At 65.2% G+C, this 372,934-nt stretch carries 322 protein-coding genes, 9 tRNA genes, 1 other RNA gene and 11 pseudogenes (1 of these 343 cut by a window edge); 163 read left to right on the forward strand and 180 right to left on the reverse strand.

Features of this window, described 5'->3' with window-relative positions; all coding sequences use genetic code 11:
• Nucleotides 1–420, reverse strand: partial view of a copper chaperone PCu(A)C domain-containing protein gene (locus LWC34_RS41155; protein WP_233730627.1) — the 5' portion only. The gene continues 300 nt to the left of window position 1, outside the view; the window shows 420 of its 720 coding nt (coding positions 1–420); its start codon is at nucleotides 418–420; the stop codon falls past the left edge of the window.
• A 275-nt stretch (nucleotides 421–695) separates the two neighbouring features.
• On the opposite strand from LWC34_RS41155, the gene LWC34_RS41160 reads away from it, so the two are divergent.
• The 13 genes from LWC34_RS41160 (at nucleotide 696) to LWC34_RS41220 (ending at nucleotide 12,331) form a co-directional block, all read left to right on the forward strand.
• Entirely contained in the window at nucleotides 696–1,190 is a 495-nt protein-coding gene (locus tag LWC34_RS41160; protein ID WP_033392499.1) for a CarD family transcriptional regulator, read from the forward strand.
• Nucleotides 1,191–1,262: 72 nt separating this feature from the next.
• Nucleotides 1,263–1,781: an IspD/TarI family cytidylyltransferase gene (locus LWC34_RS41165; RefSeq protein ID WP_308200216.1), complete on the forward strand. Its 519-nt coding sequence runs from the start codon at nucleotides 1,263–1,265 to the stop codon at nucleotides 1,779–1,781.
• Entirely contained in the window at nucleotides 1,778–2,248 is a 471-nt protein-coding gene (gene ispF / locus LWC34_RS41170; protein WP_233730630.1) for a 2-C-methyl-D-erythritol 2,4-cyclodiphosphate synthase, read from the forward strand. Before LWC34_RS41165 ends, ispF begins: the two co-directional genes overlap by 4 nt.
• A 58-nt stretch (nucleotides 2,249–2,306) precedes the next feature.
• Nucleotides 2,307–2,972 carry an HAD family hydrolase gene (locus tag LWC34_RS41175; RefSeq protein WP_233730631.1) on the forward strand — a complete coding sequence of 222 codons (666 nt, stop codon included), beginning with the start codon at nucleotides 2,307–2,309 and terminating at the stop codon, nucleotides 2,970–2,972.
• 31 nt (nucleotides 2,973–3,003) lie between these two features.
• Entirely contained in the window at nucleotides 3,004–4,395 is a 1,392-nt protein-coding gene (cysS, locus tag LWC34_RS41180) for a cysteine--tRNA ligase (RefSeq protein WP_233730634.1), read from the forward strand.
• Between the two features lies 1 nt (nucleotide 4,396).
• Nucleotides 4,397–5,353: a 23S rRNA (guanosine(2251)-2'-O)-methyltransferase RlmB gene (gene rlmB, locus LWC34_RS41185; RefSeq protein WP_233730635.1), complete on the forward strand. Its 957-nt coding sequence runs from the start codon at nucleotides 4,397–4,399 to the stop codon at nucleotides 5,351–5,353.
• 130 nt (nucleotides 5,354–5,483) lie between these two features.
• Nucleotides 5,484–6,932, forward strand: coding sequence for an MBOAT family O-acyltransferase (locus tag LWC34_RS41190; protein ID WP_233730636.1), 1,449 nt, complete (start codon nucleotides 5,484–5,486; stop codon nucleotides 6,930–6,932).
• Nucleotides 6,933–7,053: 121 nt separating this feature from the next.
• The gene (locus LWC34_RS41195) at nucleotides 7,054–7,497 is read left to right on the forward strand and encodes a hypothetical protein (RefSeq protein WP_233730637.1); all 444 of its coding nucleotides are present in this window, start codon (nucleotides 7,054–7,056) and stop codon (nucleotides 7,495–7,497) included.
• Nucleotides 7,497–9,245 carry a hypothetical protein gene (locus LWC34_RS41200; protein ID WP_233730638.1) on the forward strand — a complete coding sequence of 583 codons (1,749 nt, stop codon included), beginning with the start codon at nucleotides 7,497–7,499 and terminating at the stop codon, nucleotides 9,243–9,245. Before LWC34_RS41195 ends, LWC34_RS41200 begins: the two co-directional genes overlap by 1 nt.
• Nucleotides 9,242–9,997 (forward strand): ESX secretion-associated protein EspG, encoded by a 756-nt coding sequence (locus LWC34_RS41205; RefSeq protein WP_233730639.1) that lies wholly within the window; start codon nucleotides 9,242–9,244, stop codon nucleotides 9,995–9,997. Before LWC34_RS41200 ends, LWC34_RS41205 begins: the two co-directional genes overlap by 4 nt.
• A gap of 13 nt (nucleotides 9,998–10,010) precedes the next feature.
• Nucleotides 10,011–10,517: a YbaB/EbfC family nucleoid-associated protein gene (locus LWC34_RS41210; RefSeq protein ID WP_233730640.1), complete on the forward strand. Its 507-nt coding sequence runs from the start codon at nucleotides 10,011–10,013 to the stop codon at nucleotides 10,515–10,517.
• Nucleotides 10,518–10,532: 15 nt separating this feature from the next.
• Nucleotides 10,533–10,844 (forward strand): type VII secretion target, encoded by a 312-nt coding sequence (locus LWC34_RS41215; RefSeq protein WP_233730641.1) that lies wholly within the window; start codon nucleotides 10,533–10,535, stop codon nucleotides 10,842–10,844.
• The gene (locus LWC34_RS41220) at nucleotides 10,841–12,331 is read left to right on the forward strand and encodes a WXG100 family type VII secretion target (RefSeq protein WP_233731042.1); all 1,491 of its coding nucleotides are present in this window, start codon (nucleotides 10,841–10,843) and stop codon (nucleotides 12,329–12,331) included. Before LWC34_RS41215 ends, LWC34_RS41220 begins: the two co-directional genes overlap by 4 nt.
• A 67-nt stretch (nucleotides 12,332–12,398) precedes the next feature.
• Here LWC34_RS41220 and LWC34_RS41225 read toward each other — a convergent pair.
• The 3 genes and pseudogenes from LWC34_RS41225 to LWC34_RS41235 all read right to left on the reverse strand — a co-directional run.
• Nucleotides 12,399–12,812: pseudogene (locus LWC34_RS41225) on the reverse strand (SDR family NAD(P)-dependent oxidoreductase); the annotation flags it as partial.
• A 55-nt stretch (nucleotides 12,813–12,867) separates the two neighbouring features.
• Entirely contained in the window at nucleotides 12,868–14,043 is a 1,176-nt protein-coding gene (locus LWC34_RS41230) for a DUF445 domain-containing protein (RefSeq protein WP_233731016.1), read from the reverse strand.
• A gap of 51 nt (nucleotides 14,044–14,094) precedes the next feature.
• Nucleotides 14,095–15,033 (reverse strand): oxygenase MpaB family protein, encoded by a 939-nt coding sequence (locus LWC34_RS41235; RefSeq protein WP_233730643.1) that lies wholly within the window; start codon nucleotides 15,031–15,033, stop codon nucleotides 14,095–14,097.
• Between the two features lie 129 nt (nucleotides 15,034–15,162).
• Here LWC34_RS41235 and LWC34_RS41240 point away from each other — a divergent pair, with 129 nt between their 5' ends.
• Nucleotides 15,163–16,320 carry a DUF445 domain-containing protein gene (locus tag LWC34_RS41240; protein ID WP_233731017.1) on the forward strand — a complete coding sequence of 386 codons (1,158 nt, stop codon included), beginning with the start codon at nucleotides 15,163–15,165 and terminating at the stop codon, nucleotides 16,318–16,320.
• Here LWC34_RS41240 and LWC34_RS41245 read toward each other — a convergent pair.
• The 4 genes from LWC34_RS41245 to LWC34_RS41260 all read right to left on the reverse strand — a co-directional run bounded on the left by LWC34_RS41245 (nucleotide 16,317) and on the right by LWC34_RS41260 (nucleotide 20,094).
• Entirely contained in the window at nucleotides 16,317–17,150 is an 834-nt protein-coding gene (locus tag LWC34_RS41245) for a metal ABC transporter permease (RefSeq protein WP_233730645.1), read from the reverse strand. The genes LWC34_RS41240 and LWC34_RS41245 overlap by 4 nt on opposite strands.
• Nucleotides 17,150–17,974 (reverse strand): metal ABC transporter ATP-binding protein, encoded by an 825-nt coding sequence (locus LWC34_RS41250; RefSeq protein ID WP_233731018.1) that lies wholly within the window; start codon nucleotides 17,972–17,974, stop codon nucleotides 17,150–17,152. The genes LWC34_RS41245 and LWC34_RS41250 overlap by 1 nt, the downstream gene beginning before the upstream one ends.
• Nucleotides 17,953–18,846 (reverse strand): metal ABC transporter solute-binding protein, Zn/Mn family, encoded by an 894-nt coding sequence (locus tag LWC34_RS41255; protein WP_233730646.1) that lies wholly within the window; start codon nucleotides 18,844–18,846, stop codon nucleotides 17,953–17,955. Before LWC34_RS41255 ends, LWC34_RS41250 begins: the two co-directional genes overlap by 22 nt.
• A gap of 147 nt (nucleotides 18,847–18,993) precedes the next feature.
• Nucleotides 18,994–20,094, reverse strand: coding sequence for an ABC transporter ATP-binding protein (locus LWC34_RS41260; RefSeq protein WP_233730647.1), 1,101 nt, complete (start codon nucleotides 20,092–20,094; stop codon nucleotides 18,994–18,996).
• A gap of 270 nt (nucleotides 20,095–20,364) precedes the next feature.
• Here LWC34_RS41260 and LWC34_RS41265 point away from each other — a divergent pair, with 270 nt between their 5' ends.
• Nucleotides 20,365–21,465 carry a LacI family DNA-binding transcriptional regulator gene (locus LWC34_RS41265; protein WP_233730648.1) on the forward strand — a complete coding sequence of 367 codons (1,101 nt, stop codon included), beginning with the start codon at nucleotides 20,365–20,367 and terminating at the stop codon, nucleotides 21,463–21,465.
• A gap of 186 nt (nucleotides 21,466–21,651) precedes the next feature.
• On the opposite strand, the gene LWC34_RS41270 is transcribed toward LWC34_RS41265, so the two are convergent.
• On the reverse strand, nucleotides 21,652–21,936 hold the full coding sequence (locus LWC34_RS41270) for a hypothetical protein (RefSeq protein ID WP_233730649.1): 285 nt from the start codon (nucleotides 21,934–21,936) through the stop codon (nucleotides 21,652–21,654).
• A 242-nt stretch (nucleotides 21,937–22,178) separates the two neighbouring features.
• Here LWC34_RS41270 and LWC34_RS41275 point away from each other — a divergent pair, with 242 nt between their 5' ends.
• The gene (locus LWC34_RS41275; protein WP_233730650.1) at nucleotides 22,179–23,327 is read left to right on the forward strand and encodes a serine hydrolase domain-containing protein; all 1,149 of its coding nucleotides are present in this window, start codon (nucleotides 22,179–22,181) and stop codon (nucleotides 23,325–23,327) included.
• Between the two features lie 42 nt (nucleotides 23,328–23,369).
• Here the strand turns inward: LWC34_RS41275 and LWC34_RS41280 are convergent, their stop codons facing one another.
• Nucleotides 23,370–24,041, reverse strand: a complete 672-nt coding sequence (locus tag LWC34_RS41280) for a hypothetical protein (RefSeq protein ID WP_233730651.1) — start codon at nucleotides 24,039–24,041, stop codon at nucleotides 23,370–23,372.
• Between the two features lie 131 nt (nucleotides 24,042–24,172).
• On the opposite strand from LWC34_RS41280, the gene LWC34_RS41285 reads away from it, so the two are divergent.
• The 3 genes from LWC34_RS41285 to LWC34_RS41295 all read left to right on the forward strand — a co-directional run bounded on the left by LWC34_RS41285 (nucleotide 24,173) and on the right by LWC34_RS41295 (nucleotide 27,072).
• A complete protein-coding gene (locus LWC34_RS41285; protein ID WP_233730652.1) occupies nucleotides 24,173–24,664 on the forward strand; it encodes a beta-class carbonic anhydrase in 492 nt (163 codons plus the stop codon).
• A 14-nt stretch (nucleotides 24,665–24,678) separates the two neighbouring features.
• Nucleotides 24,679–25,548, forward strand: a complete 870-nt coding sequence (locus LWC34_RS41290) for an HhH-GPD family protein (protein ID WP_233730653.1) — start codon at nucleotides 24,679–24,681, stop codon at nucleotides 25,546–25,548.
• Between the two features lie 186 nt (nucleotides 25,549–25,734).
• Nucleotides 25,735–27,072, forward strand: coding sequence for a transposase (locus LWC34_RS41295; RefSeq protein ID WP_372496765.1), 1,338 nt, complete (start codon nucleotides 25,735–25,737; stop codon nucleotides 27,070–27,072).
• 107 nt (nucleotides 27,073–27,179) lie between these two features.
• Here the strand turns inward: LWC34_RS41295 and LWC34_RS41300 are convergent, their stop codons facing one another.
• Complete coding sequence (locus LWC34_RS41300; RefSeq protein ID WP_233730654.1) at nucleotides 27,180–28,625, reverse strand: M1 family metallopeptidase; 1,446 nt, start codon at nucleotides 28,623–28,625, stop codon at nucleotides 27,180–27,182.
• Nucleotides 28,626–28,665: 40 nt separating this feature from the next.
• On the opposite strand from LWC34_RS41300, the gene LWC34_RS41305 reads away from it, so the two are divergent.
• Nucleotides 28,666–29,409 (forward strand): alpha/beta fold hydrolase, encoded by a 744-nt coding sequence (locus LWC34_RS41305; protein WP_233730655.1) that lies wholly within the window; start codon nucleotides 28,666–28,668, stop codon nucleotides 29,407–29,409.
• On the opposite strand, the gene LWC34_RS41310 is transcribed toward LWC34_RS41305, so the two are convergent.
• Nucleotides 29,402–29,923 (reverse strand): 2'-5' RNA ligase family protein, encoded by a 522-nt coding sequence (locus tag LWC34_RS41310; RefSeq protein ID WP_233730656.1) that lies wholly within the window; start codon nucleotides 29,921–29,923, stop codon nucleotides 29,402–29,404. The two genes, LWC34_RS41305 and LWC34_RS41310, sit on opposite strands and share 8 nt — an antisense overlap.
• 36 nt (nucleotides 29,924–29,959) lie before the next feature.
• Here LWC34_RS41310 and LWC34_RS41315 point away from each other — a divergent pair, with 36 nt between their 5' ends.
• Nucleotides 29,960–30,268, forward strand: a complete 309-nt coding sequence (locus tag LWC34_RS41315; RefSeq protein ID WP_233730657.1) for an antibiotic biosynthesis monooxygenase family protein — start codon at nucleotides 29,960–29,962, stop codon at nucleotides 30,266–30,268.
• Entirely contained in the window at nucleotides 30,265–31,077 is an 813-nt protein-coding gene (locus tag LWC34_RS41320) for an SIR2 family NAD-dependent protein deacylase (protein ID WP_233730658.1), read from the forward strand. Before LWC34_RS41315 ends, LWC34_RS41320 begins: the two co-directional genes overlap by 4 nt.
• Here LWC34_RS41320 and LWC34_RS41325 read toward each other — a convergent pair.
• Nucleotides 31,064–32,038 (reverse strand): endonuclease/exonuclease/phosphatase family protein, encoded by a 975-nt coding sequence (locus LWC34_RS41325; protein WP_233730659.1) that lies wholly within the window; start codon nucleotides 32,036–32,038, stop codon nucleotides 31,064–31,066. The two genes, LWC34_RS41320 and LWC34_RS41325, sit on opposite strands and share 14 nt — an antisense overlap.
• A gap of 99 nt (nucleotides 32,039–32,137) precedes the next feature.
• Between LWC34_RS41325 and LWC34_RS41330 the strand changes: the two genes are divergently transcribed.
• Together LWC34_RS41330 and LWC34_RS41335 are read left to right on the forward strand one after the other, a co-directional pair.
• Nucleotides 32,138–33,085: an ATP-binding cassette domain-containing protein gene (locus LWC34_RS41330; RefSeq protein WP_233730660.1), complete on the forward strand. Its 948-nt coding sequence runs from the start codon at nucleotides 32,138–32,140 to the stop codon at nucleotides 33,083–33,085.
• Between the two features lie 55 nt (nucleotides 33,086–33,140).
• The gene (locus tag LWC34_RS41335; RefSeq protein WP_233730661.1) at nucleotides 33,141–33,932 is read left to right on the forward strand and encodes an ABC transporter permease; all 792 of its coding nucleotides are present in this window, start codon (nucleotides 33,141–33,143) and stop codon (nucleotides 33,930–33,932) included.
• A gap of 4 nt (nucleotides 33,933–33,936) precedes the next feature.
• Here LWC34_RS41335 and LWC34_RS41340 read toward each other — a convergent pair whose 3' ends face one another.
• The 5 genes from LWC34_RS41340 to lysS form a co-directional block, all read right to left on the reverse strand.
• On the reverse strand, nucleotides 33,937–37,194 hold the full coding sequence (locus tag LWC34_RS41340; protein WP_233730662.1) for an AfsR/SARP family transcriptional regulator: 3,258 nt from the start codon (nucleotides 37,192–37,194) through the stop codon (nucleotides 33,937–33,939).
• A gap of 124 nt (nucleotides 37,195–37,318) precedes the next feature.
• Nucleotides 37,319–39,868 carry an ATP-dependent Clp protease ATP-binding subunit gene (locus tag LWC34_RS41345; protein ID WP_233730663.1) on the reverse strand — a complete coding sequence of 850 codons (2,550 nt, stop codon included), beginning with the start codon at nucleotides 39,866–39,868 and terminating at the stop codon, nucleotides 37,319–37,321.
• A gap of 398 nt (nucleotides 39,869–40,266) precedes the next feature.
• The gene (locus tag LWC34_RS41350; protein ID WP_233730664.1) at nucleotides 40,267–41,091 is read right to left on the reverse strand and encodes an ABC transporter ATP-binding protein; all 825 of its coding nucleotides are present in this window, start codon (nucleotides 41,089–41,091) and stop codon (nucleotides 40,267–40,269) included.
• Nucleotides 41,092–41,211: 120 nt separating this feature from the next.
• On the reverse strand, nucleotides 41,212–41,565 hold the full coding sequence (locus LWC34_RS41355) for a histone-like nucleoid-structuring protein Lsr2 (protein WP_033393583.1): 354 nt from the start codon (nucleotides 41,563–41,565) through the stop codon (nucleotides 41,212–41,214).
• 98 nt (nucleotides 41,566–41,663) lie between these two features.
• Complete coding sequence (gene lysS, locus LWC34_RS41360) at nucleotides 41,664–43,118, reverse strand: lysine--tRNA ligase (RefSeq protein WP_235730854.1); 1,455 nt, start codon at nucleotides 43,116–43,118, stop codon at nucleotides 41,664–41,666.
• A gap of 117 nt (nucleotides 43,119–43,235) precedes the next feature.
• On the opposite strand from lysS, the gene LWC34_RS41365 reads away from it, so the two are divergent.
• Entirely contained in the window at nucleotides 43,236–43,988 is a 753-nt protein-coding gene (locus LWC34_RS41365) for a class I SAM-dependent methyltransferase (RefSeq protein WP_233730666.1), read from the forward strand.
• Between the two features lie 42 nt (nucleotides 43,989–44,030).
• On the opposite strand, the gene LWC34_RS41370 is transcribed toward LWC34_RS41365, so the two are convergent.
• From LWC34_RS41370 to dacB, 19 genes and pseudogenes are all read right to left on the reverse strand, one after another.
• On the reverse strand, nucleotides 44,031–44,813 hold the full coding sequence (locus LWC34_RS41370) for a type III pantothenate kinase (protein WP_233730667.1): 783 nt from the start codon (nucleotides 44,811–44,813) through the stop codon (nucleotides 44,031–44,033).
• Between the two features lies 1 nt (nucleotide 44,814).
• Entirely contained in the window at nucleotides 44,815–45,288 is a 474-nt protein-coding gene (gene panD / locus LWC34_RS41375) for an aspartate 1-decarboxylase (RefSeq protein WP_233730668.1), read from the reverse strand.
• A 12-nt stretch (nucleotides 45,289–45,300) separates the two neighbouring features.
• On the reverse strand, nucleotides 45,301–46,200 hold the full coding sequence (gene panC, locus LWC34_RS41380) for a pantoate--beta-alanine ligase (RefSeq protein WP_233730669.1): 900 nt from the start codon (nucleotides 46,198–46,200) through the stop codon (nucleotides 45,301–45,303).
• Complete coding sequence (locus tag LWC34_RS41385) at nucleotides 46,197–47,087, reverse strand: Rossmann-like and DUF2520 domain-containing protein (RefSeq protein WP_233730670.1); 891 nt, start codon at nucleotides 47,085–47,087, stop codon at nucleotides 46,197–46,199. The genes panC and LWC34_RS41385 overlap by 4 nt, the downstream gene beginning before the upstream one ends.
• Nucleotides 47,088–47,123: 36 nt before the next feature.
• The gene (locus tag LWC34_RS41390) at nucleotides 47,124–48,197 is read right to left on the reverse strand and encodes a PrsW family intramembrane metalloprotease (RefSeq protein WP_233731019.1); all 1,074 of its coding nucleotides are present in this window, start codon (nucleotides 48,195–48,197) and stop codon (nucleotides 47,124–47,126) included.
• A 191-nt stretch (nucleotides 48,198–48,388) separates the two neighbouring features.
• On the reverse strand, nucleotides 48,389–49,279 hold the full coding sequence (locus LWC34_RS41395; RefSeq protein ID WP_233723300.1) for an IS982 family transposase: 891 nt from the start codon (nucleotides 49,277–49,279) through the stop codon (nucleotides 48,389–48,391).
• Between the two features lie 350 nt (nucleotides 49,280–49,629).
• A complete protein-coding gene (locus LWC34_RS41400) occupies nucleotides 49,630–51,051 on the reverse strand; it encodes a DUF6779 domain-containing protein (protein WP_233730671.1) in 1,422 nt (473 codons plus the stop codon).
• A 79-nt stretch (nucleotides 51,052–51,130) separates the two neighbouring features.
• Nucleotides 51,131–51,589: a DUF3180 domain-containing protein gene (locus tag LWC34_RS41405; RefSeq protein WP_233730672.1), complete on the reverse strand. Its 459-nt coding sequence runs from the start codon at nucleotides 51,587–51,589 to the stop codon at nucleotides 51,131–51,133.
• Nucleotides 51,590–51,600: 11 nt separating this feature from the next.
• Nucleotides 51,601–51,714, reverse strand: a pseudogene (locus LWC34_RS59105) (2-amino-4-hydroxy-6-hydroxymethyldihydropteridine diphosphokinase); the annotation flags it as partial.
• A pseudogene (gene folK, locus LWC34_RS41410) lies at nucleotides 51,700–52,071 on the reverse strand (2-amino-4-hydroxy-6-hydroxymethyldihydropteridine diphosphokinase); the annotation flags it as partial. The pseudogenes LWC34_RS59105 and folK, both read right to left, overlap by 15 nt.
• Nucleotides 52,068–52,430 (reverse strand): dihydroneopterin aldolase, encoded by a 363-nt coding sequence (folB, locus tag LWC34_RS41415; RefSeq protein ID WP_233730674.1) that lies wholly within the window; start codon nucleotides 52,428–52,430, stop codon nucleotides 52,068–52,070. The gene folB and the pseudogene folK, both read right to left, overlap by 4 nt.
• Nucleotides 52,427–53,263 carry a dihydropteroate synthase gene (gene folP, locus LWC34_RS41420; RefSeq protein WP_233730675.1) on the reverse strand — a complete coding sequence of 279 codons (837 nt, stop codon included), beginning with the start codon at nucleotides 53,261–53,263 and terminating at the stop codon, nucleotides 52,427–52,429. The genes folB and folP overlap by 4 nt, the downstream gene beginning before the upstream one ends.
• Nucleotides 53,260–53,604, reverse strand: a pseudogene (folE, locus tag LWC34_RS41425) (GTP cyclohydrolase I); the annotation flags it as partial. The pseudogene folE and the gene folP, both read right to left, overlap by 4 nt.
• 975 nt (nucleotides 53,605–54,579) lie before the next feature.
• Nucleotides 54,580–54,867 (reverse strand): annotated as a pseudogene (locus tag LWC34_RS41430) (GTP cyclohydrolase I); the annotation flags it as partial.
• A 2-nt stretch (nucleotides 54,868–54,869) separates the two neighbouring features.
• Nucleotides 54,870–57,032, reverse strand: coding sequence for an ATP-dependent zinc metalloprotease FtsH (gene ftsH, locus LWC34_RS41435; RefSeq protein ID WP_233730676.1), 2,163 nt, complete (start codon nucleotides 57,030–57,032; stop codon nucleotides 54,870–54,872).
• 226 nt (nucleotides 57,033–57,258) lie between these two features.
• Nucleotides 57,259–57,813 (reverse strand): hypoxanthine phosphoribosyltransferase, encoded by a 555-nt coding sequence (gene hpt / locus LWC34_RS41440; protein WP_033393597.1) that lies wholly within the window; start codon nucleotides 57,811–57,813, stop codon nucleotides 57,259–57,261.
• A 23-nt stretch (nucleotides 57,814–57,836) separates the two neighbouring features.
• Nucleotides 57,837–58,763: a tRNA lysidine(34) synthetase TilS gene (tilS, locus tag LWC34_RS41445; protein ID WP_233730677.1), complete on the reverse strand. Its 927-nt coding sequence runs from the start codon at nucleotides 58,761–58,763 to the stop codon at nucleotides 57,837–57,839.
• On the reverse strand, nucleotides 58,739–59,800 hold the full coding sequence (locus tag LWC34_RS41450; RefSeq protein ID WP_233730678.1) for an Rv3626c family coenzyme F420 biosynthesis-associated protein: 1,062 nt from the start codon (nucleotides 59,798–59,800) through the stop codon (nucleotides 58,739–58,741). Before LWC34_RS41450 ends, tilS begins: the two co-directional genes overlap by 25 nt.
• A gap of 48 nt (nucleotides 59,801–59,848) precedes the next feature.
• Nucleotides 59,849–63,856, reverse strand: a complete 4,008-nt coding sequence (gene dacB, locus LWC34_RS41455; protein WP_233730679.1) for a D-alanyl-D-alanine carboxypeptidase/D-alanyl-D-alanine endopeptidase — start codon at nucleotides 63,854–63,856, stop codon at nucleotides 59,849–59,851.
• Between the two features lie 244 nt (nucleotides 63,857–64,100).
• Between dacB and LWC34_RS41460 the strand changes: the two genes are divergently transcribed.
• A complete protein-coding gene (locus LWC34_RS41460) occupies nucleotides 64,101–64,604 on the forward strand; it encodes an inorganic diphosphatase (RefSeq protein WP_233730680.1) in 504 nt (167 codons plus the stop codon).
• Nucleotides 64,605–64,728: 124 nt separating this feature from the next.
• Here LWC34_RS41460 and LWC34_RS41465 read toward each other — a convergent pair whose 3' ends face one another.
• From LWC34_RS41465 to LWC34_RS41475, 3 genes are all read right to left on the reverse strand, one after another.
• Nucleotides 64,729–66,351 (reverse strand): MDR family MFS transporter, encoded by a 1,623-nt coding sequence (locus LWC34_RS41465; RefSeq protein ID WP_233730681.1) that lies wholly within the window; start codon nucleotides 66,349–66,351, stop codon nucleotides 64,729–64,731.
• Nucleotides 66,351–66,866, reverse strand: coding sequence for a MarR family winged helix-turn-helix transcriptional regulator (locus LWC34_RS41470; RefSeq protein WP_233730682.1), 516 nt, complete (start codon nucleotides 66,864–66,866; stop codon nucleotides 66,351–66,353). The genes LWC34_RS41465 and LWC34_RS41470 overlap by 1 nt, the downstream gene beginning before the upstream one ends.
• Before the next feature lie 151 nt (nucleotides 66,867–67,017).
• The gene (locus tag LWC34_RS41475) at nucleotides 67,018–67,881 is read right to left on the reverse strand and encodes an ROK family protein (RefSeq protein WP_233730683.1); all 864 of its coding nucleotides are present in this window, start codon (nucleotides 67,879–67,881) and stop codon (nucleotides 67,018–67,020) included.
• Between the two features lie 15 nt (nucleotides 67,882–67,896).
• Between LWC34_RS41475 and LWC34_RS41480 the strand changes: the two genes are divergently transcribed.
• Nucleotides 67,897–68,622, forward strand: coding sequence for a copper homeostasis protein CutC (locus LWC34_RS41480; RefSeq protein ID WP_233730684.1), 726 nt, complete (start codon nucleotides 67,897–67,899; stop codon nucleotides 68,620–68,622).
• On the opposite strand, the gene LWC34_RS41485 is transcribed toward LWC34_RS41480, so the two are convergent.
• From LWC34_RS41485 to LWC34_RS41500, 4 genes are all read right to left on the reverse strand, one after another.
• Nucleotides 68,609–70,174, reverse strand: coding sequence for an ABC transporter ATP-binding protein (locus LWC34_RS41485; protein WP_233730685.1), 1,566 nt, complete (start codon nucleotides 70,172–70,174; stop codon nucleotides 68,609–68,611). The genes LWC34_RS41480 and LWC34_RS41485 overlap by 14 nt on opposite strands.
• Entirely contained in the window at nucleotides 70,174–71,025 is an 852-nt protein-coding gene (locus LWC34_RS41490) for an ABC transporter permease (protein ID WP_233730686.1), read from the reverse strand. Before LWC34_RS41490 ends, LWC34_RS41485 begins: the two co-directional genes overlap by 1 nt.
• Entirely contained in the window at nucleotides 71,022–71,975 is a 954-nt protein-coding gene (locus LWC34_RS41495) for an ABC transporter permease (protein ID WP_233730687.1), read from the reverse strand. The genes LWC34_RS41490 and LWC34_RS41495 overlap by 4 nt, the downstream gene beginning before the upstream one ends.
• A 333-nt stretch (nucleotides 71,976–72,308) precedes the next feature.
• Complete coding sequence (locus tag LWC34_RS41500) at nucleotides 72,309–74,087, reverse strand: peptide ABC transporter substrate-binding protein (protein WP_233730688.1); 1,779 nt, start codon at nucleotides 74,085–74,087, stop codon at nucleotides 72,309–72,311.
• Nucleotides 74,088–74,227: 140 nt separating this feature from the next.
• Between LWC34_RS41500 and LWC34_RS41505 the strand changes: the two genes are divergently transcribed.
• Together LWC34_RS41505 and LWC34_RS58305 are read left to right on the forward strand one after the other, a co-directional pair.
• Entirely contained in the window at nucleotides 74,228–75,346 is a 1,119-nt protein-coding gene (locus LWC34_RS41505) for an ROK family transcriptional regulator (RefSeq protein WP_233730689.1), read from the forward strand.
• 3 nt (nucleotides 75,347–75,349) lie between these two features.
• Nucleotides 75,350–76,765: a M81 family metallopeptidase gene (locus LWC34_RS58305; RefSeq protein WP_233730690.1), complete on the forward strand. Its 1,416-nt coding sequence runs from the start codon at nucleotides 75,350–75,352 to the stop codon at nucleotides 76,763–76,765.
• A 55-nt stretch (nucleotides 76,766–76,820) separates the two neighbouring features.
• On the opposite strand, the gene glyA is transcribed toward LWC34_RS58305, so the two are convergent.
• Nucleotides 76,821–78,083: a serine hydroxymethyltransferase gene (gene glyA, locus LWC34_RS41515; protein WP_233730691.1), complete on the reverse strand. Its 1,263-nt coding sequence runs from the start codon at nucleotides 78,081–78,083 to the stop codon at nucleotides 76,821–76,823.
• 50 nt (nucleotides 78,084–78,133) lie between these two features.
• Here glyA and LWC34_RS41520 point away from each other — a divergent pair, with 50 nt between their 5' ends.
• Complete coding sequence (locus LWC34_RS41520; protein WP_233730692.1) at nucleotides 78,134–78,580, forward strand: DUF4442 domain-containing protein; 447 nt, start codon at nucleotides 78,134–78,136, stop codon at nucleotides 78,578–78,580.
• Nucleotides 78,581–78,603: 23 nt separating this feature from the next.
• On the opposite strand, the gene LWC34_RS41525 is transcribed toward LWC34_RS41520, so the two are convergent.
• The 3 genes from LWC34_RS41525 to LWC34_RS41535 form a co-directional block, all read right to left on the reverse strand.
• Nucleotides 78,604–78,993 (reverse strand): uL11 family ribosomal protein, encoded by a 390-nt coding sequence (locus LWC34_RS41525; RefSeq protein ID WP_233730693.1) that lies wholly within the window; start codon nucleotides 78,991–78,993, stop codon nucleotides 78,604–78,606.
• A gap of 63 nt (nucleotides 78,994–79,056) precedes the next feature.
• The gene (locus tag LWC34_RS41530) at nucleotides 79,057–79,902 is read right to left on the reverse strand and encodes a hypothetical protein (RefSeq protein ID WP_233730694.1); all 846 of its coding nucleotides are present in this window, start codon (nucleotides 79,900–79,902) and stop codon (nucleotides 79,057–79,059) included.
• Between the two features lie 62 nt (nucleotides 79,903–79,964).
• Entirely contained in the window at nucleotides 79,965–80,966 is a 1,002-nt protein-coding gene (locus tag LWC34_RS41535; RefSeq protein WP_233730695.1) for a LysR family transcriptional regulator, read from the reverse strand.
• 253 nt (nucleotides 80,967–81,219) lie between these two features.
• Between LWC34_RS41535 and LWC34_RS41540 the strand changes: the two genes are divergently transcribed.
• From LWC34_RS41540 to LWC34_RS41550, 3 genes are all read left to right on the forward strand, one after another.
• Nucleotides 81,220–82,452 carry an MFS transporter gene (locus LWC34_RS41540; protein WP_233730696.1) on the forward strand — a complete coding sequence of 411 codons (1,233 nt, stop codon included), beginning with the start codon at nucleotides 81,220–81,222 and terminating at the stop codon, nucleotides 82,450–82,452.
• Between the two features lie 116 nt (nucleotides 82,453–82,568).
• On the forward strand, nucleotides 82,569–83,831 hold the full coding sequence (locus LWC34_RS41545; RefSeq protein WP_233730697.1) for a GGDEF domain-containing protein: 1,263 nt from the start codon (nucleotides 82,569–82,571) through the stop codon (nucleotides 83,829–83,831).
• Entirely contained in the window at nucleotides 83,831–84,763 is a 933-nt protein-coding gene (locus LWC34_RS41550; protein WP_233731020.1) for a serine hydrolase domain-containing protein, read from the forward strand. Before LWC34_RS41545 ends, LWC34_RS41550 begins: the two co-directional genes overlap by 1 nt.
• Nucleotides 84,764–85,062: 299 nt before the next feature.
• Here the strand turns inward: LWC34_RS41550 and LWC34_RS41555 are convergent, their stop codons facing one another.
• The 4 genes from LWC34_RS41555 to LWC34_RS41570 all read right to left on the reverse strand — a co-directional run bounded on the left by LWC34_RS41555 (nucleotide 85,063) and on the right by LWC34_RS41570 (nucleotide 91,685).
• Nucleotides 85,063–86,655: an IS1182 family transposase gene (locus LWC34_RS41555; protein WP_233730698.1), complete on the reverse strand. Its 1,593-nt coding sequence runs from the start codon at nucleotides 86,653–86,655 to the stop codon at nucleotides 85,063–85,065.
• Nucleotides 86,656–86,769: 114 nt separating this feature from the next.
• On the reverse strand, nucleotides 86,770–87,138 hold the full coding sequence (locus LWC34_RS41560) for a hypothetical protein (protein WP_233730699.1): 369 nt from the start codon (nucleotides 87,136–87,138) through the stop codon (nucleotides 86,770–86,772).
• Between the two features lie 167 nt (nucleotides 87,139–87,305).
• Nucleotides 87,306–91,220 carry a discoidin domain-containing protein gene (locus tag LWC34_RS41565; protein ID WP_233730700.1) on the reverse strand — a complete coding sequence of 1,305 codons (3,915 nt, stop codon included), beginning with the start codon at nucleotides 91,218–91,220 and terminating at the stop codon, nucleotides 87,306–87,308.
• A gap of 177 nt (nucleotides 91,221–91,397) precedes the next feature.
• Complete coding sequence (locus tag LWC34_RS41570) at nucleotides 91,398–91,685, reverse strand: hypothetical protein (protein WP_233730701.1); 288 nt, start codon at nucleotides 91,683–91,685, stop codon at nucleotides 91,398–91,400.
• A gap of 539 nt (nucleotides 91,686–92,224) precedes the next feature.
• Between LWC34_RS41570 and LWC34_RS41575 the strand changes: the two genes are divergently transcribed.
• The 3 genes from LWC34_RS41575 to LWC34_RS41585 all read left to right on the forward strand — a co-directional run bounded on the left by LWC34_RS41575 (nucleotide 92,225) and on the right by LWC34_RS41585 (nucleotide 94,983).
• Nucleotides 92,225–93,046, forward strand: a complete 822-nt coding sequence (locus tag LWC34_RS41575; RefSeq protein ID WP_233730702.1) for a hypothetical protein — start codon at nucleotides 92,225–92,227, stop codon at nucleotides 93,044–93,046.
• Nucleotides 93,046–93,642: a class F sortase gene (locus LWC34_RS41580; protein WP_233730703.1), complete on the forward strand. Its 597-nt coding sequence runs from the start codon at nucleotides 93,046–93,048 to the stop codon at nucleotides 93,640–93,642. Before LWC34_RS41575 ends, LWC34_RS41580 begins: the two co-directional genes overlap by 1 nt.
• 219 nt (nucleotides 93,643–93,861) lie before the next feature.
• Nucleotides 93,862–94,983 (forward strand): IS701 family transposase, encoded by a 1,122-nt coding sequence (locus LWC34_RS41585; protein WP_233731021.1) that lies wholly within the window; start codon nucleotides 93,862–93,864, stop codon nucleotides 94,981–94,983.
• A 904-nt stretch (nucleotides 94,984–95,887) separates the two neighbouring features.
• Here the strand turns inward: LWC34_RS41585 and LWC34_RS41590 are convergent.
• Nucleotides 95,888–102,610: a polymorphic toxin-type HINT domain-containing protein gene (locus LWC34_RS41590; protein ID WP_233730704.1), complete on the reverse strand. Its 6,723-nt coding sequence runs from the start codon at nucleotides 102,608–102,610 to the stop codon at nucleotides 95,888–95,890.
• A gap of 225 nt (nucleotides 102,611–102,835) precedes the next feature.
• Between LWC34_RS41590 and LWC34_RS41595 the strand changes: the two genes are divergently transcribed.
• From LWC34_RS41595 to LWC34_RS41605, 3 genes are all read left to right on the forward strand, one after another.
• Nucleotides 102,836–107,077: a beta-sandwich domain-containing protein gene (locus LWC34_RS41595; protein WP_233730705.1), complete on the forward strand. Its 4,242-nt coding sequence runs from the start codon at nucleotides 102,836–102,838 to the stop codon at nucleotides 107,075–107,077.
• A 128-nt stretch (nucleotides 107,078–107,205) separates the two neighbouring features.
• A complete protein-coding gene (locus LWC34_RS41600) occupies nucleotides 107,206–107,691 on the forward strand; it encodes a site-specific integrase (protein ID WP_233730706.1) in 486 nt (161 codons plus the stop codon).
• A gap of 498 nt (nucleotides 107,692–108,189) precedes the next feature.
• Nucleotides 108,190–108,510, forward strand: coding sequence for a sortase domain-containing protein (locus LWC34_RS41605; RefSeq protein ID WP_233730707.1), 321 nt, complete (start codon nucleotides 108,190–108,192; stop codon nucleotides 108,508–108,510).
• Between the two features lie 150 nt (nucleotides 108,511–108,660).
• On the opposite strand, the gene LWC34_RS41610 is transcribed toward LWC34_RS41605, so the two are convergent.
• On the reverse strand, nucleotides 108,661–128,307 hold the full coding sequence (locus LWC34_RS41610) for a non-ribosomal peptide synthetase (RefSeq protein WP_233730708.1): 19,647 nt from the start codon (nucleotides 128,305–128,307) through the stop codon (nucleotides 108,661–108,663).
• 212 nt (nucleotides 128,308–128,519) lie between these two features.
• Here LWC34_RS41610 and LWC34_RS41615 point away from each other — a divergent pair, with 212 nt between their 5' ends.
• The 4 genes from LWC34_RS41615 to LWC34_RS41630 all read left to right on the forward strand — a co-directional run bounded on the left by LWC34_RS41615 (nucleotide 128,520) and on the right by LWC34_RS41630 (nucleotide 133,534).
• Nucleotides 128,520–130,202: a cyclic peptide export ABC transporter gene (locus LWC34_RS41615; RefSeq protein ID WP_235730318.1), complete on the forward strand. Its 1,683-nt coding sequence runs from the start codon at nucleotides 128,520–128,522 to the stop codon at nucleotides 130,200–130,202.
• Nucleotides 130,136–131,044, forward strand: coding sequence for a phytanoyl-CoA dioxygenase family protein (locus LWC34_RS41620; protein ID WP_233730710.1), 909 nt, complete (start codon nucleotides 130,136–130,138; stop codon nucleotides 131,042–131,044). The genes LWC34_RS41615 and LWC34_RS41620 overlap by 67 nt, the downstream gene beginning before the upstream one ends.
• 159 nt (nucleotides 131,045–131,203) lie before the next feature.
• Complete coding sequence (locus tag LWC34_RS41625) at nucleotides 131,204–131,641, forward strand: NUDIX hydrolase (protein ID WP_233730711.1); 438 nt, start codon at nucleotides 131,204–131,206, stop codon at nucleotides 131,639–131,641.
• Nucleotides 131,642–132,979: 1,338 nt separating this feature from the next.
• Nucleotides 132,980–133,534 carry an RICIN domain-containing protein gene (locus LWC34_RS41630; protein ID WP_233730712.1) on the forward strand — a complete coding sequence of 185 codons (555 nt, stop codon included), beginning with the start codon at nucleotides 132,980–132,982 and terminating at the stop codon, nucleotides 133,532–133,534.
• Nucleotides 133,535–133,679: 145 nt separating this feature from the next.
• Here the strand turns inward: LWC34_RS41630 and LWC34_RS41635 are convergent, their stop codons facing one another.
• Entirely contained in the window at nucleotides 133,680–133,898 is a 219-nt protein-coding gene (locus LWC34_RS41635) for a hypothetical protein (RefSeq protein ID WP_233730713.1), read from the reverse strand.
• 917 nt (nucleotides 133,899–134,815) lie between these two features.
• Here LWC34_RS41635 and LWC34_RS41640 point away from each other — a divergent pair.
• From LWC34_RS41640 to LWC34_RS41650, 3 genes are all read left to right on the forward strand, one after another.
• Entirely contained in the window at nucleotides 134,816–135,937 is a 1,122-nt protein-coding gene (locus LWC34_RS41640; protein WP_233731022.1) for an IS701 family transposase, read from the forward strand.
• A 1,054-nt stretch (nucleotides 135,938–136,991) separates the two neighbouring features.
• On the forward strand, nucleotides 136,992–137,342 hold the full coding sequence (locus LWC34_RS41645; protein WP_233730714.1) for a permease: 351 nt from the start codon (nucleotides 136,992–136,994) through the stop codon (nucleotides 137,340–137,342).
• Nucleotides 137,343–137,496: 154 nt separating this feature from the next.
• Nucleotides 137,497–137,829, forward strand: a complete 333-nt coding sequence (locus LWC34_RS41650; protein ID WP_233730715.1) for a tyrosine-type recombinase/integrase — start codon at nucleotides 137,497–137,499, stop codon at nucleotides 137,827–137,829.
• A gap of 241 nt (nucleotides 137,830–138,070) precedes the next feature.
• On the opposite strand, the gene LWC34_RS41655 is transcribed toward LWC34_RS41650, so the two are convergent.
• Nucleotides 138,071–138,147: transfer RNA gene (locus tag LWC34_RS41655), tRNA-Thr, on the reverse strand.
• Between the two features lie 122 nt (nucleotides 138,148–138,269).
• On the opposite strand from LWC34_RS41655, the gene LWC34_RS41660 reads away from it, so the two are divergent.
• The gene (locus LWC34_RS41660) at nucleotides 138,270–139,883 is read left to right on the forward strand and encodes a hypothetical protein (protein WP_233730716.1); all 1,614 of its coding nucleotides are present in this window, start codon (nucleotides 138,270–138,272) and stop codon (nucleotides 139,881–139,883) included.
• Here LWC34_RS41660 and LWC34_RS41665 read toward each other — a convergent pair.
• From LWC34_RS41665 to LWC34_RS41705, 9 genes are all read right to left on the reverse strand, one after another.
• Nucleotides 139,874–141,061 (reverse strand): DNA polymerase III subunit delta', encoded by a 1,188-nt coding sequence (locus LWC34_RS41665; RefSeq protein ID WP_233730717.1) that lies wholly within the window; start codon nucleotides 141,059–141,061, stop codon nucleotides 139,874–139,876. The genes LWC34_RS41660 and LWC34_RS41665 overlap by 10 nt on opposite strands.
• Nucleotides 141,058–143,154: a bifunctional MFS transporter/dTMP kinase gene (locus LWC34_RS41670; RefSeq protein ID WP_372496734.1), complete on the reverse strand. Its 2,097-nt coding sequence runs from the start codon at nucleotides 143,152–143,154 to the stop codon at nucleotides 141,058–141,060. Before LWC34_RS41670 ends, LWC34_RS41665 begins: the two co-directional genes overlap by 4 nt.
• Nucleotides 143,155–143,187: 33 nt before the next feature.
• On the reverse strand, nucleotides 143,188–143,661 hold the full coding sequence (locus LWC34_RS41675; RefSeq protein ID WP_233730718.1) for a hypothetical protein: 474 nt from the start codon (nucleotides 143,659–143,661) through the stop codon (nucleotides 143,188–143,190).
• Nucleotides 143,643–144,779 (reverse strand): hypothetical protein, encoded by a 1,137-nt coding sequence (locus LWC34_RS41680; protein WP_233730719.1) that lies wholly within the window; start codon nucleotides 144,777–144,779, stop codon nucleotides 143,643–143,645. Before LWC34_RS41680 ends, LWC34_RS41675 begins: the two co-directional genes overlap by 19 nt.
• 933 nt (nucleotides 144,780–145,712) lie before the next feature.
• Nucleotides 145,713–148,583: a type I DNA topoisomerase gene (gene topA, locus LWC34_RS41685; protein ID WP_233731024.1), complete on the reverse strand. Its 2,871-nt coding sequence runs from the start codon at nucleotides 148,581–148,583 to the stop codon at nucleotides 145,713–145,715.
• Nucleotides 148,584–148,862: 279 nt separating this feature from the next.
• A complete protein-coding gene (locus tag LWC34_RS41690; protein WP_235730870.1) occupies nucleotides 148,863–149,429 on the reverse strand; it encodes a hypothetical protein in 567 nt (188 codons plus the stop codon).
• A 49-nt stretch (nucleotides 149,430–149,478) separates the two neighbouring features.
• Nucleotides 149,479–150,192 carry a hypothetical protein gene (locus LWC34_RS41695; RefSeq protein ID WP_233730721.1) on the reverse strand — a complete coding sequence of 238 codons (714 nt, stop codon included), beginning with the start codon at nucleotides 150,190–150,192 and terminating at the stop codon, nucleotides 149,479–149,481.
• Nucleotides 150,189–150,812, reverse strand: coding sequence for a hypothetical protein (locus tag LWC34_RS41700; RefSeq protein ID WP_233730722.1), 624 nt, complete (start codon nucleotides 150,810–150,812; stop codon nucleotides 150,189–150,191). The genes LWC34_RS41695 and LWC34_RS41700 overlap by 4 nt, the downstream gene beginning before the upstream one ends.
• 118 nt (nucleotides 150,813–150,930) lie before the next feature.
• Nucleotides 150,931–153,195 carry a sodium-translocating pyrophosphatase gene (locus LWC34_RS41705; RefSeq protein ID WP_233730723.1) on the reverse strand — a complete coding sequence of 755 codons (2,265 nt, stop codon included), beginning with the start codon at nucleotides 153,193–153,195 and terminating at the stop codon, nucleotides 150,931–150,933.
• A 574-nt stretch (nucleotides 153,196–153,769) separates the two neighbouring features.
• On the opposite strand from LWC34_RS41705, the gene sftH reads away from it, so the two are divergent.
• Genes sftH through LWC34_RS41720 form a run of 3 tightly spaced genes read left to right on the forward strand, consistent with a single transcriptional unit; the run spans nucleotide 153,770 to nucleotide 157,304 of the window.
• The gene (gene sftH, locus LWC34_RS41710) at nucleotides 153,770–156,082 is read left to right on the forward strand and encodes a DEAD/DEAH box helicase (protein ID WP_233730724.1); all 2,313 of its coding nucleotides are present in this window, start codon (nucleotides 153,770–153,772) and stop codon (nucleotides 156,080–156,082) included.
• 43 nt (nucleotides 156,083–156,125) lie between these two features.
• Entirely contained in the window at nucleotides 156,126–156,788 is a 663-nt protein-coding gene (locus LWC34_RS41715) for an MOSC domain-containing protein (protein ID WP_233730725.1), read from the forward strand.
• Nucleotides 156,789–157,304, forward strand: a complete 516-nt coding sequence (locus LWC34_RS41720) for a GNAT family N-acetyltransferase (RefSeq protein WP_233730726.1) — start codon at nucleotides 156,789–156,791, stop codon at nucleotides 157,302–157,304.
• 448 nt (nucleotides 157,305–157,752) lie between these two features.
• Here LWC34_RS41720 and LWC34_RS41725 read toward each other — a convergent pair whose 3' ends face one another.
• The 10 genes from LWC34_RS41725 to LWC34_RS41770 form a co-directional block, all read right to left on the reverse strand.
• Nucleotides 157,753–158,382 carry a bifunctional DNA primase/polymerase gene (locus LWC34_RS41725; RefSeq protein ID WP_233730727.1) on the reverse strand — a complete coding sequence of 210 codons (630 nt, stop codon included), beginning with the start codon at nucleotides 158,380–158,382 and terminating at the stop codon, nucleotides 157,753–157,755.
• Between the two features lie 248 nt (nucleotides 158,383–158,630).
• On the reverse strand, nucleotides 158,631–158,996 hold the full coding sequence (locus LWC34_RS41730; RefSeq protein WP_233730728.1) for an Rv3654c family TadE-like protein: 366 nt from the start codon (nucleotides 158,994–158,996) through the stop codon (nucleotides 158,631–158,633).
• On the reverse strand, nucleotides 158,993–159,364 hold the full coding sequence (locus LWC34_RS41735) for a TadE family type IV pilus minor pilin (protein ID WP_233730729.1): 372 nt from the start codon (nucleotides 159,362–159,364) through the stop codon (nucleotides 158,993–158,995). Before LWC34_RS41735 ends, LWC34_RS41730 begins: the two co-directional genes overlap by 4 nt.
• Nucleotides 159,310–159,489 (reverse strand): DUF4244 domain-containing protein, encoded by a 180-nt coding sequence (locus tag LWC34_RS41740; protein ID WP_233730730.1) that lies wholly within the window; start codon nucleotides 159,487–159,489, stop codon nucleotides 159,310–159,312. Before LWC34_RS41740 ends, LWC34_RS41735 begins: the two co-directional genes overlap by 55 nt.
• A 33-nt stretch (nucleotides 159,490–159,522) precedes the next feature.
• Nucleotides 159,523–160,227, reverse strand: coding sequence for a type II secretion system F family protein (locus LWC34_RS41745; RefSeq protein ID WP_233730731.1), 705 nt, complete (start codon nucleotides 160,225–160,227; stop codon nucleotides 159,523–159,525).
• Complete coding sequence (locus LWC34_RS41750) at nucleotides 160,224–161,003, reverse strand: type II secretion system F family protein (protein WP_233730732.1); 780 nt, start codon at nucleotides 161,001–161,003, stop codon at nucleotides 160,224–160,226. Before LWC34_RS41750 ends, LWC34_RS41745 begins: the two co-directional genes overlap by 4 nt.
• Nucleotides 160,991–162,145: a TadA family conjugal transfer-associated ATPase gene (locus LWC34_RS41755; protein WP_233730733.1), complete on the reverse strand. Its 1,155-nt coding sequence runs from the start codon at nucleotides 162,143–162,145 to the stop codon at nucleotides 160,991–160,993. The genes LWC34_RS41750 and LWC34_RS41755 overlap by 13 nt, the downstream gene beginning before the upstream one ends.
• Nucleotides 162,142–163,203, reverse strand: a complete 1,062-nt coding sequence (ssd, locus tag LWC34_RS41760; protein WP_233730734.1) for a septum site-determining protein Ssd — start codon at nucleotides 163,201–163,203, stop codon at nucleotides 162,142–162,144. Before ssd ends, LWC34_RS41755 begins: the two co-directional genes overlap by 4 nt.
• 323 nt (nucleotides 163,204–163,526) lie before the next feature.
• Nucleotides 163,527–164,843: an ISL3 family transposase gene (locus LWC34_RS41765; protein WP_233725224.1), complete on the reverse strand. Its 1,317-nt coding sequence runs from the start codon at nucleotides 164,841–164,843 to the stop codon at nucleotides 163,527–163,529.
• A 95-nt stretch (nucleotides 164,844–164,938) separates the two neighbouring features.
• Nucleotides 164,939–165,166: a hypothetical protein gene (locus LWC34_RS41770; RefSeq protein WP_233730735.1), complete on the reverse strand. Its 228-nt coding sequence runs from the start codon at nucleotides 165,164–165,166 to the stop codon at nucleotides 164,939–164,941.
• A 109-nt stretch (nucleotides 165,167–165,275) separates the two neighbouring features.
• On the opposite strand from LWC34_RS41770, the gene LWC34_RS41775 reads away from it, so the two are divergent.
• Nucleotides 165,276–165,524, forward strand: coding sequence for a peptidase inhibitor family I36 protein (locus LWC34_RS41775; protein WP_284051873.1), 249 nt, complete (start codon nucleotides 165,276–165,278; stop codon nucleotides 165,522–165,524).
• 758 nt (nucleotides 165,525–166,282) lie between these two features.
• Here LWC34_RS41775 and LWC34_RS41780 read toward each other — a convergent pair.
• Nucleotides 166,283–167,524, reverse strand: a complete 1,242-nt coding sequence (locus tag LWC34_RS41780; protein WP_233728895.1) for an IS701 family transposase — start codon at nucleotides 167,522–167,524, stop codon at nucleotides 166,283–166,285.
• A 135-nt stretch (nucleotides 167,525–167,659) separates the two neighbouring features.
• On the opposite strand from LWC34_RS41780, the gene LWC34_RS41785 reads away from it, so the two are divergent.
• A complete protein-coding gene (locus tag LWC34_RS41785) occupies nucleotides 167,660–168,580 on the forward strand; it encodes an SEC-C metal-binding domain-containing protein (RefSeq protein WP_233727888.1) in 921 nt (306 codons plus the stop codon).
• A gap of 585 nt (nucleotides 168,581–169,165) precedes the next feature.
• On the opposite strand, the gene LWC34_RS41790 is transcribed toward LWC34_RS41785, so the two are convergent.
• Nucleotides 169,166–170,104 (reverse strand): FAD-dependent oxidoreductase, encoded by a 939-nt coding sequence (locus LWC34_RS41790; protein WP_233730737.1) that lies wholly within the window; start codon nucleotides 170,102–170,104, stop codon nucleotides 169,166–169,168.
• A 30-nt stretch (nucleotides 170,105–170,134) separates the two neighbouring features.
• The gene (locus tag LWC34_RS41795; RefSeq protein WP_233730738.1) at nucleotides 170,135–171,580 is read right to left on the reverse strand and encodes an NsdA family TPR-like regulatory protein; all 1,446 of its coding nucleotides are present in this window, start codon (nucleotides 171,578–171,580) and stop codon (nucleotides 170,135–170,137) included.
• Between the two features lie 115 nt (nucleotides 171,581–171,695).
• Between LWC34_RS41795 and LWC34_RS41800 the strand changes: the two genes are divergently transcribed.
• The 4 genes from LWC34_RS41800 to LWC34_RS41815 are packed head-to-tail and all read left to right on the forward strand — an operon-like array spanning nucleotide 171,696 to nucleotide 172,824.
• Nucleotides 171,696–172,058, forward strand: coding sequence for a hypothetical protein (locus LWC34_RS41800; RefSeq protein WP_233730739.1), 363 nt, complete (start codon nucleotides 171,696–171,698; stop codon nucleotides 172,056–172,058).
• A 5-nt stretch (nucleotides 172,059–172,063) separates the two neighbouring features.
• Nucleotides 172,064–172,285 carry a hypothetical protein gene (locus LWC34_RS41805; RefSeq protein WP_233730740.1) on the forward strand — a complete coding sequence of 74 codons (222 nt, stop codon included), beginning with the start codon at nucleotides 172,064–172,066 and terminating at the stop codon, nucleotides 172,283–172,285.
• Nucleotides 172,286–172,289: 4 nt separating this feature from the next.
• A complete protein-coding gene (locus tag LWC34_RS41810; RefSeq protein ID WP_233730741.1) occupies nucleotides 172,290–172,532 on the forward strand; it encodes a hypothetical protein in 243 nt (80 codons plus the stop codon).
• Entirely contained in the window at nucleotides 172,525–172,824 is a 300-nt protein-coding gene (locus LWC34_RS41815) for a hypothetical protein (protein WP_233730742.1), read from the forward strand. Before LWC34_RS41810 ends, LWC34_RS41815 begins: the two co-directional genes overlap by 8 nt.
• On the opposite strand, the gene LWC34_RS41820 is transcribed toward LWC34_RS41815, so the two are convergent.
• The 5 genes from LWC34_RS41820 to LWC34_RS41835 form a co-directional block, all read right to left on the reverse strand.
• Nucleotides 172,810–173,574: an ESX secretion-associated protein EspG gene (locus LWC34_RS41820; RefSeq protein WP_233730743.1), complete on the reverse strand. Its 765-nt coding sequence runs from the start codon at nucleotides 173,572–173,574 to the stop codon at nucleotides 172,810–172,812. The two genes, LWC34_RS41815 and LWC34_RS41820, sit on opposite strands and share 15 nt — an antisense overlap.
• Before the next feature lie 63 nt (nucleotides 173,575–173,637).
• Nucleotides 173,638–174,885: a hypothetical protein gene (locus tag LWC34_RS41825; RefSeq protein ID WP_233730744.1), complete on the reverse strand. Its 1,248-nt coding sequence runs from the start codon at nucleotides 174,883–174,885 to the stop codon at nucleotides 173,638–173,640.
• Nucleotides 174,882–175,514, reverse strand: coding sequence for a DUF3558 domain-containing protein (locus LWC34_RS59110; RefSeq protein WP_372496735.1), 633 nt, complete (start codon nucleotides 175,512–175,514; stop codon nucleotides 174,882–174,884). The genes LWC34_RS41825 and LWC34_RS59110 overlap by 4 nt, the downstream gene beginning before the upstream one ends.
• Nucleotides 175,515–175,518: 4 nt before the next feature.
• A complete protein-coding gene (locus tag LWC34_RS41830; RefSeq protein WP_233730745.1) occupies nucleotides 175,519–175,968 on the reverse strand; it encodes a hypothetical protein in 450 nt (149 codons plus the stop codon).
• Between the two features lie 466 nt (nucleotides 175,969–176,434).
• Nucleotides 176,435–177,286, reverse strand: coding sequence for an IS5 family transposase (locus LWC34_RS41835; protein ID WP_233722595.1), 852 nt, complete (start codon nucleotides 177,284–177,286; stop codon nucleotides 176,435–176,437).
• A gap of 413 nt (nucleotides 177,287–177,699) precedes the next feature.
• Between LWC34_RS41835 and LWC34_RS41840 the strand changes: the two genes are divergently transcribed.
• The 5 genes from LWC34_RS41840 to bagB all read left to right on the forward strand — a co-directional run bounded on the left by LWC34_RS41840 (nucleotide 177,700) and on the right by bagB (nucleotide 182,710).
• Nucleotides 177,700–178,932 carry an ISL3 family transposase gene (locus tag LWC34_RS41840; protein ID WP_308200209.1) on the forward strand — a complete coding sequence of 411 codons (1,233 nt, stop codon included), beginning with the start codon at nucleotides 177,700–177,702 and terminating at the stop codon, nucleotides 178,930–178,932.
• A 169-nt stretch (nucleotides 178,933–179,101) separates the two neighbouring features.
• The gene (locus LWC34_RS58310; protein ID WP_233730746.1) at nucleotides 179,102–180,115 is read left to right on the forward strand and encodes a tyrosine-type recombinase/integrase; all 1,014 of its coding nucleotides are present in this window, start codon (nucleotides 179,102–179,104) and stop codon (nucleotides 180,113–180,115) included.
• 166 nt (nucleotides 180,116–180,281) lie between these two features.
• Nucleotides 180,282–180,533, forward strand: a complete 252-nt coding sequence (locus LWC34_RS41850; protein WP_233730747.1) for a hypothetical protein — start codon at nucleotides 180,282–180,284, stop codon at nucleotides 180,531–180,533.
• Between the two features lie 45 nt (nucleotides 180,534–180,578).
• Nucleotides 180,579–181,583 carry an ATPase BagA gene (bagA, locus tag LWC34_RS41855; protein ID WP_233730748.1) on the forward strand — a complete coding sequence of 335 codons (1,005 nt, stop codon included), beginning with the start codon at nucleotides 180,579–180,581 and terminating at the stop codon, nucleotides 181,581–181,583.
• The gene (gene bagB, locus LWC34_RS41860; protein WP_233730749.1) at nucleotides 181,580–182,710 is read left to right on the forward strand and encodes an ATPase BagB; all 1,131 of its coding nucleotides are present in this window, start codon (nucleotides 181,580–181,582) and stop codon (nucleotides 182,708–182,710) included. Before bagA ends, bagB begins: the two co-directional genes overlap by 4 nt.
• Before the next feature lie 20 nt (nucleotides 182,711–182,730).
• Here bagB and LWC34_RS41865 read toward each other — a convergent pair whose 3' ends face one another.
• A complete protein-coding gene (locus LWC34_RS41865) occupies nucleotides 182,731–183,033 on the reverse strand; it encodes a WhiB family transcriptional regulator (RefSeq protein WP_233730750.1) in 303 nt (100 codons plus the stop codon).
• A 196-nt stretch (nucleotides 183,034–183,229) separates the two neighbouring features.
• On the opposite strand from LWC34_RS41865, the gene LWC34_RS41870 reads away from it, so the two are divergent.
• Nucleotides 183,230–185,683, forward strand: a complete 2,454-nt coding sequence (locus tag LWC34_RS41870; protein ID WP_233730751.1) for a transglycosylase domain-containing protein — start codon at nucleotides 183,230–183,232, stop codon at nucleotides 185,681–185,683.
• A gap of 55 nt (nucleotides 185,684–185,738) precedes the next feature.
• Here LWC34_RS41870 and LWC34_RS41875 read toward each other — a convergent pair whose 3' ends face one another.
• Together LWC34_RS41875 and LWC34_RS41880 are read right to left on the reverse strand one after the other, a co-directional pair.
• Nucleotides 185,739–186,116: a hypothetical protein gene (locus LWC34_RS41875; protein ID WP_233730752.1), complete on the reverse strand. Its 378-nt coding sequence runs from the start codon at nucleotides 186,114–186,116 to the stop codon at nucleotides 185,739–185,741.
• Between the two features lie 246 nt (nucleotides 186,117–186,362).
• The gene (locus tag LWC34_RS41880; protein WP_233730753.1) at nucleotides 186,363–186,833 is read right to left on the reverse strand and encodes a GatB/YqeY domain-containing protein; all 471 of its coding nucleotides are present in this window, start codon (nucleotides 186,831–186,833) and stop codon (nucleotides 186,363–186,365) included.
• Between the two features lie 76 nt (nucleotides 186,834–186,909).
• Between LWC34_RS41880 and LWC34_RS41885 the strand changes: the two genes are divergently transcribed.
• Both LWC34_RS41885 and LWC34_RS41890 read left to right on the forward strand, forming a co-directional pair.
• Nucleotides 186,910–187,860: a metallophosphoesterase gene (locus LWC34_RS41885; RefSeq protein WP_233730754.1), complete on the forward strand. Its 951-nt coding sequence runs from the start codon at nucleotides 186,910–186,912 to the stop codon at nucleotides 187,858–187,860.
• A 21-nt stretch (nucleotides 187,861–187,881) separates the two neighbouring features.
• A tRNA-Pro gene (locus LWC34_RS41890) sits at nucleotides 187,882–187,955 on the forward strand.
• A gap of 69 nt (nucleotides 187,956–188,024) precedes the next feature.
• On the opposite strand, the gene LWC34_RS41895 is transcribed toward LWC34_RS41890, so the two are convergent.
• Nucleotides 188,025–188,678, reverse strand: coding sequence for a site-specific integrase (locus tag LWC34_RS41895; protein ID WP_233730755.1), 654 nt, complete (start codon nucleotides 188,676–188,678; stop codon nucleotides 188,025–188,027).
• A 59-nt stretch (nucleotides 188,679–188,737) separates the two neighbouring features.
• Here LWC34_RS41895 and LWC34_RS41900 point away from each other — a divergent pair, with 59 nt between their 5' ends.
• Nucleotides 188,738–189,589 (forward strand): IS5 family transposase, encoded by an 852-nt coding sequence (locus LWC34_RS41900; protein WP_233722595.1) that lies wholly within the window; start codon nucleotides 188,738–188,740, stop codon nucleotides 189,587–189,589.
• Here LWC34_RS41900 and LWC34_RS41905 read toward each other — a convergent pair.
• The 9 genes from LWC34_RS41905 to LWC34_RS41945 form a co-directional block, all read right to left on the reverse strand.
• Nucleotides 189,586–190,134 (reverse strand): site-specific integrase, encoded by a 549-nt coding sequence (locus tag LWC34_RS41905; RefSeq protein ID WP_233730756.1) that lies wholly within the window; start codon nucleotides 190,132–190,134, stop codon nucleotides 189,586–189,588. The two genes, LWC34_RS41900 and LWC34_RS41905, sit on opposite strands and share 4 nt — an antisense overlap.
• Nucleotides 190,118–190,357 (reverse strand): helix-turn-helix domain-containing protein, encoded by a 240-nt coding sequence (locus LWC34_RS41910; protein WP_233730757.1) that lies wholly within the window; start codon nucleotides 190,355–190,357, stop codon nucleotides 190,118–190,120. The genes LWC34_RS41905 and LWC34_RS41910 overlap by 17 nt, the downstream gene beginning before the upstream one ends.
• The gene (locus LWC34_RS41915; RefSeq protein WP_233730758.1) at nucleotides 190,354–191,505 is read right to left on the reverse strand and encodes a DUF3631 domain-containing protein; all 1,152 of its coding nucleotides are present in this window, start codon (nucleotides 191,503–191,505) and stop codon (nucleotides 190,354–190,356) included. Before LWC34_RS41915 ends, LWC34_RS41910 begins: the two co-directional genes overlap by 4 nt.
• Entirely contained in the window at nucleotides 191,502–192,014 is a 513-nt protein-coding gene (locus tag LWC34_RS41920; RefSeq protein ID WP_233730759.1) for a hypothetical protein, read from the reverse strand. Before LWC34_RS41920 ends, LWC34_RS41915 begins: the two co-directional genes overlap by 4 nt.
• 248 nt (nucleotides 192,015–192,262) lie before the next feature.
• Complete coding sequence (locus LWC34_RS41925; RefSeq protein WP_233730760.1) at nucleotides 192,263–194,437, reverse strand: FtsK/SpoIIIE domain-containing protein; 2,175 nt, start codon at nucleotides 194,435–194,437, stop codon at nucleotides 192,263–192,265.
• A complete protein-coding gene (locus tag LWC34_RS41930; RefSeq protein WP_233730761.1) occupies nucleotides 194,437–195,303 on the reverse strand; it encodes an ABC transporter permease in 867 nt (288 codons plus the stop codon). The genes LWC34_RS41925 and LWC34_RS41930 overlap by 1 nt, the downstream gene beginning before the upstream one ends.
• Entirely contained in the window at nucleotides 195,300–195,623 is a 324-nt protein-coding gene (locus LWC34_RS41935; protein WP_233730762.1) for a hypothetical protein, read from the reverse strand. Before LWC34_RS41935 ends, LWC34_RS41930 begins: the two co-directional genes overlap by 4 nt.
• The gene (locus tag LWC34_RS41940; protein ID WP_233730763.1) at nucleotides 195,620–195,802 is read right to left on the reverse strand and encodes a hypothetical protein; all 183 of its coding nucleotides are present in this window, start codon (nucleotides 195,800–195,802) and stop codon (nucleotides 195,620–195,622) included. The genes LWC34_RS41935 and LWC34_RS41940 overlap by 4 nt, the downstream gene beginning before the upstream one ends.
• Nucleotides 195,803–195,967: 165 nt before the next feature.
• The gene (locus LWC34_RS41945) at nucleotides 195,968–196,210 is read right to left on the reverse strand and encodes a hypothetical protein (RefSeq protein ID WP_233730764.1); all 243 of its coding nucleotides are present in this window, start codon (nucleotides 196,208–196,210) and stop codon (nucleotides 195,968–195,970) included.
• A 250-nt stretch (nucleotides 196,211–196,460) separates the two neighbouring features.
• Between LWC34_RS41945 and LWC34_RS58315 the strand changes: the two are divergent.
• The 3 genes and pseudogenes from LWC34_RS58315 to LWC34_RS41960 form a co-directional block, all read left to right on the forward strand.
• Nucleotides 196,461–196,634: pseudogene (locus LWC34_RS58315) on the forward strand (winged helix-turn-helix domain-containing protein); the annotation flags it as partial.
• A gap of 15 nt (nucleotides 196,635–196,649) precedes the next feature.
• Nucleotides 196,650–197,270: a P-loop nucleotide/nucleoside kinase family protein gene (locus tag LWC34_RS41955; RefSeq protein WP_233731026.1), complete on the forward strand. Its 621-nt coding sequence runs from the start codon at nucleotides 196,650–196,652 to the stop codon at nucleotides 197,268–197,270.
• 23 nt (nucleotides 197,271–197,293) lie between these two features.
• Nucleotides 197,294–198,229, forward strand: coding sequence for an NAD(P)-dependent oxidoreductase (locus LWC34_RS41960; RefSeq protein ID WP_233730765.1), 936 nt, complete (start codon nucleotides 197,294–197,296; stop codon nucleotides 198,227–198,229).
• A gap of 73 nt (nucleotides 198,230–198,302) precedes the next feature.
• Here LWC34_RS41960 and LWC34_RS41965 read toward each other — a convergent pair whose 3' ends face one another.
• Entirely contained in the window at nucleotides 198,303–198,542 is a 240-nt protein-coding gene (locus LWC34_RS41965) for a winged helix-turn-helix domain-containing protein (protein ID WP_233730766.1), read from the reverse strand.
• Nucleotides 198,543–199,129: 587 nt separating this feature from the next.
• Between LWC34_RS41965 and LWC34_RS41970 the strand changes: the two genes are divergently transcribed.
• Together LWC34_RS41970 and LWC34_RS41975 are read left to right on the forward strand one after the other, a co-directional pair.
• Nucleotides 199,130–199,330 carry a hypothetical protein gene (locus tag LWC34_RS41970; protein ID WP_233730767.1) on the forward strand — a complete coding sequence of 67 codons (201 nt, stop codon included), beginning with the start codon at nucleotides 199,130–199,132 and terminating at the stop codon, nucleotides 199,328–199,330.
• A gap of 438 nt (nucleotides 199,331–199,768) precedes the next feature.
• The gene (locus LWC34_RS41975; RefSeq protein ID WP_233730768.1) at nucleotides 199,769–200,845 is read left to right on the forward strand and encodes a pentapeptide repeat-containing protein; all 1,077 of its coding nucleotides are present in this window, start codon (nucleotides 199,769–199,771) and stop codon (nucleotides 200,843–200,845) included.
• A gap of 509 nt (nucleotides 200,846–201,354) precedes the next feature.
• Here LWC34_RS41975 and LWC34_RS59115 read toward each other — a convergent pair.
• The 3 genes and pseudogenes from LWC34_RS59115 to LWC34_RS41985 form a co-directional block, all read right to left on the reverse strand.
• Nucleotides 201,355–201,717, reverse strand: coding sequence for a transposase (locus LWC34_RS59115; RefSeq protein WP_372496530.1), 363 nt, complete (start codon nucleotides 201,715–201,717; stop codon nucleotides 201,355–201,357).
• Nucleotides 201,718–201,984: 267 nt separating this feature from the next.
• Nucleotides 201,985–202,068: pseudogene (locus tag LWC34_RS59120) on the reverse strand (helix-turn-helix domain-containing protein); the annotation flags it as partial.
• Nucleotides 202,049–202,999 carry an ISL3 family transposase gene (locus LWC34_RS41985; protein ID WP_233727881.1) on the reverse strand — a complete coding sequence of 317 codons (951 nt, stop codon included), beginning with the start codon at nucleotides 202,997–202,999 and terminating at the stop codon, nucleotides 202,049–202,051. The gene LWC34_RS41985 and the pseudogene LWC34_RS59120, both read right to left, overlap by 20 nt.
• 844 nt (nucleotides 203,000–203,843) lie before the next feature.
• Between LWC34_RS41985 and LWC34_RS41990 the strand changes: the two genes are divergently transcribed.
• Together LWC34_RS41990 and LWC34_RS41995 are read left to right on the forward strand one after the other, a co-directional pair.
• Nucleotides 203,844–204,032 carry a helix-turn-helix domain-containing protein gene (locus LWC34_RS41990; RefSeq protein WP_233730769.1) on the forward strand — a complete coding sequence of 63 codons (189 nt, stop codon included), beginning with the start codon at nucleotides 203,844–203,846 and terminating at the stop codon, nucleotides 204,030–204,032.
• A 51-nt stretch (nucleotides 204,033–204,083) separates the two neighbouring features.
• Nucleotides 204,084–205,676, forward strand: a complete 1,593-nt coding sequence (locus LWC34_RS41995) for an IS1182 family transposase (RefSeq protein ID WP_233727680.1) — start codon at nucleotides 204,084–204,086, stop codon at nucleotides 205,674–205,676.
• A 156-nt stretch (nucleotides 205,677–205,832) separates the two neighbouring features.
• Here the strand turns inward: LWC34_RS41995 and LWC34_RS42000 are convergent, their stop codons facing one another.
• From LWC34_RS42000 to LWC34_RS58320, 3 genes are all read right to left on the reverse strand, one after another.
• Nucleotides 205,833–206,168, reverse strand: coding sequence for an NsdA family TPR-like regulatory protein (locus LWC34_RS42000; protein WP_504925780.1), 336 nt, complete (start codon nucleotides 206,166–206,168; stop codon nucleotides 205,833–205,835).
• 200 nt (nucleotides 206,169–206,368) lie between these two features.
• Entirely contained in the window at nucleotides 206,369–207,961 is a 1,593-nt protein-coding gene (locus tag LWC34_RS42005) for an IS1182 family transposase (RefSeq protein ID WP_233727680.1), read from the reverse strand.
• A gap of 51 nt (nucleotides 207,962–208,012) precedes the next feature.
• Entirely contained in the window at nucleotides 208,013–208,237 is a 225-nt protein-coding gene (locus LWC34_RS58320) for a helix-turn-helix domain-containing protein (RefSeq protein ID WP_308200217.1), read from the reverse strand.
• Between LWC34_RS58320 and LWC34_RS58325 the strand changes: the two are divergent.
• The 6 genes and pseudogenes from LWC34_RS58325 to LWC34_RS42040 all read left to right on the forward strand — a co-directional run.
• Nucleotides 208,214–208,558, forward strand: a pseudogene (locus tag LWC34_RS58325) (tetratricopeptide repeat protein); the annotation flags it as partial. The gene LWC34_RS58320 and the pseudogene LWC34_RS58325 sit on opposite strands and share 24 nt — an antisense overlap.
• A 271-nt stretch (nucleotides 208,559–208,829) precedes the next feature.
• Nucleotides 208,830–208,994, forward strand: a complete 165-nt coding sequence (gene sp36, locus LWC34_RS42020) for a Sp36 family protein (RefSeq protein WP_233730773.1) — start codon at nucleotides 208,830–208,832, stop codon at nucleotides 208,992–208,994.
• Nucleotides 208,991–209,446, forward strand: a complete 456-nt coding sequence (locus LWC34_RS42025; RefSeq protein ID WP_233730774.1) for a RidA family protein — start codon at nucleotides 208,991–208,993, stop codon at nucleotides 209,444–209,446. The genes sp36 and LWC34_RS42025 overlap by 4 nt, the downstream gene beginning before the upstream one ends.
• Nucleotides 209,447–209,472: 26 nt before the next feature.
• A complete protein-coding gene (locus tag LWC34_RS42030) occupies nucleotides 209,473–210,096 on the forward strand; it encodes a hypothetical protein (RefSeq protein WP_233730775.1) in 624 nt (207 codons plus the stop codon).
• Between the two features lie 35 nt (nucleotides 210,097–210,131).
• Nucleotides 210,132–211,421: a hypothetical protein gene (locus tag LWC34_RS42035; protein WP_233730776.1), complete on the forward strand. Its 1,290-nt coding sequence runs from the start codon at nucleotides 210,132–210,134 to the stop codon at nucleotides 211,419–211,421.
• A 210-nt stretch (nucleotides 211,422–211,631) separates the two neighbouring features.
• Nucleotides 211,632–212,969 (forward strand): transposase, encoded by a 1,338-nt coding sequence (locus tag LWC34_RS42040; RefSeq protein ID WP_372496765.1) that lies wholly within the window; start codon nucleotides 211,632–211,634, stop codon nucleotides 212,967–212,969.
• Nucleotides 212,970–213,057: 88 nt separating this feature from the next.
• Here the strand turns inward: LWC34_RS42040 and LWC34_RS42045 are convergent, their stop codons facing one another.
• On the reverse strand, nucleotides 213,058–213,945 hold the full coding sequence (locus LWC34_RS42045; protein WP_233730777.1) for a Gfo/Idh/MocA family protein: 888 nt from the start codon (nucleotides 213,943–213,945) through the stop codon (nucleotides 213,058–213,060).
• Nucleotides 213,946–214,031: 86 nt separating this feature from the next.
• On the opposite strand from LWC34_RS42045, the gene LWC34_RS42050 reads away from it, so the two are divergent.
• The 3 genes from LWC34_RS42050 to LWC34_RS42060 all read left to right on the forward strand — a co-directional run bounded on the left by LWC34_RS42050 (nucleotide 214,032) and on the right by LWC34_RS42060 (nucleotide 216,040).
• Nucleotides 214,032–214,877, forward strand: coding sequence for an NUDIX hydrolase (locus tag LWC34_RS42050; RefSeq protein WP_233731027.1), 846 nt, complete (start codon nucleotides 214,032–214,034; stop codon nucleotides 214,875–214,877).
• A gap of 11 nt (nucleotides 214,878–214,888) precedes the next feature.
• On the forward strand, nucleotides 214,889–215,656 hold the full coding sequence (locus tag LWC34_RS42055; RefSeq protein ID WP_233730778.1) for an MBL fold metallo-hydrolase: 768 nt from the start codon (nucleotides 214,889–214,891) through the stop codon (nucleotides 215,654–215,656).
• 96 nt (nucleotides 215,657–215,752) lie between these two features.
• Nucleotides 215,753–216,040: a hypothetical protein gene (locus tag LWC34_RS42060; protein ID WP_233730779.1), complete on the forward strand. Its 288-nt coding sequence runs from the start codon at nucleotides 215,753–215,755 to the stop codon at nucleotides 216,038–216,040.
• A gap of 101 nt (nucleotides 216,041–216,141) precedes the next feature.
• Here LWC34_RS42060 and dnaN read toward each other — a convergent pair whose 3' ends face one another.
• Nucleotides 216,142–217,239: a DNA polymerase III subunit beta gene (gene dnaN, locus LWC34_RS42065; RefSeq protein ID WP_233730780.1), complete on the reverse strand. Its 1,098-nt coding sequence runs from the start codon at nucleotides 217,237–217,239 to the stop codon at nucleotides 216,142–216,144.
• A 59-nt stretch (nucleotides 217,240–217,298) separates the two neighbouring features.
• Between dnaN and LWC34_RS42070 the strand changes: the two genes are divergently transcribed.
• Complete coding sequence (locus tag LWC34_RS42070) at nucleotides 217,299–218,666, forward strand: CehA/McbA family metallohydrolase (RefSeq protein WP_233730781.1); 1,368 nt, start codon at nucleotides 217,299–217,301, stop codon at nucleotides 218,664–218,666.
• Here LWC34_RS42070 and LWC34_RS42075 read toward each other — a convergent pair.
• From LWC34_RS42075 to LWC34_RS42090, 4 genes are all read right to left on the reverse strand, one after another.
• Nucleotides 218,663–219,601: a nucleoside hydrolase gene (locus LWC34_RS42075; RefSeq protein ID WP_233730782.1), complete on the reverse strand. Its 939-nt coding sequence runs from the start codon at nucleotides 219,599–219,601 to the stop codon at nucleotides 218,663–218,665. The genes LWC34_RS42070 and LWC34_RS42075 overlap by 4 nt on opposite strands.
• 14 nt (nucleotides 219,602–219,615) lie before the next feature.
• Nucleotides 219,616–220,854: an MFS transporter gene (locus LWC34_RS42080; protein ID WP_233730783.1), complete on the reverse strand. Its 1,239-nt coding sequence runs from the start codon at nucleotides 220,852–220,854 to the stop codon at nucleotides 219,616–219,618.
• A 713-nt stretch (nucleotides 220,855–221,567) separates the two neighbouring features.
• On the reverse strand, nucleotides 221,568–222,242 hold the full coding sequence (locus LWC34_RS42085; protein WP_033389944.1) for a Crp/Fnr family transcriptional regulator: 675 nt from the start codon (nucleotides 222,240–222,242) through the stop codon (nucleotides 221,568–221,570).
• A 117-nt stretch (nucleotides 222,243–222,359) separates the two neighbouring features.
• Entirely contained in the window at nucleotides 222,360–222,608 is a 249-nt protein-coding gene (locus tag LWC34_RS42090) for a hypothetical protein (protein WP_233731028.1), read from the reverse strand.
• A 172-nt stretch (nucleotides 222,609–222,780) separates the two neighbouring features.
• Between LWC34_RS42090 and nth the strand changes: the two genes are divergently transcribed.
• From nth to LWC34_RS42110, 4 genes are read left to right on the forward strand one after another with little or no spacing between them, the layout of a single operon-like run.
• The gene (gene nth, locus LWC34_RS42095) at nucleotides 222,781–223,491 is read left to right on the forward strand and encodes an endonuclease III (RefSeq protein WP_233731029.1); all 711 of its coding nucleotides are present in this window, start codon (nucleotides 222,781–222,783) and stop codon (nucleotides 223,489–223,491) included.
• Entirely contained in the window at nucleotides 223,488–224,054 is a 567-nt protein-coding gene (locus LWC34_RS42100; protein WP_233730784.1) for a TlpA family protein disulfide reductase, read from the forward strand. Before nth ends, LWC34_RS42100 begins: the two co-directional genes overlap by 4 nt.
• Nucleotides 224,051–224,731 carry an NUDIX hydrolase gene (locus LWC34_RS42105; protein ID WP_233730785.1) on the forward strand — a complete coding sequence of 227 codons (681 nt, stop codon included), beginning with the start codon at nucleotides 224,051–224,053 and terminating at the stop codon, nucleotides 224,729–224,731. Before LWC34_RS42100 ends, LWC34_RS42105 begins: the two co-directional genes overlap by 4 nt.
• 3 nt (nucleotides 224,732–224,734) lie before the next feature.
• Complete coding sequence (locus tag LWC34_RS42110) at nucleotides 224,735–225,919, forward strand: MarP family serine protease (RefSeq protein ID WP_233730786.1); 1,185 nt, start codon at nucleotides 224,735–224,737, stop codon at nucleotides 225,917–225,919.
• Here LWC34_RS42110 and LWC34_RS42115 read toward each other — a convergent pair.
• The 4 genes from LWC34_RS42115 to LWC34_RS42130 all read right to left on the reverse strand — a co-directional run bounded on the left by LWC34_RS42115 (nucleotide 225,916) and on the right by LWC34_RS42130 (nucleotide 229,271).
• Entirely contained in the window at nucleotides 225,916–226,863 is a 948-nt protein-coding gene (locus tag LWC34_RS42115) for an alpha/beta fold hydrolase (RefSeq protein ID WP_233730787.1), read from the reverse strand. The two genes, LWC34_RS42110 and LWC34_RS42115, sit on opposite strands and share 4 nt — an antisense overlap.
• Entirely contained in the window at nucleotides 226,844–227,329 is a 486-nt protein-coding gene (locus tag LWC34_RS42120; RefSeq protein ID WP_233730788.1) for a phage holin family protein, read from the reverse strand. Before LWC34_RS42120 ends, LWC34_RS42115 begins: the two co-directional genes overlap by 20 nt.
• Before the next feature lie 24 nt (nucleotides 227,330–227,353).
• Nucleotides 227,354–228,514, reverse strand: a complete 1,161-nt coding sequence (gene nhaA, locus LWC34_RS42125; protein WP_233730789.1) for a Na+/H+ antiporter NhaA — start codon at nucleotides 228,512–228,514, stop codon at nucleotides 227,354–227,356.
• Between the two features lie 73 nt (nucleotides 228,515–228,587).
• Nucleotides 228,588–229,271: a DUF2848 domain-containing protein gene (locus tag LWC34_RS42130; protein WP_233730790.1), complete on the reverse strand. Its 684-nt coding sequence runs from the start codon at nucleotides 229,269–229,271 to the stop codon at nucleotides 228,588–228,590.
• Nucleotides 229,272–229,363: 92 nt separating this feature from the next.
• Here LWC34_RS42130 and LWC34_RS42135 point away from each other — a divergent pair, with 92 nt between their 5' ends.
• On the forward strand, nucleotides 229,364–230,641 hold the full coding sequence (locus LWC34_RS42135) for an MFS transporter (protein ID WP_233730791.1): 1,278 nt from the start codon (nucleotides 229,364–229,366) through the stop codon (nucleotides 230,639–230,641).
• Here LWC34_RS42135 and LWC34_RS42140 read toward each other — a convergent pair.
• Nucleotides 230,631–231,254, reverse strand: coding sequence for a GntR family transcriptional regulator (locus LWC34_RS42140; RefSeq protein WP_233730792.1), 624 nt, complete (start codon nucleotides 231,252–231,254; stop codon nucleotides 230,631–230,633). The two genes, LWC34_RS42135 and LWC34_RS42140, sit on opposite strands and share 11 nt — an antisense overlap.
• Before the next feature lie 61 nt (nucleotides 231,255–231,315).
• On the opposite strand from LWC34_RS42140, the gene LWC34_RS42145 reads away from it, so the two are divergent.
• Nucleotides 231,316–232,098: a carbon-nitrogen hydrolase family protein gene (locus tag LWC34_RS42145; protein WP_233730793.1), complete on the forward strand. Its 783-nt coding sequence runs from the start codon at nucleotides 231,316–231,318 to the stop codon at nucleotides 232,096–232,098.
• Nucleotides 232,098–232,568, forward strand: a complete 471-nt coding sequence (locus LWC34_RS42150; RefSeq protein WP_233730794.1) for an OsmC family protein — start codon at nucleotides 232,098–232,100, stop codon at nucleotides 232,566–232,568. Before LWC34_RS42145 ends, LWC34_RS42150 begins: the two co-directional genes overlap by 1 nt.
• A gap of 54 nt (nucleotides 232,569–232,622) precedes the next feature.
• On the opposite strand, the gene acs is transcribed toward LWC34_RS42150, so the two are convergent.
• The gene (gene acs / locus LWC34_RS42155) at nucleotides 232,623–234,599 is read right to left on the reverse strand and encodes an acetate--CoA ligase (RefSeq protein ID WP_233730795.1); all 1,977 of its coding nucleotides are present in this window, start codon (nucleotides 234,597–234,599) and stop codon (nucleotides 232,623–232,625) included.
• Nucleotides 234,600–234,784: 185 nt separating this feature from the next.
• On the opposite strand from acs, the gene LWC34_RS42160 reads away from it, so the two are divergent.
• The 3 genes from LWC34_RS42160 (at nucleotide 234,785) to LWC34_RS58335 (ending at nucleotide 236,686) form a co-directional block, all read left to right on the forward strand.
• On the forward strand, nucleotides 234,785–235,525 hold the full coding sequence (locus tag LWC34_RS42160) for a Fic family protein (protein WP_233730796.1): 741 nt from the start codon (nucleotides 234,785–234,787) through the stop codon (nucleotides 235,523–235,525).
• Nucleotides 235,526–235,833: 308 nt separating this feature from the next.
• Complete coding sequence (locus LWC34_RS58330) at nucleotides 235,834–236,256, forward strand: excalibur calcium-binding domain-containing protein (protein WP_233730797.1); 423 nt, start codon at nucleotides 235,834–235,836, stop codon at nucleotides 236,254–236,256.
• Nucleotides 236,257–236,437: 181 nt separating this feature from the next.
• On the forward strand, nucleotides 236,438–236,686 hold the full coding sequence (locus LWC34_RS58335) for an excalibur calcium-binding domain-containing protein (protein WP_233730798.1): 249 nt from the start codon (nucleotides 236,438–236,440) through the stop codon (nucleotides 236,684–236,686).
• Here LWC34_RS58335 and LWC34_RS42175 read toward each other — a convergent pair.
• The 7 genes from LWC34_RS42175 to LWC34_RS42205 all read right to left on the reverse strand — a co-directional run bounded on the left by LWC34_RS42175 (nucleotide 236,673) and on the right by LWC34_RS42205 (nucleotide 247,306).
• The gene (locus LWC34_RS42175; protein WP_233730799.1) at nucleotides 236,673–238,874 is read right to left on the reverse strand and encodes a penicillin acylase family protein; all 2,202 of its coding nucleotides are present in this window, start codon (nucleotides 238,872–238,874) and stop codon (nucleotides 236,673–236,675) included. The genes LWC34_RS58335 and LWC34_RS42175 overlap by 14 nt on opposite strands.
• 74 nt (nucleotides 238,875–238,948) lie before the next feature.
• On the reverse strand, nucleotides 238,949–239,875 hold the full coding sequence (locus LWC34_RS42180) for an N-acetylmuramic acid 6-phosphate etherase (RefSeq protein WP_233730800.1): 927 nt from the start codon (nucleotides 239,873–239,875) through the stop codon (nucleotides 238,949–238,951).
• Between the two features lie 16 nt (nucleotides 239,876–239,891).
• Entirely contained in the window at nucleotides 239,892–240,809 is a 918-nt protein-coding gene (locus tag LWC34_RS42185) for a MurR/RpiR family transcriptional regulator (RefSeq protein ID WP_233731030.1), read from the reverse strand.
• A gap of 168 nt (nucleotides 240,810–240,977) precedes the next feature.
• Entirely contained in the window at nucleotides 240,978–242,723 is a 1,746-nt protein-coding gene (locus tag LWC34_RS42190; protein WP_233730801.1) for a serine hydrolase domain-containing protein, read from the reverse strand.
• 8 nt (nucleotides 242,724–242,731) lie between these two features.
• The gene (locus LWC34_RS42195) at nucleotides 242,732–243,988 is read right to left on the reverse strand and encodes an exo-beta-N-acetylmuramidase NamZ family protein (protein WP_233730802.1); all 1,257 of its coding nucleotides are present in this window, start codon (nucleotides 243,986–243,988) and stop codon (nucleotides 242,732–242,734) included.
• The gene (locus LWC34_RS42200) at nucleotides 243,982–245,673 is read right to left on the reverse strand and encodes a glycoside hydrolase family 3 protein (protein ID WP_372496766.1); all 1,692 of its coding nucleotides are present in this window, start codon (nucleotides 245,671–245,673) and stop codon (nucleotides 243,982–243,984) included. The genes LWC34_RS42195 and LWC34_RS42200 overlap by 7 nt, the downstream gene beginning before the upstream one ends.
• An 829-nt stretch (nucleotides 245,674–246,502) precedes the next feature.
• Nucleotides 246,503–247,306 carry an HAD-IB family hydrolase gene (locus tag LWC34_RS42205; RefSeq protein WP_233730804.1) on the reverse strand — a complete coding sequence of 268 codons (804 nt, stop codon included), beginning with the start codon at nucleotides 247,304–247,306 and terminating at the stop codon, nucleotides 246,503–246,505.
• 916 nt (nucleotides 247,307–248,222) lie between these two features.
• On the opposite strand from LWC34_RS42205, the gene LWC34_RS42210 reads away from it, so the two are divergent.
• The gene (locus LWC34_RS42210; RefSeq protein ID WP_233725224.1) at nucleotides 248,223–249,539 is read left to right on the forward strand and encodes an ISL3 family transposase; all 1,317 of its coding nucleotides are present in this window, start codon (nucleotides 248,223–248,225) and stop codon (nucleotides 249,537–249,539) included.
• Between the two features lie 621 nt (nucleotides 249,540–250,160).
• Nucleotides 250,161–252,020 (forward strand): S9 family peptidase, encoded by a 1,860-nt coding sequence (locus LWC34_RS42215; protein ID WP_233730805.1) that lies wholly within the window; start codon nucleotides 250,161–250,163, stop codon nucleotides 252,018–252,020.
• A 67-nt stretch (nucleotides 252,021–252,087) separates the two neighbouring features.
• On the opposite strand, the gene LWC34_RS42220 is transcribed toward LWC34_RS42215, so the two are convergent.
• From LWC34_RS42220 to LWC34_RS42230, 3 genes are read right to left on the reverse strand one after another with little or no spacing between them, the layout of a single operon-like run.
• A complete protein-coding gene (locus tag LWC34_RS42220; RefSeq protein WP_233730806.1) occupies nucleotides 252,088–252,564 on the reverse strand; it encodes a Dps family protein in 477 nt (158 codons plus the stop codon).
• Nucleotides 252,565–252,609: 45 nt separating this feature from the next.
• Nucleotides 252,610–253,035 carry an organic hydroperoxide resistance protein gene (locus LWC34_RS42225; RefSeq protein WP_233730807.1) on the reverse strand — a complete coding sequence of 142 codons (426 nt, stop codon included), beginning with the start codon at nucleotides 253,033–253,035 and terminating at the stop codon, nucleotides 252,610–252,612.
• Between the two features lie 46 nt (nucleotides 253,036–253,081).
• The gene (locus tag LWC34_RS42230) at nucleotides 253,082–253,636 is read right to left on the reverse strand and encodes an NADPH-dependent FMN reductase (protein WP_233730808.1); all 555 of its coding nucleotides are present in this window, start codon (nucleotides 253,634–253,636) and stop codon (nucleotides 253,082–253,084) included.
• Nucleotides 253,637–253,710: 74 nt separating this feature from the next.
• On the opposite strand from LWC34_RS42230, the gene LWC34_RS42235 reads away from it, so the two are divergent.
• Nucleotides 253,711–254,772, forward strand: coding sequence for an alpha/beta hydrolase (locus tag LWC34_RS42235; RefSeq protein WP_233730809.1), 1,062 nt, complete (start codon nucleotides 253,711–253,713; stop codon nucleotides 254,770–254,772).
• Between the two features lie 48 nt (nucleotides 254,773–254,820).
• Here the strand turns inward: LWC34_RS42235 and LWC34_RS42240 are convergent, their stop codons facing one another.
• Both LWC34_RS42240 and LWC34_RS42245 read right to left on the reverse strand, forming a co-directional pair.
• The gene (locus LWC34_RS42240) at nucleotides 254,821–255,345 is read right to left on the reverse strand and encodes a hypothetical protein (protein ID WP_233730810.1); all 525 of its coding nucleotides are present in this window, start codon (nucleotides 255,343–255,345) and stop codon (nucleotides 254,821–254,823) included.
• Nucleotides 255,346–255,738: 393 nt separating this feature from the next.
• Nucleotides 255,739–256,185 (reverse strand): Fur family transcriptional regulator, encoded by a 447-nt coding sequence (locus tag LWC34_RS42245; RefSeq protein ID WP_233730811.1) that lies wholly within the window; start codon nucleotides 256,183–256,185, stop codon nucleotides 255,739–255,741.
• 188 nt (nucleotides 256,186–256,373) lie between these two features.
• Here LWC34_RS42245 and LWC34_RS42250 point away from each other — a divergent pair, with 188 nt between their 5' ends.
• Nucleotides 256,374–257,561, forward strand: a complete 1,188-nt coding sequence (locus tag LWC34_RS42250; protein WP_233730812.1) for an MFS transporter — start codon at nucleotides 256,374–256,376, stop codon at nucleotides 257,559–257,561.
• Nucleotides 257,562–257,747: 186 nt separating this feature from the next.
• Nucleotides 257,748–259,085, forward strand: a complete 1,338-nt coding sequence (locus LWC34_RS42255) for a transposase (RefSeq protein WP_372496765.1) — start codon at nucleotides 257,748–257,750, stop codon at nucleotides 259,083–259,085.
• A gap of 98 nt (nucleotides 259,086–259,183) precedes the next feature.
• Here LWC34_RS42255 and LWC34_RS42260 read toward each other — a convergent pair whose 3' ends face one another.
• Nucleotides 259,184–260,245 carry an aspartate-semialdehyde dehydrogenase gene (locus LWC34_RS42260; protein ID WP_233730813.1) on the reverse strand — a complete coding sequence of 354 codons (1,062 nt, stop codon included), beginning with the start codon at nucleotides 260,243–260,245 and terminating at the stop codon, nucleotides 259,184–259,186.
• Nucleotides 260,245–261,510, reverse strand: coding sequence for an aspartate kinase (locus LWC34_RS42265; RefSeq protein WP_233730814.1), 1,266 nt, complete (start codon nucleotides 261,508–261,510; stop codon nucleotides 260,245–260,247). The genes LWC34_RS42260 and LWC34_RS42265 overlap by 1 nt, the downstream gene beginning before the upstream one ends.
• A 123-nt stretch (nucleotides 261,511–261,633) precedes the next feature.
• On the opposite strand from LWC34_RS42265, the gene LWC34_RS42270 reads away from it, so the two are divergent.
• A complete protein-coding gene (locus LWC34_RS42270) occupies nucleotides 261,634–262,845 on the forward strand; it encodes a putative hexosyltransferase (protein WP_233730815.1) in 1,212 nt (403 codons plus the stop codon).
• An 11-nt stretch (nucleotides 262,846–262,856) separates the two neighbouring features.
• Complete coding sequence (locus tag LWC34_RS42275) at nucleotides 262,857–263,408, forward strand: nitroreductase family protein (RefSeq protein ID WP_233730816.1); 552 nt, start codon at nucleotides 262,857–262,859, stop codon at nucleotides 263,406–263,408.
• Nucleotides 263,409–263,451: 43 nt separating this feature from the next.
• On the opposite strand, the gene LWC34_RS42280 is transcribed toward LWC34_RS42275, so the two are convergent.
• Nucleotides 263,452–264,234 carry a S1 family peptidase gene (locus LWC34_RS42280; RefSeq protein WP_233730817.1) on the reverse strand — a complete coding sequence of 261 codons (783 nt, stop codon included), beginning with the start codon at nucleotides 264,232–264,234 and terminating at the stop codon, nucleotides 263,452–263,454.
• 259 nt (nucleotides 264,235–264,493) lie between these two features.
• Nucleotides 264,494–264,590, reverse strand: an RNA gene (gene ffs, locus LWC34_RS42285) — signal recognition particle sRNA small type.
• A gap of 69 nt (nucleotides 264,591–264,659) precedes the next feature.
• Here ffs and LWC34_RS42290 point away from each other — a divergent pair.
• Entirely contained in the window at nucleotides 264,660–266,600 is a 1,941-nt protein-coding gene (locus LWC34_RS42290; RefSeq protein WP_233730818.1) for a DNA polymerase III subunit gamma and tau, read from the forward strand.
• 110 nt (nucleotides 266,601–266,710) lie between these two features.
• Here the strand turns inward: LWC34_RS42290 and LWC34_RS42295 are convergent, their stop codons facing one another.
• Nucleotides 266,711–267,574 carry an N-acetylmuramoyl-L-alanine amidase gene (locus LWC34_RS42295; RefSeq protein WP_372496738.1) on the reverse strand — a complete coding sequence of 288 codons (864 nt, stop codon included), beginning with the start codon at nucleotides 267,572–267,574 and terminating at the stop codon, nucleotides 266,711–266,713.
• Between the two features lie 75 nt (nucleotides 267,575–267,649).
• Between LWC34_RS42295 and LWC34_RS42300 the strand changes: the two genes are divergently transcribed.
• From LWC34_RS42300 to LWC34_RS42365, 14 genes are all read left to right on the forward strand, one after another.
• Nucleotides 267,650–267,970: a YbaB/EbfC family nucleoid-associated protein gene (locus LWC34_RS42300; protein ID WP_233731031.1), complete on the forward strand. Its 321-nt coding sequence runs from the start codon at nucleotides 267,650–267,652 to the stop codon at nucleotides 267,968–267,970.
• Entirely contained in the window at nucleotides 267,970–268,566 is a 597-nt protein-coding gene (gene recR / locus LWC34_RS42305; RefSeq protein ID WP_233730820.1) for a recombination mediator RecR, read from the forward strand. Before LWC34_RS42300 ends, recR begins: the two co-directional genes overlap by 1 nt.
• Nucleotides 268,563–269,105: a uridine kinase family protein gene (locus tag LWC34_RS42310; RefSeq protein ID WP_233730821.1), complete on the forward strand. Its 543-nt coding sequence runs from the start codon at nucleotides 268,563–268,565 to the stop codon at nucleotides 269,103–269,105. The genes recR and LWC34_RS42310 overlap by 4 nt, the downstream gene beginning before the upstream one ends.
• Before the next feature lie 108 nt (nucleotides 269,106–269,213).
• Complete coding sequence (locus LWC34_RS42315) at nucleotides 269,214–270,893, forward strand: ABC transporter substrate-binding protein (protein ID WP_233730822.1); 1,680 nt, start codon at nucleotides 269,214–269,216, stop codon at nucleotides 270,891–270,893.
• A gap of 28 nt (nucleotides 270,894–270,921) precedes the next feature.
• Nucleotides 270,922–271,944: an ABC transporter permease gene (locus LWC34_RS42320; protein WP_233730823.1), complete on the forward strand. Its 1,023-nt coding sequence runs from the start codon at nucleotides 270,922–270,924 to the stop codon at nucleotides 271,942–271,944.
• Nucleotides 271,941–272,870 (forward strand): ABC transporter permease, encoded by a 930-nt coding sequence (locus LWC34_RS42325; protein WP_233730824.1) that lies wholly within the window; start codon nucleotides 271,941–271,943, stop codon nucleotides 272,868–272,870. The genes LWC34_RS42320 and LWC34_RS42325 overlap by 4 nt, the downstream gene beginning before the upstream one ends.
• Before the next feature lie 6 nt (nucleotides 272,871–272,876).
• Nucleotides 272,877–273,878 (forward strand): ABC transporter ATP-binding protein, encoded by a 1,002-nt coding sequence (locus tag LWC34_RS42330; RefSeq protein ID WP_233730825.1) that lies wholly within the window; start codon nucleotides 272,877–272,879, stop codon nucleotides 273,876–273,878.
• Nucleotides 273,875–274,987 carry an ABC transporter ATP-binding protein gene (locus tag LWC34_RS42335; protein ID WP_233730826.1) on the forward strand — a complete coding sequence of 371 codons (1,113 nt, stop codon included), beginning with the start codon at nucleotides 273,875–273,877 and terminating at the stop codon, nucleotides 274,985–274,987. Before LWC34_RS42330 ends, LWC34_RS42335 begins: the two co-directional genes overlap by 4 nt.
• 285 nt (nucleotides 274,988–275,272) lie before the next feature.
• Nucleotides 275,273–276,271: an ABC transporter permease gene (locus tag LWC34_RS42340; protein WP_233730827.1), complete on the forward strand. Its 999-nt coding sequence runs from the start codon at nucleotides 275,273–275,275 to the stop codon at nucleotides 276,269–276,271.
• Between the two features lie 38 nt (nucleotides 276,272–276,309).
• Entirely contained in the window at nucleotides 276,310–278,061 is a 1,752-nt protein-coding gene (locus LWC34_RS42345) for an ABC transporter substrate-binding protein (protein WP_233730828.1), read from the forward strand.
• A gap of 81 nt (nucleotides 278,062–278,142) precedes the next feature.
• Nucleotides 278,143–279,150: an ABC transporter permease gene (locus LWC34_RS42350; protein ID WP_233730829.1), complete on the forward strand. Its 1,008-nt coding sequence runs from the start codon at nucleotides 278,143–278,145 to the stop codon at nucleotides 279,148–279,150.
• A 3-nt stretch (nucleotides 279,151–279,153) separates the two neighbouring features.
• Nucleotides 279,154–280,239 carry an ABC transporter ATP-binding protein gene (locus LWC34_RS42355; RefSeq protein WP_233730830.1) on the forward strand — a complete coding sequence of 362 codons (1,086 nt, stop codon included), beginning with the start codon at nucleotides 279,154–279,156 and terminating at the stop codon, nucleotides 280,237–280,239.
• A 4-nt stretch (nucleotides 280,240–280,243) separates the two neighbouring features.
• Entirely contained in the window at nucleotides 280,244–281,293 is a 1,050-nt protein-coding gene (locus tag LWC34_RS42360) for an ABC transporter ATP-binding protein (protein ID WP_233730831.1), read from the forward strand.
• A gap of 60 nt (nucleotides 281,294–281,353) precedes the next feature.
• The gene (locus LWC34_RS42365) at nucleotides 281,354–282,301 is read left to right on the forward strand and encodes an AraC-like ligand-binding domain-containing protein (RefSeq protein WP_233730832.1); all 948 of its coding nucleotides are present in this window, start codon (nucleotides 281,354–281,356) and stop codon (nucleotides 282,299–282,301) included.
• Here the strand turns inward: LWC34_RS42365 and LWC34_RS42370 are convergent.
• A complete protein-coding gene (locus LWC34_RS42370) occupies nucleotides 282,288–282,608 on the reverse strand; it encodes a hypothetical protein (RefSeq protein ID WP_233730833.1) in 321 nt (106 codons plus the stop codon). The genes LWC34_RS42365 and LWC34_RS42370 overlap by 14 nt on opposite strands.
• Before the next feature lie 73 nt (nucleotides 282,609–282,681).
• Entirely contained in the window at nucleotides 282,682–283,710 is a 1,029-nt protein-coding gene (locus LWC34_RS42375; protein WP_233730834.1) for a LacI family DNA-binding transcriptional regulator, read from the reverse strand.
• Between the two features lie 95 nt (nucleotides 283,711–283,805).
• Between LWC34_RS42375 and LWC34_RS42380 the strand changes: the two genes are divergently transcribed.
• The 4 genes from LWC34_RS42380 (at nucleotide 283,806) to LWC34_RS42395 (ending at nucleotide 286,359) form a co-directional block, all read left to right on the forward strand.
• Nucleotides 283,806–284,633: a LysR family transcriptional regulator gene (locus LWC34_RS42380; protein ID WP_233730835.1), complete on the forward strand. Its 828-nt coding sequence runs from the start codon at nucleotides 283,806–283,808 to the stop codon at nucleotides 284,631–284,633.
• Between the two features lie 101 nt (nucleotides 284,634–284,734).
• Nucleotides 284,735–285,034, forward strand: a complete 300-nt coding sequence (locus tag LWC34_RS42385; protein WP_233730836.1) for a tyrosinase family oxidase copper chaperone — start codon at nucleotides 284,735–284,737, stop codon at nucleotides 285,032–285,034.
• Between the two features lie 16 nt (nucleotides 285,035–285,050).
• Nucleotides 285,051–285,866 (forward strand): tyrosinase family protein, encoded by an 816-nt coding sequence (locus LWC34_RS42390; RefSeq protein WP_233730837.1) that lies wholly within the window; start codon nucleotides 285,051–285,053, stop codon nucleotides 285,864–285,866.
• A 169-nt stretch (nucleotides 285,867–286,035) separates the two neighbouring features.
• Nucleotides 286,036–286,359, forward strand: a complete 324-nt coding sequence (locus tag LWC34_RS42395; RefSeq protein WP_233730838.1) for a hypothetical protein — start codon at nucleotides 286,036–286,038, stop codon at nucleotides 286,357–286,359.
• Here the strand turns inward: LWC34_RS42395 and leuA are convergent.
• A complete protein-coding gene (gene leuA / locus LWC34_RS42400; protein ID WP_233730839.1) occupies nucleotides 286,340–288,124 on the reverse strand; it encodes a 2-isopropylmalate synthase in 1,785 nt (594 codons plus the stop codon). The genes LWC34_RS42395 and leuA overlap by 20 nt on opposite strands.
• Before the next feature lie 232 nt (nucleotides 288,125–288,356).
• Here leuA and LWC34_RS42405 point away from each other — a divergent pair, with 232 nt between their 5' ends.
• Together LWC34_RS42405 and LWC34_RS42410 are read left to right on the forward strand one after the other, a co-directional pair.
• A complete protein-coding gene (locus LWC34_RS42405) occupies nucleotides 288,357–288,656 on the forward strand; it encodes a hypothetical protein (protein WP_233730840.1) in 300 nt (99 codons plus the stop codon).
• A gap of 53 nt (nucleotides 288,657–288,709) precedes the next feature.
• Nucleotides 288,710–289,045, forward strand: coding sequence for a hypothetical protein (locus LWC34_RS42410; protein ID WP_233730841.1), 336 nt, complete (start codon nucleotides 288,710–288,712; stop codon nucleotides 289,043–289,045).
• A 59-nt stretch (nucleotides 289,046–289,104) separates the two neighbouring features.
• Here LWC34_RS42410 and LWC34_RS42415 read toward each other — a convergent pair whose 3' ends face one another.
• Genes LWC34_RS42415 through LWC34_RS42425 form a run of 3 tightly spaced genes read right to left on the reverse strand, consistent with a single transcriptional unit; the run spans nucleotide 289,105 to nucleotide 291,174 of the window.
• Nucleotides 289,105–289,509, reverse strand: a complete 405-nt coding sequence (locus LWC34_RS42415) for an RpiB/LacA/LacB family sugar-phosphate isomerase (protein WP_233730842.1) — start codon at nucleotides 289,507–289,509, stop codon at nucleotides 289,105–289,107.
• Nucleotides 289,510–289,523: 14 nt separating this feature from the next.
• Complete coding sequence (locus LWC34_RS42420; RefSeq protein WP_233730843.1) at nucleotides 289,524–290,633, reverse strand: hypothetical protein; 1,110 nt, start codon at nucleotides 290,631–290,633, stop codon at nucleotides 289,524–289,526.
• Nucleotides 290,626–291,174 carry an RNA polymerase sigma factor gene (locus LWC34_RS42425; RefSeq protein WP_233730844.1) on the reverse strand — a complete coding sequence of 183 codons (549 nt, stop codon included), beginning with the start codon at nucleotides 291,172–291,174 and terminating at the stop codon, nucleotides 290,626–290,628. The genes LWC34_RS42420 and LWC34_RS42425 overlap by 8 nt, the downstream gene beginning before the upstream one ends.
• A 140-nt stretch (nucleotides 291,175–291,314) precedes the next feature.
• On the opposite strand from LWC34_RS42425, the gene LWC34_RS42430 reads away from it, so the two are divergent.
• Nucleotides 291,315–292,355 (forward strand): DUF3103 family protein, encoded by a 1,041-nt coding sequence (locus LWC34_RS42430; RefSeq protein WP_233730845.1) that lies wholly within the window; start codon nucleotides 291,315–291,317, stop codon nucleotides 292,353–292,355.
• A gap of 38 nt (nucleotides 292,356–292,393) precedes the next feature.
• Here LWC34_RS42430 and LWC34_RS42435 read toward each other — a convergent pair whose 3' ends face one another.
• The 3 genes from LWC34_RS42435 to LWC34_RS42445 are packed head-to-tail and all read right to left on the reverse strand — an operon-like array spanning nucleotide 292,394 to nucleotide 296,577.
• Nucleotides 292,394–293,686: a DUF4407 domain-containing protein gene (locus LWC34_RS42435; RefSeq protein ID WP_233730846.1), complete on the reverse strand. Its 1,293-nt coding sequence runs from the start codon at nucleotides 293,684–293,686 to the stop codon at nucleotides 292,394–292,396.
• On the reverse strand, nucleotides 293,676–295,892 hold the full coding sequence (locus LWC34_RS42440; RefSeq protein ID WP_233730847.1) for a hypothetical protein: 2,217 nt from the start codon (nucleotides 295,890–295,892) through the stop codon (nucleotides 293,676–293,678). The genes LWC34_RS42435 and LWC34_RS42440 overlap by 11 nt, the downstream gene beginning before the upstream one ends.
• Nucleotides 295,879–296,577, reverse strand: coding sequence for a nucleotidyl cyclase domain-containing protein (locus tag LWC34_RS42445; protein WP_233730848.1), 699 nt, complete (start codon nucleotides 296,575–296,577; stop codon nucleotides 295,879–295,881). Before LWC34_RS42445 ends, LWC34_RS42440 begins: the two co-directional genes overlap by 14 nt.
• Before the next feature lie 154 nt (nucleotides 296,578–296,731).
• On the opposite strand from LWC34_RS42445, the gene LWC34_RS42450 reads away from it, so the two are divergent.
• The 4 genes from LWC34_RS42450 to LWC34_RS58340 all read left to right on the forward strand — a co-directional run bounded on the left by LWC34_RS42450 (nucleotide 296,732) and on the right by LWC34_RS58340 (nucleotide 299,940).
• The gene (locus LWC34_RS42450) at nucleotides 296,732–297,706 is read left to right on the forward strand and encodes a helix-turn-helix domain-containing protein (RefSeq protein WP_233731043.1); all 975 of its coding nucleotides are present in this window, start codon (nucleotides 296,732–296,734) and stop codon (nucleotides 297,704–297,706) included.
• A gap of 63 nt (nucleotides 297,707–297,769) precedes the next feature.
• Nucleotides 297,770–298,444, forward strand: a complete 675-nt coding sequence (locus LWC34_RS42455) for a hypothetical protein (protein ID WP_233730849.1) — start codon at nucleotides 297,770–297,772, stop codon at nucleotides 298,442–298,444.
• A gap of 67 nt (nucleotides 298,445–298,511) precedes the next feature.
• Nucleotides 298,512–298,601, forward strand: a tRNA-Ser gene (locus LWC34_RS42460).
• Nucleotides 298,602–298,659: 58 nt separating this feature from the next.
• Nucleotides 298,660–299,940, forward strand: a complete 1,281-nt coding sequence (locus tag LWC34_RS58340) for a pentapeptide repeat-containing protein (RefSeq protein WP_233730850.1) — start codon at nucleotides 298,660–298,662, stop codon at nucleotides 299,938–299,940.
• 35 nt (nucleotides 299,941–299,975) lie between these two features.
• On the opposite strand, the gene LWC34_RS42470 is transcribed toward LWC34_RS58340, so the two are convergent.
• Both LWC34_RS42470 and LWC34_RS42475 read right to left on the reverse strand, forming a co-directional pair.
• Nucleotides 299,976–300,128: a hypothetical protein gene (locus LWC34_RS42470; RefSeq protein WP_233730851.1), complete on the reverse strand. Its 153-nt coding sequence runs from the start codon at nucleotides 300,126–300,128 to the stop codon at nucleotides 299,976–299,978.
• A 30-nt stretch (nucleotides 300,129–300,158) separates the two neighbouring features.
• Complete coding sequence (locus tag LWC34_RS42475; protein ID WP_233731032.1) at nucleotides 300,159–302,549, reverse strand: DUF8508 domain-containing protein; 2,391 nt, start codon at nucleotides 302,547–302,549, stop codon at nucleotides 300,159–300,161.
• 213 nt (nucleotides 302,550–302,762) lie between these two features.
• Between LWC34_RS42475 and LWC34_RS42480 the strand changes: the two genes are divergently transcribed.
• A complete protein-coding gene (locus LWC34_RS42480) occupies nucleotides 302,763–304,082 on the forward strand; it encodes a BNR-4 repeat-containing protein (RefSeq protein ID WP_233730852.1) in 1,320 nt (439 codons plus the stop codon).
• A 50-nt stretch (nucleotides 304,083–304,132) separates the two neighbouring features.
• On the opposite strand, the gene LWC34_RS42485 is transcribed toward LWC34_RS42480, so the two are convergent.
• Nucleotides 304,133–304,933: a hypothetical protein gene (locus LWC34_RS42485; RefSeq protein WP_233730853.1), complete on the reverse strand. Its 801-nt coding sequence runs from the start codon at nucleotides 304,931–304,933 to the stop codon at nucleotides 304,133–304,135.
• A gap of 320 nt (nucleotides 304,934–305,253) precedes the next feature.
• On the opposite strand from LWC34_RS42485, the gene LWC34_RS42490 reads away from it, so the two are divergent.
• A complete protein-coding gene (locus LWC34_RS42490) occupies nucleotides 305,254–306,216 on the forward strand; it encodes an ArsR/SmtB family transcription factor (protein ID WP_233730854.1) in 963 nt (320 codons plus the stop codon).
• Between the two features lie 17 nt (nucleotides 306,217–306,233).
• On the opposite strand, the gene LWC34_RS42495 is transcribed toward LWC34_RS42490, so the two are convergent.
• Nucleotides 306,234–306,704, reverse strand: a complete 471-nt coding sequence (locus tag LWC34_RS42495) for a COG4315 family predicted lipoprotein (RefSeq protein WP_233730855.1) — start codon at nucleotides 306,702–306,704, stop codon at nucleotides 306,234–306,236.
• A 173-nt stretch (nucleotides 306,705–306,877) separates the two neighbouring features.
• Here LWC34_RS42495 and LWC34_RS42500 point away from each other — a divergent pair, with 173 nt between their 5' ends.
• Nucleotides 306,878–307,819: a CHRD domain-containing protein gene (locus LWC34_RS42500; protein ID WP_233730856.1), complete on the forward strand. Its 942-nt coding sequence runs from the start codon at nucleotides 306,878–306,880 to the stop codon at nucleotides 307,817–307,819.
• A gap of 2,472 nt (nucleotides 307,820–310,291) precedes the next feature.
• Here the strand turns inward: LWC34_RS42500 and LWC34_RS42505 are convergent.
• From LWC34_RS42505 to LWC34_RS42525, 5 genes are all read right to left on the reverse strand, one after another.
• A tRNA-Ser gene (locus LWC34_RS42505) sits at nucleotides 310,292–310,381 on the reverse strand.
• A 32-nt stretch (nucleotides 310,382–310,413) separates the two neighbouring features.
• A complete protein-coding gene (locus LWC34_RS42510) occupies nucleotides 310,414–310,986 on the reverse strand; it encodes an RNA polymerase sigma factor (protein WP_233730857.1) in 573 nt (190 codons plus the stop codon).
• Nucleotides 310,987–311,031: 45 nt separating this feature from the next.
• Nucleotides 311,032–311,244: a CsbD family protein gene (locus tag LWC34_RS42515; RefSeq protein WP_233730858.1), complete on the reverse strand. Its 213-nt coding sequence runs from the start codon at nucleotides 311,242–311,244 to the stop codon at nucleotides 311,032–311,034.
• A 50-nt stretch (nucleotides 311,245–311,294) separates the two neighbouring features.
• On the reverse strand, nucleotides 311,295–311,750 hold the full coding sequence (locus LWC34_RS42520; RefSeq protein ID WP_308200210.1) for a nucleoside deaminase: 456 nt from the start codon (nucleotides 311,748–311,750) through the stop codon (nucleotides 311,295–311,297).
• Entirely contained in the window at nucleotides 311,747–312,235 is a 489-nt protein-coding gene (locus LWC34_RS42525) for a tRNA adenosine deaminase-associated protein (protein ID WP_233730859.1), read from the reverse strand. Before LWC34_RS42525 ends, LWC34_RS42520 begins: the two co-directional genes overlap by 4 nt.
• 80 nt (nucleotides 312,236–312,315) lie before the next feature.
• Here LWC34_RS42525 and LWC34_RS42530 point away from each other — a divergent pair, with 80 nt between their 5' ends.
• Together LWC34_RS42530 and LWC34_RS42535 are read left to right on the forward strand one after the other, a co-directional pair.
• Nucleotides 312,316–313,563 carry a M20 metallopeptidase family protein gene (locus LWC34_RS42530; RefSeq protein WP_233730860.1) on the forward strand — a complete coding sequence of 416 codons (1,248 nt, stop codon included), beginning with the start codon at nucleotides 312,316–312,318 and terminating at the stop codon, nucleotides 313,561–313,563.
• A gap of 217 nt (nucleotides 313,564–313,780) precedes the next feature.
• Nucleotides 313,781–314,752, forward strand: coding sequence for a prephenate dehydrogenase (locus tag LWC34_RS42535; protein ID WP_235730322.1), 972 nt, complete (start codon nucleotides 313,781–313,783; stop codon nucleotides 314,750–314,752).
• Nucleotides 314,753–314,955: 203 nt separating this feature from the next.
• Here the strand turns inward: LWC34_RS42535 and LWC34_RS42540 are convergent, their stop codons facing one another.
• A complete protein-coding gene (locus tag LWC34_RS42540; RefSeq protein WP_233724823.1) occupies nucleotides 314,956–316,344 on the reverse strand; it encodes an IS1380 family transposase in 1,389 nt (462 codons plus the stop codon).
• 131 nt (nucleotides 316,345–316,475) lie between these two features.
• Here LWC34_RS42540 and LWC34_RS42545 point away from each other — a divergent pair, with 131 nt between their 5' ends.
• Nucleotides 316,476–318,260, forward strand: a complete 1,785-nt coding sequence (locus LWC34_RS42545) for a fibronectin type III domain-containing protein (RefSeq protein WP_233730861.1) — start codon at nucleotides 316,476–316,478, stop codon at nucleotides 318,258–318,260.
• A gap of 108 nt (nucleotides 318,261–318,368) precedes the next feature.
• Here LWC34_RS42545 and LWC34_RS42550 read toward each other — a convergent pair whose 3' ends face one another.
• From LWC34_RS42550 to LWC34_RS42580, 7 genes are all read right to left on the reverse strand, one after another.
• Nucleotides 318,369–318,962, reverse strand: coding sequence for a putative glycolipid-binding domain-containing protein (locus LWC34_RS42550; protein WP_233730862.1), 594 nt, complete (start codon nucleotides 318,960–318,962; stop codon nucleotides 318,369–318,371).
• Nucleotides 318,959–319,153 (reverse strand): antitoxin, encoded by a 195-nt coding sequence (locus tag LWC34_RS42555; RefSeq protein WP_233730863.1) that lies wholly within the window; start codon nucleotides 319,151–319,153, stop codon nucleotides 318,959–318,961. The genes LWC34_RS42550 and LWC34_RS42555 overlap by 4 nt, the downstream gene beginning before the upstream one ends.
• A gap of 1 nt (nucleotide 319,154) precedes the next feature.
• Entirely contained in the window at nucleotides 319,155–320,570 is a 1,416-nt protein-coding gene (locus tag LWC34_RS42560) for a zinc ribbon domain-containing protein (RefSeq protein ID WP_233730864.1), read from the reverse strand.
• Nucleotides 320,571–320,643: 73 nt separating this feature from the next.
• A complete protein-coding gene (locus LWC34_RS42565) occupies nucleotides 320,644–322,590 on the reverse strand; it encodes an FUSC family protein (RefSeq protein WP_233730865.1) in 1,947 nt (648 codons plus the stop codon).
• A 62-nt stretch (nucleotides 322,591–322,652) separates the two neighbouring features.
• Complete coding sequence (locus LWC34_RS42570) at nucleotides 322,653–323,795, reverse strand: thioester domain-containing protein (RefSeq protein WP_233730866.1); 1,143 nt, start codon at nucleotides 323,793–323,795, stop codon at nucleotides 322,653–322,655.
• Between the two features lie 175 nt (nucleotides 323,796–323,970).
• Nucleotides 323,971–325,647, reverse strand: a complete 1,677-nt coding sequence (locus LWC34_RS42575) for a DUF885 domain-containing protein (protein WP_233730867.1) — start codon at nucleotides 325,645–325,647, stop codon at nucleotides 323,971–323,973.
• A 9-nt stretch (nucleotides 325,648–325,656) separates the two neighbouring features.
• Nucleotides 325,657–326,166 (reverse strand): GbsR/MarR family transcriptional regulator, encoded by a 510-nt coding sequence (locus LWC34_RS42580; RefSeq protein WP_233730868.1) that lies wholly within the window; start codon nucleotides 326,164–326,166, stop codon nucleotides 325,657–325,659.
• Between the two features lie 93 nt (nucleotides 326,167–326,259).
• On the opposite strand from LWC34_RS42580, the gene LWC34_RS42585 reads away from it, so the two are divergent.
• Nucleotides 326,260–327,147 carry an ABC transporter ATP-binding protein gene (locus LWC34_RS42585; protein WP_233730869.1) on the forward strand — a complete coding sequence of 296 codons (888 nt, stop codon included), beginning with the start codon at nucleotides 326,260–326,262 and terminating at the stop codon, nucleotides 327,145–327,147.
• Entirely contained in the window at nucleotides 327,144–328,730 is a 1,587-nt protein-coding gene (locus LWC34_RS42590) for an ABC transporter permease (protein ID WP_233730870.1), read from the forward strand. Before LWC34_RS42585 ends, LWC34_RS42590 begins: the two co-directional genes overlap by 4 nt.
• 81 nt (nucleotides 328,731–328,811) lie before the next feature.
• On the opposite strand, the gene LWC34_RS42595 is transcribed toward LWC34_RS42590, so the two are convergent.
• Nucleotides 328,812–328,885 (reverse strand) — tRNA-Arg (locus LWC34_RS42595).
• Nucleotides 328,886–329,241: 356 nt separating this feature from the next.
• Here LWC34_RS42595 and LWC34_RS42600 point away from each other — a divergent pair.
• Genes LWC34_RS42600 through LWC34_RS42615 form a run of 4 tightly spaced genes read left to right on the forward strand, consistent with a single transcriptional unit; the run spans nucleotide 329,242 to nucleotide 333,182 of the window.
• Nucleotides 329,242–330,405, forward strand: a complete 1,164-nt coding sequence (locus tag LWC34_RS42600; protein WP_233730871.1) for an extracellular solute-binding protein — start codon at nucleotides 329,242–329,244, stop codon at nucleotides 330,403–330,405.
• On the forward strand, nucleotides 330,405–331,421 hold the full coding sequence (locus LWC34_RS42605) for an ABC transporter ATP-binding protein (protein ID WP_233730872.1): 1,017 nt from the start codon (nucleotides 330,405–330,407) through the stop codon (nucleotides 331,419–331,421). Before LWC34_RS42600 ends, LWC34_RS42605 begins: the two co-directional genes overlap by 1 nt.
• A gap of 55 nt (nucleotides 331,422–331,476) precedes the next feature.
• The gene (locus LWC34_RS42610) at nucleotides 331,477–332,361 is read left to right on the forward strand and encodes an ABC transporter permease (protein ID WP_233730873.1); all 885 of its coding nucleotides are present in this window, start codon (nucleotides 331,477–331,479) and stop codon (nucleotides 332,359–332,361) included.
• The gene (locus LWC34_RS42615; RefSeq protein WP_233730874.1) at nucleotides 332,358–333,182 is read left to right on the forward strand and encodes an ABC transporter permease; all 825 of its coding nucleotides are present in this window, start codon (nucleotides 332,358–332,360) and stop codon (nucleotides 333,180–333,182) included. The genes LWC34_RS42610 and LWC34_RS42615 overlap by 4 nt, the downstream gene beginning before the upstream one ends.
• On the opposite strand, the gene LWC34_RS42620 is transcribed toward LWC34_RS42615, so the two are convergent.
• Nucleotides 333,133–333,717 carry a GNAT family N-acetyltransferase gene (locus tag LWC34_RS42620; protein WP_233730875.1) on the reverse strand — a complete coding sequence of 195 codons (585 nt, stop codon included), beginning with the start codon at nucleotides 333,715–333,717 and terminating at the stop codon, nucleotides 333,133–333,135. The genes LWC34_RS42615 and LWC34_RS42620 overlap by 50 nt on opposite strands.
• A 93-nt stretch (nucleotides 333,718–333,810) precedes the next feature.
• Between LWC34_RS42620 and LWC34_RS42625 the strand changes: the two are divergent.
• Nucleotides 333,811–334,251, forward strand: a pseudogene (locus LWC34_RS42625) (SRPBCC family protein); the annotation flags it as partial.
• 69 nt (nucleotides 334,252–334,320) lie between these two features.
• Here the strand turns inward: LWC34_RS42625 and LWC34_RS42630 are convergent.
• Both LWC34_RS42630 and LWC34_RS42635 read right to left on the reverse strand, forming a co-directional pair.
• The gene (locus LWC34_RS42630) at nucleotides 334,321–335,250 is read right to left on the reverse strand and encodes a M28 family metallopeptidase (protein ID WP_233730876.1); all 930 of its coding nucleotides are present in this window, start codon (nucleotides 335,248–335,250) and stop codon (nucleotides 334,321–334,323) included.
• 175 nt (nucleotides 335,251–335,425) lie between these two features.
• Nucleotides 335,426–335,497, reverse strand: a tRNA-Asn gene (locus LWC34_RS42635).
• 589 nt (nucleotides 335,498–336,086) lie between these two features.
• Here LWC34_RS42635 and LWC34_RS42640 point away from each other — a divergent pair.
• From LWC34_RS42640 to LWC34_RS42655, 4 genes are all read left to right on the forward strand, one after another.
• Nucleotides 336,087–338,330 carry a glycosyltransferase family protein gene (locus LWC34_RS42640; RefSeq protein ID WP_233730877.1) on the forward strand — a complete coding sequence of 748 codons (2,244 nt, stop codon included), beginning with the start codon at nucleotides 336,087–336,089 and terminating at the stop codon, nucleotides 338,328–338,330.
• A gap of 40 nt (nucleotides 338,331–338,370) precedes the next feature.
• Entirely contained in the window at nucleotides 338,371–340,239 is a 1,869-nt protein-coding gene (locus LWC34_RS42645) for a glycosyltransferase (RefSeq protein ID WP_233730878.1), read from the forward strand.
• A 111-nt stretch (nucleotides 340,240–340,350) separates the two neighbouring features.
• Nucleotides 340,351–341,103 (forward strand): serine/threonine-protein kinase, encoded by a 753-nt coding sequence (locus LWC34_RS42650; RefSeq protein WP_233730879.1) that lies wholly within the window; start codon nucleotides 340,351–340,353, stop codon nucleotides 341,101–341,103.
• A complete protein-coding gene (locus tag LWC34_RS42655; protein ID WP_233730880.1) occupies nucleotides 341,054–341,434 on the forward strand; it encodes a hypothetical protein in 381 nt (126 codons plus the stop codon). The genes LWC34_RS42650 and LWC34_RS42655 overlap by 50 nt, the downstream gene beginning before the upstream one ends.
• A 130-nt stretch (nucleotides 341,435–341,564) precedes the next feature.
• Here the strand turns inward: LWC34_RS42655 and LWC34_RS42660 are convergent, their stop codons facing one another.
• Both LWC34_RS42660 and LWC34_RS42665 read right to left on the reverse strand, forming a co-directional pair.
• The gene (locus tag LWC34_RS42660) at nucleotides 341,565–342,395 is read right to left on the reverse strand and encodes a transposase family protein (RefSeq protein WP_233722715.1); all 831 of its coding nucleotides are present in this window, start codon (nucleotides 342,393–342,395) and stop codon (nucleotides 341,565–341,567) included.
• Between the two features lie 155 nt (nucleotides 342,396–342,550).
• Complete coding sequence (locus LWC34_RS42665; RefSeq protein WP_233730881.1) at nucleotides 342,551–343,573, reverse strand: LCP family protein; 1,023 nt, start codon at nucleotides 343,571–343,573, stop codon at nucleotides 342,551–342,553.
• 123 nt (nucleotides 343,574–343,696) lie between these two features.
• On the opposite strand from LWC34_RS42665, the gene LWC34_RS42670 reads away from it, so the two are divergent.
• From LWC34_RS42670 to LWC34_RS42680, 3 genes are read left to right on the forward strand one after another with little or no spacing between them, the layout of a single operon-like run.
• Nucleotides 343,697–344,110 (forward strand): DUF6542 domain-containing protein, encoded by a 414-nt coding sequence (locus LWC34_RS42670; RefSeq protein WP_233730882.1) that lies wholly within the window; start codon nucleotides 343,697–343,699, stop codon nucleotides 344,108–344,110.
• Nucleotides 344,061–344,240 carry a hypothetical protein gene (locus tag LWC34_RS42675; RefSeq protein ID WP_233730883.1) on the forward strand — a complete coding sequence of 60 codons (180 nt, stop codon included), beginning with the start codon at nucleotides 344,061–344,063 and terminating at the stop codon, nucleotides 344,238–344,240. Before LWC34_RS42670 ends, LWC34_RS42675 begins: the two co-directional genes overlap by 50 nt.
• A complete protein-coding gene (locus LWC34_RS42680; protein ID WP_233730884.1) occupies nucleotides 344,216–346,288 on the forward strand; it encodes a bifunctional polysaccharide deacetylase/glycosyltransferase family 2 protein in 2,073 nt (690 codons plus the stop codon). Before LWC34_RS42675 ends, LWC34_RS42680 begins: the two co-directional genes overlap by 25 nt.
• On the opposite strand, the gene LWC34_RS42685 is transcribed toward LWC34_RS42680, so the two are convergent.
• The 3 genes from LWC34_RS42685 to LWC34_RS42695 form a co-directional block, all read right to left on the reverse strand.
• Nucleotides 346,216–346,953, reverse strand: a complete 738-nt coding sequence (locus tag LWC34_RS42685; RefSeq protein ID WP_233730885.1) for an SDR family oxidoreductase — start codon at nucleotides 346,951–346,953, stop codon at nucleotides 346,216–346,218. The genes LWC34_RS42680 and LWC34_RS42685 overlap by 73 nt on opposite strands.
• A gap of 100 nt (nucleotides 346,954–347,053) precedes the next feature.
• The gene (locus tag LWC34_RS42690) at nucleotides 347,054–347,425 is read right to left on the reverse strand and encodes a hypothetical protein (RefSeq protein WP_233730886.1); all 372 of its coding nucleotides are present in this window, start codon (nucleotides 347,423–347,425) and stop codon (nucleotides 347,054–347,056) included.
• Between the two features lie 81 nt (nucleotides 347,426–347,506).
• Complete coding sequence (locus tag LWC34_RS42695) at nucleotides 347,507–348,646, reverse strand: phosphotransferase family protein (protein ID WP_233730887.1); 1,140 nt, start codon at nucleotides 348,644–348,646, stop codon at nucleotides 347,507–347,509.
• 209 nt (nucleotides 348,647–348,855) lie between these two features.
• On the opposite strand from LWC34_RS42695, the gene LWC34_RS42700 reads away from it, so the two are divergent.
• The gene (locus LWC34_RS42700) at nucleotides 348,856–349,515 is read left to right on the forward strand and encodes a DUF8692 domain-containing protein (RefSeq protein WP_233730888.1); all 660 of its coding nucleotides are present in this window, start codon (nucleotides 348,856–348,858) and stop codon (nucleotides 349,513–349,515) included.
• Between the two features lie 52 nt (nucleotides 349,516–349,567).
• On the opposite strand, the gene LWC34_RS42705 is transcribed toward LWC34_RS42700, so the two are convergent.
• Nucleotides 349,568–350,800, reverse strand: a complete 1,233-nt coding sequence (locus LWC34_RS42705) for an IS110 family RNA-guided transposase (protein WP_233723301.1) — start codon at nucleotides 350,798–350,800, stop codon at nucleotides 349,568–349,570.
• A 200-nt stretch (nucleotides 350,801–351,000) separates the two neighbouring features.
• On the opposite strand from LWC34_RS42705, the gene LWC34_RS42710 reads away from it, so the two are divergent.
• From LWC34_RS42710 to LWC34_RS42735, 7 genes and pseudogenes are all read left to right on the forward strand, one after another.
• Entirely contained in the window at nucleotides 351,001–351,870 is an 870-nt protein-coding gene (locus tag LWC34_RS42710) for a DUF6585 family protein (protein ID WP_233730889.1), read from the forward strand.
• Entirely contained in the window at nucleotides 351,818–353,032 is a 1,215-nt protein-coding gene (locus tag LWC34_RS58345) for a site-specific integrase (protein WP_233726034.1), read from the forward strand. The genes LWC34_RS42710 and LWC34_RS58345 overlap by 53 nt, the downstream gene beginning before the upstream one ends.
• Complete coding sequence (locus tag LWC34_RS42720) at nucleotides 353,029–353,988, forward strand: tyrosine-type recombinase/integrase (protein WP_233726033.1); 960 nt, start codon at nucleotides 353,029–353,031, stop codon at nucleotides 353,986–353,988. The genes LWC34_RS58345 and LWC34_RS42720 overlap by 4 nt, the downstream gene beginning before the upstream one ends.
• Nucleotides 353,985–354,491: pseudogene (locus LWC34_RS58350) on the forward strand (tyrosine-type recombinase/integrase); the annotation flags it as partial. The gene LWC34_RS42720 and the pseudogene LWC34_RS58350, both read left to right, overlap by 4 nt.
• Nucleotides 354,492–354,592: 101 nt before the next feature.
• Entirely contained in the window at nucleotides 354,593–354,973 is a 381-nt protein-coding gene (locus tag LWC34_RS57410) for a tyrosine-type recombinase/integrase (protein ID WP_235729526.1), read from the forward strand.
• A gap of 369 nt (nucleotides 354,974–355,342) precedes the next feature.
• Nucleotides 355,343–355,834, forward strand: a complete 492-nt coding sequence (locus LWC34_RS42730; RefSeq protein WP_233723037.1) for a winged helix-turn-helix domain-containing protein — start codon at nucleotides 355,343–355,345, stop codon at nucleotides 355,832–355,834.
• Nucleotides 355,813–356,418, forward strand: a complete 606-nt coding sequence (locus LWC34_RS42735) for an IS630 family transposase (protein ID WP_233728496.1) — start codon at nucleotides 355,813–355,815, stop codon at nucleotides 356,416–356,418. The genes LWC34_RS42730 and LWC34_RS42735 overlap by 22 nt, the downstream gene beginning before the upstream one ends.
• A gap of 189 nt (nucleotides 356,419–356,607) precedes the next feature.
• Here the strand turns inward: LWC34_RS42735 and LWC34_RS42740 are convergent, their stop codons facing one another.
• The 6 genes from LWC34_RS42740 to LWC34_RS42765 all read right to left on the reverse strand — a co-directional run bounded on the left by LWC34_RS42740 (nucleotide 356,608) and on the right by LWC34_RS42765 (nucleotide 361,876).
• Entirely contained in the window at nucleotides 356,608–357,108 is a 501-nt protein-coding gene (locus LWC34_RS42740; RefSeq protein ID WP_233730890.1) for an RICIN domain-containing protein, read from the reverse strand.
• Between the two features lie 285 nt (nucleotides 357,109–357,393).
• On the reverse strand, nucleotides 357,394–358,578 hold the full coding sequence (locus tag LWC34_RS42745; protein WP_233722717.1) for an ISAs1 family transposase: 1,185 nt from the start codon (nucleotides 358,576–358,578) through the stop codon (nucleotides 357,394–357,396).
• Between the two features lie 336 nt (nucleotides 358,579–358,914).
• Nucleotides 358,915–358,987, reverse strand: a tRNA-Arg gene (locus LWC34_RS42750).
• 37 nt (nucleotides 358,988–359,024) lie between these two features.
• Nucleotides 359,025–359,113, reverse strand: a tRNA-Ser gene (locus LWC34_RS42755).
• A 67-nt stretch (nucleotides 359,114–359,180) separates the two neighbouring features.
• Nucleotides 359,181–361,130 (reverse strand): acetoacetate--CoA ligase, encoded by a 1,950-nt coding sequence (locus LWC34_RS42760; protein WP_233730891.1) that lies wholly within the window; start codon nucleotides 361,128–361,130, stop codon nucleotides 359,181–359,183.
• 74 nt (nucleotides 361,131–361,204) lie between these two features.
• Nucleotides 361,205–361,876 carry a dienelactone hydrolase family protein gene (locus tag LWC34_RS42765; protein ID WP_233730892.1) on the reverse strand — a complete coding sequence of 224 codons (672 nt, stop codon included), beginning with the start codon at nucleotides 361,874–361,876 and terminating at the stop codon, nucleotides 361,205–361,207.
• A 151-nt stretch (nucleotides 361,877–362,027) separates the two neighbouring features.
• Between LWC34_RS42765 and hisC the strand changes: the two genes are divergently transcribed.
• Nucleotides 362,028–363,098 (forward strand): histidinol-phosphate transaminase, encoded by a 1,071-nt coding sequence (gene hisC, locus LWC34_RS42770; protein ID WP_372496739.1) that lies wholly within the window; start codon nucleotides 362,028–362,030, stop codon nucleotides 363,096–363,098.
• Here hisC and LWC34_RS42775 read toward each other — a convergent pair.
• Nucleotides 363,088–363,837 (reverse strand): sulfite exporter TauE/SafE family protein, encoded by a 750-nt coding sequence (locus LWC34_RS42775; RefSeq protein WP_233730893.1) that lies wholly within the window; start codon nucleotides 363,835–363,837, stop codon nucleotides 363,088–363,090. The genes hisC and LWC34_RS42775 overlap by 11 nt on opposite strands.
• 108 nt (nucleotides 363,838–363,945) lie before the next feature.
• Between LWC34_RS42775 and LWC34_RS42780 the strand changes: the two genes are divergently transcribed.
• Nucleotides 363,946–365,007: a DUF1906 domain-containing protein gene (locus tag LWC34_RS42780; protein ID WP_233730894.1), complete on the forward strand. Its 1,062-nt coding sequence runs from the start codon at nucleotides 363,946–363,948 to the stop codon at nucleotides 365,005–365,007.
• Here LWC34_RS42780 and LWC34_RS42785 read toward each other — a convergent pair.
• Complete coding sequence (locus LWC34_RS42785) at nucleotides 365,000–365,995, reverse strand: polyprenyl synthetase family protein (protein WP_233730895.1); 996 nt, start codon at nucleotides 365,993–365,995, stop codon at nucleotides 365,000–365,002. The two genes, LWC34_RS42780 and LWC34_RS42785, sit on opposite strands and share 8 nt — an antisense overlap.
• A gap of 141 nt (nucleotides 365,996–366,136) precedes the next feature.
• Between LWC34_RS42785 and LWC34_RS42790 the strand changes: the two genes are divergently transcribed.
• Together LWC34_RS42790 and LWC34_RS42795 are read left to right on the forward strand one after the other, a co-directional pair.
• Nucleotides 366,137–366,571, forward strand: coding sequence for an excalibur calcium-binding domain-containing protein (locus tag LWC34_RS42790; protein ID WP_233730896.1), 435 nt, complete (start codon nucleotides 366,137–366,139; stop codon nucleotides 366,569–366,571).
• A gap of 55 nt (nucleotides 366,572–366,626) precedes the next feature.
• Entirely contained in the window at nucleotides 366,627–366,923 is a 297-nt protein-coding gene (locus LWC34_RS42795) for a hypothetical protein (RefSeq protein ID WP_233730897.1), read from the forward strand.
• On the opposite strand, the gene LWC34_RS58355 is transcribed toward LWC34_RS42795, so the two are convergent.
• Genes LWC34_RS58355 through LWC34_RS42810 form a run of 3 tightly spaced genes read right to left on the reverse strand, consistent with a single transcriptional unit; the run spans nucleotide 366,910 to nucleotide 369,431 of the window.
• Nucleotides 366,910–368,046, reverse strand: a complete 1,137-nt coding sequence (locus LWC34_RS58355; RefSeq protein WP_233730898.1) for a nucleoside 2-deoxyribosyltransferase domain-containing protein — start codon at nucleotides 368,044–368,046, stop codon at nucleotides 366,910–366,912. The two genes, LWC34_RS42795 and LWC34_RS58355, sit on opposite strands and share 14 nt — an antisense overlap.
• Nucleotides 368,043–369,056 (reverse strand): methyltransferase, encoded by a 1,014-nt coding sequence (locus LWC34_RS42805; RefSeq protein WP_233730899.1) that lies wholly within the window; start codon nucleotides 369,054–369,056, stop codon nucleotides 368,043–368,045. Before LWC34_RS42805 ends, LWC34_RS58355 begins: the two co-directional genes overlap by 4 nt.
• 39 nt (nucleotides 369,057–369,095) lie before the next feature.
• Nucleotides 369,096–369,431, reverse strand: a complete 336-nt coding sequence (locus tag LWC34_RS42810; RefSeq protein ID WP_233730900.1) for an avidin-fold protein — start codon at nucleotides 369,429–369,431, stop codon at nucleotides 369,096–369,098.
• 262 nt (nucleotides 369,432–369,693) lie between these two features.
• Here LWC34_RS42810 and LWC34_RS42815 point away from each other — a divergent pair, with 262 nt between their 5' ends.
• The 6 genes and pseudogenes from LWC34_RS42815 (at nucleotide 369,694) to LWC34_RS42840 (ending at nucleotide 372,625) form a co-directional block, all read left to right on the forward strand.
• Nucleotides 369,694–370,155, forward strand: a complete 462-nt coding sequence (locus tag LWC34_RS42815) for a MarR family winged helix-turn-helix transcriptional regulator (RefSeq protein ID WP_233730901.1) — start codon at nucleotides 369,694–369,696, stop codon at nucleotides 370,153–370,155.
• An 18-nt stretch (nucleotides 370,156–370,173) separates the two neighbouring features.
• Nucleotides 370,174–370,260 (forward strand) — tRNA-Ser (locus LWC34_RS42820).
• A gap of 132 nt (nucleotides 370,261–370,392) precedes the next feature.
• A complete protein-coding gene (locus tag LWC34_RS42825) occupies nucleotides 370,393–371,145 on the forward strand; it encodes a type IV toxin-antitoxin system AbiEi family antitoxin (RefSeq protein ID WP_233730902.1) in 753 nt (250 codons plus the stop codon).
• Nucleotides 371,146–371,250: 105 nt separating this feature from the next.
• Nucleotides 371,251–371,688, forward strand: a pseudogene (locus tag LWC34_RS59125) (nucleotidyl transferase AbiEii/AbiGii toxin family protein); the annotation flags it as partial.
• A 287-nt stretch (nucleotides 371,689–371,975) separates the two neighbouring features.
• The gene (locus LWC34_RS42835) at nucleotides 371,976–372,242 is read left to right on the forward strand and encodes a hypothetical protein (protein ID WP_233730904.1); all 267 of its coding nucleotides are present in this window, start codon (nucleotides 371,976–371,978) and stop codon (nucleotides 372,240–372,242) included.
• Nucleotides 372,239–372,625 (forward strand): PIN domain-containing protein, encoded by a 387-nt coding sequence (locus LWC34_RS42840; RefSeq protein WP_233730905.1) that lies wholly within the window; start codon nucleotides 372,239–372,241, stop codon nucleotides 372,623–372,625. Before LWC34_RS42835 ends, LWC34_RS42840 begins: the two co-directional genes overlap by 4 nt.
• Here LWC34_RS42840 and LWC34_RS42845 read toward each other — a convergent pair.
• Nucleotides 372,622–372,795 (reverse strand): hypothetical protein, encoded by a 174-nt coding sequence (locus tag LWC34_RS42845; protein ID WP_233730906.1) that lies wholly within the window; start codon nucleotides 372,793–372,795, stop codon nucleotides 372,622–372,624. The genes LWC34_RS42840 and LWC34_RS42845 overlap by 4 nt on opposite strands.
• Between the last annotated feature and the right edge of the window lie 139 nt (nucleotides 372,796–372,934).

Raw genomic sequence — 372,934 nt, forward strand, 5'->3', positions numbered from 1 at the left:
CGAGGTCTGAGACCCGGTCGTGGCCGGAACCGACGACGAAGAAGACGAAGACGTGGAAGTCGGCACACCGCCAACCGGCGTCTCGAAAATCAGGGAACGACCGGCGGGCAGGTTCTTGTCGCCCGTGATCGTCACCTGGCCGGCTGGCGTCGTGATCGACACGAGCGCGTCATCGGTCTGTCCGCTGTTCACGAGGGTGCCGAGCACCACTGCCGCCGAACCCGGCTCGTACACGCCGTGTGGCGGGTAGGCGAGCTGGATGTCGCGGACGGCGATCGGGCCGACGTCTCCTTCACCGCCGTTCACGGCCGGCTCCATGCCGGCGGTCTGCGAGATCTGGCCGGCACCGCAGCCCGCGAGTGCGAGCGCGATCCCTACCGCCGCAGTGGCGTAGCGCAGGCTGTGTCCTACACGACTCACGTTGCCGGTCCTTCCTGGGGAAAACGCGTCGGCCCGAAGGGTATCCGGCGTACTGGCGCCCCTCGCGAGCACCTCGGCGAGTTGATGTCCACAAAGGATCGGAGATTATCCCATCAAGATCGTTAATTGTCATCTCGATGCATGCCCAGGCGTATTTTGTCAACCCCTAGCCGGTCCATCCTCGTGCCACTGACCTGCGCTTACCCGTCTCACACCAAGCTGAGGGGGATTGCGGGACGTGTTAGAATGGAGTCAGCGAAAGGGGCAGAGGACACATGGTTTTCAAGGTCGGAGAGACCGTCGTCTACCCGCACCACGGTGCCGCTCTCATCGAAGCAATCGAGACCCGCGTGATCAAGGGCGAGGAGAAGAAGTACCTCGTCCTCAAGGTCGCGCAAGGTGATCTCACGGTTCGCGTACCCGCTGACAACGCCGAGATTGTGGGCGTTCGTGATGTCGTGGGTCAAGAAGGTCTGAACCGCGTCTTCGATGTTTTGCGTGCTCCTCACACCGAGGAGCCGACCAACTGGTCACGGCGGTATAAGGCCAACCTGGAGAAGCTCGCCTCCGGCGATGTGAACAAGGTTGCCGAAGTGGTGCGAGACCTCTGGCGGCGTGAGAAGGACCGTGGCCTATCCGCTGGTGAGAAGCGGATGCTGGCCAAGGCTCGACAGATACTGGTGAGCGAGTTGGCACTGGCCGAGGGCACCGACGAGGACAAGGCCGAGGTCCTCCTCGACGAGGTTCTCGCCACAGCCGCGGCGGTCTAGTCCACCCCGCAGTACGGGAAACACAGCAGAGTGCAGAGTTCCGTCGCGCTCGCGGTCGTGCCGGCGACCGGAGTGGTTTCCGTACATGGCATGCCATTGACAGAGCGTGCCGTACGTTCCCTGCGTCAAGCAGGGTGCGTACGGCACGTTTTTATTTGCACCCCTATTAACCTCGAATTCACTGACTCCGACTGCACAGTTGTTGTCGGCGATCTTCAAACCGCGCTGAAAACCGCGATCGAGATGTTTCCGGACATTCGGTTCGGCTTGATCCACGACATCGAACGCGCGGAAACGCCACCCGAAGTGATCAAGTCCGTCGTCGACGAACTCGAACGCGGCGCGCAGGCGGTCATCCCGGTCCTTCCGTTGACCGACACGGTCAAGGAAGTCGACGAGAACGGCCGCATTCTCGCCACGAGAGACCGCGCTGAGCTGCGGGTGATGCAGTCCCCGCTCGGTGCGCCGATCGACGTGCTGCGGAAAGCGGAAGATCCGAGACGCCCGGACGTGCCGTTGAGCACAGTCCCCGGCCACCCGCATGGGCTGCGCATTCGCACGGCGATCGACGTCGCTAGCGTGACCCCGTGATCCCACGGGTAGGAACCGCGACCGACGTCCATCCCATCGCCGCAGGCCGTGACTGCTGGATCGCGGGCCTGCTGTGGGAAGGCGTCGACGGCTGCGACGGCCATTCCGACGGCGACGTCGCTGCGCACGCGTTGTGCGACGCGCTGCTCACGGCGGCTGGGTTGGGTGATCTTGGTGCGGTCTTCGGCACGGGCGACCCGCGTTGGGCCGGTGCGCACGGCGTGGAGTTGCTCACAGAGGTCCGGCGCCGTCTCGACGAGGCCGGTTTCCGGGTCGGCAACGCGTCGGTTCAGGTCATCGGGAACGCGCCACGGATCGGCAAGCGCCGGTCCGAGGCGGAGAAGGTGTTGTCGGAGGCTGTTGGCGGACCAGTCTCAGTCTCTGGGACGACGACTGATGGGCTCGGCCTGACTGGACGCGGCGAAGGCATCGCCGCGATCGCAAGCGCCATCATCGTCGAAGCGTGACCTCGCCCTCATCATTAATTCACCCGACCGCCCGGTCTGAAGCGCTTAAGATGGGTACATGAGCATCCGAGGGGTCCTTTTCGACTTTTCCGGCACGTTGTTCCGTCTCGAACCCGACCTGTCCGGCCTGGTGGACCTGGACGGCAACCCGCTCGAGGGCGAGCACCATGCCGAAGTCATGCGCCGGATGACCGCGCCGACGGGCAGGCCGGAAGGACTACCCGAGCGGCTGCACGACCACTGGGACGAGCGTGACCTCGCTCCGCCGCTGCACCGCGAGCTCTACCACGCGGTGCTGCACGGTTCCGGCGTCGGCAATCCGGAACTGCTGTACGACCGCATGCTGGACACGAACAACTGGGAGCCGTACCCGGATACCGCGGCCGCGCTGAAAACCTTGGCGGACGCCGGAATTCCGATCGGCGTGGTCAGCAACATCGCGTGGGACATCCGGCCTGCCTTCGAACGGATCGGTGTCGCCGATCTGGTCAGCGAATTCGTACTGTCCTTTCAGGAAGGTGCGGTCAAGCCGGATCCGCGGATCTTCACCGTCGCCTGCGAACGCCTTGGCCTGCCGCCCGAGCAGGTGCTGATGGTCGGCGACAGCGAGGAGGCCGACGGCGGCGCGGCCAAGATCGGCTGCGCGGTCGCGTTCGTCGATCCGTTGCCCGTCGGACAACGGCCGAATGGACTGCTCGACGTTCTTGCCGAGAACGGTTGGTAAACCCGATTACGGGCTCCCGTACCATCTCTCTGTGAGCCTTCACCTGTACGACACGGCGACCCGGAGCACGCGGGAGTTTCATCCCGCGCGGAACGGAACGGCGTCCATCTACGTGTGTGGGGCCACAGTGCAGGGCATTCCGCATATCGGCCATATCCGTGGCGCGCTGAACTATGACGTGCTGCGTCGTTGGCTGACGCACGGCGGCTTGGATGTCACGCTTGTTCGTAATGTCACGGACATCGACGACAAGATCCTGAACAAGGCTGCCGAAGCGGGCCGCCCCTGGTGGGAATGGGCGCAGACGCACGAGAACGCGTTCGAGGACGCGTACGACGCGCTCGGCTGCTTGCCGCCGTCGTACTTGCCGCGCGCGACCGGGCACATCACCCAGATGATCGAGCTGATGCAGCGCTTGATCGACAAGGGGCACGCATACGCGGCCGCTGGTGACGTGTACTTCGCCGTGGGCACGTTCCCTGAGTACGGCGCGCTTTCCGGCCAGAAGCTGGAAGAGGTCCAGCAGGGCGAAAGCGCGGCCGAGGGCAAACGCGACAGCCGTGACTTCACGCTGTGGAAGGCCGCGAAGCCTGGCGAGCCGTCCTGGCCGACGCCGTGGGGGCCCGGCCGTCCCGGCTGGCACCTTGAGTGCTCGGCGATGGCGACGACCTACCTTGGCAGCGAGTTCGACATCCACGGCGGCGGGATCGATTTGATCTTCCCCCACCATGAGAACGAGCAGGCGCAGTCGCACGCGGCCGGTGACACGTTCGCCCGGTACTGGCTGCACAACGCCTGGGTGACCATGGCTGGCGAGAAGATGGCGAAGTCGCTTGGCAACGTCGTCTCGATTCCGGCGATGCTCGACAAGGTGCGCGCCCCGGAACTGCGGTACTACCTGGTCACGCCGCACTACCGCTCGATGATCGACTACTCCGAGCCCGCGCTGGCCGAGGCCGTTTCGGCGTACGGCCGGATCGAGACGTTCCTGCGCAACGTGACCGGCAGGCTCGGTTCGGTCGAGCCTGGCGTGGTCGCGGCCGAGTTCGCCGCGGCGATGAACGACGATCTTGGTACACCCGCGGCGATCGCGGTTGTGCACAACACAGTCAGGGAAGGCAACATCGCGCTGGCGTCCAATCAGGACGCGGAAGCCCGCCACGCGGCGGGCTCGGTTCGCGCGATGATGGCCGTTCTCGGGCTCGACCCGTTGTCGGACAAGTGGTCCGAGGAGTCCACATCGGACGCCGCGCACCGCAACGCACTGGCTTCGCTGGTCGACCACCTGCTGTCGCAGCGACAGCAGGCTCGCAAGGAGCGGGACTTCGCCGCGGCCGACCTGGTTCGCGATCAGCTGCTCGCCGCGGGCATCACCGTCGAGGACACCCCCGACGGTCCACTATGGACGTTGAAGGACAGTTAGCGTGGCCGGGAACTCAAGGCGTAAGGGCGCGATGCGGAAGCCCGGCACCAAGAAGGGCGCGGTCGTCGGCTCTGGTGGCCAGCGGCGCAAGGGCTTGGAAGGCAAGGGCCCGACGCCGAAGGCGCACGAACGCCCGAACCACAAGGCGTACCGCAAGCCAGCGTCGGCGCAGAAGCGTCCGCAGCAGCGCAAGGACTCGGGCCCGACCTCGGAGCTCGTCGCCGGCCGTAACCCGGTCGTCGAGTGCCTGCGGGCCGAGGTGCCCGCGACCGCGTTGTACGTGGCGCTCGGTGTGGACGCGGACGAGCGTGTCACCGAGGCTGTGCGAATGGCCGCGGACCGGGGCATCTCGGTGCTCGAGGTTTCCCGGCCCGAGCTGGACAAGCTGACACACAACGCCGTGCACCAGGGGCTGGCGCTGCAGATCCCGCCATACGAGTACGCGCACCCGGATGACCTGCTGGAAGCAGCCAAGAATTCCGGCGAGGACGCGCTGCTCGTCGCACTGGACGGGGTCACGGACCCGCGCAACTTGGGCGCCGTGATCCGTTCCGCAGCGGCTTTCGGGGCGCACGGAGTGGTTGTGCCGCAACGGCGTAGCGCCAGCATCACGGCGGTGGCGTGGCGGACGAGCGCGGGTACGGCGGCCAACCTGCCGGTGGCCGTGGCGACGAACCTCACCCGGACGCTGAAGGACTGGGCCGACACCGGGGTGATGGTCGCCGGTCTCGATGCCGACGGGTCGATCACAATCGACGAGCTGGAGCTGGCGAACGGCCCGATCGTGGTCGTCGTCGGGTCCGAGGGTCGTGGGCTGAGCAGGCTCGTCAAGGAGCGCTGTGACGAGACGGTGTCGATCCCGATGGCAGCGGGTGTCGAGTCGTTGAACGCCTCGGTGGCCACGAGTGTCGTGCTGGCCGAGATCGCCCGGCGGCGCCGGGTTGCGGGCCGGATCTAAACGCCGCGAGGGGAACATTTGCGGCGTCAGATTCCGTGAAGGTGGCCTTCACGGCATTCGGGATCGCATCACATTCACCCATTTGGTCGGATAGGGTCGTCGAGGCCCTGTCCTTCCACCGAGGTACTCGATGTCGTTCGCCAGCCCGCTGTTCCTGTGGTACTTCCTGCCGACGGTGCTGGTCGGTGTTCTGATCGCGCCGCGCAGCTGGCGCAACGGCATCATCGCGGTCGCCAGCATCTACTTCTACGCGACCGCCGCGGGCTCGGACACCTGGCTGTTGCTGACCACGATGGTGGTCAACTTCATCGCCGGGCCGTTCCTCGAACCCGACCAGTGGGATCGCAACCGCAAGCGGCCCAAAAAGAATTCACGCAGAACGATTCTGTTCTCCGTCATCGCGTTCGACCTCGCGGTGCTGGCGGTCTGGAAGTACGCCGGGTTCGCCACCCAGCAGATAGACGCGTTGGCGCAGCTCTTCGGCGGCAGCTTCCCAGTGGCCGAACTGGCGCTGCCGATCGGTATCTCGTTCTACACGTTCCACCACATCTCCTACGCGGTGGACATCTATCGCGGTGAACGGCACGCGGCGCGCAATCCGGTCTCGTTCGTCACCTATATCGCGATGTTCCCGCAGCTGATCGCGGGTCCGATCGTGCGATATCGAGAGATCGCGGATCAGCTGCCACAGCAACGCAGTCACCGGCTCGACGACATCGCGGCCGGTTTCCCCCGGTTCGCGCTGGGGATGTGCAAGAAGGTCATCATCGCGGACTCGCTGTCGCCGTTCGTCAGCGCGTGTTTCGCCACTCCCGACGACCAGATGACGTTCGCGATCGCCTGGCTTGGTGCGATCGCGTACACGCTTCAGCTGTACTTCGACTTCTCCGGTTACTCGGACATGGCCATCGGACTCGGCCGGATGCTCGGTTTCCGGCTGCCGGAGAACTTCGCGCGGCCGTACTCCTCGGTCACGATCACCGAGTTCTGGCGGCGCTGGCACATGTCGCTGTCCCGGTGGTTCCGCGACTACGTCTATATCCCGCTTGGCGGTAACCGGCATGGCGCGGCGAAGACGTACCGCAATCTCTGCATCGTGTTCGTGCTGACCGGGTTCTGGCACGGCGCGAACTGGACTTTCTTGGTGTGGGGCCTGTTCCACGGCGCGTTGCTGATCATCGAGCGCGGATTCCACCTCGAAGAGGCTCCGGAACGCCAGGGGGCGAGGATCGCCCGTCGCGCGCTGACCATGCTGCTGGTGATCATCGGCTGGGTCTACTTCCGTGCCGACGACCTGACCAGCGCGATGACCATGGTCGGGCACATGTTCCTGCCCGACTTCGACGGTCTGACCGACATCGCCGAGAGCGCGCTGACCAACCAGCGGCTCGTGGTGCTGATCGCGGCGCTGGCGATTCTGTTCATGCCAGCGCAACCGGTGACTGGGCCGTTGATCGAGTCGTCGCAGAGCAAGCCCGCGACGGTCATCCGGGTCGGTGTGATGACCGTCGGCATGGTCGCCTGCACGATCTTGGTTGCATCCGGCACATTCAGCCCGTTCCTCTACAACCAGTTCTAGTGGCGTGGCAAATTTGTGCCACATAGTTGTCTGGGCCAATTGACCCTCAGTCGATAGCCTCCGCACGGTAAGTGAGAGCGCTTTCGTCCTTTGTTGCGTCTCCCCTGCGAGGAAACTTCATATGTACGTCGACGACCCTGCAGCCGCCGACGCGCCGAACACTCCTGCTGCCCATGCCGCGACGACGTTGAGCGAGCGCATGGTGGACGTGGCGGCCATGGATGCCGCGGTCAAATCCGGCCAGGTCATGCTCGAACCCGAAGCGGGTCAACGGTTATTGACCACGTTGCGCGGCCAAGCCGACGCCGCGGCCGACTGGCTCAACCGGCTGCGTGGCATGTCGAGGCCCGTGCCGCTGGGCACCAACTGGGTTGGTGAAGCCATGTCCGGCAAGTTCGAGCGCCGCGCTGACGGCGAAGACGTGTCGTTCGTGAACGTGCTGGCGCAGTACCACCAGATGCTGCTCAAGGCACACGACACGGTCGACCACGCGATCAAGAGCTACCAGAGCACCGACCGTGCGTCGGCACAGACGTTCCACGGCGTGTCAGGAGAGCTGGCCTGATGGCAGAAGATCGGCACCACAGCGGATTCGACCAGGACGAGTTCGAACGCTACGACACGTTCGACTCGCCGGTCGCTGGCGAGACCAACCCCGATCGCGAAGGATTCCTCGGCGACTTCGGCCGGTTGCTGGACAAGATCCGGATCGACAACGCGGCGAACAAGCTGGACGACAACGTCTCGCTCGGCGAAGACCGCGTGATCACCGAGTCTGGAAACTGGGCGGCAGTGCCACACCGGCAGCTGTACGACTCGGTGCACATCAACAACAAACCGGCCGAGGCGTACGCGCTGGCCAAGGAGTGGACCGACCTCGGCAACATGATGGCGGAGAACTCCCGCGCCATGGACGAGGCGATCCGCGGCACCGAATCCGGCTGGACCGGCGTCGGCGCGCAGATGGCCCGCGAGTCGACGTTGAAGCTCGCCACCTGGGGCGGCGACGCCGCGCAAACGTCGCAATACATGGGAACCCGCATCGCGGACCAGGGCTTGGCGACCGAACGTGCGAAGGCCGCGATGCCCGAGCCACTCGAGTTCGACTACCGGGCGATGCTCGAGCAGGGCTTCCGCTCGGGCGGTCTCGCCGGTTTCATGTCCGCTGCCAAGGATGTCCAGGTTGCCAGCGAACAGTCCCGGGCGGCGCACGAGCAGGCCGCGCGGGTGATGAGCACCATGGAGAACGAGTCACGGTCTGTTGACGAGACGACGCCGCGGTTCGTGGTTCCGCCGGACGCGACGTCTGGCGACAGTGGCCCGGTGAACGGCCTGCTGCGCTCGCCTTTGGGCGCGAGCGATCCCACGGCGGTGTCGCAGACCAGCTCGCCGAACGGGTTCAGCGGCGCCGGATTGGGCGGGCCAGGCGGCGCGGGTACCGGCGGCACGGGCGGAATTCCCGGCGGACTCGGCGGTGCCGGTGGCCAGGGCGGGTTCCCAGGCGGCGGGCCCAGCGGTGCCGGTGGCTCAGGCGGTTTCCCTGGTGGCTCAGGCGGTTTTCCCGGCGGCGGCCAGGGTGGCTTTCCTGGCGGCTCAGGCTTCCCTGGTGGCGGCGGGCCGGGCTTTCCTGGCGGTTTCCCTGGCCCCGGTGGCATTCCCAGCGGTTCCGGCTCGGGTTCCCCCATTCCCAGCACTGGGACCAGTGCGTCCGGGTTCACGCCGCCACCGATCCCCGGCACCGGCGGTGGACTGCCGAACGACTCGATCAGCCGGGGCAGCACCTTCACCCCACCGAACATCGGCATGCCGAACATCCCTGACGGGCTGTACAACCCGAACACGGGGTCGAAGAGTCCTTACATCCCGCCCGCCATCACCTCCGGCAACCTGCCGCCGACGTTCTTCTCCCCGATCACGGGCGACACCAACGCACCGCGCCTGAACTACGCGGGCGGCGGCATCCCTACCGGTGGCGCGAGCAGCGGCGCGTTCGTGCCGCGTGGAATCGGCGGCGGTGGAATCGGCGGCGGCTTCAGCGCGCCGGGCGGCGCCGCGGGTATCGGCGCGCTCACAGCCGCCGAGGAAGCAGCGATGCGCAGCAACAACAACGTGGCTGGCCGGGCTGGTGCGGCGGGTGCGCCCGGGATGGGCATGGGCCCGATGGGCGGCGCACATCGCGGCGAAGAGGACAAAGAGCACCGCTCGAAGTACGCCACGGGCGAGAAGATCGTCGAGGAGCCCGGCCGGATGGTGCCGCTCGTCATCGGCGAGAAGACCGCCAAGCAGCACAGAGAAGAGCAGCAGCAGACGTGACGGACTTCAGTGTGTCCACACGGGAATTCGACTTCCTGTGGGAGCACCTAGAGCTCGGGCGCATGCCGTATCCGATCGACGTGCCAAGCAACGGCGCGACGATGAGCGAGCGGAACAGAATGCGCGCTGAGGCCATCGATGCCTTGGCGGACAGGGGTTTGCTGCGCGGCCGTCTGCCTGAACTGCTTCAGGTGCTTGCGGCGCCCACGGTGTCGGTCGATACCGTGGGCTTCGCCGACGGCCCGATCAGAGGCCTGGCCGCGGCGAACGGAAGCCAAGGCGTGCTGGCCACAGTGGACGATGACACGGTGTCGGTCAAGGAAATCCGCCACACTTCACTGCCGTGGTCCATTGTGGACGTCCTTCCCGCAGGTGAGGCTAGCACGGGGAACGCGATTTCCGTGCCACATCAGGTTGTGCAGCGTGCGATCGACGGCGACGATGACGATCCGTTCGGCGAGGACGACGAACACAGCGTCCTTGTGCGTCACGGGGTCAGTGCTCAGGACGCGACGGACCTGCTTGAGCTGGCCGACCGCCGTGTCCGAGGTGGACAGTTCGGCGTGACGACGGCCAGTCGGGCAACCAGCACGCGGCCAAGCAGGCAAACCCGGTCGAAAACCATGATCACGTGGTTCGACACCAAGGCAGGGCGGTATCTGATGGTGCACGACGGCGCGTGGGTCAGCATCGCGCCTGCTGGCGCCGACCGGATCGCGAACCGTATCGACGAACTGCTGCGCGCAGCCTGAAAGCGAGACCCTGGTGACAGAAGCGATCAACGACTGGATGGCCGGGTTCGAAGCCCGAATAGCCGAACTGCAGCAGAAATCGGCCACCCTGCAGCAAAACATAGCCGCCTCCGGCGCCACCGCGACCTCCCCCGACGGCAGCGTACGAGTGACGGTCGGCCCAACGGGAGCGTTGGAAAACCTGCAACTGGCGCCATCGACAACGCGTTATCCACCAGCCGAGCTAGCCGGAATCATCATGCGCGCAGCCGCGGAAGCGCAGCGAGAGGCCGCACACCGCGTCGCACAGGCATTCGCCCCAGTCGCCGAAGGCACAGACGCGATGCGAATGCTGCAGGAATTCCTGCCACCCCCACCGGAACACATTTCCGACGCCCCGGTGGACGGCCTTGCCGGAGTCGACGACATCGACGAGCCGCCGCCACCGCCAGCACAGCCTGCACCACCCGTGGCGCCCCCGCCCCGCCCCACCCGTCGACCCTCCACACAGGACGACGACGACTTCGAGCAGCCTTGGTGACGTTGGGAGCACACAGTGCCTGATCAGAGCTATGCGGTGGTCACCGACGAGCTGCGCACGTTCGCGAAGTCGTTGCGCGACACCGCCGAAAAGGTCACGACGTCAGCAGCCGCGGTGCGTGGCGTGAGCTACAACGTGACCACATGGGGAATCGTCGGCCAGCTGTTCTCCATCGGCGCACGCAAAGCCACCGGCGACGCAAGCGCAGCGTTGGAGAAAGGCGCGGCAAGCATCCGCGACGCCGCAACCGGCGTGGACAACTCAGCACAGGCGTACACGGACAACGACACGTTCCTCGTGAACAACAACTTCGGGGGCGACAAGTGAGTACCGAGGCGAAGACCGAAGAAGAGGTCAAACAGGCCTACGAGTACTCGAATTTCAGGCTGGACGACGACAACAAATTCGCGGGCGGCGGCATTGTCGAGTCCTTCGCGGAGCTTGTCGGCGCGGTCAAACAAGAAGGAAAGAACGACGCGGCGCAGATCGCGGTCGCTGGCGTGACAGTCGGCCTCGATGTGCTCGGCATGGTTCTCGACCCACTCGGGACCGTGCTGGCGGCTGGTGTCGGCTGGCTGATCGAGCACATCGGCTTCCTGCGTGAACCGCTGGACCTGCTGATGGGCGACCCGGACGCGATCAAAGCAAACGCGGCCCTGCTGCAAATGGAAGCCGCCAAGTTCAAGCAGTACGCCGCAGAACACGATCAAGCACTGGCGGCGGTGGCAGGCTGGCAGGGCGAAGCAGCCGACACGTTCCGCAAGAGCATGCGTGACCTGTCCAAGGAATTGCAGTCGTACGGCGAAATCGTCTCCGGCACCTCGGGTACAACGGTGAACATGGGCGTCGCCGTCGCCGCGACCCGGGCGCTCGTGCGTGACATCATCGCCACCCTGATCGGCGGCCTGATCGCCGGAGCACTGGCAGCGGTGGCGGCGGCATTCTTCACCTTCGGCGCGTCCATCGCCGGATTCATCGCCACGGCAATAGGTCTGGCGGCATCGACGGCAGCCAAGATCGCCAAGCTGATCTCGAAGGTGACCGGAATCGTCAGCAGGATGTCCAAGCGGATGGCGGACCTCTCGCAATACATGGCCGACGTGGCCAAGCGAATGGAACGCTTCGCCGACGCCGCCCGCCGAAACCCCTGGCGCCCCGGAGGAAGCTGGCAGAACCCGTCGGACGACTTGGCAAACCTGCCGCCGTTCAAGACTTCGCCCAGCTCCGCACCTCCGCCGCCCCCGAAACGTGCCGATTCCGCACCACCCGACTTCGCGGTGCCGCCGCCCCCGAAAACCCCGGAGCCAACACCTCCCCCACGCGCGAACTCGTTGCCTGCCGACGGAACTCCCCCGCCACCACCACCCAAGCGCCAGGACACGGCACCTGCGGGCACCTCGACCTCCAGCACCACACCCAAGGTCGACGACGCACCCCCGCCACCCCCGAAGCGGGCGGACACGATGCCGAACATGCCGCCGCCCAAGGCTGTGCCTGAGAGTTCATGGTCCGCGTGGACGGCTGGCGGTTACCGCAACCAGGAACAGCTGATGCGACCGATCAACGAGCTGAACCGCTTGCCACAGCAGGCAATCGCGGACATCGCCCGAAGGCTGTTCGGAAACAAGCACAGCAATGAGGTGCTGTCAGCTTTGGAGGCCGCGAAGAACATCCGCGAGCCAAGCCACATGGTGACCGTGGGCGGCATGCAAATCCCGCTCGGCGCATTCGGAGCCTCATTCAGCCAGATGGCCAACGAAGCGACGAAGGCAGACGACGGCCGCGAAGAAGCCCGCGAAGCCGCAGGCGCCTGATAAACCCTCGTGAGTGGTTATCCACGTTCTAACACTGATAACCACTCACGAGGTTTTTACAGGAACGACTTCCGATAGTGATGATCCGGCCGTCCGTCCCGAGATGCGCGGCCGCGGCCTGGGACGCAACGAAAGCCGCCTTCACATTGACATTCACAACGAAGTCGAAGTCCGATATGGACAGTTCAGCGATGGGCGCGAACGCCGCCGCACCCGCGTTGTTGACCAGAATGTCCAAGCGACCGAACTCCGCCACGGTCTGGGACACCGCATCCTTGATCGCTTCCGCCGATGCGCTGTCCGCCTGGATCGCCAGTGCGCGGCGGCCGGTTTCCTTGATCTGTTCGACCACGTCCGCGGCGCGGTCCGCGCTTTGGTTGTAGGTGAACGCGACGTCGGCGCCGTCCTGTGCGAGACGGATCGCTGTCGCCGCGCCGATTCCCCTGCTACCCCCGGTGATCAGGGCGACCTTTGTGTTCATAGGTCTATGAAAGCTTGCTCTGGCAAGGAGTTCTGGCGGCTATCCGACACGGCGCTCAGTGCAGCAGTAGCAGCACTTGCAGTTCACCGACCAGGAAGCCGATCACCGCGCCTACCGCGATGAGCTTCCACTCGTCCTGCCGGAACGCGGGTCGCAGCAAGCCTTCGTACTGGATCGGCGTCAGCTGCTGCATCTGCTTGATGATCGTGTTACGGACGTCCAGCGCGTTGCTGGCATAGTCCTCGACATGCTTCACGGTGGTGGGCAGCAGTTCGATGGCGCGCTTGGCGGCGACCTTCTTCATCTCCTGGTACCGGCGTGATCCGACGGTCAGCACGACCAGCGGTTTGACCAGGCTGACCTGCGTGTCGATCGCGCGTTGCACCTCACGCTGCACCAGCGCGAACAACCGGTCGGACTTCGGGCCGGTCAGTACGGCTTCCAGCACGTTCTGCACGGTCAGCACCTCACGGGCGATCAGGTCGCCGTAGTCGTGCGCGACCTCCATCCGGCGGCGCTGGAACATGCCTTGCCATGTGAAGAACAGGAACTTCTTCGGCTCACGCGGGAAAAAGATCATTTTCAGCGCCAGCCAGTCGGTCAGCCAGCCGGTCAGGCCACCGAAGATCGGCATGATCCACGGGCTGTGCGTCAGCGCCCACGCTCCCAGCTGGACAAGCCCGATGATGAAACCGAAATAGATTCCCGAGTGCGCGATGAACCGCATTTCCGGCTGCGCGACGTCCCGGATCAGCCGGTTCAGCAAAGCCTTGTCACGCACCAGGTTGCGCACGGCCATATCGCGGACGTCGAGTACTTCCTCGATATTTCCGGCGATCTCGCGCATCAGCTTCTCGACCACGCGTGGCGCGTCCGCCTGCACCTGCTTGATCAACCGCTGCTGGGCCTGCGCGGGCAGCATCTCCCACAGTTGCGGCTGATACTCGGCCATCAGCTCGCGGGTGACGTCCTCGACCGCACGCCGCAACGGTTCGGAGAGCTCTTCGGCGACCTTGGACGGGTCGAGCCGGGCGAAGATCTCCTGCGGCCGGATCAGATTGGTGGTCAGCAGTTCCATCGCGACGCTGGCCATCCGGTGCGCGTTGCGCGGGATCACGCCCTGCCAGCCGATGAACGTGCCTTTGACGCCGACGAACTCCACTGGCCGATACATCATCTCGATCGCGACGCGCTTGGTGACATAGCCGATCACCGCCGCGATGAACGGCATGGACACGTAGACCACCCACAGTGGAATCAGGATGGCCTCCTCGAAGTCGCCCTAGCCGGTCTGTGACAGTACCTCCGGGCGAGCCGTGGCGCGTTCGTATGCCTGCAATTTGATCGGCGCGTCACCCACGCTGTCGCGCAGCATCTGCAGCAGGACACGCAGCGACCGCCTGGTGATCATCTGGTCGATCGGGTTGTCCGGCAGGCGATACAACGCCTTGGCGAACGGCGGCAACAGGTCGAACGCGGCTTTGTTCAGCAACCTGCTGCCCGCGCGGGCGACTGGGGTCCCGCCGATCGGGCCGGTGAAGAAGCGGACGACGGCCGCGGTTTCCTCGGAGAACGTCAGCTGCGGGCGCATCTCGGCGAAGTACGTGTCCACGTCAGCCGCGGTCTTGGGAACGTCCGTCGCGCCAAGCATCTCGGTGATCACGGCGTACTCGGCGTAGTACCGGTCGACGTCCGCCTTGCTCACCGGGTGCGGGTGGTACCGCAGGTGCGCCTGGATGATCCCGTGCGCCTGTGTCACGCCTGTCCACGTCAGGTGTTCGGACGAGGAGGCGTCGTACGGCCTGCCGTCCGGCATGGTGCCGTGCACGTGCTTGTGCATCCGCCGCACGGTTTGCGCCATCTTCTCGGCGACGGGCTTGCTCGCCCAGCACATCGTGTTGACGAACGACACCGTGCGGCCGAGCCTGCCGAGCGGATCGTCCTTGTAGACCGAGTGCTTGTTCGTGCCGTGCATCGTCGGTTCGTGCAGTGAGCCGAGGATCAGGCCCATCACGCCGCCGACCACACCGGACGGGTCGTCGTGGACGTACCACATGGCCGATTTCGGGCCGAAGAATCCGGGGTCGCCAGGCGGGCCGGTGTACTGCTCGCCGGGCAGCCGGTCGGCGTTCAGCGCCTTTGCCCAGGTCAAGGCGATACTCCGCTTGAGGTTGCCCATCATCGCCAGGTCGCCAACGTCCAACAGTCTCGAAACCAGCACCAGGCCTCCCTGAGACAAAGTGGCCATCTTTGTTTCAATGTCTCACCCGGTGAACGCGCTGTCAACGCGTCCGCCCCAGCAGCCTTCGCTACGGTGATCGCTGTGCCGGACTGGGTGATCTACGTGGCGATGCCGTTCGTCGCGGCCGCGCTCGGGTACGTCACCAAACGGATCGCCATCGAGATGATGTTCCGGCCGCTGCGGTTCGTCGGAATCCCGCGCACATTCATTGGCTGGCAAGGGGTTGTCCCGCGCAACGCCGAGCGGATGATCCGGATCGCGGCCGAGATGCTGGTCGGACGGCTTGTCGACGCGCGCGAGGTGTTCGCACGAGTCGATCCCGACCGGCTGGCGCACGAGCTCGAAACGGCACTGCTGCTCGAAGTGGACGCGATCACCCGCGAAGTGATGGCGACGCATCACCCCGGTCTGTGGGAAGCGCTGCCGGTACTGGCGCAGGACGTGGTCGTCAAACAAGTCCAGGCAGGCTCACCCGAGGCCGTCCGCAAGATCGTCGAAGCCTTGCAGGACAACATCGACCAGGTGCTGGACATCAAGGAGCTCGCGGTCAGCGTGCTGCGCCGCGATCCGGCGCTGATGGTCCGGCTGATCAAGGACATCTCCCAGCCGGAGATGGCGTTCATCGCCCGCTCGGGCATCTACTTCGGCTTCGCGCTCGGTCTCGTCCAGACGCTTGTCTGGGCGTTGACCAAGGAGCCGCTTGTGCTGCCGTTGTTCGGGATGTGCATCGGCTGGTTCACCGACTGGCTGGCCATCAAACTCGTGTTCTTCCCGCGTGAACGGAAGTTCGGGTTCCAGGGGATCTTCCAGAAGCGCCGCGACGAGGTCGCCGAGCAGTACGGCAAGCTGGTCGCCGACGAGGTGATGACCGTGCCGAACATCCTCGACTCCGTCCTCAATGGACCACGGGCCGACCGGCTGAAAGCCTTGGTGGAGCGGGTCGTTCAGGAAACCGTCGACGAGCAGGCAGAGCTGGCGCGGCCGCTGGTGGTCACCGCGATCGGCGAACACCGCCTCAAGCAGATGAAGCGCGACGCGGCGATGAAGGCTGTGCAGCGCCTGCCCGACACGATCCGGCACGCCGAGGACTACCTGACCAAGACCCTGGACGTCGGCAACACGATCGCGACCAAGATGCACGACCTGACCAGGGTCGAGTACGAAGAGCTGCTGCGGCCGGCGTTCCGCCGTGACGAGTGGAAGCTCATCGCGGTCGGCGCGATCATCGGCTTCGCCGTCGGCGAGCTGCAGGTGCTGCTGCTTTAGGCGGCCACGCGCACGCGCGAGTAAAGCCGCGCGCCGATGTAGATCAGGAACGAGATCGCAGTGACGAACGCACTGACCGGCACACCGGGCGAGAGCGACAGAATGATTCCGCCTAGTACGGCCACTTCCGCGAACACGACCGACAGAATCGTTGCCCGCAAAGGGCTCGCGGTCATCCGTGCGGCTGCCGCGGCAGGCGTCACCATCAACGAGAGCACGAGCAAGGCGCCCACGGTCTGCACGCCCAGCGCAGTCGCGACACCCACGAGCACGGCGAAAATCGGGGCAAGGACGCCGGTCGGCACGCCACGAGCCTTGGCCACGTCCGGGTCGACCGAGGCGAACATCAACGGCCGGTAGATGACGGAAAGCGCGGCGAGCACGACGACCGCGCACACCGCGAGCAACAGGATCGAGCTTCGGTCCACGGTGATGACCTGGCCGAACAGCAAGCCGAATTTGTTGGACGCGCGGCCGGGGTACAGCCACAGGAACAGCACACCAAGGCCAAGCCCGAACGCCAGCACCACGCCGATCACCGAGTCGTGCTCGGAACCCTTGCGTGCCATCAATCCGAGCACAAGCGCGGCGACGATCGCACCAGCCAGCGCGCCGAAACCCACGCCGACGCCGAGCAACAAAGCCGCCGCACCACCGGTCACGGCCAACTCGCTCGTGCCGTGCACCGAGAAGGCCATGTTCCGGCTGACGATCAACGGACCGAGCACGCCCGCGAGCACGCCCAGAATCGCCGCGGCGATCAGCGCGTCCTGCACGAAGCCGTACTGCAGGGCTTCGACGGTCCTGTCGAAGTCGAAGAACTTGTCCATCAATCCACCTGCAGGTGATGATGCGGCTGGTCGGACTCGACGCAGCCCTGCGCGCCGACCACGATGATCTGGCCGCGGACCCGGACCACGTCGATCCGCGTGCGGTAGAGCTCGGAGAGCACCTCGGAGGTCATCACCTCGTCCGGCGTGCCGATCCGGAATCGCCCGTCGACCAGGTAGAGCACCCGGTCGACCAACGGCAGGATCGGGTTGATCTCGTGCGTCACGAACAGCACCGACGTCCCGGCCTCGGTCGTGCGCTTGTCGATCAACTGGCTGACCGCCTGCTGGTGCGCCAGGTCCAACGACAGCAACGGCTCGTCGCAGAGCAGCACGTCCGGATCGCTCACAAGCGCCTGAGCGACCCGCAAACGCTGCTGCTCGCCGCCGCTGAGCAGGCCGACGGGCCGGTTCGCGAAGGCAGTGCCGCCAACCGCGTCGATCGCCTCGTTGACGCGCTGCCTGCGCTCGCGCATGCCTTTGAAGCCGATTCCCCATCGGTGGCCGTCGTAGCCCAATGAGACCAAGTCGCGGCCACGCAACGTGATCGTCGGGTCGAGCGCCCGCTGCTGCGGGATGTAGCCGACCCGCGTGTCCTGCGGCGTCTTGATCGAGCCGCCGGTGAGCTTCTGCAGGCCGAGCAGCACGCGCAGCAGGCTCGTCTTGCCCGAGCCGTTCGGGCCGAGCACCGCGACGAACTCGCCCTGCTTGAGCTCGAGATCCAGGCCCGACCAAAGGGTGCGTTTGCCGTAGGCCAGGGTGGCGCCACGCAGGGCGACCCTGGTCGGTGCCTGCGTCGTCGTTACTTCGTCAGCGCGCTGGATAGCGCATCCACCTGCTTCGTCATCCAGTCCACGTAACCGCTGACCCCCGCCGGCAAGGTCTCGGTGACCTGCACGATCGGGATCCCAGCCGACGTGGCGGCGTCGTCGAGCTGGTTGGTCACCGGCGTCTCGGTCTGCTCATTATTGACCAGCGCGGCGACCTGCTTGTTCTTGACCAAGTCCGTGGTCTGCGCGATCGCGGTCGCCGGCGGGTCGGTCTCCTCCTCGACGGCCTTGGAGAACTCCTCCGGCGTCGCGTTGCGAACACCCGCGGTTTCCAGCAAATACTCCGGCACTGGCTCGGTGACGACAACCTGAACGCCCGGCTTCGCCGTGCCGATCTGGCTGGCTTTGGTGATCAAGGCGTCGATCTGGCCGTCGAAGGTCTTGGCGTTCGCGGTGAACGTGTCCTTGCGATCTGGCGCGATCGCGCCGAGTTCCGCGGCGATCTTGTCCGCGACCTGCTTGACCGTCGGCAGGTCGTACCAGACGTGCTCGTTGGTGCCCTCGGGCTTGCCGGACACGTCGAAGGCGACGATCGTGCGCGCGTCCCGCCCGGCCTCGCTGACCAGGGCCTCGAAGAAGTCGTCGTAGCCGCCACCGTTGGAGATCGCCAGTTTGGCGTCCTTCACCGCGGTCGCGTCGGTCGCGCTGCTCTGGTACGAGTGCGGGTCCGCCGAGGGGTCGTTGAGCAACGACTTCACGTCGACCTGGTCGCCGCCGACGGCCTGCGCCACGCTGCCCCAGACGTTCGTCGAGGCGACCACGGCGATCTTGCCGCCCGGCTGCTGCGGTGCCGCGCCCGTCTCGGAGCTGCAACCGGCAAGCACGAGGGCCACGGCCGCGATCGACCCTACGAGTCGGGGACTCATGCGTACTCCTGAATGGAAATGGAAACCGTTGTCGTCTTGGGTCAGTCTACGACACCTTCGATGATTTCCTTCCACCATTCGAGTGACGCCCACTACAGAAAGCGACCCCCGCCGAAATTCGGCGAGGGTCGCGTTCAGCTGTCAATCTCAGTCGGTGAGCCGCTCGCCCGTCTCCGGGTGGAACAGGTGCACCTCGCTGGCGTCCCGGACCGCGATCTTGACGTTCTGGCCAAGCTGCGGCGGGGTACGGCCGTCGACACGCACGACGAACCGCTCCGAGCCTTCGCCGATCTTCACGGCGCCGTGCACGAGTGCGTCGGCACCGAGCTCCTCGACGAGCTCGACGGTCATGTCGATGCCCTCTTCCTCAACGCTGGCCAGCCGCAGCGACTCTGGCCGGATGCCGAAGGTCACCGTGGTCAGGCCCGCGCTCTGTGCGGCGGAAAGAGCCGAACGCTCAAGCGGCACGACAATGCCGTCGAGCTTGGCGCCCTCAGCCGCGAGCGGCACGGTCTTGAGGTTCATCGCAGGCGAGCCGATGAAGCCGGCCACAAAGGCGTTGGCCGGCTTGTCGTACAGCGCACGCGGGGTGTCGCACTGCTGCAGGAGACCGTCCTTCAGCACGGCGACGCGGTGCCCCATCGTCATGGCCTCGACCTGGTCGTGCGTGACGTAGATCGTGGTCGTGCCGAGGCGCTGCTGGAGAGCCGCGATGTTCGCACGGGTCTCCACCCTGAGCTTGGCGTCCAGGTTGGACAGCGGCTCGTCCATCAGGAAGACGCTTGGCTCACGCACGATGGCGCGACCCATCGCGACACGCTGCCGCTGGCCACCGGAGAGGGCCTTCGGCTTGCGGTCGAGGTACTTGGTCAGATCGAGCATGGCGGCCGCCTCGGCCACCTTGTCCTTGATTTCGGTCTTGGGCGTGCCACGCAGTTTGAGAGCGAAGCCCATGTTCTCGGCGACCGTCATGTGCGGGTAGAGCGCGTAGGACTGGAACACCATCGCGATGTCCCTGCCCTTCGGCGGCACGTTGGTGACGTCCTTGCTACCGATCTGGATCGTCCCCTCGTCGACGTCCTCAAGACCTGCGAGCATCCGCAGCGCCGTCGACTTGCCCGACCCTGACGGGCCGACCAGAACCAGGAACTCGCCGTCAGCGACATCCAGGTCAAGCTGGTCCACCGCGCGCACCGGCGGGTTGCCGGCGAACACCCTGGACGCGCCCACGTACGAGACCTCGGCCATCTGTGTTGTTCCCTTCGGTTACTGCTGTGTTCTCGCTCACCGTAGCTGGTCTTTTGTGATACGTCAGCCATCAGCGCGTATCGAAGTGGTGTAGACCAAAGTAACCGGTTACCCACTGCTATCCGACGTTTCTACCAGGCTTCTTCGCGCTTTTGTATGGTCTAGACCAACAGGTGGAATTTCGTCGCCTGGACCTCGGGAAACAACGAAGTGATCTAGTCACCCTTCAGCGGACTTCTGCAATTGGTTCTGAACCGTTACCGTCACCGCATGGCGCGGTCAATACATGTACGGCGACCGGCGACGCTGGCCTCGCTGGCGGCCGAACTGGGGGTCTCCCGGACAACGGTCTCCAATGCCTACAACCGGCCTGACCAGCTGTCTCCAGAGCTTCGCCGAAGGGTGCTGGAGACCGCAAGGCGGTTGGGCTACCCGGGTCCTGACCCGGTGGCAAGGTCACTGCGGACCCGCAAAGCGGGCGCGGTGGGCCTGTTGCTGACCGAAAACCTCTCATACGCGTTCCGCGACCCAGCGGCGCTGGGATTCCTGGAAGGTCTGGCACTGGCATGTGAAGGCGCGGGCCAAGGCCTGCACCTGGTGCCGGTGAATCCGGAACGAGAAGACGTCGCGGCGGTCCATAGGGCCGGAGTAGACGGTTTCGTAGTGTATTCCGTGCCGGACGACGACCCGCATTTGGCGGCCGTACTTTCCCGCCCGGTGCCAACGGTGATAGCGGACCAGCCGCACATCGAAGGCGTCGACTGCGTCGGGATCGACGACGGAACCGCGATCACGGAGTTGGCCAAAAAGCTGATCACCCTCGGCCACCGACGGATCGGCGTGGTGTGCATGCGCCTGGCCCGTGACCGAAACGACGGCTTCGCACCGGTGGAAAGGCAGCAGAGCGCGCATTTTCACGTCCAGCGGACCCGGCTGAGCGGGTTGGCCAAGGCTTTCGAGACCGTTGGGGTCGACTGGGCTTCGGTGCCCGTCGTCGAACGGTTCGACCACAGCAGCGCGATGGGCGCTTCGGCCGCCGCCCAGCTGCTCGACTCCGACTCGCAGATCACAGCTTTGATTTGCACCTCGGACATATTGGCGCTCGGGGCTTTGGCCGAGGCCAAACGTCGGGGGCTTCGGGTGCCACAGGACCTGACGATCACCGGGTTCGATGGGATCGTCGAGGCTGAGCGGGTTGGGCTCACCACCGTTCGCCAGCCCGTGCTCGAGAAGGGCAAGGCCGCTGGACGGCTGCTTTTGAGCCCTTCCGAACGGACCCGGCCCCGCAGCATCACGCTGGAAACCGAGTTCTTGCCCGGCATCACCGCCGCTCCTCCCCGGACGACGGAGGAACGCTGGTTCGGGCCCTAAGGGGTCGGCGCGGGTTCACGGACTGACAGGTTCACGGCTCGGTGGGTTCACGGGCTGGGCGGGTCCGCGGGTCGGTAGCGGTTCACAGGTCGGCAGGTCGGCGGGTCATCCGGCGCACGGGCCCGTCGGCCCTCGAATCGGCAGGTTCACAGGTCGGCGAGTTCGCAGGTTCGGAGATCAGCGGGTTCACGGGTCGGCGGCTTCACGGGCTGGCCCCCGGCTGCGCAGGACTGACGGGTTCGCTGGCTCGGCCCTGAGATCGGCACGTCCACTGGCCGCCGGTTCAGGGACGGCGGGTTCGAGGTTTCGCGGGTTCGGCCTCCGACGTGACGAGCAGCGGGCCCAGCGTTCGCCGAGCTTGCGCACGTCCTCCTGAATGGCCTGCTGCAGTTGGGGCGAGCCCGCGGGCGACGGCCCGCACCACGCCCTGCCCGCAGCAAGCCTGCGGTAGGGCGGTAGGCCCGCGGTCACCTCAGGAGCTGAGCGGCCCCAGAGCTGCCAGCCCCCACGGGCACATAAAAGAGTGGTCGACCATCGTCAGCTCCTGTGGCGCCCGAACGCCACGCCACGCCGCCCCCGCGTGCCTTCCAAACTCGGCAACGAACGCGCCAGCCAACCAGTTCCGACCTTCCCCCAGTGGTGTCAGCAGTGACGGGCAGTGATGTCAGAGCGATGACTGCGCGGCGTCAGGACGGAGCTAGATCGTTGCCGTCATGACGAAGAACCTCCGCAAGGTAGCGGTCGCAGCACTGACAGTAACCATGTTAGCCGGGGCGGCAACTGCGGCTGCCGCCGGGCAAGACCACTCGGAACTGCAGAAGGTCATGCGGGAAGTGGTGGACGCGGGTGCGGTCGGCATTCAGCTGCGGGTCCACGACCAGCGAGGAGAGTGGACCGGCAGCGCCGGGGTACGCAAGCTGGGCAGCACCGCCAAGCCGCCAACCAACGGGCGGTTCCGGATCGGCAGCAGCACCAAAACCTTCGTGGCCACCGTGGTGCTGCAACTGGTGGCGGAAGGCAAAGTCGGGCTGGACACCTCGGCGGCCCGCTACCTCCCCGAGTTCGCGATGGACCCGAGGATCACGGTCCGGATGCTGCTTCAGCACACCAGTGGGGTGTTCAACCTCACCGGCGAGTACTACCCCGATGGGACGGTAGTCCCCGGGATTACCTGGAACGGCAAGGAATGGGTGGAGAACACCCGATTCAAGACCTATCGCCCGGACGACCTGGTCCGGTTCGCCTTGGCTAAGTCTGCACGGTTCGCGCCGGGGACGGACTGGAGTTACTCGAACACCAACTACGTGATCGCCCGGCTGCTGATTGAAAACGTGACCGGCCGGTCGTTCAACGACGAGTTGCAGCGCTGGATCTTGCGGCCCCTCAGGCTCCACAACACCTTCTCGCCGGGCACCGACCCGGAGATCCCGGGGCCGCATGCCCACAGCTATTACCAGTACGACAGCAAAACAGTCGACGTCACGCGCCAGAATCCATCCTGGATCTCCAGTGCCGGGGACATGATCTCGACAACCGAGGATCTGCACACGTTCTTCGGCGCGCTGGTGGGCGGCCAGCTTCTCCCGGCCGCGCTGCTGGCTGAGATGCGCACGCCGCACCCGGACCCTAAGGCATTGGGTTACGGGCTCGGCATGTTCGTGCAAGACGCGGGCTGTGGCGTCACCGTTCTCAATCATGGCGGTGGTGTTCAGGGTGCCGCGACCTTGATGTACAGCACGCCCGACCGCAGCAAGACCCTCGAGGCGTCGGTGACCTGGGTGGACGACGACGCGATGGCCACAGCAGTGGCAATCAAGAACACCCTGCCGAAGGTGCTCAACGAAGTGTTCTGTAGCAGGTGACCGAAACGGCCGAGCAGGATGCAGCCCTGCTCGGCCGTTGAATCACATGAGGACTAGGGGCACCGGCGCACTCGTCAACCCGCCGACCTTTCCGACGACGTGATACGTGCCTGCCGGGACCGAGGATCTGCGCGTCGGACACCCGGGCGCTGACGTTCTGCCTGCCCATCTCACTTCGTAGTCGCGGCGCTCGCCTGGTTGCAGGATTCGGATGTCGGCTTCGTTCGCCGTGTAGCAGTCTTTGCTCGACCAGATTCGGGTCGCTCCGTCCACTGTGGTGATGAGGGTCTCGCGCAGCGAACGGCTGATGTCTCTTGTGCACGGGACTGCACCTGAGTTGGCCACCACGAGTCTCAGCAGGGGCCGTTGGCCTACGTGGTACTGCTGCGCGCCGAGTTCCATCGAGATCTGCATTGCCGAGTCGGGGCATGGCAGGTTCGGGTCCGGTGGTGGCGGGGGTGGCGATGTTGTTGTGGTGACAGCGCTGGTCGGCGCTGCCGAGGAGGTCGAGGACGTCGTTGACCCCGGCGGGGATGACGGCGGCGGGCTCGACGGCGGCTGCGACTCCCGCACGCCTGCGTTGGTGTCTTCGACCTTTTGCGACCCGTCTCCGAAAAATCCACCGGCGGCCCAGCCGAGCACCACGAGTGCGACGACCACACCGCCGATAGCGACCATGCGCCGACGCCAGTAGATAGACGCCTGCTCATTCATGCTGGAAAAGTAACTCCGCGACTACCGCGGGTTGTGGATCTTACATTCACTAGATCGGGTTGTGTTCGTCATCGTGACGTCCATCTACCGACAATTGCGCGATGCCGCCCCGACCATGTTCCATCGAGGGTATGAGTGCGATCGACGAGCTACTGCGCCGAAATTCGAGCCTGACCGAGCGGACGCTCGGTGACCGCTCGACTCCGCAGCCTTCGATGCAGATCGCCTTACTGACCTGCATGGACGCGCGAATCCGGGTCTTCGCGATCTTCGGGCTGCGAGAGGGCGAAGCGCACGTTCTGCGCAATGCGGGCGGCGTGGTCACCGACGACGTGGTGCGTTCGCTGGCGTTGAGCCAGCGCAAACTGGGCACGCGCGAGGTGATGATCGTCCAGCACACCAACTGCGGACTGCAAACGGTCACCGAGGACGGTTTCAAGGACGAGCTCGAAGAGGCCAGCGGGTTGCGGCCGACGTGGTCGGTCGAAGCGTTCCGCGAGGTCAAGGACAGCGTGCGGACGTCGATGAACCGGGTGCGGCACGCGATCTACCTTCCGCACAAGGAGTTGGTCCGCGGCTTCGTCTATGACGTGCACACCGGCGAGCTGACCGAGGTCGTCTGACAGAATTCCCGTCGATGGATGCATTATTGATCGACTGGTACTCACACAACAAACGCGACCTGCCGTGGCGTCAGCCCGCCACGAGCGCGTGGGGTGTGTTGGTCAGCGAGATCATGCTGCAGCAGACACCGGTCGCGCGGGTCGCGCCGATCTGGCTCGAGTGGATGGATCGCTGGCCGGTGCCGTCCAAGCTCGCCGCGGTGTCGCAGGGTGAAGTCGTGCGGGCGTGGGGGAAACTCGGCTATCCGCGCCGGGCGCTCCGCTTGCACGAGGCCGCTGGCGTGATCGCCAAGGACCACAACGACATCGTTCCGTCCGATGTGGACACTCTGCTCGCGCTGCCGGGCATTGGCGCGTACACGGCTCGCGCGGTGGCGGTTTTCGCTTACGGGCAAAGGGCTCCGGTGGTGGACACGAACGTCCGGCGCGTTGTCGCCCGCGCCGTGCACGGCGCGGGCGACGCCGGTCCCGCATCGAACACACGGGACATGGCTGACGTCGAGAAACTGTTGCCTGTCGACGTCGCCGATGCCGCGACGATGTCCATCGCGCTGATGGAACTCGGCGCTTTGATCTGTACCGCGAAGAACCCGCGCTGTGTTGACTGTCCATTGTTGACAGACTGCGCGTGGCAGAAGGCGGGACGGCCGGAGTACGCCGGGCCGCTGAAGCCGGTTCAGCGCTTCGCCGGAACCGATCGTCAGGTCCGTGGGCTGCTGCTGGATGTCTTGCGGGACACCGACGGGCCGGTCGAACGGGCGCGGCTGGACGCGGTGTGGGCGGACTCGGCGCAACGCGACCGCTGCCTGGACTCACTGCTGGTCGACGGCCTGATGGAGCAAACCCCGCAAGGCCTCTTCGCATTGCCTGGTGAGCACTCGTGAGTGTTTTCGCCGGTCTGGTGTTTTAACGTTCCGGGTGGTTGATCTTTGACATGGAGGCGGCCACCGCTCGATGATCTTGGTTCCTTCCACAGAACTTTGATCACGAAAGCGGTGGCCGTGTCTGGCAGTGTGCCTGATGGATCCCTTGTAGGCCAACTCCGGCGGCTGCGGCGGTTCCGCCGGGCGGTGTATGAGTCGTTCACGAGGTGGCCGGATGTGTTGTTCGAGATGGTGGACGCGTTGTTGTGTCATCCGGGCCGGTTGGAGTCGTTGCCGTATCTAAGCTTGGAGCCGGTGTTGCGGCGTGGGCATGGCAGTGTGTATGCCGCGTTGGATCGGGGCCGGATCGACGCCGCGGTGTTGGCGGGTGTGTTGGCGGGTGTGGTGGATCGGTCCTCGGGGCTGGTGTTCGCGTTGGATTGTTCGCAGTGGCCGCGTCCGGATGCGCCGACCAGCCCGGACCGGACGTTGAACTACGACGCGGGCAAGGATGTTGGCGGTGGCAGCGGGGTGGTGACTCCGGGCTGGTGGTTTCAGTGGCTGGCCGCGACCGGGACGAGCGGTTCGTCGTGGGCGTCGCCGGTGGCGGTGGCGCGTATCGCGGTGGGTGAGAACCACAATGTGGTTGCTGTCGGGCAGATCGAGGCGTTGCTGAAGCAGGTGGCTGCCGACCGGGACCCGGACGGTGGTGATGATGGTGGTGGTCTGGTTCCGATTGTGTGTGCTGACGGGGACTACAGCCCGGTGTATCTGGGTGGCCGGTTGACCGGCGAGCGGGTGCAGATCGTGGTCCGGTTGCGTAAGGACGCGGTGGTGATGGCCGATCCGCCGCCGCGGGAACCAGGCACGATCGGGCGGCCGCGAGTGCACGGGCCAAAGATGAAACTGTCCGATCGCCGTAGCTGGCGTGACCCGGACGAATACCTCGCGGTGCCCGCCGAGCCTGGGCGGGCCGCGGTGAGTGTGTCGGTGTGGCATGGGATGCACCCGCGTGCCTCGGAATCGGCGGCACTGCGGGAACCTGGCTACCGGCCCGGGTACTCCCGCCCGGTGACCCGGGGCAGTGTGGTCTGGGTGTGTTCGGCCGACCCGGCGTACCCGCCGATGTGGTTGTTCTGGACCGGGCCTGAGGGCTCGTTCGATCTTGACCGGGTGTGGCGGGCGTATCTGCGCCGTTACGGCATCGAGCACCTCTTCCGGTTCCTCAAGCAATACCTGGCTTGGACCCGCCCTCGAGTGCGTGGCCCCGAGCAAGCCGAGCGGTGGAGTTGGCTGGTGGCTGTGGCTTATGTTCACCTGGTCCTGGCGCGTGGGCTCATCGCCGATCAGCGACTGTCCTGGGAACGACGCCGGGGACCGCTCAGCCCGCTACGGGTCAAACGCGGGTTTCGTGGGCTTCATCCGCGCCTGGGATCTCCGGCGAAACCGCGAAAACCTTCACGGCCCGGTCCGGGCCGCCCGACAGGGCATACATCCATCCCCGCGACGCGGCATCGCATCGTCCGTCCAGTGACAAAAACCTAAACCCAGCAACGAAAGCAGGGCCGCCGCTCCGCGACGGCCCTGCCCACCATGCCCTCACAACGTTAAAACACCAGGCCGGTTAGAACCGGCGAAAACACTCACGAGGGTCAACCTCGGAGGGAGCCTGGGTAGAGGTACTGGTCGGCCGGGATCTTGTCGGAGTGGAACCACGCGTCGTAGAACCCGCGTAGATCCTGGCCAGCGATGGTCTGCACGAAGTCCTCGAACTGCTTCCACGTCGCGTTCGCGTCCTTGTGTGCGGCGGGCCATTCCTTCAGCACGCGGTTGAACGCGTCTTCGCCGATCTGCCTGCGCAGCGCGTGGATCGCGAGTACGCCCTTGTCGTAAACGCCGTGGAACTCGTTGCCCTTGCCCATTCCGTAGAGCTTGTTGCCCCAGAACGTGTCGCGGCCTTTGAAACGGTCGATGGCGGTGCGGTAGCGCTGGTCGAGGTTCTGCCGTTCTTTCGCCTCGGTCCACAGCCATTGGCTGTAACTGGCGAAACATTCGTTCAGGCAGATGTCGGCCCACGTGTCCACCGACACCGAATCGCCGAACCACTGGTGCGCGTTCTCGTGCACCACGGTTTCCAGGTTGGTCCACCGTGCGTAGATCGGCCTGCCCTGGGTTTCCAGTGAGAACCCGATGTCCTCGTTCAGGTAGATCCCTCCGGCCGATTTCTGGGGATACCGCCCGAATTTCGAGCTCAGGAAATCGAGGATCTCCGGCAGCCGGGCCTCAAGCGCCTTCTTGTTCTCCGCGCCAGGCGCATAGGCCGTGACTACGGGCGTGCCATCGGCCAATGCGGACCGCTCGTACGTCCACTTGTCGATCCCGATGGTGGTCAGGTAAGTCGCCAGCCGGGTTTCTTCGACCCAGCGGTACGTCGTCCACCCGTCGGCCGCGGTGCTGGGTTCCTCACGGCCGATGGAAACCACCGACCACCCGTCCGGAACCCTGGCGTTGAGCCGGAAAGTGGCCTTGTCGCGCGGATGATCGTTGGCAGGAAACCAGAAAGTCGCCGAATGCGGTTCGCCGGCGACGAAAGAGCCGCCGGAACGGGCTTTCTGCCAGCCGTTCTTGCCGAGCTGGCCGTCTTCCTGAACCGTCGGCGTGCCCTTGTATCGGACGCGCGCCTTGAAAGTCGCGCCTTTCGGCAACGGTTCCGGTGGGGTGATCGACAGTTCATGGTCGCCCTCGCGGGTGAACTGCGCGGGTTTGTCGTCGATATCGACGTTCGAAACGTCGTAACCAATCAAATCCAGGTTGAACTTGTTCAGATCGGCTATGGCGTTCGCGGTGACGGTCGTGTCGCCATCAAGCGTGCCCACACCCGGGTCGTAGCTGATCGAGACGTTGTAATCGGTGACGTCGTACCCGCCGTTGCCGTCCTGCGGGTAATACGGATCGCCCGCGCCATCCGCGCCCGCACCTGCCGCGTTGACGGTCGGCGGGGGTGGCGGCGGGGAATCGGGTGGTGAGCTGGTGCATCCCACAGCCATGATGGAAGTCGCGATCAAGGTCGTCGCGAGGCGGCCGGGTGAGTGCTCCATGCGGCCTAACGTAACGAACGTGGTGTGAGGACGAAGTCGAATGCGTCGAGTGGTCGAATTCGGGGGCTCTGGCCAGGGCATCCTGCTGCTGCACGGACTGATGGGCCGGGCGACGATCTGGTGGCCGGTGGCGCAGTGGCTGACCCGCTACGGCCGCGTTGTCGGGATCGACGCTCGCGCGCACGGCCGTAACTCCGTCAAGACCGGCAGGACCGAGGACTTCGTCGCGGACGCCGCCGAGGTCGTCCGCGAACTCGGGCCGTCGGTGGTGATCGGGCATTCGATGGGCGGGCTGCACGCGTGGGCCCTCGCCGCCACCCACCCTGAACTGGTCAAAGGCATCGTGGTCGAGGACATGGCGCCAGACCAGCGTGGCAAGACCGTGGACAAGTGGAAGTCGTACTTCGACTCGTGGCCGACGCCGTTCCAGTCGCTTGCGCACGTGAAAGCGTTCTTCGGCCAGTACGGCGACCACTTCATCGAATGCTTCGAGGAACGCGAGGACGGCTATCACCTGATCGCCGACCTGGAACGGCTCTACCCGATCGCCAACGAGTGGGGCGAGCGCGACTACTGGGACCTGATCGAGAAGATCCAGTGCCCAATGCTCGCGATCGAAGCCGAGAACAGCGCGATGCCCCCTGGCCAGATGGCACAGATGCCGGTCCGCTCCCCTGGCGGCGGCACCCACATCGTCGTTGCCGGCGCAGGTCACGTGGTGCACCGAGACCAGCCGGAGATCTATCGCGGTGCGGTCGAGGCGTTCCTGTCGTCGCTCACTTGATGATCTCGACCTCCGCGGTCTGTGTGTCCACGATCCCGACGTGCTCGACGCGCGCCTCGATCCGGTCGACCGGGTGCAGCGCGGCGAACCCCTCGACCAGCTTGTGATGGTCGACGCCCTGGGTGAGCGTGCAGTGCGGCGTCCACGAACCCGGCATGAAATACGCCTGGGGTGCCTGCACGCGGCCCGCCAGCACGTCGTGGATGGCCGAGTGGACGGCCAGCAGTTCGTTGTCCACGACCGCGCCGAGCATCAGGACGTTCTCGGTGTCCGGGAAGGTGCCGAGGTTCGACAGCCACAGGTTCGGGATGGCCAGGGTCCGCAACTCGTCCTTGAGCAGGTCACGGGTCTTTCGCGGGATCTGCTTCGCCGCGGCGAACGTCACACGCGGCGCCCACCAGCCGTTCGGATGCTTGGCCAGGCTCGGCACTCCGGCCTGGTCAAGCCTGCGCCACAGCGCTCTGACCTTGCGTTCGGCCTCGTCGTCGAAGAAAACCGCAACAGTGTGAGCCACGGGTGAGCATCATGCCGTGAACAGTAGGGTTGGGTTATGGCAGTCGTGAAGATCAACGCGATCGAGGTGCCCGAAGGCGCGGGCGCCGAACTTGAGAAGCGGTTCGCCGCGCGGTCCAGCACGATCAAGGACTCGCCCGGCTTCCTCAGCTTCGAGTTGCTTCGCCCGGTCAGTGGCGACACCCGGTACTTCGTGCTGACCCGCTGGGTGGACGAGGAGTCGTTCCAGGCGTGGCGCCAGGGCCCGGCGATGGCCGCGCACTCCGGCCCGCCGAGCGACAAGCCCGTGGCCACCGGCGCGAGCCTGCTGGAGTTCGAGATAGTCGAATCGATCTTCAACGAGTGAGTGCGGACTTTGACCGCGCCACGGACCTGATCCGGGGCGCGTCCGCGTTATTGGTGTGCGCGGGTGCCGGTATGGGCGTTGACTCCGGCCTGCCGGATTTCCGTGGCGACGAAGGGTTTTGGCGTGCGTACCCGCCGTACGAACGCCTCGGCCTGAGCTTCGTCGAGCTCGCCGACCCCGTGCACTTCCGGGAGGATCCCGAGTTGGCATGGGGTTTCTACGGCCATCGGCTCAAGCTGTACCGGGAAACCAAGCCACACCAGGGTTTTCACATCATCCGGAGCTGGGGCCTGCCCACCAGGGTGTTCACATCCAATGTGGACGGCCATTTCCAGAAGGCCGGTTTCCCGGACGACCACGTCGCCGAGGTGCACGGGTCGATCAACCACCTGCAGTGTTTCGACCACTGTGGACAGCCGGTGTGGCCCGCCGGGCCGGATGTCGCGATCGACGAGGACACCATGCGGGCGGTCGGCGCGCTGCCGACGTGCCCAGGCTGCGGTGGCCTTGCCCGGCCGAACATCCTGATGTTCGGCGACTGGGACTGGGAAGGCGAACGCAGCGAGCAGGTGCTGGCCGACGTGTCACGCTGGCGCGTCAGCCAGGACAACCTCGCGGTCATCGAACTCGGCGCGGGCAACGCGGTTCCGACCGTGCGCCGGATGTCCGAATTGGCCTCGGCTCGTAACAGCGCGCTGATCCGGATCAACCCGCGGGAGCCGGAAATCCGGCACAGCCGCGGTGTTCAGCTTCCGCTTGGCGCGCTCGATGCGTTGTCCGAATTGGACAAGCGGCTTACGGCAGGTTGACCGACGCCAGCACGGCCCGGTGGTCACTGCCTGCCAAGTCGAACACCTGGTAGTCCAGCACCGCGCACCTTCCGTCGACAAGGATGTGGTCGATGCTCACCGGCGGCGGCCAGATTCCCGCTGGCCACGTCGGTGTCATGCCGCCGCCGCGCTGCTCGCCCGCGTCGATGTAGCCGCGATCGATCACGTCCCGCAGATCCGGGTGATCCAGTGTCGCGTTGAAGTCCCCGACCAGCATCCTCGGCTTGTCCTTGCCTTTGGACGCGTCCGGCAGTTCGGCCAGTTCCGCTTTCCACGTCCCGGTCCACTCTGCCTCGACGCCCGGCGCGGTGTGCACGACCAGGACCTCTGGGTCCACCACTCCGGGCAGGTCCACGATCGCGCTCGGCTGGGCGAACGTGGCCGGGTCGGCGATCTTCGTCTCCTGCAGCGGAAACTTCGATGCCAGCCCCGAGCCGGACGCGCCGCGCTGTGCGTCGAACAGCCGGTACGGCAGCACCCGGTCGATCCCGGCACGGTCGAGGTCCTGGACCATCGCCGGGCTGAGTTCCTGCATGCTGAGCACGTCCACGTTGTGCTGTTTGACCAAGTCCAGCAATGCCACGGCATCCGCTCGGCCGACGTACAGATTCGCTGTCATCACAGTCAGTTGTGGACCGAACACCGTGGGTTGATCGTTGGTCACTATTCGTGGCACGACGGCCGCGCTGGTGATCATCGCGAACGCCAGCACGACCCCGCCGAAGATCCAGCGGCGCATGAACAGCCCGACGACGCCAAGGGCCAGGCCGATCACGCCGATGTACGGCGTCAGCGCGACCGTGGCGATGATGAAGCGGTTGCCGGTGACACCGAGCAGCCGGAGCGCGGCGAAGGCCAGGAACAGCACGGACGGCACTGCCCACAGCACGACGATCCACGTTTTCACCGGTAGCCGGGGCCCTCTGAGCGTCGCTGTCACGACACCAGCTTGCCTCAAACGCGCTGACAGCGTTCTGTGCGCAGCTCAACAGCGATATGCAGGACAGTCGTATCGATGAGATGAACGAGAGGGGGAAGGGTGTCCAACGCGATCGAAGCCGAGGGCTTGGTGAAGAGGTTCGGCGAGACGACCGCGCTCGACGGCGTGGATCTCACCGTGGAAACCGGCGCGATTCTCGGCGTGCTCGGACCCAACGGCGCAGGCAAGACGACCGCGGTGCGGATCCTGGCGACGTTGCAGCACCCAGACGCGGGAACGGCGCGGGTAGGCGGTTTCGACATCCTGCGTGAACCGGTGGCGGTGCGCAGGCTGATCGGGCTGACCGGCCAGTACGCCTCGGTGGACGAAGAGATGTCCGGCCGGGACAACCTGGTGTTGTTCGGCCGCTTGCACGACATGTCCAAAAGAGACGCGCGCACCCGGGCGAAGGAGCTGCTCGACCGGTTCGAGCTCAGCGACGCCGCTGGGCGCGCGGTGAAGACGTATTCCGGCGGTATGCGCCGGAGGCTTGATCTGGCCGCGAGCCTGATGGGCCGCCCACGCGTGCTGTACCTGGACGAGCCGACGACCGGGCTGGACCCGCACAGCCGTAACGAGGTGTGGGACATCGTCCGCAGGCTGACTGACGACGGTGTGACGGTATTGCTGACCACGCAATACCTCGAAGAGGCTGATCAACTGACCGACCGGATCACGGTGTTCGACCACGGCAGGGTCGTCGCGGACGGCACGTCGAACGAGCTGAAGCGAAAGATCGGCGGCCAGACCCTGCAGGTACGGCCGAGCCGCTGGCAGGACATGGATGTGGTTGGGCAGATCCTGCTGGAGCTGACCGGGCGGCACGCCAATCGTGACGTCGACAGCCGGGTGCTCAATACGCCGGTCGACGATCCGCTGATTCTGTCCACAGTGGTCAGCCGGATCGACCAGGCCGGGATTGACGTGGACGAGCTTGGGTTGCGGTTGCCGAGTTTGGACGAGGTGTTCTTGGCGATCACGGGTAGCAAGGAAGGAGCCACCGCATGACAACGGTGCACGCACGGCTTCACCGGCCACCGGCAATCCAGGAAGGAGCCAGCGGATGACCACCATTCCCACCACCGTCACGCCTTTTCAGGCGCTGCGGCAAGGGTTCCTGCTTGCTGGCCGGAGCTTCACCAAACTGCTCAAGAACCCGACCGAGCTGATCGGCCTGATCGTCCAGCCGGTGATCATGCTGATCCTGTTCGTTTTCGTCCTCGGTGGCGCGATCTCCGGCGGCAACAGGGAAGCCTACGTGCAACAACTGGTCCCCGGGCTGATGGTGTACACGACACTCCTGGTCAGCCTCGGCACCGGTGTCGCGCTGTGCACCGATGTCACCGGGGGTGTGTTCGACCGGTTCCGCAGTATGCCGATCGCTCGCTCCGCGCCACTGATCGGCGCCGTACTCGGCGATCTGCCGCGATATGCCTTCTCGGTCGCCCTCACGCTCGGATTCGGCTTCCTCGTCGGTTTCGAAGTACAGACCAACCCGTTCGCGGTCCTGCTTGACCTGCTGCTGATGGTTCTGTTCGCGTTGAGCCTGTGCTGGATCTCGGTGTGGATCGGGCTTGTGGTCAAGAGCCCGCAGACCGTTCCCAACGTGCTGTTCCTGTTCATCATGCCGCTCAGCTTCGGCAGCAGCATCTTCGTATCCGGCACGACCATGCCGGGCTGGCTGCAGGCGGTCACCGAGGTGAACCCGGCGAGCTTCATGACCGAGGTGAACCGGGGCCTTCTGCACGGTGGTCCGGTCGCCGGACCACTGCTTGGCGGCTTGGCCTGGATGGTCGGCCTGATCGCGGTTTTCTACCCGCTGGCGATGGTCGCGTACCGGCGGCGGATGCGTTGACGGCTCAGGGTGTCTCCGCAGGGGGTGCGGAGACACCCTGTCGCAACACCTCAAGCGCCTCGGCAGGCGACAGTTTTTGTGCCTCGGCAAGGGTTTCGTGCTCGGTGGGGCCGAATGTGGCCAGCAGCGCACGATTGTCCGGTGAGCCGACGTCCAACGCTCCACCAATGGCGGAACTGGCCCCCAGCAACCGAGCCGCGGCCGTCAAGTCGCCTTCGGCCGCGGCGATCACAGCCACGGCCTCGCCAACATCGGACGACGTCTGCGCGTCACGCATCGACCGGATCCCGATCTGCGCCGCTTCGAGTGACTCGGCCGCGAGGTCGGTGACCTCGACCAGATCCCGCTCGGTCCGGAAATAGCCCAGCGCGCGCTCGGCTGAGCCAAGTGCTCCGGCCGCAGCCACTCTGGCCTTGGTCAGATCTCCTTCGGACACAAGCAGAAGAGCTTCGACGATGCCTAGCCAGCCGCAGAACGGGTCGCTCAAGTGGTCCGGCCAGCCGTGCAATTCCCGCTGTGCCGCGGCGAAGTGCGCCCGTGCGCTGACGAGATCACCACGTGCCCGGTTGACCGTGGTGAGCCGGGCAAGGACTCCAAGGGTGACCGGGCGCTGGCCAGTCTTCGTGCTGAGCACCAACAAGCGCTCCAGCTCGGTTCGCGCCCGCTCCAAGTCGCCGAGCCGGTAGTACTGGTCGGCGATTCTGCTGCCGGTCAACGGCGGCTCAGGCAACGGCCCCAGCTCGATCTCCAGCTCGCGCGCCTCGCTGTGCAGCTCGAGCGCCTTGGTGATTTCGCCAAGCGTGGACAGGTGGTTCGCCAAGCCGTTGAGCGACATCGCCAAGCCCCACCGGTCGCCGATCTTGCGGAACCGGCGGATCGCGGCGGCGTGCCAACGCTTCGACACCTCGAACTGGCCGACGTTCTCCGCGGATATCGCCCCACCGAGAACGACCGTCGCCCGCGCCCATGGATCCGGATGGCGCAACGCACGGCGGAAAGCGGCGCCCGCGGCCTGGAAATCCCCCAGCATCCCGTACGCGGTGGCTTCCATCAGCACGACCATCGGCGACGCTTTCTCGGTCCCTGCCTGGCAGAGCTCGATCATCTGGACGATCTCGTCCTCGTGCGGCTCCTCGACACCGCCAAGCACCGACAGCATCCGGATCAGCATCACGGTGTGCTGCGGCGCACGGTCCTCCATCTGACGCATCCGGGCGATCGGCAGGATCTGCTCGGACAGCGTTTCGCCGAAAAGTCCTTGCCGCTCAAGCCAATACCAAGCCCAGCTGTGCACGATCCGGAACGACGTCTCGGCGTCGTCCTGATCGACCGCGTACCGGACCGCGGCGATCACGTTCTCCCGCTCGGCATCCAGCATCTTGAGCCAGCGAACCTGATCCGGCCCACGCAAATGCGGATCCGCGTGCTCGGTCATCGCCATCACCCACGCGGCGAACCGGGTCATGAACTTCTCGGTGCCGGAGAGTCGTTCCGCCGCAAAGGCCTTCACCGTCTGCAGCATCCGGTAGCGCGGTCGGCCGTCGAGCCCTTCACCCGCCTCGACAAAGGACTTCTCCACCAGCGACGCCAGAACGTACACCACGTCGTCGGCGGGAAGCTCATCGTCGGCACAGACCGCGACAATCGCTTCCAAAGTGGATGGACTGGCGAACACCGACAACCGGCTCGCCATCGTCCGTTCGGCCTCGGTCAGCAGGCTCCAACTCCACTCAACCACCGCGCCAAGGGTTTGGTGCCGCGGCAACGAAGTTCGGCTGCCGCCGGTGAGCAACCGGAACCGGTCGTCGAGCCGTTCGGCGACTTGCCCGACCGTCATCGACCGCAACCGTGCAGCCGCCAGTTCAAGAGCCAACGGCAAACCGTCGAGCTGACGGCAAATCGAAACGACCTCAGCACAGTTGGATCCGTCCACAGTGAACCCAGGCCGGACGGATCGCGCGCGGTCAAGGAAAAGCCGGACAGCCGCGCGCTCAACCGCTTGCTGCGCGGACGTGTCCTCCTCCGGCAGCTCCAACGGCCCAACCGGGAACAGGGTTTCCCCAGTGATCGCCAGCGGTTCCCGGCTCGTGGTCAGGATCCTCAGCCGCGGGCACCCAGCCAGCAACGTCTCGGCCAGGTGAGCGACCGCGGAAATGACGTGCTCGCAGTTGTCCAACACAATCAGCTCGGACCGGTCCGCGAGCGCGTCAAGCAGCCGAGTCATCACGTCGACCGGACGGTGCCAGCTCCGCGGATTCTCGGGAACAGCCGAATCCCCCAGGCCCAGTTCGGTCACCACAGCGACAGGAACATCGACCGCTTCCCGCAGCCCAGCCAGGTGGACGAACCACACCCGATCCGCCACGCGGCCCGCGGCTTCCGTTGCCAGCCTTGTCTTTCCGGCACCGCCAGGCCCGACAAGGGTGACCAACCGATCGCTGCCGAGCAGCCGTTCCAACTCGGACAGCTCGTGCCCTCGACCAACGAAACTCGTCAACTGCGCGGGCAATCTGGTGCCAGTGTTCGGGACTTCGGCCGATGTCGCCCGCAGCAGCGACAGATGGGCCTCCTGCAACTCCGGGCTCGGATCCACCCCAAGTTCGCTGGCCAGGTTCTGGCGTGCGATCTCGTACGCAGCCAAGGCATCCGCCTGCCTGCCAGCCTTGCGCAAGGCCCGGATCAGCAGCGCGGTCAGTCGTTCCCTGAGCGGGTTCTCCCTGGTCAGGGCCTGCAGCTCGGCGATGACGTCAGCCTCGTGGCCCCGCCGGATGTCCGCGTCGATCCGGTCTTCCAACGCCGTCAACCGCAACTCACCTAGCCGAGCCACAGCCGCCGCGGCGAAAGGCGCTTCAGCGACATCCACCAAAGCCGGGCCGCGCCACAACTTCAACGCGCTGGCAAGAACTTCAGCCGCCTGGGCAACCTGGTTCTGTTTGAGCAGACGGCTGCCTTCAGCGGCAAGGCGTTGGAACGTGTCCGCGTCCACTTCCGTTGCCGCCAAGGCATATCCGGCCGGATAGGACTCGATCCGCTTGGCCAAACCCGTCTTACGCAACCGGGAAACCAAGGACTGCAAGGCGTTCGTCGCGTCGACGGGCGGCTGCGCGCCCCACAAGCTGTCGATCAACGCCTCGACCGGCACGATCCGGTTGGCGTCAAGGGCAAGGCGGACCAGCAGCATACGCAGGCGTGGGCCGCCGACCTCGATTTCCTGGCCGGCGGTGTCGGTCAGGCACAACGGCCCGAGCACAGCTACTCGCACAGTCCCAGCATGTCATCCCTCGTGAGTGGTTATCAGGGTTAGAACACGCATAACCACTCACGACAGGCATGCGAAAGGCGACTCCCTGGGGAGTCGCCTTTCGTGCTAGTCGGATCGATCAGCCTCAGTCTTCCAGACCCTCGGCCTCACCTGCGCTGCCCGCCGAGGCGGCCAGGTCGACCGGGGGCGAGTCCGGGACGTTGCGCGGCTTGGCTTCGCCACGGAAGACGAAGTGCGCCTTGTCGTCCGAACCTTCGCCGTCCCAGCCTTCGACGTCGCCGATCACGATCTGACCCGGCTCGAGCTCGCCGAACAGGATCTTCTCGCTCAGCTGGTCCTCGATCTCGCGCTGGATGGTCCGGCGCAGCGGCCGGGCACCGAGCACGGGGTCGAAACCACGCTTGGCCAGCAGCTTCTTCGCCAGCGGGGTCAGCTCGAGAGCCATGTCCTTGTTCCGCAGCTGGACCTCGACCCGGCTGATCATCAAGTCGACCATCCGGATGATCTCGTCCTCCGTGAGCTGGTGGAAGACGATGATGTCGTCGATACGGTTGAGGAACTCCGGGCGGAAGTGCTTCTTCAGCTCGTCGTTGACCTTCTGCTTCATCCGCTCGTAGTTGTTCGACTGCTCGCCACCACCGGCGAACCCGAGCGACACCGCCTTGGAGATGTCCTGCGTGCCCAGGTTCGACGTGAAGATGATGACCGTGTTCTTGAAGTCGACCGTACGACCCTGACCGTCGGTCAGGCGGCCGTCTTCAAGCACCTGCAGGAGGGTGTTGTAGACCTCCTGGTGCGCCTTCTCGATCTCGTCGAACAGCACGACGGAGAACGGCTTGCGGCGGACCTTCTCGGTCAGCTGGCCGCCCTCTTCGTATCCGACGTAACCGGGAGGGGCACCGAACAGCCGCGAAGCGGTGTAGCGGTCGTGGAACTCACCCATGTCGATCTGGATGAGGGCGTCGTCCTCGCCGAACAGGAAGTTCGCCAGTGCCTTCGACAGCTCGGTCTTACCGACACCGGACGGGCCGGCGAAGATGAACGAGCCGCTGGGGCGCTTCGGGTCCTTCAGGCCGGCACGGGTCCGGCGGATCGCCTTGGAGACAGCCTTGACGGCTTCCTCCTGGCCGATGATCCGCTTGTGGACCTCGTCCTCCATGCGCAGCAGGCGGGTGGTCTCCTCCTCGGTCAGCTTGAAGACCGGGATACCCGTCCAGTGCGCGAGGACCTCGGCGATCTGCTCCTCGTCGACCTCGGCGACGACGTCGAGGTCGCCGTCCTTCCACTGCTTCTCCCGCTCGGCCTTCTGGCCGAGCAGCTGCTTCTCCGAGTCACGGAGTTTCGCGGCCCGCTCGAAGTCCTGAGCGTCGATCGCCGATTCCTTCTCCCGGCGCACGTCCGCGATCTTCTCGTCGAACTCACGCAGGTCCGGCGGCGCGGTCATCCGGCGGATGCGCATCCGGGCACCGGCCTCGTCGATCAGGTCGATCGCCTTGTCCGGCAGGAAGCGGTCGTTGATGTACCGGTCGGCCAGCGTGGCCGCCTGCACGAGCGCGCCGTCGGTGATCGAGACGCGGTGGTGCGCCTCGTAGCGGTCACGCAGACCCTTCAGGATCTCGATCGTGTGCTCGAGGTTCGGCTCACCGACCTGGATCGGCTGGAACCGGCGCTCAAGCGCGGGATCCTTCTCCACGTACTTGCGGTATTCCTCGAGCGTGGTCGCGCCGATGGTCTGCAGCTCACCACGGGCCAGCATCGGCTTGAGGATGGAGGCCGCGTCGATCGCGCCCTCGGCGGCACCCGCGCCGACGAGCGTGTGGATCTCGTCGATGAACAGGATGATGTCGCCGCGGGTGCGGATCTCCTTGAGGACCTTCTTCAAGCGCTCCTCGAAGTCACCGCGGTAACGCGAGCCCGCGACGAGCGATCCGAGGTCCAGCGTGTAGAGCTGCTTGTCCTTCAGCGTCTCGGGCACCTCGCCCTTGACCACCATCTGCGCCAGACCCTCGACGACCGCGGTCTTGCCGACACCCGGCTCGCCGATCAGGACTGGGTTGTTCTTGGTACGGCGGGACAGCACCTGCATGACCCGCTCGATCTCCTTGGACCGGCCGATCACCGGGTCCAGCTTGCCCTCGCGGGCGCTGGCGGTGAGGTTGCGACCGAACTGGTCGAGCACCAGCGAGGAGGACGGGGTGCCCTCGCCGCGGCTGCCCGGCTCGGTCTCCGGCTTGCCCTGGTAGCCCGACAGGAGCTGGAGAACCTGCTGGCGGACCCGGTTGAGGTCGGCGCCGAGCTTGACCAGCACCTGGGCGGCGACGCCCTCGCCCTCACGGATCAGCCCGAGCAGGATGTGCTCCGTGCCGATGTAGTTGTGGCCGAGCTGCAGCGCCTCGCGCAGTGACAGCTCAAGCACCTTCTTCGCCCGAGGCGTGAAGGGGATGTGACCGGATGGCGCGTGCTGCCCTTGGCCGATGATCTCCTCGACCTGCTGACGCACGCCTTCCAGGGCGATCCCGAGCGACTCGAGCGCCTTCGCCGCGACACCTTCACCCTCGTGGATCAAGCCCAGGAGGATGTGCTCGGTGCCGATGTAGTTGTGGTTGAGCATCCTGGCTTCTTCCTGGGCCAGGACAACCACCCGCCTCGCGCGGTCGGTGAACCTCTCGAACATTCGCACTCCCTGACTGCTGCGCCGGCGGCCCTTTCACCACTCGTCATGTTGGTGGATTCAGCACCGTAGGACCACTGTAGTCGCCCGGCCTGTCGCGCTCAGTGCCACTGACGACCACAGATTGGTGACGGACCAGGAACTTTGCCTGACGTCACCACCGAACACCGCTTACAACGTGGGTTCTCGGCGATGGATTCCACCCAATGGAACGGTTCCGCTGTCCGCGAACAGCATGCGTCCAAGCGTGACGGCGATCACTTTCTCACTCGATCGGCGCAACAGACATGCCCCCACCGCTCCCGGGGGGCGACCCCGTGGCCAGTCTATCGGTGGTGCTTGATCAACATCTGTTTCGCGGAGGGCTGTGGACAACCAGATTTGCCGATGATCCCTTCGGCTCAACTCGCCGCTTCCTCCGCCGCGGCGAGCGCGCGGTGGCGGGTGCCGATCGGCACCACCATCGGGGTACCGGCGACCGGGTCGGTGAGGATCTTGGCATCCAGCTCGAACACGTCCCTGAGCAGGTTCTCGGTCAGCACGTCGGCCGGCGCGCCCTGAGCCACGATCTTTCCGGACCGCATTGCCACCAGCCGGTCGGAATAACGGGCCGCGAGATTCAGATCGTGCAACACCATGACCACTGTCGTGCCACGAGTCGTATGCAGATCGTGCACCAGATCCAGCACGTCGACCTGGTGTGCCAGATCCAGATAAGTGATCGGCTCGTCCAGCAACAACAACTCTGTTCCCTGTGCGAGCGTCATTGAAATCCACGCGCGTTGCCGTTGGCCGCCGGAAAGCTCGTCGACTACCCGATTCGCGTGCTCGTCCATCTTGGTCAGCCGCAATGCGTCGGTGACCGCCGCTTCGTCTTCCACTGACCATTGGCGGTACCAGGTCTGGTGTGGGTGCCTGCCGCGTGCAACCAGGTCCGCGACCGTCAGGCCGTCGGGAGCGACTGGTGTCTGTGGGAGCAGGCCGACCGTCCGCGCCACCTCTTTGGTCGGCAGTTTGTCGATGCGCTTGCCGTCCAGCAGGACCTGGCCCGCTCGCGGTGCGAGCAGACGGCCGAGCGCACGCAACAGCGTCGACTTGCCGCAGCCGTTCGGGCCGATCACCGAGGTCACGGTGCCGGTGGGGACGTCGAGGTCGAGGCCGTCGACCACGAGCCGCTCGCCGTAGCCGAGCGCCAAGTCGCTCGCCTGTAACCGAACCTGAGTCACCTGACACCTCCCGTAGCGGTTAGGTAAGGCTAACTGACCCTCCTGGCCTGGCCCAACCCGGGAATCGGGACGATAAAAAAGGCCCGCAGCGAGCCGCGGGCCGTTGAGGACTTCCGGATTTCAGTCCCTGTTGTTGTGGTAAGCCTCGGTGACTTCCTTCGGGATACGGCCGCGATCGGAAACTTTGTATCCCTTCTTACGCGCCCACTCCCGAATTGCCTGGTTCTGGTCCCTGTCAACCGCGGCCGTCCGCGCGACCCGGCCACCGACCCCAAGCCGACCTGCTGCTCGCTTACGACCACCGGAACGGCGGGCGTGGTCCACATAGTCGCTCAGGATCTCCCTGAGCTTCCCGGCATTGTCGCCGGACAGGTCGATCTGGTACGAAACGCCGTCAAGCCCGAACTCGAGCGTCTCTTCGGCTTCCGAACCGTCAATGTCGTCAACGAGGGTCACCGTGACCTTCTGCGCCATACGCCGCCTCCTCGGGATGATTCCGGTACGGAATGATTCTCGCCTGGACGTAGGCTAGCGCAAATCCATCCGAATTTGCATAGTCACTCACCCATGTTTCATTGCGGACGAACGAGTGGGAACAGGATCGTCTCCCTGATCCCGAGTCCGGTGAGTGCCATCAGCAGCCGATCGATACCCATTCCGACTCCACCGCTGGGTGGCATTCCGTACTCCAGTGCGCGCAGAAAGTCCTCGTCCAACTGCATCGCCTCATCGTCACCGGCAGCGGCCAACCTGGCCTGATCCATCAGCCTTTGCCGTTCGACGACCGGGTCGACAAGCTCCGAGTAACCGGTACCGAGTTCGAAACCACGGATGTAAAGATCCCATTTCTCGGCAACACCCGGCGTGTCGCGATGCTGGCGTGTCAACGGGGAAGTCTCGACCGGGAAATCACGGACGAAAGTCGGTGCGAAGAGGTCGTTGCCGACCAGGTGCTCCCACAGCTCCTCGACCAGCTTGCCGTGCCCGAGCTTCGGCGCGAGTTCAAGTCCGAGCCGCTCGGCGAACTTGCGCAACTGCTCGACGGAAGTCTCCGGGGTCACCTCTTCACCAAGGGCCTCGGACAACGATCCGTACATTGTCAGCGCGGTCCATTCCCCGGAAAGGTCGTACTCCGAACCGTCCGTAAGGGTGACAACCTGGGTACCGAAAACCGCGTCGGCCGCCTCTTGGATCAGCTCACGGGTCAGTACGCCGACTGAGTCGTAAGTCGCGTACGCCTGGTAGAACTCCAGCATCGCGAACTCAGGCGAATGCGATGAATCGCTTCCCTCATTGCGGAAGTTGCGGTTGATCTCGAACACCTTCTCGATCCCGCCGACCACGCACCTCTTCAGGTACAGCTCCGGCGCGATCCGCAGGAAGAGCTCGATATCGAAGGCGTTCGAGTGGGTCGTGAACGGCCGCGCCGCCGCGCCGCCGTGCAGCGTCTGCAGCATCGGCGTCTCCACCTCGGTGAACCCGCGCCGGTGGAAGCTGTCACGCAGCGACCGCATCACGTCTGCCCTGGTCTGCACCACATTTCGGGCCTGCGGGCGCATGATCAGGTCGACGTAGCGCTGCCTGATCCGGGTCTCCTCGGACAGCTCTTTGTGCGCGACCGGCAATGGGCGGAGTGCCTTGGCAGCCATTCGCCATTCTTCGGCCATCACCGAGAGCTCGCCGCGCTTGGAGGTGATCACCTCGCCTCGGACGAATACGTGGTCACCGAGGTCCACGTCGGACTTCCAGGCGGCGAGCGCCTCCTCGCCGACGTTGGCGAGGCTCAGCATGGCCTGCAGTTCCGTCCCGTCGCCCTCGCGCAACGTGGCGAAACAGAGCTTGCCAGTGTTGCGCAGGAACATCACCCTACCGGTGATTCCGACCACGTCACCGGTGGCCGCGCCGGGCGCCAAGTCGGGATATTTCGCCCGGATCTCGGCGAGCGTGTTGGTCCTCGGCAGTTCGACCGGATAGGCCTCGACACCGGCGGCGAGCAGCCGCTCCCGCTTCTCCCTGCGGATGCGCATCTGCTCGGGGAGGTCGTCTTGCTCGGGCGCTGGGGAAACGTGCTCGTCACTCACGGCTGCAAAGGGTACGGAAAAGGCCTGCGGCAAAGCCAACCGGATATAGATAGCGTGGCTGGTGTGACCGAACTACCGGATGCGGAACTACGGGCACGGCGCGCGAACTCCTTCGGTGCGCAGGCTGCCGAGTACGCCCGCTACCGGCCGGGGTATCCGGCCGGCGCGATCGACTGGGTACTGCCACAAGGCGCGGCCGACGTTCTTGATCTCGCCGCCGGTACCGGAAAACTCACCGAATCATTGATCGGGCGCGGCCTGAACGTCACCGCGGTCGAACCCGATCCGGCGATGCTCGGCGAACTAAGAAAACGATTTCCGTCGGTCCGCGCGTTGGCCGGCACCGCCGAACAGATCCCGTTGCCCGATTCCAGCGTCGATGCCGTACTCGTCGGGCAGGCGTTCCATTGGTTCGATCCGCAACGGGCCCTTACCGAGATTGGCCGGGTGTTGCGGCAAGGCGGGATGTTGGGCGCGCTGTGGAACCATGAGGATGAACAGGTTCCGTGGGTTTCCACTTTCGACAAACTGGCCAGGGCCAGGGCCCACCGATCGTGGACGCGGCCGGCGCAGTTTTCGGATCATCCGCTCTTCGGCCGGTTCGAACAACAGGATTTCCGGCATACCGTCCGGCACACCGTGGAAAGTTTGCTCGCGATGATCGGCACGCATTCCCACATGCTTGTCGCCAGTTCGGAAGAACGCCAGGAACTCAACGAGCGGATGCGCGCATACCTGTTGGCGCAGCCGGAAACCGAGCCCGGCGAGTTCGATTTTCCCTTCCAGACTACAGTTTACCGAGGCAGTAGGTCGTGAGTGGTTAGCCGTGTTCTAACGCCGCTAACCACTCACGAGGGTTTACCTGGTGTTTCGTTCGAAGACGAGGCGAAGGCCGAGCAGGGTCAAATCGGGGTGGTGGTGTTCGATCGTCTCCGACTCGGCGATCACCAGTGGTGCGAGGCCGCCGGTCGCGATCACGCTCACCGGGCCTGCTTTGTCGTGGCCCTGCGAATGCAGTTCCGCGATGATCCGTTTCACCAGGCCGTCGACCTGTCCGGCAAAACCGTAGAGAATGCCGGACTGCAAGCATTCCACTGTGTTCTTGCCGATAACCGAGCGCGGCCGGACGAGTTCGACCTTGCGCAGCGCGGCCGCCCGCGCGGCCAGCGCGTCGACCGAGATCTCGATTCCCGGCGCGAAAACGCCGCCGAGGAACTCGCCTTTCGCCGATATCACGTCGATGTTGGTCGACGTGCCGAAGTCGACGACCACACATGCCGTGCTGTACAGGTGGTGCGCGGCCAGGGTGTTGATCACCCGGTCGCCGCCGACCTCCTTCGGATTGTCCACAAGCAACGGAACGCCGGTGCGAACTCCGGGCTCCACAATGATTTGCGGCACGTCGGCGTAGTAGCGATCGAGCATCACCCGCAACTCCCGCAGCACGGCGGGCACCGTCGACAACGCGGACACCGCGGTGACGCGGTCGGCGTGTTCGCCGAGCAGGCCGCGCATGGTCAGCGCGAGCTCGTCGGCGGTCATGCCGGTGACGGTCCGCATTCGCCAGTCACGGACCAGTTTCTCGCCGGAGTACAGGCCGAGGACGATGTTGGTGTTGCCTACGTCGATCGCGAAGAGCACGTCAGGAATTCTCCGGCTGGAGCAAGGCGTCCAGCGCGGCGGCATCCGCTGTCTCAGCCGTTTGTTCGACGATGGCCCCGCTGAGCAGGTCGGATCCGTCTGGTGCGTGCGCCGGATCGGCGCCGAGGTCGACAACCTTGTTCTGGCCGTCGACGAACACCACACGCGGTTTGTAGGCCGCGGCTTCGGCGTTGTCCATCATCCCGTAGGCGATCATGATCACGATGTCGCCGGGGTGCACCAGATGCGCCGCCGCGCCGTTGATGCCGATCACCCCGCTGCCGCGCTCGCCTTCGATGACGTAGGTCTCCAGGCGGGCGCCGTTGGTCACGTCCACGATGGTGACCTGCTCGCCGACCAGCAGGTCGGCCGCTTCCATCAGGTCGAGGTCCACCGTGACCGAGCCGACGTAGTGCAGATCGGCCTGGGTGACCGTGGCCCGGTGGATCTTGGACTTCAGCATCGTGCGCAGCATGGTGGGTTCCCCTTACAGCCCGGGTTCCGACGGCGGGTCGCCGAGGCGCAGGCCGGTGTTGTCGATGAGTCTCGTGGTGCCGACCCGGGCAGCCACGAGCAGGCGTGCTTCACCTTGTTCCGGCGCGGGACCGAGGTCAGGGCCGCGCAGATCGAGGTAGTCAACGGCAACATCCGGGTGTGCCGCCAGTACTTCACGGGCAGCTTTGATTACCTCTTCGTGCCCTTGGCGGCCGGCATAGGCACCGGCTGCCAACGCCGCGGACAACGCGACAGCGCTCTCGCGTTCCGTGGCGCTCAAGTAGACGTTCCTTGACGACAGCGCGAGGCCGTCGGGTTCGCGGACCGTCGGCACGCCGATCACGTGCGTGTCCATGTTCAGATCGGCGACCATCCGCTTGATCAGCATCAGCTGCTGGTAGTCCTTCTCACCGAACAGCGCGTAATCCGGCCGGACGATGTTGAACAGCTTGTTCACAACGGTGAGCACGCCCGCGAAGTGTCCTTTTCGGACGCTGCCTTCCAGCTCGTCACCCAGCGGTCCGGGTTGGACAGTGGTCTGCGAGTCCGGCGGGTACATGTCCTCGCGCTCCGGCGTGAACACGATCTCCACCCGCTCATCGCGGCACGCCTCGAGGTCTGCCTCAAGTGGACGGGGGTAGCGCTCGAGATCCTCATTCGGCCCGAACTGCAAGGGATTCACGAAGATCGACGCGACCACCACGGTGTTCGGGATGTTGCGCGCGCGGCGCAGCAGCTCGCGGTGCCCGGCGTGCAACGCGCCCATCGTCGGCACGAGCACGATCTTGTTGCCGACCGCGCGCAGCGCCCTTGTGACCCTGGCGACGTCCTGCGGGCTGCTGTGCACATGCAGCGCACCGCGGGTGAACTCGGGTGCCTTCGGTGCCGTCACTCGTGCTCCTCGTCAATGGCCTGGAAAACGTCCGGCGCGAGATCCGCGCGCAGCAGACCGCTGTCGCTCGCCCGCAGAGCGGTCCGACGCGCCATCTCCCGGTAGCTGGCCACCAGCTCGGGCGCGTTGTCCCGCAACACTTTCAGATGCTTACGCACCGTACCGGCATCGCCCCTGGCGACCGGCCCGGTCAGCGCGCGGTCGCCGTGCCGCAGCGAATTGTCCAGCGCGGCCGACAAAAGCGGGCCGAGCATCCGTTCCGGATTGCCGACACCCGCCTGCCGCAACAGGTCTGTGGCGTCGGCGACCAACGTGATCAGGTGATTCGACGCGTGCGCCAAGGCGGTGTGATACGCCGGACGAGCCGCCGACGGCACGCGGATCGGATCCGCGCCCATCTCCACGACCAGGGCCTCGCCAACATTCCACGCGGCTTCGTCGCCGTCCTGCGCGGTCACCCCGACCGAACAGGCGACAAGACGGTCAAGATCCTCAGCACGCCCGGTGAACGTCATCACCGGATGCAAGGCCAACGGCAGCGCTCCATGGTCGGCAGCAGGCTGCAGCACGTCGACGCCATACGCCCCGGACGTGTGCACCACGATCTGCCCAGGCCGCAGTGTGCCCGCGGCCGCGAGCCCGCGAACCATGCCTTCCAGCGCGTCGTCCGGCAACGCCAGCAGCACAAGGTCAGCCTTGCTGACGACCTCGTCCGGCGGCAGCAAAGGCACACCAGGCAGGAGTTCCTCGGCACGCCGCACGGAGTCACGCGAAACCCCGGACGCGGCGACAACCGCATGCCCTGCCCTGGCCAGCGCGGCACTCATCACCGCGCCGACTCGGCCAGCGGACACCACGCCCACTCCGAGGCGCGCGGGACGGCTCATGCCTTGTCCTTTCGTCAAGCCAAGGTGAGAGCGTAACTATTGCCGCTTCGCAGCGCTGACCGCCGTGGCCCGGCTCACGCGAACTGCCTGCATGAGCAACTGCTCAACATGGCCGTCATCGTGGCTGTTGCGATAAAAAGCCAGTTCAGAGACGGCAGTCTGGTAGTCGGCGACGGCCCGTCCAGCATCGGGCCCCGACTTGCGAGCGACCTTTTTCCGCCATTGGCGACGACGTTTGAGGTTGGACAGGACGTCGATCTCACTGCCCGCGATGAGCCCGTCACCGACCATCCGGGGCAGTGCGCCCGCGATGATCTTCTGTTCCCGTTTGCGTGCCCAGTTCACGAGCACCCCCGCGCCAATGAACACCGGCAGCATGATCAGGAAGTAGACGTTGAGGAACGTGGTCGCAGTGCCCAGCGTCGCCGCGGAGTTCCACAGCGCGTGCAGAACCACGGCGCCAAGGTAACCGCCGAGCGGAGCCGCGACCTTGACCCAGTTCTTCGAAGTGCCTGCCGCGACACCGATCCCGATGCCAGTCATCACGGTGAACAGCGGATGCGTGAACGGAGACATGACCCCGCGAAGGATGAACGCGGCGATGACTCCGGCGGAGTCGACCGTGCCGAACCCGTGCTCACCGAAAATGCGACCGAAGTAGTAGATGTTCTCGGTGAACGCGAACCCGGCCGCGCACATCCCGGCATAGACGATGCCGTCGACGACCCCGTTGAACTCCTGCCGTTTCCACAGGTAGACACCGAGAACGAAAGCGGCCTTCGCCGCCTCCTCGATCAGCGGCGCCGAAGCCACCGCGGCGACGGTGTTGCCACCACCTTTGCCGAGCAGCAGGTCACCGACGACCTCGGCGGTGTTGTTGATCAGCAAGGCGGTCAATGTCGCGCCACAGGCGCCCCAGACGAACGCGAGCCACAGCAGCCGCGCAGGCTCCGGCTCCCACCGGTCGATCCAGAGAAAGGCGGCGACAACCGGCCCGACCGGCAACAACGCGACCGCCAACCCGACAAGCTCGGCGACCACACCGACGCTGGCGGTGAGATAGGCGAACACGCCAATACCCGCCATGCTCAGCAGAATCAGCCCGACCATGGGCAGCAGAACGGTCTTACGTCGCGGTGTCGGCCGAACGGGAACAGCCGGCTCCTGGGTGATCACAGAGACGAACCTTAGAACCAGGCGAACCTCGACCCAACATGCGCCCGGGACCGAGCACCCGGGTAGCAAGCGACGTATAGCTGTGAGCGCAGCGAACTAGATGACTGATTCCGTGAAATTGGTGTTCAGTGATCGAACGCGATCAGTGACCGCTTGCTGGTCACGCCGGTTTCCCAGTTCTGCCAGATCCCGGCGGCCATGGCCAATAGCCGCTGGGCGACGCGGGTGAACACCCCGGCTGGAGTGCGGGCGCCGTGGTGCTCCAGGTCGAGCTGGCCTTTGAGGGTTTGGTTGACCGATTCGATCCACTGGCGCACGTGGCCGAGGTTGCCGTGGCGGTAGGTCTCGTCGCGGCGGTCCGGGCGCAGCAGTCGCAGGCCCAGCGCCGCGGTCAACTCGTGGAAGTGCTTGCCGGCGAAGCCTTTGTCGGCCAGCAGGATCTGCCCGGAACGGATGAGGTGGTGGTTGCGCTCCAGCAATGCGGCGAGTACCTCGCGCTCGCCGAGCTTCGGGTTGGCCAGGCACCACATGATCGGCATCCCGTCGCCCGCGCAGACCAGGTAGAGTTTCAGGCCCCAGTAGAACCGGGAATGCGCGGCGCAGTAGCCGTAGCCGGCGTGCCCGGCCAGGTCCGAGCGTTTCACCGTCTCGCGCGACATGCCGCACGGAACGGGGGTGGCGTCGGCGATCCACACATCGTCGAACCAGGACGGGCAACACGCAGCCAGGACAAGAACCGCCTTGCACAGCAACGGATGGACGTTCTTGAGCCGCTTGTGGTAGCCGGACTGCTCCGGCAGGTACGGGAACATGACCTGCCACTCGGCGCTGGAGCGGATATGCCGGATCCAGCGCCGCTCGCTGGGGTACCGCAGCAGCACCTGAGCCACGGCCAGGGTGATCAGCTCGCTGTCGGACAGCAACGGCCGACGGCCGCGTCCGGCGCGGGGTGGTACCACGTGATCGTCGATGAGCACGTAGAGTGCGGTCAGGAGGGTGTTCAGTTCTTTCGTCACACATTGATCTTGAACACCCTCCTCTCATGTCCGCGCCCCGGCCTCACTTCACGTGATCTTCACGGAATCAGTCATCTAGCTGGAAGTCGGCGACCGGGTGCCCGCGCGTGTCTGCCGCTCCGGCATGGTGTGTTGAACGCGAGCGGCGCACGGCGGCGGGTGACCGAGCTGGGAGCGAGTCGAGCAGTTTGACTCACCGTGCCGGTGGGGCGGACACGCGGTAGTTCATCCAACCCAGCCCAGCTGAAACCGGCAGCAAACCACGCCGCAAGCAACGTGCATTTCCCTGTTCCGCAACGGTGGACACGGTGTGCCGGAACGGTGGACACGGCGTTTGGGTGGGCTCGGGTTCAGTCTTCCTTGCGCCTGCGCCGCCGGGGTGTTTCTCCTGATGCCCCGTGGGCCGCCAGCAGCTCGTTCACCGACTTGCCCGCGGCATGCGAACCCGTCTGCTCGGCCGGGGGTGCAGGGGGCTTGGCGTGACTGCCCGAGGGCTGCTGTTGCTGCCGGGCCTGGAATGTCTCCTGCCACGATGGCGCATCATCCGCCTTGCGCCGACGCCCGCCTCCCGTGGTCTCGACCTCGGGCGCCCGCCGACGCCCACCGGCCTCCTCGGTCGGCGGCATCTGGACAACCCGGCTGGCCGGTTCGGGCTTACGCACCGGGGGCGGCGGAGGCGGAGGCTCAGGAGTCCGAACAACGGGCCGCTGCACGGTCGGCTCGACGCTCTCCCGGATGACGGGCCGCTGGACCGTCGGCTCAGCGGTCTCCGGCAACGGCTGGATCCGGGTCGGTGACTCGACCTCCGGGCGCTGCATCGGCTGGCTGGGCTGAGGCTGCTTCGGCGGCCGAGGCGGACGGCCGGTTGCCTGCTGGACCGAGTGCTGCTGGATTGGGGGCTGCTGGCGTTGTGGCGGAGGCGTGTTGCTGCGTTCCCACGATGGCGTCCAGCCCGGGTCGATGCCTTCGCCGAGGCTGTTGGCCGAATCCCCGGCCACCGGCTGGTGGTACGGGCCCACTGGCGTCACTGGGTCCCACCAGCCGGAACCTGGGTTGGCGGGGTCGTCACGCCGGGGCTGGCGGATCTGCACCTGGCGCTCGGCAGGCTCACGCGGCGGGCGCTGGGGCTGGGGACGCTGTGGCTGCGGGCGGGCGGCGGCCCGGGGCCGGTCCGCTGCCACGCGGTCGATCAGCTCGGTCTGCGGTTCGCTTGGAATGATCACCGGCTGCTGCGCCGAAGCCGCCGGGTTCAGGCGTTTCACCACCTGGCCCTGCTGCGGGAGCTGGTGTTTCTCGTCCGGCAGTGAACGCATCCTGGTCGCCTGTGCCTGCAGCGCGAACCGTTCGACCAGCACTTCGCCGCCGAGCAGGGTCTGCAGGGTCTCGCGGAGCTGCCCCAGCTCGGTCCGCAAGGCTTCGATGTCCGCACGGGACTGTTCTTCGGCTTTGCGTTTGGCGTCGGCTTCGAGTTCCAGCTCGTATTCGCGCCGCGCGGCGATCTCACGCTCGAGTTCGAGCTCATAGATCGCCTGCATACTTTGCGACTCGTCGGTCTTGTCAGCGACCTGACGGCGGAATCGCGCGGCAAGGAACGCACCGACCAGGGCCGCCCAGAGGGCCGCGAGGATGCCCATCTTGAGGAAGCGGGCGTCGTCGGTCAGTACCAGGATCAACGTCGCGCCGAGCACCAGGACCAGGGCGCCACCGAGCAGAAGGCGAGCCGTGCTCGGCACCCTGCTGGAGTCGCGCGTCGAGACGGCACGGCCGGACATGCCTAACACCGTACCTGTCAGTTATCGCTCCGAGACCTGCTCGTGGCCGAACCTGCGTTAAATCCACGCTTTGCATCGATCAACGGTCGTCGGGCTCCTTTGGTTCATCCGGTGTCTTGAGACAGTTCTCCAGCCACAGTCCGGCCGCGATCAGAGCGGCCGAACAGACCGCGCCGATGATCGCACTGGTGGTGTCGTTCGACGCTGCGACGATGTCTCCCCGTTTAAGAAACACGTAGATCAGCACGCCGATCCAGGCGCCGAGCATGATCGCGCCGAGCACGGACGACGCTTTGGCCAACGCGACCGCACGCGCGGCCGTGAGCGCCTCCACGGGCTTGCCTGGCTTGGTCCGGCGGATACGTGACCGCAGTGAGAAACCCAATACCACGTCGATCACCGCGATGATGATCAACGTGACACCGGCCAATGTGGGCAACGGCGGCAGCGAGCCGTACGCCGACTGCATGATCAGGTACAGCACGACCGCAGCGAGCAGCCCTGCGATGACCAGGTCACGTGGCCTGGTGAACTTCACGCCGCCTCCAGCTTGAGATCCTCACGCAGCCGCACACCCTCGTCCCCTAACGCCGTAACCAGGTCAGCGATCGGACCGTGGCCCGGCAACGAAGCGTCCGGTTGCAACTCCAGCCACGGCACCAGGACGAACGCGCGCTCGTGGGCACGCGGGTGCGGCAATTCGAGCCGCGGATCAGTGCTCGTGACGCCGATAACGGTAATCACATCCACATCGAGCGATCGCGGGCCCCATCGGACCTCTCGGACACGCCCGGCAGCGTTCTCCAGATCCTGGGCGAGTCGCAGCCAGTCCCATTCGTCGAAGTCCTCACGCGACGCGACCACGATCGCGTTGAGGAAATCGTCCTGATCCGTCACGCCCCACGGCGCCGTCTCGTACACAGAAGACACGGCCAGTGCAGGCAGTCCGTCCACCGCGGACTGCAGGTGACCGAGCCGGTCGCCCATGTTCGAGCCGATCGACAGGACGGCCGTTGTCATGCGCGTTCCCGCCGCACGGTGACCGCCACATCGGTGAATGTCAGCGGGATCGGCGCCGACGGCTTGTGCACAGTGACCTCGACCGCGCGCACCCGCTCATCGGACAGCACGTCGTCAGCCACGTCACCGGCGACCGCTTCGATCAGGTCACGCGCCGGGCCGCCGACGATCGCCGCCGCGCGTTCGGCGAGCTCGCCGTAGTGCATGGTCTTGGCGAGGTCGTCGGTTTTGGCGGCATCGGTCAGGTCGAGCCAGACCGTGATGTCGATGAAGAAGTCCTGGCCGTCGCGCTTCTCGTGCTCGAACACACCGTGGTTGCCACGAACCCGCAGCCCGGTGAGCGTGATCCGGTCGCTCACACCCGCTCCCATTCAGCCACCACTCGCACCGCGTCCAGCGAACGCATCACGTCATGCACTCGGACACCCCAGACGCCTTTCGCGGCGGCCAGCGTGGAAATCGCCGCTGTGGCGTCCTCCCGGCCGTCCGGCGGGCGCGGTGTGCCGTCCTTGTCGGCCAGCAGCCTGCCGACGAAACGTTTGCGCGACGCCCCGACCAGCACGGGATGCCCCATGGCCATGAAAACGTCCAAGGCACGCAACAACGCCCAGTCGTGCGGGGCTTGTTTGGCAAACCCGAGGCCCGGATCGATCACGATCGCGTCCGGCGAAACCCCGGCTTTCAGCGCTTCGTCCACCCGCTCGCACAGCTCGGCCTTGACCTCGCTGACCACGTCTTTGTAGTTGGCCAGGGAATTCATGTCCTTGCTGTGGCCACGCCAGTGCATCAGGATCCACGGCACCCCGGCGCCCGCGACGACGCGCGCCATGTCCTTGTCCGCCAAGCCACCCGACACGTCGTTGACCACGGTCGCGCCCGCGGCCAGCGCCGCCTCCGCGACCCGCGCACGCATCGTGTCCACGCTGATCCGGACGCCCGCGGACGTCAGTTCCTTGATCACCGGCTCGATCCGGCCGATCTCCACCTCGGCGGCGACCCGCTCGGCACCCGGCCGGGTCGACTCCCCGCCGACGTCGATCAGGTCCGCACCGGCCGCCCACATCTCGTGGGCATGCCGCAGCGCGTCGTCCACAGTGAAATAACGGCCGCCGTCCGAGAAGGAATCCGGGGTCACGTTGAGGACACCCATCACCACGCAGCGGCCGGGATCAGGCAGCAGCCGATGCGTCATCGACGCGCCTTGATCAGGTCCAACGCCTCCGCACGCGACGACGCCGAAGTCTTGAAGATTCCACGCAGGCCCGATGTCGTCGTCCGCGCGCCAGGCTTGCGAATGCCACGTACCGACATGCACAGGTGCTCGGCCTCGATGACCACGATCGCGCCACGCGGATCCAACGTCCGCATCAGCGCGTCGGCCACCTGGGACGTCAGCCGCTCCTGCACCTGCGGGCGCCGGGCATAGGCGTCGACCAGTCTGGCCAATTTGGACAGTCCGGTGACTTTTCCACGTTCATTCGGAATATATCCGACGTGCGCGACCCCGTGGAATGGGAGGAGGTGATGCTCGCAATTATGCGTCAGGTGTCCCGCGATCAAGAATGTCGGATATGGATCACAGGTAAAGCTGTAGACCGTGAATGGCTTCGCACCAGTCGCACGAATTCGCTCGACCGACTCGACTTCCACCCACATCGATTCGTCAAGATCAGTTCGATGAGACTTCTGCGGAAACCCATGCTTTCGATACCAGCTGTCCACGATGTACAGCTTTGAGACGTCGGCATTCTTCGCTGGAGTGAATCTCGCACCGATCACTGCAGCAAGGTCTTGCAAGAACGGCACGTTAGCGCTGACAGCAACTCGATGTGGATCCCTTTTGCTTCGAAATCCATCGCCGTCGACGTACCCGTCTAGGAAGCCATTGAAGACTTCGAGATCATTCAGCACCACTTCCGGGAACCGTTGGCGCATATGGTGCGCGTCGCCGCCCATGTACTGACGCATGAGGTCGGCCAGATACGACGACACGACTCGAACCCGGAAACCTGGAACTGGCTTGATCTCCCGGAAGCCACCCGGCCGTACAACCGGCTCGATCCTCGCATCGATGCCGAACCCACGGAACAGCGATTCGGCGAACTTCTTCGCGAAGAGACGATCATTCACGACAAGCGAGACGTACCGATCGCCGACAGTCGCATCCGAGCAAACAGCGCCGATCACGTAGCCGAAGTCATAGCCCAAGCGAGGCTTCCACCGATCACGACAAAGACTGCGGGCACGCGTCCACTCAATGTGAGTTCCGGCAACGTCCTTCGCCTCCATCCACCCATCGGGTGTAGCGAGTGGATGATCAGGAGTCACTTGGAAACGACCACCAGTTGTGCGAACTTCGACGAGTTCTCGGACTTTCCGGGCTGTCACGTTCGTCACTGTCGTCTCTTCGACTTTGCCCTCGACCAAGGTCCACAGCTGATCGCCGACTTCGACATCGCATGCACGTTTGCTTCCGGTAACCGCGTTGACGTGCTGCCTGCTGGGAACGCACATGCTGTACATCGGAATGTCCGTGACGAGCACCAGTTCCTCGTGGGACTCGTCGAAAGTCTTTGCCAGCACGGCATCCGGGTCCATGTACAACCCGGCGAACATCTCCCGGTACGCGCGGGCGACCCGGGCAGGGGTGTCGGCGAGACCGTCCCGATCGGGGTCTTCACCGCACGCGACAAGCAACTCACGCACGGCCTTCTCGGCGCGTGCTTGGTCGAAAACGGGACGAACGGAGCGGACGCCGTCCGAAGAGGCGGCACCCGCTCCGTTCTGTGACTCGATGCTCAGTTCTTACCGTCCCGGTCATCCTGCTCCGGCGGCGACGTCGCCGGACGCCAGCCGGGAGGCGCGCCGTAGTTCGGCGGGCCACCAGGCCTGCCTTCCGGCACGTACGGTCCGGGGCTGGCAGGCAAGCCGTTCGGCACGGGCGCTTGCCCGTTGTTGGCTTCCTTCGGCAGGTCGTTCGCCCCGCCGACGGCACCGACCGGGGTCGGCTCCGGCTCTTCCTGGACCGGCGGCCACGGCTCGCCACGTTCGATCGCCAGCTCGCCACGGGTCTTGATCGGCGGCTTGTCGGACGGCACGCGCTCACCGAAGTCGTTGAACGCGGTGATCCGGGGCCGCTTCTCCACCCGGGAGAAGATCCGCTCGAGGTCCTTGCGCTGCAAGGTTTCCTTGTCGAGCAGTTCGACCACGAGCTCGTCGAGCACGTCGCGGTAGGTGTTGAGCACCTCCCACGCCTCGGTGTGCGCCGCTTCGATGAGCTTGCGCACCTCCTCGTCGATCTCGTGCGCGACTTCGAGCGAGTAGTCCACGGCGTGGCCCATGGAGCGGCCGAGGAACGGGTCGCCGTGCTCCTGGCCGTACTTCACGGCACCCAGCCGGGCGCTCATGCCGTACTCGGTGACCATCGCCTTGGCGATCTTGGTCGCCTGCTCGATGTCCGAGGACGCGCCGGTGGTCGGCTCGTGGAAGACGAGCTCCTCGGCCGAGCGGCCGCCCAGTGCGAACACCAGGCGGGCGATCATCTCCGAGCGGGTCATCAAGCCCTTGTCGTCCTCTGGCACGACCAACGCGTGCCCACCGGTGCGGCCACGCGGCAGGATCGTGAGCTTGTACACCGGCTCCAGGTCCGGCATCGCCCACGCGGCCAGCGCGTGCCCACCCTCGTGGTAGGCCGTGATCTTCTTTTCCTTCTCGGAAATGATCCGGCTCTTGCGGGCCGGACCACCGATCACGCGGTCGACCGACTCCTCAAGGGCGGCGTTGTCGATCAACGAGCCGTTCTGGCGTGCGGTGAGCAGCGCGGCCTCGTTGAGCACGTTGGCCAGGTCCGCGCCGGACATGCCGACCGTGCGCTTGGCCAGGCTTTGCAGCTCGACGTCCGGCGCCATCGGCTTGCCCTTGGCGTGCACCTCGAGGATCTTGCGACGGCCGGTCAGGTCCGGTGCGGACACCGGGATCTGCCGGTCGAAGCGGCCTGGGCGCAGCAGCGCGGGGTCGAGGATGTCGGGCCGGTTGGTCGCCGCGATCAGGATGATCCCGCCGCGCGCGTCGAACCCGTCCATCTCGACGAGCAGCTGGTTGAGGGTCTGCTCGCGCTCGTCGTGCCCACCACCGAGGCCTGCGCCTCGCTGACGGCCGACGGCGTCGATCTCGTCGACGAAGATGATGCACGGCGCGTTCTGCTTGGCCTGCTCGAACAGGTCACGCACACGCGAGGCACCGACACCGACGAACATCTCGACGAAGTCCGAGCCGGAGATCGTGTAGAACGGCACACCAGCCTCACCGGCGACGGCCCTGGCCAGCAGGGTCTTACCGGTTCCAGGCGGCCCGTAGAGCAGCACGCCCTTCGGGATCTTGGCGCCGAGGGCCTGGTAGCGGCCCGGGTTCTGCAGGAAGTCCTTGATCTCGTACAGCTCTTCGACGGCCTCGTCGGCCCCGGCCACATCGGCGAAGGTGGTCTTGGGCATGTCCTTGGACAACTGCTTCGCCTTGGACTTGCCGAAGTTCATCACCCGGTTGCCGCCGCCTTGGACGTTGTTCATCATCCAGAGCAGGAGCAGGCCGAGCAGCACCAGCGGGATCGCGAACAGCAGGATCTGGGTGAAGATCGACTCCTGTGTGACCTTCGTCTCGAAGTTCACGTTGTTCGTCCGAAGCAGGTTGAACATGTCGTCGCCGGCCTGTGCCGGGAACGAGGTCATGATCTGCTTCTGGTTGTTCGCCTTAGCCGCGTCCTTGAGGACCAACTTGAGCTGCTGCTCTTTGTCCTCGAACGTCGCGGACTCCACGTTGCCCGTGGTGATCTGAGTGATCGCCTGAGTCGTGTTCACCTGAGCGAACCCGCGGTTGGAGTCAAAGATCGTGCTGAACGCGAGGTACAGCAGGACCACTGCCAGGATCCAGAGCAGCGGGTTACGGAGCAGTCGCTTGCGGTCCATTCACTTACGGCCGCCGGGCGGCCTCGACCCTCCCTGACTTGCATTTCGGGTAGTGAGCCCCACTACCCGGCCGGCGGGGCAATCCGGTCCATCCAGCGTACCGCCCACTTCCAGCGCTTCACGCGCCAAGTGACAGAGCGTAGCTCGTCACGGCGCATCCGCGCTGGACTGAAACTGATAACGGATGAATTCCCCCGTTCGGTTCCCGATCATCCTGAGGGCTTCCTCAGGATGAGTAGACGGCCGGCTCGAGCGTGCCGATGTACGGCAGGTCGCGGTAGCGCTCGGCGTAGTCGAGGCCGTATCCGACGACGAACTCGTTCGGGATCTCGAAGCCGATGTACTCGACCGGAACGTCCACCTTGACCGCCTCAGGCTTGCGCAGCAGCGTGCAGACCCGCAGCGTGGCCGGCCCGCGCGAGGCCAGGTTCTTCAGCAGCCACGACAGCGTCAGGCCGGAGTCGATGATGTCCTCGACGATCAGCACGTCCCGGCCGGCGATGTCCCGGTCGAGGTCCTTCAAGATCCGCACGACACCGGAGCTGGACGTGGCCGAGCCGTACGAGCTGACCGCCATGAACTCCAGCTGGACGGGCACGGGCAGCGCACGCGCCAGGTCCGTCATGAACATCACTGCGCCTTTGAGCACACCGACGAGGACAAGGTCCTGCCGGGCGCCGCCGGCTGGATAGTCCTCGGCTATCTGCTTGGCGAGTTCGGCGATCTTCTCGTTGATCTCTTGCTCGGTGATCAGCACAGAGGCGATGTCGCCGTCGTACACGCCAGCTCCCTCTCAAACTCGACTTACTGGCCGGGCGGTTGCACGCAGAGCCTCCCATGCGAGCGGCACGCCTCAAAGCCGCCTGGCAGCCAGACGCCACCCTGACCACGCCATTCACCCACCAGAGCGTCAACCGAACGCAGATGACCGTCGGTGAGTTCCGGCACTCCGGCGGCCTTGAGCCAGCTTCGGATGACCCGTCGGCGAAGCGCGGGAGGATGCGGCTGCAGCTGCGCTACCAGCATGTTCTCGTTGTCCCGGCGGATCTTCTCGGCCAACGTGTCCAGTGCGTCGAGGTCCTCACGCACCTGATCGGCCGTCCGCGCGAGCGCTTTCGCGACACCCCCTTGGAGGACCTCCTCCATGAGGGGGATCACGTCATGCCTGAGGCGCACTCGTTGGAACGCGGGATCACTGTTATGCGGATCGGCCCACGGTTCGAGACCGAGTTCCGCGCACGCCTCGACGGTGACGGTCCGCCGGATCTTCAGCAGCGGCCGTCCCCATGGCGGGTCGTAGGGCCGCATGCCCGCGATCGATCGTGGGCCCGAGCCGCGGCCGAGTCCGAGAAGGACCGTTTCGGCTTGGTCGTCGAGCGTGTGACCGAGCAGGATCAAGCCGCCGTGCGCTTGTCTCAGGGCCTGGTAGCGCGCCCGTCTCGCCGCGGCTTCCATCCCGCCTTGTCCGGTTACGTCGACAGTGAGGATCTTGGCGTCGATGTTCCTGGTCTTGAGCTGACCGGCGGCCCGCTCGGCGGTGGCTTTCGAGCCGTCCTGCAGGCCGTGATCGACGATCAAAGCCGTGATATCGGTCAACATCGCGGTGGCCGCGGCAAGGGCGAGCGAGTCGGCGCCACCGGAGACCGCGACCGCGACCGGGCCAGGTGGTGTTGTGCTCAGCAGATCCTTGACGGCCTTGCGGACGGTCAGGGCTGCACTCGGCGAAGCCATGCGTCCGGGTCCGTGATCTCCGAGCGAAGCGGCAGTGTTTCGGCGGACGTCCACACCGCGTTGAACCCGTCCATCCCGGCCCGGTCAACGACATGCTTGGTGAACTTGGCGCCCGCTGCGTACTGCTTGACCTTGGCGTCGACACCGAGCAGCGTCCGCAGCACCCGATCAAGCAGCCCACCACCACGGCGACGCTCGGTGAACCGGCTGCGGATGACATCGACCGTCGGCACAACGGACGGGCCGACCGCGTCCATCACGAAGTCCGCGTGCCCTTCGAGCAACGTGGACAATGCGATGAGCCGGTCGAAAACCTCACGCTGTTCGGCAGACTGCAACAACTCCATCAACGTGACGGGGCCAGAGGAGGCATCCGGCTCAAGCGAGCGGCGGCGCGCTTCTTTGATCACGTCAGGGAACCGGTTGAGCGCACTAGCGGCACTGTCGTCCATTCCGGACAGGAACTTGCGTACCTGACCGGAGAAATACTCCTTGAGCCACGGGACGGCGGTGAACTGCAGCCGGTGCGTGCACTCGTGCAGACAGACCCACATCCGGAAATCGCCCGCGGGAACGTCCAAAGCCCGTTGCGCGCCAATGATGTTGGGCGCGACGAGAAGCAGGCGGCCGTCATTGAACGGGTCGTACTGGCCAAGCACGCGCGAGCCGAGGAACGCCAGCACCATGCCCGCCTGAACACCGGCACTACCGGACATCACGGCACCAACCGGGCCGGAGTACGACCGTGGCAAAGCACCTTCGGTCAGTACCTCGAGGCCTTCGGCGGCAGCCCTGATCCAGCCAGGCCGGTCAACCACCTCGCCGGGAGGCAGCGGAAGCCCGTGGCCGAGGCCGGTGAGGTCGCGGACGTGCCCTTCGGCTACGTCGGTGGCGTCCCGCAACTGCCGGACCGTCGCCTCGGCCTCCGCCATCGGCACGTCAGGCCCACGCCGGACCAGGCGTTGCCCGGTCGAGATGGCCAGTGACCAGTCGACTGGCGACCCCGCACCTCGCCTGAACTCTGTCGCCGCTTCCACAACACCGACGCTACCTGAGCATGTGAGCTCTGTGTGATTGCCTGCTCATTATTTGCAGCCGCACGATCGGAGCGCGGCGGCGACGGCATCGAGGGCGGGGCGGGCGGCGAGAGTGTCGCTCTGGCTCGTCATGAGGGCGAACACCAGAATCCGGCCATCAGCGTCGAGGACAACGCCTGCCAAGGAGTTGATCTGCGCGGCAGGCAACGTCCCCGTCTTGGCCCGCAACCAGCCACGACCACTCGCGGCCTGACCGTCCCCGAACCGACCGGCCAACGTGCCGCTGCCACCCGCGACCGGAAGTCCACCCAGCAACGGCCGCAGCTTCGCGGTCCTCGGGTCCTTGCCGTCCCCGGCGGCGACCGCGAGGATCTGCGCGAGCAGCCGAGCGGGCGACCTGTTGTTCGTCGACATCCCGCTGCCATCGGACAGTTCGGCACCGGTGACGTCAAACCCGTTGTCGGACAAGACCTTCAGGATGGCGGTGTGCAGACCGGCGAACGACGGCTCGGCGCCGGAGGCCTTCGTGACCTCGCGGGCGACGACGTCAGCGAGGACGTTGTCGGAGGTCTGCATGAACTGCTCGACGAGTTCGGTGAGCGGAGCCGACTTCACCTCGCCGAGAACCTGCGCATCGGCCGGAGCCGTGACCTCAGGCTTCGCGGCCATGGTCGCGCCGATGCGCTTGGCGAACTCGTTCGCGACGGCACGCGGCGGGTTCTGACTGCGCGGGCTGCGGTCCTTGGCCGGATCAGCCCTGGCGCCGTCCATCATCAACGGGGTGATCGGCGAGATGTACCCCTCGCCGACGTCACCCGGAAGCACGCCAGGCGCCAGGTCATCACCGGTGTACCGGCTGCGGTCGAGGTAGACCTGGGTGACCGGGCCCTTGGCTTTCACCTGTGCGACAAGGTCATCGAGCCTCGCGGAGCCGGGGAACACGGAGTTTTTGCCAGCGGGCAAGGAATTGAGCGTGGCATCACCCCCGCCGACGATGATGACGCTGCCCGGCTGCGGACCCGCGACAACCTTGGTGCTGAACTGCTGGCTGTGCTGAAGCTGCAGAAGGGCGGCGGCCCCAGTCAGGACCTTGGTGGTGGACGCGGGAGTGAGCGGAGTCGTCGGCCCCCTCTCCCAGAGGACATCCCCGGTCACGGCATCGATGACGGACCCGGTGAGGGTGCCAAGGACCGGATTGCCCGCCGGAGCGGCAAGGGCGCTTTGCACACCCTGTGGTGTGGGCCGCGCAGCCTGGACATTCGGAGCCTTCAGGTTGGGTACGAAGGCAACGGGAGCGGGCGGAGGCGCGGCGGCAGCCTCAGCGGCCGTGCCACTGAGCCCAAGCCCTTCCTTGACCCCGGGGACGAAGAAGACGACACCGGCACCGAGGGCGATCACGGCGACGATGGCCACGAGGACGATGAGCCGCTTTGGGCGCTTCTTGCCGGGTAGCGGCGGAATGGCGCGGTGTGTGTCCTCATTGGATGGAGGCGGCTGCTCGGTCTGCGGTTGTGGTTCGGCTTTCAGTGCCTGGCCGGAGGTCTCCATGCCCATCGGCGCCTTGGGCCTCGGGAGATCCTTTGGCTTTTCGAGCCCTGCCGGGGCATGCGGGCTCCGCGGGAGCTCCTTCGGCTTTTCGGGGCCTACGGGTGCGTGCAGCGTCCGTGGGAACTCCTTCGGCTTTTCCGGACCTTGTGGCCGCAGGGGCGGAGCGTGCAAGTTGCGCGTGGGGGCGCCAGGCTTGTCCAGATTGCGCACCGGTTCCGGCACCTTCGGCCGCACGGGCGCAGGAGGCATCGGCTGGTTGCGTGGCGGGAATCCCCCAGGCGCCTTTGGCCGAAGCGGCGGCGCGGGCAGTTGCGTGGTCTTGTCACCACCGGGCCGTTGAGGCCGCGTCGGAACCTGAGCGGGAGTGGAGAACCACGAGTCAGGCCCCTTCTTGGTCTCCTCAGGCTTTTGAACGGGCCGTACCTGAACAGTCTTCTCACCAACCGGCTCAGCCTTGGGACGGCTTTCCGGCTTGGGCGGCCCCTCAAGGTCCCGCGGGCTGACCGGCTGCGTCTTGCCGACATCGGCAGCAGGTCGACGCAGCCCACCGAAACCTTCAGGATCTTTACGCTCGGCGCCCGGTCGACTGAGCCCGCCGAAGCCCGCAGGATCAGGCCGCTTGACCGGCAGCGTTTGGACGGTCGTCTCGCCCCGGTCCTCAGGCTCGGCGGGTTTCTCCGGTTCGGCCGGAGCCTCAGCCAGCGCGACATCGGGCGCTGGCTTGCCCGCCGCGACTGGTTCAGCAGGTGGCTCATCCTCGACCTGCGGAACGTCAACGGTCGCGGAGTCGGCAGGCAGCCGGTCCTCGGCCACCTCCGCCACATGCAAAACCTGGAAAAGATCGGAATCAACAGGCTCCGCATCGGCGACCTGCGCAACCGGAAGAACCTGGAAAAAGTCGGAGTCAGCAGGTGCAGCGACAGACGGATCGTCCTCGGCCGCCTGTGCAGTCGCGGAATCACCAGACTCGACGACCGAGGGAGCGTCCCCGGCAACCTGGTCAATCGGAAAGACCTGGACAAAGTCGGACTCGACCGGCTCGACAACCGACGGCCCATCCTCGGCAACGTGAGGAGCCTGCGCGGTTGCCGAATCACCGGGCTCCTCGTCCCTCGGCCCGCCTGCACCCTGCGGAACCTGGAAAAGATCCAAGTCAGCAGGCTCCGCGACCGACGGCCTTTCGTCAGCAACCTGCTCGACGTGCAGAACCTGGAAAAGATCCGAATCGACAAGCTCAGCACCCGACGGCTCGTCCTTAGCCACCGACGGAACCTGCACGGTCGCCGAATCACCAGGCTCAACGGCAGGTGGCTCGCCCTCAACGATCTTCGCGACCTGCGGAGCCTGAACCGTCGCCGAATCAGGTTCGGCGACCGACCGCTCACCCTCGGCAATCTTCGCGACCTGCGGGACCTGGACAGTCGCCGAGTCATCAGGCCCCGCCGCACTGTCATCCGCGCCGGTTGGTTCCTCATCGACGGGCGTCTCGACCGGCGTACTTTCGGCTACCGGCTCGGCATCAGCCTCGTCCGCCGGTTCGCCCGGTTCATCCGCACGGACCGGCTCAACACCGTCTGCCTGGTTCGGTACATCCGCAGACTCCGCCTGGACGGCCTCACCTGCTGACTCGACCGGGACGTTGTCGGCTACCTCCGGTTGCTCTGCCTCCGCTGGGCCAGGCTTCTCGTCGGTTGAGGCGGCTGGTTCCTCCCCGATGACCTCAGGGACCTGCGCGGCCTCCAAATCAGCGGACCGCTCATCGACCGGAGCAGCCGTCGACTCGTCCGGGCCCCCGCTCGCTGCCTCCTGCAAGGCCTCCGCATCGGTTGGCCCATCCTCGCTGGCCGGTTCGCTGTCGCTGGCCTGCTGGACCTGGCTGGTCTCCGCATCCACAGGCCCGTCGCCATCGGTGGACTCAGCTTCTCCGGCCTCCGACACCTGCGGAACTTCCGCGGTCTCGGAATCAACAGGCTCATCTGTACCGACCGGCCCGGCGTCGCCAGCCTGCTGAACCTGCGCGGCCTCCGATTCGACAGACCCAGCATCACCGTGCGCCCGCGCGACCTCCGAGTCCGCGGACTCATCCACACCGACCGACCCAGCATCACGGGCCTGCTGAACCTGTGCGGCCTCAGAGTCCGCAGACTCACCCACAGCACCATCAGACCCATCCGTGCCAACCGACTCGGCGTCCTGAGGCTGGGCCTTCTCCGAAGACCCGGCGTCACTGGTCTGGCCATCCTCCTGAGTCAGTTCAGCCGCGACAGCCTGTACCGGCACGGTGTTTTCGGCGCCAGACTCCGGGCTCGATGGCTCCTCGGAAACCGGAGACTCCGCAACATCCTTGGCCGTAACCGGTTTCGGACTCGAGACCGACTGGCCGGGTTCGATCCGCATGGGCATCGCGCGGGGTAGTTCGCCGGGTGATTCGAACCACGTTGCCGCCCCTCCGGGCGGGTCGCTTTTCAGCTGCGCGGGCTTCGGCTGCTGGCCTGGTTCGATTCGCATCGGCATCGCCCGGGGCGGCGCATCGGGCGAGGGGGATTCCGTTTTATCGGGATCTACCTGCGGAAAACCGGTGGACGAGCGGTCGTCGTCTGCTGTCGGCCACGCCGGGTTGCCCTGGTCTGCCACTCAGTTCTCCCTGTCCAACATCACGTCCACGGACCGACTGCCGTGATGTCGGCCGAGCTCGAGGCGTAGTCCAGACTAGTGGCGAGCACATACAAGAGATGATGAGCGAGGAACAGACGTGGAGTTCGACGTCACGATCGAGATCCCCAAGGGCGTACGCAACAAGTACGAAATGGACCACGAGACGGGGCGGATCCGGTTGGACCGGACTCTGTTCACCGCCACCCAGTACCCGGCTGACTACGGGTTTGTCGACGACAGCCTCGGCGAGGACGGCGACCCGTTGGACGCTCTCGTACTCGTGCAGGAACCGACGTTTCCCGGCTGCCTGATCCGCAGCCGCGCGATCGGCATGTTCCGCATGCGTGACGAGAAGGGCGGCGACGACAAGGTCCTGTGCGTGCCCGCGGAGGACCCGCGGTCGGAGCACTTGCGTGACATCCACCACTTGAGCGAGTTCTACCGGCTGGAGATCCAGCACTTCTTCGAGGTCTACAAGGATCTCGAGCCGGGCAAGAGCGTCGAGGGCGCGACCTGGGTCGGTCGCACCGAGGCCGAGGCGGAGATCAAGCGTTCGTACGAGCGCTACCAGGCTCTGCACGCCGCCCCCGAAGGACACTGAAACACGAGGGCCGCTTTCGTGGCGTTGAACGCCGCGAAGGTGACCTTCACGGCATAACCGAAGGCCCCGCTCCCTCGCGAGACGAGCGGGGCCTTCTTTCTTCGTGGTGGGGAAACGGGAAACCTCAGTGCATCGCGGCCACCGGCGCCGCGGTGTCCTCTTCGGACGCTGCGCGCTGCAGGCCTGACTTGTTCGTCAGCGGCACCTCTTTGAGGAACCAGATCAGCGCGAACGCCACGATGAGCACGATCCCGCCGACCATGAACACGGTGTCGAGCGAGCTGGCGAAGCCGTCGAGGACCGGCCGTGCTTCCTGCGGCGGCAGTTGGTTGATGAACGCCGTGTTGTTCAGGTCCAGTCCACCCGCGCCCGCCGGAAGCGGGGGCAGGCTCGCCGCGGCACGGGCCGCTGCGATCCGGTCGGCGACGATCCCGAACAGGATGGACAGGAACACCGCGGTACCGACCGTGCCACCGATGGACCGGAAGAACGTGGCCGACGAGGTCGCCACGCCCATGTCCTTCGCGGGCGCGTCCGCCTGCACCGCCAACAGCAGGCTCTGCATGCACAGACCAAGTCCGGCACCGGCCAGCGTCATGATCAGCATCGTCTGCCACAGCGCGGTGTCCGTGCCGATCTGGGCGAACAGGAACAACGCGACCGTTGTCGCGGCGAGGCCGATGATCGGGAAGATCCGGTAGCGCCCGGTCCGCGAGGTGATCCGGCCGCTGACCGTGGCTGACGCCAGGATGCCGAACGTCATCGGCAGCGTCATCAGACCGGACTCGGTCGGCGTCGCGCCCTTGACGATCTGCAGGTACAGCGGCAGCGACATCATCATGCCGAACATCCCGATGCCCATGATGAAGTTGATCGAGTTGGTCAGCGCGAACACCGGGCGACGGAACAGGCGCATCGGCAGCAGCGCCGCGTCACCCATCCACCGCTCGACGAACACGAACGCCACAAGGCCAACGACACCAGTCACGTACATCGCGATCGACGCGACTGAATCCCAGCCCCATTCACGTCCTTGCTCGGCAACGATCAGCAGCGGCACGAGACCGATCGTGAGTGTGGACGCGCCCCAGAAGTCGATGCGCTGCGACACCTTCGTGTGCGGGACGTTCAGGACCCGGCTCACCACAACCAAGGCAATCAGCGCGATCGGCACGTTGAGCAGGAACACCCAGCGCCAGCCGGTGATGCCGAGGAACGTGTCGAGACCGGCGAACAGACCACCGATCAACGGACCGCCCACACTGGACAGTCCCCACACGCCCATGAAGTAACCGGTGTAGCGGCTGCGCTCCAGCGGCGAGGTGATGTCCGCGATGATCGCGAACGCCAGCGACATCAGGCCACCGGCACCGAGACCCTGCACCGCGCGGTACGCGGCGAGCTCGTACATCGAGGTCGCGATGCCTGAGAGCAGTGAACCGATCAGGAAGACCGAGATCGCGGTCAGATACATCGGCTTACGGCCGAAGATGTCGGAAAGCTTGCCGTACAACGGGGTCGAGATGGTCGCCGTGATCAGGTAGGCCGTTGTCGCCCACGCCTGGATGGTCTGGCCGTGCAGCTGGTCGGCGATGGTCTTCATGGCCGACGCCATGATCGTCTGGTCGAGCGCCGCGAGGAACATCCCGAGCATCAGCCCGGACAGGATCGTCAGGATCTGGCGGTGGCTCAGCGCGCCGGCCCGCGACGCGGGTGCCCCAGCGGCGGCTGTTGCCTGTTCGGACATCAGTTTTCTCCTCTTGCACGCGCCATCTCGGCGGCGTGCTCTTCGATGAAGGTCGGAATGGCGCGCTCGTGGTCGACGAGGAACCGTTCGAGCAGTTCGACGAACCGCTCGCGGTCTTCCTCAGGCCAGTGCGCGAGCATCCGGGCCAGCGAACTGCTGCGCTGGCGGTGCCGGGCGTCCAGCAGTGCACGCCCTTTGTCGGTGACGGCCAGCAGGCTGGCTCGTCCGTCCGCGGGATCGGCGCGGCGCTCGATCAGTCCGTCCTTGACCAGCCCGGCGACCTGCCGGGAGATCGTCGACGGATCCGAGTACACCGCTTCGGCCAGCGCGTTCGACCTGGCCGGCCCGATGTGCTTGAGCGCACCGAGCAGCACCATCGACGTCTTGTCGATGCCGATCTTGCTGAGCTGCGACGACACCGCTGCCCACTGCCTGCCGAGCCCCATCATCGCGGTCCCGAGCCGCGACCCCAACTCGATTTCGGCCTCAGTGGGCACCTGGCTTGCGTCGACCATGCCGATCCCTTGATTTGCTTGCATCACCCAATTACTTGCTCGATACAAGCATGCGCTTCGCGGGTTTATTCCGGCAACCGAATTAACCGGTGGGCGACATCACAGGTCAGCCCTCGTGAGTGTTTATGCGTGTTCTAACCCTGATAACCACTCACGAGGCTTGAGCTGCGGCGAGAGCGGCGGCGCCGATCGCCACGGCGTAGGCGCCCAGCTGGGCCGTTTCGATCAGTAGGCCTGCGTTGGTCGGCAACACGGTCGCCTGGACCGCTGCCCGACAGGTTGGTTCGAGCAAGTCCCAAGAACCAAGCACGCCTCCCCCGAGTACCGCGATCTGGCTGTCCAACACGGTAGCCACGACCGCGATCGCTTGGCCAAGAGCAGCGCCAGCCTCCTCGAAGACCTGCTGGGCCTCCGGGTCCCCGAGGCGAGCCCGTTCAGCCACCTGACCTGCACTGATGTCCTGGCCGTAACGTCGGCTGATGGACAGCCCGGACGCCACGGACTCGAGATGTCCACGAGCACCACACGTGCACGGCTCGTTGCCGAAGCCCGGCGTGTGGCCGATCTCCCCGGCTCCCCCGCTGGCGCCACGCAACAGCACGCCGTCGCTGATCAGCGCGCCGCCGATGCCGGTGCCGACCGTGATGCCAAACGCGTGCTTGTAACCGCGCGCCGCGCCAGCCGTGGCTTCGCCGTGCAGGAACGCGTTCGCGTCGTTGTCCACGACCAGTGGCAGGCCAAGTTCCCTGCTCACGATCTCGGTGAGGTTCGTGCCCGCCCACCCGGGAAAGACCTCGGTGGTCGCGGCGACCGCGCCGGTCGGGTCGATCACGCCCGCCGCGCCGATCCCGATGCCTTGGGCGCCTTCGGCCAGTTCAGCGGCCATTTCGATGGCGGTGGCGAGGATCTTGCCCGGCGGCGACTCCGCACGACGGCTGTCCAGGATGCGCAGGTCGTCGTCGCACCGCACGAGCTGGATCTTCGTGCCGCCGATGTCCACGCCGAGCCAGCTCACTGGATACTCGCGATCATGGGTGTGCGGGTGGAGATCAGCGTCGAGTCGGTCGACGGCGTCCGGATCGCGTCAATGCATGGCGCGGACCGGGTCGAGTTGTGCGCTTCGTTGTCCGACGGTGGCCTGACGCCGAGTCGTGGGTTGCTGGAGCTGGCAGCGATCCGCTCGGGCAACACCGAAGTCCACGCGCTGATCCGGCCGCGAGCGGGCGACTTCCGGTACTCGAAGGACGAGATCTCGCTGATGGTGCGCGATATCCGCGCTGCCGGGGTGGATGGGGTTGTGGTTGGCGCGCTGGGTGAGGACGGTTTGCTGGATCCGGCGTGCGCGGCGTTGATCGACGCGGCCGAGGGCAAGCCGGTCACGTTGCACCGCGCGATCGACGTCAGCGCGTCGCCGCGGCGGGTGCTGGGGCAGGCGATGGAAATGGGCTTCAAGCGAGTGCTGACCTCCGGGCAGCAGCGGTCGGCGCTGGACGGTGCGCCGCTGATCAAGTCGCTCGTCGCACAGGCTGGCGATGCCATCCAGGTGATGGCGTGCGGTGGGGTGCGTGCCGCGAACGTCCTGGAAGTCATTGCGGCGACTGGGGTTTCCGATGTGCACGCCGGAGTGCGCGCGCCGGTGCGCGGCGCTTCGAGTGGCACGGTGTCATTCGCGGGTGTCGGGGTGCCGGATGGATTCGACCACTTCGAGACCGACGCTGACGGTGTCGCTGCGTTGATGTCCGTCATCCGCGGCTGACCCGTCGTTCACGCTGCTCAACGGGGTCGGGCACGGGTGCGGCGGCCAGCAGCCGTCGCGTGTAGTCCTCCTGCGGGTTGCCGAACACGTCTGCGCGGCTGCCCTGTTCGACGATCTTGCCGCGGTGCATCACGGCGACGCGGTTGGCGAGCATGTCGACGACGGCGAGGTCGTGGCTGATGAACAGGCACGAGAACTTCAAACGCCGTTGCAGGTCAAGGAAAAGCTCAAGAATGCTGGCCTGCACGGACACGTCCAGCGCGCTGGTCGGCTCGTCCGCGATCAGCAGATCAGGGTCCAACGCGAGCGCCCTTGCGATGCTGACGCGTTGACGTTGCCCGCCGGACAGTTCATGCGGGTAACGGTCCTTTGTAGAGCTCCCCAGCTCCACCGCGTCGAGTAGTTCGGCGACTCTTTCCTTGTGGTTCTTGGCTTTATGGAGAACCATTGGTTCGGCGACGCATTCCGCGACGGTCATCCGTGGATCCAAAGAGGACGCAGGATCCTGGAAGATCATGCCGATCCGGGCGGCGATCGGGCGCATCTTGCGGGTCGAGAGCCGGGCGATGTCCTGCCCGAACAACTCGACGGCGCCTTCGGTCGGTTTCTGCAGGCCGACGGCGCAGCGTCCGGCGGTCGTCTTGCCCGAGCCGGATTCGCCGACCAGCCCGAGGACCTCGCCTTTGCCGATTTCAAAGGAGACGTCGTCGACCGCGCGCTGGCCGCCGAAGGACACCACCAGGTTCTTGATTCGCAGGACTGGTTCGGTGACTTCTTCGGCCGTCCGTGACCCGCTGCCGAGCCGTGGCACCGCTTTGAGCAAGCGATTGGTGTAGTCGTGGCTCGGCCGGAGCAGCACGTCCTCGACGCCGCCTTGTTCGACGACCTCGCCCCGGTACATCACAACCACCCGGTCGGCGAGGTCCGCGACAACGCCCATGCTGTGCGTGATCAGCACGATCGCGGTGCCGAGGCGGTTTCGTAGCTCGCGCAGGAGGTCGAGGATCTCGGCCTGGACGGTGACGTCGAGTGCGGTGGTCGGCTCGTCCGCGATGATCACCTTGGGGTCGCACGCGATCGCCATCGCGATCATCACGCGTTGCCGCATCCCGCCGGAAAGCTCGTGCGGATACTGCTTGAGCCGCTGTTCCGGACGGTCGAGCCCGACCAAGGTGAGCAGCTCGGCGGCTCGTTTTTTGGCGTCCGGGATGTCCTGGTGGAGCTCGATCGCCTCGATGAGTTGCCAGCCGACCGTGTGCACGGGGTTGAGCGCGGTCATCGGTTCCTGGAAGACCATCGCGATCTCGTTGCCGCGCAGTTCCCGCAGTTCCTTGGTATCGAGGTGCCGGACATCGCGCCCGCCGAGCATGATCTTGCCGGTGACTTTGGCGCGCTTGGGCAACAGGCCCATCGCGGACATCGCGGTGACGGTCTTGCCTGACCCGGATTCGCCGACGACCGCGACAACTTCGCCCGGGTTGACCGTGAAGCTGACCTTGTTGGCGGCTTTGACGTCGCCGAACGTGATGGAGAGGTGTTCGTAGTAGAGCATCAGCGGGCCTCGAATTTCACGTCGAACGCATCCCGCAGCCCGTCCCCGATGAAGTTGAAGGCGCACACGGTAAGCACGATCAGCAGCCCGGGCGGCAAGATCAGCCACCACGCGCCATCGTGCGCGTAGGTAAGGCCGTCGCTGAGTGTCCCGCCCCAGTTTGCCGCGGGCGGCGGAATACCGAGGCCAAGAAAACTGACGTAGGCAACAAGAAGAACGGCGTCAGCGATCTGGAAGGTCACGTTCACGATGACCGTTCCGATGGCGTTGGGAATGATGTGCTTGCCAATGGCACGTACACTTCCGCCGCCCATTACCCGCATCGACTCGACGTAAGCCCGACTTCTCAAGGCAATCGATTCCGCCCGCATGAGCCTTGCGGGAACAAGCCATGACACAAGCCCGATAACCAGAATCAGCATCGACACGCTCGGCGTCGCAATCGCCGCGGCGACAACGAGAAGGAACAGCGCCGGGATAGCAATGCCCGCGTCGACGATGCGCATCATCACCGCGTCGACCCAACCGCCCGCGTAACCGGCGATCGTGCCCCACAAGGTGCCGATCATGGTCGCCAGCACGCCTGCGGCGAGCCCGATAACCAGCGAGGTCTGCCCGCCGAGCATGAGCCTGCCGAGCAGGTCGTAGCCGAGGTCGTCAGTGCCGAGCGGATGCCCGTTCACGCCGGGTCCGAGCTTGCTGTTCTCCAGCGACGTCAGGGTCTGTTCGGTGTGGTAGACGAGCGGACCGAGGAAACAGAACGCGATCAGCAGGCCGAGAATGCTGATCCCCACGACCGCGAGTTTGTTGCGCCGGAAGACCTTGAGGCGACGCATGGTTGGGCCGGTCATGTTTTCACCCGCCTCGTCCTCGGATCGATGAGAGCCTGCGCGACATCCGCGAGCAAGCTTCCCGTGACGGTGGCAACGGAAAGAACCAGTACCACCCCAAGGAGAATGGGAAAATCACTCGTCTGGGCAGCATTCCAGAACAGGAGGCCCATGCCTGGATAGTTGAAAAGCTTCTCGGTGACCAAGGCGCCACTGAAAAGCACCGGAAGGTAGTATCCAAGCATTGCGACGAGCGAGGTGAGCGAATTCTTGAACACGTGCCTCGCGATGATCCGCTTTTCCGAAGCGCCTTTGGCCCGCGCGGTGCGGACGTAATCCTCGTCCAGATTGTCCACAACGGACGATCGGAGGTAGCGCGCGAACACCGCGAGCACGACGCCAGCCCCGGTCAGGACAGGCAGAACAAGCGCTTGGGAGTCCGCGAAGATGCCGCCGATCGTGTCCGCCTGTGGCGCCTGGACCGGAAACCACGCCGCGTTGATGGCGAAGACGATGATGAAGATGAAGCCGACCAGGAAGACCGGGGTCGAGTAGATCAGCAGGGTGAGCGCGCTGAGCAGGTAGTCCGTCGGCCGGTTGCGCTTCACCGCTTGCCACACGCCGAGCGGGATCGCGAGCAGCAGCGCCACCAGGGTGCTCAAAACCGTGAGGATCAGGGTTTTCGGCAACCGGTCGGTGATCAGCTCGCCGACGCTTTGGTTGAGCTGAAAGGATTCGCCGAGGTCGCCTTGCAGCAGGCGGCCAAGGTAGTGCAGGTACTGGATCGGCAACGGCTGGTCAAACCCTTGCTCACGGTCAAAGGCTTGAATCTGGTCTTCGGTCGCCTGGATGCCGAGGATGCCGCGCGACGGCCCGCCCGGAATCTGATGCAGGAGGAAGAAAACGACCACGGTGACCACGAAGATCACCGCGACCGCCTGCACCACCCGCCAGAACAGAAACCTAGCCACGCGCAATCCCCCGCTGGAGCGAACTCCGCGCGAACGGACCGTTCGCAAATCCAGTTGTCCACAGCCGCCCAACACCCCACTGTCGATCAAGCCCCGCCGATAGACTGGTCAGGGGACGCCCCCCGGGAGTGGTGGGGGCTGTCTGGGTGGCGGATCCGCGGACATTGGGGGATGTCTGAGCCGTGGGGGATGGCTCGGTAGCAGGCGATTCCTGGACGATGGCGGATGCTTGGCCAGCCGGAATCATGTGAGCAGCCAGGGATACTTGGGCAGCCATGGTCCCCCTGCCAGCCACGGATACTTGGGCAACCGGAGTCGCCAGGACTGCCGAGGTCATGAGACCGTCCAGCGCTGGGGTTGCATTGCTGCCAATGGGTCTTGGTTTCCTATGTTCACGTTCTTCTTTACCGCTGATACCTGGTAGACCGGGTTTGGCAGCCAGATGACCGGCAGTTCCTTCGTCAGGTAGTCGCCGTATGCCTTGATTGAGTCGTGGTCGGCGGTTGAGGTCGACGCGCCGATCAGTTCGTCTGCCTTCGGGTCGCTGTAGCTGCCCAGGTTCGAGGTCGCACCGGTGCCGAAGATGCGTTCACCGCTCGGGTACGCGTTGAAGTACCAGCTGCCCTGGGTACCGAAGAACGACATGTGCCACGAACACTCCGGCGCTGTCGATTGGCAGGCTTTGCTGTTGCCGAGCACGGTGTTCAGCGGCGCTTGCTTCAGCTCCAGTGCTACGCCGATCTTGGACAATGATGACTTCAGTTCCGCCATCATGTTGTCTGTTTCCTTCGAGCCGCTTTCGGCCAGGAGGGTGAACTTCAGTTGGGCGCCGGCTGGGATTCCTTCGCCGCAACGGGATGGGTCGCCGCAGGCGGCTACTCCGTCGGCTCCGGTTGTCCAGCCGTGGGATTCGAGGAGCGTTTTGGCTTTCGCTATGTCGAAGGGGTATGGGTTCGTCTTTTGGGTGTCGGACAACAGGGGCGATGCCGGGTCTTGTGGGACTGGTCCGTAGCCAGCTACCGCCATGTCTCGCCAGATGTTCTTGACGATCGAGTCCTGGTCCACCGCGTGCTGGATCGCTTGGCGCACGTACAACTGCTTGAAGATCGGACCCGCTTGCGGGTTGTTGAAGTTGTACGGGATGTAGGTGATCGCCCAGCCTTTCCATGGCTGGATCTGGTAGCCCTTCGACTCCAGCGCCGATCGCTGGTTCAGGTTCGCTGAGGCCAGGTAGCCGTAGTCCACCCCACCCGTCTGCAGGACGTTGAATTCCGCGTCGGCGCTGGTGAACGGTTTGAAGACGACCTTGTTCACCTTCGATGCGTCGTCGCCGGTGTACTTGGGGTTCTTCACCAAGGTCACTTGGCCGCCGGTGGTGAACTCTTCCACCGCGAACGGGCCGTTTCCGGCTTTCCACAGTGGATTCGTCTGATACGTCGGCAGGTCTTTTGCTTGCGCCACAAGGAAGTCGAAGACTTGCTGGGCCCCTGCTTCGGTTCGGTCGTGGTCGCCGATCGCGCCGTCGGCCGAGGTCTTGTCGAACACCTTCTGCGGCATCGGGCGGACGTTGGTCAGCTGCACCGCCGTGAACCATTCCGGGTTGTACGGCTTGTCCAGGATGAACTGGAAGGTTTTCTCGTCGATCGTCTTGAACTCGACCATGTTGTCGGGCATCCGGCCTTTGGCGTAGCCGCCCCACTTGGTCTTGTTGTACTTGACCAGGTTGTACCAGAACTCGACGTCCCTTGTGGTCAGCTTCGATCCGTCTGCCCAGGTCAGGTTGTCTTTCAACGTCACGGTCACGGTTTTGCCGTCGGCGCTGAACTCCGGTTTGCGAGCCGAACTGGCCTTTTCGTCGAACGCGACCGTTCCCGAGCTGCCGTTGTACGCGACCAATGGGACGAACAGGAGCTGATAGATGCTCGAGTTGTATGAAGCGAGGTGGCCGGGGATGCCGAGGGGCAGGATCCAGTTCGGGGTGGCGTTGGGCGGCAGCGCGAACGTGACCGTGCCGTTCTGCCCGCCGGACTGCCCAGAGCCGGAAGAGCTGCTGCTACAGCCTGCCGCGAGCAGTGCTGCGGCGAGCACAGCGGCCAGGAAACGGCGGGACATCGCGCCTCCCCGAGTCAGTCGGTAATTTGCCGGACGCTAATCCCTCTAGCGAACTAAAAACAAGACCCTTCGTCGTAAGGTCGTGGTTGAGGTAGCGTTTCCGACGTAACTTGGTTCGATTTCGAACAAAGGAGGGAGCTATGCCGCAAGCACCGACAGCCGAGATCCTGCGGCTCGTGTCCTCCGGCGAGGCTTCCTCCCGTACGGACCTCGCGCGCATCCTCGGCCTCGCGCGATCGACGGTCTCCCTGCGCGTCCAGGAGCTCATCGACGCGGGCCTGCTGACCGAAACCGGCGAAGGCCCGTCCCGAGGCGGACGAAGGCCCCGCGTGCTCAGACCAGCGGACGACGGCGGTTACGTGGTCGGCGCGGACATCGGCGCCCGGCACGTCCGGCTCGCCGCGTACGACCTCTCGGGCGAGCGTCTGCACCTCACCGAGGCTGAGCTGGACATCGCCGCAGGCCCGGAAGCCTGCCTGGGCACCCTGCTCGACATCATCGGCGACCTGAACAGAGTCCTTGCCGGGCAAAGGTTCCTAGGACTCGGCGTCGGCCTGCCCGGCCCGGTGAACTACGAAGACGGACGAGTCGAGCGACCAGCGAGAATGCCAGGCTGGCACGGCTTCGAGGTACGAGACTGGCTGACCGAACGCCTCAACATCCCAGTCGCCGTGGACAACGACGCCAACGTGGTCGCACTCGGCGAACTGCACACCCGCAACCGCGGCCCAGAGCACCTCGTCGTGGTCAAAGCCGGAACCGGCGTCGGCTGCGGAGTGATCGTCTCCGGCATCGTGCATCGCGGCGCCAACGGCGTTTCCGGCGACGTCAGCCACGTCCGCGTGCAAGCCGCAGGCGAAACCCTGTGCGGCTGCGGCAATACCGGCTGCCTCGAAACAATCGCGAGCGGTGCCGCGGTGGCCCGGAGCGTCGAAGCCCGCGACACGGGACACCTTGTCGAACTGGCCAACGACGCCGAACCGCGAGCGTCAGCAGCCGTAAGACGCGCGGGCGGACACCTCGGCGAAGTACTGTCCACAGTGGTCAACTTCTTCAACCCGCACGCAGTCCTGCTGACCGGGCGCCTGTCATCGGTCGAGCCCTACGTCGCCGCGGTCCGTAGCGCGCTGTACGAACGCTGCCTGCCGATGGCCACCCAGAACCTCGAAGTCGCGGTCGCGCGGGCGGGCAAAGACGCTGGCCCGCTCGGCGCCGGAATGCTCGCGCTGCACCAGGCTCACCGAAAAGAAAGGACCTAGCCCGTGCGTATCGGGATCGCTGGGATCGCCATCGAGAGCAGTACGTTCTCGCCGCATCGCACCGGCATGGCCGACTTTCGCGTGACCAGGGGCGCCGACCTGCTCGCCCGCTACACCTGGACCGAGGACCCGTCACTCGACGTCGAGTGGGTGCCACTGCTACACGCCGTCTCCCTGCCCGGCGGTGCCGTGATCAAGGACGTCTACGAAGAGCTCAAAGCCGAAATCCTCGACCGGATCAGCAAAGCAGGATCGTTGGACGGGCTGCTGCTGGACATCCACGGCGCCATGAGCGTGGTCGGTATGCTCGACGCCGAAGCCGATCTGGCCCAAGCGGTCCGCGCGGCCGTCGGCCCGGATGTGCTGATCTCAGCATCGATGGACCTGCACGGGAACGTGTCCCACGACTTCGTCCGAAAACTGGACCTGGTCACGTGCTACCGCATGGCGCCACACGAAGATGCCTGGCAGACAAAGGAAAGAGCCGCCCGCAACCTCGTCGCCAGGCTGATCGAAGGTGGAAAGCCGCACCTGGCGTGGGTTCAGGTCCCGGTGCTGCTGCCCGGCGAGAAAACCAGCACCCGGATCGAACCGGCCAAGAGCCTGTACGGCCAGATCGAGCAGATCGAGGCCATGGAAGGGATTCTGGACGCCTCGATCTGGGTCGGCTACGCGTGGGCGGACGAACCTCGTTGCCAGGCAGCGGTTGTCGTGCTGGGTGACGACGCCGAACTCGTCCAGCGGCAAGCGACCAAACTGGCCAACGACTACTGGCGCGTCCGCGGCGAGTTCGCCTTCGTCGCGCCGACGGGAAGCCTCGATCACTGCATCCGCGAAGGCTTGGCCAGCGAAAAGCGACCGTTCTTCATCAGCGACTCCGGGGACAACCCGACCGCGGGTGGAGCGGGCGACGTGTCCTGGACGCTGCGCCAACTCCGGGCGTACAAGAACCGCACGATCATCTACGCGTCCATTGTGGACCCTGAGTCCGTCGCGATCGCCAAGGCGGGCGGCGAGGTCGAGCTGATGGTCGGCGGCAAGATCGACTCCGGCCCGGCGGGCCCGGTTCCCTTGTCCGGCACGGTCATCAAGGTGCACGAGGACCCGGTTGGCGGCACGATCGTTGTGGTGAGATCCGGCGGCCTGCACGTGATCATCACCGAACGCCGCAAGCCGTATCACCTGGTCAAGGACTTCACCGACCTCGACTTGGACCCCACGCAGGCCGACCTCACGGTGGTGAAGATCGGCTACCTGGAGCCAGAGCTCTACAACCTGGCCAACGGCTGGTTGCTGGCACTGACTCCAGGCGGTGTCGACCAGGATCTGATCCGCTTGGGACACAAGGGCATCGTTCGGCCACTCTACCCATTCGACCCCGACATGCCCGCGCCCGACCTGACATCACGCCTGGTCTGACCTCGTGAGTGGTTATACGTGTTAGAACACGCATAACCACTCACGAGGGGTTTTATCAGCGCCATCCCGGCATCGGGTAGTTGCCGAGCAGGTCACGGATCTCGCCCGCGATTCGCTCGATCGCGGCCTCGTCGCCGTTGTTCTCGGCCTGCACGACCTGGTCGATCCATTCGGCGACCTTGACCATCTGGTCGGTGCCAAGGCCGCGCGTGGTGATCGCGCCGGTGCCCAACCGCAGGCCGGACGGGTCGAACGGCTTGCGCGGGTCGAACGGAACCGAGTTGTAGTTCAGCTCGATGCCCGCCCGGTCCAGTGCCTTCGCGGCGGGCTTGCCCGCGATGCCCTTGTTGGTCAGGTCGATCAGGATCAGGTGGTTGTCCGTGCCACCGGTCACCAGGTCGAAGCCACGCTCGACAAGCGCCTCGGCCAGCGCTTTGGCGTTGGCCACGATGGCGTGCGCGTACGTGGAGAACTCGGGCTTGCTGGCCTCACCCAACGCGACCGCGATGGCGGCCGTCGTGTGGTTGTGCGGACCGCCCTGCAGACCCGGGAAAACGGCCCTGTCCAGAGCCTTCGCGTGCTCGGCGTCCGACAGGATCATGGCGCCACGCGGGCCGCGCAGGGTCTTGTGGGTCGTGGTCGTGATGACCGGCGCGTGTCCAACGGGCGACGGGTGCGCGCCACCGGCGATGAGGCCTGCGATGTGCGCGATGTCGGCGGCCAGCACGGCCCCGACTTCCTGCGCGATCGCGGCGAAACCCGGGTAGTCGATGGTGCGCGGGATGGCCGTGCCACCGCACCAAATCACCTTCGGGCGCTCGGCGAGTGCCAGGTCGCGGACCTCGTCGAGGTCAACCTGGCCGGTGTCCTTCCGGACGCCGTACGCGACGCTGCGGAACCACTTGCCGGTCGCGGAGACATTCCAACCGTGCGTGAGGTGACCGCCAGCGGGCAACGCCATGCCCATGACGGTCTCGCCGGGCTGTAGGAACGCGAGGTAGACGGCGAGGTTGGCTGGGGAACCGGAGTAGGGCTGCACGTTGGCGTGCTCGACGCCGAACACGGCCTTGGCACGCTCGATGGCCAGGTTCTCGACCGGGTCGATGACCTGCTGGCCTTCGTAGTACCGCTTGCCGGCGTATCCCTCGGAGTACTTGTTGGTCAGCACCGTTCCGGTCGCTTCGAGGACCGCGGTGGATACGTAGTTCTCCGACGCGATGAGCCGGATCTTCTCGTACTGGCGCTTGGCTTCCTGCTCGACCAGACCCGCGATCTCGGGGTCTGCGGCGGCGAGGTCGGTAATCGCGGGCTGATGCACGGTGCCAGATCCTATCGCCCCCTTAAGTTACTCATGAGTAGTATCAGGCCATGGACTTGAGCATGCTCGGCGATGCGATGAAAGCGACCGTGCCGTGGGTCAGGACGGCTGGGATCGAGTTCAAGGAGGTCGCCAGTGACCGTGTCGTCACGGTCCTGCCCGACAACCCGGTCAACCACAACCACGTCGGTGGCGCGCACGCAGCCGTCGCGTTCGGCCTGGCCGAGACCGCGTCTGGCGCGGTCGTGATGGCGTCGTTCAGCGACCAACTGGCGCGCGCGACACCGCTGGTCAAGCGTTCGGAGATCGACTACAAGAAGGTCGCGATGGGCGACCTGACAGCGGAGGCCGTTCTTGGCCGCGCGCCCGAAGAGATCGTGGCCGAACTGGACAACGGCACGCGCCCTGAGTTCCCGGTGCACGTGACCATCCGCAACGCGGAGGACGTGACCACCGCGGAAGTGACCGTCACCTGGACACTGCGGCCCAACCGCTGACCTACTCGGCGTCCTCGAGCAGATCAGCTGACCTTCACCCCCATCGACCGCGCGGTTCCCGCGACGGTCCGCATCGCGGCGTCGATGTCGGTGGTGTTCAGGTCCGGCATCTTCCGCTCAGCGATCGCCCTCAGCTGGTCGTGGCTCAAGGTTTTGCTGCCGTTGGTCGCCTGCTTGATCAGAAACGATGTCGGCGGCGTCTTGAGTTTGAGGGTGAATGAGCGGTCGTCGAAGATCGTGATCACGGCGGGCACGATTTCCCCGCGCTGCGCCACGGTCCGCGCGTCGTATTCCTTTTTCAGCGCGACCAGGTTGACCCCGGTCATCCCGAGCATCTTGCCGAGCTCGGCGACCGGCGCTTCACCGGCCGGGAGCGCCATCGTCACCTGATGGCTTTGTTTCTTTGGTGGCATCGCTCGCCGTCCTTTCCTTGACGGCGAGCGACGTTAAAGTCTCTCGTTACTGGAGAGTCAAAGCTATTTACGGAAGCGCCACGTCTTGCTGTCGAACAACAGGCAGATGCCCGGCGAGAGAACCACGACCCGCAGGGTGCCGTCCCGCTCGTCGTAGTCGATGCCCTCGACCTCGAAGTCGCCGCTACAGCCACTTTCCAGCGGCAGCTGGCCGAGCGCGGTGACCTTGCCGTCGACGTCACTGCCATTCAGCGGAGCCGTCAAATCCACTTGCAGCAACGGTTTCTTGATGCCGAACAACGAGCCTTCCGGGTCGTCGGATGCGCACAGCAGCTGGGTCGGCGAGGTGAAGTCGCAGCCCTGGACGTCACGAACCTGCCGGTCGAGCCGGATCTGCCCGGCCAACGGCAAGTTCTGCGCTGGCGTGGTGAACCTGATGCCCGGCATGGGATGCACGAGCAGGCGGTCCTTCGTGCCCCACTCGCCCGCGACCATCCACTGACCGTCCGGCGAGACCGCTGAGAAGGAGTTGTTGTTGGCCTCCCACGATTCCAGCGCGTGCATGTACTCCGACCACTGGTTGTTCGGCGCCTGGACGCGGAACAGCTTGGCGCCGCGGTCGTCGCGCTGGTAGGGCTCGACGTAGTAGCCGTTGCCAGCGCCTGGGTCGCCGACGTGGTTCCAGCCGCGGGTGGAGATGCCGACCGGGATCGTGCCGACCCCGGTATAGCGGATGATCGTCTCGTTTGGACGGACAATGGTGGCGAGGCCTTGGCTCTCGTCCAGCGGGCGAGCTCGGTCGGAGCCGAGCGGATTCCACGGTCCCACTGGCGACGCGGCCTGCGCGATAGCTGGGACCAGGGTCATGCTCACCGTCGCCAGCAGGGCGACTACGGCAATTCTGCGCATGGGCAGTGCATACCGGGCCCAGGTGACTTCCCGGAAGCCGCCACATGAACCATATTCACGTTTTATTGGGGAGAGCTCGGGCGGGCAAGGCGCAGGGCCGCGTCCAGTTCCACGTGGGCTTCCGGATGCTCTGCCCACCACTTGGTGAAGTGCGGGTTGCGATCCACCACGGCCCGATACGCGTGCGCCGCACAGGCGAAAGCCTCGTGCGCGCGACCGGCGACGAGCCCATCGGTCCTGGTAGCGACCATGATCCGGATCGAGATCGGGTCGCCTGCCAACGGCCGGATGACGATCCCGTCCCAGTTGCGAGACGCAGGCGAGGCCAGCGACACCGCACCCGCGGCGATCAACTGCCTCGCGTTGCCGGTCTCGCTCACGTGATGCGTGATCCTCGGCGTGAACCCCAGGGCCGCGCACGCGGTATGCAGCTGCATCCGGGCGCTGTCGTACTCCGGGGGCAGCGCGACCCAGTCGAATTTCTCCAGCTCGGCGAGGGGCACGACGTCATACCCAGCTAAGTCACTATCCGCCGGGACCGCGACGAACTGTGGCTCGTGCAGCAACGTCCGCACTTCGACACCGCTCAGATGCCTGCGGTCGACACCTTCGAAGTAGTCGAACACGGCCAGGTTGGCGCGTTTGGACACGAGCATGTCCAGCAACGTCTGCCACGACCAGTCGATCTCGGTTCGCACCTCGGTACACCGGAACCGCGCGCGCAGCTCGTCGACCAGCTGACTCACCCACAGCATGGGCATCGCGGCGGCGACGAACGGACCTTGGGACGGGACGCTGGCGCGTTCCCGTGCCGACGAGAGCAGTTGGGAAAGGTCGTCGAGGACCACGTGCGCCGAGCGGATCACGTATCGCCCGAGGTCCGTCGGGACGCTGCCCGCTGGGGTGCGTTCGAACAGCTGCCCGCCTACCAAGCGCTCGACCGAACGCAGTTGCGCGCTGAGCGCGGGCTGGGTGAGCCCGAGCCGCGCTGCGGCCTTGGTCACACTGCCTTCTTCGGCAATGGCGCAGACCGCACGGAGGTGGCGTAGCTCCAACTCAGCCATAAGTGTTCTTGATACCCCTTTCGGATGAGCGAGAGCTAGTGGCTGACGGCATATTTTCTTCATCCGGTCCGTTGCCTCCGGTCAATGACAGCGGCGGAACCGCTCCACAGGGAGGTAGGTGCCGGGTCGGTGCGCCGACACCGACCCGGTACCGCTTTCATAACGGTGTGTGATCGCATCCTCCGGATGCGTGAGTCACCGATTTCGCGCGGTATTGGCTTAGTGACCGTCGGCACCTACATTGGTTGTCGATATGACACAAGCAGCGCAGCGTTCTGGGTTCCGCTCGGCCTTCGGCGTACGCGAGTTTCGTGCACTGTGGGCCGCGGAGGCGCTTTCCCAGCTCGGTGACCAGCTTGCCCGCGTCGCTCTCGCGGTCCTCGTTTATTCACGGACGAATTCGGCCGCGCTGGCCGCGCTGACCATCGCGTTGAGCTACACGCCGTCCTTCCTGGGATCGGCGCTGCTGTCCGGCCTCGCCGACCGGTTCCCCCGGCGCGAGGTCATGATCGTTTGTGACTTGATCTCGGCGAGCCTCGTGGTGCTGATGGCGTTCCCCGGGATGCCCCTTGGCGTTGTCTGCGTGGCGATGGCCGGTGTGTCGCTCGTCGGCGGTCCTTTCAGGTCGGCCCGGCTGGCGCTGTTGCCTGAGGTGCTCAGCGGCGAGGCGTACGTCGCCGGACTGGCGATCCGCAGCATCACCATCCAAACGGCACAGTTGCTCGGCTTCGCCTTGGGCGGTCTGGTCGTCGCGCTGATCAACCCGTACCTCGCGCTTGCGGCCGACGCGTTGACGTTCGTGGCGTCCGCGCTGCTGCTGCGGCTCGCTGTGCCTCGGCGTCCGGCGCCGCAGAATCCGAAGTCGCGGCGCGCGTTCTGGGCCTCGTCGATCCACGGTGCCAGGGTGATCGCGGGCATCCCTGGACTGCCCGCACTGTTCGTTCTTGGCATGCTCGCCGGGCTCTACATCGGACCAGAAGGACTCGCGACCGCGTGGGTCGCCGAGATGGGCGAAACGACCAAAATGGTCGGTCTCGTGATGGGCGCCCCGGCCGCTGGGCTCGTCGTCGGCGCGTGGGTGATCACCAAATTCGTCCCAGCCGACACCCGGCTGCGACTGGTCGGCCCGATGGCCGCACTCGCCGGAGTGATCTTGGTGCTGTGCGCGCTTCGGCCAGGTTTGGTGCCAGTGCTGGCGATTCTGTTCGTCAGCGGGATGTTCACCGCGTACCAGGTCCTGGTCGGCGCCGCGTTCGGCACGTCGACGCCAGCCGACAGCCGCGCCTCGGTGATGGGCCTGCTGAACTCGGGAGTGCTGACCGCACAAGGAGTTGGCGTCCTGCTCGCCGGAATCCTGGCCGACTACGTCGGGGTCGCGCAGACCGTGGCCGTCGCCGGCGCGCTAGGTGCCGTGATCGCCGTTCCGGCGGCGGTGGCCTTGAATCGCCGGGCCACCACCGCAACACAGCCCGCTACCGGTGTGTGAGGAATTCAGTATTCGATCCCGCCCATGGCCGGTACCTCTTTCACGTGCATCGATTCGGCAATTGAGAGTGTAGCTTGAAGAAGTCCACGTTCCAGTGGTTGAGCGGGGAGGAAAGTGTGAGCGGCTCCATCAAGCGCTTCCGCCCCGGCGCGTGGTCGCTGTGGCGGCAACCGCGCGCGCTGGTGCGATTCTTCCTCACTATCGAACTCGCCGTAGCCGCGCTGACGATTTTCTTCGCATTCAGTAACGACGTGACTACGCGGCATTGGTGGCAGTTCGGGGTGCTGGTCGGGTTCGCGCTGCTGCAGGCCGAAGCGAGCCGCAAGATCGAGAAGGCACGGCGGCTGATCACCAACGCGCCACACGTGAACATGACCTCGGTCTGGGTGTTCGCCGGTGTGCTGCTGCTGCCGTACAGCCTGGCCGGGCTGCTGGTGATCATCGTCTACGGCCACCTCTGGCTGCGGATTCAGCGCAAGATGGGCACCCGCCCGATCCACCGCGTGGTGTTCTCCGCGTCGATGATCATGTTGTGTGCCTATGCGGCCGGCGGCATGTACACCGCGGGAATGATGCTCCAGCGCAGCCACGGCTGGACCGCGTCGAGCACGACACCGATCATCATCGCGCTGGCCACCCTGGTGTTCCTGGTGGTCAACAACATCCTGATCGCCACGGCGGCCACGTTGCACGGCAGGCCGAGCCACATCCTGGTGTCCTGGCCGGATCTGGCACTGGAAATCGCGACGCTCTGCCTCGGCTCGCTGACCGCACTGGCATTGGACAACATTCCTTATCTGATCGTGCTGATCATGCCGCCATTGCTGGTGCTGCACCGAGCGGTTCTGGTCAAACAACTGGAAGAGTTGGCGATTACCGATCAGAAGACAGGTTTGTTGAACGCGACCGCGTGGCATGAAGCAGCGAAGAACGAACTTTCCCGCGCGACGCGGCAGCAGTCATGTTTCGGTGTGATGATGGTCGACCTCGATTACTTCAAACGGGTCAACGACACGTACGGCCATCTGGCAGGCGACGAAGTGCTGAAAGCGATCGCCCGAATGCTCCAGCAAGAGTTGCGTGACTACGACTCAGCTGGCCGATTCGGCGGCGAGGAATTCGCCGTCCTGATCCCGGATTCCTCACCGACGGACGTCGTGGCGACCGCGGAACGGCTTCGGGAGCGGGTGACCGAACTGGAAATAGCCGTGCCGACCGAAACCGGCGAAACGATGATCAACAACCTCAGCGCGTCGATCGGTGTGGCGATCTATCCCAGCAGCGGCACGACATTGGAGCAGCTGATGCTGACCGCGGACTCGGCCGTCTACACAGCGAAGTCCAACGGCCGCAACCAAGTCGTCACCCTGTCGACGTGATGCTCCCCGATTCGGTGCTCTCCGGCTTCTCCGGTGTGGTGTCGGTCGACCGCGGCGGCCAGGTCGAGTTCGCTTCGGCCTATGGCTACGCGCATCGCGGCTACCAGATCCCGAACACAGTGGACACAAGGTTCGCGATCGCCAGTGGCGTCAAGGGATTGACCGCGTTGACGGTCGTCAGCCTGATCGTGTCCGGGGTGCTGGAGCTGTCGACGACCGCACGATCGGTGCTGGGCAAGGATCTGCCGTTGATCGATGACGCTGTGACGGTGGAACATTTGCTTGCTCATCGATCCGGGATCGGCGACTACTGCCCCGACGAAGGTGACTTCGAGCTGCCCGCGTCACCGCAGAATCTCGCCGACACGTCGCAATATCTGCCTTTCCTTGACGGGTTCCCGCAGCAGTTCGCACCAGGGACCGATTTCGCTTACTGCAATGGCGGTTACGTGGTCCTCGCCCTGATCGCCGAACGCGTCAGCGGCACGCCATTCCACACGCTTGTCCGGGAACGCGTGTGCGTTCCGGCCGGGATGACTTCGACCGATTTCCTGCGTAGCGACGAGCCTGAGCCGCGCACTGCGGTTGGCTACGTTGGCGACCGTACCAACGTCTTCCACTTGCCGGTTCGCGGCAACGGCGACGGCGGGGTGTACTCCACCACAGCGGATTTCACGGCCTTATGGTCCGCCCTTTACAACGGTTCGATCGTGCCGCCCGATTGGGTCGCGACAATGACCCGCCCGCACAGCGACCAGTACGGCCTAGGTTTCTGGCTTCCTGGCGGAAAGGTAATGCTCGAAGGCTATGACGCAGGAGTGTCATTCCGCAGCACGCACAATCCATCGACCGGTCTTACGTACACGGTGATATCCAACGACGTCGAAGGCGCATGGCCAGTAACCCGATACCTGGCAGAAATACTGGATTAGTGGTTGCGATCGGAAGTTCGTTGGGGGTATTCGGCGGATCCAGGTTTTCGCTGAGTGTGCCGGGCGAAGGGGCCGGTACCGGTGTTGTACCGGCGCCTTTGGTCGGTGCTGCCCAGAGGAAAATCTGGCTAGGAGGCCGCTGAATTAGGGTGGTTTGCGGGTTGGTTGTCACCGAGTGATGGCAGGCGAGGACCTGGGCCTTGCTGATTCATGGGCGATGCTGGGCGTTCAGGGAGCCCAGGGCGGTTGCTCGACGAGGTTCACAACCCCCAAGACTGGGGGTTGGGCCGTGGTTTCCCTCAGGTAGCCAGGGTCCAAGCGCCCGCCGCATGGGTCAGGCCGCGACCGATGAGGTTGCGGAGGTTCAAGGCTGCGGTGCGGCGTTTGAGCCAGGCGTTGTTCTTGCCGGTGCCTAGATATCGGAGTTTGAGACGTCGGCCACCGCGGCTGGCGATCTGGGAGATGACCCGTTCCACGTTGGGGCGGAACGTCCTGTAGCTCTCGCGCAGTTCGGGCTTGTCCGCCCAGTCGCGTCGGGCTTGGCGCAGCAGGTCATCTCGTGGGTGCAGAACGATTTTACGGCCGGTCTTGGACGTGGTGCACTGTGCACGCAGTGAGCAGGCACGACAGAGAGCGCCAAAGGTGGCGACCCGGGTCCGGCTGATCGGGCGGGTGATGTCGTTGGGGCAGGTGACCGTGCCCGCTTGCTCGTCCACGGTGAAGTCGTCCACGGTGAAGTCGTCCACGGTGAAGTCGTCCACGGTGAAGTCGCCCTCGACCGGAGCCCGCAGCGGCTTGGGCTTGATCACCGCCTCATGCCCGGCATCGTCGATCCCACCGCGTAGATCCCCTGTGCCATAGGCGGAATCGCCGTACCACGCGCGCTTGCCGTCCTCGGCGTCGAGGAACTCCTCGGCCACAGCGGGGTCGGAGTTCTCCGTGCCGGCGGCCGTGGTCACCTTCTCGTCGGTGACGATCCCGGTCTCGGGCTCGGCCGCCACGTGCGCCCGATACCCGTCCCGCCGGTTCTCCGGGGACTTGCGGGTATGCCGCGCATCCGGATCCACTGTGGACACCACCCGGTCCGGGGCGACCTTGCGGGCGATCCGCCACCGCCCATCAGTGCCGTCACTGCCCTCGGCGGGCTCGGCATCCTGACCGGCGACCAACGCCAGCAACGCCAACGCGAACTCCGCGTCGCCTTCCAGTTCGGTATCGGCCAGCGCCGCCACCAGCGCGTTCGCATCGTTGACCAGCGCGGAGACCAGCGCGTCCCTGGCGGCCGGGTCGTCCCAGTCGATCCTCGGCTTGTCCGGCCGACTGTAGTCATGGCCGGTACACACCTTCGCGATCTGCTCCGCCGCGCCGGGCACCTGCCGATCCACCCGCCGGATCGCCGAGATCAGCTGGGTGATGGTGTCCTGGGTGGCGACCGCGTCGGCCAGGATCGTGGAATCCACCGCCCGCTTGCGGCGGCCACGCAGGATCCCGGTCTCCTCGACGACCGTGCGCACCGCGTCGTTGATCCGATGCGGCCGCCCCGAGGTGGCCAGTCGTTTGCGCCAGTACACCAGCGTCGAGGGGTCGAATCCCTTGTCGTCCAATGCCATCCCGGTCGCGACCTTCCACCGCAGGTCACACCGGGCCGCCTCAGCGGTCTCCCGATCCGAGAGATCATGCAGGGTCTGCAACACCAGGATGGAGGCCATCACCGACGCCGGGATCGAGGGCCGTCCCTTGCCCGAGGGGAACAGATCCTCGAACTCTCCATCGGGGAACAGATTCCGGCGATGCCCGGCCAGGAACGCGAACATGCTCCCCGCCGGGACCAGATGACCGACCAGCGCCTCCGCGTCCAGCAGCTCCCGATCACCACGCTCCACACCCTGCATGAAACGATTCTCCCAGCTCAAACCCACATCCTGGGGCGACACGCCGATTATTCAGCGGCCTCCTAGCGGGAAGCTGGGCCGTCGAGACCCCCGACAGACTTCCGATCGTGACCACTAAAGATCCGGCAACGGATCCGGCGGCAGGTAGTCAGCAGTCAGGATCTCCGCGTCCGCCGCCCGGACAACCGAGACGTACTCCTCATCGATCTCCAGCAACAACGGCCCAAGCGTGACCGTCGGCGACAACGAACCGTACAACTCAACAGGCCCAAGCTTGGTCCGGCGCGGATACGTTGCCAGCACGCCAGCCGGTCTGTGACGGCTGAACCATCTGCACCCCAATACCGTCACGGTGTTGTCGGTGACCACGATGAGGTATTCCCTCATCGCCGCGACCGAGCTCGCCGGGAACATGTACCTGACCTGCTCCCCCGCTGGTAGGAGCTCACGACAGCGCCTGCGCACCACGGAGGACACCGGCATCCTCACGCACCCCCTCCACCCGTCCCGCCCTTGTAGTCTGCGGACCGGCGTGCTCCCGTCAAGCCCCCATTAGCACTGGTCACAGATACCTTGCGATTGGATCATGGGACCATGTGGAACCGGGGCCGTACCGGCGCTGGCGGTACGGCCCCGGGGTCACTCACCCCTTAGTTGATGTTGATGGTGAAAGTGTTCGTGGTGTTCTTGATGTCCTGATGGTTGTTCGAGAACCTCAGGTTGTTGAACGTCACCGAGCCGACCGCCGGGCCCTGCCCTGGTTCGGGCATTTCGTTGGCCCACAAGCCGAAGCCGGACTTGGCCTCGAACTGGTCACCGGACAGCCGCGCGCCGCTGATGGAGATGTTGGTCAGCACCGAGTCGGTCATCGGGTTCTGTGGCTGGCCGCCGACATAGTTCGTCTGGAACATGATCCCGCTGTACGTCGGATCCACGATGTCCACATCGGACACCCGGATCCCTCGGTACACCTTGCTCGCGGAGAACATCCAGATCGCGCCGAAGGTCTGCGCGCCCCAGAAATGCCCGCCGGCTCTGACAAGCGAGATGTTCTGGAACGACGTGATCCCCGGCCCGAATCCTTCCATCGGATACCCGAAGTCCAGCGAGCTGATCGTGAGACCGGAGTAGGTCAACGTGTCCGCGATGTACAGGTTGCGGAAGGTGTTGTTCTGCCCGCCGTACACCGCGAGACCTGCCGCCCGCCACGTGGTGGTGGAGGAAAGGTTCTCGTACACGTTGCCGCTCTGCCCGCTGCCGCCCGCGTCGGTCGCGGCGAACAACGCGAAGCTGTCGTCGCCGGTGGACCGGGCGTCGATGTTGCTGAGGCGGTTGTTCTTGCTGCCGTTGGTCATGTTGACGCCGTCGGCCCACATGTTTCGGATGCGCGAGTTGGTGATCGAGATGTTCTGCACGTTCGCGCCCCAGAACAAGCACACCATGTGCTCGGTCCAGACGTTGTCTATTGTCAGGCCGGTGACTCCGTTGGCGTCGAAGACCTTGCCTGGCCCGTCGATTCGGTTCACGTAGTTGCCGAAGTAGGCGAATCCGGAGAACTTCGATGCGCCCGCGGCCGCTTCGATCCGGAAACCGATGTCGGTGCCTTCCTGGTTGGCTGGCGCGAGGAACCGTGAGAACCATGGCCCGGCGCCCACGACCTGGACAGGCTTGCCGTACACCTGGAACTTGCTGCCGGTCTGGTAGTCGCCCTTGGGCAGGTAGACGCCGACGAGGTTGCCGGTGGTGTCCATCCGGACCCGGTCAAGAGCGTTCTGCACGTCCTGGTGGCCGAATCCGGTTGGCACGGTGAACTTCGCCGGATCCGGGTTCGGGGTCTCGGAAACCTGCTCGAAGTCCACGAAGTCGATCGCGTACGTGCTCGTGTTCGACGCGGACTTCTGCAGCCGGATCTTGCTGCCCGCGGGCACTGTGCTGTTGAGCAGAACGCTTGCCTCGTCGTAGATGTGCCGCGGTCCCGCGCCGGGGCTGTTGCCCGGGCTGGCTTCGTTGCCATACAGCCACGAGTAACGCGAGGTCAGGTTGATCGCCTTGTGGAACGTACCGTTGACGAAGATGTCCAAAGTGGAGTTGATGCCACCGCCGCCCGGCGCGTCCGGAATCGAGAACCGGGTGACCAAGGTGTTCGTCGCCTGCCGGTTGGTGAACTCCACCGAGGCGCCGGTGCTGTTCAACGTCACCGCACGCCGTCCGGACGCCTCACCGGCGAGGTCGCCGATTGTCCGGTTAGGACCGACGACGGCCGCACCGCCTGCGAGCACGCCGGTTTCGGCTTCGTAGTGGTCGTACGGCATGTTCGCGCCGCGACCGACGAACAGCGACTGGGTAGTGGTGTTGTTGCCTTGCTTGACGGGCAATTCGTTGCCGTCGTTGGCGATCACGGTCTTGATCGTGTACCGGCCGTTGGCCGCGGTCCACGTACCAAGGGCCACGGGCGCCGTTGTGGCTCCAGCGGCGATCACGCCATTGTGGACGCCACTGAGGTTGGCGACAACGACGCCCGTGTCCGCGTTCGCCACCTGCAAGGTGACGTTGTGCGCACCACTCGCCGAAGCGATGGTGCCTTGGTTCTTGATGGCGACAGCGAAGCTGACGCTGTTACCGGCCGACGGGTTGTCCGGCGTCCAGCTGACCGGCGATGCGATCAGGTCGGAGCTGGCGACCGGGCTGACCACGAGCGAACTCGCGTTGGTGAAGGTGTTGTTGGCTTCGCTCTGCTCGATGACCTTGTTCGACTCGTCGACCTTGGCGATCAACTGGTACGAACCGGCCGTCTGTGCGCCGATGGTGGCCGTGACAGTCGCTTGCGCGCCCGCCGCGAGCCCGGCAACCTGTGCAGTGCCGACCTTGTTCGTACCGAGGTAGAAGTTCAGATCCGTTGCACCGGACGCGACAGCACCGGCGTTGCGGACGGTCGCACTGGTCGTGATCGTGTCTGTTTCCACCGGCGACGAAGGCGACCACGACGACGCGGTGACCGTCAGGTCAGGGTTGGGCGCCGCGACACCGATGACCTGGAACTCCGCAGCCTGACCGGCGGGTGCGCCGCTATTCGCGGTGAACTTCAGCTGGACGTCAGCGGCGCGCGCGGTGACCGGGATCGTCACCGAGTTACCTGTCGCCGGGTCGAAGCTGTACGTCGTCGCCGGAACCAGGCTGGTCAGCGCAGACGCGCTTTGCTCGCGGCCGAGGACCTCGATGGTCTGCGTCCGTGGGCCCCAGATAGCGGCCGGGTTGAGGCGGACAACGACCGAGCTTGTGTCCGCATTGGCGCCGAGCTGAACGGTCAGCGTGTTCGGATACGAGCCGCCCGCGCCTTCCCAGTACGTGTTCACGTCGTTGTCGTTGGCATTGGTGGCAACGAACGTGTGCACCGTCGAGGACGCTGTGATCGGCGTGCCGACAGCAAGGTTCGTACCGCCGTTGCCTTGTCCAACGCGCGTAACGCTGTTGCTGTTAGGCGACTGGTTGCCCGCGGCGTCCTTGGCACGCACGAAGTACGTGACCGTCGCGCTGTCTGGTTGGTTGTCCGTGTACGACAGTCCGGTGACGCTCGTACGCAGGACGTTGTTGGCGTAGACGTCGTAGCCGGTGACGCCGACGTTGTCTGTGGCCGCGTTCCACTGCAGGTTGATCTGCCCAGAGCCCGGTTGCGTGTACCTGAGGTTAGCCGGGGCGGTCGGCGGTTGTGTGTCGCCGCCTTCAGGGCCGTAGACCTCGAATTCGGACACCTGGCCCGCGGGCCAACCCGTGTTCCCGGTGAAGTGCAGCCGCAGGTACCGCTGTGTCGTCGCGGTGTAGTTGATGGTGACGGTGTTGTTGGTCGTCGGATTGAACTGGTACGCCGCCGAGGCAACGAGGTCCGCGAACGTGGTGCCGTTCGCACTGCCGCGGACAGTCAGGGTCTGCGTACGTGCGCCCCAGTTGGCGACGGGCAGTTTCACCACGATCTGGGTCGTGCTGATCGACGCGCCGAGGTCGACCTGAAGCCACTGCGGGAAGGCGTTGTTCGTGCTTTCCCAGTAGGTGGTCTGGTTCGAGTCGTTGGCGTTTCCAGGACCGTAGCCGCCGACGGACCCGCTGGCGGTCAAGGTCTTGCCGAGCGCGAGGTTCGGTCCGGCCAGGATCGCCGGCGTCGTCTCGACCTCGGCCAACGCGCCGTTCGTGCCAGCGAAGTCGACCCGGACGTACCGCGTCACCGTGGCACCGAAGGGAATCTGGACGGTGTTGTTCTCGCGTGGCTCGAACTTGTAGTCCTTGGCCGAGGCGATGGTGAAGTAGCCGACGCCGTCGTAACTGCCCTGCACGGACAGGTGCTGTGCCCGCGCCTCCCACTTCGCGGGCAGTTTCAGCACCACGCCGGAGATGCTTGTGGCCTGGCCGAGGTCGATCTGCGCGGGCGCGCCGCCGCTCTGCCAGTACGAGTTCTGATCGCCGTCGCTGATGCTCGTGATGTCGCTGCTCGGCGCCGCGACGGCAGGGGTCGACAGGCCAGCCAGGGCAAGGCTGGCGGCGATGAAAGTGGCTGATAACCGAGATCTGGTCATGCCGGGCTGACCTCTCGTCCGGGGGCAGGGGTAAACGAGAAGGTTGGATCTTCCGACCACTTGTCGTGGATATTACGGCTGGATGTCACTTTTTTGCGGTCGGGAGTCCGAGCGTTACAGATGCGCTACGGCTGCGTCAATAGCCAGTAAGCGCCCGGGTGATGTCGATTCAGAGAGTCACGGCATCAGGCCACGCAGGCGCACGCCCGCCGTGACCCGCTCGAAACCGTTTCCGGCCAAGACGATCTCCGCGCCCTGGCCCTTGACCATCTCGGTGAAGAACTCGCCGTGATAGACGACGGCGACAACCTTCAGCGCGATGTCGTACTTGCCCCCACCGCCACGCGCTTCGGTGAAGAAGTCACCGACCCGGATCGGGCCCTTGTAGCAGCGCCCGGTGATCCGCACACCGTTACCGTCAGCGACGGGACCGCCACCCAACTCGGCGAACTCGATCTTGCGCATGCCGCCTCCGACGTCCGCCCCATTGGTGAGCCCGCTGCATGTTCCCCCCGAACACGATCAGTAGCAAGCCCTGTGACCTTGATAATTCCGAAGTGTGACAACTTGGGGCTGCGCCCCAGCCCATCGGACGGAACGTCACCGCGTCGACTACCCAAGGTGATCAAGTCGACGAGCCTCGTCATCGGCCGACCACGTACGTCCGGGTCGCGACTGAAATGAGTGAAACAACCAAACAATTGGACACTTAACCAGTTAACCCAAAAGGTCACTTTCCGGTAACGGAATAGCATGTTCAGGCAACCCGTCGGCACCGATGGGACACTTGCCAAATCGGCTGCGGACCGCGAAGATGGGGGCAACACGCCGTAACCGCGTAGGCCCGTTTCTTACCTCTGACCTGGCAATTCGACTTGTGTTACAAGTCTGGCCGGTGAGGTTGTTCACGAATAATTACCTTGGCTAAAACGCCGTACTCGGGTTAGCTGAGCGCAACTCGGGGGATTTTTCGCTGTTATGGCGTCACTAGGGGAGAAAGAACTTTGAAGAAATCGATGGGCCTGCTTTCGCGTGCCGTCCTCGTCGCGGTTTCCGCCGCGGTACTGGTGTCCCCCGCCGCACTGGCCGACCCGGTCACCGGCAACCCCGACACCGGCACCGAGCAGCCGCAGAGCGACGTACAGAAGAAGATCGCCGAGTACACCAAGCGCGTCGAGAAGATCGAGGCCGACGTGAAGGCGGCCGAGAAGGCAGTCGACGCGGCGAAGACCAAGGCCGAGGCGGAGAAAGCATTGGCCCCAGCCAAGGAGCTCTCCGTCATCACGGGCAACTTCGTCACAGAGGCGGACGACTACCTCAAGACCGTACCGGAACAGGCGGACCGCAAGGCACTCGACCCGGTCATCACCCGCATCCAGTCAGCCGACGACGCCGCGAAGGCGGTCGTCGCCAAGGCGCAGAAGAAGATCGACGCGGGCGACCCGCCCGTGCCCCCCAAGGGTGATATCGCTGTTCACCCGGGTTCGGTCGCGCGCGGTGACATCATCGTCGTCGCGGTGTTCTGCCCCGAGGGCAAGGTCGGCAACTTCGCTTCGTCCGTGTTGGACTTCGTGCCCGAGTCGCGCGTCGTCGACGGCCAGATCACCGCGATCGGCGCGTTCGTCAAGAAGGACGCGACTCCCGGCAAGCACACCGCCACGTCCTCGTGCGACGACCACAAGCTGACCGCGACGTTCACCGTGACCCCGGAGATCGTGACGCCGCCGAAGAAGCCGACAGGCGATGACGTGCGCCGCAAGGCCGTCATCAAGCCGAAGGGCAAGATCGAGACCGGCGGCGGCGCAACCGCTCTGCACGCGATCTGATGCGTCGTAAGCTGATGGGTGGCCTGATCGCGGCCACCCTCACCTTCGCCCTCGCCGCTTGTGGCTCGCCCCCGGCCAATTCCGGTGCTCCCGCCCCGACGCCCACGTCGGACGCAGCCACGCCGGCTGGTTCGACAGAAGACGGCCGGATCAAGCCGGCGAACGTGCGGATCCCGAAGATCTCGGCGGAGTCGACGCTCGTGGAAGCGGGCTTGGACAACAACAAATCGATCGTCGTACCGCCGGTCGACCAGCCGATGCAGGCAGCTTGGTACAAGTACAGCCAGGTTCCCGGCGACGCTGGCCCGTCGATCCTGCTCGGCCACGTCGACGGCAACAAGAAGCCGGGCATCTTCTATAAGCTGCACGAGTTGAAGGTCGGCGACGAGATCTTCGTCAAACGCAAAGACGGTAAAGAATTGCGTTTCGTGACGACCCGTACCGAGCAGGTCCCGAAGGAGCAACTGCCTGAGCAAGCCATCTACGGCGAAACTCCGGAGTCCGAACTGCGCCTGATCACGTGCGGCGGCGTCTTCGACAAAGCAGCACATAGCTACAAAGACAACGTGATCGTCTACGCGAAGCTAGCCGCGTAACCGAACCACCGAAAGCCCGGGCCACCCACAGTGGCCCGGGCTTTCGCATTGTCTAATACGACAGCAGCACAGTGTGATCTTGGTGCGGGGTCGTGATCATGGGTGCGGCCACCGCGTGATCAACTTCGAGGTGTGATTGGACTCGAGGAAGACGCGGTGGCCGCGTCGGAGACTGTAGTAGACGAGGGTTTCGCCCGCTGGCAGGCCGGGTTTGACGACATGTTCGCGCTGGTAGCTGGCCGGTTCGCGCAGGCCGATTCGCGTGCCCGTGCTCAGAAGTACCTACTAGGGCTGCTGTCTGGTGTGGAGCGCAAGAACTCCTGGTCGTTGGCGGAGCTCGCCGGGGAGAGCAGCCCGGACGGCATGCAGCGCCTGCTGAACTTCTACCGCTGGGACGCCGAGGCGGTGCGCGACGATGTGCGTGGCTACGTGCTGGCGCATCTGGATGACCCGAGTGGGGTGTTCGTCGGCGACGAGACCGGATTCATCAAGAAGGGCACCAAATCCGCGGGTGTGCAACGCCAGTACACCGGCACCTCGGGCAAGATCGACAACTGTCAGGTCGGCGTGTTTCTGACCTATGTCTCCCGGCATGGCCGGGCGTTGATCGACCGGGAGCTCTACCTGCCGCAGAAGTCCTGGTGTGCCGACCGGGATCGCTGTCGCGAGGCCGGGATCGGCGACGAGGTCGAGTTCGCGACCAAACCCGAGCTGGCCCGCCGGATGCTCGCCCGGCTGCTGGAGGCCGGGGTCACGGTGGGCTGGTTCACCGCGGACGAGCTCTACGGCGACAACCCGGCCCTGCGCGACTGGCTGGCCGAGCAGGCGGTGAACTACGTGCTGGCGGTGTCCTGCGATTACCAGGTGACCACGCCGACCGGGCCGGCGCGCGCGGACGTGCTGGCCGGCCGGGCACCGGCGCGGGGCTGGCAGCGGCTCTCGGCCGGGCGGGGCAGCAAGGGCCACCGCTTGTATGACTGGCTGCTGATCGATCCCGGTCCCGGCGAGCGGCATCAGCTGCTGGTGCGTCGCTCGATCAGCGATCCGACCGATCTGGCCTACTACGTCTGCCACACCGCCGGTCCGGTGCCACTCGCGGAACTGGTGCGCGTGGCCGGATCCCGTTGGGCGGTGAAGGAAACGTTCCAGTTCGCCAAGAACGAGACCGGGCTGGACCATTATCAAGTCCGCAAGTACATCGCGTGGTACCGGCACATCACCCTGGCCATGCTCGCCGCGGCGTTCCTGGCCGTGACCGCCCACGCTGAACGCATCCGCACCCCACCACCGCCCCATCCGGCGCCGGAAAAGGGAGCGCCAGAACCGATCCTGACCGGCTGATCCCGTTATCCTGCAACGAAATACGACGACTCTGGGCCACCCTCACCCGTCCAATACACCCCCGAGCACACATCCAGCACTGGTCTACCTGGCGCCGACGCCACCAAACCCGCGCCCGTCACAGCCACTACCAGCGACAACACCGCACATATCAACAGGCATAACACTGTGCTGCTGTCGTACTAAGCACGGTGATGAACCGAAGCGTTCAGCACCAGAGGAACGCGCAGAACCAGCTACTGGTGGAGCGGAAAGCGCTCAGCGCTGGGTCGAAAAAAGCACGCACCGTGGGGGTGAACCGCCCCGGGATCGATGGAGACCCAATATTCAGCATCCACATTGCGGTCCCCGAGGCCCCGCCAGATTAAAACTGACAGGGCCTCGTATTTACCATCAGAACTCAAAGAAATTAGCCCGCCTTGACAGACCACACCCAAATCCGAGCGGTTCTAAATGCAGTAGATCCCCTAATTGAGAAACTCAGACCAAGCGTTCAACGTCAGATCTAGATTCAGCCCGAATTACCCATCCCTTGAAGCACCCCGAAGATCGCCAACCCCACAGCCTGCACGTTTTCACTATAGAACCCGTACCTATTGTGAAACGCCTCTTCGGACAAGCGATTCAGGAAGGCGAACGCCAAGGCGCCGCACAATGCCCGAAGGTCGGGGAGGGGTAACGTCACATCAATGCTTCCTCGCGACCGAAAGTCCACTTCGCGCCCCCGCAGTCCGAGGAGCCCCTCCGAGACTTCTCCGACCACGGCGGCAACTACTTGCGAAGAGTGACTGCCGCCGTATAAGTCGACAAGAACCCTTCTGACCAGTTCAAACTGAGTCGGAGTGAGGGTGAGAACGTAGACGTCACCCGACCTCCTGAGGCCAACTCTTCGATACATGTGACCTCACATTGGATTGAAGATGCTGTTGAACTCTTCTAGCGATTGATGATACGCGTGAACCATGTAGGAGTTTTGGACAACCGTCACGCCCCTACCGTTGGAGTCCTTTCTGGTCTCATCCCGCCTGGCCGTTGTTCCTGGCTTCCTCCCGTCGACGTGCGTCATACCCAAATCGCGCTGGCCGGTGAGGTAGATAGCCAAGCCGTCTACATTGCCACCAATTCCGTTAATACTATGATCCGCCGCATCGCTGGCCGAGTTGCAATTCGGACACATACGCTGAACGTTGTAGTCAACTCCATCCGCAATATCGTTCCCATAGGTGTCCTGAATTCTTCCATGCGTTGCGTCGTCGATCCCTCCGCAGTTGTGAACGAGTACCGGGGTGTTGCCAGCGAGCACATAGTACGTGTGTAGGTCACTGACCGTGAAGTCGTAGGCGACGGCCGTCCGCGCGGTGTCCGTCAGCAGGCTGCGGACGCGAACCTGCTGGCCAGACACGCTGAACAGAAGGTCCCCGTGGTCGAGTTGGTCGGCGCGTTGCCATTCTCGGTCGGTGGCGTTGTAGAACGGGTGGTCCTCGGTGGTGGTGACGGTGGCGCCGTCTTCGGTGGCGAGTTCGAGGACGGTGTCGTCGTGGGCCATGACGGCCGTCACGACCCGTGGTCCGGTTTCGCCGGTTTCGGGGTCGGTGGCGAGTACTATGTCGCCGGTGTGGAGTTCTTCGATGCGCTTGTAGGTGCCGTCGGCCATCAATACCAAGGTGCCGGCTGCGAAGCTGCAGCCTTTTGACAACATGCCCCGGATGAGGGGGCCGAAAATCTTGGCTACTTTTGTAATCTGAGGCAGTTCAAAAAGAGCTTTACCGCACGACCCTTTACCCTGGACACACTTTACGCCATCGACAACGGTCGATACCACTGGGAGCAAACCGAAAATAGATTCGTGCAGTTCAGGATCGTTGGGGCCCAGCAGCCCTTCATCTCGGGCTGCGGCACAAAAGTCGCCGTTCTGTTCCAAATTGCCGCTGCAGGATTTCTTCGCCCAGTCGGTAACCGCTAGGTCGTGTTCATCATCCGCATAGCCGTGACCCATCGGCTTTAGTTCTTTGATTTGCTTGAACGACGGCACATTCCGCCCACCGATGGAGACTATTGATCCCGGTCGCCTTTTAGGTCTTTTTTGCCTGTCAATATCGCCCCAGAGGCTTGTCGGAGCTTTATCCGACGTCGGAGGCTCATTCCAGTCCGAGTAAGTGTTATCCCGTTTTGAGTAAAAGTCGCAGCTGTCGCAGTATTCCCCGGTGGGGTCGCTGAACGTGACGGGGTTGTTGCCGCTGTAGGTGTAGCCGTTGAGCTCCGCGGGGCTGGTGGGGCGCATGATGGGGTCGGCGGAGATGAAGCGGCCGGTGACTGGGTCGTATTTGCGGGCGCCGATGTCGGTGAGGCCGGTGGCGTCGCTGGTGGGTTTGCCGAGGAAGCCGCGTTGGTCGGGCCATGGCCCGCCCTGCACGTCGCCGAGGTTGTTGCCGTAGGCATCGTGGTCTCGCCGGGTGACGGCGAACCCGACGGAGTCCACGGCGACCTGGCCGGTGCCGTGGAGGTCGTTCAGCAGGTACTTGGGGTTGCCGGTGGAGCCGACGCGCAGCGCGACCGTTTTGCCGCCGTGGGTGTAGTAGCGGGTACCTGTGACTGTTCCGGTCTTGGTGTCCAGGGCCAGTTCTTGCCCTGGCAGGTACAGCACGGTCTTGCCCGGGTCGCGGCGGATGAGTTGGCCACCGTCAGCGTCGTAGACGTACGAGGTCTCCCCCGCGGGGCTGGTCACCGTGGCCAGCCGGTTTTCCTTGTCCCAGGTCAGGGTTTGGTTCCCGGTCGGCACCGCCCGGGTCACCGTGTTACCGGACGCGTCGTAGGTGTAACTCGTCGAACCCGACCGCGCCCCGGTGGTGGACGTGCCGGTCAGCGTGTGCGGTTGTTTGGCACCGACCGGGTAGGTATAGCTGGTGACGCTGTCGCCACCAGGATTGCCTGGCACAGCGTGTTTGGTCTGTTGTTTACGCAGGCCGCTGGTTTCGAACGTCCACGACGTCCAATAAGGATTCGGGCCACCCACATTGGCCGCACCGGGTGCGTTCGCGCAGTTGTCCTTGGCGGTCCAAGCCTGCGACAACCGGTTGAGCGAATCGTATTGGTAGCACTGGGTTCGTATCGGTGTCAGTGCCCCGACCGGGCCTCGGGTTTCCACGGACTTGGTCGGGTTACCCGCTGGGTCGTAGGTGTACTGCAGGTCGCTGATCTGGGCTTCTGCTTGACGGACGGACAGGTTCTGTCCGGTCAGACGCCGGGTTTGCGGGTCGTAGGCGTAGGTCAGCCACGCGGAATTGTCTAGTGAGGACAGTGCGAACTGACCTGTTTCGCCGTACGGGGTGTAGGTGGTGTCGGAGACGTAGTCGAAGTCGCCCCACAGGACCTTGGGCTGACCGAACGTATCGTATTCGGTCCGGATGATCTCGTCGGGCAATCCGCCCGCGTACGCGGGCTGGATCGTGCTCGGTAGCCCAGTCGAGGTGAAGGACAACCTGGTCAGGTACGTGCCTGCCAGGCCGGTCTCGCCAGCGGGGATAGTCGTGCGGTTGCCGCGGGGAAGTCCCATGCCGTTGTATCCGGTGGTGGCGGAGACGTAGTCGCCCTTGGGCGTGTGCCGGGTCGAGGAGGTCAGTTTCCCGGCTTGCAAGGTGTCCCAGGTCCACTCGGACAGTGTTGGGCCGGTGACGGGTCCATCATGGACAGCTACCTTGCGGCCCAGCGCGTCGTAGGCGTAGGTCAGTGTCTGATTGCGGGCGTCCGTGGTGGACGAGATCCGGTCGAGGGCGTCATAGGCTATCGTGCTGGTTCCGGTGTCCGGGTCGGTTTGCGAGATCTTGCGACCGAGGAAGTCGTACCGGTAGGTCCAGGTGGCGTTGGCCGCGTCGGTGATCGATTCCTGTTGCCCGGTGGCGGTGTAGCTGTATTTGGTGATTTCTGGGGCGCCACCGGTCACGTGCCCGTTGCCGTCCACGGCAGGCGGTGTGGTGTGCCGGTGTAGTTCGATCATCTTGCCGCGGACGTCGTTCACTGTGGTCGACGCGACACCACCTTGTGGCGGCAGCACAGTCGTGCGATCACCACCATGGATGGTTCTAGTTTCCCAGGTCGCTTGCAATCCTTTGTAGGCGGTTGATCGCTCGGGACGGCCGGAGCCGTCGTAGGTGACGACGGTGCGGTCGTCGACCGCGCTGTCGGCGACCTGCACGAGCGTGGTGCTGGCCGCACCGTTGGTGTAGTACCGGTTGTTGCTGATCCTGGCCCAGCCGTGTGAGTCGTAGAAGGTGTCCTTGACCGCCCGGCCACCGGCTTCGACATCCGTCTGGGTCTGCCGCAGCAGCCCGAAAGCGTCGTAAAGATTGATCGCGGTGACGTAGTTCCTGCCCTTGCCATGATCGACAAGGGCTTTACTGGTCACCGCCAGAGGCCCGTCCAGCCGCAGGGTGTACTCATACTTGGCGGTCGCGTCGTCGAATCCCTTGGTCTGCCCTGGTTTCCACACCGCCACCAGTCGGCCGAGCGGGTCGTAAACCGCGTCAGTACGCAGCCCGGCGACATCGACCGCAGCGATCGTTTTGCCGCGTGAGGGCTCGTACTGCGTGCTCGCGGTCTGATTCTTCGGGTTGGTGACCACGGTCTGGGACACGATGCCGCCCTCAGCAGGCGTATAGGCCGTCGTAGTGACGTTTCCATCCGCGTCGGTCGACGTCAGCGTCCGACCAAGCGGGTCGGACGTGACCGTCGAGAGCACCGCGAAGGTCAACTTTCCCTGCTGATTGCCGGTAGCTCGTTCTGTCTTCGATGGCAGGCCGCGGGTGACCACGCCCAGCTCTGAAGAGCCGTCGTAGTACGTGCGGGCGACGCTCAAGATCAACCGCGGAGTGGGATCACCAGCAGGACAAGCCTCTTGGGAAGTGATGACCTCCTTGGGTTTGCTGCGGATCCAGTTCTCGGTGTTGTCCGCGTACCGAGTGGTGGCGCACAGATCCGGCACACCATCCCCTGAGGTGGTTGCCGCGACTGGCCGACCAGCCGAGTCATATCTGGTGGTGGTGCTGGTCTTGCGGGTTCCTCCGGCAGCCAGGTGGGTGAACGATTGGGTCTTGCTCGGGGCGGTGACGCGCGCCAGCAACGGGGATAACCCGGGGCGGTTACGGGTCGCGGTCGTTGCCACAGTGGTGTGTTCGGTGAGCTCGGTGGATAGCCGGGGGCCACCGTCGCCATTGAACGTCTCCACTTCGCGGGCCTGGCCGGCGTAGAGGTCGTTGTCGGGCAGTTCGGTACCGAACGAGTCGCGGACCTTGGCCGGGCGTCTGCCGTTGTTAGGCATGATGTCGCCATCCATGCCCCGGAAATACGTGGTGCGTGTCAGGGTTCGCTTGTCTGGGACTCCCCCGACAGTGTTCTGGGTGTTGCCAGAGCGGACCTCGACCTTCTCGTACCCACGGAACTGGCCGTACGTGCGGTGGGCCGGTTTGACCAGTTCGTTGTCGTCGAAATGCCATGCCGGTTTGCCTAGGTAGGTGTAGTTGGTCACCTGCGTCGGGGAGATACCGTTGCGGTCCTGGACCTGGATCTCGGTCACCACATACTTGTGGAACCAGTCCAGAGTCACGTCCTTGAAATACGGCGGGTTCCACTTGACCGGGTAACACATCTTGTCGTTTGTGGACGGATCCGCCGGCACCGTGTCCTTGGTGCACTCGGCTCTGCTGTAGGTGACATTAGTGATCGTCCCGGTGTCGCCAGCGATGTTGGTCAGCCGCCAATGCGCCATCGCGGGCAAATTCTGGTGCCCCAGCACACGGTTGTCGAACAACTGGCTCGTGAACGATATCGGCGGCATCGTGACCGATGTGCCATCCGGCGCGAACCCAGTGCGGACGATCGAGTCCAGCCGCAACTCCCGGTCACCGTACCCCAACCCCGGCAAGGTCTGGTTCAACGCGTACGAGTCCACTTTGACCGGACCAGACCCGGTGTCGTACCACGTGGTGATCGTGGTCAACTTGCGCGTGGTCCAGAACGTCGGCGAGTGGTTATTACACGTCTCGCCCTGCTTACACTGTTGATCCACCGGAACATCCGGCCAGGACAACGCGTTCTTGGGAGTCATGTGGGCCGGGTCGGAGCAGTTGACCTTGGGGTCAATCGCCGGATCGCAGCGTTCCGTGGTGTCGAACGTGACCTGCCCCGGTGCTCGCTGACCGGCGATCCCGCTGCCGGTGTCGCGCATGCCGTAGTCGATACGCTTGAGGGTGCCGCCGCGGGTGTACAAGACACTGTTGGTCTTCATGTTCACGCCGTAGTGATTCGTCTCGGCGTTGTAGTAATAGGCGGTCGCGCCGCCCAGCGTGCTGACGACATAGTCAAGGTTCCAGCGCCACGCCTGCGTGCAGGACGCCTTGGCGAAGTCGCTGTTGTAACACGGGTTGCCCGGATGCGGTCCATACACTGGCGCGGTCCACGTCGAGGCGGCCTCGGGGCGCAGCCCGAAAAAGTACTGGGTGCCGTCTGGTGTCGTGACCTTCCAATGCTCCCCGTCCCGCGCGCCATTGCCCACACCGGACTTCAGCTCGATCTTGGCGTTGCTGTCCGACTCCGCCCGCCACACACCTGTGGCATCGTCACGCACCAGCGCGGTGGTGGCACCAGCCAGGTTCATCGTGACGATGTTGCCCGCCCAGCACAGGTCACCGGTCTGCTTTTCCTTGGGCAGCGCGGTGTCATCGCTACACGAGCGGTATGAGCGCTCGACATACCCTGGGCTGTAGTCCCAGCCTTGCCCGATGAACGAGCCTTGGTTGTTGGTTGCCGCGGTCCGACCGTCCACACTGGTCGACGAGTACGCCAGGCTGATCCCCGGCGCCCCGCCCGTCGCCACGGGCGGGACATCGATCGGATACGTCCACCGAAACCCGCCCGAAGCTCCCGTCACCGACCACGATCCAGACGGAGCAAGCGAACTGGCGACGAACTGGCCCTGCGACCCGCCCGGCCCACCGACCGCAGCCACCACGACCGGATTCCCTTCACCCTGCGGCGAGATATCAGCGGTGACCACACGAGTGCCGGGATCATTGTTCGACACCAACGGTGTCTGAACACGACACTCCGGTTTGTCTGGAGTGGTCAACGCACAGTCCGGCAACGCGACCAGACGCAACCGGCTCCCGAAGCCCGCGCCCATCGACTCGCCGAAACCCGAGTAGTCCACCCCGACCGAGGTCGCCTGCGGCAAGGTGACCGACAACATCACGCCAGCAACCCCGGCCCTGCGCCCAGCCTCCTGATCTGCGATGCGGACTCGCGCGGTCCCCGACCCACCGCCCAGGAACACCGGCAGCGCCCCAGCCCGCTGTGCGGTGCTGCCTCTGGCTTGGTCGAGGTCCACATCGGCCTCACCCGCAGCAGGCCAGTTGGCCTGTCTCGGCGCAGGCACATCCGAGACTCGCGGCGCAGCCGCAGGCCGCAACGGAAAATCCTTGTGAGGTATGGGTTTCATCTGCTGCGGGACTGGCCTATCCGGATCAGTCGCTGCGAATGCGGGCCCTGCCAATCCGGTCACCACCGTTGCGGCGGTCACCATTGTCATCCACAGCGACATGCCCGAGAACGCGCGGCGTTGTCTGCCCGAGGCCATGATCGTTACCCCCCGTATACGGACGATCCCCACCTGTATCGGCCTGCGGACCGTAACGAAGCCACCCGACCTGCCACAAGACCTAGTTGTTTGTTGCCTGGCAATGAGATCAGCGTCAGCTCGGCCATAAGGAGCAAGTTTCGTCAGGACCGGTTCACACTCTGTTCAAAAGCGACTGCGGCTAGTAGTTTTCGCACGACTGTCGAACTTCAGGGGGGAAGCCTGATGCGCCGTCGTGCGTTCGCCATGCCTATCCGACGACTGATCGTTCCCACGATCACCGTCGCGCTCCTCGCGACAGGTGCCACGCTCACCCACACCGCATCCGCCGCGGCGAGCACGCCACCAACCGCCCCCGCCGCGGCGAAACCTCCCGAGGTGGCAGCGTTCGAACAGGCCCGGAAAACCGGCCAACCTGTTGAGGTCGAGGGACAACAGACGACAAATACAACCGTCACGGCGGATCCGGACGGGCAGTTCACCTACCGCGCCACCACTCGACCCGAACGGGTCCAACAAGACGGTCAATGGCGCGCCATCGACACGACGCTCTCCAAACACAGCGACGGGCTCTACAGACCTATTGCCTCGACGGCGAATGTCGCGTTCTCCGGCGGCGGAACCAGTCCACTGGTGACACTGTCCTCAGGGGACAAGAAACTCTCCCTGTCCTGGCCCACACCGTTGCCCACACCGACCGTGCAGGGCAGCTCCGCCACCTACCCAGCGGTGCTGCCCGGCGTCGACCTGCACATCACCGCCACATCGGACAGCTACCGCAAAACGCTCATCGTCCACAATGCCACCGCCGCGAAAAACCCCGCGCTCACCGCGATCACCCTGAACGCCACCACCAGCGGACTAACCCTGAACGCAGGACCGGACGGAACACTCAACGCCAGCGATACCAACGGAAAACCGGTCTTCGTCGGCTCAACACCGCTGATGTGGGACTCCCGACACGAACCCGGGCAACCCGCTCCCACCGCCGACGCCCCCGGCAACACCACCCACATCAAACTCGATGTCACCCCCACAGGCGGCAACGGCGCGCGGGTCACGATCACGCCAGATCACACTGCCCTGCTTGGACAAGACGTTGTCTACCCGGTCTACATCGACCCGACCACCGGTGACATCGGCCCGTCCGACTGGGGCAACATCGCCGACAACGGATTCAAAAACTACCGCGACACCTACGCCCGAGTCGGCCGCTGTTACCGGTGGGCAGAGTGCGCCGGTAGCGGAAACTGGGTCGCTCGCTCCTACTTCGTCATGCCCACCAATGCACTGCAGTCACGAAACGGGCGCACCGCTGTCATCCGCTCGGCCACGTTCACCATCACCAATACCCACACTGGTAACAACCGCTGCAACCAGGTGCAGGCGATGTGGGCCGATCTTGAGTTCACCAGTCAGACTTCATGGCCAGGGCCCGGCGGGCTACACGACATGGACGTCGCGAGGGACGCGTGTCCTGGAGCCTCCGTCCACTACAACGCGATCGACGCCGCCAACGCCCTTGTCTCGGCCAACGCTGGACAGATCACCATTGGCCTAAGGTCGGCCAACGAAGGCGCACAGAACCAGGACCATTGGAACCGCTTCGCCAACAACCCTGCGTTCGCCATCAGGTTCGCGTTCCCACCAGGCCAAGCAACCAACAAAGGCGTTTCCCGTCTGGTCAAGTGCGACAACAAGTCCTTCACACCGGACCGCTTCCCGACCTTGTACGCCACCGCCGCAGACAACAACGCTCCACCACTCAACCTCCTGCTGTACTTCCATGTTTGGACTGGTGACGGCAACACCCTCCTGACCACCAGCCCTGGCATCGAGATCGCGTCAGGCAGTACGGCCGCGTGGCAGGTGAGCACCGACTTGGGCGATGGCGAATATGTATTCCGCGTCACGGTCCAGAACACCGGTGGCGACGGCACCGGAGGACTGTGGAACGGCAGCTATTCAATCTGGTCCCCGTTCCGGATCCAGAGCACCCCGCCAGCATTCTTTGGCGTCAAAAGCCCTGACTACGCCGAGAACTACTGGAGCCAAGGTGCAGGACGGTTCAGGTTCAATTCCTCCTACAGCACAGCGGGCTTCGCCTACTCCTTCTCCGGTCCTGGAACCATCAGAGTGCCCAAAGTCGAGGACTGCAACTACAACCAGACCTTCCCCAACGGCGGTTGGGTAGCAGCGGACGCCAATGGCAACGCGATAGATGTTCCCGTCATCCCAGCCACGATGGCCCCTGGTTATCACACACTGCATGTCCGGGCATTCGACAAGGCACACAACCTGTCAGCAGATGAACGGGCATACACCTTCTACGTCGCTCCCAATTACGGCGTGCCCACACGGATCAACCCAGGCGACCCAGCACAGGTCGCTGTGGCACAGCCCGCGGGTCAGAACATCCCGCTCTCACAGCAGGACAATCGAGTTCACTTCCGTGGTACAGCCGAAGGCCAGTCCTTCACCATGGAGTTCACCGCCCCGATCGAGGCCGACTACGCACTGGGGCTCAACGTTAGGCTCAAACAAATGGACGGTGGCGCGATCGCCGTCGCTCTCGACGGCGTCGCGAAACCCGACATCCGCATGTTCGATGTCTACGGCCGACTGGGCGGCGTCCACCTGACCAAGGGCAAGCACGTGATCACTCTGACCACAGGGGAATCGGGAGAAATTCAAGCTCCATATGACATCGACGTCACCGGAATCGACGCGGTACCACTCAACAATGTGACCGCGAACAGCTTCGCCGATGCGATGAACAACGATGGCATCAGCAACGACGGCATCACCGTCGCCGCGGACAAGTCCCTCGATCTGGATGGCGGCTCGCTGTCGGCACAAACCTTGGCCGCAGCCGGACTCACACCAGGATCCAGCCTCACCGTCCAAGGCGCCACCTTCACCCTGCCCGCCCCCAACAAGGCAGGTAACGACAACGTGATCGCCATCGGACAAACCATTCCTTTGCCTGCCGCACACCAGGTTCCCGCCAACGCCATCGGACTTCTCGCGGTCAGCACCTGCGGCGCGAACCCCACCACACCCGCAGCCATCACCTACACCGACGGCACCACCGACAAACAACAACTCGTCGCCCTGCCCGACTGGGCCCTGGCACCCCACGGCGTGGCCACCCCCGTGGCCACCCTGCCCTACCGCAACACCGGCGCCACCCGCGACACCGTCCACAAACCCACCGTCTACGCGGTGTTCCTCCCCGCCAACCCCCTCAAAACCGTGCAGAAAATCACCCTGCCCAACATCGGCACCGCCTTCCGCCGCACCTGCCTGGACAACGCCGCCCTGCACGTCCTCGCCATGGCACCGCGGCCCGTCACACCACCAGACGGCAAAACTTGGGCAGGCGCCTGGAGCGCACCCGCCGACAACGCCACCGCGCCACCCAGCGGTGGGTTCGCCGACAAGACCCTGCGGGTCATCGCCCACCCTGCCATCACCGGCGCCGAAGCCCGTATCCGCCTGTCCAACACCGGTTCCCCTACCCCGGTGACGTTTGACGCGGCCACTATCGCCGCTCACACCACCGGCCCCGGCATCAACACCCCCACCACATTCACCTTCGGCGGCAACACAACCGTCACCATCCCCGCGGGTGGTGACGTCCACAGCGACCCCGTCGCGCTGCCCACCGGTGGATCCGGCAATATCGCCGTCAGCCTGCACCTACCCCAGGCTGTGACCGCGGCACCCACACATACCTCCAACGGCACCACCACCTACGTAGCCTCCGGCAACGCCACCAGAAACCAAGACACAGCGGCATTCCCCACCAGCCTGCCCAGCACCCACTACCTGACCGGCATCGACGTCACCACCGCACCCGGCAACGGCACCGTGGCCGTACTGGCCGACCAGAACACCCGCGCCCCAGGCACATTCACCGGGTGGAGCGACACACTCGCCACCCAACTCGGCAACCAACTGCCCGGCGGCCTGGTGACCACCACCCACACCACCCCACCGCCGCCAGGATGGTGGACCGCACTCAACCAAACCACCCTCGCCGGCCCCCGCCTGCGCACCGCTGTGGTCACCCTTGGCGCACAAGACATCCTCAACGGCGACACGCCACAGGCCATCCAGGACAAACTGACCGGACTCATCCGGGACATCAACGGCATCAACCGCTACAAACGACCTGACGGAGCTCGCATCCACATCGTCCTGGCCACCATCGCCCCTCTCGGCCTCGACCCCACCAGCACGCAGGAAAAAAACCGCCAACAACTCAACGCCACCATCATCAACCAATACCGGCTATACGGCGCCAACGAACTCATCAACATCGATCAAGCACTCCGCGACACCACCAACCCATCCAAGGTCAAACCCGAATATCTCACCGGCGGCGTTCCCAACAACACCTACTACCAACGCATCGCACAGACCGTCCATACTGAGATCACCAACGGCACCGTGAGTTTCTAGATATGGAACGCCGGTCGCCCAGTGCGGGCGGCAGGCGTTGTGTGTGCCGCCTCATCGGTTCAGCCTGGAGATCCAGTCACTCCAATTGCCGCGGCGGTCGATTTCTTGTAGTAAAAGTCTGTCAGTCTATGTTTATTAGGTTCTGTTGTGTCGTCCGGGCGCCAGAGCAGGCTGGCGAGTTTCTCGACCACAAGGTCGATGATCGCCTGTACGCGCTCTACCACCTGGTGGCCTTCCGGGGTCTCCGACGTGGCGAGGCGTGCGGCCTTCGGTGGGCTGACGTCGACCTGGATGGGCGCACGCTCACTGTGGCAACACAGCTCGTGCAAGACGGCTGGGAGATCGAGGAAACCGGCCCGAAGAGCGCGAGTGGTGCTCGCGTGGTCGTGCTGGACACCGAGACGGTCAACGTGCTGCGGGCTCACCGCACCCGGCAGTTGTCCGAACGGATGGCGTGGGGACCAGCCTGGGAGAACAGCGGACGCGTCTTCACCCAGGACGACGGCACATGGCTTCACCCAGGGTGGCCGTCCGACGCGTTCGAACACGCCGTCAAGGCTTCTGGTCTGCCTCCGGTGCGCCTGCATGATTTGAGGCACGGTGCGGACATGTAGACCGTCCAGGAGATGCTCGGCCACTCCTCGATCACGATCACGTCGGACACGTGCACGAGCGTGCTTCCGCAGGTCGCGCAAGACGCAGCCGAGGCAGCAGCCCGGCTGGTCCCTCGGGCACACGCCCGACCTCATGGGCTCACTTCGGGCTCACAAGTCGCCGCATCCGATGGCGCAACCCTCCGACCGGTCAGCTCTTGATACACAAAACCGCAGCTCACACGATGTGAACTGCGGTCTGGTGGTGGAGCCGCCTAAGGGAATCGAACCCTTGACCTACGCATTACGAGTGCTGGAAGGGTTGTCACCGGCAGTACCTGCCGGTGACACCCGGTCCCCTCTCTGTGCAGGTCAGCGCGGTAACGCGTACCACGGCGTACCTGCTTGGCACTCGAACTCCCTGAACGTTAGAGCAACCAACCGCCGAAGGCAGCACCCGCGTCGGAGACCGCCACCCCAACGGGATCGACGCAAGACGGCCGGGCAAAGCCGACGAACGTGCGGATCCCGAAGATCGCGGCCGAGTCCACGCTGGTCGAATCCGGTTTGGACAGCAACAAAGCGATCGTCGTCCCGCCGGTCGACCAGCCGATGCAGGCAGCTTGGTACAAGTACAGCCAGGTCCCCGGCGACCCAGGACCGTCGATCCTGCTCGGGCATGTCGACGGGAACAAGAAACCGGGCATCTTCTACAAGCTGCACGAGATGAAGGCAGGCGACGAGATCTTCGTGAAGCGCGAAGACGGCAAAGAACTGCGCTTCGTGGCAACCAGGACCCAGCAGGTCCCGAAGGAACAACTCCCGGAGGAAGCCATCTAGGGCCAAACCCAGGAGTCCGAACTACGCCTCATCACCTGCGGCGGAGCCTTCGACAAAGCAGCACACAGCTACAAGGACAACGTGATCGTCTACGCCAAGCTGGCCGCGTGACACAGCGAAGCCCAGGCCCTGTGCCCGGGCTTCGCTGTGTCACAGCACAGTTTCCGACGTGATCTCGGCCAGGAGCGCGGCGACCGCCACGCTGCGCGTGGTGACGAAGTAGTGCCCACCGTCGTCCAACGCCACGACCCGCAGATCGCCGGAAACGCTTGCCCAGTTCGCGGCGTTCTCCCGCCAGTCCGGCGTGAGCGGGTCGTCATCGGCCACGACGCAGTACACCGGGACGGGCAACGGCTCGCCTGCGAAGAAGTCACGGTCGCAGCGCACACTGAGCACGGTGTCGTGCCGGAACTTCGCGGCGACCTCGGCCCATTCCTCGCCCGTGATCGAGCCTTGCACCTCGGACAGTCCAGCGGTCGTCAGGACGTCGACCACGTCGACGTCCGTGAAGGACAAGTCTCGCTCGGCGTGATCGGCATCGATGACGACGCCGCCAAGGCAGACCGCTCGCACGTCAGGCAGGCGTTTGGCCAGCACGAGGGCGAGGGCGTAGCCGACACAGTGCCCCCACACGATCACTGGACCGGTGATCTCTCGCTGGATCTCCTCGGCACACCGGTCGACGAAGGCCGCGACCTGCGTCGGGTCATCGGCGTCGAACGTTCTCGGATTGGTGACGGAGAACAGGGCGATATCCGAGGCGACCCGGTCGGCAAGCTCCTTGTAGATCACGCCGTCCCCGGCCGCGTATGGGACACAAAGGACAGTCACGGTGGCGTCCGGACGCGGCGGGGTGAGCCGGTGCACCACCTGTTCGGTGTTGTCCGTGCCGCGGATCAGCTCCGCCATCCGCGCGACGGTCGACGCTTCGAACAACGTCATCACGGGTAGGGCGACGCCCAAGTGCTGTTTGATCGCGCCGGCCAGCCGGATCAGTTTCAGCGAGTCGCCACCGACCTCGAAGAACGGGTCGTGCACGCCCACTTCGATCCCACCGAGGACCGACCCGGCAATCTCGCACACCCGCGCTTCGAGCGTGTCCCGTGGCGCGACGGCAGTCGCCGCACGCTCCGGGTCAGGCAACGCCTTGCGGTCGATTTTTCCGTTGGCGCTCAACGGCAACGCGGGCAGCGTGACGAACGCGGCCGGAACCAGGTAGTCCGGCAGACGCGAGGCGAGATAGCTCCGCAGATCCGTGCCCGCGGGTGCCACCACGTAGGCAACCAGCCGCTCAGCACGGGCGATCACCACAACGTCGGCCACATCGGGATGTCCGGCGAGTACGGCCTCGATCTCACCGAGCTCGATCCGGACACCCCGGATCTTCACCTGGTGGTCGAGCCTGCCGAGGAACTCGAGCGCACCGTCCGTCCGGCGGCGGACCAGGTCCCCGGTGCGATAAAGCCGCTCACCATCGACGGTCACGAAGCGCTCGGCGGTCAGGTCCGGACGGCCGAGATAACCGTCGGCGAGCCCGGTTCCGCCGATGTACAGCTCGCCAGGCACGCCAACGGGCAGGGGTTGGCGGTCGTCGCTGAGCACGTGCAACCGGGTGTTGTGGATGGGATAGCCGATTGGCACGGCTTCGTCCGCCGGGTCACATCGCCAGTAGCTCACGTCGATCGCGGCCTCGGTCGGCCCGTACAGGTTGACCAGCGCCGCATCCGTTCCTGAGGCGAAGAAATCCGCGGCGAGCGAGTGCGGCAGCGCCTCACCGCTGCAGAACACCTGCCTGACGGAGCCGCACTCGGCCCATCTGCCGTGCTGGAGCATGGCGCGCAACATCGACGGCACGAAATGCAGGGTCGTGACACCCTGCGTACGAATCAGATCGACCAGATAGTCCGGATCCCGATGTCCGTCCGGACGGGCGATGACCAACCGGGCACCGACGGCGAGCGGCCACGTGAACTCCCATACGGACACGTCGAAGCCGAACGGCGTCTTCTGCACCACGGTGTCCACATCAGACAGTGGGAATTCCGTGTCCATCCAGACGATCCGGTTGATCAGCGCCCGGTGCGACACCGCGACGCCCTTCGGTGTGCCGGTCGACCCGGACGTGAAGATCACGTACGCGCGGTCGCCGGACCGCCCCGGATTGTCCAACGAGGTCTGGTAGTCCATGGCGAGATCGGCGTGCGTGAGCACATGCCGGATCCCGGCTTGCTCGATGATCTGTTCCTGCCGGGCGGGCGGGTGGCTCGGGTCGATCGGGACGTATGCCGCGCCCGCCTTCCAGATCCCGTAGATCCCGATCACCATCTCGAACGAGCGCTCGGCCGAGAGCCCGACCAGTGTGGGCGCACCGAGGCCGATCAGGTGATGCGCGAGCCGGTTCGCCCGCTCGTTCAACTCCCGGTAGCTCATCGTCCGTCCTTCGAAGACGAGCGCGACGGCGTCGGGCGTCCTGGCGGCCTGTTGCTCGAAGAACGAATGCATGACGCGATCAGCCGGGAACTCACGCGCGGTGTCGTTCCAGGGTTGCGCGGTCTCACCAAGAATGGCCGCGTTGCTGATCGGTCCGCCGATCGTGGTCAGAATCCTTCGGTACAGGCCGGCGGCACGCTCAGCGAACGCGGCATCGAAAGCACCGGAGTCGAGCACCAGATCCACCCGGTAGGTCGTGCCGGTTTTGGCGACCTCGGTGGCCAGCAGGTAGTTCGTGGTGTCCACCGAATCGTCGCCGAGTACGTCCACCGCTTGCCGGAAGTGCACGAACGTGAACAAGCTTCCCGACAGATCCAGTCCCGTGCCCGCCTGGATGTCGGCGACCGGGCACAGTTTGTGGGCGCTGTCGGCCAGCAGCGTCCGCTCGACATCCGCGACGAGGTCTTCCCACGTCTCAGCGCGGTTGATCCGCATCGGCAGCGAGTTCAGGAACAGCCCGAGGGCATGTTCGGCGCCGTCGGTTTCCGGACGGCAGTTGGTGACGACCGAGGTGACCACATCGGACGAGCCGGTGAGCAGGGACAGCAGCACGATGTGCGCCGCGAGGAACACGGCTTTGTCCGTCGCCGCAGGCATGTGCACACCGGGGACTTCGAAGGTGTGCCGAATGGGTTCGTGCCGCTGCGCGCCAGTCCACCACGGCACCGGGGCGTCGGCCAGCTTCGCCGAGAAGTACCGGATGGCTTCGTCCGACTTGCCTGCCGCGATCTCGGCCGCGACGAATTCCCGGTAGGACGACGTGCCCGCGGACGGCTCGCCTCGGTAGAGCGCGAGGAGTTGCTCGCTGAACTTGGCCACACTCCAGCCGTCGAGCAGTGCGTGATGGCACACAAGCGTGTACTGCAGTTCGTCCGTGCCCCGCAGGTGGATCACGACCGACCACGCGGGCCGCTCCGGCTCGAACGCGGATGCTCGTTCGTCGGCGATCCACGCCCGGATATGCGCGGCCTGTGCCTGCGGATCGAGGTGCCGGATGTCGTGCACCCGCAACACCGGTTCGGCCCGCGTCAGCACCAGTTGGAGGTCATACCGCAGGACGGTCCGCAAAATGTCGTGCTGCTTGGTGATCTCTCGCAGCGCTCCGGCGAACTTCCCCTGATCCCACGGCAACCGCAGGTGAGTGCTGACAACCTCGTGGTACGTGCCGCGCTCGCCGTCGACGAGACTGTGGTAGATCATCCCCTGCTGCAGCTTGGTCAGCGGGTAAGCGTCCTGCACCAAGCCGATCTCAGGCTCGATCGTCGCGCGTTGCTCGTCGGAAAGCAATGCGAACGCTTCGAGCTTGCCGTCGTCGTCCGCCTCAACGAACGAGGCCACAGCGGCAACGGCCGCGATGGTCTGCTGGGCGTAAAGATCCCGCACCGAGAAGTGGACTCCGGCCTGTCTTGCCTTGGTGACCACCGATATCGCGTGCATCGAGTCGCCACCGAGGTCGAAGAAGTTGTCGGTCACGCCGACCTCCGGCCTGCCGAGCACGGCCTGCCAGATCCCGGCCAGCTCCTTCTCGGTCGCGGTTTCCGCCCGCACATGCGTGTCCGGCACCGGCACGTCGGGTGCGGGCAGTGCCTTGCGGTTCACCTTTCCGTTGGCTGACAACGGGATCTCGGCGATCCGCAGGATGTGCGGCGGGACCATGTACGCGGGCAGGACCTGGCCGAGGAACTCCTTGAGCACGCCTGCCATGTCCACGACCGGCTGCGAGACGTCAGCCGACTGGATCTGCTCGTCGGTGATCACGCCGCCGAGGAAGGCGTGCACGGCGTCCGTGTCGACGACACCGATCGGGCACAGTCCAATGTTTCCTTCGACGGCCGTTGTCATCATCGTCTGACCGAGCTCACCGGCCCGATGCAGGGTTTCCGGTGTCTTCGGGCCACCAAGCAACACCGCGAACGCGGCGGTGGCGAACACGTCACCGCTGTAGCGGAACACCACCGCTGGGTCGCGATCGTCGTCCCGTGCGGACAGAGCGCCCTCGGTGAGGTCGAACCAACCCTTGTCCCGGATCCACACCACGACCGGTAATTCGGGCTCAGTAGGCAGGACCGCCAGCAGCCTGTCCTCGGTGAGGTTCGCAGGTTCGAATGCGCGATACGACTTGCGTGCGGGCACCGGCACTCCATCGCCGAAATGCATCGAGTACGCCCGCAACACCCGATGGTCATCGGTCAGCCGACAGGCCTTGCGGATGTCCGCGGCAGGCACCGGAGTCAGGTCCACTCCGCTCGACCGAAGCGCCTGCACGAGATATCCGGCTTCCAACCGGCAGAAGTCCTCGCTGTTGCGGCCGTACATCGGCTCGATCGCGGCCATGTCCGCCACCAGGTGCAACGTCCAGTCGTCGGTGAGCATGTCCGAGACTCGGACGAGTTCGCCGGTGTCTGGCCGGTAGTAGTGCCCGCCGACATAGGCTTGCACCGGGTACAGACCGCCAGCCGACGGGTAATGCCGCTTGCCAAAGGCGTACTCCCCCAACGCCGCCAGCGCGCGGACGGACCGCGCCGGGCCCGTCAGGTTTCGAATCCCGTTGCGCTGCAACGTGAAGGCCGCACGGTCGGGCTCGGAGGTGAGCACGTCGCCATGGATCGAGACATCGTCGAACGCAGGCACGACATAGCCGGCCAGTTGTCTGTCCTGAACGGACACAACGGCGGCGCGGACCGCCGGGTGTGCCGTCAGCCGGGCCTCGATCTCGCCGAGCTCGATCCGGTGCCCCTGGACCTTGACCTGGTCGTCGTCGCGGCCGAGGAACTCGATGGTCCCGTCCGGCCGCAGCCTGCCGAGGTCACCCGTGCGATACAGCCGCTCACCTGTCACGGGATGCTCGACGAACCTCAGCGCGGTCTTCGCCGGATCGCCCCAATATCCACGCGCGAGGCCGATGCCACCGATGTAGAGCTCACCGACGCAGTACACCGGAGCAACCGACAGGTCGTGTTTGAGCACGTAGAACGTCTGGTTCGCCAGTGCTTTGCCGTACGGGACGCTGCGCCATGACGGATCGACGTCGCCGACGACGTGGTCGATCGACCAGATGGAGGCCTCGGTGGCGCCGCCGAGGCTGACCAGCAGCACGTCCGGCGCGACCGCCCGCAGCCGCTCCGGCAGGTCGATGGGAATCCAGTCACCGCTGAGCATGACCAGCCGCAGATCGAGCCGAGCGGGCTGGAAATCCAGCAGCATCTGCAGCAACGCCGGCACCGTGTTCCACAATGTCACTCGTTCGCCGGCCAGGTGGTGCAGCCAGGCCTGTGGATCACGAGACTCGTCGGGTGACGGCAAAACCAGCGTGCCGCCAGCGCCGAGCACCCCGAAGACGTCGTAGACCGACAGGTCGAAGCTCATGCTGGACAAGCCGAGCACGGTGTCCGCTTCGGTCACGGCGTACCGGTCGTTGATGTCCAGCACGGTGTTCAGTGCGCCGCGGTGGTCGATCATCACGCCTTTCGGCGTCCCGGTCGATCCGGACGTGAAGATCACGTACGCGAGGTCGGTCTCCGCCTGCCGGGGCTGTTCGAACTCGAGTTCCCCGTCGGCGAACAACGTCTCGTCGACGATCAGTGTGGGCAGCTCGCACGCCACCCCCTCGACCGTGAGAACCTGCTCGACCGCACCGATCTCAAGCAGTTGCCGGATCCGCTCGGCAGGCAAGGACGCGTCGATCGGCAGATACGCCGCACCGGCCCGCAGGATCGCCAACGCGGCGACAACCTGCTGCCAGCCCTTGTGCATCAGGATCGCGACAAGCCCGCCGGGTCGCACCCGCGCGGCCAGCCGTTGGCTGGCCAGCCCGAGTTCCCGGTACGTGACCCGGCGTCCACTCGCGACCACCGCGACCTTGTCGCCCCGCAGGCGAATCTGCTCAAGCAGAGGCTGGTGCAACCGCGCCGGGAACGACGGCGCGAAGTCTTTGGCCGTGTCGTTGACTTCGGCGACCAACGCCCGATGCGCGGCGGGAAGCGTGTCCCTTTGGCCGTCGGGGACGTTCTCCAGCAGCTCGATGAACGCCGCGAACATGTCGTCGAGCATGCCGTCGGGAAACAGGCCGCTGACGCTGTCCCAGTTGCACGACAGGGCACCGTCGATCTCGCTGACCTGGAAGTCCAGCCACACCTGCGGTGTCTGGCTGACCGTGTAGACGCCGTCGGAGTCGAACGGACCTGGCTTTCCCGACCGGTTGCCGAGGCCGAGCGTGCTGGTGACCACCACGGGATACGTGACTGTGGTCGCGTGCCTGCGGGACAGCTCGCGCTGGACCTCGACGCCGGTGAAGTGCCGGTGTTCCAGGTCGGCGAACAACCGCCGTTGCAGTGCCGCGAACTTGTCGACCAGCGTGGCTCCGGCCTGCCGGTGATCGACTTCCAGCAGCGTCAACGAGGTGAAGTCGCCGACGATCCGCTCGACCTGCTCGTGGAACTCGATCCGGTTGAACAGCGTGAGGTTCAACGCGAAGTGCGGCGACTGGGCCCATCTGGCGAGCACTTCGGCGAAGCAGCCGATGACGAGCACCGACGGCGTGATGCTCAGCCGTGCGGCGAACTGTTTGAGCTCGGCCCACTTTTCCGGCGTGGTGAAATGCCGCCGACCTTCGAACGCCGGTGTGGTGATCTCGGCCGGGTCCACCGCGAACGGCAGGTTCGGTGCCATCGGGAATTCCGCGATCCGGTCGAGCCAGTACGTGCGAGACGGCACCATGAACTCGGTGTCCCGCAGCCGTTGTGCCGACAGCACGTAGTCCCGGAAGGTGATGTCGACGGGCGGCAACGGCTCGTCCGGGTTCTCGTACAGCCGCATCCACTCGTCGAACAGTTGCAGAAAACTCGCGGCGTCCAGTGAGAACGCGTCGATACTGATGTGCACGTACGACCGCGCCGGGCTCTCCCGGCTGACACACACCTCGAACAGCGGCCATTCGTAGCCGGAGAAGACCTGGTGGGACATCCGTTCCCGGATCTTCATCCGGTCTTGGCCGTCGTGCACGCGCAGGACGTACTCACCCACCTCCGGCAGGATCCGTTGCCGCCCATCCGGGGTGAGCACCATCCGCAGCATCGGATGACGCTGGATGAGCCGGTTCCATGCGCGCTGGTAGCGGGTGATGTCAAGGTCCTGTGCGGGCATCTCGATGTAACTGTGCGTCCCGATGTTGCCGAGGTCGAAATGCCCGCCCCGGCCAAGCCAGTACGCCTGCTGGATGTCGGTGAGCGGGAACGGCTCGAAGGCGTTGCCCGGATCCGTCCACAGTGGATCTACTTGGGGTCGGGCCGCGCTGTCCTCGTCGATGTGCGCCGACAGTCGCGCGACCGTGGGGAACTCGAGGACAGCTCGCAGCGGCACGGGCTTGCCGACGTGCTGGGAGATCCGGTTGACCAGCCGCACGGCCAGCAGGGAATGCCCGCCGAGGCGGAAGAAGTTGTCGGCGACCCCGATCTGCTCGACGCCGAGGACGTCCTGCCAGATCGGCAGCAGCACGGCCTCGGTCGGTGTGCTCGGCGCGAGCCGGTCGGCCGTGCCGAAGTCCGGTTGCGGCAGCCTGCGCCGGTCCACTTTGCCCACTTTGGTCAGCGGCAACGCCGTCATCGGCACGAAGATCGCCGGGATCATGTAGTCCGGCACCCGGGACCGCAGGTACTCGTGCAGAGCCGGACCGGTGACCGCGCCGACGACGTAGGCGACCAGTTGCTGGCGGTCCTGGCGAGCGACCACGACGACGTCGTCGACCGCTGGATGCCGCTGCAGCACCTGCTCGATCTCACCGATTTCGACGCGATAGCCCCGGATCTTGATCTGGTCGTCCGACCGGCCGAAGAACTCGAGCCTGCCGTCGGGCAACCGGCGAACGCGGTCACCGCTGCGATAGACGCGTTCGCCGAACAGCTCGACGAACTTCACGGCGGTGAGTTCAGGTTGGTTGAGGTAGCCGAGCGCGACGCCGTCGCCGCCAATGCACAGTTCACCTGGCAGACCGTCCGGCTGCACCTGGTCGTTGCGGTCCACGACGTACGCGCGGAGGTTGCCGATCACATGCCCGACCGACGGCACCGACCCGACCGTGAGGTCCTCGATGACCTCATAGCTCACGGCGTGCGTCTCGCTGGGGCCGTACTCGTTGACGAACACGATCCCGTTGTCTTCGATCAGCGCCTTGACGGCCGCGGTGATCTTGAGGGTCTCGCCGCCGACGATGACTTCACGCAGGCTCGTGACATCCCGTGCGGCTCTGGCGTACTCGTCGGCGACGAGATAGAGCATCGCGGTCGGGATGAAAAGCCGTTCGATCCGGTTGGCGGCGATCATGTCAAGCACCGCGGCCGGGTCCATCCGGTCATCCGCCGAGATCAGCACCAGCTCGCTGCCGGTACGCCAGGCGGTGACGATCTCCTGGATCGACACGTCGAACGACAGCGCCGCGTACTGCAGTGTCCGCATCCGCCCGGTGATGGGCGACATGGCGACCAGGTTTTCCAACGTCCGGTGGGTCTGCAGCAAGGCTTTCGGTGTCCCGGTCGACCCCGATGTGTAGATCAGGTACGCGAGGCCGCCTTGCGGTACCCGGCGCTCGACCGGCGCGTCGGACGCCTGGCCGACGGTCGCCGAATCGACGCGGATCGCCTTGCCGGGCAACCTGTCTGCCAGCTCGGACGTGGTGAGCACGGTTTCGATCGACGCATCCCGCAGCATGTGCTCGAGGCGTGCGCTCGGCGCGTCGAGCTCCAGCGCGACATACGCGCCACCGGCCTTGAACACGGCCAGCACACTGACGATGAGATCGATCGAACTGCGCGGCAGCAGGATGCCAGCGACGACATCCGGCCCGACACCAGCGTCGATGAGCACATGTGCGAGGCGGTTAGCTCGTCGGTCCAGTTCGCCATACGTGATCTGCTCGCCATACGCCGTGACAGCGATGGCTTCAGGTGGTTGTTCGGAGACATATTCGTGGGGCAGGTGCTGCTGGTCGTACTCGTATGCCATGGCATTCCAGTTCGCCAGCTGCCGCCACTCTTCATCGTCCATAAAGGACAGTCGTGAGATCGGTGCGCCCGGTTCGGCCAGTATCGCGGACAGCAGGCGCCCGAAGTGCGCTGCCATCCGTTCGATGGTGCCTGCCTCGAAGAGGTCGGTCGCGTATTCCCAGCTCAGGCTGAGTTCGCCGGGGAACTCGATGACATCGAGGGTCAGGTCGAACTTGGCGGTCGCGCCGTCCGGCTTGAACACCGACGCGGTCAGCTCCGGCAGGTCGAACGCCCCTTGGTCGTTGTTCTGCAGGACGAGCATGATCTGGAACAGCGGATGGTGGCTCAGGCTCCGATCCGGCGCCAACTCGTCGACGAGCACGTCGAACGGGACCGACTGGCGGTCGAGCGTGTCCATCACGTCCGCACGGCTTTGGCGCAGCAACTCGGCGAACGTCGGGTCGCCGGCCAGATCGGTGCGCAACACCACGGTGTTGACGAAGAAACCAAGCAGATCGGCTGTTTCGGCACGGTCCCGGTTGGCGACCGGTGTGCCCACCACGATGTCGGTGTCGTCGGCGTAGCGCGAAAGCAGACAGGCGAAGGCGGCGTGCAGCACGTTGAACAGCGTCACACCGTGCTCTTCGGCCAGCGCCCGCAACCCAGCGGAGTCCACTGTGGTCACGTGGGTCGCGCCACGGTGGCTTTGTCGCGCGGGACGCGGATGATCCAGTGGCAGGCCGTGGATCGACGGCAGGTCGGCCAATCGGTCGAGCCAGAACTCCGTGTCGCCGACCGGCCGCTGCCGATCCCAAGCGGCGTAGTCGGCGTACTGAATCTCCAGCGGCGGCAACGGATTCGGCGCACCGCGCACTGCCGCCCGATAGAACGCGGTCAGTTCGTTCGCCAGGATCCCCATCGACCAGCCGTCTGCCGCGATGTGGTGCATCGACAGCAGCAGTACGTGGTGGTCTCCGGCCACTTCGACCAGCGTGGCCCGCAGCATCGGGCCGGTGGTCAGGTCGAACCGGGCCCGCGCCACGCGCATCGCCACCTGGTCGAGGTCCTCGGTCACGACGGGCAGATCGATCTCGCGCGGCTCCGACACGACCTGGTACGCGAGGCCATCCTGCGAGTGATAGGTGGTGCGCAGGATCTCGTGCCGTTCGACGATGTCACCGAGGGCACATCGCAAAGCCGCGATGTCGAGTTTCCCCATCAGCCGCAACGCGGTGGAGATCGTGTACTGGGTGGTGTCCTGGTCGAGCTGGTCGATCAGCCACAAGCGTTGCTGCGCCGACGAAAGCGCCAGCCGTGACCGGCGATCCACCCGCTCGATGCCCGCACTCGGCACAGCCGTTGCCGCGTCGATCACCCTGGCGAGGCGACGGATCGTCGGCTGCTCGAACACCACGCGGATCGGGATGTCGGCCTGCCACTGGTCCCTGACCAACGCGACCAGCCTGGCTGCGAGTAGCGAATGGCCTCCCAGTGCGAAGAAACTCGTCCGCACACCGGGCTCGGCGACGTCGAGCAAGTCCTGCCAGAGAGTGACCAGTGCCCGCTCGGTGTCGTTGTCCGGCACGGAGTCGTCGCCGAGCACCGGCATCGGAAGCGCGGCCCGGTCCACCTTGCCGTTGGCGTTCATCGGCAACTCGTCAAGCCGCGTGACCACTGCGGGCACCATGTAGTCAGGCAGCCTGCCTTCGACGTACTCCCGCAGGTCGGTCTCGCCGGTTGCCACGACATACGCGGCCAGGATCTCGGTACCGCCAAGGTCAACCACGGTGGCCACCGCGGCCGTGACGGTCTCGTTCGCCAGCAGGCAGGCTTCGATCTCGGTGAGCTCGATCCGGGCACCGCGCAGTTTGACCTGCAGGTCCACCCGGCCAAGCAGGCCGAGCTGCCCGTCAGCGCGCCAGAAAGCCAGATCGCCCGTGCGATACATCCGGACGCCCCGGCGGACCACAAATCGGTGCTCGGTGAGCTCGGGATCGTTCAGGTAGTCCCGCGCGAGGGCTGGCCCGGCAATGTACAGCTCGCCCGGTACCCCGATCGGGCAAGGCTGACCTGCTGGACTCAGCACGTACGCCTGGACGTTGCCCAGTGGACGGCCGATCGGCACAGGCCCGTCCGCAATCGCGTCGCCTGCCGCGGATTCGAAATACGTGCTGTCGACCGCGGCCTCGGTCAACCCGTATGAGTTGACCAGAATTGTCTGCTCTGCCACCACATTACGGGCTTTGCCGAGGTCGGCACCGTGCCAACGGTCCGAACCCGCCACAAGGAAACGCAGTGTGGTCAGCCGGGCGCCGGCCCGGTCGAGGTGATCGACCAGGTTGGTGAGGGTGAGCGGGACGAACTCGGCGAAGTGGATGTCCTGTGCCTCGATCAACGCGTGCAGCTCGACGGGGTCGAGCAGCGTGTCCTTCGGACAGATCACCAGCCGCCCGCCCGAGCACAGCGCACGCACCATGTCGCCGACCGACACGTCGAACCCGATTCCGGCCGCCTGCAGGTGGTTTCGGGTTTCGTCGAGCCGGTATGCCCGCTCCCACGCGTGGAAGCTGGACAGGATGGCCCGGTGCTCGACGCGGACGCCCTTGGGTCGTCCAGTCGATCCGGACGTGTAGATCGTGTAGGCGATGTCCGACGAGGACACTCGTCTGCCTGGATTGTGGTTCGCCGCACCGGTTTCGACACCCGTCAGGACGTGCACCGGCTTGGCGTCGGCCACGATCGCGTGCACGCGATGCTCCGGCAGCTCGGGGCTGATCGGCACATAGCCCGCGCCGGCCTTCAGAATGCCGAGGAAGGCCGCGACGCTCTCGATCGACCGTTCCATGTGCACACCGACAAGGTCGTCCGCCGCTGCTCCACGGTCGATCAGGTCGTTGGCCACCTGGTTGGCCATGGCGTTCAGCTCGCCGTACGTGATCTGGCGGGTTCCGTCGACGACCGCGACCGTCTCTGGCTGCCGGTCGGCGCACTGCTCGAACAGCTCGTGCAGGCACTTGTCCGGATAGTCCAGCACGACTCCGCTGCCGGACACCGTCGACACCAAGGGAATCTCAGCGACCTTGCCTTCTGGTTCGGCCGTGACCACGGTCAGCAGCTGCTCGAAATCGGCCGCCATCCGCTCCACAGTGGACCGGTCGAGCAGATCGGTGCTGTACTCCCAGCTCACCTCGAGTTCACCGGCGCGCTCGACCACGTCGAGGATCAGATCCAGCCGGGCCTGTGCGTGTTCGAAGCGCAGTACGGTACCGCGCACACCCGGCAGCTCGAAGAAACCACCGTCGTTGTTGTGCAGGATCAGCATCAGCTGGATCAGGGGCGGGTAGGCCGGGCTGCGCTCGATGCCCAGCCGGTCAAGCAGTTGCTCGAACGGCACCTGCTGGTGTTCGTACGCGCCAAGTGCCCGCCGCCGGTTCTCGGCGAGCAGCTCGGTGAATGTCGGATCCGCGCGGAAATCGGCCCGCAGTGCGACCGGGTTCATGAACGGCCCGACGAGCCGGGACACCTCGGCCTGTTCACGGTTGGCCAGTGTGGTGCCGACGACCACGTCATCGGCGTTGGAGTACCTGGCAACCAGAGCCGCGAATCCGGCGTGCAGAACCATGAACAGCGTCGAACCGCTGTCCAGTGCGAGCGCCCGCACGGCCGCGGTCAGTTCTTGGCCGAGGACTTGCCGTACGGTGTCGCCGCGGTGGCTCCGCACAGCCGGTCGTGGCCGGTCCAGCGGAAGGCCGTGCAGCACTGGGACATCGGCGAGCTCGTCGGCCCAATACTCGATCTGCTCGGCAAGGGGGGCGCCAGCCAGCTGGGTTCGCTGCCACACCGCGTAATCCGCGTACCGCACCGGTTGCGGCTCAAGCGTTTCCGACCGGTACAGGCTGGTGATCTCCTCGTAGAGCACACCGTTCGACCAGCCGTCAGACGCGATGTGATGCACGGTCAGCAAGAGCACGTGCCTCTGGTCGCCGAGGCGCAGCACCTTCGCGCGCAGCGAGGCCTCGCGGGTGAGGTCGAACGGCTTGTCGACTTCCTCGCGGGCCAGCCGTTCAACGTCCGCCTCGGACGCATCGAGCATCGGCAGCTCGAAGCCGAGGCCCTGCCGGACGTCCTGCCGAACACCGTCGTCTGTCCGGTGATACGTGGTCCGCAGGATCTCGTGCCGCTCGATCAGCTTGCGGAAGGTCCGTTCCAGCGACGGCACATCCAGCTCGCCGTCGAGCTGGATGGCTGCCATCACGGCGTGCTGCGGGGTCTCCGGGTTCAGCTGGTCAAGCAGCCAGAACCGCTGCTGACCGAACGACACCGGCAACGGTCCGGACCGGTCGACCGGCCGGATCGGGGCCACATCCCGCCGGGTCGCGAGTTCCACCACCCCGGCCAGATCTCGGAGTGTCTGGTGCGCGAAGACCGTGCTGATGCTGATGTCCGCCTGCCAGCGGCGCCGGATCTCGGCGACGAGCCTGGTAGCCAGCAGGGAATGGCCGCCGGCGTGGAAGAAGTTCGTCAGGGCGCCGACCCGCCGCACCTTCAGCACTCGTTGCCACAACGCGGCGAGTTCCATTTCGACCGCACCGGCCAGTTCGGTGTCGTCCGGTGCGCTGAAGGCGGGGTCGGGAAGTGCGTTTCGGTCCACTTTCCCGTTGGCGGACAGCGGCATCCGTTCCAGCGGGACGAACACCGACGGCACAAGGTACTCAGGCAGCCGGTCGGCCAGATACTCGCGCAGGTCCTGGCGAAGACCGACCACGTACGCCACGAGCAGCTCATCTCGCGCCACCACAACGGCATCGGCCACGTCGGGATGGGCGTGCAGGACTGATTCGATCTCGCCGAGCTCGACCCGGAAACCGCGGATCTTCACCTGGTGGTCGAGCCTGCCGAGGAACTCGAGTGCGCCATCCCGCCTGCGGCGCACCAGATCGCCGGTGCGGTAGAGCCGCTCGCCCTCCCGCATCACGAACCGCTCGCTGGTCAGGTCCTGGCGGTGCAGGTAACCGCGAGCCAGTCCGACGCCACCGATGTACAGCTCGCCAGGTGCGCCAGGCGGAACGTCCCGCATGTGTTCGTCAAGCACGGACAACGTGGTGTTCTGAATTGGATGTCCAATGGGGACAGTCTGGTCACCGGCGTGGCACGTCCATTGGCTGACGTCGATCGTGGCCTCGGTCGGGCCGTAGAGGTTGTGCAACGAAGCGTCCGTGCCTGTGGCGAAGAACGCGGACGTCACCGATTTCGGCAGCGCCTCGCCACTGCAGAACACCTGCCGGACCGAGACGCATTCGTGCCAGCGACCGTGCTCGAGCATCGCCCGCAGCATCGACGGCACGAAGTGGATCGTGGTGACGCCATCGGACTTGATCACGTCGACCAGGTGATCGGGGTCCTTGTGGCCGTCCGGCCGCAGGATCACCAACCGGGCTCCGGTGATCAACGGCCAGGTCAGCTCCCACACCGACACGTCGAAACTGAACGGCGTCTTCTGCAGGACGACATCCGAACCGGTCAGCCGGTACTCGGCGGCCATCCAGTGAATCCGGTTGACCAGCGCCCGATGCTCGACCATCACCCCTTTCGGCTCGCCGGTCGACCCGGAGGTGAAGATCACGTACGCGAGGTCGTTCGGCGACGCGTCTCTCGCCGGGTTCACGTCCGGGTACCCGCGGGCTGCGGCAATGTCCTTCTCGGTGAGGACGGCGGCCAGTCCCGCGCTCATCTGGCGCAGCCGAGCCGCCGGATACGACGGCTCCAGCGGAACGTAGGCCGCGCCTGCCTTCCAGATCCCGTAGATCCCGGCGACCATCTCAATACCGCGCTCGACCTGCAGCCCGACCGGGTCGTCCGGCCCGATCCCCCGTTCGGTCAACGTATGCGCCACCTGGTTCGCCAAGGCATTGAGTTCGACGAACGTCATCTCCCGGCCTTCGAACGACACCGCGACCGCGTGCGGTGTCCGTTCGACCTGTGCCTCGAAAAGCTCATGGACACAGTCATGTTCGGGGAACGGCGCGGCGGTGTCGTTGCTCGCCTTGATCGCCGCGGCCTGTGTGGGACTGAGGACCGAGGGCCGAGGCTCACCTGCCAGGATCGCGGCGACCAGGGTCTCGTAGGAGTCGCTCAACGCGGCAACGGTCTCCGCGTCGAAGATGTCGGTGGCGTACTCCCACATGAGATCGAGCGAATCGCCTCGATCGCGCACATACAGTGAGAGGTCGAACTTCGCGGTTCGATGATCCTGGTCTAGCAGCGATGTCCGCACACCGGTGAGCTGCGGCGCGGTCGCGTCCTCGACCGCGAACATCACTTGGAAGAGCGGATGCAGCGCCGGGTCGCGTTCCGGGTTGATCTGCGCGACGACCATGTCGAACGGCGCCGCCTGGTGCTCGAACGCCTCGGTCGCCATGGCGGCGGTCCTCGCCAGCACTTCGTCGAACGCCGGCGAGCCGGTGAAGTCCGTCCGCAGCACGACGGTGTTGACGAAACAGCCGGTAAGCCCAGCGGTGCTGGGGTTTTCCCGGTTGGCGACGGGTGTCCCGACCACGATGTCGGTTGCACCGGAGTAACGGTGCAGCAGCGAGGCGAAGGCCGCCTCCAGGATCATGAACTGGGTAACCCCACGCTCTCGCGCCAAAGCCGCCAACGCGTCCCGGCCCGGCAGTGGACGACGCACCAGGGCACCGCGATGGCTCCGCAGCCTTGGACGCGGCCGGTCCAACGCAAGTCCGTGTGACGCTGGAAGATCTGCGAGCCGATCGGTCCAATAGGACACGTCGAACGCCCGGCCCTCGTCCCATTCCGCGTAGTCCACGTATCGCGTGACCAGGTCATCCAAGCCGCGGCCGTCGTACAGCGCACTGAGTTCCTCGAACAACACGCCAAAGGACGCGCCATCAGCGGCCAGATGGTGCACGGACAACACCAGGACGTGCGCCTCAGGTTCGAGCCGGACCAGCGCCGCGCGCAGCGGTGACACCGTGAGATCGAACGGTGTGTCGGCAAACCGCCGCGCGATCGACAGATCGTCGGTGTGTCGCAGTTGAAACGCGTTCGTCGTCACGCGTTGCGTGGGCCCGTGGTAGCTCGCGCGCAGGCTTTCATGTCTGTCCACTAAGGACTTGAGGACGTTGTCGAGCCTTGTCACGTCAAGCGGACCGTCGATGCGGATGAGCACAGGCGGGATGTTGTAGGTGGTCGTGCCGGGGTTGTGCTGTTCGTGCAGCCAGATGCGTTGTTGTGCGTGGGAGAGCGGATAACTGTCACGCTCAGCCACCCTCGGGATGGTCATCCGTGGCCCGATATGCGCGGCCAATGCTTCGACAGTGGGATTCTTGAAAATCGTCGACACCGTGACATCAGCGCGAAGCCGGGCCCGGACCGCCACGGTCAGCCTGCTGGCGACTAGAGAATGCCCGCCGAGAGCGAAGAAATCGTCGTGCACACCGACCTGCGGCACGTCCAGAAACTCCTGCCACAGCAGGCAGAGTTCCCGTTCCACAGCGGTTCGTGGCGGGAGGTACCCGTCGCGCGCCTCGGGCAAGGGCAAAGCGGCCCGGTCAATCTTGCCGTTGGCGTTGAGCGGTAAGGAATCGAGCCGCACGATGTGCGCCGGAACCATGTAGTCAGGCAGGAACTCCGGTACGCCAGGCACTTCGTCGGCGGCGACGTAGGCGACGAGCTGCTTTCCCGTCGGAGTGTCCCGCGCGATGACGACCGCTGCGTCGACACCGTCCTGCGCGCCGAGAGCGTGCTCGATTTCGCTGAGCTCGATCCGGAAGCCGCGGATCTTGACCTGGTCGTCGGTCCGGCCGAGGAACTCCATGCTGCCGTCAGGCAGGTATCTGACCAGGTCACCGGTCCGATAGAGCCGTTCACCGCCGACCATGGCGAACCGCTGAGCGGTCAGATCGTCATTGCCGAGGTAGCCGCGCGCGATCGTGCTTCCGCCAAGCCACAGTTCACCCGGGCTTCCCGCGGGAGTCAGGCCCCTCGACGGGTCGAGGACGTAAGTGCTCGTGTAGCCGAACCGCTTGCCGATGCAATGCGGGACATCGCGATGCGTTCCCTCGTTCACGTGGTGGAACGTGCTGATGATCGTGGCTTCGGTCGGGCCGTACAGCTCGATCACCTGAGCCGTTGGGAAATGCGACATCAGATCGTCCAGCAGGCGCCTCGGTACCGCGTCACCACCGACGAGCAGGCACCGAAGTGCCGGATAGTGGCCGCCTGCATGCTCGAGCCATGCGCTCATCAGGCTCGGGACGGCATGGAAGAACGTCGCGTCGCTCGTGTGCTCGACCAGCTCAACGATGTCCGTGACCTGTTCGGCGTCAACGAGGACAGTGGTTCCGCCGCTGATCAACGGCAGCAACAGTTCCAGCAACGAGATGTCGAAAGCAGGTGACGCCAGGCTCGGCAACACGTCCATGGCGCCGAACCCGAACTCCCGCTGAGCACCTACCAGTGTCGTGGCCAGGTGCTGGTGCTCGACCGCGCATCCCTTCGGCTTGCCCGTCGTGCCTGAGGTGTAGATGACGTACGCGAGCGAGTCCGGCCGGGCCTCGATGTCCGGATCAGTGTCCGGGAATCCGCCGGCGTCGATCGTGTCCATGACCAGGTGTGCCTGCGCGTCAGCGGCCATGAACGCCAGCCGTCGATCGGGAAGCCGCGGGTCCAACGGCAGATATGCCGCGCCGGATTTGAGTATGCCGAGCAATCCCACCAGCAGGTCGATCGACCGTTCCATGCGCAGGCCGACGACATCGTCGGTACGTATCCCCTTGCCCACCAAGCAATGCGCCACCTGGTTGGCACGCCGATCCAGTTCGCCATAGGTGAGTGACTGCTCTGCCATCCGCACAGCCACCGCGTCCGGACTGTTCGCGGCGACCTGCTCGAACAGGTTGTGCACGCACGCTCGTACGCTGTCCTGATCCGCTTTGCCAGCAGTCAGCAGCACATCGCGTTCGGCGTCGTCCACCAGAGGTATGTCCGCGATGGGACCAGCCGAGCCTCGGCAGAAGATCTCATAGCGGGCGGCCAGATCCGGATCGTCGAAGACCACCGGGCCGTCCCAGATGGTCACAGTCACCGGCAGATCCGCGTCGATCGAGTACCTGGCGAGCAGATCTCGCGGATACGTCCCAGCCAAGCCGGCCAGCGAATCGTCCACCGCGTGCCGGGCGTCGGCCAGAGTCCCTGTCGGGTCGACAGGTGAACGCCATGGCACGGCGTGTGCGAAGAACTCCGCGGGATAGGCGTCGACGGTGTCTGGATCCACGAGTGCGACGTCGAAAGGACCATGGTTGACCCGACTGAGAAATGCCATCACGGTAGGCAGTGCGGCGCGAGAAGTGTTTATGTTCGCGTGCAGTTGTGCGGCGACGACCTGCCGAAACCTGCGTAACCACCAGCTTTCCAATCGCGCGGTCTGCCCGATGAGCTCGTTGAGCCGGACCCGCCGGTGCTCGGGGAACTCGGGGAATCGGTCAACCACCGCGCTGTCGGCAAGGCGGAGCAACACGTCGTTCGTGCCGGTTGCCACCTGCTGGAATCCTCCGGCGGTCGCGACCACTGTTCCCGGCGGATGCTCGGACGCCAACGACGTGACCTGGATCGACTCGACCGCGACGGCGTGGGTACCGGTCCACACCTTTGCCGTGGTGAGCGGGTTGGGGTAGGGCGCGAAATCGAGTGCGGCGACCAGACCACGAATCGACTCGGCCGGTTTGGCGAAGTCCAGCAGACCGTCGGGGCGATCATGGCGGCCGAAGTACGTGCGGCAAGCCAGATCCTGCTCGGCCAGCACCACATCACCGGCAAGCAGCCGGGGCAGCAATTCGGTGAAAGCAGCGACTGCCTCGCTGTAACACTTGGCGTTCAACGAGAACGCGGTTTCGTCTGGATCGACGTCGAACCAGCGTTGCGTGACGATCGGCCCTTCGTCCGCAGCCTCGGTCATGACGTGCCATGTGATCGCGTGCCTGCGTACACCGTCGATCAACGCCCAGCTTGTCGCGTGCACACCGGCATAGCGTGGCAACGGCCCGTCATGGAAGTTGATCGCGAGCCTGCGTGGCAGGGCGAGCTCGTCCGGGGTCAGGATGACCGGGTTGACAATGCTGAACAGGTAATCGAAAGCTTTGTCCGGCAGGGTTTTCAGGCCCGGCGACGACTGGATGCCGCGCTCGGCCGCCCAGCCGGTGAGAATCGGCTCTGTGCTCACCACCGCCTTGATCACAACGCCGTTCGCGAGCAGTTGTTCCGCGCAGAGAACAGCGACAGTTCCTTGCCCGATGATCACACAGTCCACACTCATGTACACATCCAAAGCACCGTGACAAAACAGGCATTCGCAGGGCAGACCTGCGCCAGTGTAGAAACGCTTTCCTGGGCCGGACCGCCGAACACCACTTGCGAGCAGGCAGGTTTTGCCACCCGATCAGCCGCCCGAAAGTCCCATACCCGAGTGGCCCACCAGGCACAGGATGAAGAATCCGCGGACCATGCGAACATCACGAGCGGGGAAGCATGATCAGAGATCATCTGTCACGCCGTCGCGGACAGATACTGGTGGCGATCGTTCTGTCAGCGGCAAGTGCCGGATTCTCCATCGTACTGCTCGGCTACCTCAACCGGCTGGCCGCCGACGGGGTGGCTGGTGGAGTCGCACAGGCACTGCCGGTGGGCATCGGCTTGATCCTGATCATGTTCGTGACCAGCATCGCTTCCGGAACGTACCTGGCCAGGTTCGGCTCGGCGACGATCGCGGAGGTGCGCGCGGACCTCTGCCTTCGCTACCTCAAGCTGGACTACGAAAAGCTGCTCGAAATCGGCAAACATCAGGTGACCGGCAGCCTTGTCGCCGACGTCGGCAGACTTGCCACACTGTTCACGGTACTGCCATTGTTCTTCTTCAACGGAATGATGGTGCTGTTCTCGTTCGGCTATCTCGGCATCATCTCGTGGCAGCTTTTTCTCATTTTTGCCGCATTCATGGCATTCGCCATCGGTTCGTCGCTCTATCTCATGGGCAAAGGCGCTCGCGCGATGGCGGCAATCCGTGACGAGGAAGACGAACTGTTCGAGCACTTTGCCGCAATCGCGAACGGCAAGAAAGAACTCCTGCTCAACCCGGCGAGAGCCGATCATTTCTCCGGCGTCGTCGGCGAATCGATCGAGCGCAACCGCAAGCTCGGTTACGCGCTGCAGAAGTGGTGGAACCACGGCGGCACGTGGTCGAGCACGATGATCTTCACCGCACTGTTCACGGTAGTGCTGCTCGGCACAAGCTGGCTCGACGTACCGCCGGTGACCCTGATGCAGTTCGTCATCGTGGTGCTGTACCTGATGAATCCGTTGAACTACGTGATCGTGGCGTCGCAGGACATCGCACAGGGCTTCGCCAGCGCACGCAAGATGAGCTCGCTCGGCCTGACCGCACCGGTGACCACATCCCCGGCAGCAGCGAAACCCGCGCAGTGGCAGCAGATCACCGCATCCGGCCTGCGCTACCGGTACAACGCGTCGGACGCGCACGGTTTCGCGTTCGGCCCCGTGGACCTCACGGTCAACCGAGGCGAGATCCTGTTCGTCATCGGCGGCAACGGAAGCGGCAAGTCGACCCTCGCGCTGCTGCTGACCGCGCTGATCAAGCCGGACGGCGGGCACCTCGCCGTCGACGGCGAGCCGGTCGGCGACGTGCCGGGCTACCGGCAGCTGTTCAGCACAGTGTTCTTCGACTTCCACCTGTTCGGCCACGTCGTCGACCGGACAGGCAAGCCCGCACCGGACAAGACGCTCACCACCCTGCTGCGAAAGATGGACCTGCAAGACAAGGTCAGCTCGTCAGGCGGCAAACTGTCCACAATGGACTTGTCGCAGGGCCAGCGGAAACGGCTGGCCCTCGTACAGGCCTATGTGGACGATGGCGAGATCTTCCTTTTCGACGAGTGGGCAGCCGACCAGGACGCTGAGTTCCGCCGCTACTTCTACCTCGAACTGCTGCCAGAGCTGCGGGCGCGTGGCAAGACAGTCATCGCCGTCACCCACGACGAGAAGTACTTCGGCCAGGCCGACCGCCTGGTGAAGCTGGAACAGGGCCAGATCAGCCCGGCAGGCGCACAGGATCACGGAGGAACCACCCCATGCACCCCTTCAACGACGCCGTCGAACAGTACGAACGAGACGGTTTCGCCATCTTCCGCAACGTGATCGACGCGGACCTGCTCGCCGAGGCCGACCAGCACGTGAAATGGCTGACTGGCAGATACCCGGACCTGCGGCCCGAGCACTTCCACCACCCACTGATGCGCGACGACGCGTTCTGGGTGCGACTGGTCAGCGACGAACGGTTGCTCGACATCGCCCAACTGTTCCTCGGCCCGGACATCGCACTGTTCACCGCGCACTACATCTGCAAACCGCCATTGGACGGTCAACCCGTGCTGTGGCACCAGGACGGCGCCTACTGGAAGCTCGCCCCGATGGACGCACTGACCCTGTGGCTCGCCGTCGACAAGACCACCCCGGAGAACGGCTGCCTGCAGATGATCCCCGGCAGTCACCGGATTCCGCTGGAAGATCCACAACTGCGCACCGACACGCCGAACATGCTCTTCTCCTCAGCGAGCGAATCGCTCGTCCAGCAGTGGATCGACACCGCCGAAGTGGTCGAGATCGAGCTGAACCCCGGCGACGTGTCCATCCACCACCCGAACATCCTGCACTGCTCGGCGCCCAACACCTCACCAACCCGGCGCTGCGGACTGGACATGGGATTCATCCGAACCTCGACAAGCATCACCAACGAAGGCCTCTACCTCGACCCGATCCTGATGCGCGGCGCGGCGGTGGCCGGCGTCAACAACTACCGCGCATGGCCGATGTTCGACGAAGCCAACACCATCCCGTTCAAAGGCCACGAGCAGTGGAACGACCGGGCGACGCTACGCAACATGTACGGCAGTTTCCAGTCCGGCGCGGACACCGAGACACCGATCGCCACCACCCACCGAATGATCGAACGCCTCAAGCAAGGAACCGTGAAGAACTGAGGAGCCGTCGGCACTCCCCGCGCCGACAACTTCGAATGGCCCAGCCATGCGAATCCGCCCGGCCATTCACCACATCCAGTGACAGACTGTCACCCTCCGTCGCTCGTTGCGGGAACGTTACCGGTGAGCAGCCAGTCACCGACTTCGGAGGACGCCTCGATGAGCCAGCCCGACTACGTTCCGCGCACATTTCCCGTCTCGATCAAGGGCGTGGTCGTGCGCGACGGAAAAGTGCTGCTGCTCAAGAACGAGCGGAACGAGTGGGAACTACCTGGAGGCCGGATCGAACTCGGCGAGACACCCGAAGAGTGCGTCGCACGCGAGATCACCGAAGAGACCCAGTGGAAGGTGACCACCGGGCCGATCCTCGACACCTGGATGTACTACATCGACGTGGCCGAGAAGCACGTGTTCATCGTGACCTACGGCTGTTACGTGAACGGCGACACCGAGCCAGTGCTTTCCCATGAACACAAGGAAATCGGCCTGTTCACCGAACACGAGGTGCCCACTTTGACCATGCCGGACGGCTACAAGCGCTCGATCGCCACTTGGTACGACCGGCTGCGCGAGGACACCCCGGAACTGATCGGATAAGGCGGACGGTGCTGCGCGGAGCTGAGCAGGTTCGCCACCGAGCCTGTTTGCCCCACCTGCCATGCCAGCGCCAAGCACCAAACCGGCGTCGATCCCGGCTCCTCGGGCTCACAAGTCGCCGCCTCTGACGGCGCAACCCTCTGACCGGTCAGCTCCTGAACGACAAAACCGCAGCTCACACGGGGTGAACTGCGGTTTAGCGGTGGAGCCGCCTAAGGGAATCGAACCCTTGACCTACGCATTACGAGGACTCGGGAGCCCTGTCCGAACGTGTCCACGTCCGTCCGTTTGCGCTGGTCAGTGAGACAGCTGGAACAGTTGGGGGCTCTCCGGACAGGGCCGGACTGAGACGGGAACTGAGACGGCGGACGGGGGCCAGGAGCGCGCCTAGCGTTCGCCACCTGCATAGCACTCGGAAGTGCTAGACCTAGCACCCGCGCTAGCGGCTGGCACGCAGCTTGACCAGCGCGCTAGCGACTAGCAGGCCACTACGGCTGAACCAGCAGGGAGGCCGCGGGAACCCCTCCTGTGAGGTGGATGAGGCCGGGATGAGTTCGGCCAGCGCGGGATGAGTTGCCTCATTCCGCATGAGGCGCGGCCGACCTGCACGAATGAGCGGAATGAGGGGAATGAGTGCTTGCCGCGGCCTGCCCGGCAGGCTCCCCGGTTACAGGCGTGCGCGGACTGCGACAGGCCTCATTCAGCCCCTGCCGGGCCAGGCGTCGCGGGAGGCCTTACGCGACGGCACGGTAGCCCTCTCCCTCTACCCGGGTAGACCCCTGTGGCATGGGTCGTGACCAGCGCGGTAATGGGGGGGGTAGACACCCGTCGAGAGGACGTGACGGGGGAATTTCCGGGCCGGACGCAGGATGGCCTGTCGCTGAGCGCTGGACCATCCACACCAGGCGAGTCGAGATAGGCGCTCTACGGCATCTCAGGGCGTGATCGCTGGGGATCGCCCCCACCTTTTCCAGCCTCTTCCTCTCCCGAGGCCAGACAGGGCGGTGTCACTCCCCTGCCACTCAAGTTTCCGCAGGTCAGGCACCATAGAGTGACAAAGTTACAGGTGTGACAGCGACGCAATGGCCGATTGTCACACCTTTCGGTTGAGAACCCCCACCGTGTGTCCTAACGTGCCCCGATTTTCTCGCAGTACTCCCCACTGTTCCAGGAAACTCAAGCCCGCCCAGCGTCGATTTAGCGCCAATGTCACATTTTTGCCTCTTCGCGACGGACGTGGCCCCTTGTGTCAAGGTCTGACGACGGGTCCAATCTAGGGTTTATGCGCGTATAACACCAGGCAAAGGAGAAAGTCTAACATCAAGTAAAGGAGAGAACATGGGTATGCCCTCATGGAGGGTCAGCTTCATCTCGGCTGGCGCCCTTCTGTTGACCCTGGTCGCCCTGTCGACAGTTAAAGTGAGTGCGCACGCAACAGTGGCCGCGCCACTGCCCAAGCAAGCCTTCGTCGAGATCATCAACGTAAACAGTGGAAAATGCCTTGATATTCGCACCGAGGACGGCGCTTTCAATAACGGAGCTCGTATACAGCAAATTAATTGCAAGGGCATCCCGGGGCAAAGATGGAAATTTGTCCCGGTAGGCGACGGCCGCCACCACCAAATAGTTAGCGAGCTAAGTGGCAAGTGTATTGATGTTAACGGCGGCTGGATCGGTAATGGCGTGCCGATCATCCAGCATGATTGTCATTCCGGATGGAATCAGCAATGGGCAATTACCGCCTTGGGAACCTTTCCCGTCCAGACATACACGTTTACCGCTCGTCACAGCGGTCAGTGTCTTGACGTCCCGAGATCCTCTACTGGAAATGAAGTACCTCTCTGGCAACATACCTGCAACGGTACCGCTGCCCAACAGTTCAGGCTTCGCTGACAGCGGCTTGCGCTGATCACTGTCGGCAGGTCGGCCCCTGGCGAACTGAGCCCTAATATCTGAGACCCGACGCGGCCTCTAGGTGTGACAGTGCCGCTAGCCAACTGTCACACCTGGCCGCCACCGGGCGAAACCTGTTATGCCCCTAACGCGCCAAGATTTGGTCGCGATACTGCCACGCTCGCGCCAGAATGCATGCGCCCGGCGACGCCATCGGCTCAGAAGTCAGCAGCCGTTGCACGGTTTCCTCAGTAAACGGCAATCCTTCCGAAACTGAGTTTGAATCGGCCGCGGTAACCAGTACGCCCTCCGTGTTAATACGCACAGTCTCGCCGAAAAGTTCGTCAAAGACGTTATCGTCCATCACGACCACCGTAAGGATGGTCGCAGTCAAAGTCAGCGTATCCAAGCCCACGCCGACGCAATACGCTGCGACTGTTCCGTCGCGCCTAGCTTGCTGCAAGCTTCGATAGAGCGACCACCCTTCGTAGTCCAGGGGTTCATTCTGACTGCCGTCACGCTCAGGCTCCCCAAGCAATTCCTCAGAGTACTCACGAACCATATTGCGCCACAGGTCGAAGTCGTTATTCCGATCCCAGGATTTAACGCTAGAGGGCTGAAACTCGCCCGCCGGGATGAGACCGTAGATTCCCGCGGCCGTCGCAACTTTAGCCGGATCTCGTCAGTGCAGCAGGAAAGTAGCGTTTCCTGTCTCCCGATTCCGACGAAGAGTCAATGTCTCGATTGCGGGCATGACGGCCCGTCGGTGGAGATCAAAGGGGTCACCGATCAGCGCACGAAGCGGCAACGCGGTCCAGTCTTGCGCGGCTGCTTCCGTTTGCGCGCGGACCACCGCCGCTAGTTCATGCGCAGCGGCCTCTGACGCATCCAACTTGTCAAAGTAGGTTCCTAGTCCGAACTTCATTCGGCTCGAACCGGGTTTTAGTTCGGCCTCAAGGAGTCGATAACTCGCGCGGTTCTCAAAGAGGGACGGCGGGTCCGAGATACCGAATTGCGGAAGTGTATCGATCAAACCTACGTCCAGGTGCCCGCAATGGCAAAACAGCCTGCGCCTCCGGTTCCGTGCCTGTCACCGGAATATCGGCCGTGTCGTCTAGTACGACAGCAGCACAGTGTGATCTTGGTGCGGGGTCGTGATCATGGGTGCGGCCACCGCGTGATCAACTTCGAGGTGTGATTGGACTCGAGGAAGACGCGGTGGCCGCGTCGGAGACTGTAGTAGACGAGGGTTTCGCCCGCTGGCAGGCCGGGTTTGACGACATGTTCGCGCTGGTAGCTGGCCGGTTCGCGCAGGCCGATTCGCGTGCCCGTGCTCAGAAGTACCTACTAGGGCTGCTGTCTGGTGTGGAGCGCAAGAACTCCTGGTCGTTGGCGGAGCTCGCCGGGGAGAGCAGCCCGGACGGCATGCAGCGCCTGCTGAACTTCTACCGCTGGGACGCCGAGGCGGTGCGCGACGATGTGCGTGGCTACGTGCTGGCGCATCTGGATGACCCGAGTGGGGTGTTCGTCGGCGACGAGACCGGATTCATCAAGAAGGGCACCAAATCCGCGGGTGTGCAACGCCAGTACACCGGCACCTCGGGCAAGATCGACAACTGTCAGGTCGGCGTGTTTCTGACCTATGTCTCCCGGCATGGCCGGGCGTTGATCGACCGGGAGCTCTACCTGCCGCAGAAGTCCTGGTGTGCCGACCGGGATCGCTGTCGCGAGGCCGGGATCGGCGACGAGGTCGAGTTCGCGACCAAACCCGAGCTGGCCCGCCGGATGCTCGCCCGGCTGCTGGAGGCCGGGGTCACGGTGGGCTGGTTCACCGCGGACGAGCTCTACGGCGACAACCCGGCCCTGCGCGACTGGCTGGCCGAGCAGGCGGTGAACTACGTGCTGGCGGTGTCCTGCGATTACCAGGTGACCACGCCGACCGGGCCGGCGCGCGCGGACGTGCTGGCCGGCCGGGCACCGGCGCGGGGCTGGCAGCGGCTCTCGGCCGGGCGGGGCAGCAAGGGCCACCGCTTGTATGACTGGCTGCTGATCGATCCCGGTCCCGGCGAGCGGCATCAGCTGCTGGTGCGTCGCTCGATCAGCGATCCGACCGATCTGGCCTACTACGTCTGCCACACCGCCGGTCCGGTGCCACTCGCGGAACTGGTGCGCGTGGCCGGATCCCGTTGGGCGGTGAAGGAAACGTTCCAGTTCGCCAAGAACGAGACCGGGCTGGACCATTATCAAGTCCGCAAGTACATCGCGTGGTACCGGCACATCACCCTGGCCATGCTCGCCGCGGCGTTCCTGGCCGTGACCGCCCATACTGAACGCATCCGCACCCCACCACCGCCCCATCCGGCGCCGGAAAAGGGAGCGCCAGAACCGATCCTGACCGGCTGATCCCGTTATCCTGCAACGAAATACGACGACTCTGGGCCACCCTCACCCGTCCAATACACCCCCGAGCACACATCCAGCACTGGTCTACCTGGCGCCGACGCCACCAGACCCGCGCCCGTCACAGCCACTACCAGCGACAACACCGCACATATCAACAGGCATAACACTGTGCTGCTGTCGTACTAGCCAGTCAAGCTCGATATCTTCAAGCCGTACCGGTCCGTCTGGCATCCAATCTGATGGTGCCATGAATGGCGCCGGTCCGACGCGAAGGTCTGGCCTGTAAAGGTCTGCCGCAACCTGCGCAAGTTCGCCGCGATGACGGTTTAGGTACCGGCGGACACGTCGCCACTCTGTCTGGGCTAGTCGGCTACATCCATGGCAAGCCGGTACATGCATGTGCCTGACGAGATCAAACAGGGCATCGCGGGCCAGCTAGACAACCTGCTCTTGGCACCGCCTGACGACCGGCGGGAGACGGGTTAGATCACGGGTTAGGTCCGCGCTGGCGGGTTAGATTGCTAACCCAGCGGGTTGGGTGCCTGATTCGGCGCCTGAGCTGGGCAAAGTTAGGTGGGTTAGCGGTTAGCTCACTCGCACGACCTACCGCAGGGGGCTGAAATGGCCGCCTGGCAAGAGGTTTCATCGCACCTAACTGAGACGGAAACTGAGACGAACGCCCGGCCGCCGTGACGGATGGCCGGGCGTTGTCGCTGGTCAAGCATGGAGCCGCCTAAGGGAATCGAACCCTTGACCTACGCATTACGAGGACTCGGGATAGTCGTTCGAGGCAGTCCGTAGCCGTACGTTCGCCCTGGTCAGTGACACGGCTGGAACAGGAGGGGGTTCTCCGGACAGGGCCGGACTGAGACGGCCGGACGGGAGCTAGAGCGCGCCTAGCGTTCGCCACCTGCATAGCACTCGGAAGTGCTAGACCTAGCACCCGCGCTAGCGGCTGGCACACAGCTTGACCAGCTCGCTACTGATTTAGCCGCATTACCGTGTAGCCACGCGGTAATGCGCGGCCCGTCGGGCGCCCGGTACGCTGCTGGTCATGGCTCAGCCTGACGAATTGGAAGCCCGCGTCGCCGCCCTGGAGACACAAGTCCGGGAGTTGGCCGACCGCGTCAGGCTCAGCGAGCAGGATGCAGCCGCCGCCCGGGTTTTGGCTGGCGGGGCGGACCGCGATGTAGCGGAGATTCGCGGCGAGATCCGCGACTTCCGGCAGGCCACGACGTCCAGCTTCAACGCCATGCGTGAGGACGTGGCCGACCTTCGCACACAGGTCAGGGACGGATTCACCGAAATGCGCGGCAAATTCGACGCCACGGCCGCCGGGCAACAGCAGATTGTGAACCTGCTCAACACCATCATCGGTCAGGGCGAACAGCGAGACGACCAGTAGCCGCCGCTCTACCGGCGAGTCAGCAGCGTTTCAAGCGTCTCAGCTGGCGTTGCACATCGAAAGCCCGTGTCGTCGTCACACATGCTCTCGGCTGCGTCATTGAAAGAAGACGGCGTAGTTCCAGCATCAGGAGGAGCAAGCCGAACAGCGGCGCTTGGCCGCGAACCTGTGGCAGGACAACGGATGGGTGTTCACTCAGCCCACCGGCAAGCCGATCGATCCGCGTGCGGACTACCAGGAGTGGCGAGACCTGCTCACCGTGGCAGAGGTCCGGGCGGCACGGCTGCACGACGCGCGCCACACCACGACAACCATGCTGCTGGTCCTCCGGACGCCTATCCGGGCCGTCATGGAGCTGATGGGCTGGACGGCGGCATCCATGGCCAGCCGGTACATGCACGTGCCGGACGAGATCGAGCAGGGCATTGCCGGGCAGATGGGCAACCTGCTGTGGTCACCGCCGGGCGACCAGCGGGAGGCGGGTTAGATCACGGGTTAGGTCCGCGCAGCCGGGTTAGATTCCTAACTCGGCGGGTTAGGCGCCTGATTCGCGCCGCGAGCTGCGGGAAGTTAGCGGGTTAGGTGGGTTAGGTCCACGTGCGACACCCCGCCGCAGAGGGCCGAAACGGCAGTCTCACAAGGGATGCCGTCAGAGCTAACTGAGACGCGAAATGAGACGAACGCCCGGCCACCATGTTCGGTGTCCGGGCGTTTTCGCTGGTCAAGCATGGAGCCGCCTAAGGGAATCGAACCCTTGACCTACGCATTACGAGTGCGTCGCTCTGGCCGACTGAGCTAAGGCGGCGTGTCCTCGACAAGTGTAGCGGGCCCCGTCGAGGCGTTTACGACCACCCGCTCGGGTGAGTCACCGATCGGCTGGTCGGTCGTTGGATGTGTGACGGCGGTCGCAAGAGGAGGGGTCCGTTCATGCGCAGTAGCGCTTTCGCTATGCCAGCGGTTGTGGCTGTGCTCGCGCTTGTGGCCGCTCCTGGCGCCGCGTTGGCGCAGCCGCCTGCGACGACGCCGATTCCGCCGCCGAACAACCCGAACGACCCGCCTGCTTCCGCGCCCAATGGTCCCCAGCCGCTGGGGCATGCGATCGGGGACGCTGGCACCGCGCTTTCGATGATCCGGTTGTTGCCTGCGTCGGCTCCGACCAACACGATCCTGCCTGGTTATTCCGACAAGTTGCCGAAGCAGTCCGCGCTTGAGGTTGGGTTCGGGTTGTCGAGCGCTCAGGTCAACTCCGAGTCCTATCTGGCCACCGAGCACTCCATCGCTCAGGCTTCGCCTGGTGGGGTCGCTGTTCAGGGCAAGAGTCCGCAGTCGCCGGGTTCGGTCGCGCAGACTTCTCCCCCTGACAACACGAAGCCTATGACCTTCGGGCTCAATCCGCCGCAGACTCCGCTGGACGCGTTGGTGCGGGTTGGGTTGATGAACGGGAGTGCGCACGCGCGATGGAGCGAGACTCTTGGCCCGTGTGTCACGCCGTTGTCCGACGCGAGCACGTCAGTTGCCAATTTGAGCCTGTTGAACGCGATTCCGACGCTTCCTGGCACCACCGATCTCACCGGGAAGCTCACTGACTCCAAGCTCAATCCTGATCAGCTGACCGCTCTCACCGATCAGCTCAAGGCTTTGCCTGGACCGTTGGCTGAGCTCGGCGGACTGCTCCCGGGGCCAGGCAGCGGTAAGGGTGATGGGTCGCTGATCAGCCTGCCGAACACGTTGTCCACGCGGTCGGTCGTCGAACTCGTCGACATTCCCGGTTCGGCGAACAAGGCCGTGCGGTCGACGTCCACCCTTCAGGTCGCCAGCCTCAACCTGCTTGGTGGGACGCCGTTCGCGATGTCGATCAACGTCGTCAGCCAGCCGACGCTCCAGGTCACGTCCACCGGCGACGCCAAGACGTCGACCGTCAAGTACGTCGCGCCGGTCCTTCAGGTCAAGCAGGGCGACAAGGTTCTGTACACATTGGACGCCGCGCATCCGACTTTCGATGTGCCCATCGGCATTCCGCTTCCCGGCCTGAGCAGTCAGTTGCCGGACGCGTTCAAGAAGCTTCCGCTCGTCGGCGATCTCGCCAACGCGCTGCCGAAGGACTCGCCACTCATCCCCAAGGCCGGTGAGCTCAACCAGCTCAAGCTCGACATCGGCGTTTTCCGGCTGTCCATCGCGGGCCTTCAGCAGAAGACCGATGACATGACGCAGCCGTTCAAGGGCCACCAGCTCGCCGCCAGCGCGCGCATGCTCGACCTGCAGCTGCTGCCGACGCAAGCGCTTGGTCTGCCTGGCCTTCCGTCCGCGTTGGCGCAGGTGTCGCTGGGTGAGCAGATCGCGCGGGCCGCGGCGCCGACCGGCGGGGTGGTGTGTGGGACCGCGGGCGGGCCGCCTGCCAAGGCACCACCACAGAAAGAGCCGCCGCTCGCGTACACGAGCGCGTACCAAGCAATTCCGATGTTCTGGACGGGCACGACGCTGCTGATGCTCGGCGTCATCATGGTCGCCGCGCTTCCCCGGCGGCGCCGCGATCAGCCGTAGTAGAGCGTGGTCACCATTGCCTCGACGGCAATGCGTGGCTTGACGTTCAGCTCGAGCGCCTCACGACAGGACAGCACTGCTTCGAGGCGCCGGAGCGTCGACTCAGGCGACCACGATGCAGCAGCGGTCCGCGCGTCCTTCGCGTGGTCAGGGTGGTTCAGCGAGGCTTCCGAGCCGCTCGCCGTCACCAGGACGTCACGATAAAACCCAGCCAGGTCAACCAAAGCAAGGTCGAGGGTGTCTCGCTGCGTTCGGGTGGCGCGGGATTTCTGGCGACGCTCGAGCTCTTTCAAGGCGCCAGCTGAACCGCGGGTCGCCGAAGCCGTGCCTTTTCCTGTTCCACCCGCACCCAACGCGGTTTTCAGCGCTTCACGTTCGATCTCGTCACGTGTTCCGCTCTGCTCAGCCGCTTCGTTCTCGGCCACTTTGACCAACTCGTCGGCGAGCGAGAACACGTCGCCAGGGCGCCGCAAACCCAACGGAATCCGCAACACCGCAGCACGGCGGTCACGGGCGGACTCGTCGGTCGCCAGGCGCCGGGCGCGGCCAACATGGCCGCCGCACACCGAAGCAGCCCATGTCGCCGTGTCCGGGTCGACGGAATCGCGCTCTATCAACACTTCCGCGATCGCACTTGCCGGTGGGATACGCAAAGACACGCCACGGCAACGGGATCGGATGGTCACTGACACGTCGTCGGGATGGTCCGACGGCGCACACAACAGGAACACAGTCCGATCCGGCGGTTCCTCGACCGCCTTGAGCAGTGCGTTGGCCGCGCCTTCGGTGAGACGGTCGGCGTCCTCGATGATCACGACCTGCCAGCGGCCACCGGTTGGACGCCTTGCCGCGGTCTGCACCAACGCACGCATCTCAGCGACCGAAATGGACAGACCCTCTGGCACAACGAGTCGGACGTCCGCATGCGTGCCTGCCATGGTTGTGCGGCAACCACTGCACTCACCGCAACCCGTGCCGTATTCGCACTGCAAAGCCGCGGCGAAGGCCCGTGCAGCAACCGAACGGCCCGACCCAGGCGGTCCGGTGAACAGCCACGCGTGCGTCATGCCACCTGACGCGGCTTGTTCACCACGCACGATCAACGCGGCCGCTTGTGCGGCTTTGGTCAGTATTACGACGGCTTCAGCCTGACCGACCACTTGCGACCAGACGGTCACTGGGCCTCCACTGGCGTCCGATCGTCGGCCTCGTCGAGCCCAAGTTTGCGGGCCGCGATCGCGCCGAGCACTGCCATCTGGACTCGCTGCGAAGTGGCTTGGTCATCGTCGTCCGAATCCACCACGACATAGCGGTCCGGGTCGGACGACGCCATTTCCAGCAGCAAGTCCTGCACGCGCCAGTGGTGGTCGTTGGACTGGTAAGTCGTTGGCGGCAAGGTCGCCGGGTCACGGTCGAGCAGCACGGTCAGGTCGGGCCGCAGTTTCGCGGTCGCCCAGTCCGTCAGCCCTTCCATCTCCTCCGGGTCGAGCCCGGCAACGGCAGACAAGTGGGCGAACGGGCTGTCGACGAACCGCTCCATCACGACGATCGCGCCGCGATCCAGCGCTGGGCGGATCTCACGCTCCACGATGTCCGCCCGTACAGCCGCTGCGACCAATGCGTGCGCGCGTGCACCGGTCAGCTCGGCGCCGGCAAGAACAGCCCTAAGGCGCCGGTCATTGAGCGTCGGATCGGTCGCCAGCAGGATCTCGCGGTTGCCGGATTTACGGAGGAAGTCGGTCAGCAGCCGGGACTGCGACGCGGTGTCCTGCGCCGTATCGCCTTCGATCGCGATCAGCAGACCGGTCGACCGACGCGGCTTGCCACGGATCGCGGCCTTCAGGTCGGCGAGGATCGTCTCGGCGCGGCGGTCGTCCATCTGCCGGTAGGCGATCACGCCGACAAGCGCGGCGATCAACCCGGCGACGAACAGCACCGGCCGGGTGCCGTCGATCCGTACCGCGGTCCCGAAGATCTCCACGTTGCGCGGCCGGACGAGACCGATGAACAACGGCACCATGATCATCGACAGTGCCAGGATGATCTTCATCAGCGACTGGTAGATCGCGTTGATCCGGCCGCGGATGGCGTCTTCGACCTGCGTCCCGATGATCGTGACACCGGTGAGGAACGCGATTCCGGCACACGCGCCGACAAATGCGACCGCGATCAGCGAAACCCAGAGGTGCGGCGACGCGGCGGTCGGCAGCAGACCAAGACCCGCGAGCACGATCGAGATGCCGAACAAGCGGTTGTGCGGGATCCGGCTGGCCATCTTGGTCGCCGACGCCATACCGGTGCCAAGACCGATGAACAGCGCCGCGAACAGCCAACCGAACGCCGAATCACCGCCAAGCAGGCTGGACGAGTACGGCTTCGAACTGCCAACAAGCGCGCCCGCCGCGGCGAAGGCGCCCGTCATACCGATGAGCAGGCCTCTGACAAGCCGCGTGCTGCGGATGAAGCGCAGCCCGTCTCGCAACATCGCCCACAGGCCGGTGTTGTCCTTCGGCGGCTCGTCGTCCGGCGTGTCCGGTTTCTTCGGCGGCGTGGCCACGCGGATCGACAGCTCAGGGATCCGAGTCGCGACGATGACCGCTGACGTCAGGTAAAAAAGGCCGTTGATGGCGACGATGATCGTGGCCATCCCCATGCCGGTGTCGTCCAGCTTGACGTGGAACACCTGCGAGGAGATGCCAGTGATCAGCGCGTAGAGCCCGGCACCGGCGATCACCGAGATGCCCCAGGTCATCACCAGCGCCAGCTGGTTCGCCGTCTCCACTTGGTCCTTGCGGCGCAGCAGGTTGGGCACGGCCGCGTCCTTGGACGGGATCCACAGCAGCTGGCAGCAGCCGACCAGGAAGTTGGCGATCAGCAGCCACACCGGCGTGCCGACGACCGCGATCGAGATCAGCAGGCCGCCGCGCATGACGTCGCAGGCGACCATGACTTTTCGCCGGTCGAACTTGTCCGCGAGCAGGCCGCCGAACGGCGCGAACAGCAGGCCGGGCAGCAGCTGGGTGAGCACGACACCGGCGAACGCGTAGTTCTGGAACGCGTAGTCGTCGGTGAGCTTGGTGATCAGCCCGGTCAGTGCGAGCAGCGACAGCCAGTCGCCGGTGCTGCAGATGAAGCTGACACCCCAGAGGCGGCGGAACGGCCGAATGGCCAGCACGCTGCGGATCCGGTGTGCCAGGGATGCGTCGGAGCGGACCGAGGGAATGTCCTCGACCCGTGCAGTCTGGTCCCCGCCTACGCTGATACGACCCACCTCATTCCGGCACCAGCGTAGCTGCGCCGGATGTCACCCGAAGAGCTGGCTGAACGTGTCGGCAAGGCTGGTGATCACGAAGTACAGAATCACGATTGTGACCAGCACTATCACCATAACTACGGTCATCCCGCTGCGCATGCCAGCCGGTTTGCGCGCCGCGGGCGGCGCCTGAATCCGGTCACGGGTGGCGCGTAGCGTGCGAGCGACGGCGGCAGCCGACGGCCACTGCCTGAGCGGACGCATGATCCCCGGCGCTTCTCTGACTGCCGGAGGTGGCGGCGCGGGAGCAGCCGGTGGTGCCGACTCCTCCTCCGCCAGCGCGTCGACGGCTTCGCGTACGTCCTCGGGACTGGGCAGTTTCGGTGCAGCGACAGGCAGATGTTCGTCACGGCGCTGCGTCGGGAAGTTCGCGCCGGTCACCAGACCGGACAAAGGATCGGACAGCACTGGCGGCGGCGCCGGTTCGTAAGTGCCGTCGACCCCGTTCACTGAGTCTTGTGCCACTCCAGGTCACCCTCCGCTGTCAAAGGCCCCTCTTCAGGGTAGCCCGATGCGGTCTCATCTCCCTCCCAAAGCGTGAGATATGCGTCCCTCGCAGCGAGGCTCACTGCGACATCTGCCATGAGCGGTTCAAAAAAAGACTTGCGATACGTGGCGTCTGTCGCGATCGATGCGGCGAAGTACACCCCGGAGAAGCCAGCGAAGAACATCGAGACCCGGATCAGCTCATCGCTTACTCCGGGTAGCGGAATTGTGAAGAGCTTCCCGCCAGCCGACGGCGGATGCCCAAGCCACCCCGCGATGACGCTGTCGTCGATCGCGATCAGCCCGAAGATGACGAGAAAGCAGAACACCACGAAGGAGAAAACGACGGCCTGCAAAGCCTGCGCGAGGTACACGACGACGGCGAGGTTGGCCTTCTCCCGCAACGTCAACGGGAAGTTGCGGACCTCTTGTGTGAGGCCACGCAATGGCGTGGTCCGCAGCACGACCTCGTAGTCCATCGCGCCGGCCGCACGGTGTTTGGCCATCATGTCGCGGCCCTCGTCACGCAGAATGGCGATCAGGAACAGCGATCCCATCAGCGCGAACAAACCGATGACCAGCCACAGGCTGGTGCGATGGCCGTTGGCTTCCAGCTTCTCGGCGATCTGCCACGTCTCGGTCGAGATGAACCCGAAGAGCAGGAACAGCAGAAGCAACGGCAACGCTCGGCTCGTCAGGCTGCCGATCCGCCCCACGTGCCGAATGGCGACTCTCAGCGCCCAGCCGATGATCGACCCGGCGCCAACGAGGACGAACAGCAGCACCAGGGCCGTGGAGATGACGGCCGAGCCAATTGACGCCGTGAGGTTCTCGCCGAGGCCCGTCAGTTTGCGGACGGCTGGGTACAGCACCAGCCACACGGCCAGCGCGGAGATGGCGATGATGAGTCGCGTTCGCTCGGTACGGCGCCTTAGCGCCCACGCGGCGGTCCATGCGGCGAGCACCGGCGCGATCACCATGGCGAACACCAACGCCACCACGCCGAGGGCCGCTTCGCTGCTGACCGTGTCCACGTCGACTTGTTCGAGTACGTGGTCGACCAGGTGGACCAGCGGCAGGAAGATGATCAGGAACACGAGGCCTGGTGTCGCTCGTGAGATTAGGGGCGTGCCTCGCCTTGCGCGGCGTACGACCATCGGCAACCCACGGCGGCGAAACCACGTCTCAACCGCTCGCCGCTCAGCCCTACCGTGCACAGCACGCCCCTCACCCTGATCAACGTCGGGCTAACGCTAGCCGGTCAAGTTATCCACAGCCTCAGCAAGCCTCTGAACAGGGCAGATAACCGTTCATTCGACCCCCATCACCACCCCTGTGGATAACCTGTGGGCAACCAGCCCGCCCTGTCCCCCCTCTCCGGTAGTGTGAAAATCAGGGGGTCCCCCTCGGGCATTGGCGGACGTGTGTCCGAAAGTGTTGGGGGGTAGGGGTTTCGCGTGATGGTCGGCTTCGGGCCTTGGGGGTGGGGTGCCGGGTTCGGCCTTCGCCCCCCGGTTGCCAGTGTATCGGCGGGTGCCGACAGGCCCGGGTGCTGGCGGGATAGTTATCCACAGGATTTTTTGCCTTTGACCTGCTAAGGCAACAGAAGCTTCATGATCCACAGGGGGTCTGTGGACAACTTCGGGGACCTGACTGTACTGGCACGATGTCGGGCCTAGTGCAGGCGAAAGCTGGCTGGCGACGGCTGGCCGGTGAAGGCGCGAGAGGCAGTGGGCCTGTGTGCTGGCCGACGCAGGGCCCACTACGGGCGAAGAGCACCAGCGACGGCTGGCCTGTGTGCTGGCACGACACCGGGCCCAGCTCCAGCGGAGGTTGGCCGGTGAACCCGCAAATTCGCGGGTGGCCTGTCCGATTTCATGTGGCGAACCCGCATTCAGCAGGGGAACCCGGCGAAAGTTCGAGGCCATCCGAGGTGCCGACTCGCGTGCCCATCAAGATCCGGGCGCCATCCGTGGCCCGGCGTGGCGAAAGGCCTGACGACAGCCAACAGCTGCCGTCAGGCCGTCACCTCAGGACTTCGACTTGGCGCGAGAAGACGTCGCACGCGGCTTGGCCGCGGTCTTCGTAGCCGCTGTCTTCGTCGACTTGGCCGCCGACTTCGTCGCGGTCTTCGTTGCGGCGGTCTTTGTCGCGCGGCGGGCGGGGGTCTTCTTCGGGGCTGGGCCCTTGGCGCGCTTCTCCGCCAACAACTCCGCGGCACGCTCATCCGTCAGCGCTTCCACGCTGTCGGACTTGCGCAGCGACGCGTTGAACTCGCCATCCGTCACGTACGGGCCGAAGCGGCCGTCCTTCACGACCATCGGCTTGCCAGAAACCGGGTCGTTGCCGAGTTCCTTCAATGGCGGTGCCGAGGCCGCAGCCGCGCGACCGCGCTTCTTCGGTTCCGAGTAGATCTTCAACGCCTCGTCCAACGTGACCGTGAAGATCTGGTCTTCCGTCGCCAACGAGCGCGAGTCGGTGCCCTTCTTCAAGTACGGCCCGTAGCGGCCGTTCTGGGCGGTGATCTCGTCGCCGGACGCCGGGTCCTTGCCGACAACACGTGGCAATGACAGCAGCTTCAGTGCGTCTTCCAAGGTCACGTCTGTCAGGGACATGGACTTGAACAACGAACCCGTCCGCGGCTTGACCTTCTTGTTTCCGTTCTCTTCCGGCAGGACTTCGGTTACGTATGGGCCGAAGCGGCCGTCTTTCGCGACGATCTCGTGCCCGCTTACCGGATCGGTGCCCAGCGAGCGGCCTTCCTGCGGGGTTGAGAACAGCTCTTCGGCGATCGCCAGGGTCAGCTCGTCCGGCGGGAGGTCTTCGGGCAGGTTCGCACGCTGCGACTCGCCGTCCACCTCGCGCTCAAGGTAGGGCCCGAAGCGGCCGACGCGCACCACGACCTTTCGGCCTTCGGCGTCTTCGAACATCGGGATCGAGTTGACCAGCCTCGGGTCGATTTCGTCGACGCCCGTGCCGACCAGTTTCTTCAGTCCGCCTGCTCGGCCGACCGAGCCTTCCGGGCCGACCGCTCCGCCGAAGTAGAAGCCCGACAGCCAGTCGTTGCGCTCTTGCCTGCCCGCTGCGATGCCGTCGAGCTCGTCTTCCAACGTTGCCGTGAAGTCGTAGTCCACGAGCCTGCCGAAGTGCTGCTCCATCAGGCCGACCACCGCGAAGGCGATCCACGATGGGACGAGGGCCGCGCCCTTCTTCCACACGTAGCCGCGCGCTTGGATCGTGCTGATCGTCGGCGAGTAGGTCGACGGGCGGCCGATGCCCAGCTCTTCCAAGGCCTTGATCAGGCTGGCCTCGGTGTAGCGGGGCGGTGGGTTGGTCGAGTGGCCGTCCGCGGTCAGCTCGGTCGCGGTCACCGGCTGGTCCTTGACCAGCTGCGGGAGCCTGCGCTCGGCGTCGTCGGCCTCGCCGCCCTGCTCGGAGTCGACGGTCTCGACGTACGCCTTGAGGAAGCCCGCGAAGGTGATGGTGCGGCCGGACGAGGAGAACGTGCACTCTTCGCCGGACGCGGCCGTGCCGACGATCCGCACGGTCATCGTGGTGCCGCGGACGTCCGCCATCTGGGACGCGATCGTGCGCTGCCAGATCAGCTCGTATAGCCTGAACTCGTCCGACTGCAGCTCGTTGGCGACCTGGCCGGGCGTGCGGAACACCTCACCGGCCGGGCGGATGGCCTCGTGCGCCTCCTGCGCGTTCTTCACCTTGCGCGTGTACTGGCGGGGCGTCGGGTGGACGAACTCCTTGCCGTACAGGCTCTCGGCCTGCGCACGAGCTGCCGCGATCGCTGTCTCGGACAGCGTCGTGGAGTCGGTACGCATATAGGTGATGTAACCGTTTTCGTACAGGCGCTGGGCGACACGCATGGTGGTGTCGGCCGAGAAGCGCAGCTTGCGGCTGGCCTCCTGCTGCAGCGTTGACGTCATGAACGGCGCGTAGGGCTTACGGGTGTACGGCTTCTCCTCGACGCTCGCGACACGCATGTCGGCGCCGTTGAGGGCCTCTGCCAGGCGGCGCGCCTCGGTCTCGTCGAGCAGACGCACGTCGCTGGCGTTCTTCAGCTTGCCGTCCGGGCCGAAGTCACGGCCGGTGGCGAGCCTGCTGCCGTCCACAGAGATGAGCCTGGAGCCGAAGGTGCGCGGGTCGGCGCTGGCGCCGGCGTCCATGGTCGCCGCGATGTCCCAGTACGAGGCGGAGACGAAGGCCATCCGCTCACGCTCGCGCTGGACCACGATCCGGGTCGCCACGGACTGCACGCGGCCTGCCGACAGCCTCGGCATGACCTTCTTCCACAGCACCGGGCTGACCTCGTAGCCGTAGAGCCGGTCGAGGATCCGCCGGGTCTCCTGGGCGTCGACCAGGTGCTGGTCCAGGTCACGGGGGTTGGCCGCGGCCTCGCGGATGGCGGGCTCGGTGATCTCGTAGAAGACCATCCGGCGCACCGGCACCTTGGGCTTGAGCGTCTCGAGGAGGTGCCACGCGATGGCCTCGCCCTCGCGGTCACCGTCTGTCGCGAGGTAGACCTCGTCGACGTCCTTCAAGGCCTCTTTGAGCTCGGTGACCGTGGACTTCTTGTCCGGCGTGACGATGTAGATCGGCTCGAAGCCGCTGTCCACGTTCACGCCGAGGCTCGCCCACGACTCGCCCTTGTACTTCGCCGGTACCTCGGCGGCCTTGCGGGGCAGATCACGGATGTGCCCCTTGGACGACTCGACCACGAAGTTCTGGCCGAGGTAGGAGGCGATCTTGCGCGCCTTCGCCGGCGACTCGACGATCACCAACCGGCGCGGTTCGGCACCGTTTGCCGAACTGTCGCTCTTCTTCGTCCGAGTTGCTGCCACGCTTTCCTGCCCTCTGTCCCGCCTGTCGAGATGCTCGACTTCGAGCATCAGCCCGTCAGTGTGCACTGCCCGATGCCACAAGCCGAAGCGGAGGTGGCCCGGAGCACACCAGCATCGGCGTGTCGTACTGCTGCCGCCGATGACCCTCTCTAACTCGCCGAGAGCGTCCGGCTCGTTACCGAAGCGTGTCCCGTCGCACGTGAAACGCGGTACGGCTCGGTCTACCGGCAACTCACTACTAGCACGACGACGTGTCGGTACGCATCACCGGTAGCGACCCTACGCGCGCGAGAGAAATTCACCCAGATGGATGAATCTTAGCGGCTCTTAGACCGGCCAGTACGGCTCCGCTGCCGCCGATGGCACCCGGCCGACCAGTTCGACCAGGCGGCCGATCCGGCGTCGCCCAGTCAGCCGAAGGCCGGGACCGCCACCACGGACCCCGAGCAATCCGGCCGGCAGCCCAATCCGGGTCAGCGCCTGGACCAGCGGCTCATGCGTCTCCGGCGCCCTCGGATCGAGGCCGAGCAGGTAGCCGTTGTCGACCCAGCGACCGGCCGCGAGCACCCATAACCGCAGGGCGGCGCCGTCCAGCGCGAACCCGACCGGCACCGATTTGACCGCGCCACGAGTCCACGCGTCGGCCATGCCGATCAGATCGGTCCGGAAAGCGGTCCTGACCAGCGGGTGGTCCTCCTCGGACAGACCCACCTCAGGATCGATGCCGCGCTCGGCGAAGGCCTGCGCCAACGCGTCACGGCGCCACAGTTCGTCGAGCACCACCGAGAGCCGCGCGGCCCGGCGCGCGAAGTGCGCGACCTGGCCGGAGGTACACAGAAGTCCAGCCAGGTCGCAGACACCCGGCTGGTTGGCCTCGGCGGAGAAGAACGACATCTGCCCCACGTGTCACAGAGTAGAACATATGTTCCAACCCCGCGAGATATCAGTAAGTCGTCTCCTCGGTCGGCGGCGGCGTGGACGACGGCGTCCCGGTACCAGTGCCGGTCGGCGGGGTCGTCGTCGGGAACGAGGGAGTTGTTGTCGGAAACTCGTCAGTGGACGACGGCGGCGGCAAGGCTGTCCTGCTCGCCCGCGTCCTTGAGATCTCCGTACAGCTGTCCGCGCTGCGTGCGGCCGCCTGCAGCTCGGGGAACCGCGTCGCCATGCCTTCGAGCGGATTCACCGGCGGTTTGAGCTGCTGCAGGTCCGTGCCGATCTGCTGAAGCACGCTGGTGGCCCTTGTACGGTCGCTGGCGAGGTCGGAGGACAACTGACGCTGTGACTTGTCCAGAATCTCCTTCCGGCCCTGCAGCAGCGTGATCAAGGTCCGTGTGGCCTCGTCACCACCGGCGACCGGCGCCTGCCCGACCTCACCCAGCTTGACCAGCGTGCCGTCGACCTGGGCCAGCATCGCCTCAAGGGACCGCCGCAACGACGACACAGCGGCGTCCGTGCTGGTCGAGTCCACTTCGAGCTTCACGTCGGCGCTGTCGTACTCAAGGATCACGCCGCAGAGCTTGTCGGCCCACTGCACCGCGGCGACCGTGGCGGCCGACGGAGTCGTCGGTCCTTGCCGGTTCGACGAGCTCGCGGGCACCTGACAGCCAGCTACCAGCAGCAATCCGGCAACGGCGGGAAGGACACGGCGAACGATCAACTGGTCTGCAGATCCTTGCATCGTGGTGCCTTCGCCATCGCGTCCCGCACCTCGGCGGGGTCGTTGTCCTTGAACGGGTCGGCCATCTTGGAGGTCTCCTCGCCGAGGCTCTCCATCACCTGGCCCATCGCGTCCTGGTCACCCGCACGCGCCCGCGCCGCCACTTCCTTGAGGGCGTTCTGCGAGGCAGTGTACGTGCTGATGATCTTGTTCTTCACGTCGTCGCCACCCTTGAGCGGGGCGGGTTCCAGCAGTTTCAGCCTGGCGACCGTGCCACCGAGCCCACCGGCAAGGTTGTCGATGAACTGGCCGAGTTTGGCCTGCATCTGCGTCTGGTCGGCCGCCGTGGCCAGATCACCCATCCGGCCACCGAGCGACCGGTTGAAGTCGCTGATCGGCGTGCACAGGTTGTCCATCCACTTGACCGGGTCGCCGTTGCTCGGCTCCGGTGGCGCGGGTGGCGTCGTCGGTTCGCCGCCACCGCCACCGTTCTCGGACGGCTGCTGCGGAGTGCCGCCGAACTGGCCCGAGGCGTCCTTGGCGCTGTCATCACCGCTGCTCGAGCACCCGGCTAGGGCCATCGCGGCCGCGAACACAACGATCGTGAGGCGACGACTCATGAGCTCTCCTGGGCTCGGGGAGGACAGGACCACAGCGACGGTACCCGCGCCCTGGTTTGGGCAAAGTGAGGGCCACCCCGCCAAAGGTGGGGTGGCCCTCACTCGACTGTTCAGCTGATCAGGCGCTGTTGACCTGCTCTGCCGGGCTGTCCGCGATCGCGCTGCCGCGACGCTTGGACACGATGACCGCCGCGGCGACGATGGCCACCGCGACCAGCGCGATGACGATCCGCAGCGCGGTGTCGCCGTCGATGATGAACGTGACGATGGCGGGCGCGATCAGCACCGACACCAGGTTCATCACCTTGATCAGCGGGTTGATGGCCGGGCCAGCGGTGTCCTTGAACGGGTCACCGACGGTGTCACCGATAACGGTGGCCTCGTGCGCGTCAGAACCCTTGCCACCGTGGTTGCCGTCCTCGACGAGCTTCTTGGCGTTGTCCCACGCACCACCGGAGTTGGCGAGGAACACGGCCATCAGCGTGCCGGTCGCGATCGCGCCGCCGAGGTAACCAGCGAGCGCTTCGACGCCGAGACCGAAGCCGACGGCGATCGGTGCGAACACGGCCAGCAGACCCGGCGTCATCAGCTCACGCAGCGAGTCCCTCGTGCAGATGTCCACAACGCGGCCGTACTCGGGACGGACCGAACCGTCCATGATGCCGGGGTTGTCGTGGAACTGGCGCCGTACCTCGTACACAACCGCGCCCGCGGCGCGGGACACGGCGTTGACAGCCAGACCGGAGAACATGAACACGACCGCCGCACCAATCAGCACACCGACAAGGGTGTTCGGGCTGACGATGTTCGCCGCGAAGTCCACCGCTGTGTTGCCCGCGTCGCGAATCGCCTCGCTGTACGAACCGAACAGCGCGGTCGCGGCGAGCACGGCTGTCGCGATCGCGATGCCCTTGGTGATCGCCTTCGTGGTGTTGCCGACGGCGTCCAGCTCGGTCAGGATCTTCGCGCCTTCTTCGGACACGTCGCCGGACATCTCCGCGATGCCCTGAGCGTTGTCGCTCACCGGGCCGAAGGTGTCCATCGCGACGATGACGCCGACGGTGGTCAGCAGACCACAACCGGCGAGAGCGATCGCGAACAGCGCGACAGTGACGTCACCGGAAAGCAGGAAGGCGCCGTAGACCGCGCCGCCGATCACGATCGCGGTGTACACCGCGGACTCGAAACCGACCGAGATACCGGACAGGATCACCGTGGCCGCACCGGTTTCCGACGTCTCACCGACGTGCTTGACCGGCTTGTGCTCGGTACCGGTGTAGTAACCGGTCAGCCAGAGGATGATGCCGGCGAGCACGATGCCGATGATCACGGCGACCGCGGCGATCAGACCGGGGTTGCCGGTCAGCGCGGCGTTCTTGGCACCCTCGAGACCCGCGAACGAGGTCGGCAGGAAGGTGAACGCGGCAACGGTGCACAGCACCAACGAGATCAACGCGGAGATGTAGAAGGACCGGTTGATCGCGCTGAGGCCGTTCTCGCCGGGACGCGCCTTGGTGATGAACACACCGATGACGGCGGTGATCACACCGATGGCCGGGACGATCAACGGGAACAGCAGGCCCTGCGTGCCGAACGCGGCACTGCCCAGGATCAGCGCGGCGACCAGGGTCACGGCGTAGGACTCGAAGAGGTCCGCGGCCATACCCGCGCAGTCACCGACGTTGTCACCCACGTTGTCGGCGATGGTGGCGGCGTTACGGGGGTCGTCCTCCGGAATGCCCTGCTCAACCTTGCCGACCAGGTCGGCGCCGACGTCGGCGGCCTTGGTGAAGATACCGCCACCGACACGCATGAACATCGCGATCAGCGCGGCACCGAAACCGAAGCCCTCGAGCACCTTCGGTGCCTCACCGGCGTACACGAGTACGACCAGCGCGGCGCCGAACAGACCGAGACCGACGGTCGCCATACCGACCACACCGCCGGTGCGGAACGCGATCCGCGTCGCCTTCTCGCGCCCGCCCTCGTCGTTGGCGGCCGCGGCGACCCGGAGGTTCGCCTGCGTGGACAGCCACATGCCGAGATAACCGATAGCGAACGAGAACACCGCGCCGGCCAGGAAGAAGATCGACCGGCCGATCCGTTCGCTGACGGTATCCGCCGGTAGCGCGAAGAGCAGCAAGAACACCAAGACGCCGAAGATCGTCAAGGTGTTGCGCTGTCGTTTCAGGTAGGCCGCCGCGCCCTCTTGAACCGCCTTGGCGATGTCCTGCATCTTCGCGGTGCCCTGGCCCGCGGCCAGCACCTCCCTGAGCAGTACATAACCGACGGCAAGAGCAGCGAGGGCCACCACGGCGACGACAGCGACAACGCTGCGGTCACCACCGGAGAGCGCAGCCTCCGCAAGGTGTTGCCCGGACATCCATGTCCTCCTGTGACATCTGCCGATTTCTCCCGTCCGCTGTTGCTACCCCGACGGGACGTGCTCACCACCACAAGTGGTGGGACGTCGGCGGAGTCTATGTGTAAGGGGAATGGCGTTTGTGAGGCGTCCCCGGCCGTGTACGTTCCGTTATCTTCGTTTTATCGATCTCGGTATCGATCAAGTAGAGGCGCTGAACCGCCCGATTACCTTTGCGGCACAAGAACTTCGGCTCGTTCTCCCAGCTAGTTCATACCGCACCGGAACGTGGCGCTGGTCACACATCCAGGCGACAGAGCACCCAAGCCATCCAAGCCAAATCGCGCCCGACAACCTCGGGCTTTGCCACGCCGTCAGTTAAGCCCCGCAACACGCCCGATAGGCCTGGCTTTGTCGCGCCGGTCATTTACGCCACGCAACACGCCCGACGCCGCCCCAGCCACGGCGGTGATCAGGCACTGAGCGGCGTCGGCAGCGTGGGGCGGGGTGGAAATGGCCGGCTTTGGCGACAAAGCCCGCCCGAGCGAAGCGAGGGCCATAAACACTGTCGGGAGTGTGTGCTTAGCTCGTTCACGTGGGTGACGTGCGAACTGAGCGCGGGCGGCAGTTGCTTTCCCGGGTGCTTGCCGGTGTTCCGGCCAACGAGAACCCGTTGACCCACGCCGAAGATCTGCCCGAACGCCTGCCGCGGTTCGCCGAATGGCCGGATTGGGCCCCGGCCGAGGTCGTTGCCGCGTTCCGGGCGCGCGGGTTGGAAAGGCCGTGGACGCACCAGATCGAGGCGGCCGAGCACATCTGGAACTCGCGGCACGTCGTGCTTTCGACGGGCACGGCGTCCGGAAAGTCCTTGGCTTACCAGCTTCCCGTTTTGTCGTCGTTCGCGACCGATCGCAAGAGCACCGCGCTCTATCTCTCGCCGACGAAAGCCCTTGGCGCCGACCAGTTGCGCGCGCTGCGCGAGCTGGACCTACCGGACATCCGTGCGGCGAGTTTCGACGGCGACACGCCGATGCAGGAGCGGGACTGGGTGCGGGCACACGCCCGATGGGTGTTTACCAACCCGGACATGATGCATCGCGGCATCCTGCCGTCCCACGCACGCTGGGCACAGTTCTTCCGGCGGTTGCGATACATAGTGGTAGACGAGGCGCACGCGTACCGCGGCGTGTTCGGTTCGCACGTGGCGCTGTTGCTTCGCAGACTGCGCCGGGTCGCCAAGCATTACGGTTCGGACCCAATATTTATTGCGGCCTCCGCAACGGTGTCGGATCCGGCGGTGTCGGCGACCCGGTTGTCTGGTGTCGAATGCGTCGCGGTCACTGAAGACGGCTCCCCGCGAGGCGCGCGGACTGTCGCGCTATGGGAACCGCCGTTGATGGACGAGCTCACGGGCGAGAACGGCGCGCCCGTCCGTCGCTCGGCGGGCGCCGAAACCGCGCGGATCCTCACGGACTTGGTCGTGGAGGGTGCGCGGACGCTCGCATTCGTGCGTTCTCGCCGTGGCGCCGAGCTGACCGCCTTGTCGGCGCGGCACGCTCTGTCTCATGTGGACAGTTCGTTGGCGAGCCGGGTGGCCGCGTACCGCGCCGGGTTCCTGCCGGAGGAACGCCGTGCGCTGGAGAAGTCACTGGCGTCTGGCGAGCTGCTCGGCGTGGCCAGCACCAACGCGCTGGAACTCGGTGTGGACATCGCCGGGTTGGACGCGGTGGTCGTAGCCGGATACCCAGGCACTTTGGCGTCTTTCTGGCAACAGGCCGGGCGCGCGGGCCGGGCGGGTGACGGGTCGTTGGTTGTGTTCGTGGCCAGGGACGACCCACTCGACACCTATCTTGTGCACAACCCGTCGGCGATGTTGCACCGACCGATCGAGGCGACGGTCCTGGATCCGCTCAATCCTTATGTGTTGGCGCCACACCTGGCTTGTGCCGCGGCCGAGTTGCCGGTGACCGAGAAGGATCTCCCGCCTTTCGGTGGCGACGCGGCCCGCGAAGTGCTGCAGGAGCTCGTCGCGGATCGAATGCTGCGTAAGCGTCCAGCCGGGTGGTACTGGACGTCGCGGGATCGGCCGCACGCGAATGTGGACATCCGTGGCTCGGGCGGCGAGCAGGTGATGGTGGTCGAGGCGGACACCGGGCGGATGCTCGGCACGGTCGACCCCGGTTCGGCTTGCGCGACCGTGCATCCCGGTGCGGTGTACCTGCATCAGGGCACGTCTTATGTGGTGGACGAGCTCGACCTGGAATCCGGCGTGGCGTTCGTGCACCCCGAGGACCCGGAGTGGACGACGCAGCCACGGGACGTCGTGGACATCTCGGTGCTGAAAACCCTGACCAAACAGGACTTCGACGGGGTGTCGCTGTGCCGCGGGGATGTCGCAGTGACCTCCCAGGTGGTCGGTTACCTGCGACGGCTGCCGTCCGGCCAGGTGCTCGACCAGGTGCCACTGGACTTGCCTGAGCGGACGCTGGAAACCCGCGCGGTCTGGTACACGATCTCTGAGGATCTGTTGCGCGACGCAGGAATCGAACGCGCCCGAACCCCTGGCTCACTGCACGCGGCTGAGCATGCCGCGATCGGCCTGCTGCCTCTGCTGGCAACGTGCGACCGGTGGGATATCGGTGGTGTCTCCACCGCGATGCACCCTGACACCGGCGAAGCGACCGTATTCGTGCACGACGGACACCCTGGTGGTGCGGGTTTCGCCGATCGCGGTTTCCACGCGATGGCCGACTGGCTCACCGCGACCCGAACCGCGATCGTCTCCTGTGAGTGCCAGTCCGGCTGCCCGTCATGCGTGCAATCGCCTAAGTGCGGCAACGGAAACGAGCCGTTGGACAAGGCGGGAGCGGTGGCCGTACTGGACATCGTGCTGAAGGCGATCACTTAGAAAACCGTTCGGCGCAGGTCGGTCCGATGGCTATGGTCGCGTGATGTCCTCTGTCCTGTCCGTGAACGCGGGAACCGCATTTGACCTGCCCGGAGTCGGGATGACCGGCATCGCCAAGCGGCCGGTGACCGGTCCGGTTGAGGTGCGAGCGCCTGGCCCGTCAGGTGTCGGCGGCAGCGGACTCGTCGGCGACGACATCGTCAGCCTGCAGCATCACGGCGGCGACGACCAAGCGGTGTACGCCTACGCGCGCGAGGACCTCGATGCTTGGGCGGCTGAATTGGGACAGCCGCTCGTTGATGGGGCGTTCGGCGAGAACCTCACGACCACTGGAATCGACATCACGAACGCCTTGATCGGTGAACGGTGGAAGGTCGGGTCCCAGCTGGTGTTGGAGGTTTCGGTACCTCGGGTGCCGTGCCGGACTTTCGCCGTCTGGCTCGACATTCGGGGCTGGGTCAAAACCTTTGTGGTGAAGGCGGTTCCGGGTGCGTACCTCCGGGTGATCACGCCGGGTTCCGTGCAGGCCGGAGATCACGTTGAGGTCGTGTACCGGCCTGACCACTCCGTCACGATCAACCTCGTGTTCCGCGCGTTCACCAGGGAACCGGAGCTGCTGCCGAACCTGCTTGGCGTGGACGCGCTTCCTGAAGAGGCAAAGGAGCTGGCCGCCCGGCGCACGATGATCCAGCTGGACAACGCCTGAATGGCAGTACGGATCGTGCACCTCACCGGGCCGGTGTTCGAGGCTCTGGCGCGAGGGGATTTGGCGGCGGCGAACGCGGTCAGCCCAGTCGTATTGACCGACTACTTCGCAGGTCCGGACTGGCGGCGGGTGTGGCAGATGCGCCGTGCGCAGGTCTTGGACAACCCTGCTGCGGCCGCCTGGGTTACCGGTGTCATCTGGGATTCGCGTCTGGATCTGGCTGTCGGCAGGGCTGGGTACCACGGTCTGCCCGACGCTTCGGGAATGGTGGAGATCGGTTACGCCGTCGATCCTGCCTATCGACGGCAGGGTTATGCCCGCGCAGCTTTGGAAGCGCTGCTGCTCAGGGCCTCCGATGAGCCGATCGCGGGGACTGTCCGGGTGACCATCAGCCCCGACAACCTCGCCTCTTATCGATTGGCGGCGCAGTACGGCTTCGTCGCGGTTGGCGATCAGTGGGACGAGGACGACGGGCTGGAGATCATCTACGAGGTCCCGGCTCGCGCCGAGGCTTGAATACGGCAATACGCAGGGGATGCCGGTTCCGTACGACATCCACTGCGTATTGCCTTTGCCGCCGAGCCAGTGGCATGGGTGGCCTGCGACCGTTCGACACGACTGCCGCAGCGCGTCGACGCCGGGAGGCGAAGGCGTCGACCGCCGGAGATTCATTTCCCGGGGGCAGGATCGCCGATCACGGCTGGTGGGGCCGTGTTCACCGGAGGCAGTCGCGGAACGGGAGGCCGCCCGCCATGTGCTGGTGCTCGGCAGGCCGCCAGGTCCTGGTCACGCTGCGGTTGCGGGAAAACCGGCGACAGACCTAGGACAAGGCAAACCTGAATGGCGCTATGGAGTTGTTGTCTGCCGAGGTTGGCCGGTGCCTGGAACTCGAGCCGTAGCTGACCTTGGCGTTCTGGGGCTAGCTAGCTATCCATCGGGAACCTGGAGCTGGCTTCGGGCTCGTTCAGTCGGCCGCGACGAGCTCGGACATTGGGCTCAGCCTGCTTGGCGTTGCCAGTGCGTCGGCGAGGGCTTCCTGGACGACCGCCGATTCGGGCAGGCGCCAGCCGCACACCTCAGGCTTGACGCGCCAGTGCACGACGCCGTGCTCGAATGGGCTCGGGGGCAGTGGCACGTAACTTCCGGCGCCGTGCAAGGTGATCTGGTCGTCAGCGGCCAGTTCGCGACGGAGCGGGCGACCGGTCTTGGTCAGGAACATCCAGCGGCCGGTCGGCGTCGCGACGATCGGCACGGGCATTCCGTAGGTGCGCAGCACGCCTGCGGCCTTCCGGCCGAGTGAGTCGTCGACCTCGATCGCGTCGAGCACCACACCCGTTGCCACCAGCAGGCTGTAGGGCCGACCGGTCCACCACGCGGCGACCTGCTCTGGCTTTGTGCCGATGCGCTCCTGCCAGTCCCGGTGCACGGGGACCGGTCCGACGTTTTCAGTTCCTTCGCGGCCCGCCCACTGCGCGCCCGCCGGATAGGTGCCGGGCAGCACTGGCCACCCGCGCCACGCGAGGCCGACCGCCTCCGCACGAAGTTCGATGCGGAAGGCCCCGCGCCAACTATCCGACCAGTCTGTCTCCAACATCTTGGGTACTTGCCTCCTAAACCGGCGGGCACCGTCCGTGCCCTGCATTTGACTAAACGGCACGACTGCCGTCCGTAGTAACTGTCTGTCGGCAACTGGTCGGTAATGAACGGCGAGTGAATCCGGCTCGACGTTCCAGCCGAACGTCAGCCGGTCGGCGGTACCGCTCGCCGACACGCCCGGACCCGGCCGTGATGCCGCTCACCGCTCTCGGGCGACCGTTGCCCGAGAGCGGGCCCCCGTTTTCTTCAGCCGGACTCAATCTCGGACACCGGTCCGGCCGCGGCACGAGCGGTTATCTGCCCTAGACCGCTGACCGTGGTGGTCACCTCGACCCGGACCGCCCAACCGTTCATCCGGCAGTCGCCCAGGTGCATCCGCATTTGATCGACCACCCACCGCGCCTGGTCGCAGGCAACCTGCTCGCCCCACGGGCCGTAGGCCGCTGCGGCCAGCGCGGAGAGATCGGCCGCACTGTTCGCGCGGTGACGGGCCGAGGTGGCGGCACCGATCACGAGCAGCAGCCCGAAGGCCATCGCCAGTGCCGCCACCACGAACGCCGCCCAGACCGCCGCCGCACCGTCGTCGGTCCGAGTTCGATGGCTGCCGGTCACCCGACGGCCTCCGGTTCGGCCACTGCGAACGCCGTTCCGGTGATAGCCAGGTCCGGCAGCAGATCGCCTACCGGCTCGAGCGAGACCTCGACGTTGATCTGGTCCCCGTCGGTGGCCACGCGTACGTCCGCACCGCTCGGCGCGATCTTGGCCGCCGCTTCCCGAGCGCGGTCGGGCTCACCGCGCGCGACGAGCCGAGCTGCCTCCCTGGCCGCGTCGACACATCTCAGATGAGCGGTCACCGCGAAGAATCCAGCCAAGAAGAGAGCGAAGACTGTCGTCACGACGGCGAGCGCGATCGCGCCTTCGACCGTTACGGCACCCCGATCGCCTGCTTGATCAGATCCAAGATCATGTTCCGGAACCATTCGCTGGCGATGATGCCCGTGATGATGGCGCCGAGCGTGCCGACCACCATGTAGAGCATCGCGTACTCGACTGTCACCGCGCCTTCGTCGCCGGAAAACCGGTGCAGTCGACGAGCGGTCACCATCGTTTGTTCCTTTCTTATGGCCGATTGATGTGGTCATCTGCCGAGCCCCAGCTGACCGGCGAGCCCTGCGACCACCGGCACAATGCCCAAGCAGACGAAGGCAGGCAGGAAGCACAGTCCGAGCGGGCCTGCCATCAGCACGCCTGCTCGCTGGGCACGCGCCTCGGCGATGTCGCTCGCGGAAACGCGGACTTCTGTCGCGAGCGCTGAGACGACTGTGGCCAGTTCAGTGCCTGACCTCGCCGTTCGGCGCGCGCTTCGAGCCAGTGGCGCCGTCTCGGGCACTCGGACCGACGGTCTCCAGGCATCGGCGGCGTCCGCGCCCAAGGCCAGCAGCCCGGCGGTTGTGCGCAACGCCCGGCCGCCGTCGCCTGGCACTCGATCGGCGATCACTCCGACAGCCGCAGGTACGGGCAAGCCTGCCCGCAGGCACGCGGCCAGCAGGTCCCAGCTCGTCGCCAGTCGCAGCGGATCGGGTCGCGGTGGAGGCGGTTTGAGCAGACGTCTCGCGACGAACCACCCGGCTACGGCGACCGGCAAGGCGATCACCCAGCCGCCAAGAGCTACCGCGATCACCGCAAGCGTGGTCGCGGCTGCCGCTGGAGCGAGGTGCTTTCCTGGCGGTTTTCGTCTGGATTTCCTGGTCATGGCGGCCAGTCGCAACCTGGTCACCTCGATGCCCGGTGTCACGAGCAATGCTGCCGCTAGCACCACGAGCGCCCACGAGTCGATCGTCATGGCAGGACCACCTGACGCGTGAGCCGCCCGCTCCAGAAGACGCCCGCAATGATCAGGCCGATGCCAACCACGAGCAACGCCTGCCCGGCCATCGTCTCGGACAACATCCGCAACGAATGGGTGCCAAGTAGCTGGCCCAAGCCGATTCCGGCCAACGGAAGACAGGCCAGCACAACCGCGCTGGTTCGTGGACCTGCCATCTGCGCGTGCGTCTGCTTGGCGAATCGGAGGCGCTGATCAAGATCGCGCACCACGGCTGCCAGCACGTCGGCAAGCGGTAGGCCGTGACGGTGCGCCAACGCCCACGCATGGGCGATATCTGTGAAGAGCGGTTCGTGGACGGCCTGTTCGACGTCGCCACCCATTCGGGCCGCTGCTGCGATGGCACGCATCGCCTCGGCGCCGCTTGGTGGCGCGTCGGCCGCTACTGATTCGGCGGCGGCCACGGGATGTGCGCCTGCTCTGAGTTCACCGACCAGCGATCGCAGGGTTTCGGTGAGCTCTTCGACGACAGTCATTCGGTGCCGCAGCCGTTGTCTGGCTTGCCAGTATCGCCAACCGACTCCACCAGCGGCCGCACAGAGGATGGCGCCACCCGGTCCCAGCAGTACCCAACCGACCAGTGCACCAACGACCACCAGCAGCGCCATGCTCGGTCTGGGCAGACGGAAGGCACGTCGGGGTGGGCTTTTCAGCGCGGTGAGTCTTTTCGATGCCGTGGCTGCGGGCCACATGAACAGTGCACCCGCCAAGATCAGCGCGCTTACGGCGTCCATGGTGGCGCCACTCCCCTCTCGCTCAGCAATTCGGCCAAGGCCGCTCTCGCCGGTGGCCGCTCGTTCGGCCGCCATGCCGGTCCGACCTTCACGTAGTCGCCATTTCGTTGCAGCACACTGACTTCAGCCAGTCGACGGGCATCACCTTCGCGACGCATGAACAGGATTACCCGCACGGCTGCGGCCAGCTGACTGTGCAAAGCGGACCGTGGCAGACCGCCGAGCGCGGCCAGTGCTTCGAATCTGGCCGGTACTTCGGCCGGTGAGTTGGCGTGCAAAGTCCCGGCGCTGCCTTCGTGTCCGGTGTTCAATGACGTCAGCAGTTCCACGACTTCCGCGCCGCGAACCTCACCGACAACAAGCCTGTCTGGCCGCATTCGCAATGCCTGCTTGACAAGATCGCGGACGCCTACGCCGCCGGTGCCCTCGATGTTGGGCGGCCTCGCGACCAGCCGGACGAACTGCGGGTGCACCGGGGCGAGCTCGGCCGCGTCTTCGACGCAGACAATCCGTTCACTGTGCGGGACCGCACCGAGCATTGCGGCAAGCAATGTGGTCTTTCCGGAGCCAGTTCCGCCGACCACGACGAAGGCAAGCCGAGCGGACACAACGGCTCTCAGCAAATCGGCGCCCTGTGCATCGACTGTCCCAAGTCGACAGAGAGTGTCCACATTGTGCACTGCTGGCCTGAGCACGCGTAGCGACAAACAGGTTCCGGCCGGTGCTACGGGCGGTAGGACGGCGTGCATCCTGATGCCGCCAGGCAACCACGCGTCCACGAAGGGCTGGGCGTCGTCCAATCTGCGTCCGGCTGCTGCGGCGAGGCGTTGAGCGAGCCGCCGGACCGATGGTTCGTCCGAGAATCTGACGTCGGCTCTGCGTAGGCCGGTGTGGCCTTCGACCCAGACCTCATTCGGGCCGGTGACAAGGACATCGGTGGTGTCCGGATCTCGGAGCAGCGGATCGAGCGGGCCGGCGCCTTCGAGTTCCTGACCTAGCAGGTGCAGGGCGTCCAGTACGTCTCTGTCCCCGGCCACTCCGCCCGCTTCGTCCCGGATCGCCGCGGCCACGCTGGCGAAGGTGATACCGGTGCCCGCATGGACGACACGGCTGCGCACTCGTTCGACGAAATCTGCTTTCATGATGCCACCTTCTGTTCCACGCCAAGGGTTTCCAGCGCTCGACGGGCAGCGTCGAGCAACGGGCCGCGTCTACCGGTGAACTCGCCTTTCTCCAAGGCCTCGGCCAGTCCACGTTGGTGCGGCATCCATGACATCAGCGGCAGGCCGACAGCATCGGCCACTTCATCCGCCGTCAAACCACCCGGCGCTGGGCCGCGGACAAGTACCTGCGCGATCACGCCTCTTGCTTTCAACCGCTCAGCGACCAAGGACGCCGACGCGCACGCCCGAAGTTCGGCTGGCACCACTATCACTGTGAGATCGGCGAGATCCAGCGCGGCTCCGGCCGTCGCCGACAGCTCACGCGGCAGGTCGCAAACGACTATGTCTCCGCCGCGTCTGCCTGCCTCGATGACCGCGGTGACCGCGTCTGGTTCTGGCGCGAACCCCTTTCTGGCACCGGATACGACTTTCAAGCCCGCACGCCCGGGCAGCGCGGCTCTCAGCGATGACGCCGCGACTCTGCCTTTGACGTTCATCTCCGGCCACCGCAGACCTTTCTCGGTTTCGGCGCCGAGCACCAGATCCAGCCCACCCGCCAACGGATCGCAGTCGACCAACATCGCTCGATGCCCTGCACGGGCGGCGGCTCTGGCCACAGCGGCGGCGAAGACGGACGCACCCGCACCGCCTCTGCCACCAACGACGGCCATCACTCGGCCGGGCGGTCCGCCTGGACCTTCCGCGGCATCGGCGATCGCGTCCGCCAGCCACGACTCGGCAGTCGGTAGCTCGACGACCCGTTCCGCACCGAGTTCAATCGCTGCTTGGAGGCTGTCGATCGTCGATGCGTCAGGGGAAACGATGACGACCTGGCCGCGTTTCGGCAGGCGTTCGGCCTGGATCTCGCGCGCGCCAGCCGGATCGACGAGCACGAGCGGCGCGGCCGACCACAACGGTCTTGCCGCGAGCGCGTCGGGCACGCGCCGCAGATCGCAGCCTGCCGCGGCCGCTAGGCGCAGCAGCTCCTCCAGCACTGTCTCGTTGTTGACGAGAACGAGTGGGCGGTTCTCAGTCATCGGATTCCCCCGGGTTCTGCTTGTGGCTTTTTCGGTGACCGTTCCACCGTCTCGGTTTTGGGTTTCGGGTGCAATGGGGGTGGGTTTGGGTTGTGGATAGGTGGGATGGTTGTGGATAGGTGGTGGAAAATCGGGGTTTGGGCCGGGCTTGTTTTGACTTGGTGTGGTATACGGGAGCGCCGGTTCAGGGTCGACGACCTTGGACTGGTTGCTGCTTGCGATGGTTTGCGCTGATGAGAGTGGGTTTTTGCTGAGCTGTGGATCTTAGGGCAGTAGCGCGAACTGACCGTCGGCGGAAGCGGCGGAATGACGGCTCTTCGAAGTTATGCGGGGTTGAGGCATCCTCGGGCTTTGCGGGTGGTGGCGCAACGGGTGCGGAGTCGCTGGCTGGCGGGGTTGCGGAAACCGTAGGCGTCGCGGGCGACGGTTTTGATGACACGGTTGGTGCCTTCGGATCCGGCGTTGGTGATGTCGGTGTCGAGGAAGGCGAGGATTTCGGGCCACCAGGCCGAGACCGTGCCGGCCAGACGCTCCAGTTCGGGTAGGCCCGAGGCGGCGCACCGCTCGTAGAACCGGGACAATCGGGCCCAGATCGTGGCCCGGTCCGGGTGGGTGCGGGCCAGGGCAAGCAGATCGAGCAGGTCTTCCTTGGCGTTCCACGCGGCCAGGATCGGCGTCCCGATTACCGCGGGCAGCGCGCGAAGATCGTCGATCATGGGGTCCAGGTGCTGCTCGTGCATCCGGGCGGCGGAGCGGGTCAGCCGGTTGCGCAGTTCCCATTCGCGGTTGCCTTTCCGTCCTCGCCTGCCCCGCACCTGCAGGGTGACCCTGCGACGTACCTCGGTGAGGGCCTGGTTGGCCAACTGCACGAGATGAAAGTGGTCCACGACCAGCCTGGCCTGCGGTAACGCGGCACGGGCCGCGGCCTTGAAAACCGTGCACATATCGATCGCCACGACCCGGACGCCCTGACGCCAGGCCTCATCCCACTGGGTGAGCCAGTCCCGCACGGCCACACTGGTGCGGCCCTCGACCTGCCCGAGCAGCCCCTGCCCGCCCGCCAGGTCCACGAACCCGACATGCCAGCGATCCACCGTGATCTCCCAGCACTGCTGTTCGTCGTTCCAGGTCCATTGTGGACGGCCCCGGCGGATCTCGTCGATCCCCAGCACCGCCACCGGTTGCGGCTTGTCCGGCAGCACCGCCGTGGCGTGTGCGGTGAACGCGGCCGAGACCACCGGCCAGGACAGGCCGTGATCACGCGCGGCTTGCACGATCGTGCGCCCACCATCGGCCACCGCCGCACCGGCCGCCTGCCGCAACCGAGTGGTCACCCGGGCTCGAGCCGGAATCTCCCCGATCGCCTCGGTGAACGTCTTCCTGTCGCATCCCTGCTGGTCACAGTGCCACCGACGCTTACACCACCGCAGCTCGACAGGCCGGCCGGCCACCGGCAGATCTCTCGGGCTGGTCGTCACCCACCCCTTGACCCGCCTCGCCCGCACTCCACATCCCGGGCAGATACAAGCCTGCTCGTCCGCGGTAACCAGGTGCACGACCGGCCCATCATGTACTGCGTCCTCGACCCGAACGACAGCCAGACCGGCAAGGCCCAGCAGACGGGTCGTATCGTTGACCATGCCCGTGGCTCTTCTGTTGTGATCGTTCTGCTTCGACAACAGACATGATCACTCACAGAGTCACGGGCCCTTGCCACTGGCTGCCCCCAGCAACATCACGACCAGTTCAAACCCCGGTCAAATTCGAAGAGCCCGAACAGATCGCCCACGGCCGCCTGGTTCAGATTCTGTCGGACGTACACCAAAGTGATCACGACAGCGCGATACAGTCCCACGGTCGGAGGCCACGCTTGGTTCTCATGGCATTGGATGATCTGCCAGATGCGCGCGACAAGCTCCTGGATCTGGTCAGCAGCAAGCCCTGTAGTAGACTGATAACGCAACGACCCCGCCTGTAAGTTGTCTTCTGCGAGAGGAAAACGATCTTACTTGCCTGGGGTCGTTGTCCTATTTTGAGGTGATCAAGTCGCCAGAATAACGCTCCAACTGTGCCTGTACATCGACAACGATTACCAAGGTGGCGGCATGATGACAAGGAGTCTCGATGACGTTCCCAACCTGTCACAACACGGCATGAACGACCAGGTCTCGTCGGTCTGGAGCAACTCCGACCGCGATTTCTGCTTCTACGAGCACGCGAACTACGGCGGCAGGCTCCTCTTCACTGTTCTGAGTCATGACGGAAATCTCGTCGGACGTAGTACCGCCAACAACAAGGCCTCGTCCTACAAGAAGTGCTGATTGTGATGCCCTGAGATCCGGCTACAGGTTGGCCACGTAGATGTCGCCGTCGGCCACGTCCCCCGCGACGGGGTGTCTACCCCCGCTACCGCGCTGGTCAAGACCCATGGCGCGGGGGCTACCCGGGTAGAGGGAGAGAGCTACCGTGCCGTCGCATAAGGCGTCCCGCGACGCCTGGCCCCGACAGGGACCGAATGAGGCCCGTCCCAGTCGGCACACGCCTGCAATCAGGAGCCTGCTGGGCACGCTGCGGCAAGCGCTCATTCTCTCATTCCGCTCATTCGTGCAGGTCAGCCCCGCATCATCCGCGAATGAAAAAACTCATTCGCGCGGGCTGAACTCATTCGCGAACTCATCCCGGCCTCACCTCACAGGAGGGGGCCCGCGGCCTCCCCTCCTGGTTCAGCCGTAATGCCTGCTAGTCGCTAGCGAGCTGGTCAAGCTGTGTGCCAGCCGCTAGATCAACTAGGCCCCTTGAACTTCGACATTTGAATCAAGTTTTTCGGCGGCATAGCGTCGAGTGTGCCCGCTCCATATCTACAGACTCGTTGTCTGACCAGCCACTTTGGAGTGGCACGGCCGGTCATCACGGATGATCGGACTTCGGCGCAGCGGGTGGTGGCGGTCTGCCGATCATGACCGCAGGTCCTTGCGTGAGCTTGGCCAAAATCAAGCTGGTCGCGGAAGCCCAGCTCAGCCACCTACCTCGGCGGTCCGAGGCGACGCCTCACTACTAGGACAGCCGGACTTCGTGATGTTCATGGCTCATAGGTGGATTGCCGCTGGTAGTGGGCGTGTCGAGTGCGGTGCTGATGCCGTCGTCGCCACTGTGACCACCACAGAACGTGCCCAACAGAACGCGCAGGCTGAATAACCAGTGCGGCGAACACGTGCCTGATCTCGTTGAGCGCCAACGGAACCAGACCCACTGGTGCGGGCCGGGCTCGGGCTGACACCGTGGTGATGGCCAGGAATAGGTGGGCCAGCATCACCAGGGTGGTCCACCGATACCAGGAGGTCCAGGTCCGGACCTGGTGTTCGTCCAACCCGGTGCAGCCCTTGGCGGTCTGGAAGGACTGCTCGATGGTCCAGCGCCGGCCGGCCACCCGCACCAGCACACCCAAGGCGACCGGTCGGGGCGCGTAGCAACGGTAGAAGGCGAACTCGCCGGTGCGGCGGTTGCGGCGGATCAGCAACCAGCGGTGTCCGGACTGCTCGGCGGTGGAGTGGATGTCTACCCACCCCCAGTCGTAATAGCGGTACCCCTTCGAGCCGTTACCCGCCGACAGACGTTGCCATGCCCGGTTGGGCAGCATCGCGGCCAGTGTGTCGGCGCGATAGCTGCCTGTCGCGGTCGCGATCCGCCGGTCGCGGCCGATCGCGAGCACGTACCCGATGCCACGGTCCTCCAGTGCCGTGCGCAGTCCCGGGTCGTTGCCGTAGACCTCGTCGCCGGCCACCCACCCGGCGGGCACGCCCGCGTCCAGGGCTCGGGTGATCATCTGGGTGGCCAAGGCCGGTTTGGTCGCGAACGCGGTGTCGGCGGGGACGCCGGCCGCCGCGCACCGTGCGGGATCGGTGGTCCAGGAGCGCGGCAGGTAGACCTCCCGATCAATCACGGTGTGCCCGACGGCGGTGGTGTAGGTCAGGAACACGCCGACCTGCGCGTTCTCGATCCGGCCCGCGGTGTCGGTGTACTGGCGTTGGGTTCCCGCCGTCCGATCGCCGTGTTTGAGGTCGCCGGTCTCGTCGACCACCAGCATCGCCTCAGCCTTGCCCAGGTGTTCGCATGCCATCTGCCGGATGTCATCGCGTACCTTGTCGGCGTCCCACACCGCGCCGCGCAGCAGGTGCTGCATGCCATCCGGTGTCGCGTCCCCGGCGTGTTCGGCGATGGTCCAGCAGTTCTTGCGCGGCAGATCCGACAGCAGGCCGAGCACGAACGCGCGCGCCCGGCGGCGCGGTTCCACCCGCGCGAACCGACCCGCGATCCGGGCCATCACCGCCTCGAACCTGTCCTGCCAACCGGCCGGGTCGACACCGTGTCCTACCACGTTCACATGATCGTCAACCGCAGGCATGCCCTGTCCCATGCCGCAGTGATCGTTTGCGGGGCGGGGAATACAGTGCCTCAGGTGAGGACGAAACCCGCCGCGGCCATCGCCGCAGAACTGGAAGCCGAACTGGAGCACTATCCAGATGAGCGGGGGCAGATCCTGGTCGAGGCGGCCGAGGCGTGGCACCAGGCCGGTGACCACGACCGTGCCATCGCGCTGTTGACCCAGGCTATTGCCCTGGGCGGTGAGGATGGCGGTAACGCCCGGGTGGAGTTGGTCGAGGTCCTGTTCGACCTCGACCAGATCGAGCAGGCCCAGGCCCAGCTCGATGAGCTGCGGCACCAGCGGCCGTCCTCGCCAACGCCGTATCACCTGGCCGCTGAACTGCTGGAAGACCGTGGCCAGCATCAGCAGGCGTTGACCTGGTTCAACATGGCCGTGGCTCGGCTGACCGAGCAGGAGATGGCCGACCGGGACACCGAGTTCGGGTTCCTGTCCTATGCCAACAACATCGTGGCTGGCCGCCGACGTGTGCGTCACGCGCTGGGGATACCCCCGGACGAGTTGGACGAGTCGGTCCAGGCCCTGTCCGAGCAGGCCGAGGACCTGGCCCGCGCCCTGACACCGCCAGCGCCGCGTGAGGTGCGGGTGTTGTTCTGGCCCCGCAACGAGATTCCCCGCGCGCATGAAGCCTGGCCGCGGTTGGTCGAACACGCCGAGGCCGACACCATCATCGCCGAACGGGAAGCCGCCAATCGGGAACTGTCCGAGGCCGGCATCGCTCGGATCACCATGGTGCCGCTGACCACCGCGAAACTCCTGGAGTTCACGACTCGTACCGAGAGTGACCCCACCGATGAGGACACCCGCCTGGCCTGTATGAACGAGATCCTCGAGGAGGGCGGCACGGTCAGTTGGCCCCCTGCCCGCAACGCACCCTGCTGGTGCGGCTCGGCCATCAAGTACAAGAAGTGCTGCGGCCGTCCCCACCTTGACTGACAACGACCTCACTCATCCGGCATACCCACGCCCAGGCCATCGGTCTGGGCGGCGCTTGGTGCCCCTTCACCGGCAAAGATCACGAAGTCCGGCTATCCTACTAGCGCGGGTGCTAGGTCTAGCACTTCCGAGTGCTACGCAGGCTGCGAACGCAAGGCGCGCTCTAGCTCCCGTCCGGCCGTCTCAGTCCGGCCCTGTCCGGAGAACCCCCTCCTGTTCCAGCCGTGTCACTGACCAGGGCGAACGTACGGCTACGGACTGCCTCGAACGACTATCCCGAGTCCTCGTAATGCGTAGGTCAAGGGTTCGATTCCCTTAGGCGGCTCCACCGCTAAACCGCAGTTCACCCCGTGTGAGCTGCGGTTTTGTCGTTCAGGAGCTGACCGGTCGGAGGGTTGCGCCGTCAGAGGCGGCGACTTGTGAGCCCGAAGTGAGCCCATGGGGTCGGGCGTGTGCCCGAGGGACTAGCCGGGCTGCTGCCTCGGCTGCGTCTTGCGCGACCTGCGGGAGCACGCTCGTGCACTAAATTTAATAGGGACTGTCGACCGGTCGCGACTTGTCACGCACGCACGCGCGGGGCTCTGCTCAGGGAACAAGGATGTCGTGGACGGACTTCGCGCAACCCCAGGCGAGGCTGACACCTGCGCCCCCGTGTCCGTAGTTGTGGATGACTCGCGTTCCACATTCGGTGCGTTCCTCGTCCAGCCTGACTACTGGCCGGGTTGGGCGTAGGCCGACTCGGTGACCGAGGATCTGGGCTTGTTGCACAAGCGGTTGAACTGCCGCGCAGCGCAGGAGGATTCTCTGCGCCTGGGCTATGTCCGGCTCGCGATTCCACGAACGCGCCTCGGCGGTACCGCCGAGGATGAGGTGGTCGCCGTGCGGGTAGATCGCGATCAGATCGGGGGAGTCGCCGGTGTCCACTTCGAGGAATTCCGTGATGCCGGGGTTGCTGGTCACCACGTGCTGTCCCCGGATTGGGTACAGCTCACGGTCGCCAGCGAGTCCGCGCGCGCCGAGGCCGGTGCAGTTCACCACAACTGGCGAGCCTGGGACGTCAAGAGAGGTCAGTGCGCCGTACTCGATCACGCCGCTCGATGCCCGTAACCGATCGGCCAGATAGGCCAGATGTGTTGGCATATCAACGAGTGGTGCGGTGTATCGCACTCCGTGTGAGTAGCCGTCCGGTAGTTCGTCCGGACGACACGGCCGGGCGTCTGGCAGCAACGAGAACCACTGGGGCGGCTCATGCTCCATATTGGACACGTCAATGCCCGAGGTGAGTTGGACACCCGCGTTCGGCTTGTCCGCCAGTGCGGAAAGGACGTTCAGGGTGTCCGCAGCCCAACGCGAGATCAGCTCACGCGGCTCGGCCTGCCATGGTCCCCAGAGCGCGCCTGCCGCGGCCGAAGTCGTCACCTCTGGCGCGTCCGCTGTCTGTACAAGGACACGATGCCCAGCTTCGGCCAACGTCACCGCAGTGGTCAGCCCGATGACTCCCGCGCCAAGTACGCACACGTCCACACTCGAACCGTAGCGCTCAGGAGGTGGCGGCTACCGGGCAAGAGCGGCGTCCAGAGTCGGAAGGAAGTCCGCGACGTGCTCATTGCGGGCGCGCCGACGTAGGCGGCTGGCCAACGTCCGCAGTACGGAAATGCTGCGAGGCGAATGGACGTTCCGGATACGGGCGATGGCCGTGCGACCGACCGAGCATGCCTGTTCGAGGTTGCCCCGGCTGGCTGCGGCGACTGCCAGCCACGCCCCTTCGAACAAAGCCCGACGCTGCGACGGGTGGCTGAGGGAGAAATCGTGCGCTCCGCTACGCAGCAGTTGCTCACCCTTGCGGAAAAGTGGCCGTGCGGCTCGGTCGCCGTCCGTATTGACCGTGCCCGCGTGAACAAGCGCGTAACCGGCCTGAGTGTCCAAGTGGTTCGGTGTCAGGAAGTACATCCACTCCGGTTCTTCGTAGTCTTTCCGATCGGTCAGAGCCTCCTGGGCCGACTGGTATGACGCTTCGAACTCGGCTAGTTGTCCGGCGATGGCGTAACCGTAGGCCAAGCGACTTGCCACGGAGGCACGAACGGTCGCAGGCACACCGTCACTCAGCCGGGCAGCCGCTGTGCCAAGGGCAACGGCGTCCGTCGGCTGTTCTCTCGTTGCGGCTTGAAACCCAAGATCGCCAAGCACGTGGGCCGCCATGGATCGATTGCGAGCTTCCTTTGCTGCCCGCAGGGCCGTGAAGAAATACCGCTGGCCAAGACCATGCTGCCCAGCGTCAAAGGCCATCCATCCGGCGAGCTGGCCCAGTTCGGCAAGCGCCGCGAACAGCCGACGCTCGATCGCGGACGTGTGGCCGCCTTGCCGCAACAGCACGGCAACGGCGCGGAACTGGGCACCGACATACGCCAGGTGCGCACCGCCTCCGTTCGCGTCGTCAAGCCGTTGAAGCAACGGGATGCTCTGCTCAATCTGTTGAATCAGGGGATGCCCGACGCCGCCACCATCCAGAGCGGACGTGAGGCTTCCGGCCTCTGAGAACACTGCCAACGAGGTTGCAGCGGCCAACGCTGTGCCCGAGACCGCAAGGAAGTACCGCCGATCGAGTAGACCGGACATCACCCAGTCATCGATCACGCCGAGCGTGCCCGCTTTCGTCCAGGGCAGACCCATCTCGACGTCCGCAGGCAGCATCAACGGCGAATCGGATGCTTGCCCTTGCCATAGTTCAGCGACCGTTACCGGCTGGCCTAGTTCCCGTGACAGGACCCAGGCGACCAGTGCTGGCAAGGGTGCCCTTGGGACTCGGCCAGCGTCGCGCCACTGGTACGGCGTGGTGAGCGCGACGGTGCCGTGTCCGAACGCGTGGTTGATTCGCTGCGCGAGGACACGAGGGCTCCAACCCACCTGAGCCAGCAGCGAAGCAAGCACGGTGTTCGGCTGCCTCGGCACCACCCGCTGCTCCCTGTCGTCGTGGTCTACCTGGTTTGTCCAGATTCCCACCTATGTCCACCATCGGCAGGCAAGTTGACGTTCTTGACGCGTTGTCCACCTCCCGATTCGCGATCACACGGACTGAGATTGAGACCGAAGAGTGTCGCCGCTGACGGGAGCTGCTGTGAATCGAAAGCAAGCGGAAGCGTTGCGAGACTTCCCCGAACTGGCGGGGCTCATCGCGTTGAGTGAGGCCGGGTGGCGATTCGTTCCCTCTCAAGTGGTCGACGGCAGACTGACCGACCTGCATGGTTTCCGGGCCTGGCCCGAAGGCTGGACGGATGCGATTCGGGTGCGCAGCGACACCGACGTGATGGCGGTCCGTTCGGACGGGAACGAGCCGCCCGGCGTCGTCTGGGAGTGCGCGGGAACTCTTGCGCAGGTGGTCGAGGGACTGCTGTCTCTGCCTGCGCCGGATGACCGGCTTGCTCCTCGGCTCATCCGTGCATCTGGCCCAGTCTTGTGGACTCCGGCTGAAAACAGGTGATCGGAGTGTCGCTGCGCGCCCGGCATGCCCGGCGCTTGGCCAGCTTGCTGACTATGTCGACCGGAGTGCACGTGATCGTGCAGTATCAGCGCGACCGCAACCACTACCGCGTCGTCTGGGCGGGTGGTCCCGCTGTGGAGGTCATGCGAGAACTGGCCGTTCGATGCGTGGCCGAGGTCCCCACGCTCGATCTGATTGACCTTGACTGGTCTAGAGCGGAGGCGTGACCGCGTGGAGGTCACAGCCGATGCCCGGCTTGGCGGGGGAGTATTCCGTCGCCTGCTGCACGTCGTCGAGGACGGCGCACCCACGATCGAGTTCGAGGGCATCGTCCTTACATTCGCGGGATGCGGCGCGGCCTGCGTATCGCTCGACGACGGACTAAGCATCGAACTCGCCCGTTGCAGCACTTGCTTTCCGTCCGACGTCGACAGTCAGCCGGTCGTACACGAAGGATCTGACAACGATGGATGACGATCAGTCGATCAACAAGATTCCCTTGTTCTGGGGTCGAGGCATCATCGAACCGGACCGGGCGCACATACGAGAAACACGTGGCGGGCAGCCGGTTGCGGACGTTGCGGAGGATAGCGCCGTGACCGGGTTCGCGATCTGCGGATGCCTGCTCATCGCTGACGTCGCCGAGGTGGAAGTCTCTTCGGGCACGTTTCGCCGATGCTCGCAATGCCTGGCTTTGCTGGCGGAAAGGGAACCCGGCATCGACTATCCACTCTGGACGTCCGATCCGCAGCTACTGACCGAGTGACGCTTGTGCTTGGTGCAGTCTCGCCACGAGATCTGGAGGATTTACAGGCGCCACAAGCGTTTCGGCCTCCCTGCCACGCGTGGTTCTCACGGTGACGTAGCGGCCGACGACCGTGTCTGTGTAGCAGATCGGCTCGGCCAGCACGTGATGGCGACCGACGCCATCGCGAACGGCCACGTACAGCTCTCCCGCGCCGGTCCGCTCAAGCGACGCCAGATGGTGAAACCGGCGCACCTCCAGCGGAACCGGGCGCACCGCCACCCCACCATGTCGACGTTGCCCAGGGTCGAACGCGAGAAGATCCGACTGTCGGACCGTGAAAGGCTGGCCCTGTCCGGCTGGGATATCCGGTAGCTGCGCCACCAACATCCGCGCCAAATTCTCCAATCGGGTCGAGCGCACCGTGACCCAACCGTCCATGCTCACGGCAACTACAGCCTGACGGCCGATCGCCCCGGCCAACACTCCAGCAGTGCTCGGCCCCGCGGTGATCCACCCGAAGTACTCAGTGGTCGGGCGACACAACACAGCCAATGCCGCCGCCACATCCACATCCAGCCGCCCACGCTGATCTAGCCACCCCAGGCGTGCGCACTCCTCACGCAGTTGTCTGTCGAGTGCCTCGTTCTCGGCCTGGCGACGCCACTCAGCCACTGGCGCAAGCGCTCTGAAGAGTTCACCAAGTCCTTCGGCGCGGACCAGTCGCGCGAGCGTATCCAGCGCGATCCGTTTTGGCCGTGGCCACAGCACCCGGTTAACCCTTCTCCTTGTATGGAATGTGGCCCCAGAGTTCGGTTTATGGCTGCCCGCCGATCACTGGCGGTGCCGTGACTTCATCGGTGCCGAACACGCTGTCGGGGTCTGGTTCCTGTAAGTACGACGCACGCTGATGCTCTTCGTCCTCGCCGCCGCGTCCTTGACCCGCTCCGGCTCCGATCGGCATTCCACCGGGACCGCCGCCGCGCCCGGCCACGCCGCCACCTCGTGTACCAGCGTTCTGTCCCGCCACTGGCTCCCCGACCGGACCCGCACCGGGCCGTCCGCCGACGCCGCCAGAACCCTGGCCAGCACCAGAACCCGCGCCACCACCCACACCCGGCCCTCGGCCGCCCGCGCCCCGGAGCCGTCGCCGCTGCCGACTCCACCCAGCGGACCGAAACTCACGCCGGGCAGGCCGCCACCAAAGCCTGTCGCCTGGCCACCTTGAGGCAGACCACTTCCGGCTCCTGGAAAGCCTGGACCGATTGGAAGACCACCACCTTGCGGTGGCGGTGGCACGTAGCCTCCTGGATTTGTGCCCTGCTGAGGCGTACCACCACCACTGCCAGGACCGCCGCCTGGATTGCCACCCGAACCATCACCAGGGCCGGATGAGCCACCACCACCTGCGCCCGCGCCGCCGCCAGAACCTGGCTGAACGCCTCCACCGCCACCACGAGGAGGAGGCGGGACGACCGGTCCGGAGCCTGGACCGCCTGGTCCCTGGCCGCCACCGCCACCTTGACCGGGACCGGGACCGGGCGGCGGGGTGGGGCTGGCAACACGGATCTCCGCCTGGTCACCTGCGATCTGCCCGTAGGACTGCGGCATGCTCATGTTGTAGACAGAAGCGCTTTCGTAGCCGCGCATCACGTCCACGTTGTGTTGAGCCGCAACCTTATGCGCATCGAGCTGCTGGCCGTAGGTGGCCAGAACGCCCGGATTCATGAACGCGGCCAACGGATCGACTCTCTCCGGCGCAGGCGGGACCGGAATCACGGCGTTCTTCGCGTCTCCGAACGAACCGGCTTGTCGAGTGGCCAGGTCTTGCGCGGTGTGCATCGCGGGCGCCGCCAGCCCGTGCTCCACCGCCAGCGGCCCGGCGCCCCGCTGCGCAGCTCCGGCCGCATCGCCTTTCCAGACGGCATCCATCCTGCCAACGATCTTCTTAATCCGATCACCACGCTCGTGGTAGGCCTTGACCACCTCGTTCATCGCGGCTGCCCCGTCTGCCATGCCCTGTGCGCCGGTCGCGTTGGTGAAGTTGTCGTAGATCGCCTGCCCGCCCATGAACATGGTCAACCCCCCGACCGGATCGTCTGAATCACCATCGAAGCAACCTGCTTCGCCTGATCACACGACTTAGCCCCAACTCGGCCCTCATCCCACGAGGTTATGAAGGCGAGTGTGTCCGAAATGCCAACGGTGATGTTGCATGACCCTTTTGCGCGGAAATCGCTCGGGTCGTTGAAGACTGCTGGGTATCCATCAACCTCAGTTGGCTCGAAGTATCCTTTGAATCTGTCCCGGCCGCGATAGGTATCTGACAGGCCATTCTTGTTGCTCGATAGAAAGCTGAATCCAGTACCCGCTCCAGCGTCCCTGTTGTACCAGGTGCATCGTGAGCGCCCGGACTGGCCGTCCGTATCGGACGTGCCCGAGCCAGGGAGGCTCAAGGACTGTAGTTGGGATGTCGTGAGTACAGAGCATGGCTTGGCGAGAAATGCCGTGCCGTCCAATGGTGCAGTGACTCGTGGCGCCCCGTGACTGTTCGCTGAGCTAGATGGGTCGGATGACGGTTGTCCCGTCGGCTTGCTGGAAACGCTTGGTCCAGCGTCGGGCGTTCCCGGAGTGGTGCCGGTACAGCCCGAGACTAGGAGGGGGAGTCCCCCGATGATCATTAGTAGCCCGGCACAACGAGCACGCCACATCCGACTAACCCTGCTTTCTCATGCTCGCGGTGTTGCCCTCTTCAACGTGGGAGTACGCATTGCGAGCAGCCTCCAACTTCGCAATCTCCGCGTCTGCGGCGGCCAGCATCCGTTGGTTGTGTTCGAATGCGAGTTGCCACGAGTTGATCGTGGCTTTGGCCTGCAGTTGACTCATGATGTCCTTAGCGGGTGGTTCAACAAGGCCGATCGCGTAGCGAATCTTCGAACCATCGTTAAAGATGCCCTCACGCTCGGACTTCAGGTCGGCGATGATGCCGTCCAGTTCAGTAAGGCTGGTGAACTCGAAGTGACCACCGGCTCCACCGCCACCGGATTGGTGTTCGTATTCGCCGCCGAATGTGCCGACGATGATCCGCCCAGCTTGAGCCGTGGCGACCTCAGCATCAATCTGCTCAGCGGCTGTACCCGACTGATCTTGCTCGAACGTCGCCATAGCGTCACTCCCCTGGACAGCTACCGTCGCGCAGCGTACCAACCGTTACCACGTCGCTACGACCAGTTCGTCAGACGTGTGACGAATCGGGTCCGTTCCTTCGGTCGGCTCCATCACTCGAACGGGCTACCGCCCTCCCGAGAGTTGCGCCTCAACTGCCTGTGCAGGTCGGCAAATCCTCGGAGTCTTGTATTCCATGTCAGGCATCGTCCTCGTGTGGTCGGCCAGCAAGCCATCCCACTGACCAATCGAGTGACGTTGTAGCCGCGCCACGACGTGAGCCCGAAGTGCGCCCGGACGGTCCATGACGGCTCGGTCCAGACGATCATGGAACAGTGTCCGCCCCGGCCTGATCTGCACTGATCGGACCGGGGCGGTACTACCTGGAGCCCTTCGACATGATCACTACGGAACTCGTAATGCGTAGGTCAAGGGTTCGATTCCCTTAGAGGGCATCTGATCTTAGTTAGGCAAGAATGTCTGCTTTGGGTGGATCGTTTCGCCAGGTTTGGGTGGATTCCCCGGTCAGGGTGCGGCTCATTATGTTAGTCATCGCCCAGTGGACCATCGTGCGCGACCGCTGGGGCAGGGCTTCGTAGTCGCGCGCGAGTCGGCGGTGTTGCATCAGCCAGCCCAGACTGCGCTCCACTACCCACCGCCGGGGCAACACGTGGAATCCCTTGGCAGAAGGGCGTTTGACGACCTCAACCCGGATACCCCGCTGGGCTCCATGACGGATGACTGTGTTGTTGTAGCCACCGTCCACCCATGCCGCCGACACGGTCGGATGCGCAGCGGCGAGATGATCGAGAACCTGTTGCCCGCCAGCGGAATCCTGCACCGACGCCGCGGTCACGATTACCGCCAGCAGCAGGCCGAGCACATCGGTGGCGATGTGCCGTTTGCGGCCCTTGATCTTCTTGCCCGCGTCGATACCCTGACTGGATTCGCTGACATTGCAGGAGGTTTTCACGCTCTGCGAGTCGATGATCGCCGCCGTCGGGGCAGCAGCGCGGCCTTTCGCGACGCGGACTTGGTCACGCAACAGGTCATGCAGCGTTTCCGTTGTGCCATCGGCTTCCCACTTGGCGTAGTAGTCATAAACCGTCTTGCAGGGCGGGAAGTCGTGCGGCAGATACTCCCAGGCGATCCCGGTCCGGCACACGTACAGGATCGCGTTCACGATCTCCCGCAAGTCATGCACGCGCATCACGGTTCCCGGCCCACGCCGGGCAGCACGCCACGCCGTCAGCGTTGGCTCGATCAACGCCCAGCGAGCATCGGACAAGTCGCTGCGGTACGCACGCCGGGACCCCACAAGTTGATCAAGGTATCAGCCGTCACCCGACACAGACATATCGCCCCAACCAAGATCAGATGCCCTCTTAGGCGGCTCCATGCTTGACCAGCGAAAACGCCCGGACACCGAACATGGTGGCCGGGCGTTCGTCTCATTCCCCGTCTCAGTTAGCTCTGACGGCATCCCTTGTGAGACTGCCGTTTCGGCCCTCTGTGGCGGGGTGTCGCACGTGGACCTAACCCACCTAACCCGCTAACTTCCCGCAGCTCGCGGCGCGAATCAGGCGCCTAACCCGCCGAGTTAGGAATCTAACCCGGCTGCGCGGACCTAACCCGTGATCTAACCCGCCTCCCGCTGGTCGCCCCCGTCTGCTGGGCCTTGCCGGTCTGGCTGTCGTTCGGGTCGAGGACGCAGTACATGATGGGCCGGTCGTGCACCTGGTTACCGCGGACGAGCAGGCTTGTATCTGCCCGGGATGTGGAGTGCGGGCGAGGCGGGTCAAGGGGTGGGTGACGACCAGCCCGAGAGATCTGCCGGTGGCCGGCCGGCCTGTCGAGCTGCGGTGGTGTAAGCGTCGGTGGCACTGTGACCAGCAGGGATGCGACAGGAAGACGTTCACCGAGGCGATCGGGGAGATTCCGGCTCGAGCCCGGGTGACCACTCGGTTGCGGCAGGCGGCCGGTGCGGCGGTGGCCGATGGTGGGCGCACGATCGTGCAAGCCGCGCGTGATCACGGCCTGTCCTGGCCGGTGGTCTCGGCCGCGTTCACCGCACACGCCACGGCGGTGCTGCCGGACAAGCCGCAACCGGTGGCGGTGCTGGGGATCGACGAGATCCGCCGGGGCCGTCCACAATGGACCTGGAACGACGAACAGCAGTGCTGGGAGATCACGGTGGATCGCTGGCATGTCGGGTTCGTGGACCTGGCGGGCGGGCAGGGGCTGCTCGGGCAGGTCGAGGGCCGCACCAGTGTGGCCGTGCGGGACTGGCTCACCCAGTGGGATGAGGCCTGGCGTCAGGGCGTCCGGGTCGTGGCGATCGATATGTGCACGGTTTTCAAGGCCGCGGCCCGTGCCGCGTTACCGCAGGCCAGGCTGGTCGTGGACCACTTTCATCTCGTGCAGTTGGCCAACCAGGCCCTCACCGAGGTACGTCGCAGGGTCACCCTGCAGGTGCGGGGCAGGCGAGGACGGAAAGGCAACCGCGAATGGGAACTGCGCAACCGGCTGACCCGCTCCGCCGCCCGGATGCACGAGCAGCACCTGGACCCCATGATCGACGATCTTCGCGCGCTGCCCGCGGTAATCGGGACGCCGATCCTGGCCGCGTGGAACGCCAAGGAAGACCTGCTCGATCTGCTTGCCCTGGCCCGCACCCACCCGGACCGGGCCACGATCTGGGCCCGATTGTCCCGGTTCTACGAGCGGTGCGCCGCCTCGGGCCTACCCGAACTGGAGCGTCTGGCCGGCACGGTCTCGGCCTGGTGGCCCGAAATCCTCGCCTTCCTCGACACCGACATCACCAACGCCGGATCCGAAGGCACCAACCGTGTCATCAAAACCGTCGCCCGCGACGCCTACGGTTTCCGCAACCCCGCCAGCCAGCGACTCCGCACCCGTTGCGCCACCACCCGCAAAGCCCGAGGATGCCTCAACCCCGCATAACTTCGAAGAGCCGGTATTCCAGAAGTGCAAGGACGCTGACCCACCATGCGAAGGCGCCAGATGCGGTCACCCTTGGACGGTTCGCTATCGAGAGCCCGGCGGACGCACGGGCAAGCAGCGAGAGAAGACGCTCCCCCGCAAGCGGGAAGCTGACGCGTTCGCGGTCAAGGTGGAGAACGACAAGAACCAAGGGACCTATCTCGACCCGGAGCGCGGCAAGGTCACAGTCAAAGCATGGGCTGAGAAGTGGCTGGATCACCAGATCCTTGCGGACAGCTCACGCAAGGACTACCGCGCGTTCTTCGTCAACCACGTGTTCCCACACATGGGCAGCAAGTCCCTTGCAGGTACTACGACGAGCGACGTCCAGAGCCTCGTCACCAAGCTGCATCGTGGTTACGACGACAACAAGCCTTTAGCGGCGTACACAATCAAGATCCGCATGGTTTCGGTCAAGTCCTTCTTCAAGGCAGCAGTCAAGGACAGACGGATACCGAGCAACCAATGTGACGACGTCACCTATCCGAGGATGTCCAGTCAGGCAGTGGACCGGGACCAGATCCCCACGCTCGCTGAGGTCAACGCGATCGCAGGGGCCATGCCTGAGCGATACCGCCTGGCGGTGTGGCTCATGGCCGGATTGGGGTTGCGGATCAGCGAGGCCCTCGCCGTGTCGATCGACTGCGTTCGGGGGTCTGTGCTCAGGGTGCGGCAACAGACGTCCGTAAAGGGGCCTGGCGGCAGCCGTGAGCCAGCTCTGGCGCCGTTGAAGCACCGTTCCGAGGGTGACTATCGCGAGATCCCTCTGGCGGCCTTCCTGGCGGACGAGATCACGGCCCACGTCGACGAGCGGGGAACGTGGACGATCGAAGGCCAGGACGGCCTACTGTTCGCCGCTCCATCCGGCAAGCTCGCCACGCGGACGACGCTCCGCCACTACTGGCTCATGGCCATGAAGGCGACCGGGCTGGACTTCACTCCGCATGACCTACGTCACTTCTTCGCGAGCACGGCTCTCGCTGGCGGAGTAGCGCTCCACGAGGTCTCTCACTGGCTCGGTCACCGTTCGATCGACATGACCGTGGACATCTACGGTCACCTCACCGAAGACGCGCCTGAGCGGATGAGGCGAGTCATGCAACAGGCGTTGCGACCACCCGCAGAGCTGGCTGCAGCCGCTTAGGGTGCTGACTGGGGATCATGTGCTGACTTGGTGCTGACTTCGGCACCCTTGGGATACCTCCCGCGCTGGTCAGCCAGAACTACCTCGCGTACTCCCACTTGGTCATGAGCCGGAGACTATCCCGTGTCGTTTCGTAACCATCCGGACCTCCAGGTAGCGTCGTGCAATGGAGACGTGGCGAGTCATCGCGGGCGCGCTGATCGGCTTCGGCGGCGTGATCCTTGTGCTGCTGGCGATGGCACAGACGCGTGATCGGAAAGGCGCGACCAATTCGACGGTCGCGCAGACCGGCGCCATCTCCCTGACCATCATTGTGTTGCTCTGTGTGTTGTCGCTGACGGTCCTGCCGGGTCCGGTTGTGTGGGGGATTGTCGCGCTCGTCGGTGTCGTCAACGCAGTGCTCTTGCTCACGAGCTGATGCTTGTTGGCAGCACAGGGTTAATCCGACATTTACGCTGAACTTGTGACCACCCCTGTCGTAGGTTGGACCGATCACGTCGCCAGAGCGAGGCTGCACGTGGTGACCGGCAAGGGCGGGACCGGGAAGACCACCGTGGCCGCGGCGCTGGCGATCGCGCTGGCGACCGGCGGGAAACGTGTTCTGCTCACCGAAGTCGAAGGCCGCCAGGGCATTGCCCAGCTCTTCGACACCCAGCCGCTGCCGTACGAGGAGCAGCGCATCGCGGCCGCACCTGGTGGCGGCGAGGTCCGCGCGCTGCACGTGGACGCCGAGGCCGCGTTGCTCGACTACCTGTCGATGTTCTACAACCTGGGTATCGCCGGGCGGACGCTGCGCCGGATGGGCGCGATCGACTTCGCCACCACGTTGGCTCCGGGCCTGCGGGACGTGCTGCTCACGGGCAAGATCAAGGAGACCGTCGGGCGGACTGGCGACAATGGGCGGCACGTGTACGACGCTGTCGTTCTCGACGCGCCGCCGACCGGCCGTATCGTGAAGTTTCTCGATGTCACAAGGGCTATGGCCGATCTGGCGAAAGTTGGCCCGATCAAAGGCCAGAGCGACGGCGTTGTCCGGTTGCTGCACTCCGATGACACCGCCGTGCACCTGGTCACGCTGCTTGAGGAAATGCCGGTCCGGGAAACCATGGAAGCCGTCGCCGAGCTGGACGGCGCCGATCTGCGGCCTGGCGCCGTGATCCTCAACCGGGTTCGTCCGCCGCGCCTGCCAGCACGCTCCGTGACGTCTGCGGCCGGCGGTCGTGTCGATGGGTCGCGGATCCGTGCCGGGCTTGAGGCCGCCGGGATTGACCTGGGCAAAGATGTGCTGGACGGCCTGGTGGCCGAGACGGTCGAGCACGCGATCCGCGTACAGGCTGAGGGCGCGTCGCGTGAGCAGCTGGCCGAAAGCGACCTGCCCGCCTTGGAACTGCCGGAGATGACCGACGGAGTCGACGTCGCCGCGCTGTACGAAATGGCCGAGATCATGGTCGAACAGGGGGTCCGGTGACCACCACCCCGGCACTGAAGATCGACGAGCTGATCGACGACGCGTCGACCAAGGTCATCGTGTGCTGCGGCTCAGGCGGAGTCGGCAAGACCACCACCGCCGCGGCGCTCGCGGTGCGTGCGGCTGAGCGCGGCCGCAAGACCGTCGTGCTCACGATCGACCCCGCGCGACGGCTCGCGCAAGCGCTTGGCCTTCCTGAGCTGGGCAATCAGCCGCGCAAGGTCGAGGTCGACGGATTCGAACCGGCCGGCGAGCTGTCCGCGATGATGCTGGACATGCGTCGCACGTTCGACGACATGGTGCACGCGCACGCCGGGCCGGACAAAGCCAAGGAAGTGCTGGCCAACCCGTTCTACCGGACCATCTCCAGCTCGTTCTCCGGCACGCAGGAGTACATGGCGATGGAGAAACTCGGGCAGCTCGCCGCGGACGGCGAATGGGACCTGATCATCGTCGACACCCCGCCGAGCCGCTCGGCACTCGACTTCCTCGACGCGCCACAACGCCTGTCCACCGCGCTGGACGGCCGGATGATCAAACTGCTCGCCGGTCCGGCCAAAGCGGGCGGATGGGGGCTGCGAAAGGTCATCGGCGCCGGGTTCACGCTGTTCGCGAAGGCGGTGTCGACGATCGTCGGCGGGCAGCTGCTTGCCGACGCGTCCGCGTTCGTGCAGGCCTTCGACAGTATGTTCGGCGGCTTCCGCGAACGTGCGACCCGGACGTACGAGCTGCTGCGCTCCGGCGGCACGGCGTTCCTGGTTGTCGCCGCGCCGGAACCGGACGCGTTGCGTGAGGCCAGCTACTTCGTCGAGCGGCTGGCCGGTGAGTCGATGCCGCTGGCCGGGCTCGTGGTCAACCGCACCCATCCGGTGCTGGCCGACCTGCCCGGCCCGAAGGCCTTGGCGGCCGCCGAGGCGCTGGAGCGTCGTGGCGACTCGCCGCTGGCAGCGGCTGTGCTTCGGTTGCACGCCGACCGGGTGTCCGTCGCGGATCGGGAAGGCCGCCTTGTCGCCCGGTTCACCCGGGCGCACCAGGGTGTGCCGGTGACCCGCGTGCCCGCCATGCCGTCGGACGTGCATGACCTGGCGGGCCTGCGGCAGATCGGTGATCAGCTCAGCGCGGGCTGACCGTCCTTACCCAAGCTGGGTCAACCGACCTGGGCGTCTTCGGACTGCTCGCGCCGTGCGTTGTCCAGGAGTTCGCGCCATGACGTGACGTCCGGCCTGCGCCGCAGCAGTGCGCGGCGCTCCCGCTCGGTCATCCCGCCCCAGACGCCGAACTCGATTCTGTTGTCGAGTGCCTCGGCGAGGCACTCGGTGCGCACCGGGCATGCCACGCATACCAGTTTCGCCTTGCGTTGTTCCGCCCCTCGTACAAACAACTCGTCTGGATCATCACCGCGGCAAGCCGCGTTGACGCGCCAGTCCTGCGGTTTGGGATGCGAATACATCTCCCCCAGCTCCTACCGTCGTGTCCATGTCCGAAGCCCCCCGGCTCCAGCTGCCTGTCGTGACAAGATTGACGACGTTCGAACGCCCCCGGTTCCACCCCTTCGTTGACTAGTCGCACACAGGGCGCTCTGAAGTCAATTCGATTGACGCAGCGTAGCGAGCGACTCGAACGGGTCTATGGGTACCCTGACCTTCGTGCGTTTCACCAACGGCGTGTTCAAGATGCTCAGCCTCTGTCTGCTGGCGGGCGTGCTGGTCGCCGGAATCATGTTTCCCATGGTCGGGGCGGTCGGCGTGGCCTCGAACAGGGCCAGCGACACCATCGACAGCGCACAGGCGGAAATGGTGGAGATACCGCCGCCCTTGATCACTTCACTACTCGCTTCGAACGGTCAGCGGATCGCCACGCTGTACGACCAGTACCGGATACCGGTAACCGAAGAGCAGATCTCGCCGATCATGAAGGAAGCGTTGATCTCGATCGAGGATCGGCGGTTCTACGAACACCACGGCGTTGACTGGAAAGGCACAATGCGTGCCGCGCTGCGGACAAGCAGTGGCACCCAGCAGGGTGGATCGACACTCACGCAGCAATACGTGAAGAACTATTTGATCAACGTCATCTACCGCAAGGACAAAGTCCAGCAGCAAAACGCGCAGGAAGCCAGCATGGCCCGCAAGCTGCGCGAGGCGCAGGCCGCGATCCAGATCGAGCAGCGGATGACGAAGGAAGCCATCCTCACCGGCTACCTCAACGTGGTCGAGTTCTCCAACTCGATCTACGGCATCGGCGCGGCCGCGCAGACGTACTTCAACACCACGCCGGACAAGCTGACCGTGCCGCAGGCCGCGATGCTCGCCGGGATGGTGCAGAACCCCTCGCTGTACAACCCGTGGCGGTTCGCCCCCAAGGCGCTGGAACGGCGCAACGTCGTGATCGACACGATGATCGAGACAGGCAGGTTGACCAGGGCCGACGGCGAGGCAGCGAAAGCGTCGCCACTGGGCGTGGCCGAGGAGCCGGTCAAACCGGCGAAGAACTGCACCGGCGCCGGTCCGGAGGCCGGGTTCTTCTGCCAGTACGTCCAGGACTACTTGGAAAAGCTGGGCTTCACCCAGGACCAGTTGGAAATCGGCGGCTACACGATCAAGACCAGCCTTGACCTGAACGCCACCTCGCTCGCCAAGAACGCGGCGATGGCCGAGGTGCCCAAGACGACCGACGGCATCGCGAACGTGATGGCGATCGTCAAGCCGGGCAAGGACAAGCACCAGGTGCTCGCACTGGTGTCGAACCGGGACTACGGCACGGACGCCTCGAAGGGCCAGACCACATACCCGCAGCCGTATGGCATCGAGAACAAGTTCGGCACCGGCTCGATCAACAAGATCTTCACGGCAGCAGCGGCCCTGGAAAAGGGCATGGGCATCAACAACGTGATCGAGACGCCGAACCACCACACATCCCGCCTGTTCACCGGTGGCGGGAAGTCGTGCCCACGGACCGAACGGCCGAACGACGGCGACACGCGCTGGTACTGCCTCGGCAACGCGAGCGACAAGTACCCCGAGCGGATGACGCTGCAGACGGCGCTCGCGACGTCACCGAACACCGGTTTCGTCAAGCTGGAGGAAATGCTCGGCAGCACCGACCCGGTGATCGACATGATGACGCGCCTCGGCATGCGCGAGACCATGGCGTCGAACATGAGCGGCAGGCCGGCAAAGCCAGGCGAGGAAACCCAGGCGCAGCACTTCAAGAGCAAGCCGGGCTACCCAGGCGGCGCGGCGATCACCCTCGGCCCGAACCCACTGAGCCCGCTGGAACTGGCGAACGTCGGGGCGACGCTGATGAGCGGCGGCGTGTGGTGCCCACCGTCGCCGATCGTCGAAGTGATCGACCGCAACGGAAACCCAGTCGACCTGAAGGGCAAAGAGGCGCCCTGCGAGCAGGCGGTGGCCGAACCGCTGGCCAACACGCTGGTGACCGGCCTGAGCCGAGACGATCTGCCAGGTGGCACAGCGAACGCGGCCTCACGGTCGGTCGGCTGGAACCGGCCGATGATGAGCAAGACCGGCACGACCCAGGATCACAAGTCGGCGGGCTTCGTCGGCGCCACCCCGCAGTACGCGGCCGCGGTGCAGACTTTCAACGACGGCCGCTCCCCACGTCCGATCCGCGACACCGACCCGCCGTCGCTGACGACCAGAGAAGGCAACATCTTCGGCGGCAAGGTACCGGCACGAACCTGGTTCGCGGCGATGAAAGCCTTGCACGGCAACGAACCGATCCTGCCGCTGCCACCGGTCGACCAACGCTACGTCGACGGCGGCCCGGACGTGCGGGTGCCGGACGTGGTCGGCCGAACCGAGCAGGAAGCCACGAACATCCTGCAGGGCGCCGGATATCAGGTCAGCGTGGTGCAACGCGACGACAGCAGGAAACGCGGCACAGTCGTCGGCCAAACCCCTCGCGGTACGAAGGTGGCTGGCGGCACGATCACGATCTACGTGTCCACCGGCAGCGCGCCCGTACAACACGACACCACGACCAACCCGCCGCCTTCGTCTGGCGGTGAGGACCCCGGCGAAGGTGGCGGTGATCCCGGCGAAGGTGGCGGCGGCGACCCTGGAGAGGGCGGCGGATAAACCTGAACAAAGAAAGCCCGCAGGCGGTGCGCCTGCGGGCTTTCTTTTACTGTCTTCACCTACATGCGAGGGGCGAGTCGTATTCGTCATAACCGCCGCCCGGCCGGTCCACCCTCAGCCGGGTGTGCCAGCACCCGCCAGCCGAACCGGTATAACCGTGGCCAGTATGCGTCTGACCAGCAGACCAGCAGAAGTCGCCGATGTTCTGGAAACTGCCGCCGCCGATCATATAAAGCGTGCCACAAACGGTGCCGCCATGGATCTTCTGGTACCACCCAGGGGAATATGGACTGTCCAGCTCGATGCACAGATTTCCGTTACCGATGTTCTTGCACTGTGCGGGAATCGGAGCGTCAGCAGTTGCCGAACCAGCCATCGAAAGCGGCACAGCCAACGCGATGACAAAAGCGGCTCCCAGCCTTTTCAACCACATACGGATCCCTCCATCGACAAGGTGCCGTAGGCATGGGGCACTGCGATACGGCACGACAAGGCGACCTCCCCCAGCGAGGGCGCGTAGATCACGACCAGAACCGATAAAAACGTAGTGACACCAACGAGACAACTGGCCAAACGGGTGAACACCGCACACTCGGCCAGAATTGTTGGAAAATCGCTTGACAGCGCTCGACACGAAAAAGGCGCCTCCCGCAGGAGACGAGACGCCCTTGATCGTTCGTTACTGGCTGAGGCGAGCCTTCACAGCGGCAGCGACCCGGCCCCCCTCGGCGCGACCGGCGACCTTGCCGTTCGCTGCCTTCATCACAAGGCCCATCTGCTTCTGGCTCGGCGCGCTGCCGGTCTGCTCGGCAACCTCGGCAACGGCCTGCGCGACGAGGTCAGCGAGCTCGTCGTCGGACAGCTGGGCTGGCAGGTACTCGGCGATGACCTCGGCTTCGGCGAGCTCGGCCGCGGCCTGGTCGGCACGACCCGCGGAATCGAAGGCTTCGGCGGCTTCCTTGCGCTTCTTGGCCTCACGGGTCAGCACGCGCTGGACTTCCTCGTCGGTCAGCTCACGCGCCTCTTTGCCCGCGACCTCTTCGGTGCTCACCGCCGCGAGCACCATTCGCAGGGTGCCCAGCCGGGCGGTGTCCTTGGCCTTCAGCGCGACGACCATGTCCGACTTCAACTTGTCCTTGAGCTCCGCCATAACACGAACGTTACCGCCGCCTTCCAACACGGCGGCGGCTGCCACGGCGTGTCCAGGGCGCCGTACTCTCGAAGGCGTGAGTACGTGGGCCCGAATCGCTTTGGCAACGACAGCAGCAGGTGCGGCGACCGTCGCGTACGCGGCGGGAATCGAACGAAGGCGATGGACACTGCGCCAAGCCACCCTGCCCGTCCTGGCTGAAGGCGCCCGGCCACTGCGAATCCTGCACATTTCGGACATCCACATGCTGCCCGGCCAGCGGTCGAAACAGCGCTGGATCGCGGCACTCGACGCACTCGAACCAGACCTGGTCGTCAACACCGGCGACAACCTCGCACACATGCAGGCGGTGCCAGCCGTCGTGCGCGCCCTCGGCCCGTTGATGAACCGGCCGGGTGTCTTCATCTTCGGCAGCAACGACTACTACGCGCCGAAACCGAAAAACCCCGCCCGCTACCTCCTGCCAAGCGCGAAAAAGAAGCGCATCCACGGCATCAAACTGCCTTGGCGCGACCTCCGCGCAGCCATGGTCGAACGCGGCTGGCACGACATGACACACGTCCGCAAAATCGTCAGCGTCGACGGCCGCAACATCGCGGTCGCTGGCGTCGACGACCCACACCTGCGCCGCGACCGCTACAAAGAAATCGCCGGCCGCCCAGACCCAACAGCGGCACTCAGGCTGGGCATCACCCACTCACCCGAACCACGAGTCCTCGACGCCTTCGACAGCGACGGCTACGACCTAGTACTCGCCGGACACACCCACGGCGGCCAACTCCGCATCCCCGGCTACGGCGCACTCGTCACCAACTGTGATCTGGATCGCTCCCGCGCCCGCGGCGCCTCCCGCTGGGGCAGCCACATGTGGCTGCACGTATCCGCCGGACTCGGCACATCCCCATACGCCCCAGTGCGATTCGCGTGCCCGCCGGAAGCAAGCCTGCTCACCCTCGTACCCAGGACGAACGGTGGCGAGGCGGCAAAACCCAATACCCGTTTCGGGGCCCGCGCAGACGTCCGCTAGAGTATCCCCAGCAAGACAAGCCGGGGTGTGGCGCAGCTTGGTAGCGCGCTTCGTTCGGGACGAAGAGGTCGTGGGTTCGAATCCCGCCACCCCGACGCTGGTCAGAGCCCGTCCACTTTAGAGTGGACGGGCTCTTTTAATGCCCTGCCTGCCTAACTGCCTGTCTAAGCCGCCGTGGTCGGGAAAATGCCGTCCATCGCGACCGCTCCGTCTTCGATGACTGGCCGGAGCTGGTGGCGGTAAACCTGCTCCGTCACGCTCGTGCTGCTGTGGCCCACCAGGAGCGCAATCTTCTCGATCGGAACGCCACTGTCTGAGAGCAACGAGACGAAGCTGTGCCGGAGCTCACGAGGTGTCCAGTCTTTCGCGACCAGCCCGGCGGCCTTGGCCACCCGGCGAAAGGCACGCCGTACGTTGGCCGCGTCCAACTCCGTACCAGCTTCGGAGGCGAAGACCAGGTCGTGATCTGCCCGTCCCTGCCCGGCTGTTGCCTCCCGTCGGCTGGCCTGCCGTTCTTGGTGTGTCTTGAGCGCGTCAATGCATCGTTGAGGTAGGGCCAACGTGCGGCGGGACTTGCGGGTCTTGGTGTCTCCCCCGGCGCGCACAGACCGCCACACCATGATGTGTGGAGGCACCGGAGGACTCGCCTTTGGTTTCCCGGCGAGATCGACATGCGACCAGGTCAGCGGCCGCATTTCCTCCGTCCGGGCGCCACTCAGCAACGACACAACTATGTACGTGCCAATGACAGATTGCTCCGCCTCCGCAGCGGCAAGAATCGCCTCCGCCTGGTCGAAGGTGAGCGCCTTAGAGGGCATCTGATCTTGGTTGGGGCGATATGTCTGTGTCGGGTGACGGCTGATACCTTGATCAACTTGTGGGGTCCCGGCGTGCGTACCGCAGCGACTTGTCCGATGCTCGCTGGGCGTTGATCGAGCCAACGCTGACGGCGTGGCGTGCTGCCCGGCGTGGGCCGGGAACCGTGATGCGCGTGCATGACTTGCGGGAGATCGTGAACGCGATCCTGTACGTGTGCCGGACCGGGATCGCCTGGGAGTATCTGCCGCACGACTTCCCGCCCTGCAAGACGGTTTATGACTACTACGCCAAGTGGGAAGCCGATGGCACAACGGAAACGCTGCATGACCTGTTGCGTGACCAAGTCCGCGTCGCGAAAGGCCGCGCTGCTGCCCCGACGGCGGCGATCATCGACTCGCAGAGCGTGAAAACCTCCTGCAATGTCAGCGAATCCAGTCAGGGTATCGACGCGGGCAAGAAGATCAAGGGCCGCAAACGGCACATCGCCACCGATGTGCTCGGCCTGCTGCTGGCGGTAATCGTGACCGCGGCGTCGGTGCAGGATTCCGCTGGCGGGCAACAGGTTCTCGATCATCTCGCCGCTGCGCATCCGACCGTGTCGGCGGCATGGGTGGACGGTGGCTACAACAACACAGTCATCCGTCATGGAGCCCAGCGGGGTATCCGGGTTGAGGTCGTCAAACGCCCTTCTGCCAAGGGATTCCACGTGTTGCCCCGGCGGTGGGTAGTGGAGCGCAGTCTGGGCTGGCTGATGCAACACCGCCGACTCGCGCGCGACTACGAAGCCCTGCCCCAGCGGTCGCGCACGATGGTCCACTGGGCGATGACTAACATAATGAGCCGCACCCTGACCGGGGAATCCACCCAAACCTGGCGAAACGATCCACCCAAAGCAGACATTCTTGCCTAACTAAGATCAGATGCCCTCTTAGACGGCCGTCCCGTCTGACCAACCGGGACGTCACACAGCATCACGACGTTGCGCTTCACCTTGTCGCGCGCCTGCGCTCGGGCAATTGCTCTCTTGAGCACAGACCGAATGTCACGGAGCGTTCGAGTGGCGAGTGTCTTGGCCTTGTCGGCAAGCCACTTGTCGACATCCTCAGCAGACAGGTCACGCAGCTTGCGGGCGCCCAGCGCTGGAATGACATGGGTGTCAGCAAGGATGGTCAACGTCTTGACCGTTTGCTGGTCGCGTCCGTTCAACCCGTAGGTCAGCCAATCTCTGACGGCTTTCTCCACCGTGTAGTCGTGGGGCGCAATCGCCAAGCCGTCGTCGTAGTCGCGGAGTATCTCCTTGAGCTTGTTCTTGGCCTCCGTCTTGGTCTTGCCGCTTCCCGACTTCACAATCCGCTTTCCGGCGGGAGTCCATCCAACAGTGGCAACCGCAATCCACCGCTGTCGCTGCTCGTGCCAGTGCAGACTGCCGTCACCACGGCTACGACGCTTGGTCATATTCAACCCCCGATTCACGCATGAGTAGCTGGACGTAGTCCTGAATGGCGAGCGCCGGAATGAGTCGCGTTCGGCCCTGTGTGACCGAGCGCAGGCGACCCGCGCGAATCTGCTCGTAGATGACCGAGCGGCTCATGGAGAGCAATCCCATCGCCTCGGGGATCCGGTACAGGTGTCGGAGCGGTACAGCGGTCGGAACAGCGTTGTGTGCCTCGGTGTTCACGCGTCACCTCCGGACGGCTCAGCGGGCAGGTAACGCGCCCATGCATCGGACAAGCCGACCTGTTCGACTTGGGTGTTGGTGGGATAGGTGACGTAGCCCTTTGCGTTGGTGCCGTTGTGTTTGAACGTCAGTGGAGCGACTTGGTACGGGCTCAACTCTTGGGCGAGTCGACGGGCGTCGAGCGGTTTTCCGTTGAGGTCAGCCCATGGCGCGTCGTCGATCGCGCGCAGGCGTGTGACGATCTCGGCGGTGTGCATCCGTTCTGTGGACTCCCCGTTGAACAGCGTGCGGAGATCGGCAAGCATGCGGACGCCCAGTGATGGCGTGGTTTTCTGGTTGAACACGAAGTGGCTGCACGCGTTCCGCGCGGTTGTCGGCCAGTGGTCGCCCGCTTCGTCGGCAATGGCCAAGAGCGGTTCCCAGATCTCGGCTGGACGGTCGTCGACTCCCGGCGGCATGTTGGGCTCTGCCTCGACCAGCCTTTCGCCGATGCTGGTCGCCCGCGCATTCAGCGCCTCGCGGATCGGTGTGGCCTGACGGGTGACTTTAGATTCCCGGTAGGACTCGACACGTTCGTCGTGCCGACGTCGACGAAGGTGAATGGTGATGGACCGAGTGGTGATTGTGTCCGGCATCCGTCCGGCAAGTCCCGCCAATGCAGCGGGCGCGAAAACCGGGAGACGTTCCACTGTGAACCCGGTTGCCGGGTCGCCCTTGGTCTTGGGAATGGTGGCGGTGCGCTTGTAGCCGAGGTTCAGCATCTGCCGGACGTCTTCGTTGCCCGCTCCCCCAGCACCGAAAACGGTGTCCACTTCGTCCATCAAGATGGTGATCGGTCCGGCCGCGACCATCCGGACCAACGCAGCGGCTGAACCGCCTGCGGTCATTTCCGGTTGGTTGGTGAGGTGCTGCGCGATTTCCAGCACGCGCGTCTTGCCCGATCCTGGCTCCGGAGAGGACAGGATGAGCCGGGGCGTGATGTAGAAGGCGTCAGCAACCCACGTGTGCGCGTACCAAAGCGCGAGCATCGGTGCGCAGTGCTCCGAGGGGAATGCGGAGAATCGCGCCACGAAGTCACGAACCTGGTTCAGCACTTCGTGACCAGGAAGGGACGTCGGAGTCGGAACGACCCGCAGTGCGGCGGTCATGCTGCCTTCCTTTCGTGACGGGTGATCCCCTCAGGCGTGAAGGGCCTGGTGGTGAATCGCTGGCGTTGGGCGGCAAGCCCGGCGTATCCGGTGGTGATCTGGCCGTCGAGCAGATCGAGGGCTCCGTCGGTTTCCGCTTGTAGCAACCGCTTGGCGTAGATGACGACGTGCCGCCGGTAGGACGCTTCGATGAGCAAATCAATGTGGTAGCCGAGATCTCCGCCGTGCCATGGAAGGGTGTAGGCGTCAGCCATCCACTCCGCGACGCGCTTGAGCTTGTGTTCTCCCGGAATCGCTCCGGTCCGTAGCGCGTAGCCGACGATGGCGGCAGGGTCCACGCTGGACAGCCCGGCCGTGATCATGTCGGCCAGGAGTCCGGCGACGGTGGCTGCTCGCCAGTCGGTGAAGTCGCCCGGTTCGAGCCGGTTGAGGTGCCGTTCTGCGGTGTCGGGTGAGAGCTGCATGAGCACTCCGATCACCACGGCTTCCAAGTCGGTCGCGGGAATCACGAGGTGTCCCTTCGTTGCGTTCTGTAGTCGCATGTGTGCGTGCGAGGGGAAGGCGATCAGCGCGTGTGCTGATCGGCCGGTGGTCTGTGAGGCGGTGAAACGAGGTGGCGGGTGCGTGGCGCGGGAGGCATCTACCTCCCGCTACCTCGCAGGTCAGAGCCCATGTCCCCGCGGTCTACCCCGGTAGAGGGAGAGGGCTACCCGACGGTGGTCGGCAGAGGCCGCCGGGTAGCGGGTCGAGTAGACCCCTAGCCCTCTACTTCGTCACTGTCGGTAGACGTTTCGTCGACTGGTGGACGCGGCGTGGGCAGCGTCGCACCGGCGGGTACGGCCGCTTCCAAGTCAGCCCGGCGGTATCCGGCGAGGTTGCGGCCGTCGATCTTGACTTGCTTGCCAGTGCGGGACACCCCGGCGTTCTCCAGTTCGGTGGCGAGCCGTTCGGGCGTGTAGTCCGCGTACCGGTCTTCGTCCACGTTGGACAGCCGATCGAGGATCGTCGTCGTGTGCATCCGGTCGGTGCCGTGCATGACGTACAGCACGTCCGCCAACACCGCAGGGATGTTCACCCCGGCTGCCTCCGCTGCGGCCACCGGATCAGACGCGGCGTCACCGCTCAGCGTGCCTGCCTTGATGCGCAGCTCGCGGCCACGCTGGCAGATCTCGGCGAACGCTGGCACGTCGATGTAGTCGCACCGGACAATTTCGAACGAACCGGGACCGGTGACCAGGACACCGACACCCTTGTGATCTTCGGACAGGATCGAGGCGTCTGCGCCTTGAGCAGCCTTTCCCTTACCCAGCACCATGTCTGACGACGTCCGGTCCACAACCTGGGTGCAGTACCGGTAGGTGATGATCTCCCGCAGCTTGGTCGGGACGGAGTCAGCGTCCGGACGCTGCGACGCGGCGTTCAGGATGAACCCAGCCGCCGGAGCACGCCGGGCGAGACGGCACAGCTTCTCGACGGTCGTTTCGCGCGTCGCGTTGTCCATTGCGGACAAATACTCTTGCAGCTCGTCAATGGTGATGAACACGACCGGCATGTCATAGCGGCGCTGAATCTCCGGCGTCAGCTTGCCCTCAGGACACACCGAGTTCGGCAGCGTCGACAACACGGCGAACCGTCGGCCCATCTCCGAGATCAGTTCGTCCAACATGGACACGAACCGCTCGATTGCCTCTTCCTCCGCGCCGAGCACGAGCCGGTGAGCAACTCCTCGCATGGGCATCCAGTCCGCGCCGCCCTTGCCGTCGGCGACGTAGTGACGGGCGTACGGGTCGAGCACGGCCGCTGCGGAGGCGATTCGCTGGGCGAATGTCTTGCCGCGTCGGGGAAGGCCACCGAAGAACATCGATTGCCACATGATGTCCAGCGCGATCCGACGGCCACGGGCGTCCTGTCCGAACGGAATCGGATCCCACACAGAGAACTGTTCGACTCCGAGCAGCGGGGACGGATTGGGCGCACCCAAGTACGGGTCGTCGTCGGCCACCCACAGGGACACGCGACCAGCGTTGCCACCGGCGACCGCGCGAACCCGGGACATGATGACCTGAATCTCGTCGACGCCCAGCTCGGCCGCGACCACGGCGCGCTTGGCGAGCACGTCAGCGGCCGTCTTGCCGCCACCCCTGGGCAGGTCGAACACCGTTGCCCACCCGGCCCCATCCTTGTGGATCGGCGTGACCAGACTCGGCGTGGCGTCAGCTTTGACCAGCGCAGCGGCGCGAAGCGCATCGGTGAGCATGTCGGCTGACAGGTCCATCCGTACCGGCATCATCGGTCCGGTCGGAAGGATCGGAGTGTCAGTCGGGCGTCCAAGCCAGATGGCGCCCAAGGCTGTTGCGAGTCCTGCGCTCCACCCGAGTGCCGTCGGATCGATGTCAGCCGCCAGGACTCCGGCCGTCGCAGCGGCAGCGAGGGTCGCCGTGCTGATTCCGGTCATCTTCCATCGGTGCTGGGCGCTCTCCGCGCGCTCGATTTTCAGCAACCGGACTCGGTCCCAGTCCCGCGCCTCACGGGCGTCGCAAAGCATCTCCCGGTAGTCGCTGCGGGCAGTCACCCAGCCCGCGCCACGGCACAGACCACGCGCCACACCGCGCAAAGCCCACCAACCAATGCGCAGGGTGTAGAGCGGCGTACGCACGACGTGGAAGCCCACGTACCGGGCGCCGTACTCGGCCGCCCAACGCACCGTCGCCTTTGCCGACTCACGAGAGGACAGCCACACCGGAAGTACATCCGGCATCTCCCGCTCATCAACGATCTCGCCTTCCACCACCGGCGGCGCGGGCTCGACCTCCGTACCCGGCAGCGTCTCGGAAGAATCCGTTGCGGTGTAAGGGAAGTTGACAACCACGCCGTCGTCGTCAGAGCCGTGCGAGTCGCTGGACGCGCTCACCATCGGATCGGTGCTGGTCATTAGTTCCCCTCCTCATGCATCAGGTGCAGCAGCGCGGCGCCACAACCCAGGACAACCACAGGCAGGCAGGCCACAAACGTCGTGATCAGCCACGGGGCCGTGGTGATGCCAGCGGCGGACATCAGGTGGTACGCGACCTGTCCGGCCATGCCCAGCGCGAGCGAACCGAGCGCGGACCACATCGCGAATCGTCGGGTCCGGGCCGACCGGGTCCGGCCGGACAGCCACACACTCATGGCGAACGCGGCGTAAGCCTCAACACCGATCGGCAACGTGATCGCGGAGTTGACGACCAACTCATCCCAGATGCCCGGCAGGAGCTGAATCGGGCCGAACCCGGTCATCCGGCCCAGGCCCACCCAGCCGCCCCAAATGGCGACGAACGCAGGCAGGGCCAGCAGAACCACAGGCCACCGACGGACCCGGCGCGTTGGACTCGGTTCGGCCATGTCGGTCGTCGCCGATTCGGCCGCCGAAGGCCGCTCCGCGGGGACTGGCGTGCCCGGGTCTACGTCCTGTTTGACCTGCGCAAAGTCTTCGGTGGTCGGCTGGTCGTCGGGACGTTGGTCGGCGACAGGTTCGGGCGTTTCGTCGGCCATACCTGCCTCTGCGTTGGGCTCGATCTCAGGCACTGAGTGCAGAGCGCGGACCTGCTTGGTGGTGTCGACGCTGTCCCGCGTCTCGGACTCGTCTGCCGTGTCGGCAAGCCGTTCGCGGATCGCAGCCGCTTTGGGCCCGCCAATCTTGAACTCACGCATGATCTGGTTGCGGGACGGGAGCTTGCCCAGCTCCGCCATTCGCGTCCGTACGAGAGGCAAGAGGTCCTCGACCGATGCGGGGTAGGCGCTTCCGGTGCTCGCGGTCATCGGTGGCCTCCCTTCTTGGTGTGCACGACCGTGGTCACGGCGAACAGTCGGGCGACGGTGACGCCAGCGAGCAGTGCAGGGACGGCGAGCGCGACGACGCGTGCGGTGGTGTCAGTGGAGAAGGTCCACACGGCTGCCTGAACGGCGACGATCACGCCGGAGATGAACAGCGTTCGGACGAACGTGCCGCCCATGCGCGTCACTTCGCGCACCTGCAATGCGGCAGTGGCGGCCTTGTTCTTGCCAGTGCGGCGCAGGGCCAACAGGCCGACCAGCGCGAGCACGGCCAGACCGATCACGAACGGGTCGGTGAGGTTCATGCCGCACCACCGGTCGTGCTCATGACCACCGGGCGACGGGCGACCGCACGGGCGGTGTCTCCGGCGTCGGCGAGCCGCTCGGCCACGTCGGCGATCAATGCCGCGATCAGCACAACGCCACGGGCCAGCAGGGTCAACACGGTCACGAGCACGTAGGCGATCGCAGCCGGAACGGTCATCTGACGGAGCGTCCGGCGAGCACCGGAGCGCGGTTGGTACTTGCGCGTCTTGTGAGACATTCTGGGCATCTCCAGCTCATTCGTGGGTGTTGGAGGCGCCGGGCCGGTGGGCGTTCTTGGCGGAGTGGCCACCGGTCCGGGTGTTGAGTTCAGCGGCGCGAGGCATTACGCGGCTTCCGTTCCGATCGGAACAGAGTTGTGCACGCGGAGCACGCGGACCATGCCGCCCAACCTGCGCTGAACGATGCGGCGGTCCCGCTGCTCACGAGCCGTGCCGTCCAGCAGTGCGGTCGTGGCGGTCGGCGCGTCGGCCAACTCGTCCGCCACTTCCACGATCAGCGCGTCGATCATCGCTTCGGTGAGCCCGTCCGGGCTGAACTGCGCACGTGCGTTCGTGGTGTTGCTCATCTGACGAAGTCCCCTTTTGGCTGGTTCTCGGTGTCTCGGCGGTCTCTGTGATCGCCAACACGACTGAACCTAACAGTTGTCATAAAACCCGTCAACTGTCAGGTTAGAGAAAAGCCTGATAGGTCGCTGACGTGCGTTGATAGGCGAACATTGCCGTCATCTGTTAGGTTGCGACATGACAGATGACATGAGTTAGGGAGGCCGCCCGATGAGCACCCCGTCCACTCGCCCAGAGGCGAATCGCGGGCCCATGTGGAGCGTGATCGCCCGGACCATCCGCAACGAGATCGAGGCCGGACGCCTCCGTCACGGTCAACCGCTCCCGAGCACTCGGGCGCTGGCAGATCAGTTCGGCGTGAGCGTCGACCCCGCACTGCGCGCCATGCGAGAGCTTGAGAAGGAAGGCCTTGTCGTCACCAAGGATCGCGTGGGACGAATCGTGAACAACCCGGACGCAGAGCCTTCCCAGTCGTCAGCAACTCCCACGGTCCCGCAAGTTGTTCTCATTGGCGGCTATGCCGGGAGTGGAAAAACTGAGCTCGGCCGGATTCTTGCGCGTCGCTCGCACTGGCCGATGTTGGACAAGGACACCACAACGCGGCCTGTCGTTGAGGCCGCACTAGAACAGTTGGGCGTCGCGCCCAGTGACCGCGAGTCCGATGTGTACCTGAACGTCATCCGTCCCACCGAATACGAAGCGCTCATGTCGACGATGTCTGAAAACGTCGCGTGTGGGAACAGCGCGATCGTCACTGCGCCGTTCATTCGTGAACTTTCTGACCGCGCATGGTGTGAGCGGACTGCCGCAAGCATTTCGAGCCTGAACGCGGAGCTTCACGTGGTGTGGGTTCGCTGCGATGAGCCCACGATGAAGACCTACATCAAACAGCGCGGAGCCGCGCGCGACTCGAACAAACTGTCCAACTGGGACCAGTACATCGCGTCCGTCGATCTGAACTTCACACCTGCGATAGAACACACGGTCATCGACAACTCTGCCGACGCGAGCCCACTGCAGGACCAGGCCATTGAGCTGCTTCGGCAGCTTGCCGATCGGTAAACGAGACTAGGGGGATAGGCACGTTGTCCATCACGGTGCTGGTAAGCAATGAGACTGACGATCGGGTCGGTGTTGAACGACTCGAACAAATCGATGGCGTCGAGGTGCTCACCTACGACCCGAACACACTGGACCTCACGGCAGAGCAGCGTGCGGCACACATCCTGATGCCTCCGTTCCGGGGGAGTCACCGCGCCCTACCGCTGCTCAATCGTCTCCCCGAGCTACGAATGGTTCAGTTGCTGTCCGCCGGAGTCGACGAATGGTCCGGCGAGGTTCCCGGGCATGTACTTCTCGCCAGCGCCCGGGGCGCTCACGGCCGCCCAATATCGGAATGGGTCATCTCAGCGATTCTCGCCCTGTATCGCCAATGGCCCGCATTAGTTCGATACCAAGACGAGCGCGTCTGGGCGCACCGCCGCGTAGATGCCGACACCCTGGCAGGCAAGCGCGTCCTCATCATCGGCGCGGGAGCGATCGGTACTGCCGTCGCAAAGCGGGTCGAAGTCTTCGAGGCCTCCGCAACGCTGGTCGCTCGCAGCGCCCGTGACGGTGTCCACCCGGCAACCGCACTGCCAGATCTCGTTGGCGCCCATGACATCGTCGTGATCGCGGCTCCGATCAATGAGGACACTCGCGGGCTAGTGAACAAGGATTTCCTTGCTGCGATGCCAGATGGCGCCATGGTCGTCAACGTGGGACGCGGCGAGATCGTCGATACCGACGCGCTCACGGCCGAACTTCAGACCGGACGGCTCCGCGCAACTTTGGACGTCACGGACCCTGAACCCCTCCCCGCGGAGCACCCCCTGTGGACCTGCAAAAACGCCATCATCAGCCCACACATGTCGCGAACCGTGCCGGGCACGAACGCCCTTTGCTACGAGGTCGCCGCCACGCAAATCGCCACGTTCGTTGAAGGTGGCAAGCCTTCCAACATGGTGCAGCGCGATAGGTAGCCGCCCGAACGCAACAGGCCGACGTGCGAGGTCACTCCTCGCCGTCGGCCTTTCGCTTGTCCGACTCGGGTGCCTAGACGACGAACGTGCCCTTCACGCGCACAGTCCGAACCAAGCCGCGATCGCGTAGCTCCTGCGTCGCCCGGCGGATCGTGCCCAACGCCACGCCGTACTCCTCGGCGAGGTCACGCTCACCAGGTAGCCGGTCGCCCGACTTCAGCTCACCAGCAGCGATACGAGCCGCGATGTGGTTGGCGACCGCCAGATACACGTAGTCCGCCGACTCCGGATCGAACGCTGGCACATCGTTCACGAGATCAACGTAGAGCGGCCTTGACCTGCATAAATCACCCGGACGCACCCTAGTGCTATGTAGTGCGTCATACTGCGTCATACGATGGGCACATGCCAGGCAGGCCACGAAACACACCTGCACCCAGCCCACGGCCGGTGCAGCTCAAGTGCCGACGCCCCACCGACTGCCGATGCTGGATACCGCTCGTGATCGAGAAACGATGCCCACGACCCCACCAAGACTGCTGCTGTCGATACACATGGCGCGACGATCTCGGCTGGCAGAAGGGCGACGACAACGTCAGCTGTCGCGTCCACAGCCGGTGATCTGCTGGTTGTTCGGACAGCCGACCGCCGGTAGGACCGTGTCCCGAGAGGGGCGTAAAGGCCGTAACCGCCGTAACTTCGCTGGTCAAACGGTTGCGGATGGCCATGCACGCACGTAACCGCGTGAGTGCGCGTAACCAATTACGGATTCGAGCCGTATCCGCAACCGCCTGACCTGCATAGTTACGGCATTTACGGCGGTTACGGACGTGGACGACAGACGCAGGTCTCTCCTGTGACCCTGCCTTGCCGAGTGCAGAGCGGCTAGGCTCTGTCCTCATGGCGAGTCCGGCAGAGATCGAACGCAAGGTGCGGCAGCTCGACAACGACGTCCAGTCGATCTACGAGCTGTTGGCCACGATCGACGCCACGCAGAAGCGTCAGGGAAACCGGCTGAACGAGATCGCGGCCACCCAGGCGGACCACGGCGAGAAGCTGGACGCCATCTTGGAGCTGTTGCGCGGCAACCAGTCCAAGTAATTGGCTGTCTCAACGGAGAGTGCTGGGGAGCTAATGCGAACTTTCGATTTTACTACGTAAGCCTGCGGCAGTAGAGCGGACGCGCGCTGGAACGGTGGACAGGTAACCATCATGTCTCATTTGGGTGACTTTTAGAAAGACGCGTAGCGCGACAGCCACAGCATCGAATAATGAAGTGTGAATGCACCGTCGACCTCGGTAGGCCGAAACGTCAAGTCTTACCTACTGATGGCAGCTGGACTTACGACCTTCGCTGTAGGCGCCGTTTGGGTCTTCATCCCCCTAGACTGGTCGATCATTTTTCGATGGCTCAGAGAGTGGATCGTTGCAATCGCACTCTTTTCGACAGCAATCGGCCTAACCTGCGCGGGAATTTTCCAACTCCGGCGGCGAGCGTCATCGTCAAACGGGCCGGTTTCGCTTTTAAGCTGGTGGACCGTGCTGGCATCAGCTTTGATTATCGCGAGCGTAGGCTGGGGTGCCACTTCGTGGTTGTTGGAACAAGCCGAACTCGCTAAGGACCCTGCCGCGTCCCGGGTCGAAGCCATAAAGACCGGCCTTAGCATTGCGGCGGCCACAGGCGGAGTTTTCGCCCTGCTACTCGCAGTTCGTCGACAGTGGCATCAAGAGGTTTCGAGTGCGGATACCACAAATGACGCGATCGAACGACGCATTACTGAGCTCTACACAAAAGCTGTGGAACAGGTAGGATCCGGAAAAGCCGCCGTTCGTTTGGCAGGACTTCATGGCCTTGAGCGACTAGGTCAGGGCAACGAAAGCCAACGCGAAGCAGTTGTTAGCGTGCTCTGCGCTTATCTCCGCATGCCATACTCGGAACCTGGCCACCTTGAGCGCGATGCGTCGCGCGAGGACCGCGTTTGGCATGAGGATCAGGTCCACGAAAAACAGGTAAGATCGACGGCGCAACGTATTCTTGCACGACACCTACGCACCACATCAATCGATCCGAAATATGGTTGGGGATGGCAACCCGTAGATCTCGCTAACGCCCATTTAATGGAAGCAAATTTTGCCGGATGCTATCTTCGCTCAGCGAATCTCGCAGGAGCAGACTGTAGCGCAGCAAATTTTACAGGCGCCACTCTAACGGACGCGATTCTTAGAGGAGGGTCCTTTAGTGATACCAACTTCGAACAAGCGAATCTTGCTGGCGCTGATCTTACCGGAGCGAATTTCCGTACAGCAAACTTTAGAATGAGCGATCTAACAGAGGCAAAACTGAACATCGCAGAGTTCGGTGACGCCGATTTCTATTTCACAGGGCTTAAGAATTCAGATCTTTCGGGCGCAAACTTTGGGCGAAGTCATCCCAAGGATCCAGAGGACATGGGCACGAAATTCGTCCATGCCGCGTTCGCCGGTGCATGGTGGTCCGAGTACACGAGATGGCCTCCCGACATGGCGGAGCACATTGCGACACTCAAAGACCTGTCCGTCCGGGAAGCTGACGGAAGATATCGCTTCCGTGAAAACGTCGACGATGGCCCGGGCTGACACCAAGTTGCTCTTGCCGCCCAAACCACACCAGACAGGGGACATGTGGCCCCAGCATGGGACCAACCGGGCGGAGCGGTCACCAAAATCGTCATGGGCAGCCTGAACAGACATCCTTAAACTGGTTGGACGTCGGAGACGCGAGCAGGAGTGCCGCACATACACCGTCAGCTGCTTGCCTGCCGATGCCTGTCGTACTGCCTGACAATCACGACGGATCACCGCGCACGCTGCCGGACGTCCACGGACACAAGCATGCCTCTGACCAGCAGCGACGCAAGGTCAAACCAAGCAAGCGATTGCTTCGGGACGAAGAGGTCGTGGGTTCGAATCCCGCCACCCCGACGCATGTCAGAGCCCGTCCACTTGAGAGTGGACGGGCTCTTTTAGTGTGTCGCTGTGCACTCGCTCGGACCGAAACGTGCAATCAGGCGGCAGACCGTGTCCGGAGCGGTGCTGCTGGCCAGGATTCGGGTTCTGGCACGGTTTCCGTGATTTGGCCCGTCAGGTCAGTCGGCGAGTAGGACGCGTTTGCGGAGCAGGTCGGGTTTGGCGCGGCCGAACATCTGACGTTTGAGCATCTTCAGGCGGTTCACATGGCCTTCGACGATCCCGCTGTTCCACGGCAGGGTGAGCCCAGCGGTGACCGCGTCCAGATCACGGCGCAAACCGCGGACGAACGAGTGAAGTGCTGGCTGGTCGTCGGCGTCGACGGCGGTCATCCACGCCTCCAACTCGTGACCGCGTCGGTCACACATCATGGCGGCGAAGGAGCGAACGTGGTTGGCCAATGCGGCCAGGTGGGAACTGGCCGCGAGAACAGCGTCCAGCTTCTGCTGGGCAGTCCCGTCCATGGTCGGCGGATCGGTCATGATCCAGCCGACGACACGACGGACTGAGGGCGGCTTGCGCGGCGGCTGGGGAGCACACGAGGTCGTGCGGAACTGGCTTAAGTATTGGCGCACCAGGGTTTGGCCGCCGCGATAGCCGCGTACGGTGATCTCAGCGAACAGGGCGGTGGCGTTGGTGCAGCCCTCGTTCCAGCGCTGGTGCAGGTACGGAGCGAACGGCTCAAGGACGCTGGTCCGACGCCCAGTTCCATTGCGGGTCAACAACTCTTCGACGCCCTCGGCCCGCGCGAAGCGGCGGACGGTGCCGCGCGAGAGACCAAGCCGCCGGCAGATTTCCCTGATCGCAGTGCCGTCAGCTAAGAGCGCATGCACGGCCGCGTGCCGTTCGCGCTCGAACAGCCCACCGATCCGACCGGACTGCCGAGGCAACCGGTGCCGCGGGAGGCGGGTCCCCGGCTGGGTCAGGTTGCCCGTCACTGTCGGCCTGGCCTTCCGTGCTGCTGCTGGTGACGACGGTCACGGCGGCGGTCAAGCAGTCCTGGTGTCTGGCCACGGAGCGCTCGACGGCCTCGGCCAGGTTGTTCCAGATGTGCCACCGATCGGCGACCTGGATGGCGTCTGGTGCGCCGTCGCGAGCGCCATCGGCGTAGGCGCTGGCTCGGTCTCGGCAGACGATCTGCACGCCGGGATGGGCGCGCAGCCACTCGGCCAGTGTCTGGGCGGTGCGGTCGGTGAGCAGGTCGACCGGGCGGTGCGACTCGATGTCGACCAGGAGCGTGCCGTAGTGGTGACCTCGACGCAGGGCGAAGTCGTCCACGCCGAGCACTCTCGGTGTGGATCGGTCAGGGTCGGGAAGGCCACGAAGGATCCGAAGCAGCGTCATCCGGCTGACCGATGCCGCCAAGTGCCGAGTCAGCCGGGCGCCGGCACGGCCACCGAGCGCTAACGCGACCGCGGCCAGCGCCCGCTGCAAGATCGGAGTCCGGCGGGCGTGGCGGGATGCCAGCTCGGGTACCTGTTCGGCGAACGTCTTCTTGGTGCACTCGGCGTTGTCGCAGAACAACCGTCGTACTTGCAGCCGGATCAGCACTTCCTGACCTGCGGTGGCGGTGTCGGACAGATGGCGGTTGTAGCGGCTGTGCACTCTGCTCGAGGCAGTCCCGCAGCCAGGGCACGGCGCTGGCGTCTGGTTGGTGCGTGCCTCGATGCGCACCGCTGGCCCCGTCGTCCGCACCGCTTCGATCTGCACCTGGCTCAGGTGCGGCCAGAGAACCCGAACCACATCAAGATCAACGCACGTCATCCATGATCAACCACCAGGCGGCTGGCGCGAGGGCCGGGCCCATCACGGAAACCGTGCCAGAACCAGTTTTCACGTGCCGTCGACATGTGTCGCCACCTCCGTCGAATTCACATGGCAAGCCGCGTCGTGATCTCTCGGTCGTAAGGGTTGGTTAGCTATTCTGAAAGAAGCAAGCTATTGCGGAATCAGGTGTGCGCCCCTGCTGGTTTGCTGCTCTCCTGAGCATGTGCCTATAAGTTGGCCATAATCGAAGACCAGCCCGAAATAGCTTCCACTACTTGGGGAAGAGTCCCTGACACCTCGTGAACGAGCTTCCCGTGAACAATGCGCGCCGCTTCGGCCTGGTCGGGGCCGAAGACGCGTACGGCATCCAGAACGTCAAGGTTTTTCTACGGCCGTACATCAGTGCGTCGGGTAGCTCCGGATCACCGATCCTTGCGCCGACGAAGCCCAGCAACACGAGCTTTCGCACCGCAAACATGGCCTCTTGCTCTTGCCCGGTCGTCATCAGTCGTCGTTCCTGTACCGGGCGGCCATCTTGGCAGCTGCCCTCGCGCGCCTCCGCTCGCGAAGCTCACTCGCGATCGGCCACGCCACGGTGCACACCACCACTAGTCCTAGGACCCCGAGCAGCAACAGGTCGGCGCTCATGGCAGTGTGCTCCCTTTCGCTGTGTCACAAGGAATTGCGTGGACTGTATGTCCATTGTGGTTGGTCAACGGATGGGTGCGGAGCCGCTGACTGTCGGGGAAGCGGCCATCGGCTCCGCTTGTATCCACCCTGGGGAAGTTCGGGCACGATAGATAGAGGTTGGCCGTCTACAAACGTCTACAGGTGGTGAGCGGTGAGTGACCTAGGGTCAGCGCTCAGGGTGGCCCGTGAGGCCGCCGGAGTGAGCCTGTCCGCACTAGCCGCGCGAACGCACTACAGCAAGCCGCTACTCGGCCACCTTGAGACGGGCAAGCGGAGGGTCAAGCCCGAACACGTGCTGGCGTACTCCCGCGCGCTATCTGTGCCGCTAGGAGGCCGCTGAATAATCGGCGTGTCGCCCCAGGATGTGGGTTTGAGCTGGGAGAATCGTTTCATGCAGGGTGTGGAGCGTGGTGATCGGGAGCTGCTGGACGCGGAGGCGCTGGTCGGTCATCTGGTCCCGGCGGGGAGCATGTTCGCGTTCCTGGCCGGGCATCGCCGGAATCTGTTCCCCGATGGAGAGTTCGAGGATCTGTTCCCCTCGGGCAAGGGACGGCCCTCGATCCCGGCGTCGGTGATGGCCTCCATCCTGGTGTTGCAGACCCTGCATGATCTCTCGGATCGGGAGACCGCTGAGGCGGCCCGGTGTGACCTGCGGTGGAAGGTCGCGACCGGGATGGCATTGGACGACAAGGGATTCGACCCCTCGACGCTGGTGTACTGGCGCAAACGACTGGCCACCTCGGGGCGGCCGCATCGGATCAACGACGCGGTGCGCACGGTCGTCGAGGAGACCGGGATCCTGCGTGGCCGCCGCAAGCGGGCGGTGGATTCCACGATCCTGGCCGACGCGGTCGCCACCCAGGACACCATCACCCAGCTGATCTCGGCGATCCGGCGGGTGGATCGGCAGGTGCCCGGCGCGGCGGAGCAGATCGCGAAGGTGTGTACCGGCCATGACTACAGTCGGCCGGACAAGCCGAGGATCGACTGGGACGACCCGGCCGCCAGGGACGCGCTGGTCTCCGCGCTGGTCAACGATGCGAACGCGCTGGTGGCGGCGCTGGCCGATACCGAACTGGAAGGCGACGCGGAGTTCGCGTTGGCGTTGCTGGCGTTGGTCGCCGGTCAGGATGCCGAGCCCGCCGAGGGCAGTGACGGCACTGATGGGCGGTGGCGGATCGCCCGCAAGGTCGCCCCGGACCGGGTGGTGTCCACAGTGGATCCGGATGCGCGGCATACCCGCAAGTCCCCGGAGAACCGGCGGGACGGGTATCGGGCGCACGTGGCGGCCGAGCCCGAGACCGGGATCGTCACCGACGAGAAGGTGACCACGGCCGCCGGCACGGAGAACTCCGACCCCGCTGTGGCCGAGGAGTTCCTCGACGCCGAGGACGGCAAGCGCGCGTGGTACGGCGATTCCGCCTATGGCACAGGGGATCTACGCGGTGGGATCGACGATGCCGGGCATGAGGCGGTGATCAAGCCCAAGCCGCTGCGGGCTCCGGTCGAGGGCGACTTCACCGTGGACGACTTCACCGTGGACGACTTCACCGTGGACGACTTCACCGTGGACGAGCAAGCGGGCACGGTCACCTGCCCCAACGACATCACCCGCCCGATCAGCCGGACCCGGGTCGCCACCTTTGGCGCTCTCTGTCGTGCCTGCTCACTGCGTGCACAGTGCACCACGTCCAAGACCGGCCGTAAAATCGTTCTGCACCCACGAGATGACCTGCTGCGCCAAGCCCGACGCGACTGGGCGGACAAGCCCGAACTGCGCGAGAGCTACAGGACGTTCCGCCCCAACGTGGAACGGGTCATCTCCCAGATCGCCAGCCGCGGTGGCCGACGTCTCAAACTCCGATATCTAGGCACCGGCAAGAACAACGCCTGGCTCAAACGCCGCACCGCAGCCTTGAACCTCCGCAACCTCATCGGTCGCGGCCTGACCCATACGGCGGGCGCTTGGACCCTGGCTACCTGAGGGAAACCACGGCCCAACCCCCAGTCTTGGGAGTTGTGAACCTCGTCGAGCAACCGCCCTGGGCTCCCTGAACGCCCAGCATCGCCCATGAATCAGCAAGGCCCAGGTCCTCGCCTGCCATCACTCGGTGACAACCAACCCGCAAACCACCCTAATTCAGCGGCCTCCTAGGTAGACGTGTTGAGCCTCGGCGTAGCGCCCCGCATCGCTCGCCACCCAACCAACGAGTTGCGCAAGTTCACCCACAACCGTCAGCAGCCGCCTGCCGATCACCTCTGTGAAACTCGCCGAGTCCACCAAATCCTGAATCTCGCCAAGTTCCTTGCGCACCAAAGGAAAAAGGTCACCACCACCAACAAAGTCGTCAAGGTGGCGGAGTTCAACAACACGCCCCTCCAGTGCGTCTGCCAAGCCAGCACCAACCCGCCGCCCTGCGCGCGTTTCCACAACCGTTGGCGAGTCTGTGACAAGCCACTCGTGAGCAACCCTCAGCGGATCACCAGATGGGCCGTAAAGGACATCTAGGAGGCCGCTGAATTAGGGTGGTTTGCGGGTTGGTTGTCACCGAGTGATGGCAGGCGAGGACCTGGGCCTTGCTGATTCATGGGCGATGCTGGGCGTTCAGGGAGCCCAGGGCGGTTGCTCGACGAGGTTCACAACTCCCAAGACTGGGGGTTGGGCCGTGGTTTCCCTCAGGTAGCCAGGGTCCAAGCGCCCGCCGTATGGGTCAGGCCGCGACCGATGAGGTTGCGGAGGTTCAAGGCTGCGGTGCGGCGTTTGAGCCAGGCGTTGTTCTTGCCGGTGCCTAGATATCGGAGTTTGAGACGTCGGCCACCGCGGCTGGCGATCTGGGAGATGACCCGTTCCACGTTGGGGCGGAACGTCCTGTAGCTCTCGCGCAGTTCGGGCTTGTCCGCCCAGTCGCGTCGGGCTTGGCGCAGCAGGTCATCTCGTGGGTGCAGAACGATTTTACGGCCGGTCTTGGACGTGGTGCACTGTGCACGCAGTGAGCAGGCACGACAGAGAGCGCCAAAGGTGGCGACCCGGGTCCGGCTGATCGGGCGGGTGATGTCGTTGGGGCAGGTGACCGTGCCCGCTTGCTCGTCCACGGTGAAGTCGTCCACGGTGAAGTCGTCCACGGTGAAGTCGTCCACGGTGAAGTCGCCCTCGACCGGAGCCCGCAGCGGCTTGGGCTTGATCACCGCCTCATGCCCGGCATCGTCGATCCCACCGCGTAGATCCCCTGTGCCATAGGCGGAATCGCCGTACCACGCGCGCTTGCCGTCCTCGGCGTCGAGGAACTCCTCGGCCACAGCGGGGTCGGAGTTCTCCGTGCCGGCGGCCGTGGTCACCTTCTCGTCGGTGACGATCCCGGTCTCGGGCTCGGCCGCCACGTGCGCCCGATACCCGTCCCGCCGGTTCTCCGGGGACTTGCGGGTATGCCGCGCATCCGGATCCACTGTGGACACCACCCGGTCCGGGGCGACCTTGCGGGCGATCCGCCACCGCCCATCAGTGCCGTCACTGCCCTCGGCGGGCTCGGCATCCTGACCGGCGACCAACGCCAGCAACGCCAACGCGAACTCCGCGTCGCCTTCCAGTTCGGTATCGGCCAGCGCCGCCACCAGCGCGTTCGCATCGTTGACCAGCGCGGAGACCAGCGCGTCCCTGGCGGCCGGGTCGTCCCAGTCGATCCTCGGCTTGTCCGGCCGACTGTAGTCATGGCCGGTACACACCTTCGCGATCTGCTCCGCCGCGCCGGGCACCTGCCGATCCACCCGCCGGATCGCCGAGATCAGCTGGGTGATGGTGTCCTGGGTGGCGACCGCGTCGGCCAGGATCGTGGAATCCACCGCCCGCTTGCGGCGGCCACGCAGGATCCCGGTCTCCTCGACGACCGTGCGCACCGCGTCGTTGATCCGATGCGGCCGCCCCGAGGTGGCCAGTCGTTTGCGCCAGTACACCAGCGTCGAGGGGTCGAATCCCTTGTCGTCCAATGCCATCCCGGTCGCGACCTTCCACCGCAGGTCACACCGGGCCGCCTCAGCGGTCTCCCGATCCGAGAGATCATGCAGGGTCTGCAACACCAGGATGGAGGCCATCACCGACGCCGGGATCGAGGGCCGTCCCTTGCCCGAGGGGAACAGATCCTCGAACTCTCCATCGGGGAACAGATTCCGGCGATGCCCGGCCAGGAACGCGAACATGCTCCCCGCCGGGACCAGATGACCGACCAGCGCCTCCGCGTCCAGCAGCTCCCGATCACCACGCTCCACACCCTGCATGAAACGATTCTCCCAGCTCAAACCCACATCCTGGGGCGACACGCCGATTATTCAGCGGCCTCCTAGCGGCACAGATAGCGCGCGGGAGTACGCCAGCACGTGTTCGGGCTTGACCCTCCGCTTGCCCGTCTCAAGGTGGCCGAGTAGCGGCTTGCTGTAGTGCGTTCGCGCGGCTAGTGCGGACAGGCTCACTCCGGCGGCCTCACGGGCCACCCTGAGCGCTGACCCTAGGTCACTCGCCGCGTACTCGACACAGTGGACGACACCTACGAACAGCGAGCATCGGGTATCGCCGAACCTGAATGGGTGTACTGGATGAACCGTGGCGAGATCGACGTCATGGCCGGGCGGTGCCTCATCGAATTGGGCGAACCGGCGCGTGCCGAACCGCTCTTGTCGAACGCCATCGACGGCTACGAAGCCGATCATGTTCGAGAAGTCGCGCTGTACATGTCGTGGTTGGCTGAGTCCTACGCTCGGGTCGGAGAGATGGACGCGGCACGCGACACGCTTGTCAGAGCGCGCGAAGTGTCACATGGAGTCAATTCGGTGCGTTTGGACACACGCATTCAAGAGGTCGAGGGTCTGGCCGACTAACGGTCGCCCACCACGTCATTTGCCCGCGACTTGGCCTCTGTCCTGGTGATCAGCACGTGGGCCATATGTGGCCACTGAGTGTCAGGGCATAGTCTGCATGGCGGAGCCCCCGCCGCCTTAGGCAACGGGGGCTCTGGGACTCAGCACCAAGTCAGCACGGGGGCAGGAATGGCCGGGAACCGGCTAGAACGCACCCGGTTTGACAAGGTGGGTGTCATCAGCTTGACCTGGCAGTTTGCTGTTACTGACTCGGATGATAGAAGGACCCGCCTTGTCTTCGTTTACTAAGTGGGAGTACGCGACCGTTCCGCTGCTGACGCACGCCACCAAGCAGATCCTCGACCAGTGGGGCGAGGACGGCTGGGAGCTCGTCACCGTGCAGCCCGGCCCGACCGGCGAGCAACTCGTCGCTTTCCTGAAAAGGCCTAAGGCATGAGTTGGCCGGAAAAGCTCGCTGAGCTGGGCATTTCGCTGCCCACGGTCGCGGCGCCGCTCGCCGCGTACGTGCCCGCCGTTCAGTCCGGTTCGCACGTGTACGTCTCAGGCCAGCTGCCTTTCATCGAGGGCGCGCTCGCCGCGACCGGCAAGGTCGGCGCCGAGATCAGCCCAGAGGAGGGCAAGGCGCACGCTCGGACGTGCGCGCTGAATGCACTCGCCGCCGTGCACAGCCTCGTCGGTGTCGACGCTGTGGTACGGGTGGTCAAGGTAGGCGGTTTCGTCGCCGCCGCCGAAGGGTTCACGGCGATCCCTGCCGTGATCAACGGCGCCTCGGAGCTGTTTGGCGAGGTGTTCGGAGACGCGGGCAGGCACGCTCGCGCCGCGGTCGGTGTCGCTGAGCTGCCGCTCGGTGCGCCGGTCGAGGTCGAAGTGATCTTCGAGGTGGGTTGAGCCCGCCGGTGGAGGGAGAAGCTCCAATGGACAGCTACGCCGAGTCGGACTGCCACGAGCTGCTGCTGCGGCTGGCCGGTCGACTGCCCGACCGTCAGCTCTGGCGCTTCCGTGACTGGCTCGCCGCCGGCGCGGTGACCGCACTCGCCCGCACGTTGCCGCTCACTCTGTTGCGAGAACGTGTTGGACTCACAGCCGAAGAGTCTCGCCTGCTCACGAACGCCTTGCGGCCGGCTGGAGCAGATCCGGAGCGGCTGAATGCGCTCCCATGGGTAGACGAAATCGCCGAAGTCGACTACACCTTCACGTCGGAGTCGCCCGAATGGGTGAGCATGGGTGACTCCGTAGGCGTAGTCCTCGGGGCGATCGTCCGGGACCGCACCGATATCGGTGAGGTTCGCGGAACGTGGCGGCTACCACGAACGGGTGGTGGACCGGCCACACGAGTCGTCCTGGTGACCGCGACAACGCAGTGCGCGAAGCTGGCCGGCGAGCTGCAGCGCGTACTGCGGGCGCTCGGGGAACACGAACCGAGCGTCGAGGTGATCCCGAGGGGCATCCTGCTGCCTCGGTACCACCAGGCGGCACTGGCGGCATCGGTGCCGTTGGCCATGGGTGCGGCAGAAGGGGGCCATCTGGTCCCGAGCTGACGCGCCCGCTCGACCAGCTGGAATGGAGAGAAGTCGTGACCCAGGTCGCCGACCGTGTCGCACTCCCGATCCGTGTCCATGACCTCTTGTTGGGCCTCGCGGGCAGGTTGGACGACGACGCGCTGACCGATGCCCGTGAACTGCTGGCATCGGCGGAACTGGACCGCTCGCTGGAACTGATCGTGGGCTGCCTGGTGGCCGGACGGATCCCGTTGTCCCCGGTGGAACGCCGGGACCTGGACGCGATGTTCGCCGAGGCGAACTGCGACACGACCCTGATCCAGCAGCTGAAGGTCGACGACGGCAGGGCACGCCCGCCGGTGCACAAGTTCCACCCAGGACTGGTGGACTCGCAGATCGGCGGCGCCGAAGCAGGCGTCAGCGACGCTGTGCACCGGGTCCTCGAGGTCTTGCCGGACGTCCGCGCGCTGTGGTGCGTCTGGCGGACCACCCCGTCCGGAGCGGTGGCCGGGCCCGTGCCGCACCGGATCGTGCTCGTCGAGATCGGCCCCCGTGGTTTTCCGCCCGCGACCGCGTACCGGATCGAGCACGCGTTGCGCCGTGCCGGGATCCGCGCGGCCGTCGAGGTGCTGCGTGACAACTCCCCGCTGACCGAGTACCACCGCCAAGGCATGCAGCAGGCGCGTCGGGTCTCGTTCGACGGTGCTCCTGAGGAGCCTGCTTCAGAGGCGCCGCGGACGTGGGGTCAGCAGCGTGAGACGTGGAAGGAAGACGTCCCGCCCGCGCCCGTTCCGCTGCCGGTCCCCGCGCCGATCGAAGAGCAGCCCGCGACCAGCAGCTGGATCCCGGAGTTGGACGCGGCCCCGCCGACCAAACCGGCCAAGTCGCCGAAGCCTTCGCCCAAGGAGACGACGAACGTCCTCGAGCCGGTGCTCGAACCCGCCGTCGACGTGGCACCGGAACCACCGGCCCGGCCGGAGCGGCCGAACTTCGACCAGCCTGGCCTGCGTCAGGCGAGCCCGGTGGCCGACGAGCCTGAGCCGCCAGCCAAGCCGTCGAAGAAGCCACCTACCCCGACGCCCCTGTCGTCGAACCTGTCCTCGAAGGACACGTTCGAGGACAGCGACCTCAACGACCAGGAACGCGACCTGTTGCGTCAGCTGCAGGAAGAGCTGGCCAAGCGGGAGCAGGCCGAGGCGTCCAGCAACAAGAAACTGAGCTGGCAGACGGACAAGTCCGGCAGGCACTCGGACCCAGAGCCCAAGTGGTCGACCCCATCGACGGTGACACCGCGGATCATCAACGGTGCCCCGCCCACCGCGGGCGGCTCAGCCGAACCGCCCCGTTTCCCACCCGGCGCCTGAAAAACCCCTCGTGAGTGTTTTCGCCGGTTCTAACCGGCCTGGTGTTTTAACGTTCCGGGTGGTTGATCTTTGACATGGAGGCGGCCACCGCTCGATGATCTTGGTTCCTTCCACAGAACTTTGATCACGAAAGCGGTGGCCGTGTCTGGCAGTGTGCCTGATGGATCCCTTGTAGGCCAACTCCGGCGGCTGCGGCGGTTCCGCCGGGCGGTGTATGAGTCGTTCACGAGGTGGCCGGATGTGTTGTTCGAGATGGTGGACGCGTTGTTGTGTCATCCGGGCCGGTTGGAGTCGTTGCCGTATCTAAGCTTGGAGCCGGTGTTGCGGCGTGGGCATGGCAGTGTGTATGCCGCGTTGGATCGGGGCCGGATCGACGCCGCGGTGTTGGCGGGTGTGTTGGCGGGTGTGGTGGATCGGTCCTCGGGGCTGGTGTTCGCGTTGGATTGTTCGCAGTGGCCGCGTCCGGATGCGCCGACCAGCCCGGACCGGACGTTGAACTACGACGCGGGCAAGGATGTTGGCGGTGGCAGCGGGGTGGTGACTCCGGGCTGGTGGTTTCAGTGGCTGGCCGCGACCGGGACGAGCGGTTCGTCGTGGGCGTCGCCGGTGGCGGTGGCGCGTATCGCGGTGGGTGAGAACCACAATGTGGTTGCTGTCGGGCAGATCGAGGCGTTGCTGAAGCAGGTGGCTGCCGACCGGGACCCGGACGGTGGTGATGATGGTGGTGGTCTGGTTCCGATTGTGTGTGCTGACGGGGACTACAGCCCGGTGTATCTGGGTGGCCGGTTGACCGGCGAGCGGGTGCAGATCGTGGTCCGGTTGCGTAAGGACGCGGTGGTGATGGCCGATCCGCCGCCGCGGGAACCAGGCACGATCGGGCGGCCGCGAGTGCACGGGCCAAAGATGAAACTGTCCGATCGCCGTAGCTGGCGTGACCCGGACGAATACCTCGCGGTGCCCGCCGAGCCTGGGCGGGCCGCGGTGAGTGTGTCGGTGTGGCATGGGATGCACCCGCGTGCCTCGGAATCGGCGGCACTGCGGGAACCTGGCTACCGGCCCGGGTACTCCCGCCCGGTGACCCGGGGCAGTGTGGTCTGGGTGTGTTCGGCCGACCCGGCGTACCCGCCGATGTGGTTGTTCTGGACCGGGCCTGAGGGCTCGTTCGATCTTGACCGGGTGTGGCGGGCGTATCTGCGCCGTTACGGCATCGAGCACCTCTTCCGGTTCCTCAAGCAATACCTGGCTTGGACCCGCCCTCGAGTGCGTGGCCCCGAGCAAGCCGAGCGGTGGAGTTGGCTGGTGGCTGTGGCTTATGTTCACCTGGTCCTGGCGCGTGGGCTCATCGCCGATCAGCGACTGTCCTGGGAACGACGCCGGGGACCGCTCAGCCCGCTACGGGTCAAACGCGGGTTTCGTGGGCTTCACCCGCGCCTGGGATCTCCGGCGAAACCGCGAAAACCTTCACGGCCCGGTCCGGGCCGCCCGACAGGGCATACATCCATCCCCGCGACGCGGCATCGCATCGTCCGTCCAGTGACAAAAACCTAAACCCAGCAACGAAAGCAGGGCCGCCGCTCCGCGACGGCCCTGCCCACCATGCCCTCACAACGTTAAAACACCAGACCGGCGAAAACACTCACGAGCTTTGAGCTGCGATTTTCTCGATGATCCGCTGCAGGTGCAGGCCTCGTTGGGCGTCGCATGGGTGCTCGACTGTGCCGCTGTGAACCATGGCGACGAAGTCGTCCAGCAGGACCGTGAACGCCTGGTCTGACGGGGTTTCGCGGCCAGGCAGCAGCCGGTAGCCGTTGTCGCCGTAGACGCTGAAGTCCACAACGGTCGGCCTTAGCGGCATCTTCAGCGAGATGGTGATCGTGCTGGTCGCGCCACCTTCGTGGCCGAGCATGAAGTGCCAGAGGTCGCGCTTGCCACGGGTAGCGCCGAGGACCTCGGTAATGGTGCCGAGCGCGGCGTCCATCAGGTCGATCACGTGCGGGCCGACGTCCAACAGCGCGCCGCTGTCGTGCCGCCATGCCGACCCCGAATAGTCCTCGGACAGCAGCGCGCCGGACATCCACTGCGCGTTGCCACCGACCCAACCGCCCAATGCGTGCAGATCGGCCAGCCAGTCCTTGGTTTCCTGGGCGAACCGGCGCACGAGCGAGACGAGTGACGCGACACCCGCGTCAGCGATCGCGCCCGCCAGGCGTTCGGCCTGGTCAACCGTGGCCGCCAAGGGCTTTTCGAGGATCACGTGCTTGCCTGCTTTGACGGCCTGCAGGGCCAGTTCGGCCTGCACCTCCGGCGGGACCGCGAAGGCGACGGCGTCGACCTGGTCGAACAGTTCGGCCGGGGAATCCGCGGCTTCTGTGCAATAAGTCTTGGCTATGGCGTCGGCGGCCTCGCGGCGCCGGGCCCAGACGGAGGTCAGGTGCACCCCTGGATGGTTGGCCAGGCCAGGCGCGTGTGCGCGCTCCGCCCACAACCCGGCACCGATCAGTCCAACCCGCACTTGTTCGTCCACCCGCCCAGTATTTATGAGGCCGGGGTCACGGCGTGGCCCGGCCATCCCAGCTTTACGCTCGAAGGGTGCGTGAACTGCCGAAGGAGATGGTTCTGCCGGAATCGATGGTTCCGGACGTGTTCCCTGATCCGCCGGTGACGCCGAAGGACGCGGCGACGGTGGTGTTGCTGCGTGACACCTCGGCAGGCATCGAGGCATTCCTGTTGCGCCGGGTCGTCGGCATGGCGTTCGCCGGTGGGATGAGCGTGTTCCCCGGCGGAGGCGTGGACCGGCGTGACGCCGCCGTGGACATCGCCTGGGCAGGTCCACCGGCGTCATGGTGGGCTGCGCAGTTCGCTTGCCCAGAGCCCCTCGCCCGGTCTTTGGTTTGCGCGGCGGTGCGTGAGACGTTCGAGGAATCCGGTGTCCTGTTGGCTGGCCCTTCAGCCGACAGCGTTGTCTCCGACACTGGGCCTTACGCCGGAGCTCGGAAGTCGTTGGTGGAGCGGGAATTCTCGTTCGCGGAGTTTCTCGCGGACACCGGGCTCGTGCTGCGTGCGGACTTGCTGCGGCCGTGGGCGAACTGGGTCACGCCCGCCGAGGAACCCCGGCGATACGACACGAAGTTCTTCATCGCGGCCCTTCCGGAAGGCCAACGCGCGGACGGCTCCACCTCCGAAGCCGACCACGCGGAATGGCGCCGTCCGGCGGACGCGATCGACCTGTGGAAAGCGGGCCAGCGCGGCCTTCTGCCACCGACCTGGATGACTCTCACCGAACTCGGCGAGAAGCCGACGGTCGCCGACGCGATGGCGACTGACCGGACGATCAGCAAGATCATCCCTAAAGTGATCAGGGAAGGCCGGATCCTGCGGCCGGTGCTGCCAGGAGACCCGGCATACGACCGGGCCTTCGGCCACCTGGACGCCAGGCCCGACGACACCCTCGGCTGAGGAGGACGCGCGTGAAGCACCCGGCGTATGGCGTGTTGCGTGAAGTCACGCCGACCGCATCGGTGATGCTCGAAGACAACCCCGGCCATATGACCCTCGACGGCACAAACACGTGGCTGCTGCGCGGCCCGGACGCTTCGGACTACGTCGTCGTCGACCCCGGCTACGAGGACATCCCGCACCTGACCCGCGTCGCCGCCACCGGACCAATCTCCCTGATCCTGGTCACGCACCACCACGCGGACCATGTCGGCGGCGCCCCGAAACTCGCTGAATTGACCGGCGCCCCGATCCGCGCGTTTGACCGGACCTTGTGCCGTGACGCCCCGCCTGTGTCGCACGGCGAGGTGGTCAGTGCGGCTGGGCTGGAGTTGACGGTTCTGCACACCCCTGGCCACACCGATGATTCGGTCTGTTTCCAGCTTTCGGACGCGGTTCTGACCGGCGACACCATCCTGGGTCGCGGCACGACGGTGATTTCGTCACTCGGCCACTACCTCGACACCCTGCGACTGCTCCGGACCATCACAGGCGCGGCGGTTTTGCCCGGCCACGGCGAAGAACTCCCAGACCTGGCCGCCGTTGCCAGCGAGTACCTCGTGCACCGCGAAGAACGGCTCGCTCAGGTCCGCGCCGCGCTCGACCAACTCGGCCCGGACGCTTCCGCCCGTCAGGTCGTCGAGGTCGTGTACGCGGACGTGGACAAGTCCCTGTGGGAACCTGCGGAGTGGTCAGTCCGCGCACAGCTGGAATACCTCCGCAGCATCCCCACCCCCTAAACCCGCCGTGTCCACCATTGCGGCACACCGTGTCCACCATTCCGGCACACCGAGTTGACCATTGCGGCACAAGGCTTGCTGGGAAGGATGGAGCCTGTGGGTAAGAAGAAAGCCCGGCGGCGGATCGCCGCCGATGCGGAAACGGTCGCGCAGGCGAAATCCGGTGCGCAGGTGGATGCCTCGGGTGAGAACTGGGCAGCCAAGGAACAGCCAGCCCAGGAACAGGCCGTGCGGGAGCAGGGCGCGCGGAACCGCGCCGCGCAGGACCAGGCCGCACGGGACCGCGCCGAGCTGGCGGCGTTGCGCCGGGAGTACAAGCAGCTGCGGGAGGACAACGAGATCCTGCAGCGAGCTAGGGCATTCTTCGCGAGAAAGCCCCAGTGAACCGGTATCCGTTCGTCGGAGCGTGCATCTCATGGTGCCGGAACGTGTATTTCGTTGTGTCGCAATGGTGGACACGGTGTTCCGGAACGGTGGACACGGCTTTAGGTTGTCGCGGGTGGGCGCATTGGGGCCACCATGTAGCGCAGGTCCATCACCTCCTCGGGATTGGGTGAGCTGAACACTGTCGCTCGCATGCCTGGCTGGATTGCCAAGCGGACTCGGCCGCCGGAGAACGGTTTCAATGCGTCCACCAGGAACCGTGACTGGAACGAGGGCGATGTTCGGCCGTCGGACACGTCGGCTTTGATCGTCTCCTCTGCCTCTCCTGCCTGTTGGTCCGCGGTACGCAGGCGGATCTCGTTGTCGCCGACCTCGAGTTTGAGCACGCCGCGGCTGTCTGCGTAAAGCGCGACTCGTCGAACGGCGGCCAGCAATGTATCTGCGTCCAACTCGACCGTTGTGTCCACTGCGGACAGAACCAGTTTGCTCTCGCTCAGGAAGGAACCGTCAAGCAGTGCCGTCGTGACTACAGAGTTGTCCCACGCGAGGCCGATGCGGTTGGCGTCCGCGTGCAGGGAGACCTGCCCTCGGGCCTGTTTGGCGACCTCGGCCAGGAGGGCCGCCGGGATCAGGGCGTCGAGGGGTGCGGCCGATGTCCATGGCAGGGAAGCGACTGCCATGCGGTACCGGTCTGTCGCGGCCAGGACCAATCGGGAGCCGTCTGCGCGGACACGTACCCCAGTGAACAGTGGCAACGCCTCATCGCGGGACGCGGTGGCGGCGACAGTCGTCAGGGCGCTGACGAACAGTTCGCCGGAAACCGAGCCAGCGAGCGGAGGCGCGGTCGGCACGCCGGGGTGCAAGTCCGCATCGAGCAACGGCAATGCGAATCGGGCATTCGGTGTACGGACAGCCAACCGCGCGCCCTCCACAGCGATACGCACCATTGGCACGTCCAAGGCGCGCAACGTTTCGGCGAACGGCTTGGCCGGTACGAGCACACGCCCTGGGGTGTGTACGGCGGCTGAGCAGGACAGCCGGATTGCGCGCTCCCGGTCGCTGCCCGCGAGGACGACACCGTCGTCGGACGCGGTCAGCAACAGCCCGGCTAGCACTGGGTCGAGCGAGCGGCCGGGCAGTAGGCGCACTGCTTCCGCGGCCGCGTTGGCCAGGTCTGTGGTGGTCGCCGTCAGGTCCATGGTTCGCACCGTAGCGGGCGGGTGTGACAGTTTTGGGTTTTCGCAGGTAGGTTGCGGATATGAGTGATGATCTCCGGTCCACCATCACCGGCACGTTCGATCCGGGCGCGCCGGACTGGCATTACCTGCCGGTCGAGATTCCCGCAGGTGCCAGGGAGATCGAGGTCGTCTACCGCTATGACAAGCCCGAGGTGCCGCCGGGTGTCAAGGGCAACGCGCTGGACATCGGCGTTTTCGGGCCGAACGAGCAGTTCCGCGGCTGGTCTGGTGGCGCGCGAGATCGATTCACGATCAATGCGACCGAGGCGACGCCAGGCTATCTGCCCGGCCCGGTCGAGCCGGGCGAGTGGCAGATCATCCTCGCGCCGTACACGGTTTCCGAGCTTGGCATGACGTTCGAAGTGGACGTGACTGTCCGATTTGGACCCGAGGGGCCCGCGTTCGAACCGAATCCGGCGCCAAAGACAGCTCCGCAGGCCGAACGCGGCCGAAGCTGGTACCGCGGCGACGGCCACCTGCACACCATCTACTCGGACGGACGGCGTAAACCGGAAGAACTGGTCGCCGACGCCCGCGCGGCAGGCCTGGACTTCATCGTCTCCACCGAGCACAACAGCCCGAGCGCGCATCTGCAGTGGGGCAACCACGCGACCGAAGACCTGTTGATTCTCAACGGAGAAGAGGTCACCACCCGGACCGGCCACTGGCCCGCGTGGAACCTCCCGGCAGGCAAATGGATCGACTGGCGCTACCGTGCGGACGACCCGAAACAGCTGCAGAAATTCGTCGACGAGGTGCACAACTCCGGCGGCTTGGTCGTCGCCGCGCATCCGTACGGCCCATGCATCGGCTGCACCTGGGAATATGGCTTCGAACGCGCGGACCTCGTCGAAGTATGGAATGGACCGTGGACGCTCGACGACGAAGCCACAGTCATTGCCTGGGACGGTTTGTTGCGCGCCGGGCGTTGGATCCCAGCGGTCGGCAACAGTGACTCACACACGCATACCGACCGGGTTGGCTTGCCACACAACGCAGTTCTGGCCGACGGCCTGACCGGCAAGCAATTGATGGAAGGTTTTGCCAAGGGGCACAACTGGATCGCGGAATCGTCCAGTGTCCAGCTCGAGTTCACGGCGACCGCGGACGGCACGACCGTGGGCATCGGAGAGACCCTGAAAACGGACTCCGGCACGCCGATTGCCATTGAGGTCAAGGCAAGCGGCGCGCCGGACACGCATGTACGGATCCTCGATCACCATGGGCCGCAGTGGGGTGGTTACGTCCCCGCCGAGGGCGCGACGGTCACGTGGACCACACAAAGCCGTTACAGCAAATGGGTTCGCGTGGAGATCCGGCGTGAGGAACCGACGGACACCACACGGGACACCATGGTGGCGCTGACAAACCCGATTTTCTTCCGTTAGTACCGGCTGGTCAGCTCGTCACGTACGAAGCCCGTCAGTGCCGAGGTGTCGGCGTCCAGCGCAACATCCACCAAGCGGTGGGTTGGCGGCTTGAGGCCGTTGCGCCGGTCGGCGAAGGTCGCGCCGCTGCCTGGACCGTCGGTGCAGTCGACGTCCAGCTCCAGCGGCGTGGTCTTCAGGATGCCCGGCCGGATCGCCTCGGCGACCGCGATGGCGTCGTGCATGATGAATTCGTCCCTGCCCATCTCCTGCAGGTAGAACTCCCGGTAATGCGGGGTCATCGCGACCAGTTCACGGCCGACCGCGTTGGCCGAGGAAACCGCCGACAGCCACTCATCGCCGACCGCGCACTTCATGGTGACGTCCAGCGGCACGAGCGTGACCGGCACGTCCTCCATCGCCAGCACTCGTCGAGCCGCCTCGGGATCGACCCACACGTTGAACTCGGCGGTCGGCGTGATGTTCCCGCCCGCGATCCCGCCACCCATGACCACCAACCGGTCGATCTTGGGCTTGATCCCCGGGTGTGCGCCGAGCAGCAGTGCGATGTTTGTCAACGGTCCGATCGGGACAATCGTGACCGGCTCGGGCGAGGCGGTGAGCAGGTCGACCATGAACGTGACGGCATCGCGCGGATCCACGCTCGCCGACGACGTTCCGATGTTGTACGCGTGCCCGCCAAGCCCGTCGCTGCCGTGCGCGTCGTCGCTGCGCGGCGGCCTGCAGAGGGCCTTGTCCGCGCCGATCGCGACGGGCACATCGGGCCGTCCACACAGCGACAGGATGTTCAAGGCATTGCGCGTGGTGTGCTCGATGCCGATGTTGCCTGCCACGGTCGTGACCCCGAGCAGGTCGACGTCCGGGTGGCGGGCCGCCAGCGCGATGGCGAAGGCGTCGTCAACGCCCGGGTCAGTGTCGATGATCAGGCGACGCATGGTTCTCCCTAGCTTTAGCTCGCGAGTGCGTGGTCAACTTTCCGGCCAGGCACACCTGCCGCGATCGTGCCACGGAACACGAACACCAAGCCCGCGAAGATCACGCCGGCTATCGCGGCCGCGACGAACGCGGACGACACGCTGACGTGCTCGACTAGGTAACCGCTCGCCGACTGGCCAACGGCAAGACCGAGCGTGACAGCCGTGATGACCCAGCCGAAGGCCTCGGTCATCGTGCTCGGCGGCGCGACCTGCTCAAGCACGGTCGAGTGCGAGGTCGACTGTGGCGTGATCATCGCGCCCGCGATCAGCAGCGTCACGCCCAACCAGAACAGCGTGGTCGGGATGGCCGAGAACGTGACGAGGATGCCGAACGCACCGAGCAGCACGGGTAGACGCAGGTGCAACGGCCGTGGCCACGGACGCATTCCGTAGATCACGCCGAAGATGACCGAGCTGACCGACCAGACGCTCAGCATCAGGCCGCCCATCGCCTGCTGACCGGCTGCGGTGGCTGCGGCTGGCACCGCGACCTCGACGAAGCCGATCACGACACCGAACCCCATCACCGCGAGGATGACGGTCCACATACCAGGGCTGACCAGCGGGCCAAGCAAGCGCGATCCACTGTGTGCCGCCATGGGCTCCTGCTCACGGACGGTCTTGGTGAGCGCGAACGCGATCGCACCGGCCGTCTGGGACAACGCGCTGACCAAGACGGCGGTACCGCCCCACGGCAGCGCCGCGAGCAATCCGGCCAGACCTGGCCCGAGGATGAAGAACACCTCGATGCTGATCGCGTCGTAGTTGTACGCGGCCTGACGTGCCCTGCCTGCGGGCAGCAGACGTGACCACAACGTCCGGGACGCTGAACCAACGGTCGGCTGTGTCTTGCCGACCAGGAAGGCGAACGCGACGAGGGCCGGGGTGCTCGCGCCGGACTCGATGCTGATGATCGCGATGGTCACGAAGACCGCGAAGGCCGACGAAGTGGCCAGCAGCGGACGGCTCGGACCGAGGCGGTCCATGATCCTGCCTTGCGTGACGGAGCCGATCGCGGCGCCGATCAGCGCGCCGGCGGACACGAACCCGGCGGTGGCGTACGAGCCGGTGGTGCGTTGCACGTAGAAGAGCAGGGAGAAGCCGACCATCGCGATCGGCAGGCGGGCGAACACGGCGGCGATCACGGGTCCGCGAGCGCCAGGAGTGGTCAGGGCGGTCCGGTAGTCAGCGAACGACACGTTGTGGGACACACGTACCAGTATGGAGGTAAGTGGTACCCGCGTACCACTAAATTACGGTGCGTTTGCTCACCCTCGTCCGATTGGGGGACGCTGCCGAGAACTCGATCACAGTTCCGTAACGGACAGTGAATTCAGGATGAACTCGCACAACGAATAGAACTCAACCGAGTCCTTGAAGGGTGAAAAGACTTGAGTAGCAGGGGTCCGGCGGGTGATGGTGGATTTCGCCGCACAACGCCGGGTACCCGGAAAGCGGTGAAAAGCTCCCTCCGGCGGAAGGGTCGGGGCCAAGAAGCACGGAGGGCGGGGAGCGCGAACCGTCGGGGGATGGCTCGCGCCAACAAGGAAGGCGCCTGGTGGCCACGTCGGGGGTGGCCGCCAGGCGCCTTTCTCGTACCCGAAGCGAAGCAAGGGTAAGAGAAAGGAAGCCGCCTCAGTCGCGTGTCTGCCTTTGCGGCGTGGGAGTCGCTCCATCCGCGGCGAACAGCGACGGCCAGCCAAGCTGGAAGCGAGTCGGATGGAGGACTCACACGCGACGCAAAGGCGGACACGCGGAAAAGGCAACCAAAGACGCGACAGCACGGGAGCCTGCGAGCCCAAGACGGCGGACGCAGGGAACGGTCAACACGGTGTGCCGCAACGGTGGACACGGCCTTCAGGAACGGTGGACACGCGAAAAAGCCCTGGCAAGTTCGGTGCCAGGGCTTTTTCGGGTCTTGGGGTCAGCGGGCGCGTCGGGCCAGGCGTTCCGGGTCCAGGATCAGCACGCTCTTGCCTTCGAGCCGCAGCCAGCCGCGGTGGGCGAAGTCCGCGAGCGCCTTGTTCACCGTCTCCCGGGAAGCACCGACGTACTGGGCGATCTCTTCCTGCGTCAGGTCGTGGGTGACCCGCAGCAGGCCAGCCTCCTGGCTGCCGAACCGCTGCGCCAGCTGCAGCAGCGCCTTGGCGACACGCCCGGGCACGTCGGTGAAGATCAGGTCGGCGAGCATGCCGTTGGTCCGGCGCAGCCTGCGGGCAACCACCCGAAGCAGCTGCTCCGCGATTTCGGGGCGGGTGGCGATCCACTGCCGCAGTTCCGGTCGGCCCATGGTCACCGCGCGGACCTCGGTCACGGTTGTCGCCGTCGAGGTGCGCGGGCCTGGGTCGAAGATCGAGAGCTCGCCGAACATGTCGGACGGGCCGAAGATGCCGAGCAGGTTCTCCCGGCCGTCTGGCGATTTCCTGCCAAGCTTCACTTTGCCCGACAGGATGATGTACAGCCGGTCACCGGGCTCGCCCTCGGCGAAGATGACGTGCCCGCGGGGGAATTCCACGTTCTCGAGCGTCTGGCTCAGCGCCTCGGCTGCCGCGGGCTCAACCCCCTGGAAGATGCCTGCCCTGGCCAGGGTCTCGTCCACGCTCGTCCCTCCTGTCGAGACACGGCGAACTAGACGCCGTCGCCGTCTTCACTACCTGCAGTGTAGGACGTTCACCCGGATGCACTTACCGGGCACGCCGACGCTACCGCTTGGTAGTCACATGCGCACGCGCTGCCTCGTCCGCGCGGCGCGTCCACCGCGCCTGCGCAGCCGGAACAGATCGAGTGCGCGGCCGATGCCGTGACCGTAGAGCGCGCGGGCCTCGTCGGGGCGCATGTCCTCGAGAAGCTGGGTGACCTCGTCCTCACGCACTGCCGCGTCTCGCAGTTTTGTCTCGACGCGTTCCATGAACAGCGCGAAGAGCATGACCACGAGCGGTACCACGAACACGAACCAGACTGCCACCATCGGTTTAATCCTCGCTTAACGTGCTTGCTTCGGCACATTGACTAAGACGTCTGGGGTCGGTCGACGTTGTTCGGCTGCGCCGTAGGCTAGTCCCGTGCCTCCCGCCACCAAGCAGCCCCCCGGGCAGACGGTCAAGCCGGCGACGGGGTTGGTCCGGCGCGCTCGCCGGATGATCCGCGCGTTGTCGGAGGCTTTCCCGGACGCGCGTGCCGAGCTGGATTTCACCAACCCACTTGAACTCATCGTCGCGGTCGTGTTGTCCGCGCAGACCACGGACGTGCGGGTCAACCTGACCACGCCCGCGCTGTTCGCGAAGTACAAAACCGCCGAGGCGTACGCCAGCGCTGACCGGACTGAGCTGGAAGAACTGATCCGGCCGACCGGCTTCTACCGCAACAAGGCCGCCGCGCTGATCGGGCTTGGCGCCGCGCTGGTCGAGCACTACAACGGCGAGGTCCCCGGCACGATGGAAGAGCTGGTCAAGCTGCCGGGTGTCGGCCGCAAGACCGCGAATGTCGTGCTGGGCAACGCCTTCGGTGTGCCTGGGCTGACCGTGGACACGCACTTCGGCAGGCTCGTCCGGCGTTGGGAGTGGACGGCCGAGGAGGACCCGGTCAAGGTCGAGTACGCGGTCGGCGCGCTGTTGCCACCCAAGGACTGGACGATGGCATCGCACTGGATCATCTTCCACGGCCGCCGCGTCTGTCACGCCAAGAAGCCCGCATGCGGCGCATGTGTGCTGGCCAAGGACTGCCCGTCGTACGGCACCGGGCCGACCGAGTTCGAGGCGGCGGCCAAGCTGGTCAAGGGTGTGGAGGCCGAGCACCTGATCGCGCTGGCCGAGAAGGCTGCCAAGCCGAAGCGCAAGGCAGCCGGTTGAGCGTCAAGGTTCGTTGGGCGATCGTCGCGCTGGTCCTGGTCGTGGCTGGCGCGATCGCGCTGTGGCCGCGTAACGAGCAAGCGCCGCAGGCAGCAGCGCCGCCGCCCGAGCCGATCAAGACCAACCTGCCGACGTGCGCACGGCAGGGTGTCGCGCTGGAAACCATGCAGGGCCTGAAGGCGACCTGCCTTGCCGACGGCGGTGTCGCGGATGTCGCGCAAGCGTTTGCCGGACCGGTCATCGTGAACGTCTGGGCCACGTGGTGCTCGCCCTGCCAGGACGAACTGCCCGTGCTCTCGGCATACGCCGCCGAGCCGGACGCCATCCCGATCGTGACGCTCGCGATCGAGAGCGAGCAGTCCACCGCGATCGCGATGCTGACGAACCTGAACGTCAAGCTCCCGGCCCTGCTCGACAACGACGGCTCGGTGCGCAAGGCGCTGAAGGTGCCGGCCTCGCTGCCCGCGTCGTACCTGATCGACGCTCAGGGAACGGTGAACTTCATCAACGATCCGCGCGTGTTCAAGTCTGTGGCGGACGTACGCAAGGCGGCAGGCCGATGACGCACGGTCCGCTGGTGGATCCGGCCGACGTCCCGAACTGGATGAGCAAGCTCGTCGAGGGCACGCGGGACATCGACGTCGAGGTCTTCCGCAGGCTCAGCCCGCCGGACCACGTGATCGCGCGGGACGCGGCTGTCCTGATCTTGCTCGCCGAGGGTCACGACGGTCCGGACGTGTTGTTGCTGCTGCGGTCGGACGCGCTTGGCTCGCACGCTGGCCAGGTCGCGTTCCCGGGCGGGAAGGCCGATGAGGGCGACGACTTCCCGATCGGGACCGCACTTCGTGAAGCGGCCGAGGAGACCGGGGTGTTCCTGCCCGGTGTCCAGCCGGTCGCCGTTATGCCCGCTTTGTATGTGCCCGTTTCCAAGTTCATGGTCACACCCGTGCTCGCGTACTGGCATACGCCGTCGCCGGTGCGGGCGGTCGACCCCGCGGAGACCGCCGCGGTCGCCCGCATCCCGCTTGATCACCTCGCGAACCCGGCGAACCGTTTCATGGTCCGCCATCCGTCCGGCTTCATCGGGCCCGCGTTCTCCGCGCCCGGCATGCTGGTGTGGGGGTTCACCGGTGCCCTGCTGACGCTCGTGCTGCACGTCGGCGGGTGGGAAGTGCCGTGGGACACGACCGACGTCCGGGAACTTGACGTAGCGTGGCGGTCTAGCCGTCCGGAGGAGTGAAGCTTGAACTGGGTCGACGTGCTGGTGCTCGCACTTGTCGTGCTTGCCGCGATTTCGGGCGCACGGCAAGGCGTGGTGATCGCGCTGCCGGCCTTGATCGGTGTGTTCGGCGGGCTGGTGCTCGGCGCGCTGATCGCGCCGCTTGTCGTCGAGAACTTCACCAACTTCGCCACAAGGGCCGCGTTCTTCATCGCGATCGTGGTCTTCCTCGTCGCTCTGGGTGAGACGGCCGGGGTATGGGTCGGCAGAACCCTGCGGCGAAAAATGAAGACGCCCAACCTGACGCCTGTTGAGAGCATTCTCGGCGCGCTCGTGCAGGGCGTTGTCGTGTTCGTGGTCGCGTGGATCATCGCTCTTCCGCTGACCACGGTCACCGGTCTTCCCGGTCTGGCACAGGCGATCCGCGGATCGGTCGTGCTTGGCGGCGTCGACGACATCATGCCGCCGGGTGCGGAACAACTGCCCAACGGTGTGAAGAAGCTGCTCGACGACTCCGGTTTCCCCAGTGTGGTCGGGCCGTTCTCGCAGACGCCGTTGGTGGACACGAGCCCGCCGGACCCTGCGTTGCAGAACAGCCCGGTCGTGCAGCGGGTGCGAGGCAGCGTGCTGAAGATCCACGCGCGGGCCCAGTCGTGTTCTCGTGCCTTGGAAGGCACTGGCTTCGTGATCTCACCGCAGCGCGTGATGACGAACGCGCACGTGGTCGCCGGTACCGACCAGGTCTCCGTCGAGACCAACGAGGGCCAGCTCGACGCGCGTGTCGTGCTCTACGACCCGCTGGTGGACGTGGCGATCCTGTCCGTGCCGGAGCTCAACGCGAGGCCGTTGCAGTTCGCGGCTTCGGAGGCCACCAAGGGTGATTCCAGCATCGTGCTCGGCTATCCGTTGGACGGTCCGTACACCGCGTCAGCTGCGCGGATCCGTGAGCGGATCAACCTGCGTGGCCCGGACATCTACGACGCCAGCACGGTGACAAGGGACGTGTTCACGGTTCGCGCGAAGGTACAGAGCGGTAACTCCGGCGGTCCGCTGGTCGACCCGAACGGCCAGGTCGTCGGCGTGGTCTTCGGTGCCGCGGTGGACGACGACGAGACGGGTTTCGTGCTGACGGCCAAGGAAGTGTCGGACGAGGTGCAGCAGGCGCCGAGCCTGACCCGCCGAGTCCCCACCGGGGCGTGCGCGGCCTAGAAAGACCCGGATAGCCAGGACTTCAGGGCTTTGTTGACGGCATCGGGCGCTTCCTCGTGCGGGTAGTGGCCGATGGTGGGCAGCACCTGCAGCGGAGCGTCGCGGTCGAGCCAACGGCGGGACGCTTCGGCCGTAGCGAGCAGCATCACCGGGTCCTTGGCGCCGTGGATTCGTAGTGACGGCACGGAAATCGGTTTGTCCAACGCCTCGGTGAACCTGCGTCCATCGCTGCGGATCTGGGATCGCACGGCCCACCGGTAGTACTCCATCGCGGAGAACGCGACGCCGCGGATCCGGATTGCTTGCTTGTAGCGTTCGACGGCGGCCGTGAAATCGGGGCTGGCGGCCCATTGCCTGCCCGCCCACTGCCGCATCAGGTGTTCGAGCGCGACCGCGTTGTCCTTGATCAGCTTGCGTTCCGGGTACATCGGGATCTGGCCGCGAAACAGTGCTCCGATTGCCCTCGCCTGGTTGCGTTCACGGCGGCGCAACGCGGTCCGGCGGATCTGGCGGCGCAGCGCGAGCGGATGCGGCGCGCCGATGGCGACGACCGAGTGCACGAGCCGTGGGTGCAGTGCCGCCGCCGACCACGCCAACAGGCCACCCCAGCCGTGACCCAGCACGTGCGCTTTGCGTTCCCCCAAGGCTTTGATCAGCCCGCCGACGTCGCCTGCGAGTGTCCAGGCGTCGTAGCCGCGCGGCGGCTTGTCCGAGTCCCCGTATCCCCGCAGGTCAACGGCGACGGCACGGAATCCGGCAGCGCTCAGCGCGGTGAGCTGGTGGCGCCAGCCCCACCAGAATTCGCCGAACCCGTGCAGCATCAGCACGAGCGGGCCCTCGCCGGTCTCGCCGATGTGCAGCCTTATCCCGTTGGCGTGCACATCGCGATGCGCCCACGGGCCGTCGATCCGGACCGTCGACGGGTCAGGAAGCAGGTTTCTCATCGTTGTCGCGCTTGAGCGCGGCCATGGTTTCCTGCGCCGTCTTGATCGTCCGCTTCGGTCCCTTGATCCCGCGCACCTTGCGGTAGCCGAGGAACCCGAACAGGCCGACGACCAGCAGCATCACGCCCCAGGTGATCAGGAAGCCGGCCCAGCGCTGCAGCCCGAGCTCGGCGAGGCCCTCGGCCAGCGCGATGAACGGGAAGTACAGGCTGAACATCAGCACGACGAGAGCGAGGATGAAGAAGATGCTGCCGCGCAGGCCGCGCTTCACATCCCTGGCGATCTCGATCTTGGCGAGTTCCATCTCGGCGCGCACCAGTGTGGACAGATGCGTGGTGGCGTCCTTGACCAGCGCGCCGATCGACTGGTCGCCAGGGGGCAGACCGACACGGTCCTCGGTCAACGGAATCGACGGGACCTGTGGCAGTCCCGCGCCTGCACGGTCGTTCTGCTGCGCACTCGTCACCTGGTCATCGTGCCACGTGGGCAGTCAGGAGGCCCGGTGTGCCCGGCTGCGTCGCACCAACATCGCCGCAGCCAGCAAGGACGCGGCCGCGGAAGCCAGCAGTACAGCGGCTTTCACGCGCTCAGCCGCGCCCGCGTCCAGCGAGAGGTCGGCGATCAGCAGGCTGACGGTGAATCCGACGCCGCCGAGCATCGACACCGCTGCCATGTCCCGCCAGCCAAGATCCGTCGGCAGGACCGCGACCTTCAGCCGGACCGCGGCGAAGGTCGCGCCGAAGATCCCGATCAGCTTGCCGACCAGCAACCCGAGGATGACCGCGACCGCGACCCGGTCGTCCAGCATCTGGCTAAGCGCCGTGGGCGAGACCGGCACACCGGCTGCGAACAGCGCGAATACCGGCACGGCGAACCCAGCGGACCACGGCTGCAGCCGGTGTTCCAGCCGGATCGCGGGTGCCGCGCGCTCGTATGGGTCCTTCCTGACCCGGGTCAGCAGGCCGAGCGCGACTCCGGCGATGGTCGCGTGGATACCGGATTCGTGGACCGCGAACCATGTGCCGAGCGCGATCGGAACGTACAACCAGGACGACTGAATTCGCTTGTGTTGCAAATAGGCGTAGAGGGCGAGCAGAACTATCGCGGTGGCCGCGGCGATCAGATTGAACTTCGCGGTGAACAGGATCGCGATGATGACAATCGCGCCGAGGTCGTCGACCACCGCGAGACTGAGCAGGAAAACCCGGGCACTGCTTGGCAGGCCGGACGCGGTGATGCTCAGAACGCCGAGCGCGAACGCGATATCCGTGGCCGCCGGAATTGCCCACGCCTGATCCATTCCCGGCGCGCCCCAGCCGACTGCGAGCGCGATCCCGATCGGCACGATCATCCCGCCGAGCGCGGCGACGACCGGCAGTATCGCGGCCTTGAACCGGGACAGCTCGCCGACCACGAGCTCACGTTTGAGCTCGAGCCCCGCGACGAAGAAGAACAGTGCGAGCAGGCCGTCCTTGGCCCAGTCGCCAACCGAGAGCTCCCAGATATGGAAGTCCCGCACGGCCTGGTAGATGTGCCTGACCGGCGAGTTCGCCAGGAGCAGGGCGACGGCGGTCGCGCCGAGCAGGATCAACCCACCGACCGTCTCGGTCCGCAGGTATCTGGCGAAATCACTGATCGGGCTGCGCCGCATGTCGCTCCTGGAAGTCGGGTAGCACTAAGCGTTGCCGACCAGACTTCCCGGCGCACCAATACGGGATCTTAACTCACGCTATTGGGTCAGGAAGGAGTCTCACGTGGTATTCGGTCGAAATCGTTCGCCCGGTCAGCGGATCGCCGAGTTCCACTCGCCAGGCGTCGGCGAACTGGTCGACACCCTTTTTCATCGGAATGGTCCCGGAAAGCAACACCGTGCCGGGGGCGTAGAGCTTCTGTGCGTGTAAGACGTCGATCCAGTACTCCGGCGGCAGCAATTCACCGCACGTGCCCGACTGGATCTCGACCCAGTCGCCGTCGACGCGGACCCACGCGACGAGCGTCAGTTCGTCGATCCGGTCGGCGACGTCGGTCAGCCGCCACGCCTGGCGGCCGAGCATGTCGGGCGCGGCCTGCTTGCTCCACGCGACGCCGTGTACTTCGAGGTCACGGTCGGTGTGGTCGCAGGCGACGGTGAGCAGCACTTCGTCCCTGGTGATCACGATCGCCCACTCGGCCTCGCCGGAGGTGCGGCTGTGCTGTGCGTAGACCTCGCCGGACTGCACGGCGAGGAAAGGTGCGATCGGATAGAGGCAAGGCGTCTTGGTCGGCGCGGGGATGCCCATCGCGACCAGTTCGGCGACATGTTCGGCAACGTCGTCCTGGCTGCGGCCGGCAAACCCCGCGTTGAGCAGCTGGCGGACGTCCACGCCGACTCGCTGACCGTCAGGAAGGCTGAAGTGCAGCACCGTCACCTCCTAGATACTCTGCGTAGTTTCTGCCCGGTAATACTTCTCGTATACGTCTTGTATACATACGATATGCGACAACTCCGAGGAGGTGCGACATGACTTCTGTGACTGTCGACAAACGATCGCTCTGGCGTGCGTTCACCGCGAGCCTGTCGGGCACCTCGCTCGAGTGGTACGACTTCGCGGCGTACTCGGTGGCGTCGGCGACGATCTTCGGCCCGCTGTTCTTCCCCGGCAGCGACCCACTGGCCAGCACGATGCTCGCGTTCTCGACTTACGCGGTCGGGTACGTGGCCCGGCCGCTCGGTGGATTCGTGTTCGGCCGACTCGGTGACGTGATCGGCCGCAAGCGCGTCCTCGTGATCACGCTCCTGCTGACCGGGCTGGCCACGTTCCTCATCGGAGTGCTGCCAACGTACGCCACAATTGGCGGTACCGCCGCAATTTTGTTGGTGCTACTGCGGTTTGCCCAAGGTGTCGGAATCGGCGGCGAATGGGGCGGCGCGGTCCTGCTGTCCAGCGAGTTCGGCGATCCGGCGAAACGCGGATTCTGGGCGTCGGCCGCGCAGATCGGCCCGCCTGCCGGCAACTTGATGGCCAACGGTGTCCTGGCGTTGCTGGGCGCGATCCTGACCGACGAGCAGTTCATCGGCTGGGGCTGGCGCCTGGCGTTCCTGCTGTCAGCGGTGTTGATCGCGTTCGGACTCTGGATCCGCGTGCGGCTTGAGGAAACGCCGGTTTTCAAGGCGATCGAGGCCCATGGCAAGCGGCCAGAAGCGCCAATCAGTGAGGTGTTCCGGGATGAGAAGCGCGCGTTGCTCGCGGGCGTTTTCTCGCGTGTCTGCCCGGATGTCCACTATGCACTGTTCACCGTGTTCGTCCTGACGTACGCGACCCAGCACCTGCACATCTCGCGTGGCTGGGGAATGGCCGCGGTGCTGATCGGCTCGGCACTGCAGCTGGTGCTGATCCCGGCGTTCGGCGCATTGTCCGACCGGATCAACCGGCGCAAGCTTTACCTGGTCGCCGCCATTGGCGCGGCGGTGTGGCCGTTCATCTTCTTTCCGATGATCTCCGGCGGCTCGGTCGGCCTGCTGATCTTCGGGGTGATCGTGGCGCTGGCACTGCACTCGGCGATGTACGGCCCGCAGGCCGCGTTCGTCACCGAGCAGTTCTCCGAGCGCCTTCGCTACACGGGCAGCTCGATGGCCTACACGTTGGCTGGTGTGATCGGCGGCGCGGTCGCGCCTTTGCTGTTCACGGCTTTGCTGTCGTGGACCGGAAGCTGGCCTGCGATTGGCGCGTACATCGTGGTGACGGCGGTGATCACGATCATCGGCCTGGCGCTTGGCAAGGACCCCGTCAAAGCATGAGCTGGATCCGCAAGGTTTCCCGCAAGTGCACGTCGATGGCAGCACGGGCGCGCTCGACATCCTTGGCGGTCAACGCCTCCAGGATCGCGTTGTGCTCGTTGAGCACGCTGTCCTGCCGCCCGGGCACGTTGGCCAGCGCGATCATCCCGGCGCGTAGTTGGCGGTACCGCAGGCCTTCGTATGTCGTGGACAGGATCTCGTTGCCGGTCGAGCGCACGAGCGTGGTGTGGAAACGTGTGTCGGCCTCGATGAAATCCTTGGCCTGCGCGGTGCCTTTCAGCAGGTGCTGCGCGGCCAGCGCGTCCCGCATCTCGGCGAGCGGCGCTTCCTGCATGGCGAAGGTCACCGCGTGTCTCTCGATTACGCCGCGGGCCTCGATCAGCTCGGTGAGTTCACGCCCTGTCATCGGCGCGACGTACGCGCCGCGCTTGGGCACGAGCTCGACCAGTTGTTGTGCGGCGAGCATGAGCAAGGCCTCGCGGATCGGCGTGCGGGACACTCCGAGCTGGTCGGCCAGGGTCTGCTCGTTGATGAACTGGCCTTGCATGCCAGGGTCGGTGAGCAACTCGCGTTTCACGAAGTTGTACGCCCGCTCCCGGCCAGAGACGCGCATCAACACTCCTTACATACACGTTGTATACAAGTAATATTAGACCCGTGCGAGGTGATGTGTGATGCGAATAGCGATGAGTCAGTTCGCCGCGGACCCGAATCCCGAGCGAAATCTCGACCACATCCGCGAAACAATCCGCCAATCGGGTGACGCTTCGATCGTGGTTTTCCCGGAAGCGACGATGGCGTGTTTCGGAATCCCGCTCGGCCCGATCGCCGAACCGCTCGACGGCCCGTGGGCGACCACGGTCCGCGAGCTCGCCGAGGGGTCGGGCAAGCTGGTCGTGGCCGGAATGTTCACGCCGAGCCCGGACGGCCGGGTCACCAACACGTTGTTGATCACCGGCCGGGGTGTCGACACCTACTACGACAAGATCCACTTGTTCGACGCTTTCGGGTTCACCGAATCCGCGACAGTCGCGCCAGGCGAACGAATTGTCGTGTCCGAAGTGGATGACGTCACCGTCGGATTCGCGACCTGCTACGACATCCGCTTTCCCGGACTGTTCCAACGACTGGCCGACGAAGGTGCGGTAATCACCATCGTGCCCGCGTCATGGGGATCAGGTCCCGGAAAACGCGAACAATGGGAACTTCTCGCGCGGGCGCGTGCTTTGGACTCGACAACGTGGATTGTCGCGTGTGGACAAGCCGACCCGACGACCGTCGGCCGTAAGCCGTCGAAGGCCCCGACCGGCATCGGCTACAGCCTGGTGGCGTCCCCGCTCGGCGAGATCCGCGCGCAGCTTGGGCCAGAACCAGGCCTGCGTATTGTCGACGTGGACACGAGCGAGGTCACCGAGGCCCGCAAGATCGTGCCAGTACTGGCGAACAGGAAGTTCTGATGCACGACTACCGGGTGACCGTCACGTGGACCGGCAACAAGGGCACGGGAACATCGAACTACCGTGCCTACGGCCGTGACCACACGGTTTCGGTCGACGGCCGCCCGGACATCCTGGCCACGTCCGACCCGGCGTTCCGGGGCGACGCGACCAGGTGGAACCCGGAGCAGCTGCTGGTGGCGTCCCTGTCGGACTGCCACATGCTCTGGTACCTGCACCTGTGCGCGACGTCGGGCGTGGTCGTCGAGTCGTACGTCGACGAGGCGATCGGCCTGTTGGAGATGGAGAAAGACGGCTCAGGCCAGTTCTCCGAGGTCCTGCTCAAGCCACAGGTCGTGATCACCAGCGCGGACAAGGTCGAGCAGGCCGTGGAACTGCACCACCAGGCGCACAAGATGTGCTTCATCGCCCGGTCCATGAACTTCCCAGTCCGCTGCGAACCCACAGTTTCCGCAGGTCACCCCTCGTGAGTGGTTACGCCGGTTAGAACCGGCAAAAACACTCACGAGGGGTGACGTGGGGTTTTAGTCTTCTGAGCCGCCCTTGTTGAGGCCCTGGGAGATCAGGTCCATCACGGACGAGTCGGCGAGCGTGGTCACGTCGCCGATCGACCGGTTCTCCGCGACGTCACGCAGCAACCGGCGCATGATCTTGCCCGAGCGGGTCTTCGGCAGCTCTGGCACGACCATCACCTGACGTGGCTTGGCGATCGGGCCGATCTCCTTGGCCACGTGGTCACGCAACGCCTTGACCGCGTCCGCGCCGCCGTCGACCGCGTCGCCACGCAGGATCACGAACGCGACGATGCCCTGGCCGGTGGTCGGGTCCGTCGCGCCAACGACTGCGGCCTCGGCCACGGTCGGGTGCGACACCAGCGCGGATTCCACCTCGGTGGTGGAGATCCGGTGCCCGGACACGTTCATCACGTCGTCGACCCGGCCAAGCAGCCAGATGTCGCCGTCGGCGTCGTACTTGGCGCCGTCACCGGCGAAGTAGAAGCCCTGGTCGGCAAAGCGTGACCAGTAGGTCTCGCGGTAACGGTCGTTGTCGCCCCAGATGCCACGCAGCATCGACGGCCACGGCTTGTCGAGCACCAGGTAGCCGCCACCGCCGTGCGGCACCTCCTTGCCTTGGTCGTCAACGACCTTGGCCGAGACACCGGGCAGCGCCTGCTGCGCCGAACCCGGTTTGGCGGACGTGACGCCGGGCAGCGGCGAGATCATGATCGCGCCGGTCTCGGTCTGCCACCAGGTGTCCACGACCGGTGTCTGGTTAGCGCCGATGTTCTCCCGGTACCAGATCCACGCTTCCGGGTTGATCGGCTCGCCGACGCTGCCGAGCACGCGCAGCGACGACAGGTCGTACTTGGCCGGGATGTCCTTGCCCCACTTCATGAACGTGCGGATCAAGGTCGGCGCGGTGTAGTAGATCGAGACACCGTACTTCTGGACGATCTCCCAGTGCCGGCCCTCGTGCGGGGTGTTCGGCGTGCCCTCGTAGACTACCTGCGTCACGCGGTTCGACAGCGGCCCGTACACGATGTAGCTGTGCCCGGTGACCCAGCCGATGTCTGCGGTGCACCAGTAGACGTCGCTGTCCGGCTTGAGGTCGAACACGTTGAAGTGCGTGTACGACGCCTGCGTCAGGTACCCGCCGGACGTGTGCAGGATGCCCTTCGGCTTACCGGTCGTGCCGCTGGTGTACAGGATGTACAGCGGGTGCTCGGAGTCGAAGGCTTCCGCCGTGTGCTTGTCCGACTGCCGGTCGACGAGGTCGCTCCACCAAATGTCGCGGCCCTCGGTCCATTCGACTTCGGTGTCCGTGCGCTTGACGACGAGCACGTGCTCGATGGTCGGCGTCTGCGCGACGGCTTCGTCCACGGCAGGCTTCAGCGCGGCGGGCTTGCCACGGCGGTACTGCCCGTCGGTCGTGATGACCAACTTCGCTGAGGCATCCTCGATCCGGGAGCGCAGCGCCTCGGCGGAGAACCCGCCGAACACGACACTGTGCGTCAGGCCGAGCCGCGCGCAGGCGAGCATCGAGAAGATCGCCTCGGGGACCATCGGCATGTAGATCGCGACGCGGTCGCCTGCCTGCAGGCCGAGTTCGGTCAGCGCGTTCGCGGTCTTGCTGACCTCGGCGAGCAGGTCGTTGTACGTGATGGTCCTGGTGTCGCCCGGCTCGCCCTCCCAATGGATGGCGACCTGCTCACCGTGGCCGGACTCGACGTGCCGGTCGACGCAGTTGTAGGCGACGTTGAGCTTGCCGCCGACGAACCACTTCGCGAAGGGCGCGTCACTCCAGTCGAGGACCTGGTCCCACTTGGTGTCCCAGTGCAGTCGCTCCGCCTGCGTGGCCCAGAAGGCCTCCCGGTCGGCGTCGGCTGCCGCGTACATGTCCGGGCCTGCGTTTGCGGCGGCGGCGAACTCGTCGGACGGCGGGAAAGTCCTGCTCTCGGTGAGCAGGTTGTCCAGTGCGGGGCCCTGGGACTGCTCGGTCATCTCGTGTGACCTCCTCGAAACCGGTAGTTCGTGATGCACGTGACCGTAGTGCGGTCGGTCCCGCATTAACAGAGTGGGAGGCATAAAGGTCCAGACCAATTGCATCAATCAGGTGAAGCGTGACTTGCGAAGATCGAGATTGGAGCCGGTGTCGATCTTCGGCTGGGCCCCGATAGTGTCAGTCCGTGACCGATCCGCTTGGCCCGCTGCTCGACCTCCCCGGGATCGCCGAGGCGGTGCAGGTGGCGCGCGAAAGCGTCAACGCCGTGCACCAGCACCCGACGAACCGGCGTGGCTGGCCGACCACCGCAGCCGAGGCGTCCGTCCGTGCGGCACGGTCGTCGGCATATCTCGACGGCGGCAACCCGGAGATTCCGGACGACGGCGAAGTGGCCGATCCGGTGCTGGCCGGTGCCCTGCGCGTCGCCGAGGCGATCGGGCCGCTGTTGCCCGTCTGGCAACGTGCCCCGCTGCAGGCGCTGGCACGGCTACACCTGTTGGCGGCTGCTGATCTCGTTGACTCTGCCGACGATGAGCGATTGGGACGGCCACGCACGGCGCGTGGCGTGGCCGGGCGGTTGGACTTGCTCGCGAACTTGCTCACGGGCGCGACCAAGGCGCCAGGCCCTGTCCTGGCAGCGGTCGTACACGGTGAGTTGTTGACCTTGGCGCCGTTCGGTCTCGCGGACGGAGTCGTCGCACGGGCCGCCGCGCGGCTGACCGTGATCGGCACCGGCCTCGACCCCAAGGGCCTCACGGTGCCTGAGGTCGCGTACCTGCGTCGGCCCGAGCGCTACCGCGAGGCGGCGGAGGGTTTCGCCAGCGGTGAGCCGGACGGTGTGCGCGGTTGGGTTGTGCTGTGCTGCGAGGCGATTGAGATCGGTGCCCGCGAGGCGACGTCCATCGCGGACTCCGCCAACGTCTGACTCCGGTCTGTCATCGCCGCGTTGTCAAAGCGAGACCGAGGTTCACTCGATGGCGTGACTCTCAGTAACACTGCGTAGATCAATGGGGAATCTCCCTGCAGCCGGATGGTCACTGAGGACGAACCGGTTGGCGGAATTCGGGGCCTCCTATGCGGATCATCGGCGCCATCGCTCTCGTGGTGTTCGCAAGTGCTTGCGGTACAACAGCTCCCACAGCGGCACCAGCCATCCCGACGGCAACCAGGTCGTCGACGGCCGCGACCACCACTCCGACGACGGCAACCTATGCCACGCCAACGGTTGCGCTGGTGACCATTCCGCTCGACCTGGCCGGTCGCACCGCGTCCAAGGTCGACAGTGAACTCCGGGCACTCGGCTTCACGTTGATCAAATACCTTGGCCCAGAAGGGAAAGAGGTCTCGCTCGATCCTTCGTGGATAGTCGTGTCAGTCGTCGGCGCGGGTGGGGCGATGCGGCCGGACACGGCCGTCTACATCAAGGTCGACAAGCCCGCGCCGCCTCCGCCGAAGACGTCAACCAAGACAACTCCCAAGACCACACCGAAACCCCTGCCGCCAAAGACACAACAGCCAGCCGCGCCACCGAAAGCTGCCTACTACGCGAACTGTTCCGCGGCGAGGGCCGCAGGCGCCGCACCGGTTTACCGAGGCCAACCGGGCTACGGCAGGCACCTCGACCGGGACGGCGATGGCGTTGGTTGCGAGAAGTAACCTTGTCACACAATGGTGTGAAAGCGGTAACGCCCGTCCGATGTGCGGAGACTTCACGGGCATGAGGCTCATGTGCGCGATCGTCATGTTGGCACTCATGAGTGCATGTGCCGTACCCAATCGGACGATAGGCCCCGCGCCGCACATCCCGACGATCGCGTCCCCGATACCGACGGCTCCGGTGGTGATACCGGAGCCGCCGATCACGACGCCGAAGCCAGTCGCGGTGACGTCGACACCCGCTGACACTGCGACATCGAAGGGAACATCGACTACTCCGTCGATGCCGATCCCGGCCAAGTCCGCGTACAAGAACTGTTCCCAGGTCATCGCGGCAGGCAAGGGCCCGATCAAGCGTGGCGAGCCAGGCTGGGCCGACTGGCTCGACCACGACGGGGACGGAGTGGCCTGCTTCCCTAAGAAGCGTTGAGCCGCAGGATCTTCAACGCGGGCGAGGTCATGATGTCCCGCTCACAGAACCGTTCGGTGATCCACTGTTTGCGTGAGAACAGCTCAGGCTGCTGATACGACACAACCGCACGCGCGTCCGGGCACTGCGTGCCGTTGAACGCCACCACCCGGACGTAACCAGAACTGTTTGTCCCGACACGACCTTGGCCGATGCTGTGATACCCGTTGTCCCACTCGCTGGCGATCACATTGAACGTGCCAGTCTCGGGTCGGCTGCCGCCAAACGGAATCCGCTTGCCGTCTCGTTCGACGTACTGATGCTCACCCAGCGGCGCGTCGAACGGGATGCCCGCGGCGTTCAATTCGGCGACCGCGTCGGTGAAAGCCTTGACCACAACGGGATTCGCGGTGTTCAACGTATTCGGCGTGCGCACCGGATCCTTGACGTCGAACGGCACCTTCCAGTCCGGGTTGCGGCCGATCCGCGTCCAGAACCGGCTGAACAGCAACGCTCCTCGACTGTCCACATTGGCGCGACGATCCCACTTCGCCAGTGCGTCACAGGCATTGCCCATCCCGGGCAAGGTGCGGCACATCGTGACAACGCTGTCGACCGTGAGCTCCGCAGCGAAGACCCGGTTGGAAAACACGAGGTCCTGTGTGGACGTCAGGTCGAACTTCCCCAACCCGTCGTGTACCTCGGTGAGGGTGTCGCGTGTGCGCACGTTGCGCGCGGTCTCGAAGCTGCCGACCAACCGATTGAGCCGCTTCATCGGCTCGCGGGCGTTGGTTAGCCAATAACTTTCGTTGGAGTTGACCGCGTAGTCGTTCCGGTACTGCTCCGGCAGGTTGCCAGGGCCGAAAATGCCCTGCTGGATCGCGTCTTTGTCGTTGCGCCAGGCGCAATCCCCGCGTGAACCGTCCAATGCGGCAAGGCCGAACCGGACGGTCTCCCGGCCGAGTTGGGTGCTGCAGCTCTCCAGCAGCGAATCAGGCACGTTCGGAATCACACTCTGTCCTGAGTAGACAGTACGGCCGGTGGCGTCCGCCGCCATCATGTTGAAGAGGGGATTGCCCTGGGTCCGGTGTACTGCCGAAGTGAAGTCGCGGACGTTCTGCGCCTTCGCGAACTCGGCCATGGTGTTCAGGAACCGCATATTCTTGCTGTTCGGATCTCCGAACGCATACGCCTTCTCCGATGTCCACGGCAATTCAAGGCCGTAAGCGTTAGTGATCACCGGGCCGTATCTGGTCGAGTATCGCGGCTTGGTGACCGGCTTGAGCGTGCCGTCCGGTTGTTTGACCTGAATGGTGACGTCCTCGCGGCGCATTCGTTCGGGTTTGCCGTCGACGAGATAGGTCGTCGGATCGGTCAGCTTGAGTTCGAAGAGCGTCGCTGGGATGACCGCGTCGGCGATCGTTCCGGTCCACGCCATGTTCTGGGTCGCGCCCGCGATCACGAAAGGCGTTCCGGTGAATGTCGCGCCGCTGACGTTGATCCGGCCGGGAATGGTCAGCTGGACCATGTCCCACGCGACATCGCCGTGCCAGGGCAGGTGCGGATTGACCACCGCGATACCGCGTTTCGACTTGGTCGCCTCGCGCCCGAGAACGATGGCATTGCTGCCGGGACCGGACATATCCCGCGTTGTCTTGGCCAGTTCGGCCAGCGAGCTATTGGCAGTTGTTCCAGGCGCGGCCGCGACGATTCCACCGGCATTGCCGCTGGACGTCATCAATGTGCTCCATGCATGAACCCGCCGGTAGACGTCTTGCTCGGTGATCGGCAAGGCGATCTCGGGACAGCTCGTCGGATGCCGTTCAGAGACATACGCGCTGTACCCGGCGGCGTATCCGCGAACCATTTGTCGAACGTCAGCGGAAGGCTGGTCCAGTAACCCGTCCAACGACACACTCTTGAAGTACAGGTCGCTGGTGACGTTGTCGGCGGCCCGCGTCAACGTTGTCGTCGCCGGGCCGGGACCGAAATATCGGGATCGTTCGCCACGTAATGTGATCACGCCGTCGGAAATGGCACAAAGATTGGCCCGTGCGGCGGCGTACCCCTGGCCGTAGCCAAGGCTTCGATAATCATGGGCGACTATATGAGGGATATCGTATTCCGTGTATCGGATCGTGATCCCTGACGAGACGGGAGCGACGGCTCCCGTTGCGACAGTCAGCGCGACCGCGAGCGAAGTCAGCATGTCGACAACCCTGCCGACCAGCGTTCAGTCGGACATTGGGGACGGCAGGCGAAAAAGAAGTAGGGACAGCCCTACTACCTGGCGGCGGCGCCCAACATGTCCAACGCATGGCGCACGTGACCGTTCGTCTCGCTCAACGCCTTCGCGGCCCGCTCGGAGTCGGCACCGGAAAGCAGGTGCACGAGGGCGACCTTCAGATCACCGTTCGCCGCGGTGAGCGCCTCGGCGCATTCCTGAAGGCTGTAACCGGTCGCTTCCCGCAGGATCCGCAATGTCCGGCCACGCAGTTTGGCATTCGTGGCACGCATACTCACCATCAGATTCGAGTACGTGCGTCCCAGTTTCACCATCACCGCGGTCGAGAACGCGGTCAGCACCAGTTTCTGCGAGGAGCCCGCCTTCATCCGAGTCGACCCGGCGACCACTTCCGGGCCCGTGTCGACGGTGATGACGACGTCCACATCGGCCGTCCGTGCCGACACGGGGTTGTTGGAAACCAACCCAGTACCCGCTCCTTTGCGCCGCGCGGCGGACAGCGCGCCGAGCACGAACGGGGTCCGGCCCGACGCGGTGAGGCCGAGGACGAAATCCCCGGCCTCCGCCTCCCGCGTCAGCAACGCGGCCCCTGCCGCCGCGTCATCCTCCGCGTTCTCCACGGCCGTACGCAAAGCCTGGGTGCCGCCCGCGTGATGGGCGACGAACCAGTCGGCCGGAGCATTGAAGGTTGGCGCGAGCTCGGCAACGTCCAGGCTGGCCAACCGCCCGGACGTGCCTGCGCCCACGTAGTGCACCCGGTGTCCTTGCCGCAGCGCCTCCGTTGCGAGGTCGACGGCCACCGCCAGCTGCGGCAACGCCTCCGCCACGGCGGACGGCACAAGGCTGTCCTCCGCGTTGATGACGCGCAGAACCTCGAGCGTGGGCAACGTGTCCAGCCCGGTGGTTCTCGGGTTTCGGCCTTCGGTCGGAGAGTCGACGTAGACCGCTTGCTGGGGAACCGTCATCGCCGTCCTGGTGCTCTCATTTTCCGGTATCGCGAGTCTTGCGACGCCCGTCCGGCCGGGTTTCCAGCCGGTGCGGACCAACCGCGTCACGCGTGGCTTCCAGCGCACCCATCGCCGTCGGCAGGTGCCGTTGCGCCACCCCGATGAACAGGCAGTCGATCACCGTCAACTGGGCGATACGGCTGGCCATGGCGCCGGAGCGGAACGTGGTCTCCCGTGCCGCGGTGGTCAGCACAAGGTCTGCCACCTCGGTGATCGGGGAGCGCGGGAAGTTGGTCAACGCCACGGTTGTGGCGCCGCGGTGCCGCGCGGTGCGCAGCGCTTCAACGGTGTCGGTGGTCGCTCCGGTGTGCGAGATGCCAACCGCGACATCTCCGGAGCTGAGCACCGCCGCCGACGTGAGCATGATGTGCGTGTCGTTCCACGCGAAGCTCACCCGGCCGATGCGATGCAGCTTCTGCTGCAGGTCGAGCGCCACGAAGGCACTCGCGCCAACGCCATAGACATCGACGCGGCCCGCGCCGGCGATCACGTCGACGACCTGCTGCAACGTCGCAACGTCCAGCTGGTCGGCGGTTTCCTCGACAGCACGCGCGTCAGCGAAGGTGACCTTGCTGACGACCTGCGTGAGGTTGTCCTCTGGGCTGATCTCGCCACCGAGGTCACGCTCGGCGCGTGCCTCCGTGCGTGCGGTGTCCGCGGCGAGAGCGATCCGCAGCTCCGGGTATCCGCCGACGCCGATCGCCTTGCAGAACCGGGTGACCGTGGTCTCGCTGGTGCCTGCCGCGTCGGCGACTTCGGTAATGCTCCGGCGCGCGACCGCAGCCGGGTTGTCCAGCACCACTTTGGCGACTCGCTGCTCCGCGCGGGCGAGGCCCGGCAGGAGCGACCTGATGCGCACGAGCGGGCTGGACTCCGCGCGCTCGTCAACCATCTCTGCGGTGCTCACGTGGGAAACTTACTAACAGTTACGGGATCCGACAAGGTCACGGCTAGACCTCCTGACGCAACGACACCCAAACGTGTCCGAAACTTGAACCTGCAACCACTGTGGGCTTGCGTGGGAAATCGCAGGTAATGGGGGTGTCGTTAACAAACTTTATCATCGGATTCGACGTTCCCAGGCTTGTGAAACGAGCGCGGTTGGTTGTTTTTCACCGTCCAGAAGTGTCCGACTACCCTCGGTGATTTTGATGTTGTCCAATAACACCCCGCGCCCGGTGAGGGTTCTGTCCATACTGAACCGCCACCGCAACCAGATCTTGTCGACTGTCGTGACCTTCGCGAGGACGTTCCACCAGGTCCGGTGCCCTGCGCCGGAAAGAAACGAACGCGGGCCGCTCGGCGCGCCCTGGCCGCGCGCGGTCACTTCGACGGCCTGCCACGACGCGCCGTCACCGCTCGACTCCAGAACGAGGTGATCGGAAATTTCTGTGTCCACGAAGGTGTCGAAGCTAACCCGGATGGCCGAACCGCGGGTCCGGAGCTCTCGTGTGGACAGTGTGGCGGCGGCCGAGTTGCCGATGCCGGTGTACCACGCATCGCCACCATGTCTCGGTCGGACAGCCAAAGCCTTGGCCAGTCCGGTCGCCAGTGTCTCGCGCGCCGGGTTGATCGATCCCCAGCCGCGGGACACGTGAACCCTGTTGGACAACAGGATCGCGATCGAACGGGACTGCAGGTCGAGCACGAGAGTCGTGCCGGTGAAGCCGGTGTGGCCGGCGGTGGTCGGGCCGCTCAGCCCTCCCATGTAGAACCTTCGGTCCAATTCGAAGCCCAAACCGTGGGCGTAGCCGGGAAACTCGGTCGTGTAGTCGGTCAGCATGGCCCGCACGGTGTCCGGCCGCAGGATCCGCTTGTCGGCATAAATGCCGCCATTGATGAGGGTTTGCGCCAGGACAGCCATGTCGGACGCGGTGGAGAAGATACCGGCGTGCCCGGCGACGCCGCCGAGTGACCACGCGTTCTCGTCGTGTACCTGTCCCCGAACGATTCCACGTGGCGGGGCGGACTGGTACTCGGTGGCCGCGATCCTGTCCAGTTTGGACGCTGGCGGGTTGTAGCCGGTGTCGGTCATCCCGAGCGGCTCGGTGATCCCTTCGCTGACAACGTTGTCCAACGTGGACCCGGTCAGCCGCTCGATCAGCACCCCGAGCGTGATCAGATTGAGATCGGAATATTCATACGTGGAACCCGGGACGTACTTGGGCGCGATGTCCATCACGGCCTTGATTCGGGTCGCCTTGTCCGGGTACAGGCTCCACAACGGGATGAACGAGACCAGCCCGGACGTGTGGATCAGCAGCTGCTTGACGGTGATGCCAGCCTTGCCGTTAACGCCAAACTCTGGCAAGTAGCGGGAAACCGGCGCGTCGACGTCCACCTCGCCTTGTTCAGCCAGCTGCATCACGGCTATGGACGTGAACAGCTTGCTGATCGACGCCATGTCGAAAATCGTGTCCTTGCGCATCGGAACCCGCTGTTCGCCCACAAGTTCGGTCCCGGCGGCGTCGGAATACCGCACTGCGTAACCAGATGCTGACCGGCTGACAACGACACCCTCGTGTGCCAGCAAAGTGACCACGCCTGCCATCAACGGTTTGGGTACCGCGGGCTGCGTCGGATTCGTCCGGGTCCACTCGTCGATCTGCCGGATCGCCGCGTCGATCGGCGCACGATCCAAGTTCACCTGTTCGGGGTTGCCCTCGCGCAGTTGTGTCCACGGCGCCGCGAACCCCACCTTCGGCCGGTCGAACCGGCCGGAGTTGCCGCCGTGTGCTTCGGCGGAAACCGCACTCGCACCCGTCACACCGACCATGGTCAGCGCAAGCACCGCTCGACGAAACATGGAGTACCTCACCAGTAGAGCAGGTATGGCCGTCGTTGTTGCCGGAACTGAGCCAACTCGTCGCGCCACGCACCGACGACCTCGGCGACACCCGCGCCCGCGTCGATCATCGTGCGCAGCCTGGTCGAGCCGGAGAGCTTGTCGATGAAGTTGTCCGGCCGCCACGCGAACAGCGCCGGATAGAGCCGTTTCGCGGTGACCAGCATGGCCACTGCTGTGGTGATCGGTTCGTAGGACTGCTCGTCGGTCAGGTGAACCTGGACACCGCCGCACGTCTTGCCGACGAACTTGTTGAACGTCGGCACGAAGTAGTTCTCCCGGAACCGCACACCCGGCAGATTCAGCTTGTTCAGCTCCTCCGCCCAGTGCCAGTCGAAATCGGGCATCCCGATCATCTCGAACGGCCTGGTCGTGCCGCGCCCTTCGGACAACACAGTGCCTTCGAACAGGCATGTTCCCGGGTAGACGAGGGCGGTCTGCGGTGTCGGCATGTTCGGGCTCGGCGGCACCCAGTCAAGGCCGGTCCGGCCGAACAGGGTGTCCCGGTGCCAGCCCCTGACCGTGATGACGTCCAATTTGGACAACCGACGCCCGCCGGTGTCGGCGGGCAGGAACTCGGCGTCGAAGAACCTGGCGAGCTCGCCGGCGGTCATCCCGTGCTGCTGGACGATCGGCTTGCGGCCGACCCCAGAGGCGAACGCGGGATCCAGCATCGGCCCGAACGCCTTGCCGCCAACCGGGTTTGGCCGGTCAAGCACGACAAAGGACGCGCCCGTCTCCACTGCGGCCGCCATGGCCGTGTACATCGACCATATATAGGTGTAGAAGCGCGCGCCCACGTCCGCGATGTCGAACACGACCGTGTCCACGTCAGCCTTGCGGTACATCTCGGCGAGCTTGGCTGTGGTGATGCCGTAGGCGTCATACACCGGAACCTTGGTTCGCGGGTCGGTATAACTACCCTCAGAGCCACCGGCTTGTGCCGTGCCACGGAAACCGTGCTCGGGTCCGAACACGGCTACTGGCGCCATGCCTGCGTCGACCAGAGAATCCACGATGTGCGTACGGTCCTTGAGCACGCCCGTCGGGTTGGTCAGCACGCCAACCTTGCGGCCCGCGAACTCGCGCCAACCCCGCTCGGCTAAGCGGTCGGCACCCGGCGTAACTCTCGTTGAACGGTCCTGCGGTTCTTGTGCCGCGGCCGGGCTCGCTGCGGCGACCACCGCCGCGGGCGCGCCAGCCAGCAGGCTGCGCCGGGTCACCATGTCAGACCCGTACCGAACGGGAAGAGAACCTCTGCGGGGTCGGCTTTCGGCACGTTCACCGGCAGCTTGCCCTTGGGGGAGGTCTTGCCGAGGATCACCTTGGCCAGCGACACCATGGAGATGTCACGCCAGGCGTACGTGGTGATCCACGTTGGCACGTCGACGAAAGCGGGGTCGTAGGGCACCTGCGCGGCGACCGCGATGACCGGTTTGCCGGTCTGCACCAGCCTGGTGAGCAAGGTGCGCTGTGCTGCCGATGTCCGCAGACCGTTCGTCAGCACGACCACGAGGTCCGAGCTGTTCGCGGCCGCGACTGCCTGATCGATGACCGCGGCCGTTGGCGCGGCTCCGGTCGACAAAGCCGTTCCGCCGAGCTCCTTGGCCAGCGTCGCAACCGGTTCAGCAGGCTTGCCAGGGAAACCTGGGTTGTTCCAGCCGGTGACGAGAACCTTGCCCGGGTCGCCCTTGATCGGCAGCACCTTGGCGTCGTTACGCAACACCGTGACCGTACGGTCGCTGATCCGCTGGATTTCGGCCAGATTCTGTTTGGTGCCCACCTCACGCGGCAGCGCGCGTTCGTCGGCGAACGGCTGGAGGAAGACGCCTCGCTTCCACTTCTGCTTGAGGATCCGCAGCACGCTCTGGTTGATCCGCTCCTCGCTGATCCGGCCACTGCGCACGGCATCGAGCACGCCGGTGATCGTGGTCTGCAGATCCGGCGGCATCAGCATCTGGTCAACGCCAGCTTCCAAAGCCAGTACGGGGATCTCGGCGTCCGGGTGCTTGTCCCGCACACCCTGCATCGCCAGCGAGTCGGTGACGATGACACCGTCGTACTTCAGCTCGTTGCGCAGGATGTCGGTCATGAACCGCTTGGAAAGAGTGGCGGGTTCACCCGATGAATCGATCTTCGGCACGGCGATGTGCGCGGTCATGATCGAGTCGATGCCCGCGGCGATCGCGGCCTTGAACGGCGGCAGATCGGTCTTGCGCCACTCCTCCTCGGTCCGGTTGATCGTCGGAAGGCCATAGTGCGAATCGTCGGCCGCATCCCCATGACCAGGGAAATGCTTGGCAGCAGCGGAAACGGTGTCGCCCGGCCACCCGGCCCGCTGATACCCAGCGACCTGGGCGGAAACCATCTGGCCAGCGAGGTTGGGATCGGAGGAGAACGACCGTGCCGCGATGATCGGGTTGATCGGGTTGGAGTTGACGTCCGCGACGGGTGCGAAGTTCTGGTTGATCCCCATAGCCCGCAGCTCATGGCCACTGATCGAGGCCAACCGCTTGGCATCCTGAGGGTTGCGCGTCGCACCAACAGCCATCGCACTCGGGTACTCACTGGCAGGCGCGACGACCCTGGTGACGTTGCCGCCCTCCTGGTCAATCGAGATCAGCAACGGGATACGCGCGCCTGACGTCAAAGCCGCGCGCTGCAAACCGTTGGAGAAATGGGTGAGCTGCACGGGATCGTCGACGTTGTCCGTGCCCGCGTTGTTGAAGTAGATGACGCCGCCGACCTGATAGCGCTGCACGACCTGCGCAGGCGTGTCGACGCCATAGCGCTTCTTGTTCTCCGGATGCGCTTCGTCGGCGGATTTACCCCAGACCGTCGCGACGAACAGCTGTCCGACCCGTTGCTCCAACGTCATGTGCCGCAAGGCGGCGTCGGCCCAGCTCGTCATGGCATCTGCTTCCGGCGCGGCGGAAGCGGGAGTGGTGACGGCGGCCAGGGCCGTGACCGCGGCCAACGTAGGCGGGATCCAGCGACGTGACACCTCTGCCTCCCTGGAGGCGTAAGATTCTTACCGATTCGGAGCTTCAATCGGTAAGTTACCCACGTCACTTGAGGGAAGCAAAGAGCCAAACGGCGGTGTTTGCTTGCTTCGACGCCACGCTACCCGCATCCAACGAAGCAGGATGATCCCCAGACTGAAGAGATCGTGGCAGAAAGCTGTGCTGGTCAAAGCTCAACGCAACCGCGCTGGGTCGCAACGAGCTCGCACCGTGGGGTTTGGGGGCTCGGCCCCCAAAGTAATCCGGTTTTGAGCCGAGGGAAGCGAGCGCAGCGAGCGAACAAGGCTCAAAACCAAAACCGGCGGCGCCCGCTGACTTGCGAAAGTCTGCGAGCGCCGCCGCCAAGCGCGAACGTCTCGGGTTACCAAGCGTGCAACTCACGTCGTACTCACTGGGCCTCGGCGCCCGGCGTCCCGGTACGCAGTCCCTTGACGACAAGCCTCCCGCGGCGTGCTGCGCGTGGGTGCCCGGAGTCCGCGCACGGAGCTCTGTCAGGGTGGACCAAGCTTCTCTTCGTTTGGTCCCGGGCTGTTCAGAGGTCCGCACTAACTTTGTACCTAGTGAGCGCGGTCACTTCAAGGGCACGGACGGGTGCACCGGTACAGAGTCTGTAAGCGGTAGATCAACACGCCTCGTGGTCGAACGGCCCATAGCTAGCTGGCATGTGGCTGTCATCGCTACCTCCGACCGGGCTATCGGCATCCCCCACACGGAGGACTATTTGCGCCTCCGCCGCCGGATGCCGTACCAAGTCGCTCCAGCAGCTGCCGCAACACCAAGGCTCGCCGCGGTGATGGCGACGGCGGTCCCGGACGGCATCTGGATCCTCGACCGGAGCGAAACAGGCTTCGAGAAGGTCAGCACGGGCCAACCCCGCTCGGTCGCGAGCTTCTTCAACCCGCGGTCCGGATTGACCGTCGCCGGGTGCCCAACCACTTCGAGCATGGGAACGTCCGTGATCGAGTCGCTGTAGGCATAGCAGGCGGACAAGTCGTAGTTGTTCTCCACGGCCAGCTGCTTCATCGCCACGGCCTTGTTCTCGCCGTAGCAGTAGAACTCGATCTCCCCGGTGTAGCGGCCGTCCTCGGCCACCATCTGAGTACCGACACTGTCGGTAGCTCCGATCATGCGGGCAATCGGGCGCACGATCTCCTCACCTGAGGCGGAAACAACGACAACATCATGCCCCTGCGCCTTGTGGTCGGTGATCAGTTCGGCGGCCTCGGCGTAGATCAACGGATCCACGATGTCGTGCAGCGTCTCCTCGACGATGGCGCGGACCTGCCCGATGTCCCACCCCTCGCACAGCGCGGTGAGGTGCGCCCGCATCCGGTCCACCTGGTCGGCGTCGGCGCCGGACTGCATGAAGACGAACTGGGCGTACGCGCTCTTCAGCACGGCCCGGCGGTTGATCAGGCCGCCCTGGAAGAACGGACGGCTGAAAGCCAGCGTGCTCGACTTGGCGATGACCGTCTTGTCCAGGTCGAAGAACGCGGCGACCCGCTTCGTCGCATCGGTCATAACCCCAGCATATGCCCCGTCTGGCGGACCCCTACATGGTCGGTGTGCATAAGACACACCAATAAAAACCTGTATCCGTGACCACGAGCGCGCGGGAAGGAGATACAGTAAGAGCGTCCGGTCTTCGACACCGGGCCGGTTCAGTCCGACCCCCCGGGACTGAACCTATTGACGACCCCCGTCCCTCCCCCCTGGCGGGGGTCGTCCCATATCCACACCCGTTGCGCAGCCAGCGAATCCGCCACCAGGTCCACGCCCGGATAAATTCTACGTCAACGTAGAAATATCCGGTCACCGGGTCGGACACCAAGTCTCGACACCGTGTCGATTCCAACGAATGCACTGCACGGGAACAACTTCCCGGACCATTCGGGCGGACGGAGGGGCAGCCATGCCCGGTCACTGAGCCGTCTCGGCGGGTGGAGCTTGTCGAGTCGTCCACTATGGACGCCGAAGGCGCGGCCACCGCTGGCTCACCCTCGACGAGACCCGGCCACCGCGCTCGCGCGGCCCAACTCTGGCCGCGGTGCCCCATGAAGATCTCTTAGTCCTCGCCAGCTTCCGCCAAGTCCGGCCGCCTTGTGCACGAAGTCCTCGACACGCCCCCAACTTCACCTGAGTCCGATCATGGCTTCCTCATAAGGCCCTTCGGCACCTTCCCGCACTTCCATCGATTCCGCGCATTGTGCCCATCGCAAGCCGTCGCGCCCAATCAACTTCATCGAATAAAAACCGCTATCGCCTCAACCGAATAACCCCCAATTCGTCGCTCCACGTCATTCCGGCTCTTCGAATTTGACCGGGGTTTGAACTGGTCGTGATGTTGCTGGGGGCAGCCAGTGGCAAGGGCCCGTGACTCTGTGAGTGATCATGTCTGTTGTCGAAGCAGAACGATCACAACAGAAGAGCCACGGGCATGGTCAACGATACGACCCGTCTGCTGGGCCTTGCCGGTCTGGCTGTCGTTCGGGTCGAGGACGCAGTACATGATGGGCCGGTCGTGCACCTGGTTACCGCGGACGAGCAGGCTTGTATCTGCCCGGGATGTGGAGTGCGGGCGAGGCGGGTCAAGGGGTGGGTGACGACCAGCCCGAGAGATCTGCCGGTGGCCGGCCGGCCTGTCGAGCTGCGGTGGTGTAAGCGTCGGTGGCACTGTGACCAGCAGGGATGCGACAGGAAGACGTTCACCGAGGCGATCGGGGAGATTCCGGCTCGAGCCCGGGTGACCACTCGGTTGCGGCAGGCGGCCGGTGCGGCGGTGGCCGATGGTGGGCGCACGATCGTGCAAGCCGCGCGTGATCACGGCCTGTCCTGGCCGGTGGTCTCGGCCGCGTTCACCGCACACGCCACGGCGGTGCTGCCGGACAAGCCGCAACCGGTGGCGGTGCTGGGGATCGACGAGATCCGCCGGGGCCGTCCACAATGGACCTGGAACGACGAACAGCAGTGCTGGGAGATCACGGTGGATCGCTGGCATGTCGGGTTCGTGGACCTGGCGGGCGGGCAGGGGCTGCTCGGGCAGGTCGAGGGCCGCACCAGTGTGGCCGTGCGGGACTGGCTCACCCAGTGGGATGAGGCCTGGCGTCAGGGCGTCCGGGTCGTGGCGATCGATATGTGCACGGTTTTCAAGGCCGCGGCCCGTGCCGCGTTACCGCAGGCCAGGCTGGTCGTGGACCACTTTCATCTCGTGCAGTTGGCCAACCAGGCCCTCACCGAGGTACGTCGCAGGGTCACCCTGCAGGTGCGGGGCAGGCGAGGACGGAAAGGCAACCGCGAATGGGAACTGCGCAACCGGCTGACCCGCTCCGCCGCCCGGATGCACGAGCAGCACCTGGACCCCATGATCGACGATCTTCGCGCGCTGCCCGCGGTAATCGGGACGCCGATCCTGGCCGCGTGGAACGCCAAGGAAGACCTGCTCGATCTGCTTGCCCTGGCCCGCACCCACCCGGACCGGGCCACGATCTGGGCCCGATTGTCCCGGTTCTACGAGCGGTGCGCCGCCTCGGGCCTACCCGAACTGGAGCGTCTGGCCGGCACGGTCTCGGCCTGGTGGCCCGAAATCCTCGCCTTCCTCGACACCGACATCACCAACGCCGGATCCGAAGGCACCAACCGTGTCATCAAAACCGTCGCCCGCGACGCCTACGGTTTCCGCAACCCCGCCAGCCAGCGACTCCGCACCCGTTGCGCCACCACCCGCAAAGCCCGAGGATGCCTCAACCCCGCATAACTTCGAAGAGCCCCCTTGGTCGGTGCTTCGCACCTTCTCTCGGGTCGCCGGTTTGTTATTTCGGGGGTCCACAATCCCTGCGACACGTGCTCCTGCCGACCCGGCGCTGATTGCTTTTCGCTTTTGCCAGCACCTCTCCTCTGGTCAGCGCTTCGCGCTTTCCGCGTCCATGAGGCCTGCGCGGATAGGGGCTTTGGTCCCCAGGAGGAGCACTGAAAGTCATAAAGATATAACGAGGTTGCGGCCGATTGGGTGAATGTTGAGGGTTCAACTCACGGTGGGTAACGGGCGGGGTGATCAGATACGAGTAGTCCGTGAGTGTTCGCTTACGGGTGGGAGGACCCCAGATGAGTAGCCTTTCCACTGTTGGTCCCGGGTTGTGGCCGCATGTCGTGCGGGCTGCCACTGTCTCCGTCTTCGTTACTTTCCTTGTTGTCCTTGGGTTTCTTGTTCCTTTTTGGATTGTTCTTGTCGTTGCCGCTGGTCTCGTTGTCGCTGCTCGTGTCGTCTTGGCTTTTCGGGCTGCCGCTCGCAAGGTTGAGCTGATCATCGCTGAGGAGCTTCCGCCAACTGGATGACCGTCAGTCAGTGATTTGGCGTGTCAACAAAATCTTCAGTGGGATGAGGCAGGATCGACCTGTGACGAAGCATCCCGCAGCAGCGGAGCCCGAGCAGCTGTTCACCGACGCGGAAGCCGACGCGCGGTGGCGAGCGAGGTTCCGGGCAGCTCGTGTCAGCCTGCCTGAATGGGCCCGTGACGCGCCCGACCGCAATGTTTACACCTCCAACGCCAGCGGGGTGTGGGAGACATACGCATGGGACCGCCTGACCGGCAACCACCGGCAGGTCACGGACCGCCCGAACGGCACGTACAACTCGACCATCAGCCCCGACGGCGAGTCCATCTGGTGGTTCGCGGACACCGATGGTGACGAGTTCGGCAACTGGGTGGTCGAGCCGTTCGCCGGGCGGCCGATCGACGAGGAGGCCAAGGCCGCGATCGCCGAGGTTCCGCGTGGTTATCCCGCTGGTCTTGAGATCGGGCGGGCGGTCACCTCGATCGCGATCTCCAATGACGACGGCACCACGATCGTTGTCTCCCGGGATGCGAAGCCCGGTCAGGTGATCTACCGCAACGAGAACGACGCCGGGGTGTCCGGGCTTTCGCGCGACGAGCAGTACCTGGTCATTTCGCACTCGGAACACGGCGACAACAGGCATCCGGCGCTCCGGGTTGTCACCACGACCGGCGAGACCGTCACCGAGAAATGGGACGGCAAGGGCAAAGGGCTCGACGCTATCGGGTTCAGCCCGGTCGAAGGTGATCCGCGCCTGCTTGTCCTGCATGAACGGCATGGCCGCGAGGAACTTCTGATCTGGGACGTGGTCGCGGACACCGAGACCGAGATCAGCCTCGATCTGCCTGGCGAGCTCAATGCCACCTGGTATCCGGATGGCCGGTCGCTTCTGGTCGTGCACACGCACCAGGCGCGCAATACGTTGCACCGCTACGAGATCGAGACCGACTCTCTATCCCTTTTGGACACTCCGGCTGGGACGGTCGGATCCGCTGGCGTGCGGCCTGACGGAACCATCGAGTACTCGTGGTCCTCTGCGGCTGAGCCGTCGATGATCCGGGCGTTGCACGTGGACGGGACCGACCGAGTCCTGTTGACGCCGCCAGGCGACCGGGCTCCGGGCAGTGTCAACCTCACGGATGCCTTTGTGGCAAGCGAAGGCGGTGAGGTGCATGCCCTCATCGCGCGGCCCGCGGACGCGCCGGACGGTCCGTTGCCGACCGTGTTCAGCCTGCACGGCGGGCCGCATTCTGCTGACGAGGACAGGTTTTCCGCGTATCGCGCGGCGTGGATCGATGCTGGTTTCGCCGTGGTGCACGTGAATTATCGCGGTTCGACGGGTTACGGCTCGGCGTGGCGGGACGCGATCGAAGGCCGTCCTGGCCTGACCGAACTCGAAGACGTTGCCGCCGTGCACAAATGGGCGGTCAGCACAGGGCTCGCTGATCCAGACAAGTGTGTGGTGACGGGCGCGTCCTGGGGTGGATACCTCAGCCTGCTCGCCGCAGGGATCCAGCCGGACAAATGGGCTGCGGCCGTCGGCGGCGTGCCGGTGGCCGACTACTTCGCCGCCTACGAGGACGAAATGGAGCCGCTGCGCGCGTTCGACCGCGCGCTGTTCGGCGGGTCACCGGAGGAATTGCCTGAGCTGTACCGGGAATGCTCGCCGATGACGTACATCGACCAGGTTCGCGCGCCGATCCTGATCTGGGCGGGCGAGAACGATCCGCGGTGCCCGATCCGGCAGATCGACAACTACCTCAACCGGCTTGCCGAGCGCGGCGCCACATACGAGGAGTTCCGGTACGACGCCGGGCACGGCTCGCTCGTGGTCGCCGAGATGATCAAGCAGGTCGCCATCGAGGTGCACTTCGTGATGCGGATGCTCGGCGTCACCAAGTAGACAGGGAGCTGCCCCGCGTACGCACCTCCCTGCAAGATGCGCACGTGGGGCAGCTTCTCCGAGCGAGCTAGGCCAGCTGGGCCTGCCACATCCAGTGGGCCTGCTCGAGGTCTTTGGCTATGTCGATCAACAGATCCTGGGTGACGAGGTCGGCCTTGTCGGTCTCGTCGATCCGCGCACGCAGGCGTTTGATCAGCGCTTCGAGCGTGCTGACGATCGCCTTCACGGTCTGGTCGTCGGACAGCCAGCCGTCTGGGTAGTCGGGTATCCCTGAACTCGCCACGACGGTCTTGGCTTTGCCGTTGGGGGAAACACCGATCGCGTTGGCACGTTCGGCGACCTCGTCGACGTAGGTGCGTGCCGTCGAGACCAGTTCGTCCAGCTGCAAGTGGGTGCTACGGAAGTTCTTGCCGACCACGTTCCAGTGCGCCTGCTTGGCGACAAGCGAAAGGTCGACCAGGTCGACGAGGGTCGCCTGCAGGATGGCACCGGTGGTCTTCTTGTCCGCCTCCGGCAGCGGACTGGTGATCGGGGACTTGCTCACTGCACATCGCCTCCTCACCAGAAGACCTACCCGGTGCCTGTGGCGTCAAACCGTGGCGACAACCGTGACTTCGATATTTCCCCGCGTGGCGTGCGAGTACGGGCAGACCTGGTGCGCACCGACGACCAGCTGGTCGGCCTGGCCCTGCTCGAGTCCTGGCAGGTGAGCGGTCAGCTTGACCGACAGGACGAACCGGCCGCTGTCGTCCTTGTTCAGCGTCACGGCCGCCGTGACGTTCGTCTCAGGGACGTCGACCTTGGCCTGCCGGGCGACCAGGCGCAGCGCGCTGTGGAAGCACGCCGAGTAGCCCGCGGCGAACAGCTGCTCCGGGTTGGTGTGCGCGCCGCCGGGGCCGCCCATCTCCTTCGGTGTGGCCAGCTTCTCGTCGATCACGCCGTCGGACGAGACGACCTCGCCGTTGCGTCCGTCCCCTGTGGATGTTGCTTCGGCTGTGTACAGCGCCTGTGCCATGGGTTCGCCTCTCCAAGTCAGTACCTAGCGCCACCCACGCTAGTGGTCACCGGCTTTGGGCGAACTCCACGACTTGGCGCCCGATCGTGCGCAGCGACGTGGCCACCGACTCGCTGGAACATTCGCCCGCGCCGTCGAAACGCACTTCGGCCGAGTTTATCGCGGAGCCGAGCGGGGTCGGCCAGCCGCGCAGTGCGTGCACGATCGACCGCAGCGATGTGAGGGTCGTAACGGCGGCCTGCCAGCCCTGCGCGGTCGCCACACAGCCGACCGCGCGACCGTCCAGGTACACGCGCTCGTCTTCACGAAGATCTTCGATGTAATCCAAGGCGTTCTTGATCAACCCGGAGATGGTGCCGTGGTAGCCGGGCGAGACGAGCACGACGCCGTCGGCTTCGCGGATGTACTTCACGAGCCTGCGCGCCTTGTCCGAACGTTCGGGGACAGCCGGGTCGTAGAACGGCAGCACGAGGTCGTCGCCGGTGATCACCGTCGTTTTGGCGCCGAGCTCCTCGGCACCGGCCAACGCGAGCCGCAGGGCCCGCTCGGACTGCGAGTTCTCTCGTAGGGAACCGCCGACTCCCACCACATGTATGGCCACGTTCCGAGCTTAGGACTTCAAGTTGGGTTGAGTTCCACTCCCACAGCCGAACTTACTGACAGTAGGATCGCGTGATGCCGCTCTCGACGATCGCTCTGCAGGGCGCCGCGCTTCGTGCCCTCTACCGCCTCCCTCGCCGTATTCGCAGGTTGATCGCGGGTGCGCCGATCCGCCTCGATGATCAAGAGCTCGCATTGGACGCGCAGTTGTTCCTGCGTGCCCGGGAGTTGTCGACGCTTCCGGCACTGTCCAAAGGCACCCCGGAAAAAGCACGCCGTGACCTCGACAAGGGCGCGGCGATCGCGGCCGGGGAGCCGATCGAGCCGGTGGCCGTCCGCGAGCTGACGATCGACGGGACGATCCCCGCGCGGCTCTACCAGCCCGATGAGCTGCCCGAAGGCTCGCCGTTGCTGGTGTTCTTCCACGGTGGCGGGTTCACCATTGGCAGCATCACGTCGCACGACAACACCTGCCGGTTCCTGGCGAAGCACGCACGAGTGCGGGTGCTGTCGGTGGGCTACCGGCTGGCGCCCGAGCATCCGTTTCCCGACGGAGTCGACGATGCAGTCGCCGCATTCAAGTACGCGCACGCCAACGCGGCAGAGCTCGGCGCGGACCCGGCGGCGATCGCGGTCGGCGGCGACAGCGCGGGCGGCAACCTCGCGACGGTCGTCTCGCAACTGACCACGCGTGCGGGCGGCCCGAAGCCCGCGTTCCAGCTGCTGCTCTATCCGTCGGCGGACGCGACCAGCGAGACCAGGTCGAAGCAGCTGTTCGCCAAGGGCTTCTTCCTGACCAGGGACGACATGGACTGGTTCATGGGTCACTACGCCAGGACCGAGCAGGACAAGCAGGACCCGCGCTACTCACCGGGACTGGCCACGGACCTGTCCGGGATGCCGCCCGCGTACATCGCGACCGCGGGCTTCGACCCGCTGCGTGACGAGGGTGAGGCCTACGCCGAGTCACTGAGGAAGGCCGGCGTGCCCGTCGTGTTGACGAGACACGCCGATCTGATCCACGGATACGCCAATTTCCTCGCTATTGGAACTCGTTTTCGAGAAGCGATGTTCGAAGCCGCCGCCGTTTTGCGTGTCGGCCTGGAAATCAGCCCAAAGGAATCGGTAGGAGAATGACCGAATGCCCGGCGCGGAAAAACGCGCCGGACATTCACTTCGGGTCCGTCAGGGGGCGACGGGAGCGACCGGAAGCGGCGGGATCGGCAGCGGTGGCAGCGGCACGGGGATCGGCAGGCCGCCAAGCAGGCTGGAGACCAGGTCGAGCAGGGTCTGCAGCAGCGAGGTGAGCAGTGCGGTCACCCCGGACAGCAGGTCGAGACCCGGAAGGCCCTTCGCGGTGCCGTCCGGCATTCCGGCCAGCTTGCCTGCCAGTTCGGTGTTCAAGTCGTTGGCCTTGACCGAGTTGTCCCTGGTCTCCGCGCGGGTGGCCCACTCGTCGGTCCTGGTCACCAACGCGTCGAGCACGCCGTCGAGCTCGGTGACGTTGCCCTTCACACCGGCGACGTCGCCGGCCTCGTATGCGGACTTCAGCTGGTCGTGCATGCGCTGCACAGTCTTGGCGGCCACCTCGGGGTCAGCCGTGGCGGTCCAGCCGGAGCCGTGCCAGTCATCGGCGGAGGCTCCTCCGGCCAGCGCGATCATGCTGCCGACTACGACGACGGCGAGCTTTTTGACGAATCCCATTCTCATTCTCGACTCCTCCCCCCGCTCAAATGATGACGTAGCCAACAATGAGCGGACTCCGCTAGTACCGGAACATAGTCACCAGCCTGCGGCAGGCTCGCCAGAGTTCTTTACCAACCGGGTAATCGGCGATTTACGGTCGGTAATCGGATTACCGGCGTAGATCAACTAGTTCCGACACGGACCGGGACGCAGGACGGGAAAGTGATCACGGACCGGCGCCAGACACGCCCGGCTCACGGGCGCTGAACAGTCACGACGGAGCGAACCCTCACCCGGGTGAGTGAAATCGGCATTGGTAGCCGTGAGGGCCGAGTTACCGGCGTTCAACGCCGTGAAGGCAAAACGGCCCGGCGAGCGAGGGGCTCACCGGGCCGTTCTTCCTCGTGGTGGGAGGGTCTAGCGCGGATCAGGGTCGCCGCAGCCTGGGCACAGGCCCCAGAACACGACCTCCGCCTCGTCGACGACGAAGCCAGCCGACTCCCCTGGCGTCAGGCAGGGCGCCGGGCCTGCGACACAGTCGACGTCTTCGGTACGACCGCATTGGCGGCAGACAAGATGGTGGTGGTTGTCCCCGGTGCGGGTCTCGAACCGGGCCGGATGCCCGGCCGGCTCGATCCGCCGGACCAGGTTGGCGCTGGTGAATACGTTCAACACGTCGTACACCGCCTGAGTGGACACGGAACCCAACAGCTCCCGCACCCCGCTGGCGACCTGGTCGGCGGTGGCGTGCGGACGCTGGCTCAGCATGGTGAGCACCGCCAACCTCGGAGCCGTCACACGCAGACCGGAGGCCTTCAGCTGGTCGCGCAGCCGCGCTCGGTCCGGAGTAGTCGGTGTCGCCATCACTGCCACCTCACCACGTTATCTGGAACGAGTCAATAAAACGACTCGTTCGGGCAACCGCAGGGTGGTTCCCACCACTAGGGTGGCCCCGACCGAGCTGGTCTAGACCTCCTCCATTCGTGTGATTGCGAAGAACCGGCCGAAACTCGGTTGCCTGGTGGGGTAATCAGATGATCCCCTGACTGTCTGTGGAGAGATATCAGAAGCTGTTCGCCCTGCCGGGTGTCCGGTCTCTCCTGATCTTGATCTTCCTCACCAGGATCCCGGTCGCGGCCGCCGGAATGACGCTGACCTTGCACGTCGTTCTCGGGCTCGGCCACGGTTACGGCGCGGCGGGCCTGGTCGGCGGCGCCGTGACAATCGGCATCGCGATCGGCGCGCCGCTCTACGGCCGGTTCATCGACCGATTCGGCCTGCGCAGGGCACTGATGATCACAACCGTCGCCGAGACCGCGTTCTGGGCGACCGCACCGCTGATGCCATATCCAGTGCTGCTGCCGGTGGCGTTTCTCAGCGGACTGCTCGCCATCCAACCGATGTCTATCGGCAGGCAGGCGGTCGCCGCGCTCGTACCGGAAGCCCAGCGCCGCACGGCCTACTCGCTCGACTCGATCTCGGTCGAACTGTGTTTCATGATCGGCCCGGTGGTCGGCGTGGCACTGGCAACACAGGTCTCCACGTCGGTCGCTTTGCTCGTGCTCGCAGCAGGGTTCCTGGCGACCGGTGTCTCGCTGTCCGTCTACAACCCACCGCTTCGCGGCTCTGACGAGTCGACGACCACGGACCGTCCACCGAGACGTGAATGGCTGACGCGGAGCCTTGTGGGCGTGCTGCTGGTCGGATTCGGCGCGACGTTCGTGATGTCCGGCACCGAAGTCACGATGATCGCGGTGCTACGGCTGCACAACGAAGTCGAGTGGGCAGGCGCGGCGACAGTGATCTTGGCGCTGGCGTCGATCATCGGCGGAATCGTGCACGGCGCCGTCCGCAAGTCGTTGCCACAGGTCGTATTGATGGCTTTGCTTGGCGCGTTGACCATGCCGGTGCTATTCGCGGACGGCGGCACGTGGTGGATTCTCGCGCTCGCACTCGCGCCGGCCAGCGCGATGTGCGCACCTGCCATCGCATCAACGGGAGAGCGAGTCGCTCAGTTCGTTCCCGTTGCTGTGCGCGGGGAAGCGACGGGGCTGCAGAGTTCGGCGTTCACCTGTGGTGTCGCGCTGGGCTCCCCGGCGGTCGGCTTTGTGGTCGACCACAGCGGATCGCCGGGTTGGGGCTTCGTCGGCGCCGGTGCCGGCGGACTGATCATCGCCGTTTGCGCGGCTGTGCTCGTCCGCCGGACACCGGCCCCCGTTTCCGCAGCTCTCGCCTCGTGAGTGTTTTCGCCGGTCTGGTGTTTTAACGTTCCGGGTGGTTGATCTTTGACATGGAGGCGGCCACCGCTCGATGATCTTGGTTCCTTCCACAGAACTTTGATCACGAAAGCGGTGGCCGTGTCTGGCAGTGTGCCTGATGGATCCCTTGTAGGCCAACTCCGGCGGCTGCGGCGGTTCCGCCGGGCGGTGTATGAGTCGTTCACGAGGTGGCCGGATGTGTTGTTCGAGATGGTGGACGCGTTGTTGTGTCATCCGGGCCGGTTGGAGTCGTTGCCGTATCTAAGCTTGGAGCCGGTGTTGCGGCGTGGGCATGGCAGTGTGTATGCCGCGTTGGATCGGGGCCGGATCGACGCCGCGGTGTTGGCGGGTGTGTTGGCGGGTGTGGTGGATCGGTCCTCGGGGCTGGTGTTCGCGTTGGATTGTTCGCAGTGGCCGCGTCCGGATGCGCCGACCAGCCCGGACCGGACGTTGAACTACGACGCGGGCAAGGATGTTGGCGGTGGCAGCGGGGTGGTGACTCCGGGCTGGTGGTTTCAGTGGCTGGCCGCGACCGGGACGAGCGGTTCGTCGTGGGCGTCGCCGGTGGCGGTGGCGCGTATCGCGGTGGGTGAGAACCACAATGTGGTTGCTGTCGGGCAGATCGAGGCGTTGCTGAAGCAGGTGGCTGCCGACCGGGACCCGGACGGTGGTGATGATGGTGGTGGTCTGGTTCCGATTGTGTGTGCTGACGGGGACTACAGCCCGGTGTATCTGGGTGGCCGGTTGACCGGCGAGCGGGTGCAGATCGTGGTCCGGTTGCGTAAGGACGCGGTGGTGATGGCCGATCCGCCGCCGCGGGAACCAGGCACGATCGGGCGGCCGCGAGTGCACGGGCCAAAGATGAAACTGTCCGATCGCCGTAGCTGGCGTGACCCGGACGAATACCTCGCGGTGCCCGCCGAGCCTGGGCGGGCCGCGGTGAGTGTGTCGGTGTGGCATGGGATGCACCCGCGTGCCTCGGAATCGGCGGCACTGCGGGAACCTGGCTACCGGCCCGGGTACTCCCGCCCGGTGACCCGGGGCAGTGTGGTCTGGGTGTGTTCGGCCGACCCGGCGTACCCGCCGATGTGGTTGTTCTGGACCGGGCCTGAGGGCTCGTTCGATCTTGACCGGGTGTGGCGGGCGTATCTGCGCCGTTACGGCATCGAGCACCTCTTCCGGTTCCTCAAGCAATACCTGGCTTGGACCCGCCCTCGAGTGCGTGGCCCCGAGCAAGCCGAGCGGTGGAGTTGGCTGGTGGCTGTGGCTTATGTTCACCTGGTCCTGGCGCGTGGGCTCATCGCCGATCAGCGACTGTCCTGGGAACGACGCCGGGGACCGCTCAGCCCGCTACGGGTCAAACGCGGGTTTCGTGGGCTTCACCCGCGCCTGGGATCTCCGGCGAAACCGCGAAAACCTTCACGGCCCGGTCCGGGCCGCCCGACAGGGCATACATCCATCCCCGCGACGCGGCATCGCATCGTCCGTCCAGTGACAAAAACCTAAACCCAGCAACGAAAGCAGGGCCGCCGCTCCGCGACGGCCCTGCCCACCATGCCCTCACAACGTTAAAACACCAGACCGGTTAGAACCGGCGAAAACACTCACGAGGAGGTGACCAGGGCTTCCGCGATCTCGTAGGTGTTCAGCGCGGCGCCCTTGCGCAGGTTGTCGCCGCACACGAAGAAGTCCAGCGTGTTCGGGAAGTCCAGAGCCTGCCGGACGCGGCCGACGTACGTCGGGTCACCGCCGACGACATCCGCCGGGGTCGGGAACTTGCCCGCCGCCGGGTCGTCGATGAGTACGACCGACGGCTGCGCCTCGAACACCTCGTGCGCCTCGGCAACGGTCACCGGGTTGGCGAAAGTCGCGTGCACCGCAAGGGAATGCGTCGTCACGACCGGGACACGCACGCAGGTCGCCGACACCTTCAGGTCCGGGATCCCCATGATCTTGCGGGCCTCGTTGCGGACCTTCAGCTCCTCGCTCGCCCAGCCGTCTTCCTTGAGCGAACCGGCCCACGGCACCACGTTCAGCGCCAGCGGCGCGGGGAACGGAGAGTCCTCACTGGACAGTCCGGCGGCCGCGATCACCTCGGCCACATCGCCAGCGCGATCGCCAACATGCTTGCCTGCCACGGCTTCCAGCTCCGCGTACAACCGGTCGATGCCAGCCTGGCCCGCACCCGACGCCGCCTGGTAGGAGGCGACCACGAGCTCGGTGAGCTGGAACCGGCTGTGCAGCGCGCCGAGCGCGGCCATCATCGACAGCGTGGTGCAGTTCGGGTTCGAGATGATCCCGCGCGGCCGCTCGTTGATCTTGTCGATGTTCACCTCGGGCACGACCAGCGGCACGTCCGAGTCCATCCGGAAGGCGCCGGAGTTGTCCACCGCGATCGCGCCACGGGCCGCCGCGATCGGCGCCCACTCGGCCGAAATCTCGTCCGGCACGTCGAACATCGCCACGTCGACGCCGTCAAAAGCCTCAGGGGAGATCTCGATGACGGTCAGCTCTTCGCCGCGCACGACCATCTTCTTGCCAGCCGAGCGCGCCGAGGCGATCAGCCGGACCTCGCCCCACGGGAAATCGGGGCGGTTGTTCATGATGTCGATCATCACGCTGCCGACGGCGCCCGTCGCGCCGACCAGTGCCAGAACCGGCGCCATCAGCGACCACTCCCCGCGTACACCACGGCCTCTTCGTCGCCGCCGAGGTCGAACGCCTCGTGGATCGCGCGCACCGCGGCGTCCAGCTCGGTGTCCCTGATCAGCACCGAGATCCGGATCTCGGAGGTGTTGATGATCTCGATGTTCACGCCTGCCTTGGCAAGCGCCTCACAGAACGTCGCCGTCACACCGGGGTGCGAGCGCATGCCCGCGCCGATCAGCGAGACCTTGCCGATGTGGTCGTCGTAGAGGACCTGCTCGAAACCCAGCTCGGCGCGGACCTTCTCAAGCGCCGCGACCGCCGTCGGGCCGTTGGCCTTCGACAGCGTGAACGTGATGTCGGTACGGCCGGTGTGGGTGGACGACACGTTCTGCAAAACCATGTCGATGTCCACGCCGATGTCGGCGATCACCCGGAAGATCGCGGCCGCGACACCGAGCTTGTCCGGCACACCGACAACGGTGACCTTCGCTTCGGAACGGTCGTGCGCGACGCCCGTGATCATCGCTTGTTCCACGGAGAGCTCCTCGATCGTCCCGGTCACCACAGTGCCGGGCTTTTGGTTGAACGACGACCGGACCCGGACCGGCACCCCGTACCGCCGGGCGTATTCGACGCAGCGCAGCATCAGCACCTTGGCCCCGCAGGCCGCCATCTCCAGCATCTCCTCGTAGGTGATGCGGTCGAGGTGCTTGGCGTTGGGCACGATCCGCGGGTCAGCGCTGAACACGCCGTCCACGTCGGTGTAGATCTCGCACACATCGGCGCCGAGGGCGGCCGCGAGGGCCACCGCGGTGGTGTCCGTGCCGCCACGGCCGAGCGTGGTGATCTCGTTGGTGCCCTGGCTCACACCCTGGAACCCGGCCACGATCGCGATGGCGCCGTCGTCGAGCGCCTCCTGGATCCGGCTCGGGGTCACGTCGATGATGCGCGCGTTGCCGTGCGCCGCGGTGGTGATCACGCCTGCCTGCGAGCCGGTGTAGGACCGTGCCTCGAGACCGTGCGCGTGAATCGCCATGGCCAGCAGCGACATCGAGATCCGCTCACCGGACGTGAGCAGCATGTCCAGCTCACGCGCCGGCGGCACCGGGGCGACCTGACCAGCGAGGTCGAGCAGCTCGTCGGTGGTGTCCCCCATCGCGGAGACCGCCACGACGACGTCGTTGCCCGCCTTCTTGGTTGCCACGATGCGTTCGGCGACCCGTTTTATCCGGTCGGCGTTCTCAACGGAGGAACCGCCGTATTTCTGGACAACGAGCGCCACGCCGCTCAACCCTCTCCTCAATCGCTTCAGACCACGTTGAGGTGAGCCTACCTGCGCTCGGTAGTCGGTTTTCGACTTCGTGTGGCGCCAACCACTCAGGTCAGGAAGCTTTAGCCTTGTCGCGTGTCCACGACGGAGGTGACTCGGCAACCAGCGGCAATCGCGGAAAAAACTGAAACAATTCGTCTCAGAACGTGGACAGCCCGCCGAGTCGCCTATCTGCTCGCGCCAGCACTGATCTACCTGGCCATCCGCGAGTTCGGTCTGCTGGTGCTGTCCTGGATGAGTTCTCGGACACGTTTCCCGATGGGTCAAGCACTCACGTCGTGGGACGCGGACTGGTATCTGGGCATAGCGGCGGGCGGCTACGACAACGTGCCAACCCGCCTGGTCGACGCCTACAACCAGCGCTCGCCGGAGACCCCGCTGGCCTTCTTCCCGGGCTACCCGAAGCTGATCAACTACCTGGCCGCACCCTTCGGTGGCACCGAAACAGCAAGGCTGGTCGCGGCCTTCACGATCACGGTCATCGCCGGGATCTTCTGTGCGTACGCGCTGGCCAGGATCGGAAAGCGCATCCCCGGCGGTTCGACCCGGATCGGCCTGATCCTGGTCGCGCTGTTCGCCGCGGCGCCGATGAGCATCGTGCTGGTCATGCCGTACTCGGAGGCGCTGTTCTGCGCTTTCGCCGCGTGGGCACTGGTCGGAGTGCTCGAACGACGCTGGGTTTTCGCCGGGTTGATGTGCGCCTGTGGCGGTCTCGTGCGGCCGACCGCGGTGGCTTTGGTGCTCGCGGTCGGTCTTGCCGCGCTCGTCGCTGTGATCAAACGGCGGGATGGCTGGCGGCCGTGGGTCGGCGGGTTGCTCGTGCCGCTCGGGCTGTTCTTTTACCTTGGCTGGGTCGCCAGTCGGACCGGCGAGCTGCTTGGGTACTTCACGCTGCAGGAACGCGGCTGGGACTCGCGGTTCGACGGCGGCATCGCCACGTGGCGGTTCGCGGTCGAGGCGCTGACCCGGCAACTGTCGGTGCTCGAAGGCGTCACGATCCTGCTGCTGCTCGTGGCTGTGACATTGGTCGTGGTCGGGTTCAAGATGAAGCTGCCGTGGCCGCTGATGGTCTACGGGCTCGGCGTGCTGATGATGGACCTCGGGTCGAACGGCCTGATGGCGTCCAAAGCGCGACTGTTGTTGCCCGCGTTCGTATTGCTGATCCCGATAGCGGTTGGGCTCGCCAAACGGCAGACCGCTACCGTCGTCGCCACGCTGACTGGACTGGCCGTGATCACGTCCTGGTACGGCGCCTACTCGCTAACGGTGTGGAGCTGGGCAATCTGATGCATCCGTTGATGAGAGACCGATGGAGCCCGCGTTGGCTCGACGCTGCCGCGGAAGTGACTGACGCGCAGCTGGAATCGATGCTGGAGGCCGCCCGCTGGGCGCCTTCGTACGGCAACTCCCAACCCGCGCGGTACATGGTCGGGCGGCGTGGTGACACGACCTATTCGCGGATCTTCGAGGTGCTGAGCCAACGTAACCAGGCTTGGGCGCAGAACGCGCCAGTGTTGCTCCTGGGTATCGCGATGACCGTGAACCACAAGGGCACTTTGCCGTTGAACGAGTACGGCCTCGGGCTCGCGACGGAGAACTTGGTGCTGCAGGCGGTGGATGAAGGCCTTGTCGCACACCAGATGGGCGGGTTCAACGCGGAAGGCGCGCGGATTTTGTTCGAACTGCCGCCGGAGGCGCGGCCGGTCGTGGTGATCGCGGTCGGCAAACTCGGAGACCGCGAGGCGATCCCGGAAGATCTCCGAGAGCGAGAACTCGCCCCGCGCAAGCGACTGCCGCTCTCGGAGATCGCCTTCACCGGTGAATGGGGAACCCCAGCTCTCGGGTCGTGAGTGTTTTCGCCGGTTAGAACCGGCGAAAACACTCACGAGGGCTTTAGAGTTGGGCGGTGATCGCCGCGTGGTAGGTCGCGATCCGGCCGTACACGCCTGGGTAGCCCGCGAGCGCGCAGCCACGACCCCATGACGTGTCACCGATCAGCTTGCCGCCCGCGATCAGCGGACCGCCCGAGTCGCCCTGGCACGTGTCCACGCCGCCATTGGGGAAACCGGCGCAAACCATGGCGGACTGGATGAAGGAAGAACCGTATGCGGTACGGCAGCTCGCATCACTCGTGACCGGGACAGTGGCCTTGAGCAGGTAGCGAGACGCCGAGCCGCCGGAACTCGTGGTGCCCCAGCCGAGGATCGTGGTCTGTGTGCCTGCCGCGTAGAGCGCGGTGTCCTGCGGCGTGGCCAGCGGCAGATACGGCCCGGGCAGGCTCGTGCCCAAGGTCAGCACGGAGACGTCGTAGCCGCGCGTGGCACTCGTATAGCTCGGGTGCACCCAGATCCTGGTCACGGTCGAGACCGTGCCCGCGGTGCTCTGCTTGTCTTCCCGGCCCCACACCACACGGGTGCCGGACGAGCTGCGGCCGGCGGTGCAGTGCGCTGCCGTGACCACCTTTGTCGCGCTGACCAGGGTGCCGCCGCAGAACTGCGAGCCGGAGGAGCTGGCCAGGTACACGGTGTACTTGAAGTCGTTGATGTTGGCGCGGATGCCGCCAACGATCATCGGGGTGACGTCCGCCGATGCGACCGAAACGGACGACAGTGTGGCAAGAACCGTCGCGACCGCGACAGTGCAAGCCCGAACCAGGCGGGGCAGGGCAGCCGCCATGGCTGTCTCCTTTTCCTCAGTGCCGCTCTTCACCGAGCGACATGTTCCATGAGTAATCGGGTGACAACAGATCGTGCAACCGCTAACCGGGCCATTACATTGCCAACCCCTGGCGGAGCTGCCGAAAACCAGAAAGAAGCTGGTCAAACCCCAACGTACCCAGCGCTGGTTCAAGAGGAGCACGCACCGTGGGGGTCTGGGGCTCGGCCCCCAGAAGACACTGCGCGGACATGGTCCGCTTTTGTGCGGCTCCGCCGCACAAAAGCGGATCCCGTGCACCTGCCAGAGCCCGCTTATCCTTGCTGCCTTCCGGCCCTGGGGAGGTTCACGGGATGGACACCGCACGGGATCCACGTTCAGTGTAGCGAACCCTGGAGGCGGTACTGGCGGCGGGATTGTCGGTGGCTTTGGGTAGGGTCAACTCTGTGGCGCTCGCCCTCTACCGCAAGTACCGTCCGGCGACCTTCGCTGAGGTGGTCGGTCAGGAGCACGTCACCGAGCCGTTGCGCGTCGCGCTCGCGGCCGGTCGGGTCAACCATGCGTATCTCTTCTCCGGGCCTCGTGGCTGCGGGAAGACGTCCAGTGCGCGGATCATGGCCCGGTCTCTCAACTGTGCGCAGGGGCCGACGCCTGATCCCTGTGGCGTGTGCGAGTCGTGCATCTCGCTCGCTCCCAACGGGCCGGGCAGCGTCGATGTCGTCGAGCTTGACGCGGCCAGTCACGGTGGTGTCGATGACACTCGTGAGCTGCGGGATCGGGCTTTCTTCGCCCCCGCTATCTCCCGGTACCGCGTGTTCATCATCGATGAGGCGCACATGGTCACCACGCAGGGCTTCAACGCTCTGCTCAAGATCGTCGAGGAGCCACCTGAGCACCTCATCTTCATCTTCGCGACCACTGAGCCGGACAAGGTCCTGCCGACCATCCGCTCCCGTACCCACCACTATCCGTTCCGGCTGATTCCGCCGAGCGTGATGCGGGAGCTTCTGGAGCGCAACTGCGCTGCCGAAGGTGTCACGGTCGAGCCGTCCGTCTTCCCGTTGGTTATTCGGGCGGGTGGCGGCTCGGCACGTGACACCCAGTCGGTCATGGACCAGCTGCTGTCCGGTGCGGGACCCGATGGTGTGACATACGAACGCGCGATCTCCTTGCTGGGTGTCACGGACATCGCGTTGATCAACGACATGGTCGACGGGCTCGCGACCGGCGACGCGGCCGCCGTGTACGGCACGATCGAGCGACTTGTGGACGCCGGGCACGACCCGAGGCGGTTCGCGTCCGATCTTCTCGACCGGTTGCGGGATCTGGTTCTGCTCAGTGCCGTGCCTGATTCGGGTGCGCGTGGCCTGGTGAACGTGCCGGGTGACGAGCTGACGCGGATGTCCGCGCAGGCCGATCGCCTTGGCCCGGCAACGCTTTCCCGGTACGCCGAGATTGTCCACACTGGACTTATCGAGATGCGTGGGGCGACGTCGCCGCGGCTGGTGATGGAACTGCTGTCCGCGCGGATGCTTCTGCCCGCGGCGGTGCAGGGCGATCCGGCGCTCGATTCCGCTCTGCTGCAACGACTTGAGCAGTTGGAACGGCGTGCCTCGGTCGCTCCGGTCGCCGCGGCCGCCGTGCCTGCGATCGCTCAGCAGCAGGCGGCTCCTCAGCCTGTGCCCGCTGCCCCGCAAGCTCCCCAGCCCGTTCAGCCGCCGCCCCCCAGGCAGCCGGAACCTGTTGCCGCGCAAGCACCTGCGCCTGAACCTGCGCCCGCCGTGCCGCCTGCGGAGCCGGGCGCGATGGACACCGCGGCCCTTCGGCGGATCTGGCCGGAGCTTCTTGCCGAGGTTCGCAAGCAGCCTGGCGGTCGCAGCACCGAAGCCATGCTCACGAACGCGACCGTGCAGAGCATCGAGGGCGACACGGTCATCATCGCGCACCCCGCGGCCCCATTGGCGCGGCGGTTGGGTGAGGCCCGCAATATGGACCTCATCGGCAAGGCGTTGAACAACGTGATCGGCGGGCATTGGCGGGTTACGTGCGTGCACGGCAGTGCCACCGCCGCACCGCCAGCGCAGGCCGCGCCGCAGCCTCGCCCGCAACCGACGCGCCCTAGCCGTCCGGCGGCCGCGCCGGAGCCGCCGCAACGTCAGGCGCCGCGTCCGGCCGGTGATCACGACGATATTCCGCCGCCCCCTGAGCCCCCCGAGCCTGACGACCCTCTCCCGCCCCCTCCCCCGAAAACTGAGGCGGAGGAAGAAGAGGAGATGCTCGCCGAGGCCTCGCACAAGCCAAGCGAAGGTGAGCGGATCGTCGCCCGTGACCCGGAAGAAGTGGCGATCGAACTGCTGACGCAGGAGTTGGGCGCGCGCAAGATCTAGCTGTGGTCATTTCGGTGTGCCGGAACGGTGGACACGGCATGCTGGAAAGGTCGACACGGTGTTCCGGAATGGTGGACACGGTGTTCCGGAACGGTGGACACGCGCGGGGGTTAGGCGAGGTAGGCGAGGATCGCGGCGGCGATGGCGTCCGCGTAGCGTTGGCGGCCTTGGGTGCTCGAAAGGACGGCCGCTTCGGCTTCGTTGCGCATGTTTCCGCATTCCACCAGGGCTGCTGGGCGTTCGGAGAGGTTCAGGCCGCCTAGATCGTCCCGTGGGGACAGTCCGGCCGTGCCGATGTACGTCGATGTGGCGAAACCCGCTGACCGCAGGCCATCCCGCAGGGTTGTCGCGAGGCGCTTGGCCGGTTCGCCTTGAGCGGCGTTCAACGGCGGCGCCGAGTAGGCGATGTGGAACCCGTGTGCGCCAGGGGAATTCGAGCCGTCGGCGTGAATGGACACGACGGCGTCCGCACGAGCCTGGTTGCCGATCGCGGCCCGCTTGTCTACACACGGCCCGACGCCGGTGTCGCTGTCCCGGGTCAGTACGACCTGAATTCCCTTGGCGGCCAACAACTCCCGCACCCGGGTCGAAACGTCCCAAGTGAACTGGTGCTCGGTGTAGCCCGCGTTGGTCGAAGTCCCGGTTGTGTTGCACGCCTTGGTCTGGCCGCGGCCCGCGGGCACCTTCTTGTTGATCGCGGCCGGATTCGAGGAGTTTCCCCCGTTGTGCCCGGGATCGAGGACCACGACCTTGCCCTGAGCCGAAGGCCCAGAAGAAGTAGCAGCGGAACTGGCAGAAGGGACAGAAGAGGACGAAGTGACAGCCGCGGCAGGCGGCGTCACCGATGGCGCCGAAAAGGTCTGTTCCACCTTCGTCACAGCTGGCGGTGAGCCTGCCACGCTCGTGCTGCAGCCAGCCAGAAAGGCCAGTACGGCAGCGAGGGCGAGACAGGTGCGGCGAGGCGAAGGCTTCACATGAAGAGAGACTAGTCTTGACAGCAGGAACACTGACGCGAACTCGAGGAGCCAGCGGTGCAACCCGGACCAGGAATGCCCAACATCCAGGACATCCTGCAGCAGGCCCAGGCCATGCAGGAGAAGCTCGCGTCCGCTCAGCAGGAGCTCGAGGACGTCGAGGTGACCGGCACGGCAGGCGGCGGCATGGTGACCGCGACGGTCTCCGGCGCCGGTGAGCTGACCGCGCTGAGCATCGACCCGAAGGTGGTCGACCCCGAGGACGTCGAGACCCTCGCCGACCTGGTCATCGCCGCGGTCAGGGACGCGAACACCAACGCGCAGAAGCTGGCCGAGGAGAAGATGGGCGGCCTGGCCGGTGGGTTCGGCGGCGCGCTCGGACTGCCTGGTTTCTGATGTACGAAGGCCCGGTACAGGACCTCATCGACGAGCTCGGCCGGCTGCCGGGAGTGGGTCCGAAGAGCGCGCAGCGCATCGCCTTCCACCTGCTCGCAGCCGAGGCCGCGGACATCGCGCGGCTGCAGGACGCCTTGCAGAAGGTCAAAGAGGGCGTGATGTTCTGCGATATCTGCGGCAACGTCTCCGAGCAGGAGACCTGCCGGATCTGCCGGGACGCCCGGCGCGACCCGCAGAAGGTGTGCGTGGTCGAGGAGCCGAAGGACGTTCTGGCGATCGAGCGGACCCGTGAGTTCAAGGGCCGCTATCACGTGCTCGGCGGCGCGCTCGACCCGTTGTCCGGTGTCGGCCCCGACCAGCTGCGGATTCGCCAACTGCTGACCAGGATCGGCGAGCAGGACGTCACCGAGGTGATCCTGGCGACCGACCCGAACACCGAGGGCGAGGCGACCGCCACGTACCTGATCCGGCTGCTGCGTGACTTCCCCGGGCTGACCGTGACCAGGCTGGCGTCCGGCTTGCCGATGGGTGGCGACCTCGAGTTCGCCGACGAGCTCACGCTCACCCGCGCCCTTTCCGGGCGACGCACGGTGTGATCAAGGAAATACTGGCGGCGCCGCCTCGGCTTGGCGGCGTTCGCCTTGTCGCGATCGACGGCCCGTCCGGCTCTGGCAAGTCAACTTTCGCTCGCGAACTCGTCGCGCAGCTCCCCAACGCCACCCTCATCTCCACGGACGACTTCGCGACGTGGGAGGACCCAGTCGCGTGGTGGTCCCGGTTGGCAGTGGGCGTACTAGACCGATTGGCGGCGGGTCGATCTGGTGGTTATCGAGTCGTTGAATGGACCGGCGGAGTGCCGCGACTCGGTGCGATGAGGACAGTCCACGTCCCGGAGTTTCTGGTCATCGAAGGGGTGTCGGCCGGGCGGTCCTCGGTCCGCCCGCTGCTGTCGGCGCTGATCTGGTGTGAAGTCCCTGACCAGGCCGAACGCCTCGAACGAGCGGTGTCCAGGGACGGCGAAACGAGCAGGTCACACCTCACCAAATGGCAGCTTTTCGAGCAAGGTTGGTTCGCTGTCGACGCAACCCGGGAGTGCGCTGACCACGTTGTTGTGACGGCGTTGGGCAATCTCTGACCGGGCCCTGTTTGGCCGATTCGTGACCAAGCGGAGTACCGGCGATATGCCCCGATCGATATAAGGTCCGTCCCCAAGACGTGCCGTTTCAACTACTCGAGGTGAGCGATGGTCCAGACCCGTAGAGTTCGAGCGGGCCGCCTGGTGGCGCTAGGCCTCGCAGGCGCAGTGGTGTTGTCCGCCTGCGCTGAATCCCAGCGTGGCAACGATCAGGGTGGCGCGGCGCCGAAATCCGGCGGCACCATGACGTTCGCGACCGAGGGCGCGCCGAAGCTGTTCGATCCGTTCTTCGCATCGGACGGCGCGACCTTCCGCACCTCACAGCAGGTCTTCGAAGGCTTGATCGAGTTCAAGCCGGGCACGGCCGAGGCCGAAGCAGGTCTCGCCGAGAAGTGGAGTTCCACTCCGGACGGCAAGACGTGGACGTTCAACCTGCGCAAGGGCGTGAAGTTCCACGACGGCAGCGAGTTCAACGCCGAAGCCGCCTGCTTCAACTTCAACCGCTGGTACAACCAGAAGGGCGCGGGCCAGAGCCCGGCCGTCTCGTCGTACTGGAACGACAACTTCGGCGGCTTCGCCGACGGCGCGAAGCCGTCGCTGTTCAAGTCCTGCACGGCGACTGACCCGGCCACGGCCGTGGTCGAGGTGACGAGCTCGACGAGCAAGTTCCCGGACATCCTCGGCTTGCCGTCGTTCGCCATCCAGAGCCCGACCGCGCTCAAGCAGTACAACGCGGACAACGTGGTGCAACAGGGCGACAGCTTCGTCTTCCCTGAGTACGCCCAGTCGCACCCGACCGGCACCGGTCCGTTCAAGTTCGCCAAGTACGACAAGGCGAACGGGACCGTCGAGCTGGTCCGCAACGAGGACTACTGGGGCACGAAAACATTCCTCGACAAGCTGATCCTGCGGGCGATCCCGGACGAGACGGCCCGCAAGCAGGCGCTGCAGTCCGGTGACGTGCAGGGCTACGACCTGCCGTCGCCAGCGGACTGGGAGCAGCTGAAGAAGGACGGCCACAAGCTGCTGATCCGCCCTGCCTTCAACGTGATGTACGTCGGCATCGGCCAGAAGAACAACCCGAAGCTGCGTGATCTCAAGGTGCGCCAGGCGATCGCGCACGCGATCGACCGCGAGGGCCTGATCAAGCAGCAGTACCCGGAGGGTGCGAAGGTCGCCGAGAACTTCTACCCGGACACGATGTTCGGCTGGACCTCGGACGTGCAGAAGTACGAGTACAGCCCGGACAAGGCGAAGGCGCTGCTGGCCGAGGCGGGCGCGACCGGCCTTGAGGTCAACTTCTACTGGCCGACCGAGGTCACCCGGCCGTACATGCCGAGCCCGAGGGACATTTTCGGCTTTATCCGGGGCAACCTGGAAGCGATCGGCATGAAGCTCAACGTGATCAGCAAGCCGTGGAACGGCGGCTACCTTGAAGACATCGACCAGGCGAAGGCCGACGTGTTCCTGCTTGGCTGGAACGGTGACTACAACACGCCGGACAACTTCATCGGCAGCTTCTTCTCCGACCCGGACAACCGGTTCTCCACCGTGTCGGCGACCTGGGGCACCCAGCTGTCCGGCGAGCTCAAGGCGGCCGACGCCGAGCCGGACGCGGCCAAGCGCAAGGCCATGTACGAGGCGCTGAACAAGAAGCTCAAGGCGGAGTACCTGCCCGGCGTGCCGATCGCGCACTCGCCGCCCGCGCTGGTCACCTCGGCCAAGGTGAGCGGACTGGTCGCCAGCCCGTTGACCGACGAGCGGTTCAACACCGTCAGCCTCGGCTGACAGCGGAAATCCCGAAGAAGAACTGACTGTGCTTCGTTACACCGTCCGGCGGTTGCTGCAGCTTGTGCTCGTTGTCGTAGCGCTGTCGCTGCTGCTGTTCGCGTGGTTGCGCTCGCTTCCCGGAGGGCCGGTTTCGGCCCTTCTCGGGGAGCGGGCCACCCCCGCGCTGCGTGCCCAGCTGACCACCGAGCTGGGTCTTGATCAGCCGATCTTCGTGCAGTACTTCAAGTTCCTCGGTCGCGCGGCGTCCGGGGACTTCGGCGTGTCAACCGGTGTTCAGGCCGGTGACTCGGCGATGGAGATCTTCCTGCAACGGTTTCCGGCGACACTGGAACTGTCGGTGATGGCGATCCTGATCGCCATCGCGGTCGGGATTCCCTTGGGCTACTTGGCCGCGCGCCGTCGCGGTGGATGGCTGGACAACATGAGCGTCGTCGGTTCGCTGATCGGCGTCGCGGTTCCGGTGTTCTTCCTTGCCTTCGTGCTCAAGCAGGTCTTCGCGGTCGAACTCGGGTGGTTTCCGACCACCGGGCGCCAGGAGGGCGGGCTTGACGCGACCCGGGTCACCGGTTTCTTCGTGCTCGACGGCATCATCACGCGCGAGTGGGACGCGGCTTGGGACGCGTTCAAGCACCTGATCCTGCCCGCGGTCGCGCTGTCGAGCATTCCGTTCTCGGTGATCTTCCGGATCACCCGTGCCTCGGTGCTCGACGTGCTGGATGAGGACTTCGTCCGCACGGCCGAGTCGAAAGGCCTGACCACCCCGGTGATCCGGCGACGGCACGTGCTGCGCAACGCGATGTTGCCGGTGGTGACCACGATCGGCTTGCAGACCGGTGCGTTGCTGGCCGGCGCCGTGCTGACCGAGAAAGTGTTCGCCTTCCCCGGGATCGGCCAGGCGCTGGCGATCGGCTTCGAGCGGCGGGACTATCCCGTGCTGCTGTTGCTGATCCTGTGCGCCGCCGGGGTTTTCGTCATTGTCAATCTGTTGGTCGACCTGTCTTACGCGGTGATCGATCCACGGCTGCGGACCTCGGGCGGTGGGCGATGACAGCGCGCACAGACAAGATCGACAAGCTGGCTGAGCAGGCCGCCAAGGCCGACACCGGGGTGAGCCTCACCGCGGCGGCTTGGCGCAGGCTCCGCCGTAACCCGGTGTTCTTGCTGGGCGCGGCGATCGTGGTGGCGTTCGTGGTCGTGGCGCTGTTGTCACCGCTCTTGGCTCCGCACGATCCGTCCGAGCCGATGCTGGGCGACCAGGTTGTCCGTGCTCGCAACGAGATCCCGCCATCCCAGCCCGGGCATCCGCTCGGTGGTGACCAGGTGGGACGTGACCTCCTGTCGCGCCTTCTGGTCGGCGCACAGCAAACGCTGATCGTCGGTGTGCTCGCCACGCTGATCGGCCTGGCAGGCGGGTTGGTGCTCGGCACCCTCTCGGGCGCGCTGGGCGGCTGGGTCGACACGACAGTCATGCGTGTGGTCGACGTGATGCTGTCGATCCCGGGCCTGCTGCTGGCGGTGTCCATCGGCTCGTTGTTCGCCCAACCCAACCAGTACACCGTGATCCTTGCCGTCGCCATCGTGCAGATCCCTGTGTTCGCACGGCTTTTGCGCGGCTCAATGCTCGCGCAACGACATAGTGATCACGTACTGGCCGCGCGATCGCTTGGTGTGAAACAAGGGTCGATCGTGTTCCGGCACATGCTGCCCAACTCGCTCGGACCGGTGATCGTGCAGGCCACGCTCGTGCTCGCGATCGCGATCATCGAGGCGGCCGGGTTGTCGTTCCTCGGCCTCGGCAACCCCGACGACCGGATCCCGGAGTGGGGGCAGATGCTCGGCCAGGCGCAGAACGTCATCGACAGTCATCCGGAGCTGGCGTTCTGGCCAGCCGGGTGCATCGTCGTGGTCGCGTTGGGATTCACATTGGTTGGCGAGTCGCTGCGCGAGGCTCTCGACCCGAAGAGCCGGCGGTGATTTTCGGTGGCATTGCTAGAAGTTCGTGACCTGAGGGTCGAGTTCCGGCGCAGGGGCGAGGATCCCGTGCACGCCGTGGACGGGGTGAGTTTCGACGTTGAGCCCGGCCAGACGGTCGGGCTGGTCGGCGAGTCCGGTTGCGGCAAGTCCGTGACCGCGCTGACCATCATGGGCCTGCTGCCCAAGGGCGGTCCGCATGTCTCCGGTTCGGCGCGGTTCGCCGGGACCGAGCTGTTGTCGTTGTCCGACAAGCAGATGCGCGATCGGCGTGGCCGTGATCTCGGCATGGTGTTCCAGGATCCACTGTCCTCTTTGAACCCGGTCGTGCCGATCGGGCTGCAGGTCACCGAGGTGCTGGAGCGCCACCGGGGCATGACCCGCAAACAGGCCGCAGTGGAAGCGGCCGACCTGCTGGACAAGGTCGGCATCCCTGACCCCAAGCGCAGGCTGGACGAGTACCCGCACCAGCTGTCCGGCGGGATGCGGCAGCGCGCGCTGATCGCGATCGCGCTGGCATGCCGTCCGAAACTGCTGATCGCGGACGAGCCGACCACCGCGCTCGACGTGACCATCCAGGCGCAGATCCTTGCCCTGCTGGCCGAACTTGTGCGCGACACCGAGACCGCGCTGATCATGATCACCCACGACCTCGGGGTGGTCGCTGGTCTGTGCGACGAGGTGAACGTGCTCTACGGCGGCCGCGTGGTCGAACGTGCCAAGCGGCACGATTTGTTCGGCATACCAAGGCATCCGTACACGCACGGCCTGCTGGCCTCGATCCCGCGGCTGGACGCGCCGCGAGGTGAGCGGCTGTCGCCGATCAAGGGCTCGGTGGCCGACAACATCCCATGGACCAGCGGGTGCGCGTTCGCGCCACGCTGCCCCAACGCCATCAATGTCTGTGTCGAGCAAACCCCGGAGATGGGAAGCGATCCGGTCGTGCCTGACGACCGGTTGCTGCGCTGCCACAACCCGGTCGCGCCGGTGGAACGGGAGGCCCGGGTATGAGCACGCTCGTCGAGGTCCAAGACATAAAGGTGCACTTCCCGATCAAGCGCGGAGTCGTGCTGGACCAGACCGTCGGCTACGTGTACGCGGTCGACGGCGTGGACCTGGCCATCAAGCGCGGCGAAACGTACGGCCTTGTCGGTGAATCCGGCTGCGGCAAGTCCACGCTCGGGCGCGCGATGCTGAAACTGACCGAGCCGACGGACGGCCGAGTGGTCTTCGACGGGGTCGACCTTTCGGCCATGCGTGGTGAGCCACTTCGCCAGATGCGCCGCCGGATGCAGATGGTTTTCCAGGACCCGATGTCGTCGCTGGATCCGCGTCAATCGGTGGAATCCCTCCTTGTGGAGGGAATGCGGGCACACGGGCTGGACAAGGACCGCGACGCGACAGCCAAACGCTTGCGCTCCCTACTTTCGTCGGTAGGCCTGCCGAGCAACGCGCTTCGCAGGTACCCGCACGAGTTCTCCGGCGGTCAACGACAGCGCATCGGAATCGCACGAGCACTCACCGTCGATCCCGAGCTGATCGTGGCCGACGAACCGGTCTCCGCACTGGACGTTTCGGTGCAGGCCCAGGTCATCAACCTGCTGGAAGACCTGCAGGAAGAGTTCGGGCTGACCTACCTGGTGATCGCGCACGACCTTGCCGTGGTGCGGCACATCTCCGACCGGGTCGGCGTGATGTACCTCGGTGGCCTTGTCGAGGAGGCGCCGTCGGACCTGCTGTACGCGCAACCGCTGCACCCGTACACCCGTGCGCTGTTCTCGGCCGTGCCCGTGCCCGACCCGCTCGTTGAGGACCGGCGGGAGCGAATCCTGCTGGCAGGCGACCTTCCGTCACCCGCGAATCCCCCTGCTGGATGCCGTTTTCACACCCGCTGCCCATGGCGCCAGGAGCAGCGCTGCGACACCGAGCGGCCAGCACTGCGGGAGATCACCGGCGGGCATCGGGTAGCGTGCCACTTCGCCGAGGACATCTCCTCCGGACGGATCCGGCCACACGAAGTCCGCCCGGAACTGATCGAACCGGACGGTACGGGAGGCGGCGTGACAGCCGACGATCCGCTGGCCGGCCCGGCCTCGATCACCGAGGCCCTCGGCCCGTGACTGTCCACTTTGGGATGGTCGAGAAGAACAACCACCGCTGACAGCTACATTCCGTGATCGGTCCTGCGCGTCAAGGTGTTGACCGGCCTGTGTTCCCGGATCGTGACCCAATGGAGGTCAGGGGATGGCGAACAAGGAGGCTAAGGTCGCCACCAACGGACTGATCCCGGACCGACTCGCAAAGGAGTGCGTGATGGCTTACCCGCTGTCGTCGCAACCCAGCCGCATGGCCACTTGGTACAGCGCCGATGGGCGCTCGATGCGACGGGCGGGTCTGGCACAGCGATGACCGCTCCGATCGAGGTCACGGACTCCGACAAATCGGCACAACCAGAAGCCGTACTGGAAGGAGTCAGCCGCAAACAGATCCAGGGCCGGTCACTTGGCCGGATCGCGTGGATACGGCTCAAGCGCGACAAGGTCGCGATGGCCGGCGGGGCCATCGTCCTGCTGCTGATCCTTGTCGCCATCTTCGCCCCGCTGATCGTCAAGCTGCTCGGGCATCCGCCGAACGAGTTCCACCAGGACCTCGTCGATCCGACGATCGGCAAGCCGTACGGCGCCTTCGGCGGCATCAGCTGGGACTTCCTCTTCGGCATCGAGCCGACCAACGGCCGTGACCTGTTCAGCCGGATCGTCTACGGCGCGCAGGTCTCGATGCTCGTCGGGTTCCTCGCCACCCTGGTCTCGGTGATCATCGGCACCGTCCTCGGCGTGATCGCCGGCTACTTCGGCGGGTGGATCGACACACTGATCGCCCGCACCATGGACGCGTTCCTGGCCTTCCCCCTCCTGCTGTTCGCCATCGCGCTGGCCGGGGTGAGCCCGAACGACCTGCTCGGGCTGACCGGCAACGGGCTGCGGATCGCCATGCTCGTGTTCATCATCGGCTTCTTCAGCTGGCCGTACATCGGCCGCATCGTCCGTGGGCAAACGCTTTCGCTGCGCAAACGTGAGTTCGTCGACGCGGCGCGCAGTCTCGGGGCTCGAAGTCCGTACATCCTGTTCAAGGAGATCCTGCCGAACCTGGTGGCGCCGATCCTTGTGTACTCGACGCTGATGATCCCCACCAACATCCTGTTCGAGGCGGCACTGTCGTTCCTCGGCGTCGGGATCAACCCACCCACACCGTCGTGGGGCGGCATGCTGACCGACGCCACCAGGCTGTACAGCGTCGCACCGCACTTCGTGATCGTCCCCGGTCTCGCCATCTTCGTGACCGTGATGGCCTTCAACCTGTTCGGTGACGGCCTGCGCGATGCGCTCGACCCACGCGCCCGATGACCTTGCGTCGCACACCTGGCGACAGTGAAAGGAAACCGATGAGGAAAACCAATACCCGGATAGCGGCTGTGTCCGGCGCAGTCGTCCTAAGCCTGGTGCTGGGCGCCTGCGGTGGCGACAGCGGAGGCAACGGCGGCACGACCGGCGGAGCGGCCGCGTTCGATGCCGGCTCCAAGGGCATCGTCAACGCGTCCGACAAGAAGGGCGGCGTGCTGAAGTTCGCGGTCAGCGACGACTTCGACTCGACCGACCCCGGCAACACCTACTACGCGTTCGGCAACAACTTCATCCGCCTGTACACGCGTACGTTGATGACCTACACGTCCAAGCCCGGTACCGAGGGCGCCGAGCCTTCGCCGGACCTGGCCGAGGCGCCAGGTGTGCCGAGCGACGACAGCAAGACGTGGACGTACAAGCTCCGCAAGGGCATCAAGTACGAGGACGGCACCGAGGTCAAGGCCAGGGACATCAAGTATGCCGTCGCCCGTACGTTCGACCGCGGTGTGCTGCGCAGTGGTCCTGGCTACTTCAAGAGCCTGCTGGCAGCTGACGGCTACCAGGGTCCGTACAAGGACACGAACCTCGACAACTTCAAGGGCGTCGAGACCCCGGACGACTACACCGTCGTGTTCAAGCTGAAGGACTCGTTCTCCGAGTGGAACGAGCTGGTCAGCTTCAGCGGCCAGACCGCGCCGGTCCCGCAGGCCAAGGACACCGGTGAGCAGTACGCGCTGCACCCGCTGTCGAGCGGCCCGTACATGTGGGAAGGCAACTACAAGCCCAAGCAGGGTGGCGCGCTGGTGCGCAACCCGAACTGGGACCAGGCGACCGACTCCAACCGCAAGCAGCTGCCGGACCGGATCGAGGTCGCGGCTGGCGTGAACGCGGAGGAGCTGGACAACCAACTGCTTTCCGGTGACGTGCAAGTCGAGCTCGCCGGTTCGGGTCTGCAGGAAGCCGCCCGTCAGCGCGTGCTCGCCGACCCCGCGCTGAAGGCCAACGCGGACAACCCGTACGCCGGTTTCCACTGGCTGATCCCGATCAACATGAAGAACATCCCGAACGTGGAGTGCCGCAAGGCGATCATCTACGCAGCCGACCGTGACGCCATGTGGCGTGCCTACGGTGGTGACGTGGGTGGCGAGATGGCCACGTCGATCATGCCGCCGATCATCCCCGGCCGCGAGGCGAGCAACATCTACCCGATCGGCCAGGGCTACAAGGGTGACGAGGCCAAGGCCAAGGACGCACTGGCCAAGTGCGGCCAGCCGAACGGCTTCGAGACCACGATGATCTACCGCAGCAACCGGCCGAAGGAGAAGGCGACCGCTGAGGCTGTGGAGCAGTCGCTGGCCAAGGTCGGCATCAAGCTGACCCTGAAGGGCTACCCGGCCGGTTCGTACACCACCGACCAGCTCGGCTCGCCGTCCTTCGTGGCGAACGAGAAGGTCGGCCTCGGCACCTACGGCTGGGCAGCTGACTGGCAGAGTGGCTACGGCTACGACCAGGCGCTGACCGACGGCAAGGCGATCCTGCCGAGCGGTAACTCCAACGCCGCCGAGCTGGACGACCCGCAGATCAACCAGTGGTGGAACGAGGTCGTCAAGATCGACAACGCCGCCGAGCGCGAGAAGATCTACAACCAGATCGACCGCAGGGCCCTCGAGCTGGGCGCGTACTTGCCGAACGTCTACGCCAAGTCCTTGCTGTACCGGCCGACGAACCTGACCAACGTGTACTTCCACGTCGGTTTCGGTATGTACGACTACGCCAACCTCGGCGTGTCCTGACAAGTCGCATCGGTCAGCTGAAGGAGTGAAGGCACCGGGTGGCCTGCGCGAGCCCGCGCAGGCCACCCATGGCCGCATGCTGTGATCGCTTATATCGTTCGTCGACTCGTCGGCGCGATCGCCCTCTTGCTGGTGATCAGCGCCGCGACCTTCGCGATCTTCTTCCTCGTCCCCCGCATCGCCGGGGTGACGTCGGACGATCTCGCCGCCCGGTTCGCGGGTAAGTCACCGACACCGGAGACCGTGCAGGCCATCAAGGAACGGTTCGGCTTCGACAAGTCGGTCGCCGAGCAGTACGGGATGTTCATCAAGGCCGTGGTGTCCGGTGACACGTACGTCAGCGGCACGAGGACAATCGACTGCCCGGCACCGTGTCTCGGCTATTCGTTCCGCACCAACCAGCCGGTGCTCGAGGAAGTGCTCGGCAGACTTCCGGTGACACTGTCCATCGTCATCGGTGCCGCGATCATCTGGCTGATCTCGGGTGTCGGCGTCGGTGTGCTGTCCGCGCTGAAACGCGGCACGCTGATCGACCGGTCGACCATGGCGATAGCACTGGCCGGTGTGTCGCTGCCGATCTTCTTCACCGGCCTGTTGTCGCTGACATTCGTTGTGCACCAATGGGGTCTGCTACCCCCGGTGAAATACACGCCGTTCCTCGACAATCCCGGGTTGTGGGCGCAAGGGCTGATCCTGCCGTGGATCACGCTGGCGTTCCTGTTCTCCGCGATCTACGCCCGGCTGACGCGCGCCGGGATGCTGGACACCCTCGGCGAGGACTTCGTCCGCACGGCGAGAGCCAAGGGCCTGCGGGAGCGGACCGTGATCGGTAAACACGCGCTGCGCGCCAGCCTCACGCCGATCCTGACCGTGTTCGGTCTTGACGTCGGCCTGCTGCTCGGCGGCGCCGTGCTCACCGAACGGACCTTCTCGCTCAAGGGACTCGGTCAGCTGGCACTCGACGGAGTGATCCAGAGTGACCTGCCCATGGTGCTCGGCGTGGTGATGTTCGCGGCGCTGTTCATCGTTCTGGCAAACCTGGTGGTCGACGTCCTCTACGGCGTCCTCGACCCGACTGTGAGGCGCTAGCTGATGGGAACCCCCAACACCGAGCTTTCCGGTGACGAGCTGGCCACGGCCGACGCCGCACGCAACCTGCCGTCCGCGTTCCTCGAGGTACGTGACCTGCGGGTGCACTTCCCGACCGACGACGGCATCGTCAAGTCCGTCGACGGGCTGTCGTTCAGCCTCGACCGGGGAAAGACGCTGGGCATCGTCGGCGAGTCCGGCTCAGGCAAGAGTGTGACCAGCCTGTCGATCATGGGCCTGCACAAGCAGGGCTCAGCCAAGATCACCGGCGAGATCAAGCTGGACGGCGAGAACCTGGTCGGCGCCGATCCGGAAGTGGTGCGCCGCAAGCGCGGCAAGAACATGGCGATGATCTTCCAGGATCCGCTGTCGGCGATGCACCCGTTCTACACGGTCGGCAACCAGATCATCGAGGCGTACCGGGTACACCACGACGTGTCCAAGGCCGCGGCCCGCAAGCACGCGATCGACATGCTCGACCGCGTCGGCATCCCGCAGCCGGACAAGCGCGTCGACGACTATCCGCACGCGTTCTCCGGCGGTATGCGCCAGCGCGCGATGATCGCGATGGCGCTGGTGTGCGACCCGGAGCTGCTGATCGCCGACGAGCCGACCACCGCGCTGGACGTGACCGTGCAGGCGCAGATCCTCGATCTGATCGTCGACCTGCAGAAGGACTTCAACTCCGCGGTCATCATCATCACGCACGACCTCGGCGTGGTCGCCGAGCTGGCCGACGACATCATGGTGATGTACGCGGGCCGCTCGGTGGAGTACGGCACGTCGCACGAGATCTTCTCGTCGCCGCAGCACCCGTACACCTGGGGCCTGCTCGGCTCGATGCCCCGGCTCGACCGGGAACGCACCGAGCGGCTGCAGCCGATCAAGGGCACGCCACCGAGCCTGATCAACGTTCCGACAGGCTGCCCGTTCAACCCCAGGTGCGCGTACGGGGAGCTCAACGGGGACCTCAGCACCACGGAGCGCCCCGAGTTCCGCGAGATCAGTCCTGGACACCGGATCGCGTGCCACCTCTCTGGCGAAGAGCGCCAGCGGATCTGGAACGACGAGATCAAGCCGAAGTTGTGAGTCGATGAGCGAACTGACCTCTCCCACCGCCCCAGCCGAGAAGACGAGGGAAACCCTGCTGTCGGCATCGGGACTGCAGAAGTACTTCCCGATCCGCAAGGGCCTGCTGCAGCGGGTCCAGGGCCACGTACAGGCCGTGGACGGGCTGGATTTCTCGGTGCAGAAGGGCGAGACGCTCTCCCTGGTCGGCGAGTCTGGCTGCGGCAAGACCACGACGGGACGGCTGCTGACCCGGCTGCTCGAGCCCACCGCGGGCAAGATCGTCTTCGAGGGTGAGGACATCACCCACATGTCACAGGGCAAGCTGCGCCCGTTGCGCCGTGACGTGCAGATGATCTTCCAGGACCCGTACTCGTCGCTGAACCCGCGGCACACCGTGGGTGCGATCGTCGGCGCGCCGTTCAAGCTGCAGAAGGTGCAGACCGAGAACGGCGTGAAGAAGGCCGTGCAGGAACTGCTCGAGCTCGTCGGACTGAGCCCCGAGCACTACAACCGCTACCCGCACGAGTTCTCCGGCGGTCAGCGGCAGCGCATCGGCATCGCCCGTACGCTCGCGTTGAAGCCCAAGCTGATCGTGGCCGACGAGCCGGTGTCCGCTTTGGACGTGTCGATCCAGGCGCAGGTGGTGAACCTGCTTGAGGATCTGCAGAACGAGCTGGACCTGACGTACGTGATGATCGCGCACGACCTGTCGGTGGTGCGGCACGTGTCCGACCGGGTCGCGGTGATGTACCTCGGCAAGATCGTCGAGATCGGCGAGCGCACCGGCCTCTACGAGACGCCGATGCACCCGTACACGATGGCGCTGCTGTCCGCGGTGCCCGTGCCGGACCCGGAGCGCAAGGCCAAGCGTGAGCGGATCCGGTTGAAGGGCGACGTGCCGTCGCCGATCAACCCGCCGTCCGGCTGCCGGTTCCACACCCGGTGCTGGAAGGCGCAGGAGATCTGCAAGACCGAGGAGCCCGTCCTGCGCGAACTGGCGCCCGGCCGCAGCGCCGCGTGCCACTTCCCGGAGAACACACCGGATTCGGACCACACCGTCAAGGTGGTGTAGTCCGCATCGCGCGAAAAGGCCCTCGTCATCGACGGGGGCTTTTTCGCTAACCTAGGTGAAATGCTCGACGAAGCCGTCTTCTCCAGCGCGGATCTGCCTGCGGCAGAACGGTTTCCGGCCTGGCGTGACGTGATGGCCAGCCTGCATGCCCCGATGGACCTGACCAGCGATTACGCCGCGGATTTCGATGCTCGGATGCGGGTCATCGACCTCGGCGGGATGGTGGTGTGGCCTGCCACGTTCGATCCGCTGACGTTCCGGCGCAGCCGCAAGCTGATCCGCCAGTCCGACCCGGAGACCGTGCACTTGTCGTTGCTGCTGCAAGGAAGTGCGGGCATGCGGCTGGACCGGCACGAGAAGACCTGTGACGTCTTGGACATCCATACGAACGACTCGTCCCGGCCGTACGAGATCACCACGGGTGACGCCAGGATCAAGTCGATCGGCGTCGAGATCCCCAAGGCACTGCTGCCGCTTCCCCGCCACCAGGCCGAAAAAGCGGTGGGTTTGCCGATGTCCGGGAAAGATGGGATCGGCTCGCTGCTGACCCATTTCCTGACCCAGCTGACCTCGGACACCGCTGCCTACCAACCATCGGACGCGCCACGGCTGGGGACCGTGCTCACGGACCTGGTGGCCGCGGTGTTCGGGCACGCACTCGACCGGCCGGTTGTGCTGGAGTCGCACAAACGGACGCTTGTGTTGCGTATCAAGGACTTCATCCGGCGCAACCTGCACGACCCGGCGCTGAACCCTGGCATGATCGCGGCTGCGCACCATATCTCGCTGAGCTACCTGCACCGGCTGTTCCGCGAAGAGGCCGAGACCGTGGCTGCCTGGATCCGTGTGCAGCGCTTGGAAAGCGCCCGCCGGGACCTGGCCACGGGCACCGCGCCCATCCATGCCGTCGCCGCACGGTGGGGTTTCGTGCGGGCAGCAGACTTCACGCGGGCGTTCCGGGCGGCTTATGGCGTGGCGCCTAAGGAATACCGGGCTAGTGCTTCTTGACTTCGATCGCGGTGCCGATCGTGCCTCCCCAGTCGATGCACGAATCGGCGGCGGCGAGGTACACCGGACCGGCGACGTCGGTGTACGCGCCGGGGTCGTTCGCCCATTTGTCCTCGCCGACCTTGCGGATGAACGCTTCCATGAAGGTCGGCTCGTCCGCGGCCGCGCGGACCGTCACCACGCAGTGCATTTCGGTCGCGGAGTTGTAGGTGAGATAGACGGTGCCACGTTTGTCCGGGAAGTCCTTTTTGTCGACAACGAGGTAACCATCACCGCACTGTTCGCAGTATGTGTTTCCCAGTCTCACGCCTACCAGGATCACCGGGACGGACCAGAAAGTCCTTAGCGCTCAGAACACGGGTTCTTGGCGCAGAGTGAACTCAGCGCTGGCTTGACTCCCGGACGGTCAGCGACACCGGCAGTACCTGCCGACGCTGCTCCGGCGGCTGCCCACCGAGCAAGTCCAGCAGCATCTCCACCATCTGGGTCACCTGCTCCGCGGGCTCCTGATGCACGGACGTCAACGGCGGGTCCACGGCCAACGCCAGCTTCGGGTTGTCATCGAAGCCCACGACAGCCACGTCCTCCGGCACGCGACGACCTGCGGCCTTCAGCGCCCGCATGGCCCCAACCGCCATCGGGTCACTTGCCGCGAACACCGCGTCCAGCCCAGGTTCCCGTTCCAGCAGCTTCACCATCGCCGCCTCGCCGCCGGTCTGCGTGAAATCACCGTTCTCGGCCCGGCCGTTGGTCGGCAGCCCCTTCTCCGCCAGGGTTTCCCGCCACCCAGCCAGTCGGTCGATCGCCGCGGGGTGGTCCTGCGGGCCGCATACCGTCACGATGTTTCGCTTGCCGACGCTCAGCAGGTGCTCGACTGCGAGCCGGGCGCCTGCCGTGTTGTCGTAGTCCACTGTGTACAGGTCCGAGCTTGATCGGCCGGGCCGTCCGCCGAACACCACGGGCACCCGCAACAGCTTCAGCGCGACCGGCAGCGGATCGCCGCTGTGCGGGGCGAAAACCAGCGCTCCGTCGACGTGGCCGCCGTCGAGGAACTTCATCGTCCGTGGGATGTCGTCGGGGGCGTCGACGAACATCACGAGCATCTGGCTGCCCCGGTTGGCCAGCTCGCGGAACGCCGCCCGCATCACGATCAGGAAGTACGGGTCGTCGAGGACTTTCGACTCGGGCTCCGACAACACCAGGGCGACCGCGCCGGTGCGTTTGGTGACCAGCGATCGGGCCGCCTGGTTCGGGGAGTATCCGAGGTCTCGCGCGGCCGCGAGCACGGCCTCCCGAGCCTTGGAGCTGACGTACATTTCCTCGTTCAGCGCGCGCGACGCGGTCGAGCGGGAGACACCCGCGTATGCCGCGACATCCTCGAGCGTCGGCCGGTCTTGAGTTGACCCCACCTGTAGAGCATAGGCTACCGGGGTCGAAAGATACTGTCACAAAAGCGCCTGTTCACGAGAAGATCTGAAGCATTATGGAGCTCGGACAGGGACATTTGAAGACGATCATCGCAGTGGCAGAGTGCGGCAGTATCGGCAGGGCCGCGGTCCGGCTCGGCCAGAGCCAAGCCGGGGTCAGCGGCAACGTCCGGCGGATCGAGAAGTACTTCGGCGGGGAGTTGTTCCACCGGTCGGCTGAGGGCGTACGCACGACACCGTTGGGTGACTGGGTGCTGGTGAAGGCCAGGGCATTGGCCGCGGATATGGACAAACTGGTGTCGTCCGCGCGCAGTGTGGCCGGCGGGACTGAGCGACTTCGAATCGCGGGCCAGCCGTGCTCGACGATGCTCGCGTTGATCCCGTTGCTGCCGCGGGATGTCGAGGTGCGAGTGGACCATTCGGCTGACTGGCTGCTGCAGCAACTCAAGGCTGGGTTGCTGGATGTCTGCGTCACGGCCGAGCCTGCCGGGTTCACCAAGCCGGATGGCGTGCACAGTCAGGTGATCACCGATGAGCCGTGCGTAGTCGGTCTGTCGCGGCTCCATCCGTTGGCCGCCAAGCCTCGCATCGATCTCGTCGAGCTTTCGGACGCCGACTGGGTCGACAGTCCTTTTGGTAACAGTGGTTTGCGGCTGGCGTGCCAGCAGGCGGGTTTCGAGCCACGGGTGCGGTACTGGATCGCCGATCCAGGGGCCGCCCATCTCGTCGTACGTTCCGGGCGCGCGGTCGGTTTGTTCACCCGTGGTGACGGCATCGTTCTCCGGCCTTTGGAAGGCAATCCGGTGTCCCGGCGGACCGTTTTGTACTGGCGTGCCCCGGCTTCGTCATTGATTCGGCGGTTAACCAACGTTACAGTGAACAACCGCACAGAAAGCCGTTTCTAGGCTTTCATCTGGCCGTCTGGTCATCGTGTTTTCCTATGCCCAAAGGTTTTCCGCTGCTCGGCCGCAGCTTTTCCCGGCACCGCGCGGATAACTTCGATGCCATGTTGAGCAGACGAAAACTGCTGATGACCGGCGCGGCCGCGGTGGCAGGCGGCGCGGTGATCGGCTGGAACGCACTCGCCGCCCAAACCGACTTCGACGAGATCTACGCGGGCCGCCGAATCCACGGCAGGGGCGAACTCATCTTCATCGACGGCGACAACGTGCACGTCATGCGCAATGGCGACGGCTCGTACAGCACCTCTATCAACCACTACGAGTCGTTCACCTCACTGCGTGACGCGGCCAGGAGCGCCGTGGACACGCTCGGCGATCTGCGACCGGTCCTGCACGCGCACTGAAAAGAGGGGATTATCAATGGGGGTTCGCAAGAACCAGCAGAACCTGACCGCGGCCGAGAAAACAAATCTGGTCAACGCCTTGCTGGCGATCAAAAGATCCGGCACGTACGACACGTTCGTCCGGCAACACATCGACCGGCTCAACGCAGACAGCGACAACGGCACCAGGATCGGCCATCGATCGCCGTCCTTCCTGCCGTGGCACCGGAAGTTCCTGCTCGAGTTCGAACGCGCACTGCAGGCCGTGGATGCGTCAGTCAACCTGCCGTACTGGGACTGGTCGACGGCAGGCGCCGGATCGTCCTTGTGGGCGACGGACTTCATGGGGCCCAACGGAAGCTCCTCGCAGAACGGCCGAGTCACCAGTGGTCCGTTCGCGGGATCCGGTTGGCCGCTGTCGGTGCGTAGCGACTCCGCCGGATTCCTGCGCCGAAGCTTTGGCGCGGGCGGTGTTTCGCTGCCGACGGCCCGGGATGTCCGGACAGTGCTCGACATTCGGACGTACGACACTGTGCCGTGGAACAGCACATCGGCGAGGAGCTTCCGTAACAGCCTCGAAGGCTTCCGCGGGCCGAACTTGCACAACCGCGTGCATGTCTGGGTGAACGGAACGATGGCCGGCGCGGGATCGCCGAATGATCCGGTCTTTTGGCTACACCACTGCCATGTCGACAAGTTGTGGGCGGATTGGCAGCTACGCAACGGCAGAAATACCTACACTCCAGTGTCGGGCACCGCCGATGTCGTGGACATTAACGAAGTCATGCAGCCGTGGGGAGATGTCACACCACGGGACATGCTCGACCATTCCTCGCACTACACCTACGAGTGAGGGTGGTCTTCACGGCATAAAGATCACAACGCTCCGCGATCGGTCGTACACAGGGTGTTTTCCTTGTACGCCAATAGGTTGACATGGTCGCGATCCGGTAACACGATCGTGGATAACGTCGATTTATGGGCCAAGCGTCCACCCTGGACCCTTCCTACGGGAGTTGCCCATGAGCGCCGCGATCCGGCCGCCAGAGGCCGCAACGCCGATCTTCCGCAATGGCTTCGCCACGACCGCCCTCGCCTTGGGCATCGTCGGCATCGGGTTCGGGCTGTCCGTCTTGTTCGGACTGCTCGCGACCATTTTCGGAGCACTGGCCGTACTCTTCGGGGTCATCGGGTTCGTTCGGGCGCGCAAGGGCCGGGCCACCGATGGCGGGATGGCCGCCATCGGTGTGATCGCCGGGCTCATTGCCGTGCTGATCGGGATCGGGGTCATGGTCGGCCTGCCCGACCAGCCCGATTCCCTGAGTTCTATCGGTTTGCTCGGTTGATCGCCGAGACGACGGCCCGCAGCGAGGCCGTCACGATCGACGAGTCGACGCCGACGCCCCACAGCACACGGTCGCCGACCGCGCACTCGACGTAAGCAGCCGCGCGCGCGTCATCGCCAGCAGTGAGAGCGTGCTCGGTGTAGTCGAGGACCCGGACGTCGTAACCCACGCTGGCCAGGCCGTCCACGAACGCGGCGATCGGGCCGTTGCCGTTGCCAGTGATCTCGTGTGGGTCGCCTTCGACGTGCACGACCGCGGAGATCTCGTCGTGGCCACGGCCGTCGTCAGCCAGCCGGTGCCGTTCCAGCGACAGCGGTGACGTGTTGCCGAGGAATTCGGCCGCGAACATGTCCCACATCTGGGTCGGGCTGACCTCGCCGCCCTCGGTGTCGGTCATCTTCTGCACCACGCCGGAGAACTCGATCTGCAGCCTGCGCGGCAGGTCAAGCTGGTGCTCGGTCTTCATCACGTACGCGACGCCGCCCTTGCCGGACTGCGAGTTCACCCGGATGACCGCTTCATAGGTTCGGCCGACGTCCTTCGGGTCGATCGGCAGGTACGGGACCTCCCACTCGAAGTGGTCGACCGGGGTGCCCGCCTTGTCGGCGGAGTCGCGCAGTGCGTCGAAACCCTTGTTGATGGCGTCCTGGTGGCTGCCGGAGAAGGCGGTGAATACCAGGTCCCCGCCGTACGGGTGACGCTCGGCCACGGGCAGCTGGTTGCAGTACTCGACCGTACGGCGGATCTCGTCGATGTCGGAGAAGTCGATCTGCGGGTCGATGCCCTGGCTGAACATGTTCATGCCCAGCGTGACCAGGCAGACGTTGCCGGTGCGCTCGCCGTTGCCGAACAGGCAACCCTCGATCCGGTCGGCGCCAGCCTGGTAGCCCAGCTCGGCGGCCGCGACGCCGGTGCCGCGGTCGTTGTGCGGGTGCAGCGACAGGATCACCGAGTCGCGGCGCTCCAGGTTGCGGTGCATCCACTCAATCGAGTCGGCGTAGACGTTCGGCGTGGCCATTTCCACGGTCGCGGGCAGGTTGAGGATCACCGGCCGCTCCGGTGTCGGCTTCCAGATCTCGGTCACCGCGTTGCACACCTCGGCGGCGTACGACAGCTCGGTGCCGGTGTAGGACTCCGGCGAGTACTCGAACCGGAAGTCCGTATCCGTGTACTTCTCCGCCAGCTCGGCCACCATTTCGGCGCCGGACGTGGCGATCTTCTTGATGCCCTCGCGCTCCTCGCGGAACACCACGCGGCGCTGCAGGATCGAGGTCGAGTTGTAGATGTGCACGATCGCCTTGTTCGCGCCCTCCAAGGCCTCGAACGTGCGCTCGATCAGCTCGGGACGGCACTGCGACAGCACCTGGATCCGTACGTCGTCCGGTACCGCGTTCTCGGTGATGATCTCGCGGACGAAGTCGAAGTCGGTCTGGCTCGCGGCAGGGAAGCCGACCTCGATCTCCTTGTAGCCCATCTTCACCAGCAGCTCGAACATCCGGCGCTTGCGGGCAGGCGACATCGGGTCGATCAGGGCCTGATTGCCGTCACGCAGGTCAACCGCGCACCAGAGCGGGGCCGTGGTGATCTTTCGGTCCGGCCAGGTGCGGTCGGTCAGCGTCACGTCCTCGACCAGCTCGGCGAACGGCCGGTAGCGGTGGAACGGCATCGAGGAGCCGAGCTGGGCGTTCCAACCGGGCTGGTCCGCCGGCGCCGGACGGGCTGGCCTGCGGATCTTGGACGAACGGAAGTCGGGATTCGTGGTCATCGAAAGAGGTCTCCAGCTTCATCAGCGGACAACCGGCGGCAACGCTGAGCTCCGCGGCGGGGAGCCGGTCTGTCAGGCCCCGTCGCGGCAGCGAAGCAGGAGGGATCGAGCCACGGCACCAGACTAGCGAGCCGACCCCTGGATGCGTAAAGCAGGCGTCCCACATGCTGGGCGGAGCCGGTTACTCCGATCAGCGGCGTTTCCGAGGGGTTGCCGAGGTCAACCCCTAGATATGACTACTCGCAGATGGCATGTGACGAGCGGGCGGGGGACGGCGGCTCGGGTGGTGTTCGGGGTCACGGCGGTCTTCGCACTGATCGAAGCCGTGTACATCCTGCTGATCATCCTGGACGCGAACACGACGAACGGCTTCTACACGTTCATCCAGTCACTGGCTGAGCCGCTGGCGCTGTTCTTCCCTGGCCTGTTCGCCACGGGCAACTTCAATCTCGACGTGATACTGAACTACGGCCTCGCGGCGGTGTTCTGGCTGGTCATCGGCTCAATACTGGCAAGGATCATTGGCCGGTAACGGATTGTTACTGGTAAGTAGCCAAAGCTGCTGGGCCGTGTCAGACTCCTGATATGGCCCAGCATGCCGAATCCGGGCGCTCGTCGAAGCGCGCGAGTGTGACGCGTGCGCAGGTCGTAGGCATCGTGGCCGGTGTGGTCCGGTGGATCGGCCTGCTCTGCACGCTGATTTTGGTGATCCACATCCTGTTGACGGTCGGCAGCGCCAATCCGGCCAACGGGATCACGAGTTTCTTCGCGTCATGGGCCGATCCGCTCGCGCTCGGCTTCCGCGACCTGTTCACACCGACCGACCCGAAGGCGTTCGTGCTGGTGAACTACGGCATCGCCGCCCTGTTCTGGCTGATCGTGTCGAGCATCCTCACCAAGATCATCCGCCGTTTTGCCTGATAGTCCCTCGTGAGTGGTTAGGAGGGTTAGAACACGCCTAACCACTCACGACAGGCTTTCTAGAGCTGCGCGATGTTGGCGGCCTCGTCCGGATCAGGCTCGCTGATACCGAGAAACGCCTTCGTCACCTCGACCGCGACATCCGGGGCGAGCCGCTTCAGGCTCATCGCAAGGACATTCGCGTCATTCCACTTGCGGGCGCCCTCGGCGATCCAGCGTTCCCACGCCAGCGCGGCCCGCACACCGGCGACCTTGTTCGCCGCGATCGCGGTTCCCGTGCCGGTCCAGCACATCACGATGCCGAAGTCCGCAGTTCCGTCAACCACAGCTTGGCCCACTGCCGTGCCCAGCTGTGGCCAGGATTCGCCCTGTGCCGGGCGAATGACCTCGTGCTGCGCCGCGAGGTAGTCCAGCACGGCCTTCGTGGTCTCGTTCTCGTCGTCTGCCGCGAACGCGATTCGCATGCCACGAACCTACTTCAGGGCGTGCCGCCGAGCCTGCCGACCACAGCCGTGTGCTGGGTCTCTTCCTCGACGATGTCGCCTGCCTTCGACCACGGGGAATCCTTGAAGTACCGGGTCCGCCTGCCGATCAGCTCGCCATTCGCCGGATCCAGCAGGACCTCCTCGCGTACCTCGAGATTCTCGCCGTACGCGATGCCGACCGAGATCGCCTTCCGGTTGTCCCTGGTGATGCTGTCCTCAAGCGTGACATACGGATGACGGCTCATCATCTGCATCAAGGCGCGCCGCGTCGGGACCGTGAACATGGTGTCGTTGAAGAGCCCGGACGCGATACGGAAGAACTGCAGCGGTGGATCGGCGTGCGTCGCGGACATCTCAGCCACCATCTCGTAGAGCTTGCGCGGATCGGCTGGTGCCTTGACCGGTCCCGAGGCGAGCTGCAGGACGTCCGTCGGCCGACCGGCACAGGGCTCGTTGGTCATTCCGGCAACGAAGTCGCCGCAAGGTGCGCGTACCTCCCCATCCGGCTCGATGATCGGCATATCAAGGGGAATGCCGTCGGCACGAGCTTGTTGTTCAGTGCCGCTGATCCACTGACGGTTGTCTGTCGTCCTCGTCCGCCTCAGCCACTCCTGCTGGTGATCCGCGGGAATCCACGTCTCGGTGATGGCCTCCGCGATGTAGCTGTACGTCGTACCGCTACTTGCCTGGGTGTCGATGCGTTTGAACCACCGATTGGTGGCGTACCGGTACTGGCCCGGCGTCGCCGTCACCTTCGCGGCCAACAGGTGCAAGTTGTTCTGTGGTTCGTCAGGCATCGGCGGCATCGGCGCGTGTTGACTGTCCGATGTGGCCGGTGGCCGCGGCATCGTCGAGTCCGGTTGCGCTGGGCTGATCTCGGTTGGCTGCGAGGTAACCACAAGCACAGCTCCGACCGTGACCACCGCGACGGCGGCTGCCACTGCCGCGATGATCAAGGGTCGCCGGCTCCGTCGCGGTGGGGTTTCCGCAGCTGCCTGCATCAACTCCGCACGGACCCGGGTCTGTACTGCCGGATCGACCTGCACGTCGGCGTAAAGAGCGGCCAACGCGTCATCGAGTGCGCGGTCGTCGTCCTCAGGCATGGTCGCCCTCCTCTCGAATGCTGGCACGCAGCTGTTTGCGGACTCGATGCAGGCGTGACCGGACCGTGCCGACCGGAATGTCCAGCGCCTCAGCCACTTCGACGCTGTCCATCCCGGCCAACGAGACCAACAGCAACACATCACGATCGCCTGCCGACAACTGCGTCAATGCCGTTGCGAGACGCCGGGTTGTGGCCTGCGCGTCGACCCGCTCGGCAACAACGCTGTCGTGCCCGTCGACCACGCTCGCACCGGATGCGCGGGCAGCGATCTCCAACGCCCGGATCTCCGCACGCACGTGCTGACGGATCAGGTTGGTCGCGATGCCGTACAACCAGGTCCGCACGGCCGCCCTGGACGGGTCGTAGCTGTGGCGACGGTGCAGCGCGATCAGGAAGGTCTCGCTGAGCAGATCGTCGGCCGTGCTGTCGCCGACGCGTCTGGCCAGATATCTGTGCAGCGCGTCGGCGTACCGGTCGAACAGGACGCCGAAGATCCCGGCGGAATCCGAGCCGCCGAGGTCCGGGCGGTCGCTGCCCACAGTCGTGGTCCTCACACCCTTGATTGACAGATGCGGGCACTCGCGTTCACGGGTTCCCAGTATTCAACTTTTGTGCACGTTATGAGATACAACCATTCGGTGAATTGCCGGGCGGTTGACTTCTGGGTCACATTCGGCTCATGCGTATCGCACCCCTGCTCGTACTCGCCATCGCGGGCGCGCTTGTCACGGCGCCTGCGGCGACGGCGAAAACTCACAACGTTTCGGAGATCACCGATTCACTGGCACGCACGATATCGGCCGAACTGACCGACGACCGCGTGCGGAACACCCTGGTCGAATTGGCTCCGCTTGACGCCGTCGACCCGAGTTCACTGGACATCAACGGCCGCCTGACCAGGCCTCTCGCCACAGCCAACGCGGATCTGCTTGCGGCAAAGGGACTGCCAGCCGGTGCGGCGCGGCTGGCCAAAATCCGCCTCGCGCACGATTCAATGGTCAAGCAACTGCGGGCAGGTGCGGCACCTGTCATAGCCGCGGCCCCAAATGATGATGAGGCTACGAAATTCACGGGGTATTTGCCCGGCGGCAAGCCTTTGACGCTATCGACGGCGACAATCCCGGTCCAGCCGGTGGTGTTCGTCGAAGTTGACGTAACGACTGCCGTTCAACTCGGAACCGAAGTCATCCAGCGCTACACAGGCGCACCGGTCGCAGGGCGAGCGGCCGCAGGCTATTGGGCCACGCAGATCACCAGTATCCGATTCGGTGACGTGCAGGAGCCGTGGTTCAAAGGCGACGCGGAGATCTTCGCGATCACCGGCGGTTTCGACCTCAACGGCGACGTCCGCGCCGACACCCTGACGCTGCCGTACCTCGACGACGAGGACAAGACGTACTACCCGAACCAGCTTGTCCTGCACTGGAACCGCTACAAGTACAGCGCCGCGGACATCGTGTTCATGGAGGACGACGGCGACACGAACTACCTGAACCTGGCCAAGGCCCTGGTCGCGGCGCTGGCGTACATCCTCGACGGCGGCGCCTATGTGCCGCTGGTGAACGCGATCCTCGACGCCCTGCCAACCAGTTGGTGGACCGACGACCCGGATTTCGTGGACGCGTGTTACACGATCACCCGCGACACCAACGCGACCATGAACTGCGCCGGTGGCAACGGAACCCTTGGTGTACGGCCGTTCTGGGTCAACGAGCTGTGACTTGGGCAGGCGCTCAGGGGACCTGAGCGCCTGTCTGTTCAGCCACGGCGATACTGCTCAGCCAACCGCTCTATCTCCTCATCCAGTTCGAGTTCACGCAGCTCGCGCGCCCGTTGCGCGTCTTGTGCCTGCTGGGCCGAGGTCCGGCTGTACTCGTCTTCGATGCCGCTGTAGTGCGCGTCCCAGATCGCGGTGTCGGTTCGCTCGCGTTGCCGGAGGCTTTGGTCGTGCAGCCGCTTGCCTGCCGCTGTCTCGTTGGCGATCACCTGGTCGTAAGCGGTGCGTGGGCTCATCCATTTGGTGAGGACCGGCATGCAGTCGATCAGGATCAACAACAGTCGCAGACCCCAGAGCGCGCCGTTCACGTGCGCGCTCTCGGCCGCCAGTTGGCCGAGGGCGTGAAACTCTTCCAGGATCCCGATCGTCGCGCGGCTTGCCTGCCAGTCCGCGACCTTCAGCGCGATCGCCGACTCCACCTGCTCGCCGTAGGATTTCTCGGTCTGCTTGATGGATTCGGTCAGTCGGGTCAGGTCGCGATCGATCGCGGTCAGGTCGGCTTGGCGCTGTTCCAGTCCGGCGTCGCGCCGGAACTGGTCGGCGGTGGCACGGTTGCGGCTGCATTCCGGCCCTTCGCCCGGCACTCCGGTCGTGTCGGTGTCCGGGATCCCCTTGCATTCCGCCCGTGCGATGCGTTCGAGTTCGTTCCATTGCGCGAGTTCGGTATCATAGGCAGGCTTCAGATGATTACGTTGATCGACAAGGGTTTCATGCTGGGTACGCAATGCGGTCAACGAACTCGCGAGGTTCAGGTGGTGATCAGCGCATTCCGGCGTACGGACGACCTCGCCGGTCGGCGGATTGCACGCCTTCCATACACTGGTGAAGCTCGCGAGTTCGACGCTGCGGTTGTCCTCGACCCGTTGCTCGATCGCGGGCCGGAATACCATGACCACCAACGGTTCCGCGATCACGAAGCCTAGCAGGATCGAGATCAGCAGCCTCGGCAGACATACGAGGGTCTTCGCACGACCGCCATGCGTGCTCGCGATGAGCCAGCTGTCGAGCATGACTATCGCGAATCCCCAGAACAACGCCATTCCGATGGCCGCGGGCCACGCGAACGGACCGTCGAAAAGTCGGCCGGTTACGACCAGCATTGACAGTCCACTGAGGACGCCAGTGATCAGGATGATCGCGCCCATTCTGGTGTACCGCGCCCGGTCGGCCGAAACCCAGTCGAGCGCTTCCTCCTGGACACCGACAATTCCACGGATCCGGCGGGCGATGGACGTGTCCGGCGCGGCCGGTCGGCTCGTACGGTCAACTGACATCTTCGTCCCTAACTTGGTATGCGAGCACGTCGACATCCGCGAGGCGGATCGTGAGGCCGGTCATGGACATCGGCCGAACATGCAGGAATGCCCGGATCTGAGCGGTGACATCGCGCCTGACGACGTCCACTTCGGACACTGCGCGGCCGGTGCCGAGCTGGAAAACGCGCCGGTGACTCGTCAACCGGTTGTGCATGAACGTCCTGGCATCGTCGGCGACCACTCTGACCGGATCGGTCACCGTGCAGGCGAACGTGACCCGGACGGCGAACGGAGTGCGTTCCCGGGAACGAATCAGGAACGAAACCACAACGGGCTTGTCCCTGGTCATATCGACCACGGCAACGCTCGTCGCACTCTTGCTCGCCTCAAGGACAAAGGAGCCGTCTACTTCGTACACCAACACCTCATGTGCCTGTGGCTTCGACACTTCATCCGTCCGGCTCTTCCGGAGCAGACGTTTGCGCGCCGGTCGGAGCGGACGTCTCTCGACAACGGGATAGGGCTCAGGGTCTTCTTCTTCCTCGGTGAAGGTCTCGGGTGGCGGGTGCCACGTATGCGCCTGCCGTTTGGCAAGGACTTCCCTGATTTCCCGCGCCTGTTCTGGCGTGAACCGCTCGAACCCGGCCAGCAACGCGTCCAAAGCCTCACGCTGGCGCCCTGGTTCGCGCAGCGCTGCGTCCCACAACGTGCCGACCAGCTCGGCACGCTCGGGTTCGCGATCGAGGAACGTGCCAACCGCCAGATCGTCGGCAAGGCCGTGCCGTACCGACAAGACGTCGAGAACCGAACGCAGAACCTGTTGGCTCGCTGGTTTTTCGGCGTTGAGCCGGTGCCCGAGCAGTTCGAGGACAAGCCCGCTGTCGTCGCCCTCTTGTGCCAAGGTGGCGAACAGTCGAGCGACCGCAGCGGTGTACACCCCCTCGTCGCTCGGCGAGCTTCGCTGCAGCAATCGCCAGATTTCGTCAACCGCCTCAGCGGGAAATCGGACACCGATCTCGCCTGACAGTGCGACAGCCGCGGTCTGTCGTTGGGTAGCGGTACCTTGCTGGGCCCAGCCTTTGACGATCCGCAAGGCGATCGGCAGCGACGATTCCTGCAGACACATCGTCCACAGCACCAGTGTCGCGGTTGTTTGCCCACGCCAGCCGATGTCACCGGCTGACCACGGCTGCAGGAACGAGCGTTCAACGTCGACGAGGTCGATTTCGGCCAGCTTGGCCAGTCCAGAGGCGACCGGAAGGTCGTTCTCGCGGACTATTTCGTGCAGCCAAGCGCGGATACTGTCCCAGCCCGCCTTCGGCAACCGCTCGTTGAGCTCGGCAAGGACCCGTGTTTGATCACCTGGATCCTTGAACTGACGTACACCGTTTTCGTCGACCGTGATCAGGTCGGACTCTGGTGCGGTACCGGGCATCCTGGCTTTGAGAGCGGCCAGCCTGCGGTCGAACTCGTCCAGTTCGACGCCAGGGCTGAAGACGAGCGTGACGAGTTCGGGAATGTGCCCGTCCTCGAACGACGTTTTGGCTGACAGGCCTGCCAGCACTTCGTCGACGGACGTGCCTGCCCTGATCCGCGCGGCCGCCTTGGCGACGGCCGTCATGTCATAGTCGGCGGGGAAGGCGTGGTGCAGGCTCTCGTCGCCAGGAAGGTGTGCGTGCAGCACGTCTTCCAGGGGCGGCCGCTCCCAATGAACACACAGGACCACGTCTACATCGGCGGGCTTCTGCAACGTGACCACGAGGAACGCCCCGGCTTCGCGGACGACGTCCCGCACGGCGCCCCAAGTCTGTTCGGGTTCCGCTGCCGGGATGCCGACGTGGTCGACGAGGTATCCCTTTCCGCGCTCGTAGTCGTGTTTGGCGAGTTCTTTGAGGGTGCTCACGGGTGAGAGGACGAAGATGTCATCGGGCGCCTTGCGGTGCAGAGCCACGATGGCGCCTGAACGTTTGCCGGTGCGGTGCGGTCCTTCGATGGCGACCATGTGGTCCGTGGCCAGCGCTTTTTGGACAGCCTCCTGGCGTGGCGGCTCCGCGAAATGCGCGAGCACGCGTGTCACGTCGTTGGCGTCGAGCCTGCCGGTCTCGCGCCGGAAGTGCCCGGTGCCCTGCGCACCGGACACCCCGAAAGTGGCGTCTCTGCCGTCGACACGACAGTTGTAGAAGACATTGACGACTTCCGCCCACTTGTGGTCACTTGGGCGCATTTACTGTCCCGTTGTTCACACCGATAACAGCGCCCCGCGCGTCGATCTCGGAATTCTCGAAACGGTTGACAACCGTCGCATTGAACTCTTTTTCAGGCGCTTCCTCAGCCATGTGAATCCAGCCCTTTCCATCGAAATCCTTGACATCCACCGCGACAGCCTTGAACCTCGTGGGGTCAAGACCGCGTTCCCGGTGCTGGATGACCTCGGTCAGAAATTTCTCGTCAACGATCAATCCAAGGCTGACACTCGGCTTTTCATCCATCGCTTTACGCAATTCAGCCGCGTCGACAAGCCGCGCGGCCCTGATCACCGCGTCACCGCTGATCGCGGGCGGGTTCAGCACGATCTCCCCGAACGTGACCGCGACCCGCAGGCGAAGCTGGTGCTCGGCGTTCTCCGACCGGTTGTACTCATCCAGCGCGATGCGCAACTCCCGCAGGATGAAGTCAGCCAGTAGCCACGACCGCGGCACGTTGGCGTCGACGACCATGGTGATGCTGTCGCCGTCGAAGCGGACGTAAGCGTCCTCGATCGGATGCTTCGTACCCCGGGCCGCGTCGAACGCCCTGTCCAGAACTTCCTTCAACCCTTTGTCGAGTTCTATCTGCCGATATCGGCTACCCGCACTCGATGCCCGGATATCGCATTTGATGACCGTGCGGGAAAGCGCTGCCCTGCTCACTGAGACTCCTTTGTCGAAAACCTGGCGAGACAAAGTCTGCCGGACGACAAGCGGGAATAGGCGGCCTGCGAATTCGCAGCACTTCGCAGTCTGCTAGCGTTGGCCAACTGCGAATTCGCACCCGGGGTCCAGCGAACACTTGCGATAGTGGAAAGTGCAGGTCAACGCCGTGTCTGACGAAATAAAGGACATCGATACTGCATTGCGCCCGAGCATGCGCCTGCGCAAGCTCCTGGTGGCCTCCGGCAAGACTCAGGCAGCCGTCGCACGCGAAGCGAATTGTGTCGCCTCGACTCTCGCCGACGCGTTGAGCGGACGCCGAATTCCCGCAGACACGCTCGCCGATCAGATCCTCATCGCCTTGGGCGAGCAGCCAGACGACAAGTGGCACACAATGCTCGCGGAAGCCAGGGCGGCAAAACGATCAACAAGTGATTCGGCATCGCCGGGATCGGCATCAACACCGCAAGAACCGGACCCGGCACCACCAGCCCTGACATCTCCAGCATCGCCGCAACCGGCAACACCGCCAAGCCCGACGCCAGCCCTGGCATCATCCGAACCGGCACCCGTACCCGCGACGCCAGCCCTACCCACACCTCCTGCTCCGTCCCACGGGGACAGGTGGCGGAAACTGATCGGCCGGGCTGCGGTCGTCATCGCGATTCTGGTGGCCGTCGTGGTGATCATCAAACCCTTCAGCGGCTCCGAAACCCCTGCCGAAGGCCAGAGCACCCCGACGACCAACTCGGTGCCGCCGCCGTCATCCGCGAGCACGCCGACGCCCCCATCAAGCACCGCATCCCCCAAACCCACCCAACCAAAACCGACAACGCAGCCGACAAAGACGACCCTGCCCACGCAGTCCAGCACGCCGCCGCCCAGCAAGACGTGCAAGCCAAGGGAGCTTTACGACGTGCTGGAAAAGGGCGAAATCCAGGACGCCAACGGGAAAGTCCTCGGCACCGCATCTCGCGGAGACCAATTTCTCCGCCTCGACACACCGCCGGACCGTCCGGCGAGTATGCAGGATCGCCACTATGGCGTGGTCTATGACACCACCGGCTATTTCTTGATTAAAAAACTCAAGTACGCAGGGACAACTGAATTGTTCAGCGACTGCGGCTGAGTTCAACGACTGCCGATAGCAGTGACCTGACGAAATCCGTAGCATCGGATGGAGGGGGTCACAATGGATGTTGTCGAAGCAGGCGCACTTGGCGTTCGGTCCGCGGTGGCGCAACTGGTCAGGCGGGGAACACCGCTGCGGTTCACCATCTACCCGATGATCCACCTTGCCGAACCGGCGTTCTACGCGGAAGTGTCCCGGCGGCTGCGTGGGCACGACCTGATCGTCGCCGAGGGAATCAGTCGTGCGCCGTCAGTCAATCAGCTGACCAAGGCATACCGGCGCACAGCGGCTCGGCCTCGTCGAACAGACCCGCGCGGTGTACGAAGTCGGCGTGCCGATCCTGTGGCAGACATGCTCGGCAAGGAGTTCACGCAGAAATGGAGCGAGCTGCCACTGGTCGAACGACTGGTCGCCAACGTGGCCGCTCCGTTGACTGGCCTGTACCTGCGCACGTTCGGCACGCGTGAGGCGTTGGCGTGCCACTTGGTCACCGACGACGACACCGACATCGACGACTGGCATCCCGAACTGGGCCTCGACCGGTTGATCAAGGACGAGCGTGACGCCCTGCTCATCCAGGCCCTGACCAAGATCCACGAAGAACGCCAGCACGAGCAGATCGACGTCGCGATCGCCTGGGGCGCCGCCCACGTCCCGCCGATCGTGGCGTACCTGATGAGTGCACTCGGCTACGTCGTGATCGACGCGGAGTGGATCACCGTCTTCGACTATTGACCCTGCTCGATCCCCAACTGGCCCCCCGTTTCACCTGGTCCAGACCCCATCCGGTACCCTCTTCGACGGAGGATTCGCATAGTGGCCTAGTGCGCACGATTGGAAATCGTGTTGGGTGTGATAGCCCTCAGGGGTTCAAATCCCCTATCCTCCGCCAGAACGCCGGTCACCTCTTCTCGGGTGACCGGCGTTTTTTGATGGCACGATGACCGGCCGTGAGCAAGAAACCTGCCCGAGTGCTCTCCAACCGCTCGATCGCCATCAGCGCCGCACTGGTCGTCCTGCTTGCCGCTGGGGCTGCGTGGCTGCTGCTCGCCCAGTTCGGCGGCGGTAGCGAGGCCGACAGGGCACGACTGGACGCGATCCGGACCGTCGGGTCGTTGGTTCTGGGGGCTGGCGGCGCGATTGCCTTGCTCCTCGCCGCGAGGAGGCAACAGACCGCCGAACGGGACCTCGCGCAGAAGGAGCAAGTCCAGCTGCATGCCGAGCAGGACGCCGCGGAACGGCGAATCACCGAGCTCTACCTGAAGGCTGTCGATCAACTCGGGTCCGACAAGGCGCCTGTACGACTGGCCGCTTTGCATGCCCTTGAGCGGGTTGGGCAGGGGAATCCCGCGCAGCGACAGACCATTGTGGACGTGATCTGCGCCTATCTGCGCATGCCCTACAGCCCGCCGACCACCACGACCAGCCCACGGCGGCTGGGCTATCGGCGGCCGATCCGGCCTGGTCATCCGTTGCCCGCCCGGAGGCCAATGGTGTCCGTGCCGGTGGCGGATCAGCCCCGGCAAGAGCGCGAGGTACGACTCACCGCGCAACGCATTCTCACCACACACCTGCAGCCCGAGCAGTCAGCAACGTTCTGGGCGAACATGAACATCGATCTTTCCGGCGCCACGCTGATCGACTTCAGCCTCATTGGCGGCAAGGTCGGAAAGGTTTGGTTCGACGAGGCCACTTTCATTGGTTTCACGACCTTCGACCGCACGGTGTTCACCGGGGAGGCCTCGTTCCAGCGGACGGCGTTCGCCGACGAAGCATGGTTCGCAGAGGCGAAGTTCGCCGATGGCGCTTTGTTCTTGGGTGCCAAGTTCAAGGGGCACGCCATGATCGCTGATACCGAGTTCGCCGCGGAGGCCGCGTTCAACCAAGCCGAGTTCGCCGGTGGAGGCTCGTTCGCCTATACCAAGTTCGCGGATCCGGTGTCGTTCGACAATGCGAAGTTCGGCGATACCGCCTCTTTCGCCAACACCCAGTTCGCCGATGACGCATGGTTTGAGGGGGTCGTTTTCGCTGGCGAAGCCAATTTCAGCGAGGCCGAGTTCGCCGGGGCCGACTTCTCCGAGAGCGAGTTCGCCGCCCAGGTCACGTTCGAGGGCGCTTGGGTACGTACAGATGTCGAGGAGGCATCGTGGCCCGAAGGCTGGACCGCTGTCGCGGAAGAACGTCCTGACCGCACTGGGACGTGGGCCAAGCTTGTCCGCGCCGGGGCTTGAGTCGTTGACGTCAGATTCGAGCCCCGGCGCGCCGATTAGTCCTCTTCGTCCGGTTTGGCGTGGTCCGCAACACCCGGGTGCGGGTCACGCGACAGGTCGATCAGCGGATGTGGCCCCTCCGCGTCATCCGGCAACGCGTGGCTCGGCCTTCTCTGCGTGACCACCTGTTCCTGCTTCTCCGAACTCATCCACGCCCTCCTCTTCGTGTCAAAAGGACACTACCTATGGGAGGTGTGTGCCTGCTCGATGAGGTCGAGCAGATCGAAGAGCAGATCCAGCCACTCGTCGCCGGTACTCGGCCGCAACCGGACCACCTGCGGGTCGTGATCACTGGCCTGACCGGCGAATTCCGCGTTGATGTGAACGACATCATAGTCCACGCCGCGCGGTGCTTTGCTGGTCAGTGTGTGATCGAGCACTTGCGAGTTTCCTTCGAAAACATAGGTATAGCGCTCGTTCACCGGCAAGGTGTCGATCAGGTCACGGACCGCGCCGCCCTTCGTCAGCTCCGCGAGTGCCGGGGAGAACTGGAAGTCGTTCAGGTCACCGGCGAGCACGATGTTCGCCTTGCGGTCAACCGCGAGCAGACTGTCCACAAACCCACGCAACGCGATGGCCTGCTTGATCCGCTGATCCTCGGTCACCCGGTTCGGCGGCTGGAAGCGGCCGTGCATGGACTGGTCGCCGCCCTTGGAATTGAAGTGGTTCGCGACCACGAAGACCTTGCGGCCCTTGAACACGAACTCACCGGCAAGCGGTTTGCGGGATCGGTCCCATGCCGCGTTCGCCGGGTCGATTCGGCCTGGTGACACCGAAAGCAGCGCCCGGCCGTGTTGCTTGAGCACCTGCACCGGTGTCGCCGCGTCGCCGCCTGGGCGATCCACAAAGGACACGCGCTTCGGGTTGAAGATGAACGCGACCCGGATGTTTCCGCCCGGTTCGCCGCCGTCGGCGTTGTTCGCCGGGTTGATCTGGCGCCATTCGTAGCGCGGGCCGCCCTTGGCGACGATCGTGTCGGTGAACTTGCGCAGCGTCTGGTCGGCCGAGACGGTGCCGTCGTTCGTGGCGCCGTTGTCGTCCTGGATTTCTTCAAGGGCAACGATATCCGGGTTCGCCAGGTTCTCGACGATACCTTCGGCCAGCCGGTCGAACTTGGCTTGCTCGTCGCCCGGGTCAAGGTTTTCGACGTTGTACGTACCAATCGCGAGCTCGCCCGTGCGCTGCTTGCGGGTCGTCTCCGGCTTCAGTCCACCGCTGGCGATCTCACCGAGTGTGGTGGCCTGCACGGTGTATCCGCCGAAGTTCGAGTAGTCCAGCGGACCCTCGGTCCGGCCGGCGAGCTTGTCGTTCACGTTGGCCTGCGGGAAAGGCCGCTGCGAGAACGGGATCAGCGACATGACTTTCACCCGGCCGGGGTTCGGCTGGTCGTAGCCGCCGTACAGGGTGCCGCCGCGTGCGGTCGGGTTCTCGTTCGGTCGCACGGTCACGTAGAACTCGTTGAACTCCGTGGTCGGGCCGACCACGCGGACGTCCGTCACCGCGACCCGCATGCTTTCGCGGGACTCGAAGTAGTCCAATGTGTACTCGGCTGGCTTTAGTTCGACCGAGTCGATGTTGCCGCCGGTCGGCACGTAGCCCGCGGGAAGCGCGTCGAGGTTTTCCGCCTGCGGCAGCGGGTTTCCTGCCGACGAGACAACCCATGTCGCGCCGATCAGCTCGGTCAGCGACTGGATCGGCGAGTTCGCGTCGTCGTTGGGCAGCTGTTCCTTCACTGTCCCGGCAACCACAACAGCGTCACCGACCTTGATGTTCGGGGTCGCCGAACCGGTCAGCACGAAAAGACCTTCGCTGGTACGGGGATCGGCATCCGCAACGTTGTCCTGGAACCAGAACCCGCGCTGGGAACCGAACGCACGGATCGCGGTGACCACACCGGACACATCCGCGACCTTCTTGCCCGCCAAAGGCGAAACGCGCGTTATGCCCTGGATGTCGTGGATCTTCGCGGAAACCGGTGGCGTGCCGCCGCCAGGCCCCTCGCCCGCGGCGTTGCGCGGGCTCGGCTCGCCGGACGCGAAGTCGGCCGAGTTGTTGTCCGTATCCGTGGTGTTCACGCGGGCTGAGGACGTCGTGTTGCTGGTCCCGGCCGCTGGAGCGGACTCACGGACCGTAGCGTTGCCGTACCCGATCAGGTCATGAATACGGGTGTCCGCCGCACAGTCCGCAGCGGTCAGGCAGGTCAGCAGCGCGGTGCTCTTCACTAGCGCGACCGTGCCAGCGCCCGCGGCCATCGAGATGCTGCCTGACGCGTCCGACGCGGGCAGCTCGACCGTTCCGCTCTGCCCCTTAGCCTCGCTGACCAGGTACGTTTTGCCTGGTTGAACGGCACCGGTGAGCGGCGTGGCCTGCCAACGGCTGCTCGGGCTCGGGGCGGCGGGCAGGTACTGCACGCTCCACCCGGCCACCGATACCGGCGCCGATCCGACGTTCGTCAGCTCGATGAAGTCCTGGGTCAACGTGGCGCCGGAGTTGCCGCCGCCCCCGTAAACCTCGCCGATCAGGATGTCCGTGCTCGGCGCCGCGCTCGCGGCCGGAACCACGAGCACCATGCCAAGCCCGACGGACGCCGCCACGGCGAGCCCGCGTAAGGATGAGGTCACGCTCTGTCCTCCCTCGTGAAATCAACCGTGGCATCGTCCCCCGGCCGAGTGAACGAAGGAAGTACGCGGAGGCAACTGTTCGGCCTCTTCACCGACGGGGTCCCAATGTGAAAGAGTGTGGGCGCTCCCGCCGCCTGGGTAGATTGACCAGGAGGCATCTCTATGCGCCGAACGCAGCGCATTCTGACGACTCTGACGGTTCTCGCGACGGCTGTGGCACTCGCCCCGGTCGTCCAGGCGTCGCAGTCGTTCACAGTTATGACACCGGCCACCGAGGTCGCATCCCGCACCGACCGCAGACCCGTCGCGGGCGGCATCTACGACGCGAAGGTGAACAAGACGTTCATCTCGTGGTCGGGCAAGGCGGCAGACACCTACGTGCAGGCATACGACCACCGCAGCAAGACGTGGTCGGCGCCGAAGTTCATCGCGGCCGGGGAATCCGACCCGCACAACTACCCGACCATGATCCAGGCGAACGACGGGCACGTGCTGCTGGTCCGCGGCATCCACAACACCGCGACCGTGATCAGCCGCGCGCCACAGCCGCACTCGATTGACGGCGACTGGTCGACCTACGAGGCACCAGCGGGTAAGGCCGCCAGCTACCCGATGCCCTTCAAGACGGTCGACGGCACGCTTTTCGTGTTCTACCGCGAAACCACGCGTGACATCGACAAGGTGACGCCGACCGACACCCGGCCGATGAAATACCTCGTCTCCAAGGACAACGGCCTGACCTGGAAGAACTCGGTCGAACTGACCGGGAAGCCGTTCGCGATCGGCTCGACCGCACGGCCGGACAACATGAACGAGATCTACATCGGACAGCTGCGGCAGGACCCGCTGACCGGTCTCGTGCACATCGTGTACACGCTGGCAGGCGGCGGGCCGACGCAGCACGTGCACGACTTCTACCACCGCAACATCTACTACGCGGTGTTCAACCCATACAACCTGCACTTCTACTCGGCGAGCTGGCGTGACCTCGGCCACGACATCGACGACACCGACCAGGAGACGCACCTGAAGGTCGCCGAGACGCCGCTCGAGCGGCCAACTGGCACGCTGAAGTCGCCGGACTACATCCAGCAGGTCGGCGGCACCATCGGCAGGCCGTTCCTGCTGTGGTTCACGTTCGACAACACCACGGGCACGCCGCTGAACCAGGCGAGCGTGTGGAACGGCTGGAAATGGGAGACCAAGCAGGTCGCGTCGGGCCTGCGGACGCGTGAGGTCGAGCAGACCAGCCTGACCACCTGGCGCGTGTACGCCACCAGGGACGGCCAGCCGAACATCGAGACGTACCTGCTGTCGTTCGGCAAGGACTGGCGGGCGGAAACCGTGATCCCGACCCGCAAACCGGTCCAGCGGGTCGAGGTGATCGGCAACTTCCGCACCCCGGCACGGATTCTGGCAAGCGGCGCGTCCAGCAACCGCGACGTCGCCATCGCCGACGGCGACATCTACGTCGCCGGCTGACATGACCGAAGCCCCGCCGGTTTCCGGCGGGGCTTCTCTTTCCTGGCAGATCAGCCGATCAGCCGCGAGTTGTTCCAGCCCTGCCCCCGCTTGCTGGCGACCCAGAACCAGCCCTGCTCCTCCTCGATCCAGGTCACGACGTACTCCCACAACGTGCCGTCGTTCGTGACGAAGATGAAGTGTGACGAGTCAAGGCCCGCCATCAGCCTGACGTCGTTGAAGTTCGCCTTGAACGGGTTCTCGACCAATTGGCCGTTGCTGTCGGTGTACCACTCCGAGCCGCCGCCGGAGTCCTCCACCTCGAAGAAGTGGATGTATCCGGGGCCGCCGAGGCCAGCGAGGAGCCTGCTCTGACCCCAGCCCGTGCCGATCTGCTGTCGCACGAGGCCGCTCGAGGTGAAGGTCCACAGGTACAGGTTGCCGTTGACGTTGATCTCAAGGAACCGGTTGCTGTCGATCCCGGTGATCTTGCGCGCGGTCTGCCAGCCGGTACCGACGATCTCCTCGGTGAAACTGCGGTTACGGCCGTTCCATGTCCAGCGGGCGAGCCGGTAGTCCGGCTTGATCTCGAGGAACACGTTCGGGCTCAGCGCGGTGATCTGGTGGGTGTTGTTCCAGCCCCAGCCTCGGACATCGCGGATGAACGTGGTGCCCGACCTGGACCAGTACACCAGCTCACCCGCGTTGTTGACCTCCCAGAAGGAATGGCCTGCGGTCCGCTGTACGTCGGCGCTGTCCGCTGGATGCAGCGGGGCTCTTTCTTTGCCGTAGTCAGTTTGCGCGGCAGATCCGGTACCCGCGGCACCGATGGCCATGGCCATCGCGACACCGATGGTCGCTACCACTTTCATGAGTCTCACGTTGTTCCCTCCCCTGTGCGTCGACCGCCTTTCCGGCCGATTCTCGGGAGCGTCCAGCAAGCCGGGCAACACTCTTGCGCCACAGTGGAAACATCGCTCCGACGCTCCACATAGGACTTGTCGCGCCACGACGGCGGTTCCAGGATCGTCCAGTGCCCTACATTTTCACCACATCGCCGCGCGTGCCCATTTCGTGACCAGCGCGAGGCAACCTTGGGGCCGGTCGGGTCGTCTTCAAGGCGAGGGGGAGGCTTTCTTTCTTCGCACTGGGGGTGTCCAGGGTGATGCGGATTCATTTCACGACCGGAGACTTGATCAGAACGAGAGTGGCGGCCGCCGCGGATCCGTTCTGGGAGATGGTTCTCAGCCGTCGGCGGCTGTTCGAGCAGGACACCGCACTGGTCCTGCGGCCATGGGTAGAGCACGTACGTCCGCAGTCCGGTTCGATTCAGCTCCGGCCCGGCCTGGTGACGCTGGCCGCGTTGAGCCCGCGTGGGCCTTACTTTCCCGACTTCATGACCCCGGCCGAGGCTGCCGCGGGCTTCGACGCGGGCATGGAAGCGATTCTCAACACCCCGCGCACCCGGCTGCGCGCGGAGATCACCCGGCTGGCAACGACTTCCGACCTACCCCCGTGGGTGCGCCGGATGTCCGACGGCGAGCCAGAAGTGCTGAGCGCGTTGGACAAGTCGTTGCGGGCGTACCACGACACCGCGATCAAGCCACTCGACGCCCAGATCCAGTCCAGAGTGGACGCTGACAGGCAGCGCCGGGGACGCGACCTCCTCGACGGCGGGGTCGAGCAATTGCTCGCTGGGTTCGCGCCGTCCATGCGATGGCGCGCGCCCGTGCTGGAGATCGACTACCCAGTCAAGCGCGATCTGTACCTCGGCGGCCGGGGGCTGCGGCTGGTGCCGTCTTTCTTCTGCCGCGGCACACCGGTGGCGTTGGCGGATCCCGAACTGCCGCCAACCCTTGTCTACCCGATCGATCACGACTCGCACTGGGAGATCGCAGGCAGCAAGTCGCTTGCCGATCTGCTCGGCAATACTCGCGCGACCGTGCTGCATGCCGTTGATGGCGGCGCCACCACGACTGAACTGGCTCGCCGGGTGGCTACTTCGCTGGCTTCGGTCAGCCGACATACGGCTGTGCTCCGGGAAGCCGGGCTTATCGAGACTCAGCGCCGGGGCGCCGCGGTCTTGCACACGTTGACTCCACTTGGCGAGTCGCTGCTGTCCACCGAGCGGAGGCCGACGTTGCTGACCGCTTAGCCCCGGGCGGCTGGTCGTCACGCGGTCTTCTTGACGAGGCTCCCGTCTGGCGCCACGAGGAACCACTCGTCGTCAAGCGCCTGACCGTTGAGGTCGCCAGGGACCACGTCGCCGACGTAGTAATACAGCTTCCACTTCCCGTACACGGCCTGCTCATCGCCGTCCTTCTTCAGCAGCTTGGCATCAAGGCCCTCACCAGCATCCACTGTGGACGAATTGGTGAGTGGGGGCCACGAACCGATGCAGTCGTCCGTATCGCAGGCGTTGGCCTGGTTTTCGTCTTTGGTGAAGCCGTACAGCGCTCGTCCGGACTGGTCGACGAGGATCGGGCCGAGGTCGGACTGCGCGACCTTCACCGACGCCGGCGCCGCGGCTTCCTGGCTCGAATTCGCCTGGCCCGCAGGCTGTCCTTCGACGTCGTCCGTGTTACACGCGGCCAAACCGAGCAGCAGCACCGGCACGACGAGCAATCCCATACGTACGCGCATTTTCGTGTCATCCCTTCCGGGGATCGAGGTCCTGTTCGGCGCTCTACACGGACGGGACGGTCATTCGGTTCGCCGGAAAATTAGTTCGAACCACTTTGACCCGAGCCGCGTGTGGAGTGCCGTCGAGCGGGTTTGCTCGACGACCAATCACCTACATCGGGAGCTGAAAAGCCATGCCTGCCAACAAGACCATCGCCGCGACCATCCTCGGCGCCGCCATCACCCTCGGCGTCCTTTCGCCCGGCGTGGCCGCCGCGCACGAAGGCGACCACGCCGCACCAAGCGGAGTTGGCGAGATCCAGCCAGTGCGCAAGCCAGCCAAGGGCAAGTCGTTGTACTTCATCGCCGAACTCGACGGCAAGCAGGAAGTCGCCGAGCCCGGCAAGATCGTGAACGATCCGGACGCCCGCGCCCAGGCACTGGTCGAAGTCAAAGGCGACCGAATTACGTTCGCGCTGAATTGGAAGAACACCTCACAGCTGGCGCTCGGCCACATCCACGAAGCCGTAGCCGGAAAGAACGGCGCGGTGGCCGCGACGCTGTTCGGCACCGCGATGCCCGAAACTGTGACCTCCGCAGCCGGTCAGGTCGTTGTCGACGCCACCCTCGCAGCCAAGATCACCCAAAACCCAACCGGGTTCTACGTGAACCTGCACAGCACGGAGTTCAAAGACGGTGCGGTCCGCGGCCAACTGAAGGCACTGAACAAGCGGATCAACCCAATGGACATCGTCAAAGCAGGCAAGCTACGCGCATTCGCCAACGGCGCGCAGGAAGTCAGGGAGCCGGGTAAGAAGGTCGGCGACCGGGACGGCTTGGCCATCGGCTTCGCGCAGCCCCTGGGCAACCGCGTGAACTTCGCGGCCGCATGGGTGAACATCGCGGCTCCGACGCTGATCCACGCGCATGAGGGCGTGGCCGGTAAGAACGGTCCGGTCGTGGCGCCGTTCGTCGGTACTCCGGTCCCGGCTGGGATCTTCGCGGTGGCCGGTTCGGTGAACAACGTCGACAAGGCCGCTGCCGACCGGTTGAAGCGCAACCCGAAGGGCTTCTACCTCAACGTCCACACCGGCGAGTTCCCGGACGGCGCCGTCCGCGGCCACTACCACAGCTGACCCCGTGCGGCGGGCGAAGCCCGCATTCGGGGGGGGTGGGGGCGTCCCCCACCATGATCGCCGAACAAGTTTCGCTGTTCAGCGGCGTATGTCGGTCACTGATGATCACGGATGAACGTCAGCGAACGCAACCGTGGCGCACCAGGAAGACTCTGCGAAACGTCCAATGTAGACGATTGAGAAGGCACCGTTTAGGCGGCCTGAGAGAGTACCGACGACTATCTGACCAGCGAGGTTACGGCAGTTACGGCTCTCAGGGACACAGTCCTGGATAGGCGCCCGCGTGCTACATAATCCGGCCGCAGGCCCACTTCAGCTGGCTGGCGAGTATTGGCCGTTGACATGATCGCTTACGCAGTTACCGTTGGGTTCATACCCGCGATGGGGGCTGGTCAGGCATCCTGCGGCTGGTGGACTAACCCGATGCGGATGTTCTACCGCCGAATGTGGCTGGTAGAGCACTGGCCACCGCACCGAGACCAAATCCATATTCCAGGCCGCCCGTGCGGAAGCCTGGACACAGTCCGAGGCTGCCGGGAACGCGATCCCAGCCTCGGATCCTGATCTCCGGGCCGCTGGTCGCCTGCGTTGAGGTGACGTTCCAGCAGCTGCTCGGAGAGCTGCGCTGTCCCCCCCCCCCCCCCCCCCCCCCCCCGGACATGACAGCGAGCCTCGGCCCGCACCCGTTTTGCAGGGCGGGTGCGGGCCCAGCCCCGGACCGCGCGGTAACCTTCCCCCGGCGCCGGTCCGGGGTCTCCAGCGGCTGTTCAGTGCCCCGTGGCGCCCGGTGCGGCGCTGACCGACCCCGGTGATCACCGAGGACATGCTGCACACCGTGCTCCGCGGCCGCGCTTGCAGCGAGTCCGTCGAGGTCATCTAGCTCTAGCGCGACCTGATCATCTCTACCGGCAAACACAAAGGCCGTAGCCCGAGCCTGACCAAGAACAGAATTGCAGCAAAGGTCACATGGATCGTGGCCAAAAAATGTCGTCGTTCCCACCGTGTGTAGCCGTCGATCCAGACGTCGTGCCAGCTTTTTGACGAAAACCGCCAACTCTTAAAGAGAGAGTAAATTGACGAGTGTCAAATCAGGTCATACTCTGTCGGGAGTATCGAACAGGAACACTCAACGGAGAAGGGTGATCCACTAATATGCAGGTTTGGTCTGATCACAGCGGAGGAACTCGCATTCCATCAAGGCGGATCATGTCGAGTTTGGCATGGCTTAGGCAGATACCGAGCTCAAAGATGGCTGCGCATGGTGCGTCAACTGAAAGGTTAGCGAAGTGAAGCACAAGAAGATAGCTGCCGGCTTCGGCGTTACCGGGGTGTTGGTCGCCACACTCCTCGGAATGACCGCAGGACCAGCGATGGCAGACCAGAACGAGTTTGTGCGGCCATACGACCATCCAATACCACTGCATGCGGGCCCCGGTTGGATTTCCACCGAAACACAGTGCAATCGGGCAAGGGACTCACACAACAGCGATCTCAAGAAAGCTAAATTTTTCGATCCAAACCACAGATTCTATTATTGCGCGCCTGGTTCGAACGGTGCATTCAATCTCTGGCTTCGCCAGCCTTAAAGGCATCGCACATGCTGTAGCAGTCGGAGGGCAACCACGGTGCCCCAAGACGCGTCACATAGTCCGATGTAGACGGTCAACGAGGCGCTCGACGGTCGGAGAGGATTTCGATACCCGATCCGACCGTTGAGGCCGGCTACAGCCATCTCAGGGCGCGGCTCCTTCGACTGGTCAACGCGCAGCAGTTCCAAGAGGACATCCAGCTTCTCCCCGGTGGTCGGCCTGAGTGGCCGCGATCTCGGTCAGCCGGTTGCCCTGCCGCTTGTGCGTGGCACCGATTGTGGCCAAAGCTCGTAGATGGACTGGACGTCGTTGTCAAGCTGGCGGACCTCGCGCTCGATCTCCGCCGAAGTCGCCATGACGACATAACCTAGCCGCTCACCTGTCGGCAAGTCATTGGGGGCAGCGAAGAGGTAGACCAATCCTGAACGATCCGCGCCCAGTTACGGCGTACACACGGGTGATCATGCCGTACCACAAACCCCGCAAGGGACAACCACCGCTGCCGCAATGGAAACAAGACCTCGACACCGGCCACAAAAGCGTCCGCACCCCAAGTCGAACACGCCCTGGCACACATGAAGTCCTGGAACATCCTACGCAACTGCCGCCACAACGCGACGGCGTCTGGCACGCCACCCGCGGCGTCGCCCAGATGCGCAACCTGGCCATGACAGCCTGACCGACCGCACCAACCGCACGCACCGCCGCCGTCACCCATTCCCGCCAACGTTCTTGATCATTACGGGACAACCTTTAGCCGGGGCACATGCAACCAGGAATGCCACCGGCGGGCGAAGCCCACACTCGGGGGTTGGGGGTCGTTGCCCAAGAATGACTCCAGCCGACGAGGTCCGCGCTTTTGCGGACACTCGTCGGCTGAGGCTGGCGGTAGCGGTGGGATTTGAACCCACGGAGGGCGTGAACCCTCACACGCTTTCGAGGCGTGCTCCTTCGGCCGCTCGGACACGCTACCGCCGAGAAGCTTACCGGACGCTCTGAGCGCACTTACCGCCACGCCCGCATTTCGGCGGCGAGCCGGACGCGGGCTCTGGCCAGGCGGGCGCGGGCGGCCTGCTCTGTCCCGCCGGAGAGGCGGGCTATTTCCATGTGAGGCAGGCCGTGGACTTCGGCGAGGAGCCAGGTTCGCTGCTGGGGTAGGGGCAGCTGGGCTAGTGCCGTGTTCAGGGCATTGAAGGCGGCCTCTGACTCCGCCATGCGGGGTGGGTCGCACGCTGGGTTGTTGGTGGCGAGGTCGGGGACGGCGTCGATGCGGTCGTGGGCTCGGCGCAGGCGTAGTACGTGCAAGCATTGGCGGTGCGTCACCCGGAACAGCCAGGTGCGCACCGCCGCGGGATCAGCGAGTTCGGCCAAGCGCCGCCAGGCGATCACGGACACTTCCTGCGCTACGTCTTCGGCGTCCGCTCTGTCTCCGAGGATTCGCATGGCCATCAGGAAGATTCGGCCCGTGTATCTGCCCAGGAGGGTGGCGAGGGCGGCGTGGTCGCCGTTTCGTGCACGGCCGACCAGCGTCGCGTCATCATCCACACTGGACGGCTTGCCCAATCGCTTGTCCTCCAACGGAAATTGTGTTGACCGCCATGGTGGCAGTCGACGGGCGCCGAGTCACTTATCGTCGCGCAGCGAGTCCTTGGCGTCCTTTGCCGCTCCTGCGGCTTTGTCCCTGATGTCGTGGCCTGCTTCTTTGACTTCGCCTTTGAGCTGGTCGCGCTTGCCCGCCGCTTCCATCTCCTCGTTGTCGGTCGCCTGGCCCAGCTTCTCTTTGCCTTTGCCGATCAGCTGTTCGGCCTTGTCCTTAGCTTTGTCGAAGGCACTCATGGCTACCGAGTGCCCGTTCCACATCACGGCACACCGCGATGTGACCTGGGTCACTTTCGATGCCCCCGGAAGAATGACTCGAGCACGGCAGCGGCCTCGTCTTCCAGCACACCGCCGACCACTTCGGGCCGGTGATTCAGCCTTCGGTCCCTGATCACGTCCCACAGCGAGCCCGCTGCGCCCGTGCGGGGTTCCCACGCGCCGAAGACCACCCGGGAGATCCGGGCGAGGACCAACGCGCCCGCGCACATCGTGCACGGTTCGACCGTCACCACCAGCGTGCAGCCGGTCAGGCGCCAGCTGTCCCCCAGCTCACGGGCGGCCGCGCGCAAGGCGAGGATCTCGGCGTGCGCGGTCGGGTCGCCCAGGGCCTCGCGCGCGTTGCAGGCCCTGGCGAGTTCCGCGCCCGACGGGTCCAGCACGAGCGCACCGATCGGTACGTCACCGGTCTTCAAAGCGTCCGCGGCCACGGCGAGGGCCGTGCGCATCAACGCCTCGTCAGTCACTGCTGGATACGGTCGAGCAGCGCGTTGAACTCGTTGGCGAACCCGATCCGCTGGGCGATCATCTGCAGCTGCTGGTCCGGGTAGAGATCCACCTCGCCGGTGATCACCTGCAGCTCGGGGGCTGGCAGGCCGAGGTCGGCGAGGATGTCGAGCGAGCCTTCCGGCCACAACTCGTCGTCTTCCTCGTCCGGCGGATCCACTCGCAACAGGTCGAGCGCGTCGGCCGCGACGTCGTAGTCCAGCGCCGCCGCCGCGTCCGACAGCAGCAGGGACATCCCGCCTGGACTGGGCCTGATCAGCAGGAAGAACTCATCGTCGACGGCGAGCATGCCGAACACGGCACCCGTCGACCGGATCTTGCGCAGCTCGGTGATCGCCGAGTCGAGCTCGCGCAGGGCGCCCGCGCCCATGGAGTCGCACCGCCATTTGCCGTCCTCCCGGACGACCGCTACCGCGAAGCCGGCGACTGGCTCCTGGAGAGACATGTGCACACCGTATTCCCCTTCGGTGTTCACCCGGAAGAACCAGCCCCCATCGGCGCGCCCGCGGTGTCACTATCGAAGACATGAACGCCTCACGCTCGACCCAGTCACCGTCCGTTCATCCACTGGCAACTGACCCGAGGTTCACCGGCTTGGTCGAGGCGGCCCGTGCGCTTCAGCCGCGCACCGTGGCGTTGCGCAGGAAGATCCACAAGTACCCTGAGCAGGGGCTGAACCTGCCGCAGACGCAGGCGGCCGTGCTGCACGCGCTGGACGGGCTCGGCCTGCACGTGATGACCGGCGACAAGGTCAGCTCGGTGACCGCGGTGCTCAACGGCGCCAAGCCAGGACCGACCGTGCTGCTTCGGGGCGACATGGACGCGCTTCCACTGCAGGAGGACAGCGGTCTTTCGTATACCTCCGAAGTAGACGGATCGATGCACGCCTGCGGACACGACACGCACACCGCGATGCTCGTGTCGGCCGCGCGACTGCTCACCAGCCGGAAAGAGGCACTGGCCGGGCGGGTCGTTTTCATGTTCCAGCCAGGCGAAGAGGGCTATCACGGCGCCAAGTACATGATCGACGAGGGCGTGCTCGACGCGGGCGGACGGCCGATCGAGCGCGCGTTCGCCCTGCACATCACGGCCACGGACACGTCAGGCGTGATCCGCAGCAAGGCGGGCGCGATGCTGGCGGCCGCGGACTCGTTCGTCGTCAAGATCACCGGCCGGGGTGGGCACGGCGCGATCCCGCACGACGCCCTGGACCCGGTGCCAGCCGCCGCGGCCATCGTCGGCGCCCTGCAGACCATGGTCACCAGGCACATCAGCGTGTTCGAGCCAGTCGTGGTCACGGTCGGACGGATCACGGCGGGCACGACGTCCAACATCATCCCGGAGACGGCCGAGCTGGAAGGCACATTCCGGTCGTTGTCCGAGGCAAGCCGGGCGAAAGTGCGCGAGGAGCTGCCGAAGCTCTGCCATCACGTGGCCGCGACGTACGGCTGCACCGCCGAGGTCCATCTGCATCAGGGCTACCCGGTGACGGTCAACGACGACGTGATCGGGCCGCACCTGGTCGACCTGGCCGGAGCGGTCCTCGGCCAGCGGTACGCCGCGCCGATGCCCAACCCGTTGATGGGCGCCGAGGACTTCTCCTACGTCCTGCAGAAGGTCCCTGGCGCGTTCGCGTTCCTCGGCGCGTGCCCGCCGGGCGTCGAACCGGCCGATGCCGACCCGAACCACTCCAACCGGGTGCATTTCGACGAATCGGCACTGGCCAACGGCGTAGCCATGTATGCGGCGGTTGCCCTTGACGCACTGCGATAGGACAAATGATCGGACAGAATGCGCTCGTGCGGATACAGTCCGCGACTTGCTCGCGCTGGTCGTTTACGCCACGCAACACGCCCGACGTCGCCCCAGCCACGCTGGTCAGCAGGTCAGAACGAAGATGTCGGTTGCGTGGGGCGGGGTGGAAATGACCGGCTTTGGCGAGCAAGTCAGGTCCGAGCGAAGCGAGGACAATCCAACACTGTAGGGCAGGATGTGCGGCGTGCGGCCAGTGTGCGTGATCGGACTAGGGCTCATCGGCGGTTCGCTGCTGCGCGCGGCGAGCGAATCGGGCAGGCAGACGTGGGGCTGCACCACGTCCACAGTGGATGCCGAAGCCGCCACAGTGGACGGCTTCCATGTCGAGTCCAGAGTGGATGGCGCACTGCGGCTTGCCAGGGAGCAGGACGCGATCGTCGTGATCGCGGTGCCGATGCCCGCGGTGGATCAGACCTTGGCAGCGATCAACGCGTACGCGCCCGACTGCGTCCTGACGGATGTCGTGAGTGTGAAGGCACCGATCGAAATGTCCGTCAGGCAGGGCGCGCCACGGGCTCGTTACGTCGGCGGGCACCCGATGGCGGGCACGACTTCGTCCGGATGGGCGGCCAGTTCCGCCGGACTGTTCAAAGACGCGTCCTGGGTGTTGACCGTTGAGGACGAGACCGAGCTCGACGCGTGGCGCGACGTGGCTCGTCTGGTCCTGGATTGCGGGGCGCAGATCGTGCCCGCGACCGCGGCGGGACACGACGACGCCGTCGCCCGGATCTCGCATTTGCCGCACCTGCTGGCCGCGGTGCTCGCCGCGGTTGGTGCCGATGGTGGAAGCCTTTCGCTGGCATTGGCCGCAGGCTCGTACTCCGACGGCACACGCGTCGCCGGGACGCGCCCAGAGCTGGTTCGTGCGATGTGTGAAGGCAACCGCGGACCGTTGCTCGACGCGGTGGACGACGCGCTCGGCAGGCTCGGCGCGGCTCGTGGCGCGTTGGCGTCGACCGGATCCCTTGGCGCGACTGTGGAAGCGGGCCACCGGGGTTGGCAGGCGCTGCAGAACTACCGGACTACTGAGCGGCCGCACAACAGGATCGACCTGAGCGCGCCTGACGCTCGCGAAACCCTGCTGGCACTGGGCGAACGCGGCGGCCGGATCATCGAACTCGATGGCGATTTCGCCATGACCGGTTGACCCCTTGATATCGAGACTGCATCAAAATGTGAACCAGGCCATATTCCCGCCTAGCCTCGGCCTTTCGCGCAGTATTTAGTTGATCTTGCTTGTGGTTTTGTCGATCTTGCCGTGAGTGTTTCCGACTGTGAGCGTGGCTAGCCCGCCGACCTGCTTGTGTCGGCCGCTCCGGTTCTTGCCGATCGTAGGGACAGGGGTGCGGATCAGGTGAAGGCGGCGCGGATCTTCAACCAGCCCTGGGCGATCGCGTGGGCATAGGCACAGGTTTCATCGATGCGGATCCGGACTTGCCGGGCACCACGAGTGATTCGGGCGCCCACGTGCAGCACCAAGTTCCGGAACGTAGCGATCTCGGCGCGCGCCAGCACGGGTGTGCCGGTGAAACCCAGGATTTTCGCCCAACACACCAGATCAGTGGCCGCCAGTAACGTCTCCAGCCAGGCGGTGTTCTCCGCGAACCCACGACAGGGCAGGTTGCGCAGGCCGGTGGCCTTGGCTTGGCGGATGCGGTCTTCCACCCGGGCGTGCTGGCGGTGGTGCAGTTCCAGACCGGCGGTCTGACCGGGGATGACCCGGTCGGGGATGTCGGTGATGAACGCGGTGATCCGATGCCCGTCCACATCGGTGAACCTCAACTGGGCGCCGGGATGGGGACGTTCAGCACGCACGATGACCTTCGATCCGGCAGGCCAACTCGACAGGTCGAGCATTCCGGTGATGTCGGCGACCCAGGCACCATCCCGGATCCCGCCCGCACGGTCGATGGCCGATTCCCATGCCTGGTCGGGAATCTGATCGACCACGACCTGGATGCGGGCATCCACCGGGAACCCGAAGGAGAACCACACTCCCCGCTCCCGGCACGCCTGCGCGAACGCGAGGGTGGCACCGGCGGAGTCCGAGCGGGCTACCACCCGCACCGAGTCCGGATCACCCGGACGTGGCCGGGCATGGGCGGGTAACGACGCCAACGCCCGCTCCAGCACCGCGATGTGGTCTGCTGCCGTGTTCGACCCGGCGTTACCCGCCCGCAGCAGGCCCGCCAGTGCTTCGCCTCCCGAGACCTCTGGGCGGTCCAGAAACGCCAACAACGGGTGAAAACCAAACGTCCGTTTCCAGGTTTTGGCCGCGTTCTCCTTGTCCTCAGCATGGGAAATCGTGACCGTGGCGTCGAAATCGATCCGCAGCAGCCCGGTCAGGTCCGGGCCGGCACCCGCGGCCCACGCCCGTTCTCGGGCCGCCGCCCGCGCGGCGAGTATCCCCGGCAGATGCGCTTCGTCGATCCGGTCCAGCATCCGCCAGGCGGTCGGCATGCTGGCCACCGGCCCGCACACCGCATGCTGGTCACCGAAGACCTCGATGTGCGAGACACAGTCGCCGCCATCGGCGATGGCCACGGCCATGTCGGCGAACACCTGTCCTGGTGCATGCATCCACGGACCGGCATACGTGTCGACCAACGCCTCGTTCACCCCCGCGACCAGGCCGGTGTCCTGGGCCAACTCCCGCAACATCCCCACCCCGGCATGCGACACCACACCACGCCCATCAGCACTGACCTTGACCCGCCTCGACCGCTTGCTACGCTTCACCTACGGAGTGCCCTTCTGCTTGGGATCTGCTGTCATCGCAAACAACAGTTTCCCTTGCAGGACGGCACTTCCGTGCATCTATAGCCCGTGTCGCACTATTTCGCGCGAAAGACGCAGGCTAGCTTGACTGGGTGGAGCGTCTGCGTCGAGCCGGATACGCGCTCGGTGGCCTAACGGTCGTCATCGGCGCGGTGCTCGTGCTGCGCAGCCCCGACAAAAGCCCGACCGAACCGGAACCACTGCCGCCCGCGCCGGTCCAGACGACCGTCAAGGAGTATGTCGACGAGGTCGCGCTGGTGCCGAAACCTGGTGGCAAACCGGAAAAACCGGCCAATCTGACGGTCATCCCCGGTCCACACCGATTACAGGTGACGTGGACAGCCAAAGCTCCCGGCTACGAAGTGCAGCTACGGGCTGGAGACCTGATCCGCACCCAACTCCTCGCAGGCAACACAATCCAGTTCGACGGCCTCGACAACAACACCGAATACCAAATCGGCGTACGCGCCGTAGATTCCTTCGGACAACAGTCGGAAGTGTCGAGCGCCCGGCAACGACCATCCGCCATTCGCCCTGACGAAAGCCGGTACGCGCTGGTCGACCATTTCGACGGCCAGGTCGTACCCGACCCGGCACGCTGGCGTCTGGCGAACAACGCCGCCTGCGCACGAATGTCCCGTGGTGTCGGGGATGACAGCCGCAGACTGGTGATCAGTGCCGCCTGTGGCAACGAATCCGTGGCGCTGCGGTCACGGACTCCCTTGCAGCTCAGGGACATCGACGGCGAACTCGGCCGGGTGATGATCGAAACGGACTACCCGGCCAAGACCGGCACCCTGATGTTCGACCTGGTCCCCGGGCCAGCGGACCTGCTCGACAACAACCTTCCACCGGGGACGTTACGAGTGAAGGTGGTGTCCGACTCGGTCACGATGCCCGGCGCGGACGCGGTCAAGATCCCACCGAAGCCTGGCTTGAGCACCCGCTGGGAACTCGTGTTGCGGACCGACGGCCTGTCATTGTGGCGCGACGGAACGAAAGTCGCCGCCAGCGGGTTCGTGCCCACGTGGACAACGGCGACACCACTGTTCGGATTCGTTGGGCCGTTCAACGGTTTGACCTACGTCGGCATCGACGCGATCGGCCTGTCCAGTGCGCAGACGCCCGCTTTCGTCGCCCCGCCAAGGATCACGTCGACCAACACGGGCAGGTCGCCGAGGACGGAACCAATGACCGGCGTGCTGGGTGGACAGCTGCGGATGACTGTCCGCACAACGCATCGAGAGCAGATGACGCCGATGTCGGTGACCATCAACGGGCGGCTTTTCCCGGCACGGCCCGCGGTCGATGGACACGAATTCGAGCCCTCGTACCGGTTTCCGATTGTCGCCGACATTCCGGCTGATGCCCTTGTGCTGTCTGGCGATCGCCGCGAGTTGCGGATTTCCGTGCAGGGCGCGAAACCTGCGATCTCACCGGTTGTGCAGCACGCGGAGTTGGAACTGATCCCGGATCCGGCCAGCAAGCCTTCACCGGAACAGGCCGAGCCGCCGCCGCAGCCCGCTGTCCGGCCACCGGTCACGCTGACCTCGTTCGATACCCGGTTCTTGGACGCTGCCGGGGAGAAGATCGAGAACAACGAGGTGGTGTCGCGTGGCCGCATTGTGCTCGAAGTGACCGGAGACGAAGGCGCGGCGCAGGCCGGACTGGCCGGGATCGAGGTTTTCATCGACAACAAGCGCATGGCCGGGATTCCGACCGCGGTCGACGGCCCCGCGGTGGCCGGGCGCTGGCTCATCGCGCTCAACAGCGGGGCATTCGAACCCGGGCCGCACATCCTTGAGGTCAAGGCGGTCAGCACGGATCCGAATGTGGCCCCCGGGTTCACCAATACGACGTGGTCGATCCCCCGCTGAGCACGAGGGCCTGGAAGTGCCGTGAAGGTCACCCTCGCGGCGTTAGACGCGCGAGGGCCTCCCCTGACGCGTTGGATGCCGTGAAGGTGGCCTTCACGGCAAACGGCACTAAACGCGTTGGGCGAAGCCGGGGTAGTCGATCACCAGCCCGTTGCTGTCCACGGTCAGGTCAACGTCGATCGAGCCGTACTTGTAGTTCACGACGGACATGTCGTCGCCGATCGACACCGTCGTGTACGTCTTCTGCATGAGGTTGACCGTCAAGGTCGGCAGGGACACGTGCACAACCGGCAGTTCGTGGCTGCCTGCTTCCTTGTGCAGGCCGAGCCGGCGGATCGCCAGGCAGTTGAACAGCACCGCGCCCTCGACGTCCACGTCCATCGAACCGCCGAACGCGCCGCGTTCACTGCCGGAGCCGCGGTCGACCAGCCAGAGGCCGTCCTTGGTACGGGTGACCGAGATCTGGCATTCGTCCTCGGCCGTGGTCGCACGGATCAGCAGGCGGCCGAAGGCGCCGACTTGGTCGGTCGTCGCTTCGAGCGAGGCGCTGAACGCGGGCCCGTCGTCGGATGCCGCGGCGATGATTCGACCGGACGCCTTCAACCGGCTGTCCGCGACGAGTAACCGGACCGACTCGAGCCGGGGCGACGCGACGCCCTGCCAGGTCAGGATGGTGGGTTTGCGGGTGATCGTCGTGGTCACGCTTTGTCCTGCTCGGGCTTGTCCGGGATCATGTCCTGGATCTTGTCGACGACGGCGTCGACCTGGGACTCGTGCCCGAACTTCTGCTTGGCGAAATCGCCAGCCTTCTCGACACCCTCTTCGATCTTGTCGCCGTGCTCCTTGACAAGGTCCTGCGCCTTGTTCTTGAGCTCGTCGAAGTTAATACCCATGTCATCTGCTTCCTACTCGTGACCTTCGGACGATTCGCTCTCCGCCCCCGGAGGATGGCTGGAGTCCAGGATCGGCAGTCTGATCCGGTTGGCGATCGGCCCGTTCCTGCACGATGCGTTTCCCGCGCTGATGCGACGTGTGCAGGGTGATGTCGGGGTCACCCACTCGATGCAAGACGTTGATCGCTGCAGCGTGATCTGCGTGCCACACCACCCCGCACCGAGTGCAGTGAAGACGGTCCCCGCTGCGCCGCCCAAGGGCTCTACAGCACGGTCCGACTTGTGAGGTGTAGGCAGCGTTGACCAGCGTGAGCACAGAACCTCTGCGCTCCGACACGTTCGCCAGCGCCTCGGCGGTTATCCCCTTGGTCCATGCCGCCATACGCCGGTTGACGTTCGGGCCGCGACGACGCGAGTCCCCGGTGAACGTCTTAGTCAGGTCCTCAGCCGCGATCATCGAGGCTTTGTCCACGACAGCGTGCACCGCGCGGAAAGTTGCAGTCCGCACCGTCTGCTGCCAGCGAGACGACCGTCGATGGCGCTTCGCCGTACCAAGGTTGTTGCGGGCGATCCGTTCGGCTTTTCCGCGATCGCCAGCCGCAATGGCTTTCTCAGCGACCGATCGGATCTTCGCACGGTACAAGCACTTGTTTCGACGGTGGTCTGACTCAGCACTGAGCAGAGCGCCAAGTTCAGTTCCGTGGTGGACGCCGTCGGAATCGGTAAGAACTTCGCTGTATCCCTTGTCGATACCGATCTCGCGGCTGCCCGCAGGACGTGCGGAAGATTTCAGCGTGCTGGCATCGATCTGGTAGTGCACTTCGACGCGATGGTGGCGCAGGATGAGTCGCAAGGTCCCCGTCGGAGCCACAGCGGTGTTCAAGGGAATGCGCACCATCTGGCGCCGCACAAGGCCAGGAACAGCGAGCCACACGTCGCCACCATCAGCGAGAGTGAACGTTCGGTACTGGTCCGATCGAACCACGATCTGATCATGCGTCCGGTTGCGGCCGCGCCGCCAATGCTTACGCATGTGCCTGGACAGCATCGGATCGTCGGTCCAAGTGTCCGATTTCAACATGACGAACAATCGTTTGCGCTCGGCAACGTCAATGGCCAACCCGTTCACTACCTTGCGAACTTCCGCCTTGGCGGCAGAACGGTTCGCCGCGATGTCCGCGACCGCGTCCCGCAAGGTCTCTTTCCACGCGTTGGCCAATACTCCAAACCGGGCGGCAGTGCCCTCAGCCAGCCACATGTCGCGGATTTGTCTGTCAGAAAGTCGAGCACCAGAGACCGATCCGTATCTCTGCCACACCTCACTACGTACCCGCCCAAGCCTGCGAGCCTGCTCGACCAGTCGCGCATACTTGCTCGCATTCAGATCCGCGCTGTATGCCACACGCGTCACCTTCATCAACTACACCTCCCTTCGTGACGCGATCGCGCTGCGCAGTGGTCACATGTTCTTAACAGGCCCGTCTCGCAGGCTACCGGTCACGGCGCACCGGCTGCAGCAGTCGTCGGACGATTTGCCCGCCCGTCCGGGTGTACCAGTCCGGTCCGCGCAGCGTGGCCAGCACCGACACCAGCTCGGTGACCAGGCGAGACAGCCTTTCCACATCGGGCATCGGCATCCGTTCCGGTGGACGTTCCTCCCGGATGGACGCGGCGGCTTCGGCGACCGCCTCAGTCAAGGTCTCGATCGCTTCGGAGTCGATCGGCTCGGCGCCGCGCTGGATACCGACGGCCAGTCCGGTGACGGCGTCTGTCGCCCGTTCGAGGGTCACGATCACCGGCCACCACGCGGCCGCTTGCAGGCCAGCGGCTGACGGCTCCACAACGGCCTGCTGGAAGGCGTTTCGCAGGTCGGAAAGCTGCCGGTAGGTCTCCCTGCGCAGTTTCACCCGGTTGTCCGAACCGGACAATCCGTGCTCGATGTACTTGCCGAGCGACTCGAGCGTGCCCAGCAGCTGCGTACCGACCCGTGGCCGCAAACTGCCTGGCCACAACAGGTATCCGAAGACGAGCACGATCGCGCAGCCCAGTGCCGTGTCGATCAGCCTTGCCAGCACAAGGCCCCAGTCGCCGGAGTGCGCGAGATCCAATTGGACGATCACGAGCGGGGTGACGAACGCGGAGAAGATCCCGTAGTTGCGGTCGCGCCCGTACGGCAGCGCCCCGGCGATGATCGCGACGAGCACGACCAGCATCCAGCCGCGTGGATCGAAGCCAAGAACGGCCGCGCCGACCAGCACGCCGACCAAAGTTCCGACGCCACGCAGGACTGCGCGGCCGAACACCGAGCCGAAGTCTGGCTTGAGGACGATCGCCACGGTCAAGGCGACCCAGTACGAGTATTGAAGGTTGAACACCCAACCGACAAATTCCGCCACGGCCATGCACAGCATCAGGCGCGCCGCGTGCGACCAGGCGACCCTGCCGGTGAAGATCGTCGCGAGCCGTTCGGTGAACGGCACGTGATCCTCGGGATCCCGGTGGTCACGTTTGCCGCTTGGCGAAGAAAGCCCTTCCAGCCCAGCCCGCAACGCGGCCAGGCCCCGTGAGGCTTCTTCGAATTCGGGCACCGGCGGCAGTGGTTGGTCCAGCCGGATCGCTTCGGCGACCGCGGTCATGTGGATGACGACCTCAGCGGGCGGCTGCCGCCCGACGTTGACCAATGCGACCGCAGCCTCGACCACAGGCGTTGTGTCGGCCAGGAGCGTCATCAGCCTGCGGTACGCCCTGTCGCGCCCGGAGAGGTGCGAACGGGCCGTCAGCAAGGCGTCGTAGGCGCTGTTGAGGGCTGTCGTGAGCTCACGCCTCGCCGCTCGTGCCCCTGCCGTGCCGGACGCCGCGAGCATGACGGCGATTTCGTCGTACACCTCGGCGACCGCGGCACGTTCCGGCCCGGTCGCCTTGAAGGGCCACGCGGCGATCGCCAGCAGCCACACCAGCCCTGCGCCGACGGCGAACCAGAACGTGGCCGTGAGGGTGTCACGTGGCTGCCCAGCACCAAGCGCGGCGAACACCAGCATCTGCAAAGCCGAGAGCGACGCGATGTTGCCGCCCGCGCTGATCAACGCAGACGCCCCGGCAATCAGCACGATGACGGCGGCCGACCACAAGCCATGCCCTTCGGCCAGGCTGCCGAAGAAGAACCCGATCCCGCCGCCGATCGCGGCCCAGCCGATCCGCCTCGCGCGATAGCGGTACGGGCCGTCCGCGTCGCCGAAGATCCCGCAGAGCGCGCCCATCGAGACGAGCACGCCGATGTCCAGCCTGCCGACCGCAAGGCCGATCGCGATCGGCGCGGTGATCGTGACCGCAGCCCGGAGGATCCGTTTCCACGGCACCGGCAGCTTGTTCGTCCGGAGCAATTGGACAAGCCAATGTGGAGCGGCGACCTGCTTGCCTGCTGCCTTCGACGTCGCCACAAGCACATCTAAACAAAACCAGGCCCGGTGGACGCGCCACCGGGCCTGGAGTGCTAGCTAATTCACGCCTTGCGACGACGACGGTTGAACACCAGCGCGCCCACACCGCCACCCACGAGCACGACACCGATGATCAGCGGCATCAGCACCGAAGCACCGGTGTTGGCCAGCTCGTTGTCGGCCGGCTTCGGCTGCGGCTTCGGGGTCTCGTTCGGGGCCGCGCCCCACTCCGCGGTACCCGACGCGGACAGCCGGACGTTCTCGGTCTTCGCCAGGATCAGCGACTGCGACTTCTTCTCGGCGACCTTGGAGATGAACAGCCTGCCGAGCGAGAACTCGCTCTCGCCGGACACGGTGAACTCGACCTTGCCGGTGGCCACCGACGCGGGAACCTTCACGTAGAACTCGTACTTGTCCAGCTGCTGGATCTTCTGCGCGACATCGGCCTTCGGCAGCTCAGTGCCATTCTTGTCGCTGAAGATGACGCCCTCGGGCAGCTTGGCCGCGATGGTGATGTCCTTCGCGGTCGTGGTGACCACGTACGGGCCGATCAGGCTGTCGGCCTTGCCGGTCAGCTTGTTCGGCTCGAGGTTGAGCACCGGCTTGGGCTCGGTGGAGATGCCCTCGCCCGCGTTCTTGGTCAGGTACTCGTAGACCCTGAAGACGTCCTTCTTGTCCGCCTTCGCCTGGTAGTCCTTCTTGGGCGCCAGGACGTCCTTGAGCGTGCGGTTGTCACTGAAGTGCCAGACCGCGGCCTGGGTGCCCGCGATCGCCTCGGCGACCGACAGCCCGTTCTCGAAGTCACCCTTGACCTTCTCGGCCAGCTTCTCGGCCTTCAGGTTCGGGTAGCCGTTGTGCAGCACCCAGTTGATCTTGGCCGAGTTGTCGTGGAACGGCGAACCCTTCTGCGGGTGCTTGTTCCAGTCAGCCTCGATGTAGCCGGGGCCCTTGTCGTCGATGTCCTGCTCGATCTGGACGCAGTAGGTCTGGATCGTGTCGCCCTTGTCGCCGTCGAGCCGCAGGCCGATCAGCTTGGTGTCGACCTCCATGCCGTCCATCAGGACCAACGGGCCGTTGACGTCGGCCGTCTTGTCGATCTTGCCGGTGACCGAACCCGCGGACGCGGGCGTCACCGACGCCATCATGGCGGTCACCGTCACACCAGCAAGAGCGGCGCCGATGCGCAGCTTCTTCACCCGACTCACGTTTGGTGCTCCCTCATTTTCGGTTTGTGCCCCAGCTACCCCGAAATTCGCTTACGCGGCCGCCTGCGACACGTTCCCTCTAACGGTGTACGCAGACAAACCGCATGGCGTATATCCACCGATCAGCGGCGTGACTCTATCCACCCTGTGAAGTCGCTGTGATGTGGGGTACGCCTTACCGGGTCGCCCAGTCGGTGACCACCTGGTCAAGCACCGTAAGAGGAAGTGGTCCACTGCCGATCACCAGATCATGGAACGTCCGGATATCGAACCGTGACCCGAGCGTGGCTTGCGCGGCCGCCCTGATCCGCTGGATCTCCAGCCTGCCGACCATGTAGGACAGTGCCTGTCCCGGATAGGCGATGTAACGGTCCACTTCGGTCCCGATCTCCAGCGGCGGCATCGGCACGTTCTCGGTCATGTAGTCCACGGCCTGCTGCCGTGACCAGCCCTTAGCGTGCAGTCCAGTGTCGACAACCAGCCGACTGGCCCTTGTCGCGTCCAACGCCAACATGCCGAGCCGCGCGATATCCCCGGAGTACAGGCCCATTTCATCGGCCAGCCGCTCGCAGTACAGACCCCAGCCTTCGACGTATGCGTTGACATCCGCGAGCCTGCGCAGCAACGGCAGGTTGTCCAGTTCGCTGGCGATGGTCAGTTGGAAGTGGTGTCCTGGCACGGCTTCGTGGAACGCCGTGGCCTCGGCGATGTGCTTGTACCGCTCCCCTGGCTGATATGTGTTGGCGAAATAAGTGCCCGCGCGCTGACCGTCCAGTGAGGGCGGCAGGTAGTAGGCCATCGGCGCCCCAGGCGCTTCCGCCGCAGGCACGGGTTCGACCTTGCAGCTGTGCGATGGCACGTGTCCGAACCAGTTGGGCGCTTCGGCTTCGGCCCGTTCGATCGAAGTCCGTGCCGTGCTGAGCAGCTCTTCCGCCGAGTTCCACCGCAACGCCGGGTCTTCGCGCAGCCTGCTGTATATCTCCTGGACGTCCTTCGTGCCGAAGACACGGGAACCGATCTCGGCGAACTCCTCGAACAACGAACTGATCAGGTCAAGACCGGTCTGGTGCAACTCGTCGGCCGAGCGCGTGGTCGAAGTGTGCACTCTGGACAGCCGGGCGTAGAGCTCGTCCCCATCGGGCAACCAGGTCAGCCCCGGCTTGTCCGCCGAACGGCCGTACGGCGCGATTTCCGCGGCCAGCGTGTCCCGGTAGTTGACGAACGCGGGCCGGACGATCTCGTCGATGATCCGGTCGCGTTCGGCCACAAAGGACTCAGCCACTTCGGCTGGCGGCTGCGCCCTACGCAGCGCGTCGTCGGCCGGAGAAGCGGCGAGGTACCGGTCGAGGTGGGTGATCGCGGCCTGCACCAGGTGCTGCACCGGAACACGGCCAGCGGCAACGCCTTCGCGGTGCCGCGTCAGGTAACCATCGAGGTAGCCGGGCAGCCCTCGTAGCCTGGTCAGGTAGTCCGCGGCCTTCTGTTCGGTCGGCAACGTGGTCATCGGCAACAGTGTCAGCAGTCCGGCCGCCGGGCTGATGAACAGGTCCGTGATCGTGTATTCGGCCAGCTTCGAGTCGATCCGGTCGACAACGGCCCGTGCCTGCTGTGCCACCACGGCAAGAGTGACCGCGTCCGTGGCGTCCACTCCGGACCTGTCGACCGCGTCGGCACGTCCGGCGATGTCCAGCGCACTTGCCCTGGTCGCCTCGTCCGCCGCCGCCGACGGGTCGCCGACGAGGGCGTCATATCCGGGCACGCCGAGGATCGACGCACCAATCGGTTCGCGGTCGAAACCCAGCCGGCTCAGTTCGTCCGCCAGCGCGTCAGCCTGGCTCGAAGTGGTCGTCATAACTAGAAACTAGTCGCTGAGGCCCCACTTGCGGTGCAGCTGCGCCCTGCGCTGTTTCCACTCGTCCATGAACGTTGGCAAACGTTCGTGCATGAAGTCGTAGAACTCCAGGGTTTCCTTCCAGCGCAACCCGGCTGGCGTCTGTTCGCCAAGAAGTTCCATCCCCTCGCGCATGGTCGACTCCCAGCGGTGCATGGTCTGCTCACGACGGGTGATCGCGTCGTACCACAGGTCGTCCTTGATCACGTAGTAGTCGCGCCGGGACCCGGGCTCACGCTCCCGCTGGAGCATGTTGACCTGGCTGAGGTAGCGCACCGCGCCGGAGATCGCGGCCGGGCTGACTTGCAGCGACTCGGCCATGTCGGTCGCGGTCATCCGGCCGGAGTCCTCACACAGCAACGCCACGAACACGCGCGCGGCCATCCGCTGCATCCCGGCGTCCGCCAGCATGGCCGCGTACCGTTCGATGAAACGTCCGATCGCGACCGTGTCGCGCTGTGTCGCATGGGCCTCGCTCACCGCGACATCCTCTCCCGGGAGATGGTTGCTACACGTAAGTTTATACGCTTTCTTAACTTCATGAATTTGTGAAAATAGTGTAGCTTCTGGGTCATGACACCCGCGATATCCGTGTCCGGCCTGGTGAAGACATTCGGCCGGACGCGCGCGCTCGACGGTCTCGATCTGACCGTCCGCGAGGGGGAGGTGCACGGCTTCCTTGGCCCGAACGGCGCAGGAAAGTCGACGACCATCCGTGTTCTGCTGGGCCTGCTGCGCGCCGACGCCGGCACCGCCCAGCTGCTCGGCGGCGACCCCTGGGGGCAAGCCGCCGAACTGCACCGCCGCCTGGCCTACGTGCCCGGCGACGTGACGCTCTGGCCGAACCTGTCCGGAGGCGAGGTCATCGACCTCATCGGCAGGCTGCGGGGCGGCCTGGACACGAAGCGCAAAGCCGTGCTGCTCGAACGCTTCGAACTCGATCCGACCAAGAAGGGACGCACGTACTCGAAAGGCAACCGGCAGAAGGTCGCACTGGTCGCGGCCCTGTCGTCGGATGTCGAACTGCTCCTGCTCGACGAGCCGACCTCGGGCTTCGATCCGTTGATGGAGGCGATGTTCCGCGAGTCGATCGAGGAGGAGAAGGGCAAGCGGACCGTACTGCTGTCCAGCCACATCCTCTCCGAGGTCGAGGCGCTGTGCGACCGGGTGAGCATCATCCGCAACGGCCGTACCGTCGAAACCGGGACGCTCAGCGAACTGCGGCACCTGACCAGGACATCCATCGAGGCGGAACTGGCTGCCTCGCCGACCGGCCTTGCCTCGCTGCCGGGCGTGCACGACCTGCAGTCCCGTGACAACCACGTCAAGTTCGAAGTGGACACTGCCGAGCTTGACGGCGTTCTGAAACACCTGACCACGTTCGGCGTGCGGTCGCTGACCAGTCAGCCGCCGACGCTCGAAGAGCTCTTCCTGCGGCACTACGAGGATGAGCTTCGATGAACACCCTGGTAGGAACCGGATCGCTGATCCGGCTGGCACTTCGGCTCGACCGGGTCCGGCTGCCGATCTGGATCCTTGTCACGGTCGGACTCGTCCTGGCGACCGCGGGCTCGGTCGCCGAGCTCTATCCGGACGAGGCTTCGCGCGTCCAGGTGAAGGCCACGATCGGCAGCAACCCGGCGATGACCGCGATCTATGGCACGGTCTACGACACTTCGATCGGCGCGGTCGTGATGTGGCGACTCGCGATCACTGGGGCGTTGCTGGTCACGTTGATGAGCATCATGACCGTCAACCGGCACACCCGTCAGGACGAGGAAGCCGGGCGACTGGAACTGATCGGTGCGACTGCCGTTGGCAGGAACGCGCCGATGGTCGCGGCTTTGCTTGTCGCGACGGGCGCGAACGTCATCTCGGCGTTGCTGATCTCGGCTGGGCTGACCGGAATGGACCTGCCTGCGGACGGGTCTTTCCTGGCTGGCATGACGTTCGGAGCAGTGGGAATCGCCTTCGCCGCCGTGGCAGCCGTGGCCGCGCAGCTGGCCGAGAATGCCCGGACCGTCACAGGGATCGCGGTTCTGGTTCTCGCGGTTGCGTTCGTGCTGCGGCTGATCGGTGATGCCGGTACGGCCACCTGGCTCAGCTGGCTCTCACCCATCGGATGGCTGCAGCAGGCTCATCCGTATGCCGAAAACCGTTGGTGGATCGTCGCTTTGCTCCTGGTCGTGGCCATTGTCCTTGTCGGCGTTGCCTTTGCGCTCGTTGGCAGGCGTGATCACGGTGCCGGTCTGGTCCGGCCACGGCCGGGCCCGCCGGACGCGAGCGCTTCGCTGAGTGGGCCGTTCGGCCTGGCGTGGCGGTTGCACCGGGGGTCGATCATCGGCTGGATGGGCGGGTTCATCGTGCTGGGCCTGATGTTCGGCAGCATCGCCAACAGTGCGACGGACCTGGTGAAGGACAACCCGCAGGTCGCCAAGATCGTCGAGCAGATGGGCGGCAAGTCGGCGCTGATCGACGCCTTCATGACCGCGATCCTGGGGATCATCGCCCTGGTCGCTTCGGTGTACGCGGTCGCCGCGACTTTGCGGCTGCGTGCCGAGGAGACCACTGTGCGGGCGGAGCCTGTGCTCGCGACGGGTGTCAGCCGGATCCGATGGGCCTTGAGCCACTTGGTGTTCGCGGTTGTTGGGGCGACCGTGATGCTCATCGCCGCGGGGCTCGCGATGGGTCTTGCGTACGGGATCTCGGTCGACGACGTCAGCGGCCAGCTCGGCAATGTCCTTGAGGCAGCGCTGGTTCAGCTGCCCGCGACCTTGGTTGTCGCCGGGATCGCCATGGCGCTCTTCGGTTTGGCGCCACGGTACGTGATCGGGAGCTGGGCCGCGTTGACCGTGTTCTGGCTGATCGGCCAGCTCGGCCCGGCGCTGCAGTTGCCGCAGTGGCTGATGAACGTTTCGCCGTTCACGCACGTGCCGAAGCTGCTCAACGACATCAGCGCGGCTCCGCTGATCTGGCTGTCGGTCGTGGCGGTAGCGCTGATGGCCGCTGGCCTCACCGGCTTCCGGCGTCGCGACATCGGATAGTTGTGTGGGTCCGGGCGCACGGACCCGGACCCACCAGCACCCCACCACATGTTGCTCCACATCACCCGCCGTGCCAGGCGGTGTCCCCGCGAGGATTCGAACCTCGGGCCTCGGCGTTCGTAGCGCCGCGCTCTATCCAACTGAGCTACGAGGACTAATGAAAAGAGCCGCCGGATCGGAATCCCGACCGGCGGCTCTCGGACGCATTTATCTCAGCGCCGAGAGCCGTCCTGACCTGGTCGGAGGCTCATGTCCCTGTCGTCGGACCAGTTCATTTCACGTCCTCCTTTCCGGTGTTGACGTGAATAACTATGACCGATTCACCCTGGCCCGGTCCACCGATTATTCGGCCGGTGGAGGTCTGGACCAGCCGGTCCGGCGGCAGTAGCCTCTGTAACAGCTGAAAACGTATTCATCCCATGTTTCCGGGCAATGAGGCCATCGGGGAGAGCCATGAGGACGAAGCTGTTACTGGCCATCAGCTGCGCCGCGCTGTTAGCGGCCTCCTGCGGTGCGCCCGAGCAGAAACAGCCCCACACAGCAGCAACAGCAGCAGACCGGCGCGGCCGAACCGGTCACCAAGCCGACCCAGCCGGTCAAGCTGACGATCGCGGACGTGGCAGGCAACCTGCAGCTGACCCAGAAAGCCATCGAGAAGTTCCGTGACGACCACAAAGACCTGGTCAGCAGCATCGAGTTCACCCGGTCGACGGCACCGGAACTGCCCGGCAAGATCGACGCGCAGCAGAAAGCGGGCCGTGTCGAGATCGACCTGGTGCTCACCGGCACCGACGCGCTGGCGGCTGGCGCGTCGAAAGGCCTGTGGGAGAAGGTCGCCGACAACGCGAAACCAGTACTCGGCAACTTCGAGGCAACCCTGCGAGAACCGGCCCAGCGGATGCAGAAACTGGCCGAGGGCAACGGAATCATCGTGGTCTACTACCCATCCGGCCCGCTGATCGAGTACAACCCGGCGAAGGTGCCCAACGCACCGAAGACAGCGCAGGAGCTGCTGGACTGGGCCAAGGCTCATCCCAACAAGCTGATGTACGCCCGTCCAGCGAACTCCGGACCTGGTCGTACATTCCTCATGGGACTGTCCTATTTGCTCGGCGACAGCAACCCCAAGGACCCCGCTGCTGGCTGGGACAAGACCTGGAAGTACCTGTCTGACCTGGGCCGATACGTCGAGTACTACCCCTCGGGCACGTCCGCGGTGATGAAGGAACTCGCCCAGGGCACGCGGGACATCGTCGTCTCGACGACTGGCTGGGACATAAACCCGCGAGCCCTCGGCCAGGTGCCCAAGGAGATGAAGACCGCTGCGTTGCAAGGCTTCCACTGGGTCGCCGACGCACAGTACATGGTCGTCCCCAAGGGCGTGTCGGCCGAGAAACGGTACGTGCTCTACGAGCTGATGAAATACATGCTCACCAAACAAGCCCAGGCCCAGACGTATGACCAGGGCTACTTCTACCCAGGTCCCGCGGTCAAGGACGTGCCCCTGTCGATGGCACCCGCGGACTCGCAGAAGGCTCTGCTGAAGTTCGGCCGTCCGGAGTACGAGGCGTTGATCTCGGGCAATCCGATCGAAACCCCGTTGGACGCCTCCGCCATGGTCACGGCATTCGAGCGCTGGGATCGTGAGATCGGCGGAAGCAAGGTGAAGAAGTAGTGCCGTCGCTCGGGAAACTCTCGTTGGCTGGGGTCAGCCGTTCCTTCGGATCTGTGGCTGCTGTGGACGGCCTGAGCCTGACGATCAGCGGAGGCGAGTTCATCGCCCTGCTCGGCCCGTCCGGCTGTGGCAAGTCGACCGCGTTGAACTGTCTGGCCGGGCTACTTCCGTTGACAGCGGGCCAGATCACCTTGGACGGCCGGCGCGTCGACACCCAGCCTGCGGAGAAACGCGGCTTCGGCATGGTGTTCCAGAACTATGCGCTGTTCCCGCACCTGTCGGTATCGCGGAATGTGGCGTTCGGCCTTCGTATGCGCGGGGTTGGCCGGGAGGAGATCCGCTCTCGCGTGCTGGAAGCGTTGGAACTGGTCCATTTGGAGCACTTGGCGAACTCCCATCCCGGGCAGCTGTCCGGCGGCCAGCAGCAACGCGTCGCCATCGCGCGGGCCATTGTGCTTCGGCCGCCGTTGATCCTGATGGACGAGCCTTTGTCCAATTTGGACGCGAAGCTGCGGCTGGAGATGCGGACCGAGATCAAGCGGCTACACCAGGAGCTTGGGCTGACGACGATCTACGTGACGCATGACCAAGAGGAAGCGCTGTCACTGGCCGACCAGGTCGTGTTGATGAAGGACGGAAGGGTCCAGCAGGTAGGGACACCGGAGGAGCTGTACGCGAGGCCGGTCACGCCGTTCGTGGCTGATTTCATGGGGTTCCGTAACCGGATTCCTGGTAGGGGTTCGTTCACGTTCGCCGATGCCACGTGGTCCAGTTGCATGCAGGTTGATGGGGCTTCGGTGGCCATGTGCCGTCCCGAGGATCTGCGGGTCGGGGTGGCGCAGAACGCCATTGAGGTGACGGTCGAGGTGGTGGAGTACCACGGGCGGCAGTTCTTGTTGGAGGTCCGCACGGAGTCCGGGCTCGCGCTGCACGCGGTGTCAGAGGAAGCCCTGGCACCTGGCGACAAGGTGAAAGTAGGGGTCACACCCGACCGGCTCTTGGTGTTCGGGTCATGAAGGTCATGACGGTGAGGCCCTCCATGAGGCGCAGCCTTTTGGCGGTGGTCGTGCCATGACCACCGTCGCCCTTCGACTCCGCCTTGCCGAGCGTGGCGTGAGCCTTCGCCTCTTCTTACTCGCGCCCGCGGTCATCGTCGTCCTCGTCCTCTTCATCTACCCCTTTATCTTCGGCATTCAGCTTTCCCTTTCACCGCAACGGTTCAACAACCCGCTCGACAACTACCGGGCCTTCTTCTCCGATCCCTACTACTTCAGCAGCCTCGCCAACACCCTCACGATCGCGGTCCCGGCAACCTTCGTGAACGTCTTCGCCGCGGTTCCGATCGCGATACGGATGCGCCGAGCATTCCGCGGCCGACGCCTCCTGGCCGCTGCGTTGGTCGTGCCGGTCAGCCTGGGCACCGTCTTCCTCGCCGATGGGATGCTGAACGTGCTGGGCCCGGCCGGATGGTTGAACAAGGCCTTGCTCGGGATCGGCTTGATCGACGACCCCGTCCGGCTGACCAACAACTGGTGGGGCGTGTTCCTTTCCCTTGTGGTCAGCGGTTTTCCGTTCGCCTTCCTGCTGATGCTGGCATACGCCTCGGGCATCGACCCGTCCCTGGAATCGGCCGCAGCCACGCTCGGAGCCTCACGCGGGCAAAGGTTCCGCTATGTGATCTTCCCGCTGTTGTTGCCAGGCGCGGCCGTCACACTCTGCCTGAACTTCGTGATGGCCTTCTCGGTGTTCCCGTCGGCGGTCCTGTTGGGCGATCCGTCGGGCTCGTCACGTGTGCTCGCGCTGATCGCCTACCAAGAAGCACAGGAACGGCTCGACCCATCGATGGGATCGGCCGTCGCGATGTTGCTTGCCGCAGCACAGCTCGTGTTCGTCGTACTCGTGCTCGGGGCGCGTTCGTTGCTGTATCGCGGCCCAGCGTCCGGGGGTAAGGGATGAAACTGTCTCCCAGTGCGTGGCTCACATGGTTCGGGGTCGCGGTGTTTCTCGTGTTCGTGGCGGCGCTCATCGTCGCGGTGTTTGTCAGCTCGTTCGGCACGGTGTGGCTCGGTACGTGGTTGCCGGACGGGTTCACGTTTCGGTGGTGGGGTCAGACGTGGACGGAATTCGGGCTCGGCGGCACTCTGCTGGTGACCATGGAGGTCGCCCTGCTGGTCGTGCTGTTCTCGGTGCTGCTCGGGGCACCGGCAGCGTACGTCCTGGCACGGCTGGACTTTCCCGGGAAGAAGCTGGTCAGCCTGCTGCTGTTGCTTCCACTGCTCGTTCCGCCGATCACCTACGGCATCCCGTTGGCGACATTGCTGTACGAGTGGGGTCTCGGCGGGAACATGACCGGGGTCGTACTGGCGAACTTGGTGCCGTCACTGCCTTTCGTGGTGCTGACCATGACCCCGTTCGTCGAACAAGTCGACCGTCGGGTCGAGGATGCCGCTCGGACTTTGGGCGCGGGTACGCCGAGGATCATGGTCAGCGTGCTGGGACCGTTGTTGCTGCCTGGGATTCTGGCTGGTGCTGTGATGGTTCTTGTTCGGACCGTCGGCATGTTCGAGCTGACGTTCCTGACCGCGGGCGCCGACAGCGAGACACTGGTCGTCGCCCTGTACGCGGCCAAGAACGGGGCGGGGATCCGAGCCGATCAGACCGTGGACGCGATTGCCGTCGTATACATGCTTTCCACGGTGTTGCTGCTGCTCATCGCCCTCAAGTTCGTCAATCCGACGCAGCTCGTGACACGGGTGAAGGAGGCGCCGCGCGGTTAGCCCCTGGCCACGGTTCCAGCTTCGCGCCATCGGCCTGTGGCTTCTCGACATTGTCCTCGACCTGGAAGACCGTCATGCCACGGGCCTGGTAGTTGTGCAGTGCCTGGGTGCTGTCCAAGGTGTTGGTGTGCAACCAAACCCTGGTCGTACCCGGCACTTCCCACGCGCGCCGCAACACTTCGGTCAGCAGGTGTCCGCCGAGGCCACGGCCGATGAACGACGGCACGAGCCCGAAGTTCTCGATCTCCACATCGCCGTCCCGGCGGACGAGTTCGGCGTAACCGGCTGGCGTGCCACGAACCCACGCCACCCAGGTCTCGTGGCCAGGCTCGGTGAGCCAGTCCATCCACTGCTGCCAGTCCCAGCCCAGCCGGAACGCCCAGTACCAATCGCTGCCTACGGCCGTGTACAGGTAGCGGTTGAACTCGGGTGACGGCTCCGCCGAGCGCACGAGTTGGACGTCGATGTCCGGTTTCTTCGCGGGTTTCAGCTGGTCGGGACTGGTCTGCTGGAGGTAGTACCTGGTTGCGAGCACACCCCCAGTCCATCACGTACGCAGCCGATCTACGTAGTTTTCGCCGACGCGGCCCCTGCCCGTGCCGCGACATCGTCTTAGGCAGTCGCCGCCCTGATCGCCACCGCCGGTTTCCTTGGCACGGTCGCCCCAGCGCAAGCCGCCACCCCAGCTTCCCTGACGTGCCAAGGACAAGGCGTCGACGGAGGCGCCAAGATCCGGTACAAGACCGAACGTCTGATCAACGCACCGATGCACAAGATCTGGAAGCTGCAGACCGACGTGGCGAACTGGCCGTCGTGGCAGCCGCCGGTCACGAGCGCGAAGCGCCTCGACCACGGTCCTTTCCGCAAGAACTCCCAGTTCCGGTGGACCACGCCGGTCCCAGAGACCGAGGTGACGCCAGCGACCACGCTGGTGATCACGTCCACCGTCGAGCAAATCCGAAACAGCAGGTGCATCCGCTGGACCGGGCCTGCCATCGGGGATGGGCTGACCATCGACCGTGGCGTGCATGTCTGGACGTTCACCAAGGTCAAGGGCGGTGTGCTGGTGCCACGGCCTGCTAAAAGCTCGTGAGTGGTTAGCCGTGTTAGAACAGGGCTAACCACTCACGAGGGTTTTCTAGGCTCCGGCCAGGGTGTACACCGCGTGCGCGATGACGTCGGTGTGCCGGTCGAGCGAGGTTGCGTTGATGTTGCTGGTCGTGTCGCAGGCCTGGTGGTAGCACCGGTCGAACGCGACATTGGCCGAGCCGCCCCACTTCTGGGCTTGTGCGGCGGTCTTGCGGCCTTCGGCACCGCTGAACGTGCCACCGACCGGGATGCCAGCGCGGGCGAAGGCGGCGTGGTCGGAGCGGCCGCCGACGCTGGTCAGCTCGGTCTGCACGCCCTTGGCCGAGAAGCCCTGCTCAAGCAGGTCCTCGATCGCCTGCGAACCGCTTGGCTGGCCGGAGGCCGAGTAGACGAAGTACGCCGGGTTCGGCGAGCCGATCATGTCGAAGTTGACGTAGGCCTTGATCAGGCCGCGCTCTGCCGAGGTCAGGCTGTTGACGTACGCGGTCGAGCCGATCAGGCCGAGTTCCTCAGCACCCCACCAGCCGAAACGCAGCCGCTTGGTCGGCCGGACGTTCTGGCGTGACACGGTCAGCGCGACTTCGAGCAGACCGGCGGAGCCGGAGCCGTTGTCGTTGATGCCGGGGCCACGGCTGACGCTGTCGAGGTGACCGCCGGACATGATCACGTTGTTGGCGTCGCCGTGCGGCCACTCGGCGATCAGGTTGTAGCCGGTCGCGCCGCTCGCGGTGAACTGGTGGATCCTTGTCTGGTACCCGGCCGCGTCCAACTTGGACTTCACGTAGTCCAGCGATGCCCGGTAGCCGGGACGGCCGTGCGCCCGGTTGCCGCCGTTGGCGGTCGCGATTCGTTGCAGCTCAGTCAAATGTGCCTGGACCGCGGCGACGGGGATGTCCGGTGGCGCCACCACTGCCTGTGCCGGGGTGACGGTTCCGACAGTTGTCCCGACGACGAGAAGCATGGCCGCGAGGAGCTTCATGGGTTCCTCCTGAATATGCCGTTTGCAGGGAAAGGGACGGCATGTCTTATTCAGGGCCATGCATGAGTCCGGCGGTACCCGCCGGAAGTTGGTCGCGCACCCAGGTGTCGAACCTGGCGTCCCGCAGTTATGAGCTCCAGGTGGTCGCCGGACCGTGCGCGCTGGTCAAACCGCGCTCCCGCACCAGGGTTCGAACCTGGCCTTACCGATTAACAGTCGGTCGTGCTGCCACTGACACCATGCGGGAAAGAAACAAAAAAGCCGCCCATCGCAAGCGACAGGCGGCTCCCTCGGCCATGGACGTTTCAAACCGTCACGGCGGGGAACCACCACTCTGCATGCGATTGCGCTTCGTCATGGGAGAAGCGTCGCATGCCGGTCAACGGGGTTTTTCACCTGTGGACAACCCTGTGGATGAGTGGCCTGGTCTGTGGACAACTCCCCTCGCGTCCGCAGGCCGGGGCCCTCTCCGATGTGGATGACGGCGCCGCCACCCCCCTGTGGACAACCAGATGCCGCCGTGCGCTGACCCGAACGGCGTAGCGTCGGCTGCTACCCGCGTCAACGCCGGATTGGCCCAAGAACACCAGGAAGCCGTTGATTTTCGCTCGTGCCCGAAATGCCTTCTCGACAACTCAGGGCAAACATTGGGACAACCTTTCCCCTCGGCCCGCGTCCACTTCAAGACGCGGTTCGGGGCCGAGTTCTGGGTCGTCAGCCTGCTAACTAGACTTTCGACCTGTTCGCAGCCGGGGAACGGTTCGTTACTGACCGTGCCGAGCGCGCAAAAAGAGCGAGAGGGCAGACCGTTGACTAACGGGAGTACGGCCGCCGACGTGAGACCGGGAGAAGGAGCCACCGGACGGTCTGTCCCGGAGTGGCTGTGGGTCATCGCGATCGGCCTGATCGGCGCGGTGGTCTTCCTGATCCCGTACCTGCAGACGCCTTACTTCTACTACGTCGGCGACAACCCCGAGTCGTTCGTGCCGAACTGGTACCACTACGGCCAGCAGGTCCTCAACGGTGTCTGGCCGACGGTCGAATCATCCGGTTGGTACGGCGGCAACTACATCGGCGAGGCCGCGGCGTCCACCTGGAACCCGTTCTTCGTGCTCTGCTGGATCATCGTCGCGCAGTTCAACAGCATGACGGCGGCAGCGGCCTTCGTGATGATCGCGCACCTCTGCCTGCTGACCATGGGCACGTACCTGCTCGCGCGTGAGTACGGCGCCGCGCGGGTCTCCTCGACGGTGTTCGCGTTCGCCATTCCACTCACCGGTTTCACGCTGTATTACGAGGCCGCAGGCTGGCCCGCAGGCCTGTCCGCGTTCGTGTGGGTCACCTGGTTCTGGTGGGCGGCGCGCAGGTTCTCGCGTGGAGCCTCGTCGCCGCTGCTGCCGTTCCTGCTCGGCGCGATGGCGATGACGGTCGGCAACCCGTACGCGGCGCTCGGCATGATCATCGTGCTGGCGGCGATCGCCATCGAGCTGCTGGTCAACAAGAACGTCCGTGGCTTCGTGCAGCTGGCCATCGTTGGCGCCTGCGTCGGCGCGGTGGCTGTGCTGGTGTTCTTCCCGCTGCTCGGCGCGATGCCGGTGAGCTCGCGGCAAGAGCTCGCGATGATCGCCAACGACACCTTCCTCGTCCCGGGCGTCGGCGACCTGCTCACGGCGAGCGCGCCAAGCTACCTGCCCGCGATCCTCAACTGGGGTGGGCAGGTCAAGGAGAGCCTGCCGTCGACCTACTTCGTCTGGTTCGCCATCCCGCTGCTGCCGTGGCTGCGTTGGCGCACCTTGCTCACGTCCGCGCGCTCGCTGATCAGCGTCGGTGTGGTCGGCGGGGTCTACGCGATCCTGACCTTCGGCCCGTCCAACCTGTGGCTGTTCCGCTGGCCGATCCGGCTGATCGAGTACCTGTACCTCGCGGTCGCCGTCGTGTTCGCGGTGCTGTTGTCCAAGGGCCTCGCCAAGGACAAGATCCGCGGCCGGACCATGATCACGATCGGCCTTGTCGGGATCGGCGCGTACCTGTCGTTCGCGGTACGGCCGGAGTTCTACGCGTTGCACGCTGTGTCGACCGTGCTGGTGCTGGTGTTCTTCTTCGGCGCGCTGTGGGCGTACCGCAAGCGTGGCTGGATGGCGCTGGGAATCGCGTTGCTGATCGGCACGATGGGCATCGCGGCGTACCAGACCAACAAGATCCCGGCCCCCGGTGTCGACGTCACGCCGTGGATCGTGCCCGCGAGCGACATCAACAAGATCAAGGCAGGCACCGCCGAGTACAAGGGCACGGTCCTGCAGCTCGCGTCGCAGGGCCTGGTCAAGGGCACCAGCGAGCAGGATGACGGCGAGGTCGCGTTCGGCAACCTGTCCGTGCTGAACGGCCACGAGTCGATCACCCGTTACAGCGGCATCGGTTTCACCGAGTTCACGGCGGCGCTATGCATGGACTACAAGGGCTCTGTGTGCCCGGACGCGTACCGCAAGGCGTTCGCCCCGGTCCCCGGCACTGACATCACCTTGGTCGACGCGCTGCGCGTGCAGACGCTGGTCCTGCAGGACGCGTTGTTCCCGAACGTGGTCAACAGCGCGCCGCCGCGCGGCTGGACGCGCATCGCGCAGAGTGGCGGCCGGACAGTGTGGACACGGGACGCGCCGCTGCCATATCCGGGACGCGTATCCTGGGCCTCGCGTGGCGTCACCGTGGCTTCGTCCACCTCGGAGTCCGCCACCGAGCAAGTCAAATTCAGTGCGCCTGCCGGTGGCGGTCAGTTGATCTTCGCTCGCCTTGACTGGCCCGGATACAGCGCGACCGTCGACGGTAAGACGGCCGAGGTTCGCAACGGCGACGCTGGCCTGATCACCATCGACGTGCCAGCCGGTGAGCACACCCTTTCACTGGACTACGAGACGCCTGGGCTCCGGCTCGGCGTGACGTTGCTGGGCGGCGCCACCCTGGTGGTGCTGATCCAGACCTTGTGGTGGTGGCGAACCACCCGGCGCCGCGCCGACGCGACGCAGGAGAAAGACACTGAGAACGGCGTCGCCGAGGACGCTTCCCCGGTACTGACGCACACGTAGGCCCACCCGACGAGAGAAACTTGAGGAGCAGGGAAACCGCATGCCGACCCAGCAGGAGCAGAAGGTGGCCAAAGCCCAGAAAACAGGCGGCTCCCAATCGAGCATCCGTGGCGTGGTTCAGCGAATCCTGTTCGCCTCACCCAGCCCGCAAGCCCCCAACGAGCTGTACGCGCTCGGCGTCTACGGCGCCGTGCGGCCGGAGCGGCACCGCGTGGTCGTCGAGCCGGACGCCCGGCTGACCACGAACACCTACTTCGGTCGGCTGCCCGCCAGCTACCTGCAGCGGTGGACGCAGATCCGCGAACTGGAAGCGGTGTTCCGGGTCCGTGGCGCCGGTCGGCTGGAGATCCACGCGTCGGACGCCGAGGGTGAGCCGCGGATCCTGACCACCGCGGAGGTCGCCACCCCCGCTGAGCAGGAAGTACGGCTCAAGGTCAGCCTCGACCGGTTCATGGACGGCGGCTCGATCTGGCTCGAGGCCGTCACCTCCGCCGAGGAGCTGACGATCGAGGACGTCCGCTGGGTGATCAGCGAGCCGTTGCGCGAGCGGTTGACTTCGGTCGTGATCTGCACGTTCAACCGTGCCGACGACTGCCTGAACACCATGCGCGCGCTCGGTGAGGACACCGAACTGCTGGCTGTGCTCGAGAACGTGTACGTCGTCGACCAGGGCACCGACACCGTGCAGAGCCGCGAGGACTTCGACAAGGTCGTCGGGCTGTTCCAGGGCAAGCTGCGCTACCTGCGTCAGCCCAACCTCGGCGGCGCTGGCGGCTTCACCCGCGGCATGTTCGAGATCAGCCAGGCTGGCGGCAAGCACGCCAACGTCCTGCTGATGGACGACGACGTGCTGCTGGAGCCGGAGACGGTCCTGCGGATGTCGGCATTCGCCAACAACTCGACCGACCCGGTCATCGTCGGCGGTCAGATGCTGTACCTGTACCACCCGAACCGCCTGCACATCGGCGCCGAGTTCACCGACCTGCCGATGCTCAGGCCCGGTGTGCCGGTCGCAGGCGCACTGCACAACGTGGACCTGACCAAGACGCTGCCGCACAAGCGGGTGACTGCGGGCTACAACGCCTGGTGGTCCTGCCTGATCCCGGCGGAGGTGATCGAGAAGTGTGGCCTGCCGCTGCCGATGTTCTTCCAGTGGGACGACATCGAGTACGGCACCCGCGCCGGCCGCAACGGCTTCGCGACGGTCACGCTGCCCGGCGCGGCGGTGTGGCACGCCGACTTCGCCTGGAAGGACTGGGACGACTGGGCCCGGTACTTCAGCCTGCGTAACTCGCTGATCACGTCCGCGCTGCACTGGGACGGCTTCGACGGCAAGACCGCGGCGAAGGTGCTGGCCAAGCAGATGGCCGAGTACCTCGTGGCAATGCAGTACGGCATGGCCGCGACCCTGCTGAAAGGTCTCGAGGACTTCCTGTCCGGCCCGTCGGTGCTGGCCGACGGCGGTGTCGAGGCCGCGGCGGCGATCCGCAAGCTGCGCGCCGACTACCCGGACACCCACCGCAAGCAGCCTGCTGACCTGCCGGTCGACGCGGCTTCGACCGTGCAGATCTACGACGACCCCGGCATCCCGCCGATGCTGAAGGCCGTGCTGGTCAAGCGGGTACTCAACATCCTCGCCGGTCGCACCGGCGGCGCCGCGCAGATGATGGCTGGCGACGCCAAGTGGTGGAACGTGTCGCGGTTCAAGTCTGTCATCGTCACGGACTCCGCACAGGACGCCTTCCGGGTGCGCAGCTTTGACCGTGAGGTTGTCGTCGATCTCGCCAAGCGCGGGGCGAAACTGCTGGCCAGGCTGGCCAAGGAGGGCACGCTGGTCCGTGAGGAGTGGCGTGGGGCGATGGGCGAGCTGACTGCCCGTGACAACTGGGACCGGCTCTTCAAGTCCTGATCTTCGCCGTGCTGGCCCGGGCTGGTTCGCCAGTCCGGGCCTTCGCGCGTTTCAGGCCGCCGTGCTCGGGGCATCCCGAATGGGCTTGTTCCCCGAGGCGGAGGAGTGGCTGTGTTGGCCGACCGCTACCGGATCGACGAGTTACTTGGCACCGGCGGAATGGCCGACGTGTACCGAGCGTGGGACACGCGGCTGCACCGTTCGGTCGCCGTCAAGGTGTTCCGCCAACAGGCGGACGACACCGCGCGAAGTCGGTTCGGCAAAGAGGTCCGTACGCTGGCCACGTTGGCGCACCCCGGGCTTGTCTCGGTCTACGACGCCGACATCACTCAGCAGCCGCCTTTCGCCGTGCTGCAGCTCATCGAAGGCCAGACGTTGAGCGCCCGGATCAGCGACGGCCCGCTTCCGGCTGACGAGGTCCGTGCGATCGGTGCCCAGGTCGCCGATGCCCTCGACTATGTGCACGCCAACGGCGTGGTCCACCGTGACGTCAAGCCGTCGAACATGCTGATCGACGCCGATGGCACGGTCTACCTGTCCGACTTCGGCCTCGCCCAGCTCGCCGGGGCGACCCGGCTGACCAAGGCCGACATGCTGGTCGGCACGGCCGCTTACCTGGCTCCGGAGCAGGTTCGTGGCCAGGATGTCGCTGGCCAGGCCGACATTTACGCGCTGGGCCTCGTGCTCCTGGAATGCCTGACCGGGCAACGGGAGTATCCGGGCAACGAGATCGAGACCGCGGTCGCACGGCTGCACCGGCCGCCTACGATCCCCGATGATCTGCCGCCTGACCTGCACCGAATTACTGGCGCTGATGACGTCTCTGACGCCACGCCGCCGCCCGACCGCGCTGCAGTGCGCTGAGGCGCTCCGCGACCCGTCCACGCTGCTGCTGGAGCCTGCACCTCCTCCCAAACAGCGGCGGTCCCTCGCCGCCGCGGCCGCGCTTGTCGGCATCACCACGGTTACGTGGCTCCTGTTGAGCGGCGTGGGCGCTGAGGCACCGACCATCCCGCCCGCGGCCGTTGTTCCACCGGCTGTCACCACCGCGCCTCCGCCCACAACCCAAGCCGCGGCCGTTCCCGTCAAGGACAAAACGACAGCCGCTCCCAGTCGGCGCGACAACCCGACGGCCACCAAATCGCGGAAAGGCTCGAACAAAGGAAAAGGGAAATCGGGTAAGAACAAAGATTAGTCCACGCACGGAATCGCGGTCGGCGGCGGACTGGACGGTGGCGCTGAACTGGCAGGTGCCGGTTCTGTCTTCGTCGGGGCAGGCACTCGATTGAACATGTTGGCGACCATTGAGGTGATCTCAGCGACTTTCACGCGATCTTGCCGTGTTCGAAATGCGTGAGGACAAGGGCGGCTTTGACGATGTCGCCGATCTTGCTGGGGCTGGCGGTGAGATGCCGCAGGCTGCGCCAGCGTCCGGTGAGTAGGGCGAAACCACGTTCGCCCAGACACCGCAGGCCACGCAGCAGAGCGTTGCGTGTGCGGGTGTCCACGTCGAGGACCTGGCCATCGGCAGGCTGTTTGACCGGGGTGTGCACGCCGATGCCGGCACCGTCGTAGCCGCCATCGGCCAGCGTCGGCAGATCAAGGTGCGAGGCGGCCCAGTACAGCGCACCCAGCACATGCTCGCGCGCCACGGTCAAGTCATGGAGTGAACCGGGCTCGACATCCGAGACCCACCACGGAAAACCGTCCGGCGCGCACAGCGCTTGGATGTTGCCGCCGTGCTCGCGGGCTTTGCCGGAGTACCACAGGTCGATCGGCTCGCCTTTCACGCTCAACGTTTTCTCGCTACAGCGATCGGCGGAGAAGACCTTTCCATCGAGGATCACGTAGGCCGTGCCCTCATCCTTGGCCCGCTGCAGGGCCTCATGCAGGTCCGGCGCCTGCTCGGCGAGCACGATGACGACCTCATCCAAGTAGCGGTAGCCGGTGGCGCGGGAGATGCCGTGATCGCGAGCCAGGGCGGGGACGTCGGTGTTCTGCCGGAACCAGCGCAGGCCCAGCACCGCGTGGCGAAAGCAGGTCAACGCCCTGCTGTTCTTGCGGGTGCCGCGTCGGCGGCGTTCGGCGTGCAGCAGCCGGCTGAGGTAGAGGGCCAGTTCACGCGGGACATCGAGCATGGCACGATACGCAATCACGGGGAGCCTTCTGGTCCGGACTTGATCTTCGCAATCCAGTTCTACCAAGGGCTCCCCGCCCATCTTTCCCCGGGTCTCACCACTCCCCAGCACATCGACCAGCGCTCGTCCGAGCAGCTTCGCGGCTCAACAAACGAACCAGAATCTTGGTGAGATTACCTCATTGCCCGGATTTTGTGCGGATCGACGATATTGATGCTTTCGCCGTCCACCGTCTGGGTGTCTTCGATCGGCAGCGTCAAATACGTCATCCGGCCGCCGGTCACGTTCGACATCCGCATCGCGAAATCGAGCAGTTCGACGCGGTCGTCCACCACCACGTTCTGCTTGGCCACGTCGACAAGGCCGGGCAGCGTCGCCGCGCCCTGTGTGCGGATCCTGTGCATCACCGCCGCGATGAAGGCCTGCTGGCGTCGGGTGCGGTCGAGGTCGCCGTTCTTCAGGCCGTGCCGCTGGCGTACGAAAGCAAGCGCTTGGGAGGCGTTCAGGACCTGCCGTCCGGCCACCAGGTTCGCGCCGGACATCGGGTCGCTCGTCGCGTTGTTCACGCAGACCTCGATCCCGTTCAGCGCGCCTGCCAGGTAGTAGAACCCGGCAAGGCTGACCTCGGCGATGTGGTCGATCGGCACGTCGAGGAACGTGCTGACGGTCTGGATCTGTGCGCGTCGACCGGCTTCCCGGCCGAGGAACTCCAGTTCGTGCTTGTCCGGCAGGCCACCGGCGCGCAGCTTGGTCTCCTCGGCGATCTTCGCCCTTCCGTACGCCTCTTTGATCTTTCCCTTCACCGGACTACCCGGGATGCCATACAAGTCAACGAAGTTGTCCCTCGGCACGGACAACGCGGTGGCCTGTGAACCGTCATTGGGGATGTGCAACAACATCAGCGTGTTCGCGTTGTAACCGCCACGGTCGCTCTCGCCGGCTTGCAGCTGAGCGAGAACCGCGTCCGGCAGCGGATCGCCGTTCAGGTCGAGGCGGGTGGTGAGCCCCATCACCAGGATGTTCACCGCGTGTTCGGATCGCGGCGCATCCGGCGCAATGGCGTTGGACCGACGGACCCCTTCGTCGATGTCCTGATACGTGGCCCAGCCCACACCCGCGGCCACCATCAGCGCCACCGCGACGATGATCCAAGTGGTCCGGACCATTACAAGTGCGGAAGTCCGCAACCACTTCATGGTTTCGATGTTATGCGAGAGGGCCGTTGAGCTATATCCTCGATAGAGTCCGATCTAGACACTAGGACGGCAGTGGTGGGGGATAGACCGGTACATCCACGCGTACCTGTGGAAGTACCTGCTGTGGCGGCCATTGCCATCCTCGCTGTCTTCATCGGGATGGGGTTGATCACCGACGACGGCACGTTCGGCTGGGTCTTCGGGACGTGGGTCGTCATCGGCTCGGGCATGGCAGCGGCGCTCGTCCGGCCGATCGGCCTCTGGGTCGTGGTGCCAGCGCCACCGCTCGCCTTGCTGATCGTGGTGGCGATCGGCACCGCGTGGCAGTTGAAACCGGTGTGGAGCAACACAAAACAGCTTGTCGCCGAGTTCGCGCCACCGTACCTTCACGGATTCCCATGGCTCGCGGCCGCCATCGGCGTCGGCATCGGTATCGCGGTCTTCCGTCTGACCCGACGGGCACGTTCATCATCTGGGGGAGAAACTCATGCGGGACGCCGAAAAGCCGGTCTTCGCATCGACAAGCAGGACACGTAAGGCCATCCGGCTGACCAGCAGGTTGCTGGCGGTCGGCATGGTCGTGCTCGCGCTCGTGCTTGTCGCGACCACGCTTGGTTCTGTTCACAACGACTCGGCAACGACATGGCTCGTCACCGATCACAGGTAGGCCGGATTCCCTGGGCGCACTGGATCACCCTGCTCGTCGGGGTGTTCCTGCTGCTTGGCATGTTGACGATCCACGCGTACAACGTGACCACCTCCCCAGCGGCCCCGACCGAACCCGCCGACGGCACCGTGGACATCGCCGACAACACGATCGCGCTGGTCATCCAGGACGGACCCAATCCGAAGTGGACACCGAGGATCCTGGACGCGCTGCGCAAGCACAACGCGCACGCGACGTTCATGCTGGTCGGCACGCGGATCAACGAGCACCCAGAGCTGGTGCGGCGGATGCTGACCGAAGGGCACGACGTCGGTATCACCGGACTGCGGCCCGGCGATGTCGCGCAACTGCCCGGCTGGCAGCGTGACCTGGAACTCTCGTTCGCCCAGCAGGCGCTTGCCGCGGCCGCGGGTGTCCACACGCGACTCTTCGGGCAGTTGTCCGAGGTATCCGACGAGGTCCTGCTGTCGCTGCGGCGCGACGGCTACCTGGTGGTCGAGCCGACAACGGACGCACTGTCGTTGCCGTGGGGCGATCTTTCGGCACTCTCCGCGACCGCGCGACCCGGTGCGGTAGTCGGCATGCACGACACCGGCAGCGTGACCGTGGACGAGGTGAACGGCCTACTGTCCACAATGTCCCCTCGCGGGCACCGGTTCGCCAATATGTCCGAGGCGCTGATCATTCCCCGGCCGCATGAGGAAGCCGGATTCGGCAGCAAGCTCACCGGGCATCTGGCTGCGACAGCCCAGAACTACGGCGGCACGCTCGTGTTCGTGCTCAACGCGCTGATCATCCTGGCCGCGATGTTGGCTGTGCTGCGGACGTTGATGCAGCTCGGCTTGGCGAACACCGCACGGCGCGTTGCCAGGGAACGGGAACAGAACCCGCCGCCGTGGTACTCGCCGCCGGTGTCGGTGATTGTGCCCGCGTACAACGAATCCGCGAACATCGTCGCCACAGTTCAGTCGTTGCTAGCGAACACACACACCGCTGACGTCGAAGTGATCGTGGTTGACGACGGTTCAACGGACGACACCGCGGATCTGGTGCTCGCGTTGGGGCAGCCGGGCGTTCGGGTTGTCAGGCAACGCAATTCAGGCAAGTCAGTCGCGTTGAACACGGGAATCGCCCACGCCGCACACGACATTCTGATTCTGGTCGACGGGGACACGGTGTTCGAGCCGGAGACGATCGGTCATCTCGTGCAGCCGATGATCGACCCGACGGTCGGCGCGGTGTCCGGCAACACCAAGGTCGCCAATCGTCGTAGCCTGCTGGGCCGTTGGCAGCACCTGGAATACTGCGCCGGGTCCAATTTGGATCGTCAGATCCTGAACGCGCTGCAGTGCATCCCGACTGTGCCGGGCGCGATTGGTGCGTTCCGGCGCGAGGCGCTGCGTCAGGTCGGTGGCATCAGCTCGCAGACGATCGCCGAGGACACGGACCTGACGATCGCGATCACCCGCGCTGGCTGGCGTGTCACGTACACACCGGATGCGCGGGCGTGGACCGAGGTTCCGGCGACGTTGGGAGCGTTGTACAAGCAGCGCTACCGGTGGTCGTTCAGCACGTTCCAGTCGATGTGGAAGCACCGCGGCAGCTGGCGCGACAGCGGCCCATCGGGTCGGATGGGCCGCTACGGCCTGATCTACCTGTTCGCTTTCCAGTTGCTGCTGCCGTTGCTCGGCCCGGCGATGGATGTTTTCGTGCTGTACGGCATGTTCGTCGCGGACGCGCCGTACGCGATCGTGATCTGGTTGCTGTTCCTGGCAATTCAGACCGCAGGGGCAGGGTATGCGTTGTACCTGGACGGCGAATCACTGCGTCCCTTGTGGGGTTTACCGTTGCAGCAGGTGGTTTATCGACAGTTGACGTATCTCGTGGTGATCCAGTCGATCGTCACGGCGATGCATGGTGCCCAGTTGCAGTGGCAGACCAACAGGCGGACCGGTCAGGCAGCGAAAGCGCTGACCTACGCGGCGAAACCGCCATCGACGTCCCAGGTGGCGCCGTTGACGAACCGAGACTCCAAGCTGGCCAGGTAGGAGACGACGCTGGCAACGTCGGCGAGCTGGCCGACCTTGCCGACGGGCGTCATCCCGACCATGTAGGCCACCGCGTCCGGGACGGCTTTGGCCGAGTCGGACAGGATGATGCCGGGCTGGATCGTGTTGGCGGTGATGCCTTTCGGGCCCAGTTCGCGGGCAAGCCCCCGGGTCATGCCCGCCATCCCTGCTTTGACCATGGCGTACACCGCCTGGCCGGCCCGCAGCAGCTCGCCTGCTGGCAGGTGGTCGGCGAAGATGCTGCCGATGTTGATGATCCGGCCGCCCTCGCCGAGGTATGCGGCGGCCTCCTGGGTGGCGACCCACGTGCCTCTGAGGTTCACCCGCAGCATGGTGTCGAAGAATTCCATCGGATACTGCCGGATCGGCCACAGCGCGTTCGAAAAGGCGTTGTTCACCAACACATCCAGGCCGCCGTAGGTGCTGGCGACCGTGTTGACCGCCGCGCGCACCGCGGCTTCGTCGCCGCTGTCGGCATGGATCGCCAGCGCTCCCGTCTCCTGCGCGAGTGCGTCGGCACGGTCCTTGGCCTGCAGGTATGTGAACCCAACCGACAATCCGTCAGCAGCAAGGCGTCGCACGATCCCCTCGCCGATGCCGCGTGCTCCCCCGGTGACCAATGCCACCCGCTGTGAAGTTTCCATGCACCGGACGTAACCATTGATCGATTCACGTTCAATGCACAAAACCTTCACCCTCGTGCGGCCTTCCCGCTCAGCGGAAAGGCCGCACTCTGAGGGAACGTCAGCCAGCGCTGCCCGTCGAGTCGACCGAGTCGACCGGAGCCTTCTTCTGTTGCGGCGCCTTCGCTTCCTTCTGCACGTTCGCAGCAGGCGCGGTGACCTTGTCGTCCGGCGAGTTGGCCGTGTCCAGCGCCGGGTCGTCGACTGAGTCGACGACCGATGCCGTCGGCGAGTCCGCGCTCTCCGGCGAGTTGTCGACCACACCGTTCTGGGTCTGGGTCAACGGCGCGTCGAACTGCTGCACAACCGGTGCGGGATGCGGATCACGCACAGTGCTGCCACCGTCGTCGTCGGCCATCGCCGCTGCCGCACCGAAGCCCGCCAGTGCGAAGGTGGTGACGCCTGCGATGATCCACGGTCGTTTGCTGTTCATGATTTCCTCTCCTTGCTTGGCTGTACTTCCACAATGACGGCGGTAGATGAAAAGAAAGGGTGGCAGTCCATGAAGGACTTCTCATCCAAGCCAGCGCTCGGCCAACTCGAGCCGTAGTTCCGTGTTACGCGACCAGTCCGGCTCCTGCACCCGATGCGGCCCGGTCGCCAGCGAGAGCACGACGGCCGCCGTCCGCCGATGAAGTGCCTGCGGGTCAAGGTCTTTGCTGAAATGCGCGGCCAGCTGATCCTGAACGCCGATGATGTGCGCGGCATGGTTCGCACGAATCTGAGCGAGCACGGACAGGTGCCCGAGCAGGCATGCCGCGTCGTCGAGGCGCTCGCCACGACCTGCGGTGTCGATGTCGAGCAGCCTGGCTTGTCCATTGTGGATGATGAGCTGGCTTTCGTAGAAGTCACCGTGCACTGGGACATCCGGCCCTTCCGGCGACTCGTGGTGCACCTTCGCCGCGATCAGCCTTGCGCGTTTGCTCAGATGTGGCGCGGTGACGGCGACCACTTCGGCGTAGTGGGCGGCTTTCTGACCCCATGTCGGTTTCCGCTTGCCCGCGAGCTCCCATGGCAGGCCGTCCAGCGCATCCGTGACGCTCTGCGGGTCGACTCCCTTGTAGTCCAGCAGTTCTTCACGCAAGGTCCGGCCTGGCAGCCCGGCTAGCAGGACGAGACCGTCGTCCGTCCAGCCAAGGGATTCCGGTGCCGTTGTGGCGATCCGGTGCCGGTCGTGCAGGTCTTTCGCCTGATTCGGGCGGACCGCCTTGATGAAAACCCTGCGTTGATTGGGCAGCCGGACCTCGACGACAGCACGCCTCCGCGGCCGATACGCCCTGGTCTTGACGCTCACATCGCCGCCAACATCGACCCCGCTGGCCTCGATGAGAATGCGCGCCTGCGCCGGATCCACCGCGCGTGGCAGCCCAGGCAGGTCCGGATCGAACGGAAACCGCCACACGCCAACGTCTGTGGTGCCGTCACTGATCCGGACGACACCGTCAGGCAGCGAACCATTCGACACCCCAATGACTTCGTCGCGGACACCGTCAGCCCATTTGACCGTCGCCGAGTAGCTGACCGTGGTCCGCTTGCCCGGCTGATGGTCCACTTGCGCGGCGGTCCAGCTCAGCAGTTGCCCACCGGCACCGGCCACCACCGTGGCGAGCATGTCACCCGCCGCCGTTCCCGTCAGAAGTGCGAGATCAGCCATGCCATCACGATGACCGCGGGGAATGATGCGGCCATGAGCCGCCGATGAAGAAACTTTCATCTGCCGGTCATCGGAACGTCCTTGCGCTAGCGTGCCTAAGTCATCCGAATTGTCCGGTTGAAAGAGGGCGCCTCATGGACGCGGACACCAAGAGAATCTTCAGGCCTCGCCGCGTAAGCCTCCGAAGAACCGGCTTGATCCTGTTAGGTGTGACGCTGGCGATCAACGTCGCCAGCATGGCGGTGCCCGCGTTGATCGACCACCCATTGACGACCAACCGTGGTGAAATCCATGACTACCTGGACGTTTTCGTAGAGGGAAATCTGCCAACCTGGTGGAGCACAGGCCTTTTGGTGCTCGCGGCGGCGTCACACGCCTTACTGGGCTGCATCGGCCACGCGGCGCGAGTGAAAGGAAGCTGGGCCTGGTTCGCCAGCGCGACAATGCTCGGCGCCTTATCCCTGGACGATCACACGCAGTTGCACGAACGCCTCGACCGCATCGGCCGCCATCTCGTGACCTATGACGGCGGCTTCCCGTTCTACTGGCTCATTCCCGGCCTTGTCGCCGGTCTCATCGTCGCCATCGGTCTGCTACTGCTGGCCCGCCACCTGCACGGCCGGCCCCGCACGTACATGATCATCGGCTGCGTCCTCCTGCTCGGCGCGGCCCTTGGCGGCGAAGCACTCCAAGGGCTCCTGATCGCCTCCGGCGAAAGCGGACCGTTGTACGTGCTGACGTATCACGCGGAGGAATTGGGCGAAAACCTCGGCGTCCTCGCCATGCTCGCCGCCGCGGCCCATACGGCCCTCATCGTTCGCACCCAGCACTCGATCGACGTGCGCTACGGTCGTCCTCAGCGTCGTTAGGGGGATTCCCAATGAAGTTGTCAAGTAGTTGGGAGCTGCGGTGGTGAGGGGGTCACGCTGCCGTTGCGGCGGGGGTTGCTTGGTAGGTGGTGCCGTCGCGCAGCAGTGCCCACAAGACGTTCAGCCGGCGGCGTGCCAGGGCGAGGACGGCCTGGGTGTGTCGTTTGCCTTCGGCTCGTTTGCGGTCGTAGTAGGTCCGCGAGGCGGGGCAACAGCGGATGCTGACCATGGCGGAAAGGTAGAACACGCGCAGCAGGCGTCTGCTGTAGCGGCGGGGGCGGTGCAGGTTGCCGTTGACCCGGCCGGAATCGCGGGGTACTGGTGCGAGTCCGGCGACGCCGGCCAGCCGGTTGGGACTGCCGAAAGCGGTCATGTCGCCGCCGGTGTAGGCGAGGAACTCGGCGGCGAGCTGGATGCCGAAGCCGGGCAGGCTGAGGATCACGTCGGCGTGTTTGTGCTGGCGAAACCGGCTCTCGATCAAGGTGTCGATCTCGCTGATCTCCTCGTCGAGAGTCATCACCCCCTTCGCCAGCCGCGCGACCATCGCGGCGGCCAGGTCTTGTCCGGTGATGGTGGTGTGTTGCGCGTTGGCGGCGTTCAGCGCGGTCTGGGCGACGGTGCTGGGGTTGCGGACTTTTCGGTTGCGCAGCCAGGTTTCCAAGCGGTTGGCACCGATTCGTCGCAATGCCGCAGGGGTTTGGTAGGCGGTCAGCAGCACCAGGGCGGCTTTGGAGGTGCTGTAGTCGAAGGCGCGTTCCAGGGCCGGGAAGTAGTCCAGCAGTTGCGCGCGCAGCCGGTTGATGGTGCGGGTGCGGTCGGCGACCAGATCGGCCCGGCGGCTGGTCAGGATCCGCAGTTCGACGCTGACCGGGTCGCCGGTGTGCACGACGTGCAGATCGTGGCGCATCCGGGCCTGGTCGGCGATCACGGCGGCGTCCTTGGCGTCGGTTTTGCCGTCTCCGCGGTACATGCCGGCCGCGTAGTGGACGGTGCGCCCGGGGATGTAAAGCAACCGCTGGTCGTGGTTGACCAGCAAGGCGATCAGCAACGCCGCCCCGCCGGAGTTGAGATCGACCGCCCAGGTCAGCTCTCCATCCAACTCGTCTGCCAGCGCGGTGACCTCGCCGACCAACTCCAGCAGCGGAGCCTCGTCGTTGGCCACCCGCCGCGACAACAGCCGCTTGCCGGCGGCGTCGATCACCACGCAGTGGTGATGGGTCTTGCCGGCATCGATGCCTGCCCATACTCCGGGCACGAGCGTCACCTTCCTGTTCGTCAGGTTCATGGTCCCAGCAAACGACCACGCCGTCGTGTCCTTACACAGCGATTTGTTCGCGCATCCCAATTAGCGGTCGGGTCGTCGTGGGGTGCTGGGCGGCCAATCCCCCTGGGCCATCCACGGCGGACGCATGGAAGCCATACCCAGCACCCCTGGGTCGTCGGAACCCTACGACCAGCCCCGATCGACACAGGAAGAAGGTAAGGATGCTCATGGTGCGTTGGCGACCGGATCAACTGCCACCGCCGTCACCAGTTGTGATGCAGGCAGCGGCTGGACAGGGGCTCGGCGGATTCGTCACAACTCACCACCTGATGCACACCCTCGCCCCACCACCTGGAAACCCATTGGCCGAACGATGGATCATCCGTGTGCTGATCCTTGTCGTCGCAGGCTGCCTGGTCGGTGCCCTCATGTTCTTCAGCAACGGCAACCCGGGCGTCGGTGTCGCCTTCCTCGTCCCCATCATCGGTGTCGTCATCTTGGCTATCGTCCGCGGGAAACGGATGCAGAACGCTGGCCCACAGCCGTACGAGCTGGCATACCGGTTCCAGCACGGCATGGTCTGTCCCACGCTGAATGCCCCGGTGGCGTTCCGCTGGGACTCCATCACCCAGGTCTACGCGGACGTAACCACGCACTATCGCGGTGTCGAGTACGCGGGAACGACCTTCCAGTACACGCTCGTAGCGGCAAACGGCTGGCAGGTCCGCTTCATCAGCAAGGACGGCCGCGAACCCAAGAAAGCCGAATTCGTCCTGGCACAAGTACTTCAGCACGAAGTAAGCGACCGCGTGCTGGCCACGGCGCTCAACCAGATCAACGCAGGCGGCCACGCCGCATTCGGCGAAGTGGCGATAGCCCAGCAAGGCATCTTATGCCGATGGTCTGTTTATGCCGATCTTGGTTGTGTTGTGCCTGTTCGGAAGTGCGGCCATTCGAGTGAGGTCCGCATAAGTCTGCGTCATGCGCCGTGGGTTTTCCCGCCTGGGTCAGTGCCAGGTTCAGACGGGAGGAAAGATCGTGACGTGGTCTCGTGCACGGCTGGAGATATCCGGCCCGTTGATGCCGTTTGAGGAAGGTTTCACCAAATGGTTGGGGCATAAGGGGTACGTGCCGACGGCGGTGCGGACACACCAGCGACGCGTGATCCACCTGAGTCAGTGGATGCAGACAACAGGGCTTGAGATCACCGAGTTTGGTCCGGCAACGGTGGAGGCGTTCATCGCGGCGCAGTGCGTGGACGGGCGGTTCAAGGATTGGAAGGCTGGGTCGTGGGCGGCATTGTTGGAGTATTTGCGGTCGATCGGGGTGCCGCTGGCCGCTCCGGCCGGCCACGTGGTGACGGCTGCTGACGCGCTGCTGAGGCGGTATGCGGAGTACGAGGCAGCGGAGCGAGGTCTTGCTGCTCGGTCTATCGAGCGGAACGTGTGTGCGGTCCGGCCCTTTGTGGAGTGCCGGATGCGTGATGGCCAAGGCGGGCTGGAGCAGTTGACCGCCGGTGAGATCACCGAGTTTGTGGTTGAGCAGGCGCGCCAGGCTCCTCGGTCGTTGGCGCATCTGGTGCCCGCGCTGCGATCGTTGTTGCGGTACCTGCAGGTTGCCGGGGCTATTCCGGTTGGGCTGGCTAGCGCGGTGCCGACCATGGCTCGGTGGAAGTTGGCCGGGCTGCCGAAAGCTTTGCCTAGCGGGCAGGTGAGGGCCCTGTTGGCGTCGTGTGACTTGGAAACCGAGATAGGTCAGCGAGATTTTGCGATCCTGACCATGTTGTCGCGGCTGGGGTTGCGCATCGGAGAAATCGCCGCGCTGCGGTTGGAGGATATCGATTGGCGCCGCGGCGAGCTGACCATCACGGGCAAAGGCCCACGCTGTGAGCGTCTGCCGCTGCCCAGCGATGTCGGGCAGGCGATCGTGTCATACCTAGTTGGCTGGCGCCCCAAGACCGATACCCGGCACGTGTTCGTCTGTGCTCGTGCGCCGTATGGTCACATGAGCAGCACCACGGTCACCAACGTGGTGGCCAGGGCAGCCCGCCGGGCGGGCCTGGGCGTGCTGCATGCGCATCGGTTGCGGCACAGCGCAGCCACCGCCATGCTCGGTGCTGGCGCCTCGCTGGAAGAGATCGGCCAGGTCCTACGGCATCGCACTGCCCTCACCACAACGATCTACGCGAAGGTCGACATCGGCTCGCTGCGCAGAATCGCCCGCACCTGGCCAGGATCGCAGGTCGTGGCATGAGCGCGGGCGCGACCACTGGCGTGAGCATGTTGCGGCAAGCCCTGGCCGACTACCTGCGCTTGCGCCGGGCTCTGGGGTCCACATTGGACCGCGCGGAGAAACTGCTGGCACAGTTCGTCACCTACCTAGAACAGCACGACGCGGACGTGGTCACTGTGGAGCACGCGGTGGCGTGGGCCACGCTGCCGGGCGGAAGTGGTTGGTGGCACGCACTGCGTCTGATCGCAGTACGACGGTTCGCCGTTTACCTGCGCAACCTCGACGACCGCACTCAGATCCCACCACCCGGGTTGCTTGCTCATGGCAAACACCGGGCTACGCCATACTTGTACTCCAGCAGGGAGATCGACGCCCTGATCGCGGCGGCCCGCATGCTGCCCACCCCGATCGCGGCGGCCACCTACCCTGCGATGATCGGTCTGCTCGCGGTCACCGGTATGCGATTCAGCGAGGCGATCGCCTTGGACGTCACAGACTTCGACGACCACAGCGAGACGGTGATCGTCCGGGCGGGCAAGTTTGGCAAGAGCCGCCTGCTCCCGGTGCATGCCACCACAGCCGACGGGTTGCGTCACTATCTGGTCCAACGCCAGCGGCTCCTGCGCACGAGGAAACTCGCTGACCGCGATGTCCTGTTCATCTCCGCGGCCGGCACCCGCCTGGATCACAGTGCGGCACAGAAGAAGTGGCGCACGATCCGGGACCTGGCAGGACTGACGCCGCGATCGGCCAACTGCCGACCCCGCATTCACGACCTTCGCCACAGTTTCGCCGTCGCGACTCTGCTGGACTGCTACCGCCGCGGCGCGGACATACCTACCATGCTGCCCACGCTGTCGACCTACCTCGGCCATGTCGATCCCAAGAGCACCTATTGGTACCTCTCGGCAGCACCGGAACTGCTGCAACTGGCCAGCCAACGCCTGGACACCTACCTGACAGCGGGTGACACGTGAGCGCACTGGCCCCCACGCTGCAAGCGTTCTTCACCGACCGGCTGATCCGGCAACGTCAAGCCAGCCCGCACACCATTGCCGCCTACCGCGACGCGTTCAAACTGTTGCTGGCCTTCACTTGCCATCGCACCGGCAGCACACCATCCCGGTTGCGGATCGAGGAGCTGACCGCTCCGCTGATCGGCGATTTCCTCAACCATCTAGAGACCGAGCGCGGCAACAGCGTCCGCACCCGCAACGCTCGCCTGGCTGCCATCCACTCACTGTTCCGCTACGCCGCGCTGCGCCATCCCGACCACGCCGACTCGATCCAACGCGTGCTCGCGATCCCACCCAAACGGTTCGACCGCGCTATCGTCACCTACCTCACCGAACCCGAGATCGACGCGCTGCTGCAAGCCCCAGACCGGAACACCTGGACCGGCCGCCGCGACCGGACCATGCTCGCGGTGGCGATCCAAACAGGGCTACGCGCCTCCGAGCTGACCACATTGACTATCAGTGACGTTCACCTGGGCACCGGAGCTCATATCAGCTGCCACGGCAAGGGCCGCAAACAGCGCATCACCCCCTTGACCAGCGGCACCGTCACCATGCTTCGCACCTGGCTGGCCGAGCGCGCAGCCAGCCCACCGATCCAGTGTTTCCTACCAGCCGCGGCCGTCAGCTCAGCCGCGATGCCCTGGAACGACGCGTCACAAAACACGCCCGCGCAGCCACACAAGCATGTCCCACACTGACCGGCAAGAAGATCTCGCCGCACGTGCTACGGCACTCCACCGCCATGCGACTGTTGAACGCCGGCGTTGACACCACCGTCATCGCTCTCTGGCTCGGCCACGAAAGCGTTGCCACTACACAGATTTACGTTCACGCCGACCTCGCACTGAAAGAACGCGCCCTTGCTCGCACCGCCCCGATCGAAGCAACTCCAGGCCGCTACCAGCCAACTGACACGATCATGGCGTTCCTTGACAACCTGTGATTATGTTGAACCGCAATCTTCGATCGGCCGCGTCACACCCTGATACCAACACCAGACAGCATAACGGGATAGTCCGCATAAGATGCCTTATGTCGATATCGGCATAAGGCATCACCACCCCAGCAGGCCCAATGCCCTGGTGGCGAATCAGCGACCTGAACGCCGACCACGGCGTGCTGAAGGTCAAAGTAGACGGTCGCGACTGGTGGTCCCGCCACGCAAGGGACATCCCAAACTCCGGCGTCCTCTGGCACCTGGCACAGCAGCTACGCACCACCCACTACAGATCATGAAAGGCCAGGGTTGATCTTGTCCTTGGGCGGCGTGTCCTCCCGGATCCTGATCGATTCATGATCTACGCAGGGATGGATGAGGTACGCGGATGGAGGTGGCCTTTCCGAGCGGGGCAGGGCCACACGCGAAGCTGTCCGGTTGCAGGCGGCCCAATGGTTCGCCCAGGACGTGCCGGCCGCCGAGATCGCCCGCAGACTGCGGGTATCCACCAACGCGGTCTATACCTGGCGGCGTCGATGGCGTGCCGAGGGTGAGGCAGGGCTGGCGTCGAAGGGACCGGGCGGATCGTCCTGCCGGCTGGACCAGCCACGACTGGACAGGCTGGCCCAGGCTGTGGAACAAGGCCCAGCCGTGCATGGGTTCGGCGAGGATCAGCGCTGGACCCTGGCTCGGGTCGCCGATCTGATCGCCCGGCTGTTTCACACCCGCTACACGCTGCGCGGGGTGTCGTATCTGCTGCACCGCATGGGGTTCTCGCCACAAGTACCCGCCCACCGCGCGATCGAGCGCGACGAGCAGGCGATCGCCACCTGGCGGCGGGAGGTATGGCCGGCGGGAAAACGGTAGCGGCGCAGCAAGGTGCTTGGCTGTGTTTCGAGGACGAGGCCGGGCAAACGCTGCGCCCGCCGAAAGCCCGCACCTGGGGCCGCCGGGGCCAGACACCACAGATCCCGGTGTCGGGCAAGGGTTCGGGCCGGGTATCGGTCGCCGGGCTGGTATGCGTCCGGCCCGGGCACCGGCCCCGGTTGATCTACCGTGTCCGGACCCACCGCGGCCGCAAGGGGGAACGGCGCAGCTTCGCCGAAACCGACTACGCCGCCCTGCTGGACGCCGCACACCAGCAGCTCGGCGCCCGGATTGTGTTGATCTGGGACAACCTCAACACGCACACCAGTCACGCGATGCGCAAACTGGTCGCGGCCCGCGACTGGCTACACGTGATCCAACTCCCGCCCTACGCCCCGGACCTCAACCCGACCGAGCACGTGTGGTCCCACGTCAAACGCAACCTCGGAAACCTCATCGTGCACGGCATCGACCAGCTCACCGCCATCGTGAAGAACCGACTCAAACGCATCCAGTACCGACCCGGGCTGATCGACGCGTTCTTCGCCCACACCAGACTGAACCTCGAACCACAACCGCCGTAATCCTGGCCTTTCAAGATCTGTAGCTTCAATCCCGTTCTTACCTACCTTGACGATCGGCAATTTGTCGCCGCCACCGGACAACACCAGTTCCACACCGCCGGTCCAAACACGAAGCAAGCACCCGTTGGCAGACGGAATGCCCGCCCGGCCACGTGACCGGGCGGGCGTTCCGCCGTCTCTCAAATTCGGTCAACCCGTGCTGGCAAGCTGGAAATCTTCCCAGTATGTTGGGTCATGGATAGCACGGTAAGGCAGTCCGTTCGCGCCGGTCTGCGCCACGAACCCGTTGTCGAGCTTGACTTGCAGCCGCACCCGATTATTTCCGACGTCATTGAATCGCCAGAGCTGATTGTCGGTTCCATAGCATTGGAATTGAATGATCGGCACTCTGTCCCTCGACGCACCTCGGACATCCATGCATTTACCGCTGTGCTCAGCGATCAGCTCGAACCAGCCACCGCCAACATCGTGCTGCCGCCATCTCTGGTTGGCCCTGTAGCTGCAGTTTGGGTCGTACACCAACTGCGCGTTGTTTTCAGTCGTGCTGCCAGGTACAGACAAACACACATGACCCTGGTTTTGCGTGAACACGTACCGTGGCTCCTCCGCCGAGGCGGGCGCCGCGATGACGAGCACGACACCAAGCACGGTACCAAGAACAGCCCAGAACTTGATTGCCGCGATTTTCATAAAACCTCCAGTCTCGGCCAAAATGAGACATTCAGGAAATCGATGTATGGGCCTTCGCCAAAAAATCTAGGACCCCACAACCGCAAGTTCCAGCTCATTGCCCACAACTACACACAACCATGCCCCCAACGCCCCCATCCCGTGATTACAGCAGGGCAAAAGAACACACAATGGACAAATAAGAGGAATTCGGCCCAAGAATTTCGATCATTCACCAAAAAATCATCAAAAAGCCCTTTAATGCCACCCGCCGGGTCAGGGCAATAGCAAAGTCGTTGTTGCTGTTCAGGGGGTAGATGCGGCCAGGAGCGGGAGGATTCTCATGCGGTCGGCGGCGATCCATTCCAGGGTGCGTTTGATCTCGGTGAGTCCAGCCAGGCGGATCAGGCCGATGGCCAGATTGCGGAGCATGGCCATGGCGTGAGCACCGTTGCCGGTGTAGGCGTGCTGGTGGTCCTCAGCGAACACGACGTCGCGGACCCAGTGGATTTTGTTCTCGATGCCCCACTGACCCCGTACCAGGCCACCAATGTCCCGAGCGGACGCTCGCTCGGTGTTCAGGCTGGTCACGCCGTATGCGATCTCTTTGTGGACGCGTTGCCCGGCGAGGTTGAACACGTCCCGGCGGATGCGGAAGACCTGGGCGGCATGAGGGAAATCGACGCCCTCGGCGACGGTCGCCCAGATGGCCCGGCGGGTGATCCGCCCGTGGCTGCGCTCGTCGTCCACATGGTCCTCCGACCCTGGGGCAGCAGGCGGCAGCAGGGCTTGGACCTGGGCCAACAGGGTCGGCTGGTTGCCTTTGACAGCAAGCACGTAGTCCGCCTGCTTGTCGGACACCAGGTGCCGCGCGGTGTCGCGCTGGGTGTGCGCGGCATCGGCCGTGACCACCGCACCCGCCAGATCCATACCCGTGAGCAACGACTTGACCTGCGTGGTCTCGGTCGTCTCGTCGGGGACCCGGATCTGCGAGATGACCACCGCCTGGCCGTGACGCATCGCCGAGAACAGGCGCACACCACCGGAATTACGCACGGCCTTGCCGTCGATGGCCACCCCGTCGAAGCCAGCACAGCCGTCGTCGCCGGCCAGGGCCATCGCTCGATCAGCCAGCCAGTGGCACACCAGCCTGTCGGCGGCCTCGGCGTCCACCGACTCGACCACCCGGCGGATCGTGTCCGCGCTCGGCGCCACACGCCGTCCCGATAGGACGCTCCGCCGCGCCCCGACCAGCTCCAGCAACTCCTGCGGCAAGTCCTCGGCCCGGTCACCGGCCTCCCGGTAGTTCTTCGCCCCCGCCAATACCGCCAGCACCGTCACGGCCAGCACCGTGGCGATGTGATGCCGAATCCCCCGGCGTTTACGGGGATCGGCGACCTTGCCCAGCAACGCGACCAAGTCGGCTAGCTCAGCCGAGCCCATCATGACCGACGCATCGACGGGTACGCAGACGGCATGCGACACTGACACCAGCGGCCTTTCGACAGACGATCAAGAGCGTGAGAACTCACATCGTCCCATCGAAGGGCCGCATCTCCTTACCCACCAGGGAAAACCTCACCCCGCCCCACCACTCCCAAGATCAACCGACTTTGCTTTAGCCCTGCCCGCCGGGTCAGTACCCCGTCGCGAGGCAGCCGAGCAGACCGCCCATGTCAACCGGGGCCCTGGTCCAACAGAAAGCAACCGCGCTGGAAGGGCAAGGAGCCCGCACCGTGGGGGGTTTGGGGGGCTCGGCCCCCCAAAATAATGCGAGACGCCCCGGGGAGGTTGCGAAGCAACCGACCAGGGGCGTCCAGCGTCGAGCGCACCCGAAGGGATTCGAACCCCTAACCTTCTGATCCGTAGTCAGATGCTCTATCCGTTGAGCTACGGGTGCTTGTTCAGTTGTCGCTCAGCCGGAGCCGAACGTCCTGCGGAGGCTCCGGGATTTGAACCCGGGAGGGGTGTTATCCCCAACCGCATTAGCAGTGCGGCGCCATAGACCAGACTAGGCGAAGCCTCCCGGGGCCCTCGGCCGCTTCGTGGAGAAGAGTACTACAGGGTCCTGGGATGGCTGCAAAGCGGCCCCCTCATTCGCCGCCAGCGGCCAGTGTGACGAAGGGGGCGAGTGCGTCCGGGTTGGCCAGTGCGTCCCTGCTCACGGCCTTGTCCGCAGCCACTCCTGCCAGGATTTTCTTGACCGGGACCTCGCACTTCTTGCCGTTCAGGGTCCTGGGGACAGCCGCCACTTCGATGAACTTGTTCGGGACGTGCCGGGGTGACAACGCTGTCCGCAGTTCCGAGCGCAACCGGGGTTCCAGGACGTCCAGCGAGGTCCCTGGCGCCAGGACCAGGAAGCAGAGCAGTTCCCCTTCCGGCTGGCCGACCCCTGTTGTGTCGATCACCAGGCTGTCCACGACCTCGTCGAAGGCTTCGACCACGCGGTAGAACTCGCTTGTTCCCATTCGGACGCCGCCGCGGTTCAGCGTCGAGTCGCTTCGGCCGTAGATCACCGCCGAGCCTCTTGGTGTGATCTTTATCCAATCTCCGTGGCGCCAGATTCCTGGGTACGGCTTGAAGTACGAGGCCCGCAGCCTCGATCCGTCCGGGTCGTTCCAGAAGGACACCGGCATTGACGGCATCGGCGCCGTGATCACGAGTTCGCCGACTTGGTCGATCACTTCTTTGCCTTCGTCGTCATACGCGGCCACGGCCGCCCCGAGTGCGCGGCACGACAGTTCGCCCATCCAGACGGGCACTTCGGGTGCGGCAGCCACGAAGGCTGTGCACAGGTCTGTCCCGCCCGAGACCGAGCAGATCTGGACGTCCTTGCCGATCTCGTCGACCAGCCAACGGAAGCCTTCCGGGCTCAACGGTGCGCCCGTCGAGCCGACCGCGCGCAACGCCGTGAGGTCGAATTGGGCCGCTGGCTTGATGCCCTTCTTCAAGCAGGACTGGATGTACGGGGCCGAGGTGCCGAAGTAGGTCACCCTGTGCTGCTCTGCCAGCCGCCACAGTGCCGTCAGGTCCGGGTGTCCCGGGTTTCCGTCGTACAGCACCACCGTGCAGCCGACCATCAGACCGGAGATCAGGAAGTTCCACATCATCCAGCCGGTTGTGGTGAACCAGCAGAAGCGGTCCCCTGGCCCGAGATCGCTGTGCAGCCCCAGCATCTTCAGGTGTTCGACCACGATCCCGCCGTGGCCTTGCACGATGCCTTTCGGCAGGCCGGTCGTGCCCGAGGAGTAGAGCACCCAGAGCGGGTGGTCGAACTGCACCGCGTCGAATGCCAGATCCCCGGCGAACTCCACCATCGAGGTCCACGGCACGGTGTCGGGCAATGTCGCGCCGTTGTCCAGGTAGTCGACCAACACGGTCGCCCGCAGGCTCGGGATCTCCGCACGCAACGCGTCCACGGTCGGGCGGATGTCGAACGACCGTCCACCGTAGACATAGCCGTTCACCGCGATGAACACCGTCGGCTCGATCTGGGTGAACCTGTCCGCGATCGCCCGTGGCCCGAAGTCCGGCGAGCAGGACGACCAGGTCGCGCCCAGGCTCGCTGCCGCGAGGAAGGCCACCAGGGTCTCCGGGCAGTTCGGCGCCAGCGCAACCACCCGGTCACCGCGTTTGACGCCATGGGAGAGCAGGGCCGCGCGGACCGAGGCCACCTTCGAGCGCAGTTGGCCGTACGTCAGCTGCGCCGCTTTTCCGTCCTCGCGGTGGAAGATCACCGCGAGGTCGTCGTCCGGCTGGCCGGTCAGGGCCTGCTCGGCGTAGTTCAGCGTCGCGCCCGGGAACCACTGCGCGCCGGGCATCGTCGCCGAGCCGAGGACCGCGGTCGGCGGTGAGTGGAAGATCACTCCGACGAACTCGGCCAGTGCACCCCAGAAGCCCGCGAGGTCCGTCGTCGACCAGCGCCACATGGCGTCGTAGTCGGGCAGATCAAGATCGCGGTTGGCACGCAACCAGGCACGAAACTCGCCAAGCCGGGTCTCGGCGGCGGGGTCAGGCTGCCACAGCAACTCTGGAGTGGTCATGCCCCGTTCTTAGCTCATGGCCGATGCGGAAACCACCATCTCGTCGCCTACAACACCCGGCTGGGACATGTGGGCTACCGCAGGTGTGCGTCGAACCAGTTGAGCGTGCGGTGCCACGCCTCGGCCGCGGCCGCCGGATCCGCGTCGAACCGGTGTCCCGCACCGGGATAACGCACGACATTCGTTGCCACGCCCGCGCCGATCGTCGCATCCCGCAGCTTTTCCACTTCAGTGGAATGGATTACGTCGTCCTGGTCGCCGTAAATGCCCAGCCATGGGCACTTCAGCTCACCGGCGATCTCCACGAGCGGCGGCAGCGCCGCGGAAACCGGCTCGATGATGCCACCGGCCCCGACGCTCACGGCCGCGCCGATCGACCGGTTCGCCGCGACCACCATCGCCGCGGTCCCGCCGAGGTCGAAACCAACAACACCCAGCAGGTCAGCGGTGATCCCGCGCTCGGCGAGCACGGCGAACGCGATGTCGGTGTCGGCCAGCACCGAGGCAGGCGAAAGCTGTCTGACCTGCTCTTCCTGCGGCAGCGTGCCGTGGTAGATGTGCGGTGCCACCGCGAGCCACCCTTCGGCGGCAAGCGCGCTCACCAGCAGGCGCACTGTGTCGGTGACGCCGCCGGCCTCGTGCAGCACCACAAGGCCGCCACGGACCACCTGTTCCGGCTCTGCGACGGTCAGCACCGCGGCGCGACCATCCTTGAGCTGGAACTTCTCCGTGCGTGTTTCGGTCATGGCTCCACCCAATCACGTAGGGGTGAACATCAGTCAACGTGACCAACCAGACGAGGCGTTCACGATAGACCGTCTTGCAAGATGCCGAGATTTCGCATCCAAGTCCAAATGGCAGCGCGTCGCGCCCCGGTAGGGGGTTACCGTTTCCGCTGTGGCTGAACCTGATGTGACGAGTGTCCGACCGAGGGCGGACCTGGCGACACTCCCGTCGTACGTGCCGGGCCGGACGATTCCCGGTGCGATCAAGCTGGCCAGCAACGAGGTCCCGGCGGGGCCGCTGCCCAGTGTGGCGAAGGCGATCGCGGAAGCGGCCATGCAGGCCCACCGCTACCCTGACACCGGCGCCGGTGAGCTCACCGCCCGGCTGGCTGGCAAGCTCGGGGTCGCCGAGGCGCAGGTCGCGGTCGGCAACGGCTCGGTGAGCTTGTGCCAGCAGCTGATCCAGGCGACCTGTACGTCGCACGACGAGGTGCTGTTCGCGTGGCGGTCGTTCGAGGCCTACCCGATCGTGACGCACGTCGTCGGGGCGAAGCAGGTCCGCGTGCCGTTGACCGGTGACCACGCGCTCGACCTCGACGCGATGCTGGCCGCGATCACTCCGCAGACCCGGGTGGCGTTCGTGTGCACGCCGAACAATCCAACTGGGACGATTGTGCACAAGGCCGAGCTCGACCGCTTCCTTGACGCTGTGCCGTCCAATGTGCTCGTTGTGCTCGACGAGGCGTACTTCGAGTTCGTCACGGACCCTGACGCTGGCGACGGCATCGACCACCTGCGTGAACGCGAGAACATCGCGGTGCTGCGGACGTTCTCCAAGGCGTACGGCCTTGCTGGGCTGCGTGTCGGGTACGCCGTGGCCTCCGAGGAGATCTCCGACGCGGTCCGCAAGGTCTGCGTGCCGTTCAGCGTCAACCACTTGGCTCAGGCCGCCGCGATCGCCTCGCTGGACGCGGAAGAGGAGCTGTTCCAGCGAGTCCACGAGATCAAGGGCGAGCGGGACCGCGTCCGCGGCGAGTTGGTCGCGGCTGGCTACGACGTGCCGGAATCCCAGGCGAACTTCGTGTGGCTGCCGCTCGGCGAGCGCACTGCCGAGTTCAACGAGCACTGCATCGAGCACAAGGTCGTGGTCCGCGCGTTCGTCGGTGACGGCGCCAGGGTGACGATCGGGACGCCAGAGGAGAACGACGTCTTCCTCACCGCGGCGAAGTCGTTCAGTCGGTAACGAGCAGGACCACGGCGACCAGTCCGACCAGGACAATCAGCCCGCGCAGGACCACCGGCGGCAGCCTCCGGCCGATCTTGGCCCCGAGGATGCCGCCGGCCGTCGATCCGGCCGCGATCAGCAGCACGACCAGCCAGTCCACGTCCGCGATCGCCACGAAAACCAGGCCAGCGACCAGGTTCACGCCTGCGGTCAGCACGTTCTTGAGCGCGTTGAGCCGTTGCAGTCCCTCGTCCATCAGGATGCCGAGCATTCCGACGAGCAGAACACCTTGCGCCGCACCGAAATAACCGCCGTAAACGCCAGCGCCGTATGCCGCGGCGATCGCGCTGGCGCCGCCGTGCTCGTGGCGTTCCATCGAAGCGAGCCTGCGTGACAACCACGGCTGCGCCACAACGAGTATCAATGCGATCACAATCAGGATCGGCACGACCGTCTCGAACACGTCCGGCGACAACACAAGCAGCAGCAAGGCGCCCGTGATGCCGCCGAGCAGCGACGCACCTCCGAGCCGGAGCAAGCGTTTGCGCTGCCCGGTCAGCTCATAGCGATACCCGATCGCGCCGGCGACTCCGCCCGGCACAAGGCCGATGCTGTTGGACGCGTTGGCAACCACGGGCGGGTAACCGAGCGCGAGCAGCACAGGGAACGTGATCAAGGTGCCGGATCCGACCACTGTGTTGATCGCCCCGGCGCACACGCCGGCCACCGCGATCACTGCGGCTTCGAGGGGAGTCATCACGGGGATCGTGACACGTCAACTGGGCGTTCGAGTGGCCGACGTCGTGTGGATCACCGAAGATGTCCGCATACCTATACGGAGAGTGACCACCAGGATGTGATCTGCATGCGCGCGTCGATCTTCACGGTTGGAGTGATCACGCTCGCCGCAACCCTGACCAGCCCGGCAAGCGCCGACGCCACCAGGGCGGTCAGTTATCGCGGATACGAACTGACCGTGCCCGCGGACTGGCCGGTGGTCGATCTGGCCAAGAACCCGACCGAGTGCGTGCGCTTCGACCGCAACGCGGTGTACCTCGGCAAACCCGGAGCGGATCAGCGGTGCGCGGCCGGGATGGGGCCCGTCGTCGATGCCGTGCTGATCGAACCGGTCGGTGAGCAGACCCGCGTGACCGTGACCGGAGATCGTTACGCCGCGATGGCCACCCGTGTCGAGGAGGCCGTTGCGCCAGCGAAGGTCCGCACGGTCCAGCCCGGTGTCTACACAGGACTCGGCTTCGACGCGTGCGCGGCGCCTTCGCAAAGCGCGATGGACGCGTGGCACGGCGGATCACAGTTCCGGGCAATCGGTGTGTACATCGGCGGCATCCACCGCGCGTGCGCGCAGCCGAACCTCACCCCCGGCTGGGTTGGCAACCAGGTCAACAAGGGCTGGCACCTGATCCCCACTTACGTTGGCCTGCAAGCGCCTTGCACCTCGTTCCGGCACAAGCTCGACCTGAACACGGATGTCGCCCGTAAGCAAGGCAGGGAAGGAGCCTCCGACGCGATCGGACACGCGGCACGCCTCGGGATGAACCCGGGAACGGTGATCTACAACGACATGGAGGCGTACAACATCGGCGACGAGCCGTGCAGTGCGGCTGTGATGTCGTTCCTGAGCGGGTGGACGGACCAGTTGCGGGAACGCGGTTATCGTTCCGGCGTCTACAGCAGTGCGGGTTCCGGAATCACGGATCTGTTGCGCAACCACGACAATCGCGCCTACTCACGGCCTGATCACGTCTGGTTCGCCTGGTGGAACGGCCAGGCGAATGTGGACGGTGGAAAGTTCCTGCCGGACAACCGATGGACCGGCGCCCGGATCCACCAGTTCCTCGGTGGTCACGACGAGTCGTACAACAACGTGACGATCAACATCGACAGCAACTTTCTCGATCTCAAGTAGTTCGGCCGGTGGCGAAGTCGCACAACTCGAAAAGGGCTGTCCTCGCTGGGATGTTCGGCAGCTCGTAGAGCATGTCCTTGGCACGCTGGACATGCCGGTCCGCCTCCTGCCGGGCGCGCTCAAGGCCTGGTGATACGCGCAGGATGGCCAGCACGTGGGCTCGTTGGGCGTCATCGGTGATCGGCTCGGCAACCAGCTGTGCGATGTCCGGATCATGCTCGATCGCGTAGAGCACCGGCAGCGTCACGATTCCCTCGCGCAGGTCGGTACCTGGCGCTTTGCCGAGATCGCGCTCGGCGGCCTCGATGTCGAGGAGGTCGTCGGCGATCTGGAACGCCATGCCGAGCACTTCGCCGTACTGCTCCAAAGTGTCGATCACAGTGCGATCCGCGCCGGCGACCATGCCGCCGAGCCGGATGGACATCGAGATCAGCGATGCCGATTTGTCCGACATGACCCGAAGGCAGTGTCCGATTTTGTCCACACCCGGTTGCGGGCCAATGGTTTCGGCCATCTGGCCGCGAACGAGTCGGCCGAGTGTACGAACTTGCAGGCGTAGCGCGGCATCGCCGAGATCCGCGCCCAGATCCGCCGCCCTGGCCAGCAAATAGTCACCGAGCAACACCGCGACCGTGTTGTTCCACCTGGTGTTCGCGGTGACGGCACCGTGCCGGATGCGTGCTTCGTCCATCACATCGTCGTGGTAGAGCGTCGCGGCATGGACGAGTTCGGCCACAACCGCCGCGTCAAGCACGCTTTCCGTACGTGAGTCACCGAATTGCGCGCCCAGCAACACCATCATCGGGCGAAACCGCTTGCCACCTGCGTCGATCAGGTGCGTCGCGGCTCGGGACAGGAAAGCATTCTGCGGATCCCGCAACGTTTCCCGCAGCCGGTCCTCCACTTGGACCAGTCGCGTGCGCAGCGCGGCCGCCAGTTCCGCGTCGATCGCTTCCATGATCGTTCTGGCGCCGGTGGTTGTGTTCATAGCGTTCACGGTCGCTTTGCCGCAGGTCCCGGCACATCGACCGGCAGAGCGAGGCAAATCCCTCTCAGGAGGGAGTTCCGCGATGTAACACCGGGACCCCCACCGGGGATCTGACCGGTAACCGAACCGGTTAGGACAGCTATGAGTGGCAGACCGTGGAACTGGGTCGCCGCAGGCACGGCCGCTGCCGCGGTCGTTGGTGCGGTGTTGCTGCAGAACACGTCGAGCGTCAGCAGCTTTGTCTCCGAGCCGTTCGCGACTGTCGACTACAAGCCTGATGTCGGCAGTCCGATCCTCGTGACGCCAACAGTGGACGCGACAACCGTGCGTCAGACACCGGCGCCGACGCCGCCGAAACAGACAAGCGCGGCGCCGAAGCCCGTGCACGAGTCGACGCGGCTCGACGCGGCGGAGCCGACGAAGTGGACCATCACGATCCCGATTCCCGACTTCGAGCCGTTCTTCCCGGATTGTGAGACCGCGAAAATGCTTGGCAAGGCACCGATTCGGCGTGGTGAACCGGGTTATCGGGAAGGCCTCGACCGGGATCGGGACGGCGTCGCCTGCGAGCGATAGACGTATAGCGAAGCTACTTATGTAACGAGCTACGGCGGATCGGCTACATGCAGGTGTGACGACGGAGTCGAAGACAGCAGCGTGGATGCTCGGCATTGTCGCCGTGGTCGCGATTTTCCTGACTTTCTCCTTCGAGGACAGCGAAGCGGCGTCGACGATCCCAGGTGACCTGCCCGGCAAGACCGCCGTGGTCGCAGACAACCAGCTCAGGAAACTGGGATTCGCCAACATCATGTACATGTCGGATATCGGCGGCTCGGCCGTTGTTCGTCCGGAATGGACGGTTGTCTCGGTCGAAGGCGCCGGTCAGACCGTCGAACTCGACGCGTGGATCACCGTCAGGGTGCGGTGAACACGGCCGCGAGGACGCCGAGCGTCGCCCAGTCGGCGTGTCCGTTGTCCAGAATCTCCCCATAGGTACGCACTTCGACGAAAGTGCGTTCGGAGTCCTCGAAGACACCGTGCGGTCCCGGGTTCGCCCGCAGCTGGGTGATCTCCTCGTCGGTCAGCTCGACTGAGAAGACATGCACACGATGGGCGGACAGTGTGGCAATTACTTGCCGCACTTGGCTTTGCCGCAACCGGTCGACGTGCACCTGCAGCCCGGTCTCCTCGGCGAGTTCGTCGACCGCCTGCGTGACCGGTTGGCCTTGCAGCACTCCCCCGCCGGGCAGCTCGTGCACGTAGCCGTCGATCGAGCACGCGGGTGACCGGAACTCCCGTACCAGCACGACTTCGTTGTCCCGGACTGTTTCACCTGGACGGTAGGCCACAATGGACACTACGTCCGGGCGGCCGAGCACGATCTCGTTGCGCTTCTCCCGGTTCTCCGCGCCGACCCGCATCCGCGCGTGGAAGGCCCAGAGGAATTGCCGGTGGATGAACAGCAAACGACCGTCCAGCAAGACGTTTCCCGCTTGCTGCTGCATGGAAAGCCAGTTGCGGAACGTCGGAATCCGCCACGCCAGCAAGGGAACGTGCCGTTCACCATCGCGTCGGTGCGCGCCATTGCCAAGCAGCGCAAGGGTTGCGCGGACCGTTTCGGGCAACGTCGCGGTCACCTGCGCGCCTCGTTGCCTTGCGTGGTGCTGCATGTAGCGCACGTGCTGCGCGTTCTCCGGTGCACCGAGCACGATCCGGCCGGAGGACTCGTACCGGCCGAACTCGATGTTCGTGGTCAGTCCCGGCAGCGTGGACATTTCCCTTGGCACCCAGAAGAGAATGCCGTCGGCCGCGTCCAGCCACCGCTCCTCCCAAGCGATCTGGTCGTCGTACGACGGATATCTTGTGCCGTCCGGTGGTTCCGGCACGAATACGACCAGGGTGATGGGTTTCGTCCACTGCTGCTCGATCTCGGCGAGCGCCTCCGGCCGCCAGCTGCGCACGTCGTCGCGGCGAGGCGTTGGACCGGCAAGGAAGATCGACGCGTCCCACGCGTCCGGCGGTTCTTGTCCCGCGTAAACGACCTTGATCACGCCGGTTTCCTTGCGACGAGGGCACTGTAGCCCGCGGTGGTCGGCCGCAGATGGACGTCCTCGAACCCGATCGGGCCAAGGATCTCGGCCAGCTCAGGCGTCGAGTAGCACTTGCCCGCGGTTTTCAGCATCATCCGGACCGAGAACTCGGCCTGCCGCAACGGTCCCGACTTGGTATCGTCGAGGTGCATGTCGTGATCGACAAGAACACCGCCCGGCGGCAGCGCGGCGAACGAGGCCGCAGCGAACTTGCCGATACTTTCGGCGTCCCAGTCGTGCCAGACGTTCGAGTACAGGTGCAGATCGAACCCGGATGGCAGCTCGCCGAACATGTCGCCGCCGATCGCGTCCACCCGGTCGGACAGGCCGCGCGCGGCAATCGATTCGCGGGTGAAGTCGACAACCGACGGCAGATCGAGCACAGCGGCCGTCGTGCCAGGCAGGGCTTGCACGAGTGAGCAGGCGTAGATCCCGGAACTTCCGCCGATATCAAGGATTCTGGACACCACGCCGATGGCACTGAGCACCTCGCCGAGCGCGGGGCTGAGGTAGGCGCCCCGCGCGTTCATCGCGGCCGCGAACGAGTCGGCGAATTCCTTCTCCGACATGCGGTTGATCCAGTCGTCGCCGTCGCTTTCCCACGGCGCGGGCTGCCCGGTCCTGAGCACCTGGCCGACTTCCCTGCAGCCCGGCCGGGTGCTCACGGTTCGCGCGTAGTGCCGCAGGTCGATGCTGGAATCCGCCTGCAAATACCGTGCTGCCGGCTCGGCCACCCGGACGGCGCCGCCCGGCAGACGTTCGAGAAGTCCCAGCGCCGCAAGGTAAGTCAGCGTGACATCCGCGCCCCGCTCGTCGATCTCGAGCATTTCGCTGAGCTGGCGCGCGGTTGTCGCCTCCCGCTCGGCCAGCCGGGTAAAGATGTCGAACTCCGTCACCACCGCGACGAACAGATCAGTCGCGTACGTGCTGTTCACCAATCCGACGATGTCGCCGGGCCCCAGTACCGTCATACAGTGATCTTTGCCGCCAAACCCGGGACGGCGCAATGCTCAGCCGACTTCTTCAACTACGCTCGTACCTTCGCCATCGCGGGACTCCCATTGCCATTTCTCGGCGAGCCGCAGGCGGCCATCCGGCAAGGTTTCGATCGTCGACACACAGTGCCCGGTATTCGTCTCGCCGACTGTATTCAGTTGCGCGTACCGAAATTCCAGCCGGTCGCCGGTCCTGGTGCCGACCAGGTAGCCACGCCTGACCCTGCCACCGGAGTACTCGGCCCAGACCTCGCCGTCTTCCTCGTGGTACGTGAACAACGTGGTGGCCTCGACCTCACCACCGACGGTATCGGCGACCGCCCGGAACTGACGACCGTCAAGACTCTGCACGTTCCTGCACTCCTTTGCCGTAACCCCGGGGCCAGCCTACTCAAGGCCTGATATTTCGGACTGCAAGATTTGCGCAAGCCAAGCCTGGTATCGCATTTCGATCCTCATTCACGGCCACATTCGTGCCGGAGTTGCGCGGCCGTTCATTCCGGATTTGCCGGAATTTCGGACTCCACAGTGGACGCCCAGTCGGTGCACCAGGGCGAACAAGTCTGCCCGCGCGGCAGTCGGAACGGGATGAGCGGGCGGTTAGCCTGGCAAGGTGACCGCTGAACCCCGTTGGTTGACTGACACAGAACTACGTTCCTGGCGCGCGTACGTGGTCGGCAGTGAGCGCCTGCGCCAGCGCCTCAACACGGAGTTGCAAGACGGCCACAACTTGCCGCTGGCCGACTACGAGGTGCTGGTGCGCCTGTCGGAGCAAGACGAAGGCCGCATGCGGATGACACAGCTCGCCGACGAAGTAGCCCAGTCGAAAAGCAGGCTCTCCCACCAGATCTCCCGCCTGGAGGCAGCGGGCCTCGTCCGCCGGACCCATTGCCCCAACGACGCCCGCGGCATCCTGGCCGAGATCACCCCGCACGGCATGGAACAGCTGCGCATCGCGGCACCCACGCATGTCGAGGGCGTCCGTGACCACCTGATCGACCTGATCAGTGCGGAGGAACGAGCAGTACTGGCCACCGTGTTCGAGCGGGTGCTCACTCACCTCGACCAAACCTGAATTGATAGGCTCTCCGGCGGTAGCGTGTCCGAGCGGCCGAAGGAACATGTCTTGAAAACATGAGAGGGTTCACGCCCTCCGTGGGTTCGAATCCCACCGCTACCGCGTCTCGGGCGATCCGCGTCTGTCCACAAGAAGGCAGACCGGGTCGCCCGCTGTTGTTTCACACACGAGACGATGAGTTGCCCTGCCATCAGTACGATGAGACACTGCCTACAACTGTGTTTCATCGTACTGATGGCTGACGGCGACTCGATGGCGGCTGATCTTCCGACAAAGTTGTGGCAACGCCAGACCATGGTCTTGCGGACTCGTGATCTGGCCTGCCTGTATGCCCGGCCGGATGTCGAAGCCAACCGATTGGCCGAGCACGGCATCCTGCGTCCCATCGCACACGGGTACTGGGCGCTTCCTCCCGTTGAGCAAGTGGACGATCCGCACTGGCGACCGGGAGTCGAAGCCCTCGCCTTGGGACTGGCCGTTGCCGACTATGGCGTCGAGGCCACCGCGCTGATGGGGGCGAGTGCAGCGAGGTACCACGGCGCGCTTCCGCGTGCGTTGACAACCGGAATTGTGGTGACCCCCAAGCAACGACCAGTGCTGGAAACCACGTTCGGGCGGATCATCTTCGTCAAACGGCAGAGTGAACGCTTGCGACTGACTCGGGCCAAGACGGCCATGGTCACCGGATACGTCACCGACATAGAGCAAACGATGCTCGACATAGCGCATCGCCCCGCACTCGGCGGACTTGCCCCAACCGAAGCGGCCGATGCGCTTCGAGCGCTCGCCCTGCGTGCTGATTGGGCTGAGACGTGGGAGTTGACCAAGCAACAGCGAATCCCTTCGGCGTACACCCGCGCTCGCTGGACTGCCGACCCTTTGCTTTCGGCAGCCGTTCCCGTCCACAAACCGCGCAGGCCGGTTGCGGGTTATGGCCTGCGTCCAATCGACGATGACGCGAAGCGCTTCGGCATCAAGGAGGCCTGATGCTTGACGAAGCCGAGCGGAAACAGATCGCCGAGACCTTTCAGGTAGCCGGCGATCAGGTGGCCCGTGACCACTTGATCAGCCATCCTCGCAGCCTTGCCCGCGATGGGACATGACTTGGTGTTCTACGGCGGCACCGCGCTGGCGCGGACGCACCTGACGACCTTCCGGTTGTCGGAAGACATCGATCTTCTGGCCAGAGACCGTGCCGCGGCGGCGGAATCCATCGAGCGGCAGGTACCAAGAGCCCTTCGGCGTGAGTTCGGAACGGTTCGTTGGATCGTGGGTCCATCCGCGGTGCCGACCGAATCCGCGCGAGCCTTGCTGTCCACCGAGGACGGTCTACAGGTCAGGGTTCAGATTGGACTGCTCGATGCCGAACGAAGCCGGTGGCCGGTCGAGTCCCGCGCCATCGAGGTGCGATATCGCGACGTAACGCCCTTCCGCCTTGACGTTCCCACCCTGGAATCCTTCGTCGCAATGAAGGCCCTCGCCTGGGAAGATCGCCACGCAGCCCGTGACCTCGCGGACTTGTTCGCACTGGCTCAGATTGGCGCGGTCAGCCCCGGAGTCATTGAGGTGTTGCGGAAAGTCGTCGGGCGGGCGGTCCACCCCATGGCGTTTCGAGGATGCCGGAACCAACCCGAAGTACATGGACGGTTCAGCTCAATCATCAGATGGCATCCGCGCCCGACCCAGACCAGTGCCTGCAAGAAGTCCACCACGCCTGGACCCGGGCTACTTCTCAAGCGCTGTGACCAGGTCGCGCAACCGACCGCGCCGACCTGCGACCAGCAGCGGATTCATAAAACTTTTGCTAATCTGGCCGCATGGATGACAGCAGGCCGCCTGGCGAGGGACCGACGACGGTCGTCTCGGTTTCCATGCACAGCGGGACCGTCAGTGCCGTTCGCAGCCGGGCGGGGCGCCGTGGGGTCTCCGCCTACATCGAGGCCGCTGTTCAGCGCCAGATCGAGCGGGACAACCTGGACGAGTTGATCGCGGCCGCTGAAGCGGAGCATGGATCGATCTCGGCGGATGAGGTCGACGACAAGCGCAGGATGCTGATGCGGGGCCGGGAAACGGGTGCCGCGTGACGCTGATCCTGGACAGCGAAGGGCTATCCAAGGCAGTCCTCCGCGACCGGGAGTTGACCGCATGGCTTGTCGCGGCGCGTGAAGCGGACGAGCGTGTGGTCACGAGCGCGGCCACGTTGGTCGAAGTGATCCACCCGCGAATCAGCCGACCCGCCTTTGAGTGGGTCATCTCCAAACTGTCAGTGGAACCCGTCACCACGGAAATCGCCAAACAGGCAAGCATTCTGTTGCACCAAGCCGGACTTCACGGCCACAAGCACGCCATCGACGCGATGGTCGCCGCCACTGCCCTTGCCGCCAAAGGACCTACGACGATCCTGACATCCGACCCCGAGGATCTGGCGATGCTGTGCGGGGATCGCGTGACCGTCGTGAAGGTCTAGCTCTCCAGGTCCCGTAACAGCGCGGGTTTGCTGACCGCTTCGAGGTTGGCGAGCAGGTCGCGTTCACGGGCGAGACGGACTCCGACAACCCGGTCGGTCAGAGCGCAGCCGTCCGAGGTGAGGCTGACCTGGATGTCATGGCGGTCGTTCGCGTCCTTCGAGCGGGCCACCAGGCCGCACTTCTAAGAGATAACCCGTGAGTTCGGAGGTTCCTCGTCGGGAACGCAAGGGTCCACTCCGCCCAGGACCAGGGCGGTCTCACTCCTTTGGGTGACAGCCTGCCGTTTTGACTCAACTTCAGCTTTCGTG

The organism is Kibdelosporangium philippinense (assembly GCF_021390435.2).
GTDB lineage: Bacteria > Actinomycetota > Actinomycetes > Mycobacteriales > Pseudonocardiaceae > Kibdelosporangium > Kibdelosporangium philippinense.

What these genes read in the sequence shown, in the direction of transcription:
- LWC34_RS41160 (WP_033392499.1), top strand. Translation starts at nt 696, where the DNA reads ATGGTTTTCAAGGTCGGAGAGACCGTCGTCTACCCGCACCACGGTGCC.
- LWC34_RS41175 (WP_233730631.1), top strand. Translation starts at nt 2,307, where the DNA reads ATGAGCATCCGAGGGGTCCTTTTCGACTTTTCCGGCACGTTGTTCCGT.
- LWC34_RS41190 (WP_233730636.1), top strand. Translation starts at nt 5,484, where the DNA reads ATGTCGTTCGCCAGCCCGCTGTTCCTGTGGTACTTCCTGCCGACGGTG.
- LWC34_RS41195 (WP_233730637.1), top strand. Translation starts at nt 7,054, where the DNA reads ATGTACGTCGACGACCCTGCAGCCGCCGACGCGCCGAACACTCCTGCT.
- LWC34_RS41200 (WP_233730638.1), top strand. Translation starts at nt 7,497, where the DNA reads ATGGCAGAAGATCGGCACCACAGCGGATTCGACCAGGACGAGTTCGAA.
- LWC34_RS41230 (WP_233731016.1), bottom strand. Translation starts at nt 14,043, where the DNA reads ATGCCGTTCATCGCGGCGGTGATCGGCTATGTCACCAAGCGCGTCGCG.
- LWC34_RS41240 (WP_233731017.1), top strand. Translation starts at nt 15,163, where the DNA reads ATGCCGTTCGTCGCGGCCGCGCTCGGGTACGTCACCAAACGGATCGCC.
- LWC34_RS41245 (WP_233730645.1), bottom strand. Translation starts at nt 17,150, where the DNA reads ATGGACAAGTTCTTCGACTTCGACAGGACCGTCGAAGCCCTGCAGTAC.
- LWC34_RS41255 (WP_233730646.1), bottom strand. Translation starts at nt 18,846, where the DNA reads ATGAGTCCCCGACTCGTAGGGTCGATCGCGGCCGTGGCCCTCGTGCTT.
- LWC34_RS41260 (WP_233730647.1), bottom strand. Translation starts at nt 20,094, where the DNA reads ATGGCCGAGGTCTCGTACGTGGGCGCGTCCAGGGTGTTCGCCGGCAAC.
- LWC34_RS41265 (WP_233730648.1), top strand. Translation starts at nt 20,365, where the DNA reads ATGGCGCGGTCAATACATGTACGGCGACCGGCGACGCTGGCCTCGCTG.
- LWC34_RS41275 (WP_233730650.1), top strand. Translation starts at nt 22,179, where the DNA reads ATGACGAAGAACCTCCGCAAGGTAGCGGTCGCAGCACTGACAGTAACC.
- LWC34_RS41280 (WP_233730651.1), bottom strand. Translation starts at nt 24,041, where the DNA reads ATGAATGAGCAGGCGTCTATCTACTGGCGTCGGCGCATGGTCGCTATC.
- LWC34_RS41285 (WP_233730652.1), top strand. Translation starts at nt 24,173, where the DNA reads ATGAGTGCGATCGACGAGCTACTGCGCCGAAATTCGAGCCTGACCGAG.
- LWC34_RS41290 (WP_233730653.1), top strand. Translation starts at nt 24,679, where the DNA reads ATGGATGCATTATTGATCGACTGGTACTCACACAACAAACGCGACCTG.
- LWC34_RS41300 (WP_233730654.1), bottom strand. Translation starts at nt 28,625, where the DNA reads ATGGAGCACTCACCCGGCCGCCTCGCGACGACCTTGATCGCGACTTCC.
- LWC34_RS41305 (WP_233730655.1), top strand. Translation starts at nt 28,666, where the DNA reads ATGCGTCGAGTGGTCGAATTCGGGGGCTCTGGCCAGGGCATCCTGCTG.
- LWC34_RS41315 (WP_233730657.1), top strand. Translation starts at nt 29,960, where the DNA reads ATGGCAGTCGTGAAGATCAACGCGATCGAGGTGCCCGAAGGCGCGGGC.
- LWC34_RS41335 (WP_233730661.1), top strand. Translation starts at nt 33,141, where the DNA reads ATGACCACCATTCCCACCACCGTCACGCCTTTTCAGGCGCTGCGGCAA.
- LWC34_RS41345 (WP_233730663.1), bottom strand. Translation starts at nt 39,868, where the DNA reads ATGTTCGAGAGGTTCACCGACCGCGCGAGGCGGGTGGTTGTCCTGGCC.
- LWC34_RS41355 (WP_033393583.1), bottom strand. Translation starts at nt 41,565, where the DNA reads ATGGCGCAGAAGGTCACGGTGACCCTCGTTGACGACATTGACGGTTCG.
- lysS (WP_235730854.1), bottom strand. Translation starts at nt 43,118, where the DNA reads ATGCGCATCCGCAGGGAGAAGCGGGAGCGGCTGCTCGCCGCCGGTGTC.
- panD (WP_233730668.1), bottom strand. Translation starts at nt 45,288, where the DNA reads ATGCTGCGCACGATGCTGAAGTCCAAGATCCACCGGGCCACGGTCACC.
- LWC34_RS41385 (WP_233730670.1), bottom strand. Translation starts at nt 47,087, where the DNA reads ATGAGCCGTCCCGCGCGCCTCGGAGTGGGCGTGGTGTCCGCTGGCCGA.
- LWC34_RS41390 (WP_233731019.1), bottom strand. Translation starts at nt 48,197, where the DNA reads ATGGTCGGGCTGATTCTGCTGAGCATGGCGGGTATTGGCGTGTTCGCC.
- LWC34_RS41400 (WP_233730671.1), bottom strand. Translation starts at nt 51,051, where the DNA reads ATGTCCGGCCGTGCCGTCTCGACGCGCGACTCCAGCAGGGTGCCGAGC.
- folP (WP_233730675.1), bottom strand. Translation starts at nt 53,263, where the DNA reads ATGACGCATCGGCTGCTGCCTGATCCCGGCCGCTGCGTGGTGATGGGT.
- ftsH (WP_233730676.1), bottom strand. Translation starts at nt 57,032, where the DNA reads ATGGACCGCAAGCGACTGCTCCGTAACCCGCTGCTCTGGATCCTGGCA.
- tilS (WP_233730677.1), bottom strand. Translation starts at nt 58,763, where the DNA reads ATGGCTTCGCCGAGTGCAGCCCTGACCGTCCGCAAGGCCGTCAAGGAT.
- dacB (WP_233730679.1), bottom strand. Translation starts at nt 63,856, where the DNA reads ATGCGAATCGAACCAGGCCAGCAGCCGAAGCCCGCGCAGCTGAAAAGC.
- LWC34_RS41465 (WP_233730681.1), bottom strand. Translation starts at nt 66,351, where the DNA reads ATGTCCGAACAGGCAACAGCCGCCGCTGGGGCACCCGCGTCGCGGGCC.
- LWC34_RS41470 (WP_233730682.1), bottom strand. Translation starts at nt 66,866, where the DNA reads ATGGTCGACGCAAGCCAGGTGCCCACTGAGGCCGAAATCGAGTTGGGG.
- LWC34_RS41480 (WP_233730684.1), top strand. Translation starts at nt 67,897, where the DNA reads ATGGGTGTGCGGGTGGAGATCAGCGTCGAGTCGGTCGACGGCGTCCGG.
- LWC34_RS41485 (WP_233730685.1), bottom strand. Translation starts at nt 70,174, where the DNA reads ATGCTCTACTACGAACACCTCTCCATCACGTTCGGCGACGTCAAAGCC.
- LWC34_RS41490 (WP_233730686.1), bottom strand. Translation starts at nt 71,025, where the DNA reads ATGACCGGCCCAACCATGCGTCGCCTCAAGGTCTTCCGGCGCAACAAA.
- LWC34_RS41500 (WP_233730688.1), bottom strand. Translation starts at nt 74,087, where the DNA reads ATGTCCCGCCGTTTCCTGGCCGCTGTGCTCGCCGCAGCACTGCTCGCG.
- LWC34_RS41505 (WP_233730689.1), top strand. Translation starts at nt 74,228, where the DNA reads ATGCCGCAAGCACCGACAGCCGAGATCCTGCGGCTCGTGTCCTCCGGC.
- LWC34_RS41520 (WP_233730692.1), top strand. Translation starts at nt 78,134, where the DNA reads ATGGACTTGAGCATGCTCGGCGATGCGATGAAAGCGACCGTGCCGTGG.
- LWC34_RS41525 (WP_233730693.1), bottom strand. Translation starts at nt 78,993, where the DNA reads ATGCCACCAAAGAAACAAAGCCATCAGGTGACGATGGCGCTCCCGGCC.
- LWC34_RS41530 (WP_233730694.1), bottom strand. Translation starts at nt 79,902, where the DNA reads ATGCGCAGAATTGCCGTAGTCGCCCTGCTGGCGACGGTGAGCATGACC.
- LWC34_RS41535 (WP_233730695.1), bottom strand. Translation starts at nt 80,966, where the DNA reads ATGGCTGAGTTGGAGCTACGCCACCTCCGTGCGGTCTGCGCCATTGCC.
- LWC34_RS41540 (WP_233730696.1), top strand. Translation starts at nt 81,220, where the DNA reads ATGACACAAGCAGCGCAGCGTTCTGGGTTCCGCTCGGCCTTCGGCGTA.
- LWC34_RS41550 (WP_233731020.1), top strand. Translation starts at nt 83,831, where the DNA reads ATGCTCCCCGATTCGGTGCTCTCCGGCTTCTCCGGTGTGGTGTCGGTC.
- LWC34_RS41555 (WP_233730698.1), bottom strand. Translation starts at nt 86,655, where the DNA reads ATGCAGGGTGTGGAGCGTGGTGATCGGGAGCTGCTGGACGCGGAGGCG.
- LWC34_RS41560 (WP_233730699.1), bottom strand. Translation starts at nt 87,138, where the DNA reads ATGCCGGTGTCCTCCGTGGTGCGCAGGCGCTGTCGTGAGCTCCTACCA.
- LWC34_RS41565 (WP_233730700.1), bottom strand. Translation starts at nt 91,220, where the DNA reads ATGACCAGATCTCGGTTATCAGCCACTTTCATCGCCGCCAGCCTTGCC.
- LWC34_RS41570 (WP_233730701.1), bottom strand. Translation starts at nt 91,685, where the DNA reads ATGCGCAAGATCGAGTTCGCCGAGTTGGGTGGCGGTCCCGTCGCTGAC.
- LWC34_RS41580 (WP_233730703.1), top strand. Translation starts at nt 93,046, where the DNA reads ATGCGTCGTAAGCTGATGGGTGGCCTGATCGCGGCCACCCTCACCTTC.
- LWC34_RS41585 (WP_233731021.1), top strand. Translation starts at nt 93,862, where the DNA reads ATGTTCGCGCTGGTAGCTGGCCGGTTCGCGCAGGCCGATTCGCGTGCC.
- LWC34_RS41590 (WP_233730704.1), bottom strand. Translation starts at nt 102,610, where the DNA reads ATGGCCTCGGGCAGACAACGCCGCGCGTTCTCGGGCATGTCGCTGTGG.
- LWC34_RS41595 (WP_233730705.1), top strand. Translation starts at nt 102,836, where the DNA reads ATGCGCCGTCGTGCGTTCGCCATGCCTATCCGACGACTGATCGTTCCC.
- LWC34_RS41600 (WP_233730706.1), top strand. Translation starts at nt 107,206, where the DNA reads ATGTTTATTAGGTTCTGTTGTGTCGTCCGGGCGCCAGAGCAGGCTGGC.
- LWC34_RS41610 (WP_233730708.1), bottom strand. Translation starts at nt 128,307, where the DNA reads ATGAGTGTGGACTGTGTGATCATCGGGCAAGGAACTGTCGCTGTTCTC.
- LWC34_RS41615 (WP_235730318.1), top strand. Translation starts at nt 128,520, where the DNA reads ATGATCAGAGATCATCTGTCACGCCGTCGCGGACAGATACTGGTGGCG.
- LWC34_RS41620 (WP_233730710.1), top strand. Translation starts at nt 130,136, where the DNA reads ATGCACCCCTTCAACGACGCCGTCGAACAGTACGAACGAGACGGTTTC.
- LWC34_RS41625 (WP_233730711.1), top strand. Translation starts at nt 131,204, where the DNA reads ATGAGCCAGCCCGACTACGTTCCGCGCACATTTCCCGTCTCGATCAAG.
- LWC34_RS41630 (WP_233730712.1), top strand. Translation starts at nt 132,980, where the DNA reads ATGGGTATGCCCTCATGGAGGGTCAGCTTCATCTCGGCTGGCGCCCTT.
- LWC34_RS41635 (WP_233730713.1), bottom strand. Translation starts at nt 133,898, where the DNA reads ATGGACGATAACGTCTTTGACGAACTTTTCGGCGAGACTGTGCGTATT.
- LWC34_RS41640 (WP_233731022.1), top strand. Translation starts at nt 134,816, where the DNA reads ATGTTCGCGCTGGTAGCTGGCCGGTTCGCGCAGGCCGATTCGCGTGCC.
- LWC34_RS41645 (WP_233730714.1), top strand. Translation starts at nt 136,992, where the DNA reads ATGGCTCAGCCTGACGAATTGGAAGCCCGCGTCGCCGCCCTGGAGACA.
- LWC34_RS41660 (WP_233730716.1), top strand. Translation starts at nt 138,270, where the DNA reads ATGCGCAGTAGCGCTTTCGCTATGCCAGCGGTTGTGGCTGTGCTCGCG.
- topA (WP_233731024.1), bottom strand. Translation starts at nt 148,583, where the DNA reads ATGCTCGAAGTCGAGCATCTCGACAGGCGGGACAGAGGGCAGGAAAGC.
- LWC34_RS41690 (WP_235730870.1), bottom strand. Translation starts at nt 149,429, where the DNA reads ATGTCGTTCTTCTCCGCCGAGGCCAACCAGCCGGGTGTCTGCGACCTG.
- LWC34_RS41700 (WP_233730722.1), bottom strand. Translation starts at nt 150,812, where the DNA reads ATGAGTCGTCGCCTCACGATCGTTGTGTTCGCGGCCGCGATGGCCCTA.
- LWC34_RS41705 (WP_233730723.1), bottom strand. Translation starts at nt 153,195, where the DNA reads ATGTCCGGGCAACACCTTGCGGAGGCTGCGCTCTCCGGTGGTGACCGC.
- LWC34_RS41715 (WP_233730725.1), top strand. Translation starts at nt 156,126, where the DNA reads ATGTCCTCTGTCCTGTCCGTGAACGCGGGAACCGCATTTGACCTGCCC.
- LWC34_RS41720 (WP_233730726.1), top strand. Translation starts at nt 156,789, where the DNA reads ATGGCAGTACGGATCGTGCACCTCACCGGGCCGGTGTTCGAGGCTCTG.
- LWC34_RS41725 (WP_233730727.1), bottom strand. Translation starts at nt 158,382, where the DNA reads ATGTTGGAGACAGACTGGTCGGATAGTTGGCGCGGGGCCTTCCGCATC.
- LWC34_RS41735 (WP_233730729.1), bottom strand. Translation starts at nt 159,364, where the DNA reads ATGGTTCCGGAACATGATCTTGGATCTGATCAAGCAGGCGATCGGGGT.
- LWC34_RS41740 (WP_233730730.1), bottom strand. Translation starts at nt 159,489, where the DNA reads ATGGTGACCGCTCGTCGACTGCACCGGTTTTCCGGCGACGAAGGCGCG.
- LWC34_RS41745 (WP_233730731.1), bottom strand. Translation starts at nt 160,227, where the DNA reads ATGACGATCGACTCGTGGGCGCTCGTGGTGCTAGCGGCAGCATTGCTC.
- LWC34_RS41750 (WP_233730732.1), bottom strand. Translation starts at nt 161,003, where the DNA reads ATGGACGCCGTAAGCGCGCTGATCTTGGCGGGTGCACTGTTCATGTGG.
- LWC34_RS41755 (WP_233730733.1), bottom strand. Translation starts at nt 162,145, where the DNA reads ATGAAAGCAGATTTCGTCGAACGAGTGCGCAGCCGTGTCGTCCATGCG.
- ssd (WP_233730734.1), bottom strand. Translation starts at nt 163,203, where the DNA reads ATGACTGAGAACCGCCCACTCGTTCTCGTCAACAACGAGACAGTGCTG.
- LWC34_RS41765 (WP_233725224.1), bottom strand. Translation starts at nt 164,843, where the DNA reads ATGGTCAACGATACGACCCGTCTGCTGGGCCTTGCCGGTCTGGCTGTC.
- LWC34_RS41780 (WP_233728895.1), bottom strand. Translation starts at nt 167,524, where the DNA reads ATGGCCCGGATCGCGGGTCGGTTCGCGCGGGTGGAACCGCGCCGCCGG.
- LWC34_RS41815 (WP_233730742.1), top strand. Translation starts at nt 172,525, where the DNA reads ATGGATGACGATCAGTCGATCAACAAGATTCCCTTGTTCTGGGGTCGA.
- LWC34_RS59110 (WP_372496735.1), bottom strand. Translation starts at nt 175,514, where the DNA reads ATGTGGCGTGCTCGTTGTGCCGGGCTACTAATGATCATCGGGGGACTC.
- LWC34_RS41830 (WP_233730745.1), bottom strand. Translation starts at nt 175,968, where the DNA reads ATGGCGACGTTCGAGCAAGATCAGTCGGGTACAGCCGCTGAGCAGATT.
- LWC34_RS41850 (WP_233730747.1), top strand. Translation starts at nt 180,282, where the DNA reads ATGGAGACGTGGCGAGTCATCGCGGGCGCGCTGATCGGCTTCGGCGGC.
- LWC34_RS41865 (WP_233730750.1), bottom strand. Translation starts at nt 183,033, where the DNA reads ATGTATTCGCATCCCAAACCGCAGGACTGGCGCGTCAACGCGGCTTGC.
- LWC34_RS41875 (WP_233730752.1), bottom strand. Translation starts at nt 186,116, where the DNA reads ATGTGGTTGAAAAGGCTGGGAGCCGCTTTTGTCATCGCGTTGGCTGTG.
- LWC34_RS41880 (WP_233730753.1), bottom strand. Translation starts at nt 186,833, where the DNA reads ATGGCGGAGCTCAAGGACAAGTTGAAGTCGGACATGGTCGTCGCGCTG.
- LWC34_RS41895 (WP_233730755.1), bottom strand. Translation starts at nt 188,678, where the DNA reads ATGCCCTCTAAGGCGCTCACCTTCGACCAGGCGGAGGCGATTCTTGCC.
- LWC34_RS41905 (WP_233730756.1), bottom strand. Translation starts at nt 190,134, where the DNA reads ATGACCAAGCGTCGTAGCCGTGGTGACGGCAGTCTGCACTGGCACGAG.
- LWC34_RS41915 (WP_233730758.1), bottom strand. Translation starts at nt 191,505, where the DNA reads ATGACCGCCGCACTGCGGGTCGTTCCGACTCCGACGTCCCTTCCTGGT.
- LWC34_RS41925 (WP_233730760.1), bottom strand. Translation starts at nt 194,437, where the DNA reads ATGACCAGCACCGATCCGATGGTGAGCGCGTCCAGCGACTCGCACGGC.
- LWC34_RS41930 (WP_233730761.1), bottom strand. Translation starts at nt 195,303, where the DNA reads ATGACCGCGAGCACCGGAAGCGCCTACCCCGCATCGGTCGAGGACCTC.
- LWC34_RS41935 (WP_233730762.1), bottom strand. Translation starts at nt 195,623, where the DNA reads ATGAACCTCACCGACCCGTTCGTGATCGGTCTGGCCGTGCTCGCGCTG.
- LWC34_RS41940 (WP_233730763.1), bottom strand. Translation starts at nt 195,802, where the DNA reads ATGACCGTTCCGGCTGCGATCGCCTACGTGCTCGTGACCGTGTTGACC.
- LWC34_RS41945 (WP_233730764.1), bottom strand. Translation starts at nt 196,210, where the DNA reads ATGAGCAACACCACGAACGCACGTGCGCAGTTCAGCCCGGACGGGCTC.
- LWC34_RS41970 (WP_233730767.1), top strand. Translation starts at nt 199,130, where the DNA reads ATGGCGAGTCCGGCAGAGATCGAACGCAAGGTGCGGCAGCTCGACAAC.
- LWC34_RS59115 (WP_372496530.1), bottom strand. Translation starts at nt 201,717, where the DNA reads ATGACCGATCCGCCGACCATGGACGGGACTGCCCAGCAGAAGCTGGAC.
- LWC34_RS41985 (WP_233727881.1), bottom strand. Translation starts at nt 202,999, where the DNA reads ATGACGTGCGTTGATCTTGATGTGGTTCGGGTTCTCTGGCCGCACCTG.
- LWC34_RS41995 (WP_233727680.1), top strand. Translation starts at nt 204,084, where the DNA reads ATGCAGGGTGTGGAGCGTGGTGATCGGGAGCTGCTGGACGCGGAGGCG.
- LWC34_RS42005 (WP_233727680.1), bottom strand. Translation starts at nt 207,961, where the DNA reads ATGCAGGGTGTGGAGCGTGGTGATCGGGAGCTGCTGGACGCGGAGGCG.
- LWC34_RS42025 (WP_233730774.1), top strand. Translation starts at nt 208,991, where the DNA reads ATGAGTTGGCCGGAAAAGCTCGCTGAGCTGGGCATTTCGCTGCCCACG.
- LWC34_RS42030 (WP_233730775.1), top strand. Translation starts at nt 209,473, where the DNA reads ATGGACAGCTACGCCGAGTCGGACTGCCACGAGCTGCTGCTGCGGCTG.
- LWC34_RS42050 (WP_233731027.1), top strand. Translation starts at nt 214,032, where the DNA reads ATGGTTCTGCCGGAATCGATGGTTCCGGACGTGTTCCCTGATCCGCCG.
- dnaN (WP_233730780.1), bottom strand. Translation starts at nt 217,239, where the DNA reads ATGGACCTGACGGCGACCACCACAGACCTGGCCAACGCGGCCGCGGAA.
- LWC34_RS42070 (WP_233730781.1), top strand. Translation starts at nt 217,299, where the DNA reads ATGAGTGATGATCTCCGGTCCACCATCACCGGCACGTTCGATCCGGGC.
- LWC34_RS42075 (WP_233730782.1), bottom strand. Translation starts at nt 219,601, where the DNA reads ATGCGTCGCCTGATCATCGACACTGACCCGGGCGTTGACGACGCCTTC.
- nth (WP_233731029.1), top strand. Translation starts at nt 222,781, where the DNA reads ATGATCCGCGCGTTGTCGGAGGCTTTCCCGGACGCGCGTGCCGAGCTG.
- LWC34_RS42105 (WP_233730785.1), top strand. Translation starts at nt 224,051, where the DNA reads ATGACGCACGGTCCGCTGGTGGATCCGGCCGACGTCCCGAACTGGATG.
- LWC34_RS42115 (WP_233730787.1), bottom strand. Translation starts at nt 226,863, where the DNA reads ATGAGAAACCTGCTTCCTGACCCGTCGACGGTCCGGATCGACGGCCCG.
- nhaA (WP_233730789.1), bottom strand. Translation starts at nt 228,514, where the DNA reads ATGCGGCGCAGCCCGATCAGTGATTTCGCCAGATACCTGCGGACCGAG.
- LWC34_RS42135 (WP_233730791.1), top strand. Translation starts at nt 229,364, where the DNA reads ATGACTTCTGTGACTGTCGACAAACGATCGCTCTGGCGTGCGTTCACC.
- LWC34_RS42140 (WP_233730792.1), bottom strand. Translation starts at nt 231,254, where the DNA reads ATGCGCGTCTCTGGCCGGGAGCGGGCGTACAACTTCGTGAAACGCGAG.
- LWC34_RS42145 (WP_233730793.1), top strand. Translation starts at nt 231,316, where the DNA reads ATGCGAATAGCGATGAGTCAGTTCGCCGCGGACCCGAATCCCGAGCGA.
- LWC34_RS42150 (WP_233730794.1), top strand. Translation starts at nt 232,098, where the DNA reads ATGCACGACTACCGGGTGACCGTCACGTGGACCGGCAACAAGGGCACG.
- acs (WP_233730795.1), bottom strand. Translation starts at nt 234,599, where the DNA reads ATGACCGAGCAGTCCCAGGGCCCCGCACTGGACAACCTGCTCACCGAG.
- LWC34_RS42175 (WP_233730799.1), bottom strand. Translation starts at nt 238,874, where the DNA reads ATGCTGACTTCGCTCGCGGTCGCGCTGACTGTCGCAACGGGAGCCGTC.
- LWC34_RS42180 (WP_233730800.1), bottom strand. Translation starts at nt 239,875, where the DNA reads ATGACGGTTCCCCAGCAAGCGGTCTACGTCGACTCTCCGACCGAAGGC.
- LWC34_RS42185 (WP_233731030.1), bottom strand. Translation starts at nt 240,809, where the DNA reads ATGGTTGACGAGCGCGCGGAGTCCAGCCCGCTCGTGCGCATCAGGTCG.
- LWC34_RS42190 (WP_233730801.1), bottom strand. Translation starts at nt 242,723, where the DNA reads ATGTTTCGTCGAGCGGTGCTTGCGCTGACCATGGTCGGTGTGACGGGT.
- LWC34_RS42195 (WP_233730802.1), bottom strand. Translation starts at nt 243,988, where the DNA reads ATGGTGACCCGGCGCAGCCTGCTGGCTGGCGCGCCCGCGGCGGTGGTC.
- LWC34_RS42200 (WP_372496766.1), bottom strand. Translation starts at nt 245,673, where the DNA reads ATGACGAGCTGGGCCGACGCCGCCTTGCGGCACATGACGTTGGAGCAA.
- LWC34_RS42205 (WP_233730804.1), bottom strand. Translation starts at nt 247,306, where the DNA reads ATGACCGATGCGACGAAGCGGGTCGCCGCGTTCTTCGACCTGGACAAG.
- LWC34_RS42210 (WP_233725224.1), top strand. Translation starts at nt 248,223, where the DNA reads ATGGTCAACGATACGACCCGTCTGCTGGGCCTTGCCGGTCTGGCTGTC.
- LWC34_RS42215 (WP_233730805.1), top strand. Translation starts at nt 250,161, where the DNA reads ATGAGGCAGGATCGACCTGTGACGAAGCATCCCGCAGCAGCGGAGCCC.
- LWC34_RS42225 (WP_233730807.1), bottom strand. Translation starts at nt 253,035, where the DNA reads ATGGCACAGGCGCTGTACACAGCCGAAGCAACATCCACAGGGGACGGA.
- LWC34_RS42235 (WP_233730809.1), top strand. Translation starts at nt 253,711, where the DNA reads ATGCCGCTCTCGACGATCGCTCTGCAGGGCGCCGCGCTTCGTGCCCTC.
- LWC34_RS42240 (WP_233730810.1), bottom strand. Translation starts at nt 255,345, where the DNA reads ATGAGAATGGGATTCGTCAAAAAGCTCGCCGTCGTCGTAGTCGGCAGC.
- LWC34_RS42245 (WP_233730811.1), bottom strand. Translation starts at nt 256,185, where the DNA reads ATGGCGACACCGACTACTCCGGACCGAGCGCGGCTGCGCGACCAGCTG.
- LWC34_RS42260 (WP_233730813.1), bottom strand. Translation starts at nt 260,245, where the DNA reads ATGGCGCCGGTTCTGGCACTGGTCGGCGCGACGGGCGCCGTCGGCAGC.
- LWC34_RS42275 (WP_233730816.1), top strand. Translation starts at nt 262,857, where the DNA reads ATGAGAGACCGATGGAGCCCGCGTTGGCTCGACGCTGCCGCGGAAGTG.
- LWC34_RS42280 (WP_233730817.1), bottom strand. Translation starts at nt 264,234, where the DNA reads ATGGCGGCTGCCCTGCCCCGCCTGGTTCGGGCTTGCACTGTCGCGGTC.
- LWC34_RS42300 (WP_233731031.1), top strand. Translation starts at nt 267,650, where the DNA reads ATGCCCAACATCCAGGACATCCTGCAGCAGGCCCAGGCCATGCAGGAG.
- recR (WP_233730820.1), top strand. Translation starts at nt 267,970, where the DNA reads ATGTACGAAGGCCCGGTACAGGACCTCATCGACGAGCTCGGCCGGCTG.
- LWC34_RS42315 (WP_233730822.1), top strand. Translation starts at nt 269,214, where the DNA reads ATGGTCCAGACCCGTAGAGTTCGAGCGGGCCGCCTGGTGGCGCTAGGC.
- LWC34_RS42325 (WP_233730824.1), top strand. Translation starts at nt 271,941, where the DNA reads ATGACAGCGCGCACAGACAAGATCGACAAGCTGGCTGAGCAGGCCGCC.
- LWC34_RS42335 (WP_233730826.1), top strand. Translation starts at nt 273,875, where the DNA reads ATGAGCACGCTCGTCGAGGTCCAAGACATAAAGGTGCACTTCCCGATC.
- LWC34_RS42340 (WP_233730827.1), top strand. Translation starts at nt 275,273, where the DNA reads ATGACCGCTCCGATCGAGGTCACGGACTCCGACAAATCGGCACAACCA.
- LWC34_RS42345 (WP_233730828.1), top strand. Translation starts at nt 276,310, where the DNA reads ATGAGGAAAACCAATACCCGGATAGCGGCTGTGTCCGGCGCAGTCGTC.
- LWC34_RS42355 (WP_233730830.1), top strand. Translation starts at nt 279,154, where the DNA reads ATGGGAACCCCCAACACCGAGCTTTCCGGTGACGAGCTGGCCACGGCC.
- LWC34_RS42360 (WP_233730831.1), top strand. Translation starts at nt 280,244, where the DNA reads ATGAGCGAACTGACCTCTCCCACCGCCCCAGCCGAGAAGACGAGGGAA.
- LWC34_RS42365 (WP_233730832.1), top strand. Translation starts at nt 281,354, where the DNA reads ATGCTCGACGAAGCCGTCTTCTCCAGCGCGGATCTGCCTGCGGCAGAA.
- LWC34_RS42385 (WP_233730836.1), top strand. Translation starts at nt 284,735, where the DNA reads ATGTTGAGCAGACGAAAACTGCTGATGACCGGCGCGGCCGCGGTGGCA.
- LWC34_RS42390 (WP_233730837.1), top strand. Translation starts at nt 285,051, where the DNA reads ATGGGGGTTCGCAAGAACCAGCAGAACCTGACCGCGGCCGAGAAAACA.
- LWC34_RS42395 (WP_233730838.1), top strand. Translation starts at nt 286,036, where the DNA reads ATGAGCGCCGCGATCCGGCCGCCAGAGGCCGCAACGCCGATCTTCCGC.
- leuA (WP_233730839.1), bottom strand. Translation starts at nt 288,124, where the DNA reads ATGACCACGAATCCCGACTTCCGTTCGTCCAAGATCCGCAGGCCAGCC.
- LWC34_RS42405 (WP_233730840.1), top strand. Translation starts at nt 288,357, where the DNA reads ATGACTACTCGCAGATGGCATGTGACGAGCGGGCGGGGGACGGCGGCT.
- LWC34_RS42410 (WP_233730841.1), top strand. Translation starts at nt 288,710, where the DNA reads ATGGCCCAGCATGCCGAATCCGGGCGCTCGTCGAAGCGCGCGAGTGTG.
- LWC34_RS42415 (WP_233730842.1), bottom strand. Translation starts at nt 289,509, where the DNA reads ATGCGAATCGCGTTCGCGGCAGACGACGAGAACGAGACCACGAAGGCC.
- LWC34_RS42420 (WP_233730843.1), bottom strand. Translation starts at nt 290,633, where the DNA reads ATGCCTGAGGACGACGACCGCGCACTCGATGACGCGTTGGCCGCTCTT.
- LWC34_RS42430 (WP_233730845.1), top strand. Translation starts at nt 291,315, where the DNA reads ATGCGTATCGCACCCCTGCTCGTACTCGCCATCGCGGGCGCGCTTGTC.
- LWC34_RS42435 (WP_233730846.1), bottom strand. Translation starts at nt 293,686, where the DNA reads ATGTCAGTTGACCGTACGAGCCGACCGGCCGCGCCGGACACGTCCATC.
- LWC34_RS42440 (WP_233730847.1), bottom strand. Translation starts at nt 295,892, where the DNA reads ATGCGCCCAAGTGACCACAAGTGGGCGGAAGTCGTCAATGTCTTCTAC.
- LWC34_RS42455 (WP_233730849.1), top strand. Translation starts at nt 297,770, where the DNA reads ATGGATGTTGTCGAAGCAGGCGCACTTGGCGTTCGGTCCGCGGTGGCG.
- LWC34_RS42470 (WP_233730851.1), bottom strand. Translation starts at nt 300,128, where the DNA reads ATGAGTTCGGAGAAGCAGGAACAGGTGGTCACGCAGAGAAGGCCGAGC.
- LWC34_RS42475 (WP_233731032.1), bottom strand. Translation starts at nt 302,549, where the DNA reads ATGGTGCTCGTGGTTCCGGCCGCGAGCGCGGCGCCGAGCACGGACATC.
- LWC34_RS42480 (WP_233730852.1), top strand. Translation starts at nt 302,763, where the DNA reads ATGCGCCGAACGCAGCGCATTCTGACGACTCTGACGGTTCTCGCGACG.
- LWC34_RS42485 (WP_233730853.1), bottom strand. Translation starts at nt 304,933, where the DNA reads ATGAAAGTGGTAGCGACCATCGGTGTCGCGATGGCCATGGCCATCGGT.
- LWC34_RS42495 (WP_233730855.1), bottom strand. Translation starts at nt 306,704, where the DNA reads ATGCGCGTACGTATGGGATTGCTCGTCGTGCCGGTGCTGCTGCTCGGT.
- LWC34_RS42500 (WP_233730856.1), top strand. Translation starts at nt 306,878, where the DNA reads ATGCCTGCCAACAAGACCATCGCCGCGACCATCCTCGGCGCCGCCATC.
- LWC34_RS42515 (WP_233730858.1), bottom strand. Translation starts at nt 311,244, where the DNA reads ATGAGTGCCTTCGACAAAGCTAAGGACAAGGCCGAACAGCTGATCGGC.
- LWC34_RS42525 (WP_233730859.1), bottom strand. Translation starts at nt 312,235, where the DNA reads ATGTCTCTCCAGGAGCCAGTCGCCGGCTTCGCGGTAGCGGTCGTCCGG.
- LWC34_RS42530 (WP_233730860.1), top strand. Translation starts at nt 312,316, where the DNA reads ATGAACGCCTCACGCTCGACCCAGTCACCGTCCGTTCATCCACTGGCA.
- LWC34_RS42535 (WP_235730322.1), top strand. Translation starts at nt 313,781, where the DNA reads ATGTGCGGCGTGCGGCCAGTGTGCGTGATCGGACTAGGGCTCATCGGC.
- LWC34_RS42555 (WP_233730863.1), bottom strand. Translation starts at nt 319,153, where the DNA reads ATGGGTATTAACTTCGACGAGCTCAAGAACAAGGCGCAGGACCTTGTC.
- LWC34_RS42560 (WP_233730864.1), bottom strand. Translation starts at nt 320,570, where the DNA reads ATGAAGGTGACGCGTGTGGCATACAGCGCGGATCTGAATGCGAGCAAG.
- LWC34_RS42575 (WP_233730867.1), bottom strand. Translation starts at nt 325,647, where the DNA reads ATGACGACCACTTCGAGCCAGGCTGACGCGCTGGCGGACGAACTGAGC.
- LWC34_RS42585 (WP_233730869.1), top strand. Translation starts at nt 326,260, where the DNA reads ATGACACCCGCGATATCCGTGTCCGGCCTGGTGAAGACATTCGGCCGG.
- LWC34_RS42590 (WP_233730870.1), top strand. Translation starts at nt 327,144, where the DNA reads ATGAACACCCTGGTAGGAACCGGATCGCTGATCCGGCTGGCACTTCGG.
- LWC34_RS42610 (WP_233730873.1), top strand. Translation starts at nt 331,477, where the DNA reads ATGACCACCGTCGCCCTTCGACTCCGCCTTGCCGAGCGTGGCGTGAGC.
- LWC34_RS42615 (WP_233730874.1), top strand. Translation starts at nt 332,358, where the DNA reads ATGAAACTGTCTCCCAGTGCGTGGCTCACATGGTTCGGGGTCGCGGTG.
- LWC34_RS42630 (WP_233730876.1), bottom strand. Translation starts at nt 335,250, where the DNA reads ATGAAGCTCCTCGCGGCCATGCTTCTCGTCGTCGGGACAACTGTCGGA.
- LWC34_RS42645 (WP_233730878.1), top strand. Translation starts at nt 338,371, where the DNA reads ATGCCGACCCAGCAGGAGCAGAAGGTGGCCAAAGCCCAGAAAACAGGC.
- LWC34_RS42655 (WP_233730880.1), top strand. Translation starts at nt 341,054, where the DNA reads ATGACGTCTCTGACGCCACGCCGCCGCCCGACCGCGCTGCAGTGCGCT.
- LWC34_RS42665 (WP_233730881.1), bottom strand. Translation starts at nt 343,573, where the DNA reads ATGAAGTGGTTGCGGACTTCCGCACTTGTAATGGTCCGGACCACTTGG.
- LWC34_RS42675 (WP_233730883.1), top strand. Translation starts at nt 344,061, where the DNA reads ATGCGGGACGCCGAAAAGCCGGTCTTCGCATCGACAAGCAGGACACGT.
- LWC34_RS42680 (WP_233730884.1), top strand. Translation starts at nt 344,216, where the DNA reads ATGGCTCGTCACCGATCACAGGTAGGCCGGATTCCCTGGGCGCACTGG.
- LWC34_RS42685 (WP_233730885.1), bottom strand. Translation starts at nt 346,953, where the DNA reads ATGGAAACTTCACAGCGGGTGGCATTGGTCACCGGGGGAGCACGCGGC.
- LWC34_RS42690 (WP_233730886.1), bottom strand. Translation starts at nt 347,425, where the DNA reads ATGAACAGCAAACGACCGTGGATCATCGCAGGCGTCACCACCTTCGCA.
- LWC34_RS42695 (WP_233730887.1), bottom strand. Translation starts at nt 348,646, where the DNA reads ATGGCTGATCTCGCACTTCTGACGGGAACGGCGGCGGGTGACATGCTC.
- LWC34_RS42705 (WP_233723301.1), bottom strand. Translation starts at nt 350,800, where the DNA reads ATGAACCTGACGAACAGGAAGGTGACGCTCGTGCCCGGAGTATGGGCA.
- LWC34_RS42710 (WP_233730889.1), top strand. Translation starts at nt 351,001, where the DNA reads ATGCTCATGGTGCGTTGGCGACCGGATCAACTGCCACCGCCGTCACCA.
- LWC34_RS42720 (WP_233726033.1), top strand. Translation starts at nt 353,029, where the DNA reads ATGAGCGCGGGCGCGACCACTGGCGTGAGCATGTTGCGGCAAGCCCTG.
- LWC34_RS42730 (WP_233723037.1), top strand. Translation starts at nt 355,343, where the DNA reads ATGAGGTACGCGGATGGAGGTGGCCTTTCCGAGCGGGGCAGGGCCACA.
- LWC34_RS42735 (WP_233728496.1), top strand. Translation starts at nt 355,813, where the DNA reads ATGGCCGGCGGGAAAACGGTAGCGGCGCAGCAAGGTGCTTGGCTGTGT.
- LWC34_RS42740 (WP_233730890.1), bottom strand. Translation starts at nt 357,108, where the DNA reads ATGAAAATCGCGGCAATCAAGTTCTGGGCTGTTCTTGGTACCGTGCTT.
- LWC34_RS42760 (WP_233730891.1), bottom strand. Translation starts at nt 361,130, where the DNA reads ATGACCACTCCAGAGTTGCTGTGGCAGCCTGACCCCGCCGCCGAGACC.
- LWC34_RS42765 (WP_233730892.1), bottom strand. Translation starts at nt 361,876, where the DNA reads ATGACCGAAACACGCACGGAGAAGTTCCAGCTCAAGGATGGTCGCGCC.
- LWC34_RS42775 (WP_233730893.1), bottom strand. Translation starts at nt 363,837, where the DNA reads ATGACTCCCCTCGAAGCCGCAGTGATCGCGGTGGCCGGCGTGTGCGCC.
- LWC34_RS42780 (WP_233730894.1), top strand. Translation starts at nt 363,946, where the DNA reads ATGCGCGCGTCGATCTTCACGGTTGGAGTGATCACGCTCGCCGCAACC.
- LWC34_RS42785 (WP_233730895.1), bottom strand. Translation starts at nt 365,995, where the DNA reads ATGAACACAACCACCGGCGCCAGAACGATCATGGAAGCGATCGACGCG.
- LWC34_RS42790 (WP_233730896.1), top strand. Translation starts at nt 366,137, where the DNA reads ATGAGTGGCAGACCGTGGAACTGGGTCGCCGCAGGCACGGCCGCTGCC.
- LWC34_RS42805 (WP_233730899.1), bottom strand. Translation starts at nt 369,056, where the DNA reads ATGACGGTACTGGGGCCCGGCGACATCGTCGGATTGGTGAACAGCACG.
- LWC34_RS42825 (WP_233730902.1), top strand. Translation starts at nt 370,393, where the DNA reads ATGGCTGACGGCGACTCGATGGCGGCTGATCTTCCGACAAAGTTGTGG.
- LWC34_RS42835 (WP_233730904.1), top strand. Translation starts at nt 371,976, where the DNA reads ATGGATGACAGCAGGCCGCCTGGCGAGGGACCGACGACGGTCGTCTCG.